Origin of the sequence: Teredinibacter purpureus (assembly GCF_014217335.1) — a bacterium.
Taxonomy (GTDB): domain Bacteria; phylum Pseudomonadota; class Gammaproteobacteria; order Pseudomonadales; family Cellvibrionaceae; genus Teredinibacter; species Teredinibacter purpureus.
Genome location: NZ_CP060092.1, coordinates 2,668,004 through 3,129,376 on the forward strand (window position 1 = coordinate 2,668,004; position 461,373 = coordinate 3,129,376).

At 44.7% G+C, this 461,373-nt stretch carries 419 protein-coding genes, 3 tRNA genes, 1 other RNA gene and 11 pseudogenes (1 of these 434 running past the window's edge); 289 read left to right on the forward strand and 145 right to left on the reverse strand.

The window, feature by feature from the left end; genetic code table 11:
• Nucleotides 1–188 precede the first annotated feature (188 nt).
• The 12 genes from H5647_RS11620 (at nt 189) to H5647_RS11675 (ending at nt 8,536) form a co-directional block, all read left to right on the forward strand.
• Nucleotides 189–506, forward strand: coding sequence for a transposase (locus tag H5647_RS11620; protein WP_045856786.1), 318 nt, complete (start codon nt 189–191; stop codon nt 504–506).
• Nucleotides 482–1,372, forward strand: a complete 891-nt coding sequence (locus H5647_RS11625; RefSeq protein ID WP_236075034.1) for an IS3 family transposase — start codon at nt 482–484, stop codon at nt 1,370–1,372. The genes H5647_RS11620 and H5647_RS11625 overlap by 25 nt, the downstream gene beginning before the upstream one ends.
• Nucleotides 1,373–1,426: 54 nt before the next feature.
• Nucleotides 1,427–1,882, forward strand: coding sequence for a hypothetical protein (locus tag H5647_RS11630; protein ID WP_045858730.1), 456 nt, complete (start codon nt 1,427–1,429; stop codon nt 1,880–1,882).
• 32 nt (nt 1,883–1,914) lie between these two features.
• The gene (locus H5647_RS22425; protein WP_408034001.1) at nt 1,915–2,247 is read left to right on the forward strand and encodes a group II intron maturase-specific domain-containing protein; all 333 of its coding nucleotides are present in this window, start codon (nt 1,915–1,917) and stop codon (nt 2,245–2,247) included.
• A 138-nt stretch (nt 2,248–2,385) separates the two neighbouring features.
• Nucleotides 2,386–2,958: a DUF6037 family protein gene (locus H5647_RS11640; RefSeq protein ID WP_045858732.1), complete on the forward strand. Its 573-nt coding sequence runs from the start codon at nt 2,386–2,388 to the stop codon at nt 2,956–2,958.
• Nucleotides 2,959–3,087: 129 nt separating this feature from the next.
• Nucleotides 3,088–3,645: a restriction endonuclease gene (locus tag H5647_RS11645; protein WP_052692038.1), complete on the forward strand. Its 558-nt coding sequence runs from the start codon at nt 3,088–3,090 to the stop codon at nt 3,643–3,645.
• 57 nt (nt 3,646–3,702) lie between these two features.
• Nucleotides 3,703–4,209, forward strand: a complete 507-nt coding sequence (locus H5647_RS11650; protein ID WP_045858733.1) for a hypothetical protein — start codon at nt 3,703–3,705, stop codon at nt 4,207–4,209.
• Between the two features lie 114 nt (nt 4,210–4,323).
• Entirely contained in the window at nt 4,324–5,040 is a 717-nt protein-coding gene (locus H5647_RS11655; RefSeq protein ID WP_045858735.1) for a hypothetical protein, read from the forward strand.
• Nucleotides 5,041–5,063: 23 nt separating this feature from the next.
• Nucleotides 5,064–5,561, forward strand: coding sequence for a hypothetical protein (locus H5647_RS11660; protein ID WP_045858642.1), 498 nt, complete (start codon nt 5,064–5,066; stop codon nt 5,559–5,561).
• 144 nt (nt 5,562–5,705) lie between these two features.
• Nucleotides 5,706–6,569, forward strand: a complete 864-nt coding sequence (locus tag H5647_RS11665; protein ID WP_045858737.1) for a restriction endonuclease — start codon at nt 5,706–5,708, stop codon at nt 6,567–6,569.
• Between the two features lie 885 nt (nt 6,570–7,454).
• Nucleotides 7,455–7,751, forward strand: a complete 297-nt coding sequence (locus H5647_RS11670) for a hypothetical protein (protein WP_045858741.1) — start codon at nt 7,455–7,457, stop codon at nt 7,749–7,751.
• A 422-nt stretch (nt 7,752–8,173) separates the two neighbouring features.
• Complete coding sequence (locus tag H5647_RS11675) at nt 8,174–8,536, forward strand: hypothetical protein (RefSeq protein WP_045858743.1); 363 nt, start codon at nt 8,174–8,176, stop codon at nt 8,534–8,536.
• Between the two features lie 151 nt (nt 8,537–8,687).
• On the opposite strand, the gene H5647_RS11680 is transcribed toward H5647_RS11675, so the two are convergent.
• Complete coding sequence (locus H5647_RS11680) at nt 8,688–9,599, reverse strand: IS3 family transposase (protein WP_121495349.1); 912 nt, start codon at nt 9,597–9,599, stop codon at nt 8,688–8,690.
• Complete coding sequence (locus tag H5647_RS11685; RefSeq protein WP_045856786.1) at nt 9,554–9,871, reverse strand: transposase; 318 nt, start codon at nt 9,869–9,871, stop codon at nt 9,554–9,556. Before H5647_RS11685 ends, H5647_RS11680 begins: the two co-directional genes overlap by 46 nt.
• A gap of 64 nt (nt 9,872–9,935) precedes the next feature.
• On the opposite strand from H5647_RS11685, the gene H5647_RS11690 reads away from it, so the two are divergent.
• From H5647_RS11690 to H5647_RS11725, 8 genes are all read left to right on the forward strand, one after another.
• Nucleotides 9,936–10,379, forward strand: coding sequence for an Ig-like domain-containing protein (locus H5647_RS11690; protein WP_045858714.1), 444 nt, complete (start codon nt 9,936–9,938; stop codon nt 10,377–10,379).
• 121 nt (nt 10,380–10,500) lie between these two features.
• The gene (locus H5647_RS11695) at nt 10,501–10,821 is read left to right on the forward strand and encodes a hypothetical protein (RefSeq protein WP_162926372.1); all 321 of its coding nucleotides are present in this window, start codon (nt 10,501–10,503) and stop codon (nt 10,819–10,821) included.
• Between the two features lie 93 nt (nt 10,822–10,914).
• On the forward strand, nt 10,915–11,397 hold the full coding sequence (locus tag H5647_RS11700; RefSeq protein WP_045858746.1) for a hypothetical protein: 483 nt from the start codon (nt 10,915–10,917) through the stop codon (nt 11,395–11,397).
• Nucleotides 11,398–11,540: 143 nt separating this feature from the next.
• Nucleotides 11,541–12,308 (forward strand): hypothetical protein, encoded by a 768-nt coding sequence (locus H5647_RS11705; protein ID WP_045858854.1) that lies wholly within the window; start codon nt 11,541–11,543, stop codon nt 12,306–12,308.
• 102 nt (nt 12,309–12,410) lie between these two features.
• Nucleotides 12,411–12,914, forward strand: a complete 504-nt coding sequence (locus tag H5647_RS11710; RefSeq protein WP_045856505.1) for a hypothetical protein — start codon at nt 12,411–12,413, stop codon at nt 12,912–12,914.
• A gap of 124 nt (nt 12,915–13,038) precedes the next feature.
• Complete coding sequence (locus H5647_RS11715; RefSeq protein ID WP_045857951.1) at nt 13,039–13,479, forward strand: hypothetical protein; 441 nt, start codon at nt 13,039–13,041, stop codon at nt 13,477–13,479.
• Nucleotides 13,480–13,623: 144 nt separating this feature from the next.
• Nucleotides 13,624–14,286, forward strand: coding sequence for a DUF4349 domain-containing protein (locus H5647_RS11720; protein ID WP_045858747.1), 663 nt, complete (start codon nt 13,624–13,626; stop codon nt 14,284–14,286).
• Nucleotides 14,287–14,415: 129 nt separating this feature from the next.
• The gene (locus H5647_RS11725) at nt 14,416–14,670 is read left to right on the forward strand and encodes a hypothetical protein (protein WP_045858749.1); all 255 of its coding nucleotides are present in this window, start codon (nt 14,416–14,418) and stop codon (nt 14,668–14,670) included.
• 187 nt (nt 14,671–14,857) lie between these two features.
• Here H5647_RS11725 and H5647_RS11730 read toward each other — a convergent pair whose 3' ends face one another.
• From H5647_RS11730 to tnpA (H5647_RS11745), 4 genes are all read right to left on the reverse strand, one after another.
• Nucleotides 14,858–15,001, reverse strand: a complete 144-nt coding sequence (locus H5647_RS11730) for a hypothetical protein (RefSeq protein WP_162926373.1) — start codon at nt 14,999–15,001, stop codon at nt 14,858–14,860.
• A gap of 204 nt (nt 15,002–15,205) precedes the next feature.
• Complete coding sequence (tnpC, locus tag H5647_RS11735; RefSeq protein WP_045856572.1) at nt 15,206–16,711, reverse strand: IS66 family transposase; 1,506 nt, start codon at nt 16,709–16,711, stop codon at nt 15,206–15,208.
• Between the two features lie 23 nt (nt 16,712–16,734).
• The gene (gene tnpB / locus H5647_RS11740; RefSeq protein ID WP_045858751.1) at nt 16,735–17,091 is read right to left on the reverse strand and encodes an IS66 family insertion sequence element accessory protein TnpB; all 357 of its coding nucleotides are present in this window, start codon (nt 17,089–17,091) and stop codon (nt 16,735–16,737) included.
• On the reverse strand, nt 17,088–17,381 hold the full coding sequence (tnpA, locus tag H5647_RS11745; RefSeq protein WP_045856576.1) for an IS66 family insertion sequence element accessory protein TnpA: 294 nt from the start codon (nt 17,379–17,381) through the stop codon (nt 17,088–17,090). The genes tnpB (H5647_RS11740) and tnpA (H5647_RS11745) overlap by 4 nt, the downstream gene beginning before the upstream one ends.
• Before the next feature lie 571 nt (nt 17,382–17,952).
• On the opposite strand from tnpA (H5647_RS11745), the gene H5647_RS22430 reads away from it, so the two are divergent.
• From H5647_RS22430 to H5647_RS11780, 7 genes and pseudogenes are all read left to right on the forward strand, one after another.
• Nucleotides 17,953–19,164 (forward strand): acyltransferase family protein, encoded by a 1,212-nt coding sequence (locus H5647_RS22430; protein ID WP_408034025.1) that lies wholly within the window; start codon nt 17,953–17,955, stop codon nt 19,162–19,164.
• 3 nt (nt 19,165–19,167) lie between these two features.
• Nucleotides 19,168–19,395 (forward strand): annotated as a pseudogene (locus H5647_RS22545) (transposase); the annotation flags it as partial.
• A gap of 233 nt (nt 19,396–19,628) precedes the next feature.
• Nucleotides 19,629–20,138, forward strand: a complete 510-nt coding sequence (locus tag H5647_RS11760; protein WP_045858754.1) for a hypothetical protein — start codon at nt 19,629–19,631, stop codon at nt 20,136–20,138.
• Nucleotides 20,139–20,140: 2 nt separating this feature from the next.
• Nucleotides 20,141–20,491 (forward strand): annotated as a pseudogene (locus H5647_RS11765) (integrase core domain-containing protein); the annotation flags it as partial.
• Between the two features lie 176 nt (nt 20,492–20,667).
• Complete coding sequence (locus H5647_RS22435; RefSeq protein ID WP_408034026.1) at nt 20,668–20,979, forward strand: group II intron maturase-specific domain-containing protein; 312 nt, start codon at nt 20,668–20,670, stop codon at nt 20,977–20,979.
• 163 nt (nt 20,980–21,142) lie between these two features.
• Nucleotides 21,143–21,391, forward strand: a complete 249-nt coding sequence (locus H5647_RS11775) for a hypothetical protein (RefSeq protein WP_162926375.1) — start codon at nt 21,143–21,145, stop codon at nt 21,389–21,391.
• Between the two features lie 410 nt (nt 21,392–21,801).
• Nucleotides 21,802–22,176 (forward strand): hypothetical protein, encoded by a 375-nt coding sequence (locus H5647_RS11780; RefSeq protein WP_045858761.1) that lies wholly within the window; start codon nt 21,802–21,804, stop codon nt 22,174–22,176.
• 869 nt (nt 22,177–23,045) lie between these two features.
• On the opposite strand, the gene H5647_RS11785 is transcribed toward H5647_RS11780, so the two are convergent.
• Complete coding sequence (locus H5647_RS11785) at nt 23,046–23,294, reverse strand: hypothetical protein (protein ID WP_045858763.1); 249 nt, start codon at nt 23,292–23,294, stop codon at nt 23,046–23,048.
• Nucleotides 23,295–23,496: 202 nt separating this feature from the next.
• Here H5647_RS11785 and H5647_RS11790 point away from each other — a divergent pair, with 202 nt between their 5' ends.
• Together H5647_RS11790 and H5647_RS11795 are read left to right on the forward strand one after the other, a co-directional pair.
• Nucleotides 23,497–24,501: a ketoacyl-ACP synthase III gene (locus H5647_RS11790; RefSeq protein WP_045858765.1), complete on the forward strand. Its 1,005-nt coding sequence runs from the start codon at nt 23,497–23,499 to the stop codon at nt 24,499–24,501.
• Between the two features lie 4 nt (nt 24,502–24,505).
• Complete coding sequence (locus tag H5647_RS11795) at nt 24,506–25,411, forward strand: hypothetical protein (RefSeq protein ID WP_045858767.1); 906 nt, start codon at nt 24,506–24,508, stop codon at nt 25,409–25,411.
• A gap of 79 nt (nt 25,412–25,490) precedes the next feature.
• Here H5647_RS11795 and H5647_RS11800 read toward each other — a convergent pair whose 3' ends face one another.
• The 6 genes from H5647_RS11800 to H5647_RS11825 form a co-directional block, all read right to left on the reverse strand.
• Nucleotides 25,491–26,660 (reverse strand): Wadjet anti-phage system protein JetD domain-containing protein, encoded by a 1,170-nt coding sequence (locus tag H5647_RS11800; protein WP_045858769.1) that lies wholly within the window; start codon nt 26,658–26,660, stop codon nt 25,491–25,493.
• Between the two features lie 88 nt (nt 26,661–26,748).
• Nucleotides 26,749–30,387 (reverse strand): ATP-binding protein, encoded by a 3,639-nt coding sequence (locus tag H5647_RS11805; protein ID WP_045858771.1) that lies wholly within the window; start codon nt 30,385–30,387, stop codon nt 26,749–26,751.
• A complete protein-coding gene (locus tag H5647_RS11810) occupies nt 30,387–31,118 on the reverse strand; it encodes a DUF4194 domain-containing protein (protein ID WP_045858774.1) in 732 nt (243 codons plus the stop codon). Before H5647_RS11810 ends, H5647_RS11805 begins: the two co-directional genes overlap by 1 nt.
• 132 nt (nt 31,119–31,250) lie before the next feature.
• Nucleotides 31,251–32,693 carry a Wadjet anti-phage system protein JetA family protein gene (locus tag H5647_RS11815; RefSeq protein ID WP_045858776.1) on the reverse strand — a complete coding sequence of 481 codons (1,443 nt, stop codon included), beginning with the start codon at nt 32,691–32,693 and terminating at the stop codon, nt 31,251–31,253.
• A gap of 125 nt (nt 32,694–32,818) precedes the next feature.
• On the reverse strand, nt 32,819–33,571 hold the full coding sequence (locus H5647_RS11820; protein WP_045858778.1) for a hypothetical protein: 753 nt from the start codon (nt 33,569–33,571) through the stop codon (nt 32,819–32,821).
• Nucleotides 33,572–33,842: 271 nt separating this feature from the next.
• A tRNA-Arg gene (locus tag H5647_RS11825) sits at nt 33,843–33,919 on the reverse strand.
• A gap of 169 nt (nt 33,920–34,088) precedes the next feature.
• On the opposite strand from H5647_RS11825, the gene H5647_RS11830 reads away from it, so the two are divergent.
• Both H5647_RS11830 and ggt read left to right on the forward strand, forming a co-directional pair.
• Nucleotides 34,089–34,550, forward strand: a complete 462-nt coding sequence (locus H5647_RS11830) for a methylglyoxal synthase (RefSeq protein ID WP_045858780.1) — start codon at nt 34,089–34,091, stop codon at nt 34,548–34,550.
• A gap of 344 nt (nt 34,551–34,894) precedes the next feature.
• Nucleotides 34,895–36,598, forward strand: a complete 1,704-nt coding sequence (gene ggt, locus H5647_RS11835) for a gamma-glutamyltransferase (RefSeq protein WP_236074874.1) — start codon at nt 34,895–34,897, stop codon at nt 36,596–36,598.
• Here ggt and H5647_RS11840 read toward each other — a convergent pair.
• The 5 genes from H5647_RS11840 to H5647_RS11860 all read right to left on the reverse strand — a co-directional run bounded on the left by H5647_RS11840 (nt 36,595) and on the right by H5647_RS11860 (nt 42,846).
• Complete coding sequence (locus H5647_RS11840) at nt 36,595–37,794, reverse strand: hypothetical protein (protein ID WP_045858784.1); 1,200 nt, start codon at nt 37,792–37,794, stop codon at nt 36,595–36,597. The genes ggt and H5647_RS11840 overlap by 4 nt on opposite strands.
• Before the next feature lie 12 nt (nt 37,795–37,806).
• Nucleotides 37,807–38,598 carry an outer membrane lipoprotein-sorting protein gene (locus tag H5647_RS11845; RefSeq protein WP_045858786.1) on the reverse strand — a complete coding sequence of 264 codons (792 nt, stop codon included), beginning with the start codon at nt 38,596–38,598 and terminating at the stop codon, nt 37,807–37,809.
• Complete coding sequence (locus H5647_RS11850; protein WP_082087041.1) at nt 38,591–40,969, reverse strand: efflux RND transporter permease subunit; 2,379 nt, start codon at nt 40,967–40,969, stop codon at nt 38,591–38,593. Before H5647_RS11850 ends, H5647_RS11845 begins: the two co-directional genes overlap by 8 nt.
• A gap of 51 nt (nt 40,970–41,020) precedes the next feature.
• Complete coding sequence (locus H5647_RS11855; protein ID WP_045858788.1) at nt 41,021–41,620, reverse strand: TetR/AcrR family transcriptional regulator; 600 nt, start codon at nt 41,618–41,620, stop codon at nt 41,021–41,023.
• Nucleotides 41,621–41,865: 245 nt separating this feature from the next.
• Nucleotides 41,866–42,846, reverse strand: coding sequence for a tRNA dihydrouridine synthase (locus H5647_RS11860; protein ID WP_045858791.1), 981 nt, complete (start codon nt 42,844–42,846; stop codon nt 41,866–41,868).
• Between the two features lie 651 nt (nt 42,847–43,497).
• On the opposite strand from H5647_RS11860, the gene H5647_RS11865 reads away from it, so the two are divergent.
• From H5647_RS11865 to pyk, 4 genes are all read left to right on the forward strand, one after another.
• Nucleotides 43,498–43,743 carry an OadG family protein gene (locus H5647_RS11865; RefSeq protein WP_045858793.1) on the forward strand — a complete coding sequence of 82 codons (246 nt, stop codon included), beginning with the start codon at nt 43,498–43,500 and terminating at the stop codon, nt 43,741–43,743.
• Nucleotides 43,744–43,783: 40 nt separating this feature from the next.
• Entirely contained in the window at nt 43,784–45,571 is a 1,788-nt protein-coding gene (oadA, locus tag H5647_RS11870) for a sodium-extruding oxaloacetate decarboxylase subunit alpha (protein ID WP_045858795.1), read from the forward strand.
• Nucleotides 45,572–45,589: 18 nt separating this feature from the next.
• Nucleotides 45,590–46,897, forward strand: coding sequence for a sodium ion-translocating decarboxylase subunit beta (locus tag H5647_RS11875; RefSeq protein WP_045858797.1), 1,308 nt, complete (start codon nt 45,590–45,592; stop codon nt 46,895–46,897).
• A 364-nt stretch (nt 46,898–47,261) separates the two neighbouring features.
• Complete coding sequence (gene pyk, locus H5647_RS11880) at nt 47,262–48,710, forward strand: pyruvate kinase (RefSeq protein ID WP_045858799.1); 1,449 nt, start codon at nt 47,262–47,264, stop codon at nt 48,708–48,710.
• A gap of 92 nt (nt 48,711–48,802) precedes the next feature.
• Here the strand turns inward: pyk and H5647_RS22160 are convergent, their stop codons facing one another.
• The 3 genes from H5647_RS22160 to H5647_RS11890 all read right to left on the reverse strand — a co-directional run bounded on the left by H5647_RS22160 (nt 48,803) and on the right by H5647_RS11890 (nt 49,884).
• Nucleotides 48,803–49,042, reverse strand: a complete 240-nt coding sequence (locus H5647_RS22160) for a response regulator (protein ID WP_236074875.1) — start codon at nt 49,040–49,042, stop codon at nt 48,803–48,805.
• 7 nt (nt 49,043–49,049) lie between these two features.
• The gene (locus H5647_RS22165; RefSeq protein WP_236074876.1) at nt 49,050–49,457 is read right to left on the reverse strand and encodes a response regulator; all 408 of its coding nucleotides are present in this window, start codon (nt 49,455–49,457) and stop codon (nt 49,050–49,052) included.
• Between the two features lie 169 nt (nt 49,458–49,626).
• Nucleotides 49,627–49,884, reverse strand: coding sequence for a hypothetical protein (locus tag H5647_RS11890; RefSeq protein ID WP_162926243.1), 258 nt, complete (start codon nt 49,882–49,884; stop codon nt 49,627–49,629).
• A gap of 277 nt (nt 49,885–50,161) precedes the next feature.
• On the opposite strand from H5647_RS11890, the gene H5647_RS11895 reads away from it, so the two are divergent.
• From H5647_RS11895 to H5647_RS11950, 12 genes are all read left to right on the forward strand, one after another.
• The gene (locus H5647_RS11895) at nt 50,162–50,476 is read left to right on the forward strand and encodes a BolA family protein (RefSeq protein WP_045858802.1); all 315 of its coding nucleotides are present in this window, start codon (nt 50,162–50,164) and stop codon (nt 50,474–50,476) included.
• 72 nt (nt 50,477–50,548) lie between these two features.
• Entirely contained in the window at nt 50,549–51,487 is a 939-nt protein-coding gene (gene trhO / locus H5647_RS11900) for an oxygen-dependent tRNA uridine(34) hydroxylase TrhO (protein ID WP_045858803.1), read from the forward strand.
• Between the two features lie 60 nt (nt 51,488–51,547).
• Nucleotides 51,548–53,344, forward strand: coding sequence for a sodium:solute symporter family protein (locus H5647_RS11905; RefSeq protein WP_045858805.1), 1,797 nt, complete (start codon nt 51,548–51,550; stop codon nt 53,342–53,344).
• A complete protein-coding gene (locus tag H5647_RS11910) occupies nt 53,341–55,839 on the forward strand; it encodes a beta-mannosidase (RefSeq protein ID WP_045858807.1) in 2,499 nt (832 codons plus the stop codon). The genes H5647_RS11905 and H5647_RS11910 overlap by 4 nt, the downstream gene beginning before the upstream one ends.
• Nucleotides 55,840–55,876: 37 nt before the next feature.
• Nucleotides 55,877–56,512 carry a YigZ family protein gene (locus H5647_RS11915; RefSeq protein ID WP_236074877.1) on the forward strand — a complete coding sequence of 212 codons (636 nt, stop codon included), beginning with the start codon at nt 55,877–55,879 and terminating at the stop codon, nt 56,510–56,512.
• A 109-nt stretch (nt 56,513–56,621) separates the two neighbouring features.
• Nucleotides 56,622–57,566: an XdhC family protein gene (locus H5647_RS11920; protein WP_045858809.1), complete on the forward strand. Its 945-nt coding sequence runs from the start codon at nt 56,622–56,624 to the stop codon at nt 57,564–57,566.
• Nucleotides 57,556–58,164, forward strand: a complete 609-nt coding sequence (locus tag H5647_RS11925; protein WP_045858811.1) for a nucleotidyltransferase family protein — start codon at nt 57,556–57,558, stop codon at nt 58,162–58,164. The genes H5647_RS11920 and H5647_RS11925 overlap by 11 nt, the downstream gene beginning before the upstream one ends.
• A gap of 281 nt (nt 58,165–58,445) precedes the next feature.
• Nucleotides 58,446–59,120 carry a phage shock protein PspA gene (gene pspA, locus H5647_RS11930; RefSeq protein WP_045858813.1) on the forward strand — a complete coding sequence of 225 codons (675 nt, stop codon included), beginning with the start codon at nt 58,446–58,448 and terminating at the stop codon, nt 59,118–59,120.
• 11 nt (nt 59,121–59,131) lie between these two features.
• Nucleotides 59,132–59,371 carry an envelope stress response membrane protein PspB gene (pspB, locus tag H5647_RS11935; RefSeq protein ID WP_045858815.1) on the forward strand — a complete coding sequence of 80 codons (240 nt, stop codon included), beginning with the start codon at nt 59,132–59,134 and terminating at the stop codon, nt 59,369–59,371.
• Entirely contained in the window at nt 59,368–59,748 is a 381-nt protein-coding gene (pspC, locus tag H5647_RS11940) for an envelope stress response membrane protein PspC (protein ID WP_045858817.1), read from the forward strand. The genes pspB and pspC overlap by 4 nt, the downstream gene beginning before the upstream one ends.
• 39 nt (nt 59,749–59,787) lie before the next feature.
• Complete coding sequence (locus H5647_RS11945) at nt 59,788–60,159, forward strand: hypothetical protein (RefSeq protein WP_052692039.1); 372 nt, start codon at nt 59,788–59,790, stop codon at nt 60,157–60,159.
• 142 nt (nt 60,160–60,301) lie between these two features.
• Nucleotides 60,302–60,856 (forward strand): DUF1439 domain-containing protein, encoded by a 555-nt coding sequence (locus H5647_RS11950; RefSeq protein ID WP_045858818.1) that lies wholly within the window; start codon nt 60,302–60,304, stop codon nt 60,854–60,856.
• Nucleotides 60,857–60,976: 120 nt separating this feature from the next.
• Here H5647_RS11950 and H5647_RS11955 read toward each other — a convergent pair whose 3' ends face one another.
• Entirely contained in the window at nt 60,977–63,373 is a 2,397-nt protein-coding gene (locus H5647_RS11955) for a GH36-type glycosyl hydrolase domain-containing protein (RefSeq protein ID WP_045858820.1), read from the reverse strand.
• Between the two features lie 325 nt (nt 63,374–63,698).
• On the opposite strand from H5647_RS11955, the gene H5647_RS11960 reads away from it, so the two are divergent.
• Nucleotides 63,699–65,030 (forward strand): S1 family peptidase, encoded by a 1,332-nt coding sequence (locus H5647_RS11960; protein ID WP_162926376.1) that lies wholly within the window; start codon nt 63,699–63,701, stop codon nt 65,028–65,030.
• Nucleotides 65,027–65,986, forward strand: a complete 960-nt coding sequence (locus H5647_RS11965) for an FHA domain-containing protein (RefSeq protein ID WP_045858824.1) — start codon at nt 65,027–65,029, stop codon at nt 65,984–65,986. Before H5647_RS11960 ends, H5647_RS11965 begins: the two co-directional genes overlap by 4 nt.
• Nucleotides 65,987–66,047: 61 nt before the next feature.
• On the opposite strand, the gene H5647_RS11970 is transcribed toward H5647_RS11965, so the two are convergent.
• The 3 genes from H5647_RS11970 to H5647_RS11980 form a co-directional block, all read right to left on the reverse strand.
• Nucleotides 66,048–67,385, reverse strand: a complete 1,338-nt coding sequence (locus tag H5647_RS11970; RefSeq protein ID WP_045858826.1) for an MFS transporter — start codon at nt 67,383–67,385, stop codon at nt 66,048–66,050.
• Nucleotides 67,386–67,574: 189 nt separating this feature from the next.
• Nucleotides 67,575–70,010, reverse strand: a complete 2,436-nt coding sequence (locus H5647_RS11975) for a GH36-type glycosyl hydrolase domain-containing protein (RefSeq protein WP_045858828.1) — start codon at nt 70,008–70,010, stop codon at nt 67,575–67,577.
• A 91-nt stretch (nt 70,011–70,101) separates the two neighbouring features.
• Nucleotides 70,102–72,000 (reverse strand): sodium:solute symporter family protein, encoded by a 1,899-nt coding sequence (locus H5647_RS11980; protein WP_045858830.1) that lies wholly within the window; start codon nt 71,998–72,000, stop codon nt 70,102–70,104.
• Between the two features lie 1,039 nt (nt 72,001–73,039).
• Between H5647_RS11980 and H5647_RS11985 the strand changes: the two genes are divergently transcribed.
• From H5647_RS11985 to H5647_RS12005, 5 genes are all read left to right on the forward strand, one after another.
• Nucleotides 73,040–73,819, forward strand: a complete 780-nt coding sequence (locus H5647_RS11985; protein WP_045858831.1) for a 3-hydroxybutyrate dehydrogenase — start codon at nt 73,040–73,042, stop codon at nt 73,817–73,819.
• A gap of 19 nt (nt 73,820–73,838) precedes the next feature.
• On the forward strand, nt 73,839–75,656 hold the full coding sequence (locus tag H5647_RS11990; protein ID WP_045858832.1) for a PHA/PHB synthase family protein: 1,818 nt from the start codon (nt 73,839–73,841) through the stop codon (nt 75,654–75,656).
• Nucleotides 75,657–75,686: 30 nt separating this feature from the next.
• Complete coding sequence (phaR, locus tag H5647_RS11995; protein WP_045858834.1) at nt 75,687–76,196, forward strand: polyhydroxyalkanoate synthesis repressor PhaR; 510 nt, start codon at nt 75,687–75,689, stop codon at nt 76,194–76,196.
• Between the two features lie 225 nt (nt 76,197–76,421).
• Nucleotides 76,422–76,739 (forward strand): phasin family protein, encoded by a 318-nt coding sequence (locus tag H5647_RS12000; RefSeq protein ID WP_045858835.1) that lies wholly within the window; start codon nt 76,422–76,424, stop codon nt 76,737–76,739.
• Between the two features lie 253 nt (nt 76,740–76,992).
• Nucleotides 76,993–77,469 (forward strand): phasin family protein, encoded by a 477-nt coding sequence (locus tag H5647_RS12005; RefSeq protein ID WP_052692040.1) that lies wholly within the window; start codon nt 76,993–76,995, stop codon nt 77,467–77,469.
• 124 nt (nt 77,470–77,593) lie between these two features.
• Here H5647_RS12005 and phbB read toward each other — a convergent pair whose 3' ends face one another.
• Complete coding sequence (phbB, locus tag H5647_RS12010) at nt 77,594–78,319, reverse strand: acetoacetyl-CoA reductase (RefSeq protein ID WP_045858836.1); 726 nt, start codon at nt 78,317–78,319, stop codon at nt 77,594–77,596.
• A gap of 176 nt (nt 78,320–78,495) precedes the next feature.
• Between phbB and H5647_RS12015 the strand changes: the two genes are divergently transcribed.
• The 4 genes from H5647_RS12015 to ffs all read left to right on the forward strand — a co-directional run bounded on the left by H5647_RS12015 (nt 78,496) and on the right by ffs (nt 82,381).
• Nucleotides 78,496–79,350 (forward strand): thioredoxin family protein, encoded by an 855-nt coding sequence (locus H5647_RS12015; RefSeq protein WP_045858837.1) that lies wholly within the window; start codon nt 78,496–78,498, stop codon nt 79,348–79,350.
• 272 nt (nt 79,351–79,622) lie between these two features.
• Complete coding sequence (locus H5647_RS12020; protein WP_045858838.1) at nt 79,623–80,738, forward strand: phosphoserine transaminase; 1,116 nt, start codon at nt 79,623–79,625, stop codon at nt 80,736–80,738.
• Between the two features lie 274 nt (nt 80,739–81,012).
• Nucleotides 81,013–82,191 carry a 3-phosphoglycerate dehydrogenase family protein gene (locus tag H5647_RS12025; protein WP_045858840.1) on the forward strand — a complete coding sequence of 393 codons (1,179 nt, stop codon included), beginning with the start codon at nt 81,013–81,015 and terminating at the stop codon, nt 82,189–82,191.
• A gap of 93 nt (nt 82,192–82,284) precedes the next feature.
• Nucleotides 82,285–82,381: signal recognition particle sRNA small type (gene ffs / locus H5647_RS12030), an RNA gene on the forward strand.
• A 911-nt stretch (nt 82,382–83,292) separates the two neighbouring features.
• Here ffs and H5647_RS12035 read toward each other — a convergent pair.
• Together H5647_RS12035 and H5647_RS12040 are read right to left on the reverse strand one after the other, a co-directional pair.
• Nucleotides 83,293–83,594: pseudogene (locus H5647_RS12035) on the reverse strand (IS21 family transposase); the annotation flags it as partial.
• Between the two features lie 63 nt (nt 83,595–83,657).
• Complete coding sequence (locus tag H5647_RS12040) at nt 83,658–83,972, reverse strand: transposase (RefSeq protein ID WP_045858842.1); 315 nt, start codon at nt 83,970–83,972, stop codon at nt 83,658–83,660.
• A gap of 358 nt (nt 83,973–84,330) precedes the next feature.
• Here H5647_RS12040 and H5647_RS12045 point away from each other — a divergent pair, with 358 nt between their 5' ends.
• The 13 genes from H5647_RS12045 (at nt 84,331) to H5647_RS12105 (ending at nt 94,411) form a co-directional block, all read left to right on the forward strand.
• Nucleotides 84,331–84,789, forward strand: coding sequence for a GIY-YIG nuclease family protein (locus H5647_RS12045; RefSeq protein ID WP_045858844.1), 459 nt, complete (start codon nt 84,331–84,333; stop codon nt 84,787–84,789).
• A 506-nt stretch (nt 84,790–85,295) separates the two neighbouring features.
• A complete protein-coding gene (locus H5647_RS12050; RefSeq protein WP_045858846.1) occupies nt 85,296–85,613 on the forward strand; it encodes a hypothetical protein in 318 nt (105 codons plus the stop codon).
• 114 nt (nt 85,614–85,727) lie between these two features.
• Nucleotides 85,728–86,171 (forward strand): hypothetical protein, encoded by a 444-nt coding sequence (locus tag H5647_RS12055; protein ID WP_045858663.1) that lies wholly within the window; start codon nt 85,728–85,730, stop codon nt 86,169–86,171.
• Between the two features lie 94 nt (nt 86,172–86,265).
• A complete protein-coding gene (locus H5647_RS12060; protein WP_162926377.1) occupies nt 86,266–86,832 on the forward strand; it encodes a hypothetical protein in 567 nt (188 codons plus the stop codon).
• A 99-nt stretch (nt 86,833–86,931) separates the two neighbouring features.
• Nucleotides 86,932–87,306 carry a hypothetical protein gene (locus H5647_RS12065; protein ID WP_162926280.1) on the forward strand — a complete coding sequence of 125 codons (375 nt, stop codon included), beginning with the start codon at nt 86,932–86,934 and terminating at the stop codon, nt 87,304–87,306.
• Between the two features lie 680 nt (nt 87,307–87,986).
• On the forward strand, nt 87,987–88,340 hold the full coding sequence (locus tag H5647_RS12070; protein ID WP_045857961.1) for a DUF4431 domain-containing protein: 354 nt from the start codon (nt 87,987–87,989) through the stop codon (nt 88,338–88,340).
• A 101-nt stretch (nt 88,341–88,441) separates the two neighbouring features.
• A complete protein-coding gene (locus H5647_RS12075) occupies nt 88,442–88,903 on the forward strand; it encodes a DUF3592 domain-containing protein (RefSeq protein WP_045856721.1) in 462 nt (153 codons plus the stop codon).
• 103 nt (nt 88,904–89,006) lie between these two features.
• Nucleotides 89,007–89,774 carry a hypothetical protein gene (locus tag H5647_RS12080; RefSeq protein ID WP_045858854.1) on the forward strand — a complete coding sequence of 256 codons (768 nt, stop codon included), beginning with the start codon at nt 89,007–89,009 and terminating at the stop codon, nt 89,772–89,774.
• 1,059 nt (nt 89,775–90,833) lie between these two features.
• Nucleotides 90,834–91,550 (forward strand): hypothetical protein, encoded by a 717-nt coding sequence (locus tag H5647_RS12085; protein WP_045858735.1) that lies wholly within the window; start codon nt 90,834–90,836, stop codon nt 91,548–91,550.
• Nucleotides 91,551–91,573: 23 nt separating this feature from the next.
• Entirely contained in the window at nt 91,574–91,876 is a 303-nt protein-coding gene (locus H5647_RS12090) for a hypothetical protein (RefSeq protein WP_045856726.1), read from the forward strand.
• Between the two features lie 132 nt (nt 91,877–92,008).
• Nucleotides 92,009–92,506 (forward strand): hypothetical protein, encoded by a 498-nt coding sequence (locus H5647_RS12095; RefSeq protein WP_045856529.1) that lies wholly within the window; start codon nt 92,009–92,011, stop codon nt 92,504–92,506.
• Between the two features lie 169 nt (nt 92,507–92,675).
• Nucleotides 92,676–92,972: a hypothetical protein gene (locus tag H5647_RS12100; RefSeq protein WP_162926378.1), complete on the forward strand. Its 297-nt coding sequence runs from the start codon at nt 92,676–92,678 to the stop codon at nt 92,970–92,972.
• Between the two features lie 1,118 nt (nt 92,973–94,090).
• A complete protein-coding gene (locus H5647_RS12105) occupies nt 94,091–94,411 on the forward strand; it encodes a transthyretin-like family protein (RefSeq protein ID WP_162926379.1) in 321 nt (106 codons plus the stop codon).
• A gap of 1,541 nt (nt 94,412–95,952) precedes the next feature.
• Here H5647_RS12105 and H5647_RS12110 read toward each other — a convergent pair.
• On the reverse strand, nt 95,953–96,900 hold the full coding sequence (locus tag H5647_RS12110) for an IS30 family transposase (protein ID WP_045856342.1): 948 nt from the start codon (nt 96,898–96,900) through the stop codon (nt 95,953–95,955).
• 242 nt (nt 96,901–97,142) lie between these two features.
• On the opposite strand from H5647_RS12110, the gene H5647_RS12115 reads away from it, so the two are divergent.
• Together H5647_RS12115 and H5647_RS12120 are read left to right on the forward strand one after the other, a co-directional pair.
• Nucleotides 97,143–97,724 carry a hypothetical protein gene (locus H5647_RS12115; RefSeq protein WP_162926380.1) on the forward strand — a complete coding sequence of 194 codons (582 nt, stop codon included), beginning with the start codon at nt 97,143–97,145 and terminating at the stop codon, nt 97,722–97,724.
• 133 nt (nt 97,725–97,857) lie between these two features.
• A complete protein-coding gene (locus tag H5647_RS12120; protein WP_045858865.1) occupies nt 97,858–98,415 on the forward strand; it encodes a hypothetical protein in 558 nt (185 codons plus the stop codon).
• Nucleotides 98,416–99,077: 662 nt separating this feature from the next.
• Here H5647_RS12120 and H5647_RS12125 read toward each other — a convergent pair.
• Entirely contained in the window at nt 99,078–99,989 is a 912-nt protein-coding gene (locus tag H5647_RS12125; RefSeq protein WP_121495349.1) for an IS3 family transposase, read from the reverse strand.
• Entirely contained in the window at nt 99,944–100,261 is a 318-nt protein-coding gene (locus H5647_RS12130; RefSeq protein ID WP_045856786.1) for a transposase, read from the reverse strand. The genes H5647_RS12125 and H5647_RS12130 overlap by 46 nt, the downstream gene beginning before the upstream one ends.
• An 80-nt stretch (nt 100,262–100,341) precedes the next feature.
• Here H5647_RS12130 and H5647_RS12135 point away from each other — a divergent pair, with 80 nt between their 5' ends.
• From H5647_RS12135 to H5647_RS12145, 3 genes are all read left to right on the forward strand, one after another.
• Complete coding sequence (locus H5647_RS12135; RefSeq protein ID WP_045858867.1) at nt 100,342–101,538, forward strand: hypothetical protein; 1,197 nt, start codon at nt 100,342–100,344, stop codon at nt 101,536–101,538.
• Nucleotides 101,539–101,561: 23 nt separating this feature from the next.
• Nucleotides 101,562–101,990 (forward strand): carboxypeptidase-like regulatory domain-containing protein, encoded by a 429-nt coding sequence (locus H5647_RS12140; RefSeq protein WP_045858868.1) that lies wholly within the window; start codon nt 101,562–101,564, stop codon nt 101,988–101,990.
• Between the two features lie 194 nt (nt 101,991–102,184).
• A complete protein-coding gene (locus H5647_RS12145; protein WP_045857980.1) occupies nt 102,185–102,487 on the forward strand; it encodes a hypothetical protein in 303 nt (100 codons plus the stop codon).
• Nucleotides 102,488–102,822: 335 nt separating this feature from the next.
• On the opposite strand, the gene H5647_RS12150 is transcribed toward H5647_RS12145, so the two are convergent.
• Nucleotides 102,823–104,036, reverse strand: a protein-coding gene (locus H5647_RS12150) for an IS3 family transposase (RefSeq protein WP_236074878.1) whose coding sequence is annotated in 2 segments (ribosomal slippage) — nt 102,823–103,787 and nt 103,787–104,036 — 1,215 coding nt in all. Because the reading frame shifts where the segments join, the coding sequence is not laid out codon by codon here.
• 370 nt (nt 104,037–104,406) lie between these two features.
• Between H5647_RS12150 and H5647_RS12155 the strand changes: the two genes are divergently transcribed.
• From H5647_RS12155 to H5647_RS12205, 11 genes are all read left to right on the forward strand, one after another.
• Complete coding sequence (locus H5647_RS12155) at nt 104,407–104,868, forward strand: DUF3592 domain-containing protein (RefSeq protein WP_162926381.1); 462 nt, start codon at nt 104,407–104,409, stop codon at nt 104,866–104,868.
• Nucleotides 104,869–104,974: 106 nt separating this feature from the next.
• Nucleotides 104,975–105,322, forward strand: coding sequence for a TonB family protein (locus H5647_RS12160; RefSeq protein WP_045858874.1), 348 nt, complete (start codon nt 104,975–104,977; stop codon nt 105,320–105,322).
• Between the two features lie 121 nt (nt 105,323–105,443).
• Complete coding sequence (locus H5647_RS12165) at nt 105,444–105,917, forward strand: hypothetical protein (protein WP_045858876.1); 474 nt, start codon at nt 105,444–105,446, stop codon at nt 105,915–105,917.
• A 164-nt stretch (nt 105,918–106,081) separates the two neighbouring features.
• Nucleotides 106,082–106,399 (forward strand): transposase, encoded by a 318-nt coding sequence (locus H5647_RS12170; protein ID WP_045856786.1) that lies wholly within the window; start codon nt 106,082–106,084, stop codon nt 106,397–106,399.
• The gene (locus H5647_RS12175) at nt 106,375–107,265 is read left to right on the forward strand and encodes an IS3 family transposase (RefSeq protein ID WP_236075034.1); all 891 of its coding nucleotides are present in this window, start codon (nt 106,375–106,377) and stop codon (nt 107,263–107,265) included. Before H5647_RS12170 ends, H5647_RS12175 begins: the two co-directional genes overlap by 25 nt.
• Before the next feature lie 17 nt (nt 107,266–107,282).
• Entirely contained in the window at nt 107,283–107,741 is a 459-nt protein-coding gene (locus H5647_RS12180) for a hypothetical protein (protein ID WP_045858878.1), read from the forward strand.
• A 129-nt stretch (nt 107,742–107,870) separates the two neighbouring features.
• The gene (locus H5647_RS12185; RefSeq protein WP_052692036.1) at nt 107,871–108,413 is read left to right on the forward strand and encodes a tetratricopeptide repeat protein; all 543 of its coding nucleotides are present in this window, start codon (nt 107,871–107,873) and stop codon (nt 108,411–108,413) included.
• Between the two features lie 105 nt (nt 108,414–108,518).
• Complete coding sequence (locus tag H5647_RS12190; protein ID WP_045856502.1) at nt 108,519–108,884, forward strand: transposase; 366 nt, start codon at nt 108,519–108,521, stop codon at nt 108,882–108,884.
• Entirely contained in the window at nt 108,881–109,717 is an 837-nt protein-coding gene (locus H5647_RS12195) for an IS3 family transposase (protein WP_236075025.1), read from the forward strand. Before H5647_RS12190 ends, H5647_RS12195 begins: the two co-directional genes overlap by 4 nt.
• 88 nt (nt 109,718–109,805) lie before the next feature.
• Entirely contained in the window at nt 109,806–110,117 is a 312-nt protein-coding gene (locus H5647_RS12200; protein ID WP_045856500.1) for a CC0125/CC1285 family lipoprotein, read from the forward strand.
• A gap of 126 nt (nt 110,118–110,243) precedes the next feature.
• Entirely contained in the window at nt 110,244–110,666 is a 423-nt protein-coding gene (locus tag H5647_RS12205; RefSeq protein ID WP_045858880.1) for a hypothetical protein, read from the forward strand.
• Nucleotides 110,667–110,682: 16 nt separating this feature from the next.
• Here H5647_RS12205 and H5647_RS12210 read toward each other — a convergent pair whose 3' ends face one another.
• Nucleotides 110,683–111,630: an IS30 family transposase gene (locus tag H5647_RS12210; protein WP_045858882.1), complete on the reverse strand. Its 948-nt coding sequence runs from the start codon at nt 111,628–111,630 to the stop codon at nt 110,683–110,685.
• A 224-nt stretch (nt 111,631–111,854) separates the two neighbouring features.
• Between H5647_RS12210 and H5647_RS12215 the strand changes: the two genes are divergently transcribed.
• The 9 genes from H5647_RS12215 (at nt 111,855) to H5647_RS12255 (ending at nt 117,972) form a co-directional block, all read left to right on the forward strand.
• Nucleotides 111,855–112,193 carry an SEL1-like repeat protein gene (locus H5647_RS12215; RefSeq protein WP_052692041.1) on the forward strand — a complete coding sequence of 113 codons (339 nt, stop codon included), beginning with the start codon at nt 111,855–111,857 and terminating at the stop codon, nt 112,191–112,193.
• Nucleotides 112,194–112,306: 113 nt separating this feature from the next.
• Complete coding sequence (locus tag H5647_RS12220; protein WP_045858884.1) at nt 112,307–112,825, forward strand: hypothetical protein; 519 nt, start codon at nt 112,307–112,309, stop codon at nt 112,823–112,825.
• A gap of 111 nt (nt 112,826–112,936) precedes the next feature.
• A complete protein-coding gene (locus H5647_RS12225) occupies nt 112,937–113,407 on the forward strand; it encodes a hypothetical protein (RefSeq protein WP_045858886.1) in 471 nt (156 codons plus the stop codon).
• Nucleotides 113,408–113,533: 126 nt separating this feature from the next.
• Entirely contained in the window at nt 113,534–113,929 is a 396-nt protein-coding gene (locus H5647_RS12230) for a hypothetical protein (protein ID WP_045858887.1), read from the forward strand.
• Between the two features lie 234 nt (nt 113,930–114,163).
• Nucleotides 114,164–114,457 (forward strand): IS66 family insertion sequence element accessory protein TnpA, encoded by a 294-nt coding sequence (gene tnpA, locus H5647_RS12235; RefSeq protein WP_045858888.1) that lies wholly within the window; start codon nt 114,164–114,166, stop codon nt 114,455–114,457.
• Nucleotides 114,400–114,810 (forward strand): IS66 family insertion sequence element accessory protein TnpB, encoded by a 411-nt coding sequence (gene tnpB, locus H5647_RS12240; RefSeq protein WP_082087014.1) that lies wholly within the window; start codon nt 114,400–114,402, stop codon nt 114,808–114,810. The genes tnpA (H5647_RS12235) and tnpB (H5647_RS12240) overlap by 58 nt, the downstream gene beginning before the upstream one ends.
• A 23-nt stretch (nt 114,811–114,833) precedes the next feature.
• Nucleotides 114,834–116,336, forward strand: a complete 1,503-nt coding sequence (gene tnpC, locus H5647_RS12245) for an IS66 family transposase (protein ID WP_045858889.1) — start codon at nt 114,834–114,836, stop codon at nt 116,334–116,336.
• Nucleotides 116,337–116,378: 42 nt separating this feature from the next.
• Entirely contained in the window at nt 116,379–117,638 is a 1,260-nt protein-coding gene (locus H5647_RS12250) for a S41 family peptidase (RefSeq protein WP_045858891.1), read from the forward strand.
• 22 nt (nt 117,639–117,660) lie between these two features.
• Nucleotides 117,661–117,972 carry a hypothetical protein gene (locus H5647_RS12255; RefSeq protein ID WP_045858892.1) on the forward strand — a complete coding sequence of 104 codons (312 nt, stop codon included), beginning with the start codon at nt 117,661–117,663 and terminating at the stop codon, nt 117,970–117,972.
• Nucleotides 117,973–118,334: 362 nt separating this feature from the next.
• On the opposite strand, the gene H5647_RS12260 is transcribed toward H5647_RS12255, so the two are convergent.
• Nucleotides 118,335–119,324 (reverse strand): hypothetical protein, encoded by a 990-nt coding sequence (locus H5647_RS12260; RefSeq protein ID WP_045858893.1) that lies wholly within the window; start codon nt 119,322–119,324, stop codon nt 118,335–118,337.
• Between the two features lie 123 nt (nt 119,325–119,447).
• On the opposite strand from H5647_RS12260, the gene H5647_RS12265 reads away from it, so the two are divergent.
• Complete coding sequence (locus tag H5647_RS12265; protein ID WP_045858420.1) at nt 119,448–120,671, forward strand: ISL3 family transposase; 1,224 nt, start codon at nt 119,448–119,450, stop codon at nt 120,669–120,671.
• A 311-nt stretch (nt 120,672–120,982) separates the two neighbouring features.
• Here the strand turns inward: H5647_RS12265 and H5647_RS12270 are convergent, their stop codons facing one another.
• A complete protein-coding gene (locus H5647_RS12270; protein ID WP_162926382.1) occupies nt 120,983–122,410 on the reverse strand; it encodes a cellulase family glycosylhydrolase in 1,428 nt (475 codons plus the stop codon).
• A gap of 329 nt (nt 122,411–122,739) precedes the next feature.
• The gene (locus tag H5647_RS12275; protein WP_162926383.1) at nt 122,740–122,910 is read right to left on the reverse strand and encodes a hypothetical protein; all 171 of its coding nucleotides are present in this window, start codon (nt 122,908–122,910) and stop codon (nt 122,740–122,742) included.
• On the opposite strand from H5647_RS12275, the gene H5647_RS12280 reads away from it, so the two are divergent.
• The 10 genes from H5647_RS12280 to H5647_RS12325 all read left to right on the forward strand — a co-directional run bounded on the left by H5647_RS12280 (nt 122,911) and on the right by H5647_RS12325 (nt 132,272).
• Nucleotides 122,911–123,837, forward strand: coding sequence for an AEC family transporter (locus H5647_RS12280; RefSeq protein ID WP_045858898.1), 927 nt, complete (start codon nt 122,911–122,913; stop codon nt 123,835–123,837). It abuts the gene before it with no gap.
• 121 nt (nt 123,838–123,958) lie between these two features.
• Entirely contained in the window at nt 123,959–126,037 is a 2,079-nt protein-coding gene (gene dnaX, locus H5647_RS12285) for a DNA polymerase III subunit gamma/tau (RefSeq protein WP_045858899.1), read from the forward strand.
• A gap of 12 nt (nt 126,038–126,049) precedes the next feature.
• Complete coding sequence (locus H5647_RS12290) at nt 126,050–126,370, forward strand: YbaB/EbfC family nucleoid-associated protein (protein ID WP_045858900.1); 321 nt, start codon at nt 126,050–126,052, stop codon at nt 126,368–126,370.
• A gap of 117 nt (nt 126,371–126,487) precedes the next feature.
• The gene (recR, locus tag H5647_RS12295; RefSeq protein WP_045858901.1) at nt 126,488–127,081 is read left to right on the forward strand and encodes a recombination mediator RecR; all 594 of its coding nucleotides are present in this window, start codon (nt 126,488–126,490) and stop codon (nt 127,079–127,081) included.
• 5 nt (nt 127,082–127,086) lie between these two features.
• Nucleotides 127,087–128,262, forward strand: a complete 1,176-nt coding sequence (gene rnd, locus H5647_RS12300; RefSeq protein WP_045858902.1) for a ribonuclease D — start codon at nt 127,087–127,089, stop codon at nt 128,260–128,262.
• A 53-nt stretch (nt 128,263–128,315) separates the two neighbouring features.
• A complete protein-coding gene (locus H5647_RS12305; protein WP_045858904.1) occupies nt 128,316–128,609 on the forward strand; it encodes a YcgL domain-containing protein in 294 nt (97 codons plus the stop codon).
• A 5-nt stretch (nt 128,610–128,614) separates the two neighbouring features.
• A complete protein-coding gene (locus tag H5647_RS12310) occupies nt 128,615–129,055 on the forward strand; it encodes a YcgN family cysteine cluster protein (protein WP_045861342.1) in 441 nt (146 codons plus the stop codon).
• A gap of 108 nt (nt 129,056–129,163) precedes the next feature.
• Entirely contained in the window at nt 129,164–129,382 is a 219-nt protein-coding gene (locus H5647_RS12315; RefSeq protein ID WP_045858906.1) for a SlyX family protein, read from the forward strand.
• Between the two features lie 94 nt (nt 129,383–129,476).
• Nucleotides 129,477–129,833, forward strand: coding sequence for a hypothetical protein (locus H5647_RS12320; protein WP_045858908.1), 357 nt, complete (start codon nt 129,477–129,479; stop codon nt 129,831–129,833).
• A 147-nt stretch (nt 129,834–129,980) separates the two neighbouring features.
• Nucleotides 129,981–132,272 carry a VWA domain-containing protein gene (locus tag H5647_RS12325; RefSeq protein WP_052692042.1) on the forward strand — a complete coding sequence of 764 codons (2,292 nt, stop codon included), beginning with the start codon at nt 129,981–129,983 and terminating at the stop codon, nt 132,270–132,272.
• 130 nt (nt 132,273–132,402) lie between these two features.
• Here the strand turns inward: H5647_RS12325 and H5647_RS12330 are convergent, their stop codons facing one another.
• Complete coding sequence (locus tag H5647_RS12330) at nt 132,403–133,551, reverse strand: endo-1,4-beta-xylanase (protein WP_082087045.1); 1,149 nt, start codon at nt 133,549–133,551, stop codon at nt 132,403–132,405.
• A 345-nt stretch (nt 133,552–133,896) separates the two neighbouring features.
• On the opposite strand from H5647_RS12330, the gene H5647_RS12335 reads away from it, so the two are divergent.
• From H5647_RS12335 to H5647_RS12365, 7 genes are read left to right on the forward strand one after another with little or no spacing between them, the layout of a single operon-like run.
• Entirely contained in the window at nt 133,897–135,324 is a 1,428-nt protein-coding gene (locus H5647_RS12335; RefSeq protein ID WP_082087046.1) for an isochorismate synthase, read from the forward strand.
• Nucleotides 135,317–136,990 (forward strand): 2-succinyl-5-enolpyruvyl-6-hydroxy-3-cyclohexene-1-carboxylic-acid synthase, encoded by a 1,674-nt coding sequence (gene menD, locus H5647_RS12340; protein ID WP_045858910.1) that lies wholly within the window; start codon nt 135,317–135,319, stop codon nt 136,988–136,990. The genes H5647_RS12335 and menD overlap by 8 nt, the downstream gene beginning before the upstream one ends.
• Nucleotides 136,987–137,721 carry an alpha/beta fold hydrolase gene (locus H5647_RS12345; protein ID WP_045858912.1) on the forward strand — a complete coding sequence of 245 codons (735 nt, stop codon included), beginning with the start codon at nt 136,987–136,989 and terminating at the stop codon, nt 137,719–137,721. Before menD ends, H5647_RS12345 begins: the two co-directional genes overlap by 4 nt.
• A 10-nt stretch (nt 137,722–137,731) precedes the next feature.
• Complete coding sequence (menB, locus tag H5647_RS12350) at nt 137,732–138,583, forward strand: 1,4-dihydroxy-2-naphthoyl-CoA synthase (protein WP_045858913.1); 852 nt, start codon at nt 137,732–137,734, stop codon at nt 138,581–138,583.
• 9 nt (nt 138,584–138,592) lie between these two features.
• Complete coding sequence (locus tag H5647_RS12355; protein WP_045858915.1) at nt 138,593–139,594, forward strand: enolase C-terminal domain-like protein; 1,002 nt, start codon at nt 138,593–138,595, stop codon at nt 139,592–139,594.
• A complete protein-coding gene (locus tag H5647_RS12360) occupies nt 139,587–140,975 on the forward strand; it encodes an AMP-binding protein (protein ID WP_052692044.1) in 1,389 nt (462 codons plus the stop codon). The genes H5647_RS12355 and H5647_RS12360 overlap by 8 nt, the downstream gene beginning before the upstream one ends.
• On the forward strand, nt 140,972–141,394 hold the full coding sequence (locus H5647_RS12365) for a hotdog fold thioesterase (RefSeq protein ID WP_045858919.1): 423 nt from the start codon (nt 140,972–140,974) through the stop codon (nt 141,392–141,394). The genes H5647_RS12360 and H5647_RS12365 overlap by 4 nt, the downstream gene beginning before the upstream one ends.
• Nucleotides 141,395–141,436: 42 nt before the next feature.
• On the opposite strand, the gene H5647_RS12370 is transcribed toward H5647_RS12365, so the two are convergent.
• The 3 genes from H5647_RS12370 to H5647_RS12380 all read right to left on the reverse strand — a co-directional run bounded on the left by H5647_RS12370 (nt 141,437) and on the right by H5647_RS12380 (nt 144,297).
• The gene (locus tag H5647_RS12370; RefSeq protein WP_045858921.1) at nt 141,437–142,192 is read right to left on the reverse strand and encodes an SDR family oxidoreductase; all 756 of its coding nucleotides are present in this window, start codon (nt 142,190–142,192) and stop codon (nt 141,437–141,439) included.
• 115 nt (nt 142,193–142,307) lie between these two features.
• Nucleotides 142,308–143,048 carry a glutathione peroxidase gene (locus tag H5647_RS12375; RefSeq protein WP_045858924.1) on the reverse strand — a complete coding sequence of 247 codons (741 nt, stop codon included), beginning with the start codon at nt 143,046–143,048 and terminating at the stop codon, nt 142,308–142,310.
• 34 nt (nt 143,049–143,082) lie between these two features.
• Complete coding sequence (locus H5647_RS12380) at nt 143,083–144,297, reverse strand: PilT/PilU family type 4a pilus ATPase (protein ID WP_045858926.1); 1,215 nt, start codon at nt 144,295–144,297, stop codon at nt 143,083–143,085.
• 370 nt (nt 144,298–144,667) lie between these two features.
• Here H5647_RS12380 and H5647_RS12385 point away from each other — a divergent pair, with 370 nt between their 5' ends.
• From H5647_RS12385 to H5647_RS12395, 3 genes are all read left to right on the forward strand, one after another.
• Nucleotides 144,668–146,143, forward strand: coding sequence for an MFS transporter (locus H5647_RS12385; RefSeq protein WP_045858930.1), 1,476 nt, complete (start codon nt 144,668–144,670; stop codon nt 146,141–146,143).
• A gap of 66 nt (nt 146,144–146,209) precedes the next feature.
• Nucleotides 146,210–147,229, forward strand: a complete 1,020-nt coding sequence (locus H5647_RS12390; protein WP_045858933.1) for a glycoside hydrolase family 43 protein — start codon at nt 146,210–146,212, stop codon at nt 147,227–147,229.
• A gap of 231 nt (nt 147,230–147,460) precedes the next feature.
• Nucleotides 147,461–148,438, forward strand: a complete 978-nt coding sequence (locus tag H5647_RS12395) for an ion channel (protein ID WP_045858934.1) — start codon at nt 147,461–147,463, stop codon at nt 148,436–148,438.
• A gap of 47 nt (nt 148,439–148,485) precedes the next feature.
• Here H5647_RS12395 and H5647_RS12400 read toward each other — a convergent pair whose 3' ends face one another.
• Nucleotides 148,486–149,397, reverse strand: a complete 912-nt coding sequence (locus H5647_RS12400; protein WP_082087047.1) for a substrate-binding periplasmic protein — start codon at nt 149,395–149,397, stop codon at nt 148,486–148,488.
• Nucleotides 149,398–149,972: 575 nt separating this feature from the next.
• On the opposite strand from H5647_RS12400, the gene katG reads away from it, so the two are divergent.
• The gene (katG, locus tag H5647_RS12405) at nt 149,973–152,174 is read left to right on the forward strand and encodes a catalase/peroxidase HPI (protein WP_045858937.1); all 2,202 of its coding nucleotides are present in this window, start codon (nt 149,973–149,975) and stop codon (nt 152,172–152,174) included.
• A 124-nt stretch (nt 152,175–152,298) separates the two neighbouring features.
• On the opposite strand, the gene H5647_RS12410 is transcribed toward katG, so the two are convergent.
• Together H5647_RS12410 and H5647_RS12415 are read right to left on the reverse strand one after the other, a co-directional pair.
• On the reverse strand, nt 152,299–152,829 hold the full coding sequence (locus tag H5647_RS12410) for an NADPH-dependent FMN reductase (RefSeq protein ID WP_045858939.1): 531 nt from the start codon (nt 152,827–152,829) through the stop codon (nt 152,299–152,301).
• 388 nt (nt 152,830–153,217) lie between these two features.
• Nucleotides 153,218–153,364 (reverse strand): hypothetical protein, encoded by a 147-nt coding sequence (locus tag H5647_RS12415; RefSeq protein ID WP_162926384.1) that lies wholly within the window; start codon nt 153,362–153,364, stop codon nt 153,218–153,220.
• Between H5647_RS12415 and bglX the strand changes: the two genes are divergently transcribed.
• Together bglX and H5647_RS12425 are read left to right on the forward strand one after the other, a co-directional pair.
• On the forward strand, nt 153,364–155,658 hold the full coding sequence (gene bglX, locus H5647_RS12420) for a beta-glucosidase BglX (RefSeq protein WP_200911584.1): 2,295 nt from the start codon (nt 153,364–153,366) through the stop codon (nt 155,656–155,658). The genes H5647_RS12415 and bglX overlap by 1 nt on opposite strands.
• Before the next feature lie 206 nt (nt 155,659–155,864).
• A complete protein-coding gene (locus tag H5647_RS12425) occupies nt 155,865–156,110 on the forward strand; it encodes an Lcl C-terminal domain-containing protein (protein WP_082087048.1) in 246 nt (81 codons plus the stop codon).
• A gap of 158 nt (nt 156,111–156,268) precedes the next feature.
• Here H5647_RS12425 and H5647_RS12430 read toward each other — a convergent pair whose 3' ends face one another.
• Genes H5647_RS12430 through H5647_RS12455 form a run of 6 tightly spaced genes read right to left on the reverse strand, consistent with a single transcriptional unit; the run spans nt 156,269 to nt 162,116 of the window.
• A complete protein-coding gene (locus tag H5647_RS12430) occupies nt 156,269–158,056 on the reverse strand; it encodes a GGDEF domain-containing response regulator (RefSeq protein ID WP_045858943.1) in 1,788 nt (595 codons plus the stop codon).
• 23 nt (nt 158,057–158,079) lie between these two features.
• Complete coding sequence (locus H5647_RS12435) at nt 158,080–158,808, reverse strand: sensor histidine kinase (protein WP_045858945.1); 729 nt, start codon at nt 158,806–158,808, stop codon at nt 158,080–158,082.
• Between the two features lies 1 nt (nt 158,809).
• Entirely contained in the window at nt 158,810–159,247 is a 438-nt protein-coding gene (locus H5647_RS12440; RefSeq protein ID WP_045858946.1) for a response regulator, read from the reverse strand.
• 13 nt (nt 159,248–159,260) lie between these two features.
• Complete coding sequence (locus H5647_RS12445) at nt 159,261–159,689, reverse strand: response regulator (protein WP_045858947.1); 429 nt, start codon at nt 159,687–159,689, stop codon at nt 159,261–159,263.
• A 1-nt stretch (nt 159,690) separates the two neighbouring features.
• Nucleotides 159,691–161,553, reverse strand: a complete 1,863-nt coding sequence (locus tag H5647_RS12450; RefSeq protein ID WP_045858950.1) for a sensor histidine kinase — start codon at nt 161,551–161,553, stop codon at nt 159,691–159,693.
• The gene (locus H5647_RS12455) at nt 161,550–162,116 is read right to left on the reverse strand and encodes a hypothetical protein (RefSeq protein ID WP_045858951.1); all 567 of its coding nucleotides are present in this window, start codon (nt 162,114–162,116) and stop codon (nt 161,550–161,552) included. Before H5647_RS12455 ends, H5647_RS12450 begins: the two co-directional genes overlap by 4 nt.
• A 643-nt stretch (nt 162,117–162,759) precedes the next feature.
• Here H5647_RS12455 and H5647_RS12460 point away from each other — a divergent pair.
• Both H5647_RS12460 and dbpA read left to right on the forward strand, forming a co-directional pair.
• Nucleotides 162,760–163,728 carry an amino acid ABC transporter substrate-binding protein gene (locus tag H5647_RS12460; protein WP_162926385.1) on the forward strand — a complete coding sequence of 323 codons (969 nt, stop codon included), beginning with the start codon at nt 162,760–162,762 and terminating at the stop codon, nt 163,726–163,728.
• 175 nt (nt 163,729–163,903) lie between these two features.
• Nucleotides 163,904–165,304 (forward strand): ATP-dependent RNA helicase DbpA, encoded by a 1,401-nt coding sequence (dbpA, locus tag H5647_RS12465; RefSeq protein WP_236074879.1) that lies wholly within the window; start codon nt 163,904–163,906, stop codon nt 165,302–165,304.
• A 33-nt stretch (nt 165,305–165,337) separates the two neighbouring features.
• Here dbpA and ylqF read toward each other — a convergent pair whose 3' ends face one another.
• Nucleotides 165,338–166,186: a ribosome biogenesis GTPase YlqF gene (gene ylqF, locus H5647_RS12470; RefSeq protein WP_045861350.1), complete on the reverse strand. Its 849-nt coding sequence runs from the start codon at nt 166,184–166,186 to the stop codon at nt 165,338–165,340.
• Nucleotides 166,187–166,382: 196 nt separating this feature from the next.
• Between ylqF and H5647_RS12475 the strand changes: the two genes are divergently transcribed.
• The 4 genes from H5647_RS12475 to H5647_RS22170 all read left to right on the forward strand — a co-directional run bounded on the left by H5647_RS12475 (nt 166,383) and on the right by H5647_RS22170 (nt 173,649).
• Nucleotides 166,383–166,787: an SMI1/KNR4 family protein gene (locus tag H5647_RS12475; RefSeq protein WP_121495376.1), complete on the forward strand. Its 405-nt coding sequence runs from the start codon at nt 166,383–166,385 to the stop codon at nt 166,785–166,787.
• Nucleotides 166,788–167,489: 702 nt separating this feature from the next.
• Nucleotides 167,490–168,704: an ABC transporter substrate-binding protein gene (locus tag H5647_RS12480; RefSeq protein ID WP_045858955.1), complete on the forward strand. Its 1,215-nt coding sequence runs from the start codon at nt 167,490–167,492 to the stop codon at nt 168,702–168,704.
• Nucleotides 168,705–168,728: 24 nt separating this feature from the next.
• The gene (locus H5647_RS12485) at nt 168,729–170,726 is read left to right on the forward strand and encodes a methyl-accepting chemotaxis protein (protein ID WP_045858957.1); all 1,998 of its coding nucleotides are present in this window, start codon (nt 168,729–168,731) and stop codon (nt 170,724–170,726) included.
• Between the two features lie 982 nt (nt 170,727–171,708).
• Nucleotides 171,709–173,649, forward strand: coding sequence for a PQQ-dependent sugar dehydrogenase (locus H5647_RS22170; RefSeq protein ID WP_052692046.1), 1,941 nt, complete (start codon nt 171,709–171,711; stop codon nt 173,647–173,649).
• A gap of 79 nt (nt 173,650–173,728) precedes the next feature.
• Here H5647_RS22170 and H5647_RS12505 read toward each other — a convergent pair whose 3' ends face one another.
• The 6 genes from H5647_RS12505 to H5647_RS12530 form a co-directional block, all read right to left on the reverse strand.
• Entirely contained in the window at nt 173,729–175,729 is a 2,001-nt protein-coding gene (locus tag H5647_RS12505) for a hypothetical protein (protein WP_045858960.1), read from the reverse strand.
• A gap of 5 nt (nt 175,730–175,734) precedes the next feature.
• Nucleotides 175,735–177,441, reverse strand: coding sequence for a substrate-binding domain-containing protein (locus tag H5647_RS12510; RefSeq protein ID WP_045858963.1), 1,707 nt, complete (start codon nt 177,439–177,441; stop codon nt 175,735–175,737).
• 451 nt (nt 177,442–177,892) lie between these two features.
• Nucleotides 177,893–179,194, reverse strand: a complete 1,302-nt coding sequence (locus H5647_RS12515; protein ID WP_162926386.1) for a DUF4785 domain-containing protein — start codon at nt 179,192–179,194, stop codon at nt 177,893–177,895.
• A gap of 10 nt (nt 179,195–179,204) precedes the next feature.
• Nucleotides 179,205–180,056, reverse strand: a complete 852-nt coding sequence (locus H5647_RS12520; RefSeq protein WP_045858967.1) for a hypothetical protein — start codon at nt 180,054–180,056, stop codon at nt 179,205–179,207.
• Nucleotides 180,057–180,504: 448 nt separating this feature from the next.
• A complete protein-coding gene (locus H5647_RS12525; protein WP_045858969.1) occupies nt 180,505–183,273 on the reverse strand; it encodes a valine--tRNA ligase in 2,769 nt (922 codons plus the stop codon).
• Nucleotides 183,274–183,477: 204 nt separating this feature from the next.
• Entirely contained in the window at nt 183,478–183,924 is a 447-nt protein-coding gene (locus tag H5647_RS12530) for a hypothetical protein (RefSeq protein WP_162926387.1), read from the reverse strand.
• 391 nt (nt 183,925–184,315) lie between these two features.
• On the opposite strand from H5647_RS12530, the gene H5647_RS12535 reads away from it, so the two are divergent.
• Entirely contained in the window at nt 184,316–186,316 is a 2,001-nt protein-coding gene (locus tag H5647_RS12535; RefSeq protein ID WP_045858973.1) for a hypothetical protein, read from the forward strand.
• Between the two features lie 56 nt (nt 186,317–186,372).
• Here H5647_RS12535 and H5647_RS12540 read toward each other — a convergent pair whose 3' ends face one another.
• Both H5647_RS12540 and H5647_RS12545 read right to left on the reverse strand, forming a co-directional pair.
• Entirely contained in the window at nt 186,373–186,798 is a 426-nt protein-coding gene (locus H5647_RS12540; RefSeq protein WP_045858974.1) for a DNA polymerase III subunit chi, read from the reverse strand.
• Nucleotide 186,799: 1 nt separating this feature from the next.
• Entirely contained in the window at nt 186,800–188,329 is a 1,530-nt protein-coding gene (locus H5647_RS12545) for a leucyl aminopeptidase (protein WP_045861353.1), read from the reverse strand.
• A gap of 116 nt (nt 188,330–188,445) precedes the next feature.
• Here H5647_RS12545 and lptF point away from each other — a divergent pair, with 116 nt between their 5' ends.
• Together lptF and lptG are read left to right on the forward strand one after the other, a co-directional pair.
• Entirely contained in the window at nt 188,446–189,585 is a 1,140-nt protein-coding gene (gene lptF / locus H5647_RS12550; protein ID WP_045858976.1) for an LPS export ABC transporter permease LptF, read from the forward strand.
• On the forward strand, nt 189,582–190,643 hold the full coding sequence (gene lptG / locus H5647_RS12555; protein ID WP_045858978.1) for an LPS export ABC transporter permease LptG: 1,062 nt from the start codon (nt 189,582–189,584) through the stop codon (nt 190,641–190,643). The genes lptF and lptG overlap by 4 nt, the downstream gene beginning before the upstream one ends.
• Nucleotides 190,644–190,646: 3 nt before the next feature.
• Here the strand turns inward: lptG and H5647_RS12560 are convergent, their stop codons facing one another.
• From H5647_RS12560 to H5647_RS12575, 4 genes are all read right to left on the reverse strand, one after another.
• Nucleotides 190,647–191,273: an RDD family protein gene (locus tag H5647_RS12560; RefSeq protein ID WP_236074881.1), complete on the reverse strand. Its 627-nt coding sequence runs from the start codon at nt 191,271–191,273 to the stop codon at nt 190,647–190,649.
• Between the two features lie 88 nt (nt 191,274–191,361).
• Nucleotides 191,362–191,832 carry a hypothetical protein gene (locus tag H5647_RS12565; RefSeq protein WP_052692047.1) on the reverse strand — a complete coding sequence of 157 codons (471 nt, stop codon included), beginning with the start codon at nt 191,830–191,832 and terminating at the stop codon, nt 191,362–191,364.
• Between the two features lie 342 nt (nt 191,833–192,174).
• The gene (locus H5647_RS12570; protein ID WP_045858982.1) at nt 192,175–193,101 is read right to left on the reverse strand and encodes an adenylate/guanylate cyclase domain-containing protein; all 927 of its coding nucleotides are present in this window, start codon (nt 193,099–193,101) and stop codon (nt 192,175–192,177) included.
• Nucleotides 193,102–193,219: 118 nt separating this feature from the next.
• On the reverse strand, nt 193,220–194,023 hold the full coding sequence (locus tag H5647_RS12575; protein ID WP_236074882.1) for a DUF3108 domain-containing protein: 804 nt from the start codon (nt 194,021–194,023) through the stop codon (nt 193,220–193,222).
• A gap of 468 nt (nt 194,024–194,491) precedes the next feature.
• Between H5647_RS12575 and zwf the strand changes: the two genes are divergently transcribed.
• The 4 genes from zwf (at nt 194,492) to gap (ending at nt 198,003) form a co-directional block, all read left to right on the forward strand.
• Nucleotides 194,492–195,982, forward strand: a complete 1,491-nt coding sequence (gene zwf, locus H5647_RS12580; protein ID WP_236074883.1) for a glucose-6-phosphate dehydrogenase — start codon at nt 194,492–194,494, stop codon at nt 195,980–195,982.
• An 18-nt stretch (nt 195,983–196,000) separates the two neighbouring features.
• The gene (eda, locus tag H5647_RS12585) at nt 196,001–196,627 is read left to right on the forward strand and encodes a bifunctional 4-hydroxy-2-oxoglutarate aldolase/2-dehydro-3-deoxy-phosphogluconate aldolase (RefSeq protein ID WP_045858985.1); all 627 of its coding nucleotides are present in this window, start codon (nt 196,001–196,003) and stop codon (nt 196,625–196,627) included.
• A gap of 123 nt (nt 196,628–196,750) precedes the next feature.
• Complete coding sequence (locus H5647_RS12590) at nt 196,751–196,891, forward strand: hypothetical protein (RefSeq protein WP_162926388.1); 141 nt, start codon at nt 196,751–196,753, stop codon at nt 196,889–196,891.
• Between the two features lie 104 nt (nt 196,892–196,995).
• Nucleotides 196,996–198,003 carry a type I glyceraldehyde-3-phosphate dehydrogenase gene (gene gap / locus H5647_RS12595; protein ID WP_045858986.1) on the forward strand — a complete coding sequence of 336 codons (1,008 nt, stop codon included), beginning with the start codon at nt 196,996–196,998 and terminating at the stop codon, nt 198,001–198,003.
• A gap of 162 nt (nt 198,004–198,165) precedes the next feature.
• Here gap and H5647_RS12600 read toward each other — a convergent pair whose 3' ends face one another.
• The 3 genes from H5647_RS12600 to H5647_RS12610 form a co-directional block, all read right to left on the reverse strand.
• On the reverse strand, nt 198,166–198,558 hold the full coding sequence (locus tag H5647_RS12600) for a YbaN family protein (protein ID WP_045858987.1): 393 nt from the start codon (nt 198,556–198,558) through the stop codon (nt 198,166–198,168).
• Between the two features lies 1 nt (nt 198,559).
• Nucleotides 198,560–199,444 carry a hypothetical protein gene (locus H5647_RS12605; protein WP_052692048.1) on the reverse strand — a complete coding sequence of 295 codons (885 nt, stop codon included), beginning with the start codon at nt 199,442–199,444 and terminating at the stop codon, nt 198,560–198,562.
• 73 nt (nt 199,445–199,517) lie between these two features.
• Nucleotides 199,518–200,684 (reverse strand): HD-GYP domain-containing protein, encoded by a 1,167-nt coding sequence (locus tag H5647_RS12610; RefSeq protein WP_045858988.1) that lies wholly within the window; start codon nt 200,682–200,684, stop codon nt 199,518–199,520.
• A gap of 257 nt (nt 200,685–200,941) precedes the next feature.
• Here H5647_RS12610 and H5647_RS12615 point away from each other — a divergent pair, with 257 nt between their 5' ends.
• The 5 genes and pseudogenes from H5647_RS12615 (at nt 200,942) to H5647_RS12630 (ending at nt 209,246) form a co-directional block, all read left to right on the forward strand.
• Complete coding sequence (locus tag H5647_RS12615; RefSeq protein ID WP_236074884.1) at nt 200,942–203,035, forward strand: TonB-dependent receptor plug domain-containing protein; 2,094 nt, start codon at nt 200,942–200,944, stop codon at nt 203,033–203,035.
• A 287-nt stretch (nt 203,036–203,322) separates the two neighbouring features.
• A pseudogene (locus H5647_RS22550) lies at nt 203,323–203,829 on the forward strand (SGNH/GDSL hydrolase family protein); the annotation flags it as partial.
• A 96-nt stretch (nt 203,830–203,925) separates the two neighbouring features.
• A pseudogene (locus tag H5647_RS22555) lies at nt 203,926–204,190 on the forward strand (carbohydrate-binding domain-containing protein); the annotation flags it as partial.
• A gap of 662 nt (nt 204,191–204,852) precedes the next feature.
• Entirely contained in the window at nt 204,853–206,103 is a 1,251-nt protein-coding gene (locus H5647_RS12625) for an efflux RND transporter periplasmic adaptor subunit (protein ID WP_052692050.1), read from the forward strand.
• A gap of 2 nt (nt 206,104–206,105) precedes the next feature.
• Nucleotides 206,106–209,246: an efflux RND transporter permease subunit gene (locus H5647_RS12630; protein WP_045858990.1), complete on the forward strand. Its 3,141-nt coding sequence runs from the start codon at nt 206,106–206,108 to the stop codon at nt 209,244–209,246.
• Between the two features lie 546 nt (nt 209,247–209,792).
• On the opposite strand, the gene H5647_RS12635 is transcribed toward H5647_RS12630, so the two are convergent.
• The 3 genes from H5647_RS12635 to ubiU form a co-directional block, all read right to left on the reverse strand.
• Complete coding sequence (locus tag H5647_RS12635; RefSeq protein ID WP_052692051.1) at nt 209,793–210,956, reverse strand: carbohydrate-binding domain-containing protein; 1,164 nt, start codon at nt 210,954–210,956, stop codon at nt 209,793–209,795.
• A 430-nt stretch (nt 210,957–211,386) separates the two neighbouring features.
• The gene (locus tag H5647_RS12640) at nt 211,387–212,283 is read right to left on the reverse strand and encodes a U32 family peptidase (RefSeq protein WP_045858991.1); all 897 of its coding nucleotides are present in this window, start codon (nt 212,281–212,283) and stop codon (nt 211,387–211,389) included.
• A 35-nt stretch (nt 212,284–212,318) separates the two neighbouring features.
• Entirely contained in the window at nt 212,319–213,314 is a 996-nt protein-coding gene (gene ubiU, locus H5647_RS12645) for a ubiquinone anaerobic biosynthesis protein UbiU (protein ID WP_045861361.1), read from the reverse strand.
• A 94-nt stretch (nt 213,315–213,408) separates the two neighbouring features.
• Between ubiU and ubiT the strand changes: the two genes are divergently transcribed.
• Nucleotides 213,409–213,903, forward strand: coding sequence for a ubiquinone anaerobic biosynthesis accessory factor UbiT (gene ubiT / locus H5647_RS12650; RefSeq protein ID WP_052692052.1), 495 nt, complete (start codon nt 213,409–213,411; stop codon nt 213,901–213,903).
• Nucleotides 213,904–214,163: 260 nt separating this feature from the next.
• Here ubiT and H5647_RS12655 read toward each other — a convergent pair whose 3' ends face one another.
• Both H5647_RS12655 and H5647_RS12660 read right to left on the reverse strand, forming a co-directional pair.
• Nucleotides 214,164–214,358: a hypothetical protein gene (locus tag H5647_RS12655; protein WP_045858993.1), complete on the reverse strand. Its 195-nt coding sequence runs from the start codon at nt 214,356–214,358 to the stop codon at nt 214,164–214,166.
• Nucleotides 214,359–214,796: 438 nt separating this feature from the next.
• Nucleotides 214,797–214,883, reverse strand: a tRNA-Leu gene (locus tag H5647_RS12660).
• A gap of 175 nt (nt 214,884–215,058) precedes the next feature.
• Here H5647_RS12660 and queA point away from each other — a divergent pair.
• The 4 genes from queA to secF all read left to right on the forward strand — a co-directional run bounded on the left by queA (nt 215,059) and on the right by secF (nt 220,288).
• Entirely contained in the window at nt 215,059–216,123 is a 1,065-nt protein-coding gene (queA, locus tag H5647_RS12665) for a tRNA preQ1(34) S-adenosylmethionine ribosyltransferase-isomerase QueA (RefSeq protein WP_045858995.1), read from the forward strand.
• Between the two features lie 22 nt (nt 216,124–216,145).
• Nucleotides 216,146–217,261: a tRNA guanosine(34) transglycosylase Tgt gene (gene tgt, locus H5647_RS12670; RefSeq protein WP_045861363.1), complete on the forward strand. Its 1,116-nt coding sequence runs from the start codon at nt 216,146–216,148 to the stop codon at nt 217,259–217,261.
• A gap of 208 nt (nt 217,262–217,469) precedes the next feature.
• Nucleotides 217,470–219,335: a protein translocase subunit SecD gene (gene secD / locus H5647_RS12675; protein ID WP_045858997.1), complete on the forward strand. Its 1,866-nt coding sequence runs from the start codon at nt 217,470–217,472 to the stop codon at nt 219,333–219,335.
• Between the two features lie 26 nt (nt 219,336–219,361).
• Nucleotides 219,362–220,288: a protein translocase subunit SecF gene (secF, locus tag H5647_RS12680; protein WP_045858999.1), complete on the forward strand. Its 927-nt coding sequence runs from the start codon at nt 219,362–219,364 to the stop codon at nt 220,286–220,288.
• Nucleotides 220,289–220,479: 191 nt separating this feature from the next.
• Here secF and H5647_RS12685 read toward each other — a convergent pair whose 3' ends face one another.
• Nucleotides 220,480–220,680: a hypothetical protein gene (locus H5647_RS12685; RefSeq protein ID WP_045859001.1), complete on the reverse strand. Its 201-nt coding sequence runs from the start codon at nt 220,678–220,680 to the stop codon at nt 220,480–220,482.
• Nucleotides 220,681–220,848: 168 nt separating this feature from the next.
• Between H5647_RS12685 and H5647_RS12690 the strand changes: the two genes are divergently transcribed.
• The 3 genes from H5647_RS12690 to H5647_RS12700 all read left to right on the forward strand — a co-directional run bounded on the left by H5647_RS12690 (nt 220,849) and on the right by H5647_RS12700 (nt 224,703).
• Entirely contained in the window at nt 220,849–222,897 is a 2,049-nt protein-coding gene (locus H5647_RS12690; RefSeq protein WP_045859003.1) for a PAS domain-containing protein, read from the forward strand.
• Nucleotides 222,898–223,487: 590 nt separating this feature from the next.
• A complete protein-coding gene (locus H5647_RS12695; RefSeq protein ID WP_162926389.1) occupies nt 223,488–224,081 on the forward strand; it encodes a hypothetical protein in 594 nt (197 codons plus the stop codon).
• A 142-nt stretch (nt 224,082–224,223) separates the two neighbouring features.
• Complete coding sequence (locus H5647_RS12700; protein WP_045859006.1) at nt 224,224–224,703, forward strand: hypothetical protein; 480 nt, start codon at nt 224,224–224,226, stop codon at nt 224,701–224,703.
• 81 nt (nt 224,704–224,784) lie between these two features.
• On the opposite strand, the gene H5647_RS12705 is transcribed toward H5647_RS12700, so the two are convergent.
• Complete coding sequence (locus H5647_RS12705; protein ID WP_045859008.1) at nt 224,785–225,588, reverse strand: inositol monophosphatase family protein; 804 nt, start codon at nt 225,586–225,588, stop codon at nt 224,785–224,787.
• A gap of 208 nt (nt 225,589–225,796) precedes the next feature.
• Between H5647_RS12705 and trmJ the strand changes: the two genes are divergently transcribed.
• From trmJ to H5647_RS12755, 10 genes are all read left to right on the forward strand, one after another.
• Nucleotides 225,797–226,579 carry a tRNA (cytosine(32)/uridine(32)-2'-O)-methyltransferase TrmJ gene (gene trmJ / locus H5647_RS12710; RefSeq protein ID WP_045859010.1) on the forward strand — a complete coding sequence of 261 codons (783 nt, stop codon included), beginning with the start codon at nt 225,797–225,799 and terminating at the stop codon, nt 226,577–226,579.
• An 86-nt stretch (nt 226,580–226,665) separates the two neighbouring features.
• A complete protein-coding gene (gene iscR, locus H5647_RS12715; protein ID WP_045859013.1) occupies nt 226,666–227,163 on the forward strand; it encodes a Fe-S cluster assembly transcriptional regulator IscR in 498 nt (165 codons plus the stop codon).
• A gap of 70 nt (nt 227,164–227,233) precedes the next feature.
• Nucleotides 227,234–228,418 (forward strand): IscS subfamily cysteine desulfurase, encoded by a 1,185-nt coding sequence (locus tag H5647_RS12720; protein WP_045859015.1) that lies wholly within the window; start codon nt 227,234–227,236, stop codon nt 228,416–228,418.
• A 50-nt stretch (nt 228,419–228,468) separates the two neighbouring features.
• Nucleotides 228,469–229,908: a Fe-S cluster assembly protein SufB gene (gene sufB / locus H5647_RS12725; RefSeq protein ID WP_045859016.1), complete on the forward strand. Its 1,440-nt coding sequence runs from the start codon at nt 228,469–228,471 to the stop codon at nt 229,906–229,908.
• A 124-nt stretch (nt 229,909–230,032) separates the two neighbouring features.
• Nucleotides 230,033–230,791, forward strand: a complete 759-nt coding sequence (gene sufC, locus H5647_RS12730; protein ID WP_045859019.1) for a Fe-S cluster assembly ATPase SufC — start codon at nt 230,033–230,035, stop codon at nt 230,789–230,791.
• Between the two features lie 2 nt (nt 230,792–230,793).
• On the forward strand, nt 230,794–232,122 hold the full coding sequence (sufD, locus tag H5647_RS12735; RefSeq protein ID WP_045859021.1) for a Fe-S cluster assembly protein SufD: 1,329 nt from the start codon (nt 230,794–230,796) through the stop codon (nt 232,120–232,122).
• On the forward strand, nt 232,119–233,369 hold the full coding sequence (locus H5647_RS12740; protein WP_045859023.1) for an aminotransferase class V-fold PLP-dependent enzyme: 1,251 nt from the start codon (nt 232,119–232,121) through the stop codon (nt 233,367–233,369). Before sufD ends, H5647_RS12740 begins: the two co-directional genes overlap by 4 nt.
• A gap of 14 nt (nt 233,370–233,383) precedes the next feature.
• A complete protein-coding gene (locus H5647_RS12745; RefSeq protein ID WP_045859024.1) occupies nt 233,384–233,734 on the forward strand; it encodes a HesB/IscA family protein in 351 nt (116 codons plus the stop codon).
• 54 nt (nt 233,735–233,788) lie between these two features.
• Nucleotides 233,789–234,325 (forward strand): putative Fe-S cluster assembly protein SufT, encoded by a 537-nt coding sequence (gene sufT / locus H5647_RS12750; RefSeq protein WP_045859026.1) that lies wholly within the window; start codon nt 233,789–233,791, stop codon nt 234,323–234,325.
• Complete coding sequence (locus tag H5647_RS12755) at nt 234,325–234,756, forward strand: SufE family protein (RefSeq protein ID WP_045859028.1); 432 nt, start codon at nt 234,325–234,327, stop codon at nt 234,754–234,756. The genes sufT and H5647_RS12755 overlap by 1 nt, the downstream gene beginning before the upstream one ends.
• 71 nt (nt 234,757–234,827) lie before the next feature.
• Here H5647_RS12755 and H5647_RS12760 read toward each other — a convergent pair whose 3' ends face one another.
• A complete protein-coding gene (locus H5647_RS12760; protein ID WP_045859030.1) occupies nt 234,828–235,388 on the reverse strand; it encodes a glutathione peroxidase in 561 nt (186 codons plus the stop codon).
• A gap of 288 nt (nt 235,389–235,676) precedes the next feature.
• Between H5647_RS12760 and ndk the strand changes: the two genes are divergently transcribed.
• The 9 genes from ndk (at nt 235,677) to der (ending at nt 245,074) form a co-directional block, all read left to right on the forward strand.
• A complete protein-coding gene (gene ndk / locus H5647_RS12765) occupies nt 235,677–236,102 on the forward strand; it encodes a nucleoside-diphosphate kinase (protein ID WP_045859032.1) in 426 nt (141 codons plus the stop codon).
• Nucleotides 236,103–236,131: 29 nt separating this feature from the next.
• On the forward strand, nt 236,132–237,337 hold the full coding sequence (gene rlmN, locus H5647_RS12770) for a 23S rRNA (adenine(2503)-C(2))-methyltransferase RlmN (RefSeq protein ID WP_045859034.1): 1,206 nt from the start codon (nt 236,132–236,134) through the stop codon (nt 237,335–237,337).
• A 32-nt stretch (nt 237,338–237,369) separates the two neighbouring features.
• Nucleotides 237,370–238,158, forward strand: coding sequence for a type IV pilus biogenesis/stability protein PilW (gene pilW, locus H5647_RS12775; RefSeq protein WP_045859035.1), 789 nt, complete (start codon nt 237,370–237,372; stop codon nt 238,156–238,158).
• 38 nt (nt 238,159–238,196) lie between these two features.
• Entirely contained in the window at nt 238,197–239,150 is a 954-nt protein-coding gene (locus tag H5647_RS12780) for a helix-turn-helix domain-containing protein (RefSeq protein WP_045859036.1), read from the forward strand.
• 88 nt (nt 239,151–239,238) lie between these two features.
• Nucleotides 239,239–240,351 carry a flavodoxin-dependent (E)-4-hydroxy-3-methylbut-2-enyl-diphosphate synthase gene (ispG, locus tag H5647_RS12785; RefSeq protein WP_045859038.1) on the forward strand — a complete coding sequence of 371 codons (1,113 nt, stop codon included), beginning with the start codon at nt 239,239–239,241 and terminating at the stop codon, nt 240,349–240,351.
• A 47-nt stretch (nt 240,352–240,398) separates the two neighbouring features.
• Nucleotides 240,399–241,670 (forward strand): histidine--tRNA ligase, encoded by a 1,272-nt coding sequence (gene hisS, locus H5647_RS12790; protein ID WP_045859040.1) that lies wholly within the window; start codon nt 240,399–240,401, stop codon nt 241,668–241,670.
• An 11-nt stretch (nt 241,671–241,681) separates the two neighbouring features.
• Complete coding sequence (locus H5647_RS12795; RefSeq protein ID WP_045859043.1) at nt 241,682–242,380, forward strand: YfgM family protein; 699 nt, start codon at nt 241,682–241,684, stop codon at nt 242,378–242,380.
• Nucleotides 242,380–243,552 carry an outer membrane protein assembly factor BamB gene (gene bamB, locus H5647_RS12800; protein ID WP_045859045.1) on the forward strand — a complete coding sequence of 391 codons (1,173 nt, stop codon included), beginning with the start codon at nt 242,380–242,382 and terminating at the stop codon, nt 243,550–243,552. Before H5647_RS12795 ends, bamB begins: the two co-directional genes overlap by 1 nt.
• Nucleotides 243,553–243,676: 124 nt before the next feature.
• A complete protein-coding gene (gene der, locus H5647_RS12805; protein WP_045859047.1) occupies nt 243,677–245,074 on the forward strand; it encodes a ribosome biogenesis GTPase Der in 1,398 nt (465 codons plus the stop codon).
• Between the two features lie 10 nt (nt 245,075–245,084).
• Here the strand turns inward: der and H5647_RS12810 are convergent, their stop codons facing one another.
• Both H5647_RS12810 and H5647_RS12815 read right to left on the reverse strand, forming a co-directional pair.
• Nucleotides 245,085–245,477, reverse strand: coding sequence for a hypothetical protein (locus H5647_RS12810; RefSeq protein ID WP_052692053.1), 393 nt, complete (start codon nt 245,475–245,477; stop codon nt 245,085–245,087).
• A gap of 163 nt (nt 245,478–245,640) precedes the next feature.
• On the reverse strand, nt 245,641–246,435 hold the full coding sequence (locus H5647_RS12815; protein ID WP_052692054.1) for an ABC transporter ATP-binding protein: 795 nt from the start codon (nt 246,433–246,435) through the stop codon (nt 245,641–245,643).
• Nucleotides 246,436–246,667: 232 nt separating this feature from the next.
• Here H5647_RS12815 and H5647_RS12820 point away from each other — a divergent pair, with 232 nt between their 5' ends.
• The gene (locus H5647_RS12820) at nt 246,668–247,471 is read left to right on the forward strand and encodes a PhzF family phenazine biosynthesis protein (protein WP_121495377.1); all 804 of its coding nucleotides are present in this window, start codon (nt 246,668–246,670) and stop codon (nt 247,469–247,471) included.
• Nucleotides 247,471–248,829: a hypothetical protein gene (locus H5647_RS12825; RefSeq protein WP_045859051.1), complete on the forward strand. Its 1,359-nt coding sequence runs from the start codon at nt 247,471–247,473 to the stop codon at nt 248,827–248,829. Before H5647_RS12820 ends, H5647_RS12825 begins: the two co-directional genes overlap by 1 nt.
• Here the strand turns inward: H5647_RS12825 and xseA are convergent.
• A complete protein-coding gene (gene xseA / locus H5647_RS12830) occupies nt 248,826–250,235 on the reverse strand; it encodes an exodeoxyribonuclease VII large subunit (RefSeq protein WP_236074886.1) in 1,410 nt (469 codons plus the stop codon). The genes H5647_RS12825 and xseA overlap by 4 nt on opposite strands.
• Before the next feature lie 185 nt (nt 250,236–250,420).
• Here xseA and guaB point away from each other — a divergent pair, with 185 nt between their 5' ends.
• Both guaB and guaA read left to right on the forward strand, forming a co-directional pair.
• The gene (gene guaB, locus H5647_RS12835) at nt 250,421–251,896 is read left to right on the forward strand and encodes an IMP dehydrogenase (RefSeq protein ID WP_045859054.1); all 1,476 of its coding nucleotides are present in this window, start codon (nt 250,421–250,423) and stop codon (nt 251,894–251,896) included.
• A 114-nt stretch (nt 251,897–252,010) separates the two neighbouring features.
• Nucleotides 252,011–253,588 carry a glutamine-hydrolyzing GMP synthase gene (guaA, locus tag H5647_RS12840; protein WP_045859056.1) on the forward strand — a complete coding sequence of 526 codons (1,578 nt, stop codon included), beginning with the start codon at nt 252,011–252,013 and terminating at the stop codon, nt 253,586–253,588.
• Nucleotides 253,589–254,346: 758 nt separating this feature from the next.
• On the opposite strand, the gene H5647_RS12845 is transcribed toward guaA, so the two are convergent.
• The 11 genes from H5647_RS12845 to fldB form a co-directional block, all read right to left on the reverse strand.
• Nucleotides 254,347–254,883, reverse strand: coding sequence for a hypothetical protein (locus H5647_RS12845; protein WP_045861366.1), 537 nt, complete (start codon nt 254,881–254,883; stop codon nt 254,347–254,349).
• A gap of 201 nt (nt 254,884–255,084) precedes the next feature.
• Nucleotides 255,085–255,453, reverse strand: coding sequence for a SirB2 family protein (locus tag H5647_RS22440; protein ID WP_052692055.1), 369 nt, complete (start codon nt 255,451–255,453; stop codon nt 255,085–255,087).
• Nucleotides 255,454–255,468: 15 nt separating this feature from the next.
• Complete coding sequence (locus H5647_RS12855; protein ID WP_045859060.1) at nt 255,469–256,068, reverse strand: DUF4202 domain-containing protein; 600 nt, start codon at nt 256,066–256,068, stop codon at nt 255,469–255,471.
• 18 nt (nt 256,069–256,086) lie between these two features.
• On the reverse strand, nt 256,087–256,830 hold the full coding sequence (gene fnr / locus H5647_RS12860; protein ID WP_045859062.1) for a fumarate/nitrate reduction transcriptional regulator Fnr: 744 nt from the start codon (nt 256,828–256,830) through the stop codon (nt 256,087–256,089).
• Between the two features lie 84 nt (nt 256,831–256,914).
• Complete coding sequence (locus tag H5647_RS12865; RefSeq protein ID WP_045859064.1) at nt 256,915–257,757, reverse strand: hypothetical protein; 843 nt, start codon at nt 257,755–257,757, stop codon at nt 256,915–256,917.
• Between the two features lie 110 nt (nt 257,758–257,867).
• Entirely contained in the window at nt 257,868–258,701 is an 834-nt protein-coding gene (locus tag H5647_RS12870) for a D-hexose-6-phosphate mutarotase (protein ID WP_045859065.1), read from the reverse strand.
• A gap of 39 nt (nt 258,702–258,740) precedes the next feature.
• Nucleotides 258,741–260,057, reverse strand: a complete 1,317-nt coding sequence (gene trhP, locus H5647_RS12875) for a prephenate-dependent tRNA uridine(34) hydroxylase TrhP (protein WP_045859067.1) — start codon at nt 260,055–260,057, stop codon at nt 258,741–258,743.
• A gap of 89 nt (nt 260,058–260,146) precedes the next feature.
• Complete coding sequence (locus H5647_RS12880; protein WP_045859069.1) at nt 260,147–260,899, reverse strand: glutaminyl-peptide cyclotransferase; 753 nt, start codon at nt 260,897–260,899, stop codon at nt 260,147–260,149.
• A gap of 131 nt (nt 260,900–261,030) precedes the next feature.
• Complete coding sequence (locus H5647_RS12885) at nt 261,031–261,378, reverse strand: late competence development ComFB family protein (RefSeq protein ID WP_045859071.1); 348 nt, start codon at nt 261,376–261,378, stop codon at nt 261,031–261,033.
• 26 nt (nt 261,379–261,404) lie between these two features.
• A complete protein-coding gene (gene mnmC, locus H5647_RS12890) occupies nt 261,405–263,609 on the reverse strand; it encodes a bifunctional tRNA (5-methylaminomethyl-2-thiouridine)(34)-methyltransferase MnmD/FAD-dependent 5-carboxymethylaminomethyl-2-thiouridine(34) oxidoreductase MnmC (RefSeq protein ID WP_045859073.1) in 2,205 nt (734 codons plus the stop codon).
• 1 nt (nt 263,610) lies between these two features.
• The gene (gene fldB / locus H5647_RS12895; RefSeq protein WP_045861368.1) at nt 263,611–264,141 is read right to left on the reverse strand and encodes a flavodoxin FldB; all 531 of its coding nucleotides are present in this window, start codon (nt 264,139–264,141) and stop codon (nt 263,611–263,613) included.
• 120 nt (nt 264,142–264,261) lie between these two features.
• Between fldB and H5647_RS12900 the strand changes: the two genes are divergently transcribed.
• The 3 genes from H5647_RS12900 to tadA are packed head-to-tail and all read left to right on the forward strand — an operon-like array spanning nt 264,262 to nt 265,947.
• Entirely contained in the window at nt 264,262–264,513 is a 252-nt protein-coding gene (locus H5647_RS12900; protein WP_200911585.1) for a DUF1653 domain-containing protein, read from the forward strand.
• Entirely contained in the window at nt 264,510–265,403 is an 894-nt protein-coding gene (locus H5647_RS12905) for a putative RNA methyltransferase (RefSeq protein ID WP_045859076.1), read from the forward strand. The genes H5647_RS12900 and H5647_RS12905 overlap by 4 nt, the downstream gene beginning before the upstream one ends.
• A 46-nt stretch (nt 265,404–265,449) precedes the next feature.
• Complete coding sequence (tadA, locus tag H5647_RS12910) at nt 265,450–265,947, forward strand: tRNA adenosine(34) deaminase TadA (RefSeq protein WP_045859078.1); 498 nt, start codon at nt 265,450–265,452, stop codon at nt 265,945–265,947.
• Between the two features lie 54 nt (nt 265,948–266,001).
• Here the strand turns inward: tadA and mltF are convergent, their stop codons facing one another.
• Nucleotides 266,002–267,462, reverse strand: a complete 1,461-nt coding sequence (gene mltF / locus H5647_RS12915) for a membrane-bound lytic murein transglycosylase MltF (protein WP_121495435.1) — start codon at nt 267,460–267,462, stop codon at nt 266,002–266,004.
• 583 nt (nt 267,463–268,045) lie between these two features.
• Here mltF and purL point away from each other — a divergent pair.
• Complete coding sequence (gene purL / locus H5647_RS12920; RefSeq protein WP_045859081.1) at nt 268,046–271,921, forward strand: phosphoribosylformylglycinamidine synthase; 3,876 nt, start codon at nt 268,046–268,048, stop codon at nt 271,919–271,921.
• Between the two features lie 130 nt (nt 271,922–272,051).
• Here the strand turns inward: purL and H5647_RS12925 are convergent, their stop codons facing one another.
• Complete coding sequence (locus H5647_RS12925) at nt 272,052–272,906, reverse strand: hypothetical protein (RefSeq protein WP_045861369.1); 855 nt, start codon at nt 272,904–272,906, stop codon at nt 272,052–272,054.
• A 182-nt stretch (nt 272,907–273,088) separates the two neighbouring features.
• On the opposite strand from H5647_RS12925, the gene H5647_RS12930 reads away from it, so the two are divergent.
• Complete coding sequence (locus tag H5647_RS12930) at nt 273,089–274,069, forward strand: aldo/keto reductase (protein ID WP_045859083.1); 981 nt, start codon at nt 273,089–273,091, stop codon at nt 274,067–274,069.
• 44 nt (nt 274,070–274,113) lie between these two features.
• On the opposite strand, the gene H5647_RS12935 is transcribed toward H5647_RS12930, so the two are convergent.
• The 6 genes from H5647_RS12935 to dusA form a co-directional block, all read right to left on the reverse strand.
• Complete coding sequence (locus H5647_RS12935; RefSeq protein ID WP_045859084.1) at nt 274,114–275,094, reverse strand: HDOD domain-containing protein; 981 nt, start codon at nt 275,092–275,094, stop codon at nt 274,114–274,116.
• An 81-nt stretch (nt 275,095–275,175) separates the two neighbouring features.
• Entirely contained in the window at nt 275,176–275,601 is a 426-nt protein-coding gene (locus H5647_RS12940; RefSeq protein WP_045859086.1) for a CBS domain-containing protein, read from the reverse strand.
• Between the two features lie 8 nt (nt 275,602–275,609).
• The gene (locus H5647_RS12945) at nt 275,610–277,313 is read right to left on the reverse strand and encodes a DUF342 domain-containing protein (RefSeq protein WP_162926391.1); all 1,704 of its coding nucleotides are present in this window, start codon (nt 277,311–277,313) and stop codon (nt 275,610–275,612) included.
• 86 nt (nt 277,314–277,399) lie between these two features.
• Nucleotides 277,400–277,855, reverse strand: coding sequence for a tellurite resistance TerB family protein (locus H5647_RS12950; RefSeq protein WP_045859088.1), 456 nt, complete (start codon nt 277,853–277,855; stop codon nt 277,400–277,402).
• A 22-nt stretch (nt 277,856–277,877) separates the two neighbouring features.
• Complete coding sequence (tal, locus tag H5647_RS12955; RefSeq protein ID WP_045859091.1) at nt 277,878–278,813, reverse strand: transaldolase; 936 nt, start codon at nt 278,811–278,813, stop codon at nt 277,878–277,880.
• Nucleotides 278,814–278,915: 102 nt separating this feature from the next.
• Complete coding sequence (dusA, locus tag H5647_RS12960) at nt 278,916–279,857, reverse strand: tRNA dihydrouridine(20/20a) synthase DusA (RefSeq protein ID WP_045861371.1); 942 nt, start codon at nt 279,855–279,857, stop codon at nt 278,916–278,918.
• A 404-nt stretch (nt 279,858–280,261) separates the two neighbouring features.
• On the opposite strand from dusA, the pseudogene H5647_RS22445 reads away from it, so the two are divergent.
• From H5647_RS22445 to H5647_RS13015, 11 genes and pseudogenes are all read left to right on the forward strand, one after another.
• Nucleotides 280,262–280,495 (forward strand): annotated as a pseudogene (locus H5647_RS22445) (lipase family protein); the annotation flags it as partial.
• 258 nt (nt 280,496–280,753) lie between these two features.
• Complete coding sequence (locus H5647_RS12970) at nt 280,754–281,152, forward strand: hypothetical protein (RefSeq protein ID WP_045859093.1); 399 nt, start codon at nt 280,754–280,756, stop codon at nt 281,150–281,152.
• A gap of 772 nt (nt 281,153–281,924) precedes the next feature.
• Nucleotides 281,925–282,308: a hypothetical protein gene (locus H5647_RS12975; RefSeq protein WP_045859096.1), complete on the forward strand. Its 384-nt coding sequence runs from the start codon at nt 281,925–281,927 to the stop codon at nt 282,306–282,308.
• Between the two features lie 106 nt (nt 282,309–282,414).
• On the forward strand, nt 282,415–282,687 hold the full coding sequence (locus H5647_RS12980; protein ID WP_045856775.1) for a hypothetical protein: 273 nt from the start codon (nt 282,415–282,417) through the stop codon (nt 282,685–282,687).
• 133 nt (nt 282,688–282,820) lie between these two features.
• Nucleotides 282,821–283,264 (forward strand): hypothetical protein, encoded by a 444-nt coding sequence (locus tag H5647_RS12985; protein ID WP_045858663.1) that lies wholly within the window; start codon nt 282,821–282,823, stop codon nt 283,262–283,264.
• Nucleotides 283,265–283,373: 109 nt separating this feature from the next.
• Nucleotides 283,374–284,279, forward strand: a complete 906-nt coding sequence (locus H5647_RS12990; RefSeq protein ID WP_052692057.1) for a hypothetical protein — start codon at nt 283,374–283,376, stop codon at nt 284,277–284,279.
• A gap of 76 nt (nt 284,280–284,355) precedes the next feature.
• Complete coding sequence (locus tag H5647_RS12995; protein ID WP_045859100.1) at nt 284,356–284,778, forward strand: hypothetical protein; 423 nt, start codon at nt 284,356–284,358, stop codon at nt 284,776–284,778.
• A gap of 177 nt (nt 284,779–284,955) precedes the next feature.
• Nucleotides 284,956–285,252 carry a hypothetical protein gene (locus H5647_RS13000; protein ID WP_045858627.1) on the forward strand — a complete coding sequence of 99 codons (297 nt, stop codon included), beginning with the start codon at nt 284,956–284,958 and terminating at the stop codon, nt 285,250–285,252.
• Between the two features lie 123 nt (nt 285,253–285,375).
• Nucleotides 285,376–285,795: a hypothetical protein gene (locus H5647_RS13005; protein WP_045859102.1), complete on the forward strand. Its 420-nt coding sequence runs from the start codon at nt 285,376–285,378 to the stop codon at nt 285,793–285,795.
• A gap of 60 nt (nt 285,796–285,855) precedes the next feature.
• Nucleotides 285,856–286,203, forward strand: a complete 348-nt coding sequence (locus H5647_RS13010; protein WP_045859105.1) for a hypothetical protein — start codon at nt 285,856–285,858, stop codon at nt 286,201–286,203.
• 91 nt (nt 286,204–286,294) lie between these two features.
• On the forward strand, nt 286,295–286,855 hold the full coding sequence (locus H5647_RS13015) for a hypothetical protein (protein WP_045858619.1): 561 nt from the start codon (nt 286,295–286,297) through the stop codon (nt 286,853–286,855).
• A 537-nt stretch (nt 286,856–287,392) separates the two neighbouring features.
• Here H5647_RS13015 and H5647_RS13020 read toward each other — a convergent pair.
• Nucleotides 287,393–288,340: an IS30 family transposase gene (locus H5647_RS13020; protein WP_045856342.1), complete on the reverse strand. Its 948-nt coding sequence runs from the start codon at nt 288,338–288,340 to the stop codon at nt 287,393–287,395.
• A gap of 277 nt (nt 288,341–288,617) precedes the next feature.
• On the opposite strand from H5647_RS13020, the gene H5647_RS13025 reads away from it, so the two are divergent.
• The 5 genes from H5647_RS13025 (at nt 288,618) to H5647_RS13045 (ending at nt 295,079) form a co-directional block, all read left to right on the forward strand.
• Entirely contained in the window at nt 288,618–288,935 is a 318-nt protein-coding gene (locus H5647_RS13025) for a transposase (protein WP_045856786.1), read from the forward strand.
• A complete protein-coding gene (locus H5647_RS13030) occupies nt 288,911–289,801 on the forward strand; it encodes an IS3 family transposase (RefSeq protein ID WP_236075034.1) in 891 nt (296 codons plus the stop codon). The genes H5647_RS13025 and H5647_RS13030 overlap by 25 nt, the downstream gene beginning before the upstream one ends.
• A gap of 187 nt (nt 289,802–289,988) precedes the next feature.
• Nucleotides 289,989–291,152, forward strand: a complete 1,164-nt coding sequence (locus tag H5647_RS13035) for a hypothetical protein (RefSeq protein ID WP_052692058.1) — start codon at nt 289,989–289,991, stop codon at nt 291,150–291,152.
• A 170-nt stretch (nt 291,153–291,322) separates the two neighbouring features.
• Nucleotides 291,323–293,428, forward strand: a complete 2,106-nt coding sequence (locus H5647_RS13040) for an ATP-binding protein (protein ID WP_045859111.1) — start codon at nt 291,323–291,325, stop codon at nt 293,426–293,428.
• Nucleotides 293,429–294,080: 652 nt separating this feature from the next.
• Nucleotides 294,081–295,079, forward strand: coding sequence for a reverse transcriptase domain-containing protein (locus H5647_RS13045; protein ID WP_200911586.1), 999 nt, complete (start codon nt 294,081–294,083; stop codon nt 295,077–295,079).
• Nucleotides 295,080–295,963: 884 nt separating this feature from the next.
• Here H5647_RS13045 and H5647_RS13050 read toward each other — a convergent pair.
• A complete protein-coding gene (locus tag H5647_RS13050; protein ID WP_045856342.1) occupies nt 295,964–296,911 on the reverse strand; it encodes an IS30 family transposase in 948 nt (315 codons plus the stop codon).
• A gap of 232 nt (nt 296,912–297,143) precedes the next feature.
• Between H5647_RS13050 and H5647_RS13055 the strand changes: the two genes are divergently transcribed.
• Together H5647_RS13055 and H5647_RS13060 are read left to right on the forward strand one after the other, a co-directional pair.
• Complete coding sequence (locus H5647_RS13055) at nt 297,144–297,461, forward strand: hypothetical protein (protein ID WP_045859115.1); 318 nt, start codon at nt 297,144–297,146, stop codon at nt 297,459–297,461.
• A gap of 54 nt (nt 297,462–297,515) precedes the next feature.
• A protein-coding gene (locus H5647_RS13060; RefSeq protein ID WP_236074887.1) for an IS3 family transposase occupies nt 297,516–298,729 on the forward strand; the annotation gives its coding sequence in 2 pieces (ribosomal slippage) (nt 297,516–297,765 and nt 297,765–298,729; 1,215 coding nt in all).
• Nucleotides 298,730–299,012: 283 nt separating this feature from the next.
• On the opposite strand, the pseudogene H5647_RS13065 reads toward H5647_RS13060, so the two are convergent.
• Nucleotides 299,013–299,959, reverse strand: a pseudogene (locus H5647_RS13065) (IS30 family transposase).
• Nucleotides 299,960–300,166: 207 nt separating this feature from the next.
• Here H5647_RS13065 and H5647_RS13070 point away from each other — a divergent pair.
• The 3 genes from H5647_RS13070 (at nt 300,167) to H5647_RS13080 (ending at nt 302,132) form a co-directional block, all read left to right on the forward strand.
• Nucleotides 300,167–300,496, forward strand: a complete 330-nt coding sequence (locus H5647_RS13070) for a hypothetical protein (protein WP_045859120.1) — start codon at nt 300,167–300,169, stop codon at nt 300,494–300,496.
• A gap of 138 nt (nt 300,497–300,634) precedes the next feature.
• On the forward strand, nt 300,635–301,117 hold the full coding sequence (locus tag H5647_RS13075) for a hypothetical protein (RefSeq protein ID WP_045859122.1): 483 nt from the start codon (nt 300,635–300,637) through the stop codon (nt 301,115–301,117).
• A gap of 154 nt (nt 301,118–301,271) precedes the next feature.
• A complete protein-coding gene (locus H5647_RS13080; protein ID WP_045859123.1) occupies nt 301,272–302,132 on the forward strand; it encodes an alpha/beta hydrolase in 861 nt (286 codons plus the stop codon).
• A gap of 136 nt (nt 302,133–302,268) precedes the next feature.
• Here the strand turns inward: H5647_RS13080 and H5647_RS13085 are convergent.
• Together H5647_RS13085 and H5647_RS22175 are read right to left on the reverse strand one after the other, a co-directional pair.
• Nucleotides 302,269–303,482 (reverse strand): IS3 family transposase gene (locus H5647_RS13085; protein WP_236074888.1). Its coding sequence is split into 2 segments (ribosomal slippage): nt 302,269–303,233 and nt 303,233–303,482, totalling 1,215 coding nucleotides; the frame shifts between segments, so codons are not numbered across the junction.
• 68 nt (nt 303,483–303,550) lie between these two features.
• Nucleotides 303,551–304,122: pseudogene (locus H5647_RS22175) on the reverse strand (transposase); the annotation flags it as partial.
• A gap of 98 nt (nt 304,123–304,220) precedes the next feature.
• Between H5647_RS22175 and H5647_RS13100 the strand changes: the two are divergent.
• Nucleotides 304,221–304,748, forward strand: a complete 528-nt coding sequence (locus tag H5647_RS13100; protein WP_045859127.1) for a 5' nucleotidase, NT5C type — start codon at nt 304,221–304,223, stop codon at nt 304,746–304,748.
• A 657-nt stretch (nt 304,749–305,405) separates the two neighbouring features.
• Here H5647_RS13100 and ltrA read toward each other — a convergent pair.
• Nucleotides 305,406–306,704, reverse strand: a complete 1,299-nt coding sequence (gene ltrA, locus H5647_RS13105) for a group II intron reverse transcriptase/maturase (protein WP_045859132.1) — start codon at nt 306,702–306,704, stop codon at nt 305,406–305,408.
• A gap of 714 nt (nt 306,705–307,418) precedes the next feature.
• Between ltrA and H5647_RS13110 the strand changes: the two genes are divergently transcribed.
• From H5647_RS13110 to H5647_RS13125, 4 genes and pseudogenes are all read left to right on the forward strand, one after another.
• A complete protein-coding gene (locus H5647_RS13110) occupies nt 307,419–308,066 on the forward strand; it encodes a hypothetical protein (RefSeq protein ID WP_162926393.1) in 648 nt (215 codons plus the stop codon).
• Nucleotides 308,067–308,370: 304 nt separating this feature from the next.
• Nucleotides 308,371–308,615: pseudogene (locus H5647_RS22560) on the forward strand (transposase); the annotation flags it as partial.
• 159 nt (nt 308,616–308,774) lie between these two features.
• The gene (locus H5647_RS13120; protein ID WP_052692059.1) at nt 308,775–309,080 is read left to right on the forward strand and encodes a DUF6984 family protein; all 306 of its coding nucleotides are present in this window, start codon (nt 308,775–308,777) and stop codon (nt 309,078–309,080) included.
• Nucleotides 309,081–309,181: 101 nt separating this feature from the next.
• Complete coding sequence (locus H5647_RS13125; RefSeq protein WP_045859135.1) at nt 309,182–309,607, forward strand: hypothetical protein; 426 nt, start codon at nt 309,182–309,184, stop codon at nt 309,605–309,607.
• A 694-nt stretch (nt 309,608–310,301) separates the two neighbouring features.
• Here H5647_RS13125 and H5647_RS22565 read toward each other — a convergent pair.
• A pseudogene (locus H5647_RS22565) lies at nt 310,302–310,400 on the reverse strand (IS30 family transposase); the annotation flags it as partial.
• A gap of 246 nt (nt 310,401–310,646) precedes the next feature.
• Complete coding sequence (locus H5647_RS13130; protein ID WP_052692060.1) at nt 310,647–312,611, reverse strand: alpha/beta hydrolase family protein; 1,965 nt, start codon at nt 312,609–312,611, stop codon at nt 310,647–310,649.
• A 1,130-nt stretch (nt 312,612–313,741) separates the two neighbouring features.
• On the opposite strand from H5647_RS13130, the gene H5647_RS13135 reads away from it, so the two are divergent.
• The 7 genes from H5647_RS13135 (at nt 313,742) to H5647_RS13165 (ending at nt 324,175) form a co-directional block, all read left to right on the forward strand.
• Nucleotides 313,742–314,299 (forward strand): hypothetical protein, encoded by a 558-nt coding sequence (locus H5647_RS13135; protein ID WP_162926394.1) that lies wholly within the window; start codon nt 313,742–313,744, stop codon nt 314,297–314,299.
• A 127-nt stretch (nt 314,300–314,426) separates the two neighbouring features.
• Entirely contained in the window at nt 314,427–314,918 is a 492-nt protein-coding gene (locus H5647_RS13140) for a hypothetical protein (RefSeq protein ID WP_045859141.1), read from the forward strand.
• A gap of 144 nt (nt 314,919–315,062) precedes the next feature.
• Nucleotides 315,063–315,647 (forward strand): hypothetical protein, encoded by a 585-nt coding sequence (locus tag H5647_RS13145; RefSeq protein WP_045859144.1) that lies wholly within the window; start codon nt 315,063–315,065, stop codon nt 315,645–315,647.
• 380 nt (nt 315,648–316,027) lie between these two features.
• Complete coding sequence (locus H5647_RS13150; protein ID WP_045859146.1) at nt 316,028–317,110, forward strand: S1 family peptidase; 1,083 nt, start codon at nt 316,028–316,030, stop codon at nt 317,108–317,110.
• Nucleotides 317,111–317,880: 770 nt separating this feature from the next.
• Nucleotides 317,881–318,726: a hypothetical protein gene (locus H5647_RS13155; protein WP_045859149.1), complete on the forward strand. Its 846-nt coding sequence runs from the start codon at nt 317,881–317,883 to the stop codon at nt 318,724–318,726.
• A 519-nt stretch (nt 318,727–319,245) separates the two neighbouring features.
• Nucleotides 319,246–323,172 carry a TOMM system kinase/cyclase fusion protein gene (locus H5647_RS13160; RefSeq protein WP_052692061.1) on the forward strand — a complete coding sequence of 1,309 codons (3,927 nt, stop codon included), beginning with the start codon at nt 319,246–319,248 and terminating at the stop codon, nt 323,170–323,172.
• Between the two features lie 58 nt (nt 323,173–323,230).
• A complete protein-coding gene (locus H5647_RS13165) occupies nt 323,231–324,175 on the forward strand; it encodes an FHA domain-containing protein (protein WP_045859151.1) in 945 nt (314 codons plus the stop codon).
• A gap of 96 nt (nt 324,176–324,271) precedes the next feature.
• Here H5647_RS13165 and H5647_RS13170 read toward each other — a convergent pair whose 3' ends face one another.
• The 8 genes from H5647_RS13170 to H5647_RS13205 form a co-directional block, all read right to left on the reverse strand.
• A complete protein-coding gene (locus H5647_RS13170) occupies nt 324,272–324,940 on the reverse strand; it encodes a hypothetical protein (RefSeq protein WP_162926395.1) in 669 nt (222 codons plus the stop codon).
• Nucleotides 324,941–325,007: 67 nt separating this feature from the next.
• Nucleotides 325,008–325,634 carry a hypothetical protein gene (locus H5647_RS13175; RefSeq protein ID WP_045859156.1) on the reverse strand — a complete coding sequence of 209 codons (627 nt, stop codon included), beginning with the start codon at nt 325,632–325,634 and terminating at the stop codon, nt 325,008–325,010.
• A 165-nt stretch (nt 325,635–325,799) separates the two neighbouring features.
• Nucleotides 325,800–326,849 (reverse strand): hypothetical protein, encoded by a 1,050-nt coding sequence (locus H5647_RS13180; RefSeq protein WP_045859158.1) that lies wholly within the window; start codon nt 326,847–326,849, stop codon nt 325,800–325,802.
• 114 nt (nt 326,850–326,963) lie between these two features.
• Entirely contained in the window at nt 326,964–327,836 is an 873-nt protein-coding gene (locus H5647_RS13185) for a hypothetical protein (protein WP_045859160.1), read from the reverse strand.
• 14 nt (nt 327,837–327,850) lie between these two features.
• Nucleotides 327,851–328,516, reverse strand: coding sequence for a hypothetical protein (locus H5647_RS13190; protein WP_045859161.1), 666 nt, complete (start codon nt 328,514–328,516; stop codon nt 327,851–327,853).
• A gap of 152 nt (nt 328,517–328,668) precedes the next feature.
• Nucleotides 328,669–329,304 (reverse strand): phage tail protein, encoded by a 636-nt coding sequence (locus H5647_RS13195; RefSeq protein WP_052692062.1) that lies wholly within the window; start codon nt 329,302–329,304, stop codon nt 328,669–328,671.
• Between the two features lie 66 nt (nt 329,305–329,370).
• Complete coding sequence (locus H5647_RS13200; protein WP_045859163.1) at nt 329,371–332,529, reverse strand: hypothetical protein; 3,159 nt, start codon at nt 332,527–332,529, stop codon at nt 329,371–329,373.
• A 79-nt stretch (nt 332,530–332,608) separates the two neighbouring features.
• Nucleotides 332,609–333,190 carry an RNA polymerase sigma factor gene (locus H5647_RS13205; protein ID WP_052692063.1) on the reverse strand — a complete coding sequence of 194 codons (582 nt, stop codon included), beginning with the start codon at nt 333,188–333,190 and terminating at the stop codon, nt 332,609–332,611.
• 661 nt (nt 333,191–333,851) lie between these two features.
• On the opposite strand from H5647_RS13205, the gene H5647_RS13210 reads away from it, so the two are divergent.
• The 8 genes from H5647_RS13210 to H5647_RS13245 all read left to right on the forward strand — a co-directional run bounded on the left by H5647_RS13210 (nt 333,852) and on the right by H5647_RS13245 (nt 343,608).
• The gene (locus H5647_RS13210; RefSeq protein WP_045859164.1) at nt 333,852–334,352 is read left to right on the forward strand and encodes a RipA family octameric membrane protein; all 501 of its coding nucleotides are present in this window, start codon (nt 333,852–333,854) and stop codon (nt 334,350–334,352) included.
• 250 nt (nt 334,353–334,602) lie between these two features.
• Nucleotides 334,603–336,342: an eCIS core domain-containing protein gene (locus tag H5647_RS13215; protein WP_052692064.1), complete on the forward strand. Its 1,740-nt coding sequence runs from the start codon at nt 334,603–334,605 to the stop codon at nt 336,340–336,342.
• Nucleotides 336,342–336,536 carry a hypothetical protein gene (locus tag H5647_RS13220; RefSeq protein ID WP_045859167.1) on the forward strand — a complete coding sequence of 65 codons (195 nt, stop codon included), beginning with the start codon at nt 336,342–336,344 and terminating at the stop codon, nt 336,534–336,536. The genes H5647_RS13215 and H5647_RS13220 overlap by 1 nt, the downstream gene beginning before the upstream one ends.
• Nucleotides 336,537–336,565: 29 nt before the next feature.
• Complete coding sequence (locus tag H5647_RS13225; RefSeq protein WP_082087055.1) at nt 336,566–339,709, forward strand: eCIS core domain-containing protein; 3,144 nt, start codon at nt 336,566–336,568, stop codon at nt 339,707–339,709.
• Nucleotides 339,710–340,056: 347 nt separating this feature from the next.
• A complete protein-coding gene (locus H5647_RS13230) occupies nt 340,057–340,893 on the forward strand; it encodes a mechanosensitive ion channel family protein (protein ID WP_045859169.1) in 837 nt (278 codons plus the stop codon).
• Between the two features lie 99 nt (nt 340,894–340,992).
• A complete protein-coding gene (locus H5647_RS13235; protein ID WP_045859171.1) occupies nt 340,993–341,400 on the forward strand; it encodes a VOC family protein in 408 nt (135 codons plus the stop codon).
• 462 nt (nt 341,401–341,862) lie between these two features.
• Entirely contained in the window at nt 341,863–343,005 is a 1,143-nt protein-coding gene (locus H5647_RS13240; RefSeq protein ID WP_045859173.1) for a hypothetical protein, read from the forward strand.
• A gap of 90 nt (nt 343,006–343,095) precedes the next feature.
• Entirely contained in the window at nt 343,096–343,608 is a 513-nt protein-coding gene (locus H5647_RS13245; protein WP_045859176.1) for a lipocalin family protein, read from the forward strand.
• Between the two features lie 185 nt (nt 343,609–343,793).
• Here H5647_RS13245 and H5647_RS13250 read toward each other — a convergent pair whose 3' ends face one another.
• Nucleotides 343,794–344,528, reverse strand: coding sequence for a M48 family metallopeptidase (locus H5647_RS13250; RefSeq protein WP_045859180.1), 735 nt, complete (start codon nt 344,526–344,528; stop codon nt 343,794–343,796).
• Here H5647_RS13250 and H5647_RS13255 point away from each other — a divergent pair.
• Both H5647_RS13255 and H5647_RS13260 read left to right on the forward strand, forming a co-directional pair.
• Nucleotides 344,518–345,354, forward strand: coding sequence for a DUF4831 family protein (locus H5647_RS13255; RefSeq protein ID WP_045859182.1), 837 nt, complete (start codon nt 344,518–344,520; stop codon nt 345,352–345,354). The two genes, H5647_RS13250 and H5647_RS13255, sit on opposite strands and share 11 nt — an antisense overlap.
• Before the next feature lie 21 nt (nt 345,355–345,375).
• Nucleotides 345,376–346,038, forward strand: coding sequence for a hypothetical protein (locus H5647_RS13260; protein WP_045859184.1), 663 nt, complete (start codon nt 345,376–345,378; stop codon nt 346,036–346,038).
• Nucleotides 346,039–346,220: 182 nt separating this feature from the next.
• Here H5647_RS13260 and H5647_RS13265 read toward each other — a convergent pair.
• From H5647_RS13265 to H5647_RS13280, 4 genes are all read right to left on the reverse strand, one after another.
• Nucleotides 346,221–346,296 (reverse strand) — tRNA-Ala (locus H5647_RS13265).
• A 189-nt stretch (nt 346,297–346,485) separates the two neighbouring features.
• A complete protein-coding gene (locus H5647_RS13270; protein ID WP_045859188.1) occupies nt 346,486–346,779 on the reverse strand; it encodes an nSTAND1 domain-containing NTPase in 294 nt (97 codons plus the stop codon).
• Nucleotides 346,780–346,791: 12 nt separating this feature from the next.
• A complete protein-coding gene (locus H5647_RS13275) occupies nt 346,792–347,652 on the reverse strand; it encodes an SIR2 family protein (protein ID WP_045859189.1) in 861 nt (286 codons plus the stop codon).
• Between the two features lie 202 nt (nt 347,653–347,854).
• A complete protein-coding gene (locus H5647_RS13280) occupies nt 347,855–348,256 on the reverse strand; it encodes a DUF4062 domain-containing protein (protein ID WP_045859192.1) in 402 nt (133 codons plus the stop codon).
• Between the two features lie 471 nt (nt 348,257–348,727).
• On the opposite strand from H5647_RS13280, the gene H5647_RS13285 reads away from it, so the two are divergent.
• Genes H5647_RS13285 through H5647_RS13295 form a run of 3 tightly spaced genes read left to right on the forward strand, consistent with a single transcriptional unit; the run spans nt 348,728 to nt 350,258 of the window.
• Nucleotides 348,728–349,117 (forward strand): YkgJ family cysteine cluster protein, encoded by a 390-nt coding sequence (locus H5647_RS13285; protein WP_045859194.1) that lies wholly within the window; start codon nt 348,728–348,730, stop codon nt 349,115–349,117.
• A 4-nt stretch (nt 349,118–349,121) separates the two neighbouring features.
• Complete coding sequence (locus tag H5647_RS13290; protein WP_045859196.1) at nt 349,122–349,664, forward strand: ribonuclease HI; 543 nt, start codon at nt 349,122–349,124, stop codon at nt 349,662–349,664.
• A gap of 57 nt (nt 349,665–349,721) precedes the next feature.
• Complete coding sequence (locus H5647_RS13295) at nt 349,722–350,258, forward strand: YaeQ family protein (RefSeq protein WP_045859198.1); 537 nt, start codon at nt 349,722–349,724, stop codon at nt 350,256–350,258.
• A 40-nt stretch (nt 350,259–350,298) separates the two neighbouring features.
• Here the strand turns inward: H5647_RS13295 and H5647_RS13300 are convergent, their stop codons facing one another.
• On the reverse strand, nt 350,299–351,024 hold the full coding sequence (locus H5647_RS13300) for a polyamine aminopropyltransferase (protein WP_045859200.1): 726 nt from the start codon (nt 351,022–351,024) through the stop codon (nt 350,299–350,301).
• A gap of 90 nt (nt 351,025–351,114) precedes the next feature.
• On the opposite strand from H5647_RS13300, the gene H5647_RS13305 reads away from it, so the two are divergent.
• Nucleotides 351,115–351,489, forward strand: coding sequence for a YajD family HNH nuclease (locus H5647_RS13305; protein WP_045859202.1), 375 nt, complete (start codon nt 351,115–351,117; stop codon nt 351,487–351,489).
• 107 nt (nt 351,490–351,596) lie between these two features.
• Here H5647_RS13305 and H5647_RS13310 read toward each other — a convergent pair whose 3' ends face one another.
• On the reverse strand, nt 351,597–351,950 hold the full coding sequence (locus tag H5647_RS13310; RefSeq protein ID WP_045859204.1) for an acyl-CoA thioesterase: 354 nt from the start codon (nt 351,948–351,950) through the stop codon (nt 351,597–351,599).
• Nucleotides 351,951–351,975: 25 nt separating this feature from the next.
• Nucleotides 351,976–353,055 carry a phage shock protein operon transcriptional activator gene (gene pspF, locus H5647_RS13315; protein ID WP_045859206.1) on the reverse strand — a complete coding sequence of 360 codons (1,080 nt, stop codon included), beginning with the start codon at nt 353,053–353,055 and terminating at the stop codon, nt 351,976–351,978.
• Nucleotides 353,056–353,269: 214 nt separating this feature from the next.
• Here pspF and H5647_RS13320 point away from each other — a divergent pair, with 214 nt between their 5' ends.
• From H5647_RS13320 to H5647_RS13360, 9 genes are all read left to right on the forward strand, one after another.
• Nucleotides 353,270–353,899, forward strand: a complete 630-nt coding sequence (locus tag H5647_RS13320) for a head GIN domain-containing protein (RefSeq protein ID WP_052692065.1) — start codon at nt 353,270–353,272, stop codon at nt 353,897–353,899.
• Nucleotides 353,900–353,973: 74 nt separating this feature from the next.
• Nucleotides 353,974–354,396 (forward strand): MAPEG family protein, encoded by a 423-nt coding sequence (locus tag H5647_RS13325; RefSeq protein WP_045859207.1) that lies wholly within the window; start codon nt 353,974–353,976, stop codon nt 354,394–354,396.
• 308 nt (nt 354,397–354,704) lie between these two features.
• Nucleotides 354,705–355,178: a DUF4234 domain-containing protein gene (locus tag H5647_RS13330; protein WP_052692066.1), complete on the forward strand. Its 474-nt coding sequence runs from the start codon at nt 354,705–354,707 to the stop codon at nt 355,176–355,178.
• 78 nt (nt 355,179–355,256) lie between these two features.
• Nucleotides 355,257–355,952 (forward strand): RDD family protein, encoded by a 696-nt coding sequence (locus tag H5647_RS13335; RefSeq protein ID WP_045859211.1) that lies wholly within the window; start codon nt 355,257–355,259, stop codon nt 355,950–355,952.
• Nucleotides 355,949–356,905: a stage II sporulation protein M gene (locus tag H5647_RS13340; protein WP_045859213.1), complete on the forward strand. Its 957-nt coding sequence runs from the start codon at nt 355,949–355,951 to the stop codon at nt 356,903–356,905. Before H5647_RS13335 ends, H5647_RS13340 begins: the two co-directional genes overlap by 4 nt.
• Entirely contained in the window at nt 356,892–358,490 is a 1,599-nt protein-coding gene (locus tag H5647_RS13345; RefSeq protein WP_045859215.1) for a hypothetical protein, read from the forward strand. The genes H5647_RS13340 and H5647_RS13345 overlap by 14 nt, the downstream gene beginning before the upstream one ends.
• Nucleotides 358,480–359,853, forward strand: a complete 1,374-nt coding sequence (locus tag H5647_RS13350; protein ID WP_045859218.1) for a DUF4350 domain-containing protein — start codon at nt 358,480–358,482, stop codon at nt 359,851–359,853. The genes H5647_RS13345 and H5647_RS13350 overlap by 11 nt, the downstream gene beginning before the upstream one ends.
• Entirely contained in the window at nt 359,850–360,881 is a 1,032-nt protein-coding gene (locus H5647_RS13355; protein WP_045859220.1) for an AAA family ATPase, read from the forward strand. Before H5647_RS13350 ends, H5647_RS13355 begins: the two co-directional genes overlap by 4 nt.
• Nucleotides 360,878–362,242, forward strand: a complete 1,365-nt coding sequence (locus H5647_RS13360) for a DUF58 domain-containing protein (RefSeq protein WP_045859223.1) — start codon at nt 360,878–360,880, stop codon at nt 362,240–362,242. Before H5647_RS13355 ends, H5647_RS13360 begins: the two co-directional genes overlap by 4 nt.
• 42 nt (nt 362,243–362,284) lie before the next feature.
• On the opposite strand, the gene H5647_RS13365 is transcribed toward H5647_RS13360, so the two are convergent.
• From H5647_RS13365 to gltA, 5 genes are all read right to left on the reverse strand, one after another.
• The gene (locus H5647_RS13365; RefSeq protein ID WP_045859225.1) at nt 362,285–364,105 is read right to left on the reverse strand and encodes a DEAD/DEAH box helicase; all 1,821 of its coding nucleotides are present in this window, start codon (nt 364,103–364,105) and stop codon (nt 362,285–362,287) included.
• A gap of 200 nt (nt 364,106–364,305) precedes the next feature.
• Nucleotides 364,306–365,292 (reverse strand): DUF4340 domain-containing protein, encoded by a 987-nt coding sequence (locus H5647_RS13370; RefSeq protein ID WP_045859227.1) that lies wholly within the window; start codon nt 365,290–365,292, stop codon nt 364,306–364,308.
• On the reverse strand, nt 365,289–368,219 hold the full coding sequence (locus H5647_RS13375) for a Gldg family protein (protein ID WP_045859230.1): 2,931 nt from the start codon (nt 368,217–368,219) through the stop codon (nt 365,289–365,291). Before H5647_RS13375 ends, H5647_RS13370 begins: the two co-directional genes overlap by 4 nt.
• Entirely contained in the window at nt 368,209–369,192 is a 984-nt protein-coding gene (locus H5647_RS13380) for an ABC transporter ATP-binding protein (RefSeq protein ID WP_045859231.1), read from the reverse strand. The genes H5647_RS13375 and H5647_RS13380 overlap by 11 nt, the downstream gene beginning before the upstream one ends.
• 289 nt (nt 369,193–369,481) lie before the next feature.
• On the reverse strand, nt 369,482–370,795 hold the full coding sequence (gene gltA, locus H5647_RS13385) for a citrate synthase (protein ID WP_045859233.1): 1,314 nt from the start codon (nt 370,793–370,795) through the stop codon (nt 369,482–369,484).
• A gap of 830 nt (nt 370,796–371,625) precedes the next feature.
• On the opposite strand from gltA, the gene sdhC reads away from it, so the two are divergent.
• The 16 genes from sdhC to H5647_RS13465 all read left to right on the forward strand — a co-directional run bounded on the left by sdhC (nt 371,626) and on the right by H5647_RS13465 (nt 389,548).
• Entirely contained in the window at nt 371,626–372,000 is a 375-nt protein-coding gene (gene sdhC / locus H5647_RS13390; RefSeq protein ID WP_045859236.1) for a succinate dehydrogenase, cytochrome b556 subunit, read from the forward strand.
• Nucleotides 371,994–372,365, forward strand: coding sequence for a succinate dehydrogenase, hydrophobic membrane anchor protein (gene sdhD / locus H5647_RS13395; protein ID WP_045859238.1), 372 nt, complete (start codon nt 371,994–371,996; stop codon nt 372,363–372,365). Before sdhC ends, sdhD begins: the two co-directional genes overlap by 7 nt.
• Nucleotides 372,365–374,137 (forward strand): succinate dehydrogenase flavoprotein subunit, encoded by a 1,773-nt coding sequence (gene sdhA, locus H5647_RS13400; protein WP_045859240.1) that lies wholly within the window; start codon nt 372,365–372,367, stop codon nt 374,135–374,137. The genes sdhD and sdhA overlap by 1 nt, the downstream gene beginning before the upstream one ends.
• A 19-nt stretch (nt 374,138–374,156) precedes the next feature.
• Complete coding sequence (locus H5647_RS13405; RefSeq protein WP_045859242.1) at nt 374,157–374,861, forward strand: succinate dehydrogenase iron-sulfur subunit; 705 nt, start codon at nt 374,157–374,159, stop codon at nt 374,859–374,861.
• A gap of 229 nt (nt 374,862–375,090) precedes the next feature.
• The gene (locus H5647_RS13410; RefSeq protein WP_045859246.1) at nt 375,091–377,928 is read left to right on the forward strand and encodes a 2-oxoglutarate dehydrogenase E1 component; all 2,838 of its coding nucleotides are present in this window, start codon (nt 375,091–375,093) and stop codon (nt 377,926–377,928) included.
• Nucleotides 377,929–378,014: 86 nt separating this feature from the next.
• Nucleotides 378,015–379,229, forward strand: coding sequence for a 2-oxoglutarate dehydrogenase complex dihydrolipoyllysine-residue succinyltransferase (gene odhB, locus H5647_RS13415; RefSeq protein ID WP_045859248.1), 1,215 nt, complete (start codon nt 378,015–378,017; stop codon nt 379,227–379,229).
• A gap of 91 nt (nt 379,230–379,320) precedes the next feature.
• On the forward strand, nt 379,321–380,775 hold the full coding sequence (lpdA, locus tag H5647_RS13420; protein ID WP_045859249.1) for a dihydrolipoyl dehydrogenase: 1,455 nt from the start codon (nt 379,321–379,323) through the stop codon (nt 380,773–380,775).
• A gap of 114 nt (nt 380,776–380,889) precedes the next feature.
• A complete protein-coding gene (sucC, locus tag H5647_RS13425; protein WP_045859250.1) occupies nt 380,890–382,056 on the forward strand; it encodes an ADP-forming succinate--CoA ligase subunit beta in 1,167 nt (388 codons plus the stop codon).
• Nucleotides 382,056–382,928 (forward strand): succinate--CoA ligase subunit alpha, encoded by an 873-nt coding sequence (gene sucD / locus H5647_RS13430; protein WP_045859252.1) that lies wholly within the window; start codon nt 382,056–382,058, stop codon nt 382,926–382,928. Before sucC ends, sucD begins: the two co-directional genes overlap by 1 nt.
• Nucleotides 382,929–383,162: 234 nt before the next feature.
• On the forward strand, nt 383,163–383,486 hold the full coding sequence (locus H5647_RS13435) for a DUF4156 domain-containing protein (RefSeq protein WP_045859254.1): 324 nt from the start codon (nt 383,163–383,165) through the stop codon (nt 383,484–383,486).
• A gap of 213 nt (nt 383,487–383,699) precedes the next feature.
• Nucleotides 383,700–385,598: a molecular chaperone HtpG gene (gene htpG, locus H5647_RS13440; RefSeq protein ID WP_045859256.1), complete on the forward strand. Its 1,899-nt coding sequence runs from the start codon at nt 383,700–383,702 to the stop codon at nt 385,596–385,598.
• Between the two features lie 319 nt (nt 385,599–385,917).
• Entirely contained in the window at nt 385,918–386,937 is a 1,020-nt protein-coding gene (locus H5647_RS13445) for an NAD(P)H-dependent glycerol-3-phosphate dehydrogenase (RefSeq protein ID WP_045859258.1), read from the forward strand.
• The gene (locus H5647_RS13450) at nt 386,937–387,317 is read left to right on the forward strand and encodes a DUF4389 domain-containing protein (protein WP_082087056.1); all 381 of its coding nucleotides are present in this window, start codon (nt 386,937–386,939) and stop codon (nt 387,315–387,317) included. Before H5647_RS13445 ends, H5647_RS13450 begins: the two co-directional genes overlap by 1 nt.
• A gap of 6 nt (nt 387,318–387,323) precedes the next feature.
• A complete protein-coding gene (gene sixA / locus H5647_RS13455) occupies nt 387,324–387,797 on the forward strand; it encodes a phosphohistidine phosphatase SixA (protein WP_045859260.1) in 474 nt (157 codons plus the stop codon).
• Between the two features lie 4 nt (nt 387,798–387,801).
• Nucleotides 387,802–388,677, forward strand: a complete 876-nt coding sequence (locus tag H5647_RS13460; RefSeq protein WP_045859262.1) for an alpha/beta fold hydrolase — start codon at nt 387,802–387,804, stop codon at nt 388,675–388,677.
• Nucleotides 388,670–389,548, forward strand: a complete 879-nt coding sequence (locus H5647_RS13465) for a DUF4892 domain-containing protein (protein WP_045859264.1) — start codon at nt 388,670–388,672, stop codon at nt 389,546–389,548. The genes H5647_RS13460 and H5647_RS13465 overlap by 8 nt, the downstream gene beginning before the upstream one ends.
• 70 nt (nt 389,549–389,618) lie before the next feature.
• Here H5647_RS13465 and folE read toward each other — a convergent pair whose 3' ends face one another.
• Nucleotides 389,619–390,194, reverse strand: coding sequence for a GTP cyclohydrolase I FolE (gene folE, locus H5647_RS13470; RefSeq protein WP_045859266.1), 576 nt, complete (start codon nt 390,192–390,194; stop codon nt 389,619–389,621).
• Nucleotides 390,195–390,298: 104 nt separating this feature from the next.
• Between folE and prmB the strand changes: the two genes are divergently transcribed.
• From prmB to H5647_RS13490, 4 genes are all read left to right on the forward strand, one after another.
• Complete coding sequence (gene prmB / locus H5647_RS13475) at nt 390,299–391,219, forward strand: 50S ribosomal protein L3 N(5)-glutamine methyltransferase (protein ID WP_045859268.1); 921 nt, start codon at nt 390,299–390,301, stop codon at nt 391,217–391,219.
• 60 nt (nt 391,220–391,279) lie between these two features.
• Nucleotides 391,280–392,383 carry a chorismate synthase gene (gene aroC / locus H5647_RS13480; protein WP_045859270.1) on the forward strand — a complete coding sequence of 368 codons (1,104 nt, stop codon included), beginning with the start codon at nt 391,280–391,282 and terminating at the stop codon, nt 392,381–392,383.
• Nucleotides 392,384–392,397: 14 nt separating this feature from the next.
• Nucleotides 392,398–393,537 (forward strand): MFS transporter, encoded by a 1,140-nt coding sequence (locus H5647_RS13485; RefSeq protein ID WP_045859272.1) that lies wholly within the window; start codon nt 392,398–392,400, stop codon nt 393,535–393,537.
• Between the two features lie 135 nt (nt 393,538–393,672).
• Nucleotides 393,673–394,695, forward strand: a complete 1,023-nt coding sequence (locus H5647_RS13490) for a hypothetical protein (protein WP_045859274.1) — start codon at nt 393,673–393,675, stop codon at nt 394,693–394,695.
• 45 nt (nt 394,696–394,740) lie between these two features.
• Here the strand turns inward: H5647_RS13490 and H5647_RS13495 are convergent, their stop codons facing one another.
• Both H5647_RS13495 and H5647_RS13500 read right to left on the reverse strand, forming a co-directional pair.
• A complete protein-coding gene (locus H5647_RS13495; protein WP_045859276.1) occupies nt 394,741–395,520 on the reverse strand; it encodes a TIGR04219 family outer membrane beta-barrel protein in 780 nt (259 codons plus the stop codon).
• Nucleotides 395,521–395,631: 111 nt separating this feature from the next.
• Complete coding sequence (locus H5647_RS13500) at nt 395,632–396,504, reverse strand: LysR family transcriptional regulator (RefSeq protein WP_045859278.1); 873 nt, start codon at nt 396,502–396,504, stop codon at nt 395,632–395,634.
• Between the two features lie 164 nt (nt 396,505–396,668).
• Between H5647_RS13500 and leuC the strand changes: the two genes are divergently transcribed.
• The 12 genes from leuC (at nt 396,669) to H5647_RS13560 (ending at nt 411,727) form a co-directional block, all read left to right on the forward strand.
• On the forward strand, nt 396,669–398,087 hold the full coding sequence (leuC, locus tag H5647_RS13505; RefSeq protein WP_045859279.1) for a 3-isopropylmalate dehydratase large subunit: 1,419 nt from the start codon (nt 396,669–396,671) through the stop codon (nt 398,085–398,087).
• An 18-nt stretch (nt 398,088–398,105) separates the two neighbouring features.
• The gene (gene leuD, locus H5647_RS13510; protein ID WP_045859281.1) at nt 398,106–398,753 is read left to right on the forward strand and encodes a 3-isopropylmalate dehydratase small subunit; all 648 of its coding nucleotides are present in this window, start codon (nt 398,106–398,108) and stop codon (nt 398,751–398,753) included.
• 28 nt (nt 398,754–398,781) lie between these two features.
• On the forward strand, nt 398,782–399,861 hold the full coding sequence (leuB, locus tag H5647_RS13515) for a 3-isopropylmalate dehydrogenase (protein WP_045859283.1): 1,080 nt from the start codon (nt 398,782–398,784) through the stop codon (nt 399,859–399,861).
• A gap of 73 nt (nt 399,862–399,934) precedes the next feature.
• Nucleotides 399,935–401,041, forward strand: coding sequence for an aspartate-semialdehyde dehydrogenase (gene asd / locus H5647_RS13520; RefSeq protein ID WP_236074890.1), 1,107 nt, complete (start codon nt 399,935–399,937; stop codon nt 401,039–401,041).
• Nucleotides 401,042–401,414: 373 nt separating this feature from the next.
• Nucleotides 401,415–405,179, forward strand: a complete 3,765-nt coding sequence (locus tag H5647_RS13525) for a FimV/HubP family polar landmark protein (protein ID WP_045859285.1) — start codon at nt 401,415–401,417, stop codon at nt 405,177–405,179.
• An 88-nt stretch (nt 405,180–405,267) separates the two neighbouring features.
• On the forward strand, nt 405,268–406,143 hold the full coding sequence (gene truA, locus H5647_RS13530) for a tRNA pseudouridine(38-40) synthase TruA (RefSeq protein ID WP_082087057.1): 876 nt from the start codon (nt 405,268–405,270) through the stop codon (nt 406,141–406,143).
• A gap of 131 nt (nt 406,144–406,274) precedes the next feature.
• Nucleotides 406,275–406,901 (forward strand): phosphoribosylanthranilate isomerase, encoded by a 627-nt coding sequence (locus tag H5647_RS13535; protein WP_045859288.1) that lies wholly within the window; start codon nt 406,275–406,277, stop codon nt 406,899–406,901.
• Complete coding sequence (gene trpB / locus H5647_RS13540; protein ID WP_408034002.1) at nt 406,894–408,126, forward strand: tryptophan synthase subunit beta; 1,233 nt, start codon at nt 406,894–406,896, stop codon at nt 408,124–408,126. Before H5647_RS13535 ends, trpB begins: the two co-directional genes overlap by 8 nt.
• 15 nt (nt 408,127–408,141) lie before the next feature.
• Nucleotides 408,142–408,951, forward strand: coding sequence for a tryptophan synthase subunit alpha (gene trpA / locus H5647_RS13545; protein WP_045859289.1), 810 nt, complete (start codon nt 408,142–408,144; stop codon nt 408,949–408,951).
• Between the two features lie 19 nt (nt 408,952–408,970).
• Complete coding sequence (accD, locus tag H5647_RS13550; RefSeq protein WP_045859291.1) at nt 408,971–409,834, forward strand: acetyl-CoA carboxylase, carboxyltransferase subunit beta; 864 nt, start codon at nt 408,971–408,973, stop codon at nt 409,832–409,834.
• 46 nt (nt 409,835–409,880) lie between these two features.
• On the forward strand, nt 409,881–411,209 hold the full coding sequence (locus H5647_RS13555; RefSeq protein ID WP_236074891.1) for a bifunctional folylpolyglutamate synthase/dihydrofolate synthase: 1,329 nt from the start codon (nt 409,881–409,883) through the stop codon (nt 411,207–411,209).
• On the forward strand, nt 411,209–411,727 hold the full coding sequence (locus tag H5647_RS13560; RefSeq protein WP_045859295.1) for an SPOR domain-containing protein: 519 nt from the start codon (nt 411,209–411,211) through the stop codon (nt 411,725–411,727). The genes H5647_RS13555 and H5647_RS13560 overlap by 1 nt, the downstream gene beginning before the upstream one ends.
• Nucleotides 411,728–411,751: 24 nt before the next feature.
• Here H5647_RS13560 and H5647_RS13565 read toward each other — a convergent pair whose 3' ends face one another.
• The gene (locus tag H5647_RS13565; protein ID WP_045859297.1) at nt 411,752–412,756 is read right to left on the reverse strand and encodes a TSUP family transporter; all 1,005 of its coding nucleotides are present in this window, start codon (nt 412,754–412,756) and stop codon (nt 411,752–411,754) included.
• A 77-nt stretch (nt 412,757–412,833) separates the two neighbouring features.
• Complete coding sequence (locus tag H5647_RS13570; protein ID WP_045859299.1) at nt 412,834–414,489, reverse strand: response regulator; 1,656 nt, start codon at nt 414,487–414,489, stop codon at nt 412,834–412,836.
• Nucleotides 414,490–414,717: 228 nt separating this feature from the next.
• Between H5647_RS13570 and H5647_RS13575 the strand changes: the two genes are divergently transcribed.
• The 10 genes from H5647_RS13575 (at nt 414,718) to H5647_RS13620 (ending at nt 426,854) form a co-directional block, all read left to right on the forward strand.
• Nucleotides 414,718–415,218: a CvpA family protein gene (locus H5647_RS13575; RefSeq protein WP_045861385.1), complete on the forward strand. Its 501-nt coding sequence runs from the start codon at nt 414,718–414,720 to the stop codon at nt 415,216–415,218.
• A 32-nt stretch (nt 415,219–415,250) separates the two neighbouring features.
• On the forward strand, nt 415,251–416,765 hold the full coding sequence (purF, locus tag H5647_RS13580; protein ID WP_045859300.1) for an amidophosphoribosyltransferase: 1,515 nt from the start codon (nt 415,251–415,253) through the stop codon (nt 416,763–416,765).
• A gap of 129 nt (nt 416,766–416,894) precedes the next feature.
• Nucleotides 416,895–418,100, forward strand: coding sequence for an O-succinylhomoserine sulfhydrylase (locus tag H5647_RS13585; protein WP_045859302.1), 1,206 nt, complete (start codon nt 416,895–416,897; stop codon nt 418,098–418,100).
• A gap of 15 nt (nt 418,101–418,115) precedes the next feature.
• A complete protein-coding gene (locus H5647_RS13590) occupies nt 418,116–419,105 on the forward strand; it encodes a VanZ family protein (protein ID WP_045859304.1) in 990 nt (329 codons plus the stop codon).
• Between the two features lie 62 nt (nt 419,106–419,167).
• Nucleotides 419,168–420,106, forward strand: a complete 939-nt coding sequence (locus H5647_RS13595; RefSeq protein WP_045859305.1) for an AAA family ATPase — start codon at nt 419,168–419,170, stop codon at nt 420,104–420,106.
• A 10-nt stretch (nt 420,107–420,116) separates the two neighbouring features.
• A complete protein-coding gene (locus H5647_RS13600) occupies nt 420,117–421,124 on the forward strand; it encodes a DUF58 domain-containing protein (protein ID WP_082087184.1) in 1,008 nt (335 codons plus the stop codon).
• Between the two features lie 8 nt (nt 421,125–421,132).
• A complete protein-coding gene (locus tag H5647_RS13605; RefSeq protein ID WP_082087058.1) occupies nt 421,133–423,226 on the forward strand; it encodes a transglutaminase family protein in 2,094 nt (697 codons plus the stop codon).
• A gap of 254 nt (nt 423,227–423,480) precedes the next feature.
• The gene (locus H5647_RS13610; RefSeq protein ID WP_045859307.1) at nt 423,481–424,773 is read left to right on the forward strand and encodes an ammonium transporter; all 1,293 of its coding nucleotides are present in this window, start codon (nt 423,481–423,483) and stop codon (nt 424,771–424,773) included.
• A 109-nt stretch (nt 424,774–424,882) separates the two neighbouring features.
• Nucleotides 424,883–426,109 carry an MFS transporter gene (locus H5647_RS13615; protein ID WP_045859309.1) on the forward strand — a complete coding sequence of 409 codons (1,227 nt, stop codon included), beginning with the start codon at nt 424,883–424,885 and terminating at the stop codon, nt 426,107–426,109.
• A 145-nt stretch (nt 426,110–426,254) separates the two neighbouring features.
• Nucleotides 426,255–426,854 carry an acetate uptake transporter gene (locus H5647_RS13620; protein ID WP_236074892.1) on the forward strand — a complete coding sequence of 200 codons (600 nt, stop codon included), beginning with the start codon at nt 426,255–426,257 and terminating at the stop codon, nt 426,852–426,854.
• 144 nt (nt 426,855–426,998) lie between these two features.
• On the opposite strand, the gene H5647_RS13625 is transcribed toward H5647_RS13620, so the two are convergent.
• The 7 genes and pseudogenes from H5647_RS13625 to H5647_RS13655 form a co-directional block, all read right to left on the reverse strand.
• A complete protein-coding gene (locus H5647_RS13625; protein WP_045859311.1) occupies nt 426,999–427,772 on the reverse strand; it encodes a TrmH family RNA methyltransferase in 774 nt (257 codons plus the stop codon).
• Nucleotides 427,773–427,847: 75 nt separating this feature from the next.
• Nucleotides 427,848–428,261: a CBS domain-containing protein gene (locus H5647_RS13630; RefSeq protein WP_045859313.1), complete on the reverse strand. Its 414-nt coding sequence runs from the start codon at nt 428,259–428,261 to the stop codon at nt 427,848–427,850.
• Nucleotides 428,262–428,360: 99 nt separating this feature from the next.
• Nucleotides 428,361–429,123, reverse strand: a pseudogene (locus tag H5647_RS13635) (pyridoxine 5'-phosphate synthase).
• On the reverse strand, nt 429,123–429,728 hold the full coding sequence (locus H5647_RS13640) for a peptidylprolyl isomerase (RefSeq protein WP_045859315.1): 606 nt from the start codon (nt 429,726–429,728) through the stop codon (nt 429,123–429,125). The pseudogene H5647_RS13635 and the gene H5647_RS13640 overlap by 1 nt, the downstream one beginning before the upstream one ends.
• 16 nt (nt 429,729–429,744) lie before the next feature.
• A complete protein-coding gene (locus tag H5647_RS13645) occupies nt 429,745–430,449 on the reverse strand; it encodes a TIGR04211 family SH3 domain-containing protein (RefSeq protein ID WP_052692067.1) in 705 nt (234 codons plus the stop codon).
• A gap of 42 nt (nt 430,450–430,491) precedes the next feature.
• Nucleotides 430,492–430,791: a YciI family protein gene (locus H5647_RS13650; protein WP_045859317.1), complete on the reverse strand. Its 300-nt coding sequence runs from the start codon at nt 430,789–430,791 to the stop codon at nt 430,492–430,494.
• Between the two features lie 30 nt (nt 430,792–430,821).
• Nucleotides 430,822–431,559, reverse strand: a complete 738-nt coding sequence (locus H5647_RS13655; protein WP_045859319.1) for a VC0807 family protein — start codon at nt 431,557–431,559, stop codon at nt 430,822–430,824.
• 212 nt (nt 431,560–431,771) lie between these two features.
• Between H5647_RS13655 and H5647_RS13660 the strand changes: the two genes are divergently transcribed.
• From H5647_RS13660 to H5647_RS13695, 8 genes are all read left to right on the forward strand, one after another.
• Nucleotides 431,772–432,620 (forward strand): PHP domain-containing protein, encoded by an 849-nt coding sequence (locus H5647_RS13660; protein ID WP_236074893.1) that lies wholly within the window; start codon nt 431,772–431,774, stop codon nt 432,618–432,620.
• A 14-nt stretch (nt 432,621–432,634) separates the two neighbouring features.
• The gene (locus tag H5647_RS13665) at nt 432,635–433,255 is read left to right on the forward strand and encodes an L-threonylcarbamoyladenylate synthase (RefSeq protein ID WP_045859322.1); all 621 of its coding nucleotides are present in this window, start codon (nt 432,635–432,637) and stop codon (nt 433,253–433,255) included.
• A gap of 124 nt (nt 433,256–433,379) precedes the next feature.
• Nucleotides 433,380–434,288, forward strand: a complete 909-nt coding sequence (locus H5647_RS13670; protein ID WP_236074894.1) for a segregation and condensation protein A — start codon at nt 433,380–433,382, stop codon at nt 434,286–434,288.
• A 52-nt stretch (nt 434,289–434,340) separates the two neighbouring features.
• Complete coding sequence (gene scpB / locus H5647_RS22180) at nt 434,341–435,441, forward strand: SMC-Scp complex subunit ScpB (protein ID WP_082087059.1); 1,101 nt, start codon at nt 434,341–434,343, stop codon at nt 435,439–435,441.
• A complete protein-coding gene (rluB, locus tag H5647_RS13680; RefSeq protein ID WP_045859323.1) occupies nt 435,434–436,300 on the forward strand; it encodes a 23S rRNA pseudouridine(2605) synthase RluB in 867 nt (288 codons plus the stop codon). Before scpB ends, rluB begins: the two co-directional genes overlap by 8 nt.
• The gene (locus tag H5647_RS13685; RefSeq protein WP_045859326.1) at nt 436,300–436,707 is read left to right on the forward strand and encodes a hypothetical protein; all 408 of its coding nucleotides are present in this window, start codon (nt 436,300–436,302) and stop codon (nt 436,705–436,707) included. The genes rluB and H5647_RS13685 overlap by 1 nt, the downstream gene beginning before the upstream one ends.
• 585 nt (nt 436,708–437,292) lie before the next feature.
• Complete coding sequence (locus H5647_RS13690; RefSeq protein ID WP_162926396.1) at nt 437,293–438,072, forward strand: hypothetical protein; 780 nt, start codon at nt 437,293–437,295, stop codon at nt 438,070–438,072.
• 133 nt (nt 438,073–438,205) lie between these two features.
• The gene (locus H5647_RS13695; RefSeq protein ID WP_045859330.1) at nt 438,206–438,565 is read left to right on the forward strand and encodes a hypothetical protein; all 360 of its coding nucleotides are present in this window, start codon (nt 438,206–438,208) and stop codon (nt 438,563–438,565) included.
• Between the two features lie 70 nt (nt 438,566–438,635).
• Here H5647_RS13695 and H5647_RS13700 read toward each other — a convergent pair whose 3' ends face one another.
• Nucleotides 438,636–440,231 carry an ABC-F family ATPase gene (locus H5647_RS13700; protein ID WP_045859332.1) on the reverse strand — a complete coding sequence of 532 codons (1,596 nt, stop codon included), beginning with the start codon at nt 440,229–440,231 and terminating at the stop codon, nt 438,636–438,638.
• Between the two features lie 298 nt (nt 440,232–440,529).
• Between H5647_RS13700 and H5647_RS13705 the strand changes: the two genes are divergently transcribed.
• The gene (locus H5647_RS13705; RefSeq protein WP_052692068.1) at nt 440,530–442,080 is read left to right on the forward strand and encodes an FG-GAP repeat domain-containing protein; all 1,551 of its coding nucleotides are present in this window, start codon (nt 440,530–440,532) and stop codon (nt 442,078–442,080) included.
• A 95-nt stretch (nt 442,081–442,175) separates the two neighbouring features.
• Here the strand turns inward: H5647_RS13705 and H5647_RS13710 are convergent, their stop codons facing one another.
• The gene (locus tag H5647_RS13710; RefSeq protein ID WP_052692069.1) at nt 442,176–443,144 is read right to left on the reverse strand and encodes a GGDEF domain-containing protein; all 969 of its coding nucleotides are present in this window, start codon (nt 443,142–443,144) and stop codon (nt 442,176–442,178) included.
• Between the two features lie 347 nt (nt 443,145–443,491).
• Here H5647_RS13710 and H5647_RS13715 point away from each other — a divergent pair, with 347 nt between their 5' ends.
• Nucleotides 443,492–444,031 carry a flavodoxin gene (locus tag H5647_RS13715; protein ID WP_045859334.1) on the forward strand — a complete coding sequence of 180 codons (540 nt, stop codon included), beginning with the start codon at nt 443,492–443,494 and terminating at the stop codon, nt 444,029–444,031.
• 3 nt (nt 444,032–444,034) lie between these two features.
• Here the strand turns inward: H5647_RS13715 and cmoB are convergent, their stop codons facing one another.
• A complete protein-coding gene (gene cmoB / locus H5647_RS13720) occupies nt 444,035–445,027 on the reverse strand; it encodes a tRNA 5-methoxyuridine(34)/uridine 5-oxyacetic acid(34) synthase CmoB (protein WP_045859336.1) in 993 nt (330 codons plus the stop codon).
• A 14-nt stretch (nt 445,028–445,041) separates the two neighbouring features.
• On the reverse strand, nt 445,042–445,782 hold the full coding sequence (gene cmoA / locus H5647_RS13725; RefSeq protein WP_045859337.1) for a carboxy-S-adenosyl-L-methionine synthase CmoA: 741 nt from the start codon (nt 445,780–445,782) through the stop codon (nt 445,042–445,044).
• A 135-nt stretch (nt 445,783–445,917) separates the two neighbouring features.
• Here cmoA and H5647_RS13730 point away from each other — a divergent pair, with 135 nt between their 5' ends.
• Entirely contained in the window at nt 445,918–447,534 is a 1,617-nt protein-coding gene (locus H5647_RS13730) for a tetratricopeptide repeat-containing response regulator (protein WP_236074895.1), read from the forward strand.
• 15 nt (nt 447,535–447,549) lie between these two features.
• The gene (locus tag H5647_RS13735; RefSeq protein ID WP_045859339.1) at nt 447,550–448,245 is read left to right on the forward strand and encodes a sensor histidine kinase; all 696 of its coding nucleotides are present in this window, start codon (nt 447,550–447,552) and stop codon (nt 448,243–448,245) included.
• Nucleotides 448,246–448,275: 30 nt separating this feature from the next.
• On the opposite strand, the gene H5647_RS13740 is transcribed toward H5647_RS13735, so the two are convergent.
• Nucleotides 448,276–451,203 carry an insulinase family protein gene (locus H5647_RS13740; RefSeq protein ID WP_045859341.1) on the reverse strand — a complete coding sequence of 976 codons (2,928 nt, stop codon included), beginning with the start codon at nt 451,201–451,203 and terminating at the stop codon, nt 448,276–448,278.
• 385 nt (nt 451,204–451,588) lie between these two features.
• Here H5647_RS13740 and H5647_RS13745 point away from each other — a divergent pair, with 385 nt between their 5' ends.
• From H5647_RS13745 to arfB, 3 genes are read left to right on the forward strand one after another with little or no spacing between them, the layout of a single operon-like run.
• Nucleotides 451,589–452,062 (forward strand): nucleoside triphosphate pyrophosphohydrolase family protein, encoded by a 474-nt coding sequence (locus H5647_RS13745; protein ID WP_045859343.1) that lies wholly within the window; start codon nt 451,589–451,591, stop codon nt 452,060–452,062.
• Between the two features lie 12 nt (nt 452,063–452,074).
• Nucleotides 452,075–452,899: a methyltransferase domain-containing protein gene (locus tag H5647_RS13750; RefSeq protein WP_045859345.1), complete on the forward strand. Its 825-nt coding sequence runs from the start codon at nt 452,075–452,077 to the stop codon at nt 452,897–452,899.
• Nucleotides 452,892–453,317: an alternative ribosome rescue aminoacyl-tRNA hydrolase ArfB gene (gene arfB / locus H5647_RS13755; RefSeq protein ID WP_045859347.1), complete on the forward strand. Its 426-nt coding sequence runs from the start codon at nt 452,892–452,894 to the stop codon at nt 453,315–453,317. The genes H5647_RS13750 and arfB overlap by 8 nt, the downstream gene beginning before the upstream one ends.
• 7 nt (nt 453,318–453,324) lie before the next feature.
• Here arfB and H5647_RS13760 read toward each other — a convergent pair whose 3' ends face one another.
• Together H5647_RS13760 and H5647_RS13765 are read right to left on the reverse strand one after the other, a co-directional pair.
• On the reverse strand, nt 453,325–454,065 hold the full coding sequence (locus H5647_RS13760; RefSeq protein ID WP_045859349.1) for an oxygen-binding di-iron domain-containing protein: 741 nt from the start codon (nt 454,063–454,065) through the stop codon (nt 453,325–453,327).
• Nucleotides 454,066–454,164: 99 nt separating this feature from the next.
• Nucleotides 454,165–454,779 (reverse strand): hypothetical protein, encoded by a 615-nt coding sequence (locus H5647_RS13765; protein ID WP_045859351.1) that lies wholly within the window; start codon nt 454,777–454,779, stop codon nt 454,165–454,167.
• A gap of 260 nt (nt 454,780–455,039) precedes the next feature.
• On the opposite strand from H5647_RS13765, the gene H5647_RS13770 reads away from it, so the two are divergent.
• Nucleotides 455,040–456,287 carry a glycoside hydrolase family 27 protein gene (locus H5647_RS13770; RefSeq protein ID WP_045859353.1) on the forward strand — a complete coding sequence of 416 codons (1,248 nt, stop codon included), beginning with the start codon at nt 455,040–455,042 and terminating at the stop codon, nt 456,285–456,287.
• 58 nt (nt 456,288–456,345) lie between these two features.
• Here H5647_RS13770 and H5647_RS22185 read toward each other — a convergent pair whose 3' ends face one another.
• Both H5647_RS22185 and menA read right to left on the reverse strand, forming a co-directional pair.
• Nucleotides 456,346–456,687, reverse strand: a complete 342-nt coding sequence (locus H5647_RS22185; RefSeq protein ID WP_236074896.1) for a UbiA prenyltransferase family protein — start codon at nt 456,685–456,687, stop codon at nt 456,346–456,348.
• On the reverse strand, nt 456,680–457,273 hold the full coding sequence (menA, locus tag H5647_RS22190) for a 1,4-dihydroxy-2-naphthoate octaprenyltransferase (RefSeq protein ID WP_236074897.1): 594 nt from the start codon (nt 457,271–457,273) through the stop codon (nt 456,680–456,682). Before menA ends, H5647_RS22185 begins: the two co-directional genes overlap by 8 nt.
• A 434-nt stretch (nt 457,274–457,707) precedes the next feature.
• On the opposite strand from menA, the gene H5647_RS13780 reads away from it, so the two are divergent.
• Nucleotides 457,708–461,373 carry the 5' portion of a S8 family serine peptidase gene (locus tag H5647_RS13780; RefSeq protein ID WP_052692070.1) on the forward strand. Its footprint extends 2,205 nt past the window's final position, so only the first 3,666 of its 5,871 coding nucleotides appear in the window; its start codon is at nt 457,708–457,710; its stop codon lies beyond the right edge, outside the window.

Below are 461,373 nucleotides of genomic sequence, written 5' to 3' on the forward strand. Positions count from 1 at the left end.
GAGGTCAATACAAATGCATTATAACAAACATGTCCTGTTGACGTTTTGGCTTTCGTTCCGTTTTAGGGTTGCTTTGCAACTTTACCCCAAAACTCCACTACAACCAAAACGCAACAGACATGGGCGTTATATTTTAGAGCTACCCACGAAAAGTAGACACCTCATTCCCACCTAATGAGGTATTAATTATGACTAAAAAAACTAAGAACAAATACAACCATTACACCGAAGATTTTCGTAGGGAGGCCGTTCGACGCTCAGAAGGGCCTGACACCTCAGCTGCTGAAGTGGCGAGAGAGTTGGGTATTCACCCCGGTCAAATCTATAATTGGCGACGTCAATATAAGCGACTATCCGAAAAACAATTTAATGGTGTGAATGGTGTGGATTACTCAAAGCCTGAAAGCGAGACTGTACGCGAGCTGCAGCGGACAATAAGCGACCTGAAAGAAGAGAACGAATTCCTAAAAAAAGCGACGGCATACTTCAGCAAGCCAAGCTGGTGAGGTATGCCTACATGGAGTCGCTTCGTGGTCAATTCCCAATAATCAAGATGGCGGGGTGGTTAGCTGTCAGCAGATCAGGTTATTACAAATGGCGCGAACGAGAGCCTAGTTTCGAGTATGAGTATCGAGAAATGCTGCGCAAGGCTATCAGTGAGACTTTTGAGGAGTTTAAGGCACGATACGGTGCGCCTAGATTAATCTATGAGCTGCATGAAAAAGGCTTCGCTTGCTCAGTTAATCATGTTGCTAAAATTATGCAGGAAGAGGGTCTAAAGGCCCGTAACGGCAAACGCTTCAAGTATGGTCATCAAGGTTCAGGGGATAATAACTTCGCTGAAAACGTATTGGATCGCGACTTTGAGGCCACTAAGCCAAATGAAAAGTGGGTGTCGGACATTACCTATATACCGGTTAAGAACGGTCACGTTTACTTGGCGGTGATCATGGACTTGTTCTCCCGCAAGATCATTGGCTGGTCATTGGATAAAACAATGACCACGGATTTGATTTTAGATGCACTTAACATGGCCACCTCAAGTCGGGGATGCGAGCAAGGGTTGTTGCTTCACTCAGATCAGGGAGTGCAGTATCGATCCGGAGAATATGTCCTAGCGATGCACGATGCTGATATAACTCCCAGCATGAGCCGAAAGGGTAACTGTTGGGATAATGCGGCAATGGAATCCTTCTTCTCACGTCTGAAAGTAGAGGAAGTGTTTGGTCAATCGTACATAGGCTTAAATGACGCGTATTCAAGTGTGTTCGAATATATTGAATTGTTTTACAATCGCGTACGACGCCACTCTGCGAATGACTATATAAGCCCTGCAGAGTTTGAAGAAATTTATTACCAAGAGTGCGCCTAATATGGTGTCTACTTTTTGTGGGTAAGACCAATTTAGTCTCGAAGGTTCGCGCAAATGAATAAAGTTGTTCTTGTAATATTGATATTTTGTTGTGCCGCCGGTGCGAGGAGCACCGCGTCAGCAGCAGATGTTGTGGTGGGCCCTGAAATATTTGATTTAATCGCTCAAGATAAAGCAGCTGGTGAAGCTTGGTTATTTTACGCCTATGCCTTGGGGTTGTGTGAAGACCCCAATAGCCCGTCATTTGATTGTGAGGTAGGGGCAAGAAAAATTTCCTTAGAGCAATGGGTGAAGTATTCCAAAGATTCCAAGTCTGCGAAAGATGTATATTTTTCAGAGCTTTTAAAAGTGGTTGAATCTGGGTTTATTGCCGAGTATGTAAAACACTTTCTGTATCAAGAGCGCTGGGGTGAAGTTAAGGCACCTCAATACCGCGAGTATTTAGATTGGGCAAAAGATAATATTCCAATGCACCGTATTGAAACAAAGCTACACGCTAGGTATGAATAGATTAGTGTTTAATATTTACTTTAAAAACGCGATTGTTCCGTCGAACAGCAAGAAAAAAGTTACACACTACGAAAGCAAGCTACAGTGAATTTATTAAAAAGTTTCGACATATGAAAACGTCGGAGTTAATGGATTTACTGACAGTGAAGCTACGAGGGCACAATAATTATTTTGGTGCAGTCGGGAATTTCTATAGCCTGTACTCGGTATACGATCACGTAGTAAAATTGCTGTACAAATGGTTAAATCGGCGTAGCGGAAGGAAAAGTATCACGTGGGCCAATCTTAAGCGGCTTATTAAATACCGATCGCTCGCGTTTCCTCAGTGCAAACAAAGACAAACGGATAAACGGGTATGGATGTAATGATGGAAGCTATGCACTGCGAGAGCGAGTACAACCGAGGAGCCGGATGAGGGAAAACCGCACGTCCGGATCTGCATGGGGGGTTCTATGTAAATGGGGTTCCTACCATAACTAAGCAATCGGTAGAATGGAGATTAAATGAAGCTTGATGGAATAATTCCTTTATATAAAAGTATGAAGACTCAAAACATCGATCGTTATCGCTTTGACTATAAAGCAGGGAAAGCAACATTCGATGTGTTCTTTTTTATTGATAGTTCGCCATACTTATTACTGTTTGGGGTAAAAGCGGAAAATTTTAGTTTTGAGTTAGAGGTACTGAATGGCTTCGTTATAGAAACCAAAATCGATAATGATACATACAAAAGACTATGTAAGGTTCTTGGTTTGGAATTTGATCCTAACCGACCGTTTAGCACATGGAATTTCTTTAAAGAGTTTAATTCAAAAATTCCACTTACAGCTAACACCTCAAACCCAGTAAAACCTCAAGATATTGCTCCTTACCAGTCTGTCGCAGAAGAGGCTGATAAGATTTATTTTGTTGGGTGGAGAGATAATTCAAAATGGGGTACTCAAGTTCAAGATAGCAATCTTGAAAAAACAAGAAAACTTTTGGGTGAAAAGGCGTATCTCCGTTGCAAACAAAAAAATATAAGTAGTTGTTGGTCGGACAAAAAAGATTCCACAATTAAGGTTACACTACCATAGGCGTAAATTGCTTATAACAAGCACTTCAAGTCGGAACAAAAACAGTTGGCTTTGTTCCGCTACGCTCCACATTATAGCCAACTTTTTTTGTCCGCTTAAGTGGGCGTTAGGGCTCGCTAGGAAATCAAAATGATATCGCCTTTTAAACATATTGATTCGAATATGAGCTCGAAAGAATTCGAAATTGCGGTTTGTAACTGGGTGAATTTTTGTGGAAAAGACCTCAAAAATATCGAAGTCCTGCATGATCAAAAAATTTCGGCGCACGATGGTACTTACCAAATAGATGTGCTTGCTACATTCAATGCATTTGAAGATGCGGAGTTTAAAGTTCTTGTAGAATGTAAGAAACACGGACGAAAAATTGAAAGATCATATGTACAAGAATTACATGGGAAATTACAGTCCCTAGGGGCGCAAAAGGCTATATTGTGCTCAACCACTGGGTTTCAATCCGGCGCGTTAGAGTACGCAAAAGCACACAAAATAGCTTTGGTTTTAATTTCTTCGGAAGGTGCGAGGTATGAGACCCGGATGTTAACAGTAGAAGACTTACATAACCCTATTGGAGCTAGTGATGAAACTACCGCTTGGCTGGTGGAGCAAGCAGGTGAGAACAAGGCCACGGTTACTCGTCTCAATTTATTTACTGATAGCTTCAGTATGTTTATTCAAGGTCAGCCCTAACAAACAAAGTCAGCCGACGCAAAAAGCGCGCGGCTGCTTTGGGCGTTATGTGAAGCTATGAATATCGAAGTTATTGCAAAAATCGCAGGGGTATTAGGTTTCTTTATTAGTGTTAGTACCTTTGTTTTAACCAGGTTAGAGCGTAGAAAAAAGATTGAAATAGAGCTTTTTGAATCAAGTTCTTTTGATTTTACGGTTGACGACGATGTGAATGACGAATCACTTGTCAAAGTAAGGTTCACGAATATTGGGCCGCAATCGGTAATTTTGAAGCCCAAAACTCTGATTATCGAGCACAATGGCAAAGCCTATAAACTAGATAGAGAAGATTATTGGGGCATGGAAGAATTCGATGAATTGATGCCTCCAACATCAAGTCGAGAAATAGGTGTTCACTTAGGTTCTGTTTGCGAGGCTTTAGAAATTGAATCCCCGAAAAACTATGATGAAGACACCTTTAGTAAACTTTACCCTTTGAGCGTTAAAATCTGTGATCATTCCGGTAAGGTTTATAAAACAAAGAAGTTTAAGTATCACGAGGCTGTCGGAGAGTTCATCACATAACAAGTGTAGCCACCTGACACAAATTGCTACGCGCCTTTTTGTGTTTTCGCTACGCTCATTTTACACAAAAACGCACTCCACAATTTGTGCAGGTGCTACAGGCGTTAAGCTCTAATGAGTATGAACGAACTACCGAATTTACTAAATGATACATGGAGATTCTTTCGGGCCAATATATGGGGCTTATGGAAAGTTTTATTTCCCATAATAGTTCCGGTATCAATAATTAGTACAGCGTTATCAGAATACCTTCCGTCTGATGGGGTAGTTTCTTGGGTTGTGCTTGGCGTTGTTATATTTCTTTATCCAATTATCCAAGCTGCGATGATATTTTATATCTCCTCGGTATTAACTGGAGAAGCTCTACCGAGAGGTGTTTGCTACCGTCTTGGCGCTAAATATTGGGCACCTTTGTTTGGGCTTTATATCTTGGGTGCTCTAGCTATGTGCGGAGGGTTTTTTCTTCTTATAATTCCTGGATTAATCGTATTTTCACGTATAATGTTTTCTGAGTTCTACTGTTTGCTTTATGAGCAAAGCCCAGTGGAAGCGTTTGAATCTAGCTGGCATCAAACTAGAGATTATCAATGGCTGCTTTTAGTAGGGGTGCTCTTGATTGCGGTAGCCACATCGATACCAGTATGGCTATTAGAAAAGGTAGTAGAATCAACAGGCGCTATTGGATCTATCTTCGCAGTTGTTATTGGCGTTATTGAATATATGTTGGGATGTCTAATTACTATATTTGGATACAGGGTGTTTTCGTTACACCTAGAAAAGCTTAACAAACAAAGCCAGCAGGACTCGCCTGACGGCTCGCCTCTGCTTTGAGCGTTAAACACCAAGAGATAGTCATGAGAACATTTTCTGAAAAATATCTTGGCGGAAGTAAGGTTCACGAAGATAGATACAAAATAGATGTCATAGTACTAGAAAAATATATGGCGTTTTCTACTGAAATATTGAGATTGGCGTTATTGGGAATAGCTGTATATGGGTTTTTAGTATCTAACATCGTGCTGGAAATCGGGGAGAGCGGTCTGTTAGCTCTCAATGCCAATATGAGCTCGGTAGTTTTTCTTTTTTTGGGTCCAATTGCTTTTTTACTTTCTTCCTTGGCGGCTCTTGCGCACAGGTTTTACTCATCTGATTGCCTAGCGCACTATGTGCGGATACTACGCCTTAGTGAGGCTGAGGGTAATGAAAAATTGAAAACAGAGAAAGATAGCCTAGAAAAAGATGGGAAGCGTTGCAAGAACCTAATTATTGCTTTATGCATCTTTTTAGTTCTCGGTGCTTTCTTAGCTGTTTGTTCATTTGGTATTGTCCTAAACGGGGGAGTACATGTTTAACAAGGTTAGCCAACCTCGCCCGCAAGCGGGCTGGACCTCCGTTCCGGTATTTTTATGCGTTTATCGCTACGCTAACGCACAAAAACACCTACACTACGGCCGTTGCTAACGGCGTTATATTCTCTCAGAAATTAAGGAGCTACCGTGGCAAATGACGGTAAAGACTACGAGCAATTTGTAAAAAGTTTGCAGCAAGCTTTGCTTGATTCTGAAGACTTGATAAAGCAAAAGAACGTAAAAATTGAGACCAACAAGAAAATTACCGATAACTGCGGTGTGGAAAGGGAGTTTGACCTCTATTGGGAGTATGAGCTTGCAGGGGTAACGTACAAGACCGTTATCGAGTGTAAAGATTATCAGTCTAGAGTTTCGCTGGAAAAGATAGATGCCTTAATAGGCAAGATTAGGGATTTACCTGATTTAAAAGCTGTGTTCGCAACAAAGACAGGGTACCAATCAGGTGCAAAAGCTAAAGCTGAATTTAATAAAATTGATCTTTTAATTGTTCGCGGGAAGTCTGACGAAGATTGGCAAGATGAGAGCGGAAACCCATTCATCAAAGAAATCGCAATAAATATGGAATTGGTTTCTGCCGCAAGAACGATTAGCTTCTCTCCTGAAATTGATGGCAATTGGGCGAAAGAAAACACCGATCTAGATTTAAGTAAGCCGTTCAACCTAAATATGAGAAATGACCTCATAACTATCGAAGATAATGAGAAGGCTGAGAAATACACAGTTTTGCAACTAGAGGAAAGGCTTGGCGCCAATCATCGAGGCGAGTCTGGAGAGTTTGAACAAGAACGAAAATTTGATGATGCTTATATTTATTGCGATGGCCTTAAATTGAAGTTGAGGGGATATAAAATCCGCTATTCTGTATCACTGCCAATAAAAATGCCAATTAACATTGACTATTCCAAAGAACTTGTTGGCGTCATTGAATACCTACACAAAGGCACTAAAACGGCTGTGTTTTCAAATCGGATAATAAAGGATTGGCATTGAAGTACGAATATAACAAGGCCATTAAATTCGCTCCCTTTGGTCGCCGGACGCTCGCAAGCTCGCGCCGTTTATGGCGGCGTTAGGTGCAAATGAGCGATACGGCAGATCAGGAAAAGTTTAAAATTAGTAGAACTACGCGAGTTATTGTAGGCGTATTCGGGCTGATCTGTACCTTAATATTTTTACTGTGGGCATCTACGGCCACAAACGAATGGTACGTAAATTACTTGCCAGCTGCTTTTTGTTCTATTGTCGTGGGTGCTTGTTTTTTGCCCAAGAAGGCTCGTGGCTATTGCGGCGACGTTATATCGATATGTGTAATAATTTGTTCCGTTTGGTTTCTGGCTATTTCACTGCCAAACCCAAAGCCTGGAGAAAACCCATTAAAGTTCGCATTTTTGTATGGTGGTGTAGCAGTTGCGTATTTGGTTAGTCGCTATAAGCATGTACTCAGCAGTAAAGCACCTAACAAGTAAAGCCAGCATCGCCCCTGCGGGGCTGGACCTTCGTTTCGGCGCTTCGCGCCTACACTCCGGCCGCTGCTTTAGGCGTTATAAGCTCAGGTGAGCGATGAAGTATTTTATTGCAGTGGTGTTAAATCTCTTGATATTAGCCGCATCGGTCATCGGGTTAATGTCTACGTGTATGTGGGGCTGCCCAAATTCTGGCATACAGTTGATATTCAAAGTATCAACTATATGTTTGCTTATTAGCTTAGGCATGACTATCTATCTTTGGGCAACAAGTAAAAAGAAAACTAAATATTAAGTAGATGATATCGATATTTGATATCGTGCTTATAACAAACGCAGTCTGTCGGAACGCCTTTCCGTTCCTTCGTCACTACAAGGCGTCCGCAGCTGCGGGCGTTCTGTGTAATTGAGTATGGAATCATATTTAGCTGAAGTAGAAGATACGTTTATGATCTCAGGGCGCGGATTAGTGGTTGCCCCTGGGTTTCCTGAAAAGGATTATGTGTTTGAGAAGCATGAAAAATTAAGAATTGAAACCCCTGAGGGTAATACCTTCGAATGTGAGGCACTTTTTCAAATACCATTCCAAACTCCGAGGGCAAAGATATTGCTGTATCATTGTATGCTGCAAAATGTAGCCAAAGAATCAGTTCCATTAAAAAGTCAAATTTGGATACTTGGTAAGAATGAAAACGAGTTTAGAAAGTAACACAGAACAAGGCCAGTCATTTGACGCCCAAAAGCGTCGGCCAAAAAAACAGGCCGCCACTTTCGGGCGCAAATGCTGGCGGCGTTAAAGGCTGTTCGTGGTTTTAGGGTTTTCCACCAACGAGTTAGCAGTGATCGTCCGCCTCTTTCAGTCCGTGTGTTTAACCGGTAAAGTGGCTTGTAATAAAGACCGCGTCAACGTGGCACCAATGGAGGGTTTAGCGTGTTGTATCCATCTCAATCCATCCGTTCCCTGTGTTCCGTTTTGTCGTCAACTAATAATCAAGGGCAGTGCTTCGCATTTGTTTGTGCCGGGCTAAGTCCAGCACAATTAGCTAATACAGTGCTGCCCTTAACAAGTTTAGCCATGCGACGCCCAAAAGGCGGGCGCACATGCTAAAGGCGTTATGTGTCTTTTGAGCCATGAAGTATAAGAATATAAACTCAGCCATTCACAATTTCGGGCACAGTTTTGCAAGCTACGAAAATTACGTAGATGATGAGTACGTCCTATACGAATTGAAAAATATTCGTCGTAAGGGCTATGACATCCATATTAATTGGATAACGAGAGAGTTCTCGCCCGCTCAACTTGAAAGCGATAGAATCAAAAAATCTATTTCATACTGGGCAAAGGGCCTTAAGGATCAGTTTAAAAGTCTTAACGTGAACCTAGAATTCATTAAGGAGTTAGATTTTTACTGGCCTGCTAATGAGCAGCATTACATCGTGGCTCTAGATGATCGCGGTGTAAAGCACCAAAAAGAAATCACGTATGCGCAGTAGTCACATAACAAAGTTATAAACCTGACATTTTGGGCTACGCTTCGTTCTGTGCATTCGCTGCGCTCATTGTTGCACAGCACTACACTACACCCAAAATGCAGGTTATAACGGCGTTAGTAGCTGGTCTTACCCACAAAAAGTAGACACCATATTAGGCGCACTCTTGGTAATAAATTTCTTCAAACTCTGCAGGGCTTATATAGTCATTCGCAGAGTGGCGTCGTACGCGATTGTAAAACAATTCAATATATTCGAACACACTTGAATACGCGTCATTTAAGCCTATGTACGATTGACCAAACACTTCCTCTACTTTCAGACGTGAGAAGAAGGATTCCATTGCCGCATTATCCCAACAGTTACCCTTTCGGCTCATGCTGGGAGTTATATCAGCATCGTGCATCGCTAGGACATATTCTCCGGATCGATACTGCACTCCCTGATCTGAGTGAAGCAACAACCCTTGCTCGCATCCCCGACTTGAGGTGGCCATGTTAAGTGCATCTAAAATCAAATCCGTGGTCATTGTTTTATCCAATGACCAGCCAATGATCTTGCGGGAGAACAAGTCCATGATCACCGCCAAGTAAACGTGACCGTTCTTAACCGGTATATAGGTAATGTCCGACACCCACTTTTCATTTGGCTTAGTGGCCTCAAAGTCGCGATCCAATACGTTTTCAGCGAAGTTATTATCCCCTGAACCTTGATGACCATACTTGAAGCGTTTGCCGTTACGGGCCTTTAGACCCTCTTCCTGCATAATTTTAGCAACATGATTAACTGAGCAAGCGAAGCCTTTTTCATGCAGCTCATAGATTAATCTAGGCGCACCGTATCGTGCCTTAAACTCCTCAAAAGTCTCACTGATAGCCTTGCGCAGCATTTCTCGATACTCATACTCGAAACTAGGCTCTCGTTCGCGCCATTTGTAATAACCTGATCTGCTGACAGCTAACCACCCCGCCATCTTGATTATTGGGAATTGACCACGAAGCGACTCCATGTAGGCATACCTCACCAGCTTGGCTTGCTGAAGTATGCCGTCGCTTTTTTTAGGAATTCGTTCTCTTCTTTCAGGTCGCTTATTGTCCGCTGCAGCTCGCGTACAGTCTCGCTTTCAGGCTTTGAGTAATCCACACCATTCACACCATTAAATTGTTTTTCGGATAGTCGCTTATATTGACGTCGCCAATTATAGATTTGACCGGGGTGAATACCCAACTCTCTCGCCACTTCAGCAGCTGAGGTGTCAGGCCCTTCTGAGCGTCGAACGGCCTCCCTACGAAAATCTTCGGTGTAATGGTTGTATTTGTTCTTAGTTTTTTTAGTCATAATTAATACCTCATTAGGTGGGAATGAGGTGTCTACTTTTCGTGGGTAGCTCTATAGCTTATTTATGAAATACACATTCGTTTTACTAGTCGCTATGTTACTTTCCGGGTGCGTTATTTACCCAGAGAGAGAAGTTATTACACCTTTAATTCAAGGGGTCGTAACTGACACTTTGGGGAACCCAGTTAGTGGGGCAACAGTTAACAGGGTTCAAAGTCGTCGAGTTTACGAAACCAAATACAAATACACATCAGAAAAATATATAGCAGATACCGGAGTTACGGACTCAAATGGTATGTTTATACTCCTGCCAGCTACAGAGATAGATTGGTGGCACCAGATTATGGATTTACCATTTGTGTGGTGCTATGGAGACTTTGAGGTTACTCATCCCGACTTCCAAACTCACAAAACGGAATTTGGTGATTTCAGCTTCTTCAATGAAGATTCCGTCGGCTGTAAGGGAGTTAAGTTTGAGCCTAAAATATCCTTACAGCCACGCTACTAACAAAGCAATCCACAGGAGCAGCAAAGCTACGTTTTGCAATTTATGCACTACGCTGCCGCTTCGTTAACATAAATTACAACTTCGCTTCACTGCTCTGTGATTGCGGCGTTATATGAAAACCATGAAGAAAGAATTTTTTACCTTGCTAGCACTTCTTTTTCTTTCCAGTTACGCAAATGCTATTGGTTGGGCTCACGAGTGTGAAGAACATTCTAATAGTATCGTTTTAACTGATGCAGGTTATCCTCATCTTTACACTGTGATCCGATTGAACCACACAACAACTATTAAAGAGGTTCAAATTGATCGTTGGTTTGTTCACGAAGTAGAATGCACAAAAGATGGTTTCACGCTTAATATACTCAAGAAGAACAGAGAAGAATCAACTAAAGAAAAACACAAAATCAAAGTGTTAAGTGCCACCGAATATGAATTCATATAACAAACAAATCATGACGCTGCTACGCAGCTGGGACCTCCATTCCAGCGCTTCGCGCTTACATTTCGGCCCCATATTTGGGCGTTAGCAAACCAAATGAACAAATATATTGCAATCATATTAATGCTTATGACCAGTGAGGCCTGTTCAAATCATGAGCCGTGGATTGAAGACGAATATTTCTTCTACAAGCAGGGAGAGGTTCGGAGTTACACCTTTACGCCTAAAAGGTTTGTAAGGCCAGAAATCGTTATTTATGATTCTGATTGTATTCTCCCCAAGGATCTTTTTCTAGCAAATAGAGATGGCACCAGGGTAGATAAATTGAATTGGGAAGTGCTTATAGAGGTTCTCCGGAAGGAGAAAATAATTGAAAGCCAAAACCTAAAACTTAGAGCCGGTTTTTTGGGCGATGAAAAGTGCTATAAATCCTTGTCGTTTAACCAGCTGAAATCTATCTCTTGGAAACTCTTTCCAAAAAAAGTTACTGTAAGGTTAACGGTACACTCAATAGATAGTCGATTTAGTCAGCCGGACGAACGATTGTCATTCGGGATCAGGCATAGTCCTGTACCATGAGATTGCTAACAAGAAAATGCACCTGACAAAATTAAGCATCGCCTTGGTTGTAGTCAGGCGGTAAACTGGAACAAAAACTATTATCAATGCCTTTTCACTGCTTAATTTTTCAGGTGATTTTGGCGTTAAATGCTAAGGAAGCTATGAGTATTACACTAAGATCAATCGGATTATTCGGAATATTAATTTTCGGAATTCTGTTCTCTGTAACCTTTGTATCGCCGGGGGTTATTGAAGAGTCAGCGAAAGGATTCGTGAAATACCAAATAGAAAAGGAAGTCAGAGAAAAGCAGCAATCTATAGTAGATTCTAGCGTTGCGAGTAAAGCTCTAAATGTCGCAGAAAGCCTTGGATTGGAATCTGAAAAAATACAAGAGGATTTAGATAACAACCTGCCAGAGAAGATTGCAAGTGTCATCGCCTCTATGTGTGGCTATGATTGTGAAAGGAAAAAAGCATTGGCTCAGTCAATTACATCGGGATACTTGGATCGCCTCAAGAGCATAAAAGTTGCTCAAGATACCTTGGGTGATCTAATCAAAGGAAAATACATCGAAATAGTTAGTAACCTGAAATTTGATCTACGGATATTTCTTGGGTCAAATCTTACGATGTTCCTTATTCTCCTAGTGGTGTCCTTCGCAAAGCCACGAGCTATGGCACATTTGTTTTTACCTGGATTACTTCTGGTTTTGGCTACAATAATATCCTCGGCAATTTACATATATGGCCAAGATTGGTTCTATACCATTTTGTACAACGATTATATGGGGTTTGGCTATTTGGCGTATGTCTCGGTTATATTTGGTGTACTAATAGATATCGCACTAAATAAAGCGCGAGTTACAACCGAGGTAATAAACGGAATAGCCAATGCCTTGGGTTCAGCGTTCTCGGTAGTACCGTGTTAGGCGCATTTAACAAAACAATCAACCGGACTCCGCTAAGCGTGGTTCGCTTTGCTCACAATACCACGCTTAGCTCCGCTCGGTTATTGTGGCGTTAGGGCCAATATGAAATTAAGCATTACAATTCTTTTCTTCGTGTGTTTTTTGGCAGGCTGTATTCCGCCTAGTGCAATGCTCAAGACTCAGAGTTTACAGGAAGTTGAAGCTGGCTTTGTTGCAGATAGTGATTCGGGTAAACTATTTCTTTCGAATGAGGATGTGGATATTGCCGCAGAGGAAATTACTCAGGTTCTAAGAGAGTTTGATTTCGAGCGTACTAATCAGAGTGTATCTTTTGGGCTGTTACCAGCAACCGGACATACCCAAAACCTTGGCTTTAAGTTGGGCGAAAATATTTACGTTCAAGCCTATGTTGAAATTTCTAAATCGAGCGTGAAAGTTGTATTCAGAGAGATGGAGTTAGAGCACGGTAAAAATAACTTCCTTACAGACGAGAAGGAGCGGCAAAGTGTAAAATCGGCCACAGCGGCCGTTACGCAATATTTAAAGTCCAAAATAGGAACGCGGAGCATTAGAGTATTAACTTATGAAAATCCGCCAAAGCCCTAACAAATGTGTCATAAGGACATTTTTTACTTCGCTTCGTTTTGGGGTGGCTGCGCCACTGTACCCCAAAACTACACTACATAAAAAATGCCTCATACACAGGCGTTAGGCTCCCAAAATTTGACTTATGTACAAAATAATAGCTTGTTTTCTTTTGTTGATAATCTTGCCAGCATGTGATCCTCATAGTGGATTCGGATGTATTGCGCAAGAATCTCACCCTGATGTAGAAAGAGCAAGGCAGCTTACACAGGAAGAATTAGAAAAAATCTATTATGAAGTACATAAGCTAGCCGAACAGATTCCGGAAGACAGTTACGGGAAGGAGATCTACCGGTCAGATATTCCAGACAATCTCGAATTTATGGGGGCAGAGCATATTCGAATCAATCCCGATCGAGATCCCTATATTATCTTGGCAAACTGCTATGACGAGAGAATCGAATTAACTCTATCTAAAATAGCAACTGGCACGGCGAAAATTACTTTACACTGGGCTAAACCAACTGTTGATGCCCCATATGCAACTGGTAGTCAGGTGCTTTGGGAAAAATCTCTTGATAAATAAGTTGTTTAATAAAAATTATTGCCTAACAAATATGTCAAGAAGGACATTTTTTCCGTCGCTCGTTTTGTGCTTAAATAGCACAAAACAATCAACTACAAAAATGCCTCTTACATAGGCGTTACATTCTCCCTAATTGGAAAAATCATGCTTCGTTTTTTTAAAATATTACCAATACTAATTGCTTTAGTGGCAATAATTGGATGCTCCGCTAATTCAGCAAAAATTGGTGGCTTTGACAGTTTCAAGGCTAAAGATAACCGCTCAGAATCAGAACGCTACATTATTCGTAGTGCCTCAATTGATATCGAGGTTAACGACATCAATACGGCTACAGATTTTGTCAATGAACTTGTTTCAAATAACTCAGGTTTTATTATGTCCATTTCGTCACGAGACGAAACTTTAACCAGAATCTCATTAAAGGTTCCTGAGCCAAAGCTTGATAATTTTATTGTGAGTTTAGGTGGGATTGGCAAAGTGACTTCGCAATCAATCTCTTCGAGAGATGTTACCGAAGAAATCATTGATATTGATGCCCGAGTTAAAAACCTTCACATGCTTCGTGATCGATACCGAGAATTGCTAAAGTCAGCAAAAACTGTGACAGAGATAGTAGGTATTGAGAAAGAGCTCGCAGATATTCAATCGGAACTTGACAGAATTGAGGGGCGCCGTAAATTGCTCATGGGCCAGGTGGAGATGTCTGAGGTTAATATCTCATTGGAATCACGTACAATTTACGGTCCATTAGGTTATGTTAGTAAAGGCGTTTTTTGGGTAGTAAAGAAATTATTTATTATTAAGTAAAAAATGTAACAAGTGTATTCACACGCAAAAACTGCGTCGCTCCGTTTGTGTATGGGCTGCGCCCATTTTACACAAACTACACGCCACAGTTTTTGCGTGTGATACAAGCGTTAGAACCCAATTTTACATATGGCAAAAGTTAAAAAGAAATTGACAGCAGCGCAAAAGAAAGCGAAAGCTGAAAGACAAAAAAAATACATGTGGGTTTTCATGAACGGAAAGCAGGTTCGAGTTAAGCGACCGGAAATGATTGATGGTATTCCTAAAGATGAATGGATTGAGCAAAATGCAAGTCCAATCTGGCTTCATCAAAATGAGATGTGGGATGTTCTTGATGCCCGGGAATCTCTAGAGCAAAATGAAAGCGAAGATATTAATGGCTAGAAAAAACTAGCTTCGTAGCTGTCCCAGGTTATCAAGAAAAGCCAGCAGGACTCGCCTGACGGCTCGTCTCTGCTTTGAGCGATAACCGGACACCCATGTTAACGCCGAGTTAAAACTAAGACGCCTAATGACAAAATAATCGGACAGCCACGTTAAGAGAAAAACAATCGTTAACATGGATGTCCTATTATTTGCAGTCGAAAAACGCTGTAATACGCCTAAGGGCGCGAGAATAAACATCGATAGTTGTATCGGCTTTGCCTTGCCGTTTCAATGCGCTAACATGCTTGCGGTACAGTGAATCGAATCGTTTTTGCTGTGTTTTGTTCATTAGATATTCCTCTCGTTAACGAGCGGGCTTGCTCGGAGAGGAATTATCTAATACATAAGGATTTTAACTTTGCCGCGTAGCGGCTTGGTTCAACAAGTCATTCAAAAGGACAAATAACAGTTGGCTATTTGCTCCTTCGTCGCCTATTTTAGCCAACCATTGTTTGCCTCTTAATGGGGCGTTATAACGTAAGCGCCAATCCAACTACAGGTCAGAGTGTTTAATATTCCAAGGTAACAGATCATCCATGTCGGTACTGTTTAAGTTGGGTAGCGTTTCAAAGACATAGCGTAAATAGTTATACGGGTTTAGTCCATTGGCCTTTGCTGTCTCAACAAGACTATAAATGTTTGCACTCGCTCGTGCACCAGCTTGACTCTTTGCAAAGAGCCAATTTTTTCTACCAATAGTAAATGGACGGATAGAGCGTTCAGCTGCATTATTGTCAATTGGGTACGAGCCATCATCAATGTAAGCTGCAAGCCTTGCCCATTGGTTCGATAGATACGACAACGCTTTGCCCACAGCCGTTTCCGGCGGAATAGTGAGAAGACTTTTATCCAGCCATCTTTTCAAATTTTCAAGAATAGGCTTTGCTTTTTCCTGTCTGATTCTATAACGCTTATCCGGAGGATCGTGTTTGGTTGCTGCCTCTATCGCGTAAAGCTTCTTGATTTCGTTAATTGCAACATCCGCTTTACCTATTTTTCCTTTTGGTTGAACTTTTTGTGCTTCAACGAACTTTCTTCGCGCATGAGCCCAACATCCTATGCGAGTAATATTATATTTTTCGCATGCAGGCTGATAACCCTCATAGCCGTCCACCATAATGGCGGCGGTTTGATTTGATAGTAAGGTATTGGGTGTTTCTTGTGATCGCGATGCTGAATAACGATAAAGCAATGCAGGCCGATCACCAAAACTTGCCATTAACCATAAATAACTTTTACTTTGCGCCGTTTTCCCCGGTTCATCTAAGACTTGCAGTGTTGTTTCATCTAAGTGCAAGAGTGTTTGTTGCTGTAAATGCTCTTGTAAACGATCAATGAAAGGCTGTACAAGATCTCCAACTTTTACCATCCAGTTGGCGAGGTTGGTACGATCCAAGTGAATACCAATACGTTTAAACATGTCGCTTTGGCGATAAAGCGGTAACGCATCGCAATACTTTTGAACCGCCACATAGGCAAGTAACCCTGGGCTGGCGATACTTTTCTCTATTGGTAGTTTGGTGGACCGCGCTGCTGTTTTGACATGCTCTTCACAGCACGGGCAGGCATACTTTAATCGTCGATGACGAATGACTTTGATTTGAGCAGGAATAATATCGAGCTGTTCTAAATCATCACTACCGATAAGCTCTAGCTCCGCACCATCATGTGGGCAGACTTTATCCTCTTCGGATAGATCATGAATAATGTCTTCTCTTGGAAGCTCTTCGGGAATGCTGATGCGTGGCTTACGTGTACGCTCGTGAGACTTGACTATTGTGGTATCTGCTTCTTGCTCAAAAGCTGCCTCTTCGGCAATGGATTCAGCCTCATTAAAGAGACCGACTTGATCAGGAGAAGCTTTTTCGCTTGAGGGTGAAAATTTACGATGAAGGAAGAGACGAATTTGCTCCTTCAGTGATTCAACTTGCGCATCTCTCTTAGCAAGCTTTTCTCGCAATTCCGAATTTTCTTTTTCAAGTTTCACCACGGTATTCATGGTGCTGGATTATACCAAAAACACTAGCCAACGGAGCGATAACTTAGCGTTTTATGAGGCTTAATTTGCATAATATCGAAGCCACGTAGCAGCCAGAGCCATTGCTCACCACTAAGCTTTATGGTTTCTTTCTTTGAACGCTTAGGCCACTTGAACCGCTCTTTCTCTAGACGCTTTTGCCAAAGTACAAATCCTGACTCATCCCAGTAAAGCACTTTGAGCTGGGAGCAGCGCTTATTGCAGAAAACAAAAACAGCGCGATCAAAAGGCGATAACTCCATTTCTTCAGATACGATAAGCGATAGACCGTTTATCGCTTTACGAAAATCAACCGGATCTCTATGCAGATAGACCTCAATATCATCATTCCAATGAATCATGCTAAGCTATGCACCAAGGTCAAAAGTGACTGCATCGGCATATTGGCAGGACACTGGATTTTGCAGCGACCAACAGCAATCGTAAAGTTTGTATCTACGGTGCCTATCTTAGTCGACTCAACACCAACGGCAACAAACTTAGATTGATTGCGACTTAGGCGTTTGTTCAGTTGCTGGTTGAAGTAGCTGGAGTTTATTTTTTGGTCTTTGCAGTACTGAGTTTGAGTCTGGCCGCTTTGTTTAAACGCTTCAATGAGTTTTGGCCAGTCGTACTTTTTGTATTTTCGCATGATCCCTCCGGTTATTTAGTGGAGGCATTAGGGTACTGAATGTCTAGCTCTGCTGATAGATGGGGTTGGATTGGCGCTTACGTTATAACGGCATCAGAAGTTGGAACAATGAATAGAGTTATAATCGGAAAGATAAATGGGGTAGCAATCTACATTACGTGGGTGTTTTTATTTATTATGATGTTAGGTCTTGTTGGGGTAATGTCATCATTATAAAATCTGGCCCTGTTTTTTTCGGTGGGTTTTGTAGGGCTCCTTATTTTTGGCCTAATACATGCGGTGTTAAGTTTTAGTGTTCGCTGCCCTGAGTGCAATAAAATGCTAACGGCTCAAGGCGTAAAAAAACCAAAGCATGCTCAAAAATCTAATTTTTACGGTTGGGTATATACCGCAATCAAGTGGTTTACTGGTAATATTACTTGCATGCACTGCAACGCCTCGGTAAATACAAACAAGTTATAACAAAGCTGTGCACCGGAACAGCTAGGCTACGCTTGGAATTTTTGCAGTGCACTGCACTGCACTGCACTCCGCTCCGTTAACAAAAATTACAACTCCGCCTAACTGTCCGGTGACAGCGGCGTTATGCTTTAAAAATATACACTCGTCTAAATTGGAGGACTGTTTGGAAAAGGAATTATCTAGTCAAAGTCAAATAGAAAGGCATGTCTATATTGACTTTTTAAGGGTTATAGCCATTCTACTAATGTTCATTTATCACGTAAACATGGTATTCGTAGCAGAGTGGGATTGGCATATTAAAAACAATACCCAAAGCAATGTTTTAATGGAAGTGAATTACTGGATGGCGTTTTTTAGAATGCCTCTGTTGTTTTTCGTGTCAGGATTTATTTCTTGCATTCTTCTTGAAAAGCTATCCAATACAAAATTTATTATTCAGCGATTTAGTCGATTAATCATCCCGACAGTAATTTGGATATTTATTTTGGTTGCACCTCAGATTTATTTTGAGCGAAGGCTGCAAGGAAATGATTTTACGTATTTAGAGTTCTATAAAACATTTTTACAATTTAATTGGTGGCCAAACGGAAATTTTCACTGGTTGCACCTTTGGTTTATACCTTATCTATTTCTTTATAATATTATATCGATACCCGCGTTTCGTTTTCTCCAAAAGTTTCGTGGTATTGCTGTGCTTGAGACAGAATCTCAAAGCACTTTACTTCTAATCGCTCTGTTTGTGGTAATTGCAATCATTCCGTATACGATTCTGAGTGTCCATTACCCTGTAACATACGACCTAATACACGATTACGCGAGGCACTCTCAGTTTATTTTCTTTGTATTTGCCGGGTTGTTTTCGTATAAGTATAAGCAGATTATGTTAGCTATAGAGCTTAATAGAGCACTATTATTTCGTTTGGCATTTGCATCCATCATTGCAATAAACATTGTACGGTGGAACGGATTGGAACCGAAAAACATATGGGATAATTGGCTAAGTCATCCTATGTCATGGTTGTACCTGGCGTTGCTTAACGTAAATTCATGGTTGTGGGTGTTGACGATACTCGGATATGGAAAGAGATATATAAAAAATGGAGGTAAGGTGCTCACGTATTGTAACAACGCTGTATATCCCTTCTATATCTTGCACCAAACAGTTATTGTAGTAGTAGGCTACTATGTTGTACAAACTCGGGACGATGCTGCATTTAAGTATGGATTTTTACTTGTTGCGTGCTTCTTAATTAGCGCGTCTATTTATCACTTGTATATACGGCCTTTTAAAATCATGAGATTTACCTTTGGGGCAAAATAGCCGCGTAATCCAGAATCTGCGGACACACGTGAGGGATATGGCCGACAGGTATAAACTACCTATACAAACGGCAAGACACCTAGCGATTGGATGCGTAAGCGCGTTGATAGTAAAAAAGGAAAGCTGTATTACAGTCATCGAATGTCAGTTGTGGAACTGGTTTTTGGAAATATCGGTACGAATAAAGGATTAAATCGCTTCTCATTACGCGGTAAAGAGAAGGTGCAAGGGTAGTGGTATTTATTTAGTTTGATACACAACATCGAAAAGATTAAGAATTACGGAAGAATTGCTTAAATACACAGACATATCCACAAATACGCGATGCTAAATCGCATAATCGTGATTATGTTAATGAAATCTGCTTAAATGGCAGGCAATGAAATAATAAATATAAGCTTGTGGATAACTGATTGTGGATTATGTTTTTCTACAGGCTCGTTAGAACTCTTCATGGCTTCGATATGAAAAAATATTTGTTGTTATCAATATGGTTTATAGGTGCAAGCTGCTTTGCCACTGAGCAAATTAAAGATGTACTGAGTGTTGGTGAGGCTCGTTACTCAATTAGAGAGCTACCGCTGAATCAATTGTATGGTCATGACAAGCTCTCGTCGATTTTAAATCAAGAGCTGTGTTCAGCTAGTTGGCGGGGCTATAAGGCTCGGTGGGAGCTTAAAGATAGTTTTCTTTGGCTAAGAGGTTTAGAAAAAAATCCATGTAGCAATGGGTATGAACCGGTTGAGGCTAAATTACTTTTCGGAGGCCAGGAATACCCAATTAAAGCTGAATGGTTTACAGGAAAGATTGTGTTGCCCGTTGGCGAGACCAAGTATGTAATGCGCGAAGGTTTCGATGAGAACGACATGAAAGATGGGGATTTATTGGGTTACGATCTAGAAGCTTTTGTATTCAACTTTGTTGATGGCAAGCTTAACTCCAAAGGCGTAGAACTTATCCAAAAAAGGTACTAGTCGATAGAGGCTCACAATATACCCGTAAGCGCTATCGAAAACTTCTAACTGCTTACGATATTCGGGCGAGTATGGGGTACGTTGGTGCCTGTTGGGATAATGCGGTTGTTGAACGCTTCTTCGGAAGCCTTAAACACGATCGGATATTTAATATTGCGCAGCCGACAAGAGCGCACATGAAGACTGACGTGGGCAAATATATGCGCTACTACAATGTACATCGTTTGCATTCGGCGAATGAAAATTTATCGCCAATAAAATACGAAGAATCCAAGTATGTTCTGCAAAATGGAAGAGTCGGTTCTGCTCGAACAGAGCAGGTTCGGCACTTCGATTCTGCAGTCAACAAGTGAAGCGTGTTAGCAGGGGATTTATAAAAATAGGTGTCCGGTTTTACTTGGCCAGAACATGCAAAGTCGGGTTCAATAGAGGGAAATATAAATGCGTAGCCTTTGATTTTCTAGGTTATACGTTTAGGCTTCGCTGGATCAAGACAAGAAAAGGTGGGCAAGGACTTTATTTTCTTGCAGTGATTGGTCAGAAATCGGCTAAGGGAATACGGCATGAAATAAATAGCTGGCCTTGGAAGTGTTGGTGTCAGAAAGAGTTGAAGGACATAAATAGTTACAGGAGTAACAGGCTACGTGGTTGGATGAACTACTATAGTCTGTTTGGGGCTAGCATTATCCGTAATGTATTATTCCACTTCGATAAGCGTTTGAGTCGTTGGGGGAAAGCTAAATACAAAAAGCTCAAGACACTGATGCAGGCAGCACGTCGGGTTAACCCAATAAGGAAGGAAATTCTCGTTGGTTTCCCCATTGGAGTGTTGCTTAGATGATTGAAAAAAAAGGTTGGGCAGGGAGAGCCGTATGAAGCGAGAGTTTCAAGTACGGTTCTGTGAGAGGTTAAGGGGGCGGTTCCCTTGGCCTACTCGACCATTTTTTCACACAAAGCACGGAATAATTTTTGCTCGTTCACTCAGCGTTACTAGGTCTTATATCGTGGAAATATTCATACAGTCTGAAATCGAAAAGATGGACTCGAATCATCTCTTTCACTGGAATGACAACGTTTTCCCAGCTGAGGGGCGTGAGTTTACTTGGGCCGAACCTCAGCGCCATATTATTGTAAAGGATAGGGGGCTCGCGATTGGTCATATTGGTTTCGGAGTCTTTAAGGTTGTTGGCGATGAAGATGAAGATGAAAATAAAGAGGTTATAGGTGTTGGTGGTGTAGTGGTTAGGCCATGAATATCATGGTCAGGGAATACCGGGTAAAATGTTCGAAGTCTTAAATGCAACCGATACGCTTAATTCAGCATCTACAGTCAAAAGATTATTTTGCCCCAGTAGATTGACTGGATACTATAAGCGGCATGGTTATAAAGAATATTGCCATTCTGTAAAGTTCATTCAAAACGAGGGGTATACTGAAGCAAGCGAGTTTAGGTTTATGGTCCGTGGTAATTTTGGTCTATCTTGTGGTTTGAGTATCCCCTCATATCCATGGTGATACTCTAACAAGTCGTTCAACCTCGTTCGCAAAAACACGCTCACTGGAATCTCCCCATTTCTGGTTCTTGTGCCTTCGCTGCGCTCAGTGTTGCATAAGGCCCCATAAATGAGTCGGTCCGGTTCACTCGGCGTTACATGACATAATTATGAGTATCTACGAAGAAGAATTAGAGGGCAGGGAATTCGATTGGTTTGCAATAGATAGCGAAGGAAACTTTGGTCTGTTCTCGACTGCCGGTGAAGGCTCAATACCTAGTCTAGTTATTGAAGCTTATATTGAGCACGACAAAATTTCGGAGCTACTTGATTCATCAAATTGGGGTAGCTCAGAAGTTTGGTCTGACTATGCTGCGCTTGGTTTTTATGTCTTCGGCTGGAATTTACACGGTGACCCATATAAACGAGAACGGGAACCTACGGGGAGTATGAGCACTGAGCTAAAGGCCAAGTTAGTAGCAATGGGCAGTATCTCTAAGCTGCCTGTGAAATTCACGGAACTGAAGGAAATAGCAAGTGTGTAGCTCAGCACTACAACCAGAACGCGGCTGACAAAGTCGTTAGGCTTCAGGGTGAAAATCAAGATGTTTTCGGGATTGCTGATAGCGATAAATCTGGTATATGCACCCTTTCTATTTTTGCTTGTCTGGGGAGGAATGCCTCGCTGGTATCTACAAATGTATGGAGTGGGCGCTGTACTATTAACAGTGGTTTTTTAATCACATATAAGGTTCAGTTCAAGAATAGGCTCATCGTACTAGGTTGCGCGAAATCAATATCTAAGCGCACTACTCTGGCGTCTTTAGGCTGCGTGTTGTGTTTGAGTAAAACCTGCCGGTAGTTAAAAGCGTTTGTTAGCCTCTTAAAAAAGCGCTAATTCGCTCGCGCGTGACGTCTTTTCGTCCAGTTGGTGGTTAAAAAAACGGCTTTCAGTTTGACAGGCAAATTTTTGGAAATCAGATTTACTTGTCGTTATCGCTTAATACCAGCTTTTTTATACCTATATTCTGGTTGGTTTGTAGGGTGCTGTGGGGTGAAGCGCTCTAGTGCTACGTTGCAATGCATGAATGGGTTGCCCTCGTGTTGCTTTGCGGAGGCAAATAGGTAGCCATAGGCGCCTGAGCAGGGCATCAAAACTGTTGCTGGCGAGAATCTCGCTGTGAAAATATACGAGGGCTATTTTTTCAGTGAATGGCGTTGAGATTATACATACAAGGTTTAATGTGTATGGAACGAGCAAAGCAGCAAACCTTCATTTTAGCGAAGGCTATACAATGGCATATGTGGGACGGGCAGCTTGCGGCGTTTAGAGTGTATGTGGTTGCCCGTCTTCGTGTGATACATGAGTGGTTTGGCTCGTAGGGTGTCGTTGTATTGTGGCGTAATAAGTGTATTAGTTACCGCAAGAAGGGTGGGACGATCCATTATTATCTGTACCGCTAAAGCTGTTCGATGTTGCAAGGGTAAGGGCGTCGTCTTCTAGGTCTAGCAATGATTCTTTAACGTGTTGAGTATCGAAGACTAGAAAACCGTAGTCGAGCTCGGTCAAGGCTTCCTGTACTTTATTTTCAATCTTTAATAAGTTTTCTTCTAGTGGGGCGATCGAGCTTCCACAGTCCACCTTTATGATTATGGTCGGCATTTTTTACACTCCGCAATAAGTCTATATGTTTTAAATATTTAGTTGATGCGTTATCTATTTCTGCCGCTTTAGAGTAGTTGTGGCGTTTTATTCTTGTCAATTGTTTAATTCTGAACAGGATGTTTCAAGTTTGAACATTATGTTTTCGTTTTGATATACCCTCTAAATTCCATTAAAAACAACTAAAATGAGGAAAAAAAACATGGAAATTAAAGGTAGTTCAATGATAGCGGGTGTTGGCGCTTTTTTACCAAAGCAGCGCGTTAAATCGGATGATCTAATGCTTGAAAGTAGGTGTTTCAGATTTGGAACACCTGTAGATTACATTTCTAAGTCAATTGGAATAATTGAGCGCCGTATTTCCGACGAGCATGTATTGCCGTCCGACATGGCAATAGAGGCTTCGCACGTGGCATTGATAGATGCGTCAATAGCGGCCTCTGAGCTTGATCTGATAATCTATTGTGGTATCGATCGAGATTGGCAGGAGCCTGCAACATCGCACCGCATTCAAGTTGAATTGGGTGCGCTAAATGCGAGTTGTTTCGATGTGTCTAACGCTTGCCACGGTTTTATGGATGGAATCTCGATTGCCAATTCTTTTATCGAAAGCGGGTCTGCGAGAAAGGTGTTGGTATGTACGGGGGAGAAACCTAGCAGGGTGTTATATATGGCGCTTAAGGAGTTGCGTCAAGTAAAGTCAAAATTGGCCTTTAAACGCATGCTTGGCGCGTTAACGGTTGGTGATGCAGGGGGCGCCATGGTAATTCAGGCGAAAGGTGAGAGCGATTCGGGAGGGCTTCAGTGGATGCAAAGTTATTCTGAAGGGAAGCATGCCGACCTTTGTTATTACCGCCATACAAAAGACGGTTATGACGGACAAATGCTTATGAGGGAGATTACCTTGCAGATCGCAAAGCTCCATAAACGATTAATTGAAAAAACGTACGACAATCTTTGTTGGTTACCGAGCGATGTAGACCGATTGTACTGTCATCAGGTTGGTGAAAAACCACATGCGACCTTGGTTGGCATTGCAAACAAAACGTTAGACAGCGCGCCGATTACTTATCCGCAGTTTGGCAACTTGACCAGTGCTAGTATTCCTGTGAATATGTACCTCAACCCCCCTGAAAAGGGAGATAAACTACTCATTATGGGAACGGGAAGTGGTCTTTCTGTTTGCCAAGCAGGAATGGTTTTCTAGCTAGATGGAGTTATATTTCTTACCCGCTATCTTCGCGATTTCCGCGAAGATAGCGTTATTTGCAATCGGTTGGCGAGCTGTTCGATTCATCGAAAAAAGTTTGCTACTCTTCCTCATAGGTTTATCTGTCGTCAATATCATTGAGTTGACGCTCCTTTATTTGGCTTCGCAAGGAGGAGAGGCGTTTTTATTTATAATCCTCTACTACGATGCTGCAATAATATCTTGTTTTACGTTCACTTATTACGTGCTCAACCTTAATAAAACACTGTCACTCAAAATAAAACGTACCCTTATTGGGTTTTGTTTGTTTGTGGTGTTATGTGTTTCTGTTCCTGGGCTTGCCTTGGATTCCGCTATTTCCATTGGGTATTCTTTTACGCGCGTACCAGGGCCCTTTTATTTTGTTGTGCAATTAGCCTTGTTATTGTGTGTTGGTGTTGCGTTCGTAGCACTATTTAAATCGCTCTGGATCGATGACGATTTGATACGCACACGCGCCAAAGTTATGTTGCTTGCCTTAAGCCCGTTGATGTTATCTGTGATGGTAGTACTTGCTGTGATGCAATTAGGGTACGAAGTGAATGCCACGGTTGTCATTTCTATAGCAACCTCTTTTATGATGGCTGTTTTGGTCGTTGCTGAGTCGAAATACCGTTTGTTTCAGTTGCTATCGCTAATACCTGCAACGCATGAGCATAAACAGTGGACGCGTATTGCTGAAATACTCAATAACCCAGACCTTAGTTTAAAGGAAGCGCAACTTAAGTTTACAGAGTTATTTGTGGCTGATGCGGTAAAGCGGGCGAACGGGAGCCAGGTTAAAGCGGCTAATATATTGAATACTTCTCGCACCACTATTTACCGTTATTCCGTTGATGCCTTACCCGATTCAGACAATAGTGATTGAGTGTGATCGTTTGCGATTGCGGCATCTTTTATGTTCTCTTCCCTATAGTTTTTATGAGCTAAACGTTTTCGCCGCCTCTTTAATATGGCCGGTTAAGCGTTAAGTCAGAAAAAATTATCGCTTCTTGGTCGATAAATTCGCCTAAGTCGCGCATAGCAGGGAGCAGTTTTGTATCTGCAAATTCACAGCCACTTAGGCCTGGGTCTTTTTGTCTTTCTTTGCCGCTGCTTTCGTGTGCATGGCCTTGTCTATTAAGCAAGCGTTCCAATAGCGGCTGATAGCCTGTTTTCCATGCGGTAACGTCAGGAAAGGTATTTTTCAGCGACTTTAAAATACCTATACCGGCAAAATCGAGATCGCCCCAAAATTGAACGTTGAATGTTGAAGGTGTTGTGGCATTACACCACCAGTGCTCAAAGGCGGTGGCAGAGGCTACATGGCTATTGGGTAAATAGCTGAATGCTACGTTTCCTTGTTCTCGAATGCGCGTAGCACTGCCGCGAAAGCCAGCGCTGTAGACAAAGGCTATGCGAGGGGGTTGGGCTTGAGCAAGAGCAAGAAAGGTGTCTTGATTTTCGATAAATACAATACGCTCGAAGCGTTCTGGTAAGCACACATTTAATAGCACAGGACGTGGCTGCAGGTTATGGCTCGCTGCGGGAAAAAGACTACGCACTAGCGCTTCTCGGTGATCAAGAAATTTTGAGTCTCCCCAAAAACAACGCGCTGAAAGTGCACGTAAGCTAATCGATCTCTGCAGTTCTTTATTTAGCCGCGCGAAAGCGTGTAATGTCTGTTCTGCGCCCTTGTCGGGTAAGCGTATAATCTGCTCGTAAAGCGTTTGGCCGTGATCTTCAAAATTGGCGTGGAGTTTTCGTAACGTATCTTGCCAGACAAGAGCGTAGGGATCGAGTGCGGGGCGGTTTAGCCAATGTCGAACCAACTCCTCTTTATCGGGGTTAAAGACCAATTGAGCGTTGTCGTAGGGTTCTTGGTAGGGTTTGTTACGAGCATAACGAATGGAGAGTATGTGGTATTCGTTATTCAGAGATTTGATTAGCGTCCAGAGGTATTGAGGTTCCTCTGTGTCAAAATTGAACAGCTCGGGCAAGGTTTTACTCGAAACGCGTAAGCTTAAGCGTTGGCCTTTTTCCAGTTTATGAATAAATGTATCGAGAAGGCTTGCGATCATTGGCTCTTCATCGGCCCACCGCGGCCGAGAGCGGAGCATTGGTTCGTCCATATTCATGGCAGGGTACTCGCGAGTTGTATGATGTTAGCAAATGAACAATTCGCTTACACGGGAATCTAAATTCTCGGCCACGAAGCGGTTAAATTTAAATTCCATCCATAAAATCTAGCATACCTTGGTGTCGCACTGTTTTGCGATGGTTTGCCCACAATTCTTTAATTTTTTCTTGGTTACAGGCTTTTCTATCGACCAGTACGCGCGTGTTCAGCTCGCCTACCTTGTGCGCGGTTGGGCATTTACTGAAAACAAATTGATTGCTGATTAAATCCATAAACGGGCCAGATTTGCTCGTAGGCATGATGAAGACTAGTTGTAGCCCCAGCGTTTCGGTCAGATAATGGATAACTTCACGAGAGCGTGTTTCATCCATTTTAGAGAAGGCTTCGTCTACCAGTACCATGCGCAGATGAGCATTGCCTTCGCTAAAGCGAAATGCCGAGGTGACGGCGGCGGACCGGATGATATAGGCGGGCGTTTCCAGCTGCCCACCCGAACCCGTACCATACTGGCTGAGAGCGATAGGCGCTTTATTTAAAGGTTCTTTGTAGATCTCGTAATTACGGTAGTTGCGATAATCGCTGATGCGGTTTAATTCTCGGAGTGCTACTTGTTCATCAGTGTCTAGCAACATTACTAGCATTTTGTCGCGAATAATACAGGCTTTGGGTGAGAGCTCGGCATCAAATAAATTGGAGCCGTCGCCGAGGTTGGGTATGTTGATGACTTCTTGAAAAAACCGCCAGTAATCTCTAAATTCCGGCACCCACTCGTACCCAAAATAAAAGCGTTCTTGATCGGCACCAAAGCGATGCCCTTCAAGTTCACTGTTTAAGTGCTTGAGTGTTCGTTCACCTTCGCCAATGGCTTGGTAAATGGAGTGGCAAAGATTGGTCACAAATGCGGTGTTAAAATTATCTTTTAGGCCTGTGAGCTGCTCGTAACGATCGACAAGGACATTGTTTTTGAGGCGGTTATGTATAAGATCGACTTCGGTTCGTAATTTTACTAGCCGTTGAAAGAACTCATTATCATGGCGCTCACCAAAGCCTGTGTCATAAACAATTGCGTCGTGCGGGTTACATTGTTGGTTGTGTCGTAATATGGTTTGGTAGAGTTCGCGCTCTATTTTTTCTAAGCTGCCGAATAATGTTTTTGCTTCCTCTTCAAAATTAAAATCTGTACCGGCCTGTTGTGCCCGCTGCTCCGCTAGCGAGAGGGCTTGATCATAATCGAATTCAGGGTTCCAGTCTGAGATGCGTTCGATTGCGACTTCAGCATCTTCTTGTGCTTCCTGGAAAATCTCTACGGCATCGGCTAGTTCAGTGACTTTTTTAGCATTTTGGCGTTCGCGTTCTTGTAAGCGCCCAGTATCTTTGACGAGATCACGGCTTTGAGTTTCTAGCGCAAGGTAAGAGGTTTTTAGATCGTGCAATTGACATTCAAGATGTTCGAAATCGCTTAGGTCAAGTCTTTCGAGGGCTGATTCCGTACTTTGAATATCACGGTGCAAGTTTAGAATGGTCTGAATAACGTCTGCACACTGCACGGTTTTTATGGCTTCTACCGATTCAAAAATACGCGCAATACTTTGGTAATCTTGCTCGGCGCTATTGGCGTCAACGGCAAGTTTTTCACATTCGTTTTCTTTGGCTTTAAGGGCTCTTTCACGTGCGCCCTGGCCAAAGACTAGTTCGCTGTCGTCTAAATCGCAGCGCCACATAGAGTAGTTTCCAGAGGCTAAGCCTTCGGGCGTAATACCACGTGAGGTACTGCGGAGCATTTTTGCATCGTTAACACGCACCACAGAGCCATAGGAAGCCTTTAAATAATGCTCTGCTGTTTTGTGGCTAAACGACATCACATCGGTAACAGATTGTTGCGGCAAGGATAATCGTTCGGCGTCTCGTTGTGCTTTGTAGCCTTGTATAACCCGTGCTCGGTTGCGTCGGGAATCGGAGAGGTTGCGGACAATTCGAATGGCCTCCGCTTCGTAATCTTGTTCGACTATTAGTGAAAAACGCGCGCCGCCAATGTAGCCTTCAATGGCCATTTGCCATTGTGGATCTAGTACTTCGATATAATCACATAGTACTCGTGGGTCGGCTTGTGGGCAGTGTTTTTGTATCGCGGCAATGGCTGTTTCGACATACGGCGGGTAACTGACTTTACGACTATTGAGTAATTGAACTTCTTTTTGTTTCTGTCGCAGCCGTGTTTGTAGTTCGTCTCGTTTTCTATTTTGATTCGATAGTTGCAGGGAAATTTGGTCACGTATACCGCTATTGCCGTTTTCAGAGGGCCGATGTAAAAACTCAACCCATCGCCGATGGTCAACTTCGGCGAGGTTGACCTGGTGTAGAAAACTCTCGAGCGGAGCGGTATCTATCCAGTCATTGCCGAGTAGTCGTGTTAAATCAAAGTCGCTTAACTCCGCGGTTGCCGTTACCGATTTTGCAAGGTTACGAAACGCTTTGCTTTCTAGCGCTGGGATAGCAATGGCGAGTGAGTATTGATTCAAGCCTGCGGTTAATTGTTGGCTAGCATGAATGTTGGTTTCTAATTGTTGATGCTGTTCTAGTAGCGGGCGAGCTTGGGTTGTTAGCTCGCGATTAGCGGTATCTTTGGCTTGCTCTAGTGCGTCTTTATCTTTAAGCGCGCTAATGCCTTGGCGTTGTGCCTCTAGGGCGATAATGTCTTCGTGCGTTTGGCGGCGACGCTGCTCGCATTGTTGTATTTTATTTTCACTTTCCAGTAAGCTTTCGTGCGTTTCTTTTTGTGTGGTTTTTGCGTTGATATAGGCTGCGCTTGTGGTGCTTAGCCGACGCGAAGCTTCGGTGTAGTCGGCGAGTCTTCGTTCCATCCATGTGTCGACATAACGGTTGGCGTTGTGGGTGGCCGAGGTCAATGTTTCGATTGAATCGCGAATGGCTTTGGTATCACTTTCCATTTGATGAATGGTTTTCATGAGTTCAGAAACATTGCGAATGGCATCGCCCAAGTCTTTGGGCTCCATTATTTCGCGGGCTACAAATTCATTGATGCTTTTGACGGGTTTGTAAGCCATAAAGTTTGAAAAGGTGCGCGCCGCATGTTTGGCTTCTCTGTCCGAAACGGCTTCACGTCGGCCGCGTAGCGCGCCATATAACCGACGTAAATACGCTCCTTTTTTATCGTACACTTCAATTGTTTTTGAGCCGAATTCCTTTTTCAGTAGCGTAGTAATATCCGTGATCGGAATAATGTGTTTACCGTCTGGGAATTCTCGAACAAAATGAGAGAGTGCTAATTGCTCACCCGGTACCACTAAAAACGTTAAGTCATCTAGGCGCGCCTGTTTTTGCGTGCCCGCATTGTCAACGTGCGCGCGCATACACATTACCGCCGTAAATACTTCGCCGCTTTCGCCTTGGGTGGGATGAAAAATTCCGGCTACATATCCGTCCGTGGGGTGTGGGCGTGCGTAGCTTCCATCGTCACAGCCTAGAACGTAGGATGCGAGCGTGCGAACTTGTTTTCCTCCACGGCCTCTTTGGGTCGTTTCGTCTTGGCCGGGATTGTAATTGAAGAGGTTTTCGTGCGCGGCAGTCATTAGTGTTTGAATGGCGTCGGCCGCTGTTGTTTTTCCAGAACCGTTGCCGCCGGAAAATAAGTTAATGGGGCCAAAATCGAACTCAAGGTGGGGGATGTTTCCCCAGTTTACGAACACGCCACGTTTTAAAAACATTATGTGTTCTCCTTTTTGGTTGTTGTATCACTAAAGAGCGTATTGCCTGCAATAGTCTCAGGCTCTTCGTCTGTTTGTTCTTCTGCGGTGTTGGTGTCGAATGTTGTTTCGTCCATTAAGCTGCTAAGAATTTCTTCTGTAACGAAACTGGTAATGGTGGGCTGAATGCTTAACCAGCTTTCATCACTATCAAGTTCATCTTCAATATTAAATTGAATTAATCTTAGCTGGCGCAAGCGAATGAAGAGTTTTTTTCGTTCCACAAGGCTTTCGGGAAGGCTACGTTTCAATAGGTTGTTGATGGCAATAGCGAGACCTTCGAGTGACAACAATACTTGCCCTTTTTCATTAATCTGACCTTCGCGCAGTGCTTTTTCATATTCGGCGCGTAGCACCAATATTACGGCGACTTCTTGTTGGCTAGGACGTGAGCGAAAGCCGCTGTTGAAAGGGGAGTTTTCGTCATCGGGCATGCCGGGTATTTCGGCTCCTGGTGGGTACGCACGCACAAAACAAAATTGTCGGTCGTGCTGTAAACGAATACCGATAATCTGTAGATAATCCTCCACCAAATTTTTGCACTGTAGATAGCGGTCGTAGAGTGCACATTCTACTTGGCTTTCATTGCGGCAGATTACGCCATAATCCAACAGGCGTATGAGAATTTCGGAAAATTCTTCTTGTCGAATTCCAGACGTTTTAAGTTGTTCGGTGATGAAGGTGTTGATCATTATGTTGCTTCGCAATTCCCGTGGGCGGGAGGTGGTTGTTTTTAGTTGAGCACGCTCGTGCTTATTACATGTTCGCCAGTTTTTGGGCAAGGATGGCGTAAGTATTGTGGTGCAAACAAAGCATTATCTATGTTAGGGCTGTGTATTGTTGGGTGCGCTTAACTCAATTGTGAATTCGTCTAATTCGCGATAATACACGGTGCTTATTCGGTTGCCTGTGGGCTCTACGATAAACTGATGTTCGCTGCTCAGATTATTGACTGCGCCTACCTCGACGATATGGGCCATTGCGAGCAGGTCGTTTGCTGTTTTGACGGGCAGGTGACGGCTCGATATCTTTTTGCCGGAGCGGAGCGCTTGGATGACATAATCTCGTACGTTCTGGTTGTTGATGGAAAACGCTTGGTCGAGTAGCTGTTGAATAAGAATTTCGCGTTGAGCATTTTTATCAACAGCTTCTTCCTCGTGAACTGCGGTTTGCACCTGTTGTGTTTGACGACGTTCATGCAGTTTGATTTGCGCGGGATCGGTAAGCTGCACTTTAACGGTGGCTAGATGTTCAGCGGCCGCTTGCATGTTGTGCGTATACTCCGCTTCTGGAAGTGCGCATAGATGTTGACAGACTTGTAGTAAATCGTTATTTGGTTGGCTATTTAAATAGCTGAGCTGGCGAATAATGATGTCCGCTCGTTTGGTAAAGCTGTGTAATGCACGCCGTAAGGCCGGTAGCATAATATCGGCGGCATTGCCCATGCGTCTTTCGATTGTGTCTAGTATGAGCCAAAGCACGGATTGACCGGGAATTGCGAGTTCGGGCACTAGCCTACGCAGCTGTCGTTCGATTTGTTGTTTTGAGTCGTTCTTTTTGCGCCGAATCTTACTGATAGCTTTATGGATTTGATCACGATGTTTTTCAACGCTATCGGCCGAGAGGCGTACCGAAATGTCGGGCTGAAAACGCTTTTCCATAAATTCAAAAAACTGTTCAGTAGCTTGCTCTACCAATTGTTGAGATTCAACTTCGCGAACCAGCTCGCGTTTGCGTTCTTCTAATTCTGATATTACATCGGTAAAGTCGGTGACGATACGTTCTGAGTATTCAAAAGCGTCGAGTAAATCATGCACTTCGCCGCGATTTATAAACGCATCAAGTGCGTTTAAGGTATTGCGGGTATTTCGGTGTCGTGTACGAATTTGGGTGCTATCCGATTCAACCAGCGGTTGCGTGAATAAGCGCCCCATTCGGCTGAAAGGGTAGGTGGATTGCATAGTCGCGGTGTCCACTTGTTTTTCTAGCCAGCCAAACTCTAATAATTGTTTGAGGATCCAATTGGCTTGTTCTCGGTTACTTTTAAACCGTGTTTCTTCTTCGCCATCTTCCGATTCCAGTACTGGCGCCCGAACGAGTGCTTCTTCGAGTATTTCAACGACTTGCTCGCGGGAAAGTGACGAGCCATAGTCGGCATTGGAGCTATATAGCCGCTGGTATAGCAAGCATAAGCATTGCACGACCTGTTCACGGTATTTGCTCGTGAGTGGTTTAAAGAAGTTTTCGCGTTCTGGGGTGAAAAACATACTAAATACGTACAACCTGGCGTGAAACTGGAAGCGTATGTTAGTGGTTTCTGCGGGGGAAAGAAACGCTCTTTTAGCCTGCAAAGGGCTTGTGTATTACGTTTGGGAGGTTGGGGGTTAAAACGTTATTTTCGGCGCGATAAATAGAAAAAGAAGTCGTCAGCGTTCGCTAGGTCGTTTAGGCCAAAAATCCAGCAGGCTTCTGCGGTATCGGAGAAGTCTAGCCCTCCTTCAGCGATAGTGACGTTGTTATAGCGGCCTTGCTTCCCATTATATTTATCGGCAATTGGGAGTGCCTGACACCATAATTCTGCGGTTTTGAAATTGTTTTTAAGGGTTTCGGGTAGGGCGCGGGTTAAAGTTTTAAAGCCGGGGCTGCCGTTTCCGGGGGCATTGCCGTCTGGTATTTTGTGGTAGTCAGACACCGATCGAACATAAGCCAGTTTTTCAGGTGTCGTTTGTTCTTCGTTCCACTGGCTGTGCTGCACAATATGAATAGGCTTTTGGGGGTTGAGTTTGGGACGTCGTTTGGTGAGGTTGCGAATAAGGTCAGCCGAAAAATCAGATTGTCCGGCTTCGGCTATCCATAGGTTGCCATTGCCCCGCAGCACTTGTTCGGCTAGCGCTGTAACGCGCTTAAGCGTATAGGGGTAGTTTTTGTAAGCGTCAGACCAATGGTTGCCAAAAGCGAGGCTAAAGAGCACTGGGGCGGGCACATACAGGCCGCTTTGGCGGCCGTAAGCACCAGCAACCGCATGGTATTGCACGTTCGCGAAGGTTGGGCTGGTTAGTAGGGTGCCAATCGCGGCAATAGAGTGGATGTCGTCAACGTCGGTTTGCGCGAGAAATAGATCTGTCTCGGTATTGAAGTGTCCCAACGTTTTTGCGTGAAGAGGTGTGCAGCTAAGCTAGCACTGAGTATAGCGATAAGTGGGCGTGTCATTGGGAGCCTCTAGTGAGCGCCGAGGGAGTTTATGATGGTAGCGGCTCTTGATTGTGGCATAAAGCCTTGCTTGGGGCTCGTATGATTTGCCATTTGAGGGCGCACAACAAGACGCTACAGAGAGGTCCGCGAGGTGAGGTGTACTGAGAGTGAGTTAATTTTATCACCCATAAAAAAACCCCGCCGTATGGCGAGGTTTCTTTATATGGCGCACTCGGGAGGATTCGAACCTCCGACCGCTCGGTTCGTAGCCGAGTACTCTATCCAGCTGAGCTACGAGTGCATATTCGTCAAGAGCTTGTGCTCGTTGAGGGCGCGTATATTATTCAGTAGACCTAGTTGAGTCAAGCGTATTTTTAAATGATTGTAATGTTTTTTTCTTTGCTACCACAGTTAGGTAGAGAATCGGTTAAACTGCTGTGCATACGTTTATATTTTTAAGAGGTCTGATTTTGAAAACAAAAGGGTCGAAACTGCTCGCAAGAAAGAATATTGCGCTGATTGCACACGATAATATGAAAGAGAAGCTGAGCCTTTGGGCAACTAAACACCAAAACGAGCTCAGTACTCATAAACTGTACGCCACCGGAACAACCGGCTACAAGCTTGAAGATGCAACCGGTTTAACGATAGAAAAGTGTGTGAGCGGCCCGATGGGTGGCGATCAACAGATTGGAGCCAAGATATCGCAGGGTGAGGTTGATGTACTCATTTTCTTTTGGGACCCCTTTGAACCCATGCCCCATGACCCCGATGTAAAGGCATTACTCCGTATAGCGGCGGTGTGGAATATTCCGGTTGCCTGTAACCCTGCTTCTGCTGATTTCATTATTTATTCTGCGCTAATCTCGCAGGATTATGAGCGGCAAGTACCGGATTATGATGCCTATATTGCCGAGCGTACGGCTCGTTAATGTAGTCTGATCAAGTTGCGATGAGGGTGTGAACCTTACATCGCAGCGTAATTGCAGTTTAGTGTTAGTTTGCTCCCTTCTGTGGTGGTGTATTCACGCCAAAATTTATAGCCTTTCTTCCTTCTTTTTGTTTTGAAGTATGTTTTTCGCCAGCGTTTTTGTTTGACAAAGCCGTTTGCCTGCTTGCGCTTTGGGTAATGTTTGTCGTTGCACAATCGACGAGTGCTTAAATGCCGCCGTAAGTGTTTAAAATGGGCGGTGGTACCGTCATTGTTCATTCCGCGCATTCCCATTAAATAAGTGTTGATGGTACTGTACGGCTAAATTTGCGGAGGATTATTCACTTGAAAACTCGATACCGGTTCTGGATTATTTGTCTTTTAATCACGGCAATGGCCGACGCAAGTGAGGTACCACCGTACAATGTTTACGCTGATATGGCGCAAGTTACGGTTGATGGGCGGGGCGCGATAGCCTCGGTGAATAGCATGGCCACAGAATTGGGGATGCAAGCGTTTGCTAAGGGCGGGAACGCGCTTGATGCCGCAGCTGCAGTGGCATTTGGCCTAGGTGTGGTGGATACGGCGAATTCCGGCATTGGTGGTGGCTGTTTTATTCTCGTTCATTGGGCTGATGGCACTGTAGAGGCTATTGATGGCCGTGAAATGGCGCCAGCTGCTGCTACGAGAGAAATGTTTTCGGTGGCGGGGGAGTATCAGCCCGCGTTGAGTAAGACTGGCGCGCTGGCGATTGGGGTGCCGGGTTCCGTGGCGGCCTTGGAATATGTCCTGAAAAAAGGCGGGAAGCTTGGCTGGAAGAATGCCATTTTGCCTGCGGCTAACTTGGCTGAATCGGGATTTAAAATTGGCCCTACGTATCACCATCGGTTGAGCCGTGTTGTTGACCGAATGAAAATGTTTCCTGCTAGTGCTACAACGTTTCTGGATGAAAACGGGCGGGCGCGCGCTATAGGCGAAACGTTCCAACAGCCGGAACTGGCGAATACGTATCGAAAGTTGGCCGAGCAAGGCAGTCAGTACTTTTATCAAGGTGAGTTTGCCCAGCAAGTAGCCGCTTGGATGAAAGCCAATAAGGGCATCGTCACCGCCGAGGATTTTGCCGCGTATACCGTGCTGCAACGTACTCCCGTCACATCCACTTTTAATGGGTACGACATTGTTGGTTTTCCGCCGCCTAGCTCGGGGGGGGCGCACGTCGCTCAGATACTTAACATGATGGCGTTATACCCATTAGACAAACTGACGGAAGTTGAGCGCTACCATTTAGCCATTGAGTCAATGAAGCGAGCTTTTGCTGATCGTGCCTATTGGATGGGCGATGCAGACTTTGTGGATGTGCCTAAAGGGCTAGTTGAAAAGTCTTACGCTAAGCAGTTAGCGTCTACTATTAATCTTAACAAAGCGACGGCAGTTCTTAGTCATGGAACGCCACCCGCGGCTACGACTCATCTGTTTAATCGTCACACTACTCATATTGCAGTGGCTGATGCTGACGGTAACTGGGTGGCAATGACCACAACATTAAACACAACTTTTGGCAGCAAGGTGACTATTCCAGGTTCTGGTGTGGTAATGAATAATCAAATGGATGATTTTGCGGCTCAGGCCGGTAAAGCCAATGCGTTTGGGTTGTTGGGTGATAGCGCCAATCGTGTTCAGCCTCGAAAGAGGCCTCTATCTAGCATGAGCCCTACAATTGTACTGAAAAATGGTAAACCCGTCGTGACGATAGGCGCCGCTGGTGGCCCAACGATTATTAATCAGGTTGTGCAGGGGTTGGTTAATCGGTTGGTACTGGATTTACCTTATGAGGAGGCTTTGAGTCGCCCGAGGGTGCACCATCAGTGGCAGCCGGATAGAGTCTTAATTGACCCTTCTGCATCGGATGAACTGCGAGCAGGGCTGGAAAAGCGCGGCCACGAATTGGTGACATGGCCGGGCTTTGGTTCTGCGCAAATGCTGGGGTTAGAAAAAGGTAAATTTGTAGCGGTAGCAGAGCCGCGCCTAGAGGCGAGAGCTAAGCGTTAAAAGTACCGCCTAACTTCTATTTGAAAGTAATCGTCATCACGGAAATCGTATTCGGGTGTGCCGGCCTCGATGTGCGTAAAAAAGCGTGCTTCAGCTTCGAGTGTCCAGTCGTCGGTAATGCGGCGACTGACCTCTACCGAATAGAAACGATTGGTTGAATCCAAATCTTGATTAACCAGGGCTAAGACTGTCGAGCCATCGAGATCATTGAAAGCCCAGCGTACACCGAGGGCGATATCGTTTTGTGATGTGGATTCGCGGGCACCTTCGGCATCGTCAAATTGATATTCGGCAATTAAACCGATATCGGCGTTAGTATCACGTAGGTTAAAAACGGTGTATTCCAGCCCTGCGACACTGGCCAATGTACTGTCGTAATCTTTTTCGTTTCGAGTGATAACCTCCAATTTCCATAACCACGCATCAATTGTGGCTTGAATATCCAGGCCTGTCTGATCGATTAGGGAATAATACGGGCGTAACGTTATGTCGCCATTTATAGACGACTCGGGTAGAAAAATAGGGTCTCGATTAGTGCCCGAAAAGTGACTTAAACCAATATCCCAGTTACCAAAATAATGACTCCAGCGTAGCGCAATATCAATGTGTTCGTCTTCTTTTGAGGATTCATACTGAGCGTTATCGAGTACGGGTATCCCGGGGCGTAAACGCCCATGAATACCTGGAAATTGTTGCTCGCGAAAACCTAACAAGACAAAGGCTTCTAGTGTTCCCCAGTCTCTCATGCTAACCAATTGCAGCATTGGCTGCCCAAGCTTTTCTTCGCGGTCCAAGCTTTCTATAACGTCATCTTGGTTAATAATATCGACAAGATGCACTGATTCCGTTACACCCCAATAAACTTTTCTAATACCGCCATAGAGTTCGAAGTGAGTGAAATCTTTCCACCAATAAAGTTCACGAATATCGGCGTGTGTGCGGTGGTCATCGGCGCTGTCTATTCGGCCAAAGCCGGTAAAGGCAATGCGCTGGCGGGCATCATCAAAGTCGTGGTAGTACTCTAGCTGAGCCGCAACAGCAGCGCTGTGCTGTTCTTGTGGCTCGAATAGTGGTGTGTTGGCGAAGTAGCGCGCTTCTACACCGCCGTAGCCTCGCAACTCTCCGGCATAAAGCGTTGTGCTCGTTAACGTTACAGTGGCAACAATGGCGAGCGTTATAGTGTGTTTTGGTACCATATTTTAGTTTCGCTATTTCGCTCGTGAAAGACTATTTTTGTTGAAATCACTGTCGGTAAAACCGTTTCTAAAGGCCCAGTTGGTCATCTGTAAAACGGTGCTTTTTCCTGTTTGATGATTTTCCATTTCCCATTTTTCTGCACGCCAGTATTGTTCTAGGTGCTGTTTGTAGTCTTTTAGTAGCAGCGTTTTTTTGTGGAGGTTGCCGCGATTATAAAATTCTATTTTTAAGGGAATAAGACGTTCTTTGTCGCCCCAAATAATGAGTTTTGAATAACCTGATTTTGGGTCTACAGGTATTGCTTGATTTATGTAGACGTCTCGCCCTTCAAATTTGTCGTCGCCTAGATACAGGTAGGTGTATTTTTCGACTTCTTGCGATGCGATATCTTCGAAGGAAAATTCACTATTCATAAACGCGCCGGATTTATTGCTCGACGATATTTTTTTAATGCGTTTAAGCGCTGGTAAAAATAGCCACTGATCATCCGAGCCAGATTTATGTGTATGGGATAAAAAAGCTGTCCCTTTTACATCGCCAGGGTTGTCAAACACGATAATAGACTTATCTCCGTCGTTTGCTTGTTCCATGGTGCTATTGCGCATATAGCGTGGTCTTTCGTTGCCGTATTTATCTCTAAGGATCATGGTAATGGCGTTTTTAGAATCGCCAAAACCAATATCTTGTTTGTCAAACGCCTGTGCAATGGTTAGGCCTTTTTCTTCCATTGTTCCTTCGAGGTCAATAGCCGTGGAGCTGGATGCCCACAATACGACGACAAGGAGTAGGGATAATTTATACATAATGTTTCTCCGATAATTCAGTGGGGATAGGGCCATTTTGTTGCGCCGCATATGCTGTTGTGTAGTCGGTTTTATCGAGTTTGATTAGGAGTACGGGCAACAACAGAAGGTCAATGATGAGTGCGACTGTAATGGCGATACTGGTGAGCTGCGCCATCGCGGAATTCATACCAAAGCTTGATTGAGCCAATATCATAAAGCCGCCGACTAAAATAATGGAGGTGACGACCAACGCAATGCCAACGGAGTTAAACGCGTATCGAATAGCATCTTCAGCATTCATGCCGTCTTCTCGACGAGCCCGTAAATATTTACTGAGAAAGTGAACGGTATCATCGACCACAATACCGAGAGCCATCCCTGTTACCATAGATACGGCCACATTAACTTCGGCAATAAAGAACCCCCATAAACCAAAGGCGAGCGAGATGGGCAGCAAGTTTGGTATTAGGCTAAGAATGCCTAAACGTGTACTGCGCAAGGCCACCGTAATAATGAGGGAGATGATGAGTATGGCGATAAAGGAGCTGAGGAACATACTTTTCATGTTGGTTGCGGATATATGTGCAAACATAACCGCCGGGCCTACACCGTAAGAATCAAATCCATTGTTGTCTTTGAGCCAGTTGCGGCCTCTTTCGGCGACATTCGCGATGGTTTTTGATCCTGAGTTTCTAAGTGTCACGATCACTTGTGTTGAGCTTTTGCCAATATCCATTTGATTGTTTAAATCTAAGCCTTCTGGTAATGATAGCTCGTAGAGTAATAGATATTGAGCGGCAAGAGCCTTGTCTTCGGGTAGTGTGTAGTAGGCTTTATCTTCGTTGTGCATGTTTTTGTTAAGACGCTTAAACGTGTCGGTGAACGTATTTACATGAGTCACTTCTGGTTGAGTGCGATACCATTGAACGAAATCATCAACCTTCTTCAAAAAAACGGGATGACTTACACCGTAATCTTCACCGGCATCTAATGAATATTGGATTTGATAAATACCCGTGAGGTTGTCATTTATGTAGTCTGTATCCTGACGAAATTCGATTGACTCATCAAAATATCCTACGAAATTATCGTCAAACGTATTTAAGCCAATGCCGCTAACCACCACTATTGACATTAACGCAGTGCTGATAAAAATAGTTTTTTGTCGTGTGATGACAAGCTCGGCAAGCTTACCTAGCATTCCTGCAATATAGCCACCGGTTTTATGGGACCGAACAGGCACTACAGCAATAAAGGCCGGTAACAAGGTCACAGAAAGGATGAACGCGATAGCAACGCCAAAGGCGGTAATATTGCCAAGGTCATGAAACGGCGGGGTATCACTAAAATTCATTGAGAGAAAACCAACTGCCGTTGTTAAGGAGGTCAGAAATATAGGCGATATGTTCAGCCGTAAGCTGTGACGAATAGCATCGTGACGGTTCATCCCTTTTCTCATGCCATCGAATAGGGTTACAAGGAAGTGAATGGAGTCGGCAACGGCCAGTGTGGTAATAATGGTTGTAGCCGCAAACGAAGGGGGCGTCAGTTTTCCGCCGAGCCAGAAGAAGCCGCCAAGCGCCGAAAGCATTGAGAAAAACACGACTAAAAAAGTGCCAGCTGTAGCACCAAAAGATCGTAATAGTACACCGCAAATAACCAGCACTAGAAGATACATGGCAGGCACAAGTGTCATTTGGTCTTGCATTGAGGCCTCAAAAAAAGCGTTTGAAAGCATTACAACACCGGATAACTGAATGGTTACTGGGTAATTCTGTTCTAAGCTCGTTTGTAATTCACGTATAGCCTCTACCAATAATGGCAGCTCTGTTTCGGGTGAAACTTGCGGCATTTCGAAGGTAATATTAAGTGCAGTGACGGTGCCTTCGTGGTTGACTAACTGGCCTTTTAGTAGTGGTTCTGACAGCGCAATATTTTTTATGTTAGCTATTGTTTCTGGTGTTAGGCTGCGCGCATTCTCTATGAGATCTTCTACAATTAATTCGTCCTCTTCGGCATGAGAGTATTGAAAGTTTGAGATTGAATCGACTCTTAATACAAACGGAAGTGTCCAAGACGTGCGCGTGGCATGTTCGACTGCGGCGAGCACGTCTGGTGTAAATACGGAACCTGAGTTGGGTGTAATGGCAATGAGTACGTTATCGTTTTTAGTATAAATTTGTTGCTGTTTATCGAAGGCCTTTAAATGCGGGTTTTCATCGCTAAAAAAGACACGGTAATCTTGATCGAATCCAAATTTTGGCATTCCGGACATTAGCGAAAATACGAATAAAAGACTCAGTAAAATGACAAGCCAACGATAGCGAATAACGAAATTTGCGTACCGTTCTACAAGAGGTCGGTTTGTGAGGGTAGGGCTCATCGACATATAACTGTCCTTAGTGAATGTTATTTAAATTACTATGGGGAGATAGAGAGATTAGGGCTTAAGTGTGACGAGGTAATCGGTAAGGCAGCTGACGGTTTCTGCAAATAATTGCGGGTCCCCGATGGTTCTTCCTTGCATGATCATGCCTTGCATCGCGGCAACTATAAACATGGCGACTGATCTAGGAACAACATTTTTTCGGATATAACCTTTTTTATGAGCCTCTGAAAAAGCTGCTTCAATTCGGTTGCTTAGAGATAAAAATGCTTCTACGGCTTTTATCTTGAAACCTTCATCGACAGAAGACATCTCCATGGCAATCTTGCCCATTGCGCACCCTTGATCTAATTCTTCTTGAGAAATGGTGCCACTACAGGCGGAGAGCCATTCACACATGGCTTCTAGCGGATTTTCCTGTGAAAGGGGTTCTTCCCAATCTTCTAAAAATGCTGTTACAAAAACCTCATCGAAAACCGCATAGCCGAGTTCTTGTTTGTTGGCAAAATGATGGTAAAGAGCACCTTTAGAGACCCCAGCTTTTTCCAGAATATCGGAGAGGCTCGCGGCTTTAAAGCCGTTAGCAATCATTACACCGGCTGTTGTTTGTAAAATGTGCTGGCGAGTGGCTTCTGGATCTCTTGGGGGCGTCATAGATGTGCTATCACTTTAAAGTCAAGTTGCAAACCAACTGGTCTGTTTAGGTTGTGGGACTATACAAACCAACCGGTTTGTTTTCAAGCGGAAATTGATGACGTTAGTAAAATGGCGCGAAAGTGTTTGTCATGATAGGTGGAAAAAGATTTTTTGCGTCGCAGGGCGTCAAACTGAACAATTGTTTTGTAGGTTGCTTTAAGGAGCGCTTCGGTTAGCGGGGGCAAGTGGTAAGGGGTGATGGTTTAGGGCGCTTTTACGCCAATGTCTTGTTTAATTCGCTGAGCGATAATAGCTCTGTCTTTACACCGCTTAATGTCGTGAAATAATGAAATTGCTTGCGGGTAATGACGTTGCAAATAATGCAGCCACTGTTTTACGCGGTTACCGGTGTACTTACTTGGGTATAGGTCTGATGTATCGATGAGTAGTTGATGCACAAGTACAGCGATGTCACTCCAGCCGAGAGGGGTGTAGGGGATGTTTGCGAGTTTTGCTTTAATGGCAATGGCAAGGTCTGGCTGAGCAAGCAGGCCTCTTCCGAGCATTACGTCGTCGCAGCTGCTTTGTTCTCGGCATTTAAAATAATCGTCAACGGTCCAAATTTCACCGTTAGCGATAACGGGAATTTTAATGATTTGTTTGATCTCGCCAATGTATCTCCAGTAAGCGGGTGGCTGGTAGCCGTCGCTTTTCGAGCGTGCATGCACCACCAGCTCGCTGGCGCCAGCTTTTTCGATGGCTAGGGCGTTCTCTAAATAGGAGTCTCTCTGTTCATAACCCAGCCGAATTTTAACGGTTACAGGAATGTCTTCGGGAACTGCCGCTCGTACAGCACTCACTATCTCGTAAATTAACGGTGTTTCGTCTAGTAAACAGGCGCCGCCTCGGCTTTTATTCACTGTTTTAGCGGGACAGCCAAAATTAAGGTCTATTGCGGGCGCGCCTAACTGTGCGGCGGTGCGAGCGCTGTTAGCGAGAGCCGTTGGGTTGCTGCCTAATAATTGGACTCGGACAGGGTATGTGTGAGCTTTTAATAGCTCCGGGCAGCTGCGGTAAAATACTTTGTTCGTTACCGCGTGGTCATTGACCCGAATAAACTCGGTTACACAAGCATCAATGCCCTTTAAATTTGTACAGCGACGGTCGCTCGACGATACGGCATTTAGAATCTGGCGCATGGGGTAGTCAACCACACCTTCCATTGGAGCGAGTAAAATTCTCATATTATCAATCAGTTTTGGGTTTGGCGGCAGGGCTGGCGCGGGAGTCTATCAAAAGGATTCGACCTGTGAAATGACGAAGTGATGGTTAGTTGTACTTAATGGTGTATTTTTAATCGTAAAGCGTGTAAAAATCCAATGTTGCACTTGCTCACTAGGGGTAATTTTCTTTATCTTATGCGGCCCTTCGCTGGCGCGGCCAAATACCAATATAAAGAGTCTGGGTATTAGGCGCCACATTGGGTAGCAGAGGCAGCACTGGCTGAACGTTTATTTAGATCTAATTTACGTCTAAATTGAACACTGGGGGCGAGTCTCTGGAGTAGAGCGTAGTGCGTGTTTTCCAGATTATTGATAAGGCATCTGTATTGTGAATAAGCCGCGTGGCAAATGATCACCGGTAATGTTGATGTACGGCAGCCTCTATTTAAACGTCATATTCAGTTTCAGGTTAATCAATAGCACGCCATCGTGTGGTGACGCACTGTGGCAATTTGTTGTGAGTTTTGGGGAAGTTGGCCGAGAGTTTGATGCCAGACAACTCAAAAGGGTGTCTCTAGGGTAAAATGACCGCGATAAAAGGGTTAGTCCAACAGAGGCAAGCGTGAACATCGTTAAAGTGTAGATACAGCATCAAGCTCGAAGAGGGGAGTCATGCAACAAAATTTATGGGAACAAGGCTTAGACCTTATGATATTCGGGATGGGGACAGTATTTGTCTTTTTGACTTTACTGGTTATCGCCACCCTGTTGATGTCGGGTTTCATTGATCGATTTTTAGCGGAGGAACCCGAACCTCTTGTTATACCGACAAGTAAGAGTGCACCGCCAGTGGGTAAGAAAACGTTAGCGGTAATTCAAGCGGCGGTTCATGCACATCGCGCAAAACACCAAAAATAGAAATCTACGAACATTCACCGACGAATGGGGGCTGCAGTAAATGAGCGACACTAAGAAAAAATTGGGTATAACCGAGGTTGTCCTGCGTGATGCGCATCAATCTTTGTTTGCCACCCGAATGAGAATCGACGACATGCTTCCGATTGCGGAAGATTTAGATAATGTTGGTTACTGGTCGGTTGAAACCTGGGGCGGCGCAACGTTTGATGCGTGTATTCGCTTTTTAGGTGAAGACCCTTGGGACCGGATTCGCGAACTTAAGAAAGCGATGCCGAAAACCCCTCATCAGATGCTCTTCCGTGGTCAGAATATTTTAGGTTATCGTCACTATGCTGATGACGTTGTCACCAAATTTGTTGAGCGTTGCGCGGTAAACGGTGTTGATGTCTTCCGTGTTTTCGATGCGATGAACGATATGCGCAATATTGAAACTGCGTTAAAAGCCGTTAAGAAAATGGGCAAGCATGCGCAAGGCACAATATCGTATACGTTAAGCCCGGTGCACACTGTTGATAAGTGGGTTGAACAGGGCAAAATTATTGAAGATATGGGCGCAGATTCCATTGTCATCAAGGATATGGCAGGTTTGTTGAAGCCTTATGATGGCTATGAACTCGTTAAACGTTTAAAAGCATCGTGTGATATTCCCATTCATTTTCATTGTCATGCGACAACCGGTTTGGCGCATTCGACTATCTTGAAAATGGCGGAAGCTGGTGTCGATAATGTCGACACCGCAATATCGTCTATGTCGACCACCTACGGTCATAGCCCTACCGAGACGTTGGTTGCTTCACTTGAAGGTACCGAGCGAGACACAGGTTTGGATTTGGCTCGATTGGAAAAAATAGCGCTTTATTTCCGCGATGTTCGGCCTAAATACGCCAAATTTGAAGGCGCTCTAAAAGGTGTCGATGTTCGAATACTAACGGCGCAAGTTCCTGGCGGTATGCTAACCAACATGGAAGGCCAGCTAAAAGAACAAGGTGCTGCAGACCGAATTGACGAAGTATTAGAAGAGATCCCGCGTGTACGTAAAGATTTGGGGTATATCCCTCTCGTTACGCCTACATCGCAAATTGTAGGTACACAAGCGGTACTTAACGTGCTAACTGGCGAGCGTTACGCGAATATTTCGAATGAAACGCGCGGAATTTTACGTGGAGAATATGGCGCCGCGCCTTCTGAAATCAACAAAGAGTTACAAGCGCGAGTATTGGAAGACGGTGAGGTGCCAATCACTTGTCGGCCAGCGGATTTGATAGACGACGAGCTTGATGCGCTGTCGAACGAACTCAAAGAAAAAGCGGCAGATCAAGGCGTAGTCTTGCATGAAGGCGAGCAAGTTATTGATGATGTCCTTATTTATGCATTGTTCCCTCAGGTAGGGTTAAAGTTTCTCGCGAATCGCGGCAACCCTGATGCCTTCGAGCCGGCGCCAACAGGAAAAGAAACTGCGGTTGTGAAGGCCGGTAACGGTGATGAAGTTTATACCGTTAATGTAGAAGGTAGTGACTACACCGTAACGGTAAGTAACGGTGGTGAGCTTACCGGTATCGTTCCTTTGAGCGGGGCCCCCTTAGTTGCCGGCAGTAACGCGCCAGCGGGATCTACAGGTGAACCTGTGAACGCACCTTTGGCGGGGAATATTTTCCGTGTAATGGTTAGCCCAGGTCAGCAGGTAGAAGAGGGTGATACATTGCTGGTATTAGAAGCGATGAAGATGGAAACACAAATTAGTGCACCTCAGGCCGGCATCATTGGCTCGGTAAATGTGAAAGAAGGTGACGTAGTAGCAGTTGGCGACAGTCTGCTTACCATTGCCTGAGAATAATAGGGGTCATTCATGGGGAATTTGTTAGGTCTTTGGCAGGCTTCGGGCCTGTATCAGATGCAGTCTGGGCAGTTTGTAATGATGCTCGTATGTCTGTTATTGCTTTTTCTTGCAATACGCAAAGGCTTTGAGCCGTTGTTGTTGGTGCCGATTGGATTCGGAGGAATACTAGCGAATATTCCAGGCGCAGGATTGGCGCTACCTGCAGTGGATAACGCCATTGTAGCAGGAGACCCAGCTGTTCTGGCTGAGATAGCAAGAGCATTGGGGATATCGGCTTGGGAAAGCGCCAAAGAGCTTTCTGTGGCTTATGGTAGCGCAGGGCCTGCGGCCTATCATGCGGCTGCTAACATTGCGCTTGAAGCGGGTTACACCAATGGCATGCTGTATAACTTTTACTCTGTTGCGATTGCAACAGGTGTTGCACCTCTGGTGATATTTATGGGTGTAGGCGCTATGACGGATTTTGGCCCGTTATTGGCAAACCCTAAAACGTTATTCTTAGGTGCCGCGGCTCAGGTTGGTATATTTGCAACCATTATCGGTGCTGTGGCGTTATCGTCTGCAGGAATCATGGATTTCTCTATTGCAGATGCTGCCGCTATTGGCATTATTGGTGGTGCCGACGGTCCAACCGCAATCTATGTTTCGAGCAAGCTGGCGCCAGATCTATTAGGTGCGATTGCTGTTGCGGCTTATTCTTACATGGCATTGGTACCATTAATACAACCGCCTATTATGAGAGCGCTTACCTCGAAAGAAGAGCGCTCCATAGTGATGACGCAATTAAGAGAGGTGAGTCGGCGAGAGAAAATTGCATTTCCTGTGTTGTTACTGATACTGGTTGCAATTGTACTACCGGATGCCGCTCCACTGTTGGGGATGTTTTGTTTTGGTAATTTGATGCGTGAGTGCGGTGTAGTTGATCGATTATCGGACACTACTCAACATGCGCTTATTAATATTACTACTATTTTCCTTGGGCTCTCTGTTGGTTCCAAGTTGGCGGCGGACAAGTTCCTTGACCCCAAAACTCTCGGCATCTTAGTGCTAGGTATTCTGGCCTTTAGTATTGGTACGGCCGCGGGTGTGATGATGGCGAAGGGGATGAATGTGATCAGTAAGCGTAAAATCAACCCGCTTATTGGCTCTGCAGGTGTGTCTGCGGTTCCGATGGCTGCGCGTGTTTCTAACAAGGTGGGGCAAGAAGCCAACCCACATAACTTCTTGTTAATGCATGCTATGGGGCCAAATGTGGCGGGCGTTATCGGTTCTGCGGTTGCGGCAGGCGTAATGATCTCTATGGTTAATGGTATGTAATCTTGCCCTTTAAGGTGAGTATTGACGGGCGCTCTGGCGCCCGTTTTACGTTTTCAATGTCTTTATTCTCGGCCGCAAAGCACCTGAAGTTGGAATGAAGGCCTTTTTATTCGTGAGTAAGGTAACGCTAAGGAGCGTTTTCATTCGGTAACCTGCGCCTTATTGCGGTCTCCCTTCAGTGGTGCATAGCACCAAATGCTCACAGTAATGGTGCAATCAACTAAACTTCGGGCTTAGCTGAAGCGCTTATTGTTCGAATATTGGCCCGCTGCCCTGCATTTTGCAGAGAATCGTTTACAACTGGCATCCTGCATATAGTAGAATGCGCGCAATTTCACGCACCTGAATTCCCATGGAGTTATCTATGTATAGACGTACGAAGATTGTTAGCACCTTAGGCCCGGCCACAGATGAACCCGGAATATTAGAGAAATTAATTGTCGCGGGTGTCAACGTTGTACGTATGAACTTTTCGCACGGCAGCCCAGAAGACCATATGCGTCGTGCCAAGATGGTGAGAGAGTTGTCCATCAAGCATAATACTTATATTGCGATTTTAGGTGATCTTCAGGGGCCAAAAATCCGTGTTGCTCGTTTTGCTGAAGGCCCGATAGATTTAGAGATTGGCGCTACATTTGTTTTGGATGCGAATCTTGAACGCGATGCTGGAAACCAAAATGAAGTTGGTATTGACTATAAAGAGCTGCCAAACGATGTAAATCCTGGCGATATGCTGTTGTTGGATGATGGGCGCGTTGTCCTTAAAGTTGAATCAGTAGATGGTTCGCGAATCAATACAGAAGTTGTTGTTGGCGGAAAGCTCTCAAATAACAAGGGAATTAACCGTCAAGGTGGAGGATTATCCGCTCCGGCTTTAACGGATAAAGACCGTGCAGATATTAAGACAGCTGTAGAAATTGATGTTGATTACCTTGCCGTGTCGTTTCCGCGTAGCGCAGAAGATATGAATCTCGCTCGCCAGTTATCACGTGAAGCCGGTGGCAACATGTACATGGTCGCTAAAATTGAGCGTGCAGAAACTGTTGCCGATCACCAAATTCTAGATGACATCATTCTGGCGTCTGACGCCGTGATGGTTGCTCGTGGCGATCTGGGCGTTGAAATTGGCGATGCACAGTTAATTGGTGTGCAAAAACATATGATTCAGCGTGCTCGCACCTTGAATCGCTGTGTGATTACAGCGACCCAAATGATGGAAACTATGATTAGCAGCCCAATGCCGACTCGCGCGGAAGTATTTGACGTTGCTAATGCTGTGTTGGATGGCACCGATGCGGTAATGCTGTCAGCTGAAACTGCAGCAGGTAAATACCCTGTTGAAACGGTTGAAGCCATGGTGCGTGTTATCCGTGGTGCAGAGAAGCACCCACAAGCCGAGATACCTCCTTCTAAGCCTGAGGGTGGTTACGCGGCTATTGACCAAGCGGTTGCGTCAGCCACTATGTACACGGCTCGTGAATTACAGAAGGTACGTTGTATTGCAGCTATGACAGAGTCTGGTTCTACTCCGTTATTGATGTCTCGTTATGGTTCTCGTTTGCCTATTTTTGCTTTTTCTCGTCATGAAAAAACACTTCGACGGGCCGCATTGTTCCGTGGCGTACAGCCTGTATTATTCGATAGCGATGCTATTCCTTATACCGAGACTAACGCAGCAGCACTGAATATCTTGTGTGAGCAAGAAGGCCTAGAGGACGGTGATTTGGTTCTTATCTCTAAGGGTGACTCTGCGAATATTAACGGTGGTACTAATACACTTAAGATTTTGCAAGTAGGTACGGACGTTTCTTAGTCTTAAAAATTAGTGTAGACAGACTCTTTACTAATTAAATTAAAAAAGGCCGCTGGGTTAATCTCAGCGGCCTTTTTTGTGATATAGGAACGTTACGATTCTTTTTTATCCTCGGTTGAAGGCTCATCATCAATGTTGAGTGCTGTTTTAATCTTGGCTTCTAAAACATCCATATCGATGGGTTTAACGATATAGTCGTTAACACCTTGTTGAATGGCTTCTCTAATACGAGACGATTCGGATACCGCGGTAACCATTACAAAGTGAGCGCCCTGCAGTTTGTTGGAGGCTTTTGCTTTGCAGTGGACTTCTAACCCCGTGAGTTCAGGCATATCCCAATCACAAAGAATCAGGTCGTAGGGTGTTTTTTGCGCGTTTAATCTTATCGAAGGCTTCCATCCCGTCAGTAGCAAGGTCCGCCTGGGTCATGCCAAAATCCTGAAGCACATCTAATAGTAAGTTAGCTGAGTCGGCGTTATCTTCGGCTATGAGCACACGGGCACTAGCCATTGTGAGTTTTTTTCTAGGCGGTGGCGCTGGAGGTGCAGTTGGTTTCGCGGGTTTATTCGCGGGTGGCGGGGCGCTGGCGGCGAGTTTTTTAATGGCACTTTCGATGATCTTAATCGAGTCCATATAATCTTGCCTAGCACTAGGGTCTAGGTTCGCATCGTCGAGTGATTTGCGTAACCATGCGCGTCGCTTGGTTAGTGTTGCAACAACGAGCTTCGTTTCTGCCGAGGTCAGCATTGATTATCTACCTTAATCATTCATTACACGTAAGTAGTGAGAATAGAGAAGGCGTTGCCCCGTCAGAAATGAACCTCTAGCCGGCATTCGCCAGAGGTAAGTATAGAAAGGATACAGTGGTTCGGGGGAAGAGGTGTAAGGAATTGGCGTACTACGGCACAAAGAGGCGCTAGGCGTGATCTTTTACTCGTTTGGCGTCGCTTTGAACTTTCTCCATTACCTTGCGCATGTAAGCATAGTAATCATCGCTGAGTGTTCGATTGGTATCGCGGCGGTCTTTAGATTTCCGACGTTTTCGATGGTAAAGATCCAATGGCATTTCACTGCAAGGATCAGCGTCTAAACGGCGATCGTCCCCTTTGCGTCGGTTAACGAAAAAGATTTTGTTGTCCTTCATTAGGTCACTCGAATTGCGTTGGTTACTCACGTGATATCATTCCTATCGTATAGCACTGCACGGTCTATTTACCAGTTATTGGAGCCACTATTTTTGTAGGGTATTGGCTTTTCTGTCTGGCTGGCGTGTTTTTTTTCATTCAGTCGCTTATGTACTGCTTACTACCGTAAAGTTGGGGTGCCGGGGTGGTTTCGATCTTAAATGTCAGCATTTAGTATTGTTATATGGGATTATGAGCGGTACATAAGAATTAAATTGTATATAAAAACGTGACGCGTGTCACATTATTTTAGGGGAAAGGTTAAATATGCGCCATTCAGAGGTCATTGAACAAAAAATTAAGCAAGCGCTCTCGCCTGAAGTTTTGCATGTTGAAAATGAAAGCCACATGCATAGCGTGCCAGAAAACTCTGAAACACATTTTAAGCTCACGGTGGTTGCTCGTTGTTTTGAGGGGGTGTTGCCGGTGAAGCGGCATCAGCAGATATACGGCCTTTTAGCAGAAGAGTTGGCAAATGGCGTCCATGCGCTATCGCTTCATCTTTATACGCCACAACAATGGGCCCAAAGAGAGGGGGCTGTTCCTGTATCACCGGATTGTGCCGGTGCAAGCAAAGGTTAGTGCAGGTGCTATTGCCCTCGCAATTGGTTAGAATTGCGGCTCTTTTCCACTGCTACCCGATGTATGTAAATTATGACCCACACTGTTATCGCCGCCCTTTACAAATTTGTTGCCCTTCCCGACTTCCATGATCTACGCAATCCATTATTAAAATGTTGTGAAGAGCACAATATTAAAGGCTCTTTGCTACTGGCAGAGGAGGGAATCAATGGGACTGTTGCCGGTTCTCGAGCGGCAATAGATGCGTTACTGAGCTACTTGCGGAGCGATGTCCGTTTCGAGGGGTTATCGCATAAAGAATCCTTTGAAGAAGGTGAGCCTTTCCATCGAATGAAGGTAAAGCTTAAAAAGGAAATTGTCACTATGGGGGTTGAGGGTATCGATCCAAATGATATTGTTGGGACCTACGTGGAGCCAAAAGAATGGAACGCGCTTATTAGCGATCCTGATGTAACAGTCATTGATACACGTAATTACTATGAATATGAAATTGGAACCTTTGAGCGAGCGATTGATCCGCACACTGAAAGTTTTCGTGATTTGCCCCAATTTGTAGCCGAAAACCTCAACCCTCAGAAACACAAAAAAGTAGCTATGTTTTGTACGGGTGGAATTCGTTGTGAAAAATCAACCGCGTTTATGAAACAGCAGGGCTTCGAGGAAGTATTTCACTTAAAAGGTGGGATTTTAAAATACTTGGAAGATGTACCGAAAGAAGAAACCCTTTGGAAAGGGGAGTGTTTTGTTTTTGATAATCGTGTTGCGGTTAATCACGATTTGGAAAAAGGCATTTACGACTTGTGTCATGGTTGTCGCCACCCCATCACCGATGAGGATAAGGCATCTGAGCATTTTATTGAGGGGGTTACCTGTCCACGTTGTTATGACACTCAGACCGCTGATCAGCGAGAGAGGTTTATGGAGCGTCAAAAGCAAATTAAATTGGCCAAGCTTAGAGGCCAAGAGCATATTGGCGCAAAATCGCAGGGCAGAAAAAATACTAAACAGTAGCGAGTCAGATTAGTTCTACAAAAATAGTGGCTCTTAAAAAAATAAAAATAAGGATATGCCATGGAACTTCATTTAATCGATAGTGCGATCGTAATCGGGTACCTGGTGGTGATGATTGCCGCTGGTTCTATCGTATCGTCAAAAGCCAGTAAAAACCTAAATACCTATTTTCTGGGTGGCAACAAAATACCTTGGTATGCCCTAAGCTTGTCAAATGCCGGCGGTATGTTTGATATTGCAGGCACAATGTGGCTGGTGTATTTGGCCTTTGTTTATGGAATGAAAAGTGCGTTCATTCCTTGGTTGTGGCCGTTTTTCAATCAAATCTTTATGATGATTTATCTTGCCGTTTGGCTACGTCGCTCTAATGCAATGACGGGTGCGGAATGGATTGCCACGCGTTTTGATCAGGCATCTTCTGGTGGCAAAATGGCACACATGGTCGTGGTGTTGTTTTCAACCATCTCAATTGTAGGTTTTCTGGCCTATGGATTTGTGGGTATCGGAAAGTTTGCGGAAATTTTCTTGCCCTGGGGTTGGCACCCACATGCCTATGCCACGCTCATTACACTTGTGACAGCGGTATACGTTGTACAAGGAGGGTTAATGGGGGTGGTGTTAACGGATATTATCCAATATGTATTAATGACAGTTTCGGCCATTATTATTGCGGTTATTGCCATGAATAAAGTGTCTCCCGAAATGTTGGCGGCTGTTACGCCTGACGGTTGGGGGCAAATGCAATTTGGTTGGCATTTAGGGCTCGACTGGTCAGGTATTTTGGAATCAGTCAACACTAAAATTGAAAGTGATGGCTGGGAACTATTTACCATCTTTATTATGATGGCGCTCTTTAAAGGGCTCTGGGTAAGTATGGCCGGCCCAGTGCCAACCCAAAGTTTACAGCGAATTTTGGCCGCAAAAAGCCCTAGAGAAGCTGCGCTAATGTCGGGGGCGAGTTCTGTTATTGTCGCCATTCCTCGTTATTTAATGATCGGGGGGTTAACGGTTTTAGCGCTGGTGTTTTTCAGCGGTGAGTTAAATGAAATGGGGCCGGATATTGATTTTGAATTAATTTTACCTTTTGCAATAAGCAAATTTATTCCTGTGGGGCTTATGGGATTATTGCTGGCGGGTATGTTGTCTGCGCATATGTCGACGACCAGTTCGTTTTTGAATGTGACGCCGGCGTATATTGTGAATGATGTGTATAAAAAATACTTTCGCCCTAATGCAAGCCAGAAAACGTATATTCGCATGAGCTATCTCGTGTCAGCGATACTGGCAATTGCGAGTATTTTTGTCGGTATGGTTATTGAATCTGTCGATTCTATAACGCGTTGGATTGTGTCCGCGCTATGGGGGGGCTACGCGGCGGCGAACGTATTGAAGTGGCATTGGTGGCGATTTAACGGGCATGGCTATTTTTGGGGAATGATTGCAGGTTTATTGTTTGCGTTATTAATGCCTATATTTTCCCCCGACACGAAGGCGCTCTATGCTTACCCTGCTATTTTATTCTGTTCGCTTGCAGGATGTATTGTGGGCACATTATTAACACCAGCAGAGCCTAAGGCACTATTGATGTCGTTTTATTCTTCAGTGCGTCCGTGGGGCTTTTGGAAGCCCGTTGAGAGGTGGGTGAAGGCTGAAGATCCAGCATTTACGCCTAATCAGAATTTTCTGCGAGACATGGGGAATGTGACGGTGGGGATTGTCTGGCAGTTATCCATAATGGCGGCTCCACTCGCATTGGTTATTAAAAACTGGAGTACATTGATAGTATTATTAGTGGTGGCCAGTGTTGGGACGGTGATACTAAAATATAGTTGGTACGATAAGTTGGAGAATCAATGAAAAAAACGATAGCGCTCAACAATGATTGGACTTTTCGTCAAGTGTCTGTCGACACAAACGGCAAGGATACTCCGTGGCTAAACGCAACGGTTCCGGGGCATGTACATTTAGATTTGTTGGATAACCATGTCATTGATGATCCCTACTGGCGCGACAATGAAAAATCACAACAGTGGATAGGCGAAGTCGATTGGGAATATCAAACACATTTTAATTACGCTGATGCACTTTCCGGGAACAGCCACTATGAAATGTGTTTCGACGGTTTAGATACCTATGCCGATGTATATTTGAATGATCAGCTAATTCTGACGGCCGATAATATGTACGATGGCTGGCGTGTAAACGTAAAAGATTTTTTAGTTCATGGTAGTAATCATCTTCGTATTGTATTTCATTCTGTCATAAAAAGGACGCTGCCTTTATACCAAGAAAATGGTTTCGTTTATCCCGCTAACACCTCTCAGCCAGAACCTAAACTCAGCGTGTACTCCCGTAAGCCCGGTTATCATTTTGGTTGGGATTGGGGGCCTAGATTGGTGACTTGTGGCATTTGGCGGCCGATTTGTTTAGAGGTGTTTAGCTGTAATCGATTGTCTGATGTGCAATTTGTTCAGCACTCGCTGGATAGTACGGTGAGTGTATTGTCGTTAAATGTAGAGTTGAACGCTCCAGCAGAAAGTGAACTGTCCTTGAGCTTAATCGATGCTGACAATAGTTTTGAACCTGTTACGTTAACTATCGCCCCCAGTACCGCTGCAGCCGTTGTTCATTTTACGATAGATAACCCAAAATTTTGGTGGACGCTGGGGTTAGGGGAACAGCCTCTTTATAAATTGTCCTTATCGTTGCTAAAAGACGGCTCCGTTATAGATTCTTGGCAGCACAATGTCGGCTTGCGTACAGTGGAGTTGGTTCATGAAGATGATGAATCTGGAAAGAGTTTTTACTTTAAATTAAATGGCGAGCCGCTTTATATCAAAGGGTCTAATTGTATTCCCGCCGATTTCTTTGTGCCTAGGTTAGGGGAAATCGATTATCGAAAGATGTTAGGTTATGCCGTAGACGCTAACATGAATATGTTGCGTCTTTGGGGCGGGGCAATATACGAAGAAAAAGTATTTTATACCTTGTGTGACGAATTAGGGGTTTTGGTATGGCAAGACTTTATGTTTGCGTGCGCAGCGTACCCCTGCGGTACCGAAATGGCCGAGCGAATTGCCTCTGAGGCCGCCTATAATGTAAAGCGTATTCGAAACCATACCAGTTTGGCTCTGTGGTGCGGGAACAATGAAATTTCTGAGGGCTGGCATACTTGGGGCTGGCAGCAACGTTATGAGTATGACGAGGCTACGTGTGAAAAAGTATGGCGTGAATATGAAGCTATATTTCATGAAATTTTACCTCAAGCGGTCGCGCAATATGACCCCTCTCGGGCGTATTGGGCGTCGTCACCGAAATATGGTTTTGTAGATCCTAAAGCTAAAACTGACGGAGATATGCATTATTGGGGGGTTTGGTTTCTTGGGCACGAGCGAAACGGTTTCAATGAATATTTGCCGCGATTTATGAGTGAATATGGCCTGCAAGCCATGCCAGAATTAAAAACGTTTGAGGCCTTTTCCCTTCCAGAGGATTGGGACATTCAATCCTCTGTTTTACAAACACATCAAAAACAATATGCTAATCCGTCAAAAAATCAGTTTCTTGATGGGTACGGCATGATGATCAAATACCTTGAGCGTGAATATACCGTGCCGAAAGATTTTGAGCAGTTGGCGTATATGACCCAGCTATTACAGGCTGACTATCTCGCTTTTGCCATTAAGGCGCACCGGCATAATAGGCCCTATTGCATGGGGACAATGTATTGGCAGCTTAACGATATGTGGCCTGTTACTTCTTGGGCTTCGGTCGATTACTTCGGTCGATGGAAGGCCTCTCATTATGCGATTCGAGAAACGTATAAACCGGTCATTGTGGTGATTGTCGAAGAAGGTGATAACACGGTTTTAAAAGTGGTGTCCGATAAACTGGATAATACGCCGGTTAACGTTACGCTTAATTTGTTATCGTTTGGTGGAGAGCAGTACGTAACAGAAAATCTTCAAGTTGTTGCCGTTGCGAATAGTAGTACAGAAATATTTCGATGTTTGACGTCTGACTTGTTAAACCAGCGAAACAGTCACCAATGTGTACTCCAAGCGATCTGTTACGAAAAGGGTGAGGAAGTGAGTTCAGACTTACATTATTTCCATACGAATAAAGCACTTGAATTCGATTCGCCTGAATTGTCGATAGTAGTTGAACAAGAGGGCGATATTTATACGCTTGTTATATCGACCAATACACTTGTAAAAAACTTATTTTTAAAAGTGGATCAACATCTACTGTTGAATTATTTTGATGTGCTGCCGGGGCAACATTGTCGTATTCCGCTCGAAAAAAAGATTACTCAAAATATTGAGTATATTCATTATGAACTTTGTCAGTGAGTGCGGCTATTATTGTGGTAGAAAGTGTGCCTAACGTATGGCAATGAAGCCTTATCAGCAGTTAACCCATTCGGTCGTGTTTGAGTTAGAGGAAAAACGTAGCCGTTTCTTGTGTTATCTCTATCCCGTCACTTCTCGAGAGCAATCGCTGATGCGCTTAGAAAGCCTTCGGGTCGAGTTTCCTGATGCACGGCATCATTGCTGGGCGTATGTCATTGGCGATCCGAAGCAACCTATAACGCAAGCGTATAATGATGATGGTGAACCAGCGGGTACGGCGGGTAAGCCTATACTGAACGTACTGGTGCAGCGAGGGGCGGGGGATGCTTGTGCGATCGTTGTTCGCTACTTTGGCGGCATTAAATTAGGCGCTGGTGGCCTTGTCAGGGCTTATGGTTCGTCGGTATCGCAGGCGTTGGATCACGCTACGTTGGCCGCGAAAATACCGTTGGCTGAACTTTCGGTTTTAATCGATTTCAATTTTGAAGCAGTGGCTCGCCGTTTGGTTGCACGTTGTTCAGGCGAAGTGTTAGAGGTAAATTACGGCGTAGAAGTAACACTCGTTGTGGTGCTGCCTATAGACCAAGAGGGTATTTTCAGAAAAGCTTTGCAGTCGTCGACAAGTGGTAGTGCGACTATTCAAGCGTGTGGTAGTGCGACTATTCAAGCGTAATGCTCTTACCGCTTAAATCATCAGGCTAATATTTCACATCGCGTTCACGCAGGCCAGTGAACAATGCTAGATTAATAGCCCTCATTTATTATTACACTTCAAGCCTATTATGTTGTCATCTTCTAGCCTGAATATTCTCCAATCTATTTATGAGCGATTGGTCGCACATGAAGAGATCTTTCTTATCACCGTGTTAAGCACGTGGGGTAGCTCTCCTAGGCCTCCTGGCTCCATGATGGTTTGGAGTGAAAAGAGTGGTGTTATTGGCTCTGTTTCGGGTGGTTGTGTAGAGGACGATCTTATCAAGCGCTTGCTAGCTAGGGAGTTCGATGGATCTTTGCCTTGTGAAATACCGTACGGTGGAGAGGCGGATGCGCAAGGCGAAATCCGCTTGCCTTGCGGTGGAATACTTAAAGTATTAATCGAAAATGTGTTGCCTTGCGATCTTTCCGAGTGGAAAGCCATACGTGATTACGTTGCTGAGCGGCAAGGTGTGAGCCGGTGTATTTGTCGGGCGTCGGGTGCTTGGCGGTTTGTGGTGAGCCAATCTCACTCGTTAAAGTCTTCCGATACACATTTACAAGTCTATATGGGGCCAACACGAAAGCTTTTAATAATAGGCGCGAATCAAACAAGTTTTTATTTGGCGAACTATGCGAGCTCGCTCGATTTTGATGTCACCATTTGTGACCCGAGCGATTCATTAAGCGATCTGTGGCAGACAGAAGCGTTTGAATTCGTGGGCATATATCCGGACGGGCTTATTGATGACCGTTTTTCCGATTCGAACTCAGCGATTGTGGCGGTGTCACACGACCCAAGGTTGGATGACATGGCGTTACTTGAGGCCTTACCAAGTGATGCGTTTTATGTGGGCGTGATGGGCTCACAAAAGACAACCGTGGCCAGACTAAAGAGGTTAAGAGAGCTAGACGTTACAAGCGCGCAAATCGAGCGGTTACACGCGCCCATCGGTTTGGATATTGGCAGTAAAACACCCGCTGAAATTGCAATTAGTATCGCGGCACAGCTTGTTAAGTGTTATGGGCACTGATCCTTTAACGCCAGGGTTTCTAGTGCTGGCCGCTGGGGCTTCCCGTCGCTTTGGTTCATGCTGTAAATTGGCCTCTCTTGTCGGTTCCAAAGGGCCAATGCTGGACGCAACTTTAGCCGAAATTCATTCTGTTTCCTCTAAAGTTGCCGTTGTCACCTCCTCTATGAACGCAGTTATCAATGAGCGGGTGGCTAACCTTGGTATCCAATCGTTTGCTTTTCCAGCACAATCGCCCGGCATAGGGGAGTCTATTCGGTTTGGTGTGGCGTCGACCCCTCATTGGGGGGGCTGGATTATTTGCTTAGCGGATATGCCTTTTATCGCGGCTCAAACCTATCAAGCGATATTGACCGAAGCACAGCACTATTCGCTAGTGGCCCCCAGTATAGGGGGAAGGCGTGGGCATCCTGTTTATTTTTCTAATCGTTACCAATCTTCGTTGCTTGCGCTACAAGGAGATGTTGGTGCAGCAGCGTTACTCGCTCAAAATGCTGCCGAATTGCACCTTCTAGAGTGCGATGATAAAGGTATTTTTTACGATATCGATACCCCTGAAAACCTTTCTAGCCTTCCAGAATACTCGTGTTTGCGCGATTGACGGGCATTAACGTCTCGGAAGAGCGTACACTTCGTGACTTGTAGTCAAAATGAACTTATCATCGCGATATCTGTTGCCTTTCGATGGCTATCAAAATGACTACTTATTAGTTGAAACTCACAATACTGATGGTTAATTTCGCCATTCCGTTAAAACGAACATTATTGAAATGTAAAAATAGCTAATAAAAACAGTTAGTTACAAATTTTTTTTACATTGGCATAAAAACTGTAATAACTTCTTCGAAGATAGACATAACGTACTATTAAGGAGAAATAAGAATGGGCATTTTTTCCCGATTTTCAGACATTATTAATTCAAATATTAATTCATTGCTCGATAAGGCAGAAGACCCTGAAAAATTGGTTCGCCTTATAATTCAAGAAATGGAAGAGACATTGGTTGAGGTTCGGACCGTTTCAGCGAAATCTATTGCGGATAAAAAAGAGTTACTTCGAAAAAAGCAATGGCTAGCGGACCAAGTTGATGCGTGGGAAGGCAAAGCCGAACTCGCTATACAAAAAGGCCGAGAAGATCTTGCCAAAGGAGCCTTGGCTGAAAAATTAAAATTCATTAATGAAGGCGTGGATGTCGATTCAGAGCTTGATGCAATTGAAGATGGCTTACAGTCTCTTGAGGGTGAAATTACGCAGCTTCAGCAAAAAATTGCGGAGGCGAAAGCACGTCAAAAATCGTTAGTCGCTCGCCAAAAAACAGCCACCACAAAATTGAAAGCACGTATGGTGCTTAAGGGTGGATCAGTCGAGGAAACACTGTCTAAGCTGGAAGGCTACGAACGTAAACTGGACGAGCTTGAAGGCAAAGCAGAATCTTTTGATTTGGGTGAGAAATCGCTCGCTGACGAAATAGAACAGCTGGCTAAGAATGATGAAATTGAAGTACAGCTCGCAGCATTAAAAGCGAGAGTTAATGCTAAAACCGACGGACAAAACTGAGGGGCAATGGAATGTGGTACCAAATTATAGGCATACTCGAAACGCCGTTGATTCTTTTTTGCTTATTCATTGCCCCTATATGGGTATACATGCATTACAAGCACAAAGGTAAGCCTGTGACGGCAGAGACTGAAGGCGATAAAAAGAAGATCGAAGAATTGTTAGCGATGGCTGACAAAATGGAAAATCGTATTGATACGCTGGAGTCCATTTTGGATAAACAAGACCCCAACTGGAGGCACGAGGTATGAGTGAATTCAGAAACGAAAGGAAATTATACCGAAATAGGAAGCGCGGCGTCGTTGGTGGTATTTGTGCGGGCCTGGCAGATTACTTCGACGTAGATGTGGTGTTAGTTCGAATTATCGCTATCACGTGTTTATTCTTTACGCTTCAGGTTGCATTCATCGCGTATTGGGTAGCGTACTTCGTACTTAATGATGATCCGAAGACGTTGACCAATAAGAGTGGTCATCTGAAATCGAAATTCCGTAATTCTTACCAAAGAAAAGCGGTATTCAGTAGCGTACATGATCGCTTCCGGAAAGTGGAAACGCGTATAAGAACGTTAGAAGCTTATGTGACATCACCGCGCTTTAAACTCAGTGATGAGATCGATAGTTTGTAGCGTAAATTTCTATTCAATACTGAAAGGATGACAGTAGACATGACTACAGAGTGCGGTAATTGCGGTAGAACATTGGAGGGTAAGAAATCGCCCGCGCCATTCTTTTTGGGTGGCATTAATGCAAAGCTTTGCTCTGGGTGTTCTCATCGCGTAAAGGAGCAGTTGGTTGGTGTTAGGCATCTGCTGTTTAAATCTATATCTATTGCAACGGCCGCCACAATTGTACTACCTCTCATGTTTGTTTTTGTACTGTCTGTAGCTTCAAATCAGGTTAGTTTTGGGTATAGTTCTCAGTTTTTTTTCCAAAAGGCAGAGTCTCTTGGCAGTATTATTTTATTGTTGAATTTCGTGGTTGTGTTTTTGGGGTTGAGCGTGCCAGACATTATGCGATACAGGGATGTTAGGCGTTAGTGTTGTTGGCTTGCGAGGAGCCTCGTGATTGAGTTCTATTTATAAGGCCTATTGAAGAATAGGCCTTTTTTATGTCTAGGCGCTTAACATGGTTTTATGTGTTATAACGTTTACCCTTTACCAATATGCACTAGGAGGATAAGTGAAAAAAGTAGGTTTTTTAATCGCTTTTATAACCGTCGTTATTTTAATCGGTATGTATATCTATTTCAGTGGAAAAAATTATTTGATTGTTGTACCTGAGAGTGAAATACAGCAAAAGCTAAACACTAAGCTTCCATTAAAGAAATCGTATTTTGTTTTTTTTGACATAACCTTGGATAACCCGAGAGTTGACCTTGTTGAGGGGAGTGATCGGATTAACGCGGGGCTGGATGTAGAACTCAATATTAAAATTGTTAACGAAGGTAAACCTCTTGGCGGGACTGTCGATGTGTCGGGTGCGTTGCAGTATCGTCCAGAGGAAGGTGCGTTTTATTTGCTCGATCCCAAAGTCGAAAATCTCGTTATGCAAGGGTTGCCTAGCGAGCTTCAAGAAAAAGCGTCGAAGGTAGCAGAGAAAGCGTTGCTAACGTTTTATTCAGAGCGCCCGCTGTATCGTTTAAAAGCATCGGATGTAAAACAGGCGGCGGCCAAGCTAACATTGAAAAATATTGTTGTTAATAAGGAAGCGTTGGAAATTACGCTTGGTTTATAATTATATCAATGTTGTGTTGAATTTGTGGGTGTTCCTAAGTAAAAAAGTTCACAACCTGTATGCACTGAAACGTGATACAGGTTGTGAACTTTTCGGGTTCTAGGGAATAGGCGTGTAGCGTTAGCCCATTATCACAACAACGGTATTGATTGCCTTGCACGTATTGGGGTCGATAACATTACCTTCAATGAGCTGACCGTTAACGGTTACGCTAGCCACGCCTTTTTCGATTCCGTTGGGGTTTTCCACTGAAATATTAAACGTTTTATCACGAAAAATACGAGTAGCTGTAAAACTGGGCCAGTGTGAAGGAATACACGGGTCGATCTTTAAACCGTCGTATTCAGGTCTAATGCCCAACATATACTGAGACGTAGCGTGATAGGCCCATGTTGCCGCGCCAGTCAGCCATGGTAGACGAGAAGCGCCGTATCGAGGGCTGTATTTACTGTGGGTGCTTTGGCAAAATACGTAGGGCTCACTTTCGCGCACTTCAGCTTTTTCGTTGAAGGCCGCGGGCATGAATGTTCTTAAGTAATCATAACCACGATTACCGTTTCCAAGCATACTTTCGGCCATTACAACCCAGCCTTGGGTATGACAAAAAACAGCCCCGTTTTCTTTCATGCCTGGGTTGAATAAGCGCGCACGCATAATGCTAGGGTCAAGTTTTGTGACGGGAGGGTCTAGTACCATTAGGCCAGCGTCAGTTGCAAGTCGCTCGTTAACACTATCCATTGCGAGTTTTGCTTTTTCTTCAGAGGCATGGCCGCTAAGTACAGACCACGTTTGTGGGTTGAGAAAGATGGAGGCTTCTTCGCTTTCGCTCGAACCAAAAACAAAACCGTCGACCCGGAAAGCGCGGCGATACCACGCACCGTCCCACGTGTGTTCATCAAGGTTTTTATCGAGAGTGGCGAGGTGGCCTTTTGCCCACGTAATTTCGCTGTCGAGCGCGCCTTTCATGGTACATATTTCGATGTAGGTCGAGAGTGCGAAGCGTAATTGCATGGCAACAAATACAGTCTCGCCGTCTTGACCTAGTTCAAGGCAATCGTTCCAGTCTGCAAGTAAGCCACAGGGTAATCCGTGATTGCCCAGCCGGTTTAGGCTGAATTCAATTGCGCGACGCAGGTGCCCTAGAACGGTGTCGTCACCTTTGTCGCCATAGGGCAGTATTTTGTCGTAGAAGCTCATGTCACCGGTTTCTTTCACCAGTGCTGGCACGGTATTGAATAGCCACATGCAATCGTCGGAACGGTATTCCGTTTCGTCAGGCAGTGCTTCGGTGCCGGGAGTATGGGCGTAAGGCTTCACGACGGGCATCGCGCCGCCAGTAGAAACTTGCCCTGTAATCATTAATTCTAATCGTTCTTGTGCCTCTGCGGGAATGGAATGCAGTGTGCCGAGCATATCTTGTACGGTGTCACGATAGCCAAGCCCATCGCGCTCGCCGTTATAGACTAAGCTTGCCGCGCGTGACCACGCGAAGGTAATCAGGCAGTTGTAAGGGTTCCAAGTATTAAAAAAGCTGTTAAGTTCGGTATCGGGCGTGTTGGCGCTAAAGTTATTTAACTTCGAGTGCCAGTAGTCTTTAACATCGTCTAAGGCTTTTTCGACGTTTATCATATCGGAAAACTGAGCACGTGCGGCAGCACCTTCGACGTCGGCGCGGCCTATTCCCATAATCACACAGAACGATCGACTCTCGCCCGGTTGTAGCTCAATGTCAATTTGCAGCGTACCACAGCCATTATCCGCGACGGCGATAGACTGACCGCATTCACCTTGTTCAACCGCTAGTGGGTTGTGGTAACTGCGGTAAGGCCCTAGAAATTTTTCGCGGTCGGTGTCGTACCCACTAACATCGGCACCCGCAACGGCAAGAAAGGTGTGACGGCCTTGGTCCGAATCTTCGAAGTCGTCAGGGTTTGGGTCCATGCTGACGTTGGTGCCGTGATCGATAATGCCGTCTTTTACCGACATTTTCACAATGTAAGCGGAGTATTGGAGGTTCAGCAGGTCGTTTGTCAAATTCCAATTGTTGGTGTATTCCACAAACGTAAAAAGGCGAAGCTTGCGCGGCGTATCGCCTTTGTTGGTGAGGGTTGTGTGCCAGATTTCATTGGTCTGGTTAAGCGGTACAAAATAGGTGCTGCTGGATTCAATATTGGAATATTGTGAGGTTATTGTTGTGTAGGCCGTGCCGTGTCGACATTCGCTTTTGTATTCTTCTAGAGGTTTACCTACCGGCTGCCATGCGTTCGACCAGTAATCTCCGCTGTCTTGGTCGCGAATATAGATATTGCGACCGGGCTGGTCCATAGGCACAGCATTTGAGCGATAGCGAGTAAAGCGCCCTTGAGCTGCGGATTTGTAGAAACTATAACCACCAGCGTTATTGGTAATAATCGCTCCGTACTCGGTTGAGCCTAGGTAGTTAGTCCAGGAGCGAGGGGTGTCTGGGCGAGTAACTACATACTCGCGATTTTGGTCGTCGAAATAACCGAATTTCATGGTGGAGAATCTCGTTAGGTTAGGATGATGCTGGACACCTTAGCTTGTGCTTCAGCGCCGTATAGTCATTATTAAGAATAAGGGGGATTATAAATAAGCTTTCTGCGAATGTCGTGATTGAATATAGCGTAATACTCGGATAGCGCACGTGATGGCTGCTGGGTAGACAATAGAAGGTTGGGCTAATATGATCGAGTGCTGCGTATCGTGAGTGGAATTGTCCTTCATTTTTAGTGGGCTTAGCCCGCTCTAGCCTGGTAGGTGTTTGTTGATTAGCCGTATCTTTGTCTCCGTTGTACAACGTTGTTCATGTTTTATCTATATTTTGCCTTTCATCGCAGCGTTTTCTCACGCTGTTCAAGCGAACAATATTGCGCCTCCACGAGGTGATGCTGAACAAGCTTTTGCAGAGTTTGGCTCATCAATTTTTCAGGTTCGAATTATTAACCTTAAATCTCATAATCTCAATAGCTCTGGAACCGGCTTTTTTGTTGCGGATGGGCATTTGGTTGCGACGAACTACCATGTGATTTCCTCTGTAGTACTAGAGCCACAGGAGTACAAGGTCGTTATCAAAAGAGAAGGTCGCGAGGTGGCACTAGAGGTCGTTGCCATTGATGTTGTTAATGATCTAGCTGTTTTGAGGGTAGAGGAACAAGGCAAGCCTTTGCTTATGAGGGCACTATCACCGTTTAAAGGTGAAAAATTGTATTCTATTGGCAATCCTCACAATATAGGGATGACCATTGTTGAAGGGAATTACAATGGGTTGGCCGATGGCTATGTTTTCGATCGAATCCATTTTTCTGGCGCTTTAAACCCGGGTATGAGCGGTGGTCCCACTATCGATGTTAATGGCGATGTTGTTGGCGTAAATGTTCAAACAGCAGGCAACCAAGTGGGTTTTTTAGTCCCTGTCGAAAAGTTAACTCGGTTGCTTGATGGCGTTAGCGGGGGGGCGGGGGCGGTAGCGGCGGTAGCCGAACCTGAAGAGGTCGAAGATTTAACCGAGGCTACGCAAGATGATGAGGAGCCGAAGGTCGTGCTCTACGAGCATCTTCAGCACGCGATTGGTGAGCAGATAATGAGTGCAACCAGCACGCTAATTGATGAGATTAATACGCGCGATTGGCCTACAGAGTTATTATCTGATGCGACAGTGGTTGGCGAGGTTCATCCGGGATTTCATTGTTGGGGGCAAAGCGATACCGATGAAAAGTTGAATATATTAACCGTCGTGAAAGGCTGTAATAGTCGGCAGTCTATATACGTCTCTAGTGAATTGGATTCAGGTTATTTTGAATATGAATTTCGTTATATCGAAGGTAAAGATTGGCCCGCGATGGCCTTTTATCAATATGCTAGCAACGAATTTTCTCACGGGCGCCCTTCGAATAGTGCGGGAGAGGAGGATGTAGAAGATTTTACCTGTGTCAACGATATTATCGAACGAGAGGATGGCTCGGTACGTCGACGAGCGGCTTTTTGTGCACGGCCCTATAAAAAATACGGCGGGCTTTACGATACTTTTTATATGGGGGTCACCATCGATAAAAATAATAGAGCCTTAATGGAACACTTTTGTCTCTCTGGCGTCGACAAACAAAAATCGAATGAATTTATGACTCGCTTTATTCAACAGGTGAAATGGCAATGATTGTTGAAATCGTGACAAAGTCAGGTCGAGTAATGGAAATACACGCCTTCCAAAAAGATCATATTTCGATTGGTCGTGGGTACGGGAACGATCTGATTCTCCAAGATCCGTATATGGATGCTAACCATTTGGAGGTTACTTTTGATCGCGGTGAAGGCACGTTTGTTGTGCGAGATTTAAAGTCGACGAATGGAACAAAGGCTGAGCCACCCTTGGCAACTCTACGACCTTGCGAATTGGAGTCGTTCCAAAGTGGGGAAATACTTACACTGGGAAAAACGCATATCCGTTTAATAGACCCTTCGCATGCAGCTCCAGCCGCCTTAAAACTTTCTGCGTTCGAGCCAGTATTTGCGTTGCTTTCAACGTGGCGGGTTATGCTATTTTTATTGTCGGCAATTATTACAATCACTATAACGCAGGCGTACTTAGCGAATCCTTTTTCCGAAAAATTATTAAAAGAACTTAATACGGGTGTGATTTTTCTCTTTGTAGCGCTTTGCTACGGCGGTATTTGGATGTTAGCTGCTCGATTACAACGAATGGAAGGCCGGCTTTTATTTAACGTAAATATCTTATTATTCCTGTTCGTAGTTGATGGCACATTCCAACTTTTTGTGGCGGTTTACGATTTTAATATCGGCTGGTTGCTTTCCACCCATTACTTTTCATTGGTTCTAACGTTTTGGTTGGTCGCAACGGCGTTATTTGTATCGAGCACTCAAACACTTCATTTAAAACGATGGCTTGCGGGTGGCATTGCTGGGGTATTGGCCTTGCTATCGATAATGACCGATATTAGTGCCATTATATTTCCTGCCGACTTTAGCGCCCACCCCGTGTATAACATGACATTAGTAGAGCCTGCCCTACAGTTGCGAGGTGAGGTAAGTGAAGCGGAGTTTATGCTGTTAGTTGAGGATGCTTTTCAACGTGCAGAGGAGGCGAGCGAATAGCGGGGCGGAGGACGATTAAATGTTACAAAAAAGCCTGCAATAGCAGGCTTTTTTGTAAGGGTTACGCTGTTTTCAATTTCTGTTGAACTTCATCCATTTTGGCATCGGATAATTGATAGGCCATCATCGCTAGTGCTGCCACTATAGACAGCGCTGCAGGTATTAGCGTAAACATCATACGAATACCCTGAATGGTTTCTTCTGGTTGAGCAACGTTGGGTTCATAGTTGAAGAAGGCCAAAAGAAAACCTCCTGATGCGCCGCCAACGGTCCACCCCATTTTTTGAGAAAATGATGCACCGGAAAAAATTAACCCATCTACACGTCTACCTTTAGCGGCTTCGGTATAATCGGCAATGTCGGCGTACATGGAGAATACAATTACCGTAATAGGCCCAGCTAAAAGACCGTTTGCTAAATGTAAAGCACCAAAAAGAATCATGCTATCTGGGCTAATCCAATAAACTACTGCGATGGTGACTGAATTTAGCAGCATAAGGGCGATGTACACCATTTTCTTATCGCGACCTTTGCAAATCCACTGGGTGAGTGCAGCGCCAGCTATATTGCAAATGGTAAAGCCAGCCATAAACCACTTAGCCTGATCTTCCATATTCAAGTAATACTTGAAGTAATACATGATCGAAGCACCGCGTATCGATACCCAGCTTAGCGTGAATATTCCAACAAAGAACAAGACATAAAAGGGAATGTTTGATAGCAAAGCGAGAGCATCATTTTTAATGGAGTGCTTTTTCTTTATAGGTTTTACGCGTTCTTTAGTCCAGCTAAAAGTGAAATAAAGCAATATGGCGAAGATCACCGAATAGAGCCCCATAGTCATTTGAAAGCCGAGGCGGTCATCGCCTTCGCCAAACCAACCAACTAGATCTAAGGTCGCAAATTGTACGATCAGGCCAGCGCAATAGGCGCCAATCAATCGTGCAGAAGAAAGACCGTTACGCTCGTCTCTGTCGGATGTCATAACCGGCAGCATAGAGGAGTAGGGGATATTAAGAATGGTATACACCATGCCGACTAGAAAGTAAGTGACATAGGCGTAGATAACTTTGTTTTGGTCAGATATGTCTGGCGTGGTGAAACACAGTGTGGCAACTATGCCTAAAGGTAAGGCGCCAAACAGCATGTAGGGTCGAAATTTGCCCCAGCGCGTTTCTGTCCTGTCTGCCAGCATACCCATTATAGGGTCGTTTATTGTATCCCATAATCGGGTTATCAAAAATAAGGAACCAACCGTTAAGGCTGAAATGCCAAACACATCCGTGTAAAAATAGGTTCCAAAATAAATAAACGTCATCCATACAAAATTGAATGCAGCATCCCCCATGCCGTAGCCAATTTTTTCTTTAATGCCAACTTTGGCAAAATCGGAAGTCATACATATCTCCGGAGGTCGGCGGGCGTTGCCCGTGTGAAATTGTTATGGTTATAGTGCAGGCCGAGTATAACTGGGATAGTCAGGAATAGGTATCGTCTGCAGAAACTCCTATTTGACTTGTCCGATCGAGAACAAAAAAGCCCCTAAAAAACGGGGCTTTACAGAGTCTAGTTAAGCACAGATTAGAGGCTAGCCTAGTACAACTTCAACCGTAACGGTTGCGCCTTCGGCTTGCACGGGTATTACGGTGCCCTCTACTTTCTCTCCATTTACGGTGAGAGATTTGACGCCTTTACAAACGTTGTCTGGGTTTTTCACTTCGATGGAGTACGTTGCGCCACGGAACTTACGTGACACGGTATAGCCTTTCCATGCGCTCGGAATACAAGGGTCTACGGCTAGACCGTCGTAATCGGGTTTTACGCCCAGAATGTATTGTGTAATCGCAACGAAGTTCCAAGAAGCCGTACCTGTGAGCCAAGAGTTTTTGCCTTCGCCAGGTTTGTAGGCATCTTTACCTGCAACCATTTGGCAGTAAGCGTAAGGCTCAACTTTATGTAAATCACTGATATCTTCTAGATAAGCAGGCGCGATCTTTTTGTAGGTATCGAAGGCTCGGTCACCGTTACCAATGGTGGTTTCGGCGATGGTAATCCAGGGGTTGTTGTGACAAAAAATACCGGCGTTTTCTTTATACCCTGCAGGGTAGGTTGAAATTTCGCCGTACTCGATGACATATTTGGTGAAGGCGGGTTGTTGTAAAACAATACCGTATTCACAATCAAGGTGCTCTTTAACCGATTCCATGGATTTGTGCACCATGCCGTCGTCTAGACCAATGCCGGCCATGCCACAAAAACCTTGCGACTCGATGAAAATTTTACCTTCTTCGTTTTCTTTACTACCAATTTTCTTACCGTAGTAATCGTATGCGCGGAGGTACCACTCACCATCCCAGCCATCTTTCTTAACGGCCGCTATCATGGCGTCGACGTGTTTTTGTGCTTCTGCGGCGTCAGCATCGTTCCCAATGAACTTACAGAGCTTAATAAACTCTTTACCGTACAGCACAAAGGAGCCGGCAATCATGAGTGATTCTGCTGTAAATCCTTTTTTATTCCCGGTGGTTTGGAAGGATTCGTTTGGATCTTCAGAGAAGCAATTTAAGTTTAAGCAGTCATTCCAGTCTGCACGGCCAATTAAGGGCAGGCCGTGTGGCCCTAAATTGTTCACCGTAAAGTAGAAAGAACGCTTTAAGTGTTCGAAGTGGCTAGTGGCTTTACTTTCATCGTTATCATAAGGCACTTGTACGTCAAGTATACCGAAGTCACCCGTTTCTTTAATGTAATCGGTGGTGGATAAGATCAACCATAGAGGGTCATCGTTAAAACCGCCGCCTAACGCGTCGTTACCGCGTTTGGTTAAAGGCTGATATTGGTGATAGGCAGAACCATCTTCGAATTGAGTTGATGCAATATCGATAATTCGTTCGCGCGCACGTTCTGGTACTTGATGGACAAAGCCAATGAGATCTTGGCTGGAGTCACGGAAGCCCATGCCACGGCCAATGCCGGTTTCGAAGAACGAAGCCGAACGGCTCATGTTAAACGTTACCATGCACTGGTACTGGTTCCAGATGTTTACCATACGGTCTAGTTTGTCATCGCCACTATCAACGGAATAGGTCGATAATAGGTCTTCCCAATAAACACGTAGTTTGTCTAGTTCAGCATCAACTTTCTCAACTGTATCAAAGCGCGCAATCACGTCTTTTGCAGGAGTCTTGTTGATGATGTTTTTGCTTTCCCATTTATTTTCGGGCTCAACTTCAATATAACCCAATACAAATACAAGCTCTTTTTCTTCGCCTGGGGCCAGCTCTACTTCTATGTAGTGAGAGGCGCAAGGCGACCAGCCATGAGCTTCAGAATTTCGGGGCTTGCCTTCGAATACAGCGTCAGGGCGGTCAAAGTCATTGTAGAGACCTTTCCATGTGTCGCGGTCTGTATCAAAGCCTTGAATTGGGGCATTTACAGAATAAAAAGCGTAGTGATTTCGACGCTCTTTAAATTCAGTTTTGTGATAGATAACAGAATCTTCGATTTCTACTTCACCGGTAGAAAAGTTACGCTGAAGATTTTGCATATCATCTTCAGCATTCCAAAGGCACCATTCAGCCCATGAAAAGAATTTTAATTTTTTCGTTTCGTTCGACGTATTTTTAAGCTTAACTTTTTGAACTTCGGCCCATGTTTTTAATGGGATAAAGTAGGTTACTTCTGCCTCAACGCCATTACGTTCACTCGTGATGCGCGTATAACTCATACCGTGCGCACATTCGTATTTATCGAGATCTGCTTTTACGGGTTTCCAGCCTGGGGACCAAACATCACCACCGTCATTGATATAAAAGTACTTGCCGCCATTGTCGACAGGAACGTTGTTATAGCGGTATCGGGTTAAACGACGGAACTTGGCGTCTTTATAAAAGGTGTAGCCGCCAGCGGTGTTGGATATAAGACTAAAAAAGTCCTCATTTCCCAAGTAGTTGATCCAAGGGTATGGGGTTTTCGGGTTTGTAATGACGTACTCTCGGGCGTCATCATCAAAATGACCAAATTTCATTTTGTTTCTACCTTAGCTTAAGTGGTTAGGAATTTTATAAATTTAGGGGGAAAGGCAGAATGCTCCACCATTTCCCCCAGACTTATTATTGTTATGAGTTCTTTAAAGCATTTTCCTGTGCAATTTCTTCTTCAGGCCAATCACACAAATTCTGATACCACGTCTTCCAGAGCACGAGGGCCGCAGCCGCCGAGATAGCCGCTGTAATGGCAGCGAAGTAAAACTCTTTGATTACAAAAAATATGGGTAATGCAACCAACGCAGTTTGCAGAATTATACCGACAGCAATGTTAAACATATCGCGACGGAAATGGGGGTTTCGAGTGAATTCAGGGTTTTCTTTGGCTACTCGATCGTGAATAGGTTTCCAGAATCCCCAAGGGCGTACACGCTTGTAGAACGTCATGAGGCGCTCTTCATCTTCAGGAGGCCCGTAGATGGTGCCCAATATTGCCGCTATTGCAGACCCAACTAAAATGACTGGGAATGAATAGAGCGGGATTATATCGCTTGGCAAGGTAGGCACTAGTATCCCAATAATAGTGGGTAGCGTTAGAGCGAGGAGTATGCCTGACGCCATACCACAGAAATAGCCCATACCATTGAAGCGCCACCAATACCATTTGAGAACATTAGAAACAGTATAACCGCCATACAAACCGCCGACTATCCATTGTAATACGGAGTTGATGCTGGAGATGAATAGACCAATACAGGTGCTAATCAGTACAACTGAAACCGAGACAATGTAGCTCATTCGAACCAATCTATGAGCGGACGCTTGAGGGTTTATGTAGCGTTTATAAATGTCGTTCACTAAGTAGGCGGGAGCCGCGTTTACCGTAGAGGCGAAGGTAGACATAAAGGCCGCGAGTAAGCCTGCAAGCAACAAACCGGCAACGCCCGCAGGGGCGAATTGTCGGATAGCGGATGGCAGAATGTTTTCGAAGTCCATGTTACCGGCTGTTCTTAGGTCGAGTTGATCGTAGTAAACAAGCGCTAGAACAGTAAAACCTGCAATCATCAAATAACGAATAGGCATGAGTACAACAGAGACAAAACCACTCATTTTCGCTGCTTCACGGGGTGATTTTGTTGCTAATACTTTCTGCATGTCATAGTTAGGTGCAGGGCCTGCAGCACTAATAAGAACACCTTTAAATAAAAGCATCATGACGAAAGCGGCAAACAACTCATAACCATCGGAGTTGATTTTAGTCATTACTTCTGGGATGACGTTGGTCCAATCTAAGCCAAGATTCCACCCAAAGAAAGGGTTGCTCCAGCCTTCGGGAACCGCTGCTTGAAATGCTTCTGGTGATACTTGCATCATGGCGATGCTGGCAATTATTACAGCTGAAACGGCCATAATGGTAAATTGCAAAACATCAGCCCATACAATACTGAGCATACCGCCAAGCATGACATAAAAGGTGGCAATGGCCGTGAAGAAAATACCGTACAGATGGGGTACGTATTTAGCTGATACCGCAAAGGGTACGTATGGGGCAACGTTTTCCCATGGAATAAAGATTTCCATGAACTTGCCTATGCCAACAAAACCGTAGGCTAAAAAGCCCAATACACCGATAACGGCGAATACGATTACAATGCTGTGCGAAAGGGTGCCGCCTAGGTCATCACCGAAGCGGAGTCGAATCCACTCTGCGCCGGTCAATACATTAGAGCGACGTAACCAGACGGACAAGAAGACCATAAGGAAAACTTGGTTAAATACTGGCCAAGCCCATGGTATCCACATGCTTTTTAAGCCGTATACAAATAATAGCGTTACAAGCCACATTGTACCGGAAATATCGAACATGCCGGAGGCGTTAGACAAACTGAGCATGTACCAAGGTAGTGTTTTTCCACCGAGAAAATAAGAGTCGAGATTTTTGGAGGCTTTCTTCTTCAGGAGCAGACCGATAATCACGGTGCTGACCAGATAGAGGCAGATAATGGAAATATCCAAATACGTTAAGTGCATAAAATAGGCGCCTTAAATGCTATGTAATTGTTATCGCTGGGGCTGAGCCAAGTCGATGGAGTAATACCGGTGTTACTTCTGAGACTATAGTCGCCAGAAATAGGTGGTAGCACGGTATAGCTATCGATAATCGTTAGTGCATATCGATAGTTAGTGTTAGTGAAACGCCGGTTGTTCCATTAATAGCTCTATAATTTCAGCAGCGCAGCTGCCATCGTTAAAGAGACATCTAAGTGAACCCATTGTTACGCTCGTACTATGGTAAAACAAGATCCATGGTCTCGAACAGAAATCCCCTAGGTTTGTAGTGCCGCCCTTACCACTCGTCACGCGATCGCTTCTTTTCATCCACATTTGCCAGTGCCAACGAAGGAACCCTCAAATGTGACTGTATTTTATTGCAATCTCGAACTTTCTCGATACTCTCGCCGCCAGAAAAATTGGCTGCATAGCAGTGAATATCGCCTCCCAATCATACGAGTCTCTTTTAATGAGATACAGACAAGGCAAAGGTCGCGGCTATTTTAGGAGAATTTGAGGCGTTTGACAGCAGTTTGCACATAAAAACACTTTCAAACTAAGTAATTACTACGAAAGTACGTGGCTGAGGTGCAAAGAGGGTGTAGTTTTACCTGATAATTGTACAAAGGTTAGCTATATACATCATCAGCTAATAGAGCGGGCAGCAGAAAATTATAGTGAGTGTAGGTGAATTTAACGTCACCGCACCAAATTGTGGCACTAAAGTCCTTGTTATCGTCGTCGAATGTACCGATCAAATCCCTACCTGAGGAATTGGTTTTTGTTAAAGCTGCCACGATTAGAGGTACGCGTCGGGAGCGTTACTCTATTGGCGTTCGTTGCCTAGGCGTTTGAGTTGTCATTAAGTGATTAACCTTGTGCGGCATAGCAAAGCGAAAGGCCCTTAAGCACCCGCCGATGATCTTAGACAAATTCATCGGCGGCCAATAGGTTACGCGTTACCCTACAGTAAGAGTACAATTAAGTTTGCAGCTTCGTGCAAAGGAGGGAAACGGCAATGTCGTATTCAAATCAACCGTTAAAACGAACGGCTCTAGTAACAGGGGCAGGAAGCGGTATTGGCGCGGCCTTATCGTTGTCATTAGCGAAGCAAGGTTTTGATGTTGTTGTGAGCGACCTTGACGAAATATCTGCGCAAAAAGTGGCTGATGAAGTGTTGACACAAGGTTTTCAAGCTCGTGCGTTTAAGCTGGATGTTTCCAAGCAAGACAATATTGACGGGGTGGAGGCCAGCGTAGGGCCCATCGATATTCTTATTAATAATGCAGGCCTGCAATTCGTCGCTAAGCTTGAAGCCTTTCCGCCTGAAAAATGGAGGCAATTGAACGAAGTGTTACTGGTTGGCCCTGCTATGCTCACTCGGGCATTGTTACCTTCAATGAAGGCGAAAAATTTTGGCCGGATTATTAACATAGGGTCTATTCACGCATTGGTAGCATCGCCCTTTAAAAGTGCCTACGTTGCGGCAAAACACGGCATATTGGGGTTTTCAAAAGTAATTGCCTTAGAAACTTCAGACTTCGATATTACCATCAACACCTTGTGCCCTTCTTATGTCAAAACTCCTCTAGTAGAAAAACAAATTAAACAGCAAGCGCAGGAATATGGAATGTCTGAAGACGAGGTGGTAACAACCGTAATGTTGGAGCCAATGCCTAAAAAAGCGTTTATTGAAATGGAAGAGTTGTCAGGTACGGTAGAGTATTTAGTGTCCTCTGCCGCAAAAAATGTTACTGGCCAATCTATTGTTCTTGATGGGGGATGGACGGCCAGATAATCAGGGAGTAATAATCGCTATGATTGAGCAGGAACGTACAGAGATTCTGCGCTACATAGAAAAATTTAGTGGTGTTTTCAATGATATGATGCGACAGGTTATAGAGCGTATTATTCAAAATCAGTTCGACGGCGGCTGTCAGCCTGCTGCCGATCAAAAATCTTCTCCTACATCCCCCCCCAAAATGCCTAACGTAAAAGTTAATGCAGAACAATTTGTTCAGCAGCAGTTGTTGTTTCTTGAAAAACAGCAACAGCTCTGGCAGAACGCCGCTAAATCAATGATGGGTGAGCCCACTGAGCCTATTATTGAAGAAGGAAAAGATGATAAGCGTTTTACAGATGACGATTGGGACGGCAACCCGATGTTTAGCTACATAAAACAAGCCTATTTATTGAATGCAGAATATATGCATCAAATGGTTGATGCATTAGATTTTGAGGACAAAAAGCTCGAAGAGCAGGTTAGGTTTTGTACGCGACAGTTTGTTAGCTCAATGGCGCCAAGTAATTATGTATTAACCAACCCCGAAGTCTGTCGGGAAATTTTGAACACCGAAGGCGAGAACCTCGCTAAAGGTATCGATAATTTTATGAGGGATTTGGATAATAGCCCAAACGAAGCCTTCAAAATCACACAAGTAAGCTTAGATGCCTTTACGTTGGGGGAAGATTTAGCGTATACCCCGGGAAAAGTGATTTTCGAAAACAATTTAATTCAGCTTATTCAGTACGAGCCTACTACCGATGCGACCTTTGAAAACCCGTTGCTTATTATTCCTCCCTTTATCAACAAGTACTATATCCTTGATTTAGACAAAAAAAAATCAATGGTTAATTGGTTGGTGGGGCAGGGCTATACAGTATTTATGGTCTCTTGGGTAAATCCCGATCATACGCTAAGCGCGACTACGTTCGATCACTATGTAATGGATGGCGTTATTGCGGCTTTAGATGTCGTTCAAAAGTCAGTGAACAACATGCCCATAAATGTTGCAGGCTATTGCGTGGGTGGTACTCTGTTAGCAACGGCCCAGGCGTATCTGTTGTCTCAGGGGGACGAGCGTATTCACTCGCTTACTTTTCTGACAAGCCTTTTTGATTTCTCTGAACCGGGGGAGGTAGGGCATTATATTTCTGAGGAAATGTATCCTTTAGTCGAAAAAATGGTTCAGAAAAAGGGTTATTTCGATGGACGCATTCTGGCGCTAAGTTTTTCGTTATTAAGAGAGAATAATTTATTTTGGTCTTTTTTCATTGAACACTATTTAAAAGGAAAAGACCCTACACCTTTTGATATTCTTTATTGGAACTCCGACTCCACTAATATTCCAGGCGAAGCCTATTTGTACTATTTACGGAATATGTATTTGGATAATAAACTTATTGAAGCCGGCGGTATTTTTGTAAAAAATGTACCAGTGGATTTACGTACGATAAAAACACCTAGCTATTGCTTGGCCGCTATGGCTGATCACATAGTATTGTGGCCGGCGGCCTATAAAAGTGCGCAATGCTTAGGCGGTGAAAAACGTTTTGTGTTAACGGAATCTGGGCACGTAGCCGGCGTTGTGAACCCTGTCAATCGAGGCAAATACTCCCATTGGGTCAATAGTGAAATGCCAAAAACGCATCAGGGCTGGCTGGAGGGCGCGTCTCAGCAGCAAGGATCGTGGTGGCAAGATTGGCATCAGTGGTTGCAGTTATATTCAGGTAAGAAAGTTGCACCCGCATCGGTTGGTGGTGATAGTTTCCCTGTTATCGAAAATGCCCCTGGCCGATACGTAAAACAAAGACTGGAAAGAGTTGTTCCTTCGAGCGTAGAAGAGTCGCTATAATCAATAGAAAATTAAGATAAGAGTAGCCTTGTGATAATCATCAAAAAATATCCAAATCGACGTTTATACGATACCTCTAAAAGTCAGTATATTAATTTGGAGACCATTAGAGCGCTCGTTATGGAGCATAAAGAGTTTAAAGTTATAGACTCTAAAACTGAGAGTGATCTGACAAAAAGTATTTTATTGCAAATTATCAGTGAGCAGGAGGCAGGTGATCAGCAAGCAATATTGACCGAAACAGTCCTAAAGCAGCTAATTCGGTTTTATGGGACTGAGATGCAAGATTTTATGCGTCAGTATATTGAGCAGAGTATTGCCACCTTCTTGGAGCGGCAAGATAGCTTCCAAGGCGTGATGAGCGACTTTATTCAGAGTGCTTCACCTATGACAGCATTCAATCAAATGATGGAAAAGAATATGGCTATGTGGCAGGGGTTTACAGGTACTGCTAAAAGTCGTCCTCAACCTTCCGATAGGCCCAGTAGCAGCCCTGACCCAGATCCCTCCCCCAAAGATAACGATAGCGCCAGTAGTTAGCTGGGTTCTTTCGCTCCTTTATGCTATGAGCCTGCGTGGTTTTGGGGCCTGAAAGGTCTTGATCTCGCTAATATCACTATCGCTTTTTACCGTGTTGTTGGTAGTAGTAAAATGGTATAAGAAAGTGTGCTGCATCGCAGCAAATCAGCTTGACGGACTTCCTTTTCATGCTTAAACTAAGTCTAAATACTGCAGTGCAGCAATATCATTAATGGAGGATTAGTCATGTTAGATAAAATGTTTGAGCAAGCCCAGACAATGTTTAAACCAATGAACGAACTGCTATCCCTTAATTCCAAAGTGATGGAAAACCTTGCCGATAAGCAAAAAACGCTTGTTACCGATATGGTTAGCGAAAGTATGGCATTTGCCAAAGAGTTAGGGGCTCAGAAAGATTTCTCGGGTGTCTATCAAACGCAGAAAGCGTATATGGAAGGGGTTCAAGATAAGTGGGTTTCAACGTCTACTGAATTTTATGAAGTATTGACATCGACCCAAGAGAAAGCTGGGGAAGTACTAAAAAGTGCGGCTGTTGTTCAGTAACGATCTCAACCTCGGGATATAACAGATCTATTCGTCGATTCGATCAAGCGTAATGTAAAAAAACGGTGCTTGCGATTATTGAGGAATAAAAAGCCCGGCTTGGTACCGGGCTTTTTTGTTTTAAGCTAAGCGGTGCGAGGGTGCAGTTCTGTAGGGTGGTTTGGTTCGGTCGCGTGGGAATTCGTACGCTCGCCAGTAATGCTGTGTGCTCGAGACAATTATTCTTATTGTTGAATGGAAAAGGAGTGGTGTCATGTACGAAAAACTTTATGAGCAAGTTGAAACATTATTCAAGCCTTTCTCAGACCTGATGAGTATTAATATCGAAACGATGGATGCTGTTCGAGAGAAGCACGTCGACCTTGTTAACACCTTAATGGAGAGGGGCCTTGAGCATGCAAAAGGGATGTCGACCCAACAAGGGTTGGATGATGTCTTTGGCATGCAGCAGCAATATTGGGAATCAGTACAACAAACGGTATCCGCGAGTGCGAAAGATGCCTTTGTGTTGCTGAATGATTCACACGAGAAAATGGGAGAAATGCTAGGGGTAGGTTATACGTGGTCAGATGTGCCCGTTTCAGATCCCGCGCCGCTGAAGCCTGCAAAAGAAGCGGTTAAAAACGAACCGGTTAAAACAGTTAGAAAGAAAACCGCAGCGGGGAAGAAAGCTAAGCCCAGTGCGCGTAATATTTCAGCGGCGAAGCAAACGGATTTAGTAACGGATTAGGCGCCTATAGGCCCTTACCTATTACAAAGAGATAAGGGCCTATAGGGGGCGTGCAAATTTTCTTCGCATGCTTTTTATTGGCGCTGAGCAGTAAACGATAGCGTTGGGCCGGTTTTCCGTAGGGCTAATACATATGTTGACCGCCATTTATCGAAAGAGTAGACCCTGTAATAAAGCCCGCATCATCCGCCACTAAAAATTCAACACCCCGCGCAACCTCGTCAGCACTACCTAAGCGTCCAACAGGGATTTTGGCAACGATTTTTTCAAGTACTCTTTCGGGTACCGCTCTCACCATATCTGTTGCAATATAACCTGGCGCAATGGCATTGGCCGTAATATTGTGGCGAGCGCCTTCTTGCGCTAACGCCTTAGTGAACCCATGAATACCGGACTTAGACGCTGCATAATTAACCTGCCCATATTGTCCTGCTTGGCCGTTTATAGAGCCAATATTTACAATACGACCAAAATTATTGGCTCGCATAGTACCTATGACGTTACGAGACAAGTTAAAACAGGACCCCAGATTTGTTTCCATGACTTTGTGCCAGCACTCGGGTGTCATATTATGAATGGTGTTATCGCGCGTAATGCCTGCGTTGTTAATCAGAATGTCAATGTCATGCCCGAAGTCAGTGCGAATGCTTTCGATAGCCGTTTTGCACGCGTCAAAATCAGCAACGTCGAACTTGTATACGGGAATGTCAAACTCCTTGCTGAAATCTCTGGCTTTAGCGTCGTTGGAGGCGTAATTGGCCGCTACTAAATAGCCCGCTGTTTTTAATCGTACAGATATAGCTTCACCGATACCGCGTGTACCTCCAGTGACGAGTGCAAGTCTACTCATGGTTGTTCTCCTTGACCAAATGAGCAAAAAAAAAGGTATGGTTCTAACGGGTGCAGGTTTCTTTCAGCGTTTTTGGTGTGCTTCCAATTGAAACTTGCACTTTCGTAACTATATAGAAGAATTGCAAAAGCGAAACCTGCTAAAAAGAAACTGGTGCCAACCATAGAGGAAAGACTGTGTCAGATCATGTTGTAGATATAAATGAGTCGAATGCGCAGGCATTACTCATTGATGAATCGTTTAAACGGCCGGTATTAATTGATTTTTGGGCGGACTGGTGCGAACCCTGTAAAAATTTAATGCCAGTACTTGAAAAGCTTGCTGTTGAATGTGGCGGCGCCTTTCTTTTGGCGAAAGTTAATGCTGACGAACAGCAAATGATTTCTGGTCAATTTGGCGTTCGATCTCTTCCTACGGTAATGGTAATGAAAGACGGCCAACCAGTAGATGGCTTTACAGGGGCTCAGTCCGAACAGCAAGTACGAGAGTTGCTTGGTAAGTATTTGCCTAAGCCTTGGGACCTGCTGCTGGAGCAGGCTCAGGCGTTGTGTGCGGAGGAGGATTTTGGCGGCGCTTTGCCGCTTTTACAGCAAGCATACAAAGAGTCTGAGGCGCGTGCCGATATTGCTGTGGTGTTAGCAAAGGCCCACATTCAGCTTAACCGTTTGTCTGATGCAGAAGTCGTGTTAGCTCAAATTAAAATGGCTGATCAGGACGCCGAATACAACAATGCTATCGCTAAGCTTGAATTAGCGCAGCAGGCCGGTAAAGCGCCGGAAATTGAAGCGTTAGAGGAGCAGCACAAGGCAAACCCTGCCGATCAGCAGGTCGCTTATCTGTTAGCGGTGCAATATAGCCAGCATGATTATTATGCCGAAGCATTGGCTTTGCTGTATGGAGTGCTTCAATTAGACCTTAATTTTAACGACGGGGAAGCCAGAAGAATTTACACGGATGTGCTCGCGGTACTAGGCAAAGGGGACCCGCTCGCCGTTGAATACCAGCGTAAAATGTATACATTGCTTTACTGATTCACAGTGATAGTAGATGTGGCTCAATGGAATGCTCAAAAGCTATTCTTGGTGCTCATGGGCGTCGCATCAGCACTAGGAGTGACGAGGTAACAATGGCATAATGCGCACCGTTTTCAGGGCAAGCGAGTATTCGCCCACTTCGCCCATAATTGCGCCCACTGCATGCCGCGAAACCCGCGTTTGCACACTATGTGGCCGCCGTAAGCGTTATCCAAGCGCATAGATACCGAACCCCGTTAGGGGTTTTGGACGTTATCCAGAGGAAGACAATGCAACCGCAAAGCAAACCTAATAATCCGAATTTTTCATCAGGCCCTTGTAGTAAGCGACCTGGTTACGATGTCAGCAACCTTGATATTGCGACATTAGGTCGTAGCCATAGATCTTCCGTAGGTAAAAAAGCATTGGGTTTAGCCTGCGAGCAAACCGCCAAAATATTGGGTTTACCTGAAGGCTATCGTGTAGGTGTTGTGCCAGGTTCAGATACGGGCGCCGTTGAAATGGCCATGTGGTCTTTGTTGGGTCAGCGAGCAGTCGATATATTGGCCTGGGAGTCGTTCGGTAGTGGTTGGGTAACGGATATCACTAAACAGCTCAAGTTAGACAATGTCACCGTACACGAAGCCGATTATGGCAAGTTACCCGATTTAAACGCGGTCGATTTTGCTAAAGATGTTATTTTCACATGGAATGGCACCACCTCTGGAGTGAAAGTTCCGAACGGAGACTGGATTGCAGATGACCGCGAAGGCCTAACGATATGTGACGCCACCTCAGCCGTTTTCGCGATGGAAATGCCGTGGGAGAAGTTAGACGTAATCACCTACAGCTGGCAGAAGGTTCTCGGGGGTGAGGGCGCACACGGAATGTTAATTCTTAGCCCGCGGGCCGTAGCGCGATTGGAGTCTTATACCCCGCCATGGCCGATGCCAAAACTATTCCGTATGACCAAGGGTGGGAAGCTTACGGAAGGGATCTTCCGTGGCGAGACTATTAACACCCCGTCAATGTTATGTGTTGCAGACTATCTGGATGCGCTTAACTGGGTGGAAAGTTTGGGTGGCCTATCGGCCGCAATTGGCAAGTCTCAGGCTAACCTTGCTGTAATAGCGAGCTATGTAGAAGCGAATGATTGGATCGATTTCCTGGCAGCAGAGCCCGAAACACTTTCAAATACGAGTGTGTGCTTAACGTTAAAGGCTGAACCTGATCAAGTAAAAGAAATGGTGAAGTTATTGGCTGCTGAAGGTGTAGCGTTTGATATAGGAGCCTACCGCGATGCGCCCGCAGGCTTGCGTATATGGGCCGGTGCTACAGTCGAATCTTCAGATTTAGCGTTGTTAATGCCTTGGTTGGGTTGGGCGTATCAGCAAGTGACCCAGTAATAAAAGGCTGTAGCCTTAATTGCTCCCTTTAAAATGGCCCTGGAGACCCAGGGCCTAATCGAAGAAACAAGGTTTTACCTCGCTGTAAGAGGCCTATCGGCCGGTTAAGCTTGGTGTCTCCTTTAGAGCAAGAACGAGGCCATAAAATAACAGTATAAATATCAGTGGGTTAGAGTAATCCTCTCAATAGGATGTTAAATATTCTGACAAGTTGCTGTGACTCAATTCTCAATCAAATTTCCCGTATTTTCATTTATTTAAAGGTGCAATCAATATGTATCAAATTCGTACGTACAATAAAATTTCGGAGAAGGGTTTATGCCGCTTTCCTGAAGATCAATACACTGTAGGCGAAGCGGTAGTTGAAGCAGATGCTGTACTGTTGCGCAGCCAAAAACTTCAGAATGAAACATTACCGGCCTCCGTAGTTGCTGTAGCACGTGCGGGTGCGGGCGTTAACAATGTTCCAGTAGAGGACTACACCGAAAAAGGGATTGTTGTCTTCAACACGCCAGGCGCAAATGCAAACGCCGTTAAAGAGTTAGTGTTAGCGGGTATGCTGTTGAGTTCTCGCGGTATTTTACAAGGCAAAGAATTTGTTTCAACGCTCGGTCATATGACCGACGCTGCTGAAATGTCGAAACTGTTAGAAGCAGAAAAAAAGCGTTTTGCGGGAAGCGAACTAGCGGGTAAAACCTTGGGTATTGTGGGTTTGGGTGCAATTGGCTCTATGGTTGCCGAAGCCGCTTTAGCGCTAGGTATGAATGTTGTGGGGTTTGATCCGGCACTGTCTGTCGAAGCTGCGTGGAGGCTGCCTAGCGAGGTGGGGCGTAAAGAAAGCTTGCAGGCACTGCTAGGTGACGTGGATTACTTATCGTTGCATGTTCCTGCAATAGAGCCAACAAAAGGCATGATCAATGCTGAGACGTTGGCCATGATGAAGCCCACCGCTGCGATTATGAATTTTGCTCGCGATGCAATTGTTATTGCTGAAGATGTAGTTGCTGCATTGGATGCTGGAAAATTACGTCAGTATGTGTGCGACTTTCCAGAGCCTTGTTTAATCGGGCACGAAAAAGTTGTGGCGGTGCCTCATATTGGCGCGAGTACCGGTGAAGCTGAAGAAAACTGTGCAGTAATGGCGGTTAATCAATTGCGTGATTACCTAGAGAACGGGAATATTAAAAATTCCGTTAACCTGCCAGAAACCAGTATGGGCGGTTTAAACTCCAATTGTCGCATCACCTTTATTAATGAAAATGTCGCGGGTGTATTGGGACATGTTTTATCTATATTTGCTGAGAACAGTGTGAATGTAATTGATATGGTGAATAAAAGCCGTAACAACGTGGCTTATACTATTCTCGATTTTGATGCTCGACCTAGCGATGCGGTAATTGAAGCGTTGAGCAAAGTTGAGCATGTGATCTCTTTGCGCGTGATATTAAAATAATTAGTGTTAATACTGTTGCATTGTTCGGTTAAAACCGGATAATGCGCAGCCCTCGAGCATGTTTTTTTGTGTTCGATTTGTAATGGTGGCTCAGCTTGGTCCCCTCGCAACAATTCGCTGTGAACTCCGCCAGGCCTGGAAGGGAGCAACGGTAGCAGTATAATTGTGTGCCGGGGTGTGGCTGAGTTGAGTCATCTCCAATCTAGAATGCTATGTTTATTCCGCATTCACCCTAGTTCAGTCGCTTTATTCTTAGGTGCAAACCCAACCCCTCTCTTACTATAAATACAGTCCAACGCCCATTACTCTTTGGCCTGCTTCATTTCAGGGGCTCCTACGATCCCGCACCATAAATATAACGGGCCGCAACTCCTTATCTATGTCGAGCAGCGCGATCTGTCGTTAGTCGAATATTGTAAACAGCAAACATCAACTCCAAGTATTTTAACCTTAACTTATCCAAGTGCAGAAGCTAGGGGCATAGGTGTGCGCTGATGTTCTTGCAAGCCTAAATGCCCCGTCACCTTTGGGGGAATCTTGCTGCCCAGCCCTTCATTTATCGGCCGATTGACCCTCTAGTTTGCACTGAAAGCTAGAACTGAGTGCGACACGTAAAACAAGTGTTGGGCGAGCCGGACAAAACCGCTGCGTTAAATAACCGCTACATGTGGGTTGTGGCTAACACAGGTTATCGGGCGGGCTGCGTATTCCTTGATGCAAATACTCGCAACCAAAAAGTCTGCTAATGGTCGCACCGAAAACGGCTACCGATAAAGACTTGATGGGCCGTTACCCAATCGACAGCAGTGTGGCTAAGCACCCAATACGGCCATCCGTTATTCGGCGGAATAGCTGAATGCTCCGTAATACTCAAACAGGGCCAAGGAGTCTATCGCTTGATCAAAACCGCAAGGCCTAATGACTCGAATACTTGTGAGTATTTACATAGTGGCGCCTAGTGAGATTTGTTGCTTCCGTGGGGGCATGATTCATTCCTTGAGTTAACTTTTACGGTGTAAATATATAGTGTTTTTTCTTGGCTCAAGCGGTGGTGTGGGTGTCCGATTGTTGTTGACCATTGTCCGAGGGTTTGAACGCATGAACAAACACCTTAATCGTTGATACGCCACCCGTGTACCCTCGTTCACGAATCTCTCTATGCAAAACAGTCGCAGGTATCCAGTGCGGCTTACTGCCTCAATACGTTCGAGCAAATACGGCTTGTAAGGATCTAGGATCGAAGGGCGCTGCTCTCGCTCCGAATATGTTGGTGTTTTAGCTGGTGCACGAAGGTAGCTTCGCACGGTATTTCTGGAAAGGTTGAGCTTTTTTGCAATCGCGCGAATGCCAAGCCCTTGCCTATGTAATACGTGAATATCCACTAATATCTCCTGAGTAATCATGTCACCGCCTAGCTATTAATCCGGCGGCTATAGTGCCTCAGGTGGGTCAATTTTCGTTTGGCGTTAGTGGGTCATTTTTACATTGGCGTTAACAATTGAGTCCGACATCAAGAGAGCGGTAGCCTTTTTTAAAATTTCTTTCTCTGTTTTAAGCCGCTGGATTTCTCGCTCCAACGCTTTAATTTTGACTTGCTCTTCAGATATTGGGGTACTCTCTGGCGGTTCTCCTTGGCGTTCGTTGTTTAATGAACGTGACCACTTATCAACGGTGGACTTACCAACACCCATCGCCTCAGCGGCTTCTCGGATGGAATATCCTTGATGAAGAACCAGTTCTGCAACTTCCTGTCTGAATGCGGGTTTAAAATGTTTTGGCATGATGCTACCTTCGTTAAGGGCGATTATAATATCACCTCTAATTAGGTGGCCAGATTCAGTGTGCCACTACACGCCGAGTTAAAACTAAGACGCCTAATAAAAGAACATAACGGGCAATGTGATCGCAGTCAAAAAGTGTGGTATTTACCACACAAAGTGGTGCGTAAACTTGGTTTAGAGCACAAAGTGGTATTAGACTTAAACGCGCCCTCAATTCACGAACTTTGACGTCGTACTGACATATATCCACGCTGTATAAATACTATTGCTATATGCCTAGATTTAGGTATATAAGTATAAATGTTGTGGAAATGCGTCTTAACGACGTTGAATAAACTGTTAAATTCTCGGAGGCTTTATGCCAATGATAGGACCCGAAGGGCTAGATGAGTTTGCAGACGAATGTGCGTCAGCACTTATTGTTGATTCGCCTACTAAGTTTTTTTATCCGGATGATTGCAATTTTACAAACTGGCCTATCGACGAAATTAAGCAATTGAACGATGAGACTCTCAAGAGCTTAAGGGGAGCTGGAAATGTTTATGCAATCTACACGAGGCGAGTAGGTGAGAGCTGGTCGGCAGTTTATGTGGGTCAAAGAAAAAGCACAGGACTGCGTGAGAGAATAACTCAGCATCTGATAAATAAAGATGTTCGTACGGGTTCTATGCTAGAAGCGGTAAAAACTGCGATCTCTGACGGAAGGGAAATGGCTATTTCCTTTATTCAGGTTCAACCTGAATCGCTGAGGCTATATGTTGAAGAAACGATAATTTCCAAGAATAAAGCACAGTTGCCATGGAATACTCATGGGTAGAATTTAACAAGGCCAGTCAATCTGACCTCCATAAACTGTCTTCTTTTTTGCAAAAAAACGCAAAAAAGCAGCCAGTTCACTCCGGCAGTTGCTGGCGGCGTTATATTTCGGGAGTGGCGAATACTTGGAAGACATAAAATTTATTATATTTGGTTTGGTGTTCTTCCTTGTAGGAGGTGCCTTCGAATATTTTAGGCGTAATAAGCCATGTGAGAAGTGTGGCGGGAAGATGAAAGTTGTTGGCGTAAAAGATCCGCTAGGTAAGAATATTACAAAGACGACTACAATTGGGATTTCGCTGGGGTTCCCACATGATAAATTAGTCAAATTAAAGTGCAATAAATGTGGTCAAATCAAGAATGAAAAATGGAAGTCATAGTTAGCAATATTTTAAGAGTTAAATATAACAAATCCAGCCAAGCTCAGCCACTGCGTGGCTTGGACTTCCGTTACGGCGCTTCGCGCCTTCACTCCAGCCCTTGCTGGCGACGTTATAAGTAAATCGTATGCCCAAGAAACTATCGAAATTAGTGTTGAAGTTTAGCGGCGATAATTTATATGCTTTAGTAGGCAATGCTGGTGAGTTCGATGAGTGTAGTGGGCTTTGCGAGCAACTATTAAAGTTTGGCTCCATTAACTTTGGGGAGCCCAAGATACATCTTACGGAACACGGATTTATTTGTATGTATCAAGGTGTAATTCGAGCATTGAATGGGCCGCGCTACCCAAATAAATTGAGCCAGGAATACCAATCTATGCTCAGCGTTAAAGAGATAATGGAACACGAATATGAAAGGCAGCGTGGTAAATCAATTAGCTTATAACAAGTCATGCCAGCTGACATTTTGGTCGTTGCTTCGTCTTGTGTATGGCTTCGCCATTTTACACAAAACTCCACAACAACCAAAATGCAGCTGCATTCAGCGTTACAAGGCAAAATGAATCGAGCATCGTTGTATCCAATCAGTGGGTTTTTAATAGCCCCGCCTATAGGTGCACTAATATGGGTTGTGCTATATGGCGGTATTGGTGAAATTTTTGGTGGGATATCTGCTTGGGCAGTTATTGTAAGTTGGGTTATTTCCGCAATTGTTGGTATACCTATATATTTACTTCTTAAAGCTAAAGGTTGTATTAACTTTCGTTCTTTAACTTTAGGCGGTGCATTAATTTCAGCCGCTCCTTGGCTACTATTTAGTTTTCCGGGCGGCACGACTCGTAGTGTTGTGGGGCAAACAATAATCATTGAAAATGGCAGCTACACTACAGCAGGCCTTTTGTACCAATTAAAGTTTCTGCTGGGTTTTGGCTTTTGTGGTGCAGTTTCAGGCTTAGTCTTTTGGCTCATAGTACGGCAGCTTGTAACAAGGCCATCAAATTGACGGCTTTTCCGTCGCTTTTTTTGTGGCTTAACGCTACGCTGCCACAAAACAATCAACTACAAAGCCGCAATTTATGGCGGCGTTAGAGCTACACATGAAAAAAGTAATTCTTTTAATTTTTATAGCTATTATTCCATATGAAATGTGGGCAGATAGTCCCGCAATGCCAATTCCCTATGTGGAACCGTCATCGTATGGAAGTTTTTATTTCAAAATGATTCCGGAAGTAGGGTCATACGAAAATGGCGAATACGAAATAAAGTCCCCTGCGTATGGTGTTGCCTATGAACTTTTGGAAAATGGTGACAGTAGAGAGTTATGGGAAGTTCAAGGCTGGTATGCTTTTCAAGTATATCTATCCAATGAAGCTGAATACCTTGTTAGAATGGGCAATTGGGCGAGCGGCAAGAAACCGTCCAAAGAAGATCTTGCAGTCGCCTTTTATCACAAAGGCGTATTGCTTAAAGAATATTCTACAGCTGACCTTATAAAAATAAAGCGTAGTGTTCAAAGAACAGTAAGTCACTATTTTTGGAGGTCAGATGATCAAGAGTTTCCAAAAATGGAGTATAAAAATAAGTTTTTACTAAAAACTATAGAAAATAGGTTGTATACGTTCGATATTTCTACCGGAGAAATCATTGAAGAGAAAAAGCTCTAACAAAGTTGTCAAATTGACAGTTTTTCCGTCACTCCTTTTTGTGCTTAATAGCACAAACGGGTTCCTCCAAAACTGCAATTTACAACGGCGTTATGCACGGTGAATATGAAGTACGAAAATTTACTCAGCCCTTTAGAGTTTGAAGATGATGTCACTGTTGAGGTCGCAGCTATATCATCTGAACTATTGCCAGGGCCAATCTCTGAAGATAATTGGGTGCATTTGTCCGAGCGGTTGTGGAATAGGGTTTTGTTCCTAGGCCAAGCTTACGAACTGCATTTCTCTCAAGTTATAGAGCCTGTAATTGACACAGTTTTGGGACCTGAACAATGCGAGTCACTTCTGGAGGAGTTAGAATTTTTACAGCATGTATCTACGGATCCTGCGTTAGATAAAACTATAACTTCTCTTGCAAATGAGTGTGGCAAAGTAATAAATAGGGTTGGTATGCGGCTTGTTCTCAGCCCGCCTTAAAAATGCATAACAAAATTATCAATAGGACAAAATTTGCTTCGCTTCGTTTTGGGGTGGCTTCGCCACTTTACCCCAAAACTCCACTACACAAACTTTGCCTATTATAATGGCGTTATGTGTAAATATGCGAGAACCCGATAGTTTAGAGAAAAAAATAAGATTCGTATTCGGCCTACTGATAATGTTTTCTGTAAGCTCGGTAATTACTTTTTTTGTGTTTTTGGAGTATGGGGTTGTACATTTTTCTATTTGCCTAATCGTCAGTGCCCTGTTCGCGTTCTTTGCAGTGTGTAAAGGTGATGAGGCTTACGATAGATTACGGTATTGGTTAGGTTGGTGGTAGCTAATGTTAACTTGGATAATTTTGCTTGTTTTTGCTGTCCCGTTATACATCTTCATCAGGCAAATGATGAGGTCAAATAAAACCCATAGTAATCGGTTGGCGGAAATCCAAAGAACTCTTCGTGAAAAAAGAGAAAGGGAAGTGCAAGAGAAGTGGGATTGTGTTAAAAACAAACATAAGTGATATTGGTTTTTGTATATAAGTCGTACAAACACATAACAAGTGTAGCCACCTGACAAAAATTACTACGCGCCTTTTTGTGTTTTCGCTACGCTCAATGTTACACAAAAATGCACTACGCAATTTTTGCAGGTGCTACAGGCGTTAGAGTTTCATTATGAAATTTATCGCGTTAATAATTTTAATATTTCCAAGCTTGGTTTTAGCCTGTTTTCCAACCGATGGAAGTGAGGTGGAGATTATCGGTACAGTAGTACCTGCTGTATATAAAACTCAAGAAATGATCGCGCACTATAGTGCCTTGGAGCTAGTAGAACCCGAATGTTTTTCACCGGATGGTGAACTTTCAGATGAAGAAGTAAAAATTGGAAAGGTTCAACTTGTGGTTCCAGAAGGCGTTGAAGTTGAGGTGGGTGGCAAATATCGGGTAAACGGTAATGCTTTTCATGGCCATACGGGCCATCATTATACAAAAATCATATTAAGTTCTAAAAATGTACAAAAACTCTAACAAGTTGCTCCTGCTGACATTTTTTCCGTTACTTCTTTTGTGCTTAATAGCACAAAATCATCCACTCCAAAAATGCAGCAGAGCAAGGCGTTAAGGCCCACATGCCCGAAGAATTCGAATTTCTAATTAAAGCATTATTCGTCGTCATTGGAATCGGCGGTGCTTTATATTCAGCTTACGCAACCATAATGGCAAAAATCTCATGTGGTTGGGTTCCTGTTACTGGAAAAATCACCTCTCATGAAATGGACGAGAGTAGAGATAGTGACGGTGATTCTATGTATAAAGCTAAAGTCGAATATGCTTATGAATATCGAGGTCGCAGATATAACGGAAAACGAATTGCCTTCGGGTTTTCGTCGTGGAATATTCGGTCGCTTGTATCTAAGGCTTATAGTGAAGCTATATCTGAATATCCAGCGGTGAAAGTTTACGTAAATGGAAATTCACCAAAAATATCTAGCATTTTAGTTGGCATTCGAAGCTTCCATATAGCCAACATATTGTTTTTTAATTTTTGGAATATTATTGTATACAAAGCCTTAACAAGTTTGTCCATTTGACGTTTTGGTCTACGCTCCGTTTTGGGGTGGCTTCGCCACTTTACCCCAAAACTCCACTACAACCAAAACGCAAATGACAAAGGCGTTAAATGCTAAGGAAGCTATGAGTATTACACTAAGATCAATCGGATTATTCGGAATATTAATTTTCGGAATTCTGTTCTCTGTAACCTTTGTATCGCCGGGGGTTATTGAAGAGTCAGCGAAAGGATTCGTGAAATACCAAATAGAAAAGGAAGTCAGAGAAAAGCAGCAATCTATAGTAGATTCTAGCGTTGCGAGTAAAGCTCTAAATGTCGCAGAAAGCCTTGGATTGGAATCTGAAAAAATACAAGAGGATTTAGATAACAACCTGCCAGAGAAGATTGCAAGTGTCATCGCCTCTATGTGTGGCTATGATTGTGAAAGGAAAAAAGCATTGGCTCAGTCAATTACATCGGGATACTTGGATCGCCTCAAGAGCATAAAAGTTGCTCAAGATACCTTGGGTGATCTAATCAAAGGAAAATACATCGAAATAGTTAGTAACCTGAAATTTGATCTACGGATATTTCTTGGGTCAAATCTTACGATGTTCCTTATTCTCCTAGTGGTGTCCTTCGCAAAGCCACGAGCTATGGCACATTTGTTTTTACCTGGATTACTTCTGGTTTTGGCTACAATAATATCCTCGGCAATTTACATATATGGCCAAGATTGGTTCTATACCATTTTGTACAACGATTATATGGGGTTTGGCTATTTGGCGTATGTCTCGGTTATATTTGGTGTACTAATAGATATCGCACTAAATAAAGCGCGAGTTACAACCGAGGTAATAAACGGAATAGCCAATGCCTTGGGTTCAGCGTTCTCGGTAGTACCGTGTTAGGCGCATTTAACAAAACAATCAACCGGACTCCGCTAAGCGTGGTTCGCTTTGCTCACAATACCACGCTTAGCTCCGCTCGGTTATTGTGGCGTTAGGAGGCAAGTTCGAGTGTTGCTGATGTTCATATTTTCTCTCTGCTTCGTAGTTATCGGTTGGTCTGGAATATTGACGGCCAGATACTATTCTGCTGTAAAGAAGCATGAGCCCGAAATTTGGAAGAAAATTGGTGAACCCAATATCATAACTATGAGAGCGACATTTTATGGTTTAGAAAATTCACCCCTCTTTCTGGAAATAGAGAGTAAAGAAGTTTTGTCGCTAGCTAAGCGAAGTAAGCAATCTCAGAAAGTAGTATTGGTTTCCTTTTTTGTGCTTTTCTTAACAATAGGCTGGAGCGTACTAAATGTCTCCTAACAAGTTACTCCACCCGACGTTTTGGTCTACGCTCCATGTTGTACATGGCCTTCGGCCATTTTGCACAACATTCCACTTCAACCAAAACGCGGCTGAGTAAGGCGTTAAATAGCTCGGCAACATACTATTTATACGGCGTGAAGATTTCAGTTTTAAACTTACATTTTTAGCTGTGTAGTGGTTTTAAATATTATGCTAGTTTCATAACGAAACAGTTCGTTTAGCTCTACCAGCATTAAACCGTGCAAACCACTCTAAAAGTCTGTTTTAGTATTTTAAGTTTTACTGGTTGCAAGCATATTTTAGTAACTCGTAAAAAGTGTTATTTTCGAGCGGGTAGTTTTAATGAAGAAAAAAGCAGAGCGGGGTAGTGATGTAAAGTTTACCGGTCGTTCTTCTTAGGGTTTTCAGGTTTAGCGTTTACGGGTGTTCATGTAGCGTTGTTCGCCACTTTGGTAGCAAGGCTCCATTTGCGTTCCGCAACGCAGTGTTGGTGTTGTTTGGTGTATCGCCATTTAACAAGGCCATCATGCTGCGCCAGCAAGCTGGCTGGACAAATTTTCCGTTGTTTGTTTTGTGCTTTAACGCTACGCTAGCACAAAAAAACAACTCCAAATTTGCCGCATATGGCGGCGTTAAGCTCTAATGAGTATGAACGAACTACCGAATTTACTAAATGATACATGGAGATTCTTTCGGGCCAATATATGGGGCTTATGGAAAGTTTTATTTCCCATAATAGTTCCGGTATCAATAATTAGTACAGCGTTATCAGAATACCTTCCGTCTGATGGGGTAGTTTCTTGGGTTGTGCTTGGCGTTGTTATATTTCTTTATCCAATTATCCAAGCTGCGATGATATTTTATATCTCCTCGGTATTAACTGGAGAAGCTCTACCGAGAGGTGTTTGCTACCGTCTTGGCGCTAAATATTGGGCACCTTTGTTTGGGCTTTATATCTTGGGTGCTCTAGCTATGTGCGGAGGGTTTTTTCTTCTTATAATTCCTGGATTAATCGTATTTTCACGTATAATGTTTTCTGAGTTCTACTGTTTGCTTTATGAGCAAAGCCCAGTGGAAGCGTTTGAATCTAGCTGGCATCAAACTAGAGATTATCAATGGCTGCTTTTAGTAGGGGTGCTCTTGATTGCGGTAGCCACATCGATACCAGTATGGCTATTAGAAAAGGTAGTAGAATCAACAGGCGCTATTGGATCTATCTTCGCAGTTGTTATTGGCGTTATTGAATATATGTTGGGATGTCTAATTACTATATTTGGATACAGGGTGTTTTCGTTACACCTAGAAAAGCTTAACAAACAAAGCCAGCAGGACTCGCCTGACGGCTCGCCTCTGCTTTGAGCGTTAGTAGCCAAAGGAAGCTCATGGAGCCTGGAAATATTCTGAAAATAGAAACGCTTGATGACGGGTGGCGAGATAAAGACTCCATTATGTTACATGCTTGTTTCCAACTACTAAGTGATTGTATAAATAAAGAAGAATTGTTGAGCGGTCATACTGACTGGGAGGCAGATGAAAAACATCGTGCGGCAAAGAGCGAAATAGAAGAGCTTTATGTTTGGTGGCAATCATACAAGGAAAGAGATATTCCAAACGATGATGGCTACGAAGAAGAAACAAAAATGTTATTACGTCTTATCAATATTAGGTGGGCGCTGTGGACATAGCTACTAACAAACATGTCAACTGGACAGTTTTTTGCTCCGGCCTTTTGCAAATTTCGCTTCGCTGCATTTTATCGCAAAAGTCCTCCACAAAAAACTGCCAGTTACATGGGCGTTAAACACCAAGAGATAGTCATGAGAACATTTTCTGAAAAATATCTTGGCGGAAGTAAGGTTCACGAAGATAGATACAAAATAGATGTCATAGTACTAGAAAAATATATGGCGTTTTCTACTGAAATATTGAGATTGGCGTTATTGGGAATAGCTGTATATGGGTTTTTAGTATCTAACATCGTGCTGGAAATCGGGGAGAGCGGTCTGTTAGCTCTCAATGCCAATATGAGCTCGGTAGTTTTTCTTTTTTTGGGTCCAATTGCTTTTTTACTTTCTTCCTTGGCGGCTCTTGCGCACAGGTTTTACTCATCTGATTGCCTAGCGCACTATGTGCGGATACTACGCCTTAGTGAGGCTGAGGGTAATGAAAAATTGAAAACAGAGAAAGATAGCCTAGAAAAAGATGGGAAGCGTTGCAAGAACCTAATTATTGCTTCATGCATCTTTTTAGTTCTCGGTACTTTCTTAGCTGTTTGTTCATTTGGTATTGTCCTAAACGGGGGAGTACATGTTTAACAAGGTTAGCCAACCTCGCCCGCAAGCGGGCTGGACCTCCGTTCCGGTATTTTTATGCGTTTATCGCTACGCTAACGCACAAAAACACCTACACTACGGCCGTTGCTAACGGCGTTATATTTCAATGGAGCTGAAAGTGAAGTATCTATTTCTAGCAATATCACTTGTCATGTCAGCGATGGTTACTGCCAAGGATATTTGTACAACTAACACTGAAATTCCTGATGACATGAGGCTTTCTGAGTCACATTACAGTAAAGAGAATGCATCTAGGTCAATAGATTTTCTCAATGGCGTAGTAAAGCAAGATAAGCCTGCCGGAGAATGGATTAATGTACCCAATGCACTTAAAACCATTGATGGGTACATTCGCAAAAAGGAGTGCCTAGCTAGCAGTGAATTACCTAAGGGGTGGAAATGTTCAGAGTTTTGCCTCTTTATGGAGTCATCGTTCGTTTATGATTAAAAAATATAACAAGGCTATCAAAAACCGTTCCGGCCAAAAAACGGCCTCCACTGGACGCGCTAACGCGCGCCTTTTATAGCGGCGTTAAATAGCTCGGCAACATACTATTTATACGGCGTGAAGATTTCAGTTTTAAACTTACATTTTTAGCTGTGTAGTGGTTTTAAATATAATGCTAGTTTCATAACGAAACAGTTCGTTTAGCTCTACCAGCATTAAACCGTGCAAACCACTCTAAAAGTCTGTTTTAGTATTTTAAGTTTTACTGGTTGCAAGCATATTTTAGTAACTCGTAAAAAGTGTTATTTTCGAGCGGGTAGTTTTAATGAAGAAAAAAGCAGAGCGGGGTAGTGGTGTAAAGTTTACCGGTCGTTCTTCTTAGGGTTTTCAGGTTTAGCGTTTACGGGTGTTCATGTAGCGTTGTTCGCCACTTTGGTAGCAAAGCTCCATTTGCGTTCCGCAACGCAGTGTTGGTGTTGTTTGGTGTATCGCCATTTAACAAGGCCATCATGCTGCGCCAGCAAGCTGGCTGGACAAATTTTCCGTTGTTTGTTTTGTGCTTTAACGCTACGCTAGCACAAAAAAACAACTCCAAATTTGCCGCATATGGCGGCGTTACTTGTCTATTAAAAAAAGTTTGGTGTGTAGTTAAGTTTCAGTAGGGTGTTCCTAAATTCGTTACCCTCCATCAAGTTTAGGTAAGCCACCTTTGGTCGCTTACAACGTGCTTCGTAAAAGGTAGATTTGGTAATCCGGTAAAGCTTCGTTGCAAAAAATCGCAACCAAACTTTACCTAGCAAAGGGAGTTTGCGGCTTATTCCTCCCGTTTGTTCCTTTCTGTTGGTTGCCATAATCACTTGTTGTTTTGGGTCAATTTTATGCCTTCTGTTTTGGCTATCCCACGGTTATAGTTGGGTCTAACCAAAGCTTCAGGCTTTTTAAACAAATACAGCAATTGGCGTAGCAGCGTAGTTAAAAGTGAGTAGGTGTTTGGTACAAGTAACAAATCGCTGCACACGGACGCATATTGCTACGCTCGTTTTTATGTATGTCGCGGTGCTCCATTTTACATAAAAACGCTCTCCGCAATATGCGCCGGTGAGCTCGGCGTTAAATGTATGAAAGTTGCACTCACATTTATAATCATTTTAATGCTTTCTAGTTGCGCAGCGGGTAGATTATCTGGGCGATTAGTCGCTGAATCGGGAGTGCCGATAGGCGGGGCCGAAGTTAAGCTATGGAAAAATCAGTTTTCATTCATGAGCTTGCCAGAGAATGTGGCAAGTACGAAAACAAAGGATGATGGAAGCTTTGAAATTTCTACGGATGAAAGGGTTTCGTTTGTAACATTCGATTCCGAAACGTGTTACGGCGTACTAAATAATATTTCAAAGTTACAAAAGGATGGTGAGAATGTTTCGTTCCCAGAATGCAAATAGTCTATACCAAAATACATTTAACAAGTTTGTCCAGCCGACGTTTTGGTCTTCGCTCCTTTTTGTGCATGGCCTTCGGCCATCTTCGCACAAAAATCCACTACAACCAAAACGCGGCTGACAAAGGCGTTATGTGATTTGAGAGAGTCATGAAGATAGGTCGTCAAAAATATTTATCCTTTACCCTTGGTGGGCTGGTTTTGATAATAGCGATGCTATGGGCAGTGAGTGGCATCCAGCAGCACGAGCTAGTGCTTGAAACAAGAAAGCAGATCTACTGCTTTAGTGGTTACCTTAAATATGTAATGTGTATCTCAGTTATGGTTTTCTGCCCTTCAATGGTTTATTCGGTTTTCTTTGGTTACAAATTATTAGGCTCTGGCAATAAACTAATATTCGCAACAGGCAGTAAATCATTTTTCGTGCTTAGTAGTTTCTTGTTATCAATGGTGTGTATTGTAATTTGCATTATCATAGCGAGCTTTAGTTGTGCTTAACTCACATAACAAGCCGCTCAACCATCAGCTGCTAGCGCAGCTTGGACCTCCGCTGCATTGCTCGTTTTGCGGTTTTTCGCTACGCTACCGCAAAACCTTCAACACAGCTCCGGCCGGTTAGCGGGGCGTTAAATAGCTCGGCAACATACTATTTATACGGCGTGAAGATTTCAGTTTTAAACTTACATTTTTAGCTGTGTAGTGGTTTTAAATATAATGCTAGTTTCATAACGAAACAGTTCGTTTAGCTCTACCAGCATTAAACCGTGCAAACCACTCTAAAAGTCTGTTTTAGTATTTTAAGTTTTACTGGTTGCAAGCATATTTTAGTAACTCGTAAAAAGTGTTATTTTCGAGCGGGTAGTTTTAATGAAGAAAAAAGCAGAGCGGGGTAGTGGTGTAAAGTTTACCGGTCGTTCTTCTTAGGGTTTTCAGGTTTAGCGTTTACGGGTGTTCATGTAGCGTTGTTCGCCACTTTGGTAGCAAAGCTCCATTTGCGTTCCGCAACGCAGTGTTGGTGTTGTTTGGTGTATCGCCATTTAACAAGGCCATCATGCTGCGCCAGCAAGCTGGCTGGACAAATTTTCCGTTGTTTGTTTTGTGCTTTAACGCTACGCTAGCACAAAAAAACAACTCCAAATTTGCCGCATATGGCGGCGTTATGGCGGGTTTAAATGATTTAGTTGTCGTTCCAGAATTTTTATTAAATTGAGAGTTCGCAGTTTAGTAAGTGCAATCGTGGAGAAAGAATAAATAGTTTCACTCGGCACAAGAATGTAGTGAAGTGGTTACAATAAAAAGTATTGGAACAAGGTGAGTCTAAAACTGTTCGTTCTTTGGCTCACCGTTTGGGATTCCACTGCGAAATAGAAAATGGGTGGTTCGCATCTTCAAGGCTCCATCAAGAAAGTGCGAATTGTAAGAATAGTAGTTTATACGGGTTGGGTTTTTAATAGGCTAAAGTTCCGCGTTTGCTCCACAACGAGCGCTGTAGAGAATAAGTGCCACCCAGCCCCCAGGTTATCAACTGAAGTGCAATGAAAGTGATTAACGAACATAGACTGCCTCCGGTGTTTCCATATTTAAACATTTTCTAGGTCGTCGGTTAAGTTTCATTGCAATTTTATCGCAATCCTTTTGAGTTATGCTCTTCATTGATTCTCCTTTAGGTAAATATTGTCGTATGAGACCGTTGGTATTTTCGTTTAACCCTCTTTCCCATGAGTGGTAGGGGTTGGCAAAGTAAAATGTTGAGTTAGTGACGTCTTCAATTTTTTTGTATTGATGAAACTCGGTACCGTTATCAGCGGTAATTGTTTTTACCTGATTAACCTGTTTTTTGATTAGCTGAATAACTTTTCGATTTAACTCGTCAGTCGTACGGTTCCTAATTTTGCCAATGATCGTGTATTTACTTTTTCGATCAACTAACGTGACAATTGAATGTTGATCGCGTGAACCATGAACGGTATCAATTTCGAAATGACCGATTCGGCTCTTATTTTCTGCCCCTAGAGGTCGCTCAGAGATATGGGCCTTATTGGCTAAAACGCCTCTAGAGTCAGGGCTTCTATATCTTTTTCGGCGTTTCTTGCTTGATTGACGTAAGTGCTTATAGAGATCCCCTGAATAAAACATGTTGTACCAAATATAGCGATAAATGGTCGAATGGCTGATCGATAATATATTGCACTTCTTAAGCCACAAGGAAACTTGTTCTGGGCTCCAATCGAGGCGTATTAAGGCGATGACCATCTGAAGCTCGGTATCATTGAATTGCCATTTACGACGAGACTCCCTCCGTATTCGAGAGGTACGTTTTACTGCTCGCGCTGCGCAGTATTTACCGTCTGGGCGACGATTTCGTTTTAACTCTCTGGAGATCGTGCAAGGATCGCGGCCTAAGGCCCGTGCAATATAGGCTTGAGATTTACGTTGCTTTAAATAGGCCGCTATAGTATATCTTTCATCAGTGGTGAGCTGGTGGTACATCATGAGGTCCCTCTTCTTGCCGGTCGAGAAAAACCATGAGTATCCCAGTTCACCCTATATAAAGGAAGATGCAGGCGCGTTGCACTTACTTTGCGAATTCGGCGCCCATAACAAAACGCTGCACTCGGACGCATATTGCTACGCTCGTTTTTATGTATGTCGCGGTGCTCCATTTTACATAAAAACGCTCTCCGCAATATGCGCCGGTGAGCTCGGCGTTAGGCAACCCACAAGGAGAGAGTTAAGTGTTTCGAATAATGGGGTTTGTGGCGCTAATTCTCTTGGTATCTGCATGCACCAAAATTGATTTCAAATCCGAAGAGCTACAGCCGGTTCAATCAAATTTTTCGGATGGAGACCTAAACATTATCGTATTGACTGAGGGCACGCTCATATCTCGTGAAGCTAACGAAAATCTGCATAGTCGAGGATATGCTTTTCCACCACGCATATTGATTCATGTCTCAGCAAATATTAAGCACAAAGATTCTCCGTTCACGATTACGTCGGTATCATTACGTGATGAGAGTCAAGCTAATTTACTTTTACTTAAACCAGAGAACCTTGTCCTTCGCGACTCATGGTACAAAGATATTGATAAATACGAAACCTATGGCCACCTAAAGAATATGGGGGGCTTAAACACAGTAAGAGATATATTAATTACACCGTGGATTAGCGATATTGAGATAAACAAAGATTATGTTTTTAGTTTTAGCTACATCAATCTCGAAGGCATTGAGAAGCTAATTAAAATTGACTATAAGGCTAAGCTAAATACTGAGAAGGGCTTCGTTCCATCAAAAACCTACTGGAATTCAATATAAATGCCTAACAAGTATAGCCACCTGACACAAATTGCAACGCGCCTTTTTGGTGTTCGCGTTACTCACATTTTACCAAAAAGGCGCGTCACAATTTGTGCAGGTGCTATAGGCGTTATGCACCAAGAGAGATCGGATGAATTTAGATAACTGGGTAAACATCGCCAGAGAAATTGGTTGTATTGATGAACATGGACAGGAAAGCTCATCAAGCGATAAAGCCCGCGAAGCAATAGAAATATTACTTGGTAAAGACTTCCTCAAAGAGGCCGTCAGGTACTATGTCTCTGGTGGTGCGGGCAGTGAACTTTTAAGAGGCGTTCTTTGGCAGCTTCATCCATATAGTTCGATGGAAGAGTGTTATCGAATATTCAAAACAGAAGAAGATGTTCAAACCAAACGAGACGCGGTTGAACTTCTTCGAGTTGTCGCAGACCGCAGAGCGTTAAAATGGGTTCCAGAGTTCCTTGCTCATGAAGATCAAGGTATTCAAAACTGGGGTATCGGTGTAATCGACCAACTTATTTTTTCTGAGCTATGTGATGGTGATGAAGTCTCTTCTATCATTCAAGCGGCAAAACAACACGAAAATGAACATGTGCGCGAAAAAGCTGAATATATTCTTTCAATGGTTGTGGCAAACGAAGAGCGAGATAATGTTCTTCAAGCACACTATGAGAGCAAAAATGCATAACAAGTGCAGCTTGCCGGACTTGGGTAAACTGTCACCTTTTTCGCGCTGCGCAGCAAAAAATCCGCCAGTTCACCCAAGCCGCAACTGCAGGCGTTAAATAGCTCGGCAACATACTATTTATACGGCGTGAAGATTTCAGTTTTAAACTTACATTTTTAGCTGTGTAGTGGTTTTAAATATTATGCTAGTTTCATAACGAAACAGTTCGTTTAGCTCTACCAGCATTAAACCGTGCAAACCACTCTAAAAGTCTGTTTTAGTATTTTAAGCTTTACTGGTTGCAAGCATATTTTAGTAACTCGTAAAAAGTGTTATTTTCGAGCGGGTAGTTTTAATGAAGAAAAAAGCAGAGCGGGGTAGTGGTGTAAAGTTTACCGGTCGTTCTTCTTAGGGTTTTCAGGTTTAGCGTTTACGGGTGTTCATGTAGCGTTGTTCGCCACTTTGGTAGCAAAGCTCCATTTGCGTTCCGCAACGCAGTGTTGGTGTTGTTTGGTGTATCGCCATTTAACAAGGCCATCATGCTGCGCCAGCAAGCTGGCTGGACAAATTTTCCGTTGTTTGTTTTGTGCTTTAACGCTACGCTAGCACAAAAAAACAACTCCAAATTTGCCGCATATGGCGGCGTTAGCTTTTGGTCTTACCCACAAAAAGTAGACACCATATTAGGCGCACTCTTGGTAATAAATTTCTTCAAACTCTGCAGGGCTTATATAGTCATTCGCAGAGTGGCGTCGTACGCGATTGTAAAACAATTCAATATATTCGAACACACTTGAATACGCGTCATTTAAGCCTATGTACGATTGACCAAACACTTCCTCTACTTTCAGACGTGAGAAGAAGGATTCCATTGCCGCATTATCCCAACAGTTACCCTTTCGGCTCATGCTGGGAGTTATATCAGCATCGTGCATCGCTAGGACATATTCTCCGGATCGATACTGCACTCCCTGATCTGAGTGAAGCAACAACCCTTGCTCGCATCCCCGACTTGAGGTGGCCATGTTAAGTGCATCTAAAATCAAATCCGTGGTCATTGTTTTATCCAATGACCAGCCAATGATCTTGCGGGAGAACAAGTCCATGATCACCGCCAAGTAAACGTGACCGTTCTTAACCGGTATATAGGTAATGTCCGACACCCACTTTTCATTTGGCTTAGTGGCCTCAAAGTCGCGATCCAATACGTTTTCAGCGAAGTTATTATCCCCTGAACCTTGATGACCATACTTGAAGCGTTTGCCGTTACGGGCCTTTAGACCCTCTTCCTGCATAATTTTAGCAACATGATTAACTGAGCAAGCGAAGCCTTTTTCATGCAGCTCATAGATTAATCTAGGCGCACCGTATCGTGCCTTAAACTCCTCAAAAGTCTCACTGATAGCCTTGCGCAGCATTTCTCGATACTCATACTCGAAACTAGGCTCTCGTTCGCGCCATTTGTAATAACCTGATCTGCTGACAGCTAACCACCCCGCCATCTTGATTATTGGGAATTGACCACGAAGCGACTCCATGTAGGCATACCTCACCAGCTTGGCTTGCTGAAGTATGCCGTCGCTTTTTTTAGGAATTCGTTCTCTTCTTTCAGGTCGCTTATTGTCCGCTGCAGCTCGCGTACAGTCTCGCTTTCAGGCTTTGAGTAATCCACACCATTCACACCATTAAATTGTTTTTCGGATAGTCGCTTATATTGACGTCGCCAATTATAGATTTGACCGGGGTGAATACCCAACTCTCTCGCCACTTCAGCAGCTGAGGTGTCAGGCCCTTCTGAGCGTCGAACGGCCTCCCTACGAAAATCTTCGGTGTAATGGTTGTATTTGTTCTTAGTTTTTTTAGTCATAATTAATACCTCATTAGGTGGGAATGAGGTGTCTACTTTTCGTGGGTAGCTCTACTTTATAGAAGGCTCAATAAATTTATATGTCTAGTGCTACCGAATATACAAAAAAGATAATAGAGGCTTTTAGCCAATATCTTCCTATTCAATGGGAGAATGAACGCCCGTTTATTGTAGAAGAGCAAGTAACAAAAAGTGGAGTCATATCTCTGAGAAAAGCAATCCATGATCTGCATAGTAGTGATCTAAAAGATAAAGCGATTCTAGATCTTGAAGAATATGGAAGATCTAAAAGTATTCAGACTTCGGGTGTAGGGCTCGCTGAAGATTTCAATACATTCGTAAACCTCGGCTTGTTAATAGGTGAGCGGGTTGTACTTTGGGATACCGTCCTTCTTGGTGCTCTATTTCCAAATGATGGAGAATTATCAGTCAGCTACTTGTGCTCTATAGCTATAGAATACGCTCTATTGGGCCCCGCTATAGAAAATGAGCATATTGTAATCCTTCCACACCCCGGTACATGGTTAGATAGGTGCAGGCACTATTATCAAGCTGTTTATGAAATTGAAGACGTGTCTCCTGCTTTTTCAGGGTACCTTCATTCGAGAGCGCTATTGGACGAGGGATTTAATTTGCATCCCTATACGTTAAATTTTACGTCAGAAATTAATGGCAACAAATATGACGTTAAATCCGCAATCAATCTATTAGATAAACAAGGTGCAAGGAATGATAAGAAAGAAATTTCAGCTGATGACTTAATAATGGATGTGGAGTTCGGCTATCTAAAAGATATCGAAACTAGGCAACTCAGCAATTTCGTAAAATCTCACACTGCATGGAAGAGGGCACTCGATAATCTACTTAAAGTTCCAGACTACATAAGTACCGAGGCGGATTTGTCGGATTACATTTCAGGGATCAAAGAAACCGTTCAGAAAGGTATTCATGCAGAAAACCATGATTTACGCAGTAACTCCCACAATATGAAGAAAGAGGGAGTGGGATTAACTGGCGGTTTGATGAGTGTAACCTCAAGTGTTGCTTTAGCAGTCAGTTCTCCAACAATCGCTAGTTCGCTCAATGCGAGTGCCGTTGCTGTTGGTGTCTTTGGTGTGGGTCTATCCGCGTATTCAGCCTATCTGGCGCTTAGTAAAGTGGTTGAAAAGCCGAAGGAGGATGTCGTCACTCTGTACCAAGGATTTACAATAGTTCGGGATATGGATGAAGCTAACAAAAAGCTCAAACGGATGCAGCAAGCTGCACCGTTTAGCTAGGCGTTAGGGCTAAGGAGCTGCCAATGAAACCGTTTATGCTCATTCTGACTGTTACGTTTTTGATTTCATGCTCAATGATAGGTAATCGTACGATCGAAATAACGGGGAGGGTGATAGATAAAGATAGTGGTGTACCCTTGCCAAATATATCAATAGAGGCATATCACTTCCATAAATGGAATTCGTTTGTTTCGAAATATGAGCCGATGGCCTCGGCGACGACTAGAGAGAATGGTGAGTTTAGCCTATTAGTTAAATTTGGGGCTTCAATAGAATTGATTAGTTTAGTTCCCGACAGCACCAAAATAGGATCGCGATATAGAATTCGGGCCTCTACAGAGTCAGGCCAAGAAACCATTGTCATGAAGCATGATCGAAATCCTGTTCCTATTATAGAATCACCTCCTTGCTTGTTGGTAAAAGGCGGCGGCCCGTGTAATGAAAAGCCCTAACAAGGCTATCAAATTGACGTCTTTTCCGTCGATTGTTTTGTGGTTTTACGCTACGCTACCACAAAACAATCAACTCCAAAGCCGCAATTTATAGCGGCGTTCTGTGTAACAAGGATTTTGGTTTGAAATATATAGCAGTATGTTTTTTCCTTTGTTTAAATTCACTTGAGTGCAAGGCGGAAAGTATTGGGTACATGAGTATAGAGCTATTGTATGATTCAAAATCTGTAGATGAGTGTAAATTTCTTGGTGATATGATTGGCTCTAAAACGAATGTTTCATTGTCTTCCCATGAAGGTGAAGCAATTGTTCTTGGTCTTCTAAATGGCTGGCGTCACGAAGCCTATTTGTCTGGTGCAAATGTACTAAATATAGAGAGGGTATACTTACAGGAAGGCCAAGAGTATAACTCTGAAATGAACGGTTTTTATCGTACATCTGCACATGATCAAAACAGAGTCATTCTATATCCTAAGGCATACATATGTGCCAAGTAACACAGAACAAGGCCAGTCAATCTGACCTCCGTAAACTGTCTTCTTTTTTGCAAAAAGACGCAAAAAACCAGCCAATTTACTCCGGCAGTTGCTGGCGGCGTTATGGCGGGTTTAAATGATTTAGTTGTCGTTCCAGAATTTTTATTAAATTGAGAGTTCGCAGTTTAGTAAGTGCAATCGTGGAGAAAGAATAAATAGTTTCACTCGGCACAAGAATGTAGTGAAGTGGTTACAATAAAAAGTATTGGAACAAGGTGAGTCTAAAACTGTTCGTTCTTTGTTCTGGTCAAGTAAAACCGGACACCTATTTTTTATAAATTCCCTGCTAACGCGCTTCACTTGTTGACTGCAGAATGGAAGTGTCGAACCTGCTCTATTCGAGCAGAACCGACTCTTCCATTTTGCAGCACATACTTGGATTCTTCGTATTTTATTGGCGATAAATCTTCATTCGCCGAATGAAAACGATGTACATTGTAGTAGCGCATATATTTGCCCACGTCAGTCTTCATGTGCGCTCTTGTCGGCTGCGCAATCTTAAATATCCAATCGTGTTTAAGGCTTCCGAAGAAGCGTTCAACAACCGCATTATCCCAACAGGCACCAACGTCTCCCATACTCGCCCGCATATCGTAAGCCGCTAGAAGTTTTCGATAGCGCTTACTGGTATATTGTGAGCCTCTATCGCTATGAAAAACTAAGCCTTTAGGCGGCTGTCTTAGGTTGTAGGCCTTTATCAGGGCCTTGCTCACTAAATTAGTTGTCATGCGCTTATCAATGTACCAACCAACAATTCGACGCGAGTACAAATCCATAATAATCGCCAAATACATCCAACCTTCGCCGGTCTTCAGGTAAGTGACATCGCCCGCCCAAATTTGATCCGGCCCCACTGGGTTAAAATTCTGATTCAGCAAGTTGTCGGCTACGGCATCCGAGGTTTTGCGTTTGGTTGTCACTTTATAGGCGGTTCGCTGAGTGACCCTTAAGCCAAGCTTGCGCATCAAGTTACGAACCCGATAACGACCAATCTGAAAGCCTTCTTCGCGTAATTTCTTCATCATCTCGCGACTACCCAGGCTATTGCGACTCTGCTCGAAAAGCCACTTCATCCTACGGTGTAGGTGCAAGGTATCGCTTGTTATCACTGTGCCTGGGCGCTTAAGCCAATCGTAATAGGACGTTTTCCCAACGCCCATCACGCGACACAACATAACTACAGGAAAGCGAGGTGATTCAGTCTGAATGAAATCGTACTTTACTTCATTTCTTTCGCAAAGAAGGCACTGGCCTTTTTTAAAATCTCTTTCTCCATGCGCAGCTCTTTGTTTTCCTTGCGCAAGCGCTTAAGCTCGACTCTCTCATCCTCGGCCAGCACTTCACCTGCCTCACTAGACTCCACCTTTTCTTTCCATTTGTAGAGCATGTTGGTTGCGATACCCAACGATTTAGCGGCCTCAGGAACGGAATAGCCTTGTTCTCGAACAAGCGCAACGGCCTCCTCCTTAAACTCTTTCGGGTACTGCTTGTAAGTACGCTTCTGACTCATAATGACACCTTAATTGTTGACTAATATTGTCTCTCATTAAAGTGTCCGGTGCTATTAGACCACTACACTTTGGCTCACCGTTTGGGATTCCACTGCGAAATAGAAAATGGGTGGTTCGCATCTTCAAGGCTCCATCAAGAAAGTGCGAATTGTAAGAATAGTAGTTTATACGGGTTGGGTTTTTAATAGGCTAAAGTTCCGCGTTTGCTCCACAACGAGCGCTGTAGAGAATAAGTGCCACCCAGCCCATAACAAAACGCTGCACTCGGACGCATATTGCTACGCTCGTTTTTATGTATGTCGCGGTGCTCCATTTTACATAAAAACGCTCTCCGCAATATGCGCCGGTGAGCTCGGCGTTAAGGCTTACATGCCCGAAGAACTAGAATTTATAATAAAAGTAATATTTGTCGTAGTTGGAATTGGCGGTGCTTTGTATTCTGTTTGCACAAGTATAATGGCGAAAATCTCGTGTAGCTGGGTTCCAGTCGAAGGGGAAATCACTCACCATGAAATGGATGAGAGTAGAGATAATGATGGCGACTATATGTATAAGGCTAAAGTTGAATATGTCTATGAGTATAAGCGTCGTACATACAAAGGAAAGCGAATTGCTTTTGGGTTTGGTTCGTGGAATATTAGGTCGCTTGTTTACAGAGCTTATGGCGAAGCAATATCAAATTACCCAAAAGTAAGGGTTTATGTAAATCAAAACTCACCGAAGGTATCAAGTATTTTAGTAGGCATTCGTAGTTTTCACGATGCCAATATACTATTTTTTGGTTTTTGGAATATTATCGTATATATGGCCTTAACAAATATGTCCAGTTGACGTTTTGGTCTACGCTCCGTTTTGGGGTGGCTGCGCCACCTTACCCCAAAACTCCACTACAACCAAAACGCAACTGACATAGGCGTTATACACGTACGGAGTAACGGTGAGAAATTTAATTTTTAGCTTCAGTTTTCTTTTCGTGATGTTTTGCGAAAGTGTTTATGCGAGGCAGATCTGTGAAGGGGAGGTGCCGCTAAAGTCAGTGCCACCGGCATACCCTTCAATGGAATCGCCGGTGGGACATAGCGGATATGTCATTATTGAATTTACTATTGACTATAAGGGAGAGGTCAACTCGCCAAAAGTTCTCGAAGCTGTGTCTCAACCGACTGAGCGATTTGCAAAGCCATTCGCTCAGTCAGCTCTTGTAGCACTAAAACAGTGGGAGTATGAAGCTAGACAAATCGCTTGTGAATCTTCACAAAAATTTATATTTGAACTAACTGAATGAAATGTATAACAAATTGCTCCTGCTGACATTTTTTCCGTTGCTTCTTTTGTGCTTAATAGCACAAAAGCATCCACTCCAAAAATTCAGCAGAGCAAGGCGTTAGGCACTCGTAGGGAAAGATATGAGCGAAACGAAAGAAAGGTTTAATCCAAGAGAGATTGAGGAGCTAGATGAAGTTATTCGTAGTTCCTACAACGATTTTGTACGCCTAGAACGTAGAAATCTTTTACTATCATCGTCTATCACTATCATCACTGCGTTTTCAGGTATTAATCCGAGTAAAGGGTCGATCTTGGGGTTTTCATTTGAAAATCTAACAGAGTCGGCTTTCTTTGCGATTCTCCTAGCTATAACCGCATACTTTTTGTCAGCGTTTTTAATTTATTCTGTACCAAATTATCGAGATGCCAAGCAGGCTCGCCGGAAAATAGTTTCTGAATCAGGCTCATTAGAATACAGCCGACCTTGGTATTCTATAGTTCCACCGAATATCGGTACAGATTCGAGGTACTTCAGTTGGGTATTTATACATTTTGTGTCGCCTGTATTGGCTGGTCTTATTTCATGTATTATTGCGGTCGTGAAAATTGCCTAACAAGGCTGTAAACCTGACCCAAATTACTACGCGATTTTGTGCAATACGCTGCGCGCATTTTCGCACAAAACTGCTCCATAATTTGGGCAGGTTACAGCGGCGTTAGCACTTAGAGCTACCCACGAAAAGTAGACACCTCATTCCCACCTAATGAGGTATTAATTATGACTAAAAAAACTAAGAACAAATACAACCATTACACCGAAGATTTTCGTAGGGAGGCCGTTCGACGCTCAGAAGGGCCTGACACCTCAGCTGCTGAAGTGGCGAGAGAGTTGGGTATTCACCCCGGTCAAATCTATAATTGGCGACGTCAATATAAGCGACTATCCGAAAAACAATTTAATGGTGTGAATGGTGTGGATTACTCAAAGCCTGAAAGCGAGACTGTACGCGAGCTGCAGCGGACAATAAGCGACCTGAAAGAAGAGAACGAATTCCTAAAAAAAGCGACGGCATACTTCAGCAAGCCAAGCTGGTGAGGTATGCCTACATGGAGTCGCTTCGTGGTCAATTCCCAATAATCAAGATGGCGGGGTGGTTAGCTGTCAGCAGATCAGGTTATTACAAATGGCGCGAACGAGAGCCTAGTTTCGAGTATGAGTATCGAGAAATGCTGCGCAAGGCTATCAGTGAGACTTTTGAGGAGTTTAAGGCACGATACGGTGCGCCTAGATTAATCTATGAGCTGCATGAAAAAGGCTTCGCTTGCTCAGTTAATCATGTTGCTAAAATTATGCAGGAAGAGGGTCTAAAGGCCCGTAACGGCAAACGCTTCAAGTATGGTCATCAAGGTTCAGGGGATAATAACTTCGCTGAAAACGTATTGGATCGCGACTTTGAGGCCACTAAGCCAAATGAAAAGTGGGTGTCGGACATTACCTATATACCGGTTAAGAACGGTCACGTTTACTTGGCGGTGATCATGGACTTGTTCTCCCGCAAGATCATTGGCTGGTCATTGGATAAAACAATGACCACGGATTTGATTTTAGATGCACTTAACATGGCCACCTCAAGTCGGGGATGCGAGCAAGGGTTGTTGCTTCACTCAGATCAGGGAGTGCAGTATCGATCCGGAGAATATGTCCTAGCGATGCACGATGCTGATATAACTCCCAGCATGAGCCGAAAGGGTAACTGTTGGGATAATGCGGCAATGGAATCCTTCTTCTCACGTCTGAAAGTAGAGGAAGTGTTTGGTCAATCGTACATAGGCTTAAATGACGCGTATTCAAGTGTGTTCGAATATATTGAATTGTTTTACAATCGCGTACGACGCCACTCTGCGAATGACTATATAAGCCCTGCAGAGTTTGAAGAAATTTATTACCAAGAGTGCGCCTAATATGGTGTCTACTTTTTGTGGGTAAGACCAAGCTATATATGACCGAGGATTATGGGAAGGTTTTAGAGTGGTCGGTTTGGGCTAATCTCGATAAGCACAAGGATACTGAACTGGTGTTACTGAAAGGACATCTTATATTGGAAGTATTTATTGATAACTTTATTAAAAACAACACATCTGAAAATATCAATAAACTTTCTTTTTACGGTAAGGTCAAGAAGCTTGAAAAAATATCTGCTACTGTGGGTTTTGAAAGCAGCTTAGTTGAATGTTTGTTTGAACTGAACACTATACGTAATAAGTTTGCACATGAATGGCAATTCTCAATCCAGTCAAGTGGCATGGACGTATGGGCTAAAAATGTCCTATCAAGAGTATCAGCTACTAAATACACTAGATTTACGCCAAGAACAAAAATAGTTCATTCGTTCTCTGCTTTAGCTAACGAATTAATTGAACTTGAAAAAAGGCTCTAACAAACATGTCAACCGGACAATTTTTTGCTACGTTCTTTTGTGAATTTCGCTGCGCTACATTATTTCACAAAATCTCTACGCAAAAAATTGCGCGGTTACATGGGCGTTAGGGCTCAAGGAATCTGAACCATGAAAGTTGTATCAATTATATTTTTTCTCTTATTCTCGGCGGGCACCATCGCGGGAATGAGTGAACTTGAGGAACAGGCTAAATCTGGTGATGCCAATGCCCAATACCTTATGGGTTACAGTTTCGAGATGGGGCAGAACAATCCCGTAAACCTCAGCAAAGCTATCAAGTGGTACAAAGAAGCATCTGCCAATAACAACCCAAGAGCTATGCATCGCCTAGGGCTCATGTACGCAACAGGAAGTGGTGTACCAAGTGATTTCGCTAAAACAGCAGAACTATTTGAGGCTGCAGCAAAGCAGAAAGATCCTGCAGCTCAAATGGATTACACAATGTTGCTATTTGGAATGGCTCCACCAGAGTATAAAAACTCTGTCGAGGCATATGCATGGTTTGCTGTTATAGAGGCAAACGACCCAACAGCATATGCAAGCATTAAAGACCTTAAGCCAAAGCTTGAGGCTGAGCTTTCAAAAAAACAATTGCAGCACGCTATTGATCTAGGAGCTGAGTATATTGCCAAGTACAGCCCTAACAAGTAAAGCCAGCATCGCCCCTGCGGGGCTGGACCTCCGTTTCGGCGCTTCGCGCTAGACCTGCACCACTTTGGCGGACAGTTATTTACTGTTTAGTTAAAGGGGTAAAAAATGGGTTTAACAAAGAAGAAACATTACGAAAGCTACACGTTGGCTTTTAAAGTCAAGGCGGTGAGAGAGAGTAAGAAGCGTGGCGTTAGGGCGGTCGATGTTGCTAAGGCGCTTGGGATTCATCCCGTCATGCTTTACCGTTGGCGCCAAGAATATAAAGAAGGCCGTCTATCCGAGAATAAACACATGCAAATTAAAGCCCCTCCACCCAAAAAGTCTAGAGAAGACAGTGACGCACTTAAGCGCGCAGAAACGCGAATAAAGGAATTGGAAAAACGACTAGCCTCCAAAGAGGAAGAGGTCGTTATTCTAAAAAAGGCAAAACGGTTCTTCTCGGATCAGCGCAGGAAAGATACGCGTTCATAGAGGAGAACCGGGGGGCTCATAAGGTCGTTAGGATGTGTGAATATCTGGATGTCTCAACAACTGGCTATTACGATTGGCGCGAGCGTGGGGAAAGCAGTCGAGCGCAGTACGATAGTATTCTCGTTGATGAGATAACAAAGATGCATGTAGGTCATGAAAGAAATTATGGCGCTATACGAGTTCACCCATACCTAAAAAACCTAGGGTTTCCCTGTAGTCGCAGGCGGATCAACAGATTAATGAAAGCGTATTCAATAACCTCTATATACCACGCATATCGGCATAATCGCGCTTCAGGCAGTAATTCATTAAAGGTGGATAATGTATTAGCTGAGTCGCCACCAGCAGCATCGGTAGGTCGACATTGGGCTGGGGATATGACATACATTAAGACTCGAGAGGGGTCTGTATATATGGCGGCTGTACTAGACCTATTTACTCGTAAGGTTGTTGGTTGGGGTTTTTCCAGAAACCATGATGCCGATTTGGTATGCGGCGCGCTGAAGATGTCGTTGGAATATGAAGAGGCAAAACCTGGGTGTTTGTTTCATAGTGATCAGGGCTCGGAGTACTGCTCGGACATTTATCAGGAGGCCGTAGCGAACGCAGGCATGGTTAGTAGTATGAGCCGAGCTGGTACGCCAACAGATAATGCTTTTGTAGAATCATTTTTTAAGACATTAAAGAATGAATTGGTGCATCATTGGAAGTTTAATAATATGGTCGAATGTGTCGCTAGGATTGTTGACTACGTTGAGTTTTATAATGAGGATAGATTACACTCTAGCCTCAATTATGTATCACCAAATACATATCAAAATATAAATGTTTAGTGTCCGTCAAAGTGGTGCAAGTCTACGCCTACACTGCGGCCGCTGCTTTAGGCGTTAGGATATTTCTATCAATCAATCTAGGGGATTTATGAAAAACTTATATTTCACAATTTTTGTTTTATGTTTGTCTGGATGCGCAACTGCATATGGTAAATATGGTTTCTCAGGTGGCTATAAAGATAAGCAGTTAGATGATGGGTCTATTGAAGTTTCGTATCAGGGAAACGGTACTACTTCTCCAGAAACAGTCGAGCTATATTGGGAAAAACGAGCCGCAGAATTATGCCCAAGTGGATATGATATCGTTTCAAAAGAAAATGGTGGTCACAGTAGTTATTACCCAGTGCAAGTATTTCACCCCTTAACTGAGGGTGTTATTAAGTGCCTTGGTGATGGTTAACAGTGCAATCCTAACAAGCCGCTGTAGAAGGACAGTTTTTCCGCCGCTTAAATTTATGGCGAAAAGACTGCCATAAATCAATCAGCTCCAAAACTGCCTCTAAGCGGGGCGTTATGTGAGGTCAGCTTGAAGGTATTTTGTTTATTAATCTTTACGCTTTTTCTTTCAGGTTGTGTTGTCTATCCGGCAAGGCATGTTTCAGAACCTAGGTATGAAGTTTGGATTAGTGGTGATGAATTCGAAATCGTCAGAATTACTTCGGCACTAGATGCTAAGACTGGAACATGTGAAGGTGGAAAAGTATTAAGCCTTGTAGCAGATAGATTTGTTTCCGAACCAGAATATGGATGGCTAAAAGCGGCTTATTTTGTTCCAGTAGATTCGTATAAGCCAATTAAAATATGCGCAGTTGGTGCGGGTGGTAATACTTACTATTGGGAGGAAAATATAGGTGTGTTTGGCAGCGAATACCCTAAGTTGTGGAAGTTTCAATGCAAGGTAGTAAATGAGCGGCTTAGCTGTAAAAAAATCACCCAGGTTATCAACTGAAGTGCAATGAAAGTGATTAACGAACATAGACTGCCTCCGGTGTTTCCATATTTAAACATTTTCTAGGTCGTCGGTTAAGTTTCATTGCAATTTTATCGCAATCCTTTTGAGTTATGCTCTTCATTGATTCTCCTTTAGGTAAATATTGTCGTATGAGACCGTTGGTATTTTCGTTTAACCCTCTTTCCCATGAGTGGTAGGGGTTGGCAAAGTAAAATGTTGAGTTAGTGACGTCTTCAATTTTTTTGTATTGATGAAACTCGGTACCGTTATCAGCGGTAATTGTTTTTACCTGATTAACCTGTTTTTTGAATAGCTGAATAACTTTTCGATTTAACTCGTCAGTCGTACGGTTCCTAATTTTGCCAATGATCGTGTATTTACTTTTTCGATCAACTAACGTGACAATTGAATGTTGATCGCGTGAACCATGAACGGTATCAATTTCGAAATGACCGATTCGGCTCTTATTTTCTGCCCCTAGAGGTCGCTCAGAGATATGGGCCTTATTGGCTAAAACGCCTCTAGAGTCAGGGCTTCTATATCTTTTTCGGCGTTTCTTGCTTGATTGACGTAAGTGCTTATAGAGATCCCCTGAATAAAACATGTTGTACCAAATATAGCGATAAATGGTCGAATGGCTGATCGATAATATATTGCACTTCTTAAGCCACAAGGAAACTTGTTCTGGGCTCCAATCGAGGCGTATTAAGGCGATGACCATCTGAAGCTCGGTATCATTGAATTGCCATTTACGACGAGACTCCCTCCGTATTCGAGAGGTACGTTTTACTGCTCGCGCTGCGCAGTATTTACCGTCTGGGCGACGATTTCGTTTTAACTCTCTGGAGATCGTGCAAGGATCGCGGCCTAAGGCCCGTGCAATATAGGCTTGAGATTTACGTTGCTTTAAATAGGCCGCTATAGTATATCTTTCATCAGTGGTGAGCTGGTGGTACATCATGAGGTTCCTCTTCTTGCCGGTCGAGAAAAACCATGAGTATCCCAGTTCACCCTATATAAAGGAAGATGCAGGCGTGTTGCACTTACTTTGCGAATTCGGCTCACATAACAATACGTGCCAGTCGGACAGTTTGTTCCGTGGCTTTTTGTGCTGGTCGCTACGCTAGCACAAAAAGCCACTCCACAAACTGCCGCTGCACTCTGCGTTAAGTTTCTAGGAGGCCCATGCGAGGTATCATTTTTTCGCTATTACTTTTTTCAGTTACTTGCATCGCTGAAACTGATTTTCAAGCCGTTTTGAACGCTGCTGAATCAGGGGATTCCAACGCAAGAGTGCTGGTGGCATACACATACTATTTTGGTGAGTATCGTGATGGTACCAAAGTAGAAGAAGATATTGCTAAGGCATACGCATGGGCGTCACTTGCGAACTATCAGGGTCACCCTGATGCAAAAAAACTGGTCAACAGTATCATTCTGAAGCTTAAGAGTAGAGAGGTTGCAGATGCCTTGGCTGGCGAATACTTTAAAAAATATGGGGCGGTTAAAGATAGTGCCAACTAATAAACTTAACAAAAGCAGCCAATTGACCTCCGTAAGCTGTCTTGGTTTTTGCGAGAATACGCAAAAACACAAGCCAGCTCACTCCGGCAATTGCTACTGGCGTTAGGGTTTCTATGAGAAATATCGTTCTTATTTTTATTATGCAAATTCTGGTTTCTAATCAATGTGGAGCGGTGACTTATGCTTGGTGGGTAACCTATGAGCTAGAATCAAAAATTGAGAGTTTCCAGAATATCGCTGTCACCGAATTGAATTCTGATTTTAAGAGTATTTCTATCTTAAGTTGCAGCCCTCCGGCTACATTTTCGGAAGAAGAGTGCGCCGAAATAGAAAGCAATAATCTAAAATTATCTGTCGAAGGTGACTTTAACTCTGATGGGATTATTGAGGTATGGCGGATTGGAGTAGCTAAATCTGGCCAAGGTCAATACTACAAAATACTCTTTGCAACATCCAAGTCTGGAAAGCTTCTTCACTCATTAAGTACGAAATATGACAGGCCGGGGTTTTCTGCTTTTCTGGTTAGAGGAGAAATATTATCTTGGGTAATGTGTATGGAGTGTGGGCATCTTGCTGATGTAGTTTGGTCGGGTAATGCATTCATGCTAGATTGGGGTGAGGACTATGGGTAACCCTAACAAAGCTATCAAAAATCGTTCCGGCCAAAAAACGGCCTCCACTGGACGCGCTAACGCGCGCCTTTTATAGCGGCGTTAGCTTCTCACGCGAAAATTAGAATAAATATGAAGAAATGTGTTTACATATCACTAAGTTTTATCTTGGTTTCTACTGCATTTAGTGGTGGTGTTTATTACGGATTTCATACCGGTGTAGAAAACTATTCTCGCCTAGAGAAAGTGCTGTCATCTAACATTGATGTGCTTCGAGCGAAAGACTTGAAGGGTGGGAGTGAGAAGGAATTAAAGCATATTTACTGGGAGTATGAAATGTCCATAAGCGAGGCAATAGACTCATATAATTGGTATCAGGGGTCAGGAAATCATTTGTTCTCGAAGGTGTTTTTGTCCAGCCACCTCGAGCACTTGGATAAATCAATTGAAAATATAGCGAGTTATCGTAGTTTAAATCCTGTCGAATCTGAAACAGAATCGCTGCTTTGTAATCTTCCTGAGTCTGAAGCCGATAAAGAATACTGTTTAAAACGGCTAGAAGAGCGGCAAGCAACAGTTAGAAAGTATGAGAAAAAAAGCTAACAAGGCGCTCCAATTGACACAGCGGTCTTCGTTCGTTTATGTGCATTCGCTGCGCTCATTGTTACACAACACTCACTACAACCGCTGTGCAATTGAGCTTGGCGTTAGCTTCCCAAGGAGTCAAAAATGAAAAATTACTTAATTATATTAATATTTATTTCGACTGCTGCATTTGGCCAATCACGTGGATTAGTAGGCGATTTATCAGCAAACTACTCATCTATAATTCATGTTATGTTGATGGGAAAAGAAATCGAAGTTAAAGGGAAATCTACAAAGGGATATATCGCGCACGTTGTAAATATGTATGATGAGAATCACCATGATGCCGCCGTTTTAGACGTATATATTGCGGTTGCTGCTGAAGGTGTTTATGCCGATATGTTTCGCATAAAGAATACCGATAAGTGTCAGCGAGCGGAGTGGTTGGATTCGGATATGATTATTTTGTTCTGTGATAAAAAAGAACATTCAATTGCTATTTCAAACCGTGAAGGTAGATTATCATTTGTTAAACGATAGTAAAGCTAACAAGACGCTCAAATTGACATTTTGGCCTTCGTTCCGTTTTGTGCATGGCCAAAGGCCATTTTGCACAAAACTCCACTACGCCCAAAATGCAATTTAGCTTTGCGTTATGGCTACAGGTAGAAAATGAGAGCTTTCGTTAAAGTGTAAGCGCCAAACCAACCACACCTTATCGAGACCTCAATAACCCGATATTCTAATGCCTCCCATAACACCGAAGGAGGCATCATGAGAAAATACCGTAAATACGATTGGCCAAAGCTAATTGTAGATTTTGAGGCTAGCGATAAAACCCAAACTCAATTTTGCAAGGAGCGTGACATAAACTCACGCTATTTCAATCAACAGCTACATAAACACCGCAACCAAGATAAAACCAAGTTCATCGAGTTGGAGGTCGAGCCGCAGCAAACGGCCACCGCAAAAACCAGCCTAATAATCGTCGTAGGTCGATGTAAAATCGAATGCCCTACCAGCATGCAGTTACAGTCTTTTACGACTCTAGTGCACAGTCTCGCATGATTAAGTGGTCAAACTCCATCAACGTTTATTTGCATCGAGACCCTGTGGACTTCAGAAAAGCCATTAACGGTCTATCGTTGATCGTATCAGATGATATGGCGTTATCGCCTTTTGACCGCGCCATTTTCGTTTTCTGTAATAAGCGCCGCTCTCAGCTCAAAGTACTTTATTGGGATGAAACAGGCTTCGTTCTCTGGCAAAAGCGCTTAGAGAAAGAGAAGTTTAAATGGCCAAAGCGCTCAAGTAGCGAAACCATAAAAATCGATAGTGAGCAATGGCATTGGCTATTACGCGGGTTCGATATCACACAAATAAAACCTCATAAGCAGCTCATCTATAGTGCTGTAGGATAGGTATTTTGGTATAATCCACAGCCATGAATGACGTGGCGAAGCTAGAAAAAGAAAATGAATTATTGCGAGAAGAGCTTGCAAGGCGTGATGTGCAAGTAGAATCGTTAAAGGAACAAATCCGTCTTTTTCTTCATAAAAAATTTTCCGCTTCCAGCGAAAAAATATCACCAGATCAACTCGGCCTCTTTAACGAGGCTGAATCTCTCGCCGAAGATGTATCCACTGAGGATGAATCGGTAACAACAACCGTAAAATCGCACGAGCGAAAATGCAAGCCGCGCGTCAGCATTCCTGATGAGCTCCCTAGGGAAGATATTATTCACGACCTTCCCGAAGAAGATAAAGTCTGCCCTCATGACGGAACAGAACTTGAGGTTATCGGTAGCGATGACCTTGAGCAATTAGATATTATTCCAGCTCAAATAAAAGTCATTCGTCATCGTCGACTCAAATACGCTTGCCCTTGCTGCGAAGGCCACATAAAAACAGCCGCGCGCTCAGTGAAACTCCCGATCGAGAAGAGCATTGCAAGTCCAGGGCTTCTAGCTTACATTGCGACGCAAAAATATTGCGATGCATTGCCACTTTATCGCCAAAGTGAGATGTTTAAGCGGATCGGCATTGAACTAGATCGTACAAACCTGGCGAATTGGATGGTTAAAGTCGGTGATCTTGTTCAGCCACTGATTGATTCATTGCAAAGTTACTTACAGCAAAAAGAATTATTACATCTGGATGAAACCACGCTGCAAGTTTTAGATGAGCCGGGAAAGAAAGCGCAAAGTAAAAGTTATCTATGGCTAATGGCAAGCTTCGGAGATCAACCGGTGCTCCTTTATCATTACTCACCTTCGCGATCACAAGAAACACCCAATGCGTTTTTATCCAATCAAACAAAAGCCATAATGGTCGACGGTTACGATGGCTATCAGCCTGCTTGTAATAGTTATGACATAGTACGCTTAGGTTGCTGGGCGCATGCACGCCGAAAGTTTATAGAAGCCCAAAAGGCTCAACTGAAGAAAAAAACAGGAAAAGCAGACGTAGCAATAAACTATATACAAAAACTTTATCAAATCGAATCTAGAACTAAACATGATCCCCCGGATAAGCGCTTTGAAATCAGGCAAAAGGAGGCCAAACCAACCCTGGAAAAACTAAGAAAATGGTTGGATAAAAGTTTATTAACGGTGCCGCCGAAAACAGCTTTGGGTAAAGCTCTTGTGTATCTCGCTAATCAATGGAATAGGCTTACCAATTACGTTGAAGACGGCTCGTACCCGATTGATAATAATGCAGCTGAGCGTTCAATACGCCCATTTACGATCGGCAGGAAAAACTGGCTCTTTGCAAAAAGTCAGGCTGGCGCACGTGCCAGTGCAAATATCTATAGTCTGGTAGAAACGGCAAAGGCGAACGGGTTGAATCCCTATGAATACTTGCGCCATGTGTTTGAAACGTTGCCAAACCTAAGTAGTGATAACACTATGGGTTCTTTGCTACCCTGGAATGTAGCGCTTGATTAACCTGGGGTTGGTTTGGCGCTTACATTTGGACTTCGAACAATTATGAAAAAATTATTATTTCTGACTCTACTCTATTCGTTAGATTTATTCGCAATGACTGAGAGCGATACTGGGAGGTGGGTGAAAGATATAGATACCTACTCAGCGGGAATATTGTTGCATCACATTGATCCATTTCATTCAGTTTCAAAAGATTATTTTGAAACTGAAATAAAAAATGTTAAGCGAGGACTTTCAGGAAAAACTGAAAATGAAGTGGTCGTTGAATTGATGCGCTTAACAAATGAAATTAACGATGGGCATACTTCCTTTCCTCTATGGGGTCGGTTACTAAATAGTTTCCCTGTAGGGTTAAAGGTATTCAATGGAAATATCTATTGCGTGAAAAGCACCGATGATCAAGCTTATTTGCTAGGTGCCCGACTGAACTCTATCGATGGTATCTCATCAAGCGAAATAATAAAAAAGTTCTCTGAAATTACTCCATTCTCTGAAAACGAGTATTCTACGATGACAAGAGTTGCAGAGTATATACCGAAGGCTGAGGTTCTAAACGGTTTAGGAATAATTTCAAATATTCATGAGGCTGATTTTGTTTTTGAACTTTCCAACAAAACCGCTACTTATAGGCTAACCTCGAGTCAATCACCGAAATTTGGTCAAAATCTAACATACCGACAAAAAAACATATTTATTCCATACAAAAAAATAGATTCTGATCTTTGGTTTGGACCATCGGCTGACAATAAAACTGTATATGTCAATTTTCGACGATATACATCCATTTCAAAAATGGAAAACTTGGCGGAAGATTTACTTGATTTTATCAACACCCATAACTCTAAAAACTTGATAATTGACCTTAGAGATAATTATGGAGGAAATTTTTTTGTTGGGCTAAAGCTTGCCCAGTTCTTAGTGTTGGCTGATTCTATAAATTGGAAATCAGGTGTTTATGTTCTTATTGATAATGTGACTTTTTCTGCAGCCATGAGTAATGCTGCACAATTTTCCCAATTACTTAATGCTAAGTTAGTTGGCGAGCCAACGGGTGCAATGCCATCAGGGTACCAAGATATGGGACAGTTTAAACTGCCCAACTCTAAGCTTGATGTCACTTATTCCAAGCGCCTGTATCACTTCACAAAAGACGATAAAGATGCTCTATATCCGGATGTTTTAATAGAGCATTCCATAAGCGAGTATATCGGAAATAATGATCGTCAATTGGAGTGGGTTTTAAATGATATTGCTGGAAGCAAAGCAGATTATAACAAAGCATTCCAGCGGACAAACCGCTGAATGCGGCGTTAAGTTCTTTCATATGAAAATAGTAGTTTCATTTATCGTTCTGGTGTTTTTGTTCTTTGTTTTTAACCCGTATGAATACTATATGGGTGGAAAAAATATAGCGAATTGTATGGCGCTAAAGGATGGTAGCTCTAAAGCAAATGTATTAAAGGTAATGGGAGAGCCAAGTAACGTATTCGATCAAGGGAAGAGCTTGCAATATCATCCAACAAAACCTTTATCTTCTTGTCAAGTACGCCTAGAGTTTGAAGAAATCAATAAAGGTGTCCTCATTCTAAGGTCAAAATTCTGCGATGATGGAGAAGTTTACAAGTGTCGGAGCTAAAACTTAACAAATGCAGCCACCTGACACAAACTGCAACGCACCTTTTGGTGTTCGCGTTGCTCACAATACACCAAAAGGCGCGTCACAATTTGTGCAGGTGCTGCAGGCGTTATGGTCCCTGTGCTCCATAGAGGGTGCAATTTATTAATAAATTAAAAATAGAGATAATAGCAAATAATCGGACAGCCACGTTAAGAGAAAAACAATCAGTTTAGTTGTGGTTTTTATTAAACTCATCACGCCATAGGCGCTATTTCATTACTGTTTGTTTTTGGCGTGAAATATTTGATTTTTCTGAGTTTCAGACGAGTCTAGCCGCTCTCTAGGTTCGAGAAAGGTAGGGTTTATTGCAGGATGGGGTGTTAGTGGAAAATGGCTTCGCAATTCGCGAAGGCCGGTCTTCTTTTCAATCCTAGAGCTTTGGCAGCGAGCATGAGTTTTGCTTTGCAGCCGACTAAGCTTTTGAATGTGGATTCGAACTGGGTGGTGAGTGTGAGCCATTCGCGGCTGGTTATATTCAATCGCTCTAGAATGGGTGGCAAGTTGTTGTCGATAAAACCACGTTTGTTTTCTCGAATCGCTCTGCCTGTTATGTCCACGAGCTGAATGTAATCCTTCAGGTGAAAGGGTAAGCCTTGGGGCATGGGTTCTCTTGGGTTGCCTACAAATTCAGCCAGTTTTAAAGGTTGGGTTGAGGGGTGAGTGTTAGCCGCTTTAAGGGCCTCAATACGCCGTTTTATAGAGGTATGTTCCGAGCTTTCTGGGGTTGTCGCCATTTTGGCTCGAACAGGATTTAAATCGACATAAGCCATGCAAGCGGCGAGTGCTTTTTCATCCAGTAACGCCTGTGATTTAAACCGGCTTTCCCAAAAGCGACCTGTGCAGTGGTCTTCTGCATTTGCCCTGCGGGCAATGGGTTCGTTTAAAGCCCACATGAAACGACTTATGCTGGCGAGTTCCAAGCGCCATTGGTCCAGCTTTTCTTTCACGGCCTGCCGCTGGGCGTCATCTAACGGCCCACCTTTTACAAACGCTTGCGTTAAGGGGGTACCTTTGTAAAGGGTGTGCCAGCGTTTGGCTACCTCTAAATCGCTTAACGTGTGATCCTCTGCGGCATTAATATGCAATACCAGATGGTGGTGATTACTCATTACGGCGTAAGCACAGATATCAATGCAAAACACTTCCCCCAAGAATACAATACGGTCTTCAACCCACTGTCGGCGGTGTTCGTAGTCGTTACCGGTTAACGCATCTAGGCCGCAAAGAAACGCGCGGCGCACACAGCGAGATGTGCAGTGATAGTAGGGTGTGGCATCTAGTGAGATTTGTTGCTTCCTTGGGCGGGGCATGGCTCATTCCTTGAGTTAACTTTTGCTGTTTTTAATATGGGTCTTCCCCTATTCAGGTGGCTTTCTAGCCTTTCCTAATAAACTCCCCTAGAATCCCAGCCTTTTATTTCTTGGTTTTCAGTGATGGACGAGCTTTCTCTTTACGAAAAAATATTATCAATCTCTTCTCCTTGGTTTGTCGAATCAGTTCAGCTAGATGAGCGTGACAACACCGTTCACGTCCACGTTGAATACGATTGCGACAAACATTTAACCTGCCCTTTGTGTGAATCCAGATGTAGTCGCCATGACACCAGAACAAGAACATGGCGCCATCTCGATAGCTGTCAATTTCGCACTCTCGTTCACGCGAATATCCCTCGCTCTAAATGTCGCACGCACGGTGTATTGCAAGCTGATATCCCCTGGGCTGATAAGCGATCAAGTTTCACCTTGATGTTTGAGGCTTATGTAATCTCCTGGCTTCAAGAGGCGAGTATTAATGCCGTCAGTAAGAAGCTGGCGCTTAGCTGGAATGCTGCCGATGGAATAATGAAGCGGGCTGTAGAGCGAGGCCTAAAAAGACGGTCTCATCTACATATTCAAAACCTAGCTGTCGATGAGGTCTGCAGCAAAAAGGGACATGAATATGTGACCATTGTTTCTAATGATCATGGGCATGTAATAGATGTCCAAGAAGATCGCAAAAAATCGAGTTTAAACGCATTTTTTACAGGATTAAGTGACAAGCAAATCCAATCAGTTGAAACGATTAGTATGGATATGAGTCCGTCCTATATTTATGCCACCAAAGAGTATATTCCTCACTGGGAAAGAGCGATATGTTTTGATAGGTTCCATGTTGCGATGGACTTAAATAAGGCTCTAAATAGTGTTCGTAAAAGTGAAGCCAATATGGTCGCGCAACAACACAAGCTAGAGCTCCATAGATCGAAATTTGCATGGCTGAGATCACGTGAAAATCTAAAGGATATTCATTCTGTACAGATTTCAACATTAAGCGTTGTAGCAAAGAAGACTGCACGCGCATGGGCGATAAAGGAGTATGCCATGGAGCTCTGGAATTATGATGATCGTATATGGGCTGAAGAAGCTTGGAAGCAATGGTACAGCTGGGCGATAAGAAGCCGCCTCAATCCTATAAAATCGGTAGCTAAAAGCATAAAGAAGAATCTATGGGGGATAATAAACGCCATCGTAAATAAAAAGAATAATGCTGGTGCAGAAAGTATAAATAGCAGAATAAAAATGCTAAAAGTAAAAGCGAAAGGTTTTAGGAATAAGGCCCGTTTTAAGGCTGCAATTTTATTTCATCTCGGCGGGCTGGACCTGATGCCAGAAATCTAGCCACCCGAATAGGGGAAGGCCCTTTAATATACAGTGTTGTTTTTCTTGGTTCAAGCGGTGGTGTGGGTGTAGTTATTCCTTCGTGAACTACGTTTTCGCACGCGTCATACGAAGATGGAGCCGTATGTGTTAATGCGCAGGTGTGGCCTGTAGGGGGCTTAGTGATCGGTGTTCTTGCCGTGCCCTGTTGCACTTCTGATTCCTGAATTAAGCAACAGGCAAAAAAAACCTCCAGCACGAAGAGGATCGTGGTGGAGGTAATCGAGAGATCTAAAACAGGTTTTAAATTAGTGTGTAATACTCGTTACAGATTACTGTGTATTACAGGTAGAGGATGCGATACAGCTTTGGTTGTTTTCCCAGCCCCAGCCACTTGAAGTGGAGGTGCATAGCGGGTAGTTCGAGCCGTGCCAGTTGCACGTTCCACCGCTGGCAGTGGAGGAGCTACTTGAGCTGCTGCTAGAAGAGCTGCTGCTAGAAGAGCTACTACTTGAGAAGCTGCTACTGGAACTGCTAGAGGAGCTAGAGCTAGGCGTTGTTCCCACCAGTGTTTGGCCTGCATTGACGCATTCGTTCGCACTCACGCAGCTAGCATCGTTTTCCCATCCCCAGCCGCTAGAGTCATTTACGCATACGGTTGTTAAGGTGCCGTACCAGCTGCATTGTTGGGCAGCTGAACCATTATTGTTTGAAGAGGAGGAGCTGCTAGAAGAGTTCTGCGATGAGCTGGATGAATAACTGCTTGAAGAGCTAGTAGGAGCATTGCCAAAAACGGATGCGATAGACGCTGTTGCATCGAGACCGTGCGTGCCCTTAACGAGCTTTTGTCCCCAGGTGGTGTAGCTGCCGCCAGACCAATCGTTTGCAATATCTAGCGCGCCAAGGTCGCTGCCGTTACCTTTCCAAGACCAGCCCATGTAACCAAAGCCGTGGTTTTGCGCTAGCTCCATGATGGCTTCATCGGCAACATCTTCGTTAAAGTGGTTGTCAGCAAATTCACCTACTACTAAGTGCAAACCGTTGTTTGCAAACGTATTCATGTAGCTCTCTACTGCGCTGCGAGTGTTGTACACTTCATACATGTGAACGCTGAAGATGGTGTTGCTTTTTGAATCGCCATCGAATACTGATTGAGCGTTATCGCGCATGGCGTTCGTCCAGTCTTGGCCCCAGTTGGGCGCATCAACCATTAAAGTATGGTTAAAACCTGCGTTTCGTAGGCGGCCAATCGCGTCTTTGTGAGCGTTCACCCAGTCGCTTGTAGAGGAGGAGTTGCCAAAAGGCTCGTTACCGATGTTCAATATTACGTAATCTTCTTGGCCAACGAGAGTGGATTTGATTGATATCCAGTAGTCGACAGCCTGCGCAAGTGACGATGTTCCAGATTCTTCGCCGTAACCCGTCGTGTCATGTATTTCTACAACAGAAATTAAGTTGTTGGCTTTCGCCAAGCTAATGAGGTTGGCTACTTCTGAAGCGGGCGTTGCAGACCACTTAACGCCGTTTGAAAGAACAACCCGAACTGAGTTGGCACCGGTGGCAGCCATGGCGGGGTATGCGGTGGCCCCTTTGTCTGCAAACCAAGCGTGTGGGTAGTTAATCCCGCGAATAATGAATGGACTTCCGTTGCCATCAGTTAAAATGTTACCGGTTACATTAAAGCCCGCAAAAACAGCGGATGAAGTGAAAATGGTAGCCACCATAGTGGCAATAAGGGAAATTCTCTTAAGATTTCGCAAAACGTATTCCTCATTATTATCTTTTTTAGAGTGTTGTTTGGCATAGGTGCGCGGTGCGTTCTATAGCCTCAAAAAACACTACGTCAGCTTGCGGCACTGGCCACAACTGTTTTTTATATTAAATGATAATCGCGCCAAATAAAACCGTTTGTGTGAACTGTGGCGGCTTATTAGGGGTTGTAAAATACAGGGTTCCTTGGGTAAGGGTATTCTGTTTCTGGTGTTTTATTGATGTATACGTGACGGTATTAGGCTTTTTCGAAGGAGATAGCGTAAAGTTTCGGTTGCTCAAAAAAGTCTTGATGCTTTTAATATTCGATGAGATTTTTTTAAAAAAAGGTCAGTTTTACGCCGGCTTGGCGAGTAAAATGTGGCAGGTCGACCGCCATAATAGTTAAATTGACGATAACTATTTGCCCTGCTTTTTCTTCAGTTTGCTCGGTTATGCGTTGTGGTTCGGTTTTTAATCGGTGTCCTTTCAATCCAGCTGAGAGTCTCATTTGTCATTATTTGCTCATTTCTTGACGGCCTTCCATGTCACTGGCCCCATTGTTGTTTTGTTGCTGGCGGGGGTTTTCTTTAAGCGTATAAACCTACTCGATACCCATTTTATAAGCGTGGCAAATAAATTGGTGTTTAATGTGTCTATGCCATGCCTTCTGTACCTCAGTGTGGTGGCTCAGCCGCTATCGCAAAGCCTTGATTTTTCGTTGATCTATTTTGCTGTTATAGCAACGCTTATTTGTGTAGTTGCGCTGTGGCTGTTGGCACCGGCTGTGGTTTCAGTATCGAAGCGGGGGGTATTTGTGCAGTGTGCGTTTCGGGGCAATATGGCTGTTGTGGGCTTGTCGTTGTGTGTAAATGCTTACGGTGAAGGTGTGTTGGCGGTCGCGGGCGTTTATTTAGCCTTTCTAACCATTCTCTATAATGTTGTGGTGGTTATTTTGCTAAGCACGCATTATTGGCGTGCTTTCCTCCATTTACTTAAAAATCCGTTGGTTATCGCCATTGTTGCAGCTCTATTCACATCTATTGCGGGGTTTCGGCCGCCGGCAGTGTTATGGGTGTCGTGCGAATATTTTGCTCAATTAACGTTGCCGCTCGCCTTGCTGTGTGTGGGCGCGAGTCTCGACTGGAAGAGTATCAGGGGGAATCAATGGGAGGTGCTGATAGCCGCCGGAATGAAACTGATTATGGTGCCGCTTGTAATTGTATTGGTTGCGATTTTAGTCGGTTTGAGGGGCGAAGCCCTAGGCATACTTTTTTTGATGATGGCGTCACCAACGGCGGCTGCGGCTTATATCATGAGTAGACAGATGACACCGCACGGACAAATGTCAGCCGAAATTATCACGCTTTCAACATTGCTTTCACCTATCACTATTACGTTGGGTCTCATTTGGCTAGGGTATTACAAGCTTATATAGACCAATGGGCCCTGTTTTTATTACTCAGAGTTCAATAATAGCTGTAGAGAGAAGGTTCGGACATTACCCCTCTGCGCAGGTATAATCGCCTTTTTTCAGCTAACGAGAGACTCATAATTCAATGAGCTATCAGGTACTCGCCCGTAAGTGGCGGCCCGCGAACTTCCGAGAAATGGTAGGGCAGGAGCATGTGCTCAAGGCTCTTATCAACGCTTTAGATCATAATCGCCTGCACCATGCGTATTTGTTTACGGGAACACGAGGTGTCGGTAAAACAACCATTGCGCGGATTTTGGCTAAATGCCTTAACTGCGGTGCTGGTGTTACGTCGACCCCTTGCGGGGAATGTAGTGCGTGTATCGAGATTAGTGAAGGCCGCTTTATCGATCTCATTGAGGTTGATGCGGCGTCTCGAACCAAGGTCGAGGATACCCGCGAGCTACTGGACAACGTTCAATATGCACCTACGCGCGGTCGTTATAAGATTTACCTCATCGATGAGGTGCACATGCTGTCTAATCACAGCTTTAACGCGTTGTTAAAAACGTTGGAAGAGCCGCCAGAGCATGTAAAATTTTTGTTGGCCACAACAGACCCTCAGAAATTGCCCGTCACAATTTTGTCTCGTTGTTTACAGTTTAACCTTAAGAATATGAGTTCCGAGCGCATTGTTGGCCACTTGCAGCACGTCTTAGCGCAAGAGGCTGTGCCTTTTGAAGAGTCTGCATTGTGGTTGTTGGCGCGTGGTGCCGATGGCAGTATGCGAGATGCACTCAGTTTAACTGACCAAGCTATTGCTTATGGTAGCGGTAAAATTGGTGAGACCGATGTTGCCGCCATGCTGGGCACCATTGACCACCAACTGATACAAAATTTAATGGCAGGCTTAATTGAGTCGGACGGCAAGAAAATTCTTGAAGCCGTGGCCAAGTTTGCCGAACACGCACCAGACTTTAATAGTGCGTTAGCCGATTTGTTAACCTTGTTACATCGAATCGCAATTGCGCAAGCCTTACCTGAAGCCTTAGATAATAGTTTTGGCGACCGCACGCAAATTCTTGATTTCGCGTCGAAGCTACCAGCGGAAGACGTACAGTTATTTTATCAAACGGCACTTATTGGTCGGCGAGATATTAATCTCGCACCCGAGCCTCGCAGTGGCTTCGAAATGACATTGCTGCGCATGCTGGCTTTTAAACCGCAAGGGGTTGTGGACGTGCCTTCCCAACCGCTGGGTTCAGCTCAGCCATCATTAGCGCCGTCAAACGCGGAGGGTCTTGCCAGCCCAAAAAAGCCATCGACTGAAACCGCAATAAAGCCGGAGCCTGTTATGCGGGTATCCGAAGCGGCGGTTTCAGGCCCTATAGCGCCAGTTAATGCTCCCGTTTCTTCGGCAGAGATAGAGAGCAACAATCCGCCGTTAATGGCCTGCCAACTAGAAAACGCTGCCATTACGGGTGTTGAGTTCGAGTCGGTACCGGCTATGCCAGCAGCTACAGCTCCCGTATTAGAGAGACCGGCCACGCCCACTAAAAAGCTATCGCCGACAGACAATCTCGCGAATATTCTTAATGAAAAGTCGGGGGTTAATCCCTCTCGAGCTGAGAGGGATAACAGCGTTGACATCAAGGCGCAGTTAAAAGCACAGGTTAAAGCTATTACGGGAAAAGAGGGTATTGTTGCGCCTAAGCCTGTGGCAATGGCTGCTGTAACAGCTGCCTCTCCGGTGTCCGCAGAACATCAGTCGGGAGTCGTGGCAGCTACAAAAAAAAGCGTTGAGAACGATAGGCCAGAAAAAATTGCACTAGAACATTTAAACCCTGTTAGTTGGGTGCATGTTTTTCGTCACCTTAGCATTCGCGGTATTTTACAAAGTACTGCAGCAAATTGTGTGTTTCTAGGTGCGGAACAATCCCACCTATTTTTTGCGCTCGATGAAAATAAAGGGAGTTTATTCGATAGCTCTCATAGTCAGCGATTGGGCGGGATGCTGAGTGATTATTTCCAGCAATCAATAAAAGTCGATATTCATCTTCAGGCGCTGCCAGAAGGGACGGAAACGCCTGCGCAATGTTTCGAACGAGAGAAAGCGGAAAACTATGCAGAGGCATTACGCTTATTAGCGAACGACCCCATTGTACAAACACTGCAACAAGAATTTGGAGCAGTATTGGACGATCAATCTGTAGTATATGACTAAACGAGGTTTAATATGAAAGGCTTGGGCGATTTAATGAAACAGGCTCAGGAAATGCAGGCAAAAATGCAGAAAATGCAGGACGATATTGCCGGTATTGAAGTAAGCGGCGAGTCTGGTGCCGGTTTGGTAAAAATAGTTATGACGGGCCGCCATGATGTCAAAGCGGTCGCCATTGATGCGAGTTTAATGACCGAAGACAAAGCGATGTTGGAAGACTTGCTCGCGGCGGCCGTTAATGATGCTGTTCGGCGTGTAGAGGCTGAGAATCAAAAAAGAATGGGTGATTTAGCGGGAGGCATGCAAATGCCTCCAGGATTTAAAATGCCGTTTTAGTCTTGGGCACGAAAGATGTAAAACGGTTCGGTGTGGCGTACACATTTAAAATGAATCGCGAACAAAACAGGCTACTGTGTAATGTTACTTTTATCGAAAGCGAGCCCCTTATAACCTATGTTTTCTCCTTTAATTGACCAGCTTATACACGCGCTTCGCATTCTTCCTGGGGTAGGCCCTAAATCTGCCCAACGAATGGCGTTGAATTTATTGGAACACAATAGAGAAGGCGCCAGTCAATTAGCCGTAGCACTTCAACAATCGATAGCGTCTGTCACACGCTGCAATCAATGTCGAACATTAACCGAACAAGCGCTGTGTAATATTTGTGCCAACACAAAGCGAAACCACAAGCTACTATGTGTTGTGGAAACGCCTGCGGATGTACTAGCGTTAGAGCAGGCTGGTATATTTTCTGGCGTATATTTTGTCTTGTTGGGAAAATTATCTCCCATAGACGGAATAGGGCCGAAAGAAATTGGTATGGATATTTTAAATAATCGATTTCAAACAGAAGAGATAGACGAACTTATTATTGCGACCAACCCCACGATTGAGGGTGAAGCCACCTCTCATTATATTGCTGAAAAAGCAAAAAAACATGGAATAAAAGTGTCGCGTATTGCTCATGGTGTACCCATTGGGGGCGAGCTAGAGTATATCGATGGCGGAACTCTTGCGCATGCGCTTTCCAGCCGAAGAGAAGTTTAAAATTTATGTCACAATCATTGTGTACCCAAGAAATTCATTGGGTTGATACAGAAAAATCTCTAAACGAACTCTGTCAACGCTGGCAAGCGAGTAACATTCTTGCTGTGGATACAGAGTTTATGCGCAGCCAAACTTACTACCCTATTGCGGGCCTTATCCAGGTGAATGATGGTAACGCCAATTATTTGATAGACCCTGTCGCCATTGCTGATTGTTCGGCTTTTGCTGCATTACTGATCAATCCTACTATCATTAAAGTGCTGCACTCGTGCTCGGAAGATCTTGAGGTGTTTCAACGGTTGCTCAATGTTGTACCTGTGAATTTATTCGATACACAAATTGCAGCGGCTTTATGTGGTTACGGTTTCTCAGTAGGGTATGGCAATCTAGTTAAGGCTATTTTAAATAAAGATTTACCTAAAACAGAAACTCGTTCGGATTGGTTGCAGCGCCCCTTAAGCGCCTCGCAAATTGAATATGCGGCTATCGATGTTGAAGATTTATTTCAGTTGGCCAAAATACTGGTATTAAAACTGAAAAACGTGGATAGGCTTTTTTGGTTGACGGAGGAATGCGAGCATATCCTGCAAACGTATCTCGAAAATCAAGATGAAAACAAATGTCATGTTCGCTTCAAGCAGGCATGGAAGCTCAACCCGCAAAAATTGGGTGTTTTAATAAAGCTTGCGGTGTGGCGTGAGCGACAAGCGAAACAGCGCGATATACCCCGTAATCGGGTCGTTAAAGAGCATTCACTCCTCGATATTGCTATGACAGCGCCGAATCATGTTGGCCAGCTACGCCGTTTTGACGGGATAGCAGAGCGGATGATACGTACCGACGGCGAGCACCTTATTCAACTTGTACAAGAGGCTATGGCTGTCGACCCTGCGGACTACCCTAAGGCAATGGATAAACCGTTAACCAACAGTGAAAACAAATGGGTTAAAGCCATGCGCGCGCGTATTGTTGCGTTAGCCGAGGAATTGGACGTAGCGCCAGAAATTTTGCTAAAAAAGCGTGATTACGAAGCGATTACTCGAGCGTTTATTCACAAAGAACCACTCGATACAGCCGAAATAGCATCACACTTAAAGTCAACTGTTGGTGGTTGGCGATACGCCATTGTGGCAGAACCTTTGGCAGATGTTATTGGTTCTATCCAGTCACTAGACGACTAAGTTGTTTAACGGTTTAACCTCAATTTTTTTGAATTGAAAACAGTTGTAATCTTATGGCAGTTATTACCAGTATTTTTAGGTCTAAAAAGAAAGAAGGCATGTATTTGTACGTGCGCAAAGGGTTTGATTTGCTGACGTTACCGGAGGCTTTGTTAAAGCAGTTTGGGCAGCCAGAACTGGCGATGACGTTATTGCTAACACCTGAGAAAAAGCTGGCCAGAGTCGATGTTCAAAAAGTTATCGAGGGTATCGAAACGCAAGACTTCTTTTTGCAGATGCCGCCTAGCAGTGTAACGTCGGAAGAATATATGCAAAAAATACCCAATTCGAAACTGGGGCAACGTTAGTGCCCATGGCTGTATCGAGGTTCTGGCAAGATAAAAGCCTTGAGCAGATGTCTCGCGAAGAATGGGAATCACTTTGTGACGGGTGTGGGCGGTGCTGTTTACATAAGCTCGAGGATGAAGACACGGATGAGCTGTACTTTACACGCGTTGCGTGTCGAAATTTAAATGAGTCTACTTGTCGCTGTATCGATTACCCTAATCGAAAAACGCTAGTACCGGAATGTTTAGTGTTAACACCGGAAGAGCCAGCTGTTTTTGACTGGCTGCCCGACACTTGTGCTTATCGCTTGTTGTCTCAGGGTAATCCCTTACCAAGTTGGCATCCACTTATTAGTGGTACAACAGAAAGTGTAGTGCTTGCAGGTATATCCGTGAAGGGTAAAGTTGTATCAGAAAACTCGGTGCACCCCGATGATATGGAAGATCATGTCATCCATTGGGTGTAGTGGGAAAGGCACATAAGGTCGTGAAAATGGTTTTTTCTACGCACTCACGAAACTTAATGTGCGCAAGCATAACTAAACGTTCAATGAAAAGAGTTCAATGAGGTTGGCATGACAGAGGTAATAGACGATTTACAGTCACGTATTGCGTACCAAGAAGATACTATTAATACGTTAAATCAGCAGGTTATAACATTGGACAAAGAGGTTCACGACCTCCAAAAACAATTACATCTGCTTTATAAAAAAGTTGATGATGTCGTTTATCAGCTAGAGCAAGGTCAAACGACGGTTGCGGCGCTGCATGATGAGCGCCCACCACACTATTGAGGGTCGCTACGTTTGCGGCTGGATCTTTCGGGCGCTGCAGAATTTTGCACTTTAACGTAACATTGACGGGACAACGTACTAGGACAATCGCCTTATGATGACTGAAACCGAATATCTTTATGCTTGGCTATATTATTTGTTGGGCGCAGGGTTATTAATCAGTTGTTGGTGGTATGCCACGCGTCGCATTCCTTGGCCAGAGGTTCGACATTTATCGCGGTTGGTCGTTGGTGTCGCAATCGTTGTACCGTGGTATACCAATACCCAGCAAGATTACTTGTCTCCGGCATTATTAATTTCCTTGCTAGAGCTCTTTTTTGAAGGTGCTTCCGCATTTTGGCGCGCAGGAGCTCCTATGCTTGCGGCGGTAGCCGTAGCGGTAGCTTTTTCCACTTTATTTTTTGTTGTCCGTTGGTACTTACACCAGCGAAAAATGGCGCCCACCCGTTAAATTGGTGCGGCACTGTCCACGGCAGGCGGCTGCTATATACCTGTGTTAAGCCCTCTGTAACACAGCAACTTCCGGCATATCCCCAACTTTACTGCTATAAATAACTAAAGCTTATATTCTTCGCCGTGGGGGCATGCAGATCACACTATGATGATTGTAACGCGTATAACAGTGGGCTTAGTGGGCCTGTTTTTCGCAATCGTCAGCGTGGCGCAAGAGCCTGATAGCACCGCGCTTCCTTCATTGCCGCCTGATATTCGTCTTGTGATTGATGTATCCGGCAGCATGAAACGTAATGATCCGAATAATTTACGGCAGCCAGCGATAGAGCTTTTAGTCCAATTGCTTCCGGACAACAGCCGAGCGGGCGTTTGGACCTTTGGCAAATGGATTAATATGCTTGTGCCCCACAAACCTGTAACAACACAGTGGCGGGAGGCGGCACAAGATAAAGCGCAGGATATCAATTCAGTTGGTTTATATACCAATATTGGTGAGGCGCTTGAAAAATCGGCATATGATGTAAAGTCGGCGAATAATAAATACAAAACGTCGATAATTTTATTGACCGATGGCATGGTGGATATTGATAAATCCCCAGAGGTGAACAAGCGAGAATGGAGGCGTATTGTTGATGACGTTCTGCCAAAATTGTCGGATGCTGGCATCACTATTCATACCATCGCGTTGTCCGATAACGCCGATAGAAATTTGATGAATAAATTATCGCTAACTTCTGGCGGTATGGCAGAAGTTGCCCATACCGCTGATGATTTGATGCGTATTTTTTTAAAAACCTTTGATGCAGCAGTGCCCTCCGAGCAAGTTCCCCTTACCGATAATCAATTTGTAATCGATTCGAGTGTTGAAGAGTTTACGGCGCTTATATTTCGTAATAAAACGGATGAGCAGACGGCGCTAATTGGCCCGGATGGCGTTATCTATTCAGACAGTGAAAAGTCATCGGACGTTAAATGGTATAGGGACGGTAAGTACGACCTAATAACGGTTAAACGCCCCTTAGAGGGCGAGTGGGGTGTGCAGGCCGATATGGCGCCAGACAGCCGAATAACGGTGGTGAGTAATTTAAACTTACGAGTAAAGCCATTACCGCTTAATGTATTTGATGGCCAAGTTGAAGCCTTAAATTTCTTTCTACAGGAAGACGGAAAGATAATTGATCGGCCAGAATTTCTTTCTTTAATGACCATTGATGCATCTATGGAAGCTGGGAACGATGAATTCGATTTAACGCAATTTTGGGTAAAGGCGCTTTCGGACGAATCGGTTCCAAGTGATGGCCGGTATCATCAGGAATTGCCGGCATTCAATAAAGACGGTATTTATCAAGTTAGTGTTGTTGTCGATGGGAAAACCTTCATACGACAATTTAATCATCAGTTTACGGTTAGGCAAGAGTTCGGTGCAGAGGTAAAACACGTTTTTATCGACGGAAAAACTGAATATGTATTGATTGCCAATTCATTTAATCAAAACATCGACATTCCCAATACTCAGGTAGTCGCAACAATTATTTCGCCCGAAGGTCGAAAGAAAATACGGCCCCTTACCGCAACCGATCTCGATACTTGGAAAGCAACGCTATTGCCTGATTACGAAGGCGAGTATAAAGCACAGATTAAAATAAAAGGATTATATACCGACGGTAATGCGTTTGAATCTTCGTTGAATGAAATAAGTTTTCATTATTCATTAGATGGAGGGTTTGTTGAGGAGGAAACCCCCTTTTTTGAAGAGGAGCCTGTTGTAAGCGTCAGCGCGACACCCGTGCCGACCGCGGCTCCGACCGAGGCCATTGAACAACCAGAACCGGCCGATGGCACGGAGGCTGATAATATTGAAGCGTCGCCTAGCGAAAGTGTGCCTATGTGGATGATTTATTCAATCTTAGGCGTGGGTAATTTATTGCTATTGGGTCTTGGTATTTTCGCTTATAAAAAAATGATGGGGAAAAATGATGATGTTCTCGATCAGTTTTCAGACGAAAATATTGAGCAAGCGCCTGCCGAAGATAAGGCTGAGGGCGATAGCGAAGATGAGGCTTTAAGTGAGGCGTCGAGTGCAGAGGATGAGGCAGAGGAAGAGCCTCCAATGGAAGATCTTGAGCCCGTGATGGATCAATTGACACCCGATGAAGACGACGACTTAGATCCTGAGCCCGCGATGGAAGCGCTACCAGATCCAGTCGCGGAAGCACCTATAGATGAAAGCACAGAAGAGCTAGATGATTTAGATAGCATGGCTGATGAACTGCCAGAGGAAGATCAAGAGCAAGCTGAAGATGATGATATGGTCGCTGACATGTTAAAAGCGCAAGGGCTAGATTTAGCTGAAGATGAGCTAGATGAAGCCATATCAACCTTGATCGACGACCTTGATGACGACGATGACATGGACGAGGATGAACCGAAAGGTTAACGCATTCGACGCGTACACATACCGAGTACTATTCTTGTTTCTGGGTATGCTGCGCGGTAAAAATAGGCAATAGCACACTATTCTTAACGCGAATGCAGAGGTGTTTGTGTATTCGAAGCTCCTACGTCTTTTAAAAATTCATAATAGCGTCGAAGGCTTTTTTGGGTTGATGTTGCGTGTCGAACAATAGCGGGAAATCGGCTCGGCCAGAATCAAATTCAGACAGCCACGTATTATCATCAGCAATTCCCCAAAGGGTAACACTGGCAATAATATCACTGTTACGACGAAACATTTCAAAGAACGCCGCATAACGCTCCGCTTGTTTAAGTTTTAAACTCTCAGGAATACTTGCTTCGGTATAGTAGTCCTTTTCTGTATACGGAAAACCTCCAATATAAAGCGATACATCCATTTCTGTGATGTGAACCTCAAGCCCGAGCGATGCATATAATTGAATGGCTTTTTCTAGGTTTTTAACGCTTTGTTGTGATGACTGATGGTTTGGATCGTTAGATGGAATCGTGTTGATATGAGCTTGTAAACCTACGCCGTGTACAGGCACATCTTGGTTCAGTAATGTTTGCAGTAAATTAAAAATGGCCTGTTGGCGAGCCGGAATGTAATTGTAGTAATCGTTGTAAAAAAGTTTAGCTTTTGGGTCTGCTGCGTGAGCGGTATGGAATGCCTCAGCAATATACTCCTCTCCGGCAATGCCGTACCACGCGCTCTTCTGGTCGTCGGCTTCTTCGGTGTGCGTGCGCATGGTACCGTCATCCATTATAGCTTCGTTAACAACATCCCAGGCCTCAATACGGCCTTTAAAGTGGCTAACCACTGTCGTAATATGCGCACGCATTTTACTGAGCAATTCGTCTTTGCTTACCGGCTTACCATCGCTATTGTTAAACAGCCAATCTGGGGTTTGACGATGCCATACGAGTGCGTGTCCACGCGTGGACAAACCATTCTCCCGCGCGAAGTTAATCATGTTGTCAGCCGTTTCAAAGGTGAATTCACCTTCAATGTTTTGCAGTTGTTCAAACTTCATTGCATTTTCGGTGGTCATACTACTGAAATGATTTTTTAACAGGGGTGAATGAGTTATGTAAGACTCAAGATCGGCCGTGGCCCCTACAAGAAAAAAATCGGCGTAGCGCTCTTTTAAGGTCATAAGCGCGTTAGGGCTTTCTGCCGCATTGGGTGCGGATGCGTTGCAGCCTGTTAGTATGACTGGGAATAGCAAACACAGTGAGAGCAATGGCCTTAGCGAGGGCATGATGAAGTCTTCCTTATATTATTGTCATTACGACTTTAACATGAAGTTGTATCGAGGAAAATGAGGTAATCGGCGCTTGTCGGTCATGCTGCTCCCGTTGGATAACACGGTCGCAAGTAAGCAGAATGGCGGAGGCCTTTACTATTGGCTTTAAAACGGCCTATTGATAGGGGTTAGGCTTGACGGTTATTTTACAATAACGTTAGGCTTACGTTATCGAATTCCCCATAGATTTGATTGATGTCAGCAAGCTTTTTTAAAGGGTCGCTACACTAGTGTGGTGCTAAAGCGGTAGCCTGCTAACGGTAGGTTTTTAGAGGATATTCCCACATTGTGTAGAGTCAAATGACAATATTTGAGCGTCCAGACCAGCCTCCATTCCCTTCTCTAGTCGCAGCCCTTGAGTCGTTACAAAAGCGTCTTGAGCTATGTCGTTTCACTCGCCAGCAACTTATGCGGATTGAAATGCCTATGCACCCTATTAACGTGCTGGATTGGCTTGCTTCAATTAAGACTAGTGCGCGTTGCTATTATTCCAATCGTGAGAACACAACGACCGTTGCCGGCCTTGGCGTGGCGGCGGAACTAGTGGCCGTTAAACCCAGTGATATCTCAGCGGTATTTACCCAGGCGGCGCAATGGGTTGCCGGCAGTGGAGCGTGTTGGGTGGGGGGGTGTGCCTTTAATGGTCGTCCTGGCGCGCATCAATGGCAAGGTTTTCCGGGTGCCCGTTTTGTACTGCCATTAATCGAGGTTAGAGAGCAGCACGGGCTATTTCGTTTAGCGTTTAATCTTCGCGCAGCGACCTTCGGTGAATGGCAACAACAATTGATGGCCATTCATAGTATCGTTCGGGCGCTGCGTGGCGTGACAGAGTCGTCATCGCCCGTAGGCCTAGTAGAGGCTCGCAGCGACAGTGTTGATCGTGAACTATGGCGTGAACAGGTAAAAGAAAGCTTAGGGCGTATCCGTAAAAACGAGTTAAAAAAGGTGGTGCTGGCTCGCGAAGTTATGTTGAAATTGTCGGCGCCGGCCAACCCTTTTATCGCACTTCAGGCCTTGGAGCGCAATAATCCCAATACCTATACTTTTGCTATTGAGTCGGCTGGGAAGATATTTTTTGGTTGCAGCCCTGAGCGTTTATTTCGTAGAGAAGACAACAACGTGCTAACAGAAGCCTTGGCAGGAACGGTCAAAAGAGGGCGTTCTATTGTTGAAGATAAGGCTTTAGAAAATACGCTATTACACGATTCAAAGCTGATTCATGAACATCATTTGGTGTCGCAGGCGATTAATGAAAGTTTACATGCCGTGATTGAGGGCGGTGTCACTCTCGGTGATGTTGAAGTTGTAAAGCTTGGATGTGTACAGCACCGTTATCAAAAGCTTACGGCGAGTGTTCATGCCGCGAGTGATAATGGTGTGTTGTATGAAAAACTTCACCCTACGCCCGCTATTTGTGGTTACCCACGCGAAGCGGCCAAACATGTTATTAACGAAATCGAGCAGCTTAGTCGTGGCTGGTACAGCGGTAATGTTGGTATTATCGAAGAAAAAAGTTGTGAGCTAAGCGTCGCTATTCGCTCGGCTTTGTGGGATAAAAAACGCCTCTGGTTATACTCTGGCGTCGGTATTGTCGATGGCTCGAACGCGTTAGATGAATGGAATGAATTGGAAAGTAAAATCGAATCTATGCTGATGGCTCTTGGTTATACGGTAGCGCCCGCGAGTATGATGCAGAGCGACACGGTGGCCTTGCATTACAATGCGTGAAAATGGACTGTGGGCGGCAACTTTGTTACGAGGTTGTTATGAGTGGGGCGTGCGACATATTTGTATTGCCCCAGGTAGTCGAAGCGCGCCCCTCGCTATTGCCGCGTATTACGCACAAAAAGCCTTGCCGGGCATTACATTGCATACGCATTTCGACGAGCGAGGCTTGGGTTTTTTTGCGCTTAATCTTGCGCGAGTCACGGAATCTCCTACGATTATCATCACAACTTCAGGTACCGCTGTTGCTAACGTGCATCCCGCAATTATTGAAGCGTATGAAACGGCTACACCGCTATGGGTGTTGTCGGCAGATCGCACCGACGATTTACTGAACTGTGGTGCCAATCAGGCCATTCAACAGAAAAACGTATTTGGCCTCAATGTTTTAAGCGCCGCAAACTTTACCGTGGATAGCCCCATAGAAACGTTATTGGGCGAAGTGGCAACAACCGCGGGCCCAATCCACCTCAATTGTCAGTTTGCCGAACCACTATATTTAACACGCGAAGCGGGCTTCTTATCGGTATTGCGTGAGACAGATTTCAGTTCTAAACGCTGTAATAACTTTTCTGAAAAAGTTGAAAATCCGCTGTTGAGCCGGCGTCTCGACAACATCGCTGCGGGCAACACGATCGTAGTATTAGGCGCGTTAACGCCGAGCCAAGCGCTGGCCTTAACGCCGTGGCTTCAATTGCTCCAATGCCCGATTGTAGCGGATGTGGCAAGCCAGTATCGGTTTTCGGGTAGTGCTCAACTGGTTGAATATGCCGATGTGTTGTTGCACTCTCCCGATAATCTTGCACTCTTACAGGCCGATTGTGTGGTGCAGTTTGGCGGGCGTATTGTGAGCAAACGCCTTAATCGTTGGTTAGCGCAGCGCGAAGGTGAATATTGGTTATTTGCAGAACACGCTAAAAATCTAGACCCTACCCACAAAGCTATGCAATACCCTATTAAATTCTGCGAGATAGACCATTATGTGGCCCCGTCGACACTGGTGCATTCCGGTACGGCTGGGTTGCTGCAGGCAAGTCGTCGGGTGCGTGATGCTGTTCCTGCGTTATTGGCCAACCAATGGAGTGAGGCGGGTGTGTGCTGGGCGCTATTGAGCAACGAGTTGGACAACGCGGCTATATTTGCAGGCAATAGCCTCAGCATCCGCATGCTCGATACTTATTGCGCGGCTAATCACAAGAATTCACCGATACACACTAACCGAGGGGCGAGCGGCATTGATGGCCTTGTGGCCAGTGCGGTTGCTTTGGGTTGGTCTAAAATGGCCATTAAGCAAATTATTTTAATCGTTGGCGATACGGCTCTTTTACATGATTTAAATAGCCTGGCGCTCGCCGAAAAAAGTGCTTTACCTTTAAAAATTATCGTACTTAATAATAACGGTGGTCGGATATTCGGTTTATTACCCGCCGTTCATGAAGCGGCTTATACCGAACTTTTTGTGATGCCCACTGAGAAAACGTTCGATGGCGCTTGCCTTCAATTCGGAATGGCTTATCAACAAGCCAATGACATGCCATCGTTTAAAACGGCACTAACGACATTGCTAAATGGCACAGCATCTATGATGTTAGAGTGTGTGTTCGAGAGCGATACGGTTACAACCGATTATTTACACGCTAACCTGAACGCGCTGAATGTAGGCTTATGACCGCCCCCAAAACGCTCGTTTTCTTGCCTGGGTTTCTAGGCGCTAAAACCGATTTTGACACGGTTATCGCGCACTTGCCTAGCAATGTGAGCACGGTGGTGTTAACGCTTCCCGATAGCGTGAAACAATCTGTAACGTTCGACGCGTGTGTTGTTGATTGGTTTAAAAGTACGCAAGGCCAGCTGCCAACGGCCTTCTATCTCTATGGTTATTCATTAGGTGGGCGATTTGCGATGGCCATTGCGCAGTATCTTAGCCGGCAATCGCCCGATGCATTGCGTGGTTTAATGATAGAAAGCGCGCACCCAGGCTTGAGCCTCCAGCATGAAAAAACGCAGCGTTTAGCGTCTGACAAAAAATGGGCGAATGCCTTTAAAAACGAACCCTTGGGTGAGGTTTTATTGTCATGGTATCGCCAGCCAGTATTTTCCAGTTTAACGGCCTCGACCATTGCACAGTTTATACAGAAAAAAAGTCACCTTAATGGTCTTAAAATGGCTGAGCAACTCTTGAATTTTAGTTTGGCAAATCAACCCAATTACTCGAGTTTTCTTCGTTCGTTAACATGCCCTTTAGCGTACCTTTCGGGCGAATACGACCGTAAATTTACACACGTTGGCCGCAGTTTAGGGGTTGGTACTCATCGAATAATTAAGGGCGCGGGTCACAATATTCATTATTCACACGCGAAGAGCGTAGCGAAACAATTAACGTTAATGTTTAAACAGTAGAGCGAAGACTATGACGAATCCAGCAGCAAGTTCCGTAACACCCGCACTGCAGTGGTGTGAAGCTGATGCGCGTTTTACCGATATTCTTTATCAGAAAGCCGAAGGCATTGCTAAAATCACTATTAATCGGCCAGACGTGCGTAATGCCTTTCGCCCTCAAACAATTGTGGAAATACGCACGGCCTTATCGGATGCCCGATATGACGAAACTATTGGCGTTATTGTGTTAACGGGGCAGGGCGATATGGCTTTTTGTTCTGGTGGCGACCAGCGAGTGCGTGGCGATTCGGGTTATCAAGATGATACGGGTACGCACCATTTAAATGTTCTCGACTTACAAAAGGAAATTCGTTCAGTACCTAAGCCTGTTATTGCAATGGTTGCGGGTTTTTCGATCGGCGGCGGGCACGTGCTGCATTTAGTTTGTGATATTACCATTGCAGCAGAGAATGCCCGATTCGGCCAAACTGGCCCGAAGGTAGGCTCTTTCGATGGCGGTTTTGGTGCAAGTTATATGGCGAGTTTAATTGGCCCCAAAAAAGCAAAAGAAATCTGGTTTATGTGCCGTCAATACGGGGCTAAAGAAGCGCTGGAAATGGGTTTGGTAAATACAGTTGTTCCACTAGAACAGCTGGAAATTGAGACGGTGCAGTGGGCAAAAGAAATGTTGCAGCAATCGCCTATTTCAATAAGAGTCTTAAAGTCTGCGTTTAATGCAGGCTTCGATGGTCAAGCAGGCATACAAGAGCTGGCAGGAAACGCGACCATGCTTTTTTATATGACGGAAGAAGGTCAGGAAGGGCGCAATGCTTATTTAGAAAAACGTCCACCCGATTTTTCTAAATTTAAAAGGCAACCATAGGAAACGTTTTTGGAATCGCCTATTGAATCTCTCATGCTATACCGGGCTGTCTTGCCCTACAAGGCGCCGTTACACTTGGCCAGCGGTATTGCGTTTAGCCGGGAAGTCATTCTACTGGAGTGGACAGTAAACGGAGAGAAATTTTGGAGTGAGATAGCGCCACTTCCGGGGTTCAGCCAAGAAAGCTTAACCCAATGTCTTGTTCAGCTTAGAACGTTTTTCTCGAAGAGTAATTATCATACGTTGTCGGCGTTGCATGAATTTAGTCGGGGCGATACTTGTTACCCCTCTGTAGCGCTTGGTTGCAGCGTAGAAAGTTTTCAATCACATTCTAGCCTTCAGTCTAGCCCTCGGCCGCCGTCAAATGTGTGTACATTACTGACGTATGAAAATCATTGCGGTAAAGGCGAAGCATTAGTGTCTGACGAAGGGTTAAAAGATTCTGCTGTGGTGAAAATGAAAGTTGGAATGCTGCCGCTTAAAGAGGATATCGCTCGAATTGATCGTATATGTAACTTAACCTCATTTAAGGGGAGTATTCGATTAGATGCGAACCAGCAATGGTCACTCGCCGATATTGAATGGCTCAGTAAAAACATCGATACCGCTCGTATTCAATGGATTGAAGAGCCGCTAACGGTGGCTCAGGAATACCGTGAGTGGGGGACAGTGACTGATCTTCGTTTTGCTTATGATGAAAGTTTATATCGTTCAGAACAACCGCCCGTTTTCTATACAGGCTTAACCGCCTTAGTGTTAAAACCAATGTTGCTTGGGCCGCATCGTGTTAAAGCGTTATGTGGCTGGGCTGCGCTACATCAATGTGAAACGGTATTGAGTAGTAGTTTTGAATCGATTGTGGGTATGGCGTATCTCTACCAGCTAGCGGAAAACTGGCCTTGTTCGCAATACCATGGTTTCGACACGTTAAAATACTTTACGGATGCTTACAGTGCTCGGTCACATATGCGCTTCGTGACCCCGATAGAACGGTTGATCCCACATGCCTAATTTTATTGCTCACCTGTTAGGTGTTAGTGCTTTACCTGAGACGTTTACGCCCTTTTTGCTGGGTGATAACGTGTCTTTTTCGTTTGCCGAATTTGACAATAGTGTTGAATTCATTGGGCAAGGGCTTTCTTCGCTAAAGCCGGGCGACCGTGTGTTAATCGCTGTGGATAGATCATGGAAGAGCCTTGCGTTGATGTTTGCGGTGATACGCGTAGGGGCAATTGCCATCCCTATCGATTGTAATCTTCCGAAAGCACGCGTTACGTTATTACAGTCGACGTTCGCTATAAGGCACTACGTGGACGCTCGAACGCACCTAGAGAACGACGCTTATCGGCCTTCAGCGACTAGCAGCCTGCGAGCGATAGACCGTTTTGATCAGAACGAACCTTGTTTAGGTATTTTTACCTCGGGTTCAACGGGCACGCCAAAGTTGGTATATCACGGTTGGTGTAATTTAAAAACTCAAGCCGACGCGTGTAACCAACTCATACCGCTCAATGCGGGTGATAGAACGTTATCGAGTTTACCGTTTTATCATATTGCAGGGTTTGCACAGGTGATAAGAGCGTTACTGTCTTCTTCAACATTAGTCTTAAGTGGTGTTGTGGAGGATGCAGAGAATCTACGTCGCTGGGCTATTACGCATACCTCGCTTGTTAGCACGCAATTGCAACGCTTGTTGGTGTGCAACGGCTCGGTGGATTCCCTAAAAGCAGTACTCATTGGCGGTGGGCCAAGTGACCCAGAAGTGATTGCGCAGGCGCAGCAGCGAGGCTACCCACTTTGGTTAACCTATGGTATGACCGAGACCGCATCGCAATTAATAACCCTCTCACCTAGTGGACGTTGTTCTGTTATTAACGGCAATACCCTTAAACTATCGGGCAGCGGTGAGTTACTGGTACGCGGGAGCAACCTTTTTTTAGGGTATTGGTCTGAAGGTCGCTTGAATGATGGGCGAGACGAAGATGGTTGGTTTCATACGCGAGATTGCGCTGTAGTGAATAAGGGCCATTGGGTAATTACGGGGCGTACCGATAGCCAATATATTAGCGGTGGTAAAAACATACAACCCGAAGAAATTGAACATGCGTTACGAGAATTACACAGTATAGAAACCGCAGTTGTTGTGCCTGTTCCCCATTCTGAATTTGGGAACGCGTCATTTGCTTTAGTGTGTCTGAGAGGGCGCGAGAAACTTGACGACGCATTTATTCAAGGAATAATAAGGGAATTAAAGCTAACGTTACCCCGTTATTTAGTGCCAAGACAATATGCTCTTTTACCAAACGGAGAAGGCGCAAGCCAAGGCCAAAAATTTAATCGCAAAGCGTTACGTCGGTTAGCGTTGAGCATTCAACAGGAAAGGCTTTTATGAGTATTTGGAAAAAGCAGGCCACACCCGCGCAATTTAATGCTTTCAGTGAGAACACTCTCGTTAGTCATTTGGATATTAAAATTACGGAGATAGGTGACGATTATATTAAAGGCACAATGCCGGTTAAAGATTTTACGCGGCAACCTATGGGGTACTTGCACGGTGGAGCTTCAGTTGTGTTGGCCGAAACCCTTGGGAGTATTGCCGGCCATCTTGTGGTAGGCGACGAGAAAAACTGTTTTGGTGTAGAGGTAAACGCTAACCATTTACGCTCTGTTAAAGAGGGCATGGTAACCGCAACGGTAAGGCCCATTCGAATCGGTTCCACGCTGCACGTATGGGATATTCAAATAACAGACGAAAGAGACGAACTTATCTGTGTTTCTAGGCTTACCCTGGCGGTTAAAGATTTTCGTTAGGTGACGGGCTAGCCGTAATCAGTAACCGTTGCCGTTATACGATTAATCTCGGCTTACCGCAAGAGGTCCCCATGCTTGGCAAACGGGCATAACTTCAAGGCTATTGATGTTAACGTGCGCCGGAACGCTGGTTACCCATACAATAATGTCCGCGATATCGGCCGCCGATAAAGGTGTTGCATTATCATAGACCGAATCTGCTTTCTGTTGGTCTTGATTAAACCGTACCAATGAGAATTCTGTTTCTGCCATGCCTGGGCTAAGCTCGGTTACGCGAATGTTGGTGCCCAGCAAATCGGCTTTTAAACCTTTTGTGAATTGCTGCACAAACGCTTTTGTTGCACCGTAGGTGTTGCCACCTGGGTACGGCCAACTGCCGGCGATAGATGCAATATTAACGATATGCCCGCGATTACGCGCCACCATGCCGGGAAGAATAGCGCGTGTCATATGCATGAGGCCGGTAATATTTGTGTTGACCATCGTATCCCAATCATTCAGGTCGGTTTCGTGGGCGGGTGCAATGCCTAGGGCTAAACCCGCATTATTGATTAAAATATCAATACTTTGATGTGAGGCGGGCAGTGTTTCGAGTACGTGTGAAACGGCGTTGCGGTCAGTTACGTCTAAGGCTTGGATAAACACATTACACTGTTGGGATAGCTCGCTTTTCAAAGCTTCCAGCCTATCCAGCCGACGCGCCAGTAACACGAGGGCGTAGCCTTTTTGTGCATACAGCCGGGCGCAAGCAGCACCAAAACCAGAAGACGCGCCTGTAATTAATACGGTGGTGGGCATAACAATACTCGGAAATTTAATTGGAACGTAACAATACGCTATTTAACGTGGTTACCAAATAAAAAAAAGCCTGATTAATATCAGGCTTCGGTATGTTGTTTTTACAACCTGAGGCCTATGTATTGGCTTCTAACCATTTGTCCAAGTCGTCAGCTGTGCCAATATGCTTGCCATCAATAAACACCTGTGGCGTGGTGCCTTGGCCGGAAACCGCGGTAAGCGAGCTATAACTTACACCGTTATCGCCCAGTACAATTTCTTCATACTTGAACTTATTTTTTGACAGGGTATTTTTTGCGCGTGTGCAATGAGGGCACCCAGGCTTGCTAAACAGCGTGACGCGCTTGGGAAGCTCTGCGTTGGCATTAATGTGGGCTAACATTGTATCTGCGTCACTCACCTCAAAGGGGTCGCCAGGCTTGTTGGGTTCGATAAACATTTTTTCAATAACACTGTTTTTAACGAGCATGGAATAGCGCCATGAGCGCTTACCAAAACCGATATCTGATTTATCGACGAGCATACCCATGCCTTCGCTGAAATCGCCGTTACCGTCGGGAATAAATCGAATATTGTCAGCGTGCTGGTCTGCGCTCCAAGCATTCATTACAAAGGTATCATTCACAGATAAGCAAATGATTGCATCCACGCCTTCTTTGAAGAAAACCGGTGCAAGCTCATTGTAGCGCGGTAAGTGTGTTGATGAGCAGGTAGGGGTAAATGCACCGGGAAGCGCAAATACGACAACGGTCTTGTCTTTAAAAAGAGCGTCGCTGCTTACATCCAACCAGTCATCTCCGTCGCGCGTTTTAAATGTTACGCTGGGTACTGTTTGGCCTTCTCTATTCTCTAACATGTTTAAATCCTTGGTTTATTGAACAGGTTTTGAACTATTGATTCTTTAAAAATGGGTTGATGGGGGCGTCTTCGTCCTCCTCTTCGTGCTCCATTTTTTCGAGCGATAAACTTCCGAAGCTATTGTCGTCTTCGGATACTTGCGCTGCTACTGATTGCGCATCTTCAGTGGATGGTTCTGCGTTACCTTCGCCTAGTTTAATGCGTAGCCGTAAGTTATTGGCGGAATCTGCATTCGCAAGTGCATCATCGAGCGTTATTTTACCGGTTTTATGCAGCTTATAGAGAGCGGCATCAAACGTTTGCATACCGAGGTTTTCAGACTTCTCCATAATTTCTTTAATATCGGTGAGGCGAGCTTTCAAAATCAGTTCTTGTATGGTTTTGGTGCCGAGCAAGACTTCAACCGCGGCACAGCGCTTGCCGTCCAAGGTGGGGACTAATCGTTGCGAGACTATTCCGCGCACATTCTGGGATAAACCCATTAGTAATTGTGGGCGTCGCTCCTCGGGGAATAAATTGATGATCCGCTCAAGCGCCTGATTTGCATTATTGGCGTGTAATGTGGAAATCGCGAGGTGGCCAGTTTCTGCGAACTCCAGCGCATGTTCCATTGTCTCTCTATCACGAATTTCTCCTATTAATATGACATCAGGTGCTTGTCGCAGAGTATTTTTCAATGCATTGCGGAAACTGCGGGTATCGACACCGACTTCCCGTTGATTAATGACGCTCTTTTTGTGTTTGTGCACGTACTCAACGGGGTCTTCTATGGTGATAATATGACCACCAGAATTGGCATTACGGTGGTCTATTAGCGCGGCGAGAGAGGTGGATTTACCTGAACCCGTGCCGCCAACAAATAGCACTAGCCCGCGCTTTGTCATGATAATGTCTTTAAGTACCTCGGGGAGCCCTAACTGATCAAATTGAGGAATATCAGTGTTGATATTACGCGCAACAATCGAGACCTCGTTGCGTTGTTTGAAAATATTAATGCGGAAACGACCAATGCTGGGAATAGAGATGGCGAGATTCATTTCTAACTCATGTAAAAATGATTCTCGTTGCTCCTCATCCATTATCGAGTTTGCGATACTCTCAATTTCACCCGCTTTGTAGGGCGTTTGAGAGAGGGGTTTGAGGGTTCCCTGGAATTTTGCACACGGTGGTGCACCTGTGCTGAGGTAGAGATCTGAACCGTCTTTTTGAGCTAAAACTTTAAGGAAGGGGTCGATGGGAGTGCCCATGGTATCTCCATGCATTCGAGGTGCCGAGTAAGGATACAGGAGAGTATAGCCAGCTCATGGAAGGTTGTAGGTTCTATAGAATTTGATCTATGCGGCCGCTACCCTTAAAAAAAAGTGACACGCACTATCATTTGGACGTCGCTGAAAGTAATATAGTCAAATTGACTTAAACTGTGGCAGAAGCTCCTCCTATCCTTCGGTTACGTAAATTCATGTAGACTTGGGGGCAAAAGGGGGGTAGCCGTACCAATTTGTGGGCAGTGGAAACTGCATGCGCCAACGAATTGGTTTGATTATCAATCCAGCAGCGGGATTGTCGCTATGCGTTCAAACTTTGCTGTTTTCAAATAATAACTAAGACGTAAATCTTATGACGACAACAACAAATGGAAAGCTCTCGGTAAGGGAGAAAGTAGGTTACAGTCTTGGAGACTTTGCAGCCAACCTGGTCTTTCAAACGCTTGTAACGTATATCGTGTTTTTCTATACCGACGTGTATAAGTTGAGCAATTCAGCGGCTCAATCGGTCATTTTTTGGTGTGGCATTATCGGTGGGGTTTTGTTTGCCCCCGTGATGGGCATGATCGCAGACCGTACCAAAACACGATGGGGAAAGTATCGCCCATGGATACTGTTTACGGCTATCCCATTTGGTGTCCTTATATTCTTCACGTTTTCAACGCCGAATTTCGGCGAAACGGGCAAAATTGTTTACGCTTTTGTAACCTATTTGCTGCTGGTTTCTCTGTACACCGCTAATAATTTGCCTTACGCATCCTTAAGTGGCGTGCTCACCGGTAATATGGCGGAGCGCAATAGTCTGTCGGCCTATCGGTTTGTTGCCGTTATGGGTGCTCAGTTCATCATTCAGGTACTTATGCTGCCCATTATTATGATGGCCGGAGACGGCGATCAAGCGCTAGGTTTCGAAAAAATAACCTTGGTCTTTGCGTTTGTTGCAGTCGCTTGTTTTATCGTAACTTTCTTAACCACTAAAGAGCGGGTTGTTGCTCCTCAAGAAAGTGACTCACGTGTTGTCGATGATTTGAAAGATCTGCTCGGTAACGTTCCGTGGCTCATTATGCTGGGCGTAGTCGTGCTGGTCTTCGTCACGCTTGCACTGAAAGGTGGTATGTATATTTACTACTTTGATAATTATGTGAGCGAGCCTGCTTTAGCCGTTTTCCTAGAAAATATGGGGTTCAATAGCTTTATCTCAGGGCTCACATCCTTCTTTGGCAGCCTTGGTTTTGCCTTTGAATGGCCGGAAAGCCCAGTGGCTTCCGGTTTTGGGCTGTTTAACGGTAGCGGCATTATAATGATGATTGTCGGCATCGGTTTTTCCAAGCCACTGGCTGATCGTTTTGGTAAACGCAATATTTACGGCATTTTCCTTGTTATCTCTACTCTCTTTGTTCTTGCCTTTGTGGCGATACCCCCAGAGTCGGTAGGTACCATGTTTATTAGCCAGATTCTGCACGGATTTTTCTACGGCATTACTATTCCATTATTATGGGCCATGATTGCGGATGTAGCCGATTACTCGGAGTGGAAGAATAATCGCCGCGCGACGGCTGTTATTTTCTCCGCCATGATACTGGGATTAAAAGGTGGCCTTACCGTGGGAAGTACTATCGCAGCTATGGTGTTGGCTTCTTATGGTTACGACGCCAACCTGGAGTCTCAAAGCTTAGAAACGAAAGAGGGCATTAAGTTAGCCGTAAGTGTCTTTGCTGCAATCCCTTTCTTTGTTGCAGCAGCCAGCATGTTTTTCTATCAAATTAACAAAAAAATGGAAACGCAAATTGAAACTGATTTGGCAGCGAGACGACCTGCTACAGTGTAAATACATTCAATGAACAGGGCGCTTAGATAGCGCCCAATTTTTAAGATTTAAAAGGTTATTAAACTCATGGCTGATGAAGAATACTCAGAATTGGATTTTGATGAAGTGAATGCGAAAGCCATTTCGCAGCCGCTGGTCAAGAATATATATACGGCTGATCCGTCCGCACATGTCTTTAACGGAACACTCTATATATACCCCTCACACGATATTGATGCAGGGATTCCGTTCAATGATAACGGCGACCATTTCGGGATGGAGGATTATCACGTAATCTCCATGGATTCCCCTGAAAGCGAAGCGGTTGATAATGGCGTAGCGTTACATGTTAAAGATGTGCCGTGGGCAGAGCGCCAAATGTGGGCGCCTGATGCTGCGCACAAAGCTGGAAAGTACTACTTATACTTCCCTGCGAAAAAGGCAGACGGTATTTTTCAAATAGGTGCCGCCGTTTCTGATTCACCTACCGGCCCATTTGTTGCTCAACCTGAAGCCATTAAAGGCAGTTACACCATCGACCCCGCCGTTTTCGAAGATAACGACGGTGAATACTATATGTATTTTGGTGGTATCTGGGGCGGTCAGTTACAGAATTATCGTAATAATCAATACGGTGCTAATACCACAGAGCCAGCCGATGACGAACCAGCCTTAGGCCCCATCGTTGCCAAAATGAGCGATGACATGCTGGAGTTCGCCGAAGAACCCCGTGAAATCGTAATGTTGGATGAAGACGGTAATCACGTTCTGGCTGGTGATCACGAGCGTCGTTTCTTCGAAGCATCATGGGTACACAAATACAAGGGTAAGTACTATTTCTCGTATTCCACCGGCAATAGTCATTTCTTATGTTATGGCATTGGTGATAGCCCTTATGGCCCATTCACCTATGGTGGACGCATCTTAAACCCAGTAGTGGGTTGGACCACGCACCATTCTATATGTGAGTATGAAGGGCGTTGGTTTTTGTTCTACCATGATTCAACCTTATCAAAAGGGGTTACTCATCTTCGATCTATTAAGATGGCGGAAATTACTTATGATGAAAATGGCAAAATCAACACTTTAGACCCTTATATTGGTTAAACGCCAACACAAATAGTGTTTCTTTTTTATGAATCTGCCAGCGCAATGCTGGCAGATTATTCATTTTCCTATTGTTTGTTTGTTTGTTTGTTGCATTACTTTCCTTCTTTTTTCTTTTTAGTGTTTTCTTCAAATGTGTGGGTCTCTTTCGGTTTTGGGCTAGACTTACTCAACAGTGCGTTGCTGCGTCACTTAAGTGTCAACTTAATGCTAGTGAGAGTGGAGGTCGTTATGTCTACGGAGGAGCGTGCGTGTTGTTATCAAGGGCCAAATGGAGAGCGTTGTGACGATACCGCCGAGCACGATGGTTTGTGCTATTGGCACGATGAATCTAAAAAAAAACGGGAGCCCGATCTTGTTGAACGTTTAGAGGCGCGCGCTAGGACAGGCAAACCCATGATTGGGTTTAGCCTACGCAATACCGATTTAACGAGTATTAACCTTGTTCGCCACGGTTCTTCTGAAGGATATTGTTTGATCCATAGTGATCTATACCGCGCAGATTTAAAAAGCTCCCACCTTTTTAATATCGACCTAACCGGCACGTCTTTAATGAAGGCCAATCTTACCAAAGCGAATTTGAATTGCTCCACTTTAAAAAATGCTAATTTACTGGGCGTAATATTAGAAGGCACTAAAATGGATAATGTCGCGTGGGATAATGCCGTAAGACAAGAAAAAATGGCATATGTAACCAAGAATGACCGAGAGCAGCAAAGCGACTACTTCGAGCAAGCCGAAGAAATATACCGAAATTTACGCCGTACAACGGAATCACAAGGTTTATTTGAAAATGCTGGGCGATTCTTTCAAAGAGAAATGATAATGCGGCGCTACCAACTGCCTCGCTACAGCGCGCGCAGAATGCTCTCTAAGCTTGTAGATTTGTTTTGCGGTTATGGTGAAGAACCCTCTAGGGTTGTTAGCTTTTCATTGGCCATTATTTTTTCCTTTTCCGTTATTTATTTTTTGGCAGGTATTGCAGACGGTGCCGTTGAAGTGCAGTACTCCTCTGATCTATCGGTTAAACATAATGTCATCACGTTTTTTCAATCGCTTTATTTTAGCGTTGTCACGTTTACAACATTAGGCTATGGCGACTTGTCGCCGGTAGGGTTTACTCGAGCATTTGCGGCCATTGAAGCGTTTGTTGGCAGTTTTACGCTGGCGCTGTTTGTTGTGGTCTTTGTGAAAAAAATGACACGTTAAACCTACGGCCGTGTAACGATTGTTGTTTGCATACTATGAGGGGGACGTTATTCTGGTGCGGTAAACATTTCGTCGGGTGAAAACCACAACGTTTTATCGTGTAAGGGGGTATCTTTTGGAAGGGCATCATTGGTAAGTGTGTAGATAGTTCTATTGATGAGCTTGGAACGTCGAATATCTTCACCAAAATAGGCCATAAATAATTGTTGGAATGACCCGTCTTTATAGGCTTCGAGGAAGCCGCGTTCTAACGCTTGCGCCAGTAGTTCATTTTCGTTTGCCACAAAAAAGTAAAAGGCACTGGGATAATTCAGGGCAATATTATTATCAATAATCGTGTTCAAATTGTCGTTCGGGTTAGTTTCAATCAGATGTTTTTCGAGCCGTTCAATTTCATCCCATATTTCGATGATACCTCTTGGGAAGTAATCAATTCGCTTGTTTTGCAATAAATTATAAATGCCCTTCCAATTGTAAGAGGTTCGCACGTTAAAATGATGATTTTTAAGAATAGCGGTATCCGGCCAGTCGTGACCTTGTCCGGCTTTAAGTGCCTTTAATGTGTTAATACTGTTGATTGAGGAAAAAAGTTCGGCATTGTCTTGATGGATCATCAGCAATCGCCAGCCGATTAAACCACGGAAAATCGGTACTCGAATGGGCCGTACCTGTTCTTCTCGCGCGGTATCGGTATGCATCCAGGTGACGTGAAAGCGGCCCTCTTTTAAGTAACGGATATTACGCGTAGTGGGCACCGGTGGAATGGGCACCGCCTCTAACAGGAAAGGCTGCCCAGATTTTGTCAGAGCTAGTTGCAGTAGATCAACAAAGTATTCGAACCGGTGGGTATACACTCGGTCTTCGGGCACCACAATATGACGCACTAGTAATACGTCGTTAGTGGGTTCTGCAGTGTTGTGTGTGTCAGCGTGTGCGAGTACGGGCACTAAAACGAACATAATTAAGAGACTATGGCCATTGGCTGGCCAGAGGACGAGAGCGCGCAGGATTTTGGCAAGAATAGCGATTGTAGTTCCTAGGGCAATTACCCGTCTTTTAGACGATCAATTCTACGTTAATGTTTTTTAAGCCGTTATTGAATCATAGCTAATCTTCGACATAAATATCGAGCGATTTTACCGATAGAAGTGGCTGCTACAGTGTGAAGGGGCTATTGCTGGCCTGCCGCTTGGATTCTAACTGTTAACGACATTACGGGCTCGTAGTGATCAGCATGTTTAACGGGCTGATGTTTTCGGTTGAAATGGCTGATTGGCAAGTGGGGAAAATAGAGGGCTCATGGGTGGTGTGGAATAGCAAACAGGGCTCGCCAGTTAGGCACGGGCAGGTTTCTGACGTTACACGGATTTAACCCTTAAATACTATTAGATTCATATATTTAATTTAATATATCTATCGCATTGAGGGCGGTAGATTGTACGGGTAATTGAACGGCCTACATCGAGTGGTTCAGGCTTAACCTCAACCCTCAATATTGCACCGGTAGGCAAAACCCTTCAGCAGGAGATTTATCATGCAAGACAACAGTAGTGGCTCGTCAGGCAAATGTCCCGTTATGCACGGCGGTAACGTAAAAATGGGTGGTGGCACCCAAAATATGGACTGGTGGCCCAACCAACTAAACCTTAGAATTCTTCATCAAAATAGCGAAAAAATCAGCCCTCTAGGCGATGACTTCAATTATGCCGAGGCTTTCGAAGCGCTCGACTTAAGCGAAGTTAAGCAAAACCTTACAGAGGTGATGACCGATTCGAAAGACTGGTGGCCCGCAGATTATGGTCACTATGGCCCTTTTATGGTGCGTATGGCGTGGCATGCGGCCGGTACTTATCGCACCGGCGATGGCCGTGGCGGTGCTTCTACCGGTAATCAGCGTTTTGCCCCACTGAATAGCTGGCCTGACAATGGGAATCTCGATAAAGCTCGCCGTTTGTTATGGCCCATTAAGAAAAGGTACGGCAATAGCCTCTCGTGGGCCGATTTGTTTATTTTGGCTGGCAATGTAGCCATTGAATCCATGGGCTTGAAAACCTTTGGTTTTGGTGGGGGTCGAGAAGATATTTGGGAACCCGAAGAAGATGTTTACTGGGGCGCAGAAAGTGATTGGCTGGGTAATGAGCGTTATTCCGGTGAGCGCGATTTAGAGAACCCGCTTGCGGCTGTGCAAATGGGCTTAATCTACGTTAACCCAGAGGGCCCCGATGGTAATCCAGACCCCATCGCTTCTGGTCGAGATATACGCGAAACTTTTGCGCGCATGGGTATGGACGATTACGAAACGGTTGCTCTTACCGCCGGTGGACACACCTTTGGTAAAGCTCACGGTGCCGGAGACGCGGCGCATGTTGGTGCTGAGCCAGAAGCTGCGCCCATGGAAGAAATGGGTTTTGGTTGGGCAAGTACTTATGGCAGTGGCAAAGGCCGGGATACGATAACCAGTGGTATTGAAGGTGCGTGGACAGCCAACCCTATTCAATGGGATAACGGATATTTTGACGTCTTGTTTGGTTATGAATGGCAACTTGTTAAAAGCCCTGCCGGTGCAAACCAGTGGGCACCAAAGAAACTTGCTGAAAAAGACCATGCACCTGATGCAGAAAATGCCAGTAAGCGTGTTGGCCTAATGATGACCACCGCAGATATGGCCATGAAGGAAGACCCGGCTTACCGCAAAATTTCCGAGCACTTCCATAAAAATCCCGAAGAGTTTGCCGACGCGTTCGCCCGTGCATGGTTCAAACTTACCCACCGTGACATGGGGCCAGTCAGTCGCTACAAAGGTAAAGAGGTTCCGAGTGAAACCTTAATGTGGCAAGACCCATTGCCCGCAGCCACAGGTAATGCCATCAGTGGCAATGATATTGCGAACCTAAAGGCACAGTTGCTTGAATCTGGGCTGAGTGTTTCCGAGCTGGTTTATACCGCATGGTCATCTGCCGCAACATACCGCGGTTCTGATTATCGTGGCGGCGCAAACGGCGCACGTATTCGTCTCGCGCCGCAAAAAGATTGGCAGGTGAACCAACCTGAGCAACTGCAAAAAGTATTGGGCATATTCGAAGGTATTCAGAAAACTTTTAACGATACTCAAACCGCCAATGTATCGTTGGCCGACCTCATTGTTCTTGGTGGCAGCGTTGCAATCGAAAAGGCGGCACTTAATGCAGGGCATGAAATAACCGTTCCTTTTATGCCAGGTCGTGTGGATGCTTCACATGAACAAACCGATGCAGAGTCGTTTGATGTATTAGAGCCTATTGCTGATGGTTTTCGTAATTACAGCAAGAAAAGTTACCGAGTGTCGGCCGAAGAGTTATTGTTGGATCGCGCACAATTGCTCACCTTAACGGCACCGGAAATGACCGTTTTAGTCGGTGGCATGCGTGTGCTCAATACGAACTTCGAGAACGGTCAGCAGGGTGTTTTTACCCATAACGTGGACATGTTAACCAACGATTTCTTTGTTAATCTCACTGATATGAATACGGTATGGAAGCCCATTCCCAATGTTGCCGGTGAATTCGAAGGCCGTGACCGCACTACCGGCGACGTTAAGTGGCGGGCAAGCCGTGTAGATTTAGTGTTTGGTTCCAATTCACAGTTGCGAGCGCTGGCCGAAGTGTATGCTTGCGATGATACAAAAGAAAAATTCGTTCAAGATTTTGTTAAAGCATGGGTGAAAGTGATGAATGCTGATAGATTCGATTTAAACTAAAACCGCTAGACGAGCCCCTGAAAGCTTTTTAATTTGAAGGTTTCAGGGGTTTTTAATGTGTTGGGTTACTTAGGTTTTGGTCAGAACGTTGTAACGCTGATTGAGTCTTAAGGTAGGGGGAGTATTACGGTGCTCCGAGCGTATCGAAAGCGGCCTTTAGTTTCTGATTAATGTCGTCGTTGGTAATGCGTTTTTCCTCACTACTAAAATTATCGAAGAATGTAGGAACAGAAAGGCTCGCTTTAAGTTGTCCACCGAAGTAGGGCGCTGACTTACCCGCTGCTTCAAGTACATTTTTGGCGCCGCCGGGCCCTGGCGATGTTGCCAGTAATACCATGGGTTTGTTTTGAAATACTTTTGGGTTAATACGGGACATCCAATCGAAGATGTTTTTGTAGGCAGCGGAGTATGAACCGTTGTGTTCCGCGTATGAAATAATAAGCGCGTCGGAAGTTCCAATTCTCTCAAATAATTGCAGTGCAAGTTGCGGTATTCCCCCCTCCATTTCCTTATCGACACTAAAAATGGGCAATTCATAATCGCGCAAATCGATTACCTCACATTCGTGTAATGGGAGCAAAGTAACGCTATAGCGGATTAATTGTTTGTTGATGGATTTGGCGCTACTGCTGGCAGCAAAGGCGAGAATTTTCATCGTATGGTTGCCCTGTCGTTAGTAATTTTTGTATGCTTAAATGAGAAGTATTTAAGCATATTACGTCGTTTTAGGTATTCGTGCTTCCTTCTTCAATCTTAGCGCCCAATTTTACGTAATGTAAGTTTAGGTGTTCAAACGGGCTACGATTACTGCTGCTCGTTAATCTAATGATAGGGGTACATTTTCTTGGTTTAATTGTCGTGGAGGGCGGGGGGTATAGTACGCACCTGTATGAGTGAAGGTTAATTATGCGTTATTGCGATAGCCATGGGCCTGTTTTGGACGCTGGCTTTGTAATGAAAGACTATTCTCGCTAACGCAATCAGGATGATTTTCGTGCCTTCCTTGTTGTATGCGTTACTCATCTACCCTTGTTAAAGTTGTTCTATCGGTCGTGCACGCCAGAGGCTTTATAGCGGCCAATAAATGTACGAGGTAGGCAGCGTTCTACACGATGGTAATGCCGTTTTTCGCGCGATGACATTGAGCTGACAATTTCATTGCTAAACTGATCCATGACGAAACGGATCATTGTCAGATTTCTTAGGGATACACCACTTACAATTAAAAGGCATTCGCATGTTATCGAGCCGACTCCATACTTTAGTGTTATTCACACTTATAGGCGTTTTTTCTTCGTTTGTTCAAGCCAATCGCTATGAGGCAGAACTTGATGCGTTACTGGCTAAAATGACGCTGGCCGAAAAAATAGGACAAATGAACCAATACAACGGTTTTTGGGACGCAACGGGCCCGCAGCCAGACGAGGGCGATGCGAAGAAAAAATACGAACATTTGCGCGAAGGCTTAGTTGGTTCGGTTTTAAATGTGTCTGGTTATGAGCGAGTGCGCGAGCTTCAATCATTTGTGGTTAATGAAAGCCGTTTAGGTATACCGCTAATCTTTGGTCTTGATGTGATTCATGGCCATAAAACCATTTTCCCTATACCGCTGGCCGAATCCGCAAGCTGGGATATGGAAGCGATTGAGCGTTCTGCCCGATTAGCGGCAATAGAATCATCTGCGCAGGGTATTAATTGGACGTTCGCGCCTATGGTCGATATTTCCGAAGATGCGCGTTGGGGGCGAGTGGCAGAAGGCGCAGGTGAAGATCCCTACTTGGGGCAGCATATTGCCGTTGCGCGAGTCAATGGGTTTCAGGGGGATGATTTATCGGCGGTTGATACTATAGCGGCCTGCGCAAAACATTTTGCGGGGTATGGTTTTGCCGAAGGTGGGCGTGATTACAACCGTGTCGACGTTAGCCCGTATACGTTACACAATACTATTCTTCCTCCGTTCGAAGCCGCCGTAAAAGCGGATGTTAAAACAATCATGAATGCGTTTAATACATTAAATGGTATACCTGCATCGGGCTCTGAATATTTACAGCGTGATATATTAAAAGGTAAGTGGGGCTTCCAAGGTTTTGTTGTATCGGATTGGGCATCGATTAAAGAAATGGTTGACCATAGTTTTGCGACTAATAATGAGCATGCCGCGGCGCTAGCGGTTAAAGCCGGTTCAGATATGGATATGGAAGGTTATGCCTATGTGAATCATTTGGAATCGTTAGTAAGAGAAGGCAAAGTTGATGAAAAGCTCATCGATGATGCCGCTCGCAGAATATTGCGAGTGAAAATGGAATTGGGTTTGTTTGAAGATCCTTATAAATATACGGATAAAACACGAGAAGCAGAGGCTCTCTATCATCCATCACATTTAGCCGCTGCGCGAGATATGGCTAAACGTTCAATAGTATTGCTAAAGAACGAAAAGCGTCTTTTACCGTTGAATAAAAACCAGCAAAAAATAGCTGTTATTGGGCCGCTTGCTGCGGATAATAATAGTGTGTTGGGTACGTGGCGTGTTTCTTCCGACGATCATTCAGCCGTGTCTTTGGTGGATGGATTAAAACAATATTCCAATCACTTTACCTACGAACAGGGCGTAAAGTTCAGCATTGGCGAAGAAGCATTCTCTCAGCATATTATTGCCAATACCACGGATCGAACGGGTATCGCCGAGGCTGTGGCGCTGGCAAAAGAATCGGATGTAGTGGTGATGATGTTAGGTGAGCATGGTTTTCAGTCCGGTGAAGGTCGAAGTCGTTCAAACATTCAATTGCCAGGGTTGCAGCAAGAGTTGCTAGAAGAAGTTTATGCCGCAAATAACAATATTATATTGCTCGTCGCTAGTGGTCGGCCGTTAGATTTAAGCTGGGCAGATGCGCATATTCCAACGATTGTTCAAACATGGCAGCTGGGTACTGAGAGCGGTAATGCGATCGCCGATGTGTTGTTTGGGGAGTATAACCCCAGTGGCAAGTTACCTATGAGTTTTCCTCGTAATGTTGGGCAACTTCCTACGACCTATCGTCAGTTGAGTACTGGGCGTAGTACGCCGAAAGACAATGTGTTTTGGTCGCACTACACAGATATTGAAAGTGACCCGTTGTATCCCTTTGGTCATGGGTTAAGTTATACCGATTTTAAATACTCGAAGCTAAAAGTAAAAACGTTAAAGGATAACCGCGTAAAGATTAGTGTGAAGGTTAAAAATACGGGAAAATATGAGGGTGAAGAGGTTGTACAGCTTTACCTTCGTGATCGAGTGGCTTCTACGGTGCGGCCAGTAAAAGAATTGAAAGGTTTCAAAAAAATACTCCTCTCTGCTGGAGAATCTCAGAAAGTTGAATTTGTTCTAACCGAAAAAGAGATGGGCTTTTACAATGCCAAAGGCGAGTTTTTACTTGAAGATGGCGACTTTGATGTAATGGTAGGGGGTGGTTCTATCGACGGTTTAACGGATAGGTTTACGTTATAGCGGTATTACGTTTATAGCGTCTTAGGTTGACATTAATCGTTACCCGTTCGAATTTGAACGGGGTTTTGCAATGAAAACTTAAAACGCTCAGTTTATTAGAGCCATGGATGGCTCAATTTCCCAACAAAATAACGGTGATGGTACTGTTTTGGGTGCGGTCACGGGTTTGATAGGGAGCCCGTGCTTGGAAGGGCAGGCTTACGAAGGTGGTAGTTGCAGCGGGGCAGCAAGTGATTAGGGCTGGGCACAGGCCCTTGCAGGTACCGAATACCTTAAATGGCACCGGTGGCTTTGCCGGATACAGTGATTGGCGTGTCCCTAATATTAAAAAAATACTGTCGATTATAGAAGTGCCTTGCTCCTCCCCATCGATTAACAGTGATCGCTTTCTTGCGGCCTCTATCGGTAACTACTGGACGGGACAGTCTGGTTGGGCCGTGTACCGACAGTAGTTGTTTTGTCTTCTAATCTCTAGCGAGTGTATTAATTTGGGCTCGTGCCTTACTCTTCAGTGTGTTTTATCATAAGCGCCTTAGTAAGGGTAGAGGTGCTAGGCACGGATAGAATTTTTCCGTGCGTAGATTGGCATGCAGTTTTATAAAGAGCGCGATTAAACGTTTAATGTGTGAGGTTGAGTAAACGCAACCATATCCTCTAAGGGAAGCGGTTTGGCAATGAGAAAGCCCTGCATTCCATCTACGCCGATTCGCGTTAGAACGTTAAGGTCCTCTTCTCGTTCAATACCTTCAGCAATTACCTTTATATTCATGTGTTTCGCCATTTCTACAATGCCCGATACAAGCGCTTGATGGCGAGGTTGCGTGTCTATTTGTTGAATTAAAAATTGATCGAGTTTCAATAGGTCAATATCAAGGCTTAGCAGGTGAGTTAGGGATGAAAAGCCTGTACCGTAATCATCTAGCGCAATGGTGATCCCCTCACGGCGTAGCCGATCAAACTGGTCTTTACAATCGTCTGCTTTGTTAATGATTTGGCGTTCTGTGAGTTCGAGGCACACTTTGGTTGCGGGTAGTCGAAATTCATGTAGCCAGTGTAGAAATAGATCGCAAAAATGTGGGTGCTCCAGTTGTGAGGCGCACACATTGATAGAGATAGTTCCGATTGATTTCTTGAGCGTGTTCAAATGATGTAGGAGCGTCGCCGATTTTTGAACGACCAACCGTGTTATATCGTTAATTACTGGTGAGCGTTCGGCGAGGTTGATGAAGTCGTCAGGAGGCACGCTACCTAACTCCGGTGAATGCCAGCGTACTAGCGCTTCTACCGAAAGAGAATTATTGTTTGTAAATAGCAGAGGCTGAAAGACTACGTCGAACTCTGCGTTGCTCGTGGCTTTTCCTAAGCACTGCTCAATGCGGTGTACGCGGGAAAACTGTTCTGCCATGCTTTCGGTAAAAAAACAAACATTACTTGATGTGGCATTCTTAGCTTCGTACATTGCAAAGTCGGCATTTTTAAGAAGAAGATCTAGGCTGTCTGACTCAGGGTAAAACGCTACGCCTATGCTTGTGCGCATCATAAGTTGACTGCCTTCGATGACAAAAGGGGAGGCAAAGGCCTGTTCCAGCCGTGTCAATAGTGGATAGACCTCATTATCGTAGTGGAGAAGATCCGTTAGCACGACAAATTCATCGCCGCCCAGCCGTGCGAGTAAGTCTGAGTCGCGCACCTCTTGTTCCAATCGGTTTGCGAGTTGTTTTAATAGTTCATCTCCTACTAGGTGGCCGTAGCTGTCGTTGACCTTTTTAAAACCATTGAGATCGAAAAACAATAGGGCCACGCTCATTTTATGGCGTTTAGCGCGAAAAATAACACGGTTACCTGCTTCGTGAAGATAGGTGCGATTAGGGAGGCCGGTTAAAGGGTCGTGTTTACTTTGTGCCTCTAACTGCATATTTCGGTAGGCGGAATCTTCCAGTGCATGGCGTAACTGTTGTTCTATTAGTTTGCGCTCTCTTGCGTAATAGAGACTGCGGGAGAGCATGTCTGGCGTAATATCATTTTTGGAAAGGTAGTCTTGAGCGCCGTTATGTAAGGCCTCTACCGCTACGTCAAAATTATCTTGGCCAGTAAGAACTACAATCGGTAGGTCTGGAAACCGGAGGCCTAGCTCGGAAATATTCACCACTCCTGATCGATCCGGCAAATCCATGTCGAGTATTAAAACTTCAAAAGAGCCATTGGCCAGCGTTTCGGTGATTTTCTCAAAGCGATCGACGCACACAATATGACATTTTCCATCAAAGGCTTGGCTAAGCATTTCTTTTACCAGTGCTTCGTCTGCGGGGTTATCTTCCACCATCAGAAAAACGTGCTGGTAGGTGCTCTCGTGTGATCGTTCGAAATCTGTCGCAGTAGCCGCAAGTGCTGTTTTCATACGATGATCCCTTCTGTGATTGTTCATGCTTGCGCCAATGTGCAGGTTATACAGAGACCACCTAAAGGGGATGAGCTAAATTCTAGGTGACCACCGTGCAGTTGTGTAATGCGTTCACAATAGCCGAGCCCCATACCAATACCGGGGTATTCTTCTTGCCTGTTTAGCCGTTTAAACGGGCGGCTTAGCTCAATCCAATGCTTCTCGTTAACGCCTATACCATTGTCTTCCACACAAATGGTTATGGTGTTTGGGGTGTTGTCGATACGTATGCGAATCTGCGGCGGTATGTCTGTTGTGGGTGAATGAAACTTTAAAGCATTCTCCAGTACACAGTAAAAATATAATTGCCATTGTTCTGCATCGCCGTTTATCTCACAGGCGCTTGGCACATAGTCTATGGTTGCGTTGGTTTCCAGCAGTTGGGGTTGCAGTTTGCGTAGGGCCAATTGCAGTGCTTCGTCTATAGTAAAAGGCTTTAACGTTTCTCTATGGGTTTCTAGTCGAGAGTACTGTAGTAACGCGGCAATCATACTTTGTGCCTGTTCGCCATTTTCCTGAATTAACTGGAGCCAGTAGCGTTCCTTATCATTTAGTTTGGCGTCAAGATTACGTGATAGAAGAAGTGAAAACTGTACGACTGCACGCAAGGGTGCTCCCATGTCGTGAGATAAGCCGTAGATTAGCTGTTGAAGATTCTGTTGCGGGTGTTCGAGGGGTTGGTCTTTTTCAATGTTTATGATAACCGACATGTTAGTCACCCTTCATTGGTAGGCGTACAATTTCAATCCAGAAATGTTCTATCATTTGTATCACTTTGATAAAATCGTCGAGCTGTACCGGTTTGGTGATAAAACAATTGGCGTGTAGGTTGTAGGCGTGCTGAATGTCGGTGGCGGCTTCTGAACTAGAGAGTACAACAACGGGGATTTTACCCAGCGTATCGTCTTGCTTTATGGCCTTGAGTACCTCGCGCCCGTCAATTTTTGGGAGGTTTAAATCCAATAGAATTATATCTGGGCTGTTAATGTTAAAGTAGACACCACGTTTGTATAGGTAGTTTAGAGCTTCTTCCCCATCAGTTACCACATCCAGCTGGTTATTGAGTTTTCCGAAATTAATTAACCCTTCGCGCGTTAGTTCTACATCGCCAGGGTTGTCTTCTATAAGCAATATATTGATTGAACCCATGATACCGTTATCCCTAGCGATGAGTGTTGAGTGGTAGTTTTACGACACTTAACCAGAATTCTTCAATTGACTTGACAGCCAATAAAAATTTATCGAAATCTATAGGTTTGGTGACGTAGCTATTGGCGCTGTGTTGATAGCTTCTTGCTACATCCTCGCCCGCATCGGATGATGTCAACATAATAACGGGGATGCGATGGCTGGCTGGATTATTGCGAATGGCCGCTAGAATTTCAAACCCGTCTATTTTTGGAAGATTTATATCCAAGAGTATAATGTCAGGTAAATTACGTCCCTCTTCAATGTAGTCTAGTGCTATTTGGCCGTCCTCAATAACGTCTAATTGATTAGCGATATGAGCATCCTCAAATCCGGTTCGCACAAGCTCAATGTCACCTGGGTTGTCCTCAATGAGTAGTATTTTGGCTGGTTTTAATGCCATGTTAGATCTCCAATGGGTGTGATGCGGAGGGAGGTTCTTTGAATTCCTCTAATTTTGGCCATACGATGATGAAGCGAGTACCTTGGCCCAGCTCTGATTCAATGTGTATTAACGCTCCGTGCTGTTCTACTATTTTTTTGCATATCGCGAGGCCAATGCCGTTGCCGGGAAATTCATTTTTACTGTTTAGGCGCGTAAATATTTGGAATAATTTGGGTTGGTATTTGGGGTCGATTCCAATACCGTTGTCTGTTACAGCTATTTCCCATCTACCATTTTTATCTTCTACCGTTATTTTTACTTTTGGTTTTTCGGAGTGATTAAATTTGATGCCATTGCCCACCAAATTCATAACTAGCTGGAACAATTGTGAAGGTACGGCGCGAATACAGGGTAGAGATGGGCTCCAGGAAAACTCGGCATTTTTTTCGTTTAGCATTGCTGATAATGTAGAGTAGGTTTGTGCGCAAATCGTTGTTAATTCCACGTCAGAGTATGCATCGGTGTTTTGATCTAGGCGGCAGAAAGTGAGGATATCGCTCACCATTTCTCTCGCGCGCGCGGCGCCATCCGTAATATATTGTAAATAGCCGAGGCTTTTTTCGTCTAGTTTTGTTGCGGCGTGCTTTTCGAGTAATTGACTAAAGCTTAAGACCATTCGTATAGGTTCTTGTAAATCATGCGAGCAAATAAACGCGAAACGTTCTAGTTGCTCGTTGGAATGCCGAAGCTTTTCCAACGTAAGGTCCATCTGTCGGTTTTTATTTTCTAATTGCTTCATTGTCTGGCGGCGTTCACTTACATTCAGTAACGAGATGGAAATAAAGGGTTCTTTATCTAGCGTAATAGGCGCGAGTCCAATTTCTAGTGGTATTAACGAGCCATCTTTGTGCTGGCCTGCCAATAGAGTGCTGCTGGCGGCCATAATGCGGGGCTCCTGATCGTGAGCAAAACTCTGTCGCAATTTGTCGTGTTTGGCTCGGCTCGTCATGGGCACCAGATCTTCAACCTTCATCGATAATAGTTCTGATTCGTTATAACCAAATAGTGTGCACGCCTGGCTATTGATATCACATATTTTTCCGTGATTGTTAACCAGCATAAACCCGACGGGTAAAAGGTGATTAATACTTTGGTAGCGCTGCTTAGCTTCTTTTAGTGCTGTGCGATCGGCGACGAGATCCTCTGTTTGACTTTGTAATAAAATATGGGCGTGTTCAATATACTTATTTCGCCTCAGTAGTTTTGCCCTACCGTCCTTAACCTGCCGAAGGAACTTTCGGTTGTGGATAGTAAAGGCACTAAGGCCAAGCAGGAAAATAGCGGCTATTAGCACAGTACTAATAATAAGTGAACGCTCAAGAGCAGTGGTGACTTGATTGCCGAGGCGTTGCCCTAACTCGACGTTGAGCGTTTGAAGGGAATCTATACGCGCAACAAATTGTTCGTGCCATGCTTTAATGCTTGCGGGTAATTCGTCTTTCGGTGTGATGGAAAAATCCCTTGCCAAAAATTCAGATTTAAACACCTCGAGCGCACGATTTTCCTCTATTAATGCTGGCCACTTCCCCCAATCGTCGAGTGACATTGAGTTGTAGTAGAAATTATCTTTAGCGGATTCCCGAAGGTGTTGCTGAAATTTATTCAGTCTAAGGATGTTTGATGACCCATAATTATTATATTCAGTAAAAATTGGGGTAAGTTCAATTGCGCTTAGATAACGTTCTCTACCACGTTCGTTGAGGGTAAACTGCAAATGAATCAGCAGCGTATTTCTTTCCGCAGTCCTAGCCACTTGCTGTTGGTTAAAAATCAGCAGTACCATGCTTAGCATTATGGCGATAATAATGTAGAGTAATTTCATCCGTGGGTGTCATCTACATTGGCCAGGTACTTTTGTGTATTACCTTGTGCTCTTAGTAGGCCGTTTACTTCACGCTTAAGTTCTAAAATACGTGACTCTCGATCGAGCGACTGTTGGTGCAAAGCTTGAGAGCGACAATGTTTTTCTTCTGCCTCGGCCAGCGCCGCTTGGCTTTTCTCATACGCTTGCTTTATACCGGGGATGACGATTAACTCTGGTAATTTTGGGGCCAAAACAATGGCGGTTACGACAGAGACAGCGGCTGTGAGCATCTTTAACCATCCTTGGTATTCATAGGCTGGGTACCAAGTGACATAAATGTTGACTAGGTGTGTGGTGCCACACAGTAAAATAAAAGCAATAAACAGACCTAGTATGTTGGCATAAGGAATACTGTCTTTACGTTTAAATAAAAGAATGCCGAGTACAACCGGTATTGCATAATAAGAAAGGGCTATTGCGGCGTCTGAGATGACGTGTGTCCAAAGGATATCAGGCCGCCATAGGTAACAGTGGCCGTGCGGCATAAAGTTTGGGTTGGATAACAGTTCAAGCCATTGCATCGCGTAGTCCTTTATTGTTGGAGCAGTCGTTTAGAGTTTTAGGCTACGACGGTATTCGGTGGGCGGTTTACACATACAGTTTAAATCTAGGCTATAAGTGCAGGGTAAACAAATTATTCTGTTTGGGCATTGTCCTTAAGTTTTTCATGGGTAAAAGTGTTTGTGTAACCTGGGGTTATTCGTTGGCGAAAAATACCGGGGTTTCGCGCAATGTTTTGAATGTATTAGGCGGGGGGCTGAAATGAAAGGGGTAGTGAAGGCTGGTGTCGTCAGCGTAAATATGCGCTGACCTTTTTGAGCTTTGTGTGTAAGGGTGAAGCCTAATACTCGACCGTAGGCCCATTTTTAATAGGGCTATTGCTGAGTGCTGCGCTAGCAGGTTGCTTCATGTGAAGGGCCTGAAAAATGCTTTGGTAAGTTGTTGAAGGGGTACCGTAAATATCGGGTTAGGGGGCTATCATATTGAATAATGTCTGGGGCCAGTTAAATAATTGCTCAGCTATACTGACTTAAGTGTTTGAGAGGGCTGCGGGCCTAACATCTGATGTGGTGTTTACCTAAAATAATGGCTTATTGCGCCTGGCGATGTAACCAGTTGAACTATAAAGGACGTTTTTTATTGATCAAATGTAGGAGTGTGGCTTTGTATGCTTCCGTCGATGCGTGGTTGAGACGTTGCCGGTTAAGTGTTGCCCTCATCTTTTGTTTGGCGAGCTTTTTTGTGGTCTCTCCGGTGTCTGCTGTGCCCACTTTGGAAGCGTCTGTCGCGGTTCGCTATACTGCGGATAATCCGTTGATCGTTAACCATGTGGCTAATCTTAATCAATATTTGTCTACTCGAGAAAAGTATTTTATGGCGGTTCTAACCTTAGCGTTAGAACATTCTGGTGTGCCTTTTAAGTTGAACCCGGTAGAACTTTTACGTCATTCAGAACCTAGGGGCGTGCGTTTTCTCTATCATGGAAAATTTGATGTGCATTGGCTGAATACGACGAAAGAGCTTGAAGATGTTCTTTTGCCTATACGTATTCCGTTGTTCAAGGGGCTAATCGGCTGGCGTGTTTTACTGATTCGAGAGGCTGATATGGAACGCTATGCCGCAATCGACAGTATTGATGAGTTAAAACAATTGGTCGGGTTACAGGGGCTAGGGTGGCCGGATACGGACATCCTGTTAAAGAACGGGTTCGAAGTGGTGACAGCGACAGATTTTTTTACGATGTCTCGAATGTTGGCCTATTCAAGAGGCGATTTTTTCCCTAGGGGTGTTACGGAAATCTGGGGAGAACTGGAAGCCTATTCAAACCCAACGTTGACGGTTGAGCAGAGCATTGCGCTGGTTTACCCCGCGGCTTACTATTTTTTTGTGCAAAAGGGAAATACGGTATTACACGGTATTATAAAAGGGGGGTTACAAGCTGCCGTGGATGATGGCTCATTCGACGCGCTATTTATGACGTATTTTGGTGAGCGAATAGCGCGCAGTCAGTTACATAAACGGACTATTTTTCACTTGGATAATCCCTATCTACCACCTCTAACGCCGTTAGAGCAGAAGCGGTATTGGTTATCACTCGATTCGATACTGAGCGATCGCGCTGTTGATGAATGACCCTAACGCAAGAGCGGCCCAGCCCTAGAGCTGTAAAGAGGATTCTTTTCCGGTATGTCAGAGCGGTATAAGAACCCGTTTATTCATGCTAATGCACGTTTTAAAACTCAACATCGAAGAGTGTAGTGCGGTAGAATTACGCCTCTTCTTTGTCCCTCTTTTTCGGAGTTCTCTTTTGTCTAAGCCCACGCTGTCAAAATCTTCATTTGGCGAACTTTCGCTCGATTCGGCCTTACTGCGCAACCTGGAGGATTTAGGTTATCAACAAATGACCGATATTCAGGCCGCTGCTTTACCTCCTATTATTGAGGGGGCGGATGTTATCGGCAAGGCGAAAACGGGGTCGGGTAAAACGGCCGCCTTTGGTTTGGGGATATTGAATAAGCTGAAAGTTGAGCGGTTTCGCGTACAAACATTGGTGCTTTGCCCCACTCGAGAGCTAGCGGATCAAGTGGCTCGGGAGTTGCGAAAACTTGCTCGGGCTGTTCATAACATCAAAATTCTTACACTTTGTGGTGGTATGCCTTTTGGCCCTCAGGTGGGGTCCCTCGAGCACGGAGCGCATATTGTGGTGGGTACGCCTGGGCGCGTTGAGGAGCATGTTCGCAAAGGTAAATTACTGTTGCAGCATGTGGACACTTTGGTGCTGGATGAAGCGGATCGTATGCTAGATATGGGGTTCCAAGCGTCGCTGGACGCGATTATTGAGCATGTGCCTGCCGGACGGCAGACGTTACTGTTTAGTGCAACGTTTCCCAGTGGCATAAAGTCATTAGCGGCACGCGTACAGCGCGACCCATTAATGGTAGAGGTTGCGGCAACCCATTCTACATTAAGTATTCAACAGCATTTTTATCGTGTTGATGATAACGCCCAGCGCTTACAGGCGGTGTGCCAAGTGTTGCAGCACTTTAATGCAGAGTCGACTGTGATATTTTGCAATACCAAGCGTGAAACCGATGAAGTGGCTGTTTATTTAAAAGACCAAGGTTTTACGGCTTTAGGGCTTCATGGCGACATGCAGCAAAAAGACCGAGATCGAACACTCGTGTGTTTTGCGAACAGGAGCGTGTCAGTGTTAGTGGCCACAGACGTTGCTGCGCGCGGTTTAGATATTGAAAAGTTGGATATGGTTATTAATTATCATTTGTCGCGAGACCCAGAGGTGCACGTGCATCGAATAGGTCGAACGGGTCGGGCGGGAGAGAGCGGTAAAGCGGTGAGCTTAATCAGTGAAAAAGAACGCTATAAAATTGAGCGGTTGGAAGGTCTTTTGGGGCAACCTATTGAAGCTGAGCCCTTGCCCCTGCCAGACGAAAGTTTTGTGCCACAAAAACCACCAATGGTCACTATTCAAATTGATGGTGGGAAAAAACAAAAGGTAAGGCCTGGTGATATTGTTGGAGCTTTAACAGGAGAAGGCGGTATTGACGGCACGCAGGTCGGTAAAATTCATATATTCGATCTTTGCGCTTATGTGGCGGTAATGCGTGAGGCGTCTCGTGCTGGGTTAAAAAAATTAAGTAACGGTAAATTGAAAGGGCGGGCGTATCGAGTGCGGGTGATAGGGGTATAACACGAAGGTGCTATACCGATTGTGCGTTTGGCTTTAGTCGCGAAAGCGATAACTCAGTAGCGGTTCTTCAAAACTAAGGCGGCCGAGCTTACCGGCCCGCAGTTCGCGAATGAGCATTTCTCCGGTACGTTTTAAGTCTGGGCGCCCGTTTTGCATATAGCCTTGTTTTTTGCCGAGTAATTCGAGTACTTCGTGAGCGGATTGGGGTAATGCTTTTAGCTGGTAGCGTTTTGTTATAAGTTCGGGATAACGCTGTAAGAGGTAATCTACCGCAAACAGGCCAACGTCATCATACTCCAATGCGGTATCGCGAATTGCGCCGCTAGCAGCAAGCCTATAATTGATCATGTGGTTCGTTGCACCGGGCCAGGTCATCCCTGGGGAGTCAATCAAATAAAACGTATCTGAAATGTGGATTTTTTGCTGCGCTTTGGTAACGGCGGGCTCATTACCTACCGACGCTATTTTTTTCCCCACTAAGGTGTTAATAAGCGTGGATTTCCCAACATTGGGAATACCCATGATTAACGCGCGGATTGGTTTGATAAACGATTGGCCACGGTTAGGTAGCATTTTTTGAATTCGTGCTGGAATGGTTTTAGCCGTTGACCGGTTTTCGGTGGTAATTGCTAAAGCGTCGGTATCGCGTTGTTCGCGAAAGTAGGCCTGCCACTGTTTGGTGATGGCGGGGTCTGCTAGGTCGGATTTACTGAGTACTTTTAGGTATGGCTTGCTCCCCCGTAGGGATTCAATCATGGGGTTGCTACTTGAATAAGGAAGCCGAGCATCGAGCACCTCGATAACGACATCTACAGCTGGCATAACTTCTTTAATTTTCTTGCGGGCCTTGTTCATGTGGCCCGGATACCAGTTGATTAACATACAATACCTAGCAGTTAGGCTTTTTACGGCCAGTTGATATTTACCGGAGAACTCAAATAGAAAGTTTACGTTTCCGTGAGCCATTGGGGGACGATATAATACACGCATTCTGGCGTTGGCGGTTAGTCGCCGCGCGCATGATAGTGAAACAGATCGTGATCACCCATAGTGGGGTGGTCAAATAATAGGAAATGAAGTGATAAACGAAATAGCTGAAATGCTTGCTGAGCATGCTCAAGAAACAGCATTCCCCCTTGAACTCCCAACTATGGATCAATTGGTTGAAGCGCAGGAAGCGATGTTGATATCAGTTCCTGTCGAAATGCGGGATTATTTGTTGCATTCCAGCAACGTTATTTACGGTCACTTGGAACCTGCGACGCTAGCAGACCCGAATAGCCATACCTATTTACCCGAAATGGCTGCCGAGGCGTGGGATAAGGGAATGCCACGCGAACTATTGCCGTTGTGCGTTGATGGCGAAAGTGTGTATTGCGTTGCCGAGGAGGGCGAAGTATTTCTTTGGGAAGGTAACGACGATTTATTAGCGATTTCCGATGATGTTTGGCAGTGGGTGCGAGACGTATGGCTGCAGAGTTAGGCTAGTATACTGGATGGCTATCTAAGTGTTGGAGGGGTGTTTTGCCCCTTATCAACGGTTTGTTTTACCGCGCTCTATTCGTTTCTTTACCCCACTTATTGTTTAATAAGCCTGCGAGCGCACTAGGTTCTCGTCACTCTTTTTTGTTGTGGTTTCCTTGTTCTACTCAATAATGCTGGTTGCGAATTGATGTGTTTCACTCTCGTGTATGCCAGCACGGTAACGTATGAGTGTAAATCGAATAATTGAGTCAATTTCTGTTAGAAACCAGAAACTTATTATTTTGTATTTGCCGGTATGTATCGCAACCAACTATCTAAATTTTTCGTATCATTTTTGGTGAATATTTTTAATGCGTGCTCTTCCGTCATACTCTTTAAATTTATTAAGTTTTCAACGGCTATTTAGTTAGTTTCGCTTAATTTAGAATTAAGAGCACTGAAGTGCGTGAAGAACATTACTATGCTGCCGATTATAGGTAGATCGAACATCGCAAAAAACCATTCACTATCCTCAATTGTTCATGTTATTCCATACTTTTGTTGTCGTGCTTATAAGGCATGTAAAGTGATGGGGTGGTATAGCTTACAGGTCAATATTTTGTCGCTTAAACAATGCATACCTTCAATAAGTGTCTACACTATTATGGTGTTGTAGTGTTGGTAAACAGGAAGGGTTAAGGGGGTCAGAGTAGGTAATGTTATGTGGAAATTCGCTGTATTAGTGGTGGCGCTTTTGGCGACACCTGCGATGGGCCAAATTGCTGGGACCATTAGTGTGTACACCAACCGAGGCGATTTGGTGCGAAATGGCAACTTTAAGCGCTGGGTTCGCGAGTTCGAGGCAATTTACCCCGGTACAAGTGTACGAGTAACATTGGTCGAGCGGTATGGCGAAGAAATGGCTGAGCGTTTTGAAAAGCGTAGCTATGGTGACGTGATATTGGTTCCCACCGATATGCCAAAAGAGGCATACCCCAAATTTTTTCTACCGCTCAATGATACAGGCTTGTCGAGCAAAGTGTATTTTGCTAACAGTTGGGCCTACAAAGAACAAGAATATGCCTATACACAGGGGGTGAGCGCAGAAGGGCTAATCTACAATAAGCGTGTATTGGGTTTGGCTGGGGAGACGGAACCCCCATTAACCGTCGACCAGTTATATACGCTTTGTGAAAAAATAAAGGCGAACGGTAAAACGCCTATTTTTTTGAATGTTGGTGCAGGATGGCCGCTACAACAATGGGATAAAGCGGTGATGCAGCTATCAGAAAACGGCAACTATTATGAATCCATGCTCACTCAGGCTGCCCCGTTTTCCGCAGGCCAGCCGTATGAGACATCGCTTGGTATTGTCAATAAGCTATTCAAATCCGGTTACAGTGAACCGGATTTCATTCACGATCAGTGGCAGTCTTCGAAAGTGGCTTTTGCTGCGAATGAAGGAGGTTTATTTTTCTTGGGTAGTTGGGCAATCCCTCAACTTATTGAGGCTGGAATTGCATCTCGAGACATAGGGTTCGTACCCTTCCCTGTGGACAACACTGAACAAGCAAAAGGGATATTGAATTTTGATTGGGGTATAGCCATTAGTCGGTTCAGTAAAAACCCACAAACGGCGAAGGCTTGGCTTAAGTTTTTTTTAGAACAGTCAGATTTTGCCGATGTTTCAGGTTTTATTCCCACCGTAAAATCTCGTCAACCAGGGTTGGCGCAGCTCTCTGAATACATGGGTTATAAGCCCAAGGTTATTCAGACTGCATCCTATAATCCTGGCTTTCTACGTCTAGCGAATAAGGCCGGAATGGACTTTATGGGAGGGAGTTACGTGAGGAATATATTACTCAGTCCAGACTTCGATGGCAGCATGGCCTACTGGAACAAGCGGTGGAGTCAAGCGCTCGCAAACTTTCAATAAGTTTATTTCTAGGTTTTTACCCATATGAATGTGAGTTTAGTATCAAAGGTGGTTCTTGGTTTCTCCACCGTCATATGCCTGCAGTTTCTTGTCACCAGTTTTGGTATTTATGGTCAGTCGCGCGTTCAGGCGCAGTATGCAACTACCACAAATACTATTTTCCCTATGCTTCAAAAGAGCTCTTTACTAACACTGCAAGCACAGCGTGCGGCCCAAGCGGTCAGTATGCATGCGGCCCAAACTCAAGAATCGGCGTTAAAACCCTTAAGGGCGGCATATGAAGCTGCGATAGAACGGTACAGTATAGAGGCTGATGAGATTCGACGCATAGCCAAAGATCAACCGGAATTTATAGAAGCGATTGAATCAGCTATATACAGTTCGAATAAAGCGTTTAAAACCGGGCAGCAACATTTAAACGGGCATAGCCAATATACGGTTACAACCGAATTAGAATACCGAGCGTTAGATGACTTTGAGAAAACATGGCAGTACTTCACTGCAGACTTAAAGGATACACGATTCGTGCTGCCTGATGGCGAGCTGCCTGCTAGATGGTTATTGGAATCTCTCGAGCAGGATGCAAACGAAGCGGCTGGGCTATTGACCCGTATTCCATCGCTGCGGGAAAAAGACAAAATGGATCAAGCTGCCAAGCAGCTTATTTATTACTGGAAGAATGTAAAAGCTAAGCATACCTTAATGGTCGAGCGTTTTCCCATTATGGCGAAAGGGTTAGAACGATACGTCGCGCTTCTTAATCGCCACATTATTAGTGATGATGGTGTAATGAAACAACAGGGTATACGCTTGAATATAGCGGAGAATAACGCGTTATTATTGGCACAATTAAGTGAGGAATTAGACGTTACCATTGAAAAGCTAAATAGCCTCAATACTGCGTTGAGTAAACTCGCGGACGAGTCCTCTAATGATACCCGTAGTATTTTGAATAAAACCCAACGCATTATGATTGGCTCTTTAGTACTGGCCATTGCAATCGGTATTTTTGTAGCGTTAATGGTGGTAAATGGTGTGCGTAAGCCGTTACTCGAGTTGGTGAAACGTTTAGAGCGATTGGCTGAAAATGACTTATCGGATATTAGTACGCATCAAGCGAACGGTGAGTTTGACACTATCGCAAAGTCACTTGACGCTTTAACACGAAACTTATCGACGATAATTCGAGAAATAAAAAATCAGAGTAAAGACTTGTCGCAATTGGCAGACCAAACCTTCGAACAAAGCGCTGAATCTCGTAAAGAAGTGGATAGCCAGAGAGAGCAAATGAGCACTCTGGCGTCGGCCGCTACAGAAATGGAATATTCCGCGAAAGATGTTGCCAGTGACGCGAGTAAAACTTATGAGGTCGTGGGGGACCTTGTGCTTACGGCCCAGAACGGGCAAAACATTGTTGGCGGTAATAAAAAGCTTATCAACTCGCTTGAAACTGAACTGAATAAAGCGGCGCATGTTGTTGATCTGTTGCGCGAAGAATCAGACAATATTGGCTCTATTGTATCCGTTATTATTGGTATTGCTGAACAAACTAATTTGCTCGCGTTAAACGCCGCTATTGAAGCGGCGCGTGCTGGTGAGCAAGGGCGAGGTTTTTCCGTGGTTGCCGACGAGGTGCGCGCGCTTGCGAATAAAACACAATCCTCAACGTCAGAAATTATTGGGATAATTGATAGTCTCCAGAATAAGTCGGCGGAGGCCAATGCGATTATGGAAAAAAATAGATCTACCGCTAAAGCCTGCGTAGAGCAATCGGATTTAACCTCTGACTCTCTTAGTGATATCTTGTCGGGTTTGAATAAAATAAATACGATGACTTCATCGATTGCCACGGCTTCCGAACAGCAAAGCCGTGTCACCAGCGACCTTGCAGAAACAGTAATAGAAATTTCAACTATGGCCGAAGGTATCCAGCGGCAAGCGGTAAAAATGCAGGTCTCAAGTGAAAATCTCCAGGAAATGGCCAATCACCAAAACAACTTAACCGATAAGTTCTTATTGTAGACGGTGCGTAGGAAAGTGTATTCCCCTTGTTTAACGGCTGAGAGCACAAAATTCGAAGCGCTAAAGGTTCAGTCGTTCATGTTCCTGAACTACAGTCTTCGGTTTGTTTTTTCGTTCCAATAAAAGTACCGTTTATTATCATCACGTCGTGAATATTTTACTGTGACGACTAGCTAAGGGCATGCAATGAGTAAGGGTATTGCTGTTTGCCTCACAAGTCTGGTTTTGGGTGGGGCGGCTATCCTTATAAGGCGGTAGGTTAAAGTTGTTCATTGATGACGAATGTAGGTGGGTCTATTTGTAGTACCTGTATGTAGTACTCGTATAGTCGCAGCTCAACAGTGTTAGCCGTTGGAATCCGCGAGCAGATGCTTCCTTAAAGAGATATTGTATGCGCTATACCCTAAGGAAAATAGGGTTAAGTTATTCAGTTCGGATATAGTTATTGTCATTCGTCCGGTTGAATTTGGAATAAGGATTGGATGATATACAGGTAAAAGCCAATTCTTTCAGTAATTTGGCGTGTTAAAGGTTTACTTGTAATCCTTTCGTTGGCCTAATACTGCGTAGAAGATTTGTATTCCTTTAAGCGAAATGACTTCTATAATTCTTGGTGTTGTGACACGTAAAATTCAATTAATAATGAGTGTCTTCCGTTTGATTCAATGCTGAAATATTTGAGAGAACCTTAGGGTTCGCCTTCTCTTTGTGTATCCAACAAGAAATACTTCATTTTTTGGGGTAACAATAATAAATACGTTACGCATAGATATAATATGCTCGTTTGCATAATTTCCCGCGCAGTTTTGCTTTAAATTACTTAAACACAATGGTTTTACGTGGGTGCGTGATAAACCGCTTAGCGGGTAAGTAATCAGTGGGTTAATTAAGAATAAAACGTAAAAACCAGGTTCAATTCCGTCAGTTGTGTCAGTTGTGTCAGTTGTGTCGGATTCGTCTTTATAACTATGAGAAAAAATTCATGAAACAAGCTACTTCAAGATATTTATTGTTTTGGGTGTTGTTAGGTGCAGTATTTGGGAGTACGTCGCAAGCTCATGCGGCGACGTGCGAATATTTGATTAGCAATCAGTGGGAGGGTGGTTTTACAGGCGCCATTCGTATTTCAAATGATGGTTCTGCCGCGGTGAATGGTTGGGATGTTTCTTGGGAGTATGGTAATGGCTCTGCTGTTACTAGCTTATGGAATGCAACTTTAAGTGGTTCTAACCCCTATAGTGCTAGTCCGTTGAGTTGGAATAGTAATATCGCTGTCGGGCAATCGGTAGAGTTTGGGTTTCAAGGTACTCAAACTAACGGCTCAACGGCTGAGATACCTGTGATTACAGGTAGTGTGTGTGGAGCAAGCAGCAGCTCTTCAAGTGTGAGTTCTTCGTCTAGCGTGTCATCTTCTAGCAGTTCTTCTTCATCTAGCGTTTCGAGTTCGTCTTCTGTAAGTAGCTCAAGCTCTTCTGTAAGTAGTTCATCTTCTGTTAGCAGCTCAAGCTCGTCTAGCAGTAGTGTATCTTCTAGTAGCTCTTCTTCGTCTAGCGATGCTGAAGTTTCGATTGATTTAGAGCGAATATACCCTAATTTGTTATTTTCCGATCCGACGGGTTTGTTTCAGGCGCCTGGCGACAATAGTCGTTGGTATGTACTAGAAAAAGCCGGCTCACTTTATTGGTTAGATGCGAGCAATACTAACGCGGGTGCAGCGAATATCTATATTGATTTGCAGGACGAAACCGATAGTAATAATGAAGGTGGTTTGCTAGGTATGGCGTTCCACCCTGATTACCAAAATAACGGTTATGTCTATATCTCTTATACTGGTGCAGACGATTCTAACGACTTTTCACAAATATCCTATGTGACGCGTTTTACAGAATCTTCTGCAGGCGTATTGGATGTTAATTCACGACTCGATATTCTCACGTTGGGCCAGCCATTTAACAACCATAATGGTGGGCATATAGCGTTTGGTCCGGATGGCTACCTTTATATTGGGTTCGGCGACGGCGGTTCAGGTAACGATCCATTCGACAACTCTCAAGACACTCAAGAATGGTTCGGTAAGTTTTTACGTATAGATGTTGATAACGGCTCTCCTTATTCAATTCCTTCGGATAACCCCTTCGCCACTGAAGGTGGTGCGCCTGAGGTTTTTGCTTACGGCATGCGTAACCCGTGGCGTTGGAGTTTCGATTCCGAAACTGGCGAGTTATGGGCTGGAGATGTAGGGGAAGGTCGTTTTGAAGAAATCGATATTATTGTTAGCGGCGGAAACTACGGTTGGCGTTGCATGGAAGGCCCTGAGATCTCAAGCAATGATTGTTCTACTGGCGGGCCTTATGTTGAACCTGTTGTTTCTTACGGCCGTTCGGTCGGTGAAACGGTAACAGGAGGCTATGTTTATCGTGGTTCTGCTATCGACGGCCTATATGGGCAATATGTATTTGGCGACTACACGAAGGGTATTATTTGGAATCTTGTTCAGAATAATGGTGGCGATTATGAAATGAATGAGCTACTGGACAGCGATGTGTGGATTTCACATTTTGCAGAAGCCAATGATGGCGAGCTTTATGTTGTTGATTACTATCAAGGTGGTTTACATAAAATAGTGTCCACGACTACGTCTAGTAGCTCTTCGTCTAGTAGCTCCGTGTCAAGTAGCTCTGTATCGTCATCGAGTAGCGTATCCTCCAGTAGTTCTAGCTCTTCTGTCAGTAGCTCTAGCTCTTCTGTGAGCTCAAGTTCGAGTAGTGTGAGTTCAAGCAGCTCTAGCTCAGTGGCTGGTGGACAGTGTGATTGGTATGGCTGGATGTTAGCGTTGTGTGAAAATACTACGACTGGTTGGGGTAACGAAAATAATCAGACGTGTATATCAAGAGATGCTTGCGGCGATCGTATCGTGAATTAAGGCGTTGAATGGCCTAATAATAATTTTAGGCCAACTTAACCCCAGTATTTTCCCGCTATCGGTAAATACTGAGGTTGCTCTATTTTTCCATTGAGCGAATAATTTCTAAAAACTGTTTTCTCAGTTTTAATTTCAATATGTCTTCTGCCTCTAGGCGTTCTGATGTGTTTTTTTGCATGGCGGACAAGCTTTTCTTAAGTGACTTCTTTTCAATTCCTGAGTCAATTAGCTCACCAATTTGGGCGAAACTGGTTTCCAGTAAATCTTTTGAGTTTTTTATCTGCGTCTCAATACCCTGATCAACATCGTTTGCAATTAGCCTTAAATAACGTGAGTATGAGCTAAGTTTTTTCGCGTTTTTGTTGTTCGACTGATTGGAAAACATTTTTTCTGATAGTTGGTCTATAAATTTCAAAAAATCGATAACGTCACGAAACTCACTCTTTATGTTTTCTTTGGTTGCGCTAAGCAGTTGCCCTTTCACATTTTTGAGCCTGAATTTAAGTGTTTTCCCCTCTCCTCCGAGATTGGTTTCACCGATGACCATATTATTGATTATCACCTTTTCGCGAGTACTCATTGCACCGCTATCAGATAGGTGGATTTCTCTCTCGGGCGTACTTAACCACATGTTGGGTTTGCAACCCATATCTTCGATATTCTGAAATACTACAACGGCAAGGTCTTCTGCTGAATTAGCTTGTATAGATTCGTTGTAATAAGTTAGGAGGCGGTTGTGTTCTTTTGCTCGATCAAGGGAGTCGTCCAACTCCATTTGAAGATCTTGTAAATTATTTTGTAGTTTGTCTATGTCATTTTTAGCGTAAATATCGGCGTCTTGTTCTTTTTTGTCCTTTGTTGATTTTAGTTTTGAGTGTAATTCCTCGATTTCTTTTTCTAGTGTTTCAATGCAGCCATCAGATTCCCTCACGTGAGATTTTAGTTTTGTGATAGTCTGCTCTTGGAATTCTTCTATTTTTTCACTTTTGTGGTTTTTTTGCCTTAGCTTACCGAGTTCTGTATTGAGCGTGTGGATAGAGCCGTCTTGATCCTTAAGTAAATCCCTTAACCGTGTTATTTCGCGTTCAGATATATCTTTTACCTGGTTGGCAAGATCGTCGATTTCATTGCTGTCATTGCTGTCATCCTCAATGTTCTTGAAGGTGATTAGCGGTTTTATTTTGTCGTGTCTTTCATTGTCTTCCAGTTTCGATAGGCGATCTTTAAGTTTTGAAACCATTTTTTCCAAGTATAAGTTTTTATTTTTAAACTCCCGTATTTCATATTGAGCTTCCTTTAATCGTAATGTGTTTTCAATGTCCTCTTCTGTGGTTCCAGATTCGCTTTGTTTGATTAGTTGTGAAATAACAATTTCGGCGTTATTGGCTTCTTCGTTCTGAAGATTGATGGAGGAGTGGAGTTGTTCCATTGAGGTTATAGAGTTTTTTAAGCATTTTTCAGTGTTGGGTTTTTCTGGGTTCTCGTGGCTGTTTTCATAGGAATTTATAACGTTTTCCATTTTTTCCATGTATTGGCCAACAATGGCCTGACTTTTATAGTTATCTCCAATGCTGGGGATTATGTTCTTGATGTCTTTAACGGTCTTTTCGATGACGGCGGGATTGGTGGATTTTGATTTTAGTTTCTGAATGCGATCACTTAGTAGGGATATTCTATTTTCCAGTTCGTGCACATGGTTTTCTTGCCCGTATACCTGTGGTAAGAATAGTTTAAGGAGCCTGTTTAGGCCGGTGTTTAATACGGAGAAGTAGTTGTCTGAATTTATTTTTTTGTCGAGCGCTTTGTTCTCGATGTTTAGGTAAGCCGTGCGTAATGCGACAACTTTATTGTCGAGAATGTTTTTTTTGTTGTCCGATATTTTTAAGTGTTTCTTTGTTTCAGCTATTTGGTCTCTAATAAATTGTAGATAGTCTTTGTTTTGTAGTATCGGGGATTCTGGGTTTTGTTCCTTTGAGGTTTTTTTTGTTAAAAGATAAGCATTAAAAGACAGGCTTATCATTAGCAAAATAAATTCGGCGTAAATGAAGTCTGATAGCGTTACGTTGGTTAATGCTTCCATTCTGATTAATCTTTAATGTGTACTTTGAATGTAATACTGCCGTTTTTGCTCAAGTCTGACTGAGACTCCAGTACGCATACCGAGTGGGACCCTGATTTACGCTTTATATTGCCGGTAAAGTTTAGGTGGTTTCCATGTAAAAATAGGTTTAGAAATTTTCGGCGTATTAGATCTGAGTCCTCCTCTTCGAACATGTCGGAAATATCCATATGCATGTAAATATTTTTCTCGAAAGATGATCTGTAACCAAGTATTTCCAGGGCTTTTTCATTCCAGGTGGTAATTCCCGACTCGTTATTAAACTCAAAGGTGGAGGATTGCCATTTTTCTTTTTCGTCTGGTGGCGTTTTTGTTGTATTTTTTCTTGTCTTCTCTTGTTTTGTTTTGTATTGGATTTCAAATTTATCGCCTAATCTAGAAGAAATGGTTTCCATGTAATTGATAAAAGAAAAGAAATTGCTTGGCGTAGCGGTGGAAGCATCATTTTTCCCTAATACCGTCATTATTCCCCATGATCGATTATTTATTTTTATCGGGAAATGAAATGATATTTTTAAAGTGTCTCGTTCGTCTTCCGAAAGAAATGCTTCTGGGTATTCATGGTCAATGCATCGGTTTTTATCGTCTAGAAGAGAGAATGATCGTGTCTCGCCTGACGTGTATTTTTTAGAAATAAGAAAGTGTTGACCATCTTTGGCAGACTTTATTCGTGAGAATATTACGAGTTCGATAAAGTTCGAGAAAAGAGGGGATATAGTCATTATCTTATCCAAATTGGATTCGATTATATCGTTTGTCCATTCATAAAAATTGGAAAGTAAACTTTTCATGTAGTTGGCGTTGTATAACGATTGTAATTCAACACATGTCGCAAGGTAGGCATCTTTAGAACTTTCGTTCTCGGTAATGGGTGTAATTAGTTTGGGTGTTATTTGATGTAGACGTGGTGTCGCAGTGCCAGCAGTGAGTTGTTCGATAAGGTTAATGCTTTGGTGGGCCATTAGTAATACATTTTGGTCAATGCTGGCGATCTCTGGTGATATAACAGGGGTCATAGGAATAGAGTCGAAAATGACAATATCGAGGTGTCCGGGTTGTATTTCGGTATGTTGCTTCACGCACTGGTGGAACCCAATACCGGTTAACCCTGACCCACAAATAATGCCGGTTGAATTACACGAGCGCTGTATAAATTCTTTACAGGCGTCTTTTCCACTTTCTATGTCTACAGAGTTAACGGTATAGAGTAATTCCTCCGTGGCTTCTAGCCCGTCAGCCTCTAATAGGTCTCCAATGGCTTCGTATCGTTTTCGGATGTCATAGTTGGAAAGGTCTCCTACAAAAGCAATTGTTGTATGACCAAGAGATTTCAGGTGTTCGTACGCAAGTTTGCTGCCTTCTGCATGATCTGAACATACGAGCGGAATGGTAAGGGGGAAATAGTCGTATGCAATCGATACCGTGGGGATATTTTCTTCGAGCAGATGCGAAGCGAACTCTGGACTTACTGAATTTCGGAGAAGGATAGCACCATCAAGTTTGTCTATATTAATACGAGAATTGTAGTGGGCGAACCCTCCGGTAGCGATGCCAACAAATTCGTGGTTTTTCAGGGCGCAAAGTTGACGTATTTGGTTTGTAATTTCTCCATGAAACGGCCCCTGAAATTGAGGAGAGAAAACACCAATTTTCAGCGCATGGGTTTCTGACATGAAGTGTGTCCCTCATAGGGCGAATGGCGATGCTGATCGTAAGAAAGGTATGTTCAAGTTATAGCTTATTTTTGCTTTTTTCACACTGATTGTGTGTGTATACGAACGCATGAGGGGGGTTGATTTTGGTGCCATTGTCACGCATTTGGCATGTTGAGGAGGATTGACTGGTATCTATGGGTGGCGTTGCGTCAGTAGGGTTTGTGGTGATGACGCGAATAGTGGAGCCAGTCGTGAGAGGAGGCGCTAAACCAATTATTAGTGGGGGGAGTTGTGCGGGAGCAATTAATGTATAAGACTTTTTGTTGGTTGGTAGCAGCCGGTTGCTAGATTTTTGCGCAACCGGCTAACGGGTTATCTACCCTTGGTGATCAAACTGTTGTGGCGGCGCTGCTGCAGGTTTGTACATGCCGTAGAGAAAATGCAGTTTTCGGCCGTGAAAGTTAATCGTTTAGGGAATGTTTAGAGCATTTGTTTGGGACCAAAGTGAGGCCATTCGGGTTTGGTCTTTCAGCTCAAGGTAACGAACTTCAAATGGTGCTGTAATATCAGCTTCGGCTAATTTTTGTGGCGAGATATCAAGTTCAATTTCACCGTTAGCATCTAACCATTTTGCCGCCGAGACCATGACGCCTGCTTTTTTGTTGCCGTTGCTGTCATTGCCATAAATAACGGCACTAACCGCATAACGACCTGCTAATGCTGTCTCTATGTCGAACTCCAGCGTCAGTCCTTCGGTTTTGCGTAGTGGTTTACGAATGTGGACGTCGCCGGAGAAGCGTGCGGTCTTTGCTGAAAGCGAAAAGGCTACGGCTGCATCACGTAATACTACAACATCGCCACCTTTATGCTCTGAGGTGATATGTAATTCCCAAAGTCCCGCAGCGTTTGAAGACAAACCTTTGGTATCGATAACTGACGATACTTGACCGTCAATGATATTAATTTTCACCGGGATTTTAGTAGCGGCTCTAGGAGAGACGAGATACCCATTTGCAGAGACAATGTCTAGGTGAGCGGCACCTTTGTGTAACTTTACATCCGCTTTTAACTTGTCACCCTGTAGTAGGTTGGTATTCGCAACAGTTAGATCGAGAACGGTTTTACTATTGGTTTCGAACACATGTATTGCGAAATCTCCGTCGAGATTGGCTAGCTTATTGACACGAAGTTCGATAGGTGTGGCTGCACCTCTAGATTTTAATCGCATTGCAAAAACATCTCTTGCACTTGGCATACCGGCCGCGTTCAATTCGTTTCTGTCAGCAACGATATCGAAGGCTTTGCTACCGCTTATCCATCGCCCATTTTCCTTCAATTCCAATTGGTCGGCTCTAAAGCTTTTGGCGTTGGATTGCGACACCACACGAACAATAGGCGATTGAGAGGATGCAGGAATGATAATACCGCTAGCCAATTTATTGCCCTTAACGTGCATTTTAAAACTGCGACTAGAGCTGGTATAACTTGGCTTTATGGCTGATTCTATTGCCGACCCGTTGCCGAGTACTTGAACAAATGTGACGGTTTCTTTGTTCATATTAATAGACGGCATTTCTACCGTTTGTAAGCGGCTTTCAATGGTTGTGCTTCCTAGGTCGCTTGCCTTAAGCGGAAGTATTTTGGCTTTGTAGGTAGTCTTCGATTCACGCGCAATGTCTGCGCTATACGACACACTGGAGAAAGTAGCAACAATCACTGTTAGGGACGTTACAAGTATGCTATTAAAAATTACATTTAGCTTTATAGTCATTTTCAAGTCCTTATATGTCATTTCTTAAGATAGTGTCGAGATTAAAACATTTACGCCGGCTTTGATTATGACTAAGCGGTTCTCGGCCTTTTGTTTTTGATTTATCTCTAAACCAAACAGTTCCTGCAGCTTCTTGGCTTGAACAGTCTAAAAATCCATCTGAGCAGCTAGATAACCACGCTTGGGTTATTTCTAATCCCAAATTTTCGGTGTAACCACCGCAATAGCTATCGGAATCCCAAATGGCTGTTTCTACATCTGTGCCAACAATTGATCGAAAACTTTTTGGAAGAGACGGTCTGCCGCTGGTGCCGAGCAACCAAGAGCTATTGTAGGATGCCATCCATGATGGTTGCTGCATTCGAACCCCGTTGTTTGCGTAGCCTAGCAACCAGCCCAAAGAGTTTTCGAAAACATTTCCTGAGATTACGGCTTCTGCCAATGGTGTTCCTGCACTAGAAGGCGCTATGGCATTAACCCAGCGAATTTTATTGATAATGTCGGGGTAACGAGAATCCCATGTTGGGTTTGACATAATCCAACGTATAACATTACCGCCATTTGAATGGGTTATAACGACCAAATCAGTGATGCCCTCACTCGATATAAAGCTGGTTAACTGTCCGGCTAGACAGCCTGCCGCTGGGCTTGTCCACATATATTCTTCAAAGCTGCAATTGATGACTGCATACTTACTTTGATCGGGTAAACCAATTTTTACTGAATTTACAAATTCGGATTTCCAGTAGTCATTTAAAGCGTCAGTTTGGTTCCCTGTTCCGTGTACAAATGCAACACCTGTATTCGATGCAGCATTTAGACTAAAGGTTAAAAAAAGAATGGAAAAAATAATTCTTATCATAATATCGCCCACATTAATAATTTAGTGTATTAGTTATTACGTTAAATATTGTTGTAGCCAATACACAGCTAAAAAATATTGAAGCCGTTTTATCTAAGCGTGTAGATAAAAGGACATAACAATCGCCTCAACTTAAGTGACAGTCATTACGCGGCAGCATGATAACAACATAATTTCTGAAGAATGTAGCTTAATAAATGATGATTTCTTTACAGGCTACTATTGGTGCCAAAACGTGTATTTTTAGACAATACTACTTCACATAAAGAGTGAGTGAGAGTTGTATGCATTTATTGGTGGAGTTTAAAGGGGAGAGGTATTTGCGGAAGGTTTAATTTTGATAGACGAGGCTGATAGGTTTTATGGTCTATTCGAGAGATAAAATAACGGTAAGACCACCTGAAGTGATCTTACCGTTATTGTTTAGCTGTTAACGGTTTACGCTACGTTAGAGGGCGGCGATTTTACTTTTTTGTTCCGCTAATGTAAGGAGTGCCTCTTTAAATGCGGCGAGCCTATCTTTTTCTTTTTGAACGACGTCAGCAGGCGCTTTGTCGACAAATTTGGCGTTAGACAGTTTTCCGCTCAGACGGGCAACTTCTTTTTCTATTTTGTCGCTTTCTTTTTCTAGCCGAGCGAGTTCGGCGTTTTTATCGATTAACCCAGCCATAGGGACCAGGATTTCCAGTTTACCCACTAGGGAGGTGGCGCAAAGTGGTGATTCGTCGGCCTCGCTTAGCCATTCGATACTTTCTAGGGATGCTAATTTCTTCAAGAAGGGAGCGTTGCTTTCTAGGCAACGTTTATCGTTGTCGTTACCATTTTTGAAGTACACGGGCAATTGCTTGGCCGGTGCGATATTCATTTCGCCTCGAATGGTACGCACACCCAAGATCACACTTTTTAACCATTCGATGTCGGCTACTGATTGAGCATCTATTTTGCTGTCGTCGGCTTCAGGATAGCGGGCATGCATTATGGTATCTCCGCTAACGCCGGCTAATACGTTGACTCGCTGCCAAATTTCTTCGGTAATGAATGGCATGAGCGGGTGCGCTAGGCGCAAAATGGTTTCGAGCACGCGAATAAGGGTGCGTCGTGTGCCTTTTTTAACGAGGGGGTTCGCATTGTCGTCCCATAATACAGGCTTGGTTAATTCTAGATACCAATCACAGTAGTCTTTCCAAATGAAATCGTACAGGGCTTGGCTAACGAGATCGAGACGATAGATTTCCATGCCGTCTGCTACGGCTTTTTCGGTCTCTTGTAAGCGAGAGACAATCCAGCGATCGGCGAGTGTTAGTTGGTAGTCGGTACCGTTGTCTTGGCCACAATCTTCGCTTTCGGTATTCATTAGTACATAATTTGAGGCGTTCCATAATTTGTTACAAAAATTACGAAACCCTTCAATTCGGCCAACATCGAAATTAATATCGCGGCCTGTTGAAGCAAGAGAATAATAGGTGAATCGCAAAGCATCAGTTCCGTAGGGCGCAATACCTTCCGGGAATTCTTTGCGGGTCATTTTGTCTATTTTTTGCTTGAGCTGGGGGACTTGCATACCGGCCGTGCGTTTTGCTACCAGCGTTTCTAAGTCGATTCCGTCGATTAAGTCAATGGGGTCGAGTACGTTCCCTTTGGATTTGCTCATTTTTTGGCCGTGGCTGTCGCGCACTAAACCATGAACGTAAACGGTATTAAATGGTATTTCTTTTTTGAAATAGAGCGTAAGCATAATCATACGCGCTACCCAGAAGAAAATAATATCGAAGCCTGTTACTAATACGGACGATGGGTGGAAGGTTTTAAGGAGCTCGGTGTCTTCTGGCCAACCAAGTGTACCGAATGTCCATAACCCGGAGCTAAACCAAGTATCTAGTACGTCATCATCTTGTTTTAAGGTAAGGTCATCAGCAAGTGAGTGTTTTGTTCGCACTTCTTCTTCGCTGCGCCCCACATAAACATTACCTGCGTCGTCGTACCATGCTGGTATGCGGTGTCCCCACCAGAGCTGTCGAGAAATACACCAGTCTTGAATATCTCGCATCCAGGAGAAGTACATGTTTTCGTACTGCTTAGGTACAAAGTTTACGTCACCATCTTCAACACATTTAATGGCTTCGTCGGCAAGCGGCTGAGTTTTAACATACCATTGATTGGTAAGGTAAGGTTCGATAACCACGCCACTGCGATCGCCATAAGGAATTTTTAAGGTGTGATCGTCAATTTTTTCGAGTAGGCCGAGGGCTTCTAGGTCAGCAATGATTTGCTTTCGTGCAGCAAAACGATCCATGCCTTGGTAGCATTGCGGCGCATTGCTGTTGATTTCGGCATCGTCGTTGAAGATATTGATCATCTCCAGGTTGTGCCTTAATCCCATTTCGTAATCGTTAAAGTCGTGAGCTGGGGTGATTTTTACGCAGCCCGTGCCAAAATCTTGGTCTACGTAGTCATCAGCAATGATCGGGATCTTACGGTCTACAAGTGGCAAAGTTAGGGTTTTGCCTATGAGGTGTTTGTAGCGTTCATCATTTGGGCTTACGGCCACGGCGGTATCGCCAAGCATGGTTTCTGGGCGTGTAGTGGCGACAGTAAGATGCCCGCTTCCATCAGAGAGTGGGTAGCGGAAGTGCCACATATGGCCTTGCTTTTCTTTGCTAATAACTTCTAAATCTGAAATAGCGGTGTGCAGCTTAGGGTCCCAGTTAACGAGTCGCTTGCCTCGGTAGATGAGTTTGTCGTCGTAGAGGCGAACGAACACTTCTTGTACGGCTTTATTAAAGCCTTCGTCCATGGTGAAGCGTTCACGGCTCCAGTCGGGGGAGGCCCCGAGCCGGCGTAGCTGGCGAGTAATGTTACCGCCAGATTCCTCTTTCCATTCCCATACTTTGTCTATAAATTTTTCGCGGCCTAGGTCGTGTCGCGTTTTGCCTTCGGCATCGAGTAAGCGCTCAACGACCATCTGTGTTGCAATCCCCGCATGATCGGTGCCCACTTGCCAGAGGGTGTTACGGCCTTTCATTCGATGGTAGCGAATGAGTGCATCCATGATGCTTTCTTGGAACCCGTGCCCCATATGCAGGCTACCGGTGACATTCGGTGGTGGAATCATGATGCTGTAGGGTTCTCCTTCGCCGCTAGGGGCGAAATAACCCTTGGATTCCCAATTTTGATACCACTTTGTTTCGATTGCCGAAGGCTGATACGTTTTTTCCATGGGGCTAGCTTATTGCACCTTGTGTTACAGGGATCTAGAGGTAACTCACATGATGATTACGATTGACCAATAAACCTGTAATGACCGCTTTTAAGCGATGCCGTGCGGGCTTGTGCCAAGGTGAACTATTGTGAGAACGAAATGAGGCGAGATTATACCCTGCTCGCAACGAAGTTGCAGCGTTGTGTAGGTGTTTTTCTATCGTTATTCGGGCGATTGCTGTGCTAGCAGTAGACGTAACTTTTCACGCAATTCTTTTTCAATTTGAGGTAGGTATTTAGCAACGAGTTCATCCATTAGGGCAGTATCGGTGGTCGAATCAAAAGGATCCATTGTTTGCGCTAAAGGGGATTCTTTTGTGTTCGTCACGTTTCGATCGCGAGCGCGCGATCTGGTTTTGCGCGTAGCGGTTTTTTCTGCTGTGTGTAACGCAAGGAGTGGGTCAGAGGGTTTTTTACGGGAAATTTGCGTTAGTGATGTTGGATCGTTTAGCTGCTCGTCAAATAGAGACTGCTGGCCTGGCAATACGTGTGGCGCTCGCAAATAAGCTGCGATGGTTTTCGCAGGCTGTTTGTTGAGGCGTTTGGTGGGAGCTGCAGAGTCGATACTTATAGGGAGGGCTTGCATTTGCTCGTTTATTTCAGATGGCATTTTTTCTGCGTCAGTTCCTAATAGCGACGATCTAACCTCTTCTAGCGCGCGCAGAAGGGAATTTCGTGTAAGTGGATTTTTCTTTGGCGTTTCAGCGCTCAAGTAGAAGTCCGTCCGATATCTTTTGTGCCCGCCTATGGTAGCGGTTAAGGGCGTGGCTGTTAAGCCTAATTAACCGTTTATACCGTTTTTGAGAACACTATACCTACACATTTTTGTTTAAAAATAAAGCAGGTAAAGCGTGCAGTTAAGCCTTTTACTGGCGTGTTGTCCGCAAACATTCACTGTAGGGTACAGTGATATTTCTAATAGAACACGCCACCACCTAACCGTTACTATTACGTTGCGGCTAATTTGGCCGGAAAAAAGATATATGGAGAGGGATGTAGGTATGTGTATTGTAGGAATTAAATGGGCGGTGAGATCGGCTGCTGTTGTACTGGTGTCAATCGCGCTTACCGGTTGCTTTGAGATCGAAGAAGATAATGCTGAGCTTGTTGCTGAAATGAAAGAGCAGAATCGTTTGCTTGCGGAGCAACAGCCAGCAACTGACGAGACGGCAACAATAATGCTTTACGGCACAGTTGTTAACAGCGCTTCTAGTGATTCTGTCGATGGCGTTACGGTGCAGATTAAAGTTGGGCCCAATTGGCAAGAGCCTATTTCTTTTGAGGGTGGTTCATTTGAGTTGGCGGGCTTGGAGCCATCGTCGGATTATGAATTGATGATTAAAAGCCCGAGCGGGGCTTTTCTCGATAGGGTTGTAATCGGTTCTACCCGTGAAGCGGGAGCTACAGAGGCGTACCAAAATTTGGGCGTCATTGCTGTTGCGCCAGGTGTAGTACAGGTTATTGCAGCGATGGACAGCGAAACGCATGAACCTGTTCAAGGGTTGGAATTTAAAGCCTATTCTCACGTTGGCGGTGGATCAGAGGCAGAATTTTATGCCCACCGGTCAGAGTTTGATAGTGAAACAGGCCTGTATTCGATTACTGTGCCGCAAATGCCCTTTGGCTCTATTAGCGTAAGCCTCGATTTAAATGGCGATGGTTTCGCGAACTATTTACCCCGCAATGGCTATAGCGGTGCTGTGATCCATCATTTTTCAGTAGGTCAGTTGGTTGGAGAAGAATATTATTTGTCGCTTGAGCAAATAGATGGCACAGGCATTGAAACACTGACTTTAAATGTTTCAGTCTTTGGCCTTCAGGGTAGTGTTGTATCGGGTGCCCCTGTAAGTGTAGATGATGATTTAAATCGGAATGTCGAAGGGATTTATAGTGAGTCCACCGAACAATATTCCCTGACTGTGCGATTATACGATTCATTATCGATTTTTATTCCATCGTTTACTTCTGAGGGCACACATTATGGTAGTTCCTATCTAGCTATCTACGATACTGATACCGAAAATTATTACCGTGTGAACGGTTATGGTAGTGGCATTCCTAGTTATTATGTTACCGCGGTCGATGGCTCGCTTAACTTGGTTATGGAACTGTTCACTATCCAAGAAGATTCAGATTTAACGAAAGTCTATAGCACGTTAAATGCTAGTAGCCCTACTTATACCGGTAAAGTGTATTACTCCAGTGGAATAGAGCTGTTAGATGATTCTGTTAAGCTTTACCGGAATGATGTGGTGTCGGTTGTACGTGGGAGTGATAGTGAGGACGACTTTATTCTAGGGGGAAGAACGAGTATTAGCGCTGCTAATGTTGAGGAAGAGGTCGCGAGCAGTGTAAGTTTAGGTAATACGTTGCTCACCGTAGATGCGGTAAATTCGTTAACAGCGGGTAACGTTTATTCTTATCAAGTAGGGAATCTTGTGGATGAAGCGTCTGATGCTGTGGTTGATGTGGCATCCGACAACTTGTCATTTTACGTTGCAAGCGTAGAGCCTTTTAGTTTTGCGGACGTGATGCTAGATAACAATAATTATTGGACTAACGGTAACAGGATTACGGCTGAGACAACGGCGGGTGTTGCGTCAACGAGGTATGAGCGCTCAGAAACTGCCTACCTTTATTTCCCCCAGTCGATTGAGGGGTTGAAGAGTTTAACGCTTTCGATGCGGCAAATTACCTCTAATGGTACTGTGAGTGACCAAAGTTATATTCTTACGGTTGTGGAGAACGGCGTGGTTCAAATTGGTCGAATGGTCTATCCAGTAACGTTGGCCTATGAAGAATCTCTCTCGGGAAGTATCTACCCGATCGTAAGAACAGGTACAGCTTTGCCGGAAGGGGAACTTCGGTATTCTGCATATGCGGGTGCGTCTTATCGGCAAGATAACAAGGCGACGTCTAAAAATACGATTCTTTACGAGTATGTTTATGAAACCGCAGATAGTGAAATTGTAACGGGTTTAATTGAACTTCCCATTCACTAAGGATTAATGGCGGTTAACGTGTAATGTAAGCCCTGCTTTTAAGCAGGGCTTTTTCGTTAGAGCGTGTGACTATTGAGTTGGTACCCTCGAGCTTTATAAAAGCCATAATGTTGTCGTGTGACCGTGAGTATGGCGGTTTCTTGCACAACAATTTCAGCTAATCGTTGGTAACGACTGAATTCTGGGGGAATTGCCTCCCGTAAATTGACCAGCAAATCGTGGTGATTTGGGGTGTCTCCCGCGTGACTAATCACAACGGGAGATTGTTCAGCATACTCTTCTCCGAGAATGTAGTGCGGGATAAACGATTCAGGGCGAAAGTTCCATAGCATTGCATCCAGGGTGCGTGTTTCTTCTTCACTGTTTGTTGCCACCATTACCCTGTTGCCTTTTGTTACGGCTTTATCAATTAAGCGGCAAGCAAACATGTGTCGATCAGAAACTAACAGCTGTTTGAGAATATAAAAGTCAATACGCGTCATTTTAGGTATTCAACAAATAATTAACCAGTAGGGCTACTGGTCGACCGGTAGCCCCTTTTCTTGCGCCAGAGTGCCACGCAGTACCGGCAATATCCAAATGTGCCCAGTGGTATTTTTTTGCGTAGCGTGAAAGGAAGCACGCAGCTGTAATACTGCCGCCGGGCATGCCGCCTATATTGGCCATGTCGGCAAAATTGCTATCGAGCTGTTTTTGGTATTCATCCCATAGCGGCATTTGCCAAGCTTTATCGTTGGCGGCTATACCGGCAGAGAGTAGTTTTTCGGCAAGAGGCTGGTGGTTGGTATAGAGGGCCGAGGCGTGGTTACCCAATGCAACAACGCAAGCGCCCGTGAGTGTCGCGATATCGACAACTGATTTGGGTTTGAAACGTTCGGCGTAGGTGAGAGCGTCACATAGTACGAGTCGGCCTTCGGCATCGGTGTTTAGTATTTCAATAGTTTGCCCAGACATTGAGGTAACAACATCACCTGGTTTAGAGGCATTGCCTGCGGGCATATTTTCGGCAGCGGCCACAATTGCTACAACATGCACTTTCGCTTTCATGTCGACTAAGGCTTTGATACTGCCAAAAACACTTGCCGCACCACACATATCGAATTTCATTTCATCCATGCCTGATCCAGGTTTTAAGCTAATGCCGCCGGTATCGAACGTTACACCTTTACCCACAAGTACATGAGGCTTGGAGTTGGCTGCGCTAGTGCCTTTATACTCCATGATGATCATGCGACCCTCTTCGGAACTTCCTTTGGCGACGGAAAGAAAAGCCCCCATGCCGAGTTTCTCCATTTGTTTTTGATTGAGATCTCGGGCTGTAAGCTTTTTATTGGAGTTGCTCGCCAGTGTTTTTGCTAGATTGGCCAAATACGTGGGCGTACAAATATTGGGCGGTAAATTACCCAGTTCTCGAGCCAAGTTAATCCCTGCACCCAGTGCCGCGCCGCGGGCGAGGGCAGTTTTAGCAGACTTCGTTCGGGCACTATCGATAGAGGCGTACACAATTTTAGTTAATGCGGGTTTTGGCGCAGGTTTGCTTTTGGTTTGGCTGTAGGTATAAAAAGACTTCTCTAGTGCTATGGCGAGTTGCTCTGTAACCCAGCTAGTGTCAACGCATTCATCAGCGTGGTTAATGTCGATATTTTGCGTGAAAATGTCGTCTATGTAGACAGTAGCGTCTTTCACCGGTGATTGTTTAAGGCCTGTAGCCAATGACGTAAACGCGTTTATTAGGTTGTCAGATTTGATGGCGTGTTGTTTATTGCTTACGGGCTTTCCTAATTGAACCAACATTACGCGCTGATAGGGCGTGTTGCCGAGAGGAAGCGTTATCCAGCGTTTGTGGCCTGCGCTCAATTTGAGGTCTTTTTGGTCGATTAGAGCAGAAAGTGCGCCGCCATGCTGTTCATCAAGGATTTTGGCACTCGGCAGTAGAGTGTTCGCAAACGCGAAAACCACGGCACAGCCGGTTTTTTGTGAGAGTACATCAGTTTTTTTGGTAGAGAATTGCATATCGCGGATGTCCAAAAATGAGTTCAAGATGGGCGAAGTGTAAGCGTTCGTTTTCATTGCGGCAAATCTGCTAGAATTCCGCCTTTAATCCTTACCGTTCTGGGCTTTGATTATCGATGATTATTTTCCGTTATTTAGCGCGCGAAGTATTGGCTAGCATGTTTGCTGTCAGTCTTGTGTTGTTGATGATTATTATTAGTGCGCGATTTGTAAATTATTTGGCGGAAGCGGCAGCTGGAAAGTTGGATGCAGGTGTATTGCTCACGCTAATGGCCTATCGATTGCCTGCCTATCTGGAACTGATTCTTCCGCTTGGTCTGTTTATTGGTATTCTGTTTGCCTATGGCCGGTTATATCTCGACAGTGAAATGACGGTATTGCATGCGTGTGGTATGAGCCAGCGACGCCTAGTGGCATTTACAACGGCTTCGTCATTCGTCGTGGCCTTGGTGGTGGGTTTGTTTAGTTTGTATTTAGGCCCTGAAGGCGTTAGAGCCTCGGAGTCATTGTTGGCCGAGCAACGGAGCCGAACGGATTTTGAGACACTAAAACCAGCGAGATTTCACAATTTGGATAATGGAACAGGGACGAGCTATGCCGAGTCTATAAGTGACGATAAAAAGCAATTGCGTCATGTATTTATGGCAAAGGTATCACCTATCGAACCGTCACTGGATTTAACCTCCGCACGTCAAAGTGAAGTGGATTTGGCGGTCGTTACAGCGGCCTCAGGTGAAACGGTGATTGATCCGGAATCTGGGCGTAAGTACCTTTTATTGAAAGAGGGTCGCCGTTATATCGGTACGCCGGGCGATGTTGACTATCGTATAGTTGCTTTTTCGAATTACTCCCAACTTTTACCCGAACCTGATTATGCCGTAAAGCCTAAGCGTTTTACCGATGGCCTAACAACGCGAAAGCTGTTGGATGAATCTAGCCCTGAGGCGTGGGCGGCTCTGCAATGGCGGTTTTCGATGCCGGTGTTAGTGATGGTTGTTGGTTTTCTCGCGGTTCCCTTAAGCCGCACTCAGCCTAGGCAAGGGCGTTACGCGAAAATGCTGCCCGCCGTTGTGTTGTATATGATTTATCTTGTGTGCGTCAATGCCGCGCGTGGTGTCATTGAAGAAGGAGAACAGCCGTTTCCAGGTATTCTTTGGTTGGTTCATGGTGTGTTTTTTACTTTTGGGCTTATATTGCTGGCAGAGAAACGCTTTATTTTTCGCCGTAGCGCTAAGGTTGTGGGGTGCGGGAAATGAGAAAGCTCAAACGGTATATCGCGCAACAGGTGTGGGGCTCAGTATGGGGCGTGCTGTTGGTTATTGTTTCTTTGGATGCCATTGCCGATTTAGTTGATCAATTGAGTCAGTTAAAGGGCGACTATAATTTTGCCGAAGCCTTCATTTATGTTTTGTTGTATGTTCCATCAAGTATTTATGATTTCCTACCATTGGCGGCGTTAGTTGGATGTCTTATTGGCTTGGGCGTTTTGGCTAATTCAAGTGAACTCGTTGTTATGCGTGCGGCGGGCGTGTCTATCCGACAAATTATATGGGCAGTAATGCGTCCAGTATTTATCTTTATTTTTAGCGGTGCTTTTTTGGGTGAGTTCGTTGCCCCTTATACCGATCAGTTTGCTGATAGTCGCCGAGACTTATTGCAAGGGCACGAGAAAGCGCTACAAAGTGAGCGTGGGCTTTGGTTTAGGGAAGGCAACGAGTACATGCATTTTAATGCGGTGCTACCGAACGGTAAGCTATACGGTATTACACGTTACCTATTTGATGATCAGGGTCTGTTGGTGCAGGCTAGCTTTATTCGATCAGCCATTTATCAGGGTGATTATTGGTCTGAGCAAGAAGGTGAGGTGACGTACTTCGAGAAAGAGAGTATTCGTCGAGAGGAATTTTTAACCCGCCACTGGTATACGGAGGTGTCGCCAGATTTACTGAATGTGCTGGTATTGGAGCCTGACGAGCTACCCATGCAGCGGCTGCTTACGTATGCCAATTACCAAGAAAAACAAAACATTGATTCCAGCGAATACCGCTTAGCCTTTTGGCAAAAAGCGTTGCAGCCTTTGGCTACCCTCAGTTTGGTTATGATCGCTATCTCGTTTATTTTTGGCCCGTTGCGGCAAACCACCATGGGATTCAGAGTATTTATTGGTGTGATTGTGGGGCTTGCTTTTCAAACAAGTCAAAAATTACTGGGGCCCATTTCGATAATATCGGGTTTTTCGCCCATGTTTGCCGTGATGATTCCCATTCTTGTGTGTTTTCTTGTTGGCTGGGGGCTGGTTAAGCGGTCTAGTTAATCTTTACCGCTTCTTTTTACGTGGTGGTGTCACAATGACACGTGTATTACTGAATTTATCGTGAAGGCAGTCTCCGTTCTTATCAAGAATGTGCCACCAGTAACCGGCACCCACCATCATTAGCGACAGTATTGATAGGGGGGCTCGCAAAAAACTTTCCTTAAGCGTTGGTTTTTTTATCGCGTCGTCAAGTTCAAGGCTAATGACTTGTAGTCGCCAAGCTCTCATTCCTGCGGTTTGCCCTGCCTTTCTCCAGAAAAACACATAGAACCCCATTAGAGTCGTTAACCAACCGAGAAACAATGCGATATTTCCCAGTGTTGAGGTGACCATTGGTTGATACTCTCCAGCACTGGCATCGCCCTTAATGAGTGTTATCACTAAGGTTATAAGGCCACCGTAACCCATGCTTAAGGCAAGCAAAAGGAAGCTGTCATACACCATTGAAGCGAAGCGTCTCCAGAGAGGGGCTCCTTTGTTGGGGGCTAGAGTGAATTCTTGGGTCATATGGCCATGCTCGTAATTGGATGGCGGCATTTTACGGATAATTGGTGTTGTGCGGTAGGGGATCACACTGGAATGGTTAAAAACACTTTTGTAGACAGTAACCGTGCGCGGTTTCCTGTCCATAAAAAAGCCCCGCACTAAGGCGGGGCTAGAGGTAACAGACGTTTTGGGGGCGCGTCTGTATTTGGGGCCAAGTTACCTTGGATTAACATTAAAACTTGAAGGTCATACCAAGGCGGATGCGTTCTCCAGAAAGTTCAAGCGTGTAGTCTTGCCATACATTAGTGATATCTCCGGTTAGAGGCTGCTCCATCAGGTTACTTTGCATTTGTGCGCGTCGTGTTAAAAAGTGCGTAAAGCCTGTTTTTAATATTTTGGTGACGGCTTTGTTGCCAGACCAAGTATTGAATTCACTTTGAACGAGCCATTGGCTGTTTAGGATACGCATTTCGCGATTCATGCTGCTATCACGGCGTACTTGAGCGGAGGCGAATAGGGCCTCATCATCCATCATGTGGACCGATAGAATTTCAATTTGTGTCCGTTGATTTTCGCTATGAACGTTGTCTTTATCATCATCCCAAAAATCGGCAAGGCAAGGGCAACAAATGCCCAGTCCGCATAAAGCTAGTGCAAGCTTTGTACAGCACAATTTTAAGCCTTTTAGAAAAGTTGAGATCATATTTGAACGCCTTCGTGTATGAGTTGATGTGTCCAGATTACTGGTTTGGAGGAAATAAAAAAGGTGTCCAGTTAGAACAATTAGCAATCCAACATTCCAGTATTAGGTGAAATTGGTCACGTTTTGGACGCTGGTAGGGTGAGGGTGTTTCAAGACTAGAATCGAGGGGTTGGTAGCTACTAACTTTCTGGTGTTTGCTTACGCCCAAAAACCCATTCTTTATTATGATTTTATTTGTATTTAGGCGACATTATACGAATAAAATATAGTAACAAAGTGTTGGTTGTTGAGTTTTTGACCTTTTTTCGACGTTGGGTATTTGTTGGGAGGGGGATGGGTGATTTAGCTATGGTTGAAGGTTATGACGTTGTTGTCGTCCGCGTCGGGCTGGCCGAGCGTAATTTCGCCTTTTCGTACGAGCGGTGCCGATTCTCGACGGAGATAGACCTGAGGGTGTTGTTTCTCGCCTAAATAGCTGCCGTTGGTACTGCGGTCCTCATAAATGAACTTACCGCGATGAAACGAAATTATACCGTGTAACCGAGAAACTTTAGGGTTGCGAATTACGCACTGGGCGACAGCGGGATCACGACCAATGGTGAGAGGGTTATCGGCCGAGGTAAAGAAGAAGCTTTCGTTATTAATGGTTATTTCAATTTCATTGGCAAAACGTGTGCGGCTGTTAATGTGAGTGCCGGTAACTTGCGTAATACTGAGGTCGGCGTGACTTTCTTGTTGCCAGTTTAGCCGATATACCAGAGCCTTAGTTTCGCTGCCTTTTAGTACTAGACGGTCGTACAGTTCGCAGTAATTCAGCAGCCAATAGGGCATTTCCTCGTACATGGTTTGATCCATCAAAATTTGTTTGCGCTGCGCTGCGCTAACCAAGCTAGCCGCTCTGTTCACTGTATTGCCGAAAACATCGGGGCCATCAAACACGAGATCTCCAAATGCTAAGCCTGTTCGTATGGCGCGTTTTTCATCCTGCATTTTAAGGTTGAGCGCAATCGATGATTCTCCCGCGCATTCGGGGTCGTCAAATACCACCATTATTTCATCGCCAATAGTTTTGACGAGTTGCCCTCCGTGGGCATGCACAACTTGAATCATTAAGGTCATCAGACGATCAATTTCGCGCTGAGCTAAGTTGTTGCCTAATTCTTGGTAAATGGCAGAACTCCCCACAATGTCGGCAAAAAGTACGGCGTGATAGCCGTTTTTCTCGACAATAGGAATATCGGGGTCAATTGTGGGGCTGGGGCCAGTCATTTACGCGTCCTGTGTAGAACGCGAATTCTACACGTTTTTAATCAGAGCATCTCAAGCATAGTCGTTTATCGCTTTATCTCACCTAGGAATGAGAGCTGCTCGCAACGTATAGGAGGCATCATTTGCGCGTAGCCGCAGGATAAAGCTCCGTAACGAGGTTAGCAGACGCTTCATATTCGCTCAAATAGAAGTTGTAGGAATCGCCGTCTTCTTCAATATGTTCAATGCGCCCAATTTGGTGGTTGAGCGCGGGTATCACCCATATATGTGTTTTTTTTGTGTCATCAATATTGATGCGCTCTAACTTTATAGCAGGGTAGGTTTTACCGCCTACATTAAGAGTGTCTTCTTCGGTTTTATGAAATAGCAGCGTTTTAATCTTATTGGGTTTCGCAAACGATACTTTAAATGCTTCTAGACCGGCGTGAACATTACGTTGGATTTGCAGTTGATACAGAACGGGGTCGAGGGTGCCTATTTCTAGGGTGTGATCTTTATTTTTAGAGGGTTTGTCTTGTCGCCTGTAGTGGGCGCTAGCAGCAGCCCAGTCAAATTCAATTGTCTCGTCAGATTTAAACCCCATCAAGCTTCGTTTGTAGTGATAGAGGCTGGGCGTAATAACGCCGTCAACCAAAGTAAATTGACTGGTCTCGGAAATGGAACCGAAAATATTTTTCATTTTAGAGACGATCTGATACTCACCATGACCATTAGTTGTCAGTGTGCGTGTTGAAGCTATTGTCATGCCGGCATACTTGCCTTTGTATTTAGCGTTAAAGAGCACTTCGTCTGCATTAGCGAGGGGGGTGGCGACAATAGATAGAAAAAAGAGTGTTAAGGCAACACTCGAGAGAGGAACGCTTGATGAATATTTGAGGTAAGCGGTTTTTGCTGGAAACATTATTAGTTTAAGAAGAATCATAGTGGTACTAATGGGCCGTTTTGTAAGGATTGTATCGAGTGTAAGGGCGCAAGGTTGAATACTACCTGAACGCCTATTTTGCCTTTAATTTCTGATCTTAACGCTAAGATAACAACCTTGCTGGGGTAAACTCTTGATTTTGGATGATATTATAGCGCCATACTATGAATAGTCGGAGTTGAATGAGTTCCCTTCACAGTCTAAAATGGCGGCGCTTTTTATAGTGTGCACTAGAACAGTGCTAGCTGGGCGTTGTCTAGAGCGCGGTCCGGCGAGCATAGAATGCCGTTTTAGGGTTTAGTTAGCACGGCCCATATTACCTTCCCGACACATCTACTTCGCAGAACGATCTATTTTTGAACGTTATGCGCCATGCGGCGAGGGTTTGCAGTACATAAAAGAAGTTAATCGAGCGTGATAACACGTAAAGAACTGACTTGTAGTTTTCTAATGAAGGTATCCGAAGGTATGAATACAGACCTGTTGATTGTTGGTGGTGATGGTGATTTGGCTCTAAGAAAGCTATATCCGTCGCTCTATTTTTTAGAGCTGAACAATTGTATGCCAGACAATACCCGCATTATTGGAATGGCGCGAACAGGCCAAACCCGTGATGAATTTCGAGCAAAGATTCATACGTGGTTAAAAAAGAGTATTAAAGATGAGCTGTATTCGGAAGAGAAGTGGTTGCGGTTCGCCGATAAAATTTGGTTTGGCCAAGGTGATGCAACCAATCCGGAAGCGCTTGGTGCTGTAAAAAAAGATTTTTTTGAAAACGACCACCATCTTGTCATTTATCTTGCAATACCGCCCATGATATTTGGGAAGGTCTGTAGCTCGATTGATGTGTGTGGTTTGAATCGCCCTACGACGCGACTGGTCGTAGAAAAACCATTGGGTGACAGTCGAGAATCGTTCATTGCTATCAATGATGAGTTGGCTCGCACTTTCTCGGAAGATCAAATCTTCCGAATCGACCACTATCTGGGTAAAGAGTCCGTCCAAAATTTAATGGCTCTTCGCTTTGCCAATGATATGTTTGAGCCTTTGTGGAACTCACGCTATATCGATCATATACAAATAACGGTAACAGAATCAGTAGGTGTTGGTAATCGTTGGGCGTTTTATGATCAGACTGGCGCGACACGCGACATGGTTCAAAACCATCTTCTGCAAGTACTTTGTTTGGTGGCCATGGAGCCACCCGCTTGTTTGAATGCAGAGTCGGTGAGAGCTGAAAAATTAAAGGTGCTTAATGCTTTGCGGTTGATCCCTCATGAAGAGGTGGGAGAGTTAACTGTTCGAGGGCAGTATGGTCGAGGCTTTGTGGATGGTGCCGATGTACCTGGTTATCGAGAGGAAGAGTCCGATAAGTATGAGATTGACCCCAATAGCCAGACTGAAACCTTTGTAGCGATAAAAGCTGAAATCGAAAATTGGCGTTGGTCTGGTGTTCCTGTCTACCTGCGGACAGGCAAGCGCTTAAGTAAGCGCCACTCTGAAATCGTGATTCAATTTAAGCAGAGTAAACACCAAATATTTGAAGAAAATCATTCAAAGCACAAAGCTAACCAATTGATTATTCAGCTTCAACCTGATGCTGGTATAGCCTTGAGATTAATGCACAAAGTACCGGGTTTGGATGCGGGTATTCCCGTTGAAGATGGCGTACTTAATTTTTCTTTTGATGAAAGAGAGAAAAAAGTGACGCACGATGCGTATTCGCGTCTTTTCTTTGATGTATTACGGAATGATCCTACTTTATTTGTGAGTGCGGCAGAGGTTGAGGCTGCGTGGAAATGGGTAGATCAAATTTTTGCAGGCTGGAAGGCTACCGATATGCAGGTCGAAGAATACCAATCGGGCAGTTTGGGGCCAGATGGTGCGGATGAACTGGTTAGCCGTGATGGAGCCAAATGGCTAAATGAAGATTTTGAACTCTGGTGCGCGCTCGATTAGCGCAGAGAAGGATGTAGCATGAGTATTACCAAAGAGTATCTACAACCGTTGGGCGTTATGCCGGTTGTGGTGATTGAAAACGCAGCAGACGCTGTCGCCATTACCCATGCGTTGAAGGCCGGCGGGATAAAAGCTATCGAAGTGACGTTGCGTACCCCAGCTGCGTTGGCGGCAATTAGAACGATTAAGGCTGAATGCCAAGGCATAGAGGTGGGTGTTGGTACGGTTGTGAATCGGCAGCAGTTAGATGACATTGCCGAGATTGGCGTCGATTTCGCTATCTCGCCGGGTTTTACGCCCAGATTAATACAGCATGCGCAAAGCGTTGGTGTCGAAATGCTTCCAGGTGTTGCTACACTTTCTGAGGTGATGATGGGCATGGAATGTGGTTTAAGTTGTTTTAAGTTGTTTCCTGCTGTTGCTGTCGGTGGAATCCCATTGCTGAAGTCTATCGCAGGGCCATTACCGCAGATTAGTTTTTGCCCTACCGGTGGTTTAACCGTTGATAACTTCACTGATTTTCTAGCGTTGCCGAATGTCGCGTGTGTAGGAGGCTCTTGGTTGGTGCCGCAAACACTCGTTGCAGAGCGAAATTGGCAAGCCATTACTGATATCGCGGCTGCGACCATGGCTAAAATTGGCTAAATTTTGACAGCTCATACTCTTTGGCGTGTTCTGTTCTGGGGCATAAAGAGGGTTGGGCTGATATTTCATTGTATAAACAGTGGTTTTTTGATCCTGTCTATAAACTGCGTGTAGAGGATCACGATGAAAACCGCTAGAATGGCGACCGTTTTGGCAGGCCCTCTGGGGGCGTCAAATGCAGCAGAGACAGTGCCAGCGGTACTGGTGTCAGACTCTGGACAGTTTAGGGAGCAGGCGCCTAATGCTGTATGGCTGCCTGTGTAGCAACAAATGTTGCAACACACTCTGCGTAACCTATTTATTACAGACCCACGCAACACTTAAGCCGTTTTCTGCGGGCTTAAATATTCACACTCTAGGAGAAAACTATGAGCACCATTAAAGTCGGAATCAATGGCTTTGGACGTATCGGCCGCCTCGTTTTTCGTGCTGCTTGCGAGCGCGATAATGTAGAAGTTGTTGGTATTAACGACCTAGTAGACGTCGATTACCTAGCATATATGCTGAAGTATGATTCCACTCACGGTCAGTTCAACGGTACCGTTGAAGTTGTAGACGGAAAATTGATCGTAAATGGCAAAGAAGTACGTGTGACTGCTGAGCGTAACCCAGCAGACCTTAAGTGGGATGAAATTGGCGTAGATTACGTTGCTGAAGCCACTGGTATCTTCTTGACTAAAGACACTGCTGACGCTCACTTGAAAGCTGGCGCCAAGAAAGTTGTATTGACTGGCCCATCTAAAGATGACACCCCAATGTTTGTTATGGGCGTGAATAACACCAAGTACACCAACGATGTAAACATCGTATCAAACGCGTCTTGTACCACTAACTGCTTGGCACCTATCGCTAAAGTATTGAACGATAACTGGGGTATTGACGAAGCGTTAATGACAACTGTTCACGCAACAACCGCTACTCAGAAGACTGTTGATGGTCCATCTGTTAAAGATTGGCGCGGTGGTCGTGGCGCTGGCCAGAACATCATCCCATCATCTACTGGCGCGGCAAAAGCTGTTGGTAAAGTGATTCCTGAATTGAATGGAAAATTGACCGGTATGGCGTTCCGCGTACCAACTCCAGACGTTTCTGTTGTGGATTTGACTGTTCGTCTTGAGAAGCCTACTACTTATGACGAGATTAAAGCCGCTATGAAAGCCGCTTCTGAAGGTGAAATGGCGGGTGTTTTGGGTTACACCGAAGACGCTGTTGTTTCTAACGACTTCATTGGTGATCCACGTACGTCTATCTTCGATGCCGATGCTGGTATTCAGCTTAGTGAAAAATTCGTTAAAGTTGTCTCTTGGTACGATAACGAGTGGGGATACTCCAATAAGGTTGTAGACCTTATGGAATACATGGAGTCACAAGCTTAATTGCGAGTGATATCTTCATTTTAAGAATTGATTGTTAATCTTAAAGTGCAGTACCTAAAAAGCGAACAGCCTGGCTGTTCGCTTTTTTTATGTCTTGTAATGCAGGTTTGTGAGGAAACGTTAAATTGGGGCTTTATTCATTCGGAGTTTATTGCGTGGGCGCTACACCGTTTCTTTCAGCCGAATAATAAAAAATAGGCAGATACAAAGCATTACGAGCAGCATTAGTTTTAGGCTAAACGATGGCACAATAAAAATAGAGCTACCAAAGGTAAGCAATACAACGAGTATCGCCCAGCGCTTTGTCTTTGCTTGAATAGCCCGTTTTTGTTGCCAGTCACTGATAATGGGGCCGAATAGAGGGCTGTTTAATAGCCATCGATGAAAGCGTTCAGAACTGTTGGCAAAACAGCTAGCGGCTAAAATAAGAAAGGGAGTAGTGGGTAATATTGGTAAGAAAATACCGGCTAAGCCTAGCAATACCGCAACCCACCCAATCGAAATTAGCGCTATTTTTTTCCATAATGGCAAGTGCTTTTTTGCGTTAAGTAACATGCTATGGGCAAGCTATCATTGAATCATCAAGTGCAATGTCGTCAATAAAGAGTGTACGAGGCTTTGCCCCGTTGTGGTATTGCTCAATACCCACTTGTATAACCTCGAATGATTCAGGGCCGGTCCATTGGTTCTGTTGAGCGTTACCTAAACAGCCGTCACCGGTATTACGTACGTGCAAGTCGGTGAGTTCTTTTCCGTCTAGCCAAAATGCCATTTCATTGTTGGGTGCGCTGTAGTGCCATTGCACGCAGGCCCATTGGTTTTTGGGTAGTTGATATTCGGCGGGTGGTGCTATTGCACCGTTGGCGTTTGGGTGTTTCCAGCAGTCTGTGAGCCAGTCTGTAGCACCATCGTTATTATTGTCCACCCATGTGTCATAGTTCGCCATAAAATGGTCGTGTCTTCCGTCTAGTCGGCCGCGATACACAACGGGAGTGTTCGGCGGTGCGCCACTGCTCGTCTTAGCTTTGCCTCGTGCCTCAATAAAAGTGAAGTCGCCACCCAGTGCGTTTTCATCACTTAAATGCACCATCATACGGCCGAATAATTCCGTTTGAATGTTTGGGTAAGCTTGCAAGTCTAAACGTAAATAGTGTGCGTTATAGCCACCGCCAGTAGCGTGCACTTCAAGTGCTTGGCTACCACTGTAGGTCTGTGTCGTCGAGATGCTGAGATTACTGCTTTCGTTAAATTGCCACGGTGAGGGTGGTACATCGCTATGTTCAAAGTTTTCACAAATAACAATGGATTCTGAGCAGGTCGTTTCAGCGGCTTTGGCGACAGAGGGGGAAGGAGCGAAGGTGTTTAAATTACACGCTGTAAATATGATGCTAATTAGGCTGATGATAACCAGACGGCGAAAAACCGGTGCGAGTATATTCATGAAGCAATTTACCTTTTAAGTGAATAAGGCAAGACTACACGAATTATTGCAGGGCTTTCCAGTAATCTATTGGTTAAAGAAAGTCGTTAGTGTTTACGCCAAACTCTTCAGGATCAAGCGCCTCGACAATAGTGAATTCATTCTTTTCGAGCGAAAGGTCGAATGATACTGCCTTCTCAATAAGTCTTGTTTTAACATCGTAAAATACATTTACGATTGGTGTATCGGGGGTGTCGGAGACAGTGCTTACCACAACACCAGCTTTACCATTGTTGAGTTGTACAAAAGTGCCGACGGGGTAGACGCTCATACAGCGAGAAAATTGTGTCACGAGCTTTCGATCTAGATGATGTCCCGCGAGTTCGTGTAAAAAAGTCATCGCTTCTGCCGGCGTTTTACCTTTATGGTAAACGCGGTCAGCTGTCATTGCGTCATAGATGTCGACTATGGCGGCGAGTCGCCCGTAGTTATTAATCTTAAATTCTTCTAGCGCTAGAGGGTAGCCGCTGCCATCAAGGCGCTCATGATGCATTCCGCAAATAGAGAGTGCGACTTCTGTAATACCTTCCGATTTTAGTAACACTTCTTGTCCATAAGCAACATGCCGCTTCATTTCGCCCCATTCGTCGTCACTTAGCTTACCGGGCTTATTTAAGATACGTGATGGCACACGAATCTTTCCAATGTCGTGTAGTAGGGCCCCCGTAACGAGTTGATGGATCATTTCTTGTTCGTAGCCTAGGAAACGCGTGAAGATGCCCATTAAAATACCGACATTAATGGAATGCTCTAATAGATATTGATCTTTCTCGCGTATGGCTGCGAGACACAGTAAAGCGTTGTGATTATTGAGCACAGAGCTATTAATCTCATCCGCCAGCTCTTCCACAGGACCCACATCAATAGCTTTACCTACTTTGACATTATTGAGAATATCGGTAACCAGGCCCTTGGCTTCTGCATAGATTTTTTGAGCTTGCTGCCGTTCCTTTTCGAGTCCTACTTTAGGGGTTAGTGCAGACCCATCAGGCTGTATAGGGGAGGAGAAGGGCGAGTCTAACCCGCGATGAGCGTCGATGTAGATTTCATCCAGGCCCATGCCCGTAAGCTTGTCCACGGTTTCCCAGCGTCGAATGAAGCCTTGCGGCCTCAGCTCCCCATCCTCTAAACCGGGAGTCTGATCCGATACATACATGCCCAGCTCTACTTTTTCCATGGGGATGCGCTTTATCAGACTCATAAGTAACCTCGTTTCACAAAAGAGTAACGTTACCTGTCGATATAGGCAGGTAAAATCACAGTATAGATGTTTCGAGTGGAGGTGCTTGCGAATAGGCATTCATAATAGTGATTGATCCAATGATTTGCATGCCACGTATACTGCGTCTAAGTCAGGGGTTGCTACGATTGCTGACATAATGAAGCAATAGTAGGGCAAACAACGTTTAGCGCGTGCCTAACTGGGAATATGGTCGTCTTTTATTTAAGGAGTGATTAATGAACTACAGGATTGGAAAATTAACGTTGGGGGGTGTCCTGTTATGCGCCGTTTCGTCTTTAACGTTTGCTCAGCCTGAAGAGCGTACCAATAACCGAGAGGAGTTATCGCTCGAAGAGGTTGATGGCGAAAGCGACTCTGCCGGGCAGGGCATTGAAGAGACCTACGTATTGGGGCAGCGACGAGGTAATTTTACCGAAATAACACAAGAAACAGAAAAGCTTGTCGATATGCCTGGAGCGCTTGGTGACCCGTTGGGCGCCGTGTTTAGTTTGCCTGGGGTTGTCTACGGTGATGGCGGTGAGCCCGCCGTAAGGGGTTCGTCTCCTGACGATAATCTTTTTCTTGTTGACTTTCTACCTGCGGGATACATTTTTCATGACTTTAATACCTCTATTTTTCACGAATACATCATGCATGATTTCCAACTTTATTCTGCGGGTTTTGGCCCGGAGTACGGGAACGTAACCGGCGCGGTGTTCGATATAAATTTACGCCAGCCGAGGAAACAACCCCTGCAAACGGTACTCGATCTTTCCATGCTCCGTTCAGGCGTTTTTTTGGAGGGGCAAGTAACGGAGAGTTCGGCCTTTTATTTATCGGGTCGGCACAGCATGCTGCACTTATTTATACCTGAAGGAGAGGAGAATGAGGGTGTTGTACTAACCCGCGTACCTCGAGATAATGATTATCAATTGAAGTATGCATGGGATCTAGATGCTAATAATACGTTAACGTTTAGCGCGAGTGGCGCGGGCGATTTAGCGGAAGCGGTATTATCAAGAGAGATGGACTTTGTGAGAAGCAACCCCGATTTCGAGGGCGACGCAGAAATTCTTTCTCGTTTTAACGGGCAAAAAGTCATTTGGGATCATCAGCGAGAAAATGGTGGCCGCTTAAAGGTGGGTGGAGGTCATCTTAATAACGAGCGTAACGTTAGTTGGGGCAATCAATATTACTACGACGAAAGTACAAAAAGTGATACGTTAAAAGCGCAGTATTCTCAACCTGTGGGCAATAGCCATTTGTTAACCGTTGGGGGAATGTATCAACAAAATTCATTTTTAGTGGGATACGACCAAGTTTTATTTGTGTGCACTGAATTTGATGTGGATTGTACGCTTAATCGTGACGCTCGTTATGAAAACGAACAATCAATAGATCAAGTAGAAACTCATTTGTATGTTAATGATAGCTGGCAGGCAACACCATCTCTGGTTCTTGATATCGGCCTACAGCTACAGGAGAACGATTACACGAACGAACGATTTGTAAATCCGCGGGCGGGGTTGCGGTACCAACTTAATAGCCAGTGGGCTATTGCCTCCAGCGCAGGACAATATAACCGGTTTCCTGAACTTGAATATGTATTGCCTGAAATTGGGAACGAAAATTTACAATCACCCACTGCAACGCATTACACATTAGGCGTAGATAGGGAGTTAAACGATGGTTGGAGTTGGTCGTTAGAAGCCTACTACAAACTAATGGATAATTTGCCGTTAGCATTAGCCGGTGGTGAGGACAATAGTGCGCTGCTCTACAGTAATGATGTGAGCGGCGAGGCAACAGGAGTTGACGTTTTCATTAATAAAGAAATGACGACCAATTGGTATTCTTGGTTGGCGTTGAGCTATTCGCTAAGTGAAAGAACAAATGATCGAAGCGGCGAAACGGTTAATTACTATTTGGACACACCAATGATATTAAATTGGGTGGTGAATTATTCTCGAAGTGAAACGTTTAATGTTGGCTGGCGCTGGACCATTCGCAGCGGGACAGCGTATACGCCAATTGTGGGTATACAAGAAAATCCTTGGTTCGACGATAGCGTGTTGCCCGAGTATGGAGACCCTTATTCAGACCGATTACCCCTCACGTCTCGTTTAGACGTTCGTTTTAAATGGCTGGGGCAATTGTGGGGAATGGATACTGAATACATTGTTGATATTTTAAATGCGCTAAACCAAGAAAATGTGACTGGCGTTGGTTTAGATTACGAAAAAGTCGATTCGGTGAACGACCCCTTAAAAACAGAGGAAAATGTTTCGCCGGGTATTATTGCCGCATTGGGTATGCGACTAAAGTTTTAGATAAAAAAACGTCAGATTATTTTCAATGTTGCGCAAAAAATGATAAAACGTCGCAGCGGTTGTAATGGGTTACATTATGGCCGCTATCTAAAGCTTCCTATAAATTCATACTAATAAGACCGGAATGCTCTCATCGCAATGTTAACGAGTTGTATCGCTGTTATATAACAGATGGGCCCGGGCATAATAAGGGTGTAGAAATGCGTATAAACAAATCAATGTGGTGTTCCTTTGTGATCGCCGCGCTCACCATTTTTTCTTTTAATTCAGCCCATGCTCAGCGGGTAATGCCGCTGGGTGATTCTATCACTGGCAGCCCTGGTTGCTGGAGAGCCTACTTGTGGGATCAGCTACAAAACGCGGGTTACACCGGTTTAGATTTTGTTGGTTCACTAGGCCCGCAAGGCTGCTCCGTGCAGCACGACGGCGATAATGAAGGCCATGGCGGAATTCTCGCTACTAATATGGCAAATGAAAATCAGTTGGTTGGTTGGTTAAATCAAACGAATCCAGAAATTGTGCTTATGCATTTGGGTACAAACGATGTATGGAGTAACCGCTCTACCAGCCTAATCTTGCAAGCCTTTACCGATTTGGTTGCCGATATGCGAGCCAACAATTCCAGCGTTAAGATTCTTGTGGCGCAGATCATCCCAATGGACCCGGCTGGTTCGTGTGCAGAATGTGATACACGTGTAATCGCATTAAATAATGCGCTACCCAATTGGGCGAGCAATTTGAGCAGTCAGTCTTCGCCGATAACGGTAGTGGATCAGTGGAGTGGCTTTGATGCGGTTGCAGATACAAACGATGGTGTTCACCCTAATGATGGTGGCGATCGTAAAATGGCGAACGTATGGTTTAATGCTTTGTCATCTGTATTAGATGGCAACACGAGCTCTTCAAGCAGCAGTTCTAGTTCATCAAGTAGCTCTAGTTCGTCTAGCAGTAGTTCCAGCTCATCCAGTAGCAGCTCTAGCTCGTCTACCGGTGGCCAGTGTTCCGAGATGTGTCAGTGGTATCAAGATGATCCTCGCGCAGTCTGTGTAAACCAAACCAGTGGTTGGGGATGGGAAAATGGTCAAAGCTGTATTGGCGTTGAAACCTGTAATGGCCAGAGTGGCGGTGGCGGTGTAATTCAAGTGTGTGACGGTTCAACACCAACACCAACACCAACACCAACACCTACAGCAACACCTACTGCGACGCCAACACCAACACCTACTGCGACGCCAACACCTTCGCCTACTGCAACACCAACACCTTCGCCTACTGCAACACCAACACCTTCACCTACTGCGACGCCAACGCCTGCACCCACAAGTACGCCGTCTGGTGGTATGTGTGATTGGTACGGATGGCAGGTAGCCTTGTGTACGAATACCAGCTCAGGTTGGGGTAACGAAAATAATCAAACGTGTATATCACGTGACGCGTGTGGCGATAATATCGTTAACTAAGCGCTTACTTTGTATTAAACCCCCTTTCCTTTAGTGGGAAGGGGGTTTTTCGAAATTTACTCGATAACGTTAATGTTTTCTCTCCCCCGCAATTCTGCGGCTTTTTCTAATACAAACCTCTCAACCGTTTCTTCACAATAGCCAAACTACACTTGCCTTGATCATAGTGATGCCCGCGATAACCTATGTTTGTTCATGGCAACGCTATCAATGTATTCATACAGTTGCGATAATGAGGTGGTAGATATTAATAATCGCTATAACGAGCGTCATGGCGGCGCGTAGAATCGAATTGATTCAATGGCCGAGCGATGAGATGTGATAGATGGAAAGTTTATTTTATAAAGGAAAGCGTAAATGAATAAAAAAATTGTATTCCCGTTAGGCATATTGGCGGTCGGCGGCATAATCGTTGCCCTACTTTTTGTTGGTAAGCCAAAGCCTGAGCCGGTAGCCGAGAATGATAGCCCAGCGCTTATTAAAGTGATGGTAACGGAAGCTAAGCAGCAACGTTTGCGTTTAGCCGTTTTAGCGCAAGGTACGGTAACACCCAAACGGGAAATCAATTTAGTCGCGCAGGTGTCAGGTTTAATTGTGAATGTTGAGCCAGCCTTTGACGACGGAGGTTTTTTTGAACCGCACCAAGTGTTAATTAAAATCGATGATAGAGAATATCAAGCAGCATTATTGGTTGCAAAAGCAAGGGTTGCTGAAGCTGAATATCGCCTTGCAGAAGAGCAGGGGTTAAGTCGTCAAGCAAAACGCGAGTGGCGTGATCTAGGCAATCAAAATGCAAACGACCTTTTTATGCGTAAGCCCCAATTGGCCGCTGCAAAGGCCAATCTAGAATCGGCTAAAGGCGCTGTAACTATTGCGCAATTAAATGTGCAACGCACGTCCATTTCTGTGCCTTTCACCGGCAGAGTAAAAGAAACTTTTGTTGATTTGGGGCAGTACATTACCGTAGGCAGTTCTTTGGCAACCGTATACGATTCTACTACCGTAGAAGTGCGATTAGCGTTAACAGAGCATCAAGCGTCCTTGGTAAACTTACCTTTTATGGCGCAATCAAAAACCCTGGAAGAACAAAAGCTCCCAGGGGTACAGATTAGAGGCAGTGTGGCTGGTAAGGTGCATCAGTGGCAAGGCGAATTAGCACGTACCGATGCATTCGTCGATTCAAATTCTCGTATGTATTACGCCGTAGTAGAGGTTGAGAATCCGTTTCAACTCGTGGGGCAAAACGAAGCGCCCTTATTGCCAGGCCTCTTTGTTGAAGCAGAGATAGAAGGCAAACTCATCGATGGGGTGATGGAGCTTCCACGTAGCGCACTCTATCAACGCGATAAAATCGTGTATTTAGATTCAGATAACACGGTTGTTATGCAGAAAGTAAAAGTTCTTAGGCGCTCAGACGACACAATATGGGTGCAAGGGGAGCTTGACGCTAACACCCTCGTGGCGATAGAAAAGCAGTCGGTCACGCCAACCGGCACCACCGTGGAGCCTCTACTGGAAAGCGACATCAACACCTTGCCGGTGGCTACAAGAGAACCCGTAAAAGCAACTCCTGACGCAAGTCATGCCGAAATAACGGAGCAGGAGTAAGCATGAAAAGTTTAATCCAGTGGTTTATCGACAACGCTATCGCAGCTAATTTATTAATGTTAGCGATGGTCGTTGGCGGCATATACGGTGCAGGGGAAGTTAAAAAAGAAACGTTTCCTGCTTTTGTTGGTAATCGTATCGAAGTATCAATGGCATATCCCGGCGCTGCACCAAGCGAGGTAGAACAACAAATTGTCGTTAGGGTAGAAGAAGCTATTTCCGATTTGCCCGGCATCTACCAAATTACGTCAGACTCTTGGGAAGGGTTTGGAATGGTGAATGTTAGTGTGGTTGAAGGCTTTGACGTTCGTGTTCTGCTCAACGACATAAAAGGGCGTGTCGATGCAATTAATACGTTTCCCGTAACGGCCGAGCGACCCATCATAAAGCAACAAACTCAACGACAGTTCCTTATGTGGGCGGCCATATACGGGAATGTCGAACCTCGAGTTTTGAAAAATCTAGCGTATCAAATTCGTGATGAGATGAGCTTGCTAGAAGGTGTTTCAGAAGTCGTCATTACCGGTCTTAAAAGCGATGAGGTGAGTATTGAGGTTTCTGAGTCCGCGTTACGACAATACAATTTAAGTTTTAGTGAAGTTGCGAGCGCAATTCGTCAATCATCATTAAATGTACCCGCGGGTATGATTCGCACTAAAGACGGTGACATCCAAATACAAACGCGTGCGCAAGCCTACGGCTATGACGACTTTTCTAAAATCGTCCTGCGTAGCGAACGTGGTGGCGGGCAATTATTGTTGGGTGATGTTGCCGTTATCAATGATGGCTTTTCTGAACAAAATGTAGAATTTACCATTAGCGGTAAGCGCGGTCTAAATTTTGAAATTAAAATGAGTGACGACCCCATGTTGTTCGAAGGCACCGAAAACGCCCGTGCCTATATAGACGATTTTCGGCAATACCTCCCAGAAGGGGTAACACTGAAAATTAATTTTGAAACCAAAAGTATATTCGATAGCCGGTTTAACTTACTGAAAGATAACGCAATAAGTGGCTTGATTCTTGTTTTTATTGTACTGATGTTGTTTTTGCGTCCAATTTTGGCTTTCTGGGTTGTTGCAGGAATTGCGACTACCTTTGCTGGCGCAATTTGGTTGTTGCCGTTCTTTAATGTATCAATCAATATGCTATCGATGTTCGCTTTTCTAATGGTGCTTGGCATCGTAGTAGATGATGCCATTATTGTTGGAGAGAGTATTTATAGGCATCAACAGCGTGGAGAAAGAGGCTCCCATGCGTCTTTTACAGGGTCATTATCGGTATTGAAACCTGTTTTTCTAGCAGTCATGAGTACGATTATATTCTTCTTGCCAATGATCGATGTCCCGTCAGAAATGCTCGTGTACACACGCTCTATTTTCTTCGTTGTATTCTTGTGTTTAGTATTCTCATTAGTAGAGGCCCTGCTGGTATTGCCATCACACCTTTCGCATATGAAACCTGAGAAGCCGAGCAAATTCATAGTGTTGCAAAAGATGGAAGCCATAAGACACTGGTTTTCCGATCACATGGATGGTTTTGCAGAAAAACGCTATCTACCCGCTTTAAAAATAATGATAGAACATAAAGTGAGTACTTTTTTTGGTTTCACAACGGTATTTATCATCGCGTTAGCCATTGTAGCGGCGGGGTGGATTAACACCGGTTTCTTCCCTAATGTGCCGCGCCCGTTTGTAATGGTAGAAGCCGCCTATGCCGACGGGACACCTTTTGCCACTACTCGAGACGCGGCGCAGTTCGTGCGAGATCAAGTAGATGTATTGGCAACCGATAAAGAGTTGTTAGAAAAAAATGGTGGGAAACCTTTCCTTAGAGAAGTGAACCGAACGTTGAATGGGACATCGTTCAGTATCTTTGTTGGCCTGACAGAACTTGAAGAGCGAACCGTTACAACTGGCGATGTGGCCGACGCCTTACGCAAATTAGTTGGCCCAATGCCTGAAGCGAAGCGTTTTTCGCTCGTTGGTTCCCTTAGTGGAGGCGCGCCCGATATATCGTTAAATTTAAACCTGTTGGAAAATAGGCAGGGTGTTCAGAAGGCTGCTATTGACGATATTACAGCAGCATTGGAATCGTACCCCGGCGTATTTAATGTTCGTAGTAACTTAGATTCGGAACGAACAGAAATTGAAATCGATTTAAAGCCCTATGCTGAAACGTTGGGTATTTCGCTTGGCGATATTGCCCAGCAAGTCAGGCAGGGTTTCTACGGCGACGAAATCCAACGCATTCCTCGAGCGAAAGAAGACGTACGCGTTATGCTTCGCTACCATGCAGAAGAGCGTCAAACGTTAGATACCCTCGATCACATGCGCGTTCGTACGGCTGACGGGCGTGAAATCCCGTTAAGCGCAGTTGCTACCGTAGAGCTTGTACCCGGATCTAGTAGTATTAACCGTGTGGATCGCAAAAGAAACATCTCGCTCACGGCTGAAGTTGAAGAAGGTCATGATGCGAATGCCATCGTAGATGCGCTGATGGCGGATAATCAACTTGGCTGGAAGCAAAAATATTTAGGGTTTAATTTATCACCGGACGGCAACCTTAAATCTCAAGCTGAGTTTGGCGATAATTTTGCTATGAACTTTCTGAAAGTGATCGTAGTGGTACTCGCTATATTTGCAATCGCATTTCGCTCACTCTTCCAGCCTTTCCTGGTAATGCTCGCCGTACCGTTTGGTTTTGTGGGTGCTGTTATCGGGCATATAGTCTTTCAAGCCGACATCAGTATTTTCTCTTTCTTCGGCATACTCGCGTGCTCCGGCGTGGTTGTAAACGATAACTTAGTGTTGCTTGAACGAATCAATACGTTAAAAGAACGTGGAAGTAATACGCTCGATGCTGTTCTCCATGCTGGTGTTGATCGATTTCGCCCTATCGTGCTTACCTCACTTACAACATTTATCGGTTTACTACCGATATTGTTTGAACGAAGTAATCAAGCACAGTTTTTAATACCAATGGTGTTATCGTTGTCGTTTGGAGTGGCGTTTTCATCGGTTGTGACATTATTTTTAGTGCCTGTCAGTTACTTCGGTGGGGCGCGAATAAAAATACGTATAGTAGGCTTGTTTACACGAAAGCGACAAAGAGAAGCCCCGCTAGAAGTGGAAGCGGAGTAATAGCAATTTAATCTTGATGGGCTACATAGGATTATTGAATGCCCGCGAAAGCGGGTATTTTTTTGTGTAGAGATTTAGTGGTTATCTTCCCCAATCTTATCAAAATGGAAGGCACGACTAAATTGGTTTTTAGTTAATGCATCTAGGCCGCGAGGACCGGCACGGAGCGCCTATCGCGACGTGTTCTGACAGAGGAGTGTGGCCTCTAAGGTAAATTATTGGTAAGGGGTGCAACTACTGCCAGGTTGTTTGACATTAAGGTGCAGGAACTTTTTTGGGGTTCACCTTCACCCGCAGCGGGAAAGTAAAAAAGAGAAAAGTGAGTGGAAAGGCACTGGCAACACTCAAATTTAATGTTCGAATGATTACACGCCGTACAAGAGGGCAACCACTATTGCGCATTGTCTCGGATTTTCGAACGTAGTTACTTATGGCTGTAAGGTGGTTTTAAGTCGGCCAAACCCCCTTATGTCGACAAAACCACGATTGTTTTGTCAGAAGGCTCTAAAGAGAGAGGAGACCTTAAGGCCTCCTCTAATCGAAGGTTTATTGAGAGCTACAGGTGCTTTGAGAGATACAACTTTGATTGTCTTCCCAGCCCCAACCACTGCTTGTGGTGTTACACATAGGGTAGTCAGTGCCATACCAATTACAGGTACCGCCGGATCCACCGTTACTAGAACTTGAACTTGAACTAGAGCTTGAACTAGAGCTTGAACTGCTCACTATACAGCTTTGATTGTTTTCCCATCCCCAGCCATCACCGTCAGGATCGGAAGAGGCATTGTTACAAATAGGGGTGCCGCCAGAACCTGTCGAGCTGCTAGAGCTGCTAGAGCTACTAGAGTTATTTCCACCGCCACCGCACATACTCTGTGCAGCGTTAGAACCTTGGGCGATACAGCTTTCGCTATTTTCCCAGCCCCAATCATCACTGGTGCTGTTGCAGCAATAGGGGTAGCTTCCGCAGGTACCGCAGCCTGTATTGCCGTTACCACCGTTGTTAGTGGACAAAACGGAGGTTAGGGCTGAATACCATTTGTCTGAGATTTTCTGATTGCCTGAATCGTTGGGATGGACGCCGTCACTGGTGTCGGAGTTAGCGCTGAACCCATTCCATTGATCGACCACTGTAATGGGTGACTGCGAAGTGCTTTTGCCCGATGCCCAGCTGGGAATGCTGTTGTTTAAATTGGTTACTCGGTCTGCACACTGAGAGCATGACTGAGCAGAATCCATTGGAATAATCTGGGCGACTAGAATTTTTACATTGGCATTATTTGAACGCATTTGGTCCACAAGCTTACTGTATGCGCTTAGAATATTGCTGGTTGAGATACCGTTCCAAACGTCATTTGTACCTAGGTGCATCATTACAACATCAGGGTTGGTAGAGGATAACCATCCGGGTAACTGATTGCCGTTAGCAATATCGGTTACCAAATAGCCGCCGTGACCTTCGTTATCGGCGTCATGATTTTGGCCGCAGCTTTGGGCGTATTGAGTGCCAACAAAATCAACATCGGAATACCCGTTATTTTGTAGGCGATTCCACAGTGTTGCCCGCCAACAGCCCGGTGAACCTGTTATAGAATCGCCCAGCGGCATTATTTTCACTGCATGGGCGTTACTCGAGGCTAAAACCATAACGGCTAGCAGCGGTAAAACGGCACTGGCAGCTATTACTTTGAGGATAATTTTTTTTATCATTATTGTTCTCCAATGAGTTGGTGTGATGACCATCTAAAACCTTGTTATCGATAATTTTCTTACTTATGCCATTGGCAACCAAGCAGGGTAACCGGTTACATTTATTCGGCATAAAAATCGTTCAACGCATTTATTGTTGCTCGTACGGTAAAGTGGTGAGCGCTAGGGGTAAGGTTTTATAACGACAGAAATGTGTATGAACGATAGAAAATCGGGACTGAGTCTAACAGTTGAAAAATATGATTCGTAGTCGACTATGGTCGAATAAAGCCTGAAATGTGGAGGGCTATTGACGACAACTATTTTACTGCGCTAGTTAAGCGAATACATTAAAAAACGCAGTGCGCGATGTGCATAAGTAGAAGGCCGAACCGGCGCCACGTGGTTGTGGCGCGGTTAATGAGGTGCAGTAGATTATTGAACAGACACCTTATGGTAGGAGTGCAGTGCCAACCGTGGATGTGTCTTTGCCTGCCTCGCCATGCCAATAGCCATTGCAGTCGTTATTGGGCAGGGTTTGTGGCGCAAGACCGTGTTGATTTTTTTTGAATAAATCTAACCACTGGAGGGTGTCATGGCTTTGTGGGCTAATGCGAATGATATCGATAAAATCGTGTAAGTTAACTATTTCATTTATAAGATTATAACGATTACCTGATAGCGTTTGAATACCATTAAGGACGAAAATTGTCTCACCTTCTTGGCTGTTGACCTTTCGCCCGTCTGGGTAATTAATACAGCATGCCTTACATTGATCTTTTGGCTTTTGTTCAGATCGCGCAGTAAAGCAGCGAGCTGACCACGCAAGGGGAAGTTGGCCAAAGGCAAATAATTCAATTTCGTAATTATTGCGCACAGATGAAATGTGCGGATGTTGTGTTAATTTCTTAATCCAGCGTTCCCCTATTTCAGCGGTGGGAACCCAGCGCTTCATTCCTTGGTCGAGTAAGAATTTTAAACTCTGAGCGTTATAACAGTTAAGTGCTGAACCACCGACAAAAGGCAGGCGGTTTTCGGCTAATAATCCTACGGCACCGATGTCATTAGCTTCTACTAAAAAATCACCATTATCGCAGTAGCGTTTTAATTGGCGTATATCCGCAGGTGACTCAAGCAACGTCATGGTGGAAAGTACCACCTGTTTTCCTGCTTCCCGCAACATGTGGGCAATATTCAAATAATCGTCTAATAGAAGTTCTTTTCGCTTCGCGCACACGGTTTCCCCCAAATAAATTAGATCGGCCGAAGAGCTGGCAGCGTTCTCGTAGAACGTAACTACGGTTGCTTTTGGCCAATAGTATAAAATTGGGCCGAGGGAGAACTTCATTGGGTTTATCCTAAAGTTTTATGCGAATTAAGTTTTTATTGCCACTCACGTTCATACGCGCCGAGCGTCGTTTGGCAGCCTTCAGACAATCCTTTTAGTTTGGTTTTCCAGCTCGTGTCTACACTAAAGTTATCGGGCGATACATTAAGCATATCAATGGCCTCTCGCCAAACCTTAGTGACTTGGCCGACATAAGCAGGGCTCCTCTGTCGCCCCTCGATCTTCAGCGAGACTATACCTATACGCTTAAGTTGGGGCAGTAAGTTCAGCGTGTTTAAACTGGTGGGTTCTTCTAATGCGTGACTAATAGTTCCGTCGATATCGAAACGGCCTTTGCAGAGGGTGGGGTAGCCGGCGTTTTCGTTTTCACTGTACGAATCAATCAGTACATTATTAAGCCTAGATTCCAATACGTCGCCTTTTTCAATCCAACGCACATAAGGTGCCGGTGAACAAGCGCCAGCCGTGTTGGGCGATTCACCAGTTAAATACGAACTTAAATAGCATCGACCTTCCGACATTATGCATAGGCTACCAAAAGCAAATACCTCTATAGGAATAGTGCAATTCTCGGCTAAATGCGTAACCTGCTGTAAGGACAATACTCTCGGTAAAATGACGCGCTCGATAGTAAAATTTTTCTCGTAAAAATTGATGGCCGCGGCATTGGTGGCTGAGGCCTGTACGGATAGATGCAGCGACGTGGAGGGGTGTCGTGTGCTTATGTAATCAAGCAAGCCCAGGTCGGCAACAATTAAAGCGTCTGCGCCGGCGTCGATAGCAATATCAGCCGCGGTGGTCCAGTGGTGCTGGCTGTTGGGGTGCGCAAATGTATTGATAGCAACATAAAGTTTACGTTTGTTCTGGTGTGCAAGGTTACACGCGATGTCTAGTTTTTCTGGAGTAAAATTTAATCCCGAGAAATTCCGCGCATTGGTTTTGTCTTTTAAACCAATATAGACGGCATCGGCGCCATTGTTAATGGCCGACTTAAGCGCGGGAATATTGCCAGCGGGGCATAGAAGCTCCATATTGTAATAAACCGTTATAGTATCGTATTGGTAATGCTTCATAATGAAGGTGTGAGAAGTATTTTATCTATCTAGCGGTAAGGAGGTTTGAGTTATGTCATGTAAAGCCAAAATAGAAACTACTGTTGTTGACGGTTTTCCATTGGTGGTATCCAAATTGCTAAAGTTTTCTCCGCTGTTTGTCGTGGAGGGAATAATGTCTAAATCGCTAAATGCAATGTTTCGTCCGTCTATAGCAAACGGCGATCTAGATTTTTTTAATGGAAAATTGTTGAATGTATGTGTGACCGACTTGGGTTTTTCGTTTTGTATTACGAGCGATGAAAATGGATTTAGAGTTGTCCATCATTATCGTGAATGCGATTTGTATTTTTCAGGCGAGAGTTATTGTTTTATGTTGTTGATGACCGACAAAGTTGACCCTGACATGTTGTTTTTTCAGAGAAAGATAAAGATAACCGGGGACACAGATCTTGGTTTAGAGATCAAGAATACGCTCGCGAATGTTGATGTTTGCGAAAGAATACCAGCACTGCTTAGCCCGTTTTTTGATCGCGTATCGAATGAAATACTTGCATCTAAAGTTTAGCGACAAAGAGGCCGTCACAAATAGTGGATTGTGGAGGCGGGTGCGGGTGCGGATGCGGTACTGCTGAAGAGGGTTCTTACTACACGGTAAAGCTCGTTTTAAGGCTTTCGTTGATCAGGGGTTTGTGGTGTAATTTTATTCCCTTCAACTAAATATATTCTTTGTTTTTTGAATGTCAAACCATAGTTATTTAGTAGTTGTTTGATTCGCAAATGTCAAACCATAGTTATTTAATAGTTGTTTGATTCGCAGAGGGTTTTTTAACGATGTTTTTTCTTTCCTGCTAACGTGAAGATTTTCCTTCCTGCATCGGCCATAGACGTGGGCTTTAAGCATATTTCAATAATTATCGATAGCACTCCTAGGTCGTAATTATCTAACGCTTCAATCTTTTTGGGGAGGAGTGGCGATTTTACCTGAGCGTAGGTATCGCTGTTGAGTGCTACCCATTTCACTTTTAAGCGTTTGATTTCATCACTGACTTAAGTGGTGCTGATTCGACCGCCGTCTGCAAGCGTTCCTATTCGTGCAATACTGGCGTTTAGGTAGCGAAAGTTTGCTGACCATAACGCTTGTTCCGATTGTCCAAATTTTAGATAAAGGTCTTTGGCTGATTTTTTGAAGTGAATTTGGTGCCCTGTTTTTTTGGCGAAACGCCCTATTTCAAATTCACTATTGGCTTCTAGGTCTTTAATTCGCTTTTTTAGTGAGGGTAGTTTGTATGTCCATAGGCCGATTTGTAGTGATGGTTAGAGTGTTTGAGAACAATAAGTGGACGATAACAGAGGGACAAGCTTAAAAAGGTGTAAAACAATGAGTTGGAAGGTTGTGGGTCGGGTGGGGTATGCGTCTGCAGAAACAAAAAAGCCTCGCAGGTGCGAGGCTTTTGTATGTGGTACCAGAGGCCGGACTCGAACCGGCACGCTTTTAAGGGCGGGGGATTTTGAATCCCCTGTGTATACCAATTTCACCACTCTGGCATTAATTCGTTCTGCATCTGTTGATCAACAGCTTCTTTGGCATTGCAGAGGCGCGAGATTATAACAGCGCTTTTTGCGGGGTCAACACTTTCTATCCATCTAAAGCATGGAAATAGCGTAGTTTTTCCATTACCCTTGCGGCCCGCAGTACTTTTACTCTCAATATTGAATTTTTATGCGCCGTCAAGACTTTTATTATTCATTGCCCGACACCCTTATAGCCCGTGAACCCACCACTCAACGACGAGGAAGTCGATTGTTAACGCTGGAGGGCGATAGCGGTGTGCTAACCCATGGTCACTTTGCCGATTTGTTGTCTCAGGTCAGCGAGGGTGATCTTATGGTATTTAACGATACGCGTGTTATTCCCGCTCGTTTATTTGGTAGGAAGGCTTCGGGTGGAAAATTGGAGATACTTGTGGAGCGCGTGATTGATCGCGATCGTGTGTTGGCACATGTTCGTTCGAGCAAGTCGCCCAAAGCGGGTTCTGAGATTGTACTAGAAGATAATACGACGCTGACTGTGGCGGGGCGTCAGGGCGCGTTGTTTGAACTTGTTTTCCCTGTAAGCCAGCCGGTTTTGGAGGTGTTGGAGCGCTTAGGGCATATGCCTTTACCGCCGTATATTGACCGCCCTGATGACGATGCCGATAAAGAGCGGTATCAAACGGTATACGGTAAGCACAAAGGGGCCGTAGCGGCACCTACCGCAGGCCTGCATTTTGATGACGAATTGATGGAGCAGTTGAAGGCCAAGGGTGTGCGTATTGCGTTTGTTACGCTGCACGTGGGCGCGGGCACTTTCCAGCCGGTACGTGTAGATGACATCTATCAGCACGAAATGCATTCCGAAGTAATGGATCTTTCGGCTGAGGTGTGCGAAATGGTGGCGCAAACTCAAAAAGCTGGTAAGCGCGTTATTGCCGTCGGTACTACCAGTGTGCGCTGCCTCGAGACCGCCGCTGCGAATGGTGAGATAGCGCCGTATCAAGGCGACACGGCTATTTTTATCTATCCGAGTTACCGTTTTCAGGTGGTGGATGCGTTAGTCACAAACTTCCATCTGCCTGAATCAACCTTATTAATGCTGGTGTCGGCGTTTGCGGGTTATCGCAACACCATGAACGCATACCAACAAGCGGTAGCCGAGCAGTACCGCTTTTTTAGCTATGGCGATGCCATGTTCATTACTCACAACCCTGCCGCTGTCGATGAGACTGTTGGCACCGCACTAGAATAGTACTGTTATGACCGATACTTTGATGCAATTTGAATTAGATACCACCGACGGCAAAGCCCGACGTGGTCGTTTACGGTTTCCGCGTGGCGTGGTTGAGACTCCGGCATTTATGCCTGTGGGCACATACGGTACGGTGAAAGGCATGCTGCCTCGTGATATTAAAGACACGGGCGCGCAGATAATTTTAGGTAACACCTTTCATCTGATGCTAAGGCCAGGCACAGAGGTTGTTAAAGCCCATGGCGACCTGCATGATTTTATGCAGTGGGATGGCCCTATTCTTACCGATTCTGGTGGTTTTCAGGTGTTTAGTCTTGGTGATATTCGTAAAATCACTGAAGCGGGAGTGAAATTTCGTTCGCCTATTGATGGCAGTGAAGTGTTTCTCGATCCCGAAAAAGCGATTCACGTGCAGCGCGATCTTGGCTCGGATATTGTCATGATCTTTGATGAATGCACGCCATACCCTGCAACAGAGACGGAAGCGCGCGATTCTATGATGCTCTCGTTACGCTGGGCTAAGCGTAGTAAAGACGCGCATGAAGGTAATCCTTCGGCACTTTTTGGTATTGTACAGGGTGGTATGTACGAAGATTTGCGTGCAGAATCTTTGGCAGGTTTGGAAGCTATAGGGTTTGACGGTTATGCGATTGGTGGTTTGTCTGTTGGCGAACCCAAAACGGATATGGTACGTATTCTTGATCATCTTGCCGATACCATGCCAGCCGACAAGCCGCGCTATTTGATGGGTGTTGGTAAGCCAGAAGATATCGTGGAAGCCGTTTGTCGAGGCGTCGATATGTTCGATTGTGTTATGCCTACGCGTAATGCGCGTAATGGGCATTTGTTTACCCGTGAAGGCGTGGTGAAAATACGTAACGCGAAACATCGTCACGATACCAGTGCGTTAGATAGCAGTTGCGATTGTTACACCTGCTCAAATTTTAGTCGTGCTTATTTGCATCACCTCGATAAGTGTGGCGAAATTTTAGGCTCTCAGCTGAATACTATCCATAATTTACAGCACTATCAAACCATCATGCAGGAATTACGCGATGCCATTGCGCATGGGCAGCTCGCGCAATATGTAGAAGAATTTTACGAACGGCAGGGTAAAACTCGCTTTACCCTTGAATAGCAAGGCGTGTGCGCCCATGTTGAGGTTGCACAATAAGGTACTGTAATGGAGCGGGCTCAGCTTAAGAGTGTGCCCGCGCATGACGGCATTCCACCTCTTAAGCGCAAATGTAGGTATAATCCCGCCTCCTTAAAATTAAAATGACAAGAACGCTAGCGGCATTTCACTCTTTCAAAGGGGAAATGACCAAGCTTTACTGGACCCCAACATGAACCGTTACCCCTTCTGGAAGTATTGTCTTATTCTGGTTACCGTCGTTGTAGGTTTTCTCTACGCGCTACCGAATATCTACTCACCTGACCCAGCTGTTCAAATTTCAGGCTCATCCGCCGCTTTAGAGATTACTCAACGTGATATCGATAAAGCCGAAGCTGTTTTAAAAGAGCTTGGCATCGACTATTTTGGTGTTGAGTTTGACAAGAGCAATGGCTTATTGCGCTTGCGTGAACGCGACGATCAGCTCGCTGCCCAACGAAAAATTCAAGAAGCCCTCGGTGGGGATTTTGTGGTTGCGGTTAACCTAGCGCCAACAACGCCCGACTGGTTGTTGAACCTCGGTGCAAGCCCAATGAAATTAGGCTTGGATTTAGCCGGTGGTGTGCATTTTTTGATGGAAGTTGATACTCCAAAAGTATTGGCTGAAGAAATTGAAAATACCGAAGAGTTCATTAATAAACATATTCGAAAAGAGCGTTTACGGGGTGTAGCTGTACGCGCGAAAGCGGGCGTAATTACGGTAACCACGGAAACCGACGAGCTTCGCACTCAAATAACGGGCATGTTCCGAAAAGATTTGCCCGAGCTGCAATATGAGCGTGTTGACGAAGCCGGTAAATATTTGATTCGTGCGCAATTTAGCGAAGCATATATCCGCGAAAAAGAAGATTACGCCGTAACGCAAAACTTAACTACATTGCGAAACCGTGTAAACGAAATTGGTGTTGCAGAGCCTTTGGTGCAGCGTCAAGGTCGAAATCGAATAGTGGTAGAGCTGCCTGGCATTCAAGATACTGCCCGTGCAAAAGCGATTATTGGTAAAACCGCTAATTTGGAATTTAGGTTAGAAGCCAATGCTTCTACTCTGGCCTCTCAGCGAGAAAAGTATCCTCAGCGTGATGAGCAAAAGCAACGTCTCTATGGTGATGCGAGCGTTGAGAAGCGCCCAATAGTGACGGGCCAAAATGTTACGAATGCGCAAGTGGGTTATGACCCGGATACGAGTTTGCCGCAAGTCAATATTACGATGGATAGCCAAGGTGGCAGTGCTATGCACCGTAAAACCCGCGATAACGTGGGGCGTCGAATGGCCGTGTTGTTTATTGAATATAAAACGCATACTAAGCGCACACTTGACGAAAATGGCGATGAAAAAATTATTTACAGCCAAATTCCAGAATCTAGCATTATTAGCTTGGCCACCATACAAAGTGCGTTGGGTAAAAGCTTCCGTATTACAGGCTTGGAAAACCCGCAATCGGCGTCTGAGCTAGCGTTGTTATTGCGTGCTGGTGCGTTAGCTGCACCTATGGGTTTTGTTGAAGAGCGTACTATCGGCCCATCATTAGGAGCCGAGAACATTGCGCTGGGTGTTAAGTCTGTTCAGTTAGGCTTAATTATGGTGCTGATCTTTATGTTGGTTTATTACCGAGTATTTGGTTTTGCAGCCAACATAGCGCTTTCGCTAAACCTTGTTTTGTTAATCGCTATTATGTCTTTGTTTGGTGCTACGTTAACGCTTCCAGGTATTGCTGGTATCGTATTAACGGTGGGGATGGCCGTAGATGCTAACGTCCTAATCTTTTCTCGAATTAAAGAGGAGCTCGCCAATGGCGTGCCGCCACAGTCAGCCATTAAAGCTGGGTTTGAACGTGCATTTGAAACCATTTTAGATGCGAACGTAACCACCTTTATTGTTGCGATTATTTTATACGCTATTGGCTCCGGTTCAGTGAAAGGTTTTGCTGTTACTTTGGCGATTGGTATTGTCACGTCCATGTTTACCGCCATTGTGGGTACACGCGCTATCGTAAATCTTATTTACGGTAATCGTCGCGTTGAGAAATTGTGGATATAACGGGCCCTAATTAAAAGAGAATTCTCATGAGCGATAGTAAAGTTATTAATTTTATGGGGCGGCGAAAACTTGCTGCCATTTTTTCAACCATTCTACTGGTAGCGTCCGTTACTGCCTTGGCCGTTAAAGGTTTAAGTTTTGGGTTGGATTTTACAGGCGGTACTCTAATCGAGCTGCATTACCCACAAACAGCCGATTTAAATGGTATCCGTGCGGATCTTAAAAATCAGGGTTACCCAAGCGCTGTAGTGGCGAATTTTGGTAGCGATCAAGATGTAGTTATTCGAATTCAATCCGACGGTGAAAAAGTTGGTGATACCATTGTGGAATCACTGAAGGGAGCTTATCAAGGCGATGGCACTGTTGTGCGCAAGCGAATTGAATATGTGGGCTCTCAGGTGGGTGAAGAGTTTATGAACGATGGCGGCCTGGGAATGTTATTTGCCCTTGCCGTGGTTATGATTTACGTAGCGTTGCGATTTCAGTTTAAATTTTCGGTGGGGGCAGTAGCCGCTTTAGCGCACGATGTACTTATAGTGCTTGGGTTTTTCGCCATTACCGAGATGGATTTCGACTTAACGGTTTTGGCGGCTGTCTTGGCGGTCATCGGGTATTCGCTTAACGATACTATTGTTGTGTCTGATCGGATACGTGAAAATTTCCGTCGAGTACGTAAAACGGAGTCATTTGATATTATTAATATTTCGTTGACTCAAACCTTGGGTCGAACGTTAATTACGTCGTTGACCACTTTGTTGGTACTGTTAGCCTTATTTTTTGTAGGCGGTGAACTTATCCATAATTTCGCATTAGCGCTAATTCTTGGTGTTGTGGTTGGTACATACTCGTCAATATATGTGGCGGCAAATGTCTTATTGCTGATGGGTATCTCCAAAGAAGATCTAATCGTTATAGAGAAAGAAGGCGAAGATCAGGAAATGCTGCAGCCTTAGCCTGTTGACTATAGTGCGCTCACATTAATGTGAACCTGTACTAGTGCGTTAGTGTTACACCGAAAAGACCCAGCAATTATTAAATTGTTGGGTCTTTTTTTGTTTTCTCTTCTGGGTTCCCGTGCTCGCTTCATAGGGAGAGTGATTGAGTGAGTGTTACGGTGGTGGGTATAGGTGTACGGGCGATGGGTTTAATCACTGGGAGGAGGGATAGTTATCGTGGGAGTCTTGGTCGCAGCTAGCGGTGTGGTAAGTTGACTTATTGCATCGGTTGAATGCGTTAGCCTAATGCGGTGACTGCGCTCAAGCGTGCCTGCATCACCTAACAATAAGAATAGTTCGGTAATATTGTCTTTCGCTTTACCGGCAAGTGCTTCAAAATCTGAGAACATGTGCGTCGCTCATTCAGGTGTCACTAAATTATAGTGCTCCGTCGGCGACTTAGCGGTATATAGAGATATTTGATCTAAACTGAACAACAAAACGACGCGTTGAGACCTAAGCAGCGCTGCTATTGCCCTAAATCCTGTTGATAGACACTTACATAGAAGAATCAAAAGATGAGTTGGTTTAAAAAGTCTACTACTTCGAGTGAAGAGCCCCGCGAACCTAGTGTCGGCGAGTCTAAGCGACAATTAAAAGAATTGGAGCGCTCAGTGTCGCGCTATGAGCGCGTATTTCGCGGAAGTAGCCAAGGTTACGGGTTTCTCGATTGGGACGTAAAACGTGGTCGGTTAGAGTGGGACGGCAACTTCTGGACTCACTTAGGCTACGGTGAGGCGGATATGGTGCATATTTCTGATGCCGATTCATTTATGGAATACGTTCATCCAGACGACAGAAAAAAGCTGACTACCGCTATTCATGCGTTGCTTCGTGGGCTTGGTTTGGGTGAGGCCACCTTTAGATTACGAAAAAAACGCGGTGGTCATATTTGGACAGAAGTTCGCGTAGATGCTATTCGGGATGGCCACGACTGGGTAAGTTATATTTCCGGCGGTGTGTACGACATTACAAAGCTCAAACAAACCGAGCAAGCGCTAGTGATTAGTGAAGCGCGTCATGCTCGTATTATACAGTCCTCCAATGATGGTATTTGGGAGTGGTATGCCGAGCACGGAGGGTTTCATTTTTCGAGCCGTTGTTGGGAACATTTGGGCTACGACGAGCAAGACGATCATGTTAATCAGGGCATTGATCGCGTTCAGGCGTGGCGTAAACGCATCCACGAAGAAGACATTGCCCAGTTTGACCAAGCGCTAAAAGATCATATTCATCGTAAAGAAGCGTTTGATATCGAATACCGCATTCGAGGAAAAGATGATGAATGGCATTGGATAAGAGCGCGTGGCCAGATGGCTTACGATGAAAGCGGTAAGGCTACCCGAATGTCGGGTACTAATATGGATATTACCGAAATTAAGCGTGCTGAAGAGCGCGTTCTTAAGGCCAAGGAGGCGGCGGAACTTGCCAATCGAGCGAAATCAGATTTCTTATCCAGTATGAGTCATGAATTGCGAACACCGTTGAACGCTATTTTAGGTTTTGCACAATTATTTGATTTAGATAAATCGTTAACACCGGACCAGCAGACGAATGTTTCTGAAATTAAACAGGCAGGCGAACATCTTTTACAGTTAGTTGGAGATGTTCTCGATCTGGCCAAGATTGAAGCTGGGCGAATGGGGTTCTCTTTAGAACCCGTAGCACCTATTCGCCTATTGAAAGAAGTCGAAATGCTAATTCAGGCTCAAGCCGAATTCCATAATATATCCGTTGCGCTAGAATCGAACGATCTAGAGGAGCGCACAGTAATTGCAGATGCGGTTCGGCTCAAGCAGATCTTGCTTAACCTTGTGAGCAATGCGGTTAAATACAATCGCGTGGGTGGGAGTGTTGTGATTAGCTGTTCCTTAAGTGAAAGCGAAACTATGCGTATTACTGTTCGAGATACGGGCAAAGGCATTTCCGACGCGATGCAAAAACAAATGTTTCAGCCGTTTAATCGGCTGGGCGCCGAAGCGTCTACCATAGTGGGTAGTGGGGTTGGTTTGGTTATCACCAAGCAACTTGTGGAGCAAATGAAAGGCTCTATTGGCTTCAAAAGTGTTGAAGACGTTGGGAGTTCTTTTTGGATTGAGTTTCCGTTGTATAAAGGCCAAACAATAGAGCAGTTGGTTGATCAGTACAGCCGCATTTCGTCAGAATTGGGTGGTGAGGTCCCAGATCTTTTAGTCGAAGAGCGAAAGCGTATTTTATACGTAGAAGATAACCCACCAAACCAGCGTTTAATGAAGCAATTACTAGTGCGTTACCCGAATCTTGACCTCGACATTACTGGCGAGCCGCTTAAAGGCATTTATATGGCACGCACAACCAAACCTGATTTAGTGATTATGGATATTAACTTGCCAGGTATGGATGGGTTTGAGGCGCTGGAAGTACTGAAGCAAGATAAGTCTACGCAAGATATCCCGGTCATAGCGCTTACCGCAAATGCGATGGTTCATGATATTGAAAAAGGGAATGCTAGCGCCTTTGACTACTATTTAACGAAACCGCTCGATTTGAAGCAGCTTATTCAGGTATTTAATGAATTACTGACTTAATTTCTTCAAAGGAGGAAATCTCTTTTCCTTCTTTGGTTTTCTTCATATTCCCTCCAGTTTGGCCACGTTTTCTATTAGTGTAAAAGCTGAAATGGCATGGTGTTATTTTTACCCTCTGCATTTTATCGATCTTATTTTTTCTTTCGGTAATAAATTTATTCGGTCATAACTGTAATTACGCTATTGCTTTAGTGTTCGCGCACCTGTGTTTTGTGTTTGGCTGCCTGCTTATACGTTGTCGTATGCATGATGGTGTGTGTGACGCTAATATTGGCGGGTGTTACCGTTTTTCGTTTGAGATTAAATACCTTTAACGTCGATGTAATCGATTACTGTGAAGTGGGTGCGAAAAATAAATAAACGAGTGAGATAGTATGCTGTTTAAAACGAATGATTAATTGCTCATTAAATAGTTTTTCTGTGGGCAGTATAATTTTTAAAAGGCTAGTTCAATGGATGAGAGTCTGTAAGTGGGCCGCGTAAAAAATCGATATGTCGTGATAGCGCTAATGTCCTTTTTGCTAGGCTTTGTCGTTAGCGAGTTTAGCCTTTGTGGAAGTTTCTCGTGTCAAGCGCGGAAGGTGTCTGTTGTGCCTGACGACTTGGTTCTCTTGTTAAGGGAAAATGCCGAACTTAATGAGCGCTTGGATGAAGTCATGAGGTCTACGGGGGATGCGTCATCAGGCGCTCGAGCTGAAGCTACCCTTAGTGTTTGCGAGAAAGGGGATACTGTTGCCGCGATACGCGTAGAGAGTGATGCTAGCGCTGTTGGTCAGGCAGGCTCTATGCAAACAGAGGTTGCTGAAAGTTTTGATGAGTGGGTTGAAGCTTCTACGGCGTCGGACCCTGGTTTTGTATTGGGAACCTTTATGGCGGGTCAGTTTGAGGTGGAGGCGGTTGACTCTGCGTGGGCGATAAGTCGGGAGCAGGAACTATATGCTTTTTTTGAAAGTGATAAACGCTTAGATCAATACGCTATTGAGTCTACGGAGTGTAAGGCAACGCAGTGTCGGTTGTCGCTAAATGCTTATGATGTAAGTCAGGCAAATGAAATTATAGAAAATTTTTCAGTGGTCATGGCAGATAGTGATGGATATCTCATGTCAGTATCTGATATTGATCCAGAGAGTGGCAGTGTGATTATTTATCTCGCTAGAAATGCGGAAGGCTTTGGTTTTCAGTAGCTCAGTATTGTGTTGTTCGTTGTAGGGTTGCTAATTGAAATTATCATGGAAGGTAATAGCGCTAACTATTTTTGGCGTTGTGTAAAAAAAGGAAAATGGACGTGTTAAATGCACAGTTAAATTGATTGATAAAGGAAATATTATGAAATTAGTACACTATTTTGCGCTTGCAGCGACATTGGTATTAGGCTTGGGTGCTCAGAATGTTTTTGCGGATGTATTGATTAGTTGTTCGTGGGTGAATACCTCACAAACCTCTATTTATAATGGCGTTCGAATTACACAATCTTGTAAAGATGGCAGTATTGTTGCGGCAACACGTCAGCGCACGTGGGGCCAGTACTATAATGGCGAGTGCTCTAGCCTTACGGCAAAAACAGGTTACCGTGTGTCGGGTTCTTGTTTGAGCCCAAGCGTGTATCGTAAGATACCTGTAGTTGTAGTGGATCCGGGCGTTACTAGTTGTGCTCATCCTAACGCGTTGTACGCAACTAATGTTCCTGGTTCTCAAATGTCATCAACAATTACGACCGCGCTAGCGGGTTACTGCTCAGATTGCGGTATTTCTGTAAGACCTGGCTCGTACAGTGATTCTTACTACGTTTTCTGTGGTAATGGTTAATTAGTTATTGTTGTTAGCAATTGAGCCCGCTATGGGCAGCGCCTGTAGCGGGTTTCTTTACGGCATATATTTCCGGTAGGTTTAGTAAACATTACCCATGTGTTTACCGACTATTTGCAGCAGTGGTTTAAAAACCTTAGGCGCTCCACATACAATGTGACCGGTTTCTAGGTAGTCGCTATCCCCTTTAAAGCCGCTCAACAACCCTCCAGCTTCGCGCACAAGTAATACGCCTGCTGCCATATCCCATGATTGTAGGTTCATCTCCCAGAAACCATCAAATCGACCTGCCGCAACATAGGCTAAATCTAAAGCGGCAGAGCCTGCACGACGAATGCCGGCAGTTTGACCGGCCACTTCTCGCAAGCAGTTTAGGTAAGGGTCGATGCGGTCAAAAGCATAACCGTTGAAAGGGATGCCAGTGCCAATTAGGGCGCCGTCTAAGCTTTTGCGGTTGCTTACACGCAGGCGGCGACCATTCAGCATAGCGCCACGTCCACGGCTAGCGGTAAACTCTTCTCTTTTGATGGGGTCGAGAACAACAGCGTGTTCTAACTGGCCTCTATATTTGCAGGCAATAGATACGGAAAACTGAGGAATACCGTGAATGAAGTTGGTTGTGCCATCGAGAGGATCGATGATCCACTCATATTCGCTATCTTTCGCACCTGAAACGCCCGATTCTTCACCGATAAACTTATGGTCGGGGTAGGATTTACTTAAATGGTAAATTACCTCTTGTTCAGCTTTGCGGTCTACTTCGCTAACAAAGTCGTTGCGGCCTTTTTCTTCAATGTTAATAAGGTCGAGCCGTTCGAAGGAGTGTTCTATAACATCGCCGGCTTTTCGGGCAGCCTTAAGCGCAAGGGTAAGCATGGGTTCCATAGTTAAATCTCTGGACAGGTATGAATGTAAGATAGCAATTTTAAAAGAACAGCTGCGAGCCATGGTCGCAGTGCAAGGATTATAACAGTAGCGATACAGGATAACTATGATCACGCGTTGGGTTGCTATGCTCCACAGGGCCCCTCTGGTACACTGCGCGCCTTTTCTGGCCGCTTGGCACTACTCTGGACACTTCAAAGACTAGCCCATGAATGAACAACGATTTCAGCAAATTCGAATGGTAATGGTGAACACTACTCATCCCGGTAATATCGGCGCTGCTGCGCGCGCGATGAAGAATATGTGTTTGTCGGAGCTTTATATCGTCGACCCTAAGGATTACCCTGCCGAAAAAGCCGTTTGGCGAGCAGCTGGAGCGGTAGATGTGCTGGAAAATGCCAAGGTGGTGTCCACACTTGATGAAGCAATTGCTGATTGTGGTTTAGTGGTCGGTACAAGTGCTAGGGAGCGTCGTATTCCGTGGCCGTTAGTGACGCCTCGTGAGTGCGGTGAGCGTTGCTGGGCAGAGGCGGGTACTCACCCCGTAGCGATTGTATTTGGGCGCGAAGACCGTGGCTTGACGAATGAAGAGCTGCATAAGTGTAATTTTCATGTGCATATTCCCGCGAATCCCGAATACAGCTCGTTGAATATAGGCGCGGCTTTACAGGTGATTTGCTACGAGATTCGTATGGCCTACTTTGCAGCCAAAGAAGGTAAAGAGTTGCATTTTAATGACTGGGATCAGCCCCCGGCAAATAGTGCGTCGTTGGAAAATTATTATGAGCATTTACAAGAGACGTTGGAGCAGCTCAAGTTTATTGATCCTGATCATCCTCGTCAGACGGTAACACGCCTAAGGCGCTTATTTGGTCGCATACGTATGGATAAAATGGAGTTGAGCATATTACGTGGCATGCTAACGTCTATTCAAAACCATATTTTTCATACGGATAAAAAGATTAAAGCGCTCGAAAATAAGCCAGATTAATAACCTACTAAATTAGTAGGTTAAATACTTGATTGAATTAGTAGGTTATTCGATAATGTGCACTCTTAAACCCAGAGACCGGCACTATGCGATTAACGACCAAAGGCCGCTACGCGGTCACCGCGATGTTGGACTTGGCGCTCCATGCGCAGCGCGGCCCCGTCAGCTTGGCTGATATCTCCAAGCGACAGGGGATATCACTGTCCTATTTAGAGCAGTTGTTCGCAAAATTGAGGCAGAACACCCTTGTCTCGAGTGTGCGTGGCCCTGGTGGCGGCTACAAGCTAAGCCGTGTTGCTGCGGAGATATTTGTGGCGCAAATCATCGATGCGGTTAACGAATCAATTGATGCTACCAATTGCGGCGGTGCGGGTAATTGTCAAGGTGGGGATGTTTGCCTCACACACTATTTGTGGTGCGATTTAAGCGAGCAAATCCATAGTTTTTTGAGCAGTATCAGCTTGCAAAGTTTAGTTGATCGGCAAGATGTACAGAAAGTAGCACGCCGCCAAGATGAGGCCGGTAATGCGGCTAATGGTGACGAAAGCCAAACCAGCGCTATTTCTGCTTCAGATATCCTCTGAATAGAAGGCAGCGGCCCTAGGGCTGCTGCCGGTGTTTTAATCGCGATTTATTAGTCTGTTGAAGTCCATCATGCAAATACCAGTTTACCTTGATTACGCAGCAACTACGCCGGTAGACCCGAGCGTAGCCGAAGCGATGTGTGCTTGCTTAACGCAAAATGGTATTTTTGGTAATCCTGCGTCACGGTCTCACATATACGGATGGAAAGCCGAGGAAGCGGTCGAGATAGCGCGTGGGCAAGTGGCCGACTTGCTCAATGCAGACCCTCGCGAGATTGTGTGGACAAGCGGCGCCACCGAAGCAAATAATCTAGCGATAAAGGGCGTTGCCACCGCAAACAAGGCAAACGGAACTCATTTAATAACGTCCCTCACTGAGCATAAAGCCGTATTAGACACCTTTAAATACTTGGAAGGTGAAGGCTTCACGGTAACGTATCTAAAGCCTGACGCTGCTGGCCGCATCTGTGCTAAAGCGATAGAAATGGCCATAACCCCAGAAACCTCGTTAGTGTCTATTATGGCGGTCAACAATGAAGTTGGGGTTATTAATGATATTGCGGCGATAGGGGCGGTCTGTCGGCGCAAAGGAGTCTACTTTCATGTGGATGCTGCTCAAGCCGTGGGGAAGGTCGCCGTCGATACAGCCGAACTGCCAGTAGACTTGTTATCTATGTCTGCGCATAAATTTTATGGCCCTAAAGGGGTTGGCGCACTCTTTATAAAGCGTCAATCACACGTGCCAATAGCAGCGCAAATTCACGGTGGTGGTCATGAACGTGGTATGCGCTCAGGTACATTACCTACGCATCAGTTGGTCGGTATTGGGTTAGCCGCTAAAATGGCTAGCGACCTTTTGGTTGGCGAGAGTGCGCGCATACTCGCGTTGAGAAATCGCTTTTTACAACATCTAGAATCCCTTACGGGGTGGCAGTTAAACGGAAGCCTCGAACATCGTGTTGCTGGCAATGCCAATATCAGCATAGCGGGTGTTGATGGTGAGACGCTCTTATTGGCGTTACGTGAGCTTGCCGTTTCTACGGGCTCGGCTTGCACGTCATTGAGTGTTGAGCCGTCCTATGTGTTGAAGGCCCTTGGTTTAACTGACGAATTAGCGCATAGCTCAATTCGTTTTAGTTTTGGTCGTTATACCACGGAAGAGGAAGTTGATTTTGCTGCGAAAACGGTAGCAGAAGTAGTCCTCAAGTTACGGAAAGACCCTCCCTTATGGCAGGCCAATAAAGCAAAGGTCTGACGGATTTAAAGTTTTACGGCCGTTTATCGGCCAATTGAGTTGTGAACCCTATGTCCCAAGAACACATCGATCAGCTAATTGAACAAGACTATTCAGCGGGCTTTGTAACGGATGTTGAATCCGAAACGTTACCACCTGGATTGGATGAAAATGTTATTCGCTTTATCTCGGCTAAAAAAGATGAGCCGCAATGGATGCTCGATTGGAGATTAAAGGCTTATCACGCGTGGCGAGAAATGACGGAGCCCGATTGGGCGCACGTGAACTATCCAAAAATAGATTTTGATGAAGTTTCGTATTATTCGGCACCCAAGAGCATGGCTGATAGGCCTCAGAGCTTGGATGAAGTGGACCCTGAATTATTGGAAACCTATAAAAAATTGGGCATTCCCTTGCATGAGCAAGAAGCGCTGGCCGGTGTTGCCGTAGATGCGGTGTTTGATTCAGTTTCGGTTGCCACCACTTTTCGCTCGAAGCTGAAAGAGGTAGGCGTTATATTTTGCCCAATCTCCGAAGCAGTAAAAGAGTACCCGGATCTAGTTAAGCGCTACCTCGGTAGTGTTGTGCCCCAGAAAGATAATTTTTATGCGGCGCTAAACAGTGCCGTATTTAGCGATGGTTCTTTTGTTTATATTCCCAAGGGTGTTCGTTGTCCTATGGAACTTTCAACCTATTTTCGAATTAATGAAGCTAAAACGGGCCAGTTCGAGCGTACTTTAATTATTGCCGATGAAGGCAGTAATGTGAGCTATCTGGAGGGTTGTACGGCGCCAATGCGAGATGAAAATCAATTGCATGCAGCAGTAGTGGAATTGGTTGCGCTTGACGATGCGAATATAAAGTACTCGACAGTACAGAACTGGTATCCCGGAGATAAAGAAGGTAAAGGCGGTATATATAACTTCGTGACAAAGCGCGGTGTCGCTCACACGAATGCACGAATATCGTGGACCCAAGTAGAAACGGGTTCGGCTATCACGTGGAAATACCCTAGCTGTATATTAAAAGGCGACAACAGTGTTGGGGAGTTTTATTCTGTTGCGTTAACCAATAATTTTCAGCAGGCCGATACCGGCACTAAAATGATTCATTTAGGCAAAAATACGCGCTCAACCATTATTTCCAAAGGTATATCGGCAGGTAAAAGTTCTAACGCCTACCGTGGGTTGGTTCGCATGAATCCAGGGGCCGAAGGTGCGAGAAACTACACGCAATGTGATTCACTGTTAATTGGCGACAAATGCGCCGCACATACCTTCCCTTATATTGAAAGCAAGCATCCCTCGGCGGTTATTGAGCACGAAGCCACAACGTCGAAGGTAAGTGATGATCAATTATATTTATGTTTACAGCGCGGCATTGATACGGAAAAAGCGGTGTCGATGATTGTGAATGGTTTTTGTAAAGAAGTGTTTAAAGAGCTACCTATGGAATTCGCTGTAGAAGCCGGCAAGTTGCTTGAAGTGAGCTTAGAAGGTTCTGTTGGTTAATGCTGTTGATCGATTTTTGGCGTTTATTCGAAGCTGAATCGATACGGACATAAAATGGTCTTAATGCGTTTTGACCAAAATTTAATATTATCGTTATTGCTTAATGTAACTGGAGTAATCCTGAATGTTGTCTATTACTAATCTTCATGCAAATGTTGAAGATAAAGAAATTCTTAAAGGCCTTAATTTAGACGTTAAGGCGGGTGAGGTTCACGCAATAATGGGGCCTAATGGTTCCGGTAAAAGTACAACAGGGCACGTATTATCTGGCCGAGAGGGTTATGGTGTTACGAAAGGCCAGGTTTCTTTCGGTGGGAAAGACTTACTGGATATGGATACTGAAGAGCGTGCTCGAGAAGGGTTGTTTTTGGCTTTTCAGTACCCCGTTGAAATTCCTGGTGTTAGTAATATGGAATTTATGAAGGCTGCAGTTGATGCGGTACGAGAGCATCGAGGTGAGAGCGCCTACGATGCTGTTAGTTTTCTAAAGAAAGCACGTGAGCATTGTAAAGCCGTAAATCTAGACCAGAGCTTCTTGAAGCGCGGTGTAAATGAAGGTTTTTCGGGTGGCGAGAAAAAACGCAACGAAATAATGCAAATGATGCTGTTGGAACCGAAGCTGTGCATTTTAGATGAGACCGACTCAGGTCTGGATATTGATGCTTTACAAGTGGTCGCCAATGGCGTGAATGCGCTTCGCAGCCCAGATCGTTCCTTTATTATTGTGACACACTATCAGCGCCTGCTTGACTATATCGAGCCTGATTTTGTACATGTGTTGGTGGATGGCCGAATCATTAAGTCGGGCGATAAAAGTTTAGCGTTAGAGCTAGAAGAAAAGGGTTACGGTTGGTTAGATCCATCGTTGAATGGAGTGGCGTAACGATGGATTATATTCAGCAAGCGGCAACACCGCTGGCCACAGAGACGCCTGATTGGCTTCAGTCCTATCGTCAACGAGGTGCTGCGCAGTGGTTAAAACATCGTTTTCCTGGGCGTAAAACAGAGGATTGGAAGTATACAAATTTAAGAGCATTGGAGCAGGGAGAGTACCATTGTGCTCCCGCACTCGTTTCTGAAAACCCTGATTGGGCATCTCACTATACGATTAATGGGCTGAATGCCTACCCGTTGGTTTTTGTTAACGGAATCTTCAGTAGCACCCTTTCATGCGACCTATCTGAGATGCCTGTAGGTGTTGAACTTAGTTGTTTCTCTACAGCAGATACAGCGCAACAAGCTCAGATAGCATCAGAGCTAGATGCATTAACTACTGCGGATAAGCATCTTTTTACAGCGCTTAATACGACTCAGTTGAGCGAAGGGGTGTTTCTTAAGGTTGGTAAAAATGTACAGCTCGATAGGCCTGTACAAATTGTTTACCTTAATACCCCTCAGTCGCAGCCTTATACGGTCAATCAACGTTTGCTCGTTGTTATGGAGCAAGGTAGCGAAGCAACCGTAATTGAACAGTTTACATCGCTTGAAAATGAGTCATCATCGACGAGCTTGGGTTTTACGAACGGCGTCACCGAGTTGAATGTGGGTGAAAATGCACGTTTACAACATTACCGCCTACAGCTAGAACATGAATCTGCCATTCATGTGGGTAGTGTGAATGTTGGCTTGCAGCGTAACGCGAATATCGACAGCTTCTATTTAGGGTTAGGTGGAAAAATAAAGCGTATTGACGTAGTGGTAAATCATCAAGGCGAAGGCGCTCACTCCGAATTAAATGGCGTTTATTTAACACGTAACAGTCAGCATATCGATTACCACACATGTATAGAGCATGCTGTACCGCGTTGTACGTCGAATGAGTCGTTTCGCGGTATTATCTCCGATAGCTCGCGCGCGGTTTTTAATGGTCGAATTCATATTCACCCGCAGGCGCAAAAAACACTGGCGCAACTAAGCAATAAAAATCTTTTGACCAGCAATAAGGCTGAAGTGGATACCAAACCAGAGTTGGAAATATACGCCGATGATGTTCAATGTGCGCATGGTGCAACAGTCGCTCAGTTGGATAATAATACCCTGCATTATTTGTTGACGCGTGGCGTGGGTGCAGAAGAAGCCAAAGTTATGTTGAGTTTTGGTTTTATTAACGAATTGATTAACAATATGCGTGAAGAATCTATAGCGAATTATATTCGCCCAATGTTGGCTAGAATGTTTGCGCGTGACGAATCACTCGCGAGACACCTTGGATGATAGCCACCGTGACTAAAAGTATGTCTAACGATGTTTTTAACGTACAAAAAGTGCGTGATGAATTTCCTATTTTAGATCAAGAGATTAATGGTCATCCCTTGGTGTATTTAGACAATGCTGCAACAACGCAAAAGCCCAATGCTGTTATTGAGGCTATTAGCGATTACTACCGAGGGTACAACTCCAATGTACATCGTGGCGCACACAGTTTAAGTGATAGAGCCACAGTTGCGTTTGAGCATGCGCGAGACACTGTTGCGAAGTTTGTGTGTAGCCCCAAAAAAGAACAGGTGATATGGACACGAGGTACAACAGAAGCCATAAACCTAGTTGCTCATAGCTGGGGGCGAAATAATATTGGCGCAGGCGATAAGATATTAGTGTCCACGCTAGAGCATCATTCTAACATTGTGCCTTGGCAAATATTGGCCGAAGAGATGGGTGCGCAGCTCATCCCTATTCCAATTTTAACTACAGGCGATATCGATATACCTGCGTTCTCAGCTCTGCTAGATGAACGAGTGAAAATGGTGTCAGTTGGCCATGTGTCAAATGCTCTAGGTACGGTTAACCCGTTAAAAAACATTATCTCGGCTGCCCACGCTGTGGGGGCTAAAGTTTTTATCGATGGTGCTCAAGCCGTCGCACATTTTCCCGTTGATGTCCAAGCCCTGGGTTGTGATTTTTATGGTTTTTCAGGCCATAAATTGTTTGGCCCTACGGGTATCGGCGTGCTTTGGGGGCGCGAAGCGTTACTTAATGAAATGCCTCCTTACCATGGTGGTGGAGAGATGATCGAGAGTTGTAGCTTTAGCGGAACAACGTTTAACGTATTGCCTTATAAATTTGAGGCCGGCACGCCGGATATTGCTGGCGTAATTGGCTTGGCTGCAGCGATTGATTATTTGAATACATTAGACCGTAATGCCATTATCGCCCATGAACGTGATCTGCTCACTTATTGTCACCAGCTGGCAGAGAAGTGTTCAGGGTTAAAGCGAGTTGGTGAAGCCGAAAATATTGCTGGTGTATTCAGTTTTTTGTTAGATGGCGCTCATCCTTCAGATGTTGGAATGTTGTTAGATCAGCAGGGCGTGGCGGTGCGTACGGGGCATCATTGTGCACAGCCTTTGATGGAGGCATTGAATGTTCCTGGCACCGTACGGGCCTCATTTTCTATGTACAATACGCGTGAAGACGTCGAACGCTTTTTTGCAGCACTGGAAAAAGTTAAACAGTTTATTTAAAGGGCGAATCCAAAATGAGCGTTGAAACTTTTAGTCTGAATGATACGGTGACCGTTACACCGGCGGCTGCCGAGCATTTTCAAGCGCAGCTTAAAAAAAAGGGCGCGCAAGCGATTCGTATTAGCTTGAAAGAAAGTGGTTGTACCGGGTTTATGTATGTCATCGATGAGGTGGACTCTGGTGAAACGAGCGATCTAGAAATTACGCTTAAAAATGGTGTGCAAGTATTTGTTGATCCCACCCATATGGCGGCGATTCAGGGTACTGTAGTCGATTACGTTAAGCAGGGGCTAAATCGCAATTTAGAACTCAATAACCCGAATGTTAAAAATGCCTGTGGCTGCGGTGAAAGTTTTAGCGTTTGAATAGTGGCTTTGCTGTAGAAAAATTATTTAGATTAATTGTTTTCAGGAAAATGTATGTCTGAACAGCGCATGGTAACAACGGTACGAGATTGTCCTGCCCGCTTAGTGCCGGTAGGTGATTCCGTTACGATTCCGGCCCATCAATTCATTACCATAACTCAGTCTCTGGGTGGCAATTATACCGTGGTATACCAAGGTAATATGTTGCGTGTTGATGGTACTGATGCCGATGCCTTGGGGCTCGAAAAATACGAGCTCACTTTTGCACCACCACAAAGCGATGCCATTGATGAGGCTCAAGTGTGGGAAGCTTTGGAAACTGTGTACGACCCTGAAATTCCCGTTAATTTACGCAGTTTGGGTTTAATTTATAATGTTTCAATTGATAAAGAGACAAAGAGTGTTTCTATCGATATGACATTAACGGCGCCCGCCTGTGGTATGGGGCCAGTGCTTGTAGGCGATGTGAAATATCGAGTGGGTATGGTGCCGAACGTTACCGACGTTAGAGTATCCCTTATTTTCGACCCTCCATGGCATAGGGATATGATGTCTGAGGAAGCGCAACTTGAAACGGGAATGTTTTTTTGATGACACTCTTGCAGAAAAATCCTTTTGGTAGCGCTATAACGGTCGAAGATATTGTAGATACCCTTAGCTTTTTTGATGGTTGGGAGGATCGCTATAAATATATTATCGATTTAGGTAAAGAATTGCCGGCTATGGAAGACGCTAAGAAAGACGATGCGCATTTGGTGAAAGGGTGTCAAAGTCAGGTGTGGATCGATTCCGAAATCATTGATGGCTGTATGTGGTTTCAAGCCGATAGTGATGCGTTTATCGTAAAGGGCTTACTTGGCTTGGTTATGGCCGCCTATAACGGTAAAAGCGTTGAGGATATTTTGGCGTTTGATATTAATGCGTATTTTGAGCAGCTCGGCTTGCTTAAACATTTAAGCCCAACGCGAGGGAACGGGCTTAAATCGATGGTAGAGCGTATTCGTTTCGAAGCCGCTAATTAATACGGTTTACCTTAAAAACCTCTGCCCATTTGCGGAGAGGTTTTGGCGGTTATAAAGCACTCTGTTGTGGTTTAAAGTGCTTTAATCAGTGCTTTTTCTAAAGCTGAATCTGTAGGTTCGGTATTGCTACCAAAGCGTTGTATCTGTGAGCCGTCGGCTGACACTAGATATTTGTTGAAATTCCAGCTGGGCTTGCCAGCCTGACGATTTAACCGTGTGAAAACCTCGTTAGCATCGTCGCCTCGAACGTGTGTAGGGGCAATCATACTGAATGTCACCCCATAGTTTTTATAGCAAATAGAAGCGGCTTCCATTTCGCTTTTTGCTGCTTGCTTAAAGTCGTCTGATGCAAAACCGACTAATTCGACACCTTCCTTTTTGTATTTTTGGTAGAGAGCTTCTAGGCCTTTAAACTGGCGGGTGTAGCCGCAGTGGCTCGCTGTATTGATTAATATCATGGGCTTGCCGGTATAGAGATCGCATAGGTTTAAGGTGTCATTGCTGTGTAGTTTTTTAAAGGCGTGGTCGAAAAGAGCAGGGCAGCTTTGCTCAGCTTGGGGGGCATCGGCCGCGCTAACGCTGGGTGCTATGCTCAGTGTTAGCGCGAAAAAGAGACGTTGTAATCTTGTCATGTAAGGTATTTCCCTGCAAAAAGCTGCTAAGTAGAATTTCATAACCATTTTGAGATGGTAGTATTTATACGCAGACCATACGCTTACGGATGGGTGAGTCAACTGATTCTCGAGCGGCGAGTGATCTTGGCGATAGGCTGTAACGCTGCGCTGACGTGTTCGATTTGATGCGATACATACTATTTTGGGTGTGATCTGCGTATAATTTCACTGTCTAGAGGCTTTAACGCTCCCTTCGATATTGGTGCAGGGAGTATTGAGTAGAGAGTATATTAAGGAGAATTAAGGATGGCGATAGAAAGAACTTTATCCATGATCAAGCCAAATGCAGTAAAAAATAATGTAATTGGCCAGATTTATATGCGATTTGAGGCGGCAGGCTTAAAAATTGTTGCTGCAAGATTAATCCATATGGACGATGAGATTGCCGGCGGTTTTTATGCAGAGCATAAAGAAAAGCCATTTTTCGGCGAATTGGTAGAATTTATGACGTCTGGACCGACGTTTGTACAAGTCTTAGAAGGCGAAAGCGCGATTGCATTAAACCGCGAGATTATGGGAGCTACCGACCCTTCAGAGGCGGCGGAGGGTACCATTCGTAAAGATTTCGCTACTTTGAAGGGCGAAAATGCTGTGCATGGCTCCGATAGTTCAACATCGGCAGTGCGTGAAATTAATTACTTCTTTAAAGAAGACGAAATATGCCCGCGATAAAGCGGGTGTAATCTGAGGTATATCCATTAGTGAGTAGTGAGCAATCTTCAGTTCCTGTTGTACAAAGTACAGCCGAAACACCCGATAAAATTAATCTGATGGGAATGACACAAGGGCGCCTCGAGGCGTTTTTTGAGTCTTTGGGCGAAAAGAAATTTCGCGCGACCCAAATATTAAAGTGGGTTCATCAGCTCGGAGTCACAGACTTCCAGCAAATGAGCAATATCAGTAAAGTGCTCCGTGAAAAGCTAGCGTCTATAGCGGTCATAAGTGTTCCTGAGGTTATTCAGCAACTCGACTCCGCCGACGGCACGCGTAAATTTTTGGTGAGAGTTGGCGGTGGCAATGCAATTGAGGCTGTCTTTATTCCCGAAGGAGACCGTGGCACGCTGTGTGTGTCTTCTCAGGTTGGCTGCTCGTTAGATTGCAGTTTTTGTGCAACCGGCAAGCAAGGCTTCAATAGAGACCTTACTGCCGCCGAGATTATAGGCCAAGTATGGATTGCGGCTAAATCGTTTGGGCAGTTACAAGAAGAGCCTGTACGTGGCGATCGGCGAGTGACGAATGTCGTCATGATGGGAATGGGCGAGCCATTATTGAATTTTGATAATGTTGTAGATTCAATGCAGCTAATGATGGATGACAACGCATACTGTATTTCAAAGCGTCGCGTTACCTTGAGTACCTCGGGTGTTGTGCCTGCTCTAGACCGCCTGGGTCAGTATACTGATGCGTGTTTAGCAATCTCGTTACATGCCCCTAATGATGAGCTGCGTAACCAGCTGGTGCCACTGAATAAAAAATACCCTATTGCCCAGTTGCTTGACTCTGCAAAGCGGTATATCGAGGGCGTGCCGGATACTCGACGTAAAATCACGATCGAATATACTCTCATTGATCAGCTCAACGATCGGCCAGAACATGCGTACGAGCTAGCAGAATTACTAAAAGACGTGCCTGTTAAGATCAATTTGATTCCTTTCAACCCTTTTTCACTGTCTAATTATAAGCGCGCCAGTAATAACGCTATTCGCCGCTTTCAAACTATTTTGATTGAAGCTGGGTATACCACAACAGTGCGTACCACGCGTGGTGAAGATATTGACGCAGCATGCGGTCAATTGGCTGGGCAGGTTCAGGATAGAACAAAACGCAGTCAGCGTTATAGGTTAGATCATGCCGCGCTAATGAAAGCTGAAGACGGGGTGATTCCCGTTAAAATGATCGATGACTAAACAATAGCTGAGAAATTATAAGGGAGTAGTGCGTGACGAAATGCTGGGAGTTTTCGGGCAAAGCAGTATTGCTAGGCTTTATTTTTGTTTGCGGCTTGAGTGGCTGCGTCACAACTATTGAAAACCCAAAGCCTAAGCGCGATAAGCATGAGGCCTTGGAGGCCAATATTAAGTTGGGGATGACCTACCTCCAACAAGATAAGCGCGAAGGCGCAATGAGATCCTTTAGTAAGGCCTTGGCGTTGGATAAGAAATCAGCGGAGGCTTATCTTGGTTTGGGGTTGTTGCACCAAATGAACGGCGAGCTAGAAGAAGCCGAAGCCAACTTTAAGAAGGCCTTGCGCAATCGTGCCGATTTTTCTCGGGCGAGCATAGAATTTAGTTACGGACGATTGCTTTATGACCAAAAACGGTTAAAAGAAGCAAAAAAAATGTTTGAATCGGCAGGCTCTGATTATGCGTATCCGGGCCGAGCAGAGGCCTTGCTGAATGCGGGGCTGTGTGCGTTAAAATTAGGTGATGCAGTACGAGCAAAAGCCGCTTTTGAGCATAGCTTGAATTTAAACGACCGTTTATCGCAGGCGTCCCTCGAACTGGCCGACGTGGCGTTTTCGGAACGAGATTATGCGAGCTCTAAACGCTATTTGGATCAGTTTGCCAGCCTTACGCGGCAAGTGCCTCGTAGCTTATGGTTGGGAATACGTATAGAGCGTATTTTTGGTAATAAAGATAAAGAAGCAAGCTATGCATTGGCGCTTAAAAACCTGTACCCTTACTCGCAAGAATATTTGGATTACAAGCGCTTTGTTGAGCAAAACTAGAGCCGAGTGTATGGCTAGAGATAAATAAGACTTCAAACATGATAGGCATCGACTCCGAAATTGAATTATCGGCTGAGTATCATCAGCTTCTAGAGCAGGCTAAGCCGGGCGCAGCGCTCAAATTGATGCGTGAGAGCAAATCAGTTGAACTAGCGGATATCGCAACCGACACGCTTATTCCCGCGTGGAAGCTGTCTGATTTAGAAAATGATTGTTATGAAGGGTTGGGTGGGGACACCTTTGTGACCGGCTACATCCGTAAAATAGCGAAGATTCTCGATATTGAATCGGATGATCTAGTTATAGCATTCAACCTACGAGCTGAAATAGGAGCGGAGGACGGCGTAAGCTGTGTAGCCAAATCCGTTGCCAGCAGGCCTCATGGTAGTGGGCCTGTCCAGCAAGCGGTAAGTGTAGAAACAAGTTTGCTTGGTAAATTAAACAAGCTGCCGGGTTTTATTGCGGTGGCGGCATTGCTGCTTGTATGGGTTGGGGCCACACTCTTTTTACCTAGCCCTGTAGCAACATCAGAATCTTTGCCGTTATCGAGTGGCGCTAATACTCAAGAGCCGCTGGTCGATCTACCAGTAGAGAAGGCAGAGGTAACCGTTGATAGTGTAGATAGTGAAGCCGCTGAGTTTGATCACGCTATACCACCTTTAGCGGATTCGTCAGTAGTTTTGCCTGAAGCGCCTTCAGATCAAGCGCTACTCGATAGTTCTACCAGCAGTGTCATCGGGGGCTCAGAAACTACCGATTTACTCGTCTTAACGTTCATAGATGAATGCTGGGTCAAAGTCTCGGATACTACAGGCAAGGTATTGTTTGCGGAAGCGAAGCTGAAAGGGGATAATCTGCAGCTTTTTGGCGAGGCCCCGTTTGAAGTGATGTTGGGCAATGCGCGGGCAGTAGACGTTACGTTAAATGGCCAGCCATTTGCGATTCACCCTTCTCCTAGCCGCAAAACCCTTCGGGTTACTGTGCATCGGTAGCAAGTTCGCTCTTGTTCAGTTCCCGCTGCACGCACGTTGTTATTTTGGCCTTAGGCCTCACATACCGTATTAAAGTAGGTTTACCCCCATGTTTTATGAGTCGCCAATAAAGCGTCGTAAGTCGCGTCAGATTATGGTTGGCAATGTCCCCGTTGGCGGCGATGCGCCGATTAGCGTGCAAAGTATGACTAATACTGAAACCACAGATGTGGAGGCGACAGTTGCGCAAATTAATCGCATTCAAGAGGCTGGCGCCGATATTGTACGTGTATCGGTACCGTCAATGGATGCAGCAGAAGCATTTGGCGCAATACGAAAGCAAGTAAGTGTCCCGCTGGTGGCTGATATTCATTTTGATTACCGTATTGCATTGCGAGTAGCGGACTTGGGTGTAGATTGTTTGCGTATTAACCCAGGCAATATTGGGCGTGAGCATCGTATTCAGGCTGTAGTTGAGAAGGCGCGTGATCTTAATATTCCAATCCGTATTGGCGTAAACGCAGGTTCTTTAGAAAAAGATCTACAGAAAAAATATGGTGAGCCCACGCCAGACGCGTTGGTGGAGTCTGCCTTGCGTCATGTAGCATTTCTCGATAAGTTTGATTTTCAAAATTTTAAAGTCAGTGTTAAAGCCTCCGATGTATTTATGGCTGTCGCCGCATACAGAAAGCTGGCGACTCAGATTGAACAGCCTCTTCATTTGGGTATAACGGAGGCCGGAGGATTGCGTGCAGGTACGGTGAAGTCTTCGGTAGGCTTGGGCATGCTATTAATGGACGGTATTGGCGATACAATTCGTGTTTCCTTAGCGGCGGATCCAGTAGAAGAAGTGAAAGTGGGCTGGGATATGCTCAAAAGCCTTAAATTACGCAATAAGGGCATTAATTTTATCGCGTGTCCGAGCTGTTCTAGGCAAAACTTTGATGTTATTAAAACATTGAATGAACTGGAAATGCGTCTAGAAGATATTAAAACGCCTTTGGACGTTGCTGTTATTGGGTGTGTCGTAAACGGCCCCGGTGAAGCGAAAGAAGCCGATATAGGATTGGCAGGCGGAACGCCTAAAAATTTAATTTATGTGCGCGGCGAGCCAAGTGAAAAGCTAGAACAAGAAAATCTTGTTGATAATTTAGAGCGTTTAATTCGAAAACGCGCCGCAGAAAAAATTGAAGAAGAAAAAGATATTATTGCTAAAGCGTAGAGAACTGGCGATAAACAATTGATACAGCATTAGGAATACGAATTACGTTGAAAAAGCTACAAGCAATTAAGGGTATGAACGATATTCTGCCCAGCGAAACACCTTACTGGCAATATCTGGAATCCGTTGTAACTGAAGTTGTGCAAAATTACGGTTACCAAGAGATTCGTTTTCCATTATTGGAAAGTACTGAACTCTTTAAACGTTCTATCGGTGAGGTGACCGATATCGTTGAAAAAGAAATGTATACCTTCGATGATCGTAACGGTGAAAGTGTAACCTTGCGACCAGAAGGCACGGCAAGTTGCGTGCGAGCGGCCGAGCAGCATCAGTTGTTGTTTAATCGCGCTACGTTAGTGCAAAAAATATGGTACGCAGGGCCGATGTTTCGTTACGAAAAACCGCAGAAAGGGCGGTTACGGCAGTTCCATCAAGTGGGTGTCGAAGCCTATGGAATCGAAACTCCAGACGCTGATGCAGAAATATTGATGCTGACGGCTCGCCTTTGGCGGGCGCTCGGAATGGAGTCGGCGGTTACGTTGCAGATTAACAGCTTGGGTACGTCGGAGTCTCGAGCGGACTATAGAGCGGCACTTGTTACCTACTTGGAAGCTCGCAGAGACCAGTTAGATGAAGATAGTGTGCGGCGCTTAGAGTCTAACCCTTTGCGTATTTTGGACAGTAAAGTAGAAACCACGCAGGCGCTACTGATTGGCGCACCCGATTTAGCCGATTTTCTCGATGACGAATCTAAAGAGCACTTTGCTCAGCTGCAACGTTATTTAACAGCGGCCGATGTACCCTTTGTGGTGAATACTCGATTGGTGCGAGGGTTGGATTATTACAGCCGCACAGTTTTTGAATGGGTAACCGATAAACTCGGTGCACAGGGTACCGTGTGTGCCGGTGGGCGATATGACAGTCTTGTAACCCAGTTGGGGGGCAAGCCAACCCCTGCGGTCGGTTTTGCCATGGGCTTGGAGCGGTTGGTTTTGTTGCTTCAAGAATTGAATGCATTCCCTGAGGATATATCTCGCACGGTCGATGTCTATTTGGTGGCGGTTGGAGATGTAATGCCTCAGGCTTTTCAGTTGGCCGAATATTTACGGGAGCATGCGTCTTATTTGCGTGTGCAATTAAATTGCGGGGGCGGCAGCTTTAAGAGCCAAATGAAAAAAGCCGATCGTAGTGGTGCGGAAATAGCACTCATCTTGGGCGAAGACGAAGCGAACAACGGTGAAATTACACTGAAGTACCTGCGAAGCGATGAAGCGCAGCAAACAATAAAACAACAACAAATAACAGATATCATCTTTTAGGAGCGAATAAAGTGGCAGATCACTTATCAGAAGAAGAACAGATAGAAGCGCTAAAGCGCTGGTGGAACGAAAATTGGGTGTCCATCGTACTGCCAATTATATTGGTACTTGTTGGCTATTTTGGCTGGAATTTCTGGAATAATCAGCAGCTGGCTGAAGCTCAATCGGCGTCGGACCAATTTCAGGCGCTTACTGAACAAGCTGAAGTTGCGCCAGGAATGGATATGTCGGCCGAGCAAAAAGTTGGTATTAGCCAATCCGCTGAAGCTCTCGTAGCTGAGCATGAAGGTACTCTTTATGCTGACATGGCCAGCTTAATGTTGGCGCGTCTCCATGTAGAAGATAACCAGTTAGAGGCCGCAGCGGCGCGTTTACAATCTGTTGTTGATGGGGGCTCTAATGAGTCTATTAGCCTGTTAGCGACGGCTCGTTTGGCGCGTGTTTTAGCGGCAAAAGGCGAGCCAGAACAAGCTCTGCAGTTCGTCGCTCAAACATCCAGTGAAGCCTACACTGCATTGTTTGCGGAAATTCGCGGCGATATCTATCAGTCTCAAGGCAAGTATCAAGAAGCGCATACAGCGTATGGTGTAGCGTTAGAAACATTACCTCCAACTGAATACAACCGATCAAGCCTCATTCAATTAAAGCGTGATGCAGCGGCTTTGCCTGAAAGCGAGCCAGAAGTTGTTGATGCTGAGGGAGATGCTTAATGCTGCGGTTTTTACTGTTGCTTGTTACTGTTGCTGGCCTTGTTGCTTGTGGCAGTAAAGACGCTAAAGAAATAGATCTTGAAGCGGTTGATCTTATCGATTTCGAAAAAACAATTGAAATGGATAAGCTATGGAGCCGCTCTGGCGGTTCCGGTCAAGATAAGCCTTTTTCTCGTTTCACCCCAGCGCTTGACGGTAAAGGTAATATTTATACCGTTGGTTACAAAGGTGATGTTAATGCGTTTGCAGTAGCAACCGGTAAAAAGATTTGGAGCGTGGACACCAAACAGCGAATTTCTGGTGGCGCAGGTGCTAACAATAATAGTGTTTTCTTCGGTACATTCGATGGAACGGTACATGTATTAGATAGCGAGACGGGTCAGCAGCGTTGGGAAGCCAGTGTGAGTAGTGAAATTGCGTCAGCTCCCGCCAGCAATGGCGAGATCGTTGTGGCGAACACTATTGATGGGCGTGTTTTTGCTTTTGCCGCCGAGACGGGTGAGCTCTTATGGTCATACGACCATACGTTGCCTGTATTAACGTTGCGGGGCACAGCTTCACCGGTATTAACGTCAAGTCAGGTTATTGTGGCGTTTGATAATGGGCAAATACTGAGTTTGTCAGCCAGTGATGGCTCCACTCAGTGGCAGTTTCGTGTAAGTCGCCCTAAAGGGCGGACTGAGCTCGACCGTATTGTTGATATCGATGGTACACCTGTTGTTGATGGTGGCTATTTGTATGCCGGTAGTTATCAAGGCAATGTGGCTGGCGTTAGCCGTGGCCCTGGTCGTGTGATGTGGACAAAAGAAGCGTCTACTAATCATTCCGTTGCTGTCTACGGTGGAAAGGTATTTGTGAGTACGGAAGAATCGCGCATTATGGCGCTCAACGGGATTACCGGTGAGTTAGAGTGGGAAAATTTCGAATTAAAGCGTCGTAACACCAGCGCACCCGTTGTTTTCGATGATTACGTTGCGGTTGTTGATGGTTTTGGTTATGTGCACGTACTGAGTCAAGCTGATGGGGCGTTTGCTGATCGATTCAAACTGGCTGGTGGTGGTAGTAGAAGCCGTACCGATGTGCGGGCACCTTTGCATAGCGACGGGACCTACCTTTTCACTTATGCCAATAGCGGAAAATTGAGTGCCTATACTGTTAAAGACGCCGATTAATTCCCATTTTCTATTTATAGTGTCAGGTTAAGTCGTCATTTCTAGGCTAGCCTAGCCTCTCACTTCGTTTCCCCTGACGGCCGTCGTGCTTTCGGGGGATAGTTTTTTATATCAGAGATATTTCATGATCCCAACCATTGCCCTGGTCGGCCGACCTAATGTGGGTAAATCCACCCTTTTCAATCGTCTTACCAAAACACGCGATGCCATTGTGGCCAATTTCGCTGGTTTAACGCGAGACCGAAAATTTGGTGATGCCGAATTTGAAGGTAAGCGGTTTATCGTGGTAGACACAGGTGGTATCAGCGGAAACGAGGCAGGGATTGATACCGCTATGGCCGAGCAGTCGCTTTTGGCAATAGAAGAGTCTGATATCGTATTTTTTATGGTGGACTGTCGCGACGGCCTTACGGCGGCAGATCAGCAAATAGCGGAGCATATCCGTAGCTTAGGGAAAACAACTTATTTGGTCGCTAATAAGGTTGATGGTTTAAATCCTGATGTTGCTGCCGCACCTTTTTATGAGATTGGTCTAGGCGAAATTACGCCTATTGCCGCTGCACACGGGCGTGGTATTCGTCCGTTGATGGAGGAGGTTCTTGCCGATTTTCCTGTTTATGAGCCCGAAGCTGAAGACGAGAGTCGCGGCATTAAAATGGCCATTGTAGGTAGGCCCAATGTTGGCAAATCAACCTTAGTGAATCGCATGCTCGGCGAAGACCGCGTGGTGGTATTTGATATGCCAGGAACGACACGCGATAGTATTTATATCGATTATGAGCGAGACGGTAAACCTTACACCATTATCGATACTGCCGGTGTTCGTCGACGTAAAAATGTAAAGTTGACAGTAGAAAAGTTTTCTATTGTAAAAGCGCTACAAGCAATGGGTGATGCGCATGTGGCGATATTAGTTTTAGATGCAAGTGAAGGTGTCGTCGATCAGGATCTACATCTTATGGGGCACGCTATTGAAAGCGGTCGCGCCATAGTTGTCGCGCTTAACAAGTGGGATGGCTTAGAAGAAGACCATAAGCAATATGTGAAGACGGAGCTAGAGCGTCGGTTACGTTTTGTCGACTTTGCTGATTTGCATTTTATTTCTGCCTTACATGGTACAGGTGTTGGGAATCTTTATAAATCTGTGGAACGTGCATACAAGGCTGCCACCGAGAAATACTCCACCAATTTCTTAACGCGTGTATTGGAGTTTGCTGTGAGTACACATCAGCCACCGCTTGTGCGTGGGCGCCGTATTAAACTGCGTTATGCGCATGCCGGAGGCCATAATCCACCTGTTATTGTTATCCATGGAAACCAAACCAACGAAGTGCCTACCCATTATGTGCGCTATTTAGAAAAAGCGTTTCGTAAGGCGTTGGACCTACAAGGAACGCCCGTTAAGATAGAGTTTCGTTCCGGTGACAACCCATTTGCTGGGCGAAAAAACAAGTTAGCCGTTAGACAAAAAACAGGAAAGCGCCGATTAGCGCCTTCTGCTTCTTCGAAAAAAAATAGGTAAGCTGCAGTTATTATTTAGTTGTACAAGACCAGCCCCAAGATTGAAGCTTTGCCACAAACTCCTCGGCCTTTTGCTCGCAATAACCTTCTAAATTTTGAGCGCTCCACAGAGTGCTCATTTCTTCCGGTGCCTCGCTGTCTTTGTAATAGTTAACGTCACAGGGTACTTTTGTGCCTTCATCGGCATAGCTGATCTCTACCCGGCGCACTAGCCCTTGTAGTGAGCAGTTGTACTGGTCAAGAGTTACTGTAGCAGTATCTGACGACTGTTCCGTTACTGGTGCACTTTCTGTTGCGGGTGTTTCGGCCTCAGCGTGATGCTCAGCTACAGATGAGCCCGCATTTAGCAATAAGCCCGCTGTAATGCAGAGGAGGAAACGTTTGTGCGTGAGTGACGTGTGCATGAGGTAAAAATCCTTTCTTGGTTAACGTTGGGGTAAAGTGTATTACCCTTGCCGGAAGCCCGCCATTAATTTTCTTCTTTTCTACGTTTAACGTGGCTTCGCTATGTTGTGGGCCAGAGCGAATGCTTGTAATTGTTCTGGAGCACCAGACGCTCCAATCGGGTTAACGTGGGTAGGCCTGATAGAAGCCGTTTTTCTCAATAACGTCCAATCCAATGCCATACAGCTCACTAATTTTGTCGCTAGTAAGTAATGTTTTGGTATCTCCTTTGGCGATAATCTTTCCTGTTTTTAAAAATATAAGTTGCTCAATCTCGGGAATAATTTCGTGTAAATGGTGCGTTACTAAAATTAAGGTAATGCCTGTTTGGGCTAGTGTACGCATATCACGAAGAACTTGGCTGCTAGCGTTCAAATCAAGCCCGTTGGTCGGTTCGTCAAGAATCAGAACCTCTGGTGTGTGCACTGTTGCTCGTGCGAGCAGCAGGCGTCGTTGCTCTCCTGTCGAAAGTTGTAGATATTGCCGTTCAGCCAAATGAGTAATGCCTAAGTTAGAAAGGGCTTTTGATGCCAGACGACGCATGTTAGGTGTGATGTGATGATGAGTGTGCAGTCCAATTGACCCAAAAAAAGCAGATAAAACAACCTCCCTTCCTGTCGCAAGGGTGCGATATTCATTTTGGAAGTCATTAGAAATAACGCCAAATTTTTTACGTAAAATCCCGATGGGTATACGTGGTTCGCCGAAGTGATGGCAATAGCTTTCGTCGCTCACAAGAGGCATAAATTCGCGCGTGAGTAATTTCAATAATGTTGATTTCCCTGCCCCATTTGGCCCTAAAATGGCGGTGTGCATACCGGATTCAAACGTGATTGTTACATCCGATAATATGCTACGGCCATTACGTAAAACCGTGCACTTGTTTAATTCAATAATTGGTTGGTTAGTTGGCGTCATGATTTCCAATAAAAAATTTCTGTTAATACGATTAGGTTAGCGCACGGAATATTACGTGCCAAATGGTTTTTTTTCATTCCATGACGCTATCGATTAATGAGATAACCAGAGAAAATGTTTTAGTTATAACGCTATATGAGAGCTTGCTGATAAAAGGGCTGTGCTAAGCTTTTAGTGTGAGTTTTCGCAATCACTCCGGTTTATAAAATTAATTGTATTAAGTAGTATTGATGTGAATGAAGTAAATAATCTTTTTATAGTTAAAGCTTTTGCGAGTGAACTCTTTACTGGAAACCCAGCGGCAGTGTGCGTTCTAAATGAGCTACTGCCTGATTATAGCCTCCAGCAAATTGCCGCAGAATTAAATCAACCGATAACGTCATTTGTAGTGCCCGATGGTAGTGGCGGGTATCTTTTACGGCATTTTGGCCCGAAAAATCAAGTGGAAATTTGTGGTCATGGAACGGTTGCGGCGTCTCATGTGGTTCGCGAGTACTTGGGGCATGTTGGTGAAGATATTGATTTTTGTTTAGGTAGAATTAAAGTGAAAGTTGGTATTCATAGTGATGGGTTTGAGTTGGAAATGCCAAAATTTTTCTGTAAACCCATAGCCGATGTACCTTGTGTGACTCGTTTTTTAGAGAAAAAACCTCGGCAAATGTATAAAAGTTTCTATGACGTTATCGCAGAGTTCCCGTCTGAAGAAATCGTGCGTTCCTTGCGCCCAGATTTTTCTATGCCGTTAGTGGATTCTATTCGCGCACTTCTTGTAACGGCCCCAGGGATGAATTCCGATTATTGTTATCGTGTTTTTGCACCCTCAATTGGTGTTGATGAGGACTATTTTTGTGGCTCGGCCAATGGAGCTTTGGGCCCTTTGTGGTCGCATAAACTTAAAAAAGGTAACCTTATGGGCTATTCCGTTTCGGAAAGGGGCGGGCCAATACCCTGTTTAGTGAATAACAGCTCAGTCCGTATATTTGGCAAAGCGTTAACGTGGTTTTCGGGGAGTATTGAAGTAGGGGCGTGTGCTTAATGAAATTAAAAACTCAAAGGGATGTGAGTTACTGGCAACAATTTTTAGAACACCTTAATGTCCAAAACCCGATACTTTCTGAGCATTTGACCGAGTGGCAAAATGCTAGTCTTTCCGATTACGCTGATTTTTTGTGGCATCGGTTTGGGGTGAGTGGTTTTTGCAAGTCAAGGTTGATCAGTTCGGGATTTATTCAGGTGTTTTCTGAACGATGTGATCGCCGTTTTGGCCATTCGCATGATGTTGCGATGCAATTGTCTCGGTCACCGGTGGTATTAACTGCGCTTCATACCGCTCCGCTGTTTCATCCTATTGCATTGCATACGGTGATAGCAGCCTGCTCCGGAAGAAACCCTCCTAAAGTTGTGCCTGTGCTTTCAACGGATTGGGTACCTATGGATAATTTATTTAACCCCAGAGGGTTTTTGTTGCCGGGTAGAGAGGCTCTTCAATCGGTCCATTTATTCTCGAAAAGAACCAAGAAAAATATAGTGTCGTCTGTGCCTTCGTTTTCTATTGAAGATGTCGAACGCGCGAAGGTATCAGCAATGAGGCTTGTTAGAGAGGGCAAGCTTTCAGCAACCCAGTTTCATGGGTTTGAGTCTGTTGTTGAAGGCTATTATTGCGATTTTAATGTGCTGTCAGAGCACGGCTATTCTGCTCAATGTTCATTAATTAACGCTAGAATGTGCGAAGCAGTTTTTCCCGATCAAAAATTTGTTTTTTTGAATGTTAGCGAAATAGCGGTCGACCTTTTGGTGGGTCAATTAGAGGATCAGGGCTCTATTATGTTTAGGCTCTTATTTGACGAGACTATTCGTGAAAGGGTTCTTAGCGGGTTGGATGGTGTGCCGGGCTGTTGGAACCGAAATAAAGGGCAAGGCTCGTTGCTGTTTTGGCAAATCGACAATCAAAAAATGAAAGCTTTTACCGCTTGCGATGGAACCGTTTTATCGAACAGCCAGTGTGCGATCGAGTGGAGCCCCGAAGCACTTATTGCCGCATTGAAGGATGGAGCTATTATTCCGGGAATGACGTTAGTGTTTACGATGCTGATGTTTTCTATGGGGGTAGTTTGTGTTGGTGGTATGCGGCAAATTGCCTATAGCAAAAAGATGAGGGATGTAGTGTCTGCTGCATTTAAGACCACTTCATCGCATGACAGTGATTTGATCGCCGATCACCCAGTCGAAATGTTTATGGCGGGTATGCATGCGGTTTTATCTGACGCTGGTTTACCAGAAACTATTACAGACCTTTTAATGGCTGACAAAGCGTTTGACCGAAGTCGGTTTAAGGGATGGTCAATTCAAGATGCGGTATTGGCCGCGAGTCAAGATATTCTATCGTTGAGTTAAGCTTTAGTAGACGCCACGATTACGGATATTTCACCTTTTCCTAATAGTATTTGCAATGAGTCCCCTTTCTGGGTGTCCTTCGCTTCCCTCAGTATTGCCCCGTTAGAATCTTTGGCGATAGCGTATCCACGCTTTAAAGTATTAAGTGGGCTCATTATATTAAGCATGCCGCCAGCCTTTGATAAAGCGAAATACTGGGCGTCGAGCTTGTGTTGCATGGCGATTGCCAATCTATGATTGATATCTGCGATAGTCTGTTGGTTTCGTTTGACCGCGATTTCTGGGTTTTGAGCGGCAAGCCTTGATCGAAGTTTATCGATAAGGCTTGATCGTAACGCGTGACCAGATTGCTGGGTGGCAGAGAGTTTTATCTCCAGTATATCCAGTCGCTGGGCCCAGTTCTGCAGCTGTTGTTTGGGGTTGCGTAATCGTTGTCTAGTATGGTGGAGTTGTTGTTGGCTCTGTACCAAAAAGGAATTAATTCGAGATTCAAGTTGCCGCTCCATTTCTTTCAACGCCTGGAGTAGTTCCGGAGCGTTCGGGCTGATAAGTTCGGCTGCAGCAGAAGGCGTTGGAGCGCGAACGTCAGCGGCGAAATCGGCAATTGTAAAATCAATCTCGTGACCAACTGCGCTTACGATAGGTGTTTTTGCTGCATGAATCGAGCGTGCAAGACCTTCGCTATTGAAAGACCATAGATCCTCTATGGGTCCACCGCCTCGGCATACTATGATGACATCAAAACGTTTATCGGCATCGGCTAACTTAACGGCTTCTATGAGTTGCTGTGATGAGCCATCCCCCTGAACAATGCAGGGTAAAAGCGTCACGGGTAGGGACGGAAAGCGTCGTTTTAGTACCGAAAGAACATCATGTAAAGCAGCGCCGGTCGCAGATGTTATAACGGCAAGGTGGTTGGGTGCGCAGGGCAGTGCTTTTTTATGCGTTTCAGAGAAAAGCCCTTCATCCTCGAGTTTTTGCTTTAGTTCTTGATAGCGTTTTTGCAGTATTCCGAAACCTGCCTCCTCCATATGTTCCGCGATAAGCTGATAATCGCCACGGCCTTCGTATAGGCTAACGCGCGCGCGTACTTGTACTTGGTCACCGGCTTTAGGGGTGAACTTAATGAGACCGTTGCGGCCTCGAAACATGGCGCATCGAACTTGGGCATTTTGGTCCTTCAGTGTGAAATACCAGTGGCCGGAACTAGGTTTGCTAAAGTTAGATATCTCACCTTCTACCCACATGAGGGGGAGGTGAATTTCGAGCAGTTGCTTGGCTTTCCTGTTGAGTTCACTTACAGAGAGGACATGTCGGCCACTATGCAGTGCGGAGGAATCGGTGTTGGAATCGGTAGAAGAGGTCATAGGTCGAGATAGGGCCAGCGAGTGATCAGTCGGGGACATAATGTCCACGAAAAGCAACGAAGTAAAGCCCCCGGGCCGATACTGGCTAAATACACCGGTTTTCGACGAGACTTTGGTTTACCAATAGAGACTTGAACTCTATAATGTCGGGTTTACTTTATCGCGCGCCTGAAGCCCTAATCGCTCTACATGGCGCCATTTTTATCTCCTGAGGTTGTTTTTCTATGTTAAGGATTGCTCAAGAAGCGCTGACTTTTGATGATGTTTTACTGGTTCCGGGGTACTCGGCGGTTACAGCTAAAGATGTCAGCCTGAAAACGCAATTAACGCGAGGTATTGCGTTGAATATACCGTTGCTTTCGGCCGCTATGGATACCGTGACGGAGTCAGGGTTGGCAATCGCGCTGGCTCAGGAAGGTGGAATTGGTATTATCCATAAAAGTATGAGCATTAAACAGCAGGCACGTGAAGTGCGGGCGGTTAAGAAATTTGAGGCGGGTGTGGTACGTGACCCGATTACTATCGATTCGACCGCGACCATTAGCGAGCTAATTACTTTAACGCGAAAGAACAACATCTCGGGTGTTCCTGTTCTTCAGGACGGAGATCTCGTCGGTATCGTAACTGGCCGTGATGTGCGATTTGAAACTAACTTGGACGCGACAGTGGCGAGTATTATGACTCCCCGCTCCCAGTTAGTGACGGTAAAAGAGGGGGCTGATCACGCCGAAGTGCAAGCTCTTTTACATAAGCATCGCATTGAGAAAATACTCGTTGTAAATAACGATTTTGACCTGTGCGGGTTGATCACAGTTAAAGATATGAACAAGGCGGAGACATACCCCAGCGCGTGTAAAGACGTTGATGGAAGTTTGCGCGTGGGAGCCTCGGTAGGCACTAGCCCAGACACAGATGACCGCGTAGCCGCGTTGGTTGAGGCTGGCGTCGATGTTTTGGTTGTCGATACGGCTCATGGACATTCGAAAAACGTGCTTGATCGTGTTCGCTTAATTAAGAAAACCTACCCGCAAGTACAGGTTATCGGCGGTAATATTGCTACGCCAGAAGCGGCTTTAGCATTGGTTGAAGCCGGTGCGGACGGTGTGAAAGTGGGGATAGGCCCCGGGTCTATTTGTACTACACGTATTGTGACCGGCGTAGGTGTTCCGCAAATTTCAGCGATAGCCAATGTTGCCGAAGCACTTAAAGATACTGATATTCCCGTTATTGCCGATGGTGGTATCCGGTTCTCTGGAGATGTATCGAAGGCAATAGTCGCGGGTGCTCACTGCATTATGATGGGTTCTATGTTTGCTGGCACGGAAGAAGCGCCGGGAGAAGTAGAATTGTATCAGGGGCGGACCTATAAATCGTATCGTGGAATGGGTTCACTTGGGGCGATGTCTAAAACTCAAGGCTCCTCAGACCGTTATTTTCAAGATTCTAGCCAAGGTATGGAAAAGTTAGTGCCAGAGGGTATTGAAGGGCGAGTTCCATACAAAGGGCCTCTCAGCGCTATTGTCCATCAGTTGATGGGCGGAGTCCGCGCAGCGATGGGGTATACCGGTTCAATTGATATGCTAGAGATGCGTACTAGGCCCCAATTCGTGCGCGTAACTTCCGCGGGAATGGGTGAAAGTCATGTGCACGACGTGAGCATTACAAAGGAAGCACCTAATTACCCTGTGTCCGGTCGCTAAGCTTCATTTTCACTGCGTTGCCCTAGAAAACATTATGCTATATACCCTACAGCCTATGAGTGTCGCTCATGGGCTGTATTATTTTCATTTCCCCGTTCAGGTGTTGAGCTCTCCATGACCCATGATATTCATTCCCAACGAGTCCTAATTTTAGATTTCGGTTCACAGTACACCCAATTGATTGCACGCCGAGTGCGAGAGATTGGTGTCTTTTCAGAAATACGTGCCTTTGATATGAGTGAGGCAGAGATTCTTGAGTTTGCTCCTAAGGCGATAATCCTTGCCGGCGGTCCAGAATCTGTTACGGAAACGGAATCACCACGAGCGCCCGCTATAGTGTTTACATTGGGTGTTCCTGTACTGGGTATTTGCTATGGCATGCAAACAATGGCTGCTCAGCTGGGAGGCGAGGTTGAGGCGTCTGATGTACGGGAATTTGGCTACGCGCAGGTTAAAATTGAAAGTGAAAATGGATTGTTTCACGATATTAAAGACCATGTAGGTTCGGACGGAAGTGCGCTAATTGATGTTTGGATGAGCCATGGCGATAAAGTGAATCGGATGCCAGAAGGGTTTGCTTTGATGGCCTCGACGGACAGCTGTGCAATAGCCGGTATGTCGAATGAATCTAAAGGTTTTTACGGTATTCAGTTCCATCCAGAAGTAACCCATACGCTGCAAGGCGAACGTATATTTGAGCATTTTGTATTAAAAATTGCAGGATGTGAGCCATTGTGGACGCCCGCCAATATAGTTGAAGACGCAATTGCACGTGTAAAGGCGCAAGTGGGCTCGGACAAAGTGCTTTTGGGGTTGTCTGGCGGCGTCGACTCTTCGGTCGTTGCTGCGCTTTTACATCGCGCTATTGGCGATCAGTTGACCTGTGTTTTTGTCGATAATGGTTTGTTACGCAAAAACGAGGGCGATCAAGTGATGGATATGTTCGCCAAAAACATGGGTGTAAAAGTCATTCGAACACAATCAGAAGAATTGTTTCTCGGAAAGCTAGTAGGCGCTTCAGACCCTGAGCAAAAACGAAAGATTATAGGTAATACCTTTATCGAGGTTTTTGATGAAGAGGCTACAAAACTTAAGGATGTGCGTTGGTTAGCTCAGGGAACAATTTATCCTGATGTTATTGAGTCGGCCGCGTCAAAAACAGGGAAAGCGCATGTAATTAAAAGCCACCATAACGTGGGGGGCTTGCCCGATGATATGAAGATGGAGCTTGTCGAGCCGCTACGCGAGTTATTTAAAGACGAAGTCAGAAAAATTGGCCTCGAGCTTGGGTTACCTTATGACATGGTCTATCGCCATCCTTTTCCTGGGCCTGGATTGGGCGTACGTATTTTGGGCGAAGTCCATAAGAGTTACGCTGATATTCTTCGTGAAGCCGATGCCATTTTTATCGAAGAGCTACATGAGTCAGGTTGGTACCATAAAACTAGTCAAGCCTTTGCGGTATTTTTACCGGTTAAATCAGTGGGTGTGGTTGGCGATGGTCGTCGTTATGAGTGGGTGATAGCGCTTCGTGCAGTAGAGACGGTAGATTTTATGACTGCACGCTGGGCTCATCTCCCCTATGAGTTATTGGAAAAGGTATCGGGCAGAATTATCAATGAAATATCTGGGGTTTCTCGAGTGACTTATGATGTATCGAGCAAGCCGCCGGCGACCATTGAATGGGAATAATTATTATTGCTGTAATGAATAAATACGTTATTTCTTTTTTCATTGCAAACAGCCTCTAAATAGTACCTTTGGTTAAAAAGGGGCTGGCGATTTAGCGTGTGTTTCTATACAGTCAGCGCCTAGAAACGCTAGATGTATTTGAAAGAATTTAGCCGCTAACGGTTAGTATTAGTGTAAGGCCGTTAAATTGTTCCAAGGGTAATGGAGTACTTTTGGATACAAGTAGGCTTTGATTATTAAACAATTACTGGGAGTTTTGAGGGTTCGCAAATGGATTTTGATGCTTGGAACGTAGATTTAGACAATTTGTCCGCTTTCCATATAACTGGATTTCGGATCTCAATCGAGGGTAGCCCTTTGCAGCCGCTCGGTGTATCCCCTAGCCATTTCCCTGAAGGGATGTCGGCCGTTGATCAAGCAAGATTGCTAAGATGTGGAATGAGAGCCATAAAGGTTGCAGCCAAATCAGCCCTAGGCAATAAGAACAATGCCTTCGCGCATAGTTAAATCACACTAAATTTACCGGTTTTATGGTCAGTATTATTACGGTATTTTTATGTTATTCGATATGTCCCCCAGAACCACTAGAGTAGAACCCTGTCAGTCGGGCGTTTTTTGCTCGACGAGTTTGCGGCAAAAATGTTTTATGTTGCTGTAATGCTACATATAAAAAGGCCACCTCTTATTGGAGGTGGCCTTTTTTAGTTCTGCCGATAAAGTAAATGGGTTAATTGGCAGAAGTAGTACGCTCTAAACTATTACCGGTTTACATAACGACCTTTCAAATGCATCAAGGTTTTGTGCTCATCAACGCGCTGTAGTAAATAATCGAATCGCTCGTTAATAACAGATTGGGAATCATCTTGCCCAAGCTCATTCGTATAGGTAGCACCAGCAATTAAGTCACCCAATTCTTTTGTTAGGGCATCCATTGCTGAAAATATTTCTTTTGTGGTTTTGGTGTCTTCAAAAATCCGTTTTTTACCTGTGAGCTGAAAATACTGATCACATTCCACCATCCATTCTTTGCGTTGTATCACGAAGTTTTGGATATTTCTCATTCCGCCTTTATAGCGAGTGTTGAAGTGGTGAGTCTTGTAGTTGTCTAGGCTACTCATGGATGAGGTCATAAAATCCATGCGTGTATCGTCGCAATGTTTCCAAGATAAGTAGGCGGGAAAGGTGACGTTATTGTCTGTCTCTGCTTTTGCTTTCAAGCACTGCTCGTCACATTTGTCGGCGGCGGACGCTAATACCGACAAGAAGAGGGTACAGATCATTACCAGATTTTTCATTTGATTCCACCGTTTGAGCCAAGTTTTATTTAATAGATTTGTATGGCATTCACCTTCATTAAAAGGTCCTATATAACAATTGTCAAGTGTTTGCGACATAGTTCCTTGATGAAAAGAGTATAAACATGAACGAAGGAAGTTGGTAGTGCCAATACGGGTGAAAAATAGTCGTTTTGATGGTTTTTCAGCTTAATCTTTTCTTTAAATTGAAGGCTTATTGATTGCTAGCCACAGTATAGAAGCGTAAGTGATAAGCGACGCCACCAAAAGTATAAAACGGTATATGCTGGCCATTGGGGTTTTGAAGATAATAAAGCCTATTCCAATGTAAAAGAGGATAAGTATTAACTTTAGTGGCAGCCAGTAGACAGCGAAAATAGGGTATCCAAAGCCAATAGCCATCGTTAAACCGCTAAGAAACAAGCCTGTATCATTAATGTGGGGGAGTATTTTAACGAGACGGTGGGTGAGTTTTTGAGGGTAATAAAGTAGCCAATAAACACGTACTATAAGCCCGATTATCGTGAGGCATGCGAACCCTATATGAAGGTGCTTTATGAGCGTTAACACGATTAAAGCTCCTGGCTATGCCCCTAGCGCTTTTTGGATGATAGCGAGTAAATGAGGTGGGTAGGAGAGTTGGAGCGCTGCGGAATGACCGGCCTCAGACATCTTTTTCCATGTTTTTTGGATAATATCAATGAGCTTTTCTTCTGCATGCTTGGCTGCGAAAGGTGCTAGATAATGTTCCAAAAATACCAAGCAAATAATGTCTTCTAGAGCCTGGGTGTCAGGGTCGCGCCTTAGTTGTCGTTTTTGTACCAAAAATTTAACGCGTTCACGTTCTTCTTCAGAGTAGCCATTTCCCGCCATTAATTCTGCTGCTCGAACGGCATGGAACAAGGAAAGCTCGGCTCGCCATTTTTTATAACCCGCTCGTCCTTCGGGGTAATCGCTGCGGGGAGATTTCCATCGTTCAATATGCTGAGCCCTGGCCGCTATTTGTAGTAGTTCAGGTGCATTTGGTGAAAATAGCGCTAGCCGTTCTGACATGCGTTTGCCGTAGAGCCATTCTTTCGCCTCGTTTTTGCCAGACTGAAGATCGAACTCTATGTTGGGGTCGTGCTGGTTAGCCTCGTCAATAAGTGATAAGACGAGGCTTAGGCGGGCATGTTGGTCTGTCATAAGGAGGCGTCTAGATGTTTAGTCGATTGAAATAGATGCGATATTTTTTAAGGCGTCCATATCTGAAATGATCACGTGCTTCTTATCGAGCGTAATGACTTCTTGTTTGTGTAGTCGGCTAAGAACTCGGCTTACAGTTTCGATGGTAAGGCCAAGATAATTACCAATATCTGATCGGGACATCGGTAAATAGAATTCTTTTGCTGAAAGACCTCTGTTGTTGTTTCGAGTAGAGATACTTAATAGCAAGGAAGCAATTCGTTCGTCAGCGCTATTTTTGCTCAATAAGGTTATGAGCTGTTGTTCTTGAGTGATTTCTTTGCTCATTAACTGAAAAAACCGGCGTTGCAAATTAGGTATTTGGGCGCTGAGTTCTTCTAGTCGAGAGAAGGGTATTTCGCACACGGCAGAGGTTTCGAGTGCTATGGCGGAATTGGTGTGGTGGTTGGAGGCAAGGCCATCCATGCCAATCATTTCGCCGGGCAGATAAAAACCGGTCACCTGCTCCTGTCCATCATGCGTCACTCTTACGGTTTTAATTGCGCCGGACCGCAAGGCGTAAACTGACTTAAATACTTCGCCCGCATGGTAGACGTGGTCTGCTTTTTGGACGGGCCGCCCTCTTTGAATGATGTCATCGAGTTTACTGATGTCGTCGACATGTAAGCTGATGGGTAGGCATATTGCCGCTAGGCGGCAATCGGCGCAGTTAACTTGAGGATTATGATGGCACTGGGGGGTAGCAACAGATTGCGGAGGCATATCAGGATCCAAGTATTAGAGGGTATGACCGGTATTATATCGGAAATTTGGTCGCTTGCCTTGCGGTATAGAACTTAAATAGGGTTACAAGTTGAGAGGGCCGGGGTTGACGGGGAGCTGTCCTGCTTTAAGCGCGCTTAAATAGCGCTGCGGGTTACAGAAATTTTGCAGTACCAGCTTTTGTAGATGGGCTTTTCCTTCGGGACCTACGTAAATACAGTTATCTTCCAGTTCGTTTTCTCCATCAAAAATTATAGTGCCCCCTGTCTCCAGCTCTTTGCTGAGTAACTTGGGTTGGTGACCTACAAATATATAATCGGGTGTTACTTGCTTGCGTACGTCGAGTACGTGATCACGTAGGTCGTCGAGGCAGTCTGCATCATGAATTTGTATGCCGATTCCTGAGAAAGCGTACTGGCGTATGAGTTTTGTCGCGACTTTTAACCGAGGTAAGTCTTCTAAGTCTTTTTGGCTTAGAACTATTTGGTAGTGGTTAAAGCCGAGACCTTTCAGTAGCGCCACATGGTCGCTGTCAATTTCGTCAATGAGCGTAGCTACGCGATGGCAGCGGTTATTGGATTCAGCCAGTGAAAAATGCGAGGCCAATGCGTGCATGATTTCAGTAAGTTCGTAAGGCTGCATGTATTTAAAGGGGAAGCACATAAGAAGAGTTTCAACGGATCTGTGACCAATAGCTTCGGACCATAGATTGATCTCCTTGCTGAGTATGTGTCCCGCAGTGTCAGGGCTGCCGAGCTGGCTCAGCGGTAGGCACGTTTCCCCGTTAACGCAGATGCTAATAGGCTTGATGGGTGATCGCCGGAAGTTCTCCAGCAATTGACTCGCTTCGAGTTGCGTCACTTTCGTTTTGCGGCGTTGCAGCGTCGGGTGCTCAGCGATATTGGATGTTGGTAGATTGTTTTGCATGAAAACAGTCTAGTTCTTGCTTCTGTTGGCGTATTGATGGAAATCAACGGTAGTGAATGCAAAGCGTTCTCAATGCTGCCAGATAGGTTCGTCGTTCGGCCGTTTTGAGATTATTGAACGCTAAGGGTTTGGCTCAGTACAATATGCTCGTTCGGCGCCAGCATAATATCGGTGGTACTAGCCGCCTCAAAGCATAGGAATTCGTGCTCGCCGCCGGGGTGAATATCGGCGGTATTGCGGGCTTCTGGGCCTGGATTCCAGAGTACCCAGTGTTGCGAGTGTGATTTTTCGATGGTGATCGAGCGCTCTAGCTGAGTGTCGGTTAGCGTCGTATGCCGGTCGTTATGATAGATGCGGTCGATAGGGCCAACGTATGGTTTATCGCCAGAATCTATCAGGTGTTGGTCGCCGGTAATTTGATCGGTGTATATGGCGTTTGTAATAGACGGAATTTTTATATTACGAGGGTCGCTAACATGGAAATAATTATGGAAGGCATAGGCAAAACAAAGTGGGGCTTCGCTATCGTTGTGAATGGCTAACGTTTGCTCTAAGGTGCGCCCGAATGTTAATGACATTACGATTCGGTTCGGATGCGGCCACGGATTATCGTGGTTGGACAGTGTGAGGCTAAGTGTTAGAGCCGTAGTACCATTGTCCTCTTTGTATTGATCTAGTTGCCATACGCGGTCTCGGGCAAGCCCATGACGACCTTTACCCTCTATAGGGCCAAACCACGGCCAGCAAATAGGAATGCCGCCACGTAATGCCGTTTTCCCGTCGTAATTAGCGGTATCACTCATCCATAAAACCGGCTTATGTCCAGATGGCTGCCAGTGCAGAACGTGCCCTCCAAACAAGGCGACTTCAGCGCTACAGGAGGCATTGTCGACCTGAATAATATCGAGAGCGCCTCTGCGAATAATATGCGGTGTGTCAGTCATGGGTGATTAGACCTTAGTGTGGGAAAAGGATGGGCAGAATTATAAGTGTCGCATCAGCATGGCATAACCGCCATCATCGTTGAGCGATAAGTCGGGTGCCTGGATACGTACGGTATGTCCAGAACCTGGCGCTACCTCAATGGCCGTGCCGTTTATTTTTTCGAGCGTATTAATATTAAACGCGAGGTTACCTTGTGGGGTAATCAGCTCAACGCTGTCACCAATACCAAAGCGATTTTTTACATCAAGGGTTAGCCAGCCAGAAGAGGCGTCGTAGTGCGAGGCTTCAGCAACAAATTGCTGTGCGCTATTATCAGAAACCCCTTTTCCATAATTTTGATATTCGCTTGGTACGTGACGGCGATAGAAGCCTTCCGTGTAGCCCCGGTTAGCGAGGTGTTCTAGCTCTGTCATTAGAGACATGTCAAAGGTTTCGCCCGACTCAGCCGCATCAATCGCTCGACGATAGATTTGAGCGGTGCGAGCTGCGTAGTAATGAGATTTGGTTCGACCTTCAATTTTAAGTGAGCGTACGCCCATCTTAACGAGCCGGTCTACGTGCTGAACGGCGCGAAGATCTTTAGAGTTCATAATGTAGGTGCCGTGCTCGTCTTCGTAAGCGGGCATGTATTCACCGGGTCGGTTTTTTTCCTGCAATAGTACCGGTTGGACTTCATCTGGGGTCCAAGCGGCAGGGGCAGAGTCGACGGCAATAAGGTCACCTGTCTCGGTTTCTTTTGCCTCGTGAGCGTTGTATTCCCAGCGACACGAATTTGTGCAGGCGCCTTGATTGGGGTCTCGGTGCGTCATGTACCCGGAAAGTAAGCAGCGTCCTGAATACGCAATACACAAAGAGCCGTGCACAAATACTTCTAGCTCTACATCCGGGCACTGTTGGCGAATTTCTTCAATTTCATCAATCGAGAGTTCGCGGGACAAAATAACGCGTTCTATTCCTTGATTGGCCCAAAACCGCACAGTGGCATAGTTAACAGCGTTGGCTTGAACGCTAAGGTGTATGGGTTGGTCTGGCCAAGTTTCACGCACCATCATAATTAAGCCTGGGTCCGACATAATTAATGCGTCGGGCTTCATTGCAATGACGGGCTCTAGATCACGCAAATAGGTTCGAACTTTATCGTTGTGCGGCGATAGATTGCTGGCCAGATAAAACTCTTTTCCTTGTTGGTGGGCTTCTTCAATGGCAGAGGCAATATTTTCGATCTTATTAAATTCATTATTGCGCACACGCAAGCTGTAACGAGGTTGGCCGGCATAAACTGCATCGGCACCATAAGCGAAGGCGTAGCGCATGCTTTTTAACGTACCAGCGGGGGACAGTAATTCGGTGCTCATAAAGTGTCCTCAAATATCAATTGCGCGCATTGTAAAGTGTAAACCACAGGATACAAGTGACTATTTCAGTGTCGGGTGTGCCTTGGCTTTTATAGGGGCGTATTAAAAGACGTTAGCTTGATGCGGATTAAGTAGCGCGTTGGCCAATTTTTTCCCGTAATCCAAAACGCGCCTTTCTGTGGGTCGTAAGCAATGCCGTTCAAGACTTTCTCCTTATCGCCACGTAATGCTGGTGGTACAAGTTCGGTTAAATCGAGTATGCCCAATATCTCACCATTGATGGGCGATAGGGCATATATGAGATTGGTTTGCCATTGGTTGGCCCAGAGAACGCCCTGAGCAAACTCTAATTCATTGAGCTTACGGATGGGCTTTTGTGTGACGGGGTGAATGATAGAGAGTGTTTTGAATTGCTCGAACGTTTCAGGGTTGCGAAGTTGGATAGAGTGACTGCCGTCGCTCATAAATAGGTGTGTGTCGTTGTGTGTAAGGCCCCAGCCTTGGCCTTTGTAGGGCAGTGTTTTTTTAACGTTGAGTGTTGCAGGGTCCAGAATGAACAGCAGCCCCGCTCGCCATGTGAGGACGAAAACTTGTTGGTTGAACAGTGTAAGACCTTCGGCGAAAACTTGTTTGGGCAGAGGTTTTTCGCGAAGCAATGCTCCAGAGTCTTTGTGGTAAATACGGACAAGGGAGCGGTTGTAGAGGCCGCTGCTTTCCAAAATGTGGTCGCCATTAATCTCTAGCCCTTGTGTAAACAGCTGAGTGTCGTGGGCTTTCGTATCGAGTAGCTCAAAAGAGAGGGGCGTAATAACCGTGGCATAACCGTTTTGGGCGATGCACATGAGAAAAAGCGTACCTAACAAAGTGTTCGCGAGACATCGCAGACTATTCTGAAGGGTCAAACAAGCAAAGGGAAACATGGGGAATAGCGTGGCTCATGTGATATGAAAGCGCCATTCTACCCAATTGAAGGTCAGCCCGCTGTTTCTTGTGGTATTTCGGGGTCTGTGGAAGTTGTCGGCGATTGTTCGCGGCTAAGCACGTAATCTACTGCGTCGTTTACGGCCTTAGCGACCTTGTCATTCATCTCCTCTAGTTCTGTGGGTGAGAGGAAAAAGGTCATGTCGACATCGTGGCGTACGTAGCGGGGGGGTAGTCTATTAAGAGCAACGCAGGACACATCAGCCATAAACTCTGGGTCACGACCGGCTCTATCGTTGGCGCGCAGTAATTGCTCTATAACTAGATGCTCATAGTAATTATGTACGCTGTCTTGTGCGGAAATTATGTCTCCGCGGTGTCTGCCGGCGCCTAACAGCATTTAACTGCCCTCGTAATCAACCCGTATTATGGGTTAAGTGTAGACGTTTTATTACGGATCAGATCTCGAATTAAGAAGCGGGCAGGGTGTAGTTTTAGGTAAAGGGCTTGGCGTATCGGTAATGCTTCCCCTGCAAGTATGCTGGCGAGCAATTCTGCTGCAAGGGGGCTGTAGGCCAAGCCCCGTGAGCCTAAACCCAATAATGTATAGAGTTGGGGGTAGTAATCGCCAGGGTCTTGAGTGCTCGCGTTAGCGTTATGGCTCAGTGCAGCAAAACGTTCCCGCATGCCATCATAGCGTGGAGCTGGGCCCACTATAGGAAAGTAATCGGGTGTTGTGGTTCGAAAGCCAACGCGCCCGTCAAGCACCATAGTGTTGTCTTCCGATAGGTTAGAAGACACCATCTGGTTTAAGTTATAAAGGTTGGTGGTATGGTCTTGTGCGGTGAGTGCGGTATTGTCATCGTTTAAATTGAAGCTGGCGCCAATACAATGAATACCGGCGTCTGCGGGTGATATATAGCCTTCTCCACACAGTACCGTGTTAAGTGCGCAGAGCGACGCGGGTGCATGTTTAATATGAGTCACCTGCCCGCGTATAGGTTTAAGCGGTAGATGCGCGGTTTGTGTTAGGCGGTTTGCAGCCTTAGCATTGGCGATAACGGCGTTGGCTGCAGAAGCTAAGAGCGTGCCGTTCTTGTCAAAAGCCTGCCAGTGATTGTGTAGGCGCTCCAGTTTCGCGACAGAGCTGTTCGTTACAATCCGGATTTTAGGTGATTTCACCAACGCTTCACATAATGGTGTAGGCGCTAGCCAGCCAGCTTTAGGTACTAATAATCCGGGGTGTTTTACTTTCACGCCAGAGAATGACGAAATGTCGTCTTCTGAACACCAACGGCAAAAATCAGGGCTGTCAGCAAAGGTAGCTGAAAGCTGTTGGTAATACCGCCGTTGCTTGTCAGACATAGCCAAGTGTACAACGCCAGATTGTTCACCGCATTGCCGGAAGTACGATGCTTTTTGAGAGGGTGATGTTCCCGCATAAAACTGGTTCGCGAATACTTGGGCGGCGAGGTTGAACTCACTTAATGGGTCTTGGTGTGGAGAAAGGCGGGTATAGACAACACCCTGTCTGTTGCCTGATGCTTCCTGAGCCAAACGAGTATTTTGTTCTACTAATGTGACATGAAAACCTTTGTTGGCAAGTGCCGCTGCAGCTTGGCAGCCGGCGAGCCCACCGCCTATTATTAAGACTGTTTTCGATGATGAAAAATCATTGGCAGCGGGGCCTACAAGATGCCAAAAATGATGAGCGGCATTGCCTCGTTGGTTCGGTTTAGCGTGTTTGAATTCAGTGTGTCCTTCTTCCGTGTGTTTGGGCTTTGGCTGTTCAAGCTGTGTATCGGTTTGTAGTTGTGAGGCTGCGACAAATTCTCCCGCTAGCATTTGTCGTTTCATGCCGAAGCCAGACATCTTACGAAATGAAAACCCTTCCGCTTTTAAACCGTCTTGGACGCATCTCGCCGATGTAAAGGTCGAGAAAGTAGTCCCTTGCGCACTTAAGCGTGCGATGGCAGCGAATAGTTGTGGTGTCCACATGTCTGGGTTTTTCGACGGAGAGAACCCATCTAAAAACCATGCATCTACGGTAAATGGCTGCTCGGAACCCAGTGCACCAAATTGACACTTACCTGTATGCGGCTTACCAAGTGTTGAGCACGGTAGGAATTGCGAGAGACCTTCGGTGGCATCACCAAAGTACAACGTGAGTACGACGTTACCTTGATCAAAACTAAGCCGGCAACAGCCCTTTATGGGTTGTGGAGGGTATTGGTTGAGTAGCGCTTCGCTTAAGGGGCTTAGCGTGGGCCATAGTGCGAGCGCCCGCCTTATATCGGGAAAGCTAAGGGGGTGTTTTTCAACAGAGATAAAATGAAGTTTTACGCGGTTGTCGCTAGTTGTACAGGGTTTGATGTTGCGCCAGTGTTGCCATGCGATTAAAAAACTTAAACCACTTCCAAACCCGGTTTCTGCAAGGGTAAACGAGGGCTTAGGGTGAGGGCGCTGCCAACGTTCCATGAGTTGATTGTTGTCGATAAATACGTACTGGGTTTCGGCGATGCCGTCGTCGGACGAAAAATAGAAATCATCAAACTGCGTGGATTTAGGTTGTCCGTTGGCATCCCAGTGAAGTTTTGCGACCGAAGGTTGGTGGGTAACGGAGCTGCTCATACTAGAGCCCAAATGCCAGAAGAACCTGCCCACACCATGTATTTATACGGTCGTCGGTTAATCCGAATTCGTTTTCTTCATCGAGGGCCAAGCCCACGAAGTATTGTTCGTCGTCGGTGAGCGCTTTACTGGCTTCGAATTCGTACCCTTGGTTGGGCCACAAACCGACTAACGTAGCGCCTTGTTTCTGCAACTTGTGGTAGAGGAAGCCCATAGCATCCAAAAACCATTCGGGGTAACCCACTTGGTCTCCAAGGCCATAGAGTGCAATGCGTTTACCGTCAAAGTTTAGATCGTCTAACTCATCCCAGATCTCTTCCCAATCTTCTTGTAATTCGCCGTAATCCCAAGTGGGAATACCCATAATAATTCGGTCGTAGTAGAGAGCCGTAGCGATGGGTTCGATAGCGATATTAAAAATATCAACACGATTGTCACCTATGTGTTGGCGAATCTTTTCACCCGCCATTTCGGTGTAACAAGTGGAGCTGCCATAAAACAGCGCAATAGGGGCACGAAGAGAATCAGTCATAAGGGGGTAATGGGCTCGCGGGAAATCACTTTGCAAATCTAGGTAAAGCGCGGCAAACTGCCGGCTCTTAACGGCCCGTATGGTAGTCGTTTGGTCGCTTAAACTCAATTGGAGGTCAACGTGTCGTCAACGATTAAATCTGGTCACTATAGGCATTACAAGGGGGGTGACTATGTGGTAATCGAGGTTGCTAAGCACTCCGAAACGCTAGAACCAATGGTTGTCTATCGGCCACTGTATGGTGAAAAAGGTTTATGGGTAAGGCCGCTCGGCATGTTCTATGAAACGGTTACGGTGCAAACCGAAAACGGCGCGAAAGAGATGTTACGGTTTGAGTATATAGGGGATTGGGCTGGAGACGAGCTAGCATGATCTGGCGTTGTCCGAAGTGTGAATTACCGTTATACGATGCCGAACGCAGTGTCTGTTGTGATAACAACCATCGTTATGATCGAGCCAAACAAGGCTACACCTATTTACTGCTGGCGAATCAGAAAAATAGCCGTAACCCTGGTGACAACGACGAGATGATACAGGCGCGACGGCGTTTTCTTCGAGCGGGTTATTATCAGCCATTAGTTGATGATTTATTAAGTATCGTAAAAACGTATAGTCACAGCGCGGTAGATAAGCGGCTTACGGCACTCGACCTAGGCTGTGGCGAAGGTTATTACCTAGAAGAGGTTGGTCAGTATATTGCTACGAATGTGCCGCATTCCTCGTTGCAGTGTTTTGGTGTGGATGTATCCAAAGATGCTGTAAAGAAGGCGGCCTCGAGCGCCAAGCAACTTCTACACAATCAAAAGGCATTGGACCGGCCTTGGGTTTTTGATTATACGGTGGCGAGTACTTATCATTTACCTGTTATCGACAGTGCCGTCGATATAGCATTAAACGTATTCGCCCCTGTAGCGGTAAACGAGGTAATACGGGTATTAGCGGACAAAGGCATTTTTATTCGGGTCCAGCCTGCAGAGCATCACCTAGATGCCTTAAAACAGGCAATATATGGTGAAGCAAAGCTGCACACATTACATGAGATAGAACCTGAATTTGCCTTGCTGGAGCGAAAACACTGCTCGTTCGCAATAGATTTGCCTACTGCCGAAGCTATCGCCGACCTGCTTGCCATGACGCCTTTACATTGGCATGGAGAACGGGAAGCAAAGCAAGCGTTAATTGAAAAGGGAACGCTAAGCTTACAAGCGGCTTTCGATGTTCAAGTGTTAACCGCAGCCGCTCCTACCGAATGGGTATTGTAGCTAGCCTCTCCATTAAAATTTATTGCCCTTACTTCGAGCCCGCACTATGCCAACCCCCACCGATATTATCTGGATGCAACACGCAATTACGTTAGCCAAGAAAGCGGCGAGCGAAAATGAAGTGCCGGTTGGGGCGGTATTGGTTAGAGATGGAGTGGTGATAGGAGAAGGTTGGAATCGCCCCATTGGTTGTTGTGATCCTACCGCCCATGCCGAAATACAGGCGTTACGTAATAGTGCATCTAACGAAAAAAATTATAGGCTTCCCAATACCACGCTCTATGTGACGATAGAGCCTTGTACAATGTGTTTAGGAGCATTAATTCACAGCCGTGTTTCTCGTGTAGTGTTTGGAGCACTTGAACCAAAAGCGGGAGTTCTTCAGAGTAATCCGGTTTTGTTAGAGGCTGAATTTTTTAATCACATTTTTACATGGGAAGGGGGTGTATGTGAGGTTGAGTGCGCCGAGATTATGCGAGGTTTTTTTTCCCGTCGGCGCGACTATAAAAAGGCCTTAAAAAAGTGCTTAGATGATGGAGAATAAGCGTTACCATAGCGTCTATTCGGGGTGATCGCCGAATAGACACTTAGCTTTTCCTTACAGAGAAGACGTATCATTTTTGGTGCCGGCTATCGCCCGTACCGCATCACTCACAACGGGGCTAAAACTGGCGAACTCAGGAACCGTTGTTTCGTTTAAGGCTAATTGTTGCCCGCGTTCTTTTTGTACTTCATTCCAAGCAATAATTGTTTGGAAGTTACGAATGTTGCGAACGTAATCGACGGGTTCCCAGCCACGGGCATAACCGTGCTTGGTTTGCTTATAGAATTTACGTTTGGCCAACAACGGCAATGCTTCTCGCACATCAGTCCATTTGTCTGGGTCGCCACCTCGTTGTGCGGTTAGAATTCTTGCGTCTTCTAAGTGGCCCAAGCCAACATTGTAGGCGGCCATTGTGAGCCAACTTCTATCGGGATTAGTTATGCGCTCGGGAATTCTGTTGTAAATGCTTTTGAAATATTTGGCTCCGCCAAAAATACTTTGTTTGGGGTCGGTTCTGTTTTTGATACCCACAAAATCTGCTGTATCCCGCGTAAGCATCATAAAACCACGAACACCCGTTGGTGACTTGGCTTTGGGGTTCCAGTGGGATTCTTGATAACTTACCGCTGCTAGAAGCTGCCAATCTAGCTCGTACTTGTCTGCAGCTTCGCGCAACAGTTTTTCCCATTTAGGTAGCCGTGTTTCCATTCGGTTCGCAAACAAAACGGCACCGCCGTAATTGATCTCGCCTAAATGACCGTAGTAGGTTTCTAGAGCATCATCAATGGCACCGTTTTGTTTAATGCTTCTAAAAAACTTTTGTGCTTCTAGAAAAAGGCTGTCGTCTTTATGTGAGGGGAAAGCCCATGCTAGATCTTGAGATTCGCTTAAATTAAAAGCGATTTGGGCATCAGGGTAGAGGTTAGTGTTAATTTTAAATGCATTAGAATCAACAATAGTGAAGTCGATACTACCGTCATGCACCATCTCCATAAGATCGAGCATTTCAACGTCGTGTCGTTCGTTCCATTGTAAGCTAGGGTATTCTTTTTTCAGTTCTCGTAATTTTTCGGCGTGCGAGCTGTTTGCTATTACGAGAATGTTTTTATTTTCCAGGTCAGCAATAGTTGCTGGGCGACTTTCACCTTGGTGATAAACAACTTGTTGGGTAATTTGTAAATATGGCTCGCTAAATTTAACTTTCTGTTTGCGTTTTTCTGTAACGGTTAAGCCTGCAGCAGCGAACGCGCCGGCTTCTGTACCAATGGTGTTAAGCATTACGCCCAAATTTTCGGTTTCTCGAATTTCTAATGTTACGCCTAAGTGTTGGGCGAATTTTTTTGCAATATTATATTCAAAACCGGTAAAACCGTTGGGGCCTTCGTAATACGTTGTGGGGCCATTGCGGGAAATAACAACGAGTTTACCTGTCGCTTTAATTTTTTCTAACGTTGTTGGGATTCGGCTACTTACGAGGCTCGAGCAAAGGCTTACAGTCACAGCAAGCAGCAGCATTGAACGTAGGCCACGTTCAATTAGCTTGTACAGGGATACGGCGTGTAGTTTTGACATAAATTGTTAAAAACTCCGTTGTAGGGTATCCCCAAACGCGTTATAAAATGCCCATAGTTGGTTTTTTGTTATAAGCGGGCATGCTTGTGATTAATATTCAGTCGATTTTACACGCTAGACGTGTGCGCTACTAGCTTGTGCACGTTTTGTTTTTCGTGTAGCTATTGTTCGAATAGTTTAGTCGATGATCGTCTTTCGAATGAACATTAGCGTGAAATTTCATCAGGCATCTTTCCTTCATTGGAAATGCCAATGATGTTTTACGTTAAAATTCACGCATTAGTGTCGGTTAATTTTCCACTTTTTCAGTCGACCGTTTCACTTTCGCGTTTAAGCGTTGCGCGTACGGTTCGTATTTATTATGGGTTCACCTTATTTAAGCGTCTATTCTGACCATAAAGAGGCTAGAAACTCCTGTTGAGTGTTCTTAAGGCCTCCCTATGGAATGGCATATAAAGTACAATGCCTCCGTTTTTTGACACCTATCTTTTTCTAATTCAACACAACTATGAGGCCCAAGCCAAAGATGTTGACTCTGCGTGGCGCTCCCGCTCTATCTGACTTTCGCTTAAATAAACTGCTGGCGGTAATACAGCAATCTCAGCCAAGTGTTACTGGCATTCGTGCAAATTTTGTTCATTTTGCCCATGCGAAAGCTGAGTTATCTCAGCAAGAGCAGAATGTGCTTGCTCGATTACTGGAATATGGGCCATCGGCTGAATGTGCAGCACAAAACGAGCCAGAATTGGAAGAACTTACGTTAGTGGTGGTACCGCGCGCCGGCACCATATCACCTTGGTCTTCAAAAGCAACGGATATTGCCCACAATGCAGGGCTCACCAATATCAGCCGAATTGAACGCGGCGTGCTCTATTCTGTTAGCGGTAATGTTTCGGTAGAGGCTATTGCAGCACTGATTTCAGACCGAATGGTGGAGCAGGTTTTGCCGAACCTCGAGGCGGCAGAGGTACTGTTTGAAACTGAATCTCCGCGTGAGCTCGCACATGTGGATGTGATGGGCGTAGGGCGTGAAGCCTTAGTGGCAGCGAATATAGAGCTTGGCTTGGCGCTAGCGGAAGATGAAATTGACTACCTTGCCCAGTCGTTTACTGAATTGGAGCGTAACCCAACCGATGTTGAGTTAATGATGTTTGCGCAGGCAAATTCTGAGCACTGTCGCCACAAAATCTTTAATGCCAGCTGGACAATTGACGGTGAAGATCAGACCCGGTCATTATTCAAGATGATTAAAAACACCTATGAAGAAGGCGGTGAGGGCGTGTTATCTGCTTATGCGGATAATGCTTCTGTAATAGAAGGGCAAGTCGCAGGCCGTTTTTACCCAAACCCTGAGACTCGAGAATACGGCTACCATCAAGAGCCTATTCATTTGTTAATGAAGGTCGAGACACACAACCACCCTACGGCCATTGCTCCTTTTCCCGGTGCAGGCACAGGTTCGGGCGGTGAAATTAGAGATGAAGGGGCTGTGGGCAAGGGCTCCAAGCCGAAGGTAGGTTTAACGGGTTTTACGGTCTCAAATTTGCAAATTCCTGGGTACAACCTGCCGTGGGAAGAAGATTACGGGAAACCCGGCCGCATTGTGACGGCATTGGATATTATGAACGAAGGCCCACTTGGTGGTGCAGCGTTCAATAATGAATTTGGTCGCCCCAATATCTGCGGTTATTTCCGTACCTACGAGGACAACTTCGATGGCGAACGCCGCGGCTATCATAAGCCTATTATGCTGGCGGGCGGCTACGGCAATATAAAAGAAGAGCATATTGAACAGCACGCTTTCGCTGCGGGTTCAAAATTGATCGCGCTGGGTGGCCCCGCGATGTTGATTGGTTTAGGGGGTGGCGCTGCGTCGTCTATGACTTCGGGCTCTTCATCTGAAAATTTAGATTTTGCTTCCGTGCAGCGTCAAAACCCAGAAATGGAGCGTCGATGCCAAGAGGTTATCGATCAGTGTTGGCAGTTGGGTAAAGAGAACCCTATTGCTTTTATACATGATGTTGGTGCAGGTGGGCTTTCCAATGCCTTTCCAGAGTTAGCGAAAGATGGTGGCTGTGGCGCTCACTTCGAGTTACGCAACATTCATTGTGATGAGCCAGGCATGTCACCACTCGAAATTTGGTGTAACGAGTCTCAGGAACGCTATGTAATGGCGGTATCCCCTGAAAACTTGGCGACATTTGAAGCTATATGCGTACGCGAGCGCTGCCCTTACGCTGTTGTGGGTGAGGCGTTAGATGAAGAAGTGTTGATCGTGAACGACACTCACTTCGAAGCAAAGCCTGTCGAATTACCGATGAATGTCTTGTTCGGCAAAGCACCGAAAATGCATCGTACGGGTGAGAAAAAAGCCGCTAATACCACAGTATTTGATTACAGCAATATTGCGCTAGGTGAAGCGATCGAACGTGTTATTCAGCACCCCTCAGTTGCGAGTAAACAGTTTCTGATTACTATTGGCGACCGATCGGTCACCGGTCAGGTGGTACGCGACCAAATGGTTGGCCCTTGGCAGGTACCGGTAGCTGATTGTGCCGTAACAACCGTCTCTTTTGATAGTTATGCCGGTGAAGCCATGAGCTTGGGGGAGCGGACTCCAACCGCATTGCTGGATGCCCCGGCCTCTGGGCGTATGGCCGTTGCAGAATCCATTACCAATATATGTGCCACGAGTATCGGCAAAATCAGTGATATTCGTTTGTCGGCCAACTGGATGTGCGCAGCGGGCCACCCAGGGGAAGATGAAAAACTTTATCGAACTGTCGAAACGATTGGAATGGATTTTTGCCCGGCACTAGGTATCACCATACCGGTAGGTAAAGATTCCATGTCCATGCGTACCGCTTGGCAAGATAATGGCGAAGACAAAGCCGTAACTTCGCCACTGTCGGTAATTATTACAGCCTTTACGCCGGTGGTTGATGTTCGCAAAACGCTTACGCCAGAATTGAAAGCCTCCGATAACAGCCAGTTACTGCTTATTGACTTGGGGGCGGGCCAAAATCGTTTGGGTGCCTCTATATTTGCGCAGGTATACAACGAAATGGGGCAAACACCTGCAGACGCCGATAGCGCGGCTCAGCTGAAAGCCTTTTTCGATACTGTCCAAAGCTGTTTACACGATGAACTGTTACTGGCCTATCACGATCGATCAGACGGTGGTTTGCTGGCGACATTAACCGAAATGTCTTTTGCTGGGCGTTGCGGGTTGGATATCGACCTATCGGTTGCGGGTTCAGATGCTCACGCCATTCTGTTTAACGAAGAGCTAGGTGCCGTGGTGCAAGTCGCTGCCGCAAATGTTGCTGAAGTAACAGCACGGTTTGAAAAAGCAGGCCTCGGAGCACTAGTCAAATCGCTGGGTACGTTACGTACAGATGAGCAGCTCGTCTTTACCCAAGGCGATAACATTGTGTATCAGAATAGTCGTGGCGCACTGCAAGAGTTATGGAGTAAAACCAGCTATCACATGCAGAAGCTACGCGATAATCCAGGCTGCGCTGACCAAGAATTTTCATTAATTACTGGAGAAAATGCGGGGCTTTCAGCTAAGCTCAGTTTCGATCCCAGCCATGATATTGCGGCACCTTTTATTGCCAAAGGCGTTAAACCGAAAGTCGCCATCTTGCGCGAGCAAGGGGTGAACAGCCATCTCGAAATGGCCGCATCGTTCAATCGTGCGGGCTTTTCGGCGGTTGATGTTCACATGAGCGATATTCTAGCGGGCAACGTTTCGCTCAGTGAATTTAAAGGCCTAGCAGCCTGCGGTGGGTTTTCCTACGGCGACGTACTTGGTGCCGGTGAAGGTTGGGCTAAAACGATTTTATTTAATGCGCAAGCGCGCGAGCAATTTCAATCGTTTTTTCATCGTGACGACACCTTTAGTTTAGGGGTGTGCAACGGTTGTCAGATGATGTCCAATTTAAAAGATCTTATTCCTGGCGCAGAGCTGTGGCCGCACTTTGTTCGTAATGAATCAGAACAGTTTGAAGCGCGGTTTAGCTTGGTAAAAATTGAAGAGTCTCCTTCTATTCTCCTGAGTGCAATGGCAGGAACTCATATGCCTGTTGCAGTGGCCCACGGTGAAGGTCGTGCCGAGTTTGCAAGCGAAAACGCGTTTAATCAGTGTGATGCTAGCGGTTCTGTGGCTATTCGCTTTGTCGATAACGCCGTAAATTCAACACAGGCGTACCCCGCCAACCCGAATGGTTCGCCTGCGGGTATTACCGGCTTAACTTCAACCGATGGCCGTGCGACTATCATGATGCCACATCCAGAACGTATCTTTAGAGCGGTGTGTAATTCTTGGCATCCAGATGAATGGCAAGAAGACAGCGGCTGGATGCGCATGTTTAGAAACGCACGTGTGTTTGTAGATTAGGTTCTTCTTAAACCCATAAAAAAAGCCAGCAATTGCTGGCTTTTTTTATGGGTAATAATAGCGGTAAACAGAGGCCGAGTGTCGGCAAGGCAGAGCAAGGGTACAGCGGCTCATGGTTAGCGTATAAGCACTAAAGGTCTTCTAGTTTTAACCAATAATGCGAATCGGCGGGTGGTGTTTGGGGGCTAAGAAAAGGATTGTTAAGCGGGAATGCCAGCCGCTCTTTAAGTTGAGAGCGGGTGAGAGCGTCTTTAACTAAGGGGTTATTATAAAAGTACTCGTCAAAATCGCCGTTAGCCAATGCCGTGTCTAAACCCAGCTTTATTTCTGCCGCAAGCGTCGCATTATTGGGGTGTACAAAAAGGTAAAAGGGTAGCTTATAAACGATTACTACATGTTTCTCTACGGCCAAACGTAAATTAGGATGCGCCTCGATTTCAACCCAAGGCTCTAGTACGCCTCGAGGAAACCCATCGAAACGATTGCCCTCCACCATGTAAAAAAGGTTGTCGTATTTACTCGTGGTAACCACCGTCATATTATTATTACGCAGTATCTCGACATCGGGCCAGCCTTGTCCTTGGCCAAAGCTGAAGGCTTGTAAGTCGCTGAAAGACTGTATGCTCGAAAATTTGGCCTGAGATTTTGGGTTAATAATACAAATACGATGCCCTAAAAGCCCCTTTAACAGCGGGAAGCGAATGGGGCGTAAGTCGCTTTCAACGTCTTGGTTGGACGCCAGCCACATAACCTCCATATCGCCCGATTTCAACATTTCTATCGCGCGAGTTTGATTAATATCCGCCGTGTTAATGATAACCTTATGCGCGCTCGGGCTGTTACGCAGCGCAATTTTTAACGCGCCAACGGCGTAGGCGTCTAGCGGGTGAGCGGTTTGATTTACGCGTAAATCGAGGCTGTGGGCCGGTGAAGATACTGCGAATAAAACAATAAAGCGCAGACATATTATTATCCTTGTGGGCACAGCAGAGGCCTCAGAGGTTGTTGATAAGTCAGTGTTACTTAACTGTAGGCGAAACACAGCTAAAGTGTGGTGATTTTCCCTCAAAAAAGGCCTAGTCTTCACGCGTAATGGTGTCTAATAGAGAGTTAAGCAGGCCCCAAAGTCTGGTGTGTTGAGTCGCAAAATTAAAAAGGTAAGGCAATATGAAAAATCGTGTTCTCGGTAGCGCTAAAATTGAGATAAGTGAGATTGGTTTAGGCTGTTGGCAGTTGGGTGGTGATTTTGGTCCATTATCGGATGATAACGCGCACGCCATTATCCAGGCGGCGTTAGAGCAGGGCGTAAACTTTTTTGATACTGCAGATGTTTATGGCGCAGGGAAAAGTGAAGCGTACTTGGGTGAGGCGCTGGCGAAAGCAGGGCCCGAGATTAAAATTGCTACTAAATATGGCCGAGGGCCAGGAACCTACCCAGACGGCTATACCTTGGTCGATATGCGTGATTCAGTTAAGCGCGCACAGGACCGTTTAAAAAGAGACCGTATCGACCTGCTGCAATTGCACTGTATTCCAACAGAGGTCATGCAAAGAGGCGAAATTTTTGAATTTCTCCGCGAAATTCAGCAGGAAGGGCATATCGCTCATTTTGGTGCTAGCGTAGAACGTATAGACGAAGCGCTTATCTGTGCAGAGCAGGGCGATTTAGCATCACTGCAAATAATATTTAATTTATTGCGTCAGCGCCCGGTTAAAGACTTGTTGGCGACAGCCGTTGAGCGAGACATAGGCATTATCGTGCGCTTACCTTTGGCGAGTGGTTTACTCAGTGGAAAATATTCAGCGGCCACTACTTTTGATGACAGTGATCATCGAAACTACAATAAAGATGGCGACGCGTTTAGTGTTGGGGAAACGTTTTCGGGTATTGAATTTAGTAAAGGCTTGTCCATTGTTGACGAGCTACAAAAAATTAAACCAGATGCCTACACGATGGCTCAATTTGCAATGCGTTGGATTTTGGACCAACCCGCGGTAACAACCATTATTCCTGGTGCTAGCTCGCCCAGCCAAGTGGCGAAAAATGTAGCGGTGAGTGCATTAGCGCCGTTACCCGCGGCGTTGCATGACGATTTATATGCATTTTATCTAGAGCACATAGAGAATAATATTCGCTGTAAAATTTAAACCGGTTAATACGCTAAAAGGCTGCCGTTTGAGCGGTAGCCTTTTTAATACTCTCGAGAAAGTTGGTCTAACTTATCGTAAATATCGCTGGGCAGCTCTAATTCCTTCAGTACCATTTCTGCAATATTATCATTTTTGCCTCGTACGGTTGCATGGCATTCCGCAATCATATTTGCTTGATACAAAATATGGCCAAATGGGCTTAGCTTATTGCCTACATCCAAATTCACTTGCTCGGCAATGGCTTTGCAAATATCTTTAGGTAACTCCCAGTCTTTTGCTACCCAATAACTAACGGCGGGGGCCAGCATGTTTAAAGCGGGTGTAAATGCATTGTAACCAGGCTTTACATCTTCACCGTTTAACTTAAATTGCTTGCACAATTCGCTAAAAACGGTAATTTTGCCAATATCGTGCACAAGGCCCATCACATATACTTTAAATTTTTCTTGCTCTCGGTGTTCTGCGATAAGCTCACATGCAACAGCGCAGGAGAGCGAGTGATGCCACATTTTTTGCCCCGTATGTGAAAAATAGGCAGACTCCCGCTGAACGATTGGCTGCATAACGGCTGCCGATAACACTGAACGCAGGCCATCAATACCCAGCTTAACGACCGCCCGTTCAATATCATTTATACGCGCCCCAATGGGATTAAAATAAACACTGTTGGCAAGTTTTAGCACGGCGGCACTCATAACGGGGTCTTTATCAATAATCTCGACATAATGTCGCGCAGAGCTTTCTGGGTCGCGCAAACTGCGTAAAAGGCGGGGAATAACTGACGGCAAGCGCGGCACAGCCTTGTCGCGAACCTCTTTTTTCTGCAATGATGATTTCACCATGTCGATAACGAGCTTTTGAGGAATTGTTAGTACAGACTCGGTCGACCGAGGGAAAAGGTGCGACAGATAAGCATTCTGCGCATCTTTTATGGTGTAGAGTGAGGGTTCGATGACAAGCCAGGAGTGCGTGTTCGAGGTATCGGGTTTTTGTTTGGTAAAAACATGTTTAAGTAACGACATCCCTCGTTTTTCTCCTAAGGTTCAAGTGCGATAATGATTGCCAGTTAAATTAAGGGCCGGTTATGTCCTGCTGCGGTGAGCTTATTCTTGAAATGTCTTATCAATACCGTAAACGTGAAATTGTAGAATATCTTTCCAGCTTAAAATTCCTGCTATGCTGTTATCTTCATAAACAACGGGTAAGCATGAAATAGGGTTCTCAATAAGCAGTATAGAAGCGCAATCGATTGTCGTGTCGGGATCTACCACAATAGGGTTTGGAGTCATAATATCTCGCACTTTTAAAGATAGTTGGGTGCGGTCATCGTCTCTCTCGGCAGCGGTACCCAAAAAGGGGCTCAGGTGAGCCATTACATCTCTGTCCGAAATAACACCTACCAATGCGTTACCGTCTTGTACCAACAGGTGGCGGTAGTGAACCTCCTTAAAAATAGAGCGTAGTTGGTCAAGGTTTTCGTCGGGCGAAATACTGTGAACCCTTTTGCTCATAATATCTGAGACAATCATAATATTTCCTAAAGATTTTCGATTTGAATGCGCTCACGCTGGAGGAGTATCTGACACCGCCTACGTGTTTCCTCGCAGGACCATGCGTGCCCTAAAATATTAATCATAACGTTGGGAAAAATACGGTCAGTAATTTTAACAGCTAAATCAGAGGGCTGTATGGCGTGTGATGCATACTCATCCACCTGGTATTGCATATGCAAAATATTATCTTCAATAGCCTTTATAGTATTATCGATTTTTCGTGCTTTATCTAATGTGGTTCTGCCAAGCTTTGTCGGTTTTGATTGCGATTGAATTTTGCTCAAAATAAGCGATAGCTGCTCTTTTTCAAATTCACGCCTTTTGATTTTTTTCTTAAGCGATGCGATTTCGCGTTCGCGTTCGCTATCTTCTCCAATTGAAATAACCGTTGTAACATAGGCCTCGCTGCCAATAATTTTAGCGCTCACACCTGAATGGGTTGTACAGTGCCCGCCGATAAGGCAGCCCCGGCCGCGTTCTTGCCCAACATTGATATACCCGTCAGCAATTATTCTAGATTGCATAATATATTCATGCGCAATTAAATCACCACGGCAATGAACGCTCGCGTGGTGAAAAAACTTCGCCGTTACGTCTCCACCAGCTTCGAGATGGCAGCTGTGATCATCATCTATGTCATCAGCATTAACACCGCCAGTGACGATAATGCTGCCGCTCGCTTTAACGGTCGCTTTTGTAATTGAACCCTTTACAAAAACATCTCCGGTTACGGTTACATTTAAGCCCGGCTCTATATTCTCTTTTACAAAAAGAGAACCATCGTAGTCGATATGGCCGCTGTGTATATCGACATTTTTAACCTGCATTAAAGGGTCAACCTTAACGCCCATTGGCGAAAAAACAGGGTGGCCTTTTTGTGTGGCAACGAGCAGGTTTTCATCATCTTCGGCTAAAGCAACACCTTCGAACGGCTTTTGAAATTTTAAATCTTTTCCCGCATTTGCTTTTATTTTTTTTCCGCGTACATCAATGCCATGCTCACCCTTAGTTGCCGGTATTTTACGTAGCAGAGGGTCGCCTTCATTAACAACGGCAAATTGAAAAACATCTAATTGATCGATGGCGGTGGTGGTGTCAGTATCCTTTTCACTAATGTTTTTGCTGTCGATTAGAGGTTTTAGCTCGGCATTTACACCTTGCACAGGTTCGATAGCGTTTGCGAGAATAATATCTACCGATTCGGCTGATGTAGAGACGATGGCGAGCTTTTCGACACTAATTGTTTCTGTCGCAATTTTGGCTTTTTTAATTTCGGCAAGTACTTTTTCTTCTGTTAATGGCTCGCCGCCCCATGCTTGCTCGGTTTGTACCCGCGCGCTTAACTTATCGAAAGCAATTGATATGTGAATTTTGGCGTCGCGTTGCTCGGCGAGAATATAGCGGCCAGTTTCGAAGCGCTGTATTTTTTTCAGGAACAGGGCAATGCTATCCGCCATAAAATAATAACCGCTGTAGCCTTCCTTATTGATATGTTCTTGGAGTGTGCGAAGGGTAATTGGTTGAGGAGGGCGAACAGCTGTATCGGAGCCGGGTATGGGCACTTCGCTATGGTTTTGAACGGGCCTTGGCGGCTCTACTACACCAACGAGTTGACGAGTTTTATCTTCAAGCTCCAATCGGTAGCGTAGGGCGGGGGTAACTGAAGGGGTAGTGATGTGGGGTTCCAACGACCTATTCTCGTGAGTGTTTCCTTAAAGGTATAGCACACTTGCTGGAATAGGTTGGGGCGTAGATTTTTTTATTGTGCAGGCCCTTAGGGCCGGGCGGCTAATTTTGCTCGAATAAACTCACTGTGGCTTACATAAATAAGCTCAGAAACTTTACGAACGATATACTCTTCGTACTTATCGAGGTCGCCATCCGCGTAAGCGATGGTCCACATGCCTTTAATAAGCTCAAATTTTTGCTCGGGGGAACAGGCGCTATTAACCAGTTGTGTAAACTGATACATAGAGGTGGAATCTTCACTTTCAGACTGCGCCAGCGTGCGTAAGGTTTCGCATTCCTCCGCAGAGAGATTGAACTTAGTTTGCAGTATGGTAATAAGAGCCTGAAGCTCGCGTGTATCAAACTCTTGGTCGATAACGGCCACTTCTATTAGAAGAGCCGCACAAGCGAGCTGCAGCTGGTGCTCGCTTGAGTCGGCTGTAGAGCCCTTCTCTGTATTAAACAGTTCGTTACTGAAGAAAGATTTAATCGATGTCAGCACAGTAAGGGGCTCGCTCTATTAATTACTTGGCTTGAGACTTAAGAAAGTTCTCAAGGTTAATTTGGTCCGCAACAAAACCACGAATACCTTCGGCCAACTTCTGAGTGGCCATAGCATCTTGGCTATTGGTGAAGCGGAACTGGGCTTCACTTTCAATGGACTTGGCAATAGAATCATCTGCTTTTTCAGGTGAAAGTGCGCGTTCCAAAACACCGTTATCGGCCTCTAGCTCGCCCAGTAATTGTGGGCTAATGGTTAAACGATCACAACCCGCCAAAGCCTCTAGCTCGCCTGTATTTCGGAAGCTAGCACCCATAACAACAGTATTGTAGCCATGCTGCTTGTAGTAGTTGTAGATTTGAGTAACAGAAACAACACCTGGATCTTCAAAAGGAGAGTATTCTTTTTTATCGGTATTGGCTTTGTACCAATCCAAAATACGGCCAACGAACGGCGAAATTAAAAACGCACCGGCATCGGCACAAGCTGCTGCTTGGCTAAAGCTAAAGAGCAACGTTAAGTTGCAGTTAATACCTTCTTTTTCCAGAACTTCCGCAGCGCGAATGCCTTCCCAAGTAGAAGCCAACTTAATTAACACACGCTCTTTAGGGATACCGGCCTGCTCGTAAAGAGCAATAAGCTGGTGAGCCTTCGCAATGCTGGCTTTAGTATCGTAAGACAAGCGTGCATCAACTTCTGTAGAAACACGCCCGGGAACAATTTTGAGAATCTCGCAACCAATAGCAACGCCTAACTTATCCGAAGCGGCTTCGATAGAATCCGTGGTAGAAAGAGCGTCCTGCACGAGCGGCGCATACTGTTCCATCTGGGCCGCTTTATACAGCAAAGAGGGGTTGGTAGTAGCGTCTAGCGGCTGATAGCGCTTGATGGCTTCGATGTCACCGGTATCGGCGACTACGTCTGAATATTGCTTCAGTTGCTCGAGTTTGTTTGTCATATTACGTTCCGTAAGCCTAGGTGTATTTTTGAGGCGCACATTATCGTGCGTGTTCAGGTTGGACACAACCCGTAGTTTGAATAGTTATAGTAAAAAGGACAATTAGCTAACCCTTTTCATGCTTTTTACGGCTTCAAGCAGTATTTGAGCGCTTGCATCGGGTAGATTGGCATGTTCAGTAATATATCGCCTAAATATGCGCGCGCCGTATTCGCCAAGAAAAAGCCCTAAAATATGTCGGGACATATGATGTAAGCGATTGCCCTTATCAATTTCATTTTGACAATATCTTACATACTCTTCAATGACTTGCGCTCGGCTGTGCGCCACAGTAGGCCTACTAAACAGCTTTTCATCGACCTCCGCAAGGAACCACGGGTTGTTATAGGCTTCTCGGCCGATCATAACGCCGTCTACGTCGCTTAACAGCTGCTCGGTCTGTTCTAGCGTTGTAATGCCCCCGTTAACCACCACCGTCAGCGCCGGAAACTCGCGCTTAAGCTGGCTAACATGCGCGTAGTTAAGCGGCGGCACCTCACGATTTTGCTTGGGGCTTAACCCCTTCAGCCACGCCTTGCGCGCATGAACGATAAACGTTGAGCAGCCCGCATTGGCAACCGTATTAACAAACGAACGCATAGAGGGGTAATCGTCTTGCTCGTCTATACCAATGCGGTGCTTAACCGTAATTGGAATACTGCAGGCATTGCGCATTGCCGTCACGCACTCAGCGACTAACCCAGGCTCAGCCATCAAAATAGCGCCTATCTTCCCCTCCTGAACACGATCACTCGGGCAACCGCAATTAAGGTTTACCTCATCATAACCCCAGTCTTCAGCCATTTTGGCGCATTCTGCGAGAGCCTTGGGGTTACTGCCGCCGAGTTGTAGCGCTAAAGGGTGCTCTTCTGCGTTATAGGTTAAAAAACGACGAAAATCCCCCTTGAGCAACGCGCCCGTAGTCACCATCTCGGTATACAGAAGCGCTTCTTTGGTGAGTAAGCGCCAAAAAAAACGGCAGTGCCTATCACTCCAATCCATCATCGGCGCAACGCTAAATCGGTGATAGCCCGCAGGCCCCGTGGTTAGTGGCTTTAGGCGTGTTTGCGTGGTTTTTTGTATGTCGTGTTCTAGTGGCATTTTCGGGTGTTTTTGGCTGTTTTTGTTAGGCTAGCGCTAAAATTTAGCACTTATGGTAAAAAATTTAGCACTGGTGGTGAGATGGCACGTTTTCGTCGAAAACAAAAAAATCCCCGTCACCACAAAGCAGGCAGTGTAATCTAAACGGCGCAAATTCGTCTAACAATAGATGGTGCTCGGCATGGTGAAACGAAGAGTGATAACGATACGCTGTTTCTATAAATAGAACTCGACAGGTGAGGGGAGGCATAGCGCCAGCCAGTCGTTAGTATGCCCGTTGGCCGTTAACGCTAAGCGGGGTCTACACGTTTGGCCAACCTGGGGTTGCCAATCACAAGTTTTCAAGAAATCACACTAAAATTCTTAAACTGCGTACGTTTAGGTGTGTTAATAATAATGATGTTGTAACAAGAGTTCCGCCACAAATATTTGGTTATAGCCATGTTGGAAAATTAATGCATGTTGATACGCAAGGCAAAATTTATAGTGACGGGAACTTATTTTGGTGGGCTCGGTTTTGGGGTCGTCTCGAAGGTAGATAGGATGATGTTTTTAATGTAACACCTACGGAATAGGCGACCATAGTATGGATTTATACCAGAAACGTTCGGAAAAACTACGTAACAGAGGAAGTAACATTTTTTTCGGGTGTTCAGCAGCGTTAATTCCGCCTAACATAAGCCCGCCCTCTACGCCGAGTGTGTAGAGGGTTTTAGCTGGGTGCGGGCATGTAATGTTCGTCGCTATGAAAAAAGGTATTAACCATGTTGAATGAACTCTTATACGATTCAGGAGTAAGAATGAATACTAAAGACGTAGCCGATATTTTTCTGTTCTCAATCGAGAGAATCGAATTCTACTGGAACTTCTACGTTGTCTCAATATTGGTGTTAGGAGGCTGGCTAGCATCAACATCTGTCAAATTTACCCTTCAATTTAGAGTTTTAATTACTGCCGGTTACCTATCGCTTTCGGGTATGAACCTAGCCGCTTTGATTGGGTCATATCGCACTGCAGAAGCACTGAGACAAGATCTGTTGGGCATTATGTTTAAAAATGCAGAAGAATTAAGTAATACTATAAGAGTACTTACGGGTAGTTCATTTGAAACGCGGCCATTAATAGCCATATCAATTCATCTTGGAATGGCTATATTGTTTATAGTTGCAATATGGAAAAGCCCAACGGTAAATAAGTAGTGTTTCTCACACGTTATTTTTCGTTATGCTAGCGAAAAACCTAGGGTGCTGGCCGCGCGCTAATATTCACAAGCACCGCAAGCAGACTAGGCAGTACTCACACCCGCTCTTCCCTCAAGCACTCAAAATTCCCCCACGTTTTTCGCACCTCCACCACACTCCCTATGCACTACAGCAATAGCCACTTAGTTGACAGAGCAATCGCGCAGGCGTATGAATGTCGAGAGGCTGTCGCTCATTTAGCCATAATACTTTATTGTCATTCGACGCGGGTTTGCGAACTGTCGTGAATGCCATAACACCTCGAACAACCTATTGGCGCGCTACAACTTAAGTTGGGCGTGGTGCATTTGATAAATATCAAGATTGGAGTGAGTGCCGGAAGGTCTAATGGGGTTAATATTCAAGGTGGTAGTGGAGTGGTTTTTACCGCCTGTTGTAGTTAGGGTTAAAATCATTTTCAGCATCAAAATAATCGGACACCCATGTTAACGCCGAGTTAAAACTAAGACGCCTAATAAAAGAACATAACGGGCAATGGGATCGCAGTCAAAAATCGTGGTATTTGCCACATAAGGTGGTGCGTACACTTGGTTTAGAGCACAACGTGGTATTAGGCTTAAACGCGCCCTCAATTCACGAACTTTGACGTCGTACTGACATATATCCACGCTGTATAAATACTATTGCTATATGCCTAGATTTAGGTATATAAGTGTAAGTGTTGTGGGAATGCGTCTTAACGACGTTGAATAAACTGTTATGTGAAGCTATGAGTAAACTAATTACTACCGTTATTTGCATGTTTATTTCATCTTCTTGTTTTTCGCTTAGTGTTTCTTGCCCTGTAGATGAAGAGTTCAAAAAATATGTATCTGAAGCGAAACTCGAATATAAGTGGGATGTAGATACTTGGCTGGTAAAAATAAATGCACCGGACAAAATTGGAAAATATCGATTCGCGAAAATACAGATTAATAAAGAAGGTGAAGGAATGGCGATTCCGCTCCAAACTGAAAACGAAAAAGGCATAGTTTCAGCGCATTTTTACCTAAACGAGAATGCTATGAAGGGTATGAGTTTGTGGGTGGCTTACGGTAATCATTGCTTGCAAGGTTTTCATCTGGAGCTAAAGCCAAATGTTGAGGCGTTGTAATCACATAACAAGCCAAGCCAGCAGGACTTATTTTGCTGTCGCTTCGCTCCAAAACGCAAAATAAGCCTCTGCTTGGGGCGTTAGAAATCAATATGGAAAGTTCTGTATGTCAAAAAATATAATATTCCTACTCGTTGCAGCTCTAGTGGTGTCAGCTGTATCAGCCATTATTTTGGGGCAGAATATATCAGGTGCTGCGGGCATTGGCTTTGTAGTTGGAATGGCCGCTGGAACCGTTGGAATCGCAGTTTTACTTGCATTTATTCCGGCTGGCATTTATTGGATGTTTAAACGTAAACGTATGCCTGGTCTAAATATTTACGTATGGGTACTTTGGGGCCTTATTGCGGTTTTAAGTCTCGTCGGTAATTTAATGTGAAATGTGCAGCTATTTCTAACAAGTCTGTCATAGGGACATTTACTGCTTCTTTCCGTTTTGGGGTGGCTTCGCCACTGTACCCCAAAACTCCATTACGTAGTAAATGCCCCATACAGAAGCGTTACAAGGCAAAATGAATCGAGCATCGTTGTATCCAATCAGTGGGTTTTTAATAGCCCCGCCTATAGGTGCACTAATATGGGTTGTGCTATATGGCGGTATTGGTGAAATTTTTGGTGGGATATCTGCTTGGGCAGTTATTGTAAGTTGGGTTATTTCCGCAATTGTTGGTATACCTATATATTTACTTCTTAAAGCTAAAGGTTGTATTAACTTTCGTTCTTTAACTTTAGGCGGTGCATTAATTTCAGCCGCTCCTTGGCTACTATTTAGTTTTCCGGGCGGCACGACTCGTAGTGTTGTGGGGCAAACAATAATCATTGAAAATGGCAGCTACACTACAGCAGGCCTTTTGTACCAATTAAAGTTTCTGCTGGGTTTTGGCTTTTGTGGTGCAGTTTCAGGCTTAGTCTTTTGGCTCATAGTACGGCAGCTTGTAACAAGGCCATCAAATTGACGGCTTTTCCGTCGCTTTTTTTGTGGCTTAACGCTACGCTGCCACAAAACAATCAACTACAAAGCCGCAATTTATGGCGGCGTTAAAACTCACTTAATCGGATATCTCTATGGAATCAATGGAAGTTATAGAGAAAGAACAAGATGTATTTGAAATCACAATAGATTTTGAGGTTGGCGGTGACCCCAATCGCATCTATAAGACAATGGTCAGTCTGTTGGATTCATTTCGGGGATTGGATGGAACGCTTACCGAAATGCTAGGCATCGAAATAACTGATTCTCTTTCTTTAGAGGGTATAGAAAACGGTTCTCTGAAAACCATTATAAGAAACCTTATTGAAGATCTGCCAGATAAAGATTTAAGGGAATTTAACGTGAAGCGATTGATTGGTCACTACCTCATTAAATCAAAGTATACAATTTTAAGGTGGTGTCAAGAGACGCCAAAATTGGATTCTCCAGATCAGGTAAAAGCATTGGAAGGTGAGCTATTAAAAATTGCAGAGGAATCTCATATTAACCAAATTCCGGCATATTCTCCTCCAAATAGAGTTAAGTTATTAACAAGCATTACGGAAATTCAGAAGTCGACCAAGTATTTAGGGCAAAACGACGCGGTATTTTTTTCTTCACTTGAAGGAAATTCTAAAGTAAGTAATGGCATTGAAATATCTGAGGCGATAGTTCGAGAGGTGCTAACTCGCGAGGTAGTAGAAGAAAGGACAACTTCTATTCTAAAAGTAAAAAAACCAGACTATCTTGGCAGGTCAAAATGGCTTATGAAATTTCAAGGCCACAATGTGGATGTAGCTATATCTGATGCCGAATGGTTGGAGAAATTTCAGAATAAAGAAATAGCACTCCTTCCCGGAGATTCTATTAAAGGGTCTTTGCTGCGGGTTATATCGTATGGCCATGATTTGGAGATGCTTTCAATTAGTTACCATCTTGAAAGTATTCATGAAATAATTGAAGCACCAAAGCTTATTCAGTCTAGCTTTGAAAAGTTTTAACAAAGCCATCAATTTGACCGCCTTACGCTGCGCTTCAGGCGGCAAATTATGGCGGCGTTAGCTTTTGGAATCAATAATGGATATTACTTGGGCTTCAATAGGAAAAGTGATGGTAGCGGCACTTGCTACATATGTCTTGTTGCCCGCAGTGCTTGTGCTCAGGGATTACGTCATTTGGAAGCTTGTTTCTGTTTATGTGCTTAATGATAATTTGCGGTCTGAGATTAGGCGATACGCTATGTTATCAGACGACTATAAAAAGAACTGCTCTGGAAGTCATGACTTTCCTCTTGGAAAAGAGAAAGAAGGGTTTGCATTTGTCGCTAAATCCCAGAAGGTTAGTGATGAGCTAAACAAAACAAAATTTTACATAGATAGAAAATCTCGATTTCTTTCGTGGATGCTAAAACATTACAAGCAAGATGGTAAAAACCCTATTGATGAGTGGTTGAAGCAGGCGCACGAAGAGGTTGCTAACAAAAATCGAGGGAAAAGCTAACAAGGCCAGCCAAGTTCAGCCACTTCGTGGCTTGGACTTCCGTTACGGCGCTTCGCGCCTTCACTCCAGCCCTTGCTGGCAACGTTACATTTACCCATGAAAAAACATATTTCACTGTTAATACTGCTCTTTTCAAATTGCTCATTGTCATGTGATGATTTGGAGATCCCACAACGAATGGAGTGGTCTTCAAATAATGAAAAGATCGAATTGTTTATATCGGTTCCTGAGTATTACAAAGAGCATAAATATGTAAGTGGCACACTTACAAGTGGTAAAATACAAGTTGCCTTGAGCTTCACCAGAATAGATTATATTGGTTGGGTATCGACAACAGTTATTGGAAGCAAAGAATTCTTTAATGCAGCTAATTTGTCGGTAAATTACAAGAAACTTGGTAGCTACAATAAGGAAAGTAATAGTTTCTCGTTTGTTGGCTGCTATGCGGAGTACAATATCGAGCTAAAAATGTAACAAATCGCTGCACTCGGACGCATATTGCTACGCTCGTTTTTATGTATGTCGCGGTGCTCCATTTTACATAAAAACGCTCTCCGCAATATGCGCCGGTGAGCTCGGCGTTATGAGCCACTAGCGATGAAATTCATTGGAATAATACTAATTTTGTTTTCTTCTTTTTCGCTCGCGAGTGGCGGTCCGAAAGAAGTAACATTAACCCCTGCATTGGCAGAGGATATGGGCTTCTCTATTAAGGTGAACTCTGAAGGCCCTGCAATCATGATTGAAATGCAGGGGCCAATGGAGAGTCCTTCAGGTTGCCCTGCCAAAAGAAGCGGTACATTCCTTCTTGATTCAAATGGTGAGGAATTATTTGTATATATTACCGAGCTACCAGTATCTAATTCAAAGCCAGAAGCAATTGGATACTACACGAATAAATCGCATGAAATGGGCGTGTTTATTGACTATCTATGCAAAGGTACAAAAGTATTAAAAAGTATCCGGTACACTGCGCCATCAATTAACACCTGGCTTATAACAAGGCCATCAAATTGACCGCTTTACGCTGCGCTTCAAGCGGCAATTTATGGCAGCGTTAGGGTTCATGGAGACTAAATGAATATTAGTGATATTTTAGAGTGGCAGTGGAATGGGTACAGTAAATATCATAACTCCCACATAAATTTATGGGTTCATATCTTTACAGTACCAGTATTCATTCTTGGTACATTTACTTTGTTAATTTCGGTTTTTAATTTTAATGTGTTTTCGTTATTTTTCTCAGTCATTATTATGACTACGTCAATTGGAATTCAAGGTTTCGGTCACAGCAAAGAAAAGTTACCAGCAGAGTCGTTTACGGGGGCAAAAGATGCCCTCATACGTATTTTCTTGGAACAGCTATATACGTTTCCAAAATTCGTAATATCTGGGAAATGGTATTTGGCTCTACGCAATGAGTAAAACCCTAACAAGGCAATTAAAAATCGCCGCAAAAGGCGCGGCTGGACTCGCTAACGCTCGCCTTTTATTGCAACGTTAAGCTCTAAATCGCATGAAGATTAGTACCAGTTACAATCAAGGGGATCGCGTAACCGTTTTAGTGGTAACTTTATTCGCCCTAATATTCTTTTTTAGGTTGCATATATTTATCACCATAATTCCTTTCGAGTGTTGGGATCTTCATGAGATCTGGGAGCATGAGCCATATTATTTTAGCCCGTTTTCTCTTTATGTAACGTGCTTATGCCTATTTCTTGTTTGGTCGCTAGTTGAGCTATGGATTGGTGTTTGCCTTAAGACGGGAGTGTATGTAAAAGTTGTCTCAGCACTATCTGCAGGTACAGTTTTATTTCTCATGTTTGGCTTTTTTCATTTTTGGCAATTTCTTCAGATCGAAAAAGGCGCTCTGCCAAAAGAAGCATACTTTTGGCAGATTTCCAAAAACATGACAACCCCTAAGCCTGTCCAGCGATACTCGGATTTTCCTACCTGGCACGAGTATGTTGTTGAGCAGCGTTGTGACCGAGGGCTGGCAATATCCAACATGTCTGACGAAGAGAAAAAAGCGTTGCGAGATAATTATTGGGGGTTACGGCAAAGTGTTGAGGAGTAAGCTTAACAAAGTTAGCCAACTTCGCCCGCAAGCGGTCTGGACCTCCGTTCCGGTGTTTTAGTTGTGTTTAACGCTACGCTAACACAACTAAAACACCTCCACTACGGCCGTTGCTAACGGCGTTACTTGTCTATTAAAAAAAGTTTGGTGTGTAGTTAAGTTTCAGTAGGGTGTTCCTAAATTCGTTACCCTCCATCAAGTTTAGGTAAGCCACCTTTGGTCGCTTACAACGTGCTTCGTAAAAGGTAGATTTGGTAATCCGGTAAAGCTTCGTTGCAAAAAGCGCAACCAAGCTTTACCTAGCAAAGGGAGTTTGCGGCTTATTCCTCCCGTTTGTTCCTTTCTGTTGGTTGCCATAATCACTTGTTGTTTTGGGTCAATTTTATGCCTTCTGTTTTGGCTATCCCACGGTTATAGTTGGGTCTAACCAAAGCTTCAGGCTTTTTAAAAAAATACAGCAATTGGCGTAGCAGCGTAGTTAAAAGTGAGTAGGTGTTTGGTACACCCAGGTTATCAACTGAAGTGCAATGAAAGTGATTAACGAACATAGACTGCCTCCGGTGTTTCCATATTTAAACATTTTCTAGGTCGTCGGTTAAGTTTCATTGCAATTTTATCGCAATCCTTTTGAGTTATGCTCTTCATTGATTCTCCTTTAGGTAAATATTGTCGTATGAGACCGTTGGTATTTTCGTTTAACCCTCTTTCCCATGAGTGGTAGGGGTTGGCAAAGTAAAATGTTGAGTTAGTGACGTCTTCAATTTTTTTGTATTGATGAAACTCGGTACCGTTATCAGCGGTAATTGTTTTTACCTGATTAACCTGTTTTTTGATTAGCTGAATAACTTTTCGATTTAACTCGTCAGTCGTACGGTTCCTAATTTTGCCAATGATCGTGTATTTACTTTTTCGATCAACTAACGTGACAATTGAATGTTGATCGCGTGAACCATGAACGGTATCAATTTCGAAATGACCGATTCGGCTCTTATTTTCTGCCCCTAGAGGTCGCTCAGAGATATGGGCCTTATTGGCTAAAACGCCTCTAGAGTCAGGGCTTCTATATCTTTTTCGGCGTTTCTTGCTTGATTGACGTAAGTGCTTATAGAGATCCCCTGAATAAAACATGTTGTACCAAATATAGCGATAAATGGTCGAATGGCTGATTGATAATATATTGCACTTCTTAAGCCACAAGGAAACTTGTTCTGGACTCCAATCGAGGCGTATTAAGGCGATGACCATCTGAAGCTCGGTATCATTGAATTGCCATTTACGACGAGACTCCCTCCGTATTCGAGAGGTACGTTTTACTGCTCGCGCTGCGCAGTATTTACCGTCTGGGCGACGATTTCGTTTTAACTCTCTGGAGATCGTGCAAGGATCGCGGCCTAAGGCCCGTGCAATATAGGCTTGAGATTTACGTTGCTTTAAATAGGCCGCTATAGTATATCTTTCATCAGTGGTGAGCTGGTGGTACATCATGAGGTCCCTCTTCTTGCCGGTCGAGAAAAACCATGAGTATCCCAGTTCACCCTATATAAAGGAAGATGCAGGCGCGTTGCACTTACTTTGCGAATTCGGCACAAGTAACAAATCGCTGCACACGGACGCATATTGCTACGCTCGTTTTTATGTATGTCGCGGTGCTCCATTTTACATAAAAACGCTCTCCGCAATATGCGCCGGTGAGCTCGGCGTTACATGCTAGAGCTACCCACGAAAAGTAGACACCTCATTCCCACCTAATGAGGTATTAATTATGACTAAAAAAACTAAGAACAAATACAACCATTACACCGAAGATTTTCGTAGGGAGGCCGTTCGACGCTCAGAAGGGCCTGACACCTCAGCTGCTGAAGTGGCGAGAGAGTTGGGTATTCACCCCGGTCAAATCTATAATTGGCGACGTCAATATAAGCGACTATCCGAAAAACAATTTAATGGTGTGAATGGTGTGGATTACTCAAAGCCTGAAAGCGAGACTGTACGCGAGCTGCAGCGGACAATAAGCGACCTGAAAGAAGAGAACGAATTCCTAAAAAAAGCGACGGCATACTTCAGCAAGCCAAGCTGGTGAGGTATGCCTACATGGAGTCGCTTCGTGGTCAATTCCCAATAATCAAGATGGCGGGGTGGTTAGCTGTCAGCAGATCAGGTTATTACAAATGGCGCGAACGAGAGCCTAGTTTCGAGTATGAGTATCGAGAAATGCTGCGCAAGGCTATCAGTGAGACTTTTGAGGAGTTTAAGGCACGATACGGTGCGCCTAGATTAATCTATGAGCTGCATGAAAAAGGCTTCGCTTGCTCAGTTAATCATGTTGCTAAAATTATGCAGGAAGAGGGTCTAAAGGCCCGTAACGGCAAACGCTTCAAGTATGGTCATCAAGGTTCAGGGGATAATAACTTCGCTGAAAACGTATTGGATCGCGACTTTGAGGCCACTAAGCCAAATGAAAAGTGGGTGTCGGACATTACCTATATACCGGTTAAGAACGGTCACGTTTACTTGGCGGTGATCATGGACTTGTTCTCCCGCAAGATCATTGGCTGGTCATTGGATAAAACAATGACCACGGATTTGATTTTAGATGCACTTAACATGGCCACCTCAAGTCGGGGATGCGAGCAAGGGTTGTTGCTTCACTCAGATCAGGGAGTGCAGTATCGATCCGGAGAATATGTCCTAGCGATGCACGATGCTGATATAACTCCCAGCATGAGCCGAAAGGGTAACTGTTGGGATAATGCGGCAATGGAATCCTTCTTCTCACGTCTGAAAGTAGAGGAAGTGTTTGGTCAATCGTACATAGGCTTAAATGACGCGTATTCAAGTGTGTTCGAATATATTGAATTGTTTTACAATCGCGTACGACGCCACTCTGCGAATGACTATATAAGCCCTGCAGAGTTTGAAGAAATTTATTACCAAGAGTGCGCCTAATATGGTGTCTACTTTTTGTGGGTAAGACCAGCAATAGATTCACTGCCACAAAATTAAGATTTTTAAAATGAATAGTAATTTAACTTTTACGTGTGATGTATGTGAGCAAGACACTGATTGCAGGATTGGCTATTCAAACCGAGAAATTCAACCTTTGAGCTTCGCTTGCCCCCATTGCGCGTCTCTAATGCAAATAACGCTCAATATAAAGGATGCCCCTGCATCCAAGTTCGAATATAAAGGATGCAGGCCTTCGAAAAGCCAACCTGAAGCGACCTTCGACGGAACTAATCCTTTTGTGGACCTTCATTTGGATTTTCCAGTGAGATTTGGGAAATATGTAATGGGGCACACTCCGTATATGATGGCGATCAAGGGGCTACGTGACTCCTCTAAAGATGGGAATTCGGATAATATAGGAAAGAAAATTGATTTTAATAATATGAGGTTGGGCCAGCTAAATTATTTTTATGATAGAACTGATGAAATAAAAACAATAATCCGATTGTATGGGGGTAAAAATAAACAACTATTTAAAAAGCGAGTGGGAGATTTCCTTCGTAGTGATCAGGGTAGTTCATTGAAACCTCAAGATGTCAATGCAAGTCTTTACCAATTTGTTAGTTTTGTTTTTGCTCCTTTTGTTCATTATGAAGAGATAAAGGATGTTGTTAATTTGTTTTCGAGATTAACTGCAAAGTTACCCCAGGAGCCTTTAAACAGATTTATGGAAAACATAATATCCACTGGTTTTCTTTATACCTTACAAGGAAGTTGCTTGAAACTATACCCGGAGATATACAGCGCTGAAATGCCTATGCGACCTGTGCTGTATCTTGATTTAATTGATGGATACGAAAAGGCAAAGATGGCAGCACGTATTTCAACGAAAGATTTTCAAACATATAAGGATTTATATAAGGATATGGTTGAAGTTTTTTCCAAGCAATTAATATTGGTGGCAGGAATTAATAATATCTTTCACCGTGGGTGTAGCGATTCCTTCCTTCCTTTGAGTGGAAAAGCTCTAAGCTCCCTTGATAAATTCGGGTCAAAACCACTTACTGAAAAATTTAAATACTTGGATGATTGCTGGTACCTATTGGAAAAGGAAGTCGTAGATGCAGGAGTTAGAAATGCAATTGCTCATAATAATGTTGAATACAATGAAGTTACACAAGAAATTGACTATTACCCTGGAGGCGGAAATATTCAACCTGTAGCGGGGGAGATAATTTATTTCTTGGATTTTATGCGTATGATACTTGTCCTGTTTAGAGAAGTGCATAATTTACACCATTTAATAAAGTGCCTTTTTTATTATGAATATCTTATTCGAAAAAAAGAGTAGGAAGCTGAAATGCCTAACAAGAGTAGTCAAGCGACATTTTTTGCGTCGCTCCATTTGTGCAGGGCTACGCCCTTTATAGCACAAACTCCACAACACAAAAAATGCGCCTGCTACTGGCGTTATAAGCCAATAGCTAGTCCTGTAAGCATCACACAGAAGGAAGAAAAAAGATGGATTTGAAAATTAGTGATAATCACACAAAACCGATGGTTCGTGTTTTTATCATGTTAATCGGGTTGCTGTGTGCTCTTCTTATCTCATGGAAATTTACTGGTTCACCTCTTCCGCAAGACTCTAAATACGCACTTATTTTTCAGAATGCCTTGCTGCTAATTGTTCTTGGCTCTGCCATATTAGAGCACTTTTTTACTAAACCGGCTGACTCGATGATCAATTCGCTAATGGCCGGGATAACAATGTTTGGTGTATACCATGTATCACCTGCACTAGCATGGTGGGTAGTATTTTCTTATTGCCTTTTTGTTTTTTTAATTTCAACAGTTTGTGTTGCTACATCTGGAGGCAGGGTTTCTGGTGATATTGCTTCAGTAGTAAATAGCCGTCTTTATAGGCCTGCAATTGTTCTTGGCCGATCCAGGCTGATTTTTTCCATAGTTTTTTTGTTTGGCGTTTATTCGTTCTATTCAATTCAATCTGAAATTGCGGTGTACCTCATCGTATTTTGGGGTGTTTTCATGGCCATATGGCCACTTAAACTACCTCAGCTGCTATCTTCGATTAGTTTCAATTCTCAAGAGACAGTCTTGCCAATAGGCAAGCTACTCAGAATGGATAATCCCGGAGTTTTAAGATTTGCTATAAGTCAAAGCACTGACTGGGAGAAAGGGAAACCGTTAATCTATCAGCGCGTAGATAAAAGCCAGCAATGGGTATTACCATTATATTCACACCTTAATGATGAGCGAAGAATTGGAACAGCAATGCTTTTAGGTGCGGTTGAAGAAATTAAGACTGGCCTAACGGACGGTCATATCTATGAATTTGAGCAAGAGTTAGATCATGATGGCGTAATGAGTCTTCTGGGTGAAACGACTCAATCTAGGCTGATTGGCTTTGTTGCAGAGGACTCATCAATTGGACGAATCAGGCTGGAGGTCAAATCAGACAGTCCTTGTGCAGATGGAATGCTTATCTGGTGCAAAGTTGGTGGAGTGAAGATTTATTATCAAATCTCTGCTGGAACAACGATTGAAGAAAACTTAGACGGCGATAAGCATGGTTATCAAATAGCCTATGCAGCTCAGTTAGGGACTTTAGAAAACGGTGAATTTAAGAAATTTGACTGGCTTCCAAATATGAATGCACCAGTCTTTTCTTTGATTGATGATACGGTTGATATTATCGGAGAAGCTCCAAATCCTAACGATTTCCAGTTTGGAAAGCTTCCAAAATCAAACATTCCTGTGGTTGGTGATTTTGTTGGGAACTTCAATTTTCATACCGCAGTTCTTGGTGTAACAGGCTCAGGTAAAACTGAATTCGCATTTGACTTAATTAGGCATTCGGTCTCCAGCGGCATCAAAGTAATCTGTATTGACCTTACCTCACAATATAAAGGCAGGTTGGCCGACTTAAACCCCACTGACCTTTCAATCCAAGAACAAACATCAATAGAATTAAGTCAAAAACTATTTGATGTCGAAACTGGAACCTATGGCGCGCCAAATGAAAAGAAAGCCCTGCAAGCGTTTAGTAACAAACTTAGAGCCGATGTTGATACTGAACTCAGAACTTTTATGGCAAACGAGAAAAGTAGATTAGGGTTAATACAATTGCCAGAGATATCCAACTCGCAGGCATCCATTTTCATCACAGAGATATACATGTCTTGTTTGCTCAATATTGCCAAAGAAAGTTTTGGTGATGATTCTAAAAGAGTACTTGTTGCAGTTGAAGAGGCTCATACGATCATGCCTGAATCGGCAACAATGGGTGTATCGGACTTCGCCTCTAAAGGCTTAGTGGCTAAAATTGCACAAATTGCGCTACAGGGAAGGAAATATAATGTCGGACTCTTAGTTCTAGCTCAAAGAACTGCAAATGTGAGTAAGACAGTGCTAACACAGTGCAACTCTATAGTTAGCTTTGCTTGCTATGACGATACAAGCATTAGCTTTCTAAAAAATATGTTTGGTTCCAGTTGTGCTGAGATGGTTCCAAACTTAAAGAAACTTCAAGCAGTTGTTTTTGGTAAGGTAGTTAAATCAGAAAGGCCAGTTGTTGTCGAAATACCGTATGACCAAAATAAAGTCTAGCGCCAGCGAGTGTTGGCTTATAACAAGCGCAAGCAGTCGGAAAACTTACTCGCTGGCGCTCCTAAATTTCCGCTGTTGCGGGCGTTAGAGCGTCAAGTTTAATCTTGATGCATCTTGCAGGGTGCAAGTCCCTGTCGGGCAAGACCTAACCAGTCACCCGTATCGAGTGTTGCGCCTGTGGCGGAAGGCGGGAAGAAAAATGTATTTTTTTTCTCAAGAGCTTGAACAAAACAGGTGAAGCGTACACAGAGAAATGTATAGGCCGTAGGGGTCACGCAGACCCTTAGAACTGGCATAGCAGACAGCTTCGAAATGAAAGTTGGGGTCGGCGAGGGGTTTAACGCCCGCCGAAGTCTACACAGAAGCATCCGTAACGGGTAAGGATGTGGAGGGCCTCCGGAGTCAAAAGGTTGTGGCATGTACATAGAGATGCATTTGAGAACTTGAGAGATCCATTTATTCCCCTTATGACATTAATTCCGATAACTGAATTGCTAGAGACACGAAGCGCTGTGGAAATAGGGCTACGCTGGTGCTTGGAATTAATTAAACTGCGTAAGGAAAGTTGCGAGTTCTGTAAAAGGAATAGCGACCGATGGTTAAGTGGAAGTCGGATCAACCATAGTACTCTGAGGTTGGGAGAGCCAACTACATGGGGAAGGATTTGACGGGAGTACGTAGCTTGCAAAGGTCACTCATACCCGACGCTGAAGATTGGGAATACTATGAGCTTCCCTCACTGCGAGGAATAGCCAAGAAAGCAAAGCAAGAACCAGAGTATCGCTTTCGAGATTTGTCGCGCTGCTTAGATAAAGAACATCTAGCGCACGCATTTGGTCGCATGAACAAGAAGGCAGCCCCTGGAGTGGATAAAGTCACCTACCAGGACTATCAGAAACATTTTGATAGCAACACTGACGACTTAATTGAGCGATTAAAAAGACAGAGCTACAAAGCGAGGCTGGTGAAAAGGAAACACATACCTAAAGCACCTGGAAAAACGAGGCCCTTAGGGCTTCCTGTGTTGGAGGACAAGCTTCTTCAGACCGCAGGGAGTTATTTATTGGGAGCAATATACGAGCAAGACTTCTATGACTTTAGTTATGGCTATCGACCCAACCGCGATGCACGTCGAGCGGCTGATGACCTAGCCGTCAGACTCCAGTTTGGACGTATTAAATATATCGTAGAGGCGGATATAAAAGGATTTTTCAATCATATTGATCATGATATCTTACTTGAATTTATTGCAAAACGCGTGGATGACAAACGATTTTTACGTTTGATATCCAAGTGGCTGAAAGCCGGTATATTAGAAGAAGATGGTGAAGTGGTGGTGCCTGAAGAGGGAACACCGCAAGGGGGAAGTATCTCACCGATACTCGCCAACATCTATCTTCACAACGTAATCGATGAGTGGTTTGAAGAAGAAGTAAAGCCCCGATGCGACGGCGATGTATTTATCTGCCGGTACGCAGATGATTTTGTCTGTGGTTTTCAGTACAAAAGCGACGCAGAGAAGTTCTACGAGGTTTTGCCAAAGAGGTTGACGAAGTATAACCTTGAGGTGGCCGAAGAGAAAACAAACTGTATCCGGTTCAGTCGATTTAATCCAACGATGGAGAGCGCATTTCACCTTCCTGAGTTTTGACTTCTATTGGGAGAAAGACAAAGGTGGAGAGGCGCGATTGTTCCGTCGAACAGCAAGAAAAAAGTTACACACTACGAAAGCAAGCTACCGTGAATTTATTAAAAAGTTTCGACATATGAAAACGTCGGAGTTAATGGATTTACTGACAGTGAAGCTATGAGGGCACAATAATTATTTTGGTGCAGTCGGGAATTTCTATAGCCTGTACTCGGTATACGATCACGTAGTAAAATTGCTGTACAAATGGTTAAATCGGCGTAGCGGAAGGAAAAGTATCACGTGGGCCAATCTTAAGCGGCTTATTAAATACCGATCGCTCGCGTTTCCTCAGTGCAAACAAAGACAAACGGATAAACGGGTATGGATGTAATGATGGAAGCTATGCACTGCGAGAGCGAGTACAACCGAGGAGCCGGATGCGGGAAAACCGCACGTCCGGATCTGCATGGGGGGTTCTATGTAAATGGGATTCCTACCATAACTGTTTAAAGCGATGCTGAGAGAACTCTATAAGAAAACTAATCCGATCATAGTGGCATGTTTGCTACTTGTTTTCGGTCTGCGGTGGTACGAAGAAGGGGTCGTGCACTCTATTGTATTCTGCTCCATTGCTATATATATGTTTTCGGGCTGGTGGACAGTTAGTAGATTTCAATTAGTGGGGCCGAAAGTCGCTATTAAAGAAACTCCATGGAGCTATATCTTTATTGGATACTGCGTTCTATTTATTCCTGTGTGGTTGTTGTACCAATACGACAGTAAGCCATGGTTCGTGCTTATCTGGCCAATTATTATCGCATCCACAATAAATGGTATTTTGTGGCTATGCAAAAAGTTAAAGTTGATGTAAACCCAGGTTATCAACTGAAGTGCAATGAAAGTGATTAACGAACATAGACTGCCTCCGGTGTTTCCATATTTAAACATTTTCTAGGTCGTCGGTTAAGTTTCATTGCAATTTTATCGCAATCCTTTTGAGTTATGCTCTTCATTGATTCTCCTTTAGGTAAATATTGTCGTATGAGACCGTTGGTATTTTCGTTTAACCCTCTTTCCCATGAGTGGTAGGGGTTGGCAAAGTAAAATGTTGAGTTAGTGACGTCTTCAATTTTTTTGTATTGATGAAACTCGGTACCGTTATCAGCGGTAATTGTTTTTACCTGATTAACCTGTTTTTTGATTAGCTGAATAACTTTTCGATTTAACTCGTCAGTCGTACGGTTCCTAATTTTGCCAATGATCGTGTATTTACTTTTTCGATCAACTAACGTGACAATTGAATGTTGATCGCGTGAACCATGAACGGTATCAATTTCGAAATGACCGATTCGGCTCTTATTTTCTGCCCCTAGAGGTCGCTCAGAGATATGGGCCTTATTGGCTAAAACGCCTCTAGAGTCAGGGCTTCTATATCTTTTTCGGCGTTTCTTGCTTGATTGACGTAAGTGCTTATAGAGATCCCCTGAATAAAACATGTTGTACCAAATATAGCGATAAATGGTCGAATGGCTGATTGATAATATATTGCACTTCTTAAGCCACAAGGAAACTTGTTCTGGACTCCAATCGAGGCGTATTAAGGCGATGACCATCTGAAGCTCGGTATCATTGAATTGCCATTTACGACGAGACTCCCTCCGTATTCGAGAGGTACGTTTTACTGCTCGCGCTGCGCAGTATTTACCGTCTGGGCGACGATTTCGTTTTAACTCTCTGGAGATCGTGCAAGGATCGCGGCCTAAGGCCCGTGCAATATAGGCTTGAGATTTACGTTGCTTTAAATAGGCCGCTATAGTATATCTTTCATCAGTGGTGAGCTGGTGGTACATCATGAGGTCCCTCTTCTTGCCGGTCGAGAAAAACCATGAGTATCCCAGTTCACCCTATATAAAGGAAGATGCAGGCGCGTTGCACTTACTTTGCGAATTCGGCAAACATAACAATTTTGTCAGCCGGACATTTTTTGCTACGCTTCGTTTTGCGGTGGCTTCGCCACTTTACCGCAAAACTCCACTACACAAAAAATGCCAGTTACAAAGACGTTAGCTTTCAACAGGAGTATCGATGAAGTATTACTTAATTGCGTTACTTTTATTGTTTTGTTCGTCCGTACTTGCAAAAGAAGTGGCGGATCGGCTTGCTTGGTTTAATGAGGCTCAATGGGATCTATCTACGGAAATACAGTCTGCTAATAATGAGCGTTTAAATGAACTAATGGTGAACCTCGGCGAGTTATGGTTGCGAAGGGATGGAGCATTGGGTTCTGAAGTTGCGCCATTTATCATTGAAGTCATCGTAAAAGAGCCTAGTATTGTATTTACGTGGTTTAGGCAACACCCAAAACACTACGCCAGTTTCGTCGAGAATCTTGTAGTGGTCTAATAGCACCGGACACTTTAATGAGAGACAATATTAGTCAACAATTAAGGTGTCATTATGAGTCAGAAGCGTACTTACAAGCAGTACCCGAAAGAGTTTAAGGAGGAGGCCGTTGCGCTTGTTCGAGAACAAGGCTATTCCGTTCCTGAGGCCGCTAAATCGTTGGGTATCGCAACCAACATGCTCTACAAATGGAAAGAAAAGGTGGAGTCTAGTGAGGCAGGTGAAGTGCTGGCCGAGGATGAGAGAGTCGAGCTTAAGCGCTTGCGCAAGGAAAACAAAGAGCTGCGCATGGAGAAAGAGATTTTAAAAAAGGCCAGTGCCTTCTTTGCGAAAGAAATGAAGTAAAGTACGATTTCATTCAGACTGAATCACCTCGCTTTCCTGTAGTTATGTTGTGTCGCGTGATGGGCGTTGGGAAAACGTCCTATTACGATTGGCTTAAGCGCCCAGGCACAGTGATAACAAGCGATACCTTGCACCTACACCGTAGGATGAAGTGGCTTTTCGAGCAGAGTCGCAATAGCCTGGGTAGTCGCGAGATGATGAAGAAATTACGCGAAGAAGGCTTTCAGATTGGTCGTTATCGGGTTCGTAACTTGATGCGCAAGCTTGGCTTAAGGGTCACTCAGCGAACCGCCTATAAAGTGACAACCAAACGCAAAACCTCGGATGCCGTAGCCGACAACTTGCTGAATCAGAATTTTAACCCAGTGGGGCCGGATCAAATTTGGGCGGGCGATGTCACTTACCTGAAGACCGGCGAAGGTTGGATGTATTTGGCGATTATTATGGATTTGTACTCGCGTCGAATTGTTGGTTGGTACATTGATAAGCGCATGACAACTAATTTAGTGAGCAAGGCCCTGATAAAGGCCTACAACCTAAGACAGCCGCCTAAAGGCTTAGTTTTTCATAGCGATAGAGGCTCACAATATACCAGTAAGCGCTATCGAAAACTTCTAGCGGCTTACGATATGCGGGCGAGTATGGGAGACGTTGGTGCCTGTTGGGATAATGCGGTTGTTGAACGCTTCTTCGGAAGCCTTAAACACGATTGGATATTTAAGATTGCGCAGCCGACAAGAGCGCACATGAAGACTGACGTGGGCAAATATATGCGCTACTACAATGTACATCGTTTTCATTCGGCGAATGAAGATTTATCGCCAATAAAATACGAAGAATCCAAGTATGTGCTGCAAAATGGAAGAGTCGGTTCTGCTCGAATAGAGCAGGTTCGACACTTCGATTCTGCAGTCAACAAGTGAAGCGCGTTAGCAGGGAATTTATAAAAAATAGGTGTCCGGTTTTACTTGACCAGAACATCTTCAATACTCGGTCTTTACAGATTACAACGGTGACTCCGAGTTAGTAAAAGAGTTGGAACAGCTTCGTGTAAATGCAATTTCTGCTTGCAAATCGATTAAAATAACTAGTAGTTCCCCAGAAATAGATAGTTTGGCAAAGGCTCTTGAGTCTCAGTTGGTGGGTATATCTGTACGAGAAATAGATTAAAAACCCAGGTTATCAACTGAAGTGCAATGAAAGTGATTAACGAACATAGACTGCCTCCGGTGTTTCCATATTTAAACATTTTCTAGGTCGTCGGTTAAGTTTCATTGCAATTTTATCGCAATCCTTTTGAGTTATGCTCTTCATTGATTCTCCTTTAGGTAAATATTGTCGTATGAGACCGTTGGTATTTTCGTTTAACCCTCTTTCCCATGAGTGGTAGGGGTTGGCAAAGTAAAATGTTGAGTTAGTGACGTCTTCAATTTTTTGTATTGATGAAACTCGGTACCGTTATCAGCGGTAATTGTTTTTACCTGATTAACCTGTTTTTTGATTAGCTGAATAACTTTTCGATTTAACTCGTCAGTCGTACGGTTCCTAATTTTGCCAATGATCGTGTATTTACTTTTTCGATCAACTAACGTGACAATTGAATGTTGATCGCGTGAACCATGAACGGTATCAATTTCGAAATGACCGATTCGGCTCTTATTTTCTGCCCCTAGAGGTCGCTCAGAGATATGGGCCTTATTGGCTAAAACGCCTCTAGAGTCAGGGCTTCTATATCTTTTTCGGCGTTTCTTGCTTGATTGACGTAAGTGCTTATAGAGATCCCCTGAATAAAACATGTTGTACCAAATATAGCGATAAATGGTCGAATGGCTGATTGATAATATATTGCACTTCTTAAGCCACAAGGAAACTTGTTCTGGGCTCCAATCGAGGCGTATTAAGGCGATGACCATCTGAAGCTCGGTATCATTGAATTGCCATTTACGACGAGACTCCCTCCGTATTCGAGAGGTACGTTTTACTGCTCGCGCTGCGCAGTATTTACCGTCTGGGCGACGATTTCGTTTTAACTCTCTGGAGATCGTGCAAGGATCGCGGCCTAAGGCCCGTGCAATATAGGCTTGAGATTTACGTTGCTTTAAATAGGCCGCTATAGTATATCTTTCATCAGTGGTGAGCTGGTGGTACATCATGAGGTCCCTCTTCTTGCCGGTCGAGAAAAACCATGAGTATCCCAGTTCACCCTATATAAAGGAAGATGCAGGCGCGTTGCACTTACTTTGCGAATTCGGCGCAGCTAACAAGTCAAAGCACGCGGACATGGTAAAGCTGTCATCTTTTTTGTTCCAAAAAAGCCGCCAACTTCACCATGCCGGTGTTTGAGGCGTTAAGTATTAAATATGAATATCAAGACAGGTGTTGAGGTAGCAGGTGAGTCGTGGTGTGATGTGAATCTTGAATCGTTTACTTGGAGTAGTGGCGGTCGAGATGTGATATTGACTTTCCTAATGCACGAAAACCAAGTTGGAGTATTAACTTGCACCTGGGCTCATTCTATCAAATTTAATTTAACCAGTAGAATTAATGAAGGTGGATTACCATTAAGCTGGAACGCCAAAATTGAAGAAAATGATGTTAACGGTTGGGCGCTATTGTTTGATTTTTCGGACCGTGGGGTTGTGGAATTAATTTGTAATGAAATTTCACTCGAGCTACGAGTACGTACTTAACAATACGCTCAAACATCGCTTCGGCCTTCGGCCTCCACTGGACGCCCAATGCTACGCTTGTTTGTGCATTTACTTCGTAAATTATTGCACAAACCAGCTACACATTGTGCGCCGTTTAGCTCAGCGTTAGCAAGCCAAATGAACAAATATATTGCAATCATATTAATGCTTATGACCAGTGAGGCCTATTCAAATCATGAGCCGTGGATTGAAGACGAATATTTCTTCTACAAGCAGGGAGAGGTTCGGAGTTACACCTTTACGCCTAAAAGGTTTGTAAGGCCAGAAATCGTTATTTATGATTCTGATTGTATTCTCCCCAAGGATCTTTTTCTAGCAAATAGAGATGGCACCAAGGTAGATAAATTGAATTGGGAAGTGCTTATAGAGGTTCTCCGGAAGGAGAAAATAATTGAAAGCCAAAACCTAAAACTTAGAGCCGGTTTTTTGGGCGATGAAAAGTGCTATAATTCCTTGTCGTTTAACCAGCTGAAATCTATCTCTTGGAAACTCTTTCCAAAAAAAGTTACTGTAAGGTTAACGGTACACTCAATAGATAGTCGATTTAGTCAGCCGGACGAACGATTGTCATTCGGGATCAGGCATAGTCCTGTACCATGAGATTGCTAACAAGAAAATGCACCTGACAAAATTAAGCATCGCCTTGGTTGTAGTCAGGCGGTAAACTGGAACAAAAACTATTATCAATGCCTTTTCACTGCTTAATTTTTCAGGTGATTTTGGCGTTAGCTTCCCTAAAGGAATCAAAAAATTAATGTTATTACGTTATATTTATGCACTTATATTATCTATGTTATCACTCACCATTAAGGCTGAGGAAATTTCGGAATATAGAATAAGTGGTACGGAAATAGTAACAATCAGTTCAGGTATTAATAAACAAGATTATGAATTATATATAAAGCTACCTCGTAACTATTCACAGACGAAAAAAAATTATCCCGTTGCAATTTTAAGTGATACTGGATTTTCTTTTCCTATCGCTAGTGGTGTAGTTGGCCTTATGGGAGGCAGAGATATTGAAGATCTCATTCTAGTAGGTATATCATATTCAAAAGGGAGTTCTTCCGAAATTAGTCGGACTAGAGATTACACGCCAACTTTCGCTCCAGGTGAAAAAGGAGCACATTCCTTAGAAGCTCAAAAATATTCGGGTAAAGCATTCCAGTACTTGGAGTTTTTGGAGAAGGAGGTTTTTCCTTTAATATCTCAAAAATACCGTATTGATGTGGATAATAAAATCTATATAGGCCACTCTTTTGGAGGGCTTTTGGGAGCTTACACCCTTTTGGTTAAACCAGAACTATTTCAGAAATATATTATAGGTAGTCCGTCATTATGGTATGACGAAGGAGCTATTTTCCGTCTAGAAGAGGCGTATGCAAAAAAGAACAAAGCGATGAATGCAACTGTCTTTATGTATATTGGTAGCGAAGAAAATAAAAACAACCATAAAAGCATGGTTGATGATGTCTTGCTTTTCGAAAAAATACTTAAAAATAGGCAATATAAGGGATTAACGTTTAACGCCTATGTATTGGATGGAGAAACACATTTTAGTGTGTTTTCTCTGCTTTTAACAGACGGCTTAAAAAAAGCAATACCAAAGGGCTAAAAACAGAAGCTAACAAGCGTGTCATGTCGGAACTCCATTCCAGCGCTTCGCGCTTCCACTCCGTCCGCATACACGGGCGTGTTCTGGTCAAGTAAAACCGGACACCTATTTTTTATAAATTCCCTGCTAACGCGCTTCACTTGTTGACTGCAGAATCGAAGTGTCGAACCTGCTCTATTCGAGCAGAACCGACTCTTCCATTTTGCAGCACATACTTGGATTCTTCGTATTTTATTGGCGATAAATCTTCATTCGCCGAATGAAAACGATGTACATTGTAGTAGCGCATATATTTGCCCACGTCAGTCTTCATGTGCGCTCTTGTCGGCTGCGCAATCTTAAATATCCAATCGTGTTTAAGGCTTCCGAAGAAGCGTTCAACAACCGCATTATCCCAACAGGCACCAACGTCTCCCATACTCGCCCGCATATCGTAAGCCGCTAGAAGTTTTCGATAGCGCTTACTGGTATATTGTGAGCCTCTATCGCTATGAAAAACTAAGCTTTTAGGCGGCTGTCTTAGGTTGTAGGCCTTTATCAGGGCCTTGCTCACTAAATTAGTTGTCATGCGCTTATCAATGTACCAACCAACAATTCGACGCGAGTACAAATCCATAACAATCGCCAAATACATCCAACCTTCGCCGGTCTTCAGGTAAGTGACATCGCCCGCCCAAATTTGATTCGGCCCCACTGGGTTAAAATTCTGATTCAGCAAGTTGTCGGCTACGGCATCCGAGGTTTTGCGTTTAGTTGTCACTTTATAGGCGGTTCGCTGAGTGACCCTTAAGCCAAGCTTGCGCATCAAGTTACGAACCCGATAACGACCAATCTGAAAGCCTTCTTCGCGTAATTTCTTCATCATCTCGCGACTACCCAGGCTATTGCGACTCTGCTCGAAAAGCCACTTCATCCTACGGTGTAGGTGCAAGGTATCGCTTGTTATCACTGTGCCTGGGCGCTTAAGCCAATCGTAATAGGACGTTTTCCCAACGCCCATCACGCGACACAACATAACTACAGGAAAGCGAGGTGATTCAGTCTGAATGAAATCGTACTTTACTTCATTTCTTTCGCAAAGAAGGCACTGGCCTTTTTTAAAATCTCTTTCTCCATGCGCAGCTCTTTGTTTTCCTTGCGCAAGCGCTTAAGCTCGACTCTCTCATCCTCGGCCAGCACTTCACCTGCCTCACTAGACTCCACCTTTTCTTTCCATTTGTAGAGCATGTTGGTTGCGATACCCAACGATTTAGCGGCCTCAGGAACGGAATAGCCTTGTTCTCGAACAAGCGCAACGGCCTCTTCCTTAAACTCTTTCGGGTACTGCTTGTAAGTACGCTTCTGACTCATAATGACACCTTAATTGTTGACTAATATTGTCTCTCATTAAAGTGTCCGGTGCTATTAGACCAGTACAGAGTGACCCTTAAGCCAAGCTTGCGCATCAAGTTACGAACCCGATAACGACCAATCTGAAAGCCTTCTTCGCGTAATTTCTTCATCATCTCGCGACTACCCAGGCTATTGCGACTCTGCTCGAAAAGCCACTTCATCCTACGGTGTAGGTGCAAGGTATCGCTTGTTATCACTGTGCCTGGGCGCTTAAGCCAATCGTAATAGGGCGTTTTCCCAACGCCCATCACGCGACACAACATAACTACAGGAAAGCGAGGTGATTCAGTCTGAATGAAATCGTACTTTACTTCATTTCTTTCGCAAAGAAGGCACTGGCCTTTTTTAAAATCTCTTTCTCCATGCGCAGCTCTTTGTTTTCCTTGCGCAAGCGCTTAAGCTCGACTCTCTCATCCTCGGCCAGCACTTCACCTGCCTCACTAGACTCCACCTTTTCTTTCCATTTGTAGAGCATGTTGGTTGCGATACCCAACGATTTAGCGGCCTCAGGAACGGAATAGCCTTGTTCTCGAACAAGCGCAACGGCCTCTTCCTTAAACTCTTTCGGGTACTGCTTGTAAGTACGCTTCTGACTCATAATGACACCTTAATTGTTGACTAATATTGTCTCTCATTAAAGTGTCCGGTGCTATTAGACCACTACAGCGTTATGCGACAAATAAATCTGGAGTTCTAATGAAACAAAGTATTGCAATAGATATGGATGAAACAGTAGCTGATACATTATCTCGTCATTTAGAATGGTACTGTAAAGAATTCGGTGTTTCGCTCAATAAAAAAGATATGAAAGGAAAAAGAATTTACGATGTTGTTTCAAAAGAAAACCTTGATACCGTAAAAAATTATCCCAATCATCCTGATTTCTTTAAAGATTTACCTGTTTTTGAAGATGCTGTTAGTGTTATTCAAGAGCTAAGTATTAAATATGATATTTATTTTGTCAGTGCGGCGATGGAGTACCCAAATTCATTCAACGCAAAGTATGAATGGTTAAAACAGCATTTTTCATTCATAAGTGATATGAATTATATTTTTTGTGGTTACAAAGGAATGTTAAATTGTGATTATTTGATAGATGATAGTTCAAGGCATATAGATGCTTTTAATGGTGATGGGTATTTATTTAATGCACCACATAATAGTGAACAGACAAATTATAAACGCATAAATAGTTGGGCTGAGATTGGCGCTCTGTTCGCATAACAAGCGCTTCAAACGGAAAAAATACAGCTGGCTGTTTTCACTCCGTTCAACATTTTAGCCAGCTATATTTTTCCGCTTAAGTAGTAACAAGAGGGACACGCACTCAAAAATCCCAAGATGTAGTGTTTTTGTTGTGTGTCGCCACTAGATAGCGGTTTTGGTTAGTGGAATTAAAAAGCGGGTGTCCCCGGTAAATCGAGCTGTCACCTTTTTTGCGGAGCAAAAAAACTGCCAGCCTGCTCCGGCAATTGCTGGCGGCGTTAAGTGTATGAGAGTAGAAAATCACATAGCTATGCTGTTCGCCAGTACCTGTTGGGTGCTTAGCGCATCTTTATCGCTTTTTATATTTTGGCCATTTGTTGTTTTTGCTTCTATTATTGCCGGCTATTTCCTGGCAGGGTTATTGCCTTGCTTCAAGGTAAGGGAGGTCTTAGCTAACGGCTTAGCCTCTGTTTTTTTCGTGGTGGTTGTAGTCTTCGTTCTCGGTAAAATTGGGTATACTCAAAACGAGTGGCAGGTAATGCTGTATTTTGTAGCGCTAGTTCAATTACTAGCATTTTATGCTGGCGGGCTATTTTCAACATGGAGGCATCGTGCCACAAATCACACTTAATCGGGTAGCCAGGAGTTTTTAACTCCCAGCCCCCACACCACCGATCAAGCGGCTCCGCAATCGGCGGTTCCCTTCCCATAATGAATCTCAACCCATCTATCGCGTAGCGAGTAATAACCAATATTGGCTAGATGCTCATTTGAAAGCGCGATGTTTATCCCCTGCGTCCGTGCACTATGCCAATAACTTTTGCTCGACATACCACAGCGAATCGCGAGATCTAGAGAGGCACCAAGACTTGTTAGGGTACGAACTTTTGTTCGTACCTTGCTCCACTGTTTCCAGTGGTACATACGCAACCGTCGACGGATCCATGAATCTAGATCTACGCATTTCTGGTAGCCTTGAGCAATGCCAAAATAATTAATCCATCCACGCATGTACGTCGTAAGCTCCTTCATAAGTTTACTCACACTAATTCCGCGTGATCGACCCGTCAGGCTCTTAATTTCATTTCTAAATTTTCGTTCGGCATCGCTGTGCCAAATAATAGATTTTCCATGAAACGTAAAACCTAGGAACTTACTTTTACTCGTTGGGACTACTTGGCTTTTACGCTCATTTACTTTGAGCTTAAGCTTCTTTTCGACAAAGTGAGTCACACTTTCTAATACGCGATAACCTGAACGCTTACTGGCGACGATAATAATAAAATCGTCGGCCCACCGAGCAAACTTATGACCTCGGCGTTCGAGTTCTTTGTCTAAAGGGTCAAGCATTATATTACTTAACAGCGGAGAGAGAGGCCCACCTTGCGGTACACCTTCTCGGCAGTCGAGTAACACACCGTCTTCAACGATACCTGTCCTTAGGTATTTGTAGATTAATTTCAGCAACGCTTTATCGTGTATTCTTCGGCCTAGGTAAGTCATTAATAGATCATGATTCACACGGTCGAAGAATTTTGATAAGTCCACATCGATGGCGATCCTTCGACTCTCTTCAACATAGGATTGCACTCGGGTTATCGCTTGTTTTTGCGATCGCCCTGGGCGAAACCCATAATTGAACTCAGAGAATAATGGATCAAAAATCGGATTAATGATTTGCACTATGGCCTGTTGAATAAGCCGATCGAAGACCGTCGGTATTCCTAGTCCGCGCAGACTGCCGTCATCTTTTTCGATATAAACACGCTTTACTGGATAGGGTGTATATCGACCATCTCTAATATCTTCGATCAGATACTTCCCGTGGTCTTTGAAGTGAGCTTGAAATTTATCAATAGTTAACCCATCTATTCCAGCGGCTCCCTTGTTCGATTTTACCTTTTTCCAGGCTTTGTTGAGATTTTCACGGGATAATACTTTATCCATTAAGTGGGTTGTTAGGTTTGGTAACATGACAGTGCTCTATCGGATCTTGTTGGCCGTCTGGTTAAAATTCGTTAGGCTAGTCACACCTCCTACCTGAAGGTAAGGGTTCAGTCCTTCACCGTGTCCATCTCATTACAAGATGGCATTTGGCTATTATGACGTCGGCTGACTTCTGCTTAATCACCCACAGCATTACTCCCGTCGGCGCTGTTGTGTTCCACCTTATTTATCCGTAACTCCAGGTGGCAAAATTACGTGGGGTCTCATTTGTGAATCAGTGACCGAAACTGATAACAGCACAACTGCTTGTTAAGCAGATCTCCCCGGATAAGAACGCGTACTTTCCCTACACTGCTGCATCATTTACCTTAACCACGTTGGATCACTGGGCTTCGCTATCTTGTGCTAGCTCGCCCCCGGAATAGGCCTTATATGATGTTTCTGTTCGTCAGCTCGTAGTTTTGCTAGCGGCTTCCTCTGCACCAAACCTCGCGGTTTCGCACTTGCCATTCGCTAGTAGTTAACGGGTTATAGCGATATACTTTATCCATAACCGGTGATCCTCCTACAGGGGACTTTCACCCCATTAGTTCGCGCCCATGCCGGGCGTACACAAGGCGTGCCAGCTGACATTTTGGTCGGCGCTTCGTGTTGTGTATGGCTTCGCCATGCTACACAAAACTACACGCCAACCAAAATGCAGCTGCACTTAACGTTACATTTAAAATCAAGGAAGTTTATATGAAACCGGTTATCAGTCTTATAATAATTATCTATTCTTCTGTTGCTAATGCGGGGCTTGCATCTATCTGGGTTGCAAATGAAGTGAGTACTCCTCCGATTCAAAGTTATATTAAAATAGAGCCAGAGTATTTAAGTATTCCAATCACATTAAAGGCTGACTCAAAATCAGCTATGGAAAGACATCAACTAATCGGAAAGCTAGAGCAATACGTTACCTCTAAAGCGGCTTCGGAGGCTACAATTGACTTGGTTTATGGTGAAGTATCACTTTCAGAAAGAGAACCGGGCGGTTTCAAGTCATACGGAAGGGGAAGTGAGTCCAATATATATCTTACAACCAAGCTCGAAAGCAGTGCTGAAATTTTTGATGCTACAGAACGAATTTACAAATTTATCCGATCCCTTGAGCCTCCTGAAGATACAGAATTAAACTACGGCTCAACTAAGCTTGCTATCGAAAACCCAGAGCAATATATTGAACCCCTAAAATCGAAAATAGGAAGTGAGTTAAAATCTACTAAAGAAGCTTTAGGTGTATCACTAAAAGCCACTATTACGGGCCTATCATCAGGTGTTCGAGTAGCAGAAGTAAAAAATCGTAAGCTAATAGTATTTTTACCTTATGTTATTACTTACTCAGAATAAATGTAATCGGGTAGCCAGGAGTTTTTAACTCCCAGCCCCCACACCACCGATCAAGCGGCTCCGCAATCGGCGGTTCCCTTCCCATAATGAATCTCAACCCATCTATCGCGTAGCGAGTAATTGCCAATATTGGCTAGATGCTCATTTGAAGGAAATAATCGGACACCCATGTTAACGAAAGGAATGAGATGGCCACATTAAGGAATAATTGGCGCGCTATACCTTCGGTTATGAATGATGTGTTTGATAGGCGTAAAAATTTAGGTGAGCGCCGAAAGGTCTAATGGCAAAATAATCGGACACCCATGTTAACGCCGCAAACGGCAAGATACCTGGCGATTGGATGCGTAATTGCGTTGATAGTAAAAAAGGAAAGCTGTATTACAGTCATCGAATGTCAGTTGTGGAACCGGTTTTTGGAAATATCGGTACGAATAAAGGATTAAATCGCTTCTCATTACGCGGTAAAGAGAGGGTGCAAGGGCAGTGGTATTTTTTAGTTTGATACACAACATCGAAAAGATTAAGAATTACGGAAGAATTGCTTAAATGCACAGACATATCCACAAATACGCGATGCCAAATCGCATAAGCGTGATTATGTTAATGAAATCTGCTTAAATGGCAGGTAATGAAATAATAAATATAAGCTTGTGGATAGCTGATTGTGGATTATGTTTTTCTACAGGCTCGTTATGAGTAATTAAATTGAGAGCAACTACCGCTAAAGAAAAGAAGATAATTTGTTCGATTTTTGAAAAATCAGGATTAATTGAGCCTTTATCTGAAATGCTAGTTGAACCAATGCAAGATGGGGGTATGGGTAGTCTTAAGCTTGGGTCAAACCATGAGTCTCGATCTTTCGGAAAATGCGCAGCTGAGATTGAATCTGAAGATAGTGATGGTGTGCCTGTGATATTCTCACTGTACCTAGATAAAAGTGGCGCCCCGTATGAACTCGATGTATTTAAAGCCGATTTTAGTACTACAAAGGTTCTAAATGACCACTCATAACAAGAAAATCAATTCGGCCTCCGCAAGCTGTCTTCTTTTTTGCGGAGCAAAAAAACAGCCATCTCGCTCCGGCGAATTATTTTGGCGTTAGAATTATTGAGATGTACACCAAGTTAATAGGCTATATATTAGAAAATACCCGTCCAGAACTCATCGGAGCTGCTTTGGTAGTAATCTATGGCGGCAGTTATTTAGCGGGATATTTTGCACTGCAACTATTTTCACGAATTATTAGCTGGGATCTCAGTATTAACTTCTACATGCTAAATATATTCATTGGTTGTATTGGGGTTGGGGAATTAGCTCGAGGGCTGGCAAAAATTGTGTTAGGGAGTATCAACGGGAAAATGTCGCTTATTACTACGGCTATTTCGGGCGCTTTTTGTGTCGGTATGTTTTGGGTGCTTATGGTGTTTAAATGGAGCCACAATAGTTTTAAAGATGTTCCACTAGCGGCATTGGTAGGGGCCGTCTTCTATTTGGTTTTGGCTGGTGCGATTATGCTGGAAAATCGTAAAAAACTCTAAAAAACTGCTCAAATTGACACAGCGGTCTTCGTTCCTTTTTGTGCTTTCTCTGCGCTCATTTTTGCATAAAAATCCACTACAACCGCTGTGAAATTTAGCAAGGCGTTAGGCATACAAACATGGTTCGAGCCCTTTTAATATCGACTCTACTTATTACGCTAGTTGGATGCGGTCCGGCAGTATTTCGAGAGGAAATATTTTATATAGAGAATGGACTAATTCATAAGGAGGATAAATCTTCGGTGTGGCTGTATATCTCATCCACGGTGAAATCGAAAGATATCTTTCCAGTGTATTACTCTTCTTCGAAGTCGGGACCATATTCAGTGTACTTTAGAGCTACGTCAAATCTAGATGGGTACGATTCAATTTATCTAACTAATGTTGTAGTTCGTGTGGCTGGCGAAAGCGAGAAAACGGTTCTGAACGAGAAAGTAGTGAAAAGGTTTAGTCCGCTTCCTGACCACAGTTACTCAGATATAAGCATTCAATTGCCTTTGGACAACATATTAACGTTTGCAGAGGGTAAGAAGGTAGAGGTTTGTATCAAGTATGGCTATAACGATTCAAGTGTAGAGTCAGAGCATTGTTCTGTTTTCTACGGTAAAAAGAGTAATAAAACAATGTCAAATTTTGACGTATATCTGAGCGTATAAAATTCCCCAGGTTATCAACTGAAGTGCAATGAAAGTGATTAACGAACATAGACTGCCTCCGGTGTTTCCATATTTAAACATTTTCTAGGCCGTCGGTTAAGTTTCATTGCAATTTTATCGCAATCCTTTTGAAAAATAATCGGACACCCATGTTAAAGCCCGGAAATTCGTCCCTCCCCGGAAATTCGCTGAATCAGGCGTGAGTTTAAGCCGTCTAGTTTCTAGTAAACTGCACTAAAGCATGTAACGAAACGGATAAGGATAATTGACGGCTGCGCGCCATTTATCCTTATTCGTTGGCCAAACTAGCTGTCGCCAAGCGCTGGCCGTAACTGTTATTTAATAAAAGGCTCTTATTAGGAAGAGCCTCACTGGTATAGGTGTCACTGGACATTTTGTAGGTGTTTCTCCACAAATTCTACGGTTTCTACTACTGCCTGAATACGTGTTGCGCCACCTTGAAGGTAATGCCCGTCGTCTTTCAATTTTACTAACCGAGCATCCCCTTTTGCCTTCTTGATAGCCTTGTACATTAGCTTGGACTGCTCGTATTCGATGACAGTATCATCTTCGCCGTGCAATAGCAGAACCGGTATTTTTATTTTATGCGCTGAATAATATGGCGACAATTCGTTTAGTGTTTCATTGTTATAATCTCCCGCCAAAATACTCCGATTCCAATAGTCCAATACCCAGCTCTCTTTTCCGTACCGGCGTTCATCTTCTTTTAACATTTTGGGTAGATGGCTGACGCCAGCTATTGATACAGCGCATTGGAACAGCTCGGGTGTGGAAGACGCGCCCATTAAAGCGGCATAGCCGCCATAACTGGAACCCACAATACAAACACGATCGGGGTCAATATAACCCTTGCGTGCCATTTCGCTCACAGCGTCTTCTAGGTCATCTTGCATTCCCTTGCCCCACTCCCCCCAGCCAGCCTCATAATGTGCTTGACCAAAGCCGATAGAGCCACGAAATTGTGGTTGAATTACCAGGAAGCCTCGCGAAGCCAGTGCTTGGGCCATAAAGTCGAACCCGATTACATCTTGGGATGCTGGACCGCCATGGGGTAATACCACGGCGGGAAGCTTTTTTATGTTCGCCAATTTGGATTTAGGTAAGGTGATTAGTGTCGGGATTTTTAAACCATCTCGCGCTTTAATTTTGGTTGCTGCAATGGGATTGATTTCTGCCTGATCAATATCAAGCCGAGAAGAGATGATAAATGATGGTTTTTTTCCTTCAGTAAACAGAAAGTAGTCGCCAGCATATAGCGTGCCTTCAACCCGAACAACAATGTGTTTCCAGTCATCTGTCCAGTCACTCAAGTAAACGGAGTGCCCTTCAAATTTCGCTAATATCGCCTGTATCCTCTCATGTCGATTGTGATCCAAGATCTGATAGTCTGGGGTGAAGCCCGCATACTCTAAGCCAACAACAACACCCTGATTATTCAAAATTAGGCCGGTTGTATCCTTGCTCTCAGTGAGTGCCACAAACGGTTTGACACTTCCGTCTGTTAATGAAAGCTCTAAATATTCCTGACCGTCGTCACTGCGCGAAAATACTAACGCAGAAAAATCGGCATTAAGGCCTTTAAAGGTGTGCGTCAAAATGGTTGACTCATAGCTGTACAGCACGTTCCAGCGCTTTCCGTCGAATGCTTCAATGCTGTGCTCATTCTTTGTATTATTTACCTGTTCTCGCGCTAAAATATTTCCTTTATTATCCATAAAGTAGTTACGCGTATGTCTTGTTCCCTTACTTGCAATGAAGGGCGCTCGCTTTCCGTTAATTCTCACCTTTAACAGCGAGTAGTCCGGCGCGGAATCAAGATTGTGCTCTGAAACGAATGCGGGCATGTACAAAATTTGACCGTCAGGCGACTTACCCACCACTCTGCCCATTCCCGTTTGACCGATTGTTATGGTTCTGGTGCCCCTAATAGTTTCCCCGAGGCTTATCAATTGCTCGAGTTTATTGTTCTTAAAGTCAAAGCTATAGGCGGTGCTAGCGTTAAAGCCATAGTCGTAACGTCGCCAGTCCACATGACTTGAACTAATAATAATTAGATATTCGTTATTCGAAAAATAAATTCCCCGTGGGTTCATTTCGTTAACGACTATAGCGGCGACTCTTACTTTATCCTTGAGTGAATAAACAATAATATAATCTTCTTCGTCGGACTCCGTTCGCCGATAGGCAATTAGCTCACCATTAGGCGAAATACTAACATCGCTTACCTGTTCTTGTTTTCCATAGGTTTCAAGAGTGGGAGCTCCAAATGCCAAAGAAATGCTTCCAAACAATAGCCCCATGAGTATTATTTTTATATGGCGTTTCATTACTCGATCCTTGTTTTAAATCTCAACCTGAACATACATCTACCAACCAATAACCTAGACGTGCTGCACAATGAGTGTGAATTCGTTACAATCAGCAATGTAACATTCCAGTGTAATCACTTCAATAAACCAGGTGTTTAATGCGATGTTAGCGATTCGCTCGGATGCCCGCTCAGCATGGGTGTCAGTGCAATAAAAATAATCGGATACAAAAATAATCGGACACCCATATTAACGAAAGGAATGAGATGGCCACATTAAGGAATAATTGGCGCACCATACCTTCGGTTATGAATAATGTGTTTGATAGGCGTCAAAATTTAAGTGAGTGCCGGAAGGTCTAATGGGTTTAATACTTAAGGTGGTAGTGGTGTGGTTTTTACCACCTGTTGTAGTTAGGGCTAAGATCATTTTTAGTGTGCGACGATTACGTGTCTAGATTTAGATATGTATGTATAGGTGTTGTTGAAAACGGTCTTGTAGACGATGAATAAACTGTTAAATACTACGGGCTTCGACTCAATGAGTGAAGATTACGCACCTTACATAATGATTATATTTTTTTGTTCTCTTTGGAGCGGGTTGGTTCTGTGTTACCCGAGTACTTAAGAATATGGCAAATATGGAGGGCCCGGTATTAGATAATGTTGGGTCTGTGGTGAGCTCTACTGGATGGGACGTGGAAATGTCAATGGCGTGGAGATGCGAAATTGTATAAGGCTTGTCACATATGAAGACGGTTATCTTTTGGAAACAAAGAAGATGTTCGGTGCGGTAAGCGTTGGTTGCCTAGGGCTAAATTGGTCTTAGTTAAGGAAACGGCTAGAACGTTTTTTAAAGACAGAAATGTTAGTGTAGTATCTGGAGATGATTCAATATTGTTGTACCGTAAGCTGATCGAGGCAGTGGTCATTTAACAAAAATCTGCACCTGAAAATTTTTTCTACGCTCAATTGTGTATGTCGCGTAGCTCCATTTTACACAATTTCTCTCCGCAAAAAGCGCAGGTTTTCTTGGCGCTAGGAAAAAATTTAGGGTCAAGCATGGATAAAGGTTACCTTTTGAATATGGTTAAGTTCCTTCTTCCTACCGATCAATAAGAAGATACTCGTGAAATAAGTGTATTAGGCTTGGAAAATTTAGGTTTATCAATGCCTGTAATGCTTTCTTATAAGCAAATAAATGACGTCGCCAAACCAGAATATGCTCAAGATCAAGTTGACGAGGCATTTTTCTCATTTTTTACAGATAACGACTCTGAAACACTTAAAGACCTTATGTTTAATAATGCCTTAAATGACTTTGATATTGCCCCATGGGAAAAAATGATAGAGGAGTGTTACGAGTCATTTTTTAATAAAAGGTATTTAGTTGTTGTTCCAACCTTGATAACTGTCATTGAAGGCTATCTATCATTAAAGATTGGTACATTTAACACAACAAATGTACGCATGATCACTCCCACAGAAACTAAGGCGCAAGAAGCCCATTTGCACAGGCGAGATAAAACAACTTGGCTATCAGTTCCTGAGATTGTTGACGCGCTTTATCAGAAAAGTGATTTAACAGGGAATGAGCCTAGCAAACTGAATAGGCATTGGATTTTACATGGGCGTAGCACACCGTTAGAAGCCAAAACAGACTCAGCTAAATTATTCATCCTACTTGGGTCTCGGGCAATTGCCTAACAAGGCCAAGCACAATCGTGCATTGAAAAAAACGCATTACACTGGACAGCCTACGCTGGCTTCGCCAACTTTACCCCAAAACTCCACTCCCGCAAGGCGGGCAATTTAAAAAAGCGTTAGGGCAAACATGAATTTAACGATCATACTGTTCGGGTTACTGTTTCTTGTCGGGTGCATACCTCCTAGTGCGATGCTTAAAACACAGAATATACAGGCTATAGAAGCTGGTTTTATTGCAGACAGCGAAACAGGAAAAATACTTTCGTCGAATCAAGAGGTTGATTCATTGGCAAGCGGTGTAGTAAAGACACTTAAGCTAGCAGGATTTAGAAAAACAAACCAAAGTGTTTCTTTTGGGCTTCTTCCGGCAACAGGGCATACTCAAAATTTAGGCTTCTATTTAGTTGAAAATGAATATGTACAAGCCTATGTAGAAATATCTAAATCAAGTATCAAAGTTATATTTCGTGAGATGGAGCTGGAGCATGGCGCTAGCAACTTTACAACGAGCGAAATAGAGCGGGAAATGGTACGAATTGCTTCTGCAACGGTAAGCCAGTACTTAAAGTCTACAATTGGGAAAAGAAGCATCAGGATTGTGGTTTACGATAATCCGTAAAATCCCTAACAAAAATCTGCAGCTTATAAATTTTGCTACGCTCGTTTTTGTGTATGTCGCGTGGATCTATTTTATACAAAAATTCTGCCCGAAAAATTTTCAGGCGAGTACGGCGTTGATTTCAATCAATAGCGAGTTATATACATGAAAGTAATGGCATTGTTTCTATTGTTTCTATTGTTTCTATTTTTTCTCTTGGCTGGGTGTGGGGTTACTTATTCAAAGCTGAATGCGGTTGAAAATGGAAATATAATTACAATTGAAGATACGTATGCATACTCTAAGATAATCGGGTTATTCAAAGAGCAGTGGTTTTATGGGGTAGTAAAAGGTGAATACATCGCCTCAGCATATGATAATAAAGGTGTGTATTATTTGGGTGACCCTCGTGCGGTCATAATTTTGTACGATCATTTTGGCGAAAAATTTCTTAAAACCGGCGTGCTCCCTACCGAAAAAGAAAAAATCGCGTGCTGTCACGGCCCATGGTTCAATAACTCTGGTGGTGTTTGGATTCCAAACGATACGAATGTATTGCCTAAGCTGTTCCTAGTAATGTCATCTAAAGGTCAAGGCTTAAGCGCTCAATCCCAAGATAATATCGCCGCTTTAGGTGCGCCGGTACTACACCTGACAGCGCCCATTGCTAGATCTTTAATGGAAGGGAAGGTTATATTTGGGCCTGAAATTGACGATGAAAATCTTTTGGGTATGTTAGTGCCTAAATAATTTAGCAGGTTATTCTACAAGCCACCTGTTACAAATGCGTATCAATATTTGGGCGGGTATACTTAAGTATATTCGAATACATTGAATTATTTTACAATTCTAAGAGAAGCCACTCCGCAAATGGTTTAGCGCTTAGGTAATACAACCCCGTTTTCTCTTAACCTTTCTGGTTTAATGGGCCAATTATTTCGCTGGCCCATCATTTCTGCCAATGTCATCACATAATGGCTCGTTGATAATCGTATGGCGGCTTATACAGCATGCCATTGTGGAATTTACTTTACGCTGATTTACGCAGGGTAGGCGCAGCTGTACGCACCAGTGCTGCTCGTCACCGTCATTTAAATTAAATTCCCCACTTTCTTATCAGGATTTTTTCAATGAAGAATAATATTTTTTTTAAAACGCTTATTTTTTTATGTTTTAGCCTCACAATTTCTGGGTTTGTAGCCGCCGAAACACAGATTATTGGCGGCCAAAATGCAGTAGAAAATGAATTTCCTTGGGTCGCGGCCATTAGAATTAGAAATAATAATAATTGGCAAACCAACCATCATTGTGGCGGGGCACTGATTTCAGACAATCTCGTGGTGACCGCGGCACACTGTGTGTATGGTCGCAATGCTTCAAGTTTTCAAGTGGTGCTAGGCGAGCACCAGCGTTCGAATAACTCAGGTGATGAGCAGGTTTTTAACGTTAGGCGCATGCACCGGCATCCGAACTATAACCATAATAATGCTACTTATGATTTAGCCGTGATTGAGCTAGATGGTAACGCAACAATTGTTCCGGGTGTGGTTGAAATTGCCTCAATAGGCAATGGCCCTGCAGAGGATGATCTAGTGACTATTATGGGGTGGGGGCTTACGTCAAACCTTAATATTGCAGGCCAAGTTGCTAGTAATATTTTACAAACAGGTGAAGTTACCGTGCTAGGGTGGGACGCATGCACTAATTTACGCAATATTCACAATAGAGGAAGGCAAACATTCTGCGGCCAATCGGACTTCACTAATACCTGTTATGGCGATAGTGGTAGCCCTGTAATGCGTTTAAACACGAACGAAATCGAAGGTTTAGTCAGCGGTGGAAGTGCAGGCTGTACAGCAGACTACGCGTTCTATACAGATTTTGGTAATAGTTGGTACTGGTTGCAGGCGTGGGTGGATTTTCATGAAGATCAACATACAGCGTCTATCTCCTGCTATACGGCTGGTAATGCCGCAACGTCTTGTAGTAATTCCGGAAGTTATTTGCGTGGAATGAGCTACTACTGGACCAGTTCTCGCTACGGCATGCCCGTGGTTTACCCTAGTTATGGTAGCTTTCCTTATACTACTGATAACAGCCGAATTATTTTTACACACTCGGGATATAGCAGCTGCCCTAGCGGTACCCGTATTTCACTCACGACTTCTTTTTATGGTTACCCTGTTGGTAGTGATAGTTTTACTTGCCGTTAAATTTTACGGTTCTAGTGTTGCGTGGTGAATTAAGGGGTTCGTGTCCATTGATTCGCCCTGGCTGGCCGATATAGCAACTATGTCCTTCAGTTAGTGCTTCATTGCTCTCTACCCTATGGCCTTCGTTCATCACGTTGGCTGTAGGGCTTGCTTAAAACACAACTGGCCGGCAGTTTTTGATAGGGTAGAACAGGTTTACCCTTCAATGCTGAAGCGCTTCTCTTCCATATTCGCCATTATCACGGCTTCCACGTTGAACCACCAAAGTCTTCTGGGTGGGGGATATTGATACGTTTATATTCACCGCCCTTAATATATAGCCCCTTGTCTTTGGAGGGTTGTGGGAGTTGCTGTCAATGGCAACTCAATCATTGCAAAGCTTTGGGGTTGAGAGCCATTACATGGTGAATATAGGGGGGCTTCTTTATTTGAAATATTATTTCCTTCGAATTCCAAACAATACTCACCATGTGAATAACCGGCTGCTACCATGCCCGCCCTCAAGGTTACCTTTCCGAAAAACCTTATAATTACAGGGAAATTAGTGTTTGATATTGTGGTTAAGGAGGCCCACAGAATAGTGCTTACGTTAGGTTTTTCACGGATATGCCGCACGTATTCTATGTGTGAGCAAAGCGAAGGAGAGCTTGCATTAAAGCCGTATTTTTTGCAAAGTTATGGTCAGCACTGGCTTAGTGATTTGTCTGCCTATTCGCGCTAGGTAACGCAAACAAGGTAGTGGGTATATACAAAGCTAAAGGAAAATATTAATGCCGTACGAAGAGTGGAAAATAGATTCAAGTAATAGGGTGACGGGTAACATTACAACAGCGGTTACCTTCGATGGTGATGTTTCGAATATTGGTGGCCTACCGAGAATTGGTGGCGCAAAAGTGACTCGACACCATATTATTGATATTCGAACAATACAAGATGTTTGGAATCAAGCGTGTGAGCTTGAGGATGACCGTGTGATTGTAGCTTTATGCGATTGGGCTGCGTGCCCTGTGCGTCAGTTTAATCTTTTATTCGGTAATAAATCGGTTAAACCGATGCGGTTAATTCAGGGGATTTGCTGGAATCCTTTCAATATTGTGGTTGGCCCTGGTTCAACGGTTCGTGTTGGCAACCCCGGTGAGCGCGAATTTGATTATATTGCTTTTGTCGATCAGCGAGACCTTCATGTAGCGGAGCAAGAGTTTAATTCCCACCTAAAGCGGCTTAGAAGTATAGAGCTATACATGAAAAAATATTGCGACTTGGAAGTGCCCTTGAGTTTGGGTGGGAGTATACGCGTGCTCGATTCGGACACGGAAATAAGTGTTGATGATCATCTGTATGAACGCGACTTGGCCGTTAATAATGCGACTGTGAATAGCCTTGTTTCGCTCTTGTCGTCTGACAGACCTACGTCCTACCCCGCATTATTTACAGCGCTTCGAAGCAGGGTTAATCCAGCGATGGCGGAAGTTAACTCTACCAATGACTTAAAGCGGCCTGATAAAGCGTCAGTTTTCTCATTGGCTTTTATTCCCGGTAGTTTGATAGACCCGCGTCTTTGGTCTGATGATCAATTATCCAGTAATGCCCAATTTTCTGGGCCAGCTACCTATTAACCGTGACGTTGTTTTGTTGGCCGAGTAGGCTCGCTGGTTTTGCCTGTCACGGGTAACGCAGCCAACATTATTCAATGTTGGCTGCGGCAATACACGTTAAGCCGCTATAGCGCTGTTTTGTATAAGCCATGCAAGCCTATCAACCGGTTAGTTTCTGTCGCAGTCGAACCCTTTCGGCTGTGGAGCGTGCACCCCATTCCATTGTTTCTTGTAAGAGTTCCTACGATGAATCATCAACGGTCATTAGTTGCCGTTAGTGTGAGTTTTTAGACGGCATTACTTTTAAAATATTTTATTGGCTGAAAGGTTGTTATGAACAGGGTGGCGCGAAAAGGTTGGTTGTTGTCGCCTAAATATTAGCCTTTCACGGTAGTTTTCTTAGTTTATTGTGACGGTGATAAACGTATAGGAAGCGAATTGGTTGTAAGGAGTCTATTCTTACGGCGTTACAGCCATTTACGGTTTCTTGAGGAAATACACCATGACGGACCATAAAAATTATTGTTAGGAAGCCCGGCGTTGAGTGAACGTACTTTAGATGTCGGGGATCAGTTTTTTGATTCTGACTATACTCTTATCGAAAAAATAGGTGAGGGTGGGTTTGCGCAGGTATACAGTGCAAAAAATAAAAAAACGCTGCAACGAGTGGCAATAAAAATAATTACAGTAAACGACGGCTATAGCAAAGCTAAACGACAGCGCTATATTGACAGGTTTGAACGTGAAACTTCGTTAAGTAGCCGATTACACCATCTCAATATCGTACGTCTTTTAGATAAAGGAAGGTGTGGCGATAATCTGGTTTTTGCGGTATTCGAATATATTGAAGGTGAAACGTTACGAGACCGGTTGTTTTCCTCTGGAGCATTAATGCCGGAAGACGCTGCCGAGGTTATGGCTCAGATATTAGATGGTTTAGTGCATGCCCATGAGCGGGGAGTTGTGCATCGAGATATTAAGCCTGCGAATATAATGCTATCAAAGATAGATGAAAAAATTCATGTCAAAATAGTGGATTTTGGTATTGGTGCATTGATAAAAGAAGCGCGTGACTTCGATTATAAAACCATCACGTTAACAAACGAAACCTTGGGAACGCCTTCCTATAGCGCGCCAGAGCAGTTAAGGGGTGAGCCTGCAACCCCAAAGACAGACATCTATGTTTGGGGGCTTGTTCTTTTGGAGTGCTTAACAGGTGCGCCCGCTATATCGGGCACTAGTGTGGCCTCTATTGTACAAAAGCAGCTGAATTCTACTCATGTTTCATTGCCTGCAGGTTTGGTGGGGCATCCGTTGGGTAGGTTATTGCGTGGTGTACTCAATAAAAACGTGAACGATCGTGTAGGCGATACAAGCTCACTGTACCGTTTATTTACGCAGTTAAATTTTTCGTCACTTGTTGGGCGTTTTCAGCCTCCTCTCTTGCAGGGCAAAGGCCCTATAGGTTCGAGTGGTGAGGTAACCAATACACTATTATTGGATGGCAATGGCCGTCGTTCTGGTTTTGCTGAGCAAAAACATATTACGGCACTGTGTATAACGTTAGTGAGTTATTCGACAGCGGGAGCGTTAACGGATAAAAATGCGGTTGGTACTTTTCAACGGGATCAAATGTCGAAATGTATCGATATAGCCACACGGTTTGGCGCGACTCACGCTGGCACCTTGGCTGATACGTTGTTATTTTATTTCGGCTACCCTCGTGTAAGTGGAAGTGATGCGCGTCTCTGCGCACGGGCGGCCTTGGAATTTATTGGTTATCTGCAAAAAAGACGCAGTCTGCTCAATAACACCCAATCATTATTCAATGATGCAAAGATAGGTATTCATACGGGAATGGTAACCGTAACGGCCGAGGAGTTGCCGGAAGGCGATACGCCCAATATTGCCATGTATTTAGGGCGAATGGCGAAGCGTAATCAAATTTTATGCTCAGAGAGTAGCCGCAAAATTCTCGAGAGTTTTTTTGATTTTGAAGCCTCCACGCTTGTGTGTACAGGAATGGACCTTGTGGAAATTCCCGTCTATTCCATTGTTGGTGAAAAAGTGGTGGGAGAAATGGGGTTTTTGAGTGACCATAAAAGGCATCGCAATTTTTTCGGTCGGGAATACGAAGTAAAAGCGCTAATAGGTGCTCTTTCTCAGAATGTGTTGTCGCGCAGTGTTTATGTGGGCGGCGAAGCCGGTATGGGCAAGTCGAGGCTAGTCTTAGAGTATTGCAATACTACGCGAGAACACTTGCATACGGTAATTCAGTGCTTTCCGGAAAACAAAAATAATGCCCTATTGCCGGTATTGGCCATGTTAAAAAAGCGGTACGCGTTATCGGGATTACCGCCTCATGATGCCATTAATCGGCTAACATTTTACCTTCAGAAATCGGGCGATATAGATTGTGCCTTGGCGATCCCCATTTTGTGTGTGTGGCTGAATTATAGTATTCCACCGGAATACCTAGTGCCATCACTACCCCCTAAAAAACTAAAAATACTTTTATTTGACACGCTTTCATTTCTACTTGCTGAGCCAATGGGCCAGCTTAAACGCAATACTCTTTTTCTAGTCGAGGATATTCACTGGGCAGACGAGACAACATTAGCGTTTTTAGCAATATTTATAGCGCAACAATATTTTATAAAGAACGAACATCGTTTCATTTGTACCTCACGTGAATCGCTTCCAAAGGTGCTAGCAAAGGTGGTGTCTTTCCCAATGCTCCTTACACGATTGAACCACGAGAGTGCAAAGGCATTGGTCTCACAGTTGTTTGAAGGTAAGCCCGTGTCATCAAATATTTTGAGTATTATTGATAGCCGTGCAGAGGGTATACCGCTCTTCATAGAAGAGCTGGTTAGGTTGTTAACGCAGCGAAATCTTGTGCATTTTATTAACGGAAAAATAGACCTTATTAACACGCGTAGAATAATCGCGATACCAGAAACGCTTAACGAAATACTACAACAGAAAATAGATGCACTTAGCGTAGGAAAAGACGTAATTCAGTTAGCATCGGCGATGGGTCGAGTATTTCGCTACGACATACTTTCGTGTATTACAAGTAAGAATCCTGTTCAATTACAGTGTGAGATAGATGAGTTAGTGGGTGCAGAGCTAATTTATCGGCAGCGAAAAGTAGGCGGTGATTCTTATGTATTCAAGCATGACCTAATCCGTGATACGGCTTATGCAAGTATGCCGTGTATCAATAGAAAGCGTGCCCATAGACATATCGCTTACGCTTTAGTGGAAACGCTATCTTTAGATGCGGTAGCGGTTTCCGCAGGCACTATTGCGATGCATTTTGGGGAAGCGGCTATTTTTGAAAGAGCGGTAGAATATGGGCTTGTAGCCGCAGAATTTTCATTGGCTCGATACTCTTCTCACGAGGTAATTATTCAGGCAGAGAAAAATAAGCAATGGTTAGGCTTGTTGGGAAAGCCTGCACCAGTCGAATGTAGTATTAAAAATATCCGGTTGTTAGCGGTAGCCACTATGAAACGTAAAGGATTAGCCTGCGAAGAGCTACGCCGCTATTCTGATGAGTACGTTCGGTTACTACTAGAAAATGAACGTTACTATGAACTAGTAGCCACGCTTTGGTGGCGTATTCTTACGAGTGTAGTGGGTAATAATGTGAACGCGGTAGTCAAGTTATTGGAGCGGTTTGACATAGCTAAGAGTAAAGATAGCGTTAAAGACAACGACCTAAGTAAAACGGTGAAAAAGTGCGCGCAAGCATGCTTTTTTTTTGCAAGAGGTTCGGGTCAGTCTTACCCGAAAATACGTCAACTAGCGCTAGCGTGTCTTGTTAATACCCCGAAGTGTAATGCGTTTGGTGAAGGCGAATATAGGCAAGCTGAACGAACAGCCACAAATTTTTACAATGCACTTTTATCATGCTCATTTTGTCCGTCAAAAGATATGACGAAATCGATTACGGTCGTCGCTCCTGTACTCTCCCGCGCCAGTATAATGAAACGTATTCCCTCGGTGGGTAGGGCGCTTATGTATCTAGCCGAACTGTACAGTATTCTTTACAATCGCCATACATTGGCATTGTATTCGAACGTAGTGGATTATCTACCCGATAAAGGCGTGCATGGCGTGTGTGGTTATTACGACAACCTTTACTATCGGCGAATACGTGATGTTTATTGGGGACGGAACGATAGTTTCGTGCTTATTAGCGGCGAGTCTAATTACACGTTATCTCACTATCGCTCTATGTATTCTGGTACGTTGCATGGACGGGAAGATCACATCAAAACGTTAGCCAAGCTGAAGGCATGTGTCGTTGTAGATAACTACATAAGGTTAAGAGCTTGTAAAACTCAGATGCGTGTTTTAACCGCGAAAAATGTCATTAGCGTTGATAGTAGCAATCAGTTATCAACCGTAATGCCTGAGGGGGATGATGACGCGACCCTGTGTGCACTTTGGCGTTAGTATTACGTAATCAACGCCCCTTAATAGAATTTAAACGATAATAAATGGGCGTTATTCTATGGCTATTATTGTTAACAAAAAAACTAATCTGACAATAACATTACACGTTAATCATACTTTTGGCCGCGACTGTAAGACGAATATTACGTGTTTGCAAAGCCCCGGTGCTTCACGTAATCATGCGTCCATTGCTTGGAATGGCGACACATGGCTTCTCAAAGACACCAGTTCAAACGGAACATTTGTAGAGGGGGTCCGTGTGTCTAGTGGGTGTTACGTGCCGATTAATGCTCATGTCAATATTCAGTTTGGTCATTTGTCTATAGACACGTGGGAACTTTTGGATCTGTCTGCGCCAGTCACCTGCTTAATACCGTTGTACGCAGATCTCCCCTCTATTCCCCTGCATGACGTTGAGATCCTAACGGTAGACGGTGACGATATTATGATTTATCTAGCGGAAGGAGGGCAGTGGGTCTGTGAGAGTGATGCTGAAATAACGCCACTGAAAACGGGATACAGAGTGGGCCTCAACGGCCAATATTGGATGTTTATGGATGCGCACCCGTGTGGGCCTACCGCCACCTCGGATATGTTGCCAGCGCTCGATAATATTGAGTTTTGTTTTAATGTAAGCCGTGATGAAGAGCATGTATTGCTTCATATACGGGCTAACAACGAACGTATCGATTTTGGTGAGCGTAGCCACCATTACTTACTGTTGCATCTCGCAAGGCAGCGTTTAACGGACCATAGGCTTGGTTATAGTGAGCCCGAGAGAGGTTGGATAGCAACGGATCAATTAGCAAAAGATCTTGGTTTAAGTATGCAGCATGCCAACACTCAAGTTTATCGTTTTCGTAAATTGGTCGCCGAGAAATTGCCAGAAAACTGTACTTTGCAGCAAGTTATAGAACGCCGACCAGGCCAGCTGCGGTTTGCCTACAATAATATTCAGATTGCCGGTGGAATTCAGCCCTGCCAAAAAAATAGTAGATCATAGTAGATCATAGTATAGGGGTACGTCTTACTGTTTTTTGTAGTGAAGTGAATTGCAGTGGTGATGGGGGCGTCATATAGTATAAGCGCGTCATTATATTTAGGGTTTTGCGAATGAATACTCATCTTGGTTTAACGCGTAATCAGGCACAACATTAAAGTCGAAATTCCACTGGCTTTCGTTTTTGGTGACGATTACATCAATCACAGACGCACTGGTTGGAGGGGTGTATTTTACCGACCGAGAAAAACACTGAACGGTATAGTTTTCATCATTAATAACGGGAGATGCCACCATAAAGTATAGCGCGGGCTCATATTCAAATGTGCAGATCATTCCCACATCCTGGTCGGGCATTGATACTACTTTACAGCCACCCACATACCAGCAACAACTGAGTGTTTGGCCCGGGTTCGTTTTGTTGGTTACACCGTGTTGAGATGTCATTAGGTATTTAAGCGATTCGGAACGTGGAGCCGCACTTACGCGTGGTGATAGGCCGTTACTTGAGGTGGCGTCGAGCAGTTGATGTGTATTTGATCTTACAGGATGAGAGGCAATAAGTGACGCGTTCTTATAGCCTGTTACTTCTACAGAAACGGATACATCCTTACTGGTTTTAAACGTGGCTTCCGCCCCAGAAGATAACTCTAGATGTTGCCAGGCATGAACATTAAAATTTTTGCTGGGCCTTAACGGTCGCAAGAAAACTAATACAGATTTGGCGGACGGGTTTTCGGCCTGCATTACTACTCGTATAAAGGGCATACTAGGTCACCATTTTTTGGCTAAAAACCCCCTCAGACAACGTTCTTGAGGGGGGAATACAATTGAATTACTTTGCAGAAAAATCGAATGTCCAAAGCCCATTGACTTTGGTGAGCGTTACATCAACTTCTGTGGCAGTAATGGGCATTACATATCGCGTCATATCAGAAAAGTTCTGAACGATATACGTTGTGCCTATCATTGGTGGCGATGCTACCATGAAATAAAAGTTTGGTTCATACTCGAAACTACACGTCATGTTTGCGTCGACGTTTGGCATTGTCACAACGGGACGTTCATTGACGTACCAATTGGAATCGATCTGAATGAATGGTTCAGTTTTATTAACCACGCCACATTGGCTAGGGGTAAGTTTAGATTCCGCTAAGGTACGGGGTGCTGTTTCGAGCTTGGGTGACAACCCGCCTGGGCTGATGGCTTGCATGAGCTTACCCGGCACAATAACCTCTTTTGACGAGTTAATAATGTTGCCCGTTTTCTCGCCATCGCTGGTTACATCCGTCGATATAACGGCGTTGTAATCAAAAGATTCGGTTGAACCTGCTGAACCTGTTAGTACTTGCCATGCATGAATTTTATAGTTTCGTTGAGGATTTTGTGGCTTCAAAAAAACGATAACCGTTTTTCCTTCCATTGAATCGACATCAGTTGTTACGTTAAATTTTGCAGTCATAATATTTCCCTTATTTGTATTCGTACGTTTTAAAAATTTATACACCTTTAAAAGGTAATTTAAAATCCAGCCAGTTAAAGGGCCGACACTTACATGACGGGTGGTAACGTATGTTCGTGAAAAACTAAATGGTGTACAAAAATATTTTTTGGATGTGATTAGTGTTTATGGAATGTTGGCACAATCTTCTTGTGAGTTGACTGGATTAAAATTACTTTGGTAGGTAGTCCATTCAGGCCACACAGTAATCTGTGACGAGAGATTATTGGGAACAGCATGGTTTCCCCCGTGCCTAACATTATCGTGCCCAAACCAATTATCATTGGTAGAGTCACGATTGGCGAACATGGGGTCTATGTTCCAAAAGAGCTGCGCGAAGGGTACCCAAACTGTTGGTATAGGGTTATCTTGGTCGTCACGCTTGTTTGATTTGTAGAATAAATAATAGCGATAGTATGCCTCCGACGAAACGCAAAGATAATCATCGTCTAAAGGGTTTGACGGCGAATCCTCAAATGATCGATTAAACTGATCCCCCGCATCACTTTCGCGAGAAAAGTTATAAAACCAGCTGTTATCTTCATCACTATCAAAATCTAGAACATAATCCCCTGCTGTAGAGGTTATCTGCTTTGAACTATCTTCTCCGTCTATATCTTTAAAGTTTACTAGCTGTGCGTCTCCGATTGTGCCTGCGCAATCCCCCATCGTGACTGAATACCGGATTTTTACGCCAGCTGCGCCACCTATACCACCGCCAAATTCAAGTTCTGGGTCGTTGTCGGTATCAGGAACGATATTGAAGCCGTCTACAGCCCTATTGGTTAATGTATGGGTAGGTATTTTGACGTCGTATAAGTAGGATTCTTCAATGCCCATTTGGTCTGTAACTGTTATACGATATCGCCCGCTCTTAGAAAAGTAGAATGACATGTCTGAGCTAGAGCGTCCCCCCTCTAACAAGGTAAGAGGGGTGAGAGTGCCTGTTTCAATGGTTGTTTGTGGTTCATCTACCACCACGTAGTTACTAATGGCGATAGTACGGAGGTCGTCCACAGTATTGTCGGTATTAAGATTTTGTGCTTTCCACGATACACCTTCAAATGAAATGTTTTCGCCTGCACACACATCAATGGCTTCTACACGAAAAATATTTAGAGATAGAAAAAGGAAAACACTAATATTTTTTGATTTATTGCCGAACGATAACGTCATGTTAGTCTCCAAAAAATAGCATTGGTCAACGGAAAGATAATGGGAAATATAAAGTGGATAAATTCTATGTTTAACGGTTACTAATGTTCAGGTTTAATGACTTACGTTACCTTCTTACGGGTAAAACACACCTCTTGTAATAGTACCTTGGTCATCAGTTAGAAATATAAGCCGGGTAAAGTAAGTAGGCTCCACTAAAGTTGGCGTGCGTGTGCTGGTAGTGCGTTTAGGAGGTTCTTTATACTGCAATTTAGAGCCTGAAAAATGAACTAGCCAACCGTTTTTGGGGCTATAAAGGGGTTCTTCTTCGTTTTCTGCATCGCGCTTGAAGGGCATAGCTAACCCTATATGTTTCGGTTGAATTTGTATTTGCCCAATATCGATGGTGTCTATTGAGCGTGAAACACTCGTTAAAATATCGGCAATAGTTTTCGGGTATTGTTTTTCGGCTACAGTGCTAAGTGTCCAACCATCTTCATTAACAATATTGATCAAGGCGGTGCTTTGATTTTTTATTACCGGCGTTATCCATTTTTGGGGTGTGGTTTTTGGGGTGAAAGCAGTAACCAAGTTAATGTCTCTATTCCCTGTTACATGGCCAATCATTACATTCACGGGATACGCTGTTATTGCGCTACCTTTTTTGGTTAGGCAAGGTAGGTGATATAGCCAGGCAGAATTGACTGAAACATGGGGTTCGTTATAGTTGAGGCCCATGTTTCGATATTGAACCCATTGATAAAAATCTTGCGGGTTTTGGCCCTTATCTTTTTTAATGTTTGTTCGGTACTCTTGCCAGCATTCTGCGTCTACGCCAGAATAGGATTTTATTGTCTCAATAGTACTGAAGGCCGTGTATGTTGGTTCGGTATTGCTAGGCTTCCAGCTAATGGTACCTACATTATGGTAGGCAGGCGTGGAGGCCAATACGCTCGGTGCTAGTGCAATAGTGCACAGTAGCAGTATCGATAGGGTTGTAGTATTCATTTTTATCTCCTATTTTATTCTGCATACCATGTAGCAAAGTGGGTGTCGGAATTCGCCGGCGACTTTTCAACATGCCCATTAACAGCGCTGTCGCGTTCTGTCGACAAACCGGTTGCAGAAAAATCTTCACCGACTTTTCGGGCTTCTGAATTGCGGAAGTTATTTTTGTTATCTTCTACACCGGGAACATGGTCCTCTTCTCGGTTGTTAACTTCCGCGCCGTAGTATACGGCGTTGAAATTTGCGTTATCAAAATTTCCTTCCCATACGACAGTCTTGTATACGACACCGCCATTCGTCCATTCGGCATTATTTTCTTCGTGGCTTACTTGATAGTTTTGGCCTTCCGTTGTTGGTGCTTCACCGAACCCCATACGCCACACGTCATTTTGTGTGGTGTATTCCCAGTATATTTTTGCGGTTTCACCTGGTCTCTGGCCCCATCCGGTTTGCAGCCAGGCCATTTGATCGGCATTATTATTTACGCCGGCCCACGCGCATACATCTGCGATGATCGCTGTGGGTTCTACATATTCGATAGTCGATTTTACGCCGTCAAACCATGGCTCTTCATCTAGAACATCGCTATACCCTTCATAACCTCTTTCCGCTAGCGTGGCCTGGCTCGCTAGAGCGGCATTTATGACCAGTGCCAGACAGGGTAAATTTATGTTATGCATAACGCCTCCCTAATTATTTGATGTATAACTATGACGGAGATAAAGTAAAAGCGTGAATTTTGATGTGAAAATTTTAACTTTAGTGAAAGGTGTGGTGTCTATTCGATTCGAGAAGGGGGCGCTAAGCCGCTATGCGGAAACGAAAAGTGCTACTACGTAGTTTGATTTGTTTGAGCACGAATTAAATAATTAACATAGGTGTTTTTCGCCCGTGTTTCTGTTGCAGTTCTAACGGGTTTTGCCGCGTCTACGGTTGGTGCAACGGCCTCGCCGGTCTGGGCTTCAGTATTTACTTGGCCATACAGTGGCGATACATCTCCTCCTATTCCACCGAGTGTCGTTTCTACATATGGGTGAACGTGCTCTTGAAGTGCGTCTGCTTGAATAGAGCCCACAAAATTTCCTGACCAGGCACTGGGGTTTGAGTTTGCCTTTCTATCATTTGCATTTGGGTCATTTAATGTGTGACTCATCTCTGGATCCAGAGTGTTTTCTGCATCGTGATTTACGCCCCGTAGAAATTGTCCTCTGTAATCTGGGAGATAGAAATGTCCCTTATCTTTTTTTCCATACACAAAGCCTATAGCTTTATAGAGTTCAAAAAATTCTGCTACCGAAACAACTGCGCCATCACATAGTAGCCAGCCTTGGCGAGCGAGTGCCAAATTGTAGGTTTTGCTATCTAAGGGTGCAAAACCCGGAGGCACAGTATTGCCATTGGCATTTTCAGTGCTCGTTACGATTCCCGCATAGGGAATAATACTGCCGACTGGAAGTTTAAAAGGCATAGTGGATTACCTATAAATTGATTGCTGTGATAGTAGACTGTAACGATGTGTTCCCTTGTATAAGCGTTATTCGCTCGCAATACAATTCTGTATGCAACTAACCGTTGTGTTGGCGGCAGCTGTAGTAGGGTCGATTGGAAAGCACGGTAGTGAATGTTCGCCTTGTAACACCATCATTGTAGTTGCAAGCTCCATATTCCAGGTCGATAGGTTGCCACAACTATTAAGTGCGTTATTAGCGTTCTTCCAACGGTTGGCCAAATCGATACTTTTCTTGTACACCGGTGTTAAGGTGTTATGCCCGAACCAAAACCGCCCCGCAGAAAGGATATAGAACATCATTGGCAGTACATAATCGTACTTAACCGAAACCATTACTCGAGCAGAAGCCGCCACTAAAAATTCTTCCCTATCGCTGCCCGGTTCCAGTTGTATCATTTTCAACCAGTCGGGGCGCTCGTTGGTTTCGTCGCTATAATTTTCCGGGTTAAATTCTGTGATCATTTCATTCCACGATATTGCTCTTTCAAAAAACGGAATCAGATTGAAGTTGATCACATCATTTTTCCATGATTCATCGTTACCAACGGCCCATTGCGTTTTGAACAAATCTATAAGCTGTTCAATGCATTGACGCTTTAAACAGCGTTGATAGTGCCCCAGTGTATCGGTTTTATTTTTTTTATCTAAAGCCAGAAATATTGTGTCGAATGATTGGATATAGGCCTGCCTGCTTACATTGTAAGCTGCAAGAATGGCGTGGTAGGTTTCGTTTTGCCAATTAACAAACACTTGCGAGTCTTCAAGGCAAACAGCGGTAACGGTTACAACAACGGCGTATTGCTCAGCTTCGCAAAGCAAAGATACGGCAATGTTCCCCGATAATTGGCTGCTGCTTATATCGGTACTCGTGCTGGTATTATTGGCTTCGGCCGTAATCAGTTCTGGCCCTATCAGGAGTTTGGCTGTTGCTGTCTCGCCTTTATTCGCGATATACGATACGACGATAGAGTTGGCCCTATAGCCGTCGGCAATGGTAATGTTGGATCGGTCAAAAGGGGGAGCGCCCTGAAACGCAACGTTGTATGTTAGGTTGGCATTTGGAGGGGCAGGTAATATTTTCCCCTGATAACGTTGCGTTAACGGCTGGTAGTTATCTCGGGTGATATCACTAGCGGATTGAACGCCTTCTATTGTTGTGCCCTCAATTATTTCATCTTCCCACGGTGGAACCGCAAGTACGAAGTTTGTACCCTTAAATTGTTGCTCTCGCTCAATAAGTTTTTTTGCAGGGTTTGGTAGTGAAAATTCTAATAGTAATCTCGCGTCTTTCTTTTCCAGAAAAATGGCGTAACGTTCGTTTACCCACCGGTACTTTCCGCTAATATGCTCCGTCCCTTCACGATTATCAAAGCTTCGTGTGTTTTTTATACGGAACATTGAATGGCTTAGTGTAGATCGAGCGCTTCTAATTTTTTTATCGGATAGATTTACCGATTTGTCCAGAATATGTCTGGCGAAACTCTCGGCGCTGTCAGTTGGTGTAAAAGTACTGTTACTCGTATCAACTCGACCTGGGGAGTCGAACCAGCCGCCCGTTATGGCGCTGGAGAGGCCGTCACTATTGTACGCATTACTTAAATCGTTAAATACTCGTTCTACAGCCATTAACGGCTCGATTTTACTGCTGCCATCTAAGCGGTAATCTGTGCGTGTGGATGATAGGCTGTCATCTGCGGTTTCACTTATTAACCGGTCTTCGTGTTTGTTTTCGTACACTCGTTCCCTAAACTCGCTTTTCATCACGTTTTCAACGTGAGCTAGCTCTCCTTCACAATACTCTAGAAGTTGCTGGCGTAGTGTCATTACATCCGAAATACCGAGTATTTTTACCGCAGTGGGGTTTTGCCCGATAGCATTTTTTTTACCCGCTTCGGCTTCAGGCAACGGTATAGGGAATATTGAGTCACTGAGAACGGCATTTGCTTCAAGCAGGTCGGCTATGGCATCTTCTGTCCACGACAATTTTTCTTCCGTTGTTACGCTATCGGCGAGATTGAAAACCATTAAACTGAGCAGCAACGCGTCGATGTGACGACCGTTTCGGATGCCGGATACTAACCATGCTATAGCGCTATTTTGCAGGCGGGATAAGGTCGTTAAATAATTTTTATCAGTACAGAATTCTGAAGGGTGTACACCGGTAAGGTGTTTAAAGGCGAGTTCCATTGCCGTTATGCTGGTATATTGCTGGTTGAGAAATACAGAAATATTCGGTTCCACTAGCGTGTTATACGGTACTGGTAAAGATGAAATGTTAGCCACATATTGCCCCGTATAAGGGGGTTCGCCTTTGAGGTACTGGTTGGCAAGGAGGGTCATTTTATCTCTAGTACCTGAGCTTGCTGTTCTGGCGTTGATTAGCTCTATTTGGAAATCTGTTAGGTTGTCTATGTTGAAAAAACGACGTTCTACTTGCTTCGAATCTGGTGTTTCAATAGCACCGGGGAAGGTAAAAGACGAGAAATATTGGGCAGGCCTTTGATTACCAATAATCACCATTTTGTTGTCGGGTTTTTCGGGCAGTGCGGGGCATTCTGCTCCGGGCCAGTGCGTGAGTATTTCGTCTAAGACTAGGACGGTAGCGCTAGGTGTGCTGGCAACCAGTTTGGCTACATTTTTATGGTCTATTGTGAGGGTAGCGCCGCATTCCAGAAAACTTTTGGGCGCTGCGCAATTTGTCTTCCAGACAAGGCTTTCATTTGGCGATAGCGTTTCTGAGTGATAGGCTTCTGCCCCATGGGTTAAGGTGACGAGCGCGTTTACTACGGCTCCTGCTTCACCAAATACTCGCCACTTGGCTTTCCAGTGATCAGCTAATTCAGTCATGTCTGAACAGCTTTGGCCGTTGATTATATTCCATTCATGAAGTTGTTCAATCTGCTCGTTATAGTGCGTTATGTTAGCGCAGATAGAGAGCTCCACGGTTGTGTTCAGGCATTCTGTCAAGCGGACAGAGCCGGCGATTACTAGAGAGCGATTGAACGAAAATGTAAGTGTGTCTCCAATATGGAGCGTACGCTCGTCCATTTCGTCGTCCCTATAAGAAACCACGATACACAGCGTATGTTGGGTGTCGGGTATCTCATACCAACGTACTGTAAGCCCGTTTTTTGACCATTCATGCCAAAGGTTATTGTCGTTGCAGACGGTTTGAGTATTCATGTGATATCCGTATTCATTTAATGATCTAGCATTGTGGTAAGACGAACCGAAAATTACTTTGTGAATGTTTTCTATGCGTTCATTTTTCTATGGCGTCCTTCAATTCTTTTTTCGCCTGTTGAACGCGCTTTCTGGCATTATCCTGCGTAATATTTAGCGTTGCGGCTATATCGCTATAGGGCCATTCGTTCAAAACTCTTAATTGATACGTTATGCTCATTTTTTGCGGCATTCTATTTATAGCGTTAGTCACGAGAAAAGAGAGTTCTTCGCAATTGAGTAATGCTTCTGGGTTTTCCCCATAGTGAGTGGATTCGCACAGGGTGTGGTCATCAGAAAGTGATTGGCCAATCTCTTCGAGATACTTCCTGTTTTCACGCCAAATATCCATACAGATATTGCGCGTTAAACAAATTATCCAGGCTAAAGGGGTGTGTAGCTTTCCCGCGTAATTTGAATATTTTGAAACACCTCTTAGTGCCGCTCGGCTCATCGCATCTTCCGCATCATGTTGGTTTCCTTTCATCCAGAAAAAACAGCGTTTATAGATTACTTTGCGGTTGTTGGTCCATACGAACCAAAACTCTTCTTCTGGCGTGGAAAATTTATGGGGTATATTGATAAGTCCATTGTCTGTTTTTATGTCATTACCTACGTCCATACGATAGAGCCTTTCCTTAGCGATAGTGTATCCAATCGGTACTGGAGTGTTGGTCGGTTTCTAACTCCATTCATGCGCTGGTTGTTTTAATCTTTTAACCTGCTGGTTATATCATTGCACCTTCTCAGAAACTCGCCTATCACACGCGATAACAGATCCTTTTTTACACATCTTTATGTAGCCGTTTTACGGAACGTTTTTGTGGCTATTACTAGGGCTGCCTGGGGTTTTAGGCGGTGTTTAAATGTAGAGCAGGAAGACGTTTAGAAACATCGCGGTTGGCAGGTATTTATTGTTGCGCAATAAACCGCACATAAAATATGTACTGTTTATTGCGTCTTGCTATACGCGGCGTTCTATCAAACGACAGAATGCTTGTTGTCACGCTATTTTATTAATTTGTCTGTCAGTTATCATGTAAAGTACTGGCGTTTATTGTGATACGTCAATGAAACATTCAGGGCAATAAAATGAATCGCTGGCGGGGTGTTATCAGTTAACGGTGGGAATGCTGTGGCGGTATACCTTCTGCGTTTGGCATAGCTTGAGTCTTAGCCTAAAAGCGTTACTATTCTATTTGTGTGGTGCTCAAACTCTCGTTGGAATTGCTTAAACGAGAGGCAAATGAAAGATAAACGTTAACGATAAACAGGAGAATATTGTGAATATACGTGAAAAAGACGAGCTGTCTAAAATGGATGCTATAACGCTATTGATGGAGCGTAGCCATGCAGAGGCGCAGTTATTCTGGCAGCGTAACAATTTTCTATTCTTAACGAATACGGCGTTGCTCGGCGCCGCTTTTTACTATTTTTTTATTAACGTGCCCGTAGACAGCCCTTCCTCGGAAATTAAAACGGTGGTATCCATTTCGGGGCTGTATGTGTCCTTAATCTGGTTCCTTTTTAATAAGGTTGGGCGAAGAATGAACCACGTGTATATGCAAGACGCGAAGAACATTGCAACATCAGACCCATTATTATTAACACTTTTTGAAAACAGCCTAGGTGACAAGGTGCCGTCTGAGGCCGTGAGCAAGGCGGGCCGGCCGCTTGTTGATAAGATCAACCATAACCTTTCAGCAACGATGGTCAATTATACGTTTATCGCCGGTTTTTTAGCGGGATGGGTTTACGTGCTATTGCGGCCGATAGGAAGTTAAGGGTGGGCGCTCTTCTTTTGGTAGGGCGTACCGGTTATCGATAGGCCGCAAAGCGTAGTCATTTATGCCAAAAGCTGCATTGCCCTAAACATGGCGCCAATATTTTCATTGTCCTATTTTTTTGAGTGAATTAGGCGTACAACACTAGATTAATTATGGTGTTTCTTTTCAATGAATCTAAAGGTGTGGAGCCTCGTTGCGCGTGTAGTAAGGCGCTATTGATGCCATCTATGAAACAGGACTGGAAAGTATGCGTACTCTCGATAAAAACAAAAAGCTAATCCCAAAATTGAAAGCTGCGAACGCTGTAATGCCGCCCAAATTAGCCGGCCCGAGGCTAGGCGAACCCTTTAATGTATGTGCACGGCGCGCTATCGGTAATAACGGTGTGCAACGACAGTTACAGCGCGATGAGAGCGGCGCTGAAAACCGTACGGGGTTGCCGGACAATCTTAAGGCGGGGTTGGAGCGCCATTCGGGTTTAGATCTGTCGGATGTACGCGTGATTCGTAATTCACCTAAACCGGCTGCGCTGAACGCACTGGCTTATACGCAGGGCCGCTCGATTCATCTTGCGCCCAACCAGGAGAAACATTTGCCGCACGAAGGCTGGCATGTGGTGCAGCAATTACAGGGTCGTGTAAAGGAGGCTGGGCTGCACATTAACAATACGGCTATTAATACAAACCCACGCCTCGAAAGTGAAGCGAACAGGTTGGGCAGGCAAAGTGCAAACCCGAATGTTGCCGCTCAGCCACCACCGCGCACCTTAGCGAAAGCCTGCTTCGCGCGTTCGGCTAAGCAGCCCGTGCAGCGTGAGGTTAGGGTAGGTGGGGGCAGCGCCCGGGTAAAAGAGGCCGACTATCTGCTGGGTGGACGAAAAAGCGCCGAGGGCAGCCGGTTTCCTGTACGCGCACTGATAAAAGATAACGTACGACGTGTCTTTAGCAGTGTCGCGGAGCTGGAATCGTACGCTAATGGCAAAACCGACTATATCGGCGATGTGAAGACTTCAGCCGCTGGCACGCTGTGGTATCGATTACCGGAGAACAGGCTCACGGTACTGGGTGAAAGGCATCATAACCCTAACGGCAACGTAGAGGACGTGATTCTGGGCTTAAATACCGCCCGCTTTATGTATGAGCCTTACCATGAATTTACCGACGTTCCGCCCATTGCCGGTTGGCAGCTAGGCGACAGCACACAAAAACGTATGCAACAAATTGAGAGCGGCCTAAGTATTGGCTCCCGCGTAAAACGTGGACGTTTTGAACCACACCTTGAGAATATTGTTATCAAGGCAATAACTGGCGCTGCAATTACGCGAAATGAATTTATAGCCGGTAATCCCGCAACTATGCGGGGTCTAGACAAAAAAACCTGGAGCGCTCGTGCAACAACGGGAGACTACTCCTACGGAGAGCGCGTAGCGTTGTATTTATCGATGGCTATTCATATTGCCAACGATATTTCTGCTTTTCATTTTGGCCCAGAAATTTTGATTGAAAGCCTTTATTTTAATAGTGCGCGGAAGTTATCCAACTATTATCGTGATAACCAAGGTGTACTGGATGCGTTCATGAACACCAAAGATAACGACGATTTAATCGGTATTTTTGAACTGACAGCTAAAAATGGTTTCGCAGACTTAAGAGTGTTTAAAATGTTCACCTTAAAGTTTCACGAGTATGCTTCACGCTATATAGAGCAACTTGGCGTGCAACAGAAAAATGCCGTGTTAGAGCAATCTGGGCAAGCTTTGTCTGGTAATCTGGGTGCCACGTTGCAAACGTTAAGCCCTGCGCGTGAAGAAATTATGTGGGAACGGGTTCTGCACGGGACTAAACACAACTATTTAATTGCCGGTATGGGCGATGCACACCGCCAGAATTTAAAGGTACGTTTGAGTAAAGCCAGTATTCGGCACGAAGAGATTGAACAGGGGCTACAGGCACAACAACGTCGAGTGAATAGCCGGTGGGTTTCGTAGTGTTAGGCCCTCCAATTAATTGTGAGCATAAGCGAAAAGAAGCTCGAGCGCTTAGCGTAAAGGCGCACGAGAGAGAAGCACAAAGGGACTATGATGCAGCCCTGAATTTTTACCGGCAATCGTTAGCACTGTATAACGACGAAGCAGTAGAAACGGCCTATTACACATTGTTGGCCATTACGGGCCCTCAGTAACAGCGAAAATAATAAAAAAGGAGTGTGATATGCACGACGTAAAGGATCATGGCAGCCTTAATACCGATAATTCGGCTGACGGGAACAGTAAAAATGGGAAGCTCCATGCCGATTATCGTGATGCCTCGCTAGATCCTATCATTCAGCGAAAATTGTGTACTACAGCAACAAACTTTGGCAATAAAGAACAGAATATACGTCAGAAAAAAGGCAATAATACAGGCCTGCCAGACACTCTTAAAGCAGGCATAGAAAATCTTTCTGGCTATGCAATGGATGATGTAAAAGTTCATTACAATTCCCATAAACCGGCCAAAATTCAAGCGCATGCCTATGCACAAGGTAATGCTATACACGTGGCGAGTGGCCAAGAAAAACATCTTCCCCATGAGGCGTGGCATGTTGTTCAACAGAAGCAGGGTAGAGTACAGCCTACGCTGCAGATGAAAAAAACAATGGCCATTAATGACAATAAAGCACTCGAAAGAGAAGCGGATGTAATGGGGGCAAAGGCAGCGTCTTTTTCAGCGCAAGCGAAATCTGCACCTTTAAAAAAAATACCGGTTACGAAAAATGTAGTACAGCGATTTTATGTCGAGGCTGATAACCCTGATGGCTATAAGTGGCTCGAAAATTCAGAATGGGATGCACGGTATTACGAAAAAAGTAGCCGCCAACCTTTTATAATGCGTTCACTTTATAGAAGAAATAATACCGCAAGGCCCAGAAGTACATCTATTGAGCGAAAATGGTCACGTCAAACCAAAAAATTCGGGCGTTCTTTAAATAGACAAAAGCGATCCTTCTCTGATTTTGTACCCGGTAGAGCCGAAGATAATCTGCTTAAAAATATTCCAACAACACGCAAAGTGGGTGAAGACGTATCGCATCGACATGACATGGGTGAAATTCACAATCAAATACGAGACGCCGCTTTACCCGATTATGCTCAGGCGGTAGCCATGTCTATTGCAGACCGGGAAGACAAGGATGTAGGAGAAGTACGGTACATAATTTATACACTACAAAATATGCACTCCAGAACTATAGACGCGCGCGCCTACCAAAACCTGACAAGAGCGATTGCGAAAAGTGTAGCAGGGCTTGCCGGCGAAGATAAAAATAATCGAGTAGAAAAATTACGAGAAATGGTCGAGCGGCTTCCAGAGCATTACAGAGAGTCCGTTGTTAATATGGCGCATAAAGCAATTAACCCACATGATCGACAAATATCGGTGCCGGACGCGGTTTTCTTAGGGCCAAGTAAAGTAGAACACTCATCTTTAGTAGAGGCATTTGAAGAGCCGTCAAGTGTTAAAGCTAAAAGCTCTGCAGATGACCACCTGCATATTAGTAATAGAGGTGTTCAGCAGGTGGTTCGCATAGAGGGTGAATTGTATACGCCAATTTACATGAGCGTTTTTGCCGATGCATCGGGGAAAAAAGGCAAGCCGGCCTTTAAGGACTTTGAGCAGGATGAAAACGGCCAAATAAAAATTCATACCGGTGGCAGTGGCGACAAAGAAAATACACTTTGGATAAGTATTGGCCGACCGCTACGGCAAATAAAGTGGATCGAAAAATATGGTAGCCAAGGGGGTACCCCTTTAATTCGTTCGTTTTTAATACCGCTGCCCGTGGCTAATATTATTTCTGGTGAGACGGCAACAGAGCATAGAACCAAAGGGTATGATGTTGATTTTAATGTGGATAAACATTACGAAATGAACCAAACCGGCATTAACAAAGCGGCCTCGCTTGAAATGTTACGGCGATACGCCCTGCCAGGGTCTTTACGCACCTATAGTGACCCCCGCGTTTTCGTGAAAAAACCACCGCCTAACGCTTGGGGCGATACGCGCAGCCTTCATGAACTTAATGAACAAATGGGTATTCCGAGCGAACGCTTGAAAGATTTTGACGTTTTTGTTGACCATACTGGACAAGATTTCACCTCTCAAAAAGAGTATGGAAGGCAAGCCGATGATTTGGCTAGAATTTACGCGTATTACCATAAAAATGCTAGTTTGCTTCCCGAAGGTGAGGATATGCCGATGGACGCAGACAGGCAGGTGAAAGACTTTTACAATAAACACCGGCCGCGAAAAAAAATTAGCCTAAGAAACTTTATTGAAAATTATGTAAGGCCGTGGGCATCTCAAGCGCAAATATCCAAGGTGATCGCTGATGATTATGAAGATATTGTTCAGCACCCAGAGATGCTTCCAGAAGAAGCGCCCAAAATCTCACTTAGCTCAACGTCACGCAAGCGCCATCGCGGTGAGCGACGTTCCGCATCGGTGGCGCTATCACGACATATACAAACACTCATGCAAAGTCGCTATCAATTTCTGCAACAAATTACTGCAGCCGCAGGAGAGATTGTAAAAGTTTTTGGCGATAAAACGTATAAAGGAAAGGGTAAGCGCTATCTTGGGCCTATTAGGGATTGGGTGGGTACGGTACAGAATAATTACGGTTTTTCCAGCGGTAATATTGAATCGATTAAAACGTATCTACCCCAATACCGAACGCAAATTGTCGATCACTTAGCTGTATTGGAGCAACACTGTTCCGGTGATGCAGGGCTCAAAGCCGTTAAGCAATGTCTTCAGGATGCGCTCTTTATTCAATTAGACACCTCCACAGTAAAGCTCTCGGGCTATTCCATGCCCGTTAGCTTTAGTTCTACTGGCGATAAAAGTAAACGAGTGCCGTTGGAACCAGATGCCGAAGTGCGAGATGGCCTTAATCGTGTATTGCAGGTAAACAACACCGCGGGTGGCGGAGACTGTTTCTACCATTCGCTTCACGAGGCGCGAAGTGGTAATCGCTCCAATCGAGTCGCACAGCAAACTATTAGAGATCAAATTGTTAGAGTATTGCGCGGCAACCCCAGGCTTGCGGCGTCTCATTTCGGCGGCGGGGCAGGTGGGTTGGCATCTATGCAGCGCTTTATTACTGAAATTTCCACACAATCCACGTGGGTTCCCGATCACGGCCCTGCGATTATTGCCGATGCACTACGTCTTCGTATTATTATCCATAGGCCCAATGGCTCAATTTATTATGATGCACAACCCAACGCAACAATTGTAGGCCCTGCGCAAGGGGTTATCCATGTTCAATATACTGGGGCGCACTACAACTCTTATACCTTGCTGGGTGTGTAGTGCTAAAACATCTTGGCAATCAATCTTGATTATAAATTTTCATTCTGAGGGAAGGTTGCGGAAGCGAATGTAGATAAAAGGTGTCGCCTACCACGCATTAGGTCGGTAGGCGAGGTATTGTAAATGCCGTATGGCGCCTTTGAAATAGTGCGACACCTTGATGAATGATGTCGTTTCATGCGCCGTTATTGGCATTAAGTGGCGAATAATGAATAAAACGTCTATATAATTTTACGCTCTGAATTTTAGTAGAGCGTAACGTTTATTTTGGGTATTAGAGCGGTAACGTGAGTGTTTAAAGCCAATAATAAAGGCAATGTAATATCTTATATGCAGGAGGCATACTAATGGAAAATTATATCGATACTATAGATGTGAATCAGTATTTACCCGCGATTGTGGCGGGGGCTACTAACGTTTTATTTGCGATTGTTATATTGTTGGTTGGGCTATTTGTTGCGAATAAAACGAGCACCATAATCTATAAAATAGGTGGGCGATACGAAAGCTTGGATGATACGTTGTTTCGGTTTTTGGGGAGCGTGGCTAAGTATATTATCCTAGCCTTTGTTGTAATTGCAGTGCTCAATCGCTTTGGTGTGCAAACGGCGTCAATTGTGGCGTTGCTGGGTGCTGCAGGCTTAGCTGTAGGGCTCGCACTGCAAGGTGCGCTTTCTAATCTGGCGGCTGGCGTTATGTTGCTTCTATTTCGACCTTATAAAGCGGGTGATTTTATTGCCGCTGCTGGCCGGTTTGGTAATGTTCAAGAAATTGATTTGTTTACAACTATTCTAAAAACCTTTGACAATCAACATATTATTATTCCCAATAGCCAAATTTGGGGCAGTCAAATTATTAACCATTCACATCATAGTGTTCGAGGTGTCGATATGCATTATGGTGTTGCCTATAAAGAGAATACTGATGTGGTTCGGGGCATTATTCAAGCCGTTCTGGATTCCCACCCGCATATTCTGAAAGAGCCAAAACCTTTCGTAGAGGTAGAAACTCTCAATGATAGTTCGGTGGACTTTCTGGTGCGGCCGTTTTGTATGGGTGAACATTATTTTGAGGTGTTGTATTCTATTCCTGAGCAAATAAAGAAAGCGCTAGATAAAGAAGGTATAGAAATACCGTTTCCACACCGTAAACTTATTATTGAAAAAGAGTCATCAATAGATTGACACGCAATAAAATAATTTTCAGGTTTAATGTAGCGTCGCTGTTGTCTTTCTCGGAAAGAGAGTTGTGTTAAAAGTACCCATAGTGAAAAAGGAATACAAATGAGTCTCTCATTCCAACTAAATTTTAATGGCGACTGTCAGGAAGCCTTTACCTTTTATGCCCAACACCTAAACGGAAATGTAGGGCTTCTGCTATCGTTCGAGCATTCACCGGCAAGTGCGAGTGTGCCAGACTATTGGCAAAGTAAAATTGTACATGCCAATATTGATATAGGCGGTGTTGAAATAGCCGGCGCAGACGTTATGCCGGATCAGTATGTAAAACCTTGTGGTTTTTATGTGTTATTGAGTGTTGAATCTGAGAAGGACGTTAATAACGCGTTTGACACGTTGAGTGTTGGTGGGGAAACGATATTACCCCCACAAAAAACATTTTGGTCGAAGCGCTATTGTATTGTCATTGATCGTTTTGGCGTTCCCTGGAAAATAAACTGCATGGCGCAATAGCGTTGCTGTAGGTTTTTTTGGTTGAATCGGCTAAAAAAATTTGGCAAAAAATCGGGAGCAGGGTGGGATGTTATGTGCCCACCTTTCACGATTATTGTCTAGCACTATTGTAAGCCTTTTCGCACGATACAATATTAGTTGGCTTTGTTCAGCTTTTATCAATTCGTTAACGTATACCATACGGCTATAACCGCTTTACTCGTTCCCCCGCTACCGTTCCTTTCACCCGACCGTCACACTGCTAACCCTATGATTGCAACCGGTTACATTCGTATAGTGATGCGCTGTGCATTCATGTGTTTTTTGTGATGCCTTTGCATTAAACGTAATGCATGCAGTGTTGGCGGTGTCTCGAAATCGCTTGATATAGGCGCTATTTTTTAACGATTACTATTGTGTGGTTTCCGCGCTGTATAGCGAAGAAACCTAAAAACTTATTGGGAATATTACGGAATAAATACTATGAGCCGTTCGTTAAACCGTCGAACATTAGCCACAATGGTTGTGTTCCTAACGTCGATTGTAATTTTAGTAACATCGGTATTAATGTTTATTAATCGTTACAGCAATCAAGTTGCGACTGTCCATATTGTTGTGGGTTTTTTGTTTTTGGCCTTCGCCCATTGGCATGCGCTCAATAATATAGCGGCGCTTAAACTCTATCTTAATCCTAAGAATCTACTTAAACTTTCATCTAAACACGGGCTTGCAACGTTTGTTGCTGTTGGTTTCTCGGTAGGAATCGTTGTGCTTGCTGTTGTAGAGTTCGAGCCCTTCAAACGTTTTCACCAGTGGGGAACAATTATGAGGCTGTCTGGCGAAGTGGAGGCTAGTGAGGGTGAGGTTATATCGTATCGAATCGTTGATTATGGTAGCCAGCATACTGGCCGAGAACTGAAAGTTGATTTTAAAATGGGCCAAGCATTTCATTGGCCCCAATATGCGATTTGGATAGAAAGCCTTGATGGCTCGTTTATACAGCCCTTGTTTGTTACGGAAAGTGTGGCGACTAATACCTTTAAAAATAAAGTATGGTTATCGGATAGCGCCACAGTACTGAATTCGAACCCATTCGACAAAAAAGAATTTGAATTCGAAAGCCTTTTTTCTGAAGACTACAACGAAAACGCCAGTAATAATAAGTTTAGAGTGGAATCACTGCCGGTATTTTTACATAAATTTAACAAAACAGATTCGGCTGTTGGTACAGAGGGGGATACAGAAGGAGACACCAACGGTATACCTTTAGACGGCTATACGGGGGCAACGTTGTTCGATAACTATATTCTCTCACAGAAAATAAAGAATACAGCGATACAGCAGTTTAATGTATTTTTTGAGATCAACCAGTCATTTGATTTTAATGAGTACTACTCGAGCGATCGATTCCCCCACGATAAAGTCTATTCCGGTGATGGCTTTAGCGCTCAGCCGTCAGTTATTTATCATGCTCAAATAGATTTCAATTCGCCTACCACCTTATACCCAATGTCTTTAGCAGGGCATGGCCACCACTCGGGCCAAAACGGCGAGATACATCCCGAGGTTGGCAAACTTACAACTGCTCTGAAGCTTGTTGACCGCATTTTAATCGATGTGAGATAGGGCAATAATATAACGTGCGTTAAGGTAGTTCGTCATCTAGCGCCTATGCTATCCTCATTTTAGTGACTATATTAATTAAATGGGTTTGCGATGAAATTATTGAAGGTTGTTGTTGTAGCGTTATTATTATCTTCCTGTGCCGGAGTGCCTGAAGGTGTTGTACCTGTATCAGGTTTTGAGCTAGACCGGTATCTCGGTAAATGGCATGAAATTGCTCGCTTAGATCACCGTTATGAGAGAGGGTTGGAGCAAGTGACCGCCACCTATTCAATGGCCGATAATGGCTCCGTAGTAGCGCTTAACCGAGGTTTTTCAACGAAGAAAAAAGAATGGAAAGAAGCCAAGGGTAAAGCCGTATTTTCGGCTACTTCTGATATTGGTGATTTTAACGTTTCCTTTTTCGGGCCATTTTACGGTTCATATGTAATCTTTGAGTTAGACAAAGAGAATTACCAATACGCATTTGTAACTGGCAATAAGCATACCTTATGGTTACTGTCTAGAACGCCATACGTTAGCGAAGAAATAAAAGAAAGGTTTCTACAGCAAGTTGAGGCCCTAGGTTACAACACCGAAAAACTAATATTTACCACTCAAAAATAGTATTACGGTTTAGATAAAGTGGTTTTTTGTGAGCCTGCGTAGGTTATAGCCTGCGCAGGCTGTAATGGTATTGTTTTTGAGTTGATTGTGTTTAGGGGTTTGCTTTATATTGCGTGCTAGGGGGGCACCCCGGCCAATTTCGAAATGCTCTCGCTTATAGTTGCGTACCAGCCCGCCAGCCTTTATCAATACTCCCAATCTTCGTGTGCCAACGGCGCTGTATTTAATAGTTTTTGCAAAGAGCGCCAATTAGGGAGATTCTTTTCCATTAAGCTTTTAAAACGCTCGTTGTGGTTACGCTCGTGCAAGTGAATAAGTTCGTGTACAACAATATATTCCACGCATTCTAGCGGCTTTTTCGCCAACTCCAAATTCAACCATATGCGGCGCTTTTTAATATTGCAACTACCCCATTTGGTACGCATTTTTCTGATACCCCAGTCCGCCGCTATTTTGCCAACCTTGGGTTGCCACTTTTCCAATAGACTTGGAATAGTGGCTTTTAGTTGGCCTCGATACCATTCGGTGATTTGCTTTTCTTTTGTGGTCACGCTAGCACCTGATTTAACAAACAATTTGAGCTTGCCCGCTTTTAAATGCTCTACCTCTGGCTTGCCTTCTCGCTCTATCACCTCTAAGCGATATCGTTTACCTAAATAATAATGGCACTCACCAGAAATGTATTTTCGCTCTGTTTGCCGCGGCTGGTTTTTAAAATCTTGCTGTTGATTTTTAATCCAGCTTAATTTAGATACTACTGCCAAACGCACATTATCGTCGGTAATGTTTTCGGGTGCGGCCACGCGCACATGGCCATTGGGTGGGTATACCGCAAGATGAAGGTTTTTGATGCTTTTACGTACAATCTGTACATCAATACCGCTAACTAATAAATTCGGGGAAATATATATGCTTAACAAATATCATCGCGTTAATTTTTTAATAGGCACAGTAATTTTAGCTTCTTGCTCAAGTCATTATAAAGTTACGAAAATTCCTGAAAATGTACCGCGATTTCTTAAGGGCGGCGGGGCCTACTACTCTTTACCCAAAACTCAAATAGTTGTTCAGGTGCCGGTAACGCAAATAGAAATAAAACCTGGAAAACTAAGTTTTAAATACAAACAAAATGTTGCCAAGTGCAAAGCAAGGCAAAGCCTTCTGGCTCCTCCAGATGGGGATTTTACGCCCGGTTACAAACTGGCTCCAGGTAACATTTCGATTTCATCAATCGCCGTTCCAGACGAAGAGCACCGATACCGTTTAGAAGTCGACCCAAAGGCATTTAGCTCTTTTAGTCACACATTAGCCACTAGTAAAAGTGGCCTCCTAACCAGCTCAAGCACCTCTGTTAAAGATGGAGCAACTCAAGCAGTTTTAACATCAGCCTCCTTGATTGCTGAACTATCTTCAATCTCTCAAGGTTTCGCAGCAGCCGCAGCTGGAGCCGCAGCTAGTGGAGGCCAATGTGACGAAATGCTCGCAGCAGACGCCGTACTTAATACCCATAAATCATCAATTGATAAGCTAGAAAAAATACGAGAAGGTCTATTATTTAGCTCTGGTCTCGTTTCAAAATCTGACACCCTAAAGCTATCCCTTGCTCATATTGATAAAGCTATTGCCTCTTTAAAGAAAAAGCACAAAAAAGCTCTCGAAGATACGAACCCCAAGAATAAGAAAACTATGCATTTTGCTTTAATTGCGACGGTTGAGCCCGGCGAGTTCGCGACTTTGAGTTCTTAGCTAGCTTTTGATGCGATCGCAATGATTCCGCCACCAAAAGAAAACGATAAGTCTCCGACATTACCGCCAATACCGGACAGCAATGCTTTAACTGTTGCTCAACTAGTCGATATATCAAAAGTACAGAAACTTGTTAATAACTGGGGGACTACCATTGAAGTAGCACCAATTATTACTTACGAAGCCTGCAATCAAAATCGCAATGATGGTTTCAGCTCTGGAGGATATAGGTATCGCCTACCAGCTGACGGAACTGTCTCCATCAAGCGAAACGTCAAGACCGGCAGCCAGTCCGCCCAACTAAAGGAGGTCGCCAGAACGACGCTACCAATCGCTCAATATGGCCCTCTTGCGGAACTGCCTTCTGACTTTTCGGGAGGGGATGGAAACATTTCTTTCAGTGTATTCACTGATACCGGTACGATGCAAAGCTTAACTATCGGTGTGACACCTAAGCTGTCTGAAAACATTTCTGCTGCAGGTGACATAGTCAAGACCTACCGCACTGCTGAAGAAGCAGAAAAAGAAAAGGCTGACTTATTAGCAACTGATACGGCGGCAGCAGCTGAGGCAGCAGCAAGCGCCGAATTGGAAGTTCTCAGGAAAGAAAAGGAGCTACTGGAATTGCAGCGCGATATTCAGAACCTTAAGAACGAATTAAGCGGCGCCACCCAGAGCGATTAACTCAAGAGAGCTTTTGTGTAGAAGGTCGCCATATGCGTGATACATATAGCGATTTACTCTTTAGTTTATAAGTGGCGTTAATCTTTGGGTGCTTGCTAACCCATAGCTAACCCCAGAAGCCAAAAAGGCCACTCTTAAAGAGTAGCCTTTTTGAAGTTCTTCTTATAAATCAAGAAGTTATTTGGTGGAGCCTAGCGGGATCGAACCGCTGACCTCAACACTGCCAGTGTTGCGCTCTCCCAGCTGAGCTAAGGCCCCGTAATTTTTTGGCCTTTCCGAAGAAAGAGCGTAGAAGGCTTGCCTTCAAAGGGAGGCGCATTTTAACAGCCGCTGGCGAGGTGTCAATACTTAATGTGTGGGGTGGAGGTGTTCGGGTGCGAACCTTGTTATTCGGGGCGGTTTTGGCCGGTGTTGCTGGGGGTTGGGCGTGGTAGGTGGTTATACGGCTTAGAATCCCGTTTTGAGGGCGGGTGAGTCGGCCGCCCACTGGTCAAAATACAGCACGAGAGTTGCATCTTCGTCTAACTCAGGAGTTACCTTTGCATGCAGCAATGAAGATTTTCCGAGCCCTGATTTTCCATAGAGTAGGGTTAGCCGAGAAGAAAATATTTTATTGGTCAGGAAGTGAGCGTTTCTATCGCGGCCGTAGTAAATATTGCTATCGTCTTTGCTGTATGGCCGCAGCCCTATATAGGGGCGTTCAGGTGTGCCTGCGTCAAGTTCTTTGACCCTTTCGTTCACAGTTTTTGCCTCTTAGGCTCGTGACATATGAGCGTGTTCTTGTTCGTGTATACGATTAACAAAATCATCACGTTCTATGGGAAGTCTTTTGGCTCTGAGGCGACGCCATGCAATGTCTTCCATCGGTGAGGTAGATTTTCGAACGGCAAAGGTGGAGGCACGGCGGTAATGCCCGCCAACCGATTGGAAGACTTTCATTACCAATCGAAAATGCCATAGTTCCATGGCGTACCCCAAAAATAAGAGTGGACGCCTGTCTAGCCAGCGTGCAAACCGTGTGGGTATTTGGGTGGACTCGTGATAGCTTCTGCCAAGAAAGGCGAGGTGGTCCGATTCGGTAATGGCAACGGTGTCTAGTGTTAGGTCTTCATCTAGCGCTTCGTGTAACAGCGGTGAGCCGAGTGGTCGATAGATAACATTTTTATCTTTCTCGGTAATTAATTCATCTGCTGGACAAATTTCTGGGGTTTGCCCTTTTCGTAACACTAAGAGTTTGCCGTTGTGCCTGGATTCATACGAGCGGCCAATATGAGTGACAATGATATAATCGTGGCCCTCTTCGTCGAGACGGTTCTCGAGCATTAGGTCGAAACCGGTGTAAACAATAAACCATGGTTTTGTAATAGAGGTAATGAGTTCGTGTAGGCGGCAGGTTGGCGCTTTGGTGCTTTGCTCGTGTATAAGGCGGCTTAAATTTTTGAGGGATATCGCTCTGGAACCGATTCGTTGTTCGTTTCTTTCTGCGGCCATAGTGAGAATTAATTCGCTTTCTTCAGATTCTGGAGCGAGACCTTTTGCGAGTGCGTGCGGGCTAAGTGGGCCGTCTCCGTCAATAAACGGGTCGATAAACGGGATGCTGTCACCGCTGATCATACTGTCGCGCAACTCGGAAAAATGATCCGGTTCGCTTGAACGGTTAGAGCGTTGTTTTTTTTCTTCGGCTAATATTTTTCTACAACTTTTTGTTTATATGCAAGCAGTTCATTGTTTAGTAGCGTTTTGAATTGGGGGAGGGCGGTGTCGGGTTCGTTGCAGAAAAATGCAGCAGGGAGGTTAAGGTTGTCGCGAAATTGGTCTACCTATTCTCGCGTTTGTTGTGCTTTCTCCCATAGTTTCCCAGCCAATCTTCATCGGCCATTAAGGTAAGTACGGGAATATTGTTGTCTCGGGCATGTTGAAGTTCTAGCGCCGTAATGGAATCTATGCCGTTACCGCCTTCTTGGGCGGTGGGTGCCCACCCTTGCCGATAAGTGATGATGAGTATAAAGAGATGACAACTTTTAACTAAATTAAGGCAGGCTGCTACAGTAGAATCTGTACAGGCACCCATGTCTTCCATTATGACCGGATGCCACTGCATTCCTACAATAGCATTGCGTGCGGCGGCACGTTGATCGGTTAAATATTTCGAGGTTGAGGAGACGAACACCTTTGTAGAATGGTGTGCCACGCTGCTGTATGATGCTGGTTCTGTCATACGGGTTCTCGCTGTTCCATGCGTGTAAATTATCGAGATCCTTCGATAATTTTGGCTCGAAGGAAGCCTTAATAACGTTGCCTTACGGTTCCCAAGAGGTTAAAAGGGTAGCCATTCTTTCATTGAGAGTCTATTGGATTTTATTGTTTCCTATCGATAAGAGTACTCTTTATTTCTTGATTGGCGTAATGGCGTCGAAAACTATTGACCTGTGTCGGTATGGTTGACGCTTTCAAGCGGTTACACGTTGTATATTGATTTTTTTCAAATTATTCAAGCGTAGTAATCGACGATAAACGTTTAGTGTAATGTTAGTTAATAGTAGGGATAAACGATGATATTTACCGGTTTTTATAGGTTTTTATGTTGAGATCGTATTTATTTTTCGTTCGTGTCACTTAAGCATTAGGCGCGCAAATTATTTTTTTACTTAAGTGATATTGTTTAAATTTTAGGGTGGCCATCACATTAATGAAAGATTGTACTCAATGCGGAAAATGTTGCATTCACTATGGCGGTGGTGATTTGGCGGCTACGCCAGAGGAGGTTGAATTTTGGGAAACGTTTCGACCCAATATTAGCGAGTATGTGGCTAATGGTCGTTTGTGGGTTGATCCAAATTCCGGGAAAGTGTTGGATAAATGCCCTTGGTTGGAACACGATTCTACTAGCGAAAAATATTCGTGTGCAATTTATTATGATCGCCCCGAAGATTGCCGTCATTACCCAACGAGTATTGATGAGATGGTAAGAGATGAATGTGAAATGATTGAGGTGAAGGATCTTCGTAATAAAAATAAAGCGCAAAAAGAATTGGATATTTTAATGATTGAGAGCCGCCCACCGTTACACGGATATTAATCTTATGGAGGGCGTTAAGGATATTTCCACGTTGCATATTTTTACTGACGGTAGCGTTAACGTTAAAACGGGTGTTGGGGCAGGCGCCATACTCGTTTTAAGCGATGTTGATGCTAGTGTGTTATGTGAGGTGGATTTCAAACGGTATAGACAAGAAATAAAAATTGATGTTTTTAAAGGTACGAGCTCAACTCGGCTGGAGCTTCAGGCCCAGCTTTCGGCAATGAGCAATATTTCAACTTACGGCATAAGAAAAATTGTTTTTTATACCGATTCACAGAATATCTTAAGCCTTCTTTCGCGGCGAACCCGTTTAGAAGCGCTTAATTTTTTTTCGAAAAAAGGGAAGCGGTTGGCGAATGCGGAACTCTACCAACAGTTTTATGTTTATTGGGATGGTTTTGTAAAAAGCGGGTGCCAATGTGAATGGGTAAAGCTTGCGGGCCATTTGCCGGATAGTGCCAAAAATACTATCGATCAACTATTCTCCCTCGTTGATAAAGCTGCAAGGCAAGCAAATATGGATTTACATCGCAAATTGTTGTGATGGTTGGGATGTTTAATAAAGTGATGCAATAAGGCGATGTAATAAGGTGATGTATAAATGGCACTAAGCGCAACAATTTATAAGTTTACGATCGCGTTATCGGATTTGAATCGGCATTATTATGATTCAGTCGCGTTAACGGTTGCTCAGCACCCGAGTGAAAATGCAGAGCGAATGATGGCGAGGGTATTGGCATTTTGTTTGCACGCGCAAGAATTTCTTGAGTTTACAAAAGGCTTATCGACACCGGAAACACCGGATATATGGGCTAAATCGCTGGATGGTAATACGACGCTTTGGGTTGAGGTTGGAGAGCCGTCGGCTGATAAATTAAAAAAGGCTACGCGTATTGCTGACGAGGTTTGGGTTTATACCTTTAACTCTAAGTCAGAGGTGTGGTGGCAGCAGGAGCAGGTAAAAATCAACCCTTTGGCTTTGAAAGTGCGGCGGTTGGTTTGGGCAGAGGTGGAAACCTTCGCGGGAATGCTGTCGAGAAAAATGGATTTGTCGATGACGATTTCGGGTGACTCTGCTTTTATCGCCACGGACAAGGGCGAGTGCGAGGTGCATTGGCAAGACTTAAAAGACGCCTAACGTTCGCACCTGCACCTGTTTACGTGTGTTGAGGGGTGATCTATTTTCTACACACATAGATGCTATTGGTGGCATCTTTGTTCTGAAATGGGTTGTAAAAAGAAATAATGTGGGCCTCTACCTCGCAGAAAACGGTTTGTAATAGCGCTTTAAAATTGTCGTCGGGTAGGTCCTGCGACCACATGGCAAATATCCCGTTGGTTTTAAGTTGGGTTGCCATGGTTGTTAGGTTTTCGGTGGTATAGAAGCCTGCATTACTTGCGTTTAGAAATGCTGTGGGCGAGTGGTCTATATCCAGTAGTATTGCGTCAAATAATTTGCCTGGTTGTTGTGGGTCAAAGCCTCCTGTTGACGCAGGTTGGCCCGCCAGATCAAAAAAACTACCGAGTACGTAGCGGCACCGAGGGTCGGCATTTAGCGCTGCGCCGAGGGGTACTTTTTCTTGCTGATGCCAGTGAATAACGGTGTCTAATGCGTCGACTACCAGCAGGTGTTCTACGCGAGTTTCTTTAAGAGCGGCTTCTGCCGTATAGCCAAGCCCAAGCCCACCCACTACAACGTGTAGTTTTTCACCTTTAGTTGCGGCTAAGCCCAAAGTGGAGAGGGCGACTTCTGCGTCTACAAACATGCTGGACATCAAAAACTCGTCGCCAAGACGTACTTCGTAAATAGGGTCTGGCCCCAGTGCGGGTATTACGCGTTTGCGTAAGGATATTTCACCCAAAGGTGATGGCTGGCTGTCGATTTCTTCAAATAAAAGTGACATTGATGCGCTCTTGGCGAGATAAAGTGCGGGTATACTAGCATGAGGTGGGCGTTGTAGCCGTAATGAATAATAATCTGTAGTGGGGTGTGTATGGCTGTTTCAAATGATAAGTCGGCGAAGGTAGATAGAATTTTGGCCGAGCAGCGAGAGTATATTGCAAAGCGTGAGGGTGGATACAGGGAAAAGTCGTTGAAAATGTACCCGTGGATTTGTGGCCGCTGTACGCGTGAATTTACGCGCGCTAACTTGCGTGAGCTTACGGTTCATCATCGAGACCACAACCATGACAATAATCCATCTGATGGCAGTAATTGGGAGTTATTGTGCGTGTATTGCCATGATGAGGAGCACACAAAATTCGAGAATATGGTGCGGTATGGCAGCACAACGGCTAAAGATATTCCGCCAGCTACGTTTAATCCATTTGCTGATCTAAAAGCGAAAATGGAGAAGGGAAATAGTTAGAAGATTCTTTCTGTATGGGTTTTTTCAATTGCCGTTAATGGCTTGTGTGAATGTGTAGAAGCGGTCAGTTATACCTGTCTGTGCGTTAGTAATAGTAGGGGTGTCTACTAAGTGAGGCTGCGTTTATTGCCGTGGGTGTCCATACAGACTAGCGTGACGTCTGTTGAAAATATATCGGATGTTTCATTGTCGGGAGCGCTCGCCACTTTGACGGTGACCTCGTAGGTAATCGATGTATTGCCTGTTTTTTTCTTTTTTACGTTAAAACTTAAAATGCTGCCTAGCTCAACACGTTTTCTATAGGTGACTCGCTCCATGCCAGCGGTGACGAAACTTTCGCCAGGGTGGTCGAGTCGCGCGGCGATGTAGGCGCATTCATCTACCCATTTTAAAAGGGTTCCCCCAAATAAATACCCATAATGATTAAGGTGCTCTGTAAGAACGAGCTGGTAATTTTGCATAGGCTATGGCCTCGTGCTTAAGCCTTTAGTGTTCATGCTCTTCTATGTTGTCAGGCGTTGTTTTGAGTAGAGAATATTTCTTTAGGCTGCCGCGTAATTGGTGGTAACTCAGCCCAAGTAGCTCCGCTGCTCTACGCTGATTAAAGCGTGTTTCTTCTAGTGCTGCTTTTATTAGGCTTTGTTCATAGTCTTCGACTGATTCTTTAAAGTCTAGCGGAAAATCGGGGTTGGGGTTTGTCTTGATAGGTTGCGGCGCAATTGTGTTAAGCGATGAGCGTTCTGGTTGAATGGCTGTTGTGTCCGACGAGGGCTGGACCAACCGGAAAGGTGATTCGAAAGGGTCTATTTGAATGTGGTCAATAGCGTCTGGGTTCTCTCCCCATCGGCTAATGCAGCGCTCAATCACATTTTTTAACTCGCGGACATTGCCTGGCCAAGTGTAACTGTGTAATTGTTGAACAGCGTTGGCGCTAAAACCCGTAAAATACGGTAGGCCCATTTCTTTGCACATGCTAAGGGCGTAATGTTCAGCAAGTAACAGAATATCCTCTTTACGCGCGCGCAGGGGGGGAAGGGTTACAACGTCGAACGCCAGCCTATCGAGTAGGTCGTGCCTGAACTTGCCTTGGTCAGCGAGCTGTGGGAGGTCAACGTTGGTAGCCGCTACCAGCCGTACATCGGCGCTGAGGGTGGTGCTGCCGCCCACTCTTTCGAATTCACCATACTCTATAAAGCGTAAGAGCTTTTCTTGTGTGCGCATAGACATGGTCGCGAGCTCATCTAAAAAGAGGGTGCCGCCGTCTGCGCGCTCAAACCTACCTTGATGCCGTTTTGTGGCCCCTGTAAATGCGCCTGCTTCGTGACCAAACAGTTCGGACTCCAAAAGCTCTTGATTGAGTGCAGCGCAGTTCATTTTTATCAGTGATTTACTCCAGCGCTCGGAAAGGTAATGAAGCCGTTCGGCAACGAGCTCTTTTCCAGTGCCGCGCTCTCCGACAACGAGTACAGGACGGTTGAGCTGAGTTACGCGAGAGACATGTTCTAGTACTTCTAGGAAACAGTCTGATTCGCCAATGACTTTTGGGGGCGTATTTTGATTGGTCATCTGGGCCACTTATTAGTTTTGTTGGCCGAATGTTAGCAATATCGTTGCGCCGGGTAAAATGGGTATTAGGCGACACTGTGATTAAGCTATTAAAAACAGGCGGTTAGGGAGTTATTAGATTTGGCATGGATTCTGATATGGAGGTGTAGGCTGGCTGCGAGTACTCTTGCAGATGGGCTAATGTTTAAAACTATAAAATTACAGGGGATGAAAGATGCTGAAGAATATTGGGGTGATGGTTGGTTCGATGTTGTTGTTAAATGCAACGGCGTGGGGCGGCGATAAAGGTGGAGCCGCCACATTTGATCTTGCTACGTTTACCGGCATTCGGCTTGAAACTCCAGCTACCGTGAATGTGCGGATAGGTAGCGTTCAACACGTGTCTATAGAAGCGGATGCGGCCATTTTAGACAAAATTAAACTGAAGGTTCAGCGCGAAACGCTCGTCATTAAACGGCAGCAATGGGGTATATTGTCGTCGGATATAGTGATTGATATTACCGTTCCCAGCCTAAAGTATGCGGCAATTTCGGGAGCCGGTACTTTTATAATTAACGGGCTAAATGAAGAAAGTTTTGAAGCACGGATTTCTGGCTCGGGCGCTATTACTGCGCAAGGTACCGCTAAGGAAAGCGCTGTGTTTATATCGGGTGCGGGGAATGTTCTATTTAACGAACTCATTTCTAAACGCGCTAGCGTGAATATAAGCGGGTCAGGAAGCGTTAGTCTAACGGTAGAGGACACGCTTAAAAATCGAATTTCGGGAAGTGGCACTATTAGGTATAAGGGCCAGCCAATGCTCGATAATCATGTGTTGGGCTCTGGTACCATTGCTGAACTCTGAGGGCTTGCGCTAGATTTTCAGGTTTTAACGCTCTAAACTCCTGCCGTACATCACTTTTATGGAGGGGTTTGAGTATGCCAGTATTTGAAAGCTATGCCGTAACTTATTGCGGCTTGTGGTTAATCGTGGCGACAATGCTATTGCAGTCATTAGTGGGTGCAGTTGTTAAGGCAAGGCAACCTGGCGCAATACCGGGCAGGATCGACCCTTCGTTAAGTCATGGCTCGTTTGTTTTTAGAGCCCATCGAACCTTTCATAATTCGATTGAAAACGTACCCATGATGGTTGGTACGGTAGTGCTCGCGTTGTTAGTGCAAACGGGGCCACAGTGGACTGCCATTTGGGTGTGGGTTTTTGCTGTCGCGCGGATTATTCATATGGGTTTATTCTATGCGCTTTCGACAGAGAAAAATCCCAGCCCACGCAGCCATTTTTATTTAATTGGTGTTATTGCCAATATAGCATTGTTGGTTTTAATCGCGGCAAAACTGATGTAGTTCGTTTGAGTGTTTAGCGAATGGAAGCCCAATAAGAGTAATAGAATTGCAGCCTGTTGGTGTGTTGTTAAGGCGTTTTTTGGAGCGATTTATGTGGTTTGTGTCTATGCAACGCTAATGCTTAATGAGTTTACGGTACTATATTTTAAGTTTAATCGTATGCTAAACCACCTTTCGCATTGACGACAATGCCTTGAACCTAACGTGACTATCGGGGTATATTCGCCGACGCTCTAAACCATTCGCTTAATATCCGAGTTGATAGGTGGGCTTTGAAAATAAGAAACTAACATTAAAAGGGGAATATCATGGAAGCTGAAAATCCGTATAAATCACCTGAGGCCTCTGTTGAGGCAGCGGCGCAAGGGAAACTAAGTGAGGTATTTGAACGGTATACTGCATGGGCGGTATTTGGGCTTGGTATTATTACCTTTGGATTGTATTCGGTTTACTGGTTGGTCAGTCGAACGAAGCAAATGAATGCCCGAAGTGATCAAGTTATTGGAAATGGTTTAATTTATTCCATGCTTGTTTTTTACATTTTGTCTTTTGTGTCGAACTTTGTAACACTTGCCGACCCTACGATTGGCGGGATTTTGGGGCTGTCAGGGCTTCCTGCAATTGTTTTGATGTACGTAGTTGTCTATAAACTTCGCAACCGTATACACACCTATGTAGGCTCGCAACCTAGTACTCATGCTTGGGCTGGTCCAATTCTAACGTTCTTTTTTACCGTTATATACTTGCAGTACAAAATTAATAAAATTATTGATAACGAGTAAGTCTATGCAACGACAATTCTTTTTAAGAGTTGTCGTTTTTTATGAGAATAAAAAAAGCTGGCTCTGTAAGCGAAGGATATGCACAAGTTGTTAGATACCAGTTACCACGTCGAAACCCCTGAATCGATCGATCTTACCGCTCAAGTGGTGGGGCCCGTATCGCGAGTTCTCGCGTATGCCTTGGACCTATTAATACGGTTATTTGTTTTATTGTTAATGCTTATGTTGCTGGCGTTTATGGGCGCGGCAGGCTGGGGCGTTTTTGCAATATTAGCGTTTATATTTGAATGGTTTTATCCGGTTCTGTTTGAAGTGTTACGTCAAGGTCAAACACCGGGAAAAAAAGCCATGAAGATTGCGGTTGTTAATGACGACCTAACGCCCGTTACTTGGAGTACGTCTCTTATACGTAACTTGTTACGTGCAGCCGATATTCTACCGTTTGGCTATGTGCTTGGGCTTTCGTGTATGTGTAGTTCCCAGCATTTCCAGCGATTAGGCGATTTAGCGGCTGGGTCCATTGTTATTCACCGTCGCGACAACAGCGACATCGCCATAGATTTACCCGATGTACCGTCTCAATCTCCGCCAATATCATTGTCTATTGAGGACCAGGTAGCGTTGACGGGTTATGTACAGCGGCATGCCCAATTGTCGGAAGGCCGAAAACAAGAGTTGGCGGATATATTACAAGAGCTGTCACCGAAAGAAGGTGCAGAAGGCGTACGTTATATTCAGGGAATAGGCAATTGGCTGCTGGGAAGTCGAAAATGAAACAGCAAAGTTTTGAATCGAAAAACAGCGAAATGTGGCAGCAATTGGATGTTATATTGTCCAGTAAAAACCCCTCCTCAGACAAACAGTTCCCTCAATTATTTCGGGCATTATGTCAGCAATTGGCCGTTGCTAAACATCGTCGTTATAGCCCCCAGTTGGTCGATAAGCTTAACGATCGTGTGATAAAAGCACATCATATTTTCTATCAGCATAATCGGCGCTTTCACTTTCAATGGTTAGATTTTTTTGTGTGGGGCTTCCCTGATGCTGTTCGCCGTAACCGAGCTTTCGTAGGCGTAGCCGCTGCGCTGTTTCTCATTCCTCTTTTGGGCATGGCACTGGCGTGCTATTTCAATGAGGAATTTATTTACAGTTTTATGGCGGCCGAAGAGGTTAGGGGGATGGAGTCAATGTACGACCCGAGCAATGATAAAATTGGCCGTGACCGCGACACGAATACCGACGTGGCAATGTTTGGCTATTATATCTACAACAATATTGGTATTAGTTTCCGATCTTTTGCGGGCGGTATATTGTTTGGTTTAGGGTCTATTTTCTTTATGGTATTTAATGGTCTTGCCATTGGCGGTGTTGCGGGGCATCTGACTCAAGTGGGATATAGCACTACTTTTTATCCCTTTGTTGCAGGGCATGGTTCTTTTGAGCTTACCGCCATTGTCTTAAGTGGCGCTGCTGGCCTAAAACTTGGTTACGCGATGGTCAACCCTGGCCAGCTCTCTTTTCTGCATTCAGTGCGCGCGGCTGGTCGTGACTCTGTGTTGATAGTATACGGTTCAATTGTGATGTTGTTAATTGCAGCGTTTATTGAAGCGTTTTGGTCTTCTACAACAACGTTACCGCATTTATTAAAATATTCTGTCGGCATTATATTTTGGATAGCCGTTATCGCCTACTTTATTTATTCGGGGCGGCGCTATGGATCTCGATAAGATTGGTGTGGCGGCGCGTCAGCGATCCCCATGGGAAGCACTTGATCTCGGCTTCGTTATGGCGCGGGCTTGGTGGTGGCAGCTGTATTTGAGTTGGTTTGTACCCAGTTGTATTGTATTTGTGGTTGTTAGCGTGGCATTTCCGTCAATTAATTGGTTGTCGTATCTTCTGGTGTGGTGGTTAAAGCCGTTATGGGATAGGGGGCCACTGTTTATCGCTAGTCGGCGGCTATTTGGTGAGAATACTAGTGCGCGTGAAGTTTTTCGAAATTTATGGCGTTTGTACAAAACGGATCTTTTTCTTTGTCTTACGCTGCGACGTTTAAGTTTTACTCGTTCTTTTGATATGCCGCTCACTGTTCTTGAACAGTTGAAAGGAAAGAAACGCAGTGCCCGACAATTAATTTTGCATCGGTACCACAGCGGCGCGGCTAGCTGGTTGACGGTCGTCGGTTTTTTTGTAGAGGCTTTCTTTGTGCTAGCAATGTTTTCGTTTTTAGCGGTTATGGTGCCCGAGCAGGTTGATATTGATTACTGGGGATTACTGGTTGATGAAGATGAAATGTTTCTTTGGTTGAATAACGCCCTCACGTTCCTAGCCATGAGTATTGTCGGCCCGTTTTTCTCTGTGGCTGGATTTGCACTTTATATTAGCCGGCGTATTGATCTGGAAGCGTGGGATGTGGAAATCCGATTTAGGCATTTGGCTTCGCAGTATGCAAAAAAAACGCAGGTTAAACACTCTGCAGTGGCGCCACTCGTTTTGTGCATGTCAATATTGTTTGTAAGTGCTTTGGGGGTTCAGAGTGCGCCGGTGTTTGCGAATAACGTGCAATGGGCTGATGAAGCCGTTCTTTCTATTGATGAAAATATTCAGGATCTCGAGCCGGTCGTTTCGCCTGAAGCACGGTTTTCGAAAAATGCGATACTGACCGTATTGGAGGGTGAAGAGTTTCATCGTATTGAGGATGTGAGTGGTTGGAGAATTATCAGTATAGACGACCAAGAAAACGAGGAGATTCCAGAGTGGATGATTTCGTTTATAGAATTTATTTTGGAAAACTTAGATGTTTTTGCAGGAATCGCCGATGTACTTAAAGCACCATTGACCTATCTCGAAGTGGTGTTGTGGAGTATTTTTGTTGTGATAGTGGTGTACGTTATTTATCGCTATCGGCAATCTATTCGGGGGTTTGTTTCGTCTGTTGACCCAAGAAACCAGTTGGTTGCGCCTCCCGAAGTGTTATTTGGGCTGGATGTTACGAGAGAGAGCTTACCCGAAGATATTCCTGCCGCGGTTAGAGCTTTGTGGGCGTTGGGAGATCATCGGGCTGCAACGAGCTTGTTGTATAGAGCATTGCTGACAGGCTTGATTCATGAGTATGAGTTTATTTTTGCAGACAGTAATACCGAAGGTGAGTGTGTTGCAATAGTTACCGCTAGCGGTAATTCTGTTTTAAGTGATTATGTGGCGACTTTGACAGCGTGTTGGCAAGCGTTAGCGTATGGGCATATTGTACCCGAAAGCAGCGCTATCGAATCTCTGTGCGTTCAGTGGAATGAGGTGTTCCCTGATGACGAATAGATTGAGTGTTATTTTTTCTGTACTCCTGCTTCTAACGTTTAGTTATGTGTGTTATCTCTTTGTTGAATACTACGAGGAGTCCGACGATTTAGGGTGGCGTAAAGAGGCGCTCAGAAATCCTTATTTAGCCTTAGAGATTTTTAGTCAGGAGATAGGTACTGAGGTTTTGGGGGTTGACAGCTATTTAAAACTTGAGCCACTAGAGGCCTACGATACGTTACTTTTAGCCAGTAGCGGTCAAATTGTATCGGATAAGCGGCTTACTGAAGTTTTAAACTGGATCGATTCTGGTGGTCATTTAATCGTTGCGGCTGAGTGTGGCACTAATGATCGTTTATGTGATTACTTCGACGTTGTAACGGAAGAGACTGAGTATGAATCATCTGTATTTGAAGATGATTTTTTTGATGAGTTTTCGAATCTAGAAAGCGACGCTAACTCAGAAGGGGAACCCGGCGAGGGTATAGATGAAGCGCGAGCTTTGGAAGAAAAGAAAGCGCGTAGAAAAAAGCGGTTTATTGACGGTTTAAGAAATTACAACGAAAAGTTAAAAGATGAAGGATTGCTTGCCAGTAGTGAAGAGGAAGTGCCGTATCGTGAACAGGTTTTAGCCTATGAACTGAGTATTGCAAAAGAGCAGTTATCGTCATTGGTCTTTGGTTCGGTAGAGGGTGCGTTGCGTGTTGAGTTCGATCCGGCACTGGCATTGTCCCATCCCGCGTTAACGGATGATTATTGGGATAAAAGCCAATACGATGCGATATATTCCGGTGGCAGTGAGTACGGTGTGCATTTCATGCAACTCGAAAAAGGCGCCGGTCTCGTAACATTGATGTCGGATACTCTTCAGTTTAGGTCAGAAAATATTGATAAATTTGATCATGCATATTTATGGCAGGTGCTGTCTGGTGGGGAGAAAGCGGCCATAGTTTATGGCTCTAATATGCCATCTCTAGGCTTTATGCTCTGGGTTTTTATGCCTGAAATGTTGATCGCTTTTGGGGTTTTTGTTGGGCTTTGGATTTGGTATCAAGTTCGGCGGTTTGGGCCAGTAACCGTCAATAATGTTCGAGAGCGACGATCCTCTTCGGAACATATATCGGCGAGTGCGGGTTTTTTGTGGCGTGGGGATTGGCAGGCAGATTTACTGAACCCTATTCGTGTTGATATCCGTAGGCAAGCGGATAAGAACCTAGCAGGGTACGAATCTGCCGACGAAAATCAGCGCTTAGAAATGTTGGCTAATGAGAGTGGGTTGGAGCGGAGTTTGGTTCAAGATGCGATGACCTTAGACGATAAATTTAATGAAGATAGCTTCTATAAAATAGTGCGAATATTACAGCGAATTAGAGAGTGCTTATGACGGATAATAATGAACAGAATCTACAGGTGGCTTCGGATGCGGTGCAACATGCAGCAGACAACAGCACGGGTAAGCATGGTAGAGCACAGGCGGTTATCGAACAATTACGGCAGCGGATAAACACTGAGCTTATCGGCCAAAAAGACGTGATCGATCAAGTAATCATAGCGCTTTTAGCTAACGGCCATGTGCTGGTTGAAGGCGTGCCAGGGCTTGGGAAAACATTGTTGGTTCGTCTGCTTGCAAATTGTTTTGAGGGTGAATTTAAACGTATACAGTTTACACCGGATTTGATGCCCGCTGATATTACTGGGCATGTATTATTCGATATTAATGAAAGTAAATTTCGATTACGTAAGGGGCCTGTATTCACCAATATATTGTTGGCGGATGAAATTAATCGTGCGCCCGCAAAAACTCAGGCGGCATTGCTAGAGGTGATGCAAGAGAGGCAGGTTACATTAGAAGGTACGGCTAAAGATGTGCCGACACCGTTTATGGTTATGGCGACTCAAAATCCAATTGAACAAGAAGGTACCTATCCGTTACCCGAAGCACAATTGGATCGCTTTTTAATTAAAGTGCTTATTGATTACCCTTCCCATGAAGATGAAGCACGGCTGACATCGTTGGTAACAACCGGTTACGTGGATGATCAAGATGCTTTTAACGATGACACTTCTATATTAAATCCAGAACAAATCTTCGAGCTACAGAAAATAGTGGCGAATATTGTTGTTGACGAACAGGTTACGGATTACGCTGTGAGATTAGTGCGAGCAACGCGTGGTACTACAACGTTAACAAGAGGGGCGGGAACACGGGCCTGTATAGCGTTAATTCGTTGCGCTCGAGCATACGCGCTATTGCGGGGCGCTGATTTCGTATTACCTGACGACATTAAGCAAATGGCATTGCCAGTATTACGGCATCGAGTGTCATTGTCGGCTGAAATGGAGATTGACGGTTTTAGTGTTGATCAAGTGTTGACGAAAATCTTAAACGGTGTGGATGCTCCACGTTTATGAGACCAAGCAAAAAACTTTTAAATTGTGTATTGCTTTGGTTTGGCTCTGGCTTGGTGCTTTTTGCTGTGCGTGTTTTGGCCGCTCACAGCCCGGTGGACACTGATAATATTGCGGTAAGTAACCAATTTGTCGGTCTTGAAAGCGTATGGTGGTCGGTTACGGTAGCCTTACTGCTTATCGCGGTGATGGATTTATTTCGGCACCGTTCGTTTAAGCAGGTGTCGGTGGTGCGTGATTTGCCTCATAGCATGGCGTTGGGTGTAAGCGCATCGGTTAAGTTGGAACTCTATAACAGCCATTCGTTTACGCTTACGATGGATTTGACTGATATGTATCCCCATTGCATTGTAGCGGAGAGCCTGCCGTTACGATTGACAATAGGTGCTGATTGTAAGCGGTCGGTTATCTACCCGGTAATGCCGGTTAAGCGAGGCGAAGCGCTGTTTGGCGAAACGTGCTTGCGTATTTTTACGCGTTGGGGGCTGTGGCAGCGTGTAGAGCGTATTGGTGAAACAGAATCCGTAAAAATTTACCCTAACTTTGCGCCTATTGCTAATTCTGCGAGTGTTGGCTTGGAGCATCAAATTGCACAAATGGGCATTCATTTACAACAACGGCGGGGTGAAGGAAGCGATTTTCATCAGCTGCGCGAGTTTAGAGAAGGAGATTCTCTGAGGCAAATTGATTGGAAGGCGACTTCTCGTCAGCGTAAGCCCATATCCCGTGAGTACCAAGATGAACGCGACCAAGATATTATATTTATGTTGGATTGCGGGCGGCGTTTACGTAATAAAGACGATGAGATTAGCCATTTTGATCATGCGTTGAATGCGTTGTTGTTGACGGGATATGTAGCGTTACGTCAAGGCGATGCGGTGGGTATGATGAGTTTTGCCGGAGAGCAACGATGGCTGTCTCCTCGTAAAGGTCCCTCGCGTATTAACGCGATGCTTAATCAGCTTTACGATTTGCATAGTACTACGCAGACAAGTGATTATTTGCAGGCTGCAGAGCAGTTTTTGCAACGAAAAAGTAAACGCTCTTTAGTTATTCTTATTACCAATGTTCGAGACGAAGATGTCGATGATCTCTCTGCAGCAATCGACTTATTGTCGAAGAAGCACATTGTGATGGTTGCGAGTTTGAGAGATGTATTTTTAGATCGTCAAATGGAAAAGGCTGTTGCTAGTTTTAGTGATGCGCTGACGTATTGTGGGACAAGCGATCATATTCAGCGTCGACGGAGAGTGCTTAGTATGTTGCAGAGTAAAGGCACAATCATAACGGATTCATTGCCTGAGACGTTGCATTTAAATTTGGTGAGCGAGTATTTAAAACTAAAACGCAGTGGGCGATTGTAATCGGCCACTGCGTGTCTTTAAGGCTGTAATGGATCGGGTGTGTTAATCCGGTTTACGTTTTTTCTTCCCTTCCCCTGTACGTTTTGGCTTACGGCTTTTCTCGCCGCTTTTGTTAGCGCGGGGTGGCCGGTTAGACGGTTTGCCATTATTTGAATCATTCTCTTTGCCGTCGGTGGATGAATCTGCACCGCGTTCGATGTTCAATTGACGTTGTTTTACTCGAGTTTTCTTTAGGGTTTCGAGTAGCTCGTTAGGCATTCCAGCGGGTAGGTCAACCGTGCTGTAGTTGTCGTAAATTTTTATTTGCCCAATGTAGCAACCATCAATATCGGCTTCGTTAGCGATGGCGCCTACAATTTCTCTCGGCGTCACTTGATCTTTATGGCCTACCGCTAGCCGAAAACGCTCCATTACAATTTCTGGGTACTCACGCAAGGTCTGCGCGTTACCTAGGTTTGGAATGTATTTTCCGTCTTTGCTGTCTTTGCTGCGTTCTTTATGTGTTTGTTCGGGTTTTTTCGCTTTTGGCTTTTCTTTTGGTGGCAATAAAGGCCGATCTTTTTGCAGTAAGTAGGCGAGTGCTGCTGCAATATCTTCTGGGCTGGCTTCTTGCTCGTGGCAAAGCTCAGCAACTATCTTTTGAAAAAAGCCTTTATCTTCGTTATTTAACCCTTCCAGTACCGACGTTTTGAATGCTGTTGCGCGTCGATCGATCAGTTCATCTCGTGAAGGCAATTGCATTTGTGAGATTTTTTGTCGAGTAGTTTTTTCGATTGAACGCAACATACGGCGCTCACGAGGAGCGACGAAGAGAATTGCTTTACCTTTTCGTCCAGCTCGACCGGTTCGGCCAATGCGGTGAACGTAGGCTTCGTCATCGTAGGGAATATCGTAGTTAAGAACGTGGCTAATACGTTCTACATCGAGCCCTCGGGCGGCTACGTCCGTGGCGATTACCATGTCTAGCTGACCTTTCTTTAGCTGGTCAACTGTGCGCTGGCGTAACGTTTGGTTCATGTCGCCGTTTAGAGGCGAGGCAGAAAAACCTCGGGCATTGAGCTTTTCAGCTAAATCGACAGTGGATGTCTTGGTGCGCACGAATACGATCATGCCATCAAATTCTTCCACTTCTAGAATTCGGGTGAGTGCTTCTAGCTTATTGGTGCCAGAGACCAGCCAGTAATGCTGTTCGATATTTTCGTTAGTGGTAACGGATGTTTCAATACGGACTTCTTCAGGGTTTTTCAGGTACTTATCAGCCACGCGGCGGATGGGCGGCGGCATTGTGGCCGAGAACAGCGCTATTTGGCGTGTATTGGGAGTTTTCTCTAGAATGGCCTCTACGTCTTCGTTAAAGCCCATTCTAAGCATTTCGTCGGCTTCGTCGAGTACAAGTGTTTTAAGTTCGCTTAAATCTAAGCTGCGGCGATCTAGGTGGTCGAGCAAACGGCCTGGGGTGCCTACGATAACGTGTACGCCACGCTGCAAACCCCGTAATTGCGCACGCATATCGTGGCCACCGTATATAGGCATCACGTGAAAACCTTTGATATCTGCTGCGTAGGCTTGGAAGGCTTCGGCAACTTGTAGTGCGAGTTCGCGAGTTGGGCACAGTACTAGCGCCTGAGGCTTACTTTTCTTAACGTCGATATTTGCGAGTATAGGTAAAGCAAAGGCTGCGGTTTTACCGGTACCTGTTTGTGCCATTCCAAGCACGTCACCACCTTTTAGCAATGCCGGTATTGTGGCCGCCTGAATTGGAGACGGGCTCTCGTAACCAACACGGGTTATTGCTTTGAGTATATGCTTGGGCAGATTTAGGTCGGCAAATGTGCTAACAGAACCGGTAGAGTCTTCGGACATGGAGATCCTTGTAGATGGGTGTTGCATGGAGTTTAGTCGACCTTTAACGCACTTGTGGTCGATAGACATAAAAAAGGGGCGCGGATAATAGCAAAACTGCGGCCCATGTTGTAGTCGAATAGCTAATAATTTGCGCACCATACGCGGCAAGACTGCTAAAAGCGAGTGTTACCGCGAAAAATGCGAAATTTATTGATGTATTACTGGGTTACCTCAGGGCTTGTTAATGCGGCCGAGCGGTCGGGTTCGCTCTGGGTTGTGGGCGCGAATTGCGTAATAGTGGCTTTTAATATGGGGTCGGCCAGTTGGGAGGCGATTTCAAATACAGGGGAATCGCCAAATTGTTTTACGTAGAGCGTCTCGTCCATGGTGTAGAACGCGTAGGCTAACTCACGGATTGTAGTGCCAGAAGTGGTGGTCAAATGGATAGTGCTGATGGGGTTTTGGATCACAATGCGCTGATACTGGTTGTCGTTGACAATCAGCTGGCTGACGAGTAATGCGTTAAAACGCTCGACCCACGCTTGTACCTTATTGCTATCAAGACGGTATGGCTCTCCGTCAAGGCTTGATGTGAGCGCCCAATTTGGCTGATCGTTATCGTCTACCGTTGTTTTTTTCAGTGCAAAGGCATGGGTAGTCACTGCCGTGATTTCGCCTTTTACGCTTAAGACGGATTTATTCATCCAGTATTCGGGTTCATCAGGCACATCGTGTTGTGCTAGTTCAGTGATGTAGATCTCGGAGGCGTCATCTTTTCTGATATAAATTTTTCGGTAGCCAGGGCTGGTGCCTAAGTAAAGTGATGTGAGTTTTTTGCCTTGTCGAGAGAATGAAATTGTTTTTTGGGCATTTTCTTCGGAGACTTCTAAACGGATTGCGGCGTCTTTTGACTGAGCGATTGGCCAGTCGACAGAGGCCTTGTTTAGTTTGTCTAATAAAAGGTTGATCAATGTGAGTTCAACGGGCATATCGCCGTACTCAGAAATTTTCCACTGATCGCCGGATTGCAGTAAATGAACGTTTTGATCTTGTGTGGCAATCTGGATTTCATCTATGCCATCCAGCGTGGTGCTAAGTAGAGTAGTGGTCTCACGGGTGTGTGTTGGTGTTGCGCCGTTTATTATCATGCTCACAATAATCTGAGCGCAAAGAACTACCGCAAGTATTTTTATCGGGAACTTCATTCGGCGGCTTCTGTATGAGGGCTAGGGCGTGCTTGAGTGTCGTTTAGCGTGAGTAGTAACCGTTGGTAGCGATTGTGGCGTTGTCGTTTTTGCCAGTATACGAACAGGTAAAGCAGAGCTATACCTAAAAAACCGAGCGCGTAATTTAAGGCTTCCCAAAAATGTCGTTGTTTGTCTTCTAGTGGTGGGAGCGTACGGTTAAAATGACTACGAGAACGGATGCTGAGTAAACCCTCGTCCTCTAAGCTCCATTCAACGGCATTAGTTATAAATTGGAGAGGGTTCATATAGTTATGGTCAGACATGGAGCTTTGCAAGCGAAGTAAATTGTCTTCTGCAAAACTATTGGAGCCAATTAAAATTATACGCGCGGATTCGGGAGAGTGTCTGACAATACTACTGATTACCGCTGAGCTGTGGTTGGTTTCCTGCGTTGTATCTTTCTGGAGTAGCGGAGATTCTTTGTTTTTAAAGTAGGATTCGAATCGTCCCGAAATACTCGTGGCTAATAGCTGTTGTCCGCTTAAAACGCCAACATCAAAACCTGCACTGCCATCTTCGCGCACTTTGGGATGAATATCCAAATCGCTGCTTAGCCAACTGTCTACCGAGCTTGTGGCGAGCTCAATAATCGTTCGCCCTGAGTTTTTACCACTATCGATTATTATTGGAGACGCCCATGGGAGACTTAGTTGAGGGAGGTTTTTAGTAATGGCATTTTCTTGGTTGAGCTCTTTTTCACGCAGTTCAATAAAGTACGGGTAGTCGAGCACGCTTAGCTCTTGTACTGAAAACAACCCTACTTCACGAGAAACCGGAATGGGAAAGGCAGAGTTTTGCGCGTCGAGCACAAATGTTTTTTCTAGGCTTAGCCCGTTATGTAATAGCCAATCCTCTACATTAGAGGCTTGTTCACTGGCGGTAATGGCGCTGGGCTGTATGCGAGAGAGAAAAGGAGAGGTAGCTAAGATTACTGTTCCACCTTGCATTAAGAATTGATCAATAGCAAATATCGATTTTTCATCTAGCTGGTCGGGCGCCATGATCACTAACAGGTCTATATCGTCGGGTACTTTTCCTGTGCTCAGATTGGTTGGTTTTGCGGTGGTGTTTTCATTTAGGATTTGTTGTAAAGCGTTAAAGCTTGGCGGTGCTGGCTGCCCCATTTGAGCAGCATAAGGGTTGGCTTCTGGCGTTACTAAGCCAATGGTTTTGGTGAACCCTTGTGCAAAGCGTTTCAACCCAGAATCAAGTGTACGTTTTAAGGCTGCTTCATCACTTTCTTCTGGCAGTGTAATTTGAACGGCTAGTTCATCATTGCTGAGTACCAAATAGTAGTAGAAGGTATTCGTGTCGAACAGGCTTGATGCCATGGGTTGAAAGCCATAGGTATCGGCCAAAGCTTTTGCCATTGAGCCGTCACCTGCTTCGGGGTCTATAAAATCGTATGAGAATGTATGGTTTGAATCATGGGCAGTTTTTTCGAGCAGAGCGTGTAAATTACGATTTAATTCCTTGAGTGACGCAGGTAGCCGCTCATCACTTGAAACGTAAGCTGTGAGCTTTAGCTTTTTTTGTATGGTGCTGAATAAATTTCCTCCCGATTGATAAGCGTAGAGAATTTTCTTGATGGCGTTGGTAATGTCATATTCTGGGTTACGCAGTTGTACATCTAAGTCGTTATTATTACCTGCTTTGACTTCAATAAGATCTTCAAAGCCGATGACTTTATACTCATTTCCGTATCGTATGAGCAGGTTAAAATAAGAATTTACAACGGAGGATTGATATCGATCTGCGATCCGAAACGGGACGGGCTTTATACCATATTTGCTGCCGGCTTCTTCTTCGGCTTCTGGATTGCTCGCGGGGTCGACAATTTCAACACGTACGTTATGTTTGTTTACTGCCGCATACTCTTTCAATAAATCTTGTACTTGTGGCACAAGTGGGGCAAGTAAGGGGTGGGTTTTGGCGCTAAAATAACCGCGAATAAGTAATGGTTCTTGAAGCTGATTTAAATAATTGCGGGTGGCGTTGCTAATAGAATAGATTTTCCCTTCCGTGGTGTCTAAGCGGAGCCCAGACATAGGCGCTAGCACGAAATTTAGGGCCAAAAGATTGCCTATGATTAACGCAGTACCTATTTTCCAGCGATTGTGCAGCCGGCGGTTGCCATCACTTGCCCATCGGTCTTGTTCTAGCCCGTATCGGTTAAGCACTAAAAATACAACGCAAATACTGAAGTAATAATAAAAATCGCGGATATCGAGTACGCCACGGGTAATGGATTCAAAGCGAGAGCCGGAGCCGAGTGCGCGTAGTGTTTCTGCGGTGTCGTTGCTGACAAGTTTTAACAGCACCGGTGAACCTAGAAAGTAAAAAACGCTACAGACAATAACAGTGAGAATGAGACTGACAATTTGGTTGTCGCTACGGCTTGAGATATAGAGCCCGATTGCGATGTAGGCGGTGCCTAAGAATAGGGTGGCTAAGTAGCCGCTCAGTACTGGGCCCCAATCGAGATTGCCCATAATAGAAATGGTGATGGGCAGTGGTAGTGTTAGTGCTAGGGCTAACACTAATAATATTTTGCAGGCCGAAAATTTACCTATAACAAATTCCCAGCTGGAAGCCGGCAGTGTTAATACGTGCTCGAGTGTACCGTTTTTTCTTTCTTCGCTCCACATGCGCATTGTTAACGCGGCACTTAAAAATATTAATACAATGGGCATCCACTCGAACATCGGGCGAATATCTGCAATGTTGCGTGAAAAATACGACTCAGCCCAAAATACGATAAATAGTGTGCTCGCGATAAAAACACCTAGAAATAACCACGCGATAGGTGAGGCAAAGAAAAGGTTTAGCTCCTTGCTTGCAATGTATAGGGATGATCGGCTAAAAAGACGGTTTTTAAACAGCATGAGACGCCTCGTTCTGGGTTGCGGTTTTGTTGTTGAGGTGAATGCGTCTAAACACGCTTTCTAAATCGCGCATGAGTGGGTGAATGGCGAATATTCGGTACTTATTAGCAATCAGATCTTGGATGATTCCGTTACAGAGTTCTGCAGTATTTGCGCTTTCACCGACCGGAATGTGGTAAGTGTTGATGTTATCGAGCGTTTTTATAAGTGCGGCTGCTGCGGAGTCTACTAATTGATTGTCTAGGTAGTAGCTTGCTAGGCTGGCGTTTACGGCGGCTAAATTCGCATTGGTGTTAAGGGCAATGATGTTGCTTCGGCGCAGCTCCTCCATGGATTGGTCCACCGCTAGCCCGCCTGAATCCAAAATAAGTACTCGATCGCATAGCGCATCTACTTCCTGCATGATATGAGTGGAGATAATAACGGTTGCGTGTGTTGCCAGGGTGCGAATAAGCGTACGCATTTGCTGTGTTTGGTGTGGGTCGAGGCCATTGGTGGGCTCATCTAGTATTAGAATTTTAGGGTTGTGAATGAGCGCTTGCGCTACGCCGACACGCTGTTTAAAACCGCGGGATAAGGTTGATATAGGATTCAAGGCTTTGCTGGCGAGTTCTGTTTTTTGTATAGCGACGGCAACATGCTCATCCAGTTGTAGGGGTTCAATATTGCGCATTTGGGCGCAATAATAAAGGTAATCCATTACGGTCATTTCAGGGTAAACAGGTAAATTTTCGGGTAGGTAGCCAATAAGTTGCTGTAATTCGTCGGTGTTTTCGCTGAGAGGTACGCTGTTTATCGTAATGCTTCCTGTGCTTGGCTCAATGTAGCCTGTGAGCATTTTCATGATGGTCGTTTTTCCCGCACCATTGTGGCCGAGAAGGCCAACAATTTCTCCCGCTTGAATATCAAAAGAGACGTTGCCGACGGCGGTGAACTCACCGTATCGACGACCGATGTTGTTTGCGTGAATCATTGCGGGTTACCTTTTGCTTTGAGAATTTTTTGTTGAGCCATGAAGTTCACCTGTTAGGTGAGGTAAAACGACGCTTAGTCTTATGCTCGGTTAAATATTGCAGGTGGGGTATTGGGTAACATAACACGAGACAGAGTTTAGAGCGTTACATTGACCGTTGAGTTTCATCTGAATGGCTATTCAGTATGGCGTTAGCGTTAGATAGTGATTTGCTTGGGGTATTTCAATACCCATAAAAAAAGCCGCGAGTTTACACTGGCGGCTTTGGGTGTTTATACGAACGGATGGTTTAGAATATAGACGGGTTCGCGGGTGGTCGTGTCGCACGTTCAGGGAAGTCGCGAGTGGTAGCACCTTTGTAGAGTTGGCGCGGGCGGCCAATTTTATAGCCGTCGGTGATCATTTCGTGCCAGTGAGCTATCCAGCCAACCGTTCGACCTGTTGCAAAAATAACGGTGAACATGTCGGTAGGAATACCGATGGCCTTCATAATAATCCCAGAATAGAAATCTACGTTAGGGTAGAGTTTCTTTTCGATGAAGTAGGGGTCTTCCAGTGCAATTTGCTCTAAGCGCTTAGCTATTTTTAATAGGGGGTCGTCACCTAGGCCTAGTTCTTCTAGTACTTCATCGCAGGTTTCTTTCATTACGGTGGCGCGAGGGTCGAAGTTTTTGTAAACCCTATGCCCGAACCCCATTAGGCGGAAGGGGTCATCTTTGTCTTTTGCGCGAGCAACAAACTTATCGATGTTCTTCTCGTCGCCAATCTCTTCAAGCATGTTTAAAACGGCTTCGTTGGCGCCGCCGTGTGCGGGCCCCCATAAGGTGGCAATACCAGCCGCAATACAGGCAAAGGGGTTGGCGCCTGATGAACCTGCTAAGCGAACGGTGGACGTTGAGGCGTTTTGTTCGTGATCGGCGTGTAGTAAGAATATGCGATCCATTGCGCGGGCAATAACAGGGTTTACGTCGGGGTCATTGCACGGTGAGCCAAACATCATATGTAAAAAGTTTTCGGCGTATCCCAAATTGTTGTCTGGATACATGAAAGGCTGGCCTTGAGAGTGTTTGTAACACATCGCTGCGAGGGTTGGCATTTTGGCGATTAAGCGGTGTGCGGATATGATGCGATGGCGCGCGTTATTGATATCGAGAGAGTCATGGTAAAAAGCCGATAATGCTCCGACTATGCCGCACATCATTGCCATAGGGTGGGAATCGTAATGAAAACCACGAAAGAAGCGTGAGATCGATTCATGAACCATTGTGTGGTTTGTAATAATGTTAACGAATTCGCTGTATTCGCTTTCTGATGGTAGTTCGCCGTGCAACAATAAATAACAGCTTTCCAAATAATCGGAATTTTTTGCAAGGGTGTCGATGGGATATCCGCGGTGTAAAAGTACACCCTTGTCGCCATCAATATAAGTGATTTTAGATTCGCAAGACGCGGTAGAAACAAAACCGGGGTCGTATGTGAAGTAGCCTTTGCCTGTTAAGGCTCGCACGTCGATAACTTCTGGGCCAGTGGTACCGGCATATACCGGTAACTCAATGGTTTCGCCCAGGCCATCGACCGTTAAGCTTGCTTTCTTATCAGTCATATTGGACTCCTGTGTAACAAGTAATGTGCTCTAAATCTTAGAACAAGAACACATTTAATCTGAATTTGCGTAGCTGCTTGGTGCGCAGACACATGAGGTGCGAATCGAGCACGTGTAATAACTCGCCGCTTATTTTCATTATTGGTCAGTATATTTCACCTGAAGTACTTCGCAGCAGTGGACATTAGTATAATGCTGCCGCTGTGTTGGGCTGTACAAAGTTAGATCGATTAGAGGGTGTTGGTCAATAAGTAGACATTGATGAGCGCCTCTAGCGAGAGTTATCCCTGCGAAGAGGCATGATTATAGAGAATTTTGCTCTCTTAAGTGTAGTCTTGCGCTGAGCAGAATCAAAAAAACCTGCTTTAATAAAAAAGGAATGGTTGATTTTTAGTCTTTATGTTCCGTTATGGTGAACATTTTGTTTATTTGTCCAATGTGGTGCGTATAGTGCTATGCATAGGATTAATATTGTGCCTTAAGTGCTTATAAATAATTGTAATTTTACTGTCGTCTAACTATAATTTCGCGCGTTTCCAAAGGCGCGCTCGCGCAAGGTTGTGGCGCGTTAATCGTTAAAATCGCCTTCCCTAACACATTCAGTAAACTCGACTTGCTTCGCCAATGGTTTTATTGGTACCGGCCCTTCGCAGTCTGTCTGCCCGTAGCTCCGAGTACGGCAAATTTAGTTTTGTCTGAGTGTGTAAGTGGTTGTTATCGGTTTGTTATCGGCAGCGTTGTCAATTGGCCGTTGTTGCGAGCAGCGAAGCTAATGGAAAGTGGCCGAACAAATTTTATTCTAACCCTGGTAACCAAGGTGCAACACGACTGTGAATAAGAACAGACCTGTTAATCTGGATCTCTCAACTATTAAGTTTCCTGTAACGGCAATTGTCTCCATATTGCATCGCGTCTCCGGTGTGGTAATGCTAGGCGGTGTGATCGTATTGCTTTATATGCTTGATATGAGTTTGTCCTCCGAAAAATCCTACGACGAATTAGCAAGCTTGATGGCGCTGCCATGGGCAAAACTAATTTTATGGGCTGTGCTATCTGCACTGGCTTATCACTTTGTTGCCGGTGTTAGGCATCTTATTATGGACTTAGGTGTAGGTGAGTCACTAGAAGGTGGAAAGCTTGGCGCCAAGATCTCCATATTCCTTTCTGTTGTGTTAATCATTTCTGCGGGGTTCTGGGTATGGTAACGGCCGTAACAACTTGGGGGCGCAGCGGCCTCTACGACTGGCTCGTGCAGCGTTTTAGTGCTGTTGTTCTTGCCGCTTATACTGTTTTGGTGGTGGGCTTTATAGTGTTTCATCCGGGCATGACGTTTGATGACTGGTCGGGATTGTACGGCCAGCTGTGGATGCGCGTATTCAGCCTTTTAGTTTTAGTGTGCACTATCGCGCATGGTTGGATTGGTTTGTGGGGTGTTCTCACAGACTATGTCACAACACGTATGATGGGTCGCTCTGCTTTAGCGCTACGTATGTTTATATTATTTTTCTATGCACTAATCAATGTTGGTTTCCTCGTTTGGGGCGTTGAGATTTTGTGGGGGTTCAATTAATGGGTAACATCCGAACAATTTCATTCGACGGTATTGTGATTGGTGGCGGTGGCGCAGGTATGCGTGCAGCGTTACAGATGGCGCAATCAGGTTTTAAGACCGCCGTGGTCACTAAGGTCTTTCCTACACGGTCTCATACGGTATCGGCTCAAGGCGGTATTACTTGCGCTATTGGTAGCTCAGACCCAGAAGATGATTGGCGCTGGCATATGTATGACACCGTTAAAGGCTCCGATTATATTGGCGATCAGGATGCCATTGAATATATGTGTTCGGTAGGCCCAGAGGCGGTCTTTGAGTTGGAACATATGGGCTTGCCGTTTTCTCGTACAGACGATGGTCGTATATACCAGCGGCCGTTTGGGGGGCAATCTAAGGACTTTGGCCGAGGTGGTCAGGCGGCTCGGACGTGCGCAGCGGCAGATCGTACGGGTCACGCTTTATTGCATGCGCTTTATCAAGGCAATGTTAAGAACGACACCGTTTTCTTGAATGAGTGGTTTGCTGTTGATTTAGTTAAAAACCAAGATGGCGCGGTATGTGGTGTTATCGCTATTAATATGGAAGACGGTGAAGTCGTCTATATCAAGTCTAAAGCCACGGTTCTTGCAACGGGTGGTGCCGGTCGAATATTTGCTTCTACTACCAATGCACATATCAATACCGGTGACGGTATTGGCATGGCGCTGCGTAGTGGTTTTCCTGTGCAAGATATTGAAATGTGGCAGTTCCATCCAACAGGTATTCACGGTGCTGGTGTGTTAGTTACTGAAGGCTGTCGAGGCGAAGGTGGATATCTTGTCAACAAAGATGGTGAGCGTTTTATGGAGCGCTATGCGCCGAACGCGAAAGATTTGGCCGGTCGTGATGTAGTTGCTCGCTCTATGGTATTAGAAATATTGGCGGGGCGTGGCTGCGGTGAAAATGGCGATCATGTGTTTTTAAAGTTGGATCACTTGGGCGCCGATACTCTTAATCAGCGTTTGCCGGGGATCTTAGAGCTTTCTAGAACATTTGCGCATGCAGACCCCATTAAAGAACCTATTCCTGTTGTTCCAACGTGCCACTACATGATGGGCGGTATTCCCACCAATGTTAATGGCCAAGTGCTAACGCAGAATGAAAAAGGCGAAGACACCGTTGTTGAAGGCTTCTACGCATGTGGTGAAGTTGCTTGTGTATCGGTTCACGGCGCTAACCGTTTAGGCGGTAATTCATTACTGGATCTTGTGGTGTTTGGGCGCGCTTCTGGTCTCTATATTGAGAAAGCATTACGCGAGGGTATTGAGCTTAGAGACCCCAGCGCGTCAGATATGGATGCCGCGATGTCTCGATTGAACAAGGTTAATACAAGTACTTCCGGTGAGAATGCAACAGTTCTTCGGGCTGAGCTGCAAGCTATCATGCAAAATCACTTTGGTGTTTTCCGTAAAGGTGAGTTTATGCAGGAAGGTATTAAAAAGTTGGCGGCGTTACGTTCTCGTATTGAAAACGTATCGTTATCAGATAAAAGTAACGCCTTTAATACTGCGCGTATTGAAGCGTTGGAAGTTCAAAACCTATTTGAAGTTGCTGAGGCCACGGCTATCGCAGCCGAAGAGCGAAAGGAGTCTCGTGGTGCGCATGCAAGGGAAGATTTCCAGGAACGCGACGATAAAAATTGGTTGTGCCACTCCATGTACTTCCCTGGAGAAAAGCGTGTGACTAAGCGTGACGTGAATTTCACGCCGAAAACAATGGAAGCCTTCGAACCTAAAGTTCGTACCTACTAGAGATAGGGTGCAAAAGACTATGCTGAAAGTTGAAGTTTATCGCTACAATCCTGAAACGGACAAAGAACCCTATATGCAAACCTATGAGCTAGATACTCAAGGTAGAGACCTTATGGTCTTGGACGTGTTAGAAATGCTGAAGGGGGAGGATCCCTCTCTAACGTTCCGACGTTCTTGTCGAGAGGGCGTTTGTGGCTCTGATGGTGTGAATATTTCAGGTAAAAATGGGCTAGCCTGTGTAACGCCATTATCGGAATGTGTCAAAAAGAACAAATTGGTATTGCGTCCACTACCTGGCTTGCCCGTTATTCGTGATTTAATCATCGATATGAGTCAGTTTTATGCTCAATTTCGTAAGGTTGACCCTTTTCTTCAAAATGACGCTCCAGCACCGGCAATTGAGCGGCTTCAGTCTCCTGAAGAGCGCGAAAAGTTAGACGGGCTATATGAGTGTATTTTGTGCGCTTGCTGTTCAACAAGTTGCCCGTCATTTTGGTGGAACCCCGATAAATTTATTGGCCCTGCAGGCTTGTTGCAGGCCTATCGGTTCTTGGCCGATAGTCGTGATACGGCTACTGAGGAGCGTCTAAGTAAATTAGATGACCCGTTTAGTGTATTCCGCTGTCATGGCATCCAAAACTGTGTTGATGTATGCCCGAAGGGCTTAAATCCTACACGCGCCATCGGTCATATCCGAAGCATGCTGTTGCATCGTGGCACTTAGAAGGCTCAATTGACCGGAATGGTTAAATTGAAGGGGTAGGGTGTCGGTATGGCACCTGCTCAATTTAAGTTGGCGGAGCTTAGTGGTTTTCACTACTTCGGTTTCTTCGATAATAGAGATTCGAGTTTTTGTACTGATTAGCTTGAGCGCTAATTTGAATGAAAAATGATTATTGAGTTCGTGCTTGCACTCTTAACTTCGCAAGCTTTTCTACGCGGTGACTAAAACCATGCAAGAAAGTTTAATGGAGGCACTCTGGAAAACGGGCCACATATCCGGTAGCAATGCTGCATACGTGGAAGACGTTTACGAGTCATATTTACAGGACCCTAACTCTGTGCCGGAAGAGTGGCGAGAGTATTTCGAAAAGCTTCCCACCGTTAATGGTGGTACAGGGGTTGATGTACGCCATTCTGAAATTATTGAATATTTTGAATTACTGGGTCGTAACCGCGCTCGCCCAATGGTTGCCCCAGGTGAAGGTGCTGCCAATATTGCCCATGAGCGTAAGCAAGTTGAGGTTGTTCAGCTGGTTAATGCTTATCGGTTAAGTGGCCATCAAAAAGCCAAGTTAGACCCTTTAAACTTACGCGAAAGACGCAGCCCGCAAGATCTTGATTTGGGGTTTCATGGTCTAAACACAGCAGATCTAGATTCTGTGTTTCAAACCGGCGATTTGTCGTTTGGTTATCAAGAAGCCTCTCTTAGCGAAATTATTTCCGATTTGGAGAAAACATACTGCGGTACGATCGGTGCCGAAGTTATGCATATCACGAATTATGAAGAGCGTAGGTGGTTGTTGCAGCGCTTAGAGGGCAGTCGATCTTGTCCTGATTTTGGCGAGAAAACAAAGCTTCATTTGCTGCGTCGATTGACCGCTGCTGAAGGGTTGGAACGCCATTTAGACAGTAAGTACCCTGGAACGAAACGTTTTGGTCTTGAAGGTGGTGAGAGCCTAATACCGTTATTGGATACGCTCATTAATCGTTGTGGCGGCTATGGGGCAAAAGAAATGGTTATTGGAATGGCTCACCGTGGCCGTCTCAATACGTTAGTAAATGTTTTAGGTAAAAACCCTGTTGCGTTATTTGATGAATTTGAAGGTAAGAAGTTAGTCGATACTTCTGGTGATGTTAAGTACCACCAGGGTTTCTCTTCGAATGTTATGACGCCCGGTGGCGAAATGCACCTTGCTCTGGCCTTTAACCCATCTCACCTTGAAATTGTTGCGCCTGTTGTAGAAGGTTCTGTTCGAGCACGACAAGATCGTCGATTTGACACTAAGGGTAACAACGTTGTCCCCGTTGTGATCCATGGCGACGCTGCGTTTGCTGGGCAGGGTGTTGTGATGGAAACATTCCAAATGTCACAAACTCGCGCCTACAAAACTGGCGGTACGATGCACCTGGTTATTAATAACCAAGTAGGTTTTACTACTAGCCTGAAAGAGGATTCTCGTTCTACCGAGTATGCAACAGACGTTGCTAAAATGATCGAAGCCCCAATCTTTCACGTCAATGGCGATGATCCAGAGGCCGTAGCGTTTTTAGCGAATTTGGCGGCAGATTACCGTAACGAGTTTGCAAAAGATGTTGTCGTGGATTTAGTGTGTTATCGCCGTCGCGGACACAACGAGACGGATGAGCCTTCTGCTACGCAGCCTCTAATGTATAAAGCTATTCGAGCGCAAAAAACAACGCGTACGCTTTATGCCGAACAGTTGGTGAACGAAGGTGTTTTAAGTGCAGAAGAATCCAATACGATGTCTAACGATTATAGGGCAGCATTGGATCGTGGAGAGCACGTTGCACAAGGTCTTGTCAGCGAGCCAGATTCTTCCTTGTTTGTTGATTGGGCTCCCTATATTGGCCATGATTGGCAAACACCTTACGATAGTACTTATCCCATTCAAGAGCTACAGGCGCTCGCTGAACAAATAAGTCATATTCCTGATGGCGTTCAAGTACAGCGTCAAGTATCAAAAATATACGACGATCGGCGGAAAATGGCTGGTGGTGCATTACCCATTAATTGGGGTATGGCCGAGACGCTTGCCTACGCGACCTTGTTAAAACAAGATTACGCTATACGTTTGACCGGGCAAGATGTCGGTCGAGGTACGTTCTCGCACCGTCATGCTGTGATCCATAATCAGAAAGATGGTGAAAGTTATATTCCTTTGCAGAATGTAAAGCCCGACCAACCAGAATTTGATATTTACGACTCTTTCTTGTCAGAAGAAGCGGTATTGGCTTTTGAGTATGGTTACGCTACAACAACGCCTGGCAAAATGGTTATTTGGGAAGCGCAATTTGGTGATTTCGCAAACGGCGCACAGGTCGTTATCGATCAGTTTATTACCAGTGGCGAACATAAATGGCAGCGCTTATGTGGTTTAACTATGTTACTGCCGCACGGTTATGAAGGGCAGGGGCCAGAGCATTCGTCTGCACGTTTAGAACGATTTATGCAGCTTTGTGCCGAGCATAATATACAAATTTGTATACCGACGACTCCTGCGCAGGTTTATCACATGTTACGTCGCCAAGCGATTCGTTACATGCGTAGGCCACTTGTTGTTATGAGCCCAAAATGGATTCTTCGGCATAAGTTAGCGACCTCTTCGTTGGAAGAGCTGGCCAACGGCACCTTCCAGAGCGTGATTAGCGATGAAAAAGTAGCCGGTGAAAATGCCAAGCGCGTAATTTTGTGCAGCGGTAAAGTTTATTATCATTTGCTCGAAGCTCGTGAGGAGCGCGAACAAGATGACGTGGCTCTGGTGCGCATAGAGCAGTTATATCCTTTTCCTGAAGAAGATCTGCGGGTTGCGTTGAAACCTTACGGGCATGTTAATGATGTCGTATGGTGTCAAGAAGAACCCATGAATCAGGGCGCATGGTATGCCAGTCAGCACCGTATGCGAAGGGTGGTTGAACGCGTTAACGAAGATGCATACTTGCGTTATGTTGGTCGTGCGTCATCGTCAGCTCCTGCGGCAGGTTATATGTCGACCCACCTAGATGAACTGAATAAATTTGTAAATGCAGCATTGGATACGAGTGTTTAAAATCGTTCGTTGATCCACGTTTATTAATCATTGTTTATTACGAGTAACGACTTTTTAGCTAATAAGCGACAAGGACACATTTGAAAATGAGTAACGAAATCAAAGTCCCTACGTTTCCTGAATCTGTACAGGAAGGCACCATTGCAACTTGGCACAAACAGCCCGGCGAAGCATTTTCTCGCGACGAGGTTATTGTTGATATCGAGACCGATAAGGTTGTGCAAGAAGTGCCTGCTCCGGCAGATGGTGTATTGAAAGAGATCCTAAAACAAGAAGGCGATATCGTTACGAGTAACGAGATTATTGCAACCTTTAGTGAAGGCGGTGCAGGTGCTGCACCCGCGGGCAACTCAGAGCCTGCTACAGCAACGAATTCTGCTGAAGCATCGGAAATTATTGCTGCACCGGCGGCTAAAAAATTAGCGGATGAAAAGGGCATTAATCTATCGGACGTTACTGGTACAGGTAAAGGTGGTCGCATCACTAAAGAGGATGTTGCCAATTATAAGGTTAGCGCACCGGTAGAAGTAAAAGCGGCGGTTGCTGCTCCGGTAAAAATTGCATCAGTGCCAGAGCCAATGGCTCCGATCACAGGTGAACGCATTGAAAAACGTGTACCAATGACACGTTTGCGCACTCGAATTGCCGAACGTTTATTGGATGCGACGCAAAATACCGCAATGTTAACGACTTTTAATGAAGTTAACATGGGCCCGATAATGGAGCTTCGCAAGCAATACAAAGATCGTTTTGAAAAAGTGCATAACGGAACGCGTTTGGGTTTTATGGGGTTCTTTGTGAAATCTGCCGTTGAAGCCTTACGTCGTATTCCTGCGGTTAATGCGTCTATTGACGGAAACGATATTGTTTATCATGGTTACCAAGATATTGGCGTTGCGGTTTCTACTCAGAAAGGGTTGGTAGTACCGGTATTACGCAATGTTGAACATATGAGCATTGCCGAAATTGAAAATGGTGTACGCGACTTTGGTTTGCGTGGTCGCGACGGTAAAATTGGCATTGACGAGATGCTGGGTGGTACTTTCACTATCACCAATGGTGGTGTATTTGGTTCGTTATTGTCCACCCCTATATTAAACCCACCGCAGGCCGCAATTTTGGGTATGCATAAAATCCAAGATCGGCCTATGGCGGTAGATGGGGAAGTGAAAATTCTACCGATGATGTATTTGGCTCTGTCATACGATCATCGCATTATTGACGGAAAAGAAGCTGTTCAATTCTTGGTTGCGATTAAAGATATGATCGAAGATCCAGCGCGTATTTTGTTAGAGCTATAGTCCTACGTTATTAAATACGGGTTGGCAGCGTAGCCAGCCCGGTTTTCAATTATTCTAAAATTGCATATACATTACTTTTGGGGTTCATCCTATGTCTGACAAATACGACGTTATCGTTATCGGTTCTGGTCCTGCCGGCTATGTCGCCGCTATACGTGCTGCACAGCTCGGTCTGAAGGTCGCTTGTATCGAAAAGTGGAAAGGAAAAGATGGAAAAGGCGTTAACGGTGGCACTTGTCTAAACGTTGGTTGTATTCCTTCTAAGGCCTTACTCGACAGCTCTCATAAATTCCATGAGGCGAATTCAGCATTTGCGGGTCACGGTATCACTACTGGCGATATTAATATTGATGTACCGTCAATGATCGAGCGAAAAGAGCGCATCGTTAAGCAAATGGCCGGTGGTGTATCGGGCTTGTTTAAAGCCAATAAAGTGACCTCGTTATTTGGAACCGGTAAATTATTAGCAAATCGTAAAGTGTCGTATGTTAATTTTGAAGGCAAAGAGCAAATTTTGGATGCTGAAAATGTCATTTTAGCGTCTGGCTCTATCCCAGTCGCAATACCGGTAGCACCTGTTGATGAAGATGTCATTGTCGATTCTACCGGCGCACTGATTTTTCAAGAAGTACCGAAACGCTTAGGTGTAATCGGTGCTGGAGTTATCGGTTTGGAGTTAAGCAGTGTCTGGAGCCGCTTGGGCTCTAAAGTTGTTCTGCTCGAAGCGATGGATACCTTTTTAGCGATAATGGATCAGCAAATTGCTAAAGAAGCTCAAAAGATCTACAAGAAGCAACATTTGGATATTCGCTTAGGTTGCCGTGTTACGGGTACCGAAGTTGTGGTATCAAAAGGCGCTAAAGAAGTTGTTGTTACTTATACCGATAAAGACGGCAATGAAGCTACAGAAACGTTCGACAAATTAATTGTATGTGTAGGGCGTCGTCCGTTTACAGACGGTTTGCTAGCAGACGACAGTGGTGTAAAGCTGGATGAGCGTGGTTCTATTTATGCGAATGACCTGTGTTCTACTAGTGCGCCAGGCGTTTGGGCTATTGGTGATGTTGTGCGTGGGCCAATGCTTGCGCATAAAGGTTCGGAAGAAGGTGTAATGGTCGCAGAGCGCATCGCAGGCCAAAAGACCGTTATGAATTACGATATTATTCCTAACGTAATTTATACCCATCCAGAAATTGCAGCGGTTGGGCGTACGGAAGAACAAATTAAAGCTGACGGCGAACCCTATAATGTTGGCACCTTTCCGTTTATGGCCATTGGCCGTGCGGTAGCTGCTGATGAATCGGATGGCATGGTTAAAATAATTGCCCATGCTGAAACCGACCGCGTATTGGGCGCTCATATTGTTGGCCCATGCGCGCCTGACTTGGTGCAACAAGTTGCTATTGCCATGGAATTTGGCTCAAGTGCAGAAGATATTGGTATGACTGTGTTCGGGCATCCAACATTCTCTGAAGCAGTTAAGGAAGCGGCATTAGCAGTTAATGGGCATGCGATTCACATGCCCAACCGAAAAAAACGCAAATAGCAAAACAATAAAGCGTACCTAAATACCGGTCGGCCCAAAAAGTCGGCGGGATCGATTTAATAACTGTTCCTCGCACGGCTTGAACAGCTTGCTAGGGAACTATGGGAAGCAACAATGAATTTACATGAGTATCAGGGTAAGCAGCTATTTGCTGAATACGGTTTGCCTGTATCAAAAGGGATCGCCGCTGAAACACCGGCAGAGGCCGCTAATGCTGTAGACGTATTAGGCGGTAAGAAGTGGGTCGTAAAGGCGCAGGTTCACGCGGGTGGTCGAGGTAAGGCGGGCGGTGTGAAGCTTGTATCTTCTAAAGCTGAAATAGAAGCGTTCGCTCAGCAGTGGCTAGGCCAAAACTTGGTGACCTATCAAACGGACGAGAACGGGCAGCCGGTTAGTCGTATTTTGGTTGAAGATTGTACTGATATTGAGCAAGAATTATATCTGGGGGCTGTTGTCGACCGTTCAACACGGCGTATTGTTTTTATGGCGTCTACGGAAGGCGGCGTAGAGATTGAAAAAGTAGCCGAAGAAACACCAGAAAAGATTTTGAAAGCGGAAATAGATCCGTTAACAGGTGCTCAGCCTTATCAGGGGCGTGAGTTAGCGTTTAAGCTTGGATTAAACGGCAAGCAAGTTAAGCAATTTACACAAATTTTTCTTGGCTTAGCCAAAATGTTTCAAGAGAAAGATTTGGCGTTATTAGAAATTAACCCACTTGTTATCACGACCGAAGGTAACCTGCATTGCTTAGACGCAAAAATTAATATTGACGGTAATGCTATGTACCGTCAGCCTGCTCTAAAAGAAATGCACGATCCTTCACAAGAAGATGAGCGTGAAGCGCATGCTGCAAAATGGGAACTCAACTACGTAGCTCTCGATGGCAATATCGGGTGTATGGTTAACGGCGCAGGTTTGGCGATGGGCACAATGGATATCGTTAAATTGCACGGTGGAGAACCCGCTAACTTCCTTGATGTGGGTGGCGGCGCGACGAAAGAACGCGTTGTAGAAGCGTTTAAAATTATTTTATCGGATCAAAATGTATCGGCGGTGTTGATTAATATCTTTGGCGGTATTGTACGTTGTGATTTGATTGCTGAGGGCGTTATTGGTGCTGTTGAAGAAGTTGGCGTGAAAATTCCAGTGGTGTGTCGTTTAGAAGGAAATAATGCTGAAGTAGGGGCCAAGGTTCTCGCTGATAGTGGTTTGAATATTATCGCTGCCACCAGTTTGACTGATGCCGCACAACAAGTCGTAAAAGCTGCGGAGGCCAAATAATGAGCGTTCTAATCGATAAAAACACTAAAGTACTTTGTCAGGGGTTTACCGGTTCACAAGGTACATTCCATTCAGAGCAGGCCATTGAGTACGGCACTAAAATGGTTGGCGGAGTTACGCCAGGAAAAGGCGGCCAAACGCATTTGGGGTTGCCTGTTTTTAATACCATGCTTGAAGCCGTTGCGGCTACTGGCGCTGATGCATCGGTTATTTATGTGCCTGCACCATTCTGCAAAGATTCTATATTAGAAGCGGCAAATAGCGGTGTGAAATTGGTAGTGTGTATTACTGAAGGTATACCCACTCTCGATATGCTTGAGTGTAAAGTAAAGTGCGATGAGCTTGGTGTACAGCTGATTGGCCCTAACTGCCCCGGCGTGATTACGCCTGGTGAATGTAAAATTGGTATCATGCCTGGACATATCCATTTGCCGGGTAAGGTTGGCATTGTTTCACGCTCCGGTACATTAACGTATGAAGCGGTTAAGCAAACGACTGATTATGGTTATGGTCAGTCAACCTGTGTTGGTATTGGTGGTGATCCTATTCCTGGTTCTAACTTCATCGATATTCTCGAGTTGTTTGAGAAAGATGAAAAGACTGAAGCGATTGTTATGATTGGTGAAATTGGTGGCACTGCAGAAGAAGAGGCAGCGGCTTATATCAAAGAGCATGTCACTAAGCCTGTCGTCTCCTATATTGCAGGTGTTACCGCTCCGGCGGGCAAGCGTATGGGGCACGCAGGTGCGATAATATCTGGCGGTAAGGGCACAGCTGATGAGAAGTTCGCTGCGCTAGAAGATGCTGGTGTTAAAACTGTGCGTAGCTTGGCTGAGATTGGTGATGGCTTAAAAGAAATTACCGGCTGGTAGTTTTTTAATCTGTATGCAAAAAGCTCTTGTTGAAAAGCAAGGGCTTTTTTTACGTCTGAAATTTGTACTTTAGCGTTGCTGGTGACTGAAAAGAAAAGCGTTCTAAATATACTTTTTGAGTGCTGCCAGAGTCGACGGTTGTGGTTCTATAAGAATATGCATTAGCCCGCTCGTCGAAAGATTTCCCATCATGGTAGTATGCAATTTTCCGACAATAGAAAGGTGAGAATTGAGATGAAAGCAAAGTTTATAGTCTTGTTAAGCTTCGTAGGAGCGGTATTGTTTGGCATGGGCTGCACTTGGGTCAAGCCTGTAGAGGGGGTTGAGAGTATTGCCTTGGTGAAGGCGGCCGTAGTGCAAGACTGTGAGAAGCTGGTGACGAGCACGGTGTTGGTGACACATAAAGTGGGGTTTATTAATCGAAACCCAAGTAAAGTTGCTAATGAGCTTTTGACGCTTGCCCGCAATGAAGCAGTTGCACTCGACGCTGATACCATTGTCGCTGAGGGGCCAGCAATGGAAGGTAAACAGCGTTTCGGTCTATATCAGTGTCGTTAAGCCGATAAGTGTACGACGTCTCCTGGCTGTAAATACCCAGTATTTCTATTTTTTTTGGCGCCTGTAGTCAATGCTATCCCTTAGATAACCTTAATTTCAATCCATAAGGTTATCTAATCCCTTGAATTATTGCTCGAGCATCTCCATATAAGCCAGCAACTTGATCGTAAGAATTTGGCGCATAGCGCCCAGAACTGAGCTTAGGAGCACCCCATGACAGTAGAGGCCACTAAAGAAACACGTGGATTTGAAACGGAAGCAAAGCAGCTTTTGCATCTAATGATTCATTCGCTTTACTCCAATAAAGAGATATTTCTTCGTGAGTTGGTATCAAATGCCTCTGACGCTGCCGATAAACTGCGCTTTGAAGCATTGAATAACGGGGCGTTGTACGAAAGTGACCCCGATCTAAACATTCGCATCAGTTTTGATAAAGAAGCTAATACGGTCACTATTACTGATAATGGTATTGGCATGACCCGAGACGAAGTTGTTGATCATCTTGGTACTATTGCTAAGTCAGGCACTGCTGCATTTTTATCGAACCTTACTGGTGATGAAAAGAAAGATTCACATCTCATTGGTCAATTCGGTGTGGGCTTTTACTCTGCATTTATTGTTGCGGATAGAGTAACGGTTGAAACTCGTCGCGCTGGCGCAGCTGAAAGTGAGGGCGTACGCTGGGAAAGTGCTGGAGAAGCAGAATACAGTGTCGAGACCATTGAGCGTACGCTACGTGGTACGTCTGTTATATTGCATTTGAAGTCGGATCAGCAAGAGTTTGCCGACGGTTGGCGGTTGCGGTCTATCATCAAGAAATACTCGGATCATATTTCATTACCGATAATCATGGAAAAAGAGCAGGCGGGTGATGATAAAGAGGCTAGTGAGCCTGAAGATGAAACCGTTAATACGGCAACTGCGTTGTGGACTCGTTCAAGAAACGACGTTACAGAAGAAGAATATATTGAGTTCTACAAGCACGTTTCCCATGACTTTGCCGAGCCGGCTAAGTGGAGCCATAATCGCGTAGAAGGTAAATTAGATTACACTAGTTTGTTATACCTTCCAGCAAAAGCTCCCTTCGATTTGTATAACCGAGATGCTGCACGCGGCTTGAAGTTGTACGTGCAACGCACCTTCATAATGGACGACGCTGAACAGTTTCTCCCTCTTTATTTGCGATTCATAAAGGGTGTTATTGATTCAAATGATTTGTCATTAAATGTCTCGCGTGAAATCCTTCAGAAAGACCCTAACATTGACAGTATGCGTTCAGCAATGACTAAGCGTGTCTTGGATATGTTGGAAAAATTGCGTAAGAACGATGCAGAAAAATACGCTGTATTCTGGAAAGAGTTTGGGCAGGTATTAAAAGAAGGGCCAGCGGAAGATTTTGCTAACAAAGAAAAAATTGCTGCATTGATGCAATTCGCAACTACCGAAAATGATACGGACGAGCAAGTAAACTCCCTTGATAGTTATATTGAGCGAATGACAGAAGGCCAAGACAAAATATATTACGTTGTGGCCGAAAACTTTAATACCGCTAAAAACAGCCCACATTTAGAAGTTTTCCGCAAAAAAGGTATTGAGGTACTTCTCTTGAGTGACCGTGTTGACGATTGGCTAATGGGTCACCTAGCGGAATACAAAGACAAGCAGTTTCAAGATGTAGGGAAGGGCGCCTTAGATCTAGGCAAGCTTGACAGCGAAGATGAGAAAAAAGAACAGGAGAAAATAGAAAAGGATTCTCAGGATTTCGTTAAGCGTATTCAAGATGTATTGGCGGGCGAAGTTGAAGAGGTTCGTGTTACGCATCGCTTAACGGAATCTCCAGCATGTTTAGTTGTTGGAGACGATGACATGGGCGCTCAAATGCGCCGTCTCTTAGAGTCTGCAGGCCAAGCTGTGCCAGAATCAAAGCCAAGCATTGAGGTGAATCCGCAGCATCCTTTAGTTCAAAAAATGGATAGCGAAACGGACGAGGATCGCTTTGCTGATCTAGCTCACGTGCTATTTGATCAAGCTAACTTGGCGGAAGGGGGAAGTTTGAAAGATCCCGCGGCCTATGTGCGGCGGTTAAATAAGCTACTGATGGATGTATCCTAAGTAAAAAATGGCGCTTCGGCGCCATTTTTTTTGCGGTGAGTTTAACCCCAGTCATCGTCGTTGGCTTTAGTTTCTAAATATGTGTATCGAAACACCTTGGCGGTAAGATAATGCTAGGAGCATTGCGTAATACGTTAACGGTAGGTTGCTAATGTGATTCATTCAGCTGAATGTCCAATGTTGCTGCCTTTTAATGTGAAATAGTGGTTCCTACGCTTAACCACAAAGGTACGGATGCACTTAGGCTTGTCTAGAAGAGCAAGCGAGTGTTTATTCGATTATACTGTGCAAAAGTAGAATAACCTCAGCAGGATAGACCATGCCCGAAGCATTAACGGTTGCAGTACTAGGTGGGGGAAGCTTTGGTACGGCTATCGCCAATATTATTGCCACCAATGGAAATAAAACGTATCTATGGATGCGCGATCAAGCGCGCGCCGAAATATGCCAAGAAACACGCGAAAACGCCGAGTACTTACCTGGCTACTCTCTACACCCTAATCTTGTCGTCACTTCAGATCTTTTGCATTGTGTAGAAGAGTGTGATGTGGTCACTATCTCTGTACCTAGCAAGTCATTTCGCGAGGTTGTCCGCTTAGTTGCACCTCATATACGTCCGAACACTATCGTCATCAGCACAACAAAAGGCATAGAGGGTGATAGCTTCTTGTTGATGAGTCAAATTCTTGAGCAGGAGCTGGATAACGTGCGTATTGGCGCGTTGAGTGGGCCAAACTTTGCGAAAGAAATTATTCAAAACCAGTACACGGGCAGTGTTATTGCCAGTGAAGATGATTCGGTTATTGATTGTGTTCAGCAAGCCTTTTCTTCGCAGACATTTAGAATTTATAGTAATCACGACAGGTATGGCGTAGAACTGGGTGGTGCGCTAAAGAATGTGTACGCCATCATTACGGGCATGGCCGCAGCATTAGGGTGTGGCAGTAACACGATGGCCATGTTGCTTACGAGAAGCCTTGCCGAAATGAATCGTATGGCAATTGAGCTGGGCGCAAATCCGATGACCTTTTTGGGGTTGGCGGGAGTCGGTGACTTAGTCCTAACGTGTACTTCCGATTTAAGTCGTAACTACCGAGTGGGTTATGCGCTCGGGCAAGGAAAGAAGTTGGACCAAATTCTTGAAGAAATTGGTCAAGTGGCTGAAGGCGTGAATACGCTGCGCATTGTTAAAGAAAAGGCGGAAGATATTAATGTATATATGCCGCTTGTGGCTGGTCTCTATGAAATTCTGTTTAACGACCGCGATATTTTGGAAGTAGTACAAGGTCTGATGACAGGTGAACTAAGTAGTGATGTTGATATGCAAGGAGGAGTCTGATGGACGAACAACTGAAATCGAACCTAACGTCGAGTAAACATTGGTTCAGGTTAATTTACATGGTCTTATTTGCCGTTTTTCTACAGCTCGCGTTAAGTGTGATGTGGATACTCGTCGTGATCCAGTTTTTATTTGCGCTTATTACCGGTAATGATAATAAAAAGTTGAGGACATTCGGTGGCTCATTAATTGATTATATTGCCGATACAATCGCGTTTTTAACGTACAACAGTGAAGATAAACCTTTTCCATTTTCTGATTGGCCAGAATATACCGGTGTCGATGTAGCCGTTGATGAAACAGTATCGACAGTTACTCCCGCTGATGAAGTTGAACCTACTGATACTGGTAGCGTTCAAGATACCAACAAAGCAGAGTAACAGTGTGTGGTTAATGTCTACGTTTTTCGTCATGGTGAAGCAGAACACAATTTTCATTCCGATTGTGAGCGTAACTTAACCCAGAATGGGCGAGCGCAGATACGCGACAGTGTAAGCCAGCATTTGCCGCACTTGCAGTCTGTTGGTCTAGTCTTGACCAGTTCGTTGGTGCGTGCGAAGCAGAGCGGTGAGATTATCACCTCATCGCTTAATCTTGCAGGGGCTCAAGAAGTGGACTGGCTGGCGCCCGCATCAAGTGTCAGCGAAGCCGTTGAGTGTTTGCATAAGGTAGTATTAAATAGTGGCCACAACGCTATTGTGTTGGTAACTCATCTACCTTTCGTAGCCAGTTTTTTAGAATCTCTATGCGGTTTGAATCGAGGTGCTATTGTGATGCCTACCGGCAGTGTGGCTGCAATTAATGCAGAGGTGATCGCGGCATCCTGCGCTGAGCTACGTTGGCACTATCACCCGCAGTAGGAGAATGATGCAAACCCGTGAAGTGGAATTCAGTGTATTGAGCAATACGCTTAGAGGCGTAAGGTGGGGTAATGGAGGTGGTACGCCTGTCATTGCGTTACATGGTTGGCTGGATAACTGCGCCAGCTTTGAGTTTTTAGCGCCCAAACTCGAGCGTTTTGATATTGTGGCATTGGATCTTCCTGGGCACGGCCGTAGTTATCATCGAGAGCATGTTGGGGCTTATAATATTTGGCAAGATATTGCCGATATTCTCCTTGTGGCAGAGCAGTTGAATTGGCCTGTATTTTCGTTGTTGGCGCATTCTCGTGGTGCCATGATCGCCTCAATTCTAGCGGCATCTTTTCCTGAAAAAATCGATATCGTCATTCTCATTGAATCATTGGTGCCAGAACCGAGTTCTGCACACGACGCGCCTGCGCAACTGTCCTCTTCCGTTCGCAATTTGATGGCATCTCTTAATCGTGAGCGACGTTACTATCCCAGCTTTGAAAAGGCTGTGGCGGCAAGAGTAAACGGTATCATTCCTTTAGGTTATGCGGACGCCCGTGCGCTCGCTCGACGTGGCGTGATGTTGTCGGGACAAGGGTATTATTGGGCAAACGATTCCAAGGCAATGGCGCCTTCAGAGGTAAAGTTTACGGCGGAGCAGGTACGCGCTTTTTTAGGGTGTTTGGCGGCGCCGGTATTAGTGATTGTGGGAAATGAGGGGTTAATTAAGAATTTTGCAGGTTTTACGGAGTACGTAAGCTTGGTGTCCGATATTAAGGTTGTTGAGCTTGAGGGCGATCATTTTTTACATATGTCTTTGCAGGCAACCGAGATCGCTCAGTATGTGAATAGTTTTTATCGGCTTAAAGGTATTGGTGTATATGAATAGATTTGTCAGAGTATGGGTGGGTTTGTGTTTGTCGATAAACGTGTTTGCAGGGGAACCGATCGTTGAGACGTATTTCTTAGATTCTTCTGCCATGTATGAAAAAACGAGGGCGGTAGATCGTCATAGGCTTCTACTTTCCGCCCCTATAAAAATTAATGGTCAATGGGTGTTTGAACGTGATGCGCGCGTAAAAGGTGTTCTCGTAAGTCATACATATGAATTGGCTTCTGAAGTAAGTTTTAGTGAGGCAGGGCAGCGCCTAAGGCAGTATTTTGCCAGCAATAGTGGTCGATTGCTGTATTCCTGTGAGGGGCTAGATTGCGGTAGTAGTAATGTGTGGGCAAATGAAGTTTTTAAAGTTAAGCAATTATACGGTATCGATTCTTCGCAATTTTACCAGGTTTGGGAATTAAATCGGAATGATCAAGCAGAGCTTGTGGTGAGCTATTTGTCGCAGCGAGGTAATCGGCGAACTTACTTACAGGTAGATCGTTTAACGGTTAACCAAAGCCTAGCGTTAAGCATCGCTTCCGATCCGAAATCGTTATGGAAGAATGTGGAAAGTAACGGTTATTGGGTGTTGCCTGGTGATTTATCCGTTCTTGAGCAAAACGTCCACCTTACGTCATTAGCTGAAGCGTTGAAGCTTAACCCTTTACAATATCTGGCTATTGTTGGACATGCGTATGGTGGTGAAAGCTTTGATCAGAATAGTGAGCAGTCAAAAGCGTTGGCCGAGACGGTATTACAATACTTAATTGCTCAAGGCGTTTCGGGTAAGCGTATTCGTGCAGAGGGCGTTGGTTCAATGGCTCCGCGCGTTCGAATGCAAAATGGTTTGCAGCGCGTAGAGTTGGTTATTCAACCGTAGTGACGAACACGGGGCGAGATAGCTAGCGAGCATGCCGCATTATCTTACCCCGTTTTGAGCAATACAATCTTTATTGTAAGAGCGAGAGAAACTCACTGCGAGTACTAGGCTTGCTTCGGAAAGTGCCGAGCATGGATGAGGTCTTCATGAGCGAGTTTTGTTTTTCCACACCACGCATCATCATGCAAAGGTGTTTAGCTTCAATAATCACCCCCACGCCCTCCGCGCCAGTTACACTCTGTACGGTTGTGGCAATTTCTGTTGTCAATTGTTCTTGGATTTGTAGGCGGCGAGCAAACATATCGACAATACGTGCCAGTTTAGATAGCCCAAGTACTTTACCTGTTGGTATGTAGCCAATATGTGCTTTCCCAATAAAGGGCAGCATATGGTGTTCGCAAAGAGAGAAAAGCTCAATATCCTTAACGATGACCATATCGTTAGAGTCTGAAGGGAAAAGCGCGCCGTTCACGACCTCATCCAGTGTTTGACTGTAACCGCTGGTGAGGTATTCAAAGGCGGTTGCTGCACGCGCAGGGGTGTCAACTAAACCGGGTCTTTGTAAGTTCTCGCCTGTGGATTCAATTATCTTGGCAAAATAATCACGGGTGGCTTTGCCGGTTGCCACTTTATTGGTGTCGCACATGTGAATTCCGAAGTAGTTTTTTAAGTCTCGCCTTCCTCAAAGGGGTTAGGCGGGAGGGGGAAAAGACGCTAGAATAACGACCTTTTAGCGATTTGCCAAAATTTATGATGACTAGTCCAATAAATGACCTTATCACAGTGCGCGACTGGATTCGTTGGGGCGCAAGTGAATTTACACGTGCGAATCTGTATTTCGGGCATGGTACCGACAATGCGTGGGATGAAGCTATGGTGCTTGTGCTATGGGCGCTTAGCCAGCCATGGGATCACTTAGAGCAAATTATGGACGCTCGTTTAACGTTAAACGAGCGTGAGACGGTTGCAAATTTACTCATTCGACGCATCGAATCACAGCAGCCAGCAGCGTATTTAACCGGGGAGGCGTGGTTTGGTGGCGTGCGCTTCGAGGTTTCTTCAGATGTGCTGGTACCTCGCTCTCCTATCGCAGAGCTTGTATTGGCGGGCTTTCAGCCGTGGGTGACTGAATACCCTCAATCTATATTAGATTTGTGTACCGGTAGTGGGTGCATTGGTTTGTTGTGTGCTGAAATGTTTTCTGAAGCCAGTGTAGACCTCAGTGACGTATCACCGAAGGCACTGGCAATAGCGAAGCGCAATATCGAGAGCCTTGGGCACCAAGATCGAGTCAATATTATTGAGTCTGATGTGTTTAACGCTGAAGAATTTGTAGGGAAGACCTATGATTTGATTGTATCGAACCCGCCTTATGTAGACGCCAAAGATTTAGCGTCGATGCCTGCCGAGTATCACGCTGAGCCTGCGTTGGGGCTGGCGTCGGGTGAAGATGGGTTGAATTTAACGAGAAGAATATTGCGCGACGCATTATTACATTTGAACCCCGGCGGTATATTGGTGGTTGAAGTAGGTAATAGCTGGGAAGCGTTGGAAGAAACTTACCCAGAAGTTGATTTTTTCTGGCCCGAATTTGAAAATGGCGGTCATGGCATTTTTATATTGACGGCCGAGCAATTGTTGGAATATGGATCGCTGTTTACCGGCCATTAATATGTGGCAATTGTAAAAAGGTTCAATAGCTGAATTTTAGTTAATAATAACGAGAGATTTATGTCTGGTAATACGTTTGGCAAATTATTCACAGTTACGTCTTTTGGTGAAAGCCATGGTTTGGCTTTAGGTTGTATTGTTGATGGATGCCCTCCTGGGATCCCTTTAACGGAAGAAGATCTCCAGCTAGATTTAGATCGCCGCAAGCCCGGCCAGTCACGATTTACAACTCAGCGAAGAGAGGCTGATCAAGTTAAGATTTTATCGGGCGTTTTCGAAGGGAAGACGACAGGCACGCCTATAGGAATGTTAATCGAAAACACCGATCAACGATCAAAAGACTATTCAAAAATAAAAGATCAGTTTCGACCTGCTCATGCCGATTACACTTATATGAAAAAATACGGTATTCGTGATTATCGAGGAGGTGGCCGCTCATCCGCTCGAGAGACCGCAATGCGTGTTGCTGCAGGTGCTTTAGCGAAGAAGGTTTTGAAGCAATTCTGGGGAATAGACGTTCGTGGGTACTTATCGCAACTCGGGCCAATTAAAATCGACACTGTTGATTGGAGTCAGATTGATCAAAACCCTTTTTTCTGTCCAGATGCATCCAAAATCAAAGAAATGGAAGACTATATGGTTGCGCTGAATAAAGAGGGTAACTCCGTTGGTGCGAAAATTTCTGTTGTTGCAACGAATATGGTCGCCGGTTTTGGCGAGCCCGTTTTCGATCGCCTTGACGCTGATTTGGCTCATGCCTTAATGGGTATAAATGCTGTAAAAGGCGTGGAAATTGGTGCTGGGTTCGATTGCGTTAGCCAAAAGGGCACTGAGCACCGTGATGAAATCACTCCAGAAGGGTTTTTATCTAACCAGGCTGGCGGTGTATTGGGTGGAATATCGACGGGGCAAGATCTAATAGCGCATATTGCGTTGAAGCCAACGTCTAGCTTGCGAATTTCTGGGCGGAGTGTGACGGTTGATGGTGAGCCAGCTGATGTTGTGACAACTGGGCGTCATGATCCTTGTGTCGGTATTCGTGCTACGCCAATTGCCGAAGCCATGATGGCCATCGTATTGCTCGATCATGCTTTGCGGCAGAGAGGTCAAAACGGCGATGCAGGCGCGCATGTATTTACGGTTCCCGCAAGCCCCCAGTCGTAATATCGAATAATCACATGCCATACTGGCGTCTATCGGCCGTCTACTTTTGTTATTTTGCAGTAGTCGGCGCGCTTTCCCCTTACTGGGGACTCTATCTAGATGATTTGGGCTATAAGCCTGCAGAGATAGGATTGCTCTCGGCTATTCCAATGTTGACAAAATTGGCAGCCCCCAATATTTGGGGGGCGCTTGCCGATATATGCGGTAGGCGGCTGTTTATTATTCGTTTAGGCGCTGCCGGTGCGTGTATTTGTTTTGCCGGTATATTTTTTAGCCAAAATTATTTTTGGTTAATTGTGGTGATTTTTGCCTACAGTTTTTTTTGGAACGCCATATTGGCGCAGTTTGAAGTGGTCACGCTCAATTACTTAACGGATGAACCTCATCGTTATAGTCGAATTCGAGTGTGGGGCTCCATTGGTTTTATTGTTACCGTTGTAGTGTTGGGTTACGTGTTAGGTTATGTTTCTGTTCGTTACCTTCCTCTCGTTATATTCTTTTTTCTTACTGGTATTTTTCTCGGTGCAGTTAGCCTGCCGAATGAGCGCGACGCTCATACTCAGCAGTGTATGGGTGATTTTATACGAATAGTAAAACAGCCTGTTGTTATTTGGTTTATGTTGGCAATGACATTACTGCAGGTGAGCCATGGTGTTTACTACACTTTCTACAGCTTATACCTTGAGGATTTCCATTACTCGCGCTCATTTATTGGCATATTATGGGCCATTGGTGTTATTGCAGAAATCGTGGTTTTCCTCAAAATACCGCAATTATTCAGGCAGTTTTCAATCGCAAAATTACTGCAGTTTAGCCTTCTAGTAACAGCCATTCGTTGGGCGGTGATTGGGTTATACCCCAATGCAGTTCTGTTAATTACGGGTATTCAATTACTCCACGCTTTTTCCTTTGGTGTAACCCACGCCATTGCGATTGAGTTTGTGCGTGTGCATTTTGGTTTGGGCTCTCAAAGCCAAGGGCAAGCATTTTATAGCGCCGTGTGTTTTGGGGCAGGAAATGCGATTGGCGCTTATGCAAGCGGTTTGATGTGGGAAGTCGAGCCTTTGTGGGCTTTTGGTTTTGCAGTATTGTCAGCGTTTATTGCCTATTTGATTGCGCTATTTTACCTTCCTGAGAAAAGTTTCGTTTTGTGATTACTGTCGCATAGGTAGGTTTGGCGTAAAATAACTGACACACTCTCTTTTTCTGGGGCTTGTGTCTTTGCTTCGATCTTCTAAAATAAGAAGATGTTCTAATGAGTAGCGGTGCAAAAAAAGGTATATCGGAATATGAGAATAGTCAATTTAAGGTTTTTTAAGGTTTTTGGTAGCATCGTCACTGCGCTTATCGTGTGTACCGTCGCTCAAGCGGCAGAGATTTGCCCCAAAATTGATTGTGATTGTGCCACGTTGCCAGAAGGTGCGTGGCAAAATTCTTGTGTTTCTCACGAAAAAAATATTAAAGCACGATGCGCCAAGAATATGAATCAACCGACCGATTTCTGCTCTTTACATGGGCCCGCTGCATTCCCGTTACCCTTAGCCCTTAAACTTTCGAATATAGAGGTTGTACCCCAAGAAACTATTAAGTCATTGTATTCTCAGTCGGGTAGTCTGTATTTGTCGCTTCATAGTGATCTTGATTCGGTAAAAGCAAAAGTGAGTAACTTGAATTTTAAAGCAGCGCTAGAGTTGTTGGCGGTAATGGATCAAAATATCGATAATCTTTTTGATAGCCAGCGTCAGGTGACGACGAGTTGGTTGGTGTATGAGGAAGAGGGAAAAGCGGTTTCTGCTTGGCGTACTTTTGCCGATGACTCGCTGGATGTAGCAGGAAAGCTTTTTGGCTATGGTAGTGAGCTTTGGAAGAAATACCAAACAGGGGATGACCCGTCTACGAAAAAAGCCTATAGAATTATTTCGTTTAAAGTATTACGTATGGCGGGCAAGGCCTACGAGGCCGCTGGCTATAGCTACTCTGGTGGAGATAAGAATAAAAAAGCGGCTAAAGCATGGGGAACTAGTGCGCGTGTTTCTCAGCGTATATTGGAAGCCAAGCGAGAGTCTAACGGAAGTGAAAGTCATGTTAATTTTTATCAGTATCAAGCCGCTGCTCGATTACACCGAGCCAGCTTTTATTGGGCAGTAGAGCGGGAATCCAAGGATGCGCTGAAGGCGCTTACGAAGGCCAATGATTTTGCTCCAATTGAAGGCTTTGTCAATATTATTGAAGAGCAAGTGCTAGCTGAAGACACGTTTAAAAAGGATGAAGCTCGGCGCAATGAAGAAGCCCTCGACGCATTAGTACGTTAGCGCGCCATTGCCGAGGGCCCTTAAATTACTTGGCCTTAATAGGTATTAAAAGTGTAGGGCTAGATTAAAGTAAGGGCCGTCATAGGTGAGGTCTGCATTGGCCCCCTCGAAATCGACTAATGTCATTTTAAATTGGCGATATCCAAATTCGGCACCAATATCGAGTGCACTTTCAAACATCCACCCCGCTTTAATCTCTATGTCAGATATTGTGCTGTTGTCATAGCTAATGTAATTGATCATGCCCGCCACATATGCCCCGGTGGTGGGTATGTCGAATCTCGCCATTCCGTAGATCATTGGCAGGCCACCGTTAAGTTCAGTGATTTCCTCTATCGGTTCAGCGCCTTCTGGCTCTGATTCTATACTTGCTTGCCCATCAAGAATTTTTGCTGTGATGCCAACATCCATACTGACCCAGTTATCCAGTATTTCGTAATAAAGCGTCAAATCGGTTTGGTTGAAATCGAGCAGCGTTGTGGTTGGCGCGCTTGCGGGAAAGCTAATTTCATCCCATGTGAACTCTCGATCAACGACGGCAAACCCCTCGCTTTTGAGGGTTGCACGTTGAATGCGGATATTAGGTATGAGGGGGATCGGGTGTTCAAGAGCGACGTAAAAAAAGCTGCTTTTGTCGGTCTCAAGACCCAGTTCATCGGTGGTGATGGGTACGTCATCAATTCCCATTGATCCGTCTAAGGATACATCCCAAGAGCCCGCACCCGCATAAATACCTAATACCGTATCGGCGAGGGTGTGGGAGGACAGCAGGCTGCAGCCGCCGATTAAAAGGGGGGCGTACAGGCGTGAGTTCCAGTTTTTCATGATATTTATCCTAATGCAATCCAGAGTGTGCAGTGTCAGCAATATTAACTTATAGCAAATACTTGTGCTGTCGCGCTTTGTTTTTGTAAATGTTGAAATAAACTTGTCGTTCTATGCACCTTTGTCGCGGAGAGTCTCATAGAAAGCGAGTGCAGCATTGCCTAGCGTTCTCTTGGCGTGTGTGACAACACCTAGCTCTCGTTTTAGGTGTACGTTTTTTACTGGGATTTCAATCATTTGATCATCCACCATGGTTTTGGGTAATACGCTCCAGCCGAGCCCGACAGAAACCATCATTTTGATGGTTTCTAGGTAATTCGTGGTCATGCTGAGTTCTAATTTGAGATCCACTTCATCGAAGCATCGTTTAACAAGGCGGCCAGTAAAAGTATTGAGGTCGGGAAGAATAGCAGCCTGTCGGCTAAGTATTTCTAGGGAAATGGTGTGAGCCGCCGCTAGAGGATGGTTTCGAGCAGCGACGAAAACAAGAGGGTCCGACCAGATGCGTTCGCCAATAAGAGGCTCCTGTATTTTCGGGGCTAAGGTTACAACTGCAAGTTCACAGTCACCGTGAGTGACGCGCTCGTGGGCTTGCTCGGAGTCTAAGAATTCAAACTGTAAGTTAACATGCTGGTGTTTTGATGTGAACGCATGCAGTACTGGAGGTAAATGGTGCAGCCCTATGTGGTGACTTGTAGCAACGCGCAGCACGCCTGATATATTGCCCGTTAATTCTTTAATCGTGCGTTCTGTATCAGTAATGGAACGTAGTATTTGCTCAGCCCTTGGGCGAAGCGTTTCGCCAGCTTCAGTTAGTATCACTTCGCGGCCTAATCTATCGAACAAGCAGTGGTTTAATTTTTTTTCCAGTGCTGCAATGCGCTTACTGATAGCGGGTTGTGTGAGATGCAGGCTTTCGGCAGCCAATGAAAACGATTGATGTTCAGCGACGGCGATAAAAGCCTTGAGTGTTTCGGTATCCATTTGATCTTTCCGTGCTCTCTAGAGACATTCTTTATAGTGTATTCCTTTTCGGAATGCAAAATATGAAAATAATGAATTTGAGTTATCAGTCTGGTGATACTAGAATGCTTGGCATCCGCACCTATCGGTGCACTTGAAGACCGCTATTTTAAGAGGCCTGTGTTATGACCCCACGTACGCTTTACGACAAGCTTTGGGATGACCATGAAGTTACTCAAAGGGATGATGGCTCCTCCCTGATTTATATTGATCGCCATATTGTTCACGAGGTGACCTCTCCGCAAGCATTTGAAGGGCTTCGTTTGGCTGGGCGTAAGCCGTGGCGTGTTGATAGCGTTGTGGCAACGCCGGATCATAACGTGCCTACTACATCGTTTGAACGCGCCTCAGGAGTGGATGGAATTGCGGACCCAATATCTAAAATTCAAGTGCAAACACTCGACGATAATTGCGATGAGCTAGGTATTGTCGAGTTTAAAATAAATGACCGACGTCAAGGTATTGTGCACGTTGTGGGGCCCGAAACCGGTGCATGTTTGCCGGGTATGACTATTGTATGCGGTGATTCCCACACATCTACTAATGGTGCACTAGGCGCATTAGCGTTTGGTATTGGTACCAGTGAGGTTGAGCATGTGCTTGCCACGCAATGTATTGTTGCCAAAAAAATGAAAAACATGTTGATTCGTGTCGATGGTGAACTGGGTAAGGGCGTTACCTCAAAAGATGTTGTACTGGCTATTATTGGCAAAATAGGCACTGCAGGTGGAACAGGTTATGCGATTGAGTTTGGTGGCGATGTCTTCCAGAGCATGTCGATGGAAGGCCGTTTAACTGTGTGCAATATGGCCATCGAGGCGGGTGCCCGTGCAGGTATGGTAGCGGTGGATGACATCACAATTGAATACGTCAAAGGTCGTGCCTTTGCACCGAAAGGTGACGTCTGGGAAAAAGCCGAGAGCGATTGGCGGGGGTATTGTTCAGACGACGGAGCGGTGTTTGATAAGGTTGTTGAATTAAAGGGTGCTGACATTAAGCCTCAGGTTAGCTGGGGTACGTCGCCTGAGATGGTGCTGCCTATTGATGGCGCCATACCTGACCCAAGTGCAGAAAATGATGAAGTTAAAGCGGGCGGTATTACACGAGCGCTCGAATATATGGGGTTAAAGGCTGGCCAAGCAATTGAGGATATCTACGTAGATAGAGTCTTTATCGGCTCTTGTACGAATTCTCGCATTGAAGATATTCGAGCTGCAGCAGCCGTTGTTAAAGGTCGCACTAAATCTGAAACGGTTAAAGAAGCGATTGTTGTTCCAGGTTCTGGCGCGGTAAAAGCGCAAGCGGAATTGGAAGGGCTCGATAAAATTTTTACTGCGGCCAATATCGAGTGGCGTGAACCGGGTTGCTCAATGTGTCTTGCTATGAATGCCGATCGACTTGGCGCTGGTGAACATTGTGCGTCCACATCAAACCGCAATTTTGAGGGGCGCCAAGGTTATGGCGGTCGTACGCATCTTGTGAGCCCCGCTATGGCTGCCGCCGCGGCGATTGCCGGCCATTTTGTCGATGTTCGTGAATATTAAGGTTAGAGGAGGGTACTAATGAAAAGTTTTACAACCGTCACTGGCCTTGTTGCACCGATGGACAGGCCGAATGTTGATACCGATTTAATCATCCCAAAGCAGTTTTTAAAATCTATACAGCGCACAGGTTTTGGGCCTAATTTGTTTGACGAATTGCGTTACTTGGATGTGGGTGAGCCCGGAAGAGATAATAGTCAGCGTCCAGTTAATGCTGAGTTTCCTCTTAACTTTAAGCGGTACCAAGGGGCTAGCGTATTATTGGCGCGAGAAAACTTCGGATGTGGTTCTAGTCGTGAGCATGCGCCTTGGGCATTAGATGAATACGGGTTCCGTGCTGTTATTGCGTCTAGTTTTGCTGATATTTTCTATAATAATTGCTTCAAAAATGGCCTATTGCCTATTGTGCTGGATGAGCAAGACGTCAGTGATTTATTTGACGCTATGTACGTTAAAGAAGGCTATGAGCTCACGATTGATTTAAAGCAGCAAAAAGTTATTTCAGACAGTGCAGAATATAGCTTTAAAGTTGATGAATTTCGTAAGCATTGCCTGCTAAATGGCTTTGATGATATTAGTCTTACACTACAAGATGCCGATGCTATAACCACTTATGAAGACAAACGTCGACAAGAAAAGCCTTGGCTATTCGACGCGGTAAGTCAGTAGCTAAACTTTGATTTGAGAGGGAATTACCTTGAGTAAAAAAATAGTATTGTTGCCCGGCGACGGAATTGGGCCAGAGATTATGGCTGAAGCGGTAAAAGTGCTGGAAGTTGTAGATAAGCAATTTAAATTGGGTTTGAAGTTTGAAGAAGATTTGATTGGTGGTTGTGCAATAGATGTGCACGGTGTACCGCTCGCTAATTCTACACTTGAGAAGTGTCAGGCAGCCGATGCCGTGTTAATGGGTTCTGTTGGTGGTCCCAAGTGGGACGCAATGGATTCTAGTATTCGCCCGGAAAAGGGTTTGTTAAAAATTCGCTATGAAATGGGATTGTTTTCGAATTTGCGCCCAGCGATTTTATACCCTCAGCTCGCGGATGCATCTTCACTAAAGCCCGAACTTGTTGCGGGCTTGGATATATTGATTGTACGTGAATTAACCGGTGGTATTTATTTTGGCGAGCCACGTGGAATTAGGCTGCTTGATAATGGCGAGCGCCAAGGGTACAACACTTATGTGTATGCCGAACATGAGGTAGAGCGTATTGGTAGAAGTGCATTTGAGATGGCGATGAAACGTGACAATCGAGTGTGCTCCGTTGATAAAGCAAATGTTTTAGAGGCCACGGTATTGTGGCGAGAAGTTATGCAGTCGTTATCGCGTGAATACCCGGAAGTAGAGCTTTCACATATGTATGTTGATAATGCTGCAATGCAATTGGTGAGAGCACCAAAACAGTTTGATGTAATCGTAACGGGCAATATGTTTGGTGATATTTTGTCGGATACCGCGGCCATGTTAACGGGCTCTATCGGAATGTTGCCCTCTGCATCGTTGAACAAAGAGGGGCGCGGGTTATACGAGCCCGTACATGGTTCAGCGCCCGATATTGCAGGGCAGGGAATAGCCAATCCGCTCGCTACAATTCTTTCTGCGGCAATGATGTTGCGCTATTCGTTAGATCAGGCGGGTGCAGCAGAGGCTATTGAAAGTGCGGTTGGCGCCGTGTTGGACAAAGGTTTACGGTCGGCCGATATCTATTCCGACGGCACAACTAAAGTGTCAACAAGTGAAATGGGTGATGCGGTAGTTGCTGCTTTGGTCGGTTAAAGGTGAATGGTGAGCCCGGTGTTTGGGCCGCCTAACTGGATATGATTCATTAATTTTTAAAGAGAGTTACATTATGAGGGTTGGATTTGTCGGTTGGCGAGGCATGGTTGGCTCAGTATTGATGGGGCGGATGCTAGAAGAAAATGATTTTGTAGGGCTCGAGCCTGTATTTTTTACAACGTCGAATGTAGGTGGAACCGCACCCGCTGTAGGCGTTGAAACGCCTGAGCTAAAAGATGCGTATGACATAACGGAATTGTCGACAATGGATGCGGTTATATCCTGCCAGGGTGGCGATTATACCGGTGCGGTTTTTTCGAAATTGCGTGAAGGTGGCTGGAAAGGCTATTGGATTGATGCAGCTTCATCCCTCCGTATGGATGACAGTGCGTTAATTATTCTTGACCCTGTGAACGATGACGTGATTCGAGAGGGGTTGGCTCGGGGTGTTAAAAACTATATAGGCGGAAATTGTACTGTTAGCTTAATGTTAATGGGATTGGGCGGTCTATTTCGAGAGGGTTTGGTCGAGTGGACATCAGCCATGACGTATCAAGCAGCGAGTGGTGCAGGCGCGCAGAACATGCGCGAGTTGATCACGCAAATGGGTGAAATTCGAGATTGCGTGGCAGATGACTTGGCTAATCCATCAGCTGCCATATTGGATATTGACCGTAAAGTGGTGTCGGCAATGCGTGACGGGTTAACGATAGATCGTTTCGGTGCGCCATTAGCGGGAAGCTTGTTGCCTTACATCGACGTACAGCGGGAAAACTTTCAGAGCAAGGAAGAGTGGAAGGCGGAAGTGGAGACCAATAAAATACTGGGTCGCTCAGGGAACCCGATTCCTATTGATGGTATTTGTGTGCGTGTTGGCGCGATGCGTTGCCATAGTCAGGCGCTGACGCTTAAATTAACTAAGGATGTGCCTTTAAGTGACATTGAGCAAATTATCGCAGCCGCCAATGATTGGGTAAACGTCATTCCTAACGATCGTGACCTTACCCTGCAGGAACTTACACCAACAAAGGTGACCGGTACTTTATCTATTCCGGTGGGGCGATTACGTAAGATGTCTATGGGGCCAAAATACCTTAGTGCATTTACGGTTGGCGATCAGTTACTCTGGGGGGCGGCAGAGCCGTTGCGCCGAATGCTGCGCATATTGCGTGAGCAATAACGATTAAAGAAATAGCATCTTCGTGGGTTCACTACGGGGATGTTTTCCCTCCTTTTATCTCTATAGCGCTACGCTTTAATCTAGCTCGATCAATGAGTGCGTTGGTAGTTGTATTGTCGCCTGATTAAAAAACGCCCATAAAATAGTGTCTTTGTTCAAAAATTACAGGTATTTAGCCGTCTTCTCGGGTCTTTTGCATGGGCAATAAGTTGAAAAAAAGCTATTTATAATGAATACTTACGACCAATACTGAAAGATTATTCGAGGTTATGGCGCTTCGGGTATGACCAAGGGTATGACTGGTTCGTGCGAGGGCCCTTTTGGGGGTTCATAGATACGCGCCAATCTGAATTATTAAAACAAGGGTTCTCCTATGGGTCATAGAATACTGGTTATGCTTTTGGCTGTTTCTGCAGTCGCATTACCGCAAGTTGTTTCTGCGTTGGGGTTGGGTGAAATCACAACAACGTCTGCACTGAATCAGCCACTCAAGGCCGAAATTAAGTTGCTACAGGTACGTGATCTCACAGAGCAAGAGATACTCGTCGGCCTTGCTTCGGCGAAAGACTTCGAGAGAGTGAAGGTCGACCGTCCTTATTTTTTAACGAACTTAAAATTTCAGGTTGAACTCAACGGGTCAGATGGCCCTGTCATATTGGTGACATCTCAAAAGCCAGTACGTGAACCTTTTATCAATTTTGTAATGCAAGCTCAGTGGCCAAGTGGCCGTCTACTGCGCGAGTATACTTTGCTGATGGATTTACCTGTTTTTGACGATAGGCCTGCGCAGTCAGTTGTTGCCGCTGAATCTCAACCGCGACAAAGACAGACATCATCCGCATCCGACACAAACCCAGCCGCGACGCAGCCGTCTAACTTCAACCCTCGTTCAGCATTTTCTGATGCACCTGAACGCCCCTTAGCTGTTCAGCAGCAAGTCCATTCCTCAATCCTTCAGGGTGGCGCAGCCAATCGTGACGATGTTTACGGGCCTGTTAAGCCAAATGATACTTTGTGGGATATTGCCAAGGAAGTTCGCCCAGATCGCAGTGTTTCAATTCAGCAAACTATGCTGGCCATACAGCGGTTGAATCCAAATGCATTTATTAATAACAATATTAACTTGTTACGAAAGGGGCAGATTTTACGGGTTCCTGACCAAGCGCAAATAATAGAATATTCAAAGCGCGAGGCTATTAGCGAAGTTGCGGTTCAAAACAATAGCTGGAGTGGAGACCCTAATGGAGGCTTTGGTCCTGCATCGGGTGCACAGCTTGAGGGTAGCCGCACCATTGGCGCCACTGATGCGCGCTCGGTGAATCGAGAAGGGCGTGTAAAGTTGACGTCTCCTGAAGATATAGACAGTAGTGTTGCTGGTCGTGGAGCGGGTTCTGGGTCTAGTAGCGCTGAAGCGTTGGAGAATGAGCTAGCAATTACGTTAGAGCAGCTTGATAAAAGCTCTCGTGAAAATATCGATTTAAAATCACGCATTGATGCACTCCAAGATCAGATCAAAACAATGGAGCGCATGATTGAGATCAGCAATGAAGATATGCGCGCATTGGAGCTTTCTGCTCAGCAAAACAGGCAGTCGCAGCAGCCTGACACCGCGCCTAACGCAGGAATAGAACCCACCCTACCGGAAGACGTAATCCAGGCGGAAAGCGGTGAGCCTGATGTGGCAGAAGTTACTGAAGATGTTCTGAGTGAGGAAGCTTTGAACGAAGAGCCTACGCTGGAGCCAACGGCTATACCCACGCCTAAAAAGGTTGTAGTAGCGTCTAGGCCGGTGGAAAAGACGTTTGTTGATCATTTACTTGATAACATTATTTTTATTGGCGCTGGATTGGCGGCCATTTTATTAGCTGCGTTCTTGTTTGTTCGTCATAGACAGTCTAACGAAGAATTGATAGACGACTCAGAAGACTTTATTGGACAAGCGCATACACCGTTCGATGACGTAGGTATTGAGGACGAAGAATTTACAGAGCCCTCCGATATCGATGATGTAAATCTATCTGAGTTTGATGAGGATGAGCCTGAGGTAGAAATAGAGCCTACTGAAGCGGATGATACTGCTGAAGCGCAAACTGAAGATGTTGTTGCAGAAGCGGATATATACATCGCTTACGGCAAACTGGATCAAGCCGAAGAAATGTTGCTTAAGGCTTTGGATCGTGATGCTTCAAATACTGATGTTCGTGTGAAATTGCTAGAAGTGTACTCTCAGCAACAAGACCCTGAAAAATTTGATCCACATTATGCCCAATTACTTTTCTCGAACGATGATTCGGCTAAGCAAAGAGGAGAGCAGTTACGCGAATCTATTGGCGGAGCGGCGCCTTTCGAGTCGAGTTTATATGATGCTGATGTATCAGCAAGTGCTCTGGTGGATGTTGATGTTGACTCAAATGATCAGGCCGAAATACCTGAAGAAGAGGTTTCTAACGATTTTGGTGAATTGACGCTTGAATTTGAAAGTACCGGTGATAATACCGGTTCAGAAATTGTTAGTGAGGCCGATGCACTCGAAGAAAGTCTTGATTTTGAATTGGATCTTGGCGGGGAGAATTCTTTAGATCAAGACGAGTTTGGGTTGGAGGCTCTTAGTGATGACGCCGTTGACCCACTTGACGACGGCTTAGCGCTAGAGTTGGATTTAAGTGAAATCGATGGTGATATTGACTTTGAAATTGAGGCGTCAGGCGACGACAGCATTGAAGTCGAATCTGATCTGGAATTCGATCTCTCTGACGATTTGGTCGAGGATGAGTTGAGCTTGGATCTCGATATCGATTCTACTGAAGTTAATGATGCAGACGACCTCTCTATTGACGAATTTGACTTAGAGTTCGATCTCGAATCTGCTTCTGAAGACATCATGGCGATTGATGATTCAGTGTCAGACGTTTCTAGTGCCGATCCGCTTGTGGTAGATGAGCTCGAATCTCTATCTGATCTCGAATCTTTATCCGAAATCGAAGTTCTATCTGAATTCGAACTAGATGAATCGGGTGCAGATGAATTACTCAGCTTTGAGGAAGCCTTGGAGGCAGATCTACCTGAAGATTCAGCCGCTTTTGAGGAGGCCTCTTTGGAGGAAAATACGTCAGAGCTAACATTAGAGTCTGGCGATGAGTTTGACGACTTTGATTTAGGTGATCTTGATCTTGATGGGTTGTCTACGGATGAGCCTGAAGATTTATCTGTGGTTACTGGTTTTGATTTAGAGGATGGTCTAGATGATGTTTCGCTAGAGTCAGAATTCGACGGTGAGCCTGTAGAAGAATTGCCAAACGAAGCACTTAATGACGATTTGTCTGCTGATATTGATAGTGATTTAAGTCTAGACGCTCTTGATGCAGAAATTGAAAGCTTGTCTGCAAATGACGAAGCTGACGAGCTTACTCTTGAAGATGATTTTTTAGATGTGCTTGAAGAGGGCTTAGATGATACTGATGGAGTGGCCTCGGATGTTGAGCTGGTAGCTGAGGGCAGTAACTCTTCAGAGGACTTATCGTTAACGAGTAGTTTAGATCTATCTGCACTTGACCAAGAGCTAGATGAGCTAACGTCGGGGCTTGGTGTCGAAGAAGCTGATATTGATAGCTTAGAATTGACGGCAGCGGATGATATGGATGAGCCTGTTGCCGGAGAAAAGCTTGCTCAGCCAACGGTAATGGAAGAGCCAGTAACAGATTTTGGTGATTTTGAAATTGAGCTCGAAGCTGATTTTGACGAAGATATTAATGGTGATGAACCGTTGGACCTATTAGTGTCTGGTGTTGATGATAGTGACAGTGCTCACGATGTTGGTGCCGAAACACTGGAAGAAGAATTGGTCGAAGAGGAAGATTATACTGGTGGCGAAGATACGTTATTTGATCAAGCTATCGCCGATATTCCTGATGCGGGTTTAGACTTCGATATACCCGAAATTAATCCGGAGTCTGACGATGACGATGATGACTTGGGCTTTTTGAGTGATAGTGACGAGACAGCAACTAAGCTAGATTTGGCTCGTGCCTATATTGATATGGGCGATGCAGATGGTGCTCGGGATATTCTCGATGAAATATTGAAAGAGGGTAACGCTCAGCAGAAACAAGAAGCTGAGAATCTGTTATCGCGCGTCTAGCGCGTTACGATTAGCCCGTTAGCTATAAAGCCCTGCCAATGCAGGGCTTTTTTATTCACCCGTTATACTGCAGTCAGCTATTAGTCTCATGTCTTACGAACCGCGCAATACATATATACGTAATGTTGAAATTAAAACGGGAATGCTGTTTCCAGACGGAATGTCGCGTATAGCGCTCGGCATTGAGTATTCAGGTTCTGGCTTGAACGGCTTTCAAAAGCAAACGAGCACGCAGAACACAGTGCAACACCATATTGAATCAGCGTTAAGTTATGTTGCCGATGAGCCTGTTACGCTTGTGTGTGCAGGAAGAACGGATGCTGGTGTTCATGCAAGTGGTCAAGTTGTCCATTTCGATACACTGGCAATTAGGCCCTCGAAGGCGTGGGTTCAGGGCGCAAATGCGCGTTTGCCAAGCGGCATTCGTATTCATTGGGCTCAAGCGGTAGATTCGAGTTTTCATGCTCGGTTTAGTGCACAGGCACGTCGTTACCGCTATGTTATTCATGCCGCGCCGGTGCGATCGGCTGTTATGGGCACTCAAGTGACTTGGACTGGGGATGCGCTCGATTTGCCTGCAATGCAAAGTTGCGTTACTGCGTTATTGGGTGTTCACGATTTTAGCGCGTTTCGTGCTTCTCAGTGTCAAGCGCGAAGCCCTATACGAGAGATGCAGCGTATAGGGCTGTACGAAGTCGGCCAGTTTATTGTTTTGGATATAACAGCAAACGCCTTTTTACATCATATGGTTCGCAATATAGTCGGTGCTGTGCTGGATATAGGGCGTGGGAGGCGGCCTGTCGATTGGTTGGCGACCCTGCTAAAAGGGCGTGATCGCACTTTATCTGCGGCTACAGCGCCACCACACGGCCTCTACCTAGTGACCGTTGATTATCCTGTAAATTTTGGGTTGCCTAATAGTGAAATAGGGCCTTCATTTCTGGCTCCCAAGCTAGAACGCTGAACTTATTCGTCGTTAACAGCAAACCAGATTTATCAATTCTCTCCAAAGTGCTTGGTTTTCTGGTACCATTTCGCGTTTTTTAGGTATTTGAATTCTCTGGAGAGACTTACACAGAGGAACGAGGAATCAGTGTGCGTATAAAAGTGTGTGGTATTACGAACGTAAGCGATGCGCGTGTAGCGGTAGAAGCCGGTGTAGATGCCATCGGCTTAGTCTTCTATGAACCCAGCCCTCGTAATATTGCCGATTTAGACGTTGCACAAGAAATAGCGTTGTCAGTTGGTCCTTTCGTGACGGTTGTTGCATTGTTTGTGAATCCTACAGTTGCATTTGTTCAACGCATACTTAAAAACGTACCTCTACATATTTTACAATTCCATGGTGATGAAGAAGCTGAGTTTTGTAAGCAATTTAATCGTCCATATATGAAAGCGCTGCGTATGAAAGAGGGCGTAGATGTTAATGCCCAGGTGGCACAATACCCGTGCGCAACCGGTATATTGTTAGATGCTTATAAGAAAGGGGTGCCCGGCGGTACAGGGGAAACCTTTGATTGGGCGCGAGTACCTGAGAAACCTTTAGCACCAATAGTTTTGGCTGGTGGCTTAACGCCAAACAATATTGCAAAGGCGGTGTTGTCCGTAGGTGTTTATGGTGTAGACGTAAGTGGCGGGGTTGAGTTGTCACCCGGCGTAAAAGATAAAAACAAAATTAAAGCGTTTGTAGATAATGCGAAGGTGGAGCGATTAAGTGAGTAGTAAAGTGGATAGTGATAGCGCAAAAATTGATTATTCAGCAGTCCCAGACGACAACGGACATTTCGGCATATTTGGCGGCAAATTTGTATCAGAAACACTGATGCATGCGTTGGATGACTTGGATTCACTCTATAAACGCGTAAAAGATACTCCAGAGTTCCAGCAGGAATTTGACTACGATCTAGCGCACTATGTTGGTCGCCCGTCACCGTTGTATTTTGCAGAGCAATTAACGAAAGCGGTCGGTGGCGCGAAGATCTACCTTAAGCGCGAAGATTTGAATCACACGGGCGCGCACAAGGTTAATAATACAATCGGTCAAGCTTTGTTAGCTAAATATACCGGTAAAACTCGCGTAATTGCGGAAACCGGTGCGGGACAGCACGGTGTGGCGACCGCAACGGTAGCTGCTCGCTTGGGCTTGAAATGCGTAGTGTATATGGGCGCGGAAGATGTCCAGCGCCAGGCGCTGAATGTCTACCGCATGAAATTATTAGGTGCGGAAGTGGTTCCTGTCACGTCAGGGTCTAAGACACTCAAAGATGCTATGAATGAGGCGATGCGAGATTGGGTTACCAATGTCGACGATACGTTTTATATTATTGGAACAGTCGCCGGGCCTCATCCTTACCCACAATTAGTTCGTGATTTTCAGTGTGTGATCGGTCGTGAAGCACGGCAGCAAAGTTTGACGCAAACGGGCAAACTACCCGATGCCTTGGTGGCTTGCGTGGGTGGAGGATCAAATGCAATTGGCTTGTTCCACCCTTTTCTTGAAGATGAAAGCGTCAAAATGTACGGCGTAGAAGCTGGTGGTTTAGGGGTTGAAACAGGTAAGCATGCCGCTCCATTAAACGATGGTATCCCTGGCATTTTACACGGTAATCGCACGTATCTAATGGAAGATGAAAACGGTCAGATTATTGAAACCCATTCGGTTTCAGCAGGGTTGGATTACCCTGGTGTAGGGCCTGAACATTCGTGGTTGAAGGATATTGGCCGCGTTGACTACGTGGCTATCAATGATGATGAGGCGATGAATGCTTTCCGCCGATTAACGAAAGTAGAAGGTATAATGCCCGCGTTGGAGTCAAGTCATGCCGTTGCATATGCAGAAAAACTCGCGAAGAAAATGGATAAAGACGAAATGATTATTGTTAATCTTTCGGGGCGAGGCGATAAAGATATTCTCACCGTTGCGGAAATCGACGGCATTACATTATAAGAGCGAGGAGCCTTAGTGAATAGAATTACAGTACGCCTGTCTGCCTGTAAAGCAGAAGGGAAAAAAGCGCTGGTTAGTTATATCGTTCACGGTGACCCTGTTGCTGATGCAACGTTACCCGCTATGCATGCTCTAGTTAAAAGTGGTACCGATATTATCGAGTTGGGTGTGCCTTTTTCCGACCCTATGGCTGAGGGGCCGGTGATACAGAAAGGGCATGAGCGAGCACTGGCCAATGGCGCTAGCCTTACCAGCGCCATCAAGTTAGTGAGAGAATTTCGTAGCACAAACAGTGATACACCGGTTGTGCTTATGGGTTACGCCAATCCAATCGAGCGCATGGGTTATAGCGTGTTAGCAAAAACCGCATCTGAAGCCGGAGTTGATGGCGTATTGACGGTTGACTTGCCTCCAGAAGAGGCGGGCCCATTCACTGAAGAGCTCAAATCTGTGGGTATGGAGAATATATTCCTCATTGCCCCTACTACTACCGAAAAACGTGTTCAGCAAATTACGAGTCTTGCCGGTGGTTTTATTTATTACGTGTCATTAAAAGGCGTAACTGGTGCAGGCCATTTAGACATTCAGTCAGTTGAAGATAAATTGCAATTGATACGAACCCATACTAAGTTGCCCGTGTTAGTGGGGTTTGGGATAAAAGATAAAATAACGGCCAAAGCTATTGGTGCAGTTGCAGATGGCGTTGTTGTAGGCAGCGTTTATGTAGAGGCTATGGGAGGAGCCTCACAACAGAGTGTCAGTGAGATATGCGATACTCTTTCAGCAATTGTTCAACCCATTCGTCAAGGATTGGACGAGCTATAACCTTTGAGAATTTTGAGTTATGAGTTGGCTAGAAAAAATTGTATCGTCAAGTGTTCGTTCTTCTGCTTCGCGTAGTGCTAGTAAAGTACCAGAAGGGTTGTGGAAAAAGTGTACAAAATGTTCCGCTGTTTTGTACCGTCCCGAACTGGAAAAAAACCTAGACGTATGTCCTAAATGTGATCATCACATGCGCATAGGTGCACGTCGTCGGTTGGATATTTTTTTAGATGAAGAGGGTAGGGAGGAACTCGCGACAGAGGTGTTACCTGTCGATAGGTTAAAGTTTAAAGATGTTAAAAAATACCGTGATCGTTTGACGACGGCTCAGAAGAATACGGGTGAAAAAGATGCGCTCGTGGCGATGAAGGGCACGTTAACGTCTATGCCAGTGGTTGCTAGCGCTTTTGAATTCGCGTTTCATGGCGGTTCTATGGGCTATGCTGTTGGTGAAAAATTCACTCGGGCTGCGCAGGTTGCATTAGAAGAGCGTATTCCTTACATTTGTTTTTCTGCAACGGGTGGTGCACGCATGCAGGAAGCCTTAATTTCTCTTATGCAAATGGCAAAAACCAGCGCTGTGATCGAGAAGTTAAAGATGGAGGGTATTCCCTTTATTTCAGTTATGACCGATCCGGTTTATGGTGGGGTATCGGCTAGCTTAGCGTTGTTAGGAGACATAAATGCAGCTGAGCCCGGAGCGAGAGCGGGCTTTGCAGGCCCTGCTATTATCGAGCAAACTATTCGTCAGAAATTACCGAAAGGTTTTCAGCGGAGCGAATTTTTGTTAGAGCACGGCGCGATAGATATGATTTTACATCGTAATCAAATGCGCGATCGCTTAGGCTCCATTCTGGCTAAATTGACACATCAGTCAGCGTGTTAACGTGGGCCGAGATCTTGTCCAATTGACCGTAACAATGTGATTCTGTGTGAATTCACAATCTCAGCATAATCCAGATTCTGTACCACGTTATTCAACCCTAGCGGATTGGCTAGCGTGGATGGAGTCTTTGCATCCCTCGGAAATTGATTTAGGATTGGTTCGAATCTCTGACGTAGCCAAGCGGCTCGGTTTTGCTTCGTTAGTGGGAGAGGGGCCGCGTACGGGCAACGGGCTAAAAATAGTCACGGTTGCGGGTACTAACGGCAAAGGGTCCTGCGTTTTTGCCATGGAGTCGTTACTTCGTGCAGAAAATAAAACCGTTGGTAGTTTTTGTTCTCCGCATTTTCTTTATTACAATGAAAGAATAAAGGTGAACGGCGTAGCCGTAGCCGATGACGTAATATGTTCAGCGTTTTCTGCGATAGATAAAGCTAGGCAAGATACAAGTTTGACCTATTTTGAATTTGGCGCTCTAGCGGCGATATTAATCTTCTGGGAATCTAACCTGGATTATTGGCTGCTAGAAGTCGGGCTTGGTGGGCGTTTAGATGCGGTTAATATTCTAACGCCGGATATTGCAGTCGTGACATCAATTGCCTTAGATCATGAAAAATGGTTGGGGAATACCAGAGAGGCGATTGCGTTAGAAAAAGCGGGAATATTACGAGAGGGGATTCCGTTTGTTTGTTCGGAGCTAGACGCTCCACGCTCCTTGCTTGATCGAGCTAAGCATTACAACGTGCGTCTGTTCCAATTGGGTGATCATTTCAGGGTTTCGAAAAACCACCATACTTCTATCGAGTTGTATGTGAGTGGTAACAGTGAGCCTATAACTGTCGAAGAGCCGCTTTTACCACTTCCAAGTATGGCGGCCGCATGCCAAGTGGTAGGGCTGCTGGGTTACCCATTAACGGATAGTGCTGGGCAATGTCTTTCTGGTCTCACGCTGACCGGGCGTTTTAGTCGTCACGCGCGGGCGGCGGGTAAAGGGTTGATTCTTGATGTTGCTCATAACCCAGCCGCAACGACCCTACTATCGGCTCGCTTAAACCAATATTTTGGCAGAGAACGGTTGGACGCGGTTGTGTCTATAATGGATGATAAAGATATTGAAGGTGCTTTTCGGCCGTTAATAGAGAGTATCGAGCGGTGGTATATCGCCGCGTTACCGGATAATCCAAGAGCTGCTGAGCCAGAACAGATTCAGGCAATACTGTTACAGTTGGGTGTTTCACGGGAAAGTATTACACTTTCTTCGTGTGTCTGTGCAGCGATCGAAATGGCCGATGAAAATGAAAAAGCAGGCGAACTATTAGTGTTTGGGTCATTTTTTACGGTAGCCAATGCTTTGGCATTTATTGAAAGAGGCAAATAGTGGACGACGGACTCAAGCAGCGAATAGTGGGGGCCTTTGTGCTCGTGGCTATTGGTGTAGTGTTTATTCCTGTGGTATTTGATCGAGAACGAATTGAGGTACTTAATCGTAAGACTCAAATTCCCCCCGCGCCTCATATCGAGCCTATTTCTATTCCTGCTCCGATTCAGCCCATTGCTATCGAGAAACTCAGCCCTCCACCGACAGCCTACATACCCAATGATCGAAGTATTCAGCCTGACACTATTGAAACAAAAGTACTGGATGATAAAGGAACGCCGAACGGTTGGCTGCTTCAGCTGGCCAGTTATCGTTTTTCTGAGCATGCAACGGTTAAGCGCGATGAGCTGATTGAGTTAGGGTATTCTGCTTATGTGCGTTCTGTGCAAACAGAGCAAGGAAAAATGACGCGGTTGTTTGTAGGGCCAAACCTAGATAAGCAAAAAGTAGTGGAAATACAAAAACAATTGAATTCTCGTTTAGGTGTTGATTCTATATTGTTGCGGTTTGAACCTTAGTTTTCTACTGAGTGTAACAGCGTATTAGCATAAGTGTTGATCGGTGTGTTTTTTACGTTTACTGATTTTATGTAGTAGAACTAAGAGTGATATAGAAAGTACCACGAGTGAAATATAGTAGCCGCTTCTTTGGAATTCAAACGGTATGAGTATTACCGTCGATACCACCTCAATACTAACGATAACACCAATAAAGACGATCAAAAAACGATTGGTTACGCGGCGACAAAACATAGCCCCTAATGGTGCGCCAATCATGACAACCGGTGCGGCAAGTAGCCACAACTGTTTTATTTGAGGTGTTATATCATTGAATACAAGCCACTGGAAAAGTGTGCCAAATACTGATGTGATGGCCATAATTACCACTGATATTTGCGTCGCAAGTTTCAGTTCTAAACGAAAATAAAATGCAAGTAAGCAAAAAGCGACTAAGTCTGCACCAGAACCGAGTAAACCCGATAGAATCCCGCCTAAAAAACCCGCTTTAACTATTAAATTCTTATCGATTAGACTGAGCACACCGAGATCGGTGTAATGGTCCTTTTTGTTTGAAAAGGCCCACAGGTACACCAGCATAAATACGAATAAAAATAAGGTGAACCCAATACGCAGATCATTGCCTACTATCAGTGTATCTAAAAAACCCAGCGACAATAATAGCCCGAGTACTGTGCTAGGTATAAAAAAGCTAAAAAAAGCAATGGGTAAGTTGCGAACACGTATTAGGATATAAAGGCTTGCTGAGGTCATGCCAATGCTTTGGATGGCCAGAGAAAATGTTTTGGCGGTGTCTGCGCTTGCGCCTAACACTTTTGTTAACCCGGGAAATGCAACGGCGCCCCCTCCAAGAAAAGTAGAGCCTGCCACAAATGAACCAAGGGACATTATGGGCGCAATTAAATTGTCTGGCGCAACCCAAGCATGATGATATTGCTCCCCAAAGACGCTAAAAAACACTGCTAAGGCTACAATAAATAGTGCGGCAACGACAAACTTGCTATTAGAAAGAGGGAGGGCGTTAAACATAGGTTAGACAGCTCATAATGACGCGCTATCATACCTGAAATGCCATTAAGCAATATAGCTCCAATTAAGGTGTAGTTTTAGTGATTTACGCCTACCTTTATTTTCTTGAATTGCTTGGTCAAGTAGGTATAACGATCGGCGTAGCCCGAGTTAGTATCAATTTTACCAATACGTTGGAAACTATGGCTGATAAGTTCTATATCGGCCTCGTTCAGCGGGCTGCTTTTATGTTTGCTAATGATGGTTTGGACCATATTCAGGTTTAAGCCAATATGATTGGGAAGCTCGTGTAGTACATTGTTAAAGGCGGCAATGGCTTTGTCGTATTGTTTTTCCTGGTAGCATTGAATACCGTCGCGGTTAAGCTTGGCTGCGAGTTGAACCCCTTCTCGCGTTAAAGGTTCGCGTAGCAATTTGTCGAGCCTTATCGCAATCTCTGGATCATTGTTAATGCGTGCGACTTCTTGTAATAGTTGCTCTCCTTTGTCGTACTCACCAATCTCCATGAAGGCTCTTGCGCACTCGATACACAGTTCGGCTGAGGTGTTTTGGACAGCACTAAAGCGCATTTCAGTGTATGCCTGCAGGGCTTCGTTTTTGGCGTTCTCTGCCATAGCGTCATTTTTTTGCACGTGATGCAAATCGGCTTCAACCAATTTCCGTCTCATTTTTACAATAGGCTGTGTGCTAAAACGCTTATCGACGGCTTTAAGTGTTTCCATCGCTTCGGAGGCGAGTTCTTCCATATCGGTTAGGTTCTCTCTGCTCAGGTTAGTTAGCCCTTGCGCAAGATGCAGGTAATCTTCGGCTTGTTCGTGGCAGGAGTTTCGGCTTTGCTTTAGTGCCGTTCTATAGGCGTGAACAGAAGCCATTTCATCGCCGGCTTCTCTGCTAATTCGGCCCATCTCTCGCTGCCGATTAGTCGATCTGGGTGAGATACTGACAGCGTTATGCAATGCTTGTTGTGCTTGAGCAGGGTTGTTTTGGTATTCGTATACTTTTGCCAGTAAATCGTGAGCTTCAACGCATCGAGGGTTGTCTAGAATTAATTGATTTAGCAAGCTTTCTGCGATGTCTAATTGCTTTAAGCCTATATGGGCTCGAGCGGCGCCAGTTGTCATCCATATGGGGTGTCGTCCATCTAGAGGTTCTGAGTGTAGATCTAACGCATTTTGATATTCGCGCTGCTGCAAGAAAAGCTCTCCCAGCATTTTTTTAGCGTCGTTTGCGTAACGATTTTGTTGAGCGAGTAATTTTTTGCAGGCGGCGATTGCCGCTTTTGTGTTTTTTGCATCAAGCGCCTTCTTTGCGTTGAGAAGTGCTTCGTTTTTTAGCAGGGCTTGGTCTAAGCGTGGGCGAAGCCCATCTCGGTTTATTGGCTTGCCTAAATAGTCGTCTGGCTGGTACTCCAGTGCATGCAGCACGTAGTGGCTAGCACTTTCTGCTGTAATCATTATGTAAAGGGCTGTATTCCTTAATAAGCCGTGGAATCGCAATTCTTCGAGAAGTTGCTGTCCGTTTTTGCCCGTGCCTAAATTGTAATCAGAAAGAACAATATCGTATTGATGTTTCTGACAGAGGTCGATCGCTTCTTCTGCATTACCAGCGGTATCAATATTGCTCGATCCAAAATCAACTAGTATCCGTTTTAAGCTGGCTCGAATATCGGGGACATCATCGACCACCAAGCATCGCTTTTGGCTATAGGTTTTAATAATGTCGATTTGTTTCATGGGGTTGCGGGTATTTTGGTCGGTTTTAAATGGCGGTGGGGCTGATGATTAATTTCACCACCGTGCGGTTAAATTGAGGTTGTATTCATAGCAAGTGTAGCGCAATAACGGTTGCACACCCTCTAGCGGCATAAAAAGCTTAAGAGTTATTCCTTCTAATGTTTCGGAATGATGACCGGCTCTGATAGAATTGCGCCTTCTCTTCAAAACAACTGGATTAAAGCGCCGATGAACTGGGCCGACTGGGCAATTGTTGCAATAATGGCGGTTTCCAGCCTTATCAGCTTAAAGAGAGGCTTCGTTAAAGAGGCCTTGTCAATGGCTAACTGGGTGCTAGCCTTTGTCGTCGCCATGACTTTTGGTGATCAGTTGTCTTCTCTTCTTGTCAATCAAATTGAAACGCCTTCTGTACGCGATATGGCCGCGTTCGGGGTGCTGTTTGCAGCTACACTCATAGTCGGTGCAATGGTGAACTATTTGATTGGCGAGCTGGTTCGAATGACCGGCCTATCAGGTACGGATAGGCTTTTCGGTATGATTTTTGGCATGGTTCGCGGTTTTATCGTTGTCATGGCCATCTTATTATTGATACCCGGAATAATCCCCATCGACAAGGATGTATGGTGGAGCGAGTCAATATTGATTCCGCATTTAATGGAGTTTGATGATTGGTGCCGTACAGTAGCGCAAGAATTTACGTCCGCAGTGGGCGGCTTGCTGAACGGCTAATTTGACATAGTGTTATTTATTGAGACAGATTTATGTGCGGTATAGTGGGGATTGTTGGCAAGAGTGATGTAAACCTTGGTTTATACGATGCACTCACCATGCTTCAACATCGGGGGCAAGACGCAGCAGGCATAATGACCTGTAATCAAGGTAAGTTTGCGCAGCAAAAGGCGGTAGGTCTAGTAAAAGACGTATTTCGTACGCGCCATATGCAACGCTTAATCGGAAATATGGGAATTGGCCATGTCCGTTATCCCACCGCCGGAAGTTCCGGCCCTGCATTGGCACAGCCGTTTTACGTCAATTCGCCATACGGCATTGCGTTAGCTCACAATGGTAATTTAACCAATACGGAGGAGTTACGTGAAAACCTGTTTAAAGCTGATTTGCGTCATGTGAATACAGACTCTGATTCAGAAGTTCTGTTGAACGTCTTTGCACACGAATTGCAGTTGCAGGGAAAGATGAAACCGGGTGCAGAGGATGTTTTTCGCGCAGTTGAAGGCGTACATAAACGCGTGCAGGGTGGTTATGCGGTCGTGGGAATGATCGCAAATTACGGTGTACTTGCTTTTCGAGACCCCAATGGTATTCGTCCTCTGGTATACGGTTATCGCGATACTGATGCGGGTCGGGCATATATGATAGCGTCGGAAAGTGTGGCGCTTGATGTACTGGGTTATACGTTAGTGCGTGATGTTGCTCCAGGCGAATGTATCTACATCACCACTGACGGCGAGTTGTTTACTCACCAATGTGTTAAAAACCCTGGCTATAGCCCCTGTATTTTCGAACATGTGTATTTCGCCCGTCCAGATTCCATAATGGATGGTGTATCGGTCTACAAAGCACGATTGCGGCAAGGCGAAAAGTTAGCCGATAAAATTCTACGTGAACGTCCTAATCACGATATTGATGTGGTCATTCCTATACCCGACAGCAGTCGTGTTGCTGGACAAGCCATGGCCCAGACGTTGGGTGTGAAATTTAGAGAAGGTTTAGTAAAAAATCGTTATATCGGACGAACTTTCATTATGCCTGGCCAGCAAATGCGGCGTAAATCTGTTCGTCAAAAATTGAATGTTATCGACTTAGAGTTTCGCGATAAAAATGTAATGCTGGTCGACGATTCGATCGTTCGGGGCACGACATGCCAGCAAATCATTCAGATGGCACGTGATGCGGGTGCGGCAAAAGTGTATTTCGCGTCGGCAGCGCCGGCAGTAATGTATCCGAATGTTTATGGCATTGATATGCCGACGGCAAATGAGTTGATTGCTCACGGCCGTACTGAGAGTGAAGTCTGTGAAGAAATCGGCGCAGACTGGCTAATTTATCAAGATATTGAAGATTTAATCGCCGCCTCAAGGGAAGGTAATTCAGAAATCCCTGAATTTGATTGCGCCGTATTTAATGGCCACTATGTCACCGGCGATGTAAATGAAGAATACCTTAATAAACTAGAGCAAGCGCGAAACGATAAAATAAAATCTGGCCGTGTTTCCCGAGGGGATAATGCCATGGTCGGTATGCATAACGATGATTAGCATCGCCTGTGTATAGGCCACTTTTTCGTCACTGTTCAAGTTAGCCCGTAAATTGCCTAACTATAGCGACCTGATGCAACAGCTTAACTTGTTACAATTGGATCAGACTATTACCGTTGAGATTTTATTATGACTGACACGCCAGCCTCCGAATTGGATTTTCTAGTGGGTGCAGAGCTTGATACCCTGGCTGTGAGAGCCGGTCAAGTTCGCACGGCTGAAGGCGAGCATGGAGACCCGATATTTTTAACCTCCAGTTATGTATTCGACTCGGCAGAACAAGCTGCAGCCCGTTTCTCTGGTGAACAGCCAGGGAATGTTTATTCTCGCTACACTAACCCAACCGTACGCACATTTGAACAACGAATAGCGGCGCTCGAAGGTGCCGAGGCGGGTGTAGCAACGGCATCAGGAATGGCGGCTATTTTAAGCACCTGCATGGCACTCCTATCGTCGGGCGATCATATTGTTTGTTCGCGCAGTGTTTTTGGTACAACTACCGTTCTATTTACGAAATATTTACAAAAATTTGGTGTCAATGTTGAACTCGTGACGTTAACCGATTTGGATGAATGGCAATCGGCTATTACGCCGAACACACGGTTGTTGTTTGCCGAAACGCCGTCGAACCCTCTTGGTGATGTTGCCGATATCGGTGCCTTGTCCGTATTGGCGAAAAGCCGTAATTGCTTGCTTATTGTTGACAACTGTTTTTGTACTCCCGCATTACAACAGCCCATAGCCTTGGGGGCCGATATCGTTATTCACTCGGCGACAAAGTATTTAGATGGTCAGGGACGATGCATGGGTGGCGCCGTTGTTGGCCGCAAAGAACACATGGATGAAGTTCTTGGGTTCCTTCGTACCTGCGGTCCAACAATGAGCCCCTTTAATGCTTGGGTATTTTTGAAAGGTTTAGAAACTCTACGCTTACGCATGGAGGCACATTCTGCCAGCGCATTGACTCTGGCTATTTGGTTAGACGCGCATCCAGGTGTAGACACTGTATTTTATGGTGGTTTACCAAGCCATCCCAGCCATGCGCTGGCGAAAAAACAACAAAGAGCGTTTGGTGGTGTTCTCTCCTTTAAAGTAAAGGGCGGGCGTGAAGAGGCGTGGCGGGTTATTGATGCTACGCGTATTATGTCCCTCACTGCCAATTTGGGCGACGCTAAAACAACCATCGTACACCCTGCAACCACAACACATAGTCGGCTTTCTGATGCTGACAAAGTCTCCGCAGGTATTAGTGAAAACTTAATTCGTGTTGCGGTGGGTTTAGAATCGATAGACGATCTAAAGAAAGATCTCGATCGAGGTTTGAGTGCACTATAGGGCCTAAATATTTAGATGATTCGAACATTATTAGGCCGTTTTTCGTCTGTGTTAACCGCAAATCCACGCAAGCTTTGTATTGGCACAATACTACTAGTACTGGTGGTTGGGCTTAATAGTTGGTTGCTTTTTTTCTATAAATTACCTGGCACAAATTTGTTTTGGTCTGCGTTACAAAATGCAGGCCATGCATTACTGTTTTTGGGTTTATCGCTTTCAGTTAGTTTTATTTTCCATTATTACGTCTTTAATCAGCGTAAACGTTTCGTAGTAGGGTTCACAATAGCCTCGTGTCTGATTTTTGGCGGCGGCGTTGAACTTATTCAAAGTCAGGTTGGGCGTGAAGCGAGCTGGAGTGATTTTTGGCTAGATCTAGCGGGTACATTGTCGGGAGTATCGCTTTATTTTGTGGCTCTTCTTGCAGGATGGAAAAAACTGCCCTTTCTAATCGCTAGCGGAGTACTTATGTCTCTTAGCTTGGCCGAGGCCACTAAGTGGCGGCTGGGTGAGTACTACCGTGAAAAAGCGTTTCCTGTTATAGCCGATTTTGATAATGATTGGCTCAATATCTACGCTTATGCAGCCTACAATGGCGTACTCGAATTTGTGCCCGCACCGGTAGGGTGGCATAACAATACGTCTGTTGCGGCGCGGCTTATGATGAAGCCCGCTCCATGGCCAGGTATGACGCTAAGAGAAGTGCGCCGCGACTGGAGTGGTTACGAAAGCTTTTCCTTTGATGTGTATAACCCGCAACCTTCCGATGTCATGTTGGTGATGCGTATTCACGATGAAGCGCACAAAAACAAACATAACGACCGTTTCAATCGCACAATAATGTTAGCGCCAGGGGCACATCATATCGAAATACCTTTAGTAAAAGTAAAGCTCGCACCGAAAGATAGAGAGATGAACATGCAGCGCATCGAGACGGTAATGTTCTATTCTTATCAATTAGAAACTGAATTAATTTTATATTTTGACAACGTACGTTTGTATCGTTGATCTAATCAAGCCTGAATTAGGCGCATTGCATCGCTCATTCGCAAACCGTAGGCAAACACCCCATGAACCCTTTAATAGATAAGGTTGTTGATACCGTAGGACAGGTCCTTCTTGGCAAAGAAACGCAAGTTAAATTAGCCGTTACCTGCTTGTTTGCAAGAGGGCATTTATTGATTGAAGATTTGCCCGGCATGGGGAAAACAACGTTAGCACAGTGTTTGGCTAGGGTATTGGGATTGGATTATAAACGCGTACAATTTACGAGCGATCTACTACCGGCAGATATACTGGGCGCCGCTATTTTTCATCGGGACACCTCAGAGTTTCACTTCCTTGAGGGGCCTGTTTTTACGCAAGTATTGCTGGCCGATGAAATCAATAGAACAACACCCAAAACACAAAGTGCACTCTTAGAGGCGATGGAAGAACAGCAGGTAACCGTCGAGGGAGAAACCCGAGCTTTACCGGAGCCCTTTTTTGTCATCGCTACTCAAAATCCTTTAAGTCAAGCCGGTACTTACCCGTTGCCGGAATCGCAATTAGATAGGTTTCTCATGCGTATTTCCCTTGGCTACCCAAATCGAGAAAGCGAGAAAAAATTATTTAAAGGGGTCGACCCGAGGAAGGTTTTACAGACGCTAGATCCAGTGATAAATTTGGATAATCTGACGCAAATCCAAGCATTGGTAGACGAGGTACACGCAACAGATCAATTGCTAGATTACTTGCAACGCCTCGTTGATTTTACCCGTTACGATGAAAGTTTTAGTTATGGTTTATCGCCTCGTGGTGCGATGGCGTGGCTGAGAGCGGCAAAAGCTTGGGCATTATTGGAGGGGCGTGAGCATTTGTTGCCCGATGATCTACAAGCCGTTTTACCTTCTGTTGTAGGGCACCGCGTACGGGGTGTGCATACGCATGCGGCCGGTGGTAGACCGGACCAATCGCGATCACTCGTGGATCACCTCCTGTCGAGTGTGGATGTTCTCACCACAAACTAAAGGCGCGGCCATGAGTGACGAAGCAAGTCCGGTTTCTGATCAGGAGGTTCGAAAACACGGGTTTATTCTGCGTACTATCGAACGCCACTTTTTCCGTTATGTAGATCGCCACGTGCCGCCTGCTAATTATCACCGTATTGATCGAAAAAAACTGTATATTCTTCCGTCAAAGCGCGGCGCTGCGTTTATTATCGTCATTATCGTTTTGTGGTTGCTAGGCACGAATTACCAGAATAATTTAGTACTGGCACTTTCCTTTTTAATGATTAGTGTTTTCGTGGTTACTATTCTTAATACTCACCAAAATCTATCATCGTTATCCATTGAATATGCCGGAACATCGTCAGCATTTGCCGGTGAGGATGTTGAATTTGTATTTACACTGACCAATCATTCAAGGCGATATATGGAAAGTGTTGAGATTGGTTGGCAAACGGGAGGGCATCTCGTTGCCAATATTGATGTGCACCCTTACGAATCGATAAAAATCCGTATTCCACAGAAATCGCTTAAACGAGGCTGGCAGCAACCGGGGCGCATGCGGTTGCAGAGTTATTTTCCGCTTGGCATTGTAAAGTGTTGGTCGTGGCTCAGTTGGGATATCACGGCATTAATCTATCCCGCTCCTATAGAAGTACCATTGCCGAGTTCTTGCAAAGCGGATGCAGAAGGTAATGGATTACACCCCATAAAAGGTGGCGAAGATTTTAGTGGTATTCGTGAGTATCGCCCAGGTGATTCTTTAAAACATATAGCGTGGCGGGCGTACGCGCAAGAAAAAGGGCTTTATTCTAAAGAATTTAGCCAGAATGTCTCTCAAGAACGCTGGATAATATTTAGCGATATTGCACCGCAAGACGTCGAGTTAAAACTTTCGGCGATGTGCTACTGGGCATTGCAGTTTAGCCTTGACGATGAAGAATACGGTATTGTTTTGCCCGCAGATATTATCTCGCCAGACCGAGGTGAGAATCATCGACGTAAAGTGCTTGAGACGCTTGCGCGTTACGAGGCCTAGTAATCACTATGGTCTTAAATCAATTCAAAATTTTTCAAAAGCTGACCCTTCGCGTTGGGAGGGGCGCGCAGGCGACCGATCGTTTTACCTCCAGTTTTGTTAGTCGAGAAACGTTGGCATGGGTGGTTTTCGCGCAAGGTTTTGCCATTCTACCGCTTTTTTTACATCTACCATTATGGCTGTCAATAATATGGGCCTCGGCTGTTTTTACTCGTATTCAAACTTTTCGAGGTGTTTGGCCTTTTCCTAGTACGTTTATAAAATTACTGTTCGGCATTTCGGGAGCTACAGCTTTATATTTAAGCTTTGGTGGACGCATGGGCGTAGAGGTGATGATTAGTTTTTTATTGTTATCGTTTGTGCTCAAACTTATCGAAATGCGCAATAGAATTGATGTGCTTATTGTGTTGTATATTGGCTTCGTAACCATAGCAGCACACTTGTTATTGTCACCCACTATTTGGGGGAGTGCATATAGCTTATTTACCTGTGGCGTTTTGTTGGCGGCCTTACGGTCGGTGTTTCAGCACCGCAAGGTTAACGTTCGCGAACGCCTGTGGTCGGGCTTTTCTGTTCTACTGCAGGCTTTGCCTGTTATGTTGATTCTGTTCTTGGTTATGCCACGGCTGGGGCAGCTTTGGGCTGTGCCCTCAATGAGTGAGTCGAGCAAAACGGGGTTTAGTGATTCAATGTCACCCGGGGATATTAGCGATTTAATTGAGTCTGATGAAATTGTTTTTCGGGCAACGTTTAAAAATGGCCCCATTCCGGAACCTCATCAACGTTATTGGCGAGGGTTGGTGCTTGAACAATTTGATGGGCGTAAGTGGCAGCGGGTTAGTACGGGGTGGATGGGGCGTGAATCAGGTAGTCAGCCAGCAGAGAAAGCACACAGTAAATGGGGTTTGATTACGCCCTCTGACAGTGGAACAACATTTAATTACTCCGTACTGCTAGAACCCCATCATTACCAATGGATGTTCACCTTAATGGCGCCATTAGAGGCGTATTCGCCTAGCGTACAAACATTGTTTAACGAGCAAGTATTACTGTTAAGTGCACTGCCAATTACTGGACGCACGTATTACGAAGTGGTTTCGACCCTTGATTACAAGCTTACACCTAGCGCACTTGATGAGCGTGTACGTAAACGCAATTTGGCTCTGCCTGAAAAGGGCAACGTACAGGCGCGTGCGATGGCTCAGGAGTGGGTTGAAGACGGCCTTGCCGCTACTGACGTTATTGAGCGCATAAACGACCTCTATAGCCAACGCTTTACCTATACGTTGCGGCCACCCATGCTGGGTGAAAACTCTGTAGATGATTTTATGTTTCAAACCCAGCGAGGGTTTTGCGAACATTTTTCTTCCAGTTTTGTCTTTCTTGCCCGCGCAGCAGGCATTCCTGCGCGTGTAGTATTGGGGTATCAGGGCGGTCATTACAGAGAAGAGGATCGATACATAGTGGTTCGACAATCGGATGCCCATGCGTGGGCGGAAGTCTGGCTGGAGGGCTCTGGCTGGACACGAATCGATCCAACAGCAGCTGTTTCCCCGCTGAGAATCGAGCGCGCCTTACATGAGGCTGTAGACAGTACAGAATCATCTTTAGTGGGAGGGGCTTTTCTTCGTATAAGAGCCTTGTCTTGGCTGGCGGATGTACGGAATAGATGGGAAGAATTTGATTACCTTTGGCAAACAAATGTACTTGGCTATGATGGCGATACACAGGGCGGTATTCTCCAGCGTTTACTGGGGGGAACGGACCCTTGGCGGGTTGCCCTTTTTTTTGTTGGTGGAATTGGGGGCATGTTGTCGCTCTATTATATTTGGAGCTTCTTACGCTTTAAGCGCCCACAGCAGGCGCCAGAATTACGCCTATTACTGGCTGCGCTGCGACGTTTAGAGAGGCACGGTATTAGGCGTTCCCCTCAAGAAACACCCGTGGCGTTTGCCCAAAAGGTGGCGAAAGAGAAGCCTGCTTTAGCACCCGTCGTGAATAAGGTTGTGAGCCTATACTGTTCTATTGTTTACCAACCTATAGGGACGGATAGAAAAGCGCTTATTGCGCAATTACGTCTTGAATCTCAGAAAATACGTTAACGGGTCAGTGTTGCTCCAAAACAACGCTTTTAGATGCCAAATGTTACAATTGAGGGCGTCTGTGGTATCGTTTGCGCCCTGTGAAAACGCGGTTATTGAAGTCCATATAAAAGTTAGGGATTATTTGGCTGCGTTATTCTAGACACATAATCTCATCCGTTGAGATGTTATATCTTTTCAATATCCATAAGGGACGAGTTACCGAGTAATTGGTGGATGTCTCGCGATAAAAAATTTGAACGTAGGAGCAAACAATGAAAACTTGTCTTCGCGCACTCTGCTTGCTTGGTCTGGTGCTTCCGGCAGTGGCTACTGCCGATGAATTGAATTCGGGCAATACAGCCTGGATTCTAACGTCCACAGCTTTAGTGTTGTTTATGACATTACCGGGTCTTGCGTTGTTCTACGGCGGCTTGGTAAGAACAAAAAATATTCTGTCTGTATTAATGCAATGCTTTGCGATCGCGTGTGTAGCGTCATTGGTTTGGCTGTTTGTTGGTTATTCCCTCGCGTTTGGTGAAGGCAATCTCATTATTGGTGATATGAGCAAAGCCTTTTTTGCTGTAGTGGGCAAAGATTCTATGAGTGGCGATATCCCTGAGCCGCTGTTCGCTATGTTTCAAATGACTTTTGTGATTATTACGCCAGCGCTCATAGTCGGTGCTTTCGCTGAGCGTATGAAATTTTCATCGGTGTTAATTTTCAGTTTATTCTGGATCTTGGCGGTTTACGTTCCTGTGTGTCATTGGGTTTGGGGCGGCGGTTGGCTAGCTCAAATGGGCGTATTGGACTTCGCCGGTGGTACGGTTGTACATATTACCGCTGGGGTTGCCGCGTTGGTTGTTGCACTAATGATAGGCAATCGAAAAGGTTTTCCTGAAACGGCTATGCCACCGCACAATATGACTATGACCGTTACTGGCGCGGGAATGTTATGGGTAGGATGGTTCGGCTTTAATGCTGGTAGTGCGCTCGCGGCTAATGGTGATGCCGCAATGGCAATGCTGGTTACGCACATATCGGCGGCGGCTGGTGCGTTGGCTTGGATGTCCATGGAGTGGTCAAAGTTTGGCAAGCCAAGTGTATTAGGCATTGTGACGGGTATGGTTGCAGGCTTAGGTACGATCACACCCGCTTCGGGTTTTGTTGGCCCGATGGGCGCTTTAGTTATTGGTCTTACGGCGGGTGTTGTTTGTTTTTATGCCACGCAATTTATCAAGCGTAAGCTGGTCATAGACGATTCTCTAGATGTGTTCCCTGTCCACGGTGTGGGTGGCATTTTAGGTACTTTGGCTGTAGGTGTATTTTCATCAACGCAACTGGGTGTGTTCTCCGGTTTTGGTTTTGCCGAAGGTATAGAATCTATTGGGGAGCAGCTAGGAGCTCAAGCGATAGGTGTTGTAGTAACAGCGTTGTATACAGCCGTTGTCACTTATCTATTAGTGAAATTGACGGGCTTGTTGACTGGCGGTATTCGAGTTGATACCGACGAAGAAACGCAAGGCCTAGATATAGTGCTACACGAAGAAAGTGGTTATAAGTACTAAAAAATTCGTTGAATAAGCTGTTGTTTTAAAGAGCCACCTTTATAGGTGGCTCTTTTGTTTTACGCTACATTCTCTCTGTTTGACTACCCACAGTGGATGTTTGATCTTTATGATTCACACCTATAGCACTCTACCAAACTCGGTAAGAAAGTTTTTAATCGCACACGGCGCCTCTGCCTTTAGTCTTGGCGTTCATCAGGTTTTATTGGCGTGGTTATCGGTTAGTTTACTTGGTTTAAGTTCATCAAGTTTGGGCTGGATTCAAGCCGCAGGGCTAATTCCAAATTTGTTGCTTATGTTGGTTGCAGGGGCCCTTGCGGATAAATGCAATGTGTACCGAATATTGTTGATGGCGCAGTTAGGTTTGACGGTGTGTTTTTTGGCTTTGGCGGCCCTTATTGCTACAAATTCGCTTACCTTTTTGACTTTGGCTATTTATGCCATTGCCGTTGGTTCCGCGAATGCGTTTATTCAGCCCGCACGCGAAAAAATTGTGGGTGATTTGAGCCAGCATTCGGTGCAGGTGAAAATTACTCGCGCGAGTATCGTCCAGTTTACACTTCAAGCTGTTGGGGTTGTTGTTGCGGCATTATCGGATCAGGCGGGTTTAGTGTTTGTTATCGTGATACAGGCCGTGGTCAGCGGTTTGTCAGCATTACAGCTACGCTCGCTCGGCCATACCGCAATGAGCGCTGCGGGTGTGAGCAAGGTTGCGGGCCCAGTTACGCTATTTAGATTGCAAATTCTTGAGGGTATTCGAGCGGTCAGCTCGGATAAACGACTGGTTCAGCTCGTTGGGCTCGTGGGCTTTAATGGCTTTATGCATTTAGGGCTTTATATTGTTGTCATGCCTTTGTTCGCACGTGATATCTACGGTTTTAACACCTTGGAATACGGTTTTTTACAACTGTGTTTTGTGCTTGGAATGCTGTCGGCGCATATATTGATAATGTTTAAGCCTCGCATAGAGTATCCCGCGCAAGGCGCTTTATTTAGTCTGCTTTACACTGCAATTGTTGGTTATGCATTGTCTTATCAACCAACAATTACGGGCCTGTATATCATGGTTGTTTTTTGGGGATGGATTGCGGGCTATTCGGCTTCTCATTGCCGAATGGTACTTCAATCGCTGGCAAAGCCAGAGCTGAAGGGGCGTCTGATGTCGATATATCAATTAATGTTATTTGGTATGGCTCCTTTAGGGGCTTTGGTAGCGGGGTATTTTTCCGCTTTTTATTCTTTTAGCGAGATATTTTCTGTTCTTAGCGGCGCAAGTATTGCGTTGTTTGTTCTCTTCCTTTTTACACGAGATTTGTGGGCTGTTCAGCAACAATAACACGCCATTTTTTGATCGAAATCCATTGGCTTTATCCCGTTATCTTTATAGTAACTCTCAAGACAGAAATCACTGTTAGCAAAGCAGGCCTTCTGTGATCCAGAAGGTAATGTAATTAACTTGTTGGAAAGAGAGAGTGCGTATTATGAGTATGGTAAGTGAGCTGGTAGGGCATGAAGTCGTAACAATTAAAACTACCGACCTAACGGCTAACCCAGCACCACTTGGGCTGATGGGATTTGGTATGACGACGGTGCTATTGAATTTACACAATGCCGGACTGTTTTCGTTGGGGTCGATGATTCTAGCCATGGGGATATTCTACGGTGGTATTGCACAAGTGATAGCGGGAATATTGGAATGGAAAAAAGGAAATACGTTTGGTACTACCGCCTTTATATCGTACGGTTTTTTCTGGATGACGTTAGTGGGGTTGCTTGTGCTTCCCAAGATGGGGCTCGTAGAGGCTCCTGAAAATTCAGCAATGGTAGCATGGCTTACTATTTGGGGTATTTTTACGGCCATTCTTTTTGTCGGCACACTAAAGTTAAATCGTTCTCTTCAGTTTATTTTTGCATCACTTGTCGTATTGTTTTTCTTATTGGCGATTGGAGACGCAATGGATAGTGCGCTGATTAAGACAATTGCTGGTTATGAGGGGATTATTTGCGGAGCTTCGGCTATCTATGCCGCGGCGGCTCAAATTATAAATGAAACGCATGGTCGCGATGTGTTGCCTCTTTAAGTTGAGAAGGTAAGCGCTTAACTGTAGTGCTATAAAAAACGGCTTTAGCGTTAGTGCTAAAGCCGTTTTTTAATGCCGTGTGATAGTGTTTATATGTTAGTCGTTGCTGCGTGAAACCAAGCTGATATGTGCGTTTATAGCTTCCTAATAGAACGTTCGAAAAGCAATGATCCCGGCCGTTATAGCCACGTTCAGCGACTCTACTTTATTTCGCATCGGTATTTTAATCGTTTGATTACATATTTTTTCACACGCATTCGACAACCCTTCTGTTTCATTGCCTAGTATAAAAACCTGTCGACCTCTGTTGGGGTAGTCAGAAAGCGATGTCTTTGCATTACAGTCCAGGCCAACAATATTTGCACCGGCGTTTTTGAAGTCCAAAAGGCAGTCTGTTAGAGAATCACAGCGAAGAATATTGGCTCTAAATAAGGTGCCGGCACTGGCTTTAATTACGAGGGAATCTAACTTGGCGCAGCCGTTACGAGGGAGTATTAAACCTGCTAGGGGCGAAGCGCAGACAGAGCGGATAATCATGCCAACATTTTGGGGGTTAGTGACTTTATCGAGAGCAATGAATTGTGCGTTTTCGGGAATTCCCTCTGCGAGATAATCGGTATGTTCTTTAAAACCTTTTAGCACTAAGTCAAGGGCAACGCCTTGGTCTTGCTTACTATTTTTAGAGATACGAGAAAGCGCTTTTTTATCGTGATATAAAATTTCTGCTCCGCGCTTACTGGCCTGAGAGGTAATGTCATCCAATATTTTTGCAGATTTATTCGAATCGGCTAAATGTAGACGAAAAATATCTACATTTTTGTCAGTAATGGCTTCTAGGCAGGGTTTGCGACCGTATATTGTGAGTAATTGATTAAAAAATTGTTTTCGTTTCGTATATTCGGGTGAGTCGGTAGGCATGATGTAGGTGCTAGCTAGATAAGAAAACAGCCTCTAGAGAGGCTGTTTTAGAAAGAGTGGGTTGGTGAAACCGGATTAATGGTGAATATAACAGTCTTCGTTGGTTTCGACCAGAGCCGTAAGAATGTGCTTGCGCGATAAGAGGCCTACTAACTTACCCTCATTTACGACCGGGTAGTTTTTTGGTGGAGCTTTAGACATTGCCTCTGCAATTTCTAATATACTTGCGTTGGGCGATACCGTTCGTACATTGCGACTCATTACGGCGGTTACCGCAGGAGACTCTTCACAGTAAAACACGTCGTTTAGCATTTCCTTTATGCAATCTTGTTCGGAAATAAAGCCAATTAGAGTCTTTTCGTCATTAATTACGGGAGCGCCGGGAATACGTTCGCGCATAAATAAGCTTACGGCCTCTCGTACGGTGGCTTTATCACTGATGGCGTGTGGGTTGGTGTCCATATAGTCTTCAACCAGAATCGAGTGCATACAAGGTGGCTCCAGAGAGTATTCTATCTTTGATAGTCTAGCGGAAGAATCTTGAGTTTACCTTCCTTGGCATCCAAAAAAACACGTATATAATCGACTTTATTCACATAATTTGCGGTAACGTTGAACCGTATTCTCAAAACCCATAAGAAGCGCATCAACGGTAAGGGCGTGCCCGATGGAGACTTCGCAAAGGTGGGGTAGGGTACGATATAACGTCATATTCTCTAAATTAAGGTCGTGACCGGCATTCAATCCCAGCCCGAGCTTTGCGGCGGTTTCAGCGGCTCTACTGTGTTCAGTGAAGAGTCTTTGCTCATTGTTGCTGCCATAGGCTGAGGCAAAAGGGCCGGTATAAAGCTCGATTCTATCGGCACCAATGGCTTTTGCTCGTTCAATCTGTTCAATATCGGGATCCATAAACAAGCTGACACGAATTCCTGCGTCCTTAAGTTGTTGTATTAACGGCGCTAGCCGGTCGCCATCTTGCGCCAAATTAAAGCCGTGATCCGATGTTTTTTGGCTATCGCTATCGGGAACAAGCGTACATTGATTGGGGCGTATTTCGAGGCAGAGCGGGATTAAACCTGGATAACCTGCTCGTGGTGGCGCGAATGGGTTGCCCTCAATGTTAAATTCGATAGGGTTTTCGGGGGTATAGAGCGTTTTTTACCAGTTGCGCTAACGTGCGAGTATCGGTTGGGGTAATGTGGCGTTGATCTGGCCGAGGATGTACGGTCAAGCCATTTGCGCCTGCCTTTAGGCTAAGGCGGCCAAATTCCTCAACAGAAGGGAAATTACCCTCGCGAGAGTTGCGTATCAGCGCAATTTTATTGAGATTTACACTTAGCGCTATAGACATTAATTTGCCTCTAACTGCAGTGCTGCTGGAGCGTTGGGCTTTACTGCAGCGAGTCGTTTTGCTTCAAGAATACGCACAGGGTAATTGGGGGCCTCTGGATGCGCGCGATATAGGCCGCGAGGCTCTTTTTCTATTTTCTTTACAACGTCGAAACCTTCTATAACTTTTGCAAATACGGCATAGCCTGGGATGTCTCCACGAGCATCAAGATGGGTATTGTGTTTAATGTTAATAAAAAATTGCGAGGTGGCGCTATCAGGGTCTCCGGTGCGTGCCATTGAGAGCGTTGCCTGTAGGTTCAGCAATTGATTTGCTGATTCATTAACGATCGGCGCACGAGTAGCTTTGCGCTTGAAGTCGAAAGTGTGGCCACCACCTTGTACTACAAAGTCGTCAATCACTCGATGAAAAATAGTGCCGTCGTAGAAGCCCGCGTCAACGTATTCTAGAAAGTTGGCGACCGTGATGGGGGCTTTTTGAGGGTATAACTCTATCACCATACGGCCCAGATCAGTTTCGAAATAGATCTTTGGGTTTTCTTCTGAATGAGCACAAAAAGAGTAAAAGGTAGTGAGTAGAGATAACAGAATAAGGGCTTTTCTCATTGTTTTAGGCTCCTAATTAACGCCATTCAGTTTGACGTTTGTTGGGTTTAATGGCGGGTAATACATAGGCAAGAAAAACACCGAAAAGTAATATGCCTACGCCATAGATCATAAATGTTGCGCGGGCATCGTTAGTCAGCTTTTCGTTTTCTGCTTTTAGTACATCGAAATCCGTCTGAATTATTTGGTGTTTTTGAAGCAGCTGGGTATAGCGTTGCTCTAAGCTTATAGCGCCGGCTGACAGCGTTTTGATTTTTTCCAACTCGCTCGCCATTGTTAGTTCGCCGCGTGTGGCATTCGTCGCTTTGGTGGTGAGCTGGGCGTTAGTCTGCTGTAGTTGTTTGTTTTCGGACGAGAGGTCTTGGAGTGTTTTTTTTGCGTTGGCAAGTTCATTGAGCGTTTGATCGAGTTTTAAACTAGAGGGTATATTCGTCATGATATATTGCGTTCGAATCCACCCTTCTATACCTTTATCCGTTCTTACTTTTGCCCACTGATCGGTTTCACCTTGTTCGAGAAATGTTAGAGCGGTACCACTTTTTAAGCCTGCATTTACAATTCTAAATTGATTTCCTTGCCCACTTCTTAAAGGCACGAAAAGAACGTCTGATACATAGCGTACATCTGATTGAGAAAGGGCTTGGCTGGGTATCATCATTAACGAAAAGGCTGAAAGTAGTGCAACGATACAGGTATAAAGCACGTAGTTTTTAGTCTTCATAGTGGGGCTCAGTTAACAAAATATTCTAGGTATTGTCCGCAATTACGGCAGCACTTTCTTGAACGGCTTCACAATTACATTTGCGTACACGCCAGCACTGACGTAGGGATCTTCGTCTGCCCAATCTTTTGCGTGTTGCAGGGAGTCAAACTCGGCAACGACTAGGCTGCCGCTAAATCCAGCTTCACCTGGGTCGGTTGAATCAATTGAGGGGTGCGGGCCGGCGAGAATGAGGCGAGCTTCGTCACGTAGCTGTTTAAGGCGTGCAAGGTGAGCAGGGCGAACGCTTAATCGTTTGCTAAGTGAGTTTTCAGTGTCTTCACTGATAATGGCGTAAAGCATACAAATATTAGTCCTGTGTAGTGGGGGCGGTTAGCGCTTTTTGTGTTCTTCTGGGTCAACAAAAACTTCTTCTAAACTTAACCCTGTAAGCTTTGTGATTTGTCTGAACAGGTAAAAAAGCGCAAAAATTAACACGGCCATAGCGGGTAATGTAATGACGGGTAAGCTTAACGCGGTCATTTTACCTAATTCGGCATTAAATTCCTCTGTGCCGGGAGCGCTAACTAACACCCATTTGGCAAGGGCGTAATTTAAAACAGATGAAAGAGCGAAGGAAGAGGCAATCATATAAGACGCATTGATTAAGCAGCGTTCAAATTGAGGTTCGTTCGCGCTTTTGGCCAGCGCGTCATGCACCTTTTTGGTTTGCATAACATTATCGTTGAACAAAAAAGTCTTCACTAATGGGTAGCGTGTTTTTAATGAGATAAGTGTGGCAAGGCCAAATAGGGCTGGGATAGTTGCTTCTTTAATCGCAATGTATTTTGGGTCCAGCTCGAGCAACGTTATGCCGCCGGTCAGAAGAATACTGAGCACGCCCAACGCCGAAAAGAAGTTGATTTTCTTCGCGCGAAAATAATCCATCACACCGTATCCAATAGGGAATGCCAGCGCGACAATGACGCCCAGCTGGGGCCCTAAATCGTCTGGCCCACTGAACTTCATTAAAATGACGGTGGGAATAACAATGTTAAGTGCGATGTTTAAGAAGGCATTTTCTTTTTTGGGCGCACTTGAGGCGGGTATTTCTGAGCTGTTGTTGGTCATAAAATTCGTCTAATTGGTGTTGCGGGTAGCGAAGTAAAGCGTGTTGGCTACTTGGCCTCTTTGTTTTGGTCGGCAATCCTATCAGGAACTGTGGGAGTTTTCCTAAGCCACATCGTTTAAACTCTACATCCAATAACGGTTAGGGTCGCAAAGCTACACTTTAGTGTTGGTGACTGCCGGAAAAACGACCAAATATAAGCAGTGCGAGCCTAATGATGCCAGTATACGATTTTCATTGTCATAGCGACCAGTCTGATGGGGCTCTATCGCCAGAGGCGTTGGTGTCCAGAGCAAAAGAGTTTGGCGTTACGCACCTCGCTTTGACTGACCACGATTCTATCGCAGGGTTAGCGCGCGCGCAGGCGCAAGCCATTATTGAGCGCGTACACATGATTTCAGGTATCGAGTTCTCGAGTCAATGGGCGGGTTGTGGTGTGCATGTAGTGGGTTTAAACATTGATACGACAAGTAAGCCTCTACTTGACGCTATTGCTCAGCAAGCGCGTGTTCGGGTGGATCGTGCCGCACTTATCGCCGAAAAATTACATAAAGCGGGCATAGAGGGTGCGCTCGAAGGCGCTGAAGCTTACGCTAAAGGTGGAGCGATAGGCCGACCACATTTCGCGCAATATATGGTGGAGGTGGGCGCGGTCGCTAACATGGCGCAGGCCTTTAAACGCCATCTCGGTGCGGGGAAGATCGGTGATGTGAAAAGTGGCTGGCCTGAGACAGAAGAGGTTGTCGAGTGGATAGTAGAGGCCGGTGGTATTGCGGTTTTGGCGCACCCAGCAAAATACAAAATGACTCGATCCAAACTCTGTAGGCTGACAGAATCATTCGCGGAGGCTGGCGGCGGAGCAATTGAGGTTCTTAGTGGTAAACAACCTGTGGGTTTGGCTGAAAACCTTGCTAAAATAGCGAATCAATTCAATTTGGCCGGTTCTTGTGGCAGTGATTTTCACACTCCAGGACAGCCGTGGCAGGAGCTTGGTTGTGCGAGTACACTACCGAGTACTGTTCAGCCCGTATGGAAACTCATACCACATCTCTCTTCATTGTAATTAAAGAGGTTTTAATGGCGCAGTTCTTCGCAATACATCCCGAAAACCCTCAGTCACGTTTAATCAAGCAGGCCGTTGAAATGTTGCGGCGCGGGGGCTTAATTGTCTATCCCACGGATTCGGCTTATGCTTTAGGTTGTCATATTGGTGATAAATTCGCGCTGGATAGAATACGGGCGCTACGCCAACTCGATAAACATCATAATTTCACTTTAATGTGCCGCGATTTATCGGAGCTTGCAAATTATGCGCGTGTCGATAATTCGGCCTTTCGGCTGATTAAAAGCCATACACCGGGCCCTTATACGTTTATTTTAAATGCGACCTCCGAAGTACCGCGCCGCTTACAGCACCCAAAACGTAAAACATTAGGGCTTCGTGTACCAAATAACCCTATCGCGTTGGCGCTAATGGAGGAGCTTGGTGAACCGCTAATGAGTAGCTCGCTCATTCTTCCGGGAGAAACTGAGCCCCTTACCGACCCGTACGACATTCGAGACACACTAGAACACCAGCTAGAATTAGTCATTGACGGTGGGTTTTGTGGTTTAGAGGCCACCAGTGTTATTGATTTAACCGAAGATGACCCTCGTGTAATCCGCGCTGGTTGCGGTGATATTAGCGATTTCATCTAATTCGGCCATTGGTTGCCCTTATCACCACTATCTTCGCACATCGTTCGTAGCCGTTTGGCCTTCCGTGCCGCTATAATGCGCGGTCACGGATACGGCCGGTCTCGGTTAAGGATATAGGTGTACATTGTCTGGAATCGAAACGAATAAGAGTGAGCCTGATGTAGTTGTCGTTGAGCCGGAGTCGAGTGCGACAGTATCGCCCGAAACGGACGGCAAAGTGCAGGCTAAGTCTGCGGAGCCGCATCCAGAGCAAGGAGAAATGCCTTTTGCGATGGTGCAAGGGAAGGCGTTTACTCAGCTGCCAAAAGATCTCTATATTCCGCCAGATGCGTTAGAAGTGTTTTTAGAGGCTTTTGAAGGGCCCTTGGACCTTTTGCTTTACCTGATTCGACGGCAGAATCTCGATATTCTTGAAATAGATGTTTCTGAAATTACACGTCAATATGTTTCATATGTCGAAATGATGGAAGCTATTCAGTTCGAGCTAGCGGCCGAGTATCTGGTAATGGCGGCGATGCTGGCAGAAATCAAATCACGTATGCTGTTACCTCGCTCGGAATCCATAGAGGATGAAGAGGACGAAGATCCACGCGCAACTTTAATTCGTCGCTTGCAAGAATATGAACGCTTTAAGCACGCTGCAGAAGATATTGACGAACTGCCGCGCATGCACCGTGATGTGCATATTGCGAAAGCTGAGAGCCCTGATCGCAATTTGACGCGTCCGGAGCCCGATGTAGATTTGAAAGAGCTTCTATTATCACTGTCTGAGATATTACGTCGTGCGGATATGTTTGAAAGCCATCATGTTGAGCGAGAGAAACTCTCGACGAGAGAGCGCATGGGGCAGGTATTAGATAAATTAGCAGGCCAACAATTTGTGCCGTTTGTCAGCCTCTTTACCGTTAAAGAAGGGCGCTTGGGTGTTGTGGTGACTTTCTTGGCGGTAATGGAACTCATTAAAGAGTCGTTGGTAGAAATCGTGCAGACTGACGCTTTTGGTCCCATTCATGTGAAGGCGCGCGTTCAGTAAATGAGACTGCCTGATAACGGCAAGAATAACGCTTACAATAGACGAAGAGTTCATGAGTTACGACATTAATCAGTTACAAAAGATTTTGGAAGGTGCGATCCTCGCAACAGGTGAGCCTTTAACCATAGACCGAATGTTAACTTTATTTGAAGAGCATAATGCCCCGAGTAAAGAAAATATTCACGAAGCGCTCGAAAGATTAAAGCATAGTTGCGCCGATAGAGGCTTCTCTTTAACTGAAGTGGCAAGTGGTTACCGCTTTCAAGTGAAGGAGGATTTGGCCGAGTGGGTCAACCGGTTATGGGAAGAAAAACCCCAGAAATATTCACGAGCAATGCTAGAAACATTAGCGCTGATTGCTTATCGGCAGCCCATTACGCGCGGCGATATAGAAGAGGTGCGTGGTGTTGCTGTTAGCAGCCATATTGTGAAAACGTTGGTAGAGCGTGATTGGGTTAAAATTGTGGGGCATCGAGATGTGCCTGGTCGGCCAGCGTTATACGCTACTACTCGTATCTTTCTCGATTATTTTAATTTAAAAAGCCTAGATGAACTGCCAACACTGGGTGAACTTCGTGATATTGATAGCTTAAATGAGTCGCTAGAGTTTGATTCTTTGCCGCCAGAGGTGCAAGAAAGTATTGCCGCTGCTGCAGAAAAAACAGAAGAAAATAAGGGCGAACAACCTATTGCTGGTAGTGAATCTCCAAGTGCTGAAGAGGCCCAAGAGGCCGAACAAGAACAGATCGGCATCGAGGAAGACGCTCAAACTGAGGTAACGCTTACGCTAGAGCATGGTGAGGGTTCGTCTATAGATGGCGAGTTGTTGCCAGTGGTGGAAGAAAGCGACAAACTAGATGATGAAAGTATTTCCTCCAGTGAAACACCAACGATATCAATTGGCGTTGATCATCCAGTAGAGCAGAGCGAGGAGGGAGTATTACCCGAATACGCTGTTTTAAACCCAGATGATAATATTGAACCAAAACACATAGAAACCGACAGTGCTGATATTTCCAATAGCCCTGAAGGGCTAGAAAACGAATTAGATTCGCTCTTTGCTTCCGATACGCACAACCTTTCTAGTGCAGTGGAGCAAGACGAAACAACAACCGAACAACCGAAGGCAGATAAAGACCATATTCATGACTGAAGAACCGCAGGAAGCGCCTGAAGGCGAAAAATTACAAAAAGTGCTTGCACGTGCCGGTAAAGGTTCGCGTCGCGAGATGGAGCGCACAATTAGTAGCGGTAAGGTCACTGTTAACGGTGTTGTTGCGAAACTAGGCGATCGTGTTAAAGAAACCGATCGCATCGATTTAGACGGTAAGCGGATTACTTCTGCGTTTATTTCGACAGAGCGTGTTCGCGTAATACTGTACAACAAACCTGAAGGGCAAATCTGTTCGCGCTCGGACCCCGAGAATCGACCGACCGTCTACGATAATTTGCCTCATATTTCGAATAGCCGTTGGATTTCGGTTGGACGTTTAGACTTTAATACTAGCGGGCTATTATTGTTTACGAATAATGGCGAGTTGGCTAATAAATTAATGCACCCGTCCTCGGGTATTGATAGAGAGTATTTAATTCGCGTTCAAGGGGAAGTCGACAATGATATGTTAAAACGGCTTCGAAAAGGCGTTCTCTTAGATGACGGAATGGCGCGGTTTACGGATATAAAAGCTGGTGAAGGCGGCAATGAAGGTACGAACCTTTGGTTTTATTGCGTCGTGATGGAAGGCCGAAATCGGGAAGTAAGGCGATTGTGGGAATCTCAGGGTGTGAGAGTAAGCCGTCTTAAACGTGTTCGGTACGGTAATATTTTTGTGCCTTCTCATGTTCGAGCAGGTCAGTGGTTAGAGTTGAACGAAAAGGAAGTTATGGATTTGTGTGCAACGGGTGGTGCCGAGGCGCCGCCTAAACCTAAGTTTTCTCTCGAACTAAATAAATCACGTGATCGCCATCAGCGCCGTCTTCGAAAAGCGCATACCTCCCGTACAAAACGATAATGTTTCGTTTTTTTCTTCTTGTTTTTAGCCTGAGTATCGCGTTCTGCGCTCAGGCTGAAAAGCTCAAGCCTTTCAGCAGTGATGGCTGTAGCGCGTTTCCCGATGGTACTCTTGATAATAAACGGCTGTGGTTACACTGTTGTACTGCGCATGACAAAGCGTATTGGCGTGGTGGCAGTTATGCTGAAAGAAAAACTGCAGATGAATTGCTACGGAAGTGTGTAGCGGCAGTGGGCGAAGAGGAGATTGCCCAGTTGATGTTAGCGGGCGTTCGTGTAGGAGGCTCCCCCTTTTGGCCGACAAAATTTCGATGGGGCTATGGATGGCGATATCCTCGGTTGTATGGTGAGCTTACGTCAAGTGAACAAGCTATGATCGATGATTTTGAAGGCGTTGCTTCGCCCTGATGTGGAGTAGAATCTATTTCAATTGTGCTTTCCAAGAAACTTAATAAGTAGTATGCGTTTTATGCTGCGTTTGCCTTCTAGGTGTTCGTTGCTCGCTTTCTAACGCACTATTCTTCAAAACTCCCAGGTAGAACTTCTCGTTTACATTAAGCCGACATTCGTTTTGGTTTTAGTTGTTTTATTCTAAACTCTTCCCAATAGTCAAAATTCCAGCCTCACATTATTCCTGAACGCCTGAACGCCTGAACGCCTGAACGCCTGAACGCCTGAACGCCTGAACGCCTGTTTCGTGTGCGCATGAGGGGCGTAGCCTTGCGTCAACCAATTAATTAATACGTTCAGTTATAAGTATTTGCCACTTAAGTTATTTTTTAGTGGGGTTAGTGGCAGCTATATTTTTTCTGACGAAAAGTCATTATTGGTTTTCGTTTTGTTTTTCCTGGCCCTTATCGCTTTTTTGATTAAAATAATGTGGGAACCAGGTGTTTTTAGTCGTTTTTTTTGAGTGTAATCATGAAGCCTGTCGCATTTTTAAAGTCTTGTCGCATAAAATCCCCATAACAAATTAATAACATGGTAATTTTTTTGCCGCGTATAGCAGTTAACATATTAACGGATGATATTGTGATGGCTGATGGTGTTCGAGGTTATTTAAAGGTGGCGGCCGCTTTTGGTTTGGGCGTCGCCGTAGCGTTTTTTGTTTTAGAAAACGCTGAGTATACAAGTGTTTCAAAACGAAATGTTACAAGTGTTTCGGTTGAAGAGAATGAACGGCTTAAGGCAGAGTTGTTGGTATTGCAGGCTGAGCTAAATTTTTTGAAAGAGTTCTCTACCCCTACTATTGATGAAGCTTTGCCGGAGAGGGTTGGCGAAGTTGATGCGACTAAAGCGCTTATGCAAGAGCTTGTTGAGCATAGGAATAGTGTTGCTCAATTGTCTGAAGAGCTCGCGTTGTTAAAGGGTGAAAAGAATAGAATGCTTTCCGAGCGTGTTGCCTTTTGGATGCATGACCCGCACGCGGATAAGGAAAAAACGTATAAAAGTTTAAAAAGTTCTTTCGAGGCAGAAGATTCTGTTGACCCTTCCGCTGCAGCACGGGCTATAGAATTAGTCACTTTATTCAGTGAAAAAGAGATGCTTTCTGGATTTAGCGTTAATGATGCAGAGTGTAAGGAGGGTCGTTGTCGCTTACTTGTGCAGGCGGGAGATGAGCTTGAGGTTGCGAGCTTATCGCAATCGCTAACCGAGACGTTTGGACAAGATTCTGCATTATCGAATCGTGTTTATATTATGGTGCCAGATTTAGGTAGTGGTATCACGTCTGTTTATATTGGAGATGAAGGTGCGGAGTTGTCCTCGCTATAGTGAGGCTGGTTTTACCTTTTCTCGAGAGGAATTTGAGGTTTTGTTTTACTCAAAATACAGCCTCAAGTATTGAGGTTGACATTATGCGATAGGGTTATCGCAATTAGTAAATTTACCTAACAGGACTAGTTAAATGAAAGCATCATTCAAAAAAAGTTTAATCTCATTAATTGCTGCAGGCGCGGCTTTGACAAGCGTAAGTGCATTTTCTGCGACGTTTACTACCAGTAGTATGAATATCTATAATTACGACGGCGCTTATGGCGCTGGTGATTGTGGGTGGGTTGTTACTGGTTCTGGTGGCAGCGGTTATGGTGGCGGCGCTAGTTATGTAGCAACGAAGAGTTGCTCTCATAGTAATCAGTCTTTATCGTATACTTATCATAATAGCGGCAATTATTACACTGTTACTATTACTCGTTCTGGTTCTCCGTATTGTGAAAACTGGGGCACGACTCAAGTTGTAACTAACGTTGATATTTGTTTGGATTAATCGTTTATTTTTAATCTTTACAAAAAAGGGGCTTATTTAAGCCCCTTTTTTGTATGCTACATTATGGCTGTTACGCGCTAACATCTTGGCTCGCCAAATACTCATCATAAGTGCCCTGAAAATCTACTAGTCCTTTATTTTTTATTTCGACTACACGCGTGGCGAGTGATGAAACAAATTCTCTGTCGTGACTGACAAATATTAGCGTTCCGGGATAATGTGCAAGCGCTAGGTTTAGTGCTTCAATAGATTCCATATCGAGGTGGTTTGTTGGTTCGTCCATAATCAAGACGTTCGTGTCCTGCATCATCAACTTACCGAACAGCAATCGATTTTTTTCGCCACCCGAGCATACTTTTGCTTTTTTATTAAAATCATCGGCGGAAAAAAGTAGACGCCCTAGCGTTGCGCGAACGATTTGGTCATCGTGGTTCGGTTTTCGCCACTGGCTCATCCAGTCAAAAAGATTGAGGTCATCTTTGAAATTGTCGGTGCTATCTTGCGGGCAGTAACCAAGTGTGGCATTTTCAGCCCATTGAATTTTACCACTGTTGGGTTTGAACTCACCCATTAAGCTGCGCAGCAGTGTTGTTTTACCTGCACCATTTTCCCCTATAATTGCCAGCCGAGCGCCGGCCTCTAGAATAAGATTACCCTTGGTAAAAAGAGGGGTTTTATCGAATGAGTGGCTAACATTTTCTAAAATAAGCGCTTGACGGTGAAGCTTTTTATCTTGGTTAAAGCGTATGTAGGGGTTAATGCGGCTAGAGGGTTTAATGTCGTCCAGTTTTATTTTTGTGAGCTGTTTTGCGCGTGAGGTTGCCTGTTTTGCTTTGGAGGCGTTGGCCGAAAACCGGCTAACAAATTGTTGAAGTTCTGCAATTTGCGCTTTTTTCTTGGCGTTCTCGTTCTGCATTGTCTCGCGTGCTTGTGTGGACGCAGTCATGAAATCGTCATAAGTTCCAGGGTAGACGCGCAGTTCGCCATAATCGATGTCGGCCATATGGGTGCATACGGCGTTTAGAAAGTGTCGATCGTGAGAAATGATAATCATGGTGCTACTACGCTGGTTAAGAACTTCTTCCAGCCAACGAATGGTATTAATATCGAGGTTGTTTGTAGGTTCGTCCAGTAGTAAGAAGTCAGGGTCAGAAAATAGGGCCTGTGCCAGCAGGACTCTCAATTTTAAACCAGGCGCCACTTCACTCATTGGGCCAGTATGCAGTGATATGTCAATTCCGGCCCCAATCAATATGTCCCCAGCCCGGCTTTCAGCGCTGTAGCCATCGAGTTCGGCGAATTGGGTCTCTAGGTCAGCGACTTTCATACCATCTTCTTCGGACATTTCTGCAAGGCCATATATGCGTTCTCGTTCGCATTTAAGATCCCATAGCGCTTTGTGGCCCATGATGACGGTATCGATCACAGAGAACTCTTCGAAGGCGAACTGATCTTGGCTTAGCTTTCCCACGCGAGTGTTTGGAGCGATAGAAACGTTGCCGGCACTAGGGGTCAGGCTACCGTCTAGTATCTTCATGAAGGTTGATTTGCCACACCCATTTGCGCCAATAAGGCCATAGCGGTTGCCGTTGGCAAATTTAACTGAAATATTTTCAAAAAGAGGTTTAGCACCAAACTGCATGGTGATATTGGCGGTAGAGATCAAAGTAGAATTCCCGTAAAAAATCGTTCATGAGAGATAGAGATAAAGGGGCCGCACTATAGGGATAGTTCGGCAAAAGGTCGAGTAAATAATGGCCAGATTCGTTGTTGTGCGCGGGTTAATTGCTACTCGTTTGCTTTTGACGCGCAGCGGATGTGCTCAATAAGGGACACTTTAGGTGTTTGGTGTACTGCGAAATGGTGGAAATCGTAGTCGGGAATGGGGGTAGGCGGTAGAATAACGGGCTAATTTGCTTCGGCGATAACGGTATGTCGACCACAAAACTTGGACTTCTTGCGCAATGATACCCACAATATTCACAGCTCTACTATTTTCTCTGATGGCTTATGCGATTCCGGTGTCAGCTGCAGATAACCCAGCCCCTAAAACGATGGTTGAGATTCAAGGCTTGGTTAGCCAGTATTGTGGTGTTTGCCACGATGTACCGCGCCCATCATTGATGCCAAAGCACAGCTGGCCCTATGCCATACAAAGAATGGCAGAAGTGGCTGAACAGCGAATGGGTAAACCGTTTATTCCTGCCGCTGCATTACGTGATATTACCGCATTCTATTACGGTACTGCAGAGGAGTCCTTGGCGCGGCTGCCTGTTTTTCCAAATGACACAGGCCCATTATCGTTTGTGAGTGAGGCGATTGGCGAGCCAACGAAAATGCCGCTTATATCCCATATCGAAGCGGTGGATTTGGTTGATGGATCGCTTCAGGAATTCCTGATAAGTGATGTTGAACATAATCGTGTTGTGTTGTTAACGAAGTCTAAAAAGGGCTGGCAGGAACGTGTATTAGGTACTGTTGTTAAGCCCGTACGCACAACGGTTGCGGATTATGACGGTGATGGTCTTACAGATGTTTTAGTCGCGTCGCTGGGTAAATTTTTCCCGCCTGTGGATATTGAAGTTGGTAAAGTGATTTTGTTACGGCAAACCAAAAGCGGTGTATTTGAGCCTCATATATTAATGGACAAGATACCTCGTGTGCTGGATGTGCAGGCGGTAGATATTGATGGGGATAAAGATTTAGATATAGCCCTCGCTATCTTCGGCAATGACAATGTGGGGGAGTTGGCTTGGCTCGAGAATAAGGGTGGGTATGAGGTTCATAAACATACTATTTTGAATTTGGCCGGTGGGCTCAATATGTCGCCAGCCGATTTAAATGGCGATGGTCGTATAGATTTTGTAAGCGTGATCTCGCAAGAGAATGAAATGATTGTGGCGTTGATGAATAGAGGAAAAGGCGCTTTTGATCAGCACGTGCTGTTTCGGGCCTCTGATCCTATGATAGGCTCAACGGGAATGACATTGGTCGATATTGATAAAGATTATGACCTTGATATTTTATTTACGAATGGCGACGCCCACGATCTACAAACGGACCCTAAGCCTTATCACGGCGTTGGCTGGTTGGAAAATGTGGGGCCGTACCAATACGTATTTCATAATGTAGGTCGCTTTTATGGTGCCTCTCACGCCGCTGTGGCGGATATGGATGGCGATGGTGATAACGATATTGTGGCCAGTAGTTGGAATAACTATTGGGAGGAGCCCGATCGTCAAACGTTAATATGGTTTGAAAATAATGGCGAACAAGTATTTTCGAGACATAATATCGCCAGCCGGCCACATAATATCGTGTCTTTTGAATTGGTAGATGTTGTTGGGGACAGCCGACCGGATATTGTTGCAGGCCTTTTTAAAATAGAATTGCTGAAAAAATATTGGTCTACGAAAGTAGATGACGAAGAAAAAGCCGTGCCTATGATGACGCGAGAACAGCCGAAAAAGCGACTTGTGGTGTTCGAAAACCAACTGAATAAAACGCCGCCGTAAAATAACGCTATTTTGTTTAAACCGGTCGGGCATTTTAAGTGCGTACAATGTTTAATGTGTGGGCTAGCGTGCAGGGGGATGCGATTAGCGGTAGGCTATCGATCGCATACTTCAACACGATTTCGACCTAACGATTTCGCTTGATACAACGCACCATCCGCACTTGCGAACAGAGAATCGATTGTGTCTTCACATTGTTGTTCGCTCACGCCAATACTCACCGTTGCCAGTACATTGTCTTTAAGTACTATATTTACGGGGGACGTGGCTATATTTAACCGGATTCGCTCGGCAATTAATTGTGCATCTTGCGTGTGAGTATTATTTAAGAGTACGACAAATTCTTCGCCACCATACCGAAAAAATTGGTCGGTTTCTCGCAAGCCTTGTTTAATGTTACGGGTAACATGTTTCAGTACACAATCACCGTTCTGGTGTCCGTATTGATCATTAATAGCTTTGAAGTAATCGATATCAATCACCAGTAATGACAAATGTTGCTTATGCCGTTGTGCGAGCTTCAGTTCTCGGGCGACTGTTATGTCAAACGCGGCGCGGTTGCCTATGCCTGTAAGGCTGTCACGCTGCGAGTTCTGCAAGGCCTCTTGATACAAAAGGGCATTACGGAGCGGGAAAAAAAGCACGCCTACCATCATTTCGAGTATGGCTAGCTCTGTTTCCAAAAATTGTTTTGCGCGGGAAAATACAATTTGGCCTAGCGTTGAATCTGCTGTTTTAATATTGTAATTGGCCTTATGAGCGCGCATTAGCCCAAGGCTTATCGTGTCGGCAGTTTCTGAATGAGCGTCTGGCGGAGCAGTGTACTGCAAACCACTTAGGCTAACAGCTTCTTGAATATTGCTATAAAAAAGTTCCAATGTAGTGGTGAGATCTAGCGAACTTTGAAGATTGTTGGCAAGCCTAAATTGAAGGTCCCTAAGGCTATTCTCGGCTGGAAACCCGGTTGCGTTCTGTTGTGACCATTGTGGGGTTTTTGAGTGAGCTGCGAGCGCAGGTGATACGCTAGCATCACTCGTTTGCTTTTTTGAGGCCAGGGTTACCATAGTGTGTCCTGTTAAATCTAAAGGGTTACTCGGGCACCCATCGAAGTCCGCTAGGTGTCTCTTGCCTATAGAGAGTACAGCCAATTCTGTGCCAGTTTTGCAGGGATCGATAAAAGCTAATAAAAACAAACAGTTATCGATGTTTTTTGGGAGGTGGATTTCTGCGTGACAATTATTTGTCGAATGAGCGGCAAACTATGTCGCTTTAAATTCGGCGTATGGCGGAGAATTGCCATTTTGTTGTCTCTGATTGATTGCGGCTATTCGAAGAAGTTGCGAGAATGTGCGCCCTGATGGGTGCAAGCGTCGTGTGCTTGCCTACGTCTTATTGTTTATAGAGGTTTGGTGTGGCAAAAATTGGTTTGTTTTTTGGGAGCGACGAGGGTAATACCGAAAGCGTGGCATATCGTATTCAAAAGTGTTTAGGCGAAGCGAATGTTGATGTTTTAGATATAGGCAAAGTGACACAATTAGAATTTGAAGAGTACGAGACCTTAATTTTAGGTATCCCAACGTGGGATTTTGGGCAAATTCAATCTGACTGGGATGATTTCTGGGGAGACCTAGACGACATTGATTTTACCGGTAAAACCATTGCGCTATTTGGTTTAGGCGACCAGTTTGGGTACGGAGATTTTTTTCTTGATGCAATGGGGATGCTTCATGATGTTGTTGTGGGCAATGGCGCACATGTCGTGGGGTATTGGCCCACTGACGGCTATGAGTTTGACGCCTCTAAAGCCATTATTGAGAGTGAAAGCCTGTTTATGGGGCTCGCATTGGATGAGGACCAGCAGCCAGAATTAACCAACGGACGCATTCTGGCTTGGTGTGAGCAGCTTGTCGATACATTGCGCCTTGCCACGCCTGCTGCGCCTCTTAAGTAGCCGTTATTTTTTGTTGGCTATTAGAACGGCACGCATTGGGCGAGGGTGCCCCTCTACAGTTTTGGTGTCGTCATCAAGGCTAAGGTAATCCGGCAAGGATTGAAACTTCATCCAATCGGTTGAACGTTGCTCTTCTGTACTGGTTAAAGTGCAATCGACACAGCGAACATTGTCAAAACCACATTTTTGCAGCCAAGAGATAAGCGTAGGGACACTCGGTAAAAACCACACGTTATTCATTTTTGCGTAGCGGCCCTCTGGTACTAGCACATCACCCAAGCCTCCCTCAATAACCAATGTTTCGAGCACGAGTTCGCCACCTGAGCATAGTGTGTTTTTGAGTTCGAGTAAGTGATCCATAGGCGACCGCCTATGGTAAAGAACCCCCATTGAAAACGTCGTATCGAACGCTGCTAAGTGCGGGGGTAGGCCCTCTATGCCAATGGGCAAAATATCGACAGGACAATGTTCCAGAAAATGTTTGACCATATAAAACTGCACAATAAAACGTGGCGACGGGTCGATGCCAATAACGCGTGCTGCGCCTTGTTCATGCATACGCCAGCAATGGTAGCCATTGCCACAGCCCACATCTAATACCGTTCGTCCCTGAAGGTTACTAATGTGCTTTTTTAATCGTTGCCATTTCCAGTCAGAACGCCATTCTGTGTCAATGTGAATTCCGAAGAACTCGAAGGGGCCTTTTCGCCACGGAATAAGTTCGGTCAATGCGTTGTACAGGTGTTGCCATTGGGCGTCATCTAGCTGTTCGCGCTTACCAATGGTAACGCGATCACCGAAGTGACTATAGGCCGCTTTAACGGTAGGTAGCGACTCCAGAGCGGTGTACCACTTAGGCAAATCACCAAACCGTTGCGTCGACAAACCATTGGCGCATTGTTGCGCCAAGGTGAGCGCCCATTGCGTAAATGGTGAGTCGTCTGGTTTTTGCAAGGCTTCGATGAAGCCTGAGTAATCAATTGGGGAAGAGGGCAACAGTGTGGGCCTTTTTAAGGTTTAAATGCCAGTAGCGATGAAAAGTTAAAACATTGGAACCAAAGCTCTGTTCCACGGAAGCCTGCATTTTCTAGCCGCTTCTTATGGCATTCTAACGACTCTGGTATGAGAACATTTTCTATAGCGGCGCGTTTTTTAGCGATTTCTAAATCGCTGTAACCGTTTGTTTTTTTGAAATAATGGTGCAGCTCACTCATTAACGTATCATGGTGCTCATCGTCGAAGGTTAATTTTTCGGACAACACTAAAACCCCACCACTATTCATGCCGGAGTATATACGCGCTATAAGAGTGTCGCGCAGCGCTGGTGGTATGAATTGTAGGGTAAAGTTCATAATAACAACGGAAGCGTTGTGAATTTCGCTATCGAGTAAGTCTTGGCATATAAGGTTGACCGGAATCTCGTGACTATCGGCATCGAGGACAATAGTGCACCGCTCTACCATTTCGGGGGAGTTATCAATGGCGGTTATGGACACATTTGCCGCCTGAATACGATGACGCATTGCCAGTGTCGAGGCGCCCAAGGAGCATCCTAGATCGTAGCATCTGGTGCCCGTCTGCGCGTACCGCTCGGCTATCTGGCCTACCATATGGATAATAGTGGTATAGCCGGGTACCGACCGTTTAATCATATCAGGGAAGACTTCCACCACTTTTTGGTCGAACGTGAACTGCCCAAATTCCGCATCAGCGGCGGCAAAAAGGGTATCGCGTGGGCTCTTGTCGCTCATTATATTTAGATCACTAACGCTTAGGGGCCGCTATTCTAGCGCTAAGCGAAGAATCTCTCAATTTTAACTACGTGCTTCAACTACACTTATGATCGCAGCCGTTAAAGGCACCATAATGGGGGATTTGGAGCATCCGTGGGTAGTCAGATAATTTTCTCAAAGCTCGCTATTTTGGTCGTCGACGACTTCAGTAGCTTTCGCAATACGGTTAACACGATGTTAACCAACCTAGGCGTGTCGAATGTCGGCATGGCGGCAACCGCACGGGAAGCAATCTCTTATTGTGAAAATCGTCGCTATGACGTAATTCTTTGTGATTATAATCTTGGTAGTGGGCGTACAGGGCAGCATGTTCTCGAGGAGCTAAAGCATCGAAGGCTCATTACTCGCCACACGATTTTTATTATTGTATCGGCTGAATCGAGTAGAAATATTGTTATGTGCTCGTATGACTGTGAGCCTGACGATTATCTAATGAAGCCCATAACAGCAAAAATGCTCGAACAACGAATGGGTCGGCTTCTGCAGCAACGTTTAGTGCTGTCACCCGCTTATAAGGCACTTGATGCGCATGATTACCCGACAGCGTCAGAAATATTGATAGATCTTTCGCTAGAAGAGGATCGCTATTCAACGATAGCCCAAAAACTTTTGGGTTCAATTTTTATTCAAACCGGTGAACTGGATAAGGCTGAGCGATTGTATACCCGTGCGCTAGAAGTTCGGCAATTAGATTGGGCGAGATTAGGCCTCGCAAAAGTAAAGCAAGCGCGTGGAGAGTTGGATGTTTCAGGAGACTGGTTAGATACTATAGTGGATGATAACCCACTCTACCTCCCTGCGTATGATGTGCTAGCTGAAAATTGGCGACGTAAAGGTGAATTGTTTAATGTGCAGTTTACGGTTCAGCGTGCAGTTGATATTTCTCCTATGTCCATATTGCGTCAAAAATACCTCGCCGATGTTGCAACCGACAACAATGATTTAATAACGGCTATTACGGCACAGCGTCGTTCCGTAAAACTAGGGCAACTGTCTTGTCATGGTTTACCAGAAGATCACTTTACATTTGCTCGGCTTTCGTCACTCGCAGTCGAAAGAGAGATGGACGTCGACCCGAATATTAGTAGGGAAGCGTTAGCTATTCTGGATCTTTCGAAAGAGCAGTATGAACTTTCTGAGGCGCAGTTGGCGCAATGTAATTTATTGACCGGTCGCATACACGCACTTGAGAACCGTCAAGATCTCGCGCAACAGTTCCTCCAAGCAGCAGAAGACTCTATGGATGATCTTGAGGTGGGTATCAAAATCGATTTGGATCGACTTCTAGCACTACAGTCGATGAACCTTACCGAAAAATTTGATGAGCTACTGCTACAGCTTAAAGATAAATATGCTGATGACCAATCTGCACTGGAACAGTTAGATGTATTCTTAAATGAACCCGCGAGTGATAGTAATAGAGAATTTGTGGCGGCAATCAACCGTGAAGGTATCGAGTTGTACAACGGTGGTGAGTTCGACAATGCACTAGCATGTTTTGAAAAAGCGCGAAAACTATTTCCAAAGCATGTGGGTATTCAGTTGAATATTGTTCAGGCCCTAATAGGGAAAATGAAAATGGGTACGGCGGATCCCGTTCACTCAAAAGAGTGTAGTTCCTCGCTTGATCTAGTGTCGTCGCTTATTGACGAGGGACACCCTCAATTTGATCGTTTTCGGCGCCTACGCACAATGGCGAGTGCCTACTGATTTCGGAGTGATTTTATGAGAGATAATAATAACACTATAGATTTCGCAATGGTGCTGGCATCAAGCGTGCACGATATGAAAAACTCTGTGGGAATGCTGCTGGCCTCTTTAGAGTCGGTCATTGAAGAAGCCCCTCCCACGAACGATACTCAAGCGAGGCGGTTTTCGACATTACATTACGAAGCCTCGCGAATTAACAGCGAGCTTATACAGCTGTTAACAATTTATCGCATGCAAAATGATGTGTTACCAGTGCACATAGATGAGCACTACATCGTTGATGTTCTTGAGGATCAAATAGCCCGTAACCATATGCTGATGGAAACAAAAGGGCTGGGCGTTACGTTGGAATGTGATTCGGAATTACATTGGTATTTCGATAACGATCTAATTGGCAGTGTTATTCACAATGTGGTTGTTAATTGCGCTCGTTACACGAGCAGTGCTTTGCTTATTCAAGCCACAATAGAAGACGATATGTTATGTGTGCTGGTAGCCGATGATGGCCCCGGTTACCCCCCCAGCATGTTGCGTAGACCCGCAGGAATAGTGACCGAGGATGTAGAGGTGAGTAAAGGCGGTACTCAGTTAGGCTTATATTTTGCAGAGAAAATAGCCAGTTTTCATACACAGAACAATCGCAATGGTTACATAGAGCTCGACAATAAAGGGCCGCTTGGTGGTGGAGTCTTTAAACTTTTCTTGCCTTAGCGTAAAAGAATAAAGACTCCATTGTTACGGTTAAATGTCGAAAACGCTTAGCCCAAGTTTTTCAGCTTTATTGCGGTTAGCGTAATCACTAATCACTACCGTGTGAGCGGATTGCGATTGCAGGTATGTTTCGGCAACTCGTTGTAAGTCTGAAATAGTTGTATTTAATATGCGTTCTCTCATCTGTTGCCGGTAGGCAATACCTCGACCATGTAAATCCGCATGAAATAGACGCTTTGCCCTTCCTGCCGGTGATTCAGATTTATCGATAGAACTTATGATACCCAAAATAGCTTCTTCTAAATGTTGGGAGCTGTGTTTTTCTGACAGCATCCAGTCTATAGCACGATCGAAGTCATTAAGGGTTTCTTCCATGCGTGGATCGCGATACGAATAGAATCTAAATGCGCCGTTATTACTGTCCTGAGACGCACCGCCACCATAGGCGCCGCCTTGCTCACGAATAGTTTTGTGAAGAAAACCGTTGCGTAAAAAACCACCGAGCACTACCAGTGTTGCAGCATCGGGATGGCTAGAGGGGACTGTGGCATAGGCTTTTGCACAAAAGTTAACCTGCGAGTTAGTGAGCCACATTTCGGCTACATTACGTGTGGTTACTGGCATACTAAAGGGTGCGCTCGGCTCAGGAATAGGGGCGTTAAGGATACCCTCTAGATTATGGCTAAACCCCTCGAGCATAGCGCTTTCGCCCACCAATAATGTTTGGCTACTGGTATTTGTCACGTGCGAATGAAGGTTGCCCAGTGAATTGGCGAACGCGGTAAGTGCGTTTTCAGACGCCTTAATATCGGCGTCAAGATTTTTAATGGATTGAATGCCCGCGAGGCCCGAAAGCTGATGGCTCAGCTGTGCATTTGCGGAAAAACCGGCGGTAGCTGCAAGCATAGCCAGCCCGTGCCCATTGCCCGTTATACCTTGTTCTCGATGTGCGCGTATTTGCGCAATAATTTCTCGTATGCGTGGCGTTTCATCAAAGCGGGCGGAGGTCATGATAGTTTGCATCAAATCACACAAGGGCTTGTGGTTACGATTTAACGCTTTTCCTGAGAACGTTAGGTGTCCCTGTACGGAATGTATATCGTCTATTTGACCGCGAATAGAACTGAAAACGTTCACACTGCCACTCACACTCGCTTGCCAACGCTGGAGGTCTAAATAATCTTTATCGCCCGCCCCGAGTTCACCAATGCAGCTGGTATATAACGGCATTAACTGCAATTGCTCGGCGCTCAATGTTGGTAAATCGTAAATGAATTGCTGGTAAACCAATCCGTTAGTGCCGGCAGCATAACTGCTCAGTTTTCGGTTGTACCCTGTGTCAATGTTAGGGGGAATTTCAACTTCCGATTTTGGGACATCGTCTAAGGTTACTTTTGGGAGGATTTCGGGGTCGTCTTTTGCATCTTGACGCTCTTTAAGGGCATGAGCCTGGTGAATAATGTGCTGTTTTTCTTCCACCGAAAGTGATGCTTTGAGTGTTTCGAGGTGTTTCTTTTCGGCTTGCTCTTTAAGAGTATTGATGTTTGCGTCGGGGTGCATCGTGAGGCGCACTCTATGGGGATTATTGAGCAGTAAATCTCGCACGAGTGACGGAATGAAATCGGGGTCTTGAATATCTTTGCGTAATTGATTAAGTGAAGCGTCAATATTAAGCAGCTGTACTGGGTTTCCACGGTGTGTCGCAGTATTAAGTGCCGTGAGAATAAGTTGTAACCCGTAGGGGTAGCTATCGCCACCAATCTCGCGTTGATGTAATTCCAGCTGGTGTAACGCAGATTCTATATCTTCTTGAGGAATGCCGTTTTGTGCAACGTCTTGTAAAGTTTCCACAATGAGGGCTTCAATTTCTTCAGCACTGTGTTTTTCACAACCTTCCAATCCACACAAAAATGAGAGCTCAAGCTGTGAGTCATCGAGGCCACAAAGTGGCGAAGGGCCATTTCCGAGTTCAGTCGATTCCAATACGTGCATGAGCGGCGTTGCACTATTATCCAATAACACACTAGATAAAAGCTGAGCTTTTAATGAGTCTTCTAAGTCTGTACTTTTTCCTAACAGCCACGCCATAACAACATGGGTACGGTGCTCGGCATCATCTTCGGTGTAGGGATAGGATTCTTGAACGCGAACAGGAGCGTAATACCGTTTTTCATCGTCCACTGAAACGCTATAGTCTAATCGCTTAAATTTGGATAATGCTTGTTCTTCGAAACGTGTTTGATGCTCTAACGCCGAAATATTACCGTAGGTCATAAATATGGCATTACTGGGGTGATAATGGGTGCGATAAAAGCCAACGAGTTGTTCATAGGTTAGATCGGGGATGGATTCGGGGTCGCCACCGCTATTAAAATGATAGGTACTGGTAGGGAATAGGTGTTTGGTGAGTGTTTGCCATAACTGGGACGGAACAGAGCTCATAGCGCCTTTCATCTCATTATAAACAACCCCTTTGTACACAAGCGGCGAATCACTGTTGTCAGGCTCTTCAAACTCTAGGCGATGTCCCTCTTGGGCGAAATCTAGAGGGTCTAATTGCGAAAAAAATACAGCGTCCAAATAGACGTCTAAAAGGTTATTAAAGTCTTTTCGGTTTAAACTTGCGAAGGGGTAGGCTGTCCAGTCGGAACTGGTAAAGGCATTCATGAAAGTGTTCAGTGACCGTCGGGTCATCATAAAGAACGGGTCTCGCACAGGGTATTTTTCGCTACCGCAGAGCGCTGTATGTTCCAATATGTGAGCGACTCCCGTCGAATCTTTAGGCACTGTTCGTAATGCGACTAAAAATACATTTTCATCGGATTCTGAGTTTAAGTGAATATGCTGCGCGCCTGTTGCGTTATGCTCAAACTCAAGAACCTCAAGATTAAGGGATTCAACCGTTTGTTGGCGTTTTAGCGTAAATGCTGGATGATGTTTTGGAGATGTTGATGCCATGAATACCTCAAGGGGCGATTCTTACAGTTATTAGGGTAATGTTTGATGACTTAGTAGCCTGCTAGGGGCTTTCTGTACCTTCTTACCCTCTCGCTGAACGTGTAGTAGTGACGATACCACTGAACACGTGGTTTAGCCGATAAATTCTGAATTTTAATACAGACGTTTGTATCATAAAGAGCTTTGCAATACGACTCTGCAACGTGCATTGTAGACGTGAATTAAGGTGGAGCATGGCAATTAATTGCGGGTAATTAAAACAATTTAGCGAATGTAATCTTAAGGCTGGTAGAATTCGACCTCCTGTAAAGGCTGTGGTGATCAGCTTCGATCACTTTATATACAGTGAATACACTTAAGCGCGGGAAGTAGAGCGGGGCACTTGATGAATAAGGATATAATCCTTAACGAATTTGGACGCGTAGCAGAAGCAACAGGCCGAGATTTCCATAACTCGCCTAAGCATTTGGCGACCACAATTACAATAGAGTCGGCGAAATTATTGGAGCATTTCCAATGGATGTCTGAACTCGATTCTGAACTTATTGATGACCCCACAGTATTAAAAGCCATTGCCAGTGATATGGCTGATTTGTTTATTTATGCAACAGTCCTTAGTCATAAGTTAGATATGGATCCTTGGGCAATTGTAAAAGATAAGCTGTTGATCAATCGCGAACAGTATATACGCGGCAATGTCGATGAAAGCCCAGAACCTCAGACTTCAAGCGCGCAAGACGACGAAGAGAGCACCTCTCAGCATTCGGATTGGACGAGTGTGGTTCAGCGAATTGCGTCTAGTCGTGAGCAGCTACGAGATTCGTCGGTTCGTGTTAAGAAAAAAACTGGGTCGAAGTAACGGAATCTAGGAATGCCAATAGAAGTTGATCGAAATTTTGATGGTTTGGCAAAACGATTTCGTCGAAATGTATACGGTTCGCTAAAAGGTCGCGTTCGCCTCAATGTATTGGAACGCGATTTTAACGAATTTATTCCGCACTATAAAAGCAACTCCCATGGTAAGCGTGTTTTAGATATGGCCGCAGGCGAAGCTCGGTTCTCTGCGTCTTTAGCCGCTCATGGGTGCGATCTTGTCGTTAACGATGTGTCCACCGAAATGCTTGCGCTGGCACATGCCACAATAGAATCGTGCGCGAGTGAGCAGGGCGAGAACGAGGAAGCGTATAAAGGTAGAGTTAAGGTTATACAATGCCCGTTTCAGCAGCTTGAAGCGACCTTGCGCGCGGAAGGTCAAAACACAACGTTTGATTTAATATTGTGCCACGCGTTAATCGAATGGATGGCGCAACCTGAAACACTTATCCCCTCCATACCAAAAATGCTTAAGCCTGGCGGTTATCTTTCCCTTACGTTTTACAATATCAATGGCTTAGCGTTTAAAAACTTATTGCGCACGAATTTCCATAAGTTCGATATCGATAACTTCACGCCTTTTAAAGGTAGTTTGACGCCGACACGCCCGCAAGACCCTGCGGAGGTGAAAGCGCAACTAGAGCAGCATGGATTTACGATTGTTTGTAAAAGTGGTATCAGAGTCTTTCATGATTATATTCTAGACCCGCAGGAACGTAACCGAGACCCCGTTGCTTTAATCGCAAAAGAGTTGGCCTATTCTCGTCGAGAACCCTTTTGGCAAATGGCTCGCTACATTCATTTTTTGTGTCGTTATGAGTAATTTCCCGTTAGTGCTGAGTGACACTATTGTCATTACGGAAGATCAAGTCGAATTCTCGGCGATACGTGCTCAAGGTGCGGGCGGGCAAAATGTGAATAAAGTGTCGTCGGCGGTGCAGTTGCGATTTTCGTTAAAGCAATCCACGCTACCTGGGGGGATGATTCATCGTATATTGAATAGCGGAGATAAGCGCATTAATCGCTTGGGTGAACTCGTTATCAAAGCTCAGACGTTGAGAACGCAGGAACGTAACAAAGCGGATGCAGTAGAGCGGCTTCTTGAACTGCTAAAGAAATATCAGCATGCGCCTACGCGTCGCATTGCTACACGGCCGTCGCGATCCTCTGTCCGTCGACGGTTGGATGCAAAAACCCGACGTTCTACTGTAAAGGCTAACCGTAAGCCAGTGTCAGATTAGCGGGTTATTAGCTTTTCGTAATGGCAGAGCCAACTTCAAGTGCCTCGAACCAATTTAAAAAGCGTTGTACGTCTTCCCCTCGAAATATTCGCCCGTGCTGTGGGCACATTAATTCTATGTCCAATTCTCTTACGCGTTTTATCCAATCATTTTTAGCGGCGTTTGAGGGCATCCAGCGCTCGTGAAACATTGACATATGCTTAATGTGATCATCAAAGTTTTCCACGAATATTGGCGCGTCTGTTGGTTCAAGGGCTGCGCCAATATCACCACTCATTAATATTTTGGCTACAGGGTCGTATACATGAAAGTTGCCTGAAGAGTGCAGGTAATGTGCTGGAATAAACTGCAATTTTAGGCCGTCGAGTGAAAGAGAAGAGCCCTCATCAGGAATGGGTTTAAATTGAATCGACTCCATACCAAAATGGCGAATAAAGCCTTCCCATATCCACGGTGAATGCAGTGTCGCACCTTCGAGCGCTCTATCCCATAAACCTAACGATGAAATTATATCGGGGTCTTGATGTGACGCGAACAAATGGGTTATTTGTTGTATAGGAACTTGCTTAACAACATTGGCGAGCATTGATGAAAACAGCTCGATTCCTCCTGGATCCATAAGCAGTGCATTTTTTTTTGTTCGAATCATGTACTGATTGGTGTCAATGATGGCCGAAGGTTTTTCTGGGTCTCTCCCAAACATGAACCATTGATGATTGCTGCCGTTATATATTTCTTTTGTAAGCATAGCGCTGAAGGGTCTCGTTTTTTGTGTTTATTAGAATAGGGTCTCGGCAGGTGCTGAGCAGGCACTACGTAGGTGCTAGGCGATGGCTGACCTCTTGCTCTAATCAAGTGCGAGATCAGCAAAAAGGGTTTGGGAACGCTTAACATGGGTTTGAATGCGTTCGGCGGCCTGCGCAACATTTTCAGCGATTACATTCAGTGAATTTTCGAATTCTTTGCCAGAAGCGGAGGCTTCAACTCTAGACATAGCGGCTAGCACCGTTGCTGTTCGCAGTTCCCGACCTAGCTCCCCTAAGCGGTTGGTTAACGTGTAGATTTGATCTCGGAAGTGGTGCTCTAAATGTTGGTGGTGTGTTTTAGTTTTGAGGAATGCATCATCGATAGAGGACAAATAGCGATTGCCGTGTCCTTTTGAATAGGCGGCTTTAAAACGCTCTAGAGCGCTGCGTGCCCTTGCTGTTTCAGAGGCTGTTCGGCTCATTTTCACCGCCTCAATATTAATCTCTTTTGATGTATTGATTGTTTTTCGGGCAAGCTCGTCAATAAATTCGGTTAGGGCACGAAACCCCGCTGCTCCATGTCCGGCACGAAGTGCCAGAGCACGCGCATTGCTTGCTGTTAGTGATATTTCACGAGCAACAATCATAGCCTTATGTAGCTCGGCGGCAACGGTTGCAGCAGACACAAAATAGAGGTTTTGGCTATTGATCCTCATAACCCATCTCTTAACTCCGTACGTTTTAAACCTGTTTTCGCTATAGTTACGGTATAGCACAAGCGCTAAGATCTGTGTCGTTGCGTGTGATTAATGCATGTTTTATATGTTTAAATTGCGCCAAAACTTGTTAGAATACTTGCCAAATGCGTATCGGTTACATGGCGTGCTTAGGCTCTATTTTCTTGTGCCGCCTGTCAAATCACCTGGTTTTATTTCCATATTTAAACTATATAAAACAACAACCTACGAGGTTTTTTATGCCTATATTTACTCGGATCAGTCGTTGTGCTTGGCTGATATCTTCAATTTTCATTATCTCCAATACACCTGGAGCATGGGCTGATAAATTTGAACAGCTGGCCATGACCCCCCCCATGGGATGGAATAGCTGGAATCACTTTGGCTGTAATGTTGATGAAAAACTCATCAAGGCCACGGCAGATGCGATGGCTAAAAATGGCATGAAAGCCGCCGGTTATGAGTATGTGAATATTGACGATTGTTGGCACGGTGAGCGTGATGCAAATGGCAATATTCAAGTGGACGCTGAGCGTTTTCCTTCGGGTATGAAAGCTTTGGCCGATTACGTGCACAAACGTGGTTTAAAACTGGGCATTTATTCGGACGCAGGTTGGACAACGTGTGCAGGAAAGCCGGGTAGTCGTGGGTACGAATTTCAAGATGCAAAGACTTACGCAAGCTGGGGTATTGATTACTTAAAATACGATTGGTGTGCGACGGATGGGTTGAAGGCTGAAGGCGCCTACCAAACCATGAGTAAAGCCATTGTTGAAGCTGGTCGACCTATGATACTGAGTATTTGTGAGTGGGGAGACAACGATCCTTGGAAGTGGGCCGAACCGTTAGGCCAGCTATGGCGTACAACCGGCGACATCTATGCTTGTTTTGATTGCGAGTACGACCATGGCACATGGTCTTCATGGGGCGTGATACAAATTTTAGATATGCAGGATGAGCTGCGCAAGTACGCGGGCCCAGGCCATTGGAATGACCCCGATATGATGGAAGTTGGCAATGGCATGACCTTCGAGGAAGATCGCGCGCATTTCTCTATGTGGGCGATGTTAGCCGCACCTTTAATCGCGGGTAACGATCTACGCAATATGTCGAAAGAAACCCTATCGATATTGTCGAATGACGATGTGATTGCAGTCGATCAAGACGCGTTGGGTATTCAAGGCTTTAAATATTCAGAAAAAGACGGTGTAGAGACGTGGTTTAAACCACTTGAGAACGGTGAGTGGGCTGTCGCTATGTTAAATCGTAACAATCATGATGTTAAGTTTAAGTTCGCTTGGCGCCATGAAAAAGTTACTGATGATCTAACCAAGCGTAGTATTGATTTTAATACTGAAATCTTTAACTGGCAGGATCTTTGGGATAACAATAATACCGGCACGACTAAAGAGTTTGTAAAGACAACGATTAAGCGTCACGATGTATTGATGCTCAAACTTACCCCTGCAGGAGAATGGAAACGCTAATTTAGTGTTACCGAATATCTTTATCTTGCTGTAAAAAAGCCCGCTATTGCGGGTTTTTTTACAGCAAGAGTATGGTGAGGCTCACAGAAAGACTATAAATCATTCCGATTAATGCTGTGAATGCGAGCAGCGTGTTAAGTTTTTCCCCGGAGAGAGTTGCCATACGTATTTGCGCTTTTAGGCAAAAAGGAAACACGAGGGCTAAAGGAATAACAGTAAGCAAAAGGGCCTGTAGTAGATTGGCGCCAGACTGAAAAACACCGAATGCGAGTGTGTGAAATATAAATAAACTCCATAAGAGCGCGGTGTAAAGTTGTTTGCTTCTCCGGAGCCCAAGTACAACGGCCAGCGTATTTTTATTGGCCTTAGCGTCGGTAGTTATGTCTCGAATATTATTCACTAGCATTACAGCCGACAATATTGCCCCTAAGGCTGTCGCGGCAAAAAAAAACCGTCCATGTGAATGTCAGCGTATGAACATAGTAACTTCCTATTACCGCCACCCACCCGAAAAAAAACAATACGGCTGCCTCGCCTAAAGCGTGGGAAGCGATAGGGTATGGCCCACCGCTATAGCCCACCGCGCCCAACACACATAAAACGCCAATACCTAATAATGGCCAACCCGTGTGAGCAACGAGCGCTAAGCCGCAGGTTATGCCTAGTACTAAAAAAACAACAATGCCAGTGGCGACCTGTTGAGATGATGCTAGGCCAGATTGCGTTACACGTGTGGGGCCAACTCTATTCGCCGTATCGATGCCATTCTTTGCATCAAAAAAATCATTGGCAAGGTTAACACTAATTTGCAGGCATAAAGCGCAGCCAAAAGCGGCGAGTACAAGTAGTAAATTTAGCTGTTCTGATGGCACCAATACCGAACCGAGTAAAACGGGGCTAAGCGACGCTGGTAATGTTTTAGGGCGTATGGCCAATCCAAAAATACTTATGGCAGATGGCGTGTTCGGGGTATTACTGTTGCTCATTTAGCGCTCTTACGTATTTATCTGGAATGGCATTTTATAGAAGCCGAAAGTCGGCTCATCAATTCTACTTAAGAACGATTGAAAATAATATCGTCGCTTGGTTTTCGGCGTATTCCGTCTGCACCGCATCATTCTGACCATCCATAACACGCACGCCGCACGTTGAGGTTAAGGGAGTGTGCATCGACCTTTAGCCGCAACGCCGCTGTTATTGCTTGCGGGTTTACTGATCAAGTCATTGGTGTAAACGCCTCAGAGCGAAGCGTCTGGTTTAGCCTCTATAATCATTGCGAAGTTTCTCGTCGCGGTGTGGATTGCCACACTTCATTGGGGTTATATGTAACTTAATGTTTCCATAAGGACGATTAAATAGACTTATATTGAATGCGGGCTTATGCTGGAGTTTTTGGGAAGTTATTGAAATAAGGACGTTTATGAATCGCTCACTTTTTACTGTTGCACAGATAGTTTTCCTCAGTGTTGTTATCAGTGCTTGTGGAGGCGGCGGAGGCGGAGGCGTAGGCGGCGGAACAGGAACAGTACCTACCGCCAGCCCTACGTCACCCCCAACGCCGACGCCTATACCCGTACCTCCGCAGCTCTATTCTGTAAGCACTTCGTCGCTCTCGGAAGATTGTCTCTTGGGTTACAGTCTAAATCTAGGGCCGGATTCAAACTGGGATGCTCGTTTGAATGCTAGTGAAATTGAGTCATCGACAAGATTATGCGCAGCATTAAACGCTGTAATCTACGCTGTTACGCCTGTTGGTGCTGAAGATAATCATTGCTCTGAAGGCGGTGAGCGGGTTTCGGTTGGTGAAGATACTAATGGGGACGGGATTGTTGCCCCAGAAGAGGAGCTGTACACCGGGACTTTTTGTGCAGCGGAGCCTCTGGTTGTGGAGGTGGGAGAAACTTATTCAGGCACCTTTAGCCATTCGGGAATAGCTGAACCTCTATTTATTGTCGATATTGAACCTCTTTGGGGTGAATTATTCATTGACGATATGGGAGGCTATACCTATAGCCAAAATGAGGCGTTTAGTGGTCAGGACCAATTTAGCGTAACAGTCTCGGGCGTAGGCTCTAGTGTCTCCTTCGCTGTTGTTGTGGGTGTAGATACCTCAAATTTTTCTCCGATTATGGTAGAGCAAGCCGTTACGATTCATCGCAATATCCTTACAACAGGACAGTTAACCGCCGTTGATTTTAATAATGATCTCTTAACCTATGAAATCGTTGGCGAGGCAAGCAATGATGGGTTGCTCCATGTCCTGCCAACTGGAGAGTATTCTTATTTGCCCACGTACGGTTTCTTGGGACAGTCGAGTTTTGTTGTGCGTGCTTATGATGGCGAAGCCTATTCTGAAGAGGCGGCTTTAATTTTTAATGTATTGAATCGAGAGCCTACCGCTCAAGATCAAAGCTATGGTGTTTATTCTAGTGAGAGGCTTATCCGGCAATTGCCAGGAGTCGACGCTGATAACGATACTCTCACGTATGAGTTATTGAGCAATGACGCGTTCGAGGGGGCGTTAAGTTTAAGTGCCGAAGGGTTGCTTCATTATATGCCAGCTGAAACGTTTAGCGGCAGTGAGACAATTCAATATCGTGTTTTTGATGGAGATTCATTTTCCAGCCCCGCAACACTAACGTTTACAGTGCTAGAGGCAACAGGAAACCTTATTTCTGATTTGACTGTCACTAATGTAGGGCTTAATGATGCGAGTTTGTCGTGGTCCAGTAGTGACGCCCTAGCAACGCGTTATATCCTACGTATTAATACTCAAAATATTACACTCGATAATTGGGAAACGAGCACCGATATTCCGATTGATGTTGTTGCAGTTGAAAGCGAACTTCCCGTGTTATTTACATTAAATTCACTGTCTGAGAACGTTACGTATTTTGTTGCTGTTCGTACGGCCACGGATACAGAAATACTTGGGACGCTTTCAAACGTCGCTTCATTTTCTACGCTATCGCGAGCAAGCCTAGAGATAATTCCTCAGTCATTACCGCATTTTGAACTAGAGCAAAATACTAGTCTTACGACTAGTGTGATATTTCGTAATGCTGGCGATTTCCCATTAGATTTTTCGGTAGATTTTTTAGAAGAATTCCCTACGTTTAACGACTCTTCTACGGTTAGTAAACATACCTATTTGCCGCTCGAAAAAGGCGCTGTAGACCCACGTAAGGGTGACATTGCTATTAATAGTGCAGGAGGCCCCGATAGGTTCGGCTATGCCTGGGCCGATAGTAATGAAAACGGTGGGCCTGTATTCGAATGGATTGAAATTAGTGAAACAGGCACCGTTATTGAAGGGTTATATGACGACTCCTTAGTAAAGGATATTCCGATTGGGTTTGATTTCCCTTTCTATGGCGAAAGTTTTTCGACATTCCACCTTAGCTCCAATGGTTATCTAACGTTTGCAGATACTGACGAGAATGGTTGTTGCTCGCCACAACCGATTCCTAGCAAAGACCTAATCAATTCGTTAATAGCGTGGCTCTGGAAAGATCTACACCCTAACGACGGTACAGTGTATTACCAATCGTTTGATGAGAATTATGTAGTCGTTCAATTTGAAAACTATGGCGAGTACGGTAGCACAGATGCAGCGGTGAACGCGCAGGTTATTCTATATGCGTCCGGTGCGATTAAGCTTCAGTACTTAAATTTTGATGGAGGTCTTGAAACACGACTGTCCAGTATAGGGATGGAAAATTATGATGGTAGCGATGGGCTCCAGGTGGCTTTTAGTGAGAATTACTTGGAACCAAATTTAGCCATATTAATTAAAGGGCACGATGTTGAGTGGATGTTAACAGATGTTGAGGCCGGAACGATTGCGCCAGGTGAAGTGAAACTAATTAATTTCACTTACGCAGGAAATAACCCCGTTGATGACTATGCTGCTGATATTCACGTGAATTTGAATCAGAGCGCGTTGGTCTTGGATACGGTAATAATGCCAGTATCATTATCAATTACAGACGATATAACAGCACCTATCGCGATAACGTCGCTAGCGAGCTCCGATCGTGATTTTGATCGCGTTACGCTGCAATGGGCTTCTGTTGCAAATAGTAAAACCTACGGTGGTGCGCTTACTGCCTATGATATTCGATACAGTACTACGCCAATTACGGAAGATAATTGGTCAGACGCTCTTCCGGCAACAGGCTTGCCGTTACCGAGTGAGCCCAATACACAAGAGACTGTAATGGTTGAAGGCTTGTCGCCCAGCACACAGTATTACTTTGCTTTACGTGGCATAGACCAAAATGGGAACGCGTCGCTATTGTCCAATAGCGTGGAGGTTACAACACTTATTGAGCCTGTTCTCGCATTAGAACAGTCCTCCTTAGAGTTCAATCTTGCTGAAGGTACAGAAGATGTCGCAACGATTACACTCTCTAACGTTGGCGAGGCAATGTTGAATTATCAATTTTCACTGGAGGAGGTTACGGTTACCGCTAAGCCTAGCAAGCGTAAACTTTCTCGCGGTGTGGCGGCAGAACCTCCGTCACCAATTCTTTATACGCAGCTGCCGTCGAAGGGCACATATGAACCTTTCGATATTGTGGTGCGCTTAAAACCGAGTTTGCGTCTGGCAGATATACAGCAGTTGCATGCACATTATAGTGCAACGGTCACTAACACTATCGCACCTTTAAATATGGAGGTTTGGCGATTAGATACACAAACTGACCTGCTCAATACTTTGCAATCATTGAACAGTAATGATGCAGTATATTTCGCGGAATTAAATTATAAACTCGCGAGTTTTGATATTCCCGATGACCCTCGCTTGGGAGAATTATGGGGGTTGCATAATGAAGGGCAAACCGGTGGCAGTGTTGATGCTGATATTGATGCGGTTGAAGCCTGGAATATTTGGCAAGGTAGCCATAATACCGTTGTAGCTGTTATTGATACTGGTATTGATTATAGTCATCCCGAATTGGTCGGTAATATTTGGGTGAACGACAACGAAATACCAGATAATAATGTTGACGACGATCTTAACGGGTATGTTGATGATGTGCATGGCTACGATTTTGCTAACGGCGATGGTGACCCGTTAGAC

Bases quoted from the DNA above. Each gene is read 5' to 3' on its own strand.
- H5647_RS11620 (WP_045856786.1), top strand. From the start codon at position 189: ATGACTAAAAAAACTAAGAACAAATACAACCATTACACCGAAGATTTT.
- H5647_RS11630 (WP_045858730.1), top strand. From the start codon at position 1,427: ATGAATAAAGTTGTTCTTGTAATATTGATATTTTGTTGTGCCGCCGGT.
- H5647_RS11640 (WP_045858732.1), top strand. From the start codon at position 2,386: ATGAAGCTTGATGGAATAATTCCTTTATATAAAAGTATGAAGACTCAA.
- H5647_RS11645 (WP_052692038.1), top strand. From the start codon at position 3,088: ATGATATCGCCTTTTAAACATATTGATTCGAATATGAGCTCGAAAGAA.
- H5647_RS11650 (WP_045858733.1), top strand. From the start codon at position 3,703: ATGAATATCGAAGTTATTGCAAAAATCGCAGGGGTATTAGGTTTCTTT.
- H5647_RS11655 (WP_045858735.1), top strand. From the start codon at position 4,324: ATGAGTATGAACGAACTACCGAATTTACTAAATGATACATGGAGATTC.
- H5647_RS11660 (WP_045858642.1), top strand. From the start codon at position 5,064: ATGAGAACATTTTCTGAAAAATATCTTGGCGGAAGTAAGGTTCACGAA.
- H5647_RS11670 (WP_045858741.1), top strand. From the start codon at position 7,455: ATGGAATCATATTTAGCTGAAGTAGAAGATACGTTTATGATCTCAGGG.
- H5647_RS11675 (WP_045858743.1), top strand. From the start codon at position 8,174: ATGAAGTATAAGAATATAAACTCAGCCATTCACAATTTCGGGCACAGT.
- H5647_RS11685 (WP_045856786.1), bottom strand. From the start codon at position 9,871: ATGACTAAAAAAACTAAGAACAAATACAACCATTACACCGAAGATTTT.
- H5647_RS11690 (WP_045858714.1), top strand. From the start codon at position 9,936: ATGAAATACACATTCGTTTTACTAGTCGCTATGTTACTTTCCGGGTGC.
- H5647_RS11695 (WP_162926372.1), top strand. From the start codon at position 10,501: ATGAAGAAAGAATTTTTTACCTTGCTAGCACTTCTTTTTCTTTCCAGT.
- H5647_RS11700 (WP_045858746.1), top strand. From the start codon at position 10,915: ATGAACAAATATATTGCAATCATATTAATGCTTATGACCAGTGAGGCC.
- H5647_RS11705 (WP_045858854.1), top strand. From the start codon at position 11,541: ATGAGTATTACACTAAGATCAATCGGATTATTCGGAATATTAATTTTC.
- H5647_RS11710 (WP_045856505.1), top strand. From the start codon at position 12,411: ATGAAATTAAGCATTACAATTCTTTTCTTCGTGTGTTTTTTGGCAGGC.
- H5647_RS11715 (WP_045857951.1), top strand. From the start codon at position 13,039: ATGTACAAAATAATAGCTTGTTTTCTTTTGTTGATAATCTTGCCAGCA.
- H5647_RS11720 (WP_045858747.1), top strand. From the start codon at position 13,624: ATGCTTCGTTTTTTTAAAATATTACCAATACTAATTGCTTTAGTGGCA.
- H5647_RS11725 (WP_045858749.1), top strand. From the start codon at position 14,416: ATGGCAAAAGTTAAAAAGAAATTGACAGCAGCGCAAAAGAAAGCGAAA.
- H5647_RS11730 (WP_162926373.1), bottom strand. From the start codon at position 15,001: ATGAACAAAACACAGCAAAAACGATTCGATTCACTGTACCGCAAGCAT.
- tnpC (WP_045856572.1), bottom strand. From the start codon at position 16,711: ATGAATACCGTGGTGAAACTTGAAAAAGAAAATTCGGAATTGCGAGAA.
- tnpB (WP_045858751.1), bottom strand. From the start codon at position 17,091: ATGATTCATTGGAATGATGATATTGAGGTCTATCTGCATAGAGATCCG.
- tnpA (WP_045856576.1), bottom strand. From the start codon at position 17,381: ATGCGAAAATACAAAAAGTACGACTGGCCAAAACTCATTGAAGCGTTT.
- H5647_RS11760 (WP_045858754.1), top strand. From the start codon at position 19,629: ATGAAAAAATATTTGTTGTTATCAATATGGTTTATAGGTGCAAGCTGC.
- H5647_RS11780 (WP_045858761.1), top strand. From the start codon at position 21,802: ATGAGTATCTACGAAGAAGAATTAGAGGGCAGGGAATTCGATTGGTTT.
- H5647_RS11785 (WP_045858763.1), bottom strand. From the start codon at position 23,294: ATGCCGACCATAATCATAAAGGTGGACTGTGGAAGCTCGATCGCCCCA.
- H5647_RS11790 (WP_045858765.1), top strand. From the start codon at position 23,497: ATGGAAATTAAAGGTAGTTCAATGATAGCGGGTGTTGGCGCTTTTTTA.
- H5647_RS11795 (WP_045858767.1), top strand. From the start codon at position 24,506: ATGGAGTTATATTTCTTACCCGCTATCTTCGCGATTTCCGCGAAGATA.
- H5647_RS11800 (WP_045858769.1), bottom strand. From the start codon at position 26,660: ATGAATATGGACGAACCAATGCTCCGCTCTCGGCCGCGGTGGGCCGAT.
- H5647_RS11805 (WP_045858771.1), bottom strand. From the start codon at position 30,387: ATGTTTTTAAAACGTGGCGTGTTCGTAAACTGGGGAAACATCCCCCAC.
- H5647_RS11810 (WP_045858774.1), bottom strand. From the start codon at position 31,118: ATGATCAACACCTTCATCACCGAACAACTTAAAACGTCTGGAATTCGA.
- H5647_RS11815 (WP_045858776.1), bottom strand. From the start codon at position 32,693: ATGTTTTTCACCCCAGAACGCGAAAACTTCTTTAAACCACTCACGAGC.
- H5647_RS11840 (WP_045858784.1), bottom strand. From the start codon at position 37,794: ATGGTACCAAAACACACTATAACGCTCGCCATTGTTGCCACTGTAACG.
- H5647_RS11845 (WP_045858786.1), bottom strand. From the start codon at position 38,598: ATGTATAAATTATCCCTACTCCTTGTCGTCGTATTGTGGGCATCCAGC.
- H5647_RS11850 (WP_082087041.1), bottom strand. From the start codon at position 40,969: ATGTCGATGAGCCCTACCCTCACAAACCGACCTCTTGTAGAACGGTAC.
- H5647_RS11855 (WP_045858788.1), bottom strand. From the start codon at position 41,620: ATGACGCCCCCAAGAGATCCAGAAGCCACTCGCCAGCACATTTTACAA.
- H5647_RS11860 (WP_045858791.1), bottom strand. From the start codon at position 42,846: ATGAGAATTTTACTCGCTCCAATGGAAGGTGTGGTTGACTACCCCATG.
- H5647_RS11865 (WP_045858793.1), top strand. From the start codon at position 43,498: ATGCAACAAAATTTATGGGAACAAGGCTTAGACCTTATGATATTCGGG.
- oadA (WP_045858795.1), top strand. From the start codon at position 43,784: ATGAGCGACACTAAGAAAAAATTGGGTATAACCGAGGTTGTCCTGCGT.
- H5647_RS11875 (WP_045858797.1), top strand. From the start codon at position 45,590: ATGGGGAATTTGTTAGGTCTTTGGCAGGCTTCGGGCCTGTATCAGATG.
- pyk (WP_045858799.1), top strand. From the start codon at position 47,262: ATGTATAGACGTACGAAGATTGTTAGCACCTTAGGCCCGGCCACAGAT.
- H5647_RS22160 (WP_236074875.1), bottom strand. From the start codon at position 49,042: ATGCCTGAACTCACGGGGTTAGAAGTCCACTGCAAAGCAAAAGCCTCC.
- H5647_RS22165 (WP_236074876.1), bottom strand. From the start codon at position 49,457: ATGCTGACCTCGGCAGAAACGAAGCTCGTTGTTGCAACACTAACCAAG.
- H5647_RS11895 (WP_045858802.1), top strand. From the start codon at position 50,162: ATGCGCCATTCAGAGGTCATTGAACAAAAAATTAAGCAAGCGCTCTCG.
- trhO (WP_045858803.1), top strand. From the start codon at position 50,549: ATGACCCACACTGTTATCGCCGCCCTTTACAAATTTGTTGCCCTTCCC.
- H5647_RS11905 (WP_045858805.1), top strand. From the start codon at position 51,548: ATGGAACTTCATTTAATCGATAGTGCGATCGTAATCGGGTACCTGGTG.
- H5647_RS11910 (WP_045858807.1), top strand. From the start codon at position 53,341: ATGAAAAAAACGATAGCGCTCAACAATGATTGGACTTTTCGTCAAGTG.
- H5647_RS11915 (WP_236074877.1), top strand. From the start codon at position 55,877: ATGGCAATGAAGCCTTATCAGCAGTTAACCCATTCGGTCGTGTTTGAG.
- H5647_RS11920 (WP_045858809.1), top strand. From the start codon at position 56,622: ATGTTGTCATCTTCTAGCCTGAATATTCTCCAATCTATTTATGAGCGA.
- H5647_RS11925 (WP_045858811.1), top strand. From the start codon at position 57,556: ATGGGCACTGATCCTTTAACGCCAGGGTTTCTAGTGCTGGCCGCTGGG.
- pspA (WP_045858813.1), top strand. From the start codon at position 58,446: ATGGGCATTTTTTCCCGATTTTCAGACATTATTAATTCAAATATTAAT.
- pspB (WP_045858815.1), top strand. From the start codon at position 59,132: ATGTGGTACCAAATTATAGGCATACTCGAAACGCCGTTGATTCTTTTT.
- pspC (WP_045858817.1), top strand. From the start codon at position 59,368: ATGAGTGAATTCAGAAACGAAAGGAAATTATACCGAAATAGGAAGCGC.
- H5647_RS11945 (WP_052692039.1), top strand. From the start codon at position 59,788: ATGACTACAGAGTGCGGTAATTGCGGTAGAACATTGGAGGGTAAGAAA.
- H5647_RS11955 (WP_045858820.1), bottom strand. From the start codon at position 63,373: ATGAAATTCGGTTATTTCGACGACCAAAATCGCGAGTATGTAGTTACT.
- H5647_RS11965 (WP_045858824.1), top strand. From the start codon at position 65,027: ATGATTGTTGAAATCGTGACAAAGTCAGGTCGAGTAATGGAAATACAC.
- H5647_RS11970 (WP_045858826.1), bottom strand. From the start codon at position 67,385: ATGACTTCCGATTTTGCCAAAGTTGGCATTAAAGAAAAAATTGGCTAC.
- H5647_RS11975 (WP_045858828.1), bottom strand. From the start codon at position 70,010: ATGAAATTTGGTCATTTTGATGATGACGCCCGAGAGTACGTCATTACA.
- H5647_RS11980 (WP_045858830.1), bottom strand. From the start codon at position 72,000: ATGCACTTAACGTATTTGGATATTTCCATTATCTGCCTCTATCTGGTC.
- H5647_RS11985 (WP_045858831.1), top strand. From the start codon at position 73,040: ATGTCGTATTCAAATCAACCGTTAAAACGAACGGCTCTAGTAACAGGG.
- H5647_RS11990 (WP_045858832.1), top strand. From the start codon at position 73,839: ATGATTGAGCAGGAACGTACAGAGATTCTGCGCTACATAGAAAAATTT.
- H5647_RS12000 (WP_045858835.1), top strand. From the start codon at position 76,422: ATGTTAGATAAAATGTTTGAGCAAGCCCAGACAATGTTTAAACCAATG.
- H5647_RS12005 (WP_052692040.1), top strand. From the start codon at position 76,993: ATGTACGAAAAACTTTATGAGCAAGTTGAAACATTATTCAAGCCTTTC.
- phbB (WP_045858836.1), bottom strand. From the start codon at position 78,319: ATGAGTAGACTTGCACTCGTCACTGGAGGTACACGCGGTATCGGTGAA.
- H5647_RS12020 (WP_045858838.1), top strand. From the start codon at position 79,623: ATGCAACCGCAAAGCAAACCTAATAATCCGAATTTTTCATCAGGCCCT.
- H5647_RS12025 (WP_045858840.1), top strand. From the start codon at position 81,013: ATGTATCAAATTCGTACGTACAATAAAATTTCGGAGAAGGGTTTATGC.
- H5647_RS12040 (WP_045858842.1), bottom strand. From the start codon at position 83,972: ATGCCAAAACATTTTAAACCCGCATTCAGACAGGAAGTTGCAGAACTG.
- H5647_RS12045 (WP_045858844.1), top strand. From the start codon at position 84,331: ATGCCAATGATAGGACCCGAAGGGCTAGATGAGTTTGCAGACGAATGT.
- H5647_RS12050 (WP_045858846.1), top strand. From the start codon at position 85,296: ATGCCCAAGAAACTATCGAAATTAGTGTTGAAGTTTAGCGGCGATAAT.
- H5647_RS12055 (WP_045858663.1), top strand. From the start codon at position 85,728: ATGAATCGAGCATCGTTGTATCCAATCAGTGGGTTTTTAATAGCCCCG.
- H5647_RS12060 (WP_162926377.1), top strand. From the start codon at position 86,266: ATGAAAAAAGTAATTCTTTTAATTTTTATAGCTATTATTCCATATGAA.
- H5647_RS12070 (WP_045857961.1), top strand. From the start codon at position 87,987: ATGAAATTTATCGCGTTAATAATTTTAATATTTCCAAGCTTGGTTTTA.
- H5647_RS12075 (WP_045856721.1), top strand. From the start codon at position 88,442: ATGCCCGAAGAATTCGAATTTCTAATTAAAGCATTATTCGTCGTCATT.
- H5647_RS12080 (WP_045858854.1), top strand. From the start codon at position 89,007: ATGAGTATTACACTAAGATCAATCGGATTATTCGGAATATTAATTTTC.
- H5647_RS12085 (WP_045858735.1), top strand. From the start codon at position 90,834: ATGAGTATGAACGAACTACCGAATTTACTAAATGATACATGGAGATTC.
- H5647_RS12090 (WP_045856726.1), top strand. From the start codon at position 91,574: ATGGAGCCTGGAAATATTCTGAAAATAGAAACGCTTGATGACGGGTGG.
- H5647_RS12095 (WP_045856529.1), top strand. From the start codon at position 92,009: ATGAGAACATTTTCTGAAAAATATCTTGGCGGAAGTAAGGTTCACGAA.
- H5647_RS12100 (WP_162926378.1), top strand. From the start codon at position 92,676: ATGTCAGCGATGGTTACTGCCAAGGATATTTGTACAACTAACACTGAA.
- H5647_RS12105 (WP_162926379.1), top strand. From the start codon at position 94,091: ATGAAAGTTGCACTCACATTTATAATCATTTTAATGCTTTCTAGTTGC.
- H5647_RS12110 (WP_045856342.1), bottom strand. From the start codon at position 96,900: ATGATGTACCACCAGCTCACCACTGATGAAAGATATACTATAGCGGCC.
- H5647_RS12120 (WP_045858865.1), top strand. From the start codon at position 97,858: ATGAATTTAGATAACTGGGTAAACATCGCCAGAGAAATTGGTTGTATT.
- H5647_RS12130 (WP_045856786.1), bottom strand. From the start codon at position 100,261: ATGACTAAAAAAACTAAGAACAAATACAACCATTACACCGAAGATTTT.
- H5647_RS12135 (WP_045858867.1), top strand. From the start codon at position 100,342: ATGTCTAGTGCTACCGAATATACAAAAAAGATAATAGAGGCTTTTAGC.
- H5647_RS12140 (WP_045858868.1), top strand. From the start codon at position 101,562: ATGAAACCGTTTATGCTCATTCTGACTGTTACGTTTTTGATTTCATGC.
- H5647_RS12145 (WP_045857980.1), top strand. From the start codon at position 102,185: ATGAGTATAGAGCTATTGTATGATTCAAAATCTGTAGATGAGTGTAAA.
- H5647_RS12155 (WP_162926381.1), top strand. From the start codon at position 104,407: ATGCCCGAAGAACTAGAATTTATAATAAAAGTAATATTTGTCGTAGTT.
- H5647_RS12165 (WP_045858876.1), top strand. From the start codon at position 105,444: ATGAGCGAAACGAAAGAAAGGTTTAATCCAAGAGAGATTGAGGAGCTA.
- H5647_RS12170 (WP_045856786.1), top strand. From the start codon at position 106,082: ATGACTAAAAAAACTAAGAACAAATACAACCATTACACCGAAGATTTT.
- H5647_RS12185 (WP_052692036.1), top strand. From the start codon at position 107,871: ATGAAAGTTGTATCAATTATATTTTTTCTCTTATTCTCGGCGGGCACC.
- H5647_RS12190 (WP_045856502.1), top strand. From the start codon at position 108,519: ATGGGTTTAACAAAGAAGAAACATTACGAAAGCTACACGTTGGCTTTT.
- H5647_RS12200 (WP_045856500.1), top strand. From the start codon at position 109,806: ATGAAAAACTTATATTTCACAATTTTTGTTTTATGTTTGTCTGGATGC.
- H5647_RS12210 (WP_045858882.1), bottom strand. From the start codon at position 111,630: ATGATGTACCACCAGCTCACCACTGATGAAAGATATACTATAGCGGCC.
- H5647_RS12215 (WP_052692041.1), top strand. From the start codon at position 111,855: ATGCGAGGTATCATTTTTTCGCTATTACTTTTTTCAGTTACTTGCATC.
- H5647_RS12220 (WP_045858884.1), top strand. From the start codon at position 112,307: ATGAGAAATATCGTTCTTATTTTTATTATGCAAATTCTGGTTTCTAAT.
- H5647_RS12225 (WP_045858886.1), top strand. From the start codon at position 112,937: ATGAAGAAATGTGTTTACATATCACTAAGTTTTATCTTGGTTTCTACT.
- H5647_RS12230 (WP_045858887.1), top strand. From the start codon at position 113,534: ATGAAAAATTACTTAATTATATTAATATTTATTTCGACTGCTGCATTT.
- tnpA (WP_045858888.1), top strand. From the start codon at position 114,164: ATGAGAAAATACCGTAAATACGATTGGCCAAAGCTAATTGTAGATTTT.
- tnpB (WP_082087014.1), top strand. From the start codon at position 114,400: ATGCCCTACCAGCATGCAGTTACAGTCTTTTACGACTCTAGTGCACAG.
- tnpC (WP_045858889.1), top strand. From the start codon at position 114,834: ATGAATGACGTGGCGAAGCTAGAAAAAGAAAATGAATTATTGCGAGAA.
- H5647_RS12250 (WP_045858891.1), top strand. From the start codon at position 116,379: ATGAAAAAATTATTATTTCTGACTCTACTCTATTCGTTAGATTTATTC.
- H5647_RS12255 (WP_045858892.1), top strand. From the start codon at position 117,661: ATGAAAATAGTAGTTTCATTTATCGTTCTGGTGTTTTTGTTCTTTGTT.
- H5647_RS12260 (WP_045858893.1), bottom strand. From the start codon at position 119,324: ATGCCCCGCCCAAGGAAGCAACAAATCTCACTAGATGCCACACCCTAC.
- H5647_RS12265 (WP_045858420.1), top strand. From the start codon at position 119,448: ATGGACGAGCTTTCTCTTTACGAAAAAATATTATCAATCTCTTCTCCT.
- H5647_RS12275 (WP_162926383.1), bottom strand. From the start codon at position 122,910: ATGAGACTCTCAGCTGGATTGAAAGGACACCGATTAAAAACCGAACCA.
- dnaX (WP_045858899.1), top strand. From the start codon at position 123,959: ATGAGCTATCAGGTACTCGCCCGTAAGTGGCGGCCCGCGAACTTCCGA.
- H5647_RS12290 (WP_045858900.1), top strand. From the start codon at position 126,050: ATGAAAGGCTTGGGCGATTTAATGAAACAGGCTCAGGAAATGCAGGCA.
- recR (WP_045858901.1), top strand. From the start codon at position 126,488: ATGTTTTCTCCTTTAATTGACCAGCTTATACACGCGCTTCGCATTCTT.
- rnd (WP_045858902.1), top strand. From the start codon at position 127,087: ATGTCACAATCATTGTGTACCCAAGAAATTCATTGGGTTGATACAGAA.
- H5647_RS12305 (WP_045858904.1), top strand. From the start codon at position 128,316: ATGGCAGTTATTACCAGTATTTTTAGGTCTAAAAAGAAAGAAGGCATG.
- H5647_RS12310 (WP_045861342.1), top strand. From the start codon at position 128,615: ATGGCTGTATCGAGGTTCTGGCAAGATAAAAGCCTTGAGCAGATGTCT.
- H5647_RS12315 (WP_045858906.1), top strand. From the start codon at position 129,164: ATGACAGAGGTAATAGACGATTTACAGTCACGTATTGCGTACCAAGAA.
- H5647_RS12320 (WP_045858908.1), top strand. From the start codon at position 129,477: ATGATGACTGAAACCGAATATCTTTATGCTTGGCTATATTATTTGTTG.
- H5647_RS12325 (WP_052692042.1), top strand. From the start codon at position 129,981: ATGATGATTGTAACGCGTATAACAGTGGGCTTAGTGGGCCTGTTTTTC.
- H5647_RS12330 (WP_082087045.1), bottom strand. From the start codon at position 133,551: ATGCCCTCGCTAAGGCCATTGCTCTCACTGTGTTTGCTATTCCCAGTC.
- H5647_RS12335 (WP_082087046.1), top strand. From the start codon at position 133,897: ATGACAATATTTGAGCGTCCAGACCAGCCTCCATTCCCTTCTCTAGTC.
- menD (WP_045858910.1), top strand. From the start codon at position 135,317: ATGCGTGAAAATGGACTGTGGGCGGCAACTTTGTTACGAGGTTGTTAT.
- H5647_RS12345 (WP_045858912.1), top strand. From the start codon at position 136,987: ATGACCGCCCCCAAAACGCTCGTTTTCTTGCCTGGGTTTCTAGGCGCT.
- menB (WP_045858913.1), top strand. From the start codon at position 137,732: ATGACGAATCCAGCAGCAAGTTCCGTAACACCCGCACTGCAGTGGTGT.
- H5647_RS12360 (WP_052692044.1), top strand. From the start codon at position 139,587: ATGCCTAATTTTATTGCTCACCTGTTAGGTGTTAGTGCTTTACCTGAG.
- H5647_RS12365 (WP_045858919.1), top strand. From the start codon at position 140,972: ATGAGTATTTGGAAAAAGCAGGCCACACCCGCGCAATTTAATGCTTTC.
- H5647_RS12370 (WP_045858921.1), bottom strand. From the start codon at position 142,192: ATGCCCACCACCGTATTAATTACAGGCGCGTCTTCTGGTTTTGGTGCT.
- H5647_RS12375 (WP_045858924.1), bottom strand. From the start codon at position 143,048: ATGTTAGAGAATAGAGAAGGCCAAACAGTACCCAGCGTAACATTTAAA.
- H5647_RS12380 (WP_045858926.1), bottom strand. From the start codon at position 144,297: ATGGGCACTCCCATCGACCCCTTCCTTAAAGTTTTAGCTCAAAAAGAC.
- H5647_RS12385 (WP_045858930.1), top strand. From the start codon at position 144,668: ATGACGACAACAACAAATGGAAAGCTCTCGGTAAGGGAGAAAGTAGGT.
- H5647_RS12390 (WP_045858933.1), top strand. From the start codon at position 146,210: ATGGCTGATGAAGAATACTCAGAATTGGATTTTGATGAAGTGAATGCG.
- H5647_RS12395 (WP_045858934.1), top strand. From the start codon at position 147,461: ATGTCTACGGAGGAGCGTGCGTGTTGTTATCAAGGGCCAAATGGAGAG.
- H5647_RS12400 (WP_082087047.1), bottom strand. From the start codon at position 149,397: ATGTTCGTTTTAGTGCCCGTACTCGCACACGCTGACACACACAACACT.
- katG (WP_045858937.1), top strand. From the start codon at position 149,973: ATGCAAGACAACAGTAGTGGCTCGTCAGGCAAATGTCCCGTTATGCAC.
- H5647_RS12410 (WP_045858939.1), bottom strand. From the start codon at position 152,829: ATGAAAATTCTCGCCTTTGCTGCCAGCAGTAGCGCCAAATCCATCAAC.
- H5647_RS12415 (WP_162926384.1), bottom strand. From the start codon at position 153,364: ATGATCCGTTTCGTCATGGATCAGTTTAGCAATGAAATTGTCAGCTCA.
- H5647_RS12430 (WP_045858943.1), bottom strand. From the start codon at position 158,056: ATGAAAACAGCACTTGCGGCTACTGCGACAGATTTCGAACGATCACAC.
- H5647_RS12435 (WP_045858945.1), bottom strand. From the start codon at position 158,808: ATGTCGGTTATCATAAACATTGAAAAAGACCAACCCCTCGAACACCCG.
- H5647_RS12440 (WP_045858946.1), bottom strand. From the start codon at position 159,247: ATGGGTTCAATCAATATATTGCTTATAGAAGACAACCCTGGCGATGTA.
- H5647_RS12445 (WP_045858947.1), bottom strand. From the start codon at position 159,689: ATGGCATTAAAACCAGCCAAAATACTACTCATTGAGGACAACCCAGGT.
- H5647_RS12450 (WP_045858950.1), bottom strand. From the start codon at position 161,553: ATGAAATTACTCTACATTATTATCGCCATAATGCTAAGCATGGTACTG.
- H5647_RS12455 (WP_045858951.1), bottom strand. From the start codon at position 162,116: ATGCAATGGCTTGAACTGTTATCCAACCCAAACTTTATGCCGCACGGC.
- ylqF (WP_045861350.1), bottom strand. From the start codon at position 166,186: ATGTTAATCAACTGGTATCCGGGCCACATGAACAAGGCCCGCAAGAAA.
- H5647_RS12480 (WP_045858955.1), top strand. From the start codon at position 167,490: ATGTGGAAATTCGCTGTATTAGTGGTGGCGCTTTTGGCGACACCTGCG.
- H5647_RS12485 (WP_045858957.1), top strand. From the start codon at position 168,729: ATGAATGTGAGTTTAGTATCAAAGGTGGTTCTTGGTTTCTCCACCGTC.
- H5647_RS22170 (WP_052692046.1), top strand. From the start codon at position 171,709: ATGAAACAAGCTACTTCAAGATATTTATTGTTTTGGGTGTTGTTAGGT.
- H5647_RS12505 (WP_045858960.1), bottom strand. From the start codon at position 175,729: ATGGAAGCATTAACCAACGTAACGCTATCAGACTTCATTTACGCCGAA.
- H5647_RS12510 (WP_045858963.1), bottom strand. From the start codon at position 177,441: ATGTCAGAAACCCATGCGCTGAAAATTGGTGTTTTCTCTCCTCAATTT.
- H5647_RS12515 (WP_162926386.1), bottom strand. From the start codon at position 179,194: ATGACTATAAAGCTAAATGTAATTTTTAATAGCATACTTGTAACGTCC.
- H5647_RS12520 (WP_045858967.1), bottom strand. From the start codon at position 180,056: ATGATAAGAATTATTTTTTCCATTCTTTTTTTAACCTTTAGTCTAAAT.
- H5647_RS12525 (WP_045858969.1), bottom strand. From the start codon at position 183,273: ATGGAAAAAACGTATCAGCCTTCGGCAATCGAAACAAAGTGGTATCAA.
- H5647_RS12530 (WP_162926387.1), bottom strand. From the start codon at position 183,924: ATGCCATCTGAAATAAACGAGCAAATGCAAGCCCTCCCTATAAGTATC.
- H5647_RS12535 (WP_045858973.1), top strand. From the start codon at position 184,316: ATGTGTATTGTAGGAATTAAATGGGCGGTGAGATCGGCTGCTGTTGTA.
- H5647_RS12540 (WP_045858974.1), bottom strand. From the start codon at position 186,798: ATGACGCGTATTGACTTTTATATTCTCAAACAGCTGTTAGTTTCTGAT.
- H5647_RS12545 (WP_045861353.1), bottom strand. From the start codon at position 188,329: ATGCAATTCTCTACCAAAAAAACTGATGTACTCTCACAAAAAACCGGC.
- lptF (WP_045858976.1), top strand. From the start codon at position 188,446: ATGATTATTTTCCGTTATTTAGCGCGCGAAGTATTGGCTAGCATGTTT.
- lptG (WP_045858978.1), top strand. From the start codon at position 189,582: ATGAGAAAGCTCAAACGGTATATCGCGCAACAGGTGTGGGGCTCAGTA.
- H5647_RS12560 (WP_236074881.1), bottom strand. From the start codon at position 191,273: ATGGACAGGAAACCGCGCACGGTTACTGTCTACAAAAGTGTTTTTAAC.
- H5647_RS12565 (WP_052692047.1), bottom strand. From the start codon at position 191,832: ATGATCTCAACTTTTCTAAAAGGCTTAAAATTGTGCTGTACAAAGCTT.
- H5647_RS12570 (WP_045858982.1), bottom strand. From the start codon at position 193,101: ATGACTGGCCCCAGCCCCACAATTGACCCCGATATTCCTATTGTCGAG.
- H5647_RS12575 (WP_236074882.1), bottom strand. From the start codon at position 194,023: ATGATTCTTCTTAAACTAATAATGTTTCCAGCAAAAACCGCTTACCTC.
- zwf (WP_236074883.1), top strand. From the start codon at position 194,492: ATGAATACAGACCTGTTGATTGTTGGTGGTGATGGTGATTTGGCTCTA.
- eda (WP_045858985.1), top strand. From the start codon at position 196,001: ATGAGTATTACCAAAGAGTATCTACAACCGTTGGGCGTTATGCCGGTT.
- H5647_RS12590 (WP_162926388.1), top strand. From the start codon at position 196,751: ATGAAAACCGCTAGAATGGCGACCGTTTTGGCAGGCCCTCTGGGGGCG.
- gap (WP_045858986.1), top strand. From the start codon at position 196,996: ATGAGCACCATTAAAGTCGGAATCAATGGCTTTGGACGTATCGGCCGC.
- H5647_RS12600 (WP_045858987.1), bottom strand. From the start codon at position 198,558: ATGTTACTTAACGCAAAAAAGCACTTGCCATTATGGAAAAAAATAGCG.
- H5647_RS12605 (WP_052692048.1), bottom strand. From the start codon at position 199,444: ATGAATATACTCGCACCGGTTTTTCGCCGTCTGGTTATCATCAGCCTA.
- H5647_RS12610 (WP_045858988.1), bottom strand. From the start codon at position 200,684: ATGAGTCTGATAAAGCGCATCCCCATGGAAAAAGTAGAGCTGGGCATG.
- H5647_RS12615 (WP_236074884.1), top strand. From the start codon at position 200,942: ATGAACTACAGGATTGGAAAATTAACGTTGGGGGGTGTCCTGTTATGC.
- H5647_RS12625 (WP_052692050.1), top strand. From the start codon at position 204,853: ATGAATAAAAAAATTGTATTCCCGTTAGGCATATTGGCGGTCGGCGGC.
- H5647_RS12630 (WP_045858990.1), top strand. From the start codon at position 206,106: ATGAAAAGTTTAATCCAGTGGTTTATCGACAACGCTATCGCAGCTAAT.
- H5647_RS12635 (WP_052692051.1), bottom strand. From the start codon at position 210,956: ATGATAAAAAAAATTATCCTCAAAGTAATAGCTGCCAGTGCCGTTTTA.
- H5647_RS12640 (WP_045858991.1), bottom strand. From the start codon at position 212,283: ATGAAGTTCTCCCTCGGCCCAATTTTATACTATTGGCCAAAAGCAACC.
- ubiU (WP_045861361.1), bottom strand. From the start codon at position 213,314: ATGGAGCTTCTATGCCCCGCTGGCAATATTCCCGCGCTTAAGTCGGCC.
- ubiT (WP_052692052.1), top strand. From the start codon at position 213,409: ATGTCATGTAAAGCCAAAATAGAAACTACTGTTGTTGACGGTTTTCCA.
- queA (WP_045858995.1), top strand. From the start codon at position 215,059: ATGCGCCGTCAAGACTTTTATTATTCATTGCCCGACACCCTTATAGCC.
- tgt (WP_045861363.1), top strand. From the start codon at position 216,146: ATGCAATTTGAATTAGATACCACCGACGGCAAAGCCCGACGTGGTCGT.
- secD (WP_045858997.1), top strand. From the start codon at position 217,470: ATGAACCGTTACCCCTTCTGGAAGTATTGTCTTATTCTGGTTACCGTC.
- secF (WP_045858999.1), top strand. From the start codon at position 219,362: ATGAGCGATAGTAAAGTTATTAATTTTATGGGGCGGCGAAAACTTGCT.
- H5647_RS12685 (WP_045859001.1), bottom strand. From the start codon at position 220,680: ATGTTCTCAGATTTTGAAGCACTTGCCGGTAAAGCGAAAGACAATATT.
- H5647_RS12690 (WP_045859003.1), top strand. From the start codon at position 220,849: ATGAGTTGGTTTAAAAAGTCTACTACTTCGAGTGAAGAGCCCCGCGAA.
- H5647_RS12700 (WP_045859006.1), top strand. From the start codon at position 224,224: ATGAAATTAGTACACTATTTTGCGCTTGCAGCGACATTGGTATTAGGC.
- H5647_RS12705 (WP_045859008.1), bottom strand. From the start codon at position 225,588: ATGGAACCCATGCTTACCCTTGCGCTTAAGGCTGCCCGAAAAGCCGGC.
- trmJ (WP_045859010.1), top strand. From the start codon at position 225,797: ATGAATGAACAACGATTTCAGCAAATTCGAATGGTAATGGTGAACACT.
- iscR (WP_045859013.1), top strand. From the start codon at position 226,666: ATGCGATTAACGACCAAAGGCCGCTACGCGGTCACCGCGATGTTGGAC.
- H5647_RS12720 (WP_045859015.1), top strand. From the start codon at position 227,234: ATGCAAATACCAGTTTACCTTGATTACGCAGCAACTACGCCGGTAGAC.
- sufB (WP_045859016.1), top strand. From the start codon at position 228,469: ATGTCCCAAGAACACATCGATCAGCTAATTGAACAAGACTATTCAGCG.
- sufC (WP_045859019.1), top strand. From the start codon at position 230,033: ATGTTGTCTATTACTAATCTTCATGCAAATGTTGAAGATAAAGAAATT.
- sufD (WP_045859021.1), top strand. From the start codon at position 230,794: ATGGATTATATTCAGCAAGCGGCAACACCGCTGGCCACAGAGACGCCT.
- H5647_RS12740 (WP_045859023.1), top strand. From the start codon at position 232,119: ATGATAGCCACCGTGACTAAAAGTATGTCTAACGATGTTTTTAACGTA.
- H5647_RS12745 (WP_045859024.1), top strand. From the start codon at position 233,384: ATGAGCGTTGAAACTTTTAGTCTGAATGATACGGTGACCGTTACACCG.
- sufT (WP_045859026.1), top strand. From the start codon at position 233,789: ATGTCTGAACAGCGCATGGTAACAACGGTACGAGATTGTCCTGCCCGC.
- H5647_RS12755 (WP_045859028.1), top strand. From the start codon at position 234,325: ATGACACTCTTGCAGAAAAATCCTTTTGGTAGCGCTATAACGGTCGAA.
- H5647_RS12760 (WP_045859030.1), bottom strand. From the start codon at position 235,388: ATGACAAGATTACAACGTCTCTTTTTCGCGCTAACACTGAGCATAGCA.
- ndk (WP_045859032.1), top strand. From the start codon at position 235,677: ATGGCGATAGAAAGAACTTTATCCATGATCAAGCCAAATGCAGTAAAA.
- H5647_RS12780 (WP_045859036.1), top strand. From the start codon at position 238,197: ATGATAGGCATCGACTCCGAAATTGAATTATCGGCTGAGTATCATCAG.
- ispG (WP_045859038.1), top strand. From the start codon at position 239,239: ATGTTTTATGAGTCGCCAATAAAGCGTCGTAAGTCGCGTCAGATTATG.
- bamB (WP_045859045.1), top strand. From the start codon at position 242,380: ATGCTGCGGTTTTTACTGTTGCTTGTTACTGTTGCTGGCCTTGTTGCT.
- der (WP_045859047.1), top strand. From the start codon at position 243,677: ATGATCCCAACCATTGCCCTGGTCGGCCGACCTAATGTGGGTAAATCC.
- H5647_RS12810 (WP_052692053.1), bottom strand. From the start codon at position 245,477: ATGCACACGTCACTCACGCACAAACGTTTCCTCCTCTGCATTACAGCG.
- H5647_RS12815 (WP_052692054.1), bottom strand. From the start codon at position 246,435: ATGACGCCAACTAACCAACCAATTATTGAATTAAACAAGTGCACGGTT.
- H5647_RS12825 (WP_045859051.1), top strand. From the start codon at position 247,471: ATGAAATTAAAAACTCAAAGGGATGTGAGTTACTGGCAACAATTTTTA.
- xseA (WP_236074886.1), bottom strand. From the start codon at position 250,235: ATGTCCCCGACTGATCACTCGCTGGCCCTATCTCGACCTATGACCTCT.
- guaB (WP_045859054.1), top strand. From the start codon at position 250,421: ATGTTAAGGATTGCTCAAGAAGCGCTGACTTTTGATGATGTTTTACTG.
- guaA (WP_045859056.1), top strand. From the start codon at position 252,011: ATGACCCATGATATTCATTCCCAACGAGTCCTAATTTTAGATTTCGGT.
- H5647_RS12845 (WP_045861366.1), bottom strand. From the start codon at position 254,883: ATGAAAAATCTGGTAATGATCTGTACCCTCTTCTTGTCGGTATTAGCG.
- H5647_RS12855 (WP_045859060.1), bottom strand. From the start codon at position 256,068: ATGACAGACCAACATGCCCGCCTAAGCCTCGTCTTATCACTTATTGAC.
- fnr (WP_045859062.1), bottom strand. From the start codon at position 256,830: ATGCCTCCGCAATCTGTTGCTACCCCCCAGTGCCATCATAATCCTCAA.
- H5647_RS12865 (WP_045859064.1), bottom strand. From the start codon at position 257,757: ATGCAAAACAATCTACCAACATCCAATATCGCTGAGCACCCGACGCTG.
- H5647_RS12870 (WP_045859065.1), bottom strand. From the start codon at position 258,701: ATGACTGACACACCGCATATTATTCGCAGAGGCGCTCTCGATATTATT.
- trhP (WP_045859067.1), bottom strand. From the start codon at position 260,057: ATGAGCACCGAATTACTGTCCCCCGCTGGTACGTTAAAAAGCATGCGC.
- H5647_RS12880 (WP_045859069.1), bottom strand. From the start codon at position 260,899: ATGTGCATCGCCCAAAACGGTTATGCCACGGTTATTACGCCCCTCTCT.
- H5647_RS12885 (WP_045859071.1), bottom strand. From the start codon at position 261,378: ATGCTGTTAGGCGCCGGCAGACACCGCGGAGACATAATTTCCGCACAA.
- mnmC (WP_045859073.1), bottom strand. From the start codon at position 263,609: ATGAGCAGCTCCGTTACCCACCAACCTTCGGTCGCAAAACTTCACTGG.
- fldB (WP_045861368.1), bottom strand. From the start codon at position 264,141: ATGACTGATTCTCTTCGTGCCCCTATTGCGCTGTTTTATGGCAGCTCC.
- H5647_RS12905 (WP_045859076.1), top strand. From the start codon at position 264,510: ATGATCTGGCGTTGTCCGAAGTGTGAATTACCGTTATACGATGCCGAA.
- tadA (WP_045859078.1), top strand. From the start codon at position 265,450: ATGCCAACCCCCACCGATATTATCTGGATGCAACACGCAATTACGTTA.
- mltF (WP_121495435.1), bottom strand. From the start codon at position 267,462: ATGCTGCTGCTTGCTGTGACTGTAAGCCTTTGCTCGAGCCTCGTAAGT.
- purL (WP_045859081.1), top strand. From the start codon at position 268,046: ATGTTGACTCTGCGTGGCGCTCCCGCTCTATCTGACTTTCGCTTAAAT.
- H5647_RS12930 (WP_045859083.1), top strand. From the start codon at position 273,089: ATGAAAAATCGTGTTCTCGGTAGCGCTAAAATTGAGATAAGTGAGATT.
- H5647_RS12935 (WP_045859084.1), bottom strand. From the start codon at position 275,094: ATGTCGTTACTTAAACATGTTTTTACCAAACAAAAACCCGATACCTCG.
- H5647_RS12940 (WP_045859086.1), bottom strand. From the start codon at position 275,601: ATGATTGTCTCAGATATTATGAGCAAAAGGGTTCACAGTATTTCGCCC.
- tal (WP_045859091.1), bottom strand. From the start codon at position 278,813: ATGACAAACAAACTCGAGCAACTGAAGCAATATTCAGACGTAGTCGCC.
- dusA (WP_045861371.1), bottom strand. From the start codon at position 279,857: ATGATGGATTGGAGTGATAGGCACTGCCGTTTTTTTTGGCGCTTACTC.
- H5647_RS12970 (WP_045859093.1), top strand. From the start codon at position 280,754: ATGAATACTAAAGACGTAGCCGATATTTTTCTGTTCTCAATCGAGAGA.
- H5647_RS12975 (WP_045859096.1), top strand. From the start codon at position 281,925: ATGAGTAAACTAATTACTACCGTTATTTGCATGTTTATTTCATCTTCT.
- H5647_RS12980 (WP_045856775.1), top strand. From the start codon at position 282,415: ATGTCAAAAAATATAATATTCCTACTCGTTGCAGCTCTAGTGGTGTCA.
- H5647_RS12985 (WP_045858663.1), top strand. From the start codon at position 282,821: ATGAATCGAGCATCGTTGTATCCAATCAGTGGGTTTTTAATAGCCCCG.
- H5647_RS12990 (WP_052692057.1), top strand. From the start codon at position 283,374: ATGGAATCAATGGAAGTTATAGAGAAAGAACAAGATGTATTTGAAATC.
- H5647_RS12995 (WP_045859100.1), top strand. From the start codon at position 284,356: ATGGATATTACTTGGGCTTCAATAGGAAAAGTGATGGTAGCGGCACTT.
- H5647_RS13000 (WP_045858627.1), top strand. From the start codon at position 284,956: ATGGAGTGGTCTTCAAATAATGAAAAGATCGAATTGTTTATATCGGTT.
- H5647_RS13005 (WP_045859102.1), top strand. From the start codon at position 285,376: ATGAAATTCATTGGAATAATACTAATTTTGTTTTCTTCTTTTTCGCTC.
- H5647_RS13010 (WP_045859105.1), top strand. From the start codon at position 285,856: ATGAATATTAGTGATATTTTAGAGTGGCAGTGGAATGGGTACAGTAAA.
- H5647_RS13015 (WP_045858619.1), top strand. From the start codon at position 286,295: ATGAAGATTAGTACCAGTTACAATCAAGGGGATCGCGTAACCGTTTTA.
- H5647_RS13020 (WP_045856342.1), bottom strand. From the start codon at position 288,340: ATGATGTACCACCAGCTCACCACTGATGAAAGATATACTATAGCGGCC.
- H5647_RS13025 (WP_045856786.1), top strand. From the start codon at position 288,618: ATGACTAAAAAAACTAAGAACAAATACAACCATTACACCGAAGATTTT.
- H5647_RS13035 (WP_052692058.1), top strand. From the start codon at position 289,989: ATGCAAATAACGCTCAATATAAAGGATGCCCCTGCATCCAAGTTCGAA.
- H5647_RS13040 (WP_045859111.1), top strand. From the start codon at position 291,323: ATGGATTTGAAAATTAGTGATAATCACACAAAACCGATGGTTCGTGTT.
- H5647_RS13045 (WP_200911586.1), top strand. From the start codon at position 294,081: ATGGGGAAGGATTTGACGGGAGTACGTAGCTTGCAAAGGTCACTCATA.
- H5647_RS13050 (WP_045856342.1), bottom strand. From the start codon at position 296,911: ATGATGTACCACCAGCTCACCACTGATGAAAGATATACTATAGCGGCC.
- H5647_RS13055 (WP_045859115.1), top strand. From the start codon at position 297,144: ATGAAGTATTACTTAATTGCGTTACTTTTATTGTTTTGTTCGTCCGTA.
- H5647_RS13070 (WP_045859120.1), top strand. From the start codon at position 300,167: ATGAATATCAAGACAGGTGTTGAGGTAGCAGGTGAGTCGTGGTGTGAT.
- H5647_RS13075 (WP_045859122.1), top strand. From the start codon at position 300,635: ATGAACAAATATATTGCAATCATATTAATGCTTATGACCAGTGAGGCC.
- H5647_RS13080 (WP_045859123.1), top strand. From the start codon at position 301,272: ATGTTATTACGTTATATTTATGCACTTATATTATCTATGTTATCACTC.
- H5647_RS13100 (WP_045859127.1), top strand. From the start codon at position 304,221: ATGAAACAAAGTATTGCAATAGATATGGATGAAACAGTAGCTGATACA.
- ltrA (WP_045859132.1), bottom strand. From the start codon at position 306,704: ATGTTACCAAACCTAACAACCCACTTAATGGATAAAGTATTATCCCGT.
- H5647_RS13110 (WP_162926393.1), top strand. From the start codon at position 307,419: ATGAAACCGGTTATCAGTCTTATAATAATTATCTATTCTTCTGTTGCT.
- H5647_RS13125 (WP_045859135.1), top strand. From the start codon at position 309,182: ATGTACACCAAGTTAATAGGCTATATATTAGAAAATACCCGTCCAGAA.
- H5647_RS13130 (WP_052692060.1), bottom strand. From the start codon at position 312,611: ATGAAACGCCATATAAAAATAATACTCATGGGGCTATTGTTTGGAAGC.
- H5647_RS13140 (WP_045859141.1), top strand. From the start codon at position 314,427: ATGAATTTAACGATCATACTGTTCGGGTTACTGTTTCTTGTCGGGTGC.
- H5647_RS13145 (WP_045859144.1), top strand. From the start codon at position 315,063: ATGAAAGTAATGGCATTGTTTCTATTGTTTCTATTGTTTCTATTTTTT.
- H5647_RS13150 (WP_045859146.1), top strand. From the start codon at position 316,028: ATGAAGAATAATATTTTTTTTAAAACGCTTATTTTTTTATGTTTTAGC.
- H5647_RS13155 (WP_045859149.1), top strand. From the start codon at position 317,881: ATGCCGTACGAAGAGTGGAAAATAGATTCAAGTAATAGGGTGACGGGT.
- H5647_RS13165 (WP_045859151.1), top strand. From the start codon at position 323,231: ATGGCTATTATTGTTAACAAAAAAACTAATCTGACAATAACATTACAC.
- H5647_RS13170 (WP_162926395.1), bottom strand. From the start codon at position 324,940: ATGCCCTTTATACGAGTAGTAATGCAGGCCGAAAACCCGTCCGCCAAA.
- H5647_RS13175 (WP_045859156.1), bottom strand. From the start codon at position 325,634: ATGACTGCAAAATTTAACGTAACAACTGATGTCGATTCAATGGAAGGA.
- H5647_RS13180 (WP_045859158.1), bottom strand. From the start codon at position 326,849: ATGACGTTATCGTTCGGCAATAAATCAAAAAATATTAGTGTTTTCCTT.
- H5647_RS13185 (WP_045859160.1), bottom strand. From the start codon at position 327,836: ATGAATACTACAACCCTATCGATACTGCTACTGTGCACTATTGCACTA.
- H5647_RS13190 (WP_045859161.1), bottom strand. From the start codon at position 328,516: ATGCATAACATAAATTTACCCTGTCTGGCACTGGTCATAAATGCCGCT.
- H5647_RS13195 (WP_052692062.1), bottom strand. From the start codon at position 329,304: ATGCCTTTTAAACTTCCAGTCGGCAGTATTATTCCCTATGCGGGAATC.
- H5647_RS13200 (WP_045859163.1), bottom strand. From the start codon at position 332,529: ATGAATACTCAAACCGTCTGCAACGACAATAACCTTTGGCATGAATGG.
- H5647_RS13205 (WP_052692063.1), bottom strand. From the start codon at position 333,190: ATGGACGTAGGTAATGACATAAAAACAGACAATGGACTTATCAATATA.
- H5647_RS13215 (WP_052692064.1), top strand. From the start codon at position 334,603: ATGCGTACTCTCGATAAAAACAAAAAGCTAATCCCAAAATTGAAAGCT.
- H5647_RS13225 (WP_082087055.1), top strand. From the start codon at position 336,566: ATGCACGACGTAAAGGATCATGGCAGCCTTAATACCGATAATTCGGCT.
- H5647_RS13230 (WP_045859169.1), top strand. From the start codon at position 340,057: ATGGAAAATTATATCGATACTATAGATGTGAATCAGTATTTACCCGCG.
- H5647_RS13235 (WP_045859171.1), top strand. From the start codon at position 340,993: ATGAGTCTCTCATTCCAACTAAATTTTAATGGCGACTGTCAGGAAGCC.
- H5647_RS13240 (WP_045859173.1), top strand. From the start codon at position 341,863: ATGAGCCGTTCGTTAAACCGTCGAACATTAGCCACAATGGTTGTGTTC.
- H5647_RS13245 (WP_045859176.1), top strand. From the start codon at position 343,096: ATGAAATTATTGAAGGTTGTTGTTGTAGCGTTATTATTATCTTCCTGT.
- H5647_RS13255 (WP_045859182.1), top strand. From the start codon at position 344,518: ATGCTTAACAAATATCATCGCGTTAATTTTTTAATAGGCACAGTAATT.
- H5647_RS13260 (WP_045859184.1), top strand. From the start codon at position 345,376: ATGATTCCGCCACCAAAAGAAAACGATAAGTCTCCGACATTACCGCCA.
- H5647_RS13275 (WP_045859189.1), bottom strand. From the start codon at position 347,652: ATGATCAGCGGTGACAGCATCCCGTTTATCGACCCGTTTATTGACGGA.
- H5647_RS13280 (WP_045859192.1), bottom strand. From the start codon at position 348,256: ATGACAGAACCAGCATCATACAGCAGCGTGGCACACCATTCTACAAAG.
- H5647_RS13285 (WP_045859194.1), top strand. From the start codon at position 348,728: ATGAAAGATTGTACTCAATGCGGAAAATGTTGCATTCACTATGGCGGT.
- H5647_RS13290 (WP_045859196.1), top strand. From the start codon at position 349,122: ATGGAGGGCGTTAAGGATATTTCCACGTTGCATATTTTTACTGACGGT.
- H5647_RS13295 (WP_045859198.1), top strand. From the start codon at position 349,722: ATGGCACTAAGCGCAACAATTTATAAGTTTACGATCGCGTTATCGGAT.
- H5647_RS13300 (WP_045859200.1), bottom strand. From the start codon at position 351,024: ATGTCACTTTTATTTGAAGAAATCGACAGCCAGCCATCACCTTTGGGT.
- H5647_RS13305 (WP_045859202.1), top strand. From the start codon at position 351,115: ATGGCTGTTTCAAATGATAAGTCGGCGAAGGTAGATAGAATTTTGGCC.
- H5647_RS13310 (WP_045859204.1), bottom strand. From the start codon at position 351,950: ATGCAAAATTACCAGCTCGTTCTTACAGAGCACCTTAATCATTATGGG.
- pspF (WP_045859206.1), bottom strand. From the start codon at position 353,055: ATGACCAATCAAAATACGCCCCCAAAAGTCATTGGCGAATCAGACTGT.
- H5647_RS13320 (WP_052692065.1), top strand. From the start codon at position 353,270: ATGCTGAAGAATATTGGGGTGATGGTTGGTTCGATGTTGTTGTTAAAT.
- H5647_RS13325 (WP_045859207.1), top strand. From the start codon at position 353,974: ATGCCAGTATTTGAAAGCTATGCCGTAACTTATTGCGGCTTGTGGTTA.
- H5647_RS13330 (WP_052692066.1), top strand. From the start codon at position 354,705: ATGGAAGCTGAAAATCCGTATAAATCACCTGAGGCCTCTGTTGAGGCA.
- H5647_RS13335 (WP_045859211.1), top strand. From the start codon at position 355,257: ATGCACAAGTTGTTAGATACCAGTTACCACGTCGAAACCCCTGAATCG.
- H5647_RS13340 (WP_045859213.1), top strand. From the start codon at position 355,949: ATGAAACAGCAAAGTTTTGAATCGAAAAACAGCGAAATGTGGCAGCAA.
- H5647_RS13345 (WP_045859215.1), top strand. From the start codon at position 356,892: ATGGATCTCGATAAGATTGGTGTGGCGGCGCGTCAGCGATCCCCATGG.
- H5647_RS13350 (WP_045859218.1), top strand. From the start codon at position 358,480: ATGACGAATAGATTGAGTGTTATTTTTTCTGTACTCCTGCTTCTAACG.
- H5647_RS13355 (WP_045859220.1), top strand. From the start codon at position 359,850: ATGACGGATAATAATGAACAGAATCTACAGGTGGCTTCGGATGCGGTG.
- H5647_RS13360 (WP_045859223.1), top strand. From the start codon at position 360,878: ATGAGACCAAGCAAAAAACTTTTAAATTGTGTATTGCTTTGGTTTGGC.
- H5647_RS13365 (WP_045859225.1), bottom strand. From the start codon at position 364,105: ATGTCCGAAGACTCTACCGGTTCTGTTAGCACATTTGCCGACCTAAAT.
- H5647_RS13370 (WP_045859227.1), bottom strand. From the start codon at position 365,292: ATGAAGTTCCCGATAAAAATACTTGCGGTAGTTCTTTGCGCTCAGATT.
- H5647_RS13375 (WP_045859230.1), bottom strand. From the start codon at position 368,219: ATGCTGTTTAAAAACCGTCTTTTTAGCCGATCATCCCTATACATTGCA.
- H5647_RS13380 (WP_045859231.1), bottom strand. From the start codon at position 369,192: ATGATTCACGCAAACAACATCGGTCGTCGATACGGTGAGTTCACCGCC.
- gltA (WP_045859233.1), bottom strand. From the start codon at position 370,795: ATGACTGATAAGAAAGCAAGCTTAACGGTCGATGGCCTGGGCGAAACC.
- sdhD (WP_045859238.1), top strand. From the start codon at position 371,994: ATGGTAACGGCCGTAACAACTTGGGGGCGCAGCGGCCTCTACGACTGG.
- sdhA (WP_045859240.1), top strand. From the start codon at position 372,365: ATGGGTAACATCCGAACAATTTCATTCGACGGTATTGTGATTGGTGGC.
- H5647_RS13405 (WP_045859242.1), top strand. From the start codon at position 374,157: ATGCTGAAAGTTGAAGTTTATCGCTACAATCCTGAAACGGACAAAGAA.
- H5647_RS13410 (WP_045859246.1), top strand. From the start codon at position 375,091: ATGCAAGAAAGTTTAATGGAGGCACTCTGGAAAACGGGCCACATATCC.
- odhB (WP_045859248.1), top strand. From the start codon at position 378,015: ATGAGTAACGAAATCAAAGTCCCTACGTTTCCTGAATCTGTACAGGAA.
- lpdA (WP_045859249.1), top strand. From the start codon at position 379,321: ATGTCTGACAAATACGACGTTATCGTTATCGGTTCTGGTCCTGCCGGC.
- sucC (WP_045859250.1), top strand. From the start codon at position 380,890: ATGAATTTACATGAGTATCAGGGTAAGCAGCTATTTGCTGAATACGGT.
- sucD (WP_045859252.1), top strand. From the start codon at position 382,056: ATGAGCGTTCTAATCGATAAAAACACTAAAGTACTTTGTCAGGGGTTT.
- H5647_RS13435 (WP_045859254.1), top strand. From the start codon at position 383,163: ATGAAAGCAAAGTTTATAGTCTTGTTAAGCTTCGTAGGAGCGGTATTG.
- htpG (WP_045859256.1), top strand. From the start codon at position 383,700: ATGACAGTAGAGGCCACTAAAGAAACACGTGGATTTGAAACGGAAGCA.
- H5647_RS13445 (WP_045859258.1), top strand. From the start codon at position 385,918: ATGCCCGAAGCATTAACGGTTGCAGTACTAGGTGGGGGAAGCTTTGGT.
- H5647_RS13450 (WP_082087056.1), top strand. From the start codon at position 386,937: ATGGACGAACAACTGAAATCGAACCTAACGTCGAGTAAACATTGGTTC.
- H5647_RS13460 (WP_045859262.1), top strand. From the start codon at position 387,802: ATGATGCAAACCCGTGAAGTGGAATTCAGTGTATTGAGCAATACGCTT.
- H5647_RS13465 (WP_045859264.1), top strand. From the start codon at position 388,670: ATGAATAGATTTGTCAGAGTATGGGTGGGTTTGTGTTTGTCGATAAAC.
- folE (WP_045859266.1), bottom strand. From the start codon at position 390,194: ATGTGCGACACCAATAAAGTGGCAACCGGCAAAGCCACCCGTGATTAT.
- prmB (WP_045859268.1), top strand. From the start codon at position 390,299: ATGATGACTAGTCCAATAAATGACCTTATCACAGTGCGCGACTGGATT.
- aroC (WP_045859270.1), top strand. From the start codon at position 391,280: ATGTCTGGTAATACGTTTGGCAAATTATTCACAGTTACGTCTTTTGGT.
- H5647_RS13485 (WP_045859272.1), top strand. From the start codon at position 392,398: ATGCCATACTGGCGTCTATCGGCCGTCTACTTTTGTTATTTTGCAGTA.
- H5647_RS13490 (WP_045859274.1), top strand. From the start codon at position 393,673: ATGAGAATAGTCAATTTAAGGTTTTTTAAGGTTTTTGGTAGCATCGTC.
- H5647_RS13495 (WP_045859276.1), bottom strand. From the start codon at position 395,520: ATGAAAAACTGGAACTCACGCCTGTACGCCCCCCTTTTAATCGGCGGC.
- H5647_RS13500 (WP_045859278.1), bottom strand. From the start codon at position 396,504: ATGGATACCGAAACACTCAAGGCTTTTATCGCCGTCGCTGAACATCAA.
- leuC (WP_045859279.1), top strand. From the start codon at position 396,669: ATGACCCCACGTACGCTTTACGACAAGCTTTGGGATGACCATGAAGTT.
- leuD (WP_045859281.1), top strand. From the start codon at position 398,106: ATGAAAAGTTTTACAACCGTCACTGGCCTTGTTGCACCGATGGACAGG.
- asd (WP_236074890.1), top strand. From the start codon at position 399,935: ATGAGGGTTGGATTTGTCGGTTGGCGAGGCATGGTTGGCTCAGTATTG.
- H5647_RS13525 (WP_045859285.1), top strand. From the start codon at position 401,415: ATGGGTCATAGAATACTGGTTATGCTTTTGGCTGTTTCTGCAGTCGCA.
- truA (WP_082087057.1), top strand. From the start codon at position 405,268: ATGTCTTACGAACCGCGCAATACATATATACGTAATGTTGAAATTAAA.
- accD (WP_045859291.1), top strand. From the start codon at position 408,971: ATGAGTTGGCTAGAAAAAATTGTATCGTCAAGTGTTCGTTCTTCTGCT.
- H5647_RS13565 (WP_045859297.1), bottom strand. From the start codon at position 412,756: ATGTTTAACGCCCTCCCTCTTTCTAATAGCAAGTTTGTCGTTGCCGCA.
- H5647_RS13570 (WP_045859299.1), bottom strand. From the start codon at position 414,489: ATGAAACAAATCGACATTATTAAAACCTATAGCCAAAAGCGATGCTTG.
- H5647_RS13575 (WP_045861385.1), top strand. From the start codon at position 414,718: ATGAACTGGGCCGACTGGGCAATTGTTGCAATAATGGCGGTTTCCAGC.
- purF (WP_045859300.1), top strand. From the start codon at position 415,251: ATGTGCGGTATAGTGGGGATTGTTGGCAAGAGTGATGTAAACCTTGGT.
- H5647_RS13585 (WP_045859302.1), top strand. From the start codon at position 416,895: ATGACTGACACGCCAGCCTCCGAATTGGATTTTCTAGTGGGTGCAGAG.
- H5647_RS13590 (WP_045859304.1), top strand. From the start codon at position 418,116: ATGATTCGAACATTATTAGGCCGTTTTTCGTCTGTGTTAACCGCAAAT.
- H5647_RS13595 (WP_045859305.1), top strand. From the start codon at position 419,168: ATGAACCCTTTAATAGATAAGGTTGTTGATACCGTAGGACAGGTCCTT.
- H5647_RS13600 (WP_082087184.1), top strand. From the start codon at position 420,117: ATGAGTGACGAAGCAAGTCCGGTTTCTGATCAGGAGGTTCGAAAACAC.
- H5647_RS13605 (WP_082087058.1), top strand. From the start codon at position 421,133: ATGGTCTTAAATCAATTCAAAATTTTTCAAAAGCTGACCCTTCGCGTT.
- H5647_RS13610 (WP_045859307.1), top strand. From the start codon at position 423,481: ATGAAAACTTGTCTTCGCGCACTCTGCTTGCTTGGTCTGGTGCTTCCG.
- H5647_RS13615 (WP_045859309.1), top strand. From the start codon at position 424,883: ATGATTCACACCTATAGCACTCTACCAAACTCGGTAAGAAAGTTTTTA.
- H5647_RS13620 (WP_236074892.1), top strand. From the start codon at position 426,255: ATGAGTATGGTAAGTGAGCTGGTAGGGCATGAAGTCGTAACAATTAAA.
- H5647_RS13625 (WP_045859311.1), bottom strand. From the start codon at position 427,772: ATGCCTACCGACTCACCCGAATATACGAAACGAAAACAATTTTTTAAT.
- H5647_RS13630 (WP_045859313.1), bottom strand. From the start codon at position 428,261: ATGCACTCGATTCTGGTTGAAGACTATATGGACACCAACCCACACGCC.
- H5647_RS13640 (WP_045859315.1), bottom strand. From the start codon at position 429,728: ATGAGAAAAGCCCTTATTCTGTTATCTCTACTCACTACCTTTTACTCT.
- H5647_RS13645 (WP_052692067.1), bottom strand. From the start codon at position 430,449: ATGAAGACTAAAAACTACGTGCTTTATACCTGTATCGTTGCACTACTT.
- H5647_RS13650 (WP_045859317.1), bottom strand. From the start codon at position 430,791: ATGCTTTACGCCATTATCAGTGAAGACACTGAAAACTCACTTAGCAAA.
- H5647_RS13655 (WP_045859319.1), bottom strand. From the start codon at position 431,559: ATGACCAACAACAGCTCAGAAATACCCGCCTCAAGTGCGCCCAAAAAA.
- H5647_RS13660 (WP_236074893.1), top strand. From the start codon at position 431,772: ATGATGCCAGTATACGATTTTCATTGTCATAGCGACCAGTCTGATGGG.
- H5647_RS13665 (WP_045859322.1), top strand. From the start codon at position 432,635: ATGGCGCAGTTCTTCGCAATACATCCCGAAAACCCTCAGTCACGTTTA.
- scpB (WP_082087059.1), top strand. From the start codon at position 434,341: ATGAGTTACGACATTAATCAGTTACAAAAGATTTTGGAAGGTGCGATC.
- rluB (WP_045859323.1), top strand. From the start codon at position 435,434: ATGACTGAAGAACCGCAGGAAGCGCCTGAAGGCGAAAAATTACAAAAA.
- H5647_RS13685 (WP_045859326.1), top strand. From the start codon at position 436,300: ATGTTTCGTTTTTTTCTTCTTGTTTTTAGCCTGAGTATCGCGTTCTGC.
- H5647_RS13695 (WP_045859330.1), top strand. From the start codon at position 438,206: ATGAAAGCATCATTCAAAAAAAGTTTAATCTCATTAATTGCTGCAGGC.
- H5647_RS13705 (WP_052692068.1), top strand. From the start codon at position 440,530: ATGATACCCACAATATTCACAGCTCTACTATTTTCTCTGATGGCTTAT.
- H5647_RS13710 (WP_052692069.1), bottom strand. From the start codon at position 443,144: ATGGTAACCCTGGCCTCAAAAAAGCAAACGAGTGATGCTAGCGTATCA.
- cmoA (WP_045859337.1), bottom strand. From the start codon at position 445,782: ATGAGCGACAAGAGCCCACGCGATACCCTTTTTGCCGCCGCTGATGCG.
- H5647_RS13735 (WP_045859339.1), top strand. From the start codon at position 447,550: ATGAGAGATAATAATAACACTATAGATTTCGCAATGGTGCTGGCATCA.
- H5647_RS13740 (WP_045859341.1), bottom strand. From the start codon at position 451,203: ATGGCATCAACATCTCCAAAACATCATCCAGCATTTACGCTAAAACGC.
- H5647_RS13745 (WP_045859343.1), top strand. From the start codon at position 451,589: ATGAATAAGGATATAATCCTTAACGAATTTGGACGCGTAGCAGAAGCA.
- H5647_RS13750 (WP_045859345.1), top strand. From the start codon at position 452,075: ATGCCAATAGAAGTTGATCGAAATTTTGATGGTTTGGCAAAACGATTT.
- arfB (WP_045859347.1), top strand. From the start codon at position 452,892: ATGAGTAATTTCCCGTTAGTGCTGAGTGACACTATTGTCATTACGGAA.
- H5647_RS13760 (WP_045859349.1), bottom strand. From the start codon at position 454,065: ATGCTTACAAAAGAAATATATAACGGCAGCAATCATCAATGGTTCATG.
- H5647_RS13765 (WP_045859351.1), bottom strand. From the start codon at position 454,779: ATGAGGATCAATAGCCAAAACCTCTATTTTGTGTCTGCTGCAACCGTT.
- H5647_RS13770 (WP_045859353.1), top strand. From the start codon at position 455,040: ATGCCTATATTTACTCGGATCAGTCGTTGTGCTTGGCTGATATCTTCA.
- menA (WP_236074897.1), bottom strand. From the start codon at position 457,273: ATGAGCAACAGTAATACCCCGAACACGCCATCTGCCATAAGTATTTTT.